This is a genomic window from Bradyrhizobium sp. 159, assembly GCF_023073795.1.
Classification (GTDB): domain Bacteria; phylum Pseudomonadota; class Alphaproteobacteria; order Rhizobiales; family Xanthobacteraceae; genus Bradyrhizobium.
Genome location: NZ_JADPKE010000114.1, coordinates 114,417 through 457,108 on the forward strand (window position 1 = coordinate 114,417; position 342,692 = coordinate 457,108).

The 342,692-nt window shown below is 63.5% G+C and carries 317 protein-coding genes and 9 pseudogenes (1 of these 326 only partly in view); 186 read left to right on the forward strand and 140 right to left on the reverse strand.

The genetic code is table 11. The annotated features are described in order from the left end of the window. The 5 genes from murJ to IVA96_RS33745 form a co-directional block, all read right to left on the reverse strand. On the reverse strand, positions 1-1,111 hold the 5' portion of the coding sequence (murJ, locus tag IVA96_RS33725) for a murein biosynthesis integral membrane protein MurJ (protein ID WP_247421997.1). It extends 416 nt beyond the left edge of the window; only the first 1,111 of its 1,527 coding nucleotides appear in the window; its start codon is at positions 1,109-1,111; its stop codon lies off the left edge, out of view. Between the two features lie 186 nt (positions 1,112-1,297). Beyond that, positions 1,298-2,449, reverse strand: coding sequence for a DegT/DnrJ/EryC1/StrS family aminotransferase (locus IVA96_RS33730; RefSeq protein ID WP_247421999.1), 1,152 nt, complete (start codon positions 2,447-2,449; stop codon positions 1,298-1,300). 50 nt (positions 2,450-2,499) lie between these two features. Continuing rightward, a complete protein-coding gene (locus IVA96_RS33735) occupies positions 2,500-3,504 on the reverse strand; it encodes a Gfo/Idh/MocA family oxidoreductase (protein WP_247422000.1) in 1,005 nt (334 codons plus the stop codon). Positions 3,505-3,687: 183 nt separating this feature from the next. Next, positions 3,688-5,100 (reverse strand): mannose-1-phosphate guanylyltransferase/mannose-6-phosphate isomerase, encoded by a 1,413-nt coding sequence (locus IVA96_RS33740; protein ID WP_247422001.1) that lies wholly within the window; start codon positions 5,098-5,100, stop codon positions 3,688-3,690. Between the two features lie 7 nt (positions 5,101-5,107). Further along, on the reverse strand, positions 5,108-6,097 hold the full coding sequence (locus IVA96_RS33745; RefSeq protein ID WP_247422002.1) for an NAD-dependent epimerase: 990 nt from the start codon (positions 6,095-6,097) through the stop codon (positions 5,108-5,110). A gap of 220 nt (positions 6,098-6,317) precedes the next feature. Between IVA96_RS33745 and IVA96_RS33750 the strand changes: the two genes are divergently transcribed. Further along, the gene (locus IVA96_RS33750; protein ID WP_247301761.1) at positions 6,318-7,277 is read left to right on the forward strand and encodes a lysylphosphatidylglycerol synthase transmembrane domain-containing protein; all 960 of its coding nucleotides are present in this window, start codon (positions 6,318-6,320) and stop codon (positions 7,275-7,277) included. After that, positions 7,274-8,293 carry a glycosyltransferase family 4 protein gene (locus tag IVA96_RS33755; protein WP_247422003.1) on the forward strand — a complete coding sequence of 340 codons (1,020 nt, stop codon included), beginning with the start codon at positions 7,274-7,276 and terminating at the stop codon, positions 8,291-8,293. Before IVA96_RS33750 ends, IVA96_RS33755 begins: the two co-directional genes overlap by 4 nt. On the opposite strand, the gene IVA96_RS33760 is transcribed toward IVA96_RS33755, so the two are convergent. The 5 genes from IVA96_RS33760 to rfaD all read right to left on the reverse strand — a co-directional run bounded on the left by IVA96_RS33760 (position 8,281) and on the right by rfaD (position 15,068). Then, positions 8,281-9,228 carry an NAD-dependent epimerase/dehydratase family protein gene (locus IVA96_RS33760; RefSeq protein WP_247422388.1) on the reverse strand — a complete coding sequence of 316 codons (948 nt, stop codon included), beginning with the start codon at positions 9,226-9,228 and terminating at the stop codon, positions 8,281-8,283. The two genes, IVA96_RS33755 and IVA96_RS33760, sit on opposite strands and share 13 nt — an antisense overlap. A gap of 49 nt (positions 9,229-9,277) precedes the next feature. Continuing rightward, a complete protein-coding gene (locus IVA96_RS33765; protein ID WP_247422004.1) occupies positions 9,278-11,191 on the reverse strand; it encodes an SDR family NAD(P)-dependent oxidoreductase in 1,914 nt (637 codons plus the stop codon). Between the two features lie 100 nt (positions 11,192-11,291). Then, positions 11,292-12,578 carry an O-antigen ligase family protein gene (locus IVA96_RS33770; protein ID WP_247422005.1) on the reverse strand — a complete coding sequence of 429 codons (1,287 nt, stop codon included), beginning with the start codon at positions 12,576-12,578 and terminating at the stop codon, positions 11,292-11,294. Continuing rightward, positions 12,575-14,059: a D-glycero-beta-D-manno-heptose-7-phosphate kinase gene (gene rfaE1 / locus IVA96_RS33775; RefSeq protein WP_247422006.1), complete on the reverse strand. Its 1,485-nt coding sequence runs from the start codon at positions 14,057-14,059 to the stop codon at positions 12,575-12,577. Before rfaE1 ends, IVA96_RS33770 begins: the two co-directional genes overlap by 4 nt. Before the next feature lie 28 nt (positions 14,060-14,087). After that, the gene (gene rfaD / locus IVA96_RS33780; protein ID WP_247422008.1) at positions 14,088-15,068 is read right to left on the reverse strand and encodes an ADP-glyceromanno-heptose 6-epimerase; all 981 of its coding nucleotides are present in this window, start codon (positions 15,066-15,068) and stop codon (positions 14,088-14,090) included. A gap of 158 nt (positions 15,069-15,226) precedes the next feature. Here rfaD and waaF point away from each other — a divergent pair, with 158 nt between their 5' ends. Continuing rightward, positions 15,227-16,297, forward strand: coding sequence for a lipopolysaccharide heptosyltransferase II (gene waaF / locus IVA96_RS33785; RefSeq protein ID WP_247422010.1), 1,071 nt, complete (start codon positions 15,227-15,229; stop codon positions 16,295-16,297). Between the two features lie 179 nt (positions 16,298-16,476). Here the strand turns inward: waaF and IVA96_RS33790 are convergent, their stop codons facing one another. Then, positions 16,477-17,514, reverse strand: a complete 1,038-nt coding sequence (locus tag IVA96_RS33790; protein WP_247422012.1) for a glycosyltransferase family 4 protein — start codon at positions 17,512-17,514, stop codon at positions 16,477-16,479. Positions 17,515-17,640: 126 nt separating this feature from the next. Between IVA96_RS33790 and galE the strand changes: the two genes are divergently transcribed. From galE to IVA96_RS33805, 3 genes are all read left to right on the forward strand, one after another. Then, a complete protein-coding gene (galE, locus tag IVA96_RS33795; protein WP_247422013.1) occupies positions 17,641-18,654 on the forward strand; it encodes a UDP-glucose 4-epimerase GalE in 1,014 nt (337 codons plus the stop codon). Between the two features lie 118 nt (positions 18,655-18,772). Further along, a complete protein-coding gene (locus tag IVA96_RS33800; RefSeq protein ID WP_247334353.1) occupies positions 18,773-20,575 on the forward strand; it encodes an ABC transporter ATP-binding protein in 1,803 nt (600 codons plus the stop codon). A 38-nt stretch (positions 20,576-20,613) separates the two neighbouring features. Next, positions 20,614-21,315 (forward strand): fumarylacetoacetate hydrolase family protein, encoded by a 702-nt coding sequence (locus IVA96_RS33805; protein WP_247334352.1) that lies wholly within the window; start codon positions 20,614-20,616, stop codon positions 21,313-21,315. A gap of 61 nt (positions 21,316-21,376) precedes the next feature. Here the strand turns inward: IVA96_RS33805 and IVA96_RS33810 are convergent, their stop codons facing one another. The 9 genes from IVA96_RS33810 to IVA96_RS33850 form a co-directional block, all read right to left on the reverse strand. Then, positions 21,377-22,717, reverse strand: a complete 1,341-nt coding sequence (locus tag IVA96_RS33810; RefSeq protein WP_247278749.1) for an MFS transporter — start codon at positions 22,715-22,717, stop codon at positions 21,377-21,379. 164 nt (positions 22,718-22,881) lie between these two features. Next, positions 22,882-23,340: a nuclear transport factor 2 family protein gene (locus IVA96_RS33815; RefSeq protein ID WP_247422014.1), complete on the reverse strand. Its 459-nt coding sequence runs from the start codon at positions 23,338-23,340 to the stop codon at positions 22,882-22,884. A 13-nt stretch (positions 23,341-23,353) separates the two neighbouring features. After that, positions 23,354-24,283, reverse strand: coding sequence for an aspartyl/asparaginyl beta-hydroxylase domain-containing protein (locus IVA96_RS33820; protein WP_247334349.1), 930 nt, complete (start codon positions 24,281-24,283; stop codon positions 23,354-23,356). A 127-nt stretch (positions 24,284-24,410) separates the two neighbouring features. Further along, entirely contained in the window at positions 24,411-24,566 is a 156-nt protein-coding gene (locus IVA96_RS33825; RefSeq protein WP_007612486.1) for a hypothetical protein, read from the reverse strand. Between the two features lie 159 nt (positions 24,567-24,725). After that, a complete protein-coding gene (locus tag IVA96_RS33830) occupies positions 24,726-26,192 on the reverse strand; it encodes an NAD(P)/FAD-dependent oxidoreductase (RefSeq protein WP_247422015.1) in 1,467 nt (488 codons plus the stop codon). A 51-nt stretch (positions 26,193-26,243) separates the two neighbouring features. Next, positions 26,244-26,660 carry a nuclear transport factor 2 family protein gene (locus IVA96_RS33835; protein ID WP_247334348.1) on the reverse strand — a complete coding sequence of 139 codons (417 nt, stop codon included), beginning with the start codon at positions 26,658-26,660 and terminating at the stop codon, positions 26,244-26,246. A gap of 165 nt (positions 26,661-26,825) precedes the next feature. Beyond that, on the reverse strand, positions 26,826-28,247 hold the full coding sequence (gene ahcY, locus IVA96_RS33840) for an adenosylhomocysteinase (RefSeq protein ID WP_247278753.1): 1,422 nt from the start codon (positions 28,245-28,247) through the stop codon (positions 26,826-26,828). Between the two features lie 128 nt (positions 28,248-28,375). After that, positions 28,376-29,572 carry a methionine adenosyltransferase gene (metK, locus tag IVA96_RS33845; protein WP_247278754.1) on the reverse strand — a complete coding sequence of 399 codons (1,197 nt, stop codon included), beginning with the start codon at positions 29,570-29,572 and terminating at the stop codon, positions 28,376-28,378. A gap of 60 nt (positions 29,573-29,632) precedes the next feature. Further along, positions 29,633-30,988, reverse strand: a complete 1,356-nt coding sequence (locus tag IVA96_RS33850; RefSeq protein ID WP_247278755.1) for a hypothetical protein — start codon at positions 30,986-30,988, stop codon at positions 29,633-29,635. Positions 30,989-31,163: 175 nt separating this feature from the next. Between IVA96_RS33850 and IVA96_RS33855 the strand changes: the two are divergent. After that, positions 31,164-31,629, forward strand: a pseudogene (locus IVA96_RS33855) (peptidase C14, caspase catalytic subunit p20); the annotation flags it as partial. Between the two features lie 230 nt (positions 31,630-31,859). Here the strand turns inward: IVA96_RS33855 and IVA96_RS33860 are convergent. The 6 genes from IVA96_RS33860 to IVA96_RS33885 form a co-directional block, all read right to left on the reverse strand. After that, on the reverse strand, positions 31,860-32,978 hold the full coding sequence (locus IVA96_RS33860) for a cobalamin-independent methionine synthase II family protein (RefSeq protein WP_247334347.1): 1,119 nt from the start codon (positions 32,976-32,978) through the stop codon (positions 31,860-31,862). Between the two features lie 80 nt (positions 32,979-33,058). Next, positions 33,059-33,775, reverse strand: a complete 717-nt coding sequence (locus IVA96_RS33865; RefSeq protein WP_247422016.1) for an ABC transporter ATP-binding protein — start codon at positions 33,773-33,775, stop codon at positions 33,059-33,061. Continuing rightward, complete coding sequence (locus IVA96_RS33870) at positions 33,768-34,523, reverse strand: ABC transporter ATP-binding protein (protein WP_247422017.1); 756 nt, start codon at positions 34,521-34,523, stop codon at positions 33,768-33,770. Before IVA96_RS33870 ends, IVA96_RS33865 begins: the two co-directional genes overlap by 8 nt. Then, the gene (locus tag IVA96_RS33875; RefSeq protein WP_247422018.1) at positions 34,520-35,548 is read right to left on the reverse strand and encodes a branched-chain amino acid ABC transporter permease; all 1,029 of its coding nucleotides are present in this window, start codon (positions 35,546-35,548) and stop codon (positions 34,520-34,522) included. Before IVA96_RS33875 ends, IVA96_RS33870 begins: the two co-directional genes overlap by 4 nt. Before the next feature lie 8 nt (positions 35,549-35,556). Next, complete coding sequence (locus tag IVA96_RS33880; RefSeq protein ID WP_247334343.1) at positions 35,557-36,426, reverse strand: branched-chain amino acid ABC transporter permease; 870 nt, start codon at positions 36,424-36,426, stop codon at positions 35,557-35,559. Positions 36,427-36,666: 240 nt separating this feature from the next. Then, the gene (locus IVA96_RS33885; protein ID WP_247422019.1) at positions 36,667-37,845 is read right to left on the reverse strand and encodes an ABC transporter substrate-binding protein; all 1,179 of its coding nucleotides are present in this window, start codon (positions 37,843-37,845) and stop codon (positions 36,667-36,669) included. Between the two features lie 523 nt (positions 37,846-38,368). Between IVA96_RS33885 and IVA96_RS33890 the strand changes: the two genes are divergently transcribed. Continuing rightward, complete coding sequence (locus tag IVA96_RS33890) at positions 38,369-38,653, forward strand: hypothetical protein (protein ID WP_247422020.1); 285 nt, start codon at positions 38,369-38,371, stop codon at positions 38,651-38,653. Positions 38,654-38,764: 111 nt separating this feature from the next. Here the strand turns inward: IVA96_RS33890 and purU are convergent, their stop codons facing one another. Next, entirely contained in the window at positions 38,765-39,628 is an 864-nt protein-coding gene (gene purU / locus IVA96_RS33895; RefSeq protein ID WP_247422021.1) for a formyltetrahydrofolate deformylase, read from the reverse strand. Between the two features lie 145 nt (positions 39,629-39,773). Here purU and IVA96_RS33900 point away from each other — a divergent pair, with 145 nt between their 5' ends. Then, positions 39,774-40,613 carry a uroporphyrinogen-III synthase gene (locus IVA96_RS33900; RefSeq protein ID WP_247422023.1) on the forward strand — a complete coding sequence of 280 codons (840 nt, stop codon included), beginning with the start codon at positions 39,774-39,776 and terminating at the stop codon, positions 40,611-40,613. Between the two features lie 176 nt (positions 40,614-40,789). Next, positions 40,790-42,052, forward strand: coding sequence for an MFS transporter (locus IVA96_RS33905; protein ID WP_247422025.1), 1,263 nt, complete (start codon positions 40,790-40,792; stop codon positions 42,050-42,052). Here IVA96_RS33905 and IVA96_RS33910 read toward each other — a convergent pair. Continuing rightward, the gene (locus IVA96_RS33910) at positions 42,049-42,723 is read right to left on the reverse strand and encodes a Crp/Fnr family transcriptional regulator (RefSeq protein WP_247334337.1); all 675 of its coding nucleotides are present in this window, start codon (positions 42,721-42,723) and stop codon (positions 42,049-42,051) included. The genes IVA96_RS33905 and IVA96_RS33910 overlap by 4 nt on opposite strands. A gap of 336 nt (positions 42,724-43,059) precedes the next feature. Between IVA96_RS33910 and IVA96_RS33915 the strand changes: the two genes are divergently transcribed. The 6 genes from IVA96_RS33915 (at position 43,060) to IVA96_RS33940 (ending at position 50,200) form a co-directional block, all read left to right on the forward strand. Continuing rightward, complete coding sequence (locus tag IVA96_RS33915; protein ID WP_247334335.1) at positions 43,060-43,881, forward strand: ABC transporter ATP-binding protein; 822 nt, start codon at positions 43,060-43,062, stop codon at positions 43,879-43,881. Further along, positions 43,878-45,809, forward strand: coding sequence for a long-chain fatty acid--CoA ligase (locus IVA96_RS33920; RefSeq protein WP_247422027.1), 1,932 nt, complete (start codon positions 43,878-43,880; stop codon positions 45,807-45,809). The genes IVA96_RS33915 and IVA96_RS33920 overlap by 4 nt, the downstream gene beginning before the upstream one ends. A 118-nt stretch (positions 45,810-45,927) precedes the next feature. Next, positions 45,928-46,821 carry a branched-chain amino acid ABC transporter permease gene (locus tag IVA96_RS33925; RefSeq protein ID WP_247422029.1) on the forward strand — a complete coding sequence of 298 codons (894 nt, stop codon included), beginning with the start codon at positions 45,928-45,930 and terminating at the stop codon, positions 46,819-46,821. A 3-nt stretch (positions 46,822-46,824) separates the two neighbouring features. Beyond that, entirely contained in the window at positions 46,825-47,898 is a 1,074-nt protein-coding gene (locus IVA96_RS33930; protein WP_247422032.1) for a branched-chain amino acid ABC transporter permease, read from the forward strand. Between the two features lie 42 nt (positions 47,899-47,940). Next, positions 47,941-49,224 (forward strand): ABC transporter substrate-binding protein, encoded by a 1,284-nt coding sequence (locus IVA96_RS33935; RefSeq protein WP_247422034.1) that lies wholly within the window; start codon positions 47,941-47,943, stop codon positions 49,222-49,224. A gap of 136 nt (positions 49,225-49,360) precedes the next feature. After that, a complete protein-coding gene (locus IVA96_RS33940) occupies positions 49,361-50,200 on the forward strand; it encodes an ABC transporter ATP-binding protein (protein WP_247422036.1) in 840 nt (279 codons plus the stop codon). Here the strand turns inward: IVA96_RS33940 and IVA96_RS33945 are convergent. Beyond that, positions 50,197-51,351, reverse strand: coding sequence for an AGE family epimerase/isomerase (locus tag IVA96_RS33945; RefSeq protein ID WP_247422038.1), 1,155 nt, complete (start codon positions 51,349-51,351; stop codon positions 50,197-50,199). The two genes, IVA96_RS33940 and IVA96_RS33945, sit on opposite strands and share 4 nt — an antisense overlap. 89 nt (positions 51,352-51,440) lie before the next feature. Here IVA96_RS33945 and IVA96_RS33950 point away from each other — a divergent pair, with 89 nt between their 5' ends. From IVA96_RS33950 to IVA96_RS33985, 8 genes are all read left to right on the forward strand, one after another. After that, complete coding sequence (locus IVA96_RS33950; protein ID WP_247422040.1) at positions 51,441-52,664, forward strand: AMP-binding protein; 1,224 nt, start codon at positions 51,441-51,443, stop codon at positions 52,662-52,664. Positions 52,665-53,064: 400 nt separating this feature from the next. Continuing rightward, positions 53,065-54,441, forward strand: a complete 1,377-nt coding sequence (locus IVA96_RS33955) for a CBS domain-containing protein (protein ID WP_247422042.1) — start codon at positions 53,065-53,067, stop codon at positions 54,439-54,441. A 22-nt stretch (positions 54,442-54,463) separates the two neighbouring features. After that, positions 54,464-56,383, forward strand: coding sequence for an N-acetylneuraminate synthase family protein (locus IVA96_RS33960; protein WP_247422044.1), 1,920 nt, complete (start codon positions 54,464-54,466; stop codon positions 56,381-56,383). Beyond that, positions 56,383-57,072, forward strand: a complete 690-nt coding sequence (locus tag IVA96_RS33965; protein WP_247334326.1) for an acylneuraminate cytidylyltransferase family protein — start codon at positions 56,383-56,385, stop codon at positions 57,070-57,072. Before IVA96_RS33960 ends, IVA96_RS33965 begins: the two co-directional genes overlap by 1 nt. Then, entirely contained in the window at positions 57,065-57,829 is a 765-nt protein-coding gene (locus tag IVA96_RS33970; RefSeq protein ID WP_247422046.1) for an SDR family oxidoreductase, read from the forward strand. Before IVA96_RS33965 ends, IVA96_RS33970 begins: the two co-directional genes overlap by 8 nt. Continuing rightward, the gene (locus IVA96_RS33975; RefSeq protein ID WP_247422049.1) at positions 57,826-58,674 is read left to right on the forward strand and encodes a sugar phosphate isomerase/epimerase family protein; all 849 of its coding nucleotides are present in this window, start codon (positions 57,826-57,828) and stop codon (positions 58,672-58,674) included. The genes IVA96_RS33970 and IVA96_RS33975 overlap by 4 nt, the downstream gene beginning before the upstream one ends. After that, on the forward strand, positions 58,671-59,432 hold the full coding sequence (locus tag IVA96_RS33980) for an SDR family NAD(P)-dependent oxidoreductase (RefSeq protein ID WP_247334323.1): 762 nt from the start codon (positions 58,671-58,673) through the stop codon (positions 59,430-59,432). The genes IVA96_RS33975 and IVA96_RS33980 overlap by 4 nt, the downstream gene beginning before the upstream one ends. 13 nt (positions 59,433-59,445) lie before the next feature. Beyond that, a complete protein-coding gene (locus IVA96_RS33985; protein WP_247334322.1) occupies positions 59,446-60,285 on the forward strand; it encodes an SDR family oxidoreductase in 840 nt (279 codons plus the stop codon). A 65-nt stretch (positions 60,286-60,350) separates the two neighbouring features. Here IVA96_RS33985 and IVA96_RS33990 read toward each other — a convergent pair whose 3' ends face one another. Next, positions 60,351-61,226: a hypothetical protein gene (locus tag IVA96_RS33990; protein WP_247422051.1), complete on the reverse strand. Its 876-nt coding sequence runs from the start codon at positions 61,224-61,226 to the stop codon at positions 60,351-60,353. Positions 61,227-61,282: 56 nt separating this feature from the next. Then, a complete protein-coding gene (locus tag IVA96_RS33995; protein WP_247422053.1) occupies positions 61,283-62,023 on the reverse strand; it encodes a hypothetical protein in 741 nt (246 codons plus the stop codon). Positions 62,024-62,253: 230 nt separating this feature from the next. Between IVA96_RS33995 and IVA96_RS34000 the strand changes: the two genes are divergently transcribed. Further along, positions 62,254-63,237 carry a class I SAM-dependent methyltransferase gene (locus IVA96_RS34000; RefSeq protein ID WP_247422055.1) on the forward strand — a complete coding sequence of 328 codons (984 nt, stop codon included), beginning with the start codon at positions 62,254-62,256 and terminating at the stop codon, positions 63,235-63,237. Between the two features lie 31 nt (positions 63,238-63,268). On the opposite strand, the gene IVA96_RS34005 is transcribed toward IVA96_RS34000, so the two are convergent. After that, entirely contained in the window at positions 63,269-64,675 is a 1,407-nt protein-coding gene (locus IVA96_RS34005) for a DUF6418 domain-containing protein (RefSeq protein WP_247422057.1), read from the reverse strand. A gap of 9 nt (positions 64,676-64,684) precedes the next feature. Beyond that, entirely contained in the window at positions 64,685-65,554 is an 870-nt protein-coding gene (locus IVA96_RS34010; protein ID WP_247422058.1) for a hypothetical protein, read from the reverse strand. A gap of 452 nt (positions 65,555-66,006) precedes the next feature. On the opposite strand from IVA96_RS34010, the gene IVA96_RS34015 reads away from it, so the two are divergent. From IVA96_RS34015 to neuB, 5 genes are all read left to right on the forward strand, one after another. Further along, entirely contained in the window at positions 66,007-67,209 is a 1,203-nt protein-coding gene (locus IVA96_RS34015; RefSeq protein WP_247422060.1) for an HAD-IIIA family hydrolase, read from the forward strand. Between the two features lie 122 nt (positions 67,210-67,331). Continuing rightward, positions 67,332-68,351: an NAD-dependent 4,6-dehydratase LegB gene (locus IVA96_RS34020; protein ID WP_247334315.1), complete on the forward strand. Its 1,020-nt coding sequence runs from the start codon at positions 67,332-67,334 to the stop codon at positions 68,349-68,351. A gap of 19 nt (positions 68,352-68,370) precedes the next feature. Next, positions 68,371-69,555 carry a LegC family aminotransferase gene (locus IVA96_RS34025; RefSeq protein ID WP_247334314.1) on the forward strand — a complete coding sequence of 395 codons (1,185 nt, stop codon included), beginning with the start codon at positions 68,371-68,373 and terminating at the stop codon, positions 69,553-69,555. Then, on the forward strand, positions 69,548-70,726 hold the full coding sequence (gene neuC / locus IVA96_RS34030) for a UDP-N-acetylglucosamine 2-epimerase (RefSeq protein ID WP_247334313.1): 1,179 nt from the start codon (positions 69,548-69,550) through the stop codon (positions 70,724-70,726). Before IVA96_RS34025 ends, neuC begins: the two co-directional genes overlap by 8 nt. Further along, a complete protein-coding gene (neuB, locus tag IVA96_RS34035; protein WP_247334311.1) occupies positions 70,723-71,793 on the forward strand; it encodes an N-acetylneuraminate synthase in 1,071 nt (356 codons plus the stop codon). The genes neuC and neuB overlap by 4 nt, the downstream gene beginning before the upstream one ends. Here the strand turns inward: neuB and IVA96_RS34040 are convergent. Then, positions 71,790-72,401, reverse strand: coding sequence for an acetyltransferase (locus IVA96_RS34040; RefSeq protein ID WP_247422063.1), 612 nt, complete (start codon positions 72,399-72,401; stop codon positions 71,790-71,792). The genes neuB and IVA96_RS34040 overlap by 4 nt on opposite strands. Before the next feature lie 199 nt (positions 72,402-72,600). Between IVA96_RS34040 and IVA96_RS34045 the strand changes: the two genes are divergently transcribed. The 10 genes from IVA96_RS34045 to IVA96_RS34090 all read left to right on the forward strand — a co-directional run bounded on the left by IVA96_RS34045 (position 72,601) and on the right by IVA96_RS34090 (position 84,770). Beyond that, a complete protein-coding gene (locus IVA96_RS34045) occupies positions 72,601-73,650 on the forward strand; it encodes a nucleotidyltransferase family protein (RefSeq protein WP_247334307.1) in 1,050 nt (349 codons plus the stop codon). Next, positions 73,647-74,555, forward strand: a complete 909-nt coding sequence (locus IVA96_RS34050; RefSeq protein WP_247334305.1) for a Gfo/Idh/MocA family oxidoreductase — start codon at positions 73,647-73,649, stop codon at positions 74,553-74,555. The genes IVA96_RS34045 and IVA96_RS34050 overlap by 4 nt, the downstream gene beginning before the upstream one ends. Continuing rightward, on the forward strand, positions 74,552-75,253 hold the full coding sequence (locus IVA96_RS34055) for an acylneuraminate cytidylyltransferase family protein (protein WP_247422065.1): 702 nt from the start codon (positions 74,552-74,554) through the stop codon (positions 75,251-75,253). The genes IVA96_RS34050 and IVA96_RS34055 overlap by 4 nt, the downstream gene beginning before the upstream one ends. A gap of 13 nt (positions 75,254-75,266) precedes the next feature. Continuing rightward, positions 75,267-76,088 (forward strand): SDR family oxidoreductase, encoded by an 822-nt coding sequence (locus tag IVA96_RS34060; protein WP_247422067.1) that lies wholly within the window; start codon positions 75,267-75,269, stop codon positions 76,086-76,088. Positions 76,089-76,098: 10 nt separating this feature from the next. Then, positions 76,099-77,613, forward strand: coding sequence for a hypothetical protein (locus IVA96_RS34065; RefSeq protein WP_247422069.1), 1,515 nt, complete (start codon positions 76,099-76,101; stop codon positions 77,611-77,613). 64 nt (positions 77,614-77,677) lie between these two features. Further along, positions 77,678-79,066, forward strand: a complete 1,389-nt coding sequence (locus IVA96_RS34070) for a surface carbohydrate biosynthesis protein (protein ID WP_247422071.1) — start codon at positions 77,678-77,680, stop codon at positions 79,064-79,066. A gap of 4 nt (positions 79,067-79,070) precedes the next feature. Beyond that, the gene (locus IVA96_RS34075; protein WP_247422073.1) at positions 79,071-80,471 is read left to right on the forward strand and encodes a capsule biosynthesis protein; all 1,401 of its coding nucleotides are present in this window, start codon (positions 79,071-79,073) and stop codon (positions 80,469-80,471) included. Positions 80,472-80,482: 11 nt separating this feature from the next. After that, positions 80,483-81,232, forward strand: coding sequence for a glycosyltransferase family 2 protein (locus IVA96_RS34080; RefSeq protein ID WP_247334297.1), 750 nt, complete (start codon positions 80,483-80,485; stop codon positions 81,230-81,232). 196 nt (positions 81,233-81,428) lie between these two features. Continuing rightward, on the forward strand, positions 81,429-82,391 hold the full coding sequence (locus tag IVA96_RS34085) for a UDP-glucuronic acid decarboxylase family protein (RefSeq protein ID WP_247422075.1): 963 nt from the start codon (positions 81,429-81,431) through the stop codon (positions 82,389-82,391). Between the two features lie 1,272 nt (positions 82,392-83,663). Then, complete coding sequence (locus IVA96_RS34090; RefSeq protein ID WP_247422077.1) at positions 83,664-84,770, forward strand: acyltransferase; 1,107 nt, start codon at positions 83,664-83,666, stop codon at positions 84,768-84,770. A gap of 84 nt (positions 84,771-84,854) precedes the next feature. On the opposite strand, the gene IVA96_RS34095 is transcribed toward IVA96_RS34090, so the two are convergent. Further along, on the reverse strand, positions 84,855-87,596 hold the full coding sequence (locus tag IVA96_RS34095; RefSeq protein WP_247422080.1) for a M10 family metallopeptidase C-terminal domain-containing protein: 2,742 nt from the start codon (positions 87,594-87,596) through the stop codon (positions 84,855-84,857). A 199-nt stretch (positions 87,597-87,795) separates the two neighbouring features. On the opposite strand from IVA96_RS34095, the gene IVA96_RS34100 reads away from it, so the two are divergent. Together IVA96_RS34100 and IVA96_RS34105 are read left to right on the forward strand one after the other, a co-directional pair. Next, positions 87,796-88,098, forward strand: coding sequence for a hypothetical protein (locus IVA96_RS34100; RefSeq protein WP_247422082.1), 303 nt, complete (start codon positions 87,796-87,798; stop codon positions 88,096-88,098). Positions 88,099-88,230: 132 nt separating this feature from the next. Then, complete coding sequence (locus tag IVA96_RS34105; RefSeq protein WP_247334290.1) at positions 88,231-89,424, forward strand: CoA transferase; 1,194 nt, start codon at positions 88,231-88,233, stop codon at positions 89,422-89,424. A gap of 85 nt (positions 89,425-89,509) precedes the next feature. On the opposite strand, the gene IVA96_RS34110 is transcribed toward IVA96_RS34105, so the two are convergent. The 6 genes from IVA96_RS34110 to IVA96_RS34135 all read right to left on the reverse strand — a co-directional run bounded on the left by IVA96_RS34110 (position 89,510) and on the right by IVA96_RS34135 (position 96,263). Next, entirely contained in the window at positions 89,510-91,033 is a 1,524-nt protein-coding gene (locus IVA96_RS34110; RefSeq protein WP_247422085.1) for a tripartite tricarboxylate transporter permease, read from the reverse strand. Between the two features lie 11 nt (positions 91,034-91,044). Next, entirely contained in the window at positions 91,045-91,587 is a 543-nt protein-coding gene (locus tag IVA96_RS34115; protein WP_247422087.1) for a tripartite tricarboxylate transporter TctB family protein, read from the reverse strand. Positions 91,588-91,765: 178 nt separating this feature from the next. After that, complete coding sequence (locus IVA96_RS34120; protein WP_247422089.1) at positions 91,766-92,752, reverse strand: tripartite tricarboxylate transporter substrate-binding protein; 987 nt, start codon at positions 92,750-92,752, stop codon at positions 91,766-91,768. Positions 92,753-92,894: 142 nt separating this feature from the next. Further along, positions 92,895-93,689 carry an enoyl-CoA hydratase/isomerase family protein gene (locus IVA96_RS34125; protein ID WP_247334282.1) on the reverse strand — a complete coding sequence of 265 codons (795 nt, stop codon included), beginning with the start codon at positions 93,687-93,689 and terminating at the stop codon, positions 92,895-92,897. Between the two features lie 30 nt (positions 93,690-93,719). Next, positions 93,720-94,919, reverse strand: a complete 1,200-nt coding sequence (locus IVA96_RS34130) for an aminotransferase class V-fold PLP-dependent enzyme (RefSeq protein ID WP_247422092.1) — start codon at positions 94,917-94,919, stop codon at positions 93,720-93,722. 141 nt (positions 94,920-95,060) lie between these two features. Continuing rightward, a complete protein-coding gene (locus IVA96_RS34135; RefSeq protein WP_247422093.1) occupies positions 95,061-96,263 on the reverse strand; it encodes an alanine--glyoxylate aminotransferase family protein in 1,203 nt (400 codons plus the stop codon). Positions 96,264-96,397: 134 nt separating this feature from the next. Between IVA96_RS34135 and IVA96_RS34140 the strand changes: the two genes are divergently transcribed. From IVA96_RS34140 to IVA96_RS34155, 4 genes and pseudogenes are all read left to right on the forward strand, one after another. After that, positions 96,398-97,135, forward strand: a complete 738-nt coding sequence (locus IVA96_RS34140; RefSeq protein ID WP_247422095.1) for a GntR family transcriptional regulator — start codon at positions 96,398-96,400, stop codon at positions 97,133-97,135. Between the two features lie 106 nt (positions 97,136-97,241). Then, the gene (locus IVA96_RS34145; protein WP_247422096.1) at positions 97,242-100,217 is read left to right on the forward strand and encodes an FAD-binding and (Fe-S)-binding domain-containing protein; all 2,976 of its coding nucleotides are present in this window, start codon (positions 97,242-97,244) and stop codon (positions 100,215-100,217) included. Beyond that, on the forward strand, positions 100,210-100,638 hold the full coding sequence (locus tag IVA96_RS34150; RefSeq protein WP_247422097.1) for a heme-binding protein: 429 nt from the start codon (positions 100,210-100,212) through the stop codon (positions 100,636-100,638). The genes IVA96_RS34145 and IVA96_RS34150 overlap by 8 nt, the downstream gene beginning before the upstream one ends. Before the next feature lie 50 nt (positions 100,639-100,688). Further along, a pseudogene (locus IVA96_RS34155) lies at positions 100,689-100,860 on the forward strand (caspase family protein); the annotation flags it as partial. Between the two features lie 314 nt (positions 100,861-101,174). Here IVA96_RS34155 and IVA96_RS34160 read toward each other — a convergent pair. Both IVA96_RS34160 and IVA96_RS34165 read right to left on the reverse strand, forming a co-directional pair. After that, positions 101,175-102,740, reverse strand: coding sequence for an aldehyde dehydrogenase family protein (locus tag IVA96_RS34160; protein WP_247422098.1), 1,566 nt, complete (start codon positions 102,738-102,740; stop codon positions 101,175-101,177). Positions 102,741-102,769: 29 nt separating this feature from the next. After that, a complete protein-coding gene (locus IVA96_RS34165; protein WP_247303493.1) occupies positions 102,770-103,915 on the reverse strand; it encodes an alpha-hydroxy acid oxidase in 1,146 nt (381 codons plus the stop codon). A gap of 371 nt (positions 103,916-104,286) precedes the next feature. Here IVA96_RS34165 and IVA96_RS34170 point away from each other — a divergent pair, with 371 nt between their 5' ends. After that, on the forward strand, positions 104,287-105,588 hold the full coding sequence (locus IVA96_RS34170; RefSeq protein ID WP_247422099.1) for a hypothetical protein: 1,302 nt from the start codon (positions 104,287-104,289) through the stop codon (positions 105,586-105,588). A gap of 43 nt (positions 105,589-105,631) precedes the next feature. Here IVA96_RS34170 and IVA96_RS34175 read toward each other — a convergent pair whose 3' ends face one another. Then, positions 105,632-106,414 carry an enoyl-CoA hydratase/isomerase family protein gene (locus IVA96_RS34175; RefSeq protein WP_247422100.1) on the reverse strand — a complete coding sequence of 261 codons (783 nt, stop codon included), beginning with the start codon at positions 106,412-106,414 and terminating at the stop codon, positions 105,632-105,634. 136 nt (positions 106,415-106,550) lie between these two features. Further along, positions 106,551-108,641 (reverse strand): molybdopterin-dependent oxidoreductase, encoded by a 2,091-nt coding sequence (locus IVA96_RS34180; protein WP_247422101.1) that lies wholly within the window; start codon positions 108,639-108,641, stop codon positions 106,551-106,553. Positions 108,642-108,875: 234 nt separating this feature from the next. Between IVA96_RS34180 and IVA96_RS34185 the strand changes: the two genes are divergently transcribed. From IVA96_RS34185 to IVA96_RS34200, 4 genes are read left to right on the forward strand one after another with little or no spacing between them, the layout of a single operon-like run. Beyond that, positions 108,876-109,850 carry a tripartite tricarboxylate transporter substrate binding protein gene (locus IVA96_RS34185; protein ID WP_247422102.1) on the forward strand — a complete coding sequence of 325 codons (975 nt, stop codon included), beginning with the start codon at positions 108,876-108,878 and terminating at the stop codon, positions 109,848-109,850. A gap of 8 nt (positions 109,851-109,858) precedes the next feature. Beyond that, positions 109,859-110,329, forward strand: a complete 471-nt coding sequence (locus IVA96_RS34190; RefSeq protein ID WP_247422103.1) for a (2Fe-2S)-binding protein — start codon at positions 109,859-109,861, stop codon at positions 110,327-110,329. Continuing rightward, positions 110,326-112,458: a molybdopterin cofactor-binding domain-containing protein gene (locus IVA96_RS34195; protein ID WP_247422105.1), complete on the forward strand. Its 2,133-nt coding sequence runs from the start codon at positions 110,326-110,328 to the stop codon at positions 112,456-112,458. Before IVA96_RS34190 ends, IVA96_RS34195 begins: the two co-directional genes overlap by 4 nt. Continuing rightward, positions 112,455-113,153: a substrate-binding domain-containing protein gene (locus tag IVA96_RS34200; RefSeq protein WP_247422107.1), complete on the forward strand. Its 699-nt coding sequence runs from the start codon at positions 112,455-112,457 to the stop codon at positions 113,151-113,153. The genes IVA96_RS34195 and IVA96_RS34200 overlap by 4 nt, the downstream gene beginning before the upstream one ends. A gap of 14 nt (positions 113,154-113,167) precedes the next feature. Here the strand turns inward: IVA96_RS34200 and IVA96_RS34205 are convergent, their stop codons facing one another. From IVA96_RS34205 to IVA96_RS34220, 4 genes are all read right to left on the reverse strand, one after another. After that, complete coding sequence (locus IVA96_RS34205; protein WP_247280618.1) at positions 113,168-113,974, reverse strand: SDR family oxidoreductase; 807 nt, start codon at positions 113,972-113,974, stop codon at positions 113,168-113,170. A 22-nt stretch (positions 113,975-113,996) separates the two neighbouring features. Further along, positions 113,997-115,289, reverse strand: a complete 1,293-nt coding sequence (locus IVA96_RS34210; protein ID WP_247422109.1) for a TRAP transporter large permease — start codon at positions 115,287-115,289, stop codon at positions 113,997-113,999. Then, positions 115,280-115,831, reverse strand: a complete 552-nt coding sequence (locus IVA96_RS34215) for a TRAP transporter small permease (RefSeq protein WP_247422111.1) — start codon at positions 115,829-115,831, stop codon at positions 115,280-115,282. Before IVA96_RS34215 ends, IVA96_RS34210 begins: the two co-directional genes overlap by 10 nt. Before the next feature lie 66 nt (positions 115,832-115,897). Next, the gene (locus tag IVA96_RS34220) at positions 115,898-116,869 is read right to left on the reverse strand and encodes a TRAP transporter substrate-binding protein (RefSeq protein WP_247422113.1); all 972 of its coding nucleotides are present in this window, start codon (positions 116,867-116,869) and stop codon (positions 115,898-115,900) included. Between the two features lie 304 nt (positions 116,870-117,173). Here IVA96_RS34220 and IVA96_RS34225 point away from each other — a divergent pair, with 304 nt between their 5' ends. Continuing rightward, positions 117,174-117,956 carry a cyclase family protein gene (locus tag IVA96_RS34225; protein ID WP_247422116.1) on the forward strand — a complete coding sequence of 261 codons (783 nt, stop codon included), beginning with the start codon at positions 117,174-117,176 and terminating at the stop codon, positions 117,954-117,956. A gap of 4 nt (positions 117,957-117,960) precedes the next feature. Here the strand turns inward: IVA96_RS34225 and IVA96_RS34230 are convergent, their stop codons facing one another. The 3 genes and pseudogenes from IVA96_RS34230 to IVA96_RS35945 form a co-directional block, all read right to left on the reverse strand. Beyond that, positions 117,961-118,689, reverse strand: a complete 729-nt coding sequence (locus tag IVA96_RS34230; RefSeq protein ID WP_247280613.1) for a Crp/Fnr family transcriptional regulator — start codon at positions 118,687-118,689, stop codon at positions 117,961-117,963. A gap of 297 nt (positions 118,690-118,986) precedes the next feature. Continuing rightward, on the reverse strand, positions 118,987-121,680 hold the full coding sequence (locus IVA96_RS34235; RefSeq protein ID WP_247422118.1) for a bifunctional acetate--CoA ligase family protein/GNAT family N-acetyltransferase: 2,694 nt from the start codon (positions 121,678-121,680) through the stop codon (positions 118,987-118,989). A gap of 65 nt (positions 121,681-121,745) precedes the next feature. Continuing rightward, positions 121,746-121,836: pseudogene (locus tag IVA96_RS35945) on the reverse strand (universal stress protein); the annotation flags it as partial. A gap of 184 nt (positions 121,837-122,020) precedes the next feature. Between IVA96_RS35945 and IVA96_RS34240 the strand changes: the two are divergent. From IVA96_RS34240 to IVA96_RS35950, 3 genes and pseudogenes are all read left to right on the forward strand, one after another. Further along, the gene (locus IVA96_RS34240) at positions 122,021-123,553 is read left to right on the forward strand and encodes a bifunctional aminoglycoside phosphotransferase/ATP-binding protein (RefSeq protein WP_247422120.1); all 1,533 of its coding nucleotides are present in this window, start codon (positions 122,021-122,023) and stop codon (positions 123,551-123,553) included. A gap of 25 nt (positions 123,554-123,578) precedes the next feature. After that, positions 123,579-124,550 carry a CHAD domain-containing protein gene (locus IVA96_RS34245; RefSeq protein ID WP_247422123.1) on the forward strand — a complete coding sequence of 324 codons (972 nt, stop codon included), beginning with the start codon at positions 123,579-123,581 and terminating at the stop codon, positions 124,548-124,550. Positions 124,551-124,552: 2 nt separating this feature from the next. Next, positions 124,553-124,733, forward strand: a pseudogene (locus IVA96_RS35950) (CBS domain-containing protein); the annotation flags it as partial. 19 nt (positions 124,734-124,752) lie between these two features. Here the strand turns inward: IVA96_RS35950 and IVA96_RS34255 are convergent. From IVA96_RS34255 to IVA96_RS34265, 3 genes are all read right to left on the reverse strand, one after another. After that, on the reverse strand, positions 124,753-125,217 hold the full coding sequence (locus IVA96_RS34255) for a RidA family protein (protein WP_247422127.1): 465 nt from the start codon (positions 125,215-125,217) through the stop codon (positions 124,753-124,755). Between the two features lie 15 nt (positions 125,218-125,232). Continuing rightward, positions 125,233-126,924 (reverse strand): benzoate-CoA ligase family protein, encoded by a 1,692-nt coding sequence (locus IVA96_RS34260; protein WP_247422129.1) that lies wholly within the window; start codon positions 126,922-126,924, stop codon positions 125,233-125,235. A gap of 147 nt (positions 126,925-127,071) precedes the next feature. Further along, positions 127,072-127,590: a MarR family transcriptional regulator gene (locus IVA96_RS34265; protein WP_247280608.1), complete on the reverse strand. Its 519-nt coding sequence runs from the start codon at positions 127,588-127,590 to the stop codon at positions 127,072-127,074. A 250-nt stretch (positions 127,591-127,840) separates the two neighbouring features. On the opposite strand from IVA96_RS34265, the gene IVA96_RS34270 reads away from it, so the two are divergent. After that, positions 127,841-129,016: an ABC transporter substrate-binding protein gene (locus tag IVA96_RS34270; protein WP_247422131.1), complete on the forward strand. Its 1,176-nt coding sequence runs from the start codon at positions 127,841-127,843 to the stop codon at positions 129,014-129,016. 89 nt (positions 129,017-129,105) lie between these two features. Beyond that, positions 129,106-129,561, forward strand: coding sequence for a cupin domain-containing protein (locus IVA96_RS34275; RefSeq protein ID WP_247422132.1), 456 nt, complete (start codon positions 129,106-129,108; stop codon positions 129,559-129,561). 9 nt (positions 129,562-129,570) lie between these two features. On the opposite strand, the gene IVA96_RS34280 is transcribed toward IVA96_RS34275, so the two are convergent. The 4 genes from IVA96_RS34280 to IVA96_RS34295 form a co-directional block, all read right to left on the reverse strand. Beyond that, the gene (locus IVA96_RS34280) at positions 129,571-130,821 is read right to left on the reverse strand and encodes a flavin-dependent oxidoreductase (protein WP_247280606.1); all 1,251 of its coding nucleotides are present in this window, start codon (positions 130,819-130,821) and stop codon (positions 129,571-129,573) included. A gap of 51 nt (positions 130,822-130,872) precedes the next feature. Then, complete coding sequence (locus tag IVA96_RS34285; protein ID WP_247422133.1) at positions 130,873-133,224, reverse strand: bifunctional salicylyl-CoA 5-hydroxylase/oxidoreductase; 2,352 nt, start codon at positions 133,222-133,224, stop codon at positions 130,873-130,875. Between the two features lie 95 nt (positions 133,225-133,319). Beyond that, on the reverse strand, positions 133,320-134,156 hold the full coding sequence (locus IVA96_RS34290; RefSeq protein ID WP_247280604.1) for an enoyl-CoA hydratase family protein: 837 nt from the start codon (positions 134,154-134,156) through the stop codon (positions 133,320-133,322). Between the two features lie 43 nt (positions 134,157-134,199). After that, complete coding sequence (locus tag IVA96_RS34295) at positions 134,200-134,961, reverse strand: SDR family oxidoreductase (protein ID WP_247303453.1); 762 nt, start codon at positions 134,959-134,961, stop codon at positions 134,200-134,202. Positions 134,962-135,171: 210 nt separating this feature from the next. Between IVA96_RS34295 and IVA96_RS34300 the strand changes: the two genes are divergently transcribed. Genes IVA96_RS34300 through IVA96_RS34320 form a run of 5 tightly spaced genes read left to right on the forward strand, consistent with a single transcriptional unit; the run spans position 135,172 to position 140,890 of the window. Then, positions 135,172-135,969: an alpha/beta fold hydrolase gene (locus IVA96_RS34300; RefSeq protein ID WP_247422134.1), complete on the forward strand. Its 798-nt coding sequence runs from the start codon at positions 135,172-135,174 to the stop codon at positions 135,967-135,969. A 12-nt stretch (positions 135,970-135,981) separates the two neighbouring features. Then, a complete protein-coding gene (locus IVA96_RS34305) occupies positions 135,982-137,271 on the forward strand; it encodes an acyl-CoA dehydrogenase family protein (RefSeq protein WP_247422135.1) in 1,290 nt (429 codons plus the stop codon). A 2-nt stretch (positions 137,272-137,273) separates the two neighbouring features. Next, a complete protein-coding gene (locus tag IVA96_RS34310; RefSeq protein ID WP_247422136.1) occupies positions 137,274-138,809 on the forward strand; it encodes a long-chain-fatty-acid--CoA ligase in 1,536 nt (511 codons plus the stop codon). Beyond that, entirely contained in the window at positions 138,806-139,894 is a 1,089-nt protein-coding gene (locus IVA96_RS34315; RefSeq protein ID WP_247422137.1) for an NAD/NADP-dependent octopine/nopaline dehydrogenase family protein, read from the forward strand. Before IVA96_RS34310 ends, IVA96_RS34315 begins: the two co-directional genes overlap by 4 nt. A gap of 3 nt (positions 139,895-139,897) precedes the next feature. Further along, the gene (locus IVA96_RS34320) at positions 139,898-140,890 is read left to right on the forward strand and encodes a 3-hydroxybutyryl-CoA dehydrogenase (protein ID WP_247422138.1); all 993 of its coding nucleotides are present in this window, start codon (positions 139,898-139,900) and stop codon (positions 140,888-140,890) included. Here the strand turns inward: IVA96_RS34320 and IVA96_RS34325 are convergent. The 6 genes from IVA96_RS34325 to IVA96_RS34350 all read right to left on the reverse strand — a co-directional run bounded on the left by IVA96_RS34325 (position 140,887) and on the right by IVA96_RS34350 (position 147,245). Beyond that, the gene (locus tag IVA96_RS34325) at positions 140,887-141,933 is read right to left on the reverse strand and encodes a peptidase M29 (RefSeq protein WP_247422140.1); all 1,047 of its coding nucleotides are present in this window, start codon (positions 141,931-141,933) and stop codon (positions 140,887-140,889) included. The two genes, IVA96_RS34320 and IVA96_RS34325, sit on opposite strands and share 4 nt — an antisense overlap. A gap of 37 nt (positions 141,934-141,970) precedes the next feature. After that, complete coding sequence (locus IVA96_RS34330) at positions 141,971-142,738, reverse strand: ABC transporter permease subunit (protein ID WP_247422142.1); 768 nt, start codon at positions 142,736-142,738, stop codon at positions 141,971-141,973. Next, the gene (locus IVA96_RS34335) at positions 142,735-143,520 is read right to left on the reverse strand and encodes an ABC transporter permease (RefSeq protein ID WP_247422144.1); all 786 of its coding nucleotides are present in this window, start codon (positions 143,518-143,520) and stop codon (positions 142,735-142,737) included. Before IVA96_RS34335 ends, IVA96_RS34330 begins: the two co-directional genes overlap by 4 nt. Then, complete coding sequence (locus tag IVA96_RS34340; protein WP_247422146.1) at positions 143,517-144,362, reverse strand: ABC transporter ATP-binding protein; 846 nt, start codon at positions 144,360-144,362, stop codon at positions 143,517-143,519. The genes IVA96_RS34335 and IVA96_RS34340 overlap by 4 nt, the downstream gene beginning before the upstream one ends. Positions 144,363-144,488: 126 nt before the next feature. Next, entirely contained in the window at positions 144,489-146,183 is a 1,695-nt protein-coding gene (gene ilvD, locus IVA96_RS34345; RefSeq protein ID WP_247422147.1) for a dihydroxy-acid dehydratase, read from the reverse strand. Positions 146,184-146,261: 78 nt separating this feature from the next. Continuing rightward, positions 146,262-147,245 (reverse strand): ABC transporter substrate-binding protein, encoded by a 984-nt coding sequence (locus tag IVA96_RS34350; RefSeq protein ID WP_247422389.1) that lies wholly within the window; start codon positions 147,243-147,245, stop codon positions 146,262-146,264. Between the two features lie 175 nt (positions 147,246-147,420). Here IVA96_RS34350 and IVA96_RS34355 point away from each other — a divergent pair, with 175 nt between their 5' ends. Next, complete coding sequence (locus IVA96_RS34355; protein ID WP_247422149.1) at positions 147,421-148,347, forward strand: NAD(P)-dependent oxidoreductase; 927 nt, start codon at positions 147,421-147,423, stop codon at positions 148,345-148,347. 5 nt (positions 148,348-148,352) lie between these two features. On the opposite strand, the gene IVA96_RS34360 is transcribed toward IVA96_RS34355, so the two are convergent. The 4 genes from IVA96_RS34360 to IVA96_RS34380 form a co-directional block, all read right to left on the reverse strand. After that, positions 148,353-148,916, reverse strand: coding sequence for a flavin reductase family protein (locus IVA96_RS34360; protein WP_247422150.1), 564 nt, complete (start codon positions 148,914-148,916; stop codon positions 148,353-148,355). Positions 148,917-148,925: 9 nt separating this feature from the next. Next, on the reverse strand, positions 148,926-150,155 hold the full coding sequence (locus IVA96_RS34365) for an acyl-CoA dehydrogenase family protein (protein ID WP_346347927.1): 1,230 nt from the start codon (positions 150,153-150,155) through the stop codon (positions 148,926-148,928). 181 nt (positions 150,156-150,336) lie between these two features. Beyond that, a complete protein-coding gene (locus IVA96_RS34370; protein WP_247422152.1) occupies positions 150,337-151,608 on the reverse strand; it encodes a CoA transferase in 1,272 nt (423 codons plus the stop codon). Between the two features lie 711 nt (positions 151,609-152,319). Then, positions 152,320-152,619 (reverse strand): hypothetical protein, encoded by a 300-nt coding sequence (locus IVA96_RS34380; RefSeq protein WP_247422153.1) that lies wholly within the window; start codon positions 152,617-152,619, stop codon positions 152,320-152,322. A gap of 183 nt (positions 152,620-152,802) precedes the next feature. Here IVA96_RS34380 and IVA96_RS34385 point away from each other — a divergent pair, with 183 nt between their 5' ends. The 3 genes from IVA96_RS34385 to IVA96_RS34395 all read left to right on the forward strand — a co-directional run bounded on the left by IVA96_RS34385 (position 152,803) and on the right by IVA96_RS34395 (position 155,198). Beyond that, a complete protein-coding gene (locus IVA96_RS34385) occupies positions 152,803-153,039 on the forward strand; it encodes a hypothetical protein (RefSeq protein ID WP_247422155.1) in 237 nt (78 codons plus the stop codon). Positions 153,040-153,094: 55 nt separating this feature from the next. After that, complete coding sequence (locus tag IVA96_RS34390; protein WP_256465509.1) at positions 153,095-153,439, forward strand: response regulator; 345 nt, start codon at positions 153,095-153,097, stop codon at positions 153,437-153,439. A gap of 226 nt (positions 153,440-153,665) precedes the next feature. After that, positions 153,666-155,198 (forward strand): FAD-dependent monooxygenase, encoded by a 1,533-nt coding sequence (locus IVA96_RS34395; RefSeq protein ID WP_247422157.1) that lies wholly within the window; start codon positions 153,666-153,668, stop codon positions 155,196-155,198. Positions 155,199-156,025: 827 nt separating this feature from the next. On the opposite strand, the gene IVA96_RS34400 is transcribed toward IVA96_RS34395, so the two are convergent. After that, positions 156,026-156,511: a DUF417 family protein gene (locus tag IVA96_RS34400; RefSeq protein ID WP_247422159.1), complete on the reverse strand. Its 486-nt coding sequence runs from the start codon at positions 156,509-156,511 to the stop codon at positions 156,026-156,028. A 348-nt stretch (positions 156,512-156,859) separates the two neighbouring features. Here IVA96_RS34400 and IVA96_RS34405 point away from each other — a divergent pair, with 348 nt between their 5' ends. After that, a complete protein-coding gene (locus tag IVA96_RS34405) occupies positions 156,860-157,060 on the forward strand; it encodes a hypothetical protein (RefSeq protein WP_247280584.1) in 201 nt (66 codons plus the stop codon). Continuing rightward, positions 157,057-157,263, forward strand: coding sequence for a hypothetical protein (locus IVA96_RS34410; protein ID WP_247422161.1), 207 nt, complete (start codon positions 157,057-157,059; stop codon positions 157,261-157,263). The genes IVA96_RS34405 and IVA96_RS34410 overlap by 4 nt, the downstream gene beginning before the upstream one ends. On the opposite strand, the gene IVA96_RS34415 is transcribed toward IVA96_RS34410, so the two are convergent. Beyond that, positions 157,257-157,526 carry a hypothetical protein gene (locus IVA96_RS34415; RefSeq protein ID WP_247280582.1) on the reverse strand — a complete coding sequence of 90 codons (270 nt, stop codon included), beginning with the start codon at positions 157,524-157,526 and terminating at the stop codon, positions 157,257-157,259. The genes IVA96_RS34410 and IVA96_RS34415 overlap by 7 nt on opposite strands. Positions 157,527-158,296: 770 nt before the next feature. On the opposite strand from IVA96_RS34415, the gene IVA96_RS34420 reads away from it, so the two are divergent. Beyond that, the gene (locus IVA96_RS34420; RefSeq protein WP_247301792.1) at positions 158,297-158,623 is read left to right on the forward strand and encodes a nuclear transport factor 2 family protein; all 327 of its coding nucleotides are present in this window, start codon (positions 158,297-158,299) and stop codon (positions 158,621-158,623) included. 264 nt (positions 158,624-158,887) lie between these two features. On the opposite strand, the pseudogene IVA96_RS34425 reads toward IVA96_RS34420, so the two are convergent. From IVA96_RS34425 to IVA96_RS34435, 3 genes and pseudogenes are all read right to left on the reverse strand, one after another. Further along, positions 158,888-159,922, reverse strand: a pseudogene (locus tag IVA96_RS34425) (IS110 family transposase). A gap of 240 nt (positions 159,923-160,162) precedes the next feature. Beyond that, a complete protein-coding gene (locus IVA96_RS34430) occupies positions 160,163-160,576 on the reverse strand; it encodes a hypothetical protein (protein ID WP_247280579.1) in 414 nt (137 codons plus the stop codon). Positions 160,577-160,845: 269 nt separating this feature from the next. After that, on the reverse strand, positions 160,846-161,064 hold the full coding sequence (locus IVA96_RS34435) for an SANT/Myb-like DNA-binding domain-containing protein (protein WP_247422164.1): 219 nt from the start codon (positions 161,062-161,064) through the stop codon (positions 160,846-160,848). A 449-nt stretch (positions 161,065-161,513) separates the two neighbouring features. Between IVA96_RS34435 and IVA96_RS34440 the strand changes: the two genes are divergently transcribed. From IVA96_RS34440 to IVA96_RS34455, 4 genes are all read left to right on the forward strand, one after another. Beyond that, positions 161,514-161,828, forward strand: coding sequence for a hypothetical protein (locus IVA96_RS34440; protein WP_247280577.1), 315 nt, complete (start codon positions 161,514-161,516; stop codon positions 161,826-161,828). Between the two features lie 12 nt (positions 161,829-161,840). Then, positions 161,841-162,467, forward strand: coding sequence for a hypothetical protein (locus tag IVA96_RS34445; RefSeq protein WP_247422167.1), 627 nt, complete (start codon positions 161,841-161,843; stop codon positions 162,465-162,467). Positions 162,468-162,699: 232 nt separating this feature from the next. Then, a complete protein-coding gene (locus tag IVA96_RS34450; protein WP_247301804.1) occupies positions 162,700-162,885 on the forward strand; it encodes a hypothetical protein in 186 nt (61 codons plus the stop codon). A 199-nt stretch (positions 162,886-163,084) separates the two neighbouring features. Further along, on the forward strand, positions 163,085-164,371 hold the full coding sequence (locus IVA96_RS34455; protein WP_247280574.1) for a divalent metal cation transporter: 1,287 nt from the start codon (positions 163,085-163,087) through the stop codon (positions 164,369-164,371). Between the two features lie 67 nt (positions 164,372-164,438). Here IVA96_RS34455 and IVA96_RS34460 read toward each other — a convergent pair whose 3' ends face one another. Together IVA96_RS34460 and rocF are read right to left on the reverse strand one after the other, a co-directional pair. Next, positions 164,439-164,723 carry a hypothetical protein gene (locus tag IVA96_RS34460; RefSeq protein ID WP_247422168.1) on the reverse strand — a complete coding sequence of 95 codons (285 nt, stop codon included), beginning with the start codon at positions 164,721-164,723 and terminating at the stop codon, positions 164,439-164,441. A gap of 115 nt (positions 164,724-164,838) precedes the next feature. Beyond that, on the reverse strand, positions 164,839-165,816 hold the full coding sequence (rocF, locus tag IVA96_RS34465; RefSeq protein WP_247422180.1) for an arginase: 978 nt from the start codon (positions 165,814-165,816) through the stop codon (positions 164,839-164,841). A gap of 258 nt (positions 165,817-166,074) precedes the next feature. Between rocF and IVA96_RS34470 the strand changes: the two genes are divergently transcribed. Then, a complete protein-coding gene (locus IVA96_RS34470) occupies positions 166,075-166,335 on the forward strand; it encodes a hypothetical protein (RefSeq protein ID WP_247422181.1) in 261 nt (86 codons plus the stop codon). A gap of 153 nt (positions 166,336-166,488) precedes the next feature. On the opposite strand, the pseudogene IVA96_RS34475 reads toward IVA96_RS34470, so the two are convergent. After that, a pseudogene (locus IVA96_RS34475) lies at positions 166,489-166,877 on the reverse strand (EAL domain-containing protein); the annotation flags it as partial. Between the two features lie 218 nt (positions 166,878-167,095). On the opposite strand from IVA96_RS34475, the gene IVA96_RS34480 reads away from it, so the two are divergent. Beyond that, a complete protein-coding gene (locus IVA96_RS34480) occupies positions 167,096-167,926 on the forward strand; it encodes an alpha/beta hydrolase (protein ID WP_247422184.1) in 831 nt (276 codons plus the stop codon). Between the two features lie 461 nt (positions 167,927-168,387). Here IVA96_RS34480 and IVA96_RS34485 read toward each other — a convergent pair whose 3' ends face one another. The 4 genes from IVA96_RS34485 to IVA96_RS34500 form a co-directional block, all read right to left on the reverse strand. Beyond that, positions 168,388-168,729, reverse strand: coding sequence for a phasin (locus tag IVA96_RS34485; protein WP_247301816.1), 342 nt, complete (start codon positions 168,727-168,729; stop codon positions 168,388-168,390). A 140-nt stretch (positions 168,730-168,869) separates the two neighbouring features. Beyond that, the gene (locus IVA96_RS34490) at positions 168,870-169,055 is read right to left on the reverse strand and encodes a hypothetical protein (protein WP_247280633.1); all 186 of its coding nucleotides are present in this window, start codon (positions 169,053-169,055) and stop codon (positions 168,870-168,872) included. 503 nt (positions 169,056-169,558) lie between these two features. Then, complete coding sequence (locus IVA96_RS34495) at positions 169,559-170,134, reverse strand: hypothetical protein (RefSeq protein ID WP_247301817.1); 576 nt, start codon at positions 170,132-170,134, stop codon at positions 169,559-169,561. 46 nt (positions 170,135-170,180) lie between these two features. Continuing rightward, positions 170,181-170,714, reverse strand: a complete 534-nt coding sequence (locus IVA96_RS34500; RefSeq protein WP_247422186.1) for a GcrA family cell cycle regulator — start codon at positions 170,712-170,714, stop codon at positions 170,181-170,183. A gap of 166 nt (positions 170,715-170,880) precedes the next feature. On the opposite strand from IVA96_RS34500, the gene IVA96_RS34505 reads away from it, so the two are divergent. Continuing rightward, complete coding sequence (locus tag IVA96_RS34505; protein ID WP_247280567.1) at positions 170,881-171,489, forward strand: S24 family peptidase; 609 nt, start codon at positions 170,881-170,883, stop codon at positions 171,487-171,489. A gap of 102 nt (positions 171,490-171,591) precedes the next feature. After that, the gene (locus tag IVA96_RS34510) at positions 171,592-171,855 is read left to right on the forward strand and encodes a hypothetical protein (RefSeq protein WP_247302294.1); all 264 of its coding nucleotides are present in this window, start codon (positions 171,592-171,594) and stop codon (positions 171,853-171,855) included. Between the two features lie 39 nt (positions 171,856-171,894). Here the strand turns inward: IVA96_RS34510 and IVA96_RS34515 are convergent, their stop codons facing one another. Further along, complete coding sequence (locus IVA96_RS34515) at positions 171,895-172,869, reverse strand: quinone oxidoreductase (RefSeq protein WP_247301822.1); 975 nt, start codon at positions 172,867-172,869, stop codon at positions 171,895-171,897. 224 nt (positions 172,870-173,093) lie between these two features. Here IVA96_RS34515 and IVA96_RS34520 point away from each other — a divergent pair, with 224 nt between their 5' ends. The 4 genes from IVA96_RS34520 (at position 173,094) to IVA96_RS34535 (ending at position 176,542) form a co-directional block, all read left to right on the forward strand. After that, positions 173,094-173,294, forward strand: coding sequence for a hypothetical protein (locus IVA96_RS34520; RefSeq protein ID WP_247301825.1), 201 nt, complete (start codon positions 173,094-173,096; stop codon positions 173,292-173,294). A 146-nt stretch (positions 173,295-173,440) separates the two neighbouring features. Beyond that, a complete protein-coding gene (locus IVA96_RS34525; protein WP_247301828.1) occupies positions 173,441-174,388 on the forward strand; it encodes a MoxR family ATPase in 948 nt (315 codons plus the stop codon). 5 nt (positions 174,389-174,393) lie between these two features. Further along, a complete protein-coding gene (locus IVA96_RS34530; RefSeq protein WP_247422188.1) occupies positions 174,394-175,770 on the forward strand; it encodes a VWA domain-containing protein in 1,377 nt (458 codons plus the stop codon). A gap of 550 nt (positions 175,771-176,320) precedes the next feature. After that, positions 176,321-176,542 (forward strand): hypothetical protein, encoded by a 222-nt coding sequence (locus IVA96_RS34535; protein ID WP_247301846.1) that lies wholly within the window; start codon positions 176,321-176,323, stop codon positions 176,540-176,542. 124 nt (positions 176,543-176,666) lie between these two features. On the opposite strand, the gene IVA96_RS34540 is transcribed toward IVA96_RS34535, so the two are convergent. Next, complete coding sequence (locus IVA96_RS34540; protein ID WP_247422190.1) at positions 176,667-178,037, reverse strand: hypothetical protein; 1,371 nt, start codon at positions 178,035-178,037, stop codon at positions 176,667-176,669. Between the two features lie 73 nt (positions 178,038-178,110). Beyond that, complete coding sequence (locus IVA96_RS34545; protein ID WP_247422191.1) at positions 178,111-179,394, reverse strand: allantoate amidohydrolase; 1,284 nt, start codon at positions 179,392-179,394, stop codon at positions 178,111-178,113. Positions 179,395-179,795: 401 nt separating this feature from the next. Between IVA96_RS34545 and IVA96_RS34550 the strand changes: the two genes are divergently transcribed. From IVA96_RS34550 to IVA96_RS34575, 6 genes are read left to right on the forward strand one after another with little or no spacing between them, the layout of a single operon-like run. Beyond that, on the forward strand, positions 179,796-180,908 hold the full coding sequence (locus tag IVA96_RS34550) for a BMP family ABC transporter substrate-binding protein (RefSeq protein WP_247422193.1): 1,113 nt from the start codon (positions 179,796-179,798) through the stop codon (positions 180,906-180,908). Beyond that, a complete protein-coding gene (locus IVA96_RS34555) occupies positions 180,905-182,017 on the forward strand; it encodes an ABC transporter permease (protein WP_247422195.1) in 1,113 nt (370 codons plus the stop codon). The genes IVA96_RS34550 and IVA96_RS34555 overlap by 4 nt, the downstream gene beginning before the upstream one ends. A gap of 1 nt (position 182,018) precedes the next feature. Then, positions 182,019-182,945, forward strand: a complete 927-nt coding sequence (locus IVA96_RS34560) for an ABC transporter permease (RefSeq protein WP_247422197.1) — start codon at positions 182,019-182,021, stop codon at positions 182,943-182,945. Between the two features lie 11 nt (positions 182,946-182,956). Then, a complete protein-coding gene (locus IVA96_RS34565; protein ID WP_247422199.1) occupies positions 182,957-183,640 on the forward strand; it encodes an isochorismatase family cysteine hydrolase in 684 nt (227 codons plus the stop codon). After that, positions 183,637-185,169, forward strand: a complete 1,533-nt coding sequence (locus IVA96_RS34570; protein ID WP_247337093.1) for an ATP-binding cassette domain-containing protein — start codon at positions 183,637-183,639, stop codon at positions 185,167-185,169. The genes IVA96_RS34565 and IVA96_RS34570 overlap by 4 nt, the downstream gene beginning before the upstream one ends. Before the next feature lie 13 nt (positions 185,170-185,182). Next, positions 185,183-185,668, forward strand: coding sequence for a nucleoside deaminase (locus IVA96_RS34575; RefSeq protein WP_247301878.1), 486 nt, complete (start codon positions 185,183-185,185; stop codon positions 185,666-185,668). Between the two features lie 77 nt (positions 185,669-185,745). Here IVA96_RS34575 and IVA96_RS34580 read toward each other — a convergent pair whose 3' ends face one another. Next, entirely contained in the window at positions 185,746-186,849 is a 1,104-nt protein-coding gene (locus IVA96_RS34580) for a hypothetical protein (RefSeq protein ID WP_247422201.1), read from the reverse strand. A gap of 509 nt (positions 186,850-187,358) precedes the next feature. On the opposite strand from IVA96_RS34580, the gene IVA96_RS34585 reads away from it, so the two are divergent. From IVA96_RS34585 to IVA96_RS34600, 4 genes are all read left to right on the forward strand, one after another. Continuing rightward, entirely contained in the window at positions 187,359-188,948 is a 1,590-nt protein-coding gene (locus tag IVA96_RS34585; RefSeq protein ID WP_247422203.1) for an ABC transporter ATP-binding protein, read from the forward strand. Beyond that, complete coding sequence (locus tag IVA96_RS34590) at positions 188,932-190,023, forward strand: ABC transporter permease (RefSeq protein ID WP_247422204.1); 1,092 nt, start codon at positions 188,932-188,934, stop codon at positions 190,021-190,023. Before IVA96_RS34585 ends, IVA96_RS34590 begins: the two co-directional genes overlap by 17 nt. Beyond that, entirely contained in the window at positions 190,010-190,927 is a 918-nt protein-coding gene (locus IVA96_RS34595; protein ID WP_247422205.1) for an ABC transporter permease, read from the forward strand. Before IVA96_RS34590 ends, IVA96_RS34595 begins: the two co-directional genes overlap by 14 nt. A gap of 78 nt (positions 190,928-191,005) precedes the next feature. Beyond that, positions 191,006-192,082, forward strand: coding sequence for a BMP family ABC transporter substrate-binding protein (locus IVA96_RS34600; RefSeq protein WP_247301892.1), 1,077 nt, complete (start codon positions 191,006-191,008; stop codon positions 192,080-192,082). A 94-nt stretch (positions 192,083-192,176) separates the two neighbouring features. On the opposite strand, the gene IVA96_RS34605 is transcribed toward IVA96_RS34600, so the two are convergent. Next, a complete protein-coding gene (locus IVA96_RS34605; protein ID WP_247422206.1) occupies positions 192,177-193,526 on the reverse strand; it encodes an 8-oxoguanine deaminase in 1,350 nt (449 codons plus the stop codon). Between the two features lie 152 nt (positions 193,527-193,678). Here IVA96_RS34605 and IVA96_RS34610 point away from each other — a divergent pair, with 152 nt between their 5' ends. Both IVA96_RS34610 and IVA96_RS34615 read left to right on the forward strand, forming a co-directional pair. After that, positions 193,679-194,506 (forward strand): FAD binding domain-containing protein, encoded by an 828-nt coding sequence (locus IVA96_RS34610; RefSeq protein WP_247422207.1) that lies wholly within the window; start codon positions 193,679-193,681, stop codon positions 194,504-194,506. Continuing rightward, positions 194,503-197,229: a molybdopterin cofactor-binding domain-containing protein gene (locus IVA96_RS34615; RefSeq protein ID WP_247422216.1), complete on the forward strand. Its 2,727-nt coding sequence runs from the start codon at positions 194,503-194,505 to the stop codon at positions 197,227-197,229. Before IVA96_RS34610 ends, IVA96_RS34615 begins: the two co-directional genes overlap by 4 nt. Here IVA96_RS34615 and uraD read toward each other — a convergent pair. The 5 genes from uraD to IVA96_RS34640 form a co-directional block, all read right to left on the reverse strand. Further along, positions 197,226-198,113 (reverse strand): 2-oxo-4-hydroxy-4-carboxy-5-ureidoimidazoline decarboxylase, encoded by an 888-nt coding sequence (gene uraD / locus IVA96_RS34620; RefSeq protein WP_247422217.1) that lies wholly within the window; start codon positions 198,111-198,113, stop codon positions 197,226-197,228. The genes IVA96_RS34615 and uraD overlap by 4 nt on opposite strands. Positions 198,114-198,120: 7 nt before the next feature. Continuing rightward, positions 198,121-199,056, reverse strand: coding sequence for an allantoinase PuuE (puuE, locus tag IVA96_RS34625; RefSeq protein WP_247422218.1), 936 nt, complete (start codon positions 199,054-199,056; stop codon positions 198,121-198,123). Further along, positions 199,057-199,470, reverse strand: coding sequence for a DUF3830 family protein (locus tag IVA96_RS34630; RefSeq protein ID WP_247422219.1), 414 nt, complete (start codon positions 199,468-199,470; stop codon positions 199,057-199,059). Positions 199,471-199,558: 88 nt separating this feature from the next. Next, entirely contained in the window at positions 199,559-199,828 is a 270-nt protein-coding gene (locus IVA96_RS34635; RefSeq protein ID WP_247422220.1) for a hypothetical protein, read from the reverse strand. Positions 199,829-200,968: 1,140 nt separating this feature from the next. After that, positions 200,969-201,364: a hypothetical protein gene (locus IVA96_RS34640; protein ID WP_247422222.1), complete on the reverse strand. Its 396-nt coding sequence runs from the start codon at positions 201,362-201,364 to the stop codon at positions 200,969-200,971. Positions 201,365-201,653: 289 nt separating this feature from the next. Between IVA96_RS34640 and IVA96_RS34645 the strand changes: the two genes are divergently transcribed. Next, complete coding sequence (locus IVA96_RS34645) at positions 201,654-201,911, forward strand: DUF2798 domain-containing protein (RefSeq protein ID WP_247280534.1); 258 nt, start codon at positions 201,654-201,656, stop codon at positions 201,909-201,911. A 1-nt stretch (position 201,912) separates the two neighbouring features. Here the strand turns inward: IVA96_RS34645 and IVA96_RS34650 are convergent, their stop codons facing one another. The 3 genes from IVA96_RS34650 to IVA96_RS34660 all read right to left on the reverse strand — a co-directional run bounded on the left by IVA96_RS34650 (position 201,913) and on the right by IVA96_RS34660 (position 204,726). After that, complete coding sequence (locus tag IVA96_RS34650; protein ID WP_247337156.1) at positions 201,913-203,700, reverse strand: chloride channel protein; 1,788 nt, start codon at positions 203,698-203,700, stop codon at positions 201,913-201,915. A gap of 12 nt (positions 203,701-203,712) precedes the next feature. After that, the gene (locus IVA96_RS34655) at positions 203,713-204,366 is read right to left on the reverse strand and encodes an L-fuculose-phosphate aldolase (protein ID WP_247422226.1); all 654 of its coding nucleotides are present in this window, start codon (positions 204,364-204,366) and stop codon (positions 203,713-203,715) included. A gap of 162 nt (positions 204,367-204,528) precedes the next feature. Then, entirely contained in the window at positions 204,529-204,726 is a 198-nt protein-coding gene (locus IVA96_RS34660) for a hypothetical protein (RefSeq protein ID WP_346015551.1), read from the reverse strand. 343 nt (positions 204,727-205,069) lie between these two features. On the opposite strand from IVA96_RS34660, the gene IVA96_RS34665 reads away from it, so the two are divergent. The 6 genes from IVA96_RS34665 (at position 205,070) to IVA96_RS34690 (ending at position 210,454) form a co-directional block, all read left to right on the forward strand. Continuing rightward, on the forward strand, positions 205,070-206,392 hold the full coding sequence (locus tag IVA96_RS34665) for a YbdK family carboxylate-amine ligase (protein ID WP_247422229.1): 1,323 nt from the start codon (positions 205,070-205,072) through the stop codon (positions 206,390-206,392). Between the two features lie 86 nt (positions 206,393-206,478). Next, a complete protein-coding gene (locus tag IVA96_RS34670; RefSeq protein WP_247280529.1) occupies positions 206,479-206,685 on the forward strand; it encodes a hypothetical protein in 207 nt (68 codons plus the stop codon). A gap of 114 nt (positions 206,686-206,799) precedes the next feature. Beyond that, the gene (locus IVA96_RS34675; RefSeq protein ID WP_247354566.1) at positions 206,800-207,366 is read left to right on the forward strand and encodes a ferritin-like domain-containing protein; all 567 of its coding nucleotides are present in this window, start codon (positions 206,800-206,802) and stop codon (positions 207,364-207,366) included. 153 nt (positions 207,367-207,519) lie between these two features. After that, positions 207,520-207,903 (forward strand): Hsp20/alpha crystallin family protein, encoded by a 384-nt coding sequence (locus IVA96_RS34680; protein WP_247422230.1) that lies wholly within the window; start codon positions 207,520-207,522, stop codon positions 207,901-207,903. Between the two features lie 8 nt (positions 207,904-207,911). Next, the gene (lon, locus tag IVA96_RS34685) at positions 207,912-210,293 is read left to right on the forward strand and encodes an endopeptidase La (RefSeq protein WP_247422231.1); all 2,382 of its coding nucleotides are present in this window, start codon (positions 207,912-207,914) and stop codon (positions 210,291-210,293) included. Between the two features lie 5 nt (positions 210,294-210,298). After that, entirely contained in the window at positions 210,299-210,454 is a 156-nt protein-coding gene (locus tag IVA96_RS34690) for a hypothetical protein (RefSeq protein WP_247422233.1), read from the forward strand. Positions 210,455-210,525: 71 nt separating this feature from the next. Here IVA96_RS34690 and IVA96_RS34695 read toward each other — a convergent pair whose 3' ends face one another. The 4 genes from IVA96_RS34695 to IVA96_RS34710 form a co-directional block, all read right to left on the reverse strand. Further along, a complete protein-coding gene (locus tag IVA96_RS34695; protein ID WP_084805933.1) occupies positions 210,526-210,828 on the reverse strand; it encodes an HU family DNA-binding protein in 303 nt (100 codons plus the stop codon). A 283-nt stretch (positions 210,829-211,111) separates the two neighbouring features. After that, positions 211,112-212,344, reverse strand: coding sequence for an acetyl-CoA C-acetyltransferase (locus IVA96_RS34700; RefSeq protein WP_247422235.1), 1,233 nt, complete (start codon positions 212,342-212,344; stop codon positions 211,112-211,114). A 190-nt stretch (positions 212,345-212,534) separates the two neighbouring features. After that, complete coding sequence (locus IVA96_RS34705) at positions 212,535-213,998, reverse strand: GH1 family beta-glucosidase (RefSeq protein WP_247422237.1); 1,464 nt, start codon at positions 213,996-213,998, stop codon at positions 212,535-212,537. Between the two features lie 171 nt (positions 213,999-214,169). After that, positions 214,170-215,123 carry a LysR family transcriptional regulator gene (locus tag IVA96_RS34710; protein WP_247422238.1) on the reverse strand — a complete coding sequence of 318 codons (954 nt, stop codon included), beginning with the start codon at positions 215,121-215,123 and terminating at the stop codon, positions 214,170-214,172. 83 nt (positions 215,124-215,206) lie between these two features. On the opposite strand from IVA96_RS34710, the gene IVA96_RS34715 reads away from it, so the two are divergent. Then, positions 215,207-215,782 (forward strand): nuclear transport factor 2 family protein, encoded by a 576-nt coding sequence (locus tag IVA96_RS34715; RefSeq protein ID WP_247422239.1) that lies wholly within the window; start codon positions 215,207-215,209, stop codon positions 215,780-215,782. 173 nt (positions 215,783-215,955) lie between these two features. On the opposite strand, the pseudogene IVA96_RS34720 reads toward IVA96_RS34715, so the two are convergent. Together IVA96_RS34720 and IVA96_RS34725 are read right to left on the reverse strand one after the other, a co-directional pair. After that, positions 215,956-216,362, reverse strand: a pseudogene (locus IVA96_RS34720) (hypothetical protein). Positions 216,363-216,872: 510 nt separating this feature from the next. Then, the gene (locus IVA96_RS34725) at positions 216,873-217,199 is read right to left on the reverse strand and encodes a hypothetical protein (protein ID WP_247422241.1); all 327 of its coding nucleotides are present in this window, start codon (positions 217,197-217,199) and stop codon (positions 216,873-216,875) included. Between the two features lie 370 nt (positions 217,200-217,569). On the opposite strand from IVA96_RS34725, the gene IVA96_RS34730 reads away from it, so the two are divergent. The 3 genes from IVA96_RS34730 to IVA96_RS34740 are packed head-to-tail and all read left to right on the forward strand — an operon-like array spanning position 217,570 to position 218,463. After that, entirely contained in the window at positions 217,570-217,836 is a 267-nt protein-coding gene (locus IVA96_RS34730; RefSeq protein ID WP_247280519.1) for a hypothetical protein, read from the forward strand. Next, the gene (locus tag IVA96_RS34735) at positions 217,829-218,125 is read left to right on the forward strand and encodes a hypothetical protein (protein ID WP_247302020.1); all 297 of its coding nucleotides are present in this window, start codon (positions 217,829-217,831) and stop codon (positions 218,123-218,125) included. Before IVA96_RS34730 ends, IVA96_RS34735 begins: the two co-directional genes overlap by 8 nt. A gap of 59 nt (positions 218,126-218,184) precedes the next feature. Next, on the forward strand, positions 218,185-218,463 hold the full coding sequence (locus IVA96_RS34740) for a DUF1488 domain-containing protein (protein ID WP_247280517.1): 279 nt from the start codon (positions 218,185-218,187) through the stop codon (positions 218,461-218,463). 101 nt (positions 218,464-218,564) lie between these two features. Here IVA96_RS34740 and rpsU read toward each other — a convergent pair whose 3' ends face one another. After that, on the reverse strand, positions 218,565-218,840 hold the full coding sequence (gene rpsU, locus IVA96_RS34745; protein WP_247280516.1) for a 30S ribosomal protein S21: 276 nt from the start codon (positions 218,838-218,840) through the stop codon (positions 218,565-218,567). Positions 218,841-219,277: 437 nt separating this feature from the next. Here rpsU and IVA96_RS34750 point away from each other — a divergent pair, with 437 nt between their 5' ends. The 3 genes from IVA96_RS34750 (at position 219,278) to IVA96_RS34760 (ending at position 220,074) form a co-directional block, all read left to right on the forward strand. Beyond that, positions 219,278-219,487: a cold-shock protein gene (locus tag IVA96_RS34750; protein ID WP_247280515.1), complete on the forward strand. Its 210-nt coding sequence runs from the start codon at positions 219,278-219,280 to the stop codon at positions 219,485-219,487. 97 nt (positions 219,488-219,584) lie between these two features. Then, entirely contained in the window at positions 219,585-219,821 is a 237-nt protein-coding gene (locus tag IVA96_RS34755; protein WP_247302033.1) for a transcriptional regulator, read from the forward strand. 49 nt (positions 219,822-219,870) lie between these two features. Then, positions 219,871-220,074 carry a hypothetical protein gene (locus tag IVA96_RS34760; RefSeq protein WP_247422242.1) on the forward strand — a complete coding sequence of 68 codons (204 nt, stop codon included), beginning with the start codon at positions 219,871-219,873 and terminating at the stop codon, positions 220,072-220,074. Between the two features lie 384 nt (positions 220,075-220,458). On the opposite strand, the gene IVA96_RS34765 is transcribed toward IVA96_RS34760, so the two are convergent. Beyond that, on the reverse strand, positions 220,459-222,927 hold the full coding sequence (locus IVA96_RS34765) for a TonB-dependent receptor (protein WP_247422243.1): 2,469 nt from the start codon (positions 222,925-222,927) through the stop codon (positions 220,459-220,461). Positions 222,928-223,091: 164 nt separating this feature from the next. Beyond that, positions 223,092-224,450, reverse strand: coding sequence for a histidine kinase (locus IVA96_RS34770; RefSeq protein ID WP_247422244.1), 1,359 nt, complete (start codon positions 224,448-224,450; stop codon positions 223,092-223,094). Between the two features lie 210 nt (positions 224,451-224,660). Between IVA96_RS34770 and IVA96_RS34775 the strand changes: the two genes are divergently transcribed. Together IVA96_RS34775 and fghA are read left to right on the forward strand one after the other, a co-directional pair. Continuing rightward, complete coding sequence (locus tag IVA96_RS34775; RefSeq protein ID WP_247280509.1) at positions 224,661-225,281, forward strand: response regulator transcription factor; 621 nt, start codon at positions 224,661-224,663, stop codon at positions 225,279-225,281. 66 nt (positions 225,282-225,347) lie between these two features. Beyond that, positions 225,348-226,193 carry an S-formylglutathione hydrolase gene (gene fghA / locus IVA96_RS34780; protein ID WP_247422245.1) on the forward strand — a complete coding sequence of 282 codons (846 nt, stop codon included), beginning with the start codon at positions 225,348-225,350 and terminating at the stop codon, positions 226,191-226,193. A 172-nt stretch (positions 226,194-226,365) separates the two neighbouring features. Here the strand turns inward: fghA and IVA96_RS34785 are convergent, their stop codons facing one another. After that, entirely contained in the window at positions 226,366-226,938 is a 573-nt protein-coding gene (locus IVA96_RS34785) for a DUF3280 domain-containing protein (RefSeq protein ID WP_247422247.1), read from the reverse strand. Between the two features lie 59 nt (positions 226,939-226,997). Between IVA96_RS34785 and IVA96_RS34790 the strand changes: the two genes are divergently transcribed. The 6 genes from IVA96_RS34790 (at position 226,998) to IVA96_RS34815 (ending at position 232,073) form a co-directional block, all read left to right on the forward strand. Continuing rightward, on the forward strand, positions 226,998-228,179 hold the full coding sequence (locus IVA96_RS34790) for an ABC transporter substrate-binding protein (protein ID WP_247422257.1): 1,182 nt from the start codon (positions 226,998-227,000) through the stop codon (positions 228,177-228,179). A gap of 232 nt (positions 228,180-228,411) precedes the next feature. Then, positions 228,412-229,371 (forward strand): YVTN family beta-propeller repeat protein, encoded by a 960-nt coding sequence (locus IVA96_RS34795; RefSeq protein ID WP_247422258.1) that lies wholly within the window; start codon positions 228,412-228,414, stop codon positions 229,369-229,371. After that, a complete protein-coding gene (locus tag IVA96_RS34800; protein ID WP_247422260.1) occupies positions 229,368-230,174 on the forward strand; it encodes an ABC transporter ATP-binding protein in 807 nt (268 codons plus the stop codon). The genes IVA96_RS34795 and IVA96_RS34800 overlap by 4 nt, the downstream gene beginning before the upstream one ends. After that, the gene (locus IVA96_RS34805; RefSeq protein WP_247422261.1) at positions 230,171-231,019 is read left to right on the forward strand and encodes an ABC transporter permease; all 849 of its coding nucleotides are present in this window, start codon (positions 230,171-230,173) and stop codon (positions 231,017-231,019) included. Before IVA96_RS34800 ends, IVA96_RS34805 begins: the two co-directional genes overlap by 4 nt. Continuing rightward, a complete protein-coding gene (locus tag IVA96_RS34810; RefSeq protein ID WP_247422263.1) occupies positions 231,016-231,624 on the forward strand; it encodes a hypothetical protein in 609 nt (202 codons plus the stop codon). The genes IVA96_RS34805 and IVA96_RS34810 overlap by 4 nt, the downstream gene beginning before the upstream one ends. 149 nt (positions 231,625-231,773) lie before the next feature. Continuing rightward, positions 231,774-232,073 (forward strand): copper-binding protein, encoded by a 300-nt coding sequence (locus IVA96_RS34815; RefSeq protein ID WP_247280501.1) that lies wholly within the window; start codon positions 231,774-231,776, stop codon positions 232,071-232,073. 175 nt (positions 232,074-232,248) lie between these two features. On the opposite strand, the gene IVA96_RS34820 is transcribed toward IVA96_RS34815, so the two are convergent. Both IVA96_RS34820 and IVA96_RS34825 read right to left on the reverse strand, forming a co-directional pair. Continuing rightward, a complete protein-coding gene (locus IVA96_RS34820) occupies positions 232,249-232,806 on the reverse strand; it encodes a PQQ-dependent catabolism-associated CXXCW motif protein (protein WP_247422265.1) in 558 nt (185 codons plus the stop codon). Then, positions 232,803-233,687 carry a substrate-binding domain-containing protein gene (locus tag IVA96_RS34825; RefSeq protein WP_247422267.1) on the reverse strand — a complete coding sequence of 295 codons (885 nt, stop codon included), beginning with the start codon at positions 233,685-233,687 and terminating at the stop codon, positions 232,803-232,805. Before IVA96_RS34825 ends, IVA96_RS34820 begins: the two co-directional genes overlap by 4 nt. A gap of 127 nt (positions 233,688-233,814) precedes the next feature. Between IVA96_RS34825 and IVA96_RS34830 the strand changes: the two genes are divergently transcribed. Both IVA96_RS34830 and IVA96_RS34835 read left to right on the forward strand, forming a co-directional pair. After that, positions 233,815-234,741 carry a quinoprotein relay system zinc metallohydrolase 2 gene (locus tag IVA96_RS34830; RefSeq protein ID WP_247422269.1) on the forward strand — a complete coding sequence of 309 codons (927 nt, stop codon included), beginning with the start codon at positions 233,815-233,817 and terminating at the stop codon, positions 234,739-234,741. Positions 234,742-234,783: 42 nt separating this feature from the next. Next, positions 234,784-235,602, forward strand: coding sequence for a quinoprotein dehydrogenase-associated SoxYZ-like carrier (locus IVA96_RS34835; protein ID WP_247422271.1), 819 nt, complete (start codon positions 234,784-234,786; stop codon positions 235,600-235,602). A gap of 381 nt (positions 235,603-235,983) precedes the next feature. Here IVA96_RS34835 and IVA96_RS34840 read toward each other — a convergent pair whose 3' ends face one another. Beyond that, the gene (locus IVA96_RS34840) at positions 235,984-236,343 is read right to left on the reverse strand and encodes a hypothetical protein (RefSeq protein ID WP_247422274.1); all 360 of its coding nucleotides are present in this window, start codon (positions 236,341-236,343) and stop codon (positions 235,984-235,986) included. Between the two features lie 87 nt (positions 236,344-236,430). Here IVA96_RS34840 and IVA96_RS34845 point away from each other — a divergent pair, with 87 nt between their 5' ends. From IVA96_RS34845 to IVA96_RS34860, 4 genes are read left to right on the forward strand one after another with little or no spacing between them, the layout of a single operon-like run. Then, entirely contained in the window at positions 236,431-237,429 is a 999-nt protein-coding gene (locus tag IVA96_RS34845; protein ID WP_247422390.1) for an ABC transporter substrate-binding protein, read from the forward strand. Position 237,430: 1 nt separating this feature from the next. Next, positions 237,431-238,168 (forward strand): ABC transporter permease subunit, encoded by a 738-nt coding sequence (locus IVA96_RS34850; RefSeq protein WP_247280494.1) that lies wholly within the window; start codon positions 237,431-237,433, stop codon positions 238,166-238,168. After that, positions 238,158-238,868 (forward strand): ABC transporter ATP-binding protein, encoded by a 711-nt coding sequence (locus IVA96_RS34855; protein ID WP_247422275.1) that lies wholly within the window; start codon positions 238,158-238,160, stop codon positions 238,866-238,868. Before IVA96_RS34850 ends, IVA96_RS34855 begins: the two co-directional genes overlap by 11 nt. 50 nt (positions 238,869-238,918) lie before the next feature. Then, the gene (locus tag IVA96_RS34860; protein WP_247422277.1) at positions 238,919-239,272 is read left to right on the forward strand and encodes a hypothetical protein; all 354 of its coding nucleotides are present in this window, start codon (positions 238,919-238,921) and stop codon (positions 239,270-239,272) included. 10 nt (positions 239,273-239,282) lie between these two features. On the opposite strand, the gene IVA96_RS34865 is transcribed toward IVA96_RS34860, so the two are convergent. The 5 genes from IVA96_RS34865 to IVA96_RS34885 form a co-directional block, all read right to left on the reverse strand. Next, entirely contained in the window at positions 239,283-239,492 is a 210-nt protein-coding gene (locus IVA96_RS34865; protein ID WP_130211758.1) for a hypothetical protein, read from the reverse strand. A 141-nt stretch (positions 239,493-239,633) separates the two neighbouring features. Continuing rightward, positions 239,634-240,539 carry a hypothetical protein gene (locus tag IVA96_RS34870; protein ID WP_247422279.1) on the reverse strand — a complete coding sequence of 302 codons (906 nt, stop codon included), beginning with the start codon at positions 240,537-240,539 and terminating at the stop codon, positions 239,634-239,636. Positions 240,540-240,563: 24 nt separating this feature from the next. Beyond that, positions 240,564-240,644 (reverse strand): pyrroloquinoline quinone precursor peptide PqqA, encoded by an 81-nt coding sequence (gene pqqA, locus IVA96_RS34875; RefSeq protein ID WP_008562446.1) that lies wholly within the window; start codon positions 240,642-240,644, stop codon positions 240,564-240,566. Between the two features lie 228 nt (positions 240,645-240,872). Then, on the reverse strand, positions 240,873-241,196 hold the full coding sequence (locus tag IVA96_RS34880) for a hypothetical protein (RefSeq protein WP_247422281.1): 324 nt from the start codon (positions 241,194-241,196) through the stop codon (positions 240,873-240,875). Positions 241,197-241,318: 122 nt separating this feature from the next. Then, entirely contained in the window at positions 241,319-241,711 is a 393-nt protein-coding gene (locus IVA96_RS34885) for a calcium-binding protein (RefSeq protein ID WP_247422283.1), read from the reverse strand. Between the two features lie 336 nt (positions 241,712-242,047). Between IVA96_RS34885 and IVA96_RS34890 the strand changes: the two genes are divergently transcribed. The 5 genes from IVA96_RS34890 to IVA96_RS34910 all read left to right on the forward strand — a co-directional run bounded on the left by IVA96_RS34890 (position 242,048) and on the right by IVA96_RS34910 (position 246,745). Further along, positions 242,048-243,712 carry a methanol/ethanol family PQQ-dependent dehydrogenase gene (locus IVA96_RS34890; protein WP_247422285.1) on the forward strand — a complete coding sequence of 555 codons (1,665 nt, stop codon included), beginning with the start codon at positions 242,048-242,050 and terminating at the stop codon, positions 243,710-243,712. A 10-nt stretch (positions 243,713-243,722) separates the two neighbouring features. Beyond that, entirely contained in the window at positions 243,723-244,079 is a 357-nt protein-coding gene (locus tag IVA96_RS34895) for a cytochrome c (protein ID WP_247337253.1), read from the forward strand. After that, complete coding sequence (locus IVA96_RS34900; protein ID WP_247422287.1) at positions 244,076-245,005, forward strand: transporter substrate-binding domain-containing protein; 930 nt, start codon at positions 244,076-244,078, stop codon at positions 245,003-245,005. The genes IVA96_RS34895 and IVA96_RS34900 overlap by 4 nt, the downstream gene beginning before the upstream one ends. Positions 245,006-245,203: 198 nt before the next feature. Then, positions 245,204-246,193 (forward strand): tripartite tricarboxylate transporter substrate binding protein, encoded by a 990-nt coding sequence (locus IVA96_RS34905; protein WP_247422288.1) that lies wholly within the window; start codon positions 245,204-245,206, stop codon positions 246,191-246,193. 126 nt (positions 246,194-246,319) lie between these two features. After that, complete coding sequence (locus IVA96_RS34910; RefSeq protein ID WP_247422289.1) at positions 246,320-246,745, forward strand: hypothetical protein; 426 nt, start codon at positions 246,320-246,322, stop codon at positions 246,743-246,745. Positions 246,746-246,799: 54 nt separating this feature from the next. Here IVA96_RS34910 and IVA96_RS34915 read toward each other — a convergent pair whose 3' ends face one another. Next, positions 246,800-247,768, reverse strand: a complete 969-nt coding sequence (locus IVA96_RS34915; protein WP_247280483.1) for a helix-turn-helix domain-containing protein — start codon at positions 247,766-247,768, stop codon at positions 246,800-246,802. A 509-nt stretch (positions 247,769-248,277) separates the two neighbouring features. Here IVA96_RS34915 and xoxF5 point away from each other — a divergent pair. From xoxF5 to IVA96_RS34950, 7 genes are all read left to right on the forward strand, one after another. Next, positions 248,278-250,083 (forward strand): lanthanide-dependent methanol dehydrogenase XoxF5, encoded by a 1,806-nt coding sequence (gene xoxF5, locus IVA96_RS34920; RefSeq protein WP_247280482.1) that lies wholly within the window; start codon positions 248,278-248,280, stop codon positions 250,081-250,083. 89 nt (positions 250,084-250,172) lie between these two features. Continuing rightward, a complete protein-coding gene (locus IVA96_RS34925; RefSeq protein WP_346015556.1) occupies positions 250,173-250,685 on the forward strand; it encodes a c-type cytochrome, methanol metabolism-related in 513 nt (170 codons plus the stop codon). Positions 250,686-250,745: 60 nt separating this feature from the next. Next, complete coding sequence (locus tag IVA96_RS34930) at positions 250,746-251,855, forward strand: S-(hydroxymethyl)glutathione dehydrogenase/class III alcohol dehydrogenase (RefSeq protein ID WP_247280481.1); 1,110 nt, start codon at positions 250,746-250,748, stop codon at positions 251,853-251,855. A 31-nt stretch (positions 251,856-251,886) separates the two neighbouring features. After that, positions 251,887-252,450, forward strand: a complete 564-nt coding sequence (gene gfa, locus IVA96_RS34935) for an S-(hydroxymethyl)glutathione synthase (protein ID WP_247280480.1) — start codon at positions 251,887-251,889, stop codon at positions 252,448-252,450. A gap of 631 nt (positions 252,451-253,081) precedes the next feature. Continuing rightward, entirely contained in the window at positions 253,082-253,534 is a 453-nt protein-coding gene (locus IVA96_RS34940; RefSeq protein WP_247280479.1) for a (2Fe-2S)-binding protein, read from the forward strand. A 1-nt stretch (position 253,535) separates the two neighbouring features. Then, the gene (locus IVA96_RS34945; protein ID WP_247280478.1) at positions 253,536-255,848 is read left to right on the forward strand and encodes a molybdopterin cofactor-binding domain-containing protein; all 2,313 of its coding nucleotides are present in this window, start codon (positions 253,536-253,538) and stop codon (positions 255,846-255,848) included. Between the two features lie 54 nt (positions 255,849-255,902). Continuing rightward, positions 255,903-256,160: a hypothetical protein gene (locus IVA96_RS34950; RefSeq protein WP_247280477.1), complete on the forward strand. Its 258-nt coding sequence runs from the start codon at positions 255,903-255,905 to the stop codon at positions 256,158-256,160. Positions 256,161-256,420: 260 nt separating this feature from the next. On the opposite strand, the gene IVA96_RS34955 is transcribed toward IVA96_RS34950, so the two are convergent. The 4 genes from IVA96_RS34955 to IVA96_RS34970 form a co-directional block, all read right to left on the reverse strand. After that, a complete protein-coding gene (locus IVA96_RS34955) occupies positions 256,421-258,148 on the reverse strand; it encodes a methanol/ethanol family PQQ-dependent dehydrogenase (protein WP_247280476.1) in 1,728 nt (575 codons plus the stop codon). Between the two features lie 116 nt (positions 258,149-258,264). Further along, complete coding sequence (locus IVA96_RS34960; protein ID WP_247422290.1) at positions 258,265-258,918, reverse strand: Rieske (2Fe-2S) protein; 654 nt, start codon at positions 258,916-258,918, stop codon at positions 258,265-258,267. Between the two features lie 235 nt (positions 258,919-259,153). After that, on the reverse strand, positions 259,154-259,618 hold the full coding sequence (locus IVA96_RS34965) for a group III truncated hemoglobin (protein ID WP_247280627.1): 465 nt from the start codon (positions 259,616-259,618) through the stop codon (positions 259,154-259,156). 137 nt (positions 259,619-259,755) lie between these two features. Further along, positions 259,756-260,607, reverse strand: coding sequence for a 3-hydroxybutyryl-CoA dehydrogenase (locus IVA96_RS34970; RefSeq protein ID WP_247280474.1), 852 nt, complete (start codon positions 260,605-260,607; stop codon positions 259,756-259,758). Positions 260,608-261,035: 428 nt separating this feature from the next. Here IVA96_RS34970 and IVA96_RS34975 point away from each other — a divergent pair, with 428 nt between their 5' ends. Further along, positions 261,036-261,734, forward strand: coding sequence for an ABC transporter permease (locus tag IVA96_RS34975; protein WP_247280473.1), 699 nt, complete (start codon positions 261,036-261,038; stop codon positions 261,732-261,734). On the opposite strand, the gene IVA96_RS34980 is transcribed toward IVA96_RS34975, so the two are convergent. Next, a complete protein-coding gene (locus IVA96_RS34980; RefSeq protein ID WP_247280472.1) occupies positions 261,708-262,517 on the reverse strand; it encodes a substrate-binding domain-containing protein in 810 nt (269 codons plus the stop codon). The genes IVA96_RS34975 and IVA96_RS34980 overlap by 27 nt on opposite strands. Positions 262,518-262,689: 172 nt before the next feature. Between IVA96_RS34980 and IVA96_RS34985 the strand changes: the two genes are divergently transcribed. The 4 genes from IVA96_RS34985 to blaBJP all read left to right on the forward strand — a co-directional run bounded on the left by IVA96_RS34985 (position 262,690) and on the right by blaBJP (position 265,835). After that, a complete protein-coding gene (locus IVA96_RS34985) occupies positions 262,690-262,986 on the forward strand; it encodes a hypothetical protein (RefSeq protein ID WP_247280471.1) in 297 nt (98 codons plus the stop codon). A 607-nt stretch (positions 262,987-263,593) separates the two neighbouring features. Beyond that, complete coding sequence (locus IVA96_RS34990; protein ID WP_346347928.1) at positions 263,594-264,442, forward strand: hypothetical protein; 849 nt, start codon at positions 263,594-263,596, stop codon at positions 264,440-264,442. A 61-nt stretch (positions 264,443-264,503) separates the two neighbouring features. Beyond that, positions 264,504-264,779, forward strand: a complete 276-nt coding sequence (locus IVA96_RS34995; RefSeq protein WP_247280469.1) for a Plug domain-containing protein — start codon at positions 264,504-264,506, stop codon at positions 264,777-264,779. A gap of 171 nt (positions 264,780-264,950) precedes the next feature. After that, the gene (gene blaBJP, locus IVA96_RS35000) at positions 264,951-265,835 is read left to right on the forward strand and encodes a BJP family subclass B3 metallo-beta-lactamase (RefSeq protein ID WP_247280468.1); all 885 of its coding nucleotides are present in this window, start codon (positions 264,951-264,953) and stop codon (positions 265,833-265,835) included. A gap of 100 nt (positions 265,836-265,935) precedes the next feature. Here the strand turns inward: blaBJP and hutU are convergent, their stop codons facing one another. Genes hutU through hutI form a run of 3 tightly spaced genes read right to left on the reverse strand, consistent with a single transcriptional unit; the run spans position 265,936 to position 270,383 of the window. Then, a complete protein-coding gene (gene hutU / locus IVA96_RS35005) occupies positions 265,936-267,603 on the reverse strand; it encodes a urocanate hydratase (protein WP_247280467.1) in 1,668 nt (555 codons plus the stop codon). A 9-nt stretch (positions 267,604-267,612) separates the two neighbouring features. Beyond that, positions 267,613-269,172: a histidine ammonia-lyase gene (gene hutH / locus IVA96_RS35010; RefSeq protein ID WP_247422292.1), complete on the reverse strand. Its 1,560-nt coding sequence runs from the start codon at positions 269,170-269,172 to the stop codon at positions 267,613-267,615. Continuing rightward, positions 269,169-270,383: an imidazolonepropionase gene (gene hutI, locus IVA96_RS35015; RefSeq protein WP_247280465.1), complete on the reverse strand. Its 1,215-nt coding sequence runs from the start codon at positions 270,381-270,383 to the stop codon at positions 269,169-269,171. Before hutI ends, hutH begins: the two co-directional genes overlap by 4 nt. Positions 270,384-270,465: 82 nt before the next feature. Between hutI and IVA96_RS35020 the strand changes: the two genes are divergently transcribed. The 7 genes from IVA96_RS35020 to IVA96_RS35050 all read left to right on the forward strand — a co-directional run bounded on the left by IVA96_RS35020 (position 270,466) and on the right by IVA96_RS35050 (position 278,640). Then, a complete protein-coding gene (locus tag IVA96_RS35020) occupies positions 270,466-271,824 on the forward strand; it encodes a formimidoylglutamate deiminase (protein ID WP_247280464.1) in 1,359 nt (452 codons plus the stop codon). Next, entirely contained in the window at positions 271,821-272,549 is a 729-nt protein-coding gene (hutC, locus tag IVA96_RS35025) for a histidine utilization repressor (RefSeq protein WP_247280463.1), read from the forward strand. The genes IVA96_RS35020 and hutC overlap by 4 nt, the downstream gene beginning before the upstream one ends. Before the next feature lie 106 nt (positions 272,550-272,655). Then, complete coding sequence (locus IVA96_RS35030) at positions 272,656-273,600, forward strand: ABC transporter substrate-binding protein (RefSeq protein WP_247280462.1); 945 nt, start codon at positions 272,656-272,658, stop codon at positions 273,598-273,600. 71 nt (positions 273,601-273,671) lie between these two features. Then, on the forward strand, positions 273,672-274,445 hold the full coding sequence (locus IVA96_RS35035; protein ID WP_247422395.1) for an ABC transporter permease: 774 nt from the start codon (positions 273,672-273,674) through the stop codon (positions 274,443-274,445). After that, positions 274,442-275,227 carry an ABC transporter ATP-binding protein gene (locus tag IVA96_RS35040; protein ID WP_247422293.1) on the forward strand — a complete coding sequence of 262 codons (786 nt, stop codon included), beginning with the start codon at positions 274,442-274,444 and terminating at the stop codon, positions 275,225-275,227. Before IVA96_RS35035 ends, IVA96_RS35040 begins: the two co-directional genes overlap by 4 nt. Further along, complete coding sequence (locus IVA96_RS35045) at positions 275,220-276,452, forward strand: Zn-dependent hydrolase (protein ID WP_247280460.1); 1,233 nt, start codon at positions 275,220-275,222, stop codon at positions 276,450-276,452. Before IVA96_RS35040 ends, IVA96_RS35045 begins: the two co-directional genes overlap by 8 nt. 1,027 nt (positions 276,453-277,479) lie before the next feature. Then, the gene (locus IVA96_RS35050; protein ID WP_247422295.1) at positions 277,480-278,640 is read left to right on the forward strand and encodes an MFS transporter; all 1,161 of its coding nucleotides are present in this window, start codon (positions 277,480-277,482) and stop codon (positions 278,638-278,640) included. Positions 278,641-278,705: 65 nt separating this feature from the next. On the opposite strand, the gene IVA96_RS35055 is transcribed toward IVA96_RS35050, so the two are convergent. Beyond that, complete coding sequence (locus tag IVA96_RS35055; protein ID WP_247280458.1) at positions 278,706-281,027, reverse strand: molybdopterin guanine dinucleotide-containing S/N-oxide reductase; 2,322 nt, start codon at positions 281,025-281,027, stop codon at positions 278,706-278,708. A gap of 200 nt (positions 281,028-281,227) precedes the next feature. On the opposite strand from IVA96_RS35055, the gene IVA96_RS35060 reads away from it, so the two are divergent. Further along, positions 281,228-281,578 carry a RidA family protein gene (locus IVA96_RS35060; RefSeq protein WP_247422297.1) on the forward strand — a complete coding sequence of 117 codons (351 nt, stop codon included), beginning with the start codon at positions 281,228-281,230 and terminating at the stop codon, positions 281,576-281,578. A gap of 306 nt (positions 281,579-281,884) precedes the next feature. Here IVA96_RS35060 and IVA96_RS35065 read toward each other — a convergent pair whose 3' ends face one another. Together IVA96_RS35065 and IVA96_RS35070 are read right to left on the reverse strand one after the other, a co-directional pair. Continuing rightward, positions 281,885-282,838: a cation diffusion facilitator family transporter gene (locus IVA96_RS35065; protein WP_247422299.1), complete on the reverse strand. Its 954-nt coding sequence runs from the start codon at positions 282,836-282,838 to the stop codon at positions 281,885-281,887. Positions 282,839-282,969: 131 nt separating this feature from the next. Continuing rightward, complete coding sequence (locus IVA96_RS35070; protein ID WP_247422301.1) at positions 282,970-283,752, reverse strand: SDR family NAD(P)-dependent oxidoreductase; 783 nt, start codon at positions 283,750-283,752, stop codon at positions 282,970-282,972. 166 nt (positions 283,753-283,918) lie between these two features. On the opposite strand from IVA96_RS35070, the gene IVA96_RS35075 reads away from it, so the two are divergent. The 5 genes from IVA96_RS35075 (at position 283,919) to IVA96_RS35095 (ending at position 288,754) form a co-directional block, all read left to right on the forward strand. Continuing rightward, positions 283,919-285,094, forward strand: coding sequence for a zinc-dependent alcohol dehydrogenase (locus IVA96_RS35075; protein WP_247422303.1), 1,176 nt, complete (start codon positions 283,919-283,921; stop codon positions 285,092-285,094). 11 nt (positions 285,095-285,105) lie between these two features. Continuing rightward, entirely contained in the window at positions 285,106-285,648 is a 543-nt protein-coding gene (locus IVA96_RS35080) for a hypothetical protein (protein ID WP_247280453.1), read from the forward strand. A gap of 41 nt (positions 285,649-285,689) precedes the next feature. Beyond that, entirely contained in the window at positions 285,690-287,288 is a 1,599-nt protein-coding gene (locus tag IVA96_RS35085) for an alpha-amylase family glycosyl hydrolase (protein ID WP_247280452.1), read from the forward strand. A gap of 150 nt (positions 287,289-287,438) precedes the next feature. After that, complete coding sequence (locus IVA96_RS35090; RefSeq protein WP_247280451.1) at positions 287,439-287,618, forward strand: CsbD family protein; 180 nt, start codon at positions 287,439-287,441, stop codon at positions 287,616-287,618. Beyond that, a complete protein-coding gene (locus IVA96_RS35095) occupies positions 287,615-288,754 on the forward strand; it encodes a DUF305 domain-containing protein (RefSeq protein ID WP_247422305.1) in 1,140 nt (379 codons plus the stop codon). Before IVA96_RS35090 ends, IVA96_RS35095 begins: the two co-directional genes overlap by 4 nt. Before the next feature lie 134 nt (positions 288,755-288,888). On the opposite strand, the gene IVA96_RS35100 is transcribed toward IVA96_RS35095, so the two are convergent. Genes IVA96_RS35100 through IVA96_RS35120 form a run of 5 tightly spaced genes read right to left on the reverse strand, consistent with a single transcriptional unit; the run spans position 288,889 to position 294,206 of the window. Continuing rightward, positions 288,889-289,893 (reverse strand): nitronate monooxygenase family protein, encoded by a 1,005-nt coding sequence (locus IVA96_RS35100; protein ID WP_247422307.1) that lies wholly within the window; start codon positions 289,891-289,893, stop codon positions 288,889-288,891. A 24-nt stretch (positions 289,894-289,917) separates the two neighbouring features. After that, complete coding sequence (locus tag IVA96_RS35105) at positions 289,918-291,105, reverse strand: acetyl-CoA C-acyltransferase (protein WP_247422309.1); 1,188 nt, start codon at positions 291,103-291,105, stop codon at positions 289,918-289,920. Positions 291,106-291,119: 14 nt separating this feature from the next. Further along, complete coding sequence (locus tag IVA96_RS35110; RefSeq protein WP_247422311.1) at positions 291,120-292,250, reverse strand: acyl-CoA dehydrogenase family protein; 1,131 nt, start codon at positions 292,248-292,250, stop codon at positions 291,120-291,122. A 22-nt stretch (positions 292,251-292,272) separates the two neighbouring features. Continuing rightward, on the reverse strand, positions 292,273-293,454 hold the full coding sequence (locus tag IVA96_RS35115; protein WP_247422313.1) for an acyl-CoA dehydrogenase family protein: 1,182 nt from the start codon (positions 293,452-293,454) through the stop codon (positions 292,273-292,275). Positions 293,455-293,468: 14 nt separating this feature from the next. Then, positions 293,469-294,206 (reverse strand): SDR family oxidoreductase, encoded by a 738-nt coding sequence (locus tag IVA96_RS35120; RefSeq protein WP_247422315.1) that lies wholly within the window; start codon positions 294,204-294,206, stop codon positions 293,469-293,471. A gap of 361 nt (positions 294,207-294,567) precedes the next feature. Between IVA96_RS35120 and IVA96_RS35125 the strand changes: the two genes are divergently transcribed. After that, positions 294,568-295,308, forward strand: a complete 741-nt coding sequence (locus IVA96_RS35125) for an SDR family NAD(P)-dependent oxidoreductase (protein ID WP_247280444.1) — start codon at positions 294,568-294,570, stop codon at positions 295,306-295,308. Beyond that, positions 295,308-295,985: a glutathione S-transferase family protein gene (locus IVA96_RS35130; protein WP_256465516.1), complete on the forward strand. Its 678-nt coding sequence runs from the start codon at positions 295,308-295,310 to the stop codon at positions 295,983-295,985. The genes IVA96_RS35125 and IVA96_RS35130 overlap by 1 nt, the downstream gene beginning before the upstream one ends. Before the next feature lie 26 nt (positions 295,986-296,011). Here the strand turns inward: IVA96_RS35130 and IVA96_RS35135 are convergent, their stop codons facing one another. Together IVA96_RS35135 and IVA96_RS35140 are read right to left on the reverse strand one after the other, a co-directional pair. Further along, positions 296,012-297,211 carry a CoA transferase gene (locus IVA96_RS35135; RefSeq protein WP_247422317.1) on the reverse strand — a complete coding sequence of 400 codons (1,200 nt, stop codon included), beginning with the start codon at positions 297,209-297,211 and terminating at the stop codon, positions 296,012-296,014. A 73-nt stretch (positions 297,212-297,284) separates the two neighbouring features. Further along, positions 297,285-297,917, reverse strand: a complete 633-nt coding sequence (locus tag IVA96_RS35140) for a 2-hydroxychromene-2-carboxylate isomerase (protein WP_247422319.1) — start codon at positions 297,915-297,917, stop codon at positions 297,285-297,287. A gap of 233 nt (positions 297,918-298,150) precedes the next feature. Between IVA96_RS35140 and IVA96_RS35145 the strand changes: the two genes are divergently transcribed. After that, a complete protein-coding gene (locus tag IVA96_RS35145) occupies positions 298,151-298,663 on the forward strand; it encodes a helix-turn-helix domain-containing protein (RefSeq protein ID WP_247280440.1) in 513 nt (170 codons plus the stop codon). A gap of 171 nt (positions 298,664-298,834) precedes the next feature. Here the strand turns inward: IVA96_RS35145 and IVA96_RS35150 are convergent, their stop codons facing one another. Together IVA96_RS35150 and IVA96_RS35155 are read right to left on the reverse strand one after the other, a co-directional pair. After that, a complete protein-coding gene (locus tag IVA96_RS35150) occupies positions 298,835-300,637 on the reverse strand; it encodes an AMP-binding protein (RefSeq protein WP_247422322.1) in 1,803 nt (600 codons plus the stop codon). Between the two features lie 125 nt (positions 300,638-300,762). After that, positions 300,763-301,962 carry an ABC transporter substrate-binding protein gene (locus IVA96_RS35155; RefSeq protein WP_247422324.1) on the reverse strand — a complete coding sequence of 400 codons (1,200 nt, stop codon included), beginning with the start codon at positions 301,960-301,962 and terminating at the stop codon, positions 300,763-300,765. A gap of 738 nt (positions 301,963-302,700) precedes the next feature. On the opposite strand from IVA96_RS35155, the gene IVA96_RS35680 reads away from it, so the two are divergent. The 12 genes from IVA96_RS35680 (at position 302,701) to IVA96_RS35210 (ending at position 314,722) form a co-directional block, all read left to right on the forward strand. Further along, the gene (locus IVA96_RS35680; RefSeq protein ID WP_256464853.1) at positions 302,701-302,823 is read left to right on the forward strand and encodes a hypothetical protein; all 123 of its coding nucleotides are present in this window, start codon (positions 302,701-302,703) and stop codon (positions 302,821-302,823) included. An 88-nt stretch (positions 302,824-302,911) separates the two neighbouring features. Further along, positions 302,912-303,922, forward strand: a complete 1,011-nt coding sequence (gene coxB / locus IVA96_RS35160; RefSeq protein ID WP_247280437.1) for a cytochrome c oxidase subunit II — start codon at positions 302,912-302,914, stop codon at positions 303,920-303,922. Next, positions 303,919-305,832: a cytochrome c oxidase subunit I gene (gene ctaD / locus IVA96_RS35165; protein ID WP_247422326.1), complete on the forward strand. Its 1,914-nt coding sequence runs from the start codon at positions 303,919-303,921 to the stop codon at positions 305,830-305,832. The genes coxB and ctaD overlap by 4 nt, the downstream gene beginning before the upstream one ends. After that, positions 305,829-306,428, forward strand: a complete 600-nt coding sequence (locus IVA96_RS35170; protein ID WP_247422328.1) for a cytochrome c oxidase subunit 3 — start codon at positions 305,829-305,831, stop codon at positions 306,426-306,428. Before ctaD ends, IVA96_RS35170 begins: the two co-directional genes overlap by 4 nt. Further along, the gene (locus tag IVA96_RS35175) at positions 306,425-306,778 is read left to right on the forward strand and encodes a hypothetical protein (protein WP_247422330.1); all 354 of its coding nucleotides are present in this window, start codon (positions 306,425-306,427) and stop codon (positions 306,776-306,778) included. The genes IVA96_RS35170 and IVA96_RS35175 overlap by 4 nt, the downstream gene beginning before the upstream one ends. Then, a complete protein-coding gene (locus tag IVA96_RS35180; protein WP_247422332.1) occupies positions 306,766-307,689 on the forward strand; it encodes a cytochrome c oxidase assembly protein in 924 nt (307 codons plus the stop codon). The genes IVA96_RS35175 and IVA96_RS35180 overlap by 13 nt, the downstream gene beginning before the upstream one ends. A gap of 58 nt (positions 307,690-307,747) precedes the next feature. Further along, positions 307,748-308,539 (forward strand): heme-binding protein, encoded by a 792-nt coding sequence (locus IVA96_RS35185; protein WP_247280432.1) that lies wholly within the window; start codon positions 307,748-307,750, stop codon positions 308,537-308,539. Positions 308,540-308,643: 104 nt separating this feature from the next. Next, positions 308,644-310,479 carry a methanol/ethanol family PQQ-dependent dehydrogenase gene (locus IVA96_RS35190; RefSeq protein WP_256465513.1) on the forward strand — a complete coding sequence of 612 codons (1,836 nt, stop codon included), beginning with the start codon at positions 308,644-308,646 and terminating at the stop codon, positions 310,477-310,479. After that, positions 310,463-311,302, forward strand: a complete 840-nt coding sequence (locus IVA96_RS35195) for a substrate-binding domain-containing protein (RefSeq protein WP_247422335.1) — start codon at positions 310,463-310,465, stop codon at positions 311,300-311,302. Before IVA96_RS35190 ends, IVA96_RS35195 begins: the two co-directional genes overlap by 17 nt. Next, a complete protein-coding gene (locus IVA96_RS35200; protein WP_247422337.1) occupies positions 311,302-311,931 on the forward strand; it encodes a cytochrome c in 630 nt (209 codons plus the stop codon). The genes IVA96_RS35195 and IVA96_RS35200 overlap by 1 nt, the downstream gene beginning before the upstream one ends. Positions 311,932-311,951: 20 nt before the next feature. Continuing rightward, positions 311,952-312,329, forward strand: coding sequence for a c-type cytochrome (locus IVA96_RS35205; protein WP_247422339.1), 378 nt, complete (start codon positions 311,952-311,954; stop codon positions 312,327-312,329). A gap of 5 nt (positions 312,330-312,334) precedes the next feature. Further along, the gene (locus tag IVA96_RS35210; RefSeq protein ID WP_247422341.1) at positions 312,335-314,722 is read left to right on the forward strand and encodes a membrane-bound PQQ-dependent dehydrogenase, glucose/quinate/shikimate family; all 2,388 of its coding nucleotides are present in this window, start codon (positions 312,335-312,337) and stop codon (positions 314,720-314,722) included. Between the two features lie 10 nt (positions 314,723-314,732). Here IVA96_RS35210 and IVA96_RS35215 read toward each other — a convergent pair whose 3' ends face one another. Continuing rightward, entirely contained in the window at positions 314,733-316,532 is a 1,800-nt protein-coding gene (locus tag IVA96_RS35215) for an SDR family oxidoreductase (protein WP_247422343.1), read from the reverse strand. Positions 316,533-317,049: 517 nt separating this feature from the next. On the opposite strand from IVA96_RS35215, the gene IVA96_RS35220 reads away from it, so the two are divergent. Continuing rightward, complete coding sequence (locus IVA96_RS35220) at positions 317,050-317,835, forward strand: Crp/Fnr family transcriptional regulator (RefSeq protein WP_247422344.1); 786 nt, start codon at positions 317,050-317,052, stop codon at positions 317,833-317,835. Here the strand turns inward: IVA96_RS35220 and IVA96_RS35225 are convergent. Together IVA96_RS35225 and IVA96_RS35230 are read right to left on the reverse strand one after the other, a co-directional pair. Then, on the reverse strand, positions 317,775-318,752 hold the full coding sequence (locus IVA96_RS35225) for a hypothetical protein (RefSeq protein ID WP_247422346.1): 978 nt from the start codon (positions 318,750-318,752) through the stop codon (positions 317,775-317,777). The two genes, IVA96_RS35220 and IVA96_RS35225, sit on opposite strands and share 61 nt — an antisense overlap. A 14-nt stretch (positions 318,753-318,766) precedes the next feature. Further along, the gene (locus IVA96_RS35230; RefSeq protein WP_247280424.1) at positions 318,767-319,054 is read right to left on the reverse strand and encodes a hypothetical protein; all 288 of its coding nucleotides are present in this window, start codon (positions 319,052-319,054) and stop codon (positions 318,767-318,769) included. Between the two features lie 328 nt (positions 319,055-319,382). Here IVA96_RS35230 and IVA96_RS35235 point away from each other — a divergent pair, with 328 nt between their 5' ends. The 16 genes from IVA96_RS35235 to IVA96_RS35310 all read left to right on the forward strand — a co-directional run bounded on the left by IVA96_RS35235 (position 319,383) and on the right by IVA96_RS35310 (position 336,539). Then, a complete protein-coding gene (locus IVA96_RS35235) occupies positions 319,383-320,483 on the forward strand; it encodes an inositol-3-phosphate synthase (RefSeq protein WP_247422348.1) in 1,101 nt (366 codons plus the stop codon). After that, entirely contained in the window at positions 320,483-321,079 is a 597-nt protein-coding gene (locus IVA96_RS35240; RefSeq protein ID WP_247422350.1) for a histidine phosphatase family protein, read from the forward strand. Before IVA96_RS35235 ends, IVA96_RS35240 begins: the two co-directional genes overlap by 1 nt. Beyond that, positions 321,076-322,179: a glycosyltransferase gene (locus IVA96_RS35245; RefSeq protein ID WP_247422352.1), complete on the forward strand. Its 1,104-nt coding sequence runs from the start codon at positions 321,076-321,078 to the stop codon at positions 322,177-322,179. Before IVA96_RS35240 ends, IVA96_RS35245 begins: the two co-directional genes overlap by 4 nt. Positions 322,180-322,181: 2 nt before the next feature. Beyond that, positions 322,182-322,991, forward strand: a complete 810-nt coding sequence (locus tag IVA96_RS35250; protein ID WP_247422354.1) for a sugar phosphate nucleotidyltransferase — start codon at positions 322,182-322,184, stop codon at positions 322,989-322,991. Further along, positions 322,988-323,755, forward strand: coding sequence for a TIGR04290 family methyltransferase (locus IVA96_RS35255; protein WP_247422356.1), 768 nt, complete (start codon positions 322,988-322,990; stop codon positions 323,753-323,755). Before IVA96_RS35250 ends, IVA96_RS35255 begins: the two co-directional genes overlap by 4 nt. Further along, entirely contained in the window at positions 323,752-324,705 is a 954-nt protein-coding gene (locus IVA96_RS35260) for a beta-xylosidase (RefSeq protein ID WP_247422358.1), read from the forward strand. The genes IVA96_RS35255 and IVA96_RS35260 overlap by 4 nt, the downstream gene beginning before the upstream one ends. After that, on the forward strand, positions 324,693-325,898 hold the full coding sequence (locus IVA96_RS35265) for a phosphopentomutase (protein WP_247422360.1): 1,206 nt from the start codon (positions 324,693-324,695) through the stop codon (positions 325,896-325,898). The genes IVA96_RS35260 and IVA96_RS35265 overlap by 13 nt, the downstream gene beginning before the upstream one ends. A gap of 213 nt (positions 325,899-326,111) precedes the next feature. Further along, positions 326,112-327,224 carry an NAD-dependent epimerase/dehydratase family protein gene (locus IVA96_RS35270; RefSeq protein ID WP_247422372.1) on the forward strand — a complete coding sequence of 371 codons (1,113 nt, stop codon included), beginning with the start codon at positions 326,112-326,114 and terminating at the stop codon, positions 327,222-327,224. Continuing rightward, entirely contained in the window at positions 327,224-328,288 is a 1,065-nt protein-coding gene (locus IVA96_RS35275) for an NAD-dependent epimerase/dehydratase family protein (protein ID WP_247422374.1), read from the forward strand. Before IVA96_RS35270 ends, IVA96_RS35275 begins: the two co-directional genes overlap by 1 nt. Next, positions 328,285-329,571, forward strand: coding sequence for a TIGR04295 family B12-binding domain-containing radical SAM protein (locus IVA96_RS35280; RefSeq protein ID WP_247422376.1), 1,287 nt, complete (start codon positions 328,285-328,287; stop codon positions 329,569-329,571). The genes IVA96_RS35275 and IVA96_RS35280 overlap by 4 nt, the downstream gene beginning before the upstream one ends. A gap of 26 nt (positions 329,572-329,597) precedes the next feature. Next, complete coding sequence (locus tag IVA96_RS35285) at positions 329,598-330,680, forward strand: glycosyltransferase family 4 protein (RefSeq protein WP_247422401.1); 1,083 nt, start codon at positions 329,598-329,600, stop codon at positions 330,678-330,680. Then, on the forward strand, positions 330,677-331,807 hold the full coding sequence (locus tag IVA96_RS35290; protein ID WP_247422378.1) for a glycosyltransferase: 1,131 nt from the start codon (positions 330,677-330,679) through the stop codon (positions 331,805-331,807). The genes IVA96_RS35285 and IVA96_RS35290 overlap by 4 nt, the downstream gene beginning before the upstream one ends. Beyond that, positions 331,804-332,892: a glycosyltransferase gene (locus tag IVA96_RS35295; protein ID WP_247422380.1), complete on the forward strand. Its 1,089-nt coding sequence runs from the start codon at positions 331,804-331,806 to the stop codon at positions 332,890-332,892. Before IVA96_RS35290 ends, IVA96_RS35295 begins: the two co-directional genes overlap by 4 nt. Then, positions 332,889-334,013, forward strand: coding sequence for a glycosyltransferase (locus IVA96_RS35300; RefSeq protein ID WP_247422383.1), 1,125 nt, complete (start codon positions 332,889-332,891; stop codon positions 334,011-334,013). The genes IVA96_RS35295 and IVA96_RS35300 overlap by 4 nt, the downstream gene beginning before the upstream one ends. 11 nt (positions 334,014-334,024) lie before the next feature. Further along, the gene (locus IVA96_RS35305) at positions 334,025-335,080 is read left to right on the forward strand and encodes a UDP-glucuronic acid decarboxylase family protein (protein WP_247280409.1); all 1,056 of its coding nucleotides are present in this window, start codon (positions 334,025-334,027) and stop codon (positions 335,078-335,080) included. A 667-nt stretch (positions 335,081-335,747) separates the two neighbouring features. Continuing rightward, positions 335,748-336,539: a Crp/Fnr family transcriptional regulator gene (locus IVA96_RS35310; RefSeq protein ID WP_247280408.1), complete on the forward strand. Its 792-nt coding sequence runs from the start codon at positions 335,748-335,750 to the stop codon at positions 336,537-336,539. Between the two features lie 488 nt (positions 336,540-337,027). On the opposite strand, the pseudogene IVA96_RS35315 reads toward IVA96_RS35310, so the two are convergent. After that, positions 337,028-337,294: pseudogene (locus IVA96_RS35315) on the reverse strand (hypothetical protein); the annotation flags it as partial. Between the two features lie 257 nt (positions 337,295-337,551). Here IVA96_RS35315 and IVA96_RS35320 point away from each other — a divergent pair. Next, positions 337,552-337,803, forward strand: coding sequence for a hypothetical protein (locus IVA96_RS35320; RefSeq protein ID WP_247280407.1), 252 nt, complete (start codon positions 337,552-337,554; stop codon positions 337,801-337,803). Between the two features lie 35 nt (positions 337,804-337,838). Here the strand turns inward: IVA96_RS35320 and IVA96_RS35325 are convergent, their stop codons facing one another. Then, entirely contained in the window at positions 337,839-338,531 is a 693-nt protein-coding gene (locus tag IVA96_RS35325; protein ID WP_247280406.1) for a response regulator transcription factor, read from the reverse strand. A 951-nt stretch (positions 338,532-339,482) separates the two neighbouring features. Here IVA96_RS35325 and IVA96_RS35330 point away from each other — a divergent pair. After that, entirely contained in the window at positions 339,483-339,827 is a 345-nt protein-coding gene (locus tag IVA96_RS35330; RefSeq protein ID WP_247280405.1) for an H-NS histone family protein, read from the forward strand. Between the two features lie 201 nt (positions 339,828-340,028). On the opposite strand, the gene IVA96_RS35335 is transcribed toward IVA96_RS35330, so the two are convergent. Next, positions 340,029-340,364: a hypothetical protein gene (locus tag IVA96_RS35335; RefSeq protein ID WP_247337316.1), complete on the reverse strand. Its 336-nt coding sequence runs from the start codon at positions 340,362-340,364 to the stop codon at positions 340,029-340,031. Between the two features lie 851 nt (positions 340,365-341,215). Next, on the reverse strand, positions 341,216-341,878 hold the full coding sequence (locus tag IVA96_RS35340; protein WP_346347929.1) for a transglutaminase-like cysteine peptidase: 663 nt from the start codon (positions 341,876-341,878) through the stop codon (positions 341,216-341,218). Between the two features lie 725 nt (positions 341,879-342,603). Between IVA96_RS35340 and IVA96_RS35345 the strand changes: the two are divergent. Continuing rightward, positions 342,604-342,692, forward strand: a pseudogene (locus IVA96_RS35345) (transposase); the annotation flags it as partial.

Sequence of the window (342,692 nt, forward strand, 5' to 3'; positions counted from 1 at the left end):
AGGTCGCGACCGCGCTGCGGATCAGCACGAAGGGGATCAGGCCGATCGCGTAGGCGGCGAGCGTTGCACCTGCGGTGGCCGCATCGGCCTTCGAGAACGCCCCGCGGGCGAACAGCGCGCGCATGATCGCGTCAGGCACAGTGATGAAGGCTGCGACGAACGGCACTGAGAACAGCAGCGTGAAGTCGAACGCACGGCGTTGCGCCTTCATCGCACCGTCGTGGTCGTTGGCCGTGATCCGCCGCGACATCTCTGGCAACAGCACCGTGCCGATGGCGATGCCGATCACACCGATCGGCAGCTGGTTGAGGCGGTCGGCGTAATAGAGCGCCGACAGCGCGCCTGCGGGCAGGAACGTCGCGATAATGGTATCGGCGAACAGCGCGACTTGTGTGCCCATCGAGCCCAGAGTCGCTGGTCCCAGCGCTTTGAAGAAGCCACGGACGTCCTCATCGAGCCTGAGCGGTGCGAAGCGCGGCAGGCCGCCGTGGCGAGCCAGATCGCCGGCGAGCAGGACATATTGCAGGAAGCCAGAGATCAGCACGCCCCACGCCGCCGCGTGCCCTGCGGTCGGAAACCAGGCGGCGACCGCCAACGTCATCATCATCGAGATGTTGAGAAAGATCGACGCCGCTGCGGCGCTGGCAAAGCGCTGCATCACGTTGAGCATGCCGCCATAGAGCGTCACCAGCGTGATCAGCAGGAGATAGGGAAACGTGACCCGGGTCAGCTCGATCGCGAGCTTGCGCTGCTCGGCATCGTCGGAAAAGCCCGGTGCAAGTATGCTCATGGCTTGCGGCATGAACAGCCAGGCGACGATCAGCAGCACGATTTGCGAAGCCAGCAGCAGCGTGAAAATGCGGTCGGCAAACAGTCGCGCTGCCCCCTCCCCGCATTCGCCGTGAACATGGGCATAAGCCGGCACCCAGGCCGCATTGAAGGCGCCCTCGGCGAAGATCGCGCGGAAATGATTGGGCAGCCGCAGCGCCACGAAGAAGGCGTCGGCCACGGGGCCGGCGCCCAGAATCGCCGCGAGCATGATGTCGCGGGCAAATCCCGTCACCCGCGAGAGCAGCGTGTAACCGCCAACCGTGAAGATGCGTCCGAGCATGCGGACTGTTTTAGAGCATGGCGAGATCAGGTCTAGGTGCAAACCGCAGCGAAGGTGTGCTCCCTCCCCCGCTTGCGGGGGAGGGTTGGGGAGAGGGTGGATCGACGACGAAGACTCCCCCAGAGGAGAGAACCCTCACCCGCGCCTTCGGCGCGACCTCTCCCGCAAGCGGGAGAGGTGAAAAGCTCAGCCCGCCAGCGCACCGCGCACGGCGGCGATGACCCGCTCCTGGTCCGCTTCAGTCAAATAAGCGTGCATCGGCAGGCTGATGACGTCCTGCGACAGGCTCTCGCAGCCGGGCAGGCCGCCTTCTGCAACCGGATAGTGCCTGTAGGCGGTCTGCTGATGCATCGACTTGCCGTAATAGATCGCGGTCGGCACGCCCTGGGCCTTCAGCGCGGCGGCAAAACCGTCGCGGTCGGTGCCTTCAGGCAGGCGGACGGTGTACTGCGCCCAGACCGATGTGCTGCCCGGCGCCAGGCGCGGCACGGTGACGACATTGGACAGGCCACGCGCGTAACGTTCCGCGACCCTGTTGCGGGCGGCGATCTCGTCGTCGAAAATCTTCAGCTTCTCGATCAGGATCGCGGCTTGCATGGTGTCGAGCCGGCCGGTCAGGCCGAGGCGGACGTTGTCGTATTTGTCGACGCCCTGCCCGTGCACGCGGATGCTGCGCAGCGTCGCGGCAAGCTCGTCGTCATCGGTGAAGATCGCGCCGCCGTCGCCGAAACAGCCGAGCGGTTTGGCCGGAAAGAAGCTGGTCGCGGTGGCGAGCGCGAGCGTGCCGAGCTTGCGGCCTTTGTAGCTCGCGCCGAACGCTTGCGCGGCGTCGTCAAGCACGAACAGCCCTTCGGCCCTGGCGATTTCGGCGATGGAATCGTGATCGGCAGGCTGGCCGAACAGATCGACCGGAATGACCGCGACGGGCTTCAGCCCCGCCTTGCGGGCGGTCACGATGCCGCGCTTCAGCGATTCCGGGCTCATGTTGAAGGTCGCCTCGTCCACGTCGACATAAACCGGCGTCGCGCCGGTCCGCGCCACCGGCGACGCTGTCGCGATGAAGGTGAAGGACGGACACAGCACGGCATCGCCGGGCCCGACATTCTTCGCCATCATCACCATCAGGATCGCGTCGGTCCCGCTGGCGCAGCCGATCACGTGCTTGGCGCCGCAATAAGCCGCAAGCTGCTTCTCGAGCTCGAAGACCTCAGGGCCGTTGACGAACTGGCAATGGTCGAGAACCCGCTTCACGGCGGCATCGAGCGAGGCGCCGAGCCGGCGGCGCTGCGCGCCGACATCGATGAAGGGAATGGGATCGGAACGCAGATGCTGGTTCATGGCGCTTTGCTGGTTTCTCGCGAAGTTGAGAGGTCGACATGGATAAAGAATTAGCCGGCGACGCGGCGCGGGGCCTTGCGGGCAGGCGCCGTGGCCGCGGGCCGCGATGGCGTCTCCAGGCACCGCGTCGCGATCTCGAGGCTGGCGACGCCTTCGTCGCCGGTCACCGCCGGCGTCTCGCCGTTAGCCACTGCCTTCAAGAACGCGATCAACTCGGCGCGGAGCGGCTCGTCATGGCCGACCGGCAGATGCCGCATCGAATAGCTGCCGTCAGGCTTGAAGCCGAAGCATTCGGTGACCTGGCGCGTCAACAGATCGCCCATCACGTATTTGCCGCGCGTCGCAACCGTGACGCTGCGCGCCTTGAACGGCGTCAGCCAGTTGGTGTTGATGTGCGCGAGCACGCCGCTCTCGGTGCGGAATTGCAACAGCGCAATGTCCTCGCGCTCAGCGACCGCGCTCGACAGCTGCGGCTGCACCTCAACGATGTCGGACTCGGTGAACCAGCGAATCAAATCGATATCGTGCACGGCAAGGTCGATGACGACGCCGACATTGGACATGCGCGGCGGGAACGGGCCGACGCGGGTAATCGCGATCGACAGGATGTCCTCACCCGCGATCGCCTGCTTGACCGCGGCAACCGCCGGATTGAAGCGCTCGACATGACCGATCATCAGCGTGACGCCGGCCTTTTGCGCGGCGGCGACGATCTCACGGCCCTCTTCGACCGTCGATGCGATCGGCTTCTCGACAAGCACGTGGATGTTCTTGGCGATGCAGGCGAGCGCGATCTCGTGATGCAGATGGGTCGGCGCCGCGATGGTGACGGCATCGGCGCCTTCGGCGAGGAGCTGGTCGAGCGTCTCGAAGCCCGGGCAGCTCGCAAGCTCGGTGGTGCGCGTCCGGTGCACTGGTGAAGGATCGACGATGCCGACCAGGCTGACGCCGGGGAGGCCGCTAAGCACGCGCGCGTGGTTGCTGCCCATCACGCCTGCGCCAATGACGCCGACACGCAGGCCGGCCTTTGCCGGTGCAGACCCTTTGGAACTCATCTGATAGAACCCCGATTCAACCCAAACCCCCGGCGCCGCTTCTAGCACGGGCGCCACATTTGTGGCGAACGCCGCGCTAGCCAGCCGGACACGATTTGATTCAAACAATTACACGTTCCCCGGGTCTTGAGCCGGAGCAGATGCCGCTCTTTCGACCTGGCCGCGTGATTCGGAGCTTGCTGGTTACGACCTTTGATAGTCGTCTTCAATCCGGATGATGTCGTCTTCCCCGAGATAGCTTCCAGTCTGGACCTCGATCAGTTCCAGCATGATTTTACCGGGGTTCTCCATCCGGTGAACGGCGCCCATCGGAATGTAGATCGACTCGTTCTCGTGCACCGCTTTCACGGTATCGTTGACCGTCACCTGTGCCGTGCCCCGCACCACGATCCAGTGCTCGGCACGATGGTGATGCTTCTGCAGCGACAGGCGGCCGCCCGGCTTCACCACGATGCGCTTGACCTGGTGGCGCGCGCCGTTGTCGACCGACTGGTAGCTGCCCCAGGGCCGGTGCACCTTGAGATGCTCCTCGGTGACCTTCGGCGCGACCGCCTTCAGCTTGGCCACCAGACGCTTCAAGCCGTTGGCGTCCTTCTGGCGCGAGACCAGCACCGCGTCCGCAGTCGCGACCACCACGAGATCGTCGACGCCTTCGAGCGCGACCAGCGCGGAATCCGTCGTGACGTTGCAGTTGCGGGAATCTTCGAACACCGCGGTGCCGTGCGCGGCGTTGCCTTGCGCGTCCTTCTCCGACAATTCCCACACCGCGAGCCAGGAGCCGACATCGGACCAGCCGCAGGACACCGGCACGACTGCTGCACGCGAGGTCTTTTCCATCACCGCATAGTCGATAGAGATCGCCTTCGCCGCGCCGAAGGCCTCGGGCTCCAGCGTCACGAAGCCGAGATCGCGGCCGGCATTGGTGACGGCGCTCGTAACCGCCTCGATGCTCGCCGCATCGACCATGCGATATTCGTCGAGCAGCACGCCGGCCGGGAACATGAAGTTGCCGCTGTTCCAGAGATAGCCGGAATTGACGTAGTCCGATGCCTTCACCGCATCCGGCTTCTCGACGAAGCGCGCGACCGCATGCACCTCGCCCGATATCACCTCGCCCGGGTTGATATAGCCGTATTCGGTCGCCGGCCGCTCCGGCTTGACGCCGAACGTGACGATGCGCCCGGCATTCGCTGCCGCAAGGCCTTCGCGGCAGGCGGCGACGAAGGCGGCATTGTCCCGCACCACGTGGTCGGCGGCGAGAGCGAGCACGATTGCCTCGTTAGCGCGTTTCTGCGCGAACACCGCACCCGCAGCGATCGCAGGCCCGGAATCGCGCCGCATCGGCTCGAGGATCACGTCGGCCTCGATCCCGATCTCGGTGAGCTGCTCCAGCACCATGAAGCGATAGGCCGCATTGGTCATGACGATCGGCCGGTCGAACAGCGAAGGATCCGAGACCCGCAGCAGCGTGTCCTGGAAGGTCGAGCGGGCGCCGAACAGCGGCAGGAATTGCTTGGGCCGCACCTCGCGCGAAGCCGGCCACAGCCGCGTGCCGGCACCGCCGCACATGATCAGGGGGATTATGCGTTTGTCCATCGTCATCTCAAACCTTGAAATAGTCCCGATACCAGGTGACAAAGTTACGGACCCCATGCTCGATCGGCGTTGACGGCGCAAAGCCGCTGTCGCGCATCAGATCCTCGACATCCGCGAACGTTTCCAGCACATCTCCCGGCTGCATCGGCAGCAATTCTTTGATCGCCGTCCGGCCCAGCTCCCGCTCCAGAAGACCGACGACGTGCATCAGTTCCTCCGGATGGTGATTGCCGACATTGTAGAGCTTTGACGGCGCATTTGCGGCAGCCGGATCGTCCGCAGGCACGAGATCGATCAGCCTGGATACTACACGCGTCACATCATCAATATAGGTGAAGTCGCGGCGCATCCTGCCATGGTTAAAAAGCCGGATCGGCCTGCCCGCCATAATGGCATCTACAAAGAGAAACATGGCCATGTCGGGCCGTCCCCACGGCCCGTAGATGGTAAAGAAGCGCAGGCCGGTGACCGGCAGCCGGTAGAGATGGCTGTAGGACTGCGCCATCACTTCGTTGGCCTTCTTGGTCGCGGCGTAGAAGCTCACGGGGTGGTCAGTGCGGTCCTGCACGGCGAATGGCATTTTTGTGTTGGCGCCATAAACGGAGGATGACGATGCGTAGACGAGGTGACGACAGCCATTGTTGCGGCAGCCTTCGAGCACGTTGAGAAAGCCCTGCAGATTGGAATCGGCGTAGGCATGCGGCTGCTCGATCGAGTAGCGCACGCCGGCCTGGGCCGCGAGATGCACCACCTTGGCAAATTGATGTCGCGCAAACAGCGCCGCGATCGTGTCACGATCGGCGAGGTCGGCCTCGACGAAGGAGAAACCGGGCTCCTTCTTGAGCAGTGCAAGGCGCGCTCGCTTCAGCGCCGGATCGTAATAGCTGTTGAGGTTGTCGAGCCCGACGACGGACCGGCCTTCGGCCAAGAGCTGGCGGGCAACGTGAAAGCCGATGAAGCCGGCAGCGCCCGTGACCAAAATCGCCTGATCCGTCATTCTGTTCCCCAGGGATCCCTTGCCCACAGAGCCTGTTTAGCCGCCACTTCGTGGAGGTCGCAATAGGCCTGCCGCTCCTCATGCAGGCCTTCAAACGCCGCTGCACAGCGTCTTACATCGGCTATTGCAAGATCGGCGCCAAAACCATACCAAAGCGGCCGAATTCGGCGCCTCGCGTCGGGTTGCCTCCAATCTTCGCAAACCTGTTCATGCGGGCGAGATGCGCCGAATCCTGTTTTCTGCGGCCAAGATCCTGATTTCCGCGGCGCTGCTCTATCTGGCGCTGCGCAAGGTGGACCTGTCCGAACTGTTCTCGCGCTTCACGGTGTCCAGCCTGTTCTGGATCGGCGTGGCGATCGCGGTCGCGTTCCTGCAAATCTTCGTCGGCGTGCTGCGCTGGCGCGAGATCAGCGCCGCGTGCGGCGCGCCGCTCGAGCTCGGCCGTGCCATGCGTTACAACGTGATCGGTGCCTTCTTCAACCAGACCCTGCCGTCGGCGATCGGCGGCGATGCGGTCCGGCTGTGGCTGGTTGCGCGCGCCGGCGCCGGCTGGCGCGCGGCGACCTACTCGATCTTCGTCGATCGCGCGATCGGCTTGATCGCGCTCGCGGTGCTCATCGTCGCGAGCCTGCCCTGGAGTTATACCCTCATCACCGATCCGCACGGGCGCTCGGCGCTGCTGCTCATCGATTTCGCGGCACTGGCGGGCGGCCTCGGCTTCCTGATCTTCGGCGCGTTGAAATGGCGCTGGCTGAAGACCTGGTGGGCGACGCATCACATCCACGCCTGTGCCGTGATCGCCAATCGCGTGATCTTCAGCCGCAGCCGCGGACCGATCATCGCGGTCCTGTCGGTCCTCGTTCACGTGCTCGCCGTCGTCGTCGCCTGGTGCGTCGTGCAGGCGATCGCCGCGCCAATCAGCTTCGGCCAGATATTCCTGCTGGTCCCGCCGGTGATGCTGATCACCATGATGCCGATCTCGATCGCGGGCTGGGGCGTGCGTGAAGCCACCATGAGCCTCGCGTTCGGCTTCGCCGGACTCGCCGCAAACGAAGGTGTCAACGTCTCGCTGCTGTTTGGCGCCGTGTTCTTCATCGTCGGCGCGATCGGCGGGTTGGTCTGGATCCTCAGCGCGGAGAAGGCCGCGCAAGGGTCGGTCCCGATCGGAGTGCCCGAGTGAGCTCGGCCGCAGACGCCCTCGCCGCCGTGCCGTCGCTGCTTGCCGTCGCAATCGCCGCGCTGGTGTCGGCGCTCATCACCTGGAGCAGCCGTCCCCTGCTCCAGCGCTACGCGCTGGCACGGCCGAACGCGCGCTCCTCGCATCGCATTCCGACCCCGCAGGGTGCGGGCATCGCCGTGATCGCGGCGACGCTCATCGTCGCCTCGCTCTTTGCGAGTGTCGCGAACGTCGCGATCCCGCCCGCACTGCTCGGTGCGACGGTCTTGATCGCGCTGGTCGGATTTGCCGACGACATCGTATCGCTGCCGGTGCTGGTGCGGCTGGTGCTGCAGGCCGCGGCCGTCGGCGCCGTGGTGTTCACCGCGCCCGAGACTGCGCGCATCGTTCCGGCGCTGCCGCTTGCGCTGGAGCGCGGCCTCATCCTGCTCGCAGGGGTCTGGTTCGTGAACCTCGTCAACTTCATGGACGGGCTCGATCTGATGACGGCCGCGGAAGTGGTGCCGGTCACCGCGGCGCTGCTGCTGCTGGGATGGCTGGGCGAGCTGCCATGGCCGGCCGCGCTGGTCGCGGCGACGCTGTGCGGCGGCATGCTCGGCTTTGCGCCGTTCAACCGTCCGGTGGCAAGAGTCTTCCTGGGCGATGTCGGCAGCCTGCCGATCGGCCTTTTGCTTGGCTGGTGCCTGCTCGAGCTCGCCTTTCGCGGGCAGACGGCCGCGGCACTGCTGCTGCCGGCCTATTATCTCGCCGATTCCACCATCACGCTGTTTCGACGGATCGCGCGGCGCGAGCCGTTCTGGTCGGCGCACCGTACGCATTTCTACCAGCGCGCCACTGACAACGGTTTCACGGTCCCGCGGGTGATCGGCGAGGTCTTCCTGCTCAACCTCGTGCTCGCCGGGCTCGCCATCCTCACCATCCGTGCCGCCGCGCCGGCGGTCACCACGAGCGCACTTGTGGCCGGCGCGCTCGCGGTCGGATGCGTGCTGCACCGCTTCTCGCGGTCTCAGGGCTCCTGATCCGACACCGCCAGACGCAAGCCCTCCTCGAGGGTGAGCTGCGGCTGCCAGCCGGTTGCGATCGCCTTCGAGATGTCGAGCTCGAGCGAGCCGATCAGGCCGTCATGCATATCCTGACGCCCGGTCACGCGCAGGGCCGCGCTGAGCAGGTTTGGCGGTATGCCGAACAGCCGCGGGCGCTTGCCGGAGGCTCTCGCGAGGCACGCGATGAATTCGGGCGTCGAGACCCTTTCCCTGTCGGCCAGCAGGAAGATCTCGAAATTGCTCGTGGGGTCGGGATGGCCGAGCCGGTGCAGGATGAACGACGACAGGTTTTGCACGCATAGAAAGTTGCGGCGATTGCGGATCGCCGCAAAGGGCAGCGGCAGCCCCAGCCTGACCGCGCGCGCCAGCAGCGGGAAATTGCCCTTGGCGTGTGCGCCGTAGATCAGCGGCGGCCTGATCACCGAGATTTTCATGTCGCTGTCCCGCGCCAGCGTCCTCAAGCCCGCCTCGGCCTCGGCCTTGGACGCGCCGTAGAGGCCACGCGGCGTCGGGACATCGCGCTCGCTGAACGGGGCACGGCCCTCGTTGCTGCGGCCGTGCACCAGAACAGTGCTGATGAAGATGAAATGGCGTACGCCGGCCGTCGCTGCGCAGCGCGCCAAGCGCAGTGTGCCCTCGACATTGACCTTGCGGTAGAGCTCGACCGCGCGCTCGTCGTTCTTGTAATGCACGCGCGCGGCGAGATGGATGACGGCGTCGACGCCTTCAAGCGCGGCCCGCCAGTCGGTTTCGGGGCCGATCGATGCGATCACGACCTCGTCGCCGGCCCCTTCCGGGCTGCGCACCGCGCACCGGACCGACCAGCCCTCACGCGTCAATGCGCGCACGACATGACGGCCGATGAAGCCACTCGCTCCCGTCACCAGCGCGACCGGCTTTATCTCGCTCATCATTGCTCCGACAGAACAGCGTTGCGCAACAATCCGTCGACCGGCACGATCAGGCCGCGGTCGACCCGAATTCGGGAACCGCATCCTTCAGGATGGTCCTGATGGTGGCGCGATCGTCGCGCGCGATCGCCTGCTCCAGCGCCGCAATCCATTTGCGCAGCGTCTGCATCGGCGGCTCGTTCGGCTGCGCCGCCATGATGCCGGCAACGCCGATTTCGCGGGTCGGCTCCTCGGAGGCGAATAGGATCTCGTACAGCCGCTCGCCCGGCCGCATGCCCGTGAACACGATGTCGATGTCGTAGCCGGGCTCAAGGCCCGAGAGGCGGATCATACGCTCAGCGAGATCGACGATCTTCACCGGCTGTCCCATGTTGAGGACGTAGACCGAGACATCGGGCCGCGTCTGTCCGAGTGCGTGCGTTGCCGCCGTGATGACGAGATCGCAGGCTTCCCGGATGGTCATGAAGTAGCGGACCATGTCGGGATGGGTGACGGTGACGGGGCCGCCGGCCTCGATCTGGGCTTTGAACTTCGGCACCACCGAGCCGTTCGAAGCCAGCACATTGCCGAACCGCACCGAGATCAGCCGCATCGGCGGCCTGGCGCCGCCGCTCGCTACTGCGAGATCATGGTCGAGCGCCTGGCAATACATCTCGGCGAAGCGCTTGGTCAGGCCGAGCATCGATACCGGCTCGATCGCCTTGTCCGTCGAGATCATCACCATGGCTTCGGCGCCTGCGGCAAGCGCCGCATCGGCGACGTTGATCGAGCCGAAGATGTTGGTCTTGACTCCCTCGCTCCAATCGCGCTCGAGGATCGGCACGTGCTTGAGGGCCGCGGCGTGAAACACGATGTCGGGCTTGAACTCCGCCATCAGGCGTATGATGCGCTCGCGGTCGCGGATGTCGGCAATCCGCCCTTCGATCGCAGCGCCGGAGCCGTGCGCGGCGAGCGTCTCCGTGACGGCGTAGAGTGCCGGCTCGGAATTCTCCAGAATCAGCACGCGTGCAGCACCGAAGGTGACCACGCGCTCGCATATCTCGGACCCGATCGAGCCGCCGCCGCCGGTGACGATCACCGCCTTGCCCTTGATCAGCGCTTCCAGGCGCGCATAGTCGATCTTCTCGCTCGGCCGCAACAAGAGGTCCTCGACCGCGACCGCCGTGAGCCGTGGCGCCTCGCCGCTCTCCAGCGAGGGCATGCGGCTCACGATCACGCCTAACTTGCGTGCCCGCATCAGGACCGATTCGGGATGGGCTTCCGGCTCGAACGCCGACGACGTCATCACGATGCGGGCGATCGGCTTGTCGCGCTTGGAAAAGTCCCCGATGACGTCCTCGAAATCGTCGATGCCGCCCAGCACCGGCACGTTGCGGATGAGCTGGCCCAGATCGGCGCGCGAGGGCGACAATATGCCGACCGGCCAGATCCGCTTGATCGCCCCGCTCTCGATGCCGCGCAACAGCACCTCGGCATCCGCAGTCCGGCCGATCAGCAGCGTCGGCGCGGCGTCCTCGGTGCGCGCATGACGCCGCACCCGCGTATAGCGGAAGTAGCGGTAGGTCATGCGCAGCGCGCTGAGGAAGCCGATCTCGAGAAACCAGTAGAGGACGATGGTCACCTTGCCGACGAAGAAGCTGCCGCGGACGTTGGGCGCGACGAAGATGTAGTCCAGCACCAGCAGCGCGAGCGTCAGCACGGTTGCAGCGCGGATGATGTTCAGCGCATCCGGCAGCGAGATGAAGCGCCACTTCGTCGTGGTCAGGTTGAAGAGGAAGAACACGACCACGGCCAAGCCGAGGAAGTAGGGTAGGATCTGGAACAGGAGCGGCAGGCGCGCGAAGAAGCCGTCACCGCCCTCGAATCGCAGATAGAAGGCGGCAAAAAGTGCCGCAGTGGTCGCAAGCACGTCGTGCAGCGCGATCAGGAAATTGCGCGAGGTGAGATGCGAAAGACGCGTCATCCGCCGGCCGATGAAACCCAGTTAGGTGCAACCTGACGGCGCTGATAGCCCATCTCGGCAAGACATGCCAGTCAGAGCGTAGCAACCGCGCGCCGGCCGTTCAGGAACCGCAGTCCCCCGCCTTCACCTCCACCTGTCGTGCCCGGATCACCATGCCGCCGGCAACGCCGACGCCGATGACGTACATCCAGCCCTCGTGGAAGTCGAACAGATGGGAGTTGAACAACGAAGTGAAGACGTTCTGCACCACCACCAGCAGCCCGATCCAGTCGGCAAGCCCCTCGCCACGAAACAACAGCAGATGCAGGATCCAGATCGCATAGAGAGCGGCGATGCCGATAGCGCCCCATTGCACGGCGACGTTCAGCGTCTGGTTATGGGGATTGCCGATCACTTCGGCGGATGCCTGGTACTGACCGCGGGGCGTTGCGACCCGCTCGAACAATCCCCGCGTCGAGCCTGTGCCGTGGCCGAAGATCGGCGCCTCCGCGAAGAAGCCGAGCGATTTCCGCCAGAACTCGAGCCGCATGCCCATCGAGGTCGGCTCGCCCCTTTCCACATAGCCGGTGTAATCCCTGGCGAACCTCTCGGCGGTCTGCCGCAAATGCGGCGAAGCCTGCCAAGCCAGAACGGCGCCGGCGAGCAGAACGGCGGCAACGATCGCTATGCTGCGGCCTTTGAGGTGAAGCAGCGCGAACACGCCGAACAGAATCGGAATGGTGACGAGCGCCGTGCGCGACACCACCACGAAGGCCATGTTGACGAAGAAGCTGAGTGCCAGCACAGTGAGCAGCCCGGCCAGCCAGTAACGCTTCTCACGCAGCAGCGTCACGACCGGATAGGCGAGCGCGACCGCGCAGAGCGCGAATTCCTGGCTCTGGTCGATATAGTTCTTGACGAAGATGCCGCGTTCGGGCGGGTCGGTCTTGAGCGCAAGGTTGGGATAGAAGGCGACCAGCCACGACATCACCGACAACAGCGCGCAGGACACCAGGAACGCGACGATCACCCAATGCCCGCGCCGCGAGCGCTCGAAATGGTAGAGCAGGACGGGCAGCACGAGCAGCTTGACGGTTGGGTTGACCGCATATAGGCGCGCGCCCCAGGACGCGTCCGACCACAGCGTCCCCGCCAGCGCGAGAACGACCAGCGCAATCGGCGCAACGCAGATCGGACGCTTCAGCGACTGCAGGAATGCGCGGACGTCGAGAAACGGCACCATGCACAGCAGCATGAGGGCATTGAATATCCCCGCGAGCGACGTCGACCAGGGCAGCGAAGCCGCGGTCAGCACCGCAAAAATGTCCACCGTCTCGCGCCAGGCCGCCGGGCTGCGCAGGCGCCGCAAGAGCATATGGCCCGTCGTCTCGCGGGCGAGCGCCGTCACTTGCTCCCTCCCCGCGCGCGATGCACCAGCGCGGTGGTGCTGAAGCCCTGGAGGATGTCGACCAGCACGACCGTCCCGCCCGTGGCCTCGACGACCTCGTGGCCGACCACCTGCTCGCGGGTATAGTCGCCGCCCTTCACCAGCACAGCCGGCTTGATCTTGGTGATCAGCTCGATCGGCGTGTCCTCCTCGAAGATGACGACGAGATCGACGGCCTCGAGCGCGGCCAGCACCTCGGCACGCGCGCGCTCGTCCTGGACCGGACGATCGGCGCCCTTCAGCCGCCGCACCGACGCGTCGCTGTTGAGACCCACGATCAGGCGGTCACAGGCGGCGCGCGCCGCGGTCAGCACCTTGACGTGGCCGGGGTGGAGGATGTCGAAACAGCCATTGGTGAAGCCGACGCGCTGGCCCTGCCTCGTCCATTCGGCGAGTTGCGCGTCCAGCGCGTCCGGCTCGAGCACGATCTTCACCTCGGCGGCGAGATAGGCGTGGGGCAGGATCTTTCGCCGCAGCTCGGCCGCGCTCACGGTGGCGGTGCCCTGCTTGCCGACGGCGACGGCGGCGGCGGCATTGGCCATGCGCAGCGCCGTGTCCCAGTCCGCGCCCGCTGCGAGCGAGACCGCAAGCGCGGCGGCAACCGTGTCGCCGGCGCCGGAGACGTCGCGCACCTTCACCGGGAACGCCGGAACATGGACCGCCTCGCCGCTGCGCGGCACCAGCGTCATGCCGTGCTCGCCCAACGTGACCAGGATCGCCTCGCAATCGGCGAGCCGCATCACGTCCTCGCCGGCATCAACGATGCTCTGCGTGCTGTCGGCGCGGCTCCGCGTCGCCTCCGAAAACTCCTTGCGGTTGGGCGTGAGCAGCGTGGCGCCACGATAGATCGCCCAGTTCAGGCTCTTGGGGTCGACGATGACGGGCTTGCCGAGCTTTCGCGCGGCGTCGATGGTGTGGCGGATCACGCGTGCGGTCAGCACGCCCTTGGCGTAGTCGGACAGCAGCACGATGTCGGCGCGCGCGATCTGCGGCAGGATCGCCTCGATCAGCTTCGTCTCGGTCGCATCGGAGGCAGGCCCCGCCTGCTCCCAATCCGCACGCAACATATGCGTGGAAAAATGCTCGGAAACGAAGCGGACTTTTCGCGTGGTCGGGCGCGAGACGTCGCTCACCAGAACGCTGTCGATGCCGGCGTACTCCGCCAGCGCCGAGGCAAGCCGCCTGCCCGCATCGTCCTCGCCGATGAGCCCGACGAAGATGCAGCGCGCGCCGAGGGAGGCGACGTTGCGCGCGACGTTGCCGGCGCCGCCGATATGGATCTCGCTGCGCTGTGCCGAGATCACCGGCGCGGGCGCTTCCGGCGAGATTCGCGACACCTCGCCATAGACAAACTCGTCCAGCATGATGTCGCCGATGCACAGCACCGTGCGGCCGCTGATGGCCTGTGCGAGGGCATCGAAATCGAGGATGGGTGTCGGCATGATCTTTGGGCCTCAGGTCCTTGGGGCCTCAGCGGAAGCGGTCGGGCCGGTCGAGGTAATCCCCGACATAGGCCTTGACCGCGTTCTCAAGCGTCGTGAAGCCACCGTTATAGCCGGCGCGGTGGAGACGATCGACCTTGCTCTGGGTGAAGTATTGATAGCTGCCCCGGATCGCCTCGGGCATGTCGATGTATTCGATGTTGGGGCTTTTGCCGAGGGCTGCATAGGCTGCCAGCATCAGGTCCTTGAAACTGCGCGCCTTGCCGGTCCCGACGTTGAAGAGGCCGGAGACCGACGGCGTCGCCAGCAGCCACATGAGGACGCGCACGACGTCGTCGACATAGATGAAATCGCGGCGCTGGTCGCCGTCAGCAATACCTTCGCGATGCGACTTGAACAATTGCACGACGCGGCCCGCTTTCACGTCATCGAAGCGGCGCGCCAGCACGCTGATCATCGAGCCCTTGTGGTATTCGTTGGGGCCGAACACGTTGAAGAATTTCAGGCCCGCCCATTGCGGCGGGAGCCGGTCGCCCCTCGCTACGCGCTCGGCAACAGCGAGGTCGAACAGGTGCTTGCTCCAGCCGTACAGATTCATCGGCCGCAGCTTTTTCAGCGCCGGCAGCGAGAAATCGTCGTCGAAGCCATCCGCGCCATCGCCATAGGTCGCGGCCGATGAGGCATAGATGAACGGCACCGCATTCGCCGTGCACCAGTCCAACAGGCGCATCGAGAGGCGGAAATTGGTCTCGATCACGAGATCGCCGTCGGTCGCGGTGGTCTCGGAAATCGCACCAAGATGGATCATTGCGTCGAGCTTGCGGCCCTTCAGCCAGCCCTCCAGTTCGGCCGGCGGGACGATATCCACAAGCTGCCGCTTGGCGAGGTTGCGCCATTTGCCGTCAGAGCCGAGGAGATCGCAGACCACGACGTCGCTGCGGCCGGCCTGATTCAGCGCGGCGACGACGTTCGATCCGATAAAACCGGCCCCGCCGGTCACCAGCAACATTCCACCTACCTGCCCGATTTTCTGAAGGCCCGGTCCTGCCGTAGCGCATGATCTGCCAAAGTGTAAGCGGTTTTGGCATCGTTCCTCAGCCGGCTTTACCTGCTGGCTGGGAGCGGCTAACCGAGCGCCCATTATCAGCTCGCCCGATCGTATTAACAATGAATCAAAATTCGAAACTTGGTGAACATGCAGACCGGGACGACACGCGCCCGATCCTGATCATTCCCTACATGTGGATCGGCGATTTCGTCCGGAATCACACCGTCGTGCGGGTGCTAAATCAGCGATGGCCAAACCGGCCGGTCGATCTCCTGACCACCTCGCTGTGCGCCCCGCTGGTCGATTACATGCCCGGCGTGCGCGCTGGCGTCGTTTGGGACCTGCCGCGCGGCCGGCTCGCAATTGGCCGCCAGCTCAGCCTGGCAAAACGCCTGCGCGAGCGGAACTACGGCACCGCCCTGGTGCTGCCCCGGACCTGGAAGGCGGCCATCGCGCCCGCGCTAGCGGGCATTCCCGAACGGGTCGGCTTCGTCGGCGAGTTCCGGTTCGGCCTGCTCAACCGCTGGCGCTGGGGCGAGAAGAAGCTGCCCCGCTTCATCGACAAGAACGCCGCCCTTGCCCAGCCCGACGGCGCGCCGCTGCCTGCGGAATGGCCGGTGCCGCAATTGCGGGTCCCGGCCGAGGAGATCGCCCGCTGGCGGCAGGCCAATGGCCTCAGCGCCGGCGCAGCCGTAGCGCTGGCGCCCGGCTCCGTCGGGGCGTCCAAACGCTGGACCTACTATCCCGAGGCTGCCCGGTTGCTGGTCGAGCGCGGCCTGGAGGTCTGGGTGGTCGGCGGCCCCGCCGAGAAAGGCCTCGCCCGGGAGATCGTCGCAGCCGGCGGCGCGGGGGTGCGAGACCTCACCGGCAACGACCTGCGCAATGGCGTGCTGGCCATGGCCGCGGCCGGCGTCGCGATTTCCAACGATTCCGGCCTGATGCACATCGCAGCCGCCCTGGGCACGCCCACCATGGGCATCTTCGGGCCAACCGACCCCTATCTCTGGGCCCCACTCAACGGCCTTGCCGCCACCGTGGTCCAGAACAAGAGCGTGCTGTCCTGCCAGCCGTGCCAGAGCACGATCTGCAAGATGAACGACCACCGCTGCATGCGCGACATCGCGGCGAGCGAGGTGGTCGCGATTGCGCAGCGGGTGTTGAGTGAAGCGGAAGCGCGGACGACGACGTGAGGCGATCCGGCCATTGCCGATGATGACATCCTGCCAGTGTTTTGCCCGACAAGTCAAACACGATTCGAAAAATCCGCAAAAGATCGTGCCAGCGGTCAACCCATTGATTTTGCTAGCACCGGCTACGGTGCATGGGGTTGTTTTCGCGCTTTTTGTTTGGCGTCGTGAAAAAAACCGGTTCAGAGCAGCGGCCGATAGATCTCGCCGATCCGCGCCGCCTCCGCATCCAGGCTGAACTTTGCGAGCACCCGCGCCCGCCCGCGCGCGCCCATCGCGGTCGCGGCGTCCACATCTCGCATCAACGGCTCCAGCGCGGCGACCAGCGCATCGACATCGCCCGGCGGCACCAGCACGCCGGTCACGCCATCCTCGACCACGAGTTCGGCCGCGCCGGCGCGTGCGGCGACGAGGGCGCTGCCGGTCGCCATCGCTTCGATCAACGTCAGGCCGAAACCTTCGTTGCGCGAGGTGAAGGCGTAGATCGTCAATCGCTGATACCAGCGCTGCACCGCTTCGATCGGCAATTCGCCGGTCATGACGATGCGCGATTGCAGGCCGGCCGTCTCGATGCGCTGCTTCAGGTCGTTGGCAAAGCGCGTCTGCTCGGGCGTGACCTGGCCGACGATCACAGCGGAGAAATCCGAATGTCGCGGCAGCAGCCGGCACATCGCATCGACGAATACGTCGGTGCCCTTCTGGGCGCGCACGCGGCCGAAGCAGCCGATTGCGTAGCGGCCGGGCAGCGCGGCTTCGGCGAAGGCCGCGGCGCGATCTGTCGGCGGTGCGTAGACGTCGGTGTCGACACCATGCGGGATCACGGTTGCCTTCACTTTCAGGAAGGATGCCGAGATGTCGCTCGTTGCGATGATCGCATCCATGCGCCGGATCAGCCAGCGCGTGATCCAGCTGTGATGCCGCTGCGCCGCCGAAGTGAACACGAGCTTCAGGGGCCAGCCGAGCGCGCGCAACGCGACGCCGGCGATCATCTCGTTGTTGCGCCGCGCATGCCAGATCAGCGGCGCCTTGCGCCGCCATAGCTTCAGAAAATCCGCAGCGCTCAGGCGGCCGATCCCCGCCGGCGCATCGGAGCCGAACCAGGCCGCGCGAAACAGCCTTGCGAGCCGCGGCGCCACCATCCGATTGGTCGCGGTGACCCCGGAATAGCGCCTGTGCAGATTTGGCACGATCACTTCGAGATCGCCGGGGAAATTCGCCACGTCATGCTCCGTTTCGAAAGATCCCTATACGCAACATTAAGCATAGTGACCAGTTCAGCCGCGCCGATACCCCCTCTTCACCACGCGGGCGGTAGTTTTAGGCGTTGATCGAAGACGGGTGAGATCATGACTGTGCTAGTCACCGGCGGCGCCGGCTATATCGGAAGTCACACGGTCCTGGCGCTGGCGGAAGCCGGCGAGGACGTCGTCGTGATCGACGATCTCTCCACGGGTTTCTCCACCTATCTGCCGGAAGGCGTGCCGCTGTTCATCGGCGATGCCGGCGACGAGAACCTGCTCGAAGGCGTGATCGCGCAGCACGACATCGAGAGCATCATCCATTTCGCGGGCTCGGTCGTCGTGCCGGATTCGATGCGCGATCCGCTCGGCTATTATCGCAACAACTTCATGACCGCGCGCAATCTGCTCAACGTCGCGGTCAAGCGCGGCATCAGCCGCTTCATCTTCTCCTCGACCGCCGCCGTCTACGGCGATCCTGACCAGGTGCCGGTGCCCGAGCATGCGCCGACGCGACCGCTGTCGCCTTACGGCTCGTCGAAGCTGATGACCGAAATCATGCTGCATGACGTCGCCGCCGCCTACGGCATGCAATATGTGACCTTGCGCTACTTCAACGTCGCCGGCGCCGATCCGCAGGCGCGCATCGGCCTTGCCACCGCCGGTGCCACGCATCTGCTCAAGATCGCAGTTGAAGCCGCCACCGGCCAGCGCGCCAAGATCGACGTGTTCGGCACGGACTATCCAACCCCGGACGGCAGCTGCATCCGCGATTTCATCCACGTCACCGACCTCTCGCAGGCGCATCGCTCGGCGCTGGCCTATTTGCGCAATGGCGGCGCCTCGACGACGCTCAATTGCGGCTATGGCCGTGGCTATTCGGTGCTGGAGACCATCGACGCGGTGCGGCGGGTTTCGGGCCGCAGCTTCGCCGTGCAATACGCCGCGCGCCGGCCTGGCGACATCATGACCATGGTCGCCGACACCAGCCGCATCCGCGGCCTGCTCGACTGGCACCCACAGTATGATGACCTCGAGACCATCGCCGCGCACGCCCTGGCCTGGGAGGACAAGCTGTTCCGCGAGCGCCATGGCGAGCTCCGCCACGCCGTCTCGGCCTAGAATCAACCCGAGCGCAAGCCCTTAATTGGGCTTGAAAAACTGTAGCCGAGCGGGCACAGAGGCCCATCGATCCCTGACGCACGGGCAGGCTTTGTCCCGCGCCGTCAATGGACACCGGATGGCCCAGTTCCCAAAGAAAATCACTGACGACCCCTATGCAGCAGCGGTGTTGATTCGCCGCCTGGTCTTGGAACAAGGGGTCGTTTACTGGAGGCGCTACCTCGTCGCCTTCGCGCTGATGGCGCTCGCCGCCGGCGCGACCGCAGGCGCGACCTACGTGCTCGGCCAGGTCATCAATCAGGCCTATGTCGACAAGAACATTCCAGGCATCGCGATGTTTTCGGCCATCACGGTGGTGCTGCTGTTCATCAAGGGCGTCGCGACCTACGGCCACATGGTGATCTTGACCAAGATCTCCAACGCCATCCTCGCTACCAACCAGCGTCAGCTCTTCGCCAAGCTGATGCGCGAAAGCGTCGGCTTCTTCTCCGAGCGGCATTCGTCCGAATTTCTGGCGCGGCTGACCGCCGGCGCCAAGTCCATCACCGACGTGCTCAACATGCTGGTCAACGCCGTCGGGCGTGACCTATTGATGCTGCTTGCTATGATCGGCGTGATGGTATGGCAGGACCCGATGATGTCGTTCATCGGCCTCGTCGCGGTGCCACCTGCGATGCTGGTGCTGCGCAAGCTGGTCAAGCGCATCAAGGGTCTCGCGCATAACCAGTTCACCGGCACCGCCGATATCATGGAAACCATGCAGGAATCGCTGCAGGGCATCCGCACCGTGAAGGCGTTCACGCTCGAAGACACCATGCAGAAGCGCATCGACGAGAACATCGCGATCGTCGAGCGCAATGCCAACAAGATGGCCCGCGTCGCCAACCGCTCCAATCCGCTGATGGAGATGCTAGGCGGATTCGCCGTTGCCGGCTGCCTGCTCTATGGCGGCTACAGCGTGGTCGCGCTCAATGCGACGCCCGGCGCGTTCTTCTCTTTCATGACGGCATTCCTGATGGCGACCGAGCCGGCCAAGCGGCTGGCGCGGCTCAACATCGACCTGAACAGCCAGTTGGTCGGCGCGCGCATGCTGCTCGAGGTCGTCGACAGTCCGGCGAGCGAGCAGTCCGATGACGACAAGCCGGCGCTGAAGCTGTCAGATGCCCGCATCGAGCTGCGCGACGTGAGCTTCTCCTATCGCTCAGGCGAGAGCGTGCTCAACCGCATGAGCTTCGTCGCCGAGCCGGGCAAGGTCACCGCGCTGGTCGGCCCGTCCGGCGGCGGCAAGTCGACCGTGCTGGCGCTGCTCTTGCGCTTCCACGAGGTGACGCAAGGCGAGATCGTGATCGACGGGCAGTCGATCTCGTCAGTGTCGCGAAAATCACTCCGAGCGCAGACCGCCTATGTCGGCCAGGACGTCTATCTGTTCCGCGACACCATCCGCAGCAATATCGCCTTCGGAAGGCCGGGCGCGAGCGAACAGGAAATCATCGAGGCCGCAAAAGCGGCCTGCGCACATGATTTCATCATGGGTTTCCCGCTCGGCTACGACACGCCCGTCGGCGAGCACGGCACGCAGCTGTCGGGCGGCCAGCGCCAGCGCATCGCGGTGGCGCGCGCGTTGATCAAGAACGCGCCGATCATCCTCTTGGACGAAGCCACCGCCGCGCTCGATTCGGAGTCCGAGCGGCAAGTGCAGGAGGCGATCGAGCATCTCTGCCAGAACCGCACCACCATCGTGATCGCGCACCGCCTGCACACCATCATGCACGCAGACCGCATCCTGGTGGTCGAGGGCGGCGAGATCGTCGAGCACGGCCGGCACGACGATCTGCTGCGCCGCGGCGGGCGCTATGCGTCGTTCTTCCGCCTGCAGCATCACCATTCCGGCGCTCTGGCGCCGATCAGCGCAACCGCATAGAGTTCCTTGTCAACCTCAAGAGCCGCGAGACCCGCTCCATGAACGCCGCCTCCTACGTGATTCCGCTTCCGCCCCAGGCTTCGCTTCCCGTCGTCGGTGAGAGCGGCCGCTATCCGGTGCGCCGCATCTGGTGTGTCGGTCGCAATTATCTCGAGCACATCCGCGAGATGGGCAATGACGAGCGCGCCCCGCCGTTCTTCTTCGCCAAGCACGCCGACATGCTGGTGCCTGATGGCGCCACCATTGCCTATCCGCCCCTGACCAAGGATCTGCATCACGAGGTCGAGCTGGTCGTCGCGATGAAGAGCGGTGGGCTGAACATCCCTGCCGACAAGGCGCTCGACCACGTCTACGGCTACGCAGTCGGCATCGACCTCACCCGCCGCGACCTCCAGATCGCCTCGCGCAAGAAGGAGCGGCCGTGGGAGATCGGCAAGTCGTTCGACGGCTCCGCCCCGTGCTCCGCGATTCAGCCGGCATCGAAGATCGGCCACCCCGCCAAGGGCAAGATCTGGCTCACGGTCAACGGCAAGGAAGCGCAGAAGGGCGACCTCACCGAGTTGATCTGGAACGTGCCCGAAATCATCTGGCAGCTCTCGCAGCAGGTGAAGCTCGCCGCCGGCGACATCATCATGACGGGCACGCCGGCCGGCGTGTCGCAGCTCCAGGTAGGCGACAAGCTCGAATGCGGCGTCGACGGCATCGGCACGTTGAAGGTCGCGATCGGCCAGCCAGAATAGGCTGAGCTCAAATCAAGGAAAACGCAAAGCCCCGGACGTCGCGTCCGGGGCTTTTACGCGCTCAAGTTCGCCGCTCATGCGCGCCGGCCACGTTGATGTCCTTCCCGGTGTAATCGGTCATCATCGCGGTCGCGGCCAGCGTCACGACAGCGCAAATCGCGATGTAGATTGCGATCGCGGTCGCCGAGTGGAACGTGCCGAACAGCCAGGTTGCGATCAGCGGCGCCGGACCGCCGGCGATCACGGAAGCGAGTTGATAGCCGAGCGAGGAGCCGCTGTAGCGCAGGCGTCCGGTAAAGCTCTCGGCGATCAAGGCGGCTTGCGGGCCGTACTGCATGTCATGCGGAATCAGCGACAGGATGATCGCGACGAAGATGATGGTTGGCGATCCGGTGTCGAGCATCGCGAAATAGACGAAGCCGAATATGCCCGTCACGGCAGCGCCGATCATGTACATGTTCTTGCGGCCGATCTGATCGGAGATATGTCCGCACAGCGGAATCGAGACGAACGACAGCACCGAGGCCGAGAGCACCGCGGTCAGCAGGAAGTCGCGCGAGACATGCAAGGTGCCGATGCCATAGGAAAAGACGAAGGCTGTGAAGATGTAGAACGGCGCCTGCTCCGACATGCGCGCAAAGGCGGACAGCAGAATCTCCTTCGGATACTCCCGGATCACGGTCAGCATCGGCGTGCGGTCCACCTGACGTTCGGCCACGAGCTTTGAGAACACCGGCGTTTCGAGGATGCCGAGCCGGATATAAAGGCCGACGCCGACCAGGATGATGCTGAGCGCGAATGGAATGCGCCAGCCCCACGCCAGGAACTGATCGCCCGCCATCTGGCTGAACGCCAGCACGGCGAGATTAGCGAGGAACAGACCGCAGGGCACGCCGAATTGCGGCCATGACGCGATCAATCCTCGGGATCGGTCGCTGCGGGCCCATTCCATCGACATCAGCACCGAGCCGCCCCACTCGCCGCCAACGCCGACGCCCTGAATGAATCGCAGCACGGTCAGGATCACGGCGCCCCAGATGCCGATGCTCGCATAGGTCGGCACCACGGCCACCGCGGCGGTCGCCAGTCCCATCAAGAGCAGCGTCGCGATCAGCGTCGACTTGCGGCCGATGCGGTCGCCATAGTGACCAAAGATTGCCGCGCCGATCGGGCGCGCGATGAAGCCGACTGCGTAGATCGCAAACGCCTCCAGCGTGCCAACCCAGGGGTCGGACTGCGGAAAGAACAGCTTTGCGAAAACCAGACCGGTGACGGTGCTGTAGAGAAAGAAATCATACCATTCGATCGCGGTCCCTACCGTGGACGCGATCACCGCGCGACGAAGCTGGCGCTGATGCTCGGATGGAGTAAGTCGGGTGGCGTCAAGGCCGAGTGTTGCCATGGGAGCGTTTCCTCCGGACAGCCCCCCGGTTGCGTATTTTTCGCCGGTTGTTCCTTGAGGAACAAACGAGATCAGGTTCCAAGGGTTCCGGCCGAGGTGGAACGAGAGTGTAAAACTTTAGTCGGCCAATAAAGCCGCGGCGCACGCTGCCGGATGGCTTGGCGCTACCAAGCCTTCACGGGCCGATTGGCGTGGCTTGCCTGCGGCACACCGCGATTGAGCGACATGTGGGAATGCACGCACAGCCACGTTTTGCCATTCCTGGCAAACACCATCGTGGCCCGGCCGGGGCGTGGAAACGGGCTGCCATCGGGATGATAGCCCGTGCTTGCCCATGGCGCGATCACAGTCGCCATCGTGCCATCGGCGGATGCCAGGATCGAGGTCTGATCGAGCACGAAATGAAAATCGGTCGTCTTGGGCCAGACGTTATTCCATTGCGTCGAGACCCACTGATCAAGACCAGGGATGACGTCGTTATGCGTGCCGAAGGCAAGCACGTCCGGATGGAAGAGCGGCCGCGCCGAAGCGTAATCAACCTCCCGGACATAGCCGGCAAAACTTTCCAGCCAGTGGCGGAAGAACTGCACGATGTCCGTATTCGCGACCGGCAAGGGGCTCATCGCGACGCCCTGATCACCGCAGAGCCGACAGCACGATGAGGCCGAGGATCAGCGCCGTCAGCGAATATTTCAGCGCGTAGTAGACGTTGCGGTTCCATTCCTTGACCTTGCGGCTGGCGAGATGGATCTCGTAGAGCTTGCCGAACACCTTGTTGAGCACGCCGACATTCTCGCCGTCGACGTTCTGGGTCGCCGACGCCTTGACGATGTGGTGGCTGACCCAGCGGTTGATGGCGGTCATGAAGCCGAACTTCATCGGCCGCTCGACGTCGCAGAACAGGATAATGCGGTTGACGTCGGTCGCATTCTCCGCGCTGTGGATGAAGGTCTCGTCGAACATGAAGGCTTCGCCGTCGCGCCAGACGCATTCGACACCGTCGACCAGGATGCGGCACTTGTTCGAGTTCGGCGTGACGAGGCCGAGGTGATAGCGCAGCGAGCCCGCGAACGGATCGCGATGGGCGCCGAGCTTGCCGCCCGGCGGCAGCATCGCGAACATCGCGCCGTGCACGCTCGGGATCGAGTTGAGCAGCTCCACCGTCTTCGGGCAGAGCGTGCGCGCCGACGGCAGGAAATCGTCGTACCATTTCAGGTAGAACCGCTTCCAGCCGCTCTTGAAGAAAGAGTAGAAGCCCCAGTCGTTGTTGTTGGCGGCCGCGCGAATAAAACCTTCGTCGAACAGGCGCACCGCCTCGTCGCGGATGATCTCCCAGTTCTCGCTCAGCAGCTTCAGCTCGGGAAACTGATCGACCGAGATCACCGGCTTGTTGGGTACGGCCGAGCCGACATACATCAACACATTGTAGGGCGCGAGATAGGTCGAGTGGTCGCCGAGCTGGCGCGCGAAGCGCAGCCGCTGCTTGCCGCGGAAGTGGACGTAAATCGTCGAGACGACCAGCACATAAAGGATAACAAGTTGCGGCGCAAAAAGCTGTTTCAGCATATCCCCGTTCCCAGTGACCCAGCCGGCGACGTCATCTATCCCGACCCGACCGGGGCGGCAAGATATTCACCGCTGGGTTGCACTCACACTGGCGCGAGCGGGAGCATGGAACCTGACGGAGACGCAGTCACGCCCGCGATAGCGCCTGGAGCCCTTTGAAGGTCAGGCGTTTGGGGTCGGTGACGCCGGCGAGATAGAGACGGCGGATGAAGGCGATGACGGCGTCGCGGTCGCAATCGGTCAGCGCGACGACGGCGTCGACCGCAATTCTCTGGGCTTCCATTGGGCTCACCTCGGCCTTGCGAGTAACCCCGGCCGAGACAGGCTAGGACTCAATCGGTTAAGCCGGCGTTAACCGTGCGGTCTGCGCCAGGCTCAACCCGGCGGCGATCGCGCCACCGCGCTCACCTCGAAAGGGACACCCGCCGCAGCAGCGGCAGGGTCAGGAATATCGCATCACGCCGTCGTCGATCCGCCCGAAGCGCAGCGAGACGATGTCGAGTGCGTAGTTCTGATACAGCCGCCACGGCCGCTTCGAGCCTTGCTTCGGCATCCTGGCGATCGAGCGCTGCACATAACCCGAACTGAAGTCGAGCGACGGCTGGGCGCTGATCGTGGCATCGTCATTGTGCGGCATGCACTGACGGAAATTGTGCCGGTCCATGTAGTTGATGAGCCGGCAGACATATTCGCAGGTGAGATCGCATTTCAGCGTCCACGACGCGTTAGTGTAACCGAACGCCGAGGCCATGTTCGGCACGTCGGCATACATCATGCCCCTGTAAGTCAGCGTGTTGGCGAAATCGACGGCGCGGCCGTCGACGCTGATCTCGAGCCCGCCGACGACCTGGAGCACCAAGCCAGTCGCCGTCACGATGATGTCGGCTGCAAGTTCGCGGCCGTCCTTCAGGCGGATGCCATCGCGCGTGAAGGTATCGATCTCATTGGTGACGACCGAGGCGCGCTGCTCGCGGATCGCCTTGAACAAGTCGCCGTCCGGCACGAGGCACAGCCGCTGGTCCCAGGGATTGTAGCGCGGCGTGAAATGGGTCGCGACATCGTAGTCGGGCCCCAGCGCGTTTCTGACGCCCTTGAGGATGAGGTCCTTCACTTTCGCCGGCCGGCGCCGGCTGAGCTGGAAGAAAAACGTCCCCCACATCACATTGCGCCAGCGGATCAGGTGATAAGCGAGCCGCGCCGGCAAATTACGACGCAGCTTGTTGGCGAAGGCATCGTGCGCGGGACGCGACACCACATAGGTCGGCGAGCGCTGCAGCATGGTGACCTGCGCCGCCCTCTTGGCGAGCTCCGGCACCAGCGTCACCGCCGTCGCGCCCGAGCCTATCACGACGACGCGCTTGCCCGAATAGTCGATGTCCTCAGTCCATTTCTGCGGATGCACGATGCGGCCCTGAAAATCCGCCGTGCCATTGAACTCCGGGGTGTAGCCCGCTTCGTATTTGTAATAGCCCGAGCACATGAACAGGAAATTGCAGGTGAAGCGCACGAACTTGGTTGCGCCCTCGCCTGTTGTGCGCTCGGCCTCGACGGTCCAGCGCGCCTCCGGCGTCGACCACGATGCGCGCTTGACGCGATGACGGAAGCGGATGTGCTTCTCGATGCCGTTCTCGGCGGCCGTCTCGCGCACATAGTTCAGGATTTGCGGCCCGTCGGCGATCGCCTTGGGATCGGTCCACGGCTTGAACGAATAGCCGAGCGTGAACATGTCGCTGTCGGATCGGATGCCGGGATAGCGGAACAGGTCCCAGGTGCCGCCGATGCAGTCGCGTCCCTCCAGGATGACGTAGCTCTTCGTCGGGCACTTGGTCTGCAAATGATAGCCCGCGCCAATGCCGGACAGGCCGGCACCGACGATCAGCACGTCGAAATGTTCTTTGGCTTCGGCCACGGCGGTTTCTCCCCGTTCAGAGGATGGCAGCGCCGCGGCAAATTGCAACCGTCAGGCCGCAGCAGCGGCCACGCAGGCGGTATCGAAGAACTCGTGGTACTCGACCGCCTTGCCGTCCTTGAAGCGCCAGAAATCGACCTTCGGCGTCTGCGCGACCTTTCCGGTCTTCTTGTTCGTCCATGCGCATTCGCCGCGCGCAACGACGGCATCGCCCTGCGCAACGTATTCGTTCATCGTGTAGTACTGCATGCTCCAGTCAGCAAGCAGGCCGTCGAAATAGCCGCGCAGCTCGGTCCGGTCGTCATAACGCCTGGCGAAAGGTACCGGCTCGGCTCCCCGGGGAATCGAATCGAACTTGATCTGCGGGCCGATGACGTTGTCGAACCAATAGTCGACGCTTTGGCCCTTGCTGTCGTTCCACTGGCGATAGGCTTCCTTCAAGAGCTGAACGTTGGCTTCGCTGGACATCGCATTTCCTCCATATGCATTTTGACAATGAACATCGGAAAAAAGGCCGCCCGCTGCAAAAAGTGGCGGACTTGTTGCGGCTCTACCTGCGAGCGTATCACAGAGGCGACCACAAAAAATAGGCCCCGGATCGCTCCGGGGCCCTGGTGTCGCAATCACGTCAGATCAGTACCGGTAGTGGTCCGACTTGTACGGTCCTTCCGGCTTCACGCCGATGTAGTCGGCCTGGTCCTTGCGCAGCTCGGTGAGCTTGACGCCGATCTTGGCGAGGTGCAGGCGCGCGACCTTCTCGTCGAGCGTCTTGGGCAGCACGTAGACCTTCTTCTCGTACTTGCCGTCCTTGTTGTTGGCGAACAGCTCGATCTGCGCCAGCGTCTGGTTGGTGAACGACGCCGACATCACGAAGGACGGATGGCCCATCGCATTGCCGAGGTTCACGAGGCGGCCCTCCGACAGCAGGATGATGCGGTGCTTGTCGGGGAATTCGATCTCGTCGACCTGCGGCTTGATGTTGGTCCATTTCAGGTTACGCAGCGACGCGATCTGGATCTCGTTGTCGAAGTGGCCGATGTTGCAGACGATGGCGCGATCCTTCATCGCGCGCATATGCTCGATGGTGATGATGTCCTTGTTGCCGGTGGCGGTGACGAAGATGTCGGCGCGGGGCGCGGCGTCTTCCATGGTCACGACCTCGTAGCCTTCCATCGCGGCCTGCAGCGCGCAGATCGGATCGACTTCGGAAACCATCACGCGGCAGCCGGCCTGGCGGAGCGAAGCGGCCGAGCCCTTGCCGACGTCGCCGAAGCCCGCAACCATGGCGACCTTGCCCGACAGCATCACGTCGGTGCCGCGACGGATGCCGTCGACCAGTGATTCACGGCAGCCATACAGGTTGTCGAACTTCGACTTGGTGACGCTGTCGTTGACGTTGATCGCCGGGAACAGCAGCGTGCCCTTGTTGGCCATCTCGTAGAGGCGATGCACGCCCGTCGTCGTCTCTTCCGAGACGCCCTTGATATTCTTGGCGATCTCGCCAAAGTAGCCCTTGGGCTTTTCCTTCAGCAGGCGCTTGACCAGCGCATAGAAGATCTCCTCTTCCTCCGAAGCAGGCTTGTCGAGGAAGGCGGTGTCGCCGTTCTCGGCGCGGACGCCAGCATGCACCAGCATGGTGGCGTCGCCGCCGTCATCGAGGATCATGTTGGGCGTGCCGCCGCCATGCCAGTCGAACAATTTTGCGGTGTAGTCCCAGTACTCGGTCAGCGTCTCGCCCTTGACGGCGAAGACGGGAATGCCGGCGGCCGCGATCGCGGCGGCGGCGTGGTCCTGGGTCGAATAGATGTTGCAGGAGACCCAGCGGATGTCGGCGCCGAGCGCGGCCAGCGTCTCGATCAGCACCGCGGTCTGGATCGTCATGTGCAAGGAGCCTGCGATGCGCGCGCCCTTGAGCGGCTGCTTCGGGCCGTACTCCTCGCGGGTGGCCATCAGGCCGGGCATCTCGGTCTCGGCGAGCGAGATTTCCTTGCGGCCGAAATCGGCCAGCGAAATGTCCTTGACGATGTAATCGGTGAAGCCGGGCTTCGCGTTCATTGCGGGTGTCCTGTTTGTTGAACTCGTCCTTCCGGGTCGCCCAAAGAGGCGGACCCGGCATCTCGATGTGATGGATAAGGTTCCCGGCTTCGCTCGCGTTGCGGGCGCGCCCAGGATGAGGCGTAAAACTAGAGCGCGCGCTTGAGCGGCTCGACGAGGTCGGTCTTCTCCCAGGAGAAGCCGCCCTCATTGTCGGGCGTGCGGCCGAAATGGCCGTAGGCCGAGGTGCGCGCGTAGATCGGGCGGTTGAGGTCGAGATGGCTGCGGATGCCGCGCGGCGTGAGATCCATCGCTTTAGCGACGGCCTTCTCGAGCTGGTCCTCCGACACCTTACCGGTGCCGTGGGTGTCGATGTAGATCGACAGCGGACGTGCCACGCCGATGGCATAGGCGAGCTGGAGCGTGCAGCGGTCGGCAAGACCGGCGGCAACGACGTTCTTGGCGACATAGCGCGCGGCATAGGCCGCGGAGCGGTCGACCTTGGTCGGATCCTTGCCGGAGAACGCGCCGCCGCCATGCGGGGCCGCGCCGCCATAGGTGTCGACGATGATCTTGCGGCCGGTCAGGCCGGAGTCGCCGTCGGGGCCGCCGATGTAGAACTTGCCGGTCGGGTTGATGTGCCAGATCGTCTTCGGCGTGATCCAGTCCTTCGGCAGCGCCTCGCGCACATAGGGCTCGACGATGTCGCGCACCTGCTTGGAGGTGAGATCCTCGACCAGATGCTGGTGCGACACCACGATCTCGCGCACGCCGACCGGCTTGCCGTTCTCGTATTGCACGGTGACCTGGCTCTTGGAATCCGGGCCCAGCACCTTCTCGCGGCCGGAGTGGCGCGCTTCGGAGATGAGGCGGAGGATCTTGTGGGCGTAGAAGATCGGCGCCGGCATCAGGTCGGGCGTCTCGTTGGTGGCGTAGCCGAACATGATGCCCTGGTCGCCCGCGCCTTCTTCCTTGACCTCGCCCGGCTGCAGCGCGTCGACGCCCTGCGCGATGTCGGCCGATTGCGGATGCAAGAGGATCTCGATGTCGCAGGTCTTCCAGTGGAAGCCGTCCTGCTCGTAGCCGATGTCCTTGATCGCGCCGCGGACGACGCTCTCGATCTGCTCGTTTGTCACCGACTTCGGACCGCGGGTCTCGCCGGCGATCACCACCTTGTTGGTGGTGGCCAGCGTCTCGCAGGCGGCGCGAATCTGCCAGGGGTCGATGCCCGCCTTCGGCCCTTCACGATAGAACAGGTCGACAATCTCATCGGAGATCCGGTCGCAGACCTTGTCCGGATGACCCTCGGACACGGACTCACTGGTGAAGAGATAGGACGCGCGCATCAGTAACCCCTTGTTCCGCCATTAGCCGGCGGGCGTTTGCGATGTTTACTTTTGATGATGTCAATCACGCCGACGCGAGATGACGTAGGATTCGTCGAGAAACCAGAGCCCATTGTACTTTCGCAGCACGTCCCTGGCGGCATCCAGAGTGCGGCCGTTTTGAGTCATTTCAGTCAACCGGTCGTCCTCAATCTGAGCGACATACACCGCCGCATTCCACGCTGCAAAGGCCGTCGAGGTGCCGATGGTGCCGGTGACCTCGTTGGGCAGCGCTTCCATATCATACCTGAAGATCGAACGGTTATCCGCGTAGGCATTAAAATTTAAGTCGCGGCCCACCGATCCAAGTTCATACTTAACTGCACGCAGTAGCTCATGACGGCTGACTGAGAAAGGATTTTCTCCAGGCCAGATCGCCTGGATCATTTCCATGCCCGGATCCTGGCCGTGGGAGTGAATTCCGATCAGCCGGCCGCCAGGCCGGAGCGCCCGCGCCAGCGGTGCAATGATCCGCTTGGCCCTGAAATTGACCGAGGACAGGGCCCGGTAGGGCTGAGATGCGATGACGAGGTCGAAATTGGCCTCGGCCTGTCCCGGCCGCGGAATGGTCGAATCCAACAGGAACCTATGGTCCTCGCGATAGAGCACGAGGACGACGGGTCGCTCATAGAGCGGCATAGCCGTGCGCGGGCTAATCGCAGCGCGCCAATTCTGCTCCAAAAACGGCCTCAGCTCCGCGATCTGCTGCTCGAACTCGCCCGATGAAGCGCCGCGGAGCGGCACTTCGTGCCAGACGGTGGCCGCCGCCGCCGCAGGCGATGCCGGCGTGAGCCAGGGCGCCTCGGCGTAGAACATGTTGGTGAAGACGAACACCGACGCCGGATGCTCGAAAATGCGGTCCGGCACCTTCTCCAGCGTCAGGCGCAGGTCCTCGAGGCTGAGCTCCTTGCCCGCGACATAGAACGGCATGTGCGGAAAGCGCTGGTGCGTTGCGCGCAGCACCCGCGCCAGCACCGTGCCGTCGCCGACGCCGGCGTCGAACAGGCGCAGCGCCGGCGGGCGCGGGTGGATGGAGCTTAGCTCCAGGGCAACCCTGTCTGCGATCACCCGCTTCTCGCTGCAGGTGTGGACGAACAGCAGGTATTTCTGGCGGTTCTCGAAGAAACGGAAATTGCCGCGCGGGTCGCGTTTTTCCGGCGGCACCTGAAGTCCCCGCGGCGGCGGCACGCCGCCGGCCATCGATGCGGCCATATAGGCCTGGATCCGCTCCAGCGTGTCGATGGTGATGCGCTTGCCCTCGCGCAGGCGGTGCACCAGCTTCCCATCGTTCACCGCGCGGCGGCCGAAGGTCGATTCCGCCATATCCGCCTTGCGGCAGAACTCGGTGATTTGGCTCAGGATTTCGTCGTTTTTCATCAGTGGGAAAGCGTTGGGCAGACGGGATGGGTCACACGTCCTAGCAAATTCTGCCCACTCATGGAATAGCGGATCGAGCCGCCGCGGTTTGCCGGGTGCACCAGGGCGGAAGCCGTGAACCCCTGCGCCACGCCGGAAAACAAACCAGCGCTTCTCCTCTTACGAGATCATCGCCATGCGCCGCCTGCTCGTCGCGCTCTGCCTGGTCACACGTGCGCCGTGGTCCGCGCCCGCCTTCGGGCAGGCGCGCAATCAGCTCGGTCCACTCTGCACGACCGTGACGACGCCGGCAGACCAGATGGTCGACGCCCGCACCAGGATCATCGCGCTGAAAGTCTTCAGGGGCAAAACTTCTGGCGTGCGGCCGCGTGAACAAGAAGGGCGACTACGCCAAGTTCGTCGCCGACGCCACGGAAGCGATCGGCTCCAGCCGGCCAGGCGATCTACAGCTTGCGGATGGGCCTATTACGACAAAGGCGAGTACGAGGTCGCGATCACGGATTTCGGCCACGCGCTGAAGCTCGGCCCGCCCAACGGCATCATCTTCCAAATCGCGGCAGGCAATGCCTGGCGCGGCAAGCGTGACTATGCCAAGGCCATTGCCGTCAATCAGGGCCGACCCGAAGTCGGCGTTCTCGTTCGGGCCGAGGTGGTCTCGATCACGAAGAACAAGCAGGTGCCGTCGTCGAATTCCTCGTCTGCTGGTCGAGGTCGACCTGGCGGCGAAGTGACGACGCGCTATCGCCCAACTCAGCTGTCATCGCCCGGCCTTGACCGGGCGATCCAGTATTGCAGAGACAGCGAGAGATACGGAGAAGCCGCGGCGTACTGAATTCCCCGCCTTCGGGGAATGACAGTGGAGCTAATGGGGTTACTGGCCCCACACTTCCTTGGCGATCTCGACCGCAAGGCTGAGCTTGGCCCATTGCTCTTCCTCGGAGAGGATGTTGCCCTCCTCGGTCGAGGCGAAGCCGCATTGCGGCGACAGCGCGAGCTGCTCCAGCGGGGCGAACTTGGCGGCTTCTTCCAGGCGGCGCTTGATGTCGTCCTTCTTCTCGAGCTCGCCGAACTTCGAGGTGATGACACCGACCACGACGACCTTGTTGCCCTTGGGCAGGAAGCGCAGCGGCTCGAAGCCGCCGGCGCGGTCACTGTCGTATTCGAGGAAATAGCCGTCGTAATTGGTACCAGCGAGCATGGTCTCGGCAACCGGCTCGTAGCCGCCCGAAGAGATCCAGGTCGAGCGGAAATTGCCGCGGCAGACATGCGTCGTCACCACCATGTCGGCGGGCTTCTCGGCCAGCGCGTAGTTGATGATGCGAGCATAGATCTGCTGGAGGCCGTCCGGATTGTCGCCGCGCTCGCGCGCCTTCTGCAACTCGTCCTGCGAGCAGAGATAGGCCCAGACGGTATCGTCGAACTGGAGATAGCGGCAGCCGGCGTCGTAGAACGCCTTCACCGCCTTGCGGTAGGTCTTGCCGAGGTCCTCGTAGAAGGCGTCGAGATCCGGATAGACCTCCTTGGAGATCGACTTGCGGCCGCCGCGGAAATGCAGCACCGCCGGCGACGGGATCGTCATCTTGGCGGTGACGTGGGCCTGGTCGGCATACTTCTTCAGGAAGCGGAAATGATCCAGCATCGGGTGGTTGTCGGGGAAGTCGAGCCTGCCGACCACACGAACCGCATCATGGCGCGTCTCCACGCCCGCAAACTGGATGCCGGTGTCGGGGTGGAACAGTTCGCAGCCGGTGAGCTTGGCCAGGAAGTCGAAATGCCACCAGGAGCGGCGGAATTCGCCGTCGGTCGCGAGCTTGAGCCCGATCGAAGCCTGCTTGTGCACGACCTTCTCGATCTCCATGTCCTCGATCTTGCGCAGATCGTCGGCCGAGATCTCGCCCTTCTCGAGACGGCTGCGCGCTTCCTTGATCTTGGCCGGACGCAGAAGGCTGCCGACCTCGTCGGCGCGGAAGGGGGCTTTGGTTCGCTGCATTTGTTACTCCCGGGATATTTTCTATCGCGTTTTCAAGCGAAGTGGCTACCGGTTCACGTTAAGAAAACGCGTCGGACAAGTTAGTGGGCCGCCGCCCCGGCGACGCCGAGGTGACGCTCCAGGACCGAGGGGTCGGCCTTCAGCGCGGCGCTCGGGGCGTCGTGGACGATCGTTCCGCGCTCCAATATCACAACGCGGTCGGCCAGCCCCAGAATCTTTTGCGCATTCTGCTCGACGATGATCGAGCAGATGCCGCCCGCCCGGGTAATGGTCCCGATTGCTTTCAGGAGCTCCTCAACGATGATGGGGGCAAGCCCCTCAGTCGGCTCGTCCAGCAGCAGGACCTTCGGGTTGAGGGTGAGCGCGCGGCCGATCGCGAGCATCTGCTGCTCGCCGCCGGAGAGCTGGTTGCCAAAATTGCTGCGCCGCTCCTTCAGCCGCGGGAACATCTCGTAGACCTTCTCGACCGTCCATGGGCCGGGCTGCGCCACCGCGGTCATGTTCTCCTCGACCGTGAGCGAGCGGAAGATGTTGCGCTCCTGCGGCACCCAGCCAATGCCGGCGCGCGCGCGCTGGTCCGGCCGCATGGCCGTGACGTCGACCCCGGCGAGCGCGATGGAGCCGGAGAAGCGGCGGGTGACGCCGACGATGGAATTGATCAGCGTGGTCTTGCCGGTGCCGTTGCGGCCGAGCAGCGCCAGCACCTGCCCCTCGGCGAGGCGCAAGGACATGTTGGGCAGCACCACGGCTTCGCCATAGCCGGCGCGAAGCGAGTCGATCGCGAGCAGGTCAGACATTGACCGCCTCCTCGCCGAGATAGACTGCCTTGACCTGCGGATCGCGCGCGACCTGTTCGGGCGGCCCCTCCGTGAGCAGCGCGCCCGAGACCAGCACCGAGATACGGTCGGCAAAGGAGAACACGAGGTCCATGTCGTGCTCGATCAGCAGCACGGTGACGTCGCGCGGCAGCGCGCCGACGACCGTCAGAATGTCGTGGCGCTCGCTCTCGGGCACGCCGGCGGCAGGCTCGTCCAGCAGCAGCACGCGCGGCTTGGCCGCGATTGCGACTGCAATCTCGAGCAGGCGCTGCTTGCCGTAAGGCAGTGTCACGGTCTGCTCGTTCATGACGTCGAGCAGATGGAAGCGCGTGAGCAGATCGGCAATCTCGCCATTGACGTCGCTGCGAGTGCCCATCCGCCGCCACCAGTCGCCGCCATGGCCAAGGCGCTCGGAGACGGCAAGGCCGATGGTTTCGAGCGGGGTCAGGTCGGGATAGAGCTGATTGATCTGGAAGGTGCGCGACAGGCCGCGCAGCACGCGCTTGTGCACGGGCAGATCCGTGATGTCCTGGCCTTCGAGCACGATGCGGCCCGAGTTCGGCTTGAGCACGCCGGTGAGCTGGTTGATGACGGTGGTCTTGCCCGCGCCATTGGGGCCGATCAGCGCGTGACGGGCGCCCTGCTCGACCTTGAGCGACAGGTCGCGGGTGACTCGCAGACCGCCGAACTGCTTTTCGAGATTCTTCGTTTCGAGCGCGATAGTCATGCGTCGCTCTCCGGCACAGCAACAACGGCCTTGCGCCCGGCCACCTGCTTGATGATCAGGTTCGGCACATAAAGTACCCAGCCGTGCAGGCGCTGGCGGCCGATCAGCACGATCACGACCAGCACGAGGCCGATCCAGAACTGCCAATATTGCGGGGTGATGGTCGAGAACAATTCCTGGAGCATGCGGAACACGACCGCGCCGATCAGCCCGCCATAGAGATAGCCGGTGCCGCCGATCACGAGCACCAGCATCAGATCGGCGGAGCGCTCGAACGCAAACACGTCGAGCGAGGCGATCGCGGTGGTCTGGGTGAACAGTGCGCCTGCGATGCCGGCATAGAACGCCGCCAGCGTGTAGATCGCGATCAGGCGGCGGTTGACCGGAATGCCGATCGCGGCGGCCCGCAGCGGATTGTTCTTGATCGCACGTAGCGACAGGCCGAACGGCGAATGCACGACGCGGCGCGCGAACAGGAACAGGAGGAACAACACAGCCAGTGAGTAGAAGAAGCCGGCTTTCCCGAACATGTCGAACGGGATCTCGCCGAAGATCGGCTGCATCTCGATGCCTTGCAGGCCGTCGGTGCCACCGGTGATATTGGAGAAGCGCTCGGCCAGTGCTTCCAGCAGCAGGGCGATGCCGAGCGTCACCATCAGTCGGGTCAGGTCGACGCCGCGGATCACCAGGAAACTGGTGGCAAAGCCGAGCACCATCGCGGCAAGGCCGGAGGCGACGAGCGCCAGCACGGGCTCTTTGATGATGCCGTGCAGCGCGAGGAGCCCCGCCGCATAGGCGCCGACGCCGAAGAATGCGGCATGGCCGAGCGAGACGATGCCGGCATAGCCGAGGATAAGATCGAGCGACATCGTGAACAGCGCCAGCCGCAGGATGTCGGTCATGATCAGATAGCGCGCGGGGAAGGCGAAGCCGCAGGCCAGCAAGATGAGCCAGAAGGCGATTTCGCCAAAGTGCCAGCGCGCCTGGCGCTGGGCGTGATAACCGACGTCGGAGGAGGCGCTCATCGGCAAACTCAGCGCGCGGCCGTGCGGCCGAACAAGCCGTTCGGGCGCCAGATCAGGATCACGATCATCATGGTGTAGATCACGAAGGGGCCCATCTTTGGCACGTAGTACTTGCCGGCGACGTCGCCGATGCCGAGCAGGAGCGAGGCCAAAAACGGCCCTGTGATCGAGGACGACCCGCCGACGGTGACCACGATCAGGAAGTAGATCATGAACTTCAGGGGAAAGTACGGATCGAGGCCGAGGATCTCGGCGCTCAGCGCGCCGCCGAGGCCGGCGAGCCCGCAACCAAAGGCAAAGGTGAACGCGAACACCTGCGGCACGTTGATGCCGAGCCCGCTGGCAGCGCGCGGATCGTCAACGGCGGCGCGCAGACGGCTGCCGAAGCGGGTCTTGGCCAGCACCATCTGCAAAGCGATGGTGAGCAAGCCGCAGATCACAATGATCATCAGCCGGTAGCGGCCGATGCCGACGCCGAACACGTCGAACTGGCCCTGGAGCGCGGCCGGCAAATTGATGAAGACGCGCGAGGATCCCTGGATGTAGTCGACGGCCGCGACGGACATGAAGGTCAGGCCGATGGTGAACAGAACCTGGTCGAGATGGCTGCGCGCATAGAGGTGGCGGTAGAGCGTGCGTTCGAGCGCAATGCCGATCGCGGCCGCGGAGACGAAGGCGAGCGGCAGGGCGGCGAAGAACGGCCAGCCCATCCGGTTGACCAGCACCATGCAGATATAGCCCCCGGCCATCGCGAAGGCGCCATGGGCAAGATTGACGAAGTTCATCAGGCCGAGCGTGACTGCAAGCCCGCAAGCGAGCACGAACAGCAGCATGCCGTAGGCAACGCCATCGAACAGGTTGGTGAGGATTGCGGTCATCGGGAGCAGATCGTTGTCGAAAAAGTATCAGGTCTAGCGGAGTAGGCTGCTCTGCTCCTCTCCCGCTTGCGGGAGAGGGCTGGGGTGAGGGTATCTCGGCAACGGGACAATCCCCAACTTGAAAAGAGCCCTCACCCTGCACTTCGCGATAGCCGAGGCTTCGCCTCGGCGACTCTTAAAGGACGGCCACCAAAGGTGGCCTACGCTCTCCCGCAAGCGGGAGAGGTTTAGAAGAGCGCATCACTTCTTGGTCTTGCCGAGATCCTTGACGGCCTCGAAGGTCGCGAACTCGACATTGTAGAGCTCGCCGTCGACCTTCTCGACTTTACGGATGTATATGTTCTGCACGATGTCGCGGGTCTCGGGATCGATCGAGATCGGGCCGCGCGGGCTCTCCCACTTCTGTCCCTTCATGGCTTCGATCAGCTTGTCGCCGTTGGTGTCTCCGCCCGTCTTCTTGAGCGCTTCGTAGATCAGGTGGATGCCGTCATAGCCGCTCACCGCCATGAAGCCCGGACGGTTGCCGAAGGCTTTCTTGTAAGCGGCAACAAAATCCTTGTTCATCTGCGAGGGATGCGCCGCGGAGTAGAGATGCGCGGTGACCGTGCCGAGCACGGCGTCGCCCATGTTGTTGAGCAGGTCGTCGTCAGTGACATCGCCCGGTCCGATTACTTTGATGCCGGCCTTGTCGAGACCACGCTCGGCATACTGCTTCATGAAGTTGCCGCCCTGGCCGGCCGGCACGAACACGAAGATCGCGTCAGGCTTGGCGTCTTTCATGCGCTGGAGGAACGGCGCGAAGTCGGGGTTTTGCAGCGGCACCTTGACCTCTTCGACCACCTCGCCGCCACCGGCGGTGAAATTCTGCTTGAAGAAGTTCAGCGCGTCATTACCCGGCGCGTAGTCCGAGGTCAGCGTTGCCACCTTCTTGATGCCGTTCTTGACCGCCCAATCGCCGATGATGGTCGAGGACTGCGCAAGCGTGAAGCTGGTTCGCACGATGTAGGGCGAACGCTCGGTGATGATGGAGGTGCCGGCCGCCATGACGACTTCCGGAAGCTTGGCCTGCGTTGCGAGCGGCGCCGCCGCGAGCGCGGCGGGCGTCACGCCGAAGCCGGCGATGAAATTGACCTTGTCGTTGACGATCAGTTCCTGCGCGGCGGTCTTCGTCTTGTCGGGAATCGCGGCGTCATCCTTGACGATGATCTCGATCTTCTTGCCGGCGACGGTGTCGCCCTTCTGCTGCATGTAGAGCTTGATCGCGTTCTCGATCTGCTTGCCGGTCGAGGCCTGGCCGCCGGTCATCGGCAGAATCAGACCGATCTTCACGGCGTCCTGCGCCTTCGCAGGCGCGATGGCGGCGAGGCCCGCGATGGCGGCCGCTGCTGCCGTCCGTGAAAACGTTTTGAGCTCGAACATCAGATGTCCCTCCCCTTCATTCCTGACCTCTTGTGCATCGAACCGAGTGCCCGGTCCTTGCCTTTACCGTAGCGCGCACGCGCCATGTCGCCGCGCCACATGGCGTCTTTCGCGCCCTTATTGTCAATCGGACGTTTGGCGACCATTCGGCGCAAGCCGCGCGCTCCGATTGTCGACGGCGGCAAGCGGCATCGGGATTACGCCGTCGAGCCGAGCGTCCAGATTGAGGCCGCCGCCATTTGTACGATTGTACAAATAAAATGGACCTGTCAACGAAAACTCGTTGCCCTCGGTCACGCCACTTTGTCGCGAGCCTCGGCCCGCAGTCCAGAAGCGCGACGGACTGCGTGGATGGAGGATTCGTCATTCTTTTGCAGAATGTGTACCTCAGCGAGGCCTTGATCGACGCGCCTCGGTAATAAAATACCCACCTCGAATAAGTCTATTTTGCCGTGTTGAAGGCTATTCTCCTCGCGCCGGCCCGGTCCGGCGTCCAACGACCGAACGCGCGCGCACCGATACAATGCCCAAGATTCTTCGTTCCGTCCTCGTCCTCGCTGCCCTCGCAGCGGGGCTGGCCGGCTGCGGCACCGTCAACGAAAGACTCTCTGCTGGCATGGGCGACTACGTCCCGCAATGGGCCGGCGGCCTGCCGGCGGATGCCCCGCCCCGGCCGGGCACTCCGCAATACGACGCCTACATGAAGGAGCGCGAACGCAAGCGGCTGATGCCTGCAGCCGATCGCGAAAAGGAAGAGCAGGCGCAGAAGGGCGCGACGGGATCTTCGTCAGGCAGCGCGCTGCGGTAGGCGGTCATTCCGGGGCGATGCGTCAGCATCGGACTATGGCGCGCAGTTGCGCACCTGAGAATCTCGAGATTCCGGGTTCGCCTCTTTGAGGCGCCCCGGAATGACAGCGCATCAATCCACAAACACCACCGTCTTGCGGCCATTGAGGATGACCCGGTCGTCGAGGTGATAGCGGATCGCGCGGGCCAGCACACGGCGCTCGATGTCGCGGCCCTTGCGGACCAGGTTTTCGGGCGTATCGCGATGGCTGATGCGCTCGACGTCCTGGTCGATGATCGGACCCTCGTCGAGATCACGCGTGACGTAATGCGCGGTCGCGCCGATCAGCTTGACGCCGCGCTCGTGGGCCTGGTGATAGGGCTTTGCGCCCTTGAAGCCCGGCAGGAATGAGTGGTGAATGTTGATACAGCGCCCCGACAGTTTTGCCGAGAGATCGTCCGACAGGATCTGCATGTAGCGGGCGAGCACGACGAGATCGGTGCCTGTGCGGGCGACGAGGTCGAGGATCTGCGCCTCCTGCTCGCGCTTGGTCTCCTTGGTCACCGGCAGATGGTGGAACGGAATGCCGCCGAAATCGAGCCCGGCATAGACCTCGCGCGGATGGTTGGAGACGATCGCGGTGGGAATCATTGGCAATTCGCCGGTGCGCCAGCGGTAGAGGATGTCGACCAGGCAGTGGTCCGACTTCGACACCAGCAGCATAACCTTGCGGTGCGCGGCGCGGTCGCGCATCTGCCATTCCATGCTGAAACGTTCGGCGATTGCCGCAAAGCCGGTCTGGAGCGCCGACAACTCCACGGCGAGATCGGCCGCGGTGAAGACCACGCGCATGAAAAACTTTTTGGTCTCGACATCGTCGAACTGCTGGGCGTCGAGAATGTTCTGTCCATTGTGGGCGAGGAACGTCGACACAGCCGACACGATGCCCGGGCGATCCGGACAGGACAGGGTCAGGACATATTGATGATCGGGCATGTCTCTTGATGAAGGTTTGGGCAAAGGCCCGCGGAACTAGCTGCGATTTGCGGCCTCCTCTAGCACCGACGCCGCCCTTGCGCCAATCCCAAGCGCGGAGTCAGGATGAACGTACCATTGCGATTTGACTGACCGGAGCACGCCTATGGCCGATCGCTTGAACGGCACCCGCATTCTCATCCTGGAGACGCGCGAGGAGGCGCAGTTTTCGAGGCTTCTCGCCGAGCAAGGCGCCGAGGTCGTGCAGTGCCCGATGTTCACCATTCACGATGCGCCGGACCCCGCACCCGTCGAGGCCTGGGTCCGCCGCGCCATCGACAGGCCGTTCGACGACCTCGTGTTGATGACCGGCGAAGGCCTGCGCCGGATCATGAAGCTCGCCGTCGCTCGTGGGCTCGATCGGGCTCTCGTGGCAGCGCTTGCCAAATCGCGAAAATTCACCCGCGGCCCAAAGCCCGGCAAGGCGCTGCGCGAGATCGGCCTCGAGGCGCAGCAGACCACGGAGAAGCCGACCACCGAGGGCGTCATCGAGATGCTGGGCAGGCTCGACTTGAAGGGCCGGCGGCTTGGCCTTCAGCTCTATCCGGACAAGGACCACAGCGCGCTGACCGGCGCGCTCGTCGCGCAAGGCGCCGAGGTCGATACCGTGCTGCCGTATGTTTACGATTCCAAGGCGGCGGATGCCAACATCGTCACGGCCATCGACGACATGGCCGAGGGGCGGATCGATTGCATCGCGCTGACCAATCTCGGCCAGGTCCGCCGCCTGATCGAGGCCGCGAAAGCGCATGGCATCGAGGCGAAGTTGCGCGCAGGCCTCGAACGGACGCTGATCGCCTCGGTAGGTCCGGCGGTCTCCGGCGAACTCGCCGCGCACGGCCTGCGTACAGACATCTCACCGCCAGAGGACGCCTTCTTCATGCGTCCGCTGATCTCGGCGATGGCCGCGGCGCTGGCAGAACGGAAGCCAGTGGCGACGCGTTGATCCGCGGGGCCAGGTCTCCGCAATCCGGTCGCGCGCTTGCGGTGGGCCGGCGCGCTGAAACGGCGGCGCATGGCGGCATGCGGCAGCTTCGATTGACACCGGCGTCACCAACGCTACCTTCTCGCGCAGAAGAAGAAACAAAGTAAAGGAATCGCCGTGACACGCGTCATCGCGTCGTGAGCGCAGCCGCGCGACGATCGGCGCTCGCGCCATTCCGCATCCGCAATTATCGCTTCCAGTGGCCGTCCGACCTGCTTACCTCCTGGGCATTCGAGGTCGAGACGCTGGTGCTCGGCTGGTACATCCTGGTCGAGACCGGCTCAGTGCTGCTGCTCACCGTGCTTGCATCGCTCCAGTTCGTCGGGACGCTGGTCGCGCCGGTATTCGGCATGATCGGCGACCGCATGGGTCATCGCGACCTGCTGGTCGCGATGCGCCTCGCCTATACGGTGCTCTCGTCGACCATCATGGCTCTGGCGTTGACCGGTCATTTGTCGCCGCTCAGTGTCATGGTCATCGTCGCGATCATGGGCCTGATTCGGCCCTCGGATCTCGGCGTCCGGGGCGCGCTGCTTGCCGAGATCATGCCGGCCGAGCAACTGGTCGGCGCCATCAGTGTTGCGCGTACCACCCAGGACAGCGCCCGCATCGCCGGAGCATTGACGGGCGCCGGATTGTTCGCCGTTCTTGGCATTGGCCTCGTCTATGTGGCGATCGCATGCCTCTATCTCGTGGCCGCGCTGCTCATGCTCTGCCTGTCCCGGCCGAAAAGGACCGTCACCACGAGCGATCTCCCGGCGAACAGTCACGCGATGTCCCGATTATTTGCCGACCTCAAGGAGGGGATCGTCTACGCCTGGAATGGCCCGGGAATGCGCGCGGCGCTGTGCGTCGCGTTCCTGGCCAATCTCACCGCATTTCCTTTCACTGGCGGACTGCTGCCCTACATCGCGCGGGAAATCTTTCAGACCGACCAGACCGGCCTCGGCTATCTCTCGGCGAGCTTCGCCGTCGGCTCGCTGATCGGCTCCATCACGCTGAGCTTGGTGAACGGACTGCGCATTGCCCGGCTCCTGATCGGCGCGACGCTGGCCTGGTACGCCATGCTGCTGGTATTCGTCGAGATCAGGACCCTGCCGGTGGCGATGGCCTGCCTCGTCCTCGCCGGTATTGCGCAGAGCATGTCGATGATCTCGGCAGCCGTGATCCTGATGCGGACGGCGAGCGCACATCTGCGCGGCCGCGTCATGGGCGTCCGCATGATGGTGATCTACGGCCTGCCGCTCGGACTACTCGCGGCCGGCAGCCTGATCGATATCATCGGCTATTCCGCCACGGGTTCGCTCTATGCCGCCTCAGGGATCATCGCGATGCTGGCAATCGCGATCCGCTGGCGCGCCGACCTCTGGCCGGTGCACGCCCCCGCCAATGCGCGTTAGTCCCCGTACCCGCGCAGCCGCTCGATATCGAGGATCGTGACGCCGCCATATTCGAGCCGGAGCAGCCCCTCTTTCTCCAGCCGGTTCAACGCGCGGTTGGCGATCTGGCGGGACATGCCGGAGAGCGCGCCGATCTCCTCCTGGGTGATCTCAAGATGCGCAGTCGATTCGGGATAGAGGATCGGGTTGAACAGCGAGGCAATGCTGCGCGCGAGGCGCGCGGTGGCATCAAGCGTGCGGTTGACCTCGAGCATGCCGATGAACTGGCCGAGCCGCTCGTTGAGCTGGCGGACCAGGAAGCGGTTGAAGCCGACACTGTTTTCAAACAGCCACATGAAGGCGCTGCGTTCCATCAGTGCGACCCGGCTGTCGCGCAGCGCGACCACGTCGTAGCGTCGCGGCTCGTTCTTGAGCACGCTGCCTTCGCCGAACCAGGCCCCTGCCGTCAGCCCGGCAAGACTCGTCTCCTTGCCGTCGCGCGACACCCCGCCCATCCGGGCAAGGCCAAAGACCATGCCGGCCCAGTAGCCAAAGGTGTCGCCGCGCATGAACACGGTCTCGCCGGTGCCGTAGGACCGCTCGGTGATTCCGGCGCGTGCGACCTCGATCTCGGCCTCCGTGAGCTCGCGCGACCAGGCGGCGATGCGCTTCAGTTGATCCTCTGAAATCATGATCTCGAAGCCAGCCGCACCGTTTCGTCACTCCGCCCTTCTGCTGCACTGCAACATGATCACCTCGGCCGCCATCCGACCAAAGATGGACGCCGCGCCCGCCCGAAAAACTTTGTCACCGAATTGTCAGGCCGAAGACATTTCAAAATAGCGCTTTCCCGTATTGAGAGCCACCTTGGGCGATGCGGCCTTTGAGCCCTGATGGGAACGAAGGTCGCGCGGCTCCGGTCGAGACCAATGGCTGCATGGCCTCACCAGGACGACCGTACTAGGATCGCCCGAAAACAACGGATGAAGAGCGCAACTGAATGCGCCATCACCGGGAGGGATTTGTTGGTGGGTACTAGTCTAGAAGTGCGCGGCGTGTCCTTGCGATTCGGTGGCGTGCGTGCGCTGACCGATGTGGGCTTCGCCATCAGGCAAGGCGAGCTGTTCTCGATCATCGGGCCCAACGGCGCCGGCAAGACCTCGATCGTGAACTGTATTTCCGGTCGCTACAGGCCGACCGAAGGCCAGCTCCTCTACCAGGGCCGCGACATCACCGGATTGACGCCGAACGCCCGCGCCTCGCTCGGCATCGGCCGTACCTTCCAGAATCTAGCGCTGTTCCACCACATGAGCGTGCTCGACAACATCATGGTCGGGCGCCATCACCTCCTGAAGAACAATTTCCTCACGGGCTCGCTGTACTGGCTCACCGGCGCGCGCAAAGAAGAGCTCGAGCACCGCCGCAAGGTCGAGGAGATCATTGACTTCCTCGATCTCCAATCGGTGCGAAAAGCCACCGCCGGCACCCTCTCCTACGGCTTGCGCAAGCGCGTCGAGCTCGCCCGCGCCATGGCGCTGGAGCCGCGCCTCATCCTCCTCGACGAGCCGATGGCCGGCATGAACTTCGAGGAGAAGGAGGACATGGCGCGCTACATCGTCGATCTCAACGAGGAGTTCGGGATGACGGTGGTGATGATCGAGCACGACATGGGCGTGGTGATGGACATCTCCCATCGCGTCATGGTGCTGGACTTCGGCAAGAAGATCGCCGAGGGCGATCCCGCGGCGGTCCTTGCCGACCCTCACGTCAAGCGTGCCTATCTTGGTGAGGAAGACGAGGTGCTGGTCGATCCGGACGATGCCCCGCCGGCGCAGGAGAGCGCGGCATGATGGATTACGCAGGACGCGTTGCGCAGGCCGACACCTATCCCAAGATGCTCCGGCTCAATGCGAGGGAGCATGGCAACGAGATCGCGCTGCGCGAGAAGAATCTCGGGCTCTGGCGCATCTTCACCTGGAACGACTACCAGACGCGGGTGCGCGACTTCGCGCTCGGGCTCGTCGAGCTCGGCCTCGGCCGCGGCGACGTCGTCGGCATCATCGGCGACAACCGGCCGGACTGGGTCGCGGCGGAAGTCGCGACCCATGCCGTTGGCGGGTTGAGCCTCGGGCTCTATCGCGACGTGCTGGACGAGGAAGCCGCCTATCTCCTGACGTATGGCGAAGCGCAGCTCGTCTTCGCGGAGGACGAGGAGCAGGTCGACAAGCTGCTCACCCTCGCCGAGCGCGTGCCGAAGCTGAAGCACATCATCTATTCCGATCCGCGCGGCATGCGGAAATATGACGATCCCAGGCTGATGTCGGCCGAGAAATTCGCCGAGCTCGGCCGCGCGCGGGCCGTTCGGGATCCGAAGCTTTACGATCGGCTCGTGGATGCGACCAAGGGTGAGGACGTCGCGATCCTCTGCACGACGTCTGGTACCACCTCGCATCCAAAATTGGCGATGCTCGCGGCCGGCCGCGTGCTCGGCCATTGCGCGACTTATCTCGCCTTCGATCCGAAGGGACCTGATGACGAATACGTCTCGGTGCTGCCGCTGCCCTGGATCATGGAGCAGGTCTACGTGCTCGGCAAAGGCCTCTTGTGCCGGATGAAGATCAACTTCGTCGAAGAGCCCGATACGATGATGAACGATCTGCGCGAGATCGCGCCGACCTTCGTATTGTTCGCGCCGCGCGTCTGGGAATCGATCGCAGCCGATGTCCGCGCCAAGGTGATGGACGCCACGCCGTTGAAGCAGCGCCTGTTCGATGTCGGCATGAAATCGGGTCTGGCCGCACTCGCGCAGCGTAAGCGCTCGGGTTTTGCCGACGCGATCTTGTTCCGCGCACTGCGCGACCGGCTCGGTTTCACCCGTCTGCGCTCGGCCGCGACCGGCGGCGCGGCGCTCGGTCCTGAAACGTTCAAGTTCTTCCAGGCGATGGGTGTGCCGCTGCGCACGCTCTATGGCCAGACCGAGCTGTTGGGCGCCTACACGCTGCATCCCGAGGGTAAGGTCGATCCCGACACGACAGGCGTACCAATGGCCGACAATGTCGAGATCCGGATCGACAACGCCGACGTCCACGGCGTCGGCGAGATCGTGGTGCGGCATCCCAACATGTTCCTCGGCTATTACAAGAACCCGGAGGCGAGCGTCGCTGACCTCAAGGACGGGTGGCTCTGCTCGGGCGATGCTGGCTATTTCAACGCTCAGGGGCAACTGGTCGTTATCGACCGTATCAAGGATCTGGCCGAGACATCGCGCGGCGAGCGCTTCTCGCCGCAATTCATCGAGAACAAGCTGAAGTTCTCGCCCTATATCGCCGAGGCGGTGGTGCTGGGCGCCGGCCGCGAGACGCTCGCTGCCATGATCTGCATCCGCTACTCCATCATCTCGAAATGGGCGGAGAAGAACCGGCTCTCGTTCACGACTTACAGCGACCTCGCCTCGCGCGCCGAGGTCTATACGTTGCTGCGCAAGGAGGTGGAGACCGTCAACGCGACGCTGCCGCCGGCCCAGCGCATCTCGCGCTTCCTGCTGCTCTACAAGGAGCTCGACGCCGACGACGGCGAACTCACCCGCACCCGCAAAGTGCGCCGCAGCGTCATCAACGAGAAGTACGCAGGGATCATCGATGCGATCTACCGCGGCGATTCAGACATTCCCGTCGACACCGTGATCCGCTTCCAGGACGGCACCACGCAACGCGTCCGCACGACCCTGCGCGTCGTGGATCTGGGTGGGCACCGGCACATGGCGGAGGCCGCGGAGTGACACGCATGATCGTCATGCGCAGGCTTGACCCGCGCATCCATCCTCTTCCGAGCAAGCTTCCGTCCACATCGATGGATTGCCGGGTCGGGCCCGGCAATGACGAACTGGGGCGACCGACATGAACACCGCCTTCCTCTTTCAGCTCCTTGTCAACGGCCTCGTGGTCGGCACGCTCTACGGCGTGGTCGCGATGTCGTTCGTGCTGATCTACAAGGCGACGCAGGTCGTCAATTTCGCGCAAGGCGAGCTGCTGCTGGTCGGCGCCTGGGTGTGCTGGGCCCTGCTGGCGAAATACCAGGTGCCGTTCTGGATCGGCATGCCGATGACGCTGGTGTTCATGTTCGTTTTCGGCATCGCGGTCCAGGTCCTGATCCTGCGGCCGATGATCGGCGAGCCCATCATCTCGGTGATCATGGTGACGATCGGCCTCTCCACCGTGCTCCAGGCGACGCTGAAATGGATGTTCGGCGTCAATCCGCAGCCGTTCCCGCGCGTGTTCGAGAGCCAGTCGGTCAGCCTGTTCGGCCTTCAGATCCAGACCGTCTATGTCATGAGCCTCGTGGTGTCGGTGGCGATGATGATCGGCATGGCCTGGTTCTTCCGCGCTTCCAAGTATGGTCTTGCGATGCGCGCCACCGCATTCAACCAGCAAGTTGCGCAGTCGCTCGGCATTTCCGTGAAAAGCGTGTTCGCGATGGCCTGGGCGATCTCGGCGACGGTGTCGGCCGTCGCCGGCGTCGTCGTTGCAATCGTGAACGGTGTGTCCTCTGGCCTTGCGGCCTACGGCATCAAAGTGTTTCCGGCGGCGATCCTCGGCGGACTCGATTCGGTCGGCGGCGCCGTGCTCGGCGGCATCATCATTGGGCTACTGGAGAACGTCGCGCAATATGTTGACAGCGAATATCTGCACTGGGGCAATCTCTACGAGATCGCGCCCTTCTACGTCCTCATCATCGTGCTGATGATCAAGCCTTACGGCCTGTTCGGCACCCACGACATCGAGCGGATCTGACCCATGGCCCGCCCTGCCCTCATCCCCGCTGGTGATTTCCGCACCACTTATGCCGCGGACACCACGATCTTCCCGACCACGACCAGCCGCAATTTTGCGATCGCCGGCGTGCTGCTGCTGTGTCTCGCGCCACAATTCTTCAGCGGCTACTGGCTCAGCATCTTAATCCACATCGGCATCTTCTCGATTGCGGCCCTCGGGCTGAACATTCTCGTCGGCTTCACCGGCCAGATCTCGATCGGCCACGCCGCGTTCTTCCTGCTCGGCGCCTTCACCTCGGCCTACATCTCCAACAACGCGCCGATCCCGGTGTTCTTCGCAATTCCGCTCGCCGGGATCGTCACTGCGCTGGTCGGGCTGATCTTCGGCATCCCTGCGGCGCGGCTGAAGGGCCTCTATCTCGTCATCGCGACGCTGGCCGCGCAATACATCCTGCTCGACTTCTTCTCCCGCGCCGAATGGTTCTCGGGCGGATCGGTGCCTGCGAGCGCCGAGCCGTTCTCGATTCTGGGCTACACGCTGCGCGGCGATAGGCAGTATTTCTACGTCGTGCTGGCCTATGTGCTGGCGAGCTACATCCTCGTCACCAATCTGATGCGCACGCGCGACGGTCGCGCGCTGGTGGCGATCCGCGACCATTATCTCTCAGCGGAGATCATGGGCATCAATCTCACCAAGTACCGCACGCTGTCGTTCGGCCTCGCCGCCTTCTTCGCCGGGATTGCCGGTGCGCTCTATGCGCATTACCAGCTCGTGGTCTCCCAGGAAGGTTTCGGCATAGAGCGCTCGATCCTGTTCCTGGCCATGATCATCATCGGCGGCACCGGCTCGATCATGGGCACGCTGATGGGCACCGCCTTTGTGGTGCTGCTGCCTGAATCGATGGAATTCCTCAGCCTGCACTTGAAGGGAGGCGCAATCGACAAGGCGCTCTCGCTCAACAACAACATCACCTTCCTGCGCGAGATCGCGATCGGGGTGATCATCATCGCGTTCCTGATGTTCGAGCCTGATGGCCTCGCGCATCGCTGGCGGCAGATCAAGGCTTACTGGAAACTCTACCCGTTCTCGCATTGAGCGCGGAAGCTTCACTTAAACAATAACAGGAGGAACCGACCCATGACGATGAAGTCCCTTTTGAGCACCGCATCGCTCGCGCTTGCGATCGCCGCATTCTCGGCAAGCGCGCAGGCACAGATCGCGATCGGACATCTCGCCGATTATTCCGGCGGCACCTCCGACGTGGGCACGCCCTATGGACAGGCCGTCGCCGACACCTTCGCCTGGGTCAACAAAAACGGCGGCGTCGGCGGCAAGCAGCTCAACGTCGACACCAACGATTATGGCTACCAGGTGCCGCGTGCGATCGCGCTCTACAAGAAGTGGTCGGCGCCGGACTCGAAGGTCGCTGCGATCATGGGCTGGGGCACCGCGGACACCGAGGCGCTGACCGGCTTCCTCGCACAGGACAAGATTCCAGACATGTCCGGCTCCTATGCCGCCGCGCTGACCGATCCCGAAGGCGTCAGCGGCAAGGCCAAGCCTGCTCCCTACAATTTCTTCTACGGCCCGAGCTATTCCGACGCGCTACGCGCGATGCTGATGTGGGCGGCCGAGGACTGGAAGACCAAGGGCAAGTCCGGCAAGCCGAAATTCGTCCACATGGGCGCCAACCATCCCTATCCGAACGCGCCGAAGGCCGCCGGCGAAGCCATGGCACAGGAGCTCGGCTTCGAGGTGCTGCCGCCGCTGGTGTTCGCGCTCGCACCCGGTGACTACAGCGCGCAGTGCCTCAGCCTGAAATCTTCGGGCGCCAACTACGCTTATCTCGGCAACACCGCGGCCTCCAACATCTCAGTGATGAAGGCCTGCAAGACCGCGGGCGTCGAGATCCAGTTCCTCGGCAACGTCTGGGGCATGGACGAGAACGCCGCCAAGACTGCAGGCGATGCCGCCAATGGCGTGATCTTCCCCTTGCGCACCGCGGTGAGCTGGGGCGGCGATGCGCCCGGCATGAAGACCCTGATGGAGATCTCCAAGATGTCCGATCCGACCGGCAAGGTCTATCGCCCCGTACACTACGTCGCCGCCGTCTGCTCAGCGCTGTACATGAAGGAAGCGCTCGACTGGGCTGCCAAGAACGGCGGCGCCACGGGCGAGAACGTTGCCAAAGGCTTCTACCAGAAGAAGGACTGGGTTCCGGCCGGGATGGAAGGCGTCTGTAATCCCTCGACCTGGACCGACAAAGACCACCGCGGCACGTTGAAGGTCGATCTGTATCGCACCAAGGTCTCAGGTCCGACCGATGGCGACCTCAACGACCTCATGGCCAAGGGCACGATCAAGCTCGAGAAGGTCAAGACCGTCGAACTGCCGCGTAAGCCGGAATTGCTGGGGTGGTGAGCCCCCCGCTCTCGCCCCCCACACAACTGTCATCCCCCGCGAAGGCGGGGGATCCAGTGCGCCGCGACCTCTCGGGAACGTTGGGCGTCTCTGGAATACTGAGTCACCCGCCTTCGCGGGTGACGGAGAAGACTGCATGACCCAGACTGCCGAAGCAACGCGCCCCAACCCCAGCATCGTGCCTGCGTCCGCCCTCCTCAGCGTGCGCAACATCGAGGTCGTCTATGACGACGTCATCCTGGTGCTGCGTGGCCTCAGCCTCGATGTGCCCAAGGGCGCGATCGTGGCGCTGCTAGGGGCCAACGGCGCCGGCAAGTCGACGACGCTGAAGGCGATCTCGGGACTACTCAAGACCGAGGACGGCGAGGTCACGCGTGGCGATATCCTGTTCGAGGGCGACCGCATTAACGGCATCGATCCCGACAAGATCGTGCGCCGCGGCATCTTCCAGGTGATGGAGGGCCGGCGCATCGTCGCCGACATGACCTCGCTGGAGAACCTCAGGCTCGGCGCCTTCACCCGCAGGGATCGCGAGGTCGATGCCGACCTCGACATGGTCTTCAACTACTTCCCGCGCCTGAAGGAACGCACCGGACTTGCCGGTTATCTCTCAGGCGGCGAGCAGCAGATGCTTGCGATCGGCCGCGCGCTGATGGCGCGCCCGAAAATGATCTTGATGGACGAGCCGTCCATGGGATTGTCGCCGCTGCTGGTGAAGGAGGTGTTCTCGATCATCCAGAAGATCAACCGCGACCTCGGCGTCACCATTCTGCTGGTCGAGCAGAACGCGCGCGCCGCACTCTCGGTGGCGAGCCACGGCTACATCATGGAGCAAGGCAAGGTCGTGCTCGACGGCACCGCGGACGAACTGCGCGACAACGAGGACGTCAAGGAATTCTACCTCGGCGGCGCCGGCGACCAGCGCAAGAGCTTCAAGAACCTCAAGAGCTTCAAGCGGCGCAAGCGCTGGCTTTAACTTTCCAGCACCTGTTCCGCTTCCGTGACTGCGCAGAGAACATGATAGAACGAAGACGCAGGAATGGTGTCGATCAGCGATTTGCCGTCGCGGTCGAACTGATCGTACCAGCCGCCCTTCACAGGATGGCTGAGATAATGCCGTTCGAGCCGCAACAGCGCTGCGCGCGCTTCATCCGCCGCGCCCGCCTCGCCGGACTCGGCCTGCGCGATCCAGGCCTTCGCGATCTCGGTCTGGGGCCACAGCCGACGCGTGCTGCGGCGGATGTTGCCAGCGTCGTCGCCCTCGTCGATCAGGCAGCCCGTGGCCTCGTCGCGGTAGCGCAGCGAGGTCGCCAACAGTTCGGCGCGCCGCTGCCCGGTCGGGCATCCCGTGATGCGTTCGAAACCCTTCAGGAGCCAGACCCATTCCGCCTGGTGACCCGGCTCGACGCTGATCGGCTCGATCTTCGACCAGTCCTCCTCGAAATACTCGCCGAGCACGCACTTCCGCTTGTCATAGAGGTTGGCGAGGAACAGCGCAAAGAACTCACCGGCGCGGTTCTGGAACGACAGATCGTGGGTCGCCTCGAAGCAGGCGATCATCGCCTCGAACAGATGCATGTGCGGGTTCTGCCGGCGCGGCAGCGAGACCGGAAGGCCTTCGTGGACGCCACCATGCGGCGAGCGCAGATGGCCGTCGAGGAAGCCGAGCAGCGCATCCATCTCGGCGCGCACCTGTGCATCCCGGTCGAAGGCGTAGACCGTCGCGAGCGCAAACAGGATGAAGGCGTGGTCATAGGCATCGCGCCGGGCATCCAGCACCGCCCCTTCCGGCGTCAGCCGGTGCACATAGCCGGGCCGGCCGTCTGGCGCCTTCGCTCTGTCCAACAGATGCTCCAGCCCCTTCAGCGCGATCGCTCGCCCCTCGGGATACCAGCCCATCTGCGCGGCCTTGGCGTAGCAATAGATCTGGCGCGCCTGCACGAACACGCGGCGCGGCGCGGCCGCGTCCGCCGTACCGTTCGGGTGCAGCCGGTCGATGAAACCGCCCGTGGCGTGATCCCAGCCGACGGTCGACCACAGCGGCAGCGCCTCGTCGATCATGCGGCGCTTCAGGCGCGCGACGACGTCCACCGCCTCGTCCGCCGCAATACTTCCTTCGTCCGCCATCGGGTCCTCTTCAAGCCTCGCCGATGGCCGTCTGATACCGATGCCGGCGGCGGCGTGCAACGGACCATGCCAACCCGGAAAGATCAGCCATGACCGCTCATTACGACGCCCTCGAAACGCGCGACCAGGGCGCGCGCGAGGCCGAGCTGTTTTCCCGGCTCCCGGAGGTCCTGCGCGGCGCGATGGCCGCTCCAGCCTATGCCGAGCGGCTGAGGGGCCTCGACCCCGCCTCAGTGAGGTCTAGAGAGGCGCTGGCGGGCCTGCCGGTGCTGCGCAAGTCGGAACTACCGGCCCTGCACAAGGCTTCTAGGCCGTTCGGCGGCCTTGTGGCGGCCGCGCCGGGGTCGTTCGCCCGTCTTTTCACCTCCCCTGGGCCCATTTTCGAGCCGGAGGGGCGCCAAGCCGACCCCTGGCGCGGCGCACGGGCGCTGTTCGCAGCCGGGTTCCGCCCGGACGACATCGTGCTCAACACCTTCAGCTATCACCTCACCCCGGGCGGCTTTATCTTCGACGCATCGGCACGCGCGCTTGGTTGCGCGGTGATTCCGGCGGGTCCCGGCAATGCCGAACAGCAGTTCGAACTGATCGAGGCTTACCGGCCGGTCGGCTACAGCGGCACGCCGGATTTCCTGAAAATCCTGCTCGATACCGCAGCAAGCGGCGGCCGCGACGTCTCCTCGATCAAGCGCGCTCTGGTCTCGGGCGCGGCGTTTCCGCCCTCGCTCCAGGCCGAGTTCAAGGCGCGCGGCATCGACGCCTATCAGGCCTTCGGCACCGCCGATCTCGGCCTCATTGCCTTCGAGACCGAGGCCCGCGAAGGCATGATCGTGAACGAGGACCTGATCCTGGAAATCGTCAAACCCGGCACGGGGGATCCGGTTGCGCCGGGCGACGTCGGCGAGATCGTCGTCACCTCGCTCGACCCGCACCATCCCTGGATCCGGCTCGCGCTCGGCGACCTCACCGCGACTCTGCCGGGCGTCAGCCCGTGCGGGCGCACCAACATGCGCATCAAGGGATGGATGGGCCGCGCCGACCAGACCACCAAGGTGAAGGGCATGTTCGTCCGCCCCGAGCAGATCGCCGAAATCGGCAACCGCCATTCCGCGCTCGGACGACTACGCCTCGTCGTCTCGCGCCAGGGCGAGACCGACGCAATGACGCTGAAAGCGGAAACGACAGCCGCGAGCGACGCGTTGCGCGAGCAGATCGCCAGCACCTTGCGTGCCGTGACGAAGCTCGGTGGCAACGTCGAGCTGGTCAGCCCCGGCGTGCTGCCGAACGACGGCAAGGTGATCGCGGACGAACGCTGACTTCAGCGACTTCGACAGCGAGGTCGCGTTCGCGAACTCACCGATCAGCCGACTGTAGAGAGGGTTGCCGTCCGCATGGACACCTTGGATGCGCGAAGCGCGTTCCCTCGCGGCAGCGATTAACTCGCCATCGCGCAGCAGCACCGCGCACCATCGTGATACCGCACTTGATCCCCGAGCTGATTCCAATCGGCGTCCATTTCGTGTGGACCCGTTACGGATGCTTCTATGAAAGCCGCGCCCAATGTAAATCGGCCACTACGCGGCCGAAGCGCTTGATGCGTGCCCTTTTTGGCGTAATGCGCCCGGGCGCAGGAACCTTGCATCGTCCCAGCCGCTCCCGTATTACCACCCCTGTAACGATATGGCCTGGAATTTGGCCTTTCCTGGATCCCAAAACGTGCTTGAACGAACCCTCGTCACGATCGCCGAAACAGAGACCATTGAGGAAGCTTTCCGGCGCCTGAATGCGAACATGCTCGGTATCCTGTTCGCGCAGGACGCGAGCGGGCGAATCGTCGGTGCGGTGACGGACGGTGACATCCGCAGGCGCATGCTGACGGGCACCACAATCCAGGACCGGGTTGCAACCTGCATCAATCGCAACTTCGTCTGGGCGCGCACCGGCGGACCGCGAGAGCAGATCCTCAAGCTGCTCGACCAACGCGTGCACGTGGTGCCGATCCTCGATGGCGAGGGACGGCTGGTCGACGTGTTCAGCCGCGAGCTGTTCAACCTGTCGGAAGAGAGCGAGGTGTTCGCGCGCGCCCGCTCGCCGGTGCGGATCAGCTTCTCGGGCGGCGGCACCGATCTGACGCACTATTTCGTCGCAAATGACGGTGGCGCGGTCATCAACGCCACGATCAAGATGTACGCTCATGCGACGCTGCGGCGCCGGAACGATCCCAGCATCCGGATCTACTCGCACGACTTCCGTCGCACCGTGGAGGCTAACAATCTCGCCGAACTCGGCACTGACGGAGATCTCGCGCTGATCAAGTCGGTCGTGCGCCTGATCAAGCCGACCTACGGATTCGAGCTCGAAGTCTCGGCCGACTTCCCGGTCGGCTCCGGTCTCGGCGGCTCGGCGGTGGTCTCGTCCGCGATCATCGGCTGCTTCAACGAATTCCGCGGGGATCAGTGGGACCGCCACGAGATCGCGGAGATGGCGTTCCAGGCCGAGCGGCTCATGCTCAACATCCCCGGCGGCTGGCAGGATCAGTACGCAACCGTGTTCGGCGGCTTCAATCACATGGAGTTCTTCTCCGATCAGAACACCATCGTGCCGCTTCGGCTCGACCCCAACATTATCGCCGAGCTCGAAGAGAGCCTGGTGCTCTGCTACACCGGCTCGGGTCGCGATTCCGGGGCCATTCATCGCGACCAGAAGGCGCAGCACGAGACCAGCGACGCAGTCGCTGCGGCCGCCAAGCAGAAGGAAGTGACGCGCGACATCCGGCGGCATCTGCTGCGCGGCCAGCTCCTGGAATGCGGCCGGCTAATCGACGAGGCCTGGCACGCCAAGCGCAAGCTGAGCTCGAAGATCTCGTCGGGCGCGATCGACGCGATCTACGATTTCGCCAAACAGCACGGCGCGGTCGGCGGCAAGCTGCTGGGTGCCGGCGGCGGCGGTTACTTCATGTTCTTCGTACGTCCGTTCGAGCGCTACCAGCTCATCGCCGCGCTGGAACAGGGGGGACACCGCTGTTCGCGCATCATGTTCGAGGAGAACGGGCTGCGGACGTGGAAGTCGCGCTTTCCCGCGCGGCTCGCCTGACGCATATGAGACGAGAATGTTGATGACATCGCCCAAACCACCTGCTCCGGTCCGCATCGGCAACCGTCTTCTGAGCGATGGCCAACCCTGCTACGTCATCGCCGAGATCGGCAACAACCACAATGGCGACTTCGACCGCGCCATCGCGCTGGTCGATGCCGCGGTCGCGGCCGGCGCCGATTGCGCCAAATTCCAGATGCGCAAGCTCGAGGAGGTCTATCGCGCCTCGAGTCTGTCCGGAAAGGACGACGACCTCGCGGTCGAATATACGCTCGATCTCCTCCGCCGCTTCGAACTGCCGACCGCGCAGCAGAAGAAGATCGCCGAGTACTGCGCAGCGAAGGGGATCCAATATCTCTGCACGCCCTGGGACGCAAAGAGCGTCGCCGTGCTCGAAAGTTTCGGCGTGCAGGCCTACAAGGTCGCCTCGGCCGATCTCACCAACCTGCCGCTGCTCGCGTGCCTCGCCGCCACCGGCAAGACACTGATCGTCTCGACCGGCATGAGCACGACGGACGAGATCAAGACCGCGGCGAAATTCCTGGACGACCGCAATGCGAGCTATGTGCTGCTGCATTGCCAGAGCACTTATCCTGCGGCGCTCCACAACATCCATCTGCGTTTCATGGAGACGCTGCGCGAGATCCACCCGGTCGTCGGCTATTCCGGCCACGAGCGGGGCATCGCCGTCTCGACCGCCGCGGTGGCGCTCGGCGCCGTCGTCATCGAACGCCACATCACGCTCGACCGCGAGATGGAAGGCCCCGATCACGCCGCGAGCCTCGAGCCCGAGGAATTCAAGGCACTCGTCTCCGGCATCCGCGAGGTGGAGGCGGCGCGCGGCGAGAAGCTCGCAGAACGCGCGCTAAGTCAGGGCGAGCTGATCAACCGGGAAAATCTCGCGAAGAGTCTGGTGGCCGCGCGCGACCTTCCGGCCGGTACGATCATCTCCGAGAGCGACATTGCGGTGAAGAGCCCGGGACAGGGCCTGTCGCCGCTGAAGATGCCGGCGCTGCTCGGCCGCAAGCTGACGCGAACGATATCGTCCGACGGCTATTTCTTCCAGAGCGACCTCGATGAAGGCGCCGCAAGAGCTCGCCGCTACCGCTTCGACCGCCCGTGGGGCGTGCCGGTGCGCTATCACGACACCGAGCGCTTCCTGGAAATCTGTCAGCCCGACATCATCGAGTTCCATCTGAGCTATAGCGACATGGAGCGCGATCCGGCGGCCTATCTCTCCGGCACCTATGATCTCGGTTTCGTCGTGCACGCCCCGGAGCTGTTTGCCGGCTCCAAGCTGATGGACCTCGCGACGCCCGATGAGGCGTTGCGGCGCTATTCGCTGGAGCAAACGCAGGCGGTGATCGACATCACCCGCGGCCTGAAGAAGTTCTTCCCGAAGACCAAGCGCCCCCCGATCGTCGCCAATATCGGCGGGTTCACCATGGACGAGCCGCTGCCGCCGGAGCAGAAGGCCGAGCGTTACCGCATCTTTGCCCAGAGCCTGACGGAGCTCGACATGGCCGGTGTCGAGCTGACGCCGCAAACCATGGCGCCATTCCCCTGGCATTTCGGCGGCCAGCGCCACCAGAACATCTTCATCTTCCCGGAGGAGTCGGCTGCGTTCTGCGCCAAGCATGGCCTGCGGATGTGCGTCGACATTTCCCATACCAAGCTCGCTGCGAATCATTTCGGCTTCGACTTCGCGCAAGGCCTCGCCCAGCTCGGACCGCACACCGCGCATCTGCATTTCGGCGACGCCAAGGGCCTCGACGGCGAAGGCCTCCAGATCGGCGAAGGCGAGATCGACTTCGACGAAATCGGCCAGGTGCTGCGCAAGCATGCACCGACCGCGTCGTTCATTCCCGAGATATGGCAGGGCCACAAGAACATGGGCGAAGGTTTCTGGACCGCGCTCGAGCGTCTCGAGGGGCACATCTGATGGCGCGCAAGACGCTGGCCGTGATCGCCGCACGCGGCGGCTCGAAGGGCATTCCGCACAAGAACCTGCTCGATCTCTGCGGCAAGCCGCTGATCGCCTGGACCGTCGAGCAGGCGCGCGCAGCGCGCGGCGTCGACGTGGTCGCGGTCTCCTCGGACAGCGAGCAGATTCTCGCCGCGGCCGAAGCGGCCGGCGCCGTCGGCGTGCGCCGGCCCGACGACATCTCCGGCGATCTCGCCTCCTCCGAATCCGCCTGGCTGCACGCGCTTGAGGCCATCGACGCGCGCCACGGGCGCTTCGAGCGCGTCGTCGCGCTCCAGGCGACCTCGCCGATCCGCGAATCCGCCGACATCGAACGGGCCCTGGAGACCTTCGACCGCGAGCACCTTGATAGCTTGCTCTCAGTTTGCGAGGTCGAGGATTACTTCAACTGGCGGATCGGTGCCAACGGCCCGGAACCGATCAACTACGATTTCCGCAACCGCCGCATGCGGCAGCAGATCGAAAAGCGCTACCTGGAGAACGGCTCGTTCTACGTTCTCATCCCCTCACTCCTGCGCGAGCAGAGCAATCGTCTCGGCGGCAAGATCGGATTTCACGTGATGGAGCGTCACAAGATGTTCCAGATCGACCGTCCCGAAGACGTCAAGCTGTGCGCCGCCATCATGCGCAGTTACGGCTATGCCTGATCTCAGCGCCTTCTCCCTCGCAGGCAAGGTCGCGGTCGTCACCGGCGCTTCGCGCGGCATCGGTGCGGCGATTGCGAGCGGCCTGCAAGATGCGGGGGCCACAGTGTTCGGGCTCAGCCGGTCCGGGACCGCGCCACACGGCGTCGGGGCCATTGCCTGCGATCTCTCCGATGATGCGGCGATCGAAGGTGCGTTCCGCATCATTGCGGCAAGAGGCGAACGCATCGACGCACTCGTGAATGCCGCGGGCATCAGCCTTCCCGCCCAAAGTGCGGAAAGCGAGCTCACACGGTTCCGTGCGACGGTCGCAACGGACCTGACCGGCGTGTATGCCACCATCCTTGCCGCCCATCCGCTGCTGAAGAACGCGGGCTCGGCTGCGATCGTCAACGTCACCAGCATCAATTCAGTCCGCGGCTTTCCCGGCAATCCCGGCTATGTAGCCGCGAAGGCCGGTCTTGCTGGGCTGACGCGCGCGCTTGCCGCCGATTATGCGCCCGACGGCATCCGCGTCAACGCGCTCGCGCCGGGTTATGTCGTGACCGAGATGACCGCGAAGAGTTTCGCCGATCCTGTCATGCACGAGGATCGGCGCCGCCACACCATGCTCGGCCGCTGGGGGCAGCCCGCCGATATGGTGGGAGCTGCCGTTTTCCTCGCATCGGAAGCCTCCGCCTATATGACCGGCCAGGAGATCTTCATCGACGGCGGCTGGATCGCCAAAGGCCTCGCCATCAGTTCGGACAGCAAATCGTGACCGCAACGCTGCAACGCATCGGCTTCATGCAGGGACGTCTGTCGGCGCTCGTCGACGGCAAGATCCAGGCGTTTCCATGGAACGAATGGCGTGACGAATTCCCGCGCGCGAGGGCGCTCGGCCTGACGCGGATGGAGTGGACCATCGACCAGGAGCGGCTGCGCGACAATCCCCTGACGACCGAGCCAGGACAGCAGGAGATTCTGACGCTGTCGCGCGAGAACGGCGTCCGCATCCCGAGCCTGACCGGCGACTGCTTCATGCAGGTGCCGTTCTGGAAGGTTGATGCCGTCGTGCGCGATGCGCTCGTCGCCGACCTCGACCTCTTGATCGCCGCCTGTAGCCGCATCGGAATCGAATTCGTGGTGATCCCGCTGGTCGACAACGGCAAGATCGAGCGCGAGAGCGAGAGCGACACGTTGAAGCGCGTGCTGCTCGCGCGCTCGGAGACGCTTGCAAGACGGAACGTCAAGATCGTCTTCGAGTCCGATCTGCCCCCGCGCGAGCTCGCCCGGTTCATGGAGGCGTTTCCGGCCGACATGTTCGGCATCAACTACGACAGCGGCAACAGCGCCTCGCTCGGCTATGACAGCGACGAGGAGATCGGGGCCTATGCGCCGCGCATCTTCAATGTTCACGTCAAGGACCGCGTCCGTGGCGGCACCACCGTGCCGCTCGGCACCGGCAATGCGGATCTCGCCAAAACGATCCGGCTGATCGAGCGATCGGGCTACAAGGGGCAGTACATCCTGCAGACCGCGCGCGCTGTCGACGGCGACCATGCCGGCGCGCTGGCCAGATATCGCGACATGACGGTTGGCTGGATCGAGGACGCCGCGCGATGAAACTCGAGCTGAACGATCGCGTCGCGCTCGTCACCGGCGCCAGCCGCGGGATCGGGCTCGCAATCGCCGCGACGCTTGCCGCGGAGGGTGCAAAGGTCGCGCTCGCTGCGCGCGGCGCCGATGCGCTTGATGCCGCGCGGGCAGCGGTCGGCGGCAACGCCTCGATGCATGTCGCCGACGTCACGGATCCGGTCGCCGCGAAGGTGCTGGTCGAGAGCATCGGGAAACAATGGGGCCGGCTCGATATCCTGATCTGCAATGTCGGCACCGGCGCCTCCGTGCCGCCGGGCAAGGAAACCGCGGCGGAATGGTCGCGGATGATCGATCTCAATCTGTTCGCCGCGACCAACATGATCGAGGCGGCCCGGCCGCTGATGGCGCGCGGTAGCGGCGACCGGGCTATCGTCTGCATCTCGTCAATTGCGGGCATGGCGGCGCTTGGCGCGCCCGTTACCTACTACGGTGCGAAGGCGGCCCTGAACGCGACCGTGCGCGGACTGGCGCGCCCGCTGGCGCTGGAGGGTATCCGCATCAACGCGGTCGCGCCCGGGAACATCTTGAGCCCGGACGGCACCTGGGCGCGCAAGATCGCCGAAAACAAGCCGGCGGTCGACGACATGCTCCAGCGCGAGGTGGCGCTGCGCCGGCTTGGCACTCCCGAGGAGATCGCCGACGTCGTTGCCTTCCTTGCTTCGCCACGAGCCGCCTTTATCACCGGCAGCGTCGTGGTGGCCGACGGCGGCCAGCTCAGAAGCTGAACAGGAGCCTTCGATGGCAAATCCCTTCTCCCGCTACGACCTGACCGGACGCACCGCGCTCGTCACGGGCGCCGGCGGACTGCTGGGCAAACAGCATGTCGCGGCGCTCACGGAAGCCGGCGCGCGCGTAGTCGTCACCGATGTCCGCCTGACGCAGGCTGAAGCCGCCGCGGCGGCGCTGAAGCAGGTCGCACCTTCGGCCGATCTGATCCCGCTCGAGATCAACGTCGCTTCGCTCGACTCGGTGCGCGCTGCAAACGAGCAGCTTGCAGGCCGCGGCGTCACCGTCGACATCCTCGTCAACAACGCAGCGATCGACCCCAAGGTAACCTCCGCGCCCGGCGTCACGCACTCCTCGCGCTTCGAGGCGTTCCCGGTACCGCAGTGGCAGACCGAAATTTCGGTCGGCCTGACCGGCGCGATGCTGTGCGCGCAAGTGTTCGGCGGCGAGATGGCCAAACGTGGCCGCGGGGTGATCCTGAACATCGCCTCCGATCTCGGGGTGATCGCGCCGGACCAGCGACTCTATCGCCAGCCGCATGTGACAAGTGAAGAGGAGCAGCCGGTGAAGCCGGTGACCTACTCGGTAATCAAGCACGGTCTCATCGGATTGACGAAATATCTTGCAACCTACTGGGCCGATCACGGCGTGCGCGTCAACGCGATCTCGCCGGGCGGCGTCTTCAACAACCAGGATCCCGCCTTCGTCGAACGGCTGACACGCTTGATCCCGATGGGCCGCATGGCCGACGTCGACGAATATCGCGCCGCGGTCCAGTTCCTCTGCTCGGATGCATCGAGCTACATGACCGGACAGAATCTCGTCATGGACGGCGGCAGGAGCGTATGGTAACCGCGGCACCGCCGCTCATGAGGAGGGCGAGACACCACTGCCCTGCGCTCAGATGAGCGATCTCCCTAATGCTGCAAGATGCCGGCTAGGTTCATGTGCGCAGGGCGCGAGTGCTCGATGCCCAGCAGCGTCCGCCGGTTGTCGTTCGTACGCTGTAAGTGCAGACTCGCGAGCGTAACTCCGGTGCAGGTGGTGACCGTTGTCCCTCGGCCGCCGAACGGCTTGAGGAAATCGAACACGCGGCTGCCGAACATGTCCACGACCGACATCTCGCGCGCCCCGAGCGGCGGAATCTCACCGAAATCGCCGTCGATCTGCTCGCCATCCTCGCGGATCAGCTTCGACGTCGGCCGCGCCGCATGAGCGTATTCGGGATCGGAGGAGTGATTGATCAGCATCAGGCTGCTGACGATGTCGCTGGTTGCGATGATCTTCGGATTGATTCCGGTGAACCCAACGTGCGCCTTGAGCCTACCCTCGTTCAAGGGCCGGGCAAACGCGCCGGTGCGATAGATCGCGACATTGTCCTGATCGACATAGGTCATCGAATAGCTGGCAGGCGAAGACCGAAAGCCGTCCATGCGTCCGCGTGACATCACAGCGATGACGAGATAGTCGTCCCGCGGCAGCTTGAGCGAGGCGAACAGGCGCGACAGTTCGACCTCGACGGAAGCACCCGGCGAATAGTTTTCCGGAAATTCATAGGTCGCTCGGTAATCGCCGTCGCGCGACAGGATGTGCAGCTTGAACCTGAGCTTCTTGCTGAAGCCCGAAGCGACCAGGCTAGCGAGCTCGGGAACGAGATCCTTGACCGTCTCGCGAAAGTTCTTGCGCAGGCTGCCGGCAATGAGACTGCGGAGATACCTGATGTCGACTGGACGATACCAGGCAGGAATCGAGAAACCCATGCGCGATTCGATACCCGCAAAGGTCGGGAACATGAATCGAGGCTCGTGAGGCTTCCAAGGACTGGACGGGAAACGTGTCACGGTAGCCCCTAAAAATGATGAAGGCTGAATTTGCCGTTGGCAAACTCATAATAGCTGAACGGACTGGCGATGTTGGTGCCCTTGAACTCAAGGGCGAATCCCTCGCTCGCGCCGATCAATCTTTCAGCCTCGGGGAAAAGATCCAGCGTGCTGATGCGGACGGCGCCCATCGGCGCAATTTCCGGAAGCGCACGCTCGCCCAATGCGGTGCCATTCAGGGCCATGAGGCGGGCCGTTCCCACCGACGGCCCTTCTGACGCCATGCACGAGTTCACCAACACCACACCGGACTCTTTCAGGAAGCGCGTGAGATAGGATTGCATCCAGGCGGAGGTCGGGAACGGCGCCGCCGCGACGGGTTCGCGTTCGTGCGACAATGTCACCGCGCCATGCTGCGAGAAATATTGTGTGTAATAGCCGGTGGTCACCTTCCGTCCGGGACGAAGCTTGGTCTCGTGTTTCGGTATCAGCGCCATCGCCACCGTTCCCGAAACGTGCGGACACAGCCTAGAAGTCTGCAACTGCAACTGTCCGTTGACGCCGAGCTCCGTGTGGAAATACCCGGCCGGCTTGCCCGCTCCGTCGAAGAGCCAGACATGAGCATCCACGTCCGGATGATCCTTCAGGAAGACCGAGAAGTAGTTGAATGCGCAGACTTCCGTCGTGACGACCTCGTCGTTGCGCAGATAGAGAACGGCGGGAGGATAGCCCCTAGCGACGGCCTCTCCAATCTGCAGTTCACCGGACATTCGACAAGACTCGGCGGGAGAGTAATGGACCGGCACAGACCAAACCAACCGGCGGCATTCTAAAGGTCATACGCGATGTTCCGGCCCGCATGCAAAACGTCGACGTAATTTGAGGGTCTGTTTACGCTCCGCCGACAGTGGAATCAACCGGGAATGGCGGCGCACCGAGCGGGTCGGAACACAACTCGCCACGAGCACGCTCAGCAGTCTGGAGGACGGAATCGGTCGAGGTGTGCGATGCCGCCCGCTCCCACAACCTTGCATTGTTCATATGGCTCCCGTACGACCGAAGCTGGCTAGTCACTCCATTCAGCCGAGGAACCACTGACATGCGCTGGCAGACAAAGGCGCGAGCGTTCTCGGTGCTGTCGAATATCCCCTTTGGCGAAGACATTCACTACGCCCTGCAGCGCTACGTCACACGACGGCTGCCGCGGCCCGAGAAACAGGTCAAATCCGTCTACACGCTTGCGCAGCGACTGCTGGGCGTTCACGAAGCGTACAGCCTGCGGCCGCTCCGGGATTCGATCTTCTTCGAGTTCGGCGCCGGGCGCGATCTGATCATTCCGCTCGCCTTCAGCGCGCATGGCGCGCGGCGCTTCATCACCGTCGACATCGAGCGCTTGGCCAAGCTGGAGCTGATCCGCTCCAATGCCGCCATCATTTCCCGCCTCAGCGGCACCAGCCACCCCGACATCGATTCCTTGGACGACCTCGAACGGTCGTGGAGGATCGACTATCGTGCGCCAGCGGATGCCCGGACGACGGGCCTGCCGGCCGGTTCGATCGACTGCGCGGTCTCCGTCGAAACGCTCGAGCACATTCCCAAGACCGACGTCGCGGCAATCTTGAAGGAGCTGCGGCGCATTATGCGTCCAGACGGACTGGTCCTCATGCAAATCGACTATAGCGACCACTTCAAAGGCTTCGATCCGTCCATCAGCTCGTTGAACTTCCTGACTTATTCCGAGGAGGATTGGGCGCCCTTCCAGTCGCGCTTCCAATACGTCAATCGTCTGCGCCACAGCGAATATCTGGAGCTATTCAGAGAGGCCGGGTTCGAGCTGCTGAGCGACCAGCCCGACCGCCGGCCACCGGAGCGACATATCCTCGAACGATTGGCACCATGCTTCAGAGGGTTCTCCGAGGAGGATCTGTTCACGCTCGGCTCCCTGATCGTGGGTCGTCCGGCCGATCCTTCGAAAGGAAATTGAAGATTGCCAGTCCCGGCTGGGCGCACGGACATCACATGGCAGAGCGGCGAAACAAACGAGTCCTGTCGGCCAGCACCCACGGGAGAATGGGCCGGCCGAACCTCTGCACCCGCTCCTCCACAACGATTGCGGCGAACAGCGCAGCAATTTTGACCCAATATGTCGGCGTCGCGACGAAGTTCAGCATGCCACCGATGTACATGACGTAGAAGCCGTACAACACATAAAAGGATAAAGCCGAGGTGAGATATCGCTCGGCGACGATTGAGCGGATCATGACCGCGGAGATGAGCGCAGTGAGCCAACCGGCCCCCAGCAGAAAGATCCAGCCCAAATAAGGACCAAACAGCTCGAAGAAGATTTCAGGAAATCCGCCTGCGAATTGAAATCCGCCCGTGATGTGCTCCGTTGTCCGTGGCTCACCGATCGTCTCGGACATCAGAAACTGCGGTGTCGTGTTTCGTCCCGCAACGATGGGGCGCTCGAACAGGGCATCGAACGCGTGCCGCGCATCCCAATCTCCGTTGACCAGAACACGTTGATAGGATGCCCATCCAATCTCTGACGGCTGCACGAGAACGCGCTCTACAAGAGCGCCCCGCGCGGCCTCACCTTCGAATCCTCTGACCCTGGTCAGATTCCAGTAGAGCGCGAATGCGATCATCGCGGCCGTCGCCACAATGACGCCGGCGCCGGCCAGCACGATGCGGCGATCGGCAATCCGAGGCATCAAGCTGAATAAAGTTCCGCTTCCGAGTCCCCGCGCCTGAACGAGCAACACCGCCGAGAACGGTATGACAAAGAATGCACAATATCGGTAGAAGGGCGAGAAGCGGCCGCCTGCGAGAAACGTGTAGAACATGAGTGCGGCCAGCAAACTCAGAAAACGATAATCGTATCGCTGGCGCCGCAACCACTCCGCGACGAACATGGCTCCCCACCAGAAGCAGAGCATGTCGCCTCGCTCGATCACAAATCGATGGAGGAAATTGGCCTGCTCGTTAAAGGTCCAACGCTCGATCTTGGCAAATAGCGGAATGACGCCCCCTTGAATCAGGGCGCCGAAAAGCAAGACCAAGAAGAGGACGGACGCGTAGCACGTGGCGTCCGAAAGGGTCAGTTGAGAATGGCTCGCACGCGGTTCGGGAATTGGCGCCGACCGCGCCCACTCATCGAGCGTCGCCGGATTGAAGACCCAGAGGAAGGGAATTAGCGTCAGAAAGTACGCCATGGACTGGAACACCGTCATGACGCCGGGGCCAATATACATCTGAAGCTGGGACGAAAAAACCGGCCCCGAGAGATCGATATAGAGCGACGAGATCGTGCGCCACGCGAAGGTAAACAACAGAAAGGCGACGCACACGAAGATCGTCGACCTGAAGAGCGCCAGCCAGACGATGAAGAGGAGTATGGAGACTCCAGCCAGAAGGGTCATTGCCAGGCCCTACACGGCACGCGCAGACAGTCTCAGGAAGAAGGTCAACAGACCGATAAAAAGAACCATGCCCAAGCCCGCCAGAATCGCCTTTCGCACGAGATTGACTTGCCGGGGCCCTTCCGTCGCAGGTGACGCTTCATCTTGTGAAGCCGTCATCCGCCCGGTGCGCTCGAGATAGGCCAGTACAGCGATGCGCGTGTCGATGTTGAGCATCCTGTCGACCGACGCACCTGGACTAGCCACGAACACAGGTCCGGCAAAAGTTCCATCCGATCGAGCCGGCGCAAACTCCATGTCGCCTTTCTTGAGCGTATCGTTGAGCCGCGCTCTCGCATCTTGCAGGCTAGCGCGCACCGAGCGCAATAACTCCATTCTCGGCTCGAATAATTTCTGGTGCGCTGCCTGGATCGCGAGGATTGCTTGTTGAAGCAGGGTCAGCGCCTCCTCCTTCGAGGCGGAACTCGCCTCCAGACGGATCGAGGAATCGTCGACAACGATCCCGCGCAACGAGGCTCCCGCGAATGACCCCCGGGTGTCGCGAAGTGCCTTCCGAGCATCGGCCAGAACATTGTCCTGAAATTGGATCGCTCCGATCCGCGCCACCAGATCACGGGCATTCTCTACACGTTCGACCGGCACCCCGGAGAGCCCGAGAATGCCGTCAAAGCTGGGCATTGTGCCAATTGCGATCGACGTGGTCGCGGTCCAGGATTCCACCTTCCGGCCGACCGCAAGGGAACCAAGAGCAGCCAACAGGATCGCTCCGATCACGAGCGAAAGAATCCAATGTCTCCGTACCGCTTGGGCAGCGACATCTGACCACCTCGCAAGCGGCAAAAAAGCTGAAGCTTGCGGCGTACGCTCGACCATCGGCATGTAATTCTTGTTCCGGACACGATATGAATGGGAAGCTCCACAATGTGAATGTGGATCGGCGCCCAGTCGATATCATACTGAGCCATCTATGGTTGATCAATCGGCGCATACCAGAGGGCTCGATGAACGATTGTGAGCCTGGCTGCCGCTTGGATCCGCCTGGACGCTGGTCTAGCGAAGGGGATCCACGACTTTTCCCTTGCTCGTTGCTTCCGGCCGCTGCTAAGTAAACACTGCATATACAACAGTTCCTGTCACGGCGAGCAGCGCGCGATTTTGCGCGCTGGTGCGGGACGCTGGTCACTCCTGTTGCTTCCTCCAAGCCTTGTTCGAAGGTCGACCGCAGCTGGGAGAAGACCCGGCCACAGCTCCATCCAACGAGAAGCCAGAGCATTGAGTCAGGAATATTGCGCTGCTCACCTTCGACTGAGGTGCCCACGGATAGATCTGTCATGCTGAGACAGGCCGTCATCCTCGTCGGTGGGCTCGGCACCCGCCTCGGCGAACGCACCAAAACCGTGCCGAAACCGATGCTCGAAATCGGCGGGCGGCCGTTTCTCGACACGCTGATCGACGAACTGGCTCGATACCACGTCTTCGATGAGATCCTGTTGCTTGCTGGCCACAGGGCCGAGATCGTCGAGACCCATTATGCTGGCGCGACCAAGGGCCGGGCAAAGATCCTGGTATCGCGCGAGAGCGAGCCGCTCGGCACCGGTGGCGCGCTCGTGCATGCGCGCAACCTGCTGCATGACCGCTTCCTGCTGCTCAACGGCGACTCGCTGTTCGACTTAAACCTGCTCGATCTGATCGCGCGCGCGCAGGGCGGGCGCGTTCACATGGCATTGCGCGACGGCGTCGTCGGAGACCGCTACGGGCGCGTCGTGCTCGATGGTGACGTGGTGCGTGACTTCATCGCTCCCGGCTCGGGCGCCACAGGGCCTGTCAATGCGGGCATCTACGTCGTCGACAAATCCATTCTCGCCGACATCGCGAAGCTTCCGGCTTCGCTCGAGCAGGATGTATTCCCCGGCCTTACCGCATCCGGCGCACTGCGGGGCACGGCCTATCGCGGTTACTTCATCGACATCGGCATTCCCGACGATTTCGCACGCGCCGATCGCGAGTTGCCGGAGAAGCTGCGGCGGCCGGCCGTGTTCTTCGATCGCGACGGCGTGCTCAACCACGATTCAGGCTACACGTTCGAGACGCACAAGCTCGGATGGATCGAGGGCGCGCGTGAGGCCGTGAAAGCCGTCAACGACGCCGGCTACTTCGCCTTCGTCATCACCAATCAGTCCGGCGTCGCCCGCGGCTACTACGAAGAGCACCACGTCCTCGCTTTGCACCGCTGGATGGCCGACCAGATGGCGCTGATCGGTGCGCATATCGATGCATTTGAATATTGTCCTGATCACCCGGACGGAACCGTCGCACGCTATTGCCGCACGAGCGACCGGCGCAAGCCGGCCCCCGGCATGATCACCGATCTCATCAAGCGCTTCCCCGTCGACATGACGCGCAGCATGGTGATCGGGGACAAGCAAAGCGACATCGAAGCAGCGCAGGCGGCGGGGGTCGCCGGGCATCTGTTCGAGGGCGGAAATCTGGAAGTATTCGTCAAGCAACGCCTGGCCTCGACCAGGAACGGCTAGAGGCGCCCAAAAAGCTGCATCCCCGGCATTTGGCGGATGTTGCTCTGTTGCACGCGACGGCCAGTATGCTATAGCCCCATCTTGTTGCGAATACTGGCTTAATCGCCTTTTTGGGGTCCGGCATGGAAGATCTGAAGGACGCCCGCGTCCTTGTCACCGGCAGCGACGGCTTCATCGGCTCGCATCTCGTCGAGGAGCTGGTCAAGGCCGGCGCCCGCGTCAAGGCGATCGTCTATTACAATTCCTTCAACTCCTGGGGCTGGCTCGACACGGTGCCGGCCGACATCATGACGTCGGTGGAGGTGGTGGCTGGCGACATACGCGATCCGCACTTTATGATCGCGGCCGCGAGCGGCTGCACCGACGTGCTGCATCTTGCGGCGCTGATCGCGATCCCGTTCTCCTATGTCGCTCCCGACTCTTATGTCGAAACTAATGTGCGCGGCACCGTGAACGTGCTCCAGGCCGCGCGCATGGCCGGCGTGCGCCGCTTCGTGCAGACCTCGACCAGTGAAGTTTACGGCACGGCTCAGACCGTTCCGATCAAGGAGAGCCATCCGCTGGTCGGACAGTCCCCCTACTCCGCCTCGAAGATCGCCTCCGATCAGATGGCGCTGTCGTTCCAGGCTTCGTTCGACATGCCGGTCGTGGTGATCCGCCCCTTCAACACCTTCGGCCCGCGGCAGTCGGCGCGTGCGGTGATCCCGACGATCATCAGCCAGATCGCGACCGGCAAGCGGAAGATCCGCCTCGGCGCCGTCAGCCCGACGCGAGATTTCTCGTTCGTCACCGACACTGCGCGCGGCTTGATCGCGGGCCTCACGGCGCCTGCAGAGCAAGTCGTCGGCCAAACCATCAATCTCGGCAGCGGTTTTGAGATCTCGGTCGGCGCGACCGCGCGGATGATCGCCGAAGTCATGGGAACGTCGATCGAAATCGAGACCGACGAGGCGCGCCTGCGTCCCGCCAACAGCGAGGTCGAGCGGCTCTGGGCCGACAATTCCAAGGCACGCCAGCAGCTCGGCTGGAGCCCTGAATTCGGCGGTGTCGACGGTATGCGCCGCGGCATGGTCAAGACGGTCAACTGGTTTACCAATCCCGCAAATCTCAGCCGCTACAAGGCTGACGTCTACAACGTCTGAGACGATCGTGGATAGTCGCGTGACCAGCACAACCTTCGAGCCAAAGACGATCGTCGATGCCGTGCGGCGCGCGGTGGGGACACCTAATGGAGTTCTCGGGCTGCACGAACCGGTGTTTGCCGGCAACGAGATCGCCTATCTCGAAGAGTGCATTAAGAGCACCTTCGTCTCCTCGGTCGGCCCGTTCGTCGATCGGTTCGAGCGCATGCTCGAGGAGGTCACCGGCGCCAAACGCGCGGTCGCCGTCGTCAATGGCACAGCCGCGCTGCATGCTTGTTTCCGGCTTGCCGGCGTGGAGCCCGGCGCCGAAGTCATCTCCCCTGCGCTGACCTTCATCGCGACGACGAATGCGATCGCCTATTGCGGGGCGACACCGCACTTCATCGACAGCTCGTTCGAAACGCTCGGCATGGACGCGAATGCGCTCGCTGTGCGACTAGACGCGGTCGCGCAGAAGACTGCAATCGGCACCATCAATCGCGAGACCGGCCGCCGCATCGCAGCGATCGCCCCCATGCACACATTCGGGCACCCCGTCGATTTGGACGCGATCGCCGCCCTTGCGGACGCTTGGAACATCGCGCTGGTTGAGGATGCCGCGGAATCGCTGGGGTCCACCTACAAGGGCCGGGCGGTCGGGTCGCGGGCGCGCCTGGCAGCGCTTAGCTTCAACGGCAACAAGATCGTGACCACAGGCGGCGGCGGCGCCATCTTGAGCAATGATGAAGAGCTGGGGCGCCGCGCCAAGCACCTGACGACGACTGCGAAGCTGCCGCACAAATGGGCCTTCATCCACGACGAGATCGGCTTCAACTATCGCCTGCCCAATCTGAATGCGGCGCTCGGCTGCGCCCAACTCGAGCAGCTCGACGGCTTCCTGGCCAGCAAGCGCAAGTTGGCTGCGGCCTATCAGCGTGCCTTTGCGGATGTTCCCGGCGTCCGCTTCTCACGCGAGCCGAAGGGTACCACGAGCAATTACTGGCTGAATGCGATTTTGCTCGACGAAGCCCAGGCCGGCCAGCGCGACGATCTTCTCGCCGCGCTCAACGAGGCCGGTTTCGGCGCGCGTCCGGCCTGGACCTTGATGCACAAGCTGCCGATGTTCGCGCAAAGCCCGCGCGGCGACCTTTCGACCGCCGAAGCCATCGAGCGCCGGCTGATTAACCTGCCCAGCAGCGCCAGCATCAGAGCCCGCGATGAATAATGTCGCGCGAAAGATCTGCTTCGTCACCGGCAGCCGCGCTGATTTCGGGCTGCTGGTCTGGCCGATGCGCGCGATCCGGGAAACGCCCGGCCTGACGCTTCAGCTCGTGGCCACCGGCATGCATTTTGCGCCGGAGTTCGGCTACACCTTCAACGCCATCCGCGAGGAGGGCTTCGAAGTCGACGAGCGTGTCGAGTCGCTGCTCAGCAGCGACTCGGGCGCTGGTGTTGCCAAATCAGTCGGACTCGGCGTGATCGGCTTTGCCGACGCCTTCACGCGCCTGCAACCGGATCTCGTCGTTGTGCTCGGCGATCGCTTCGAGATGTTCGCGGCCGCGCAGGCTGCGATGTTCATGCGACTCCCGATGGCGCATCTGTTCGGCGGCGACGTGACCGAGGGCGCGATCGATGAATCCACCCGCCACGCCATCAGCAAGATGGCGCACCTGCATTTCACCAGCAATCGGGCTTCGACGCAGCGGCTGATCCAGCTTGGCGAGCATCCGTCCCGCATTCACACCATCGGATCGGTCGGCATCGACGCCATCAAGCATCTCGATCTGATGGACCGCGACGGCATCGGCCGCGCCCTCGGAATGCCGCTAGGCGAACGCAATGCGCTCATCACGTTCCACCCGGTCACGGTTGAATCCGGGCGGTCAGTGTCCGAACTGGACGAATTGTTCGCGGCACTATCAACGCTCGATCCCGCCTTTCGTTTCGTATTCACGCTCGCCAACGCGGATGCCGAGGGCCGTGCGTTGAACGCCAGGATCGAGGCTTTCGCGGCTCACCGCCAGAACACGATCGCGGTCGCCTCGCTCGGGCAGCTTCGCTATCTCAGCCTGATGAGCCAGGTGGATGTGGTGATCGGAAATTCCTCGAGCGGCGTGCTCGAAGCGCCCTCCTTCGGCGTTCCCACGGTCGACGTCGGCGACCGTCAGAAGGGGCGCGAGCGTGCGGCCTCGGTGTTTCATGCGGCGCCCGAGCGCAACGCGATTGCCGGCGCGATCGCTGAAGCCTTGCAACGGGGCCGGCAGGCGACCGACAGCCCTTACGGCGACGGCGCATCCAGCCGGCGCTTCGCCGAAATCGTCGCCGGCATTTCGGATTTCAGGGAGCTTCTGGCAAAAGGTTTTTACGAGATTCCGGCCAAAGGGGCGCAGCCATGACGACGCACACGCTGATCATCGCGGAAGCCGGCGTCAATCATGACGGCAGCTTGGAGAAAGCACTGGCGCTGGTCGATGCGGCCGCCGATTCCGGCGCCGACATCGTCAAGTTCCAGACGTTCAACGCCAAGGCGCTCGCCGGCGGCGCGGCGAAAAAGGCCGACTATCAGCAACGAACGACGGATGCCGCCGAGAGCCAGCTCGCCATGCTGGAACGGCTCGAATTGCCACAAGCCGCGCATCACACGCTGATCGCGCGCGCCAAGGAGCGAGGCATCGAATTCCTGTCGACGCCATTCGACGACGCCTCGCTCGCCTTCCTGTTGTCGCTGAAACTGCCGCGCATCAAGATCGGATCGGGTGATCTCACCAATGCGCCGCTGCTGCATGCTGCTGCGAAGGCCGGCGCAATGCTCATCCTCTCGACCGGCATGGCAACGCTCGGCGAGATCGAGGAGGCTCTGGGCGTGCTCGCCCATGGCTACGGCCAGCGCAACGATCGGCCCGGCATCGCCGCCTTCCGTGGGGCGTGGCGCGATCCGGCGGCACGCAGCGCGCTCGCACGGCACGTCAGCCTGCTGCATTGCACGACCGAATATCCCTGCCCGATCGGAGACGTGAATCTCGCCGCGATGGCGACGATGCGGTCGTCGTTCCAACTTCCAGTGGGCTATTCCGATCACACCGACGGTTTTGAAGTTTCGATCGCCGCCGTTTCGCTCGGCGCCACGACGATCGAAAAACACCTGACGCTCGACCGCAGGGCGCAAGGCCCCGATCACGTGGCCTCGCTGGAGCCTGACGATTTCAAGCGCATGGTCGCGGCCATCCGCAACGTCGAACGCGCGATCGGCGACGGCGTGAAGACGGCGAAGGAATCCGAGATCAGGAACGTGCCGGTGGCGCGCAAGAGCCTCGTCGCAGCGCGCGCGCTGAAGGCCGGTGAAACCATCGGCCCGGCCGACATCACTGCCAAGCGGCCCGGCGCGGGCCGGCCGCCGATCGACTATTGGTCACTGATCGGAACGGCAGCGCCGCGTGCGCTCGAGCCGGACGATCCGCTCTAGCCTTGCGGCTTTGCCGGAACGCCGCGAAGGACGGATCCTGGCGGCCATGGGGCCGTAACCACCGATCCCATCGCAACCAGCGTGTCTTTGCCGATCGCGATGTGATCCCTGACCCGGCTGCCGAGACCGACGAAGCAGTTCTCGCCGATCTCCGCACCGCCGCCGACCACCGTCCCCGGCGACAGATGTGTGTAGTCGCCGACCCGCACGTCGTGCTCGACGATGGCGCCAGAGTTGATGATGCAGTGATCACCGATCCGGCTCCGCGCATTGACGATCGCGCCCGGCATGATGACGGCGCCTGCGCCGATCCGGGCTGACGGGGAGACGATCGCGCGCGGGTGAATCACGGACGCCCAGCGCTTGACCTGCATGCGGCCCACCATCTGCCGGCGGGCAGGCCCCGCCTGCATCAATCCGATTCCCGCCACGAAGGCGGCATCCGGATAGTTCAGCGCGGCCTCGTCGGTTCCGAGATAGCTGAGGTCGCCGAGCGTTCCGGGCTGGCGATCGAGAAAGCCGACGACCTTGAACCTGCCGGACAACAGCGCCGCCTCGTAGACCATGAAGGCATGCTCGCCGCCCCCTATGATGATGAGATCATCCATCGCGATTCCCCTGCGCGGATTGATCTTAACGGCCGGATCGCCGGTCTTCAAACTGCCGCTTCGGGCCGCGAAATGGTGAGGTTAACGGGGCGGCCCGAGGCACGTCCGCCGGGGTTGACGCCGCCTCTCGCAGCCGCGATATAGCAGGCTCAGCCCTGGGCCGCTCCCCCTATATCTGGCGTATACGAGGCAGATTGCCATGAAATCCTGGCGTAAGGCCGTCGTCGGAACGCAGGCGACCGTGGGCGAGGCCATTGCCGCCATCGAGAGCGGAAGCATCCAGATTGCACTGGTGCTAGACGACCAGAATCGGCTGCTCGGCGTTGTCACCGACGGTGACGTGAGGCGCGGGCTGCTGCGCGGCATCCCGCTGACCGGCCTTGCAACCGATATCATGAACCGAGCGCCGGTGTCGGTTCCTGCGACCCTGCCGCGCGAGGATCGCCTGCAATTGATGCGGCAGAGGTCGATCAAGCAGCTCCCGCTCGTCGACGAGGGCGGCCATTTGGTCGTGGTCGAGACGCTCGATGAGCTGCTCGAACCGCGCCATTATCCGAATCCTGTCCTGATCATGGCGGGCGGTCTCGGCGAGCGCTTGGGCGCGCTGACGCGCGAGGTACCGAAGCCGATGCTCAATGTCGGCGGCCGGCCGCTGCTCGAGACGATCGTCCGCAATGTCGTGCAGCAGGGCTTTGGCAACATCTTCATCTCGGTCAACTACAAGGCCGAGGCGATCAAGGACCATTTTGCTGATGGTAGCGCCTTCGGCGCCAATATCCAGTACGTGCACGAGACCGAGCGCCTGGGGACCGCAGGCGCGCTCGGACTGTTCCCGACGCCGCCGGCTTTGCCGACGATCGTCACCAACGGCGACATCCTCACCACGATCAACTACGGCGCTCTTCTCGACTTCCACAACGGAACACCGGCGGAAGCGACGATGGCCGTGCGCGAGCACAAGGTGCACGTGCCCTACGGCGTGGTCTCCACGTCAGACGGTTTTCTCGACGCCATCCGCGAGAAGCCGACCGAGAGCTGGTTCGTGAGTGCCGGCATCTATGTGGTCGGCAGTTCCGTCTTCAGCCATGTCGCGCCCGGCGTCAGGATCGATATGCCGACCGTGCTGGAGCGCGTTATCGCCAGCAAGGGGCGCGTCGCGGTCTATCCGATCCGTGAATATTGGCTCGACATTGGCCGCCTGGAGGATTTCGAGCAGGCGCATGCGGAGTTTCATGAGGTCTTCTCGTGACCTCGACAACCGCCGTCGTAGTTGGCCTCGGCTCGATCGGCACTAGGCATGCGCGCGTCCTGGGCGGGCTTGGGCTTCAGGTCGCGACCGTCAGCCGCCGCGAGGGCGGCGACTACGGATCAATCACGCAGGCGCTCGCGGCTGCGCATCCGGATTACGTGGTGATCGCCACCGAGACTGCGCGCCATGCAGACGACCTGCAAGAGCTCGCGCAAGCCGGCTTCCATGGCAAGGTGCTTGTCGAAAAGCCGCTATTTGCGACACCGGCATCGCCACCGAAATATCCGTTTGCCCATGTCAGCGTCGGATACAATCTGCGGTTCCATCCCGTGATGACGGCGCTCGCTGAGAGATTGCATGGGCGCGACGTGATCACGGTGGCCGCCTATGTCGGTCAAGACATCAGGGACTGGCGACCCGGCCGCGACCATCGTGCGACCGCATCCGCCACGGCTGAGGCCGGAGGCGGGGTGCTGCGGGATCTCAGCCACGAATTGGATTATCTCTTGTGGCTGTTCGGGCCGTGGCATCGCGTCGCCGCGCTGGGCGGCGCGTCTGGGGCGCGCGACCTTGACGTCGATGACCATCTCGACCTGCTGCTTGACATGCAGCGGGCGCCAGCGGTCCACGTCCATATGGACTATCTCGACCGCCAAGGCATCCGCCGCATTCGCGTCAACGTCGACGACGACACCATCGAGGCCGATTTGGTCGGCAGCCGCCTCTCGGTCAACGGCAAGACAACGGAGATCGCCTGCGAGCGCGACCAGAGCTACCGCAACATGCATATCGCCGGGATGCATGGCGCGAGCCCGGCCTGCTCGCTTGCCGAAGGGCTCGGCGTGGTGCATCTGATCGATGCTAGCGAGCGCGCGCTGCGCACCAAGACCTGGATATCGCCATGAGTCTGCTTTGCACCATGTGCGCGCGGGGCGGCTCGAAAGGGGTCGTCGGCAAGAACGCGCGCGATCTGCTGGGCAAACCCGTGCTCGCATGGAGCATCGAGCAGGCGCGCGAGACCGGCCTGTTCGACGCGATCGCCTTCAGCAGCGATTCGGACGCTCTGCTCGACGCAGCGCTTAAGGCCGGTGCAGACATCGCGGTCAGGCGCCCGGCTGAGATGGCGACGGATGCGGCGCCGAAGCTGCCGGCGATCCGCCATTGTCTCGAGCAGGCCATCGTACAAACGGGCAAGACACCGGAGATGTTCGTCGATCTCGACGTCACCTCCCCGCTCAGGCTTGCGTCGGACATTAGCGGTGCGGTGGCGCTGCTGCGCGAGAGCGGTGCCCGCAATGTCATTACCGGAGCGCCGGCGCGCCGGTCGCCCTATTTCAATTTGGTCGAGCAGCGCAGCGACGGCAGCGTCGGTCTTTCGAAATCTGCCAACCCTCCGATTACGCGTCGGCAGGATGCGCCGCGCTGCTTCGACATGAACGCGTCGATCTATGTCTGGCACGTCGCGCCATTCCTGGAGCAGCCCGCGGTGTTCTATCCGGATACGCGTCTGTTCGAAATGCCGGAAGAGCGCTCGATCGACATCGATTCCGATCTCGATTTTGCGCTGGTGGAACTGCTGCTGCGCCAACGATTGCCGGTCTGAGGAGCCTCAAACGATGACCACGAGCTTCAAGGCCCTGTTCGATCTGACCGGCCGCACGGCCGTCGTCACCGGCGGGTGCGGCATCCTCGGCCGCCGCTTCGTCGAAGGCCTCGCCGAGTTCGGCGCCAATGTCGCGATCGTCGATCTCGATCAGGTCGCGACCGATGCGGCAGCGGCCGACGTCGCCTCACGCCATGCCGTCCGCGCCAGAGGCTACGGCTGCGACATCACCAGCCCCGATGCAGTGCGCAACACGGCCGATGCGATCGAGGCCGGCCTTGGACCGGTTTCGATTCTTCTCAACAACGCCGCCAACAAGACTCGCGACATCGATGCCTTCTTCGCCCCGGTCGAGAGGTTCTCCCAGGAAACGTGGCGGGAGATCATGGCGGTCAACCTCGATGGCATGTTCAACGTCGCGCAGGTGTTCGGCGGGCGAATGGCCGAGCGCGGTTACGGTGCCATCGTGCAGACCGCCTCGATCTACGGCCTGATGGCGCCCGACCAGCGCATCTACGAAGGCTCCGAATATCTCGGCCGCGCCATCAACACGCCCGCGGTCTACACGGCGTCCAAAGCCGGTGTCATCGGCCTGACGAAGCACCTGGCGACCTACTGGGCGGCTAAAGGCGTTCGCGTCAATACGCTCACCCCGGGCGGCGTCGAGAGCGGGCAGAACGAGACCTTCAAGCAACGCTACAGCGCCCGCATTCCACTTGGCCGGATGGCCAAGCCCGACGAGATGGTCGGCGCGGTGCTGTTCCTGGTTTCCGATGCGGCTTCCTACGTCACCGGCCAGAACATCGCGGTCGACGGCGGCCTAAGCGCGTGGTGAACGGCGGAGCATGCTCAGACAATTGATCCGCAACACGCTGATATCCAGCGCAGCCTTCGGGATTGCGGCGGTGCTCGGCTTGGTCGTCATCCCCGTCATCATCCGCACTTGGGGCGTGACCGAGTTCGGCCTCATCGTGCTGGCCCGCATCCTGCTGCCGAGCGGCATGATGGGACTGCTCGATCTCGGCCTTTCCGAAGTCACGACGCAAGCGGTCGCGCGGGCGCGCGAGCATCGCAATTGGCGCGTCGCTGGCCAACAACTCGCGCTTCTCACCGCGATGGCCGCCGTCCTCGCAGGACTGCTCGCGGTCACGATCTGGATCAGCGCGCCATACCTGACCATCGCACTCCGCGTCGATACCGCTCACGCGGACAGGTTTGCGCAAATCTTGCGTTACACTGCGCTCGCCAACCTGGTGCTGATCCCCGCGCTGGTCTGGGAAGGCATCGTCAAGGGCTTTGAGCGCTACAATGTCCTGCGGCTGGCTGAGGTGAGCTCCACGATCGTCTACGTCGCCTGTACGATCTGGGCGGCCAACGCCGCAGCCTCATTCGAACTGGTGGCCTATATCTATCTCGCCAGCACCTTGATGCGCGCAGGTCTGGTGTTCACCGCGGCCTTCGTCGCCGTCGTGCGCAAGGTCAGGCTCGCGATGTGGGACGCGCCGATCCGGCACGAGCTGTTCCACCGCTGCGCGCTGTTCGCGCAGGGCAAGCTGACGGGCGGCTTGGCGCTGCCGATTCAGCCTTTCCTGGTCGGCCTCTTATTCGGGCCCAAGGGCGTCGGCGTGTACGACACCCTTGTCCGGCTGCCGCGGGTGTCCAAGATCGTCGTCGGCCTCCTGACGTCCGCCTTGTTGCCGGTGGCAAGCCGCTTGGACGAGCGCGGCAACGCTGCGGCGTTCCAACGGCTCGGTGAATTCGGCCTCATCATCCTGCCCATGTTCACGGTGCCGCCGCTGATGGCGGCCGCCATGCTGTCGCGCGAGATCATGCAGGTCTGGATCGGACCACAGATGGCTCCCTACGCCTTCTGGATGGGCCTGAGCTTCGTGGTGCCGATCTGCGCTCAGTACCTCGCCTTCGGCAACGTCATGTTCCTAACCCGCGCAGACGTGCAGTCCCGCCTGAACCGGCTCATGATCTATCAATTGGCGGTGTGGGCCGCGGTGGCGGTGGCGACGCTGCACTTGTTCGATGAACGAGCGCTGATCCTTGGCCAAGTGGTCGGGAACGCCGTCATTCTACCGTTGCAGATCGGGGTCGTGAGCCGCGGGTTGCAACTTGACTCCTACCGCCTCCTTAGAGCACTTCTCGCCCAGGCCGTCATTCTCATAGTCTTGGGCCTGCTGCTACTCGAGCTTGCAGACCATTTTGCAATCGACGGCTTCTGGAGGCTCGGGCTTGCGATCGCCGCGTTCTGCGCAGTGACCTGGGCCATACAGTATTTTCTCGTTCTGGAAGACCGCCAGCGGGCGATCTTCGTGGAACTTGGCCACCGCTTCGGCTGGGCGTCGACCTAGCTCGTCAATTTGCACCATGCGGGAGATCGATGAAAGCCTTGCTCGACACGAGGAGACGCAAACGGTGCGCATAGGCCTAGTGGTCGATCACCCCAAGCGCGACCTGCCGGGAGCAGTCATGCTTGGTTATCAGCTCGCACGGCGTGGCGCCGCAGTCACGCTGGTGCCGATGTACGAGCAGGCCGTTGATGTCCCGAGGCTGGGGCTGGACGCCCTGGTCGTCAATTACGCACGTCCCGTCAATCTCGACCTGATGCGGAGCTTTGCCAAGGCCGGACTCGCGCTGTACGTCCTCGATACCGAAGGCGGCGTGCTCGCGGAAAAGGGCGGCAACTCGCCACCGGCGATGGCCGCACATATCAAGGATAGCGGTTACGCCGACATCCTGGCGGGCTATTTCTTCTGGGGCAACCGGCTGCATGACGCCTTCCTGGCGGCCGGAACCATGCCTCCGGAGCATCTTCACCTCACCGGCTGCCCGCGCTTCGATTTTGCAGCCCCGCGCTGGCGCGCGCTGCTCGACGGCGAACCGCGCGGCTACGTGCTCGTCAACGCCAACTTCCCTCTGGTCAATTCACGCTTCACCGGCAAGCCGGGCGGCGAACGCGAGGCGATGGTGCGGGCCGGCTGGGACGGCCCCTATGTCGATCGCTTCATCGCGGACCTGAAGCAGGTCTTCGCCAACTATCTCACCGAGATCGACCGCCTCGCCACAGCGCGGCCTGACCGCAGCATTGTGGTGCGTCCGCATCCCTTCGAGAGCGAGGAGGTCTATCGCAACGCGCTCGCGCGCCACGCCAACGTCCTAATCGACGGCACCGGCAGCGTGCTCGACCGCATTCGCAATGCGGCGGCAGTCGTTCATCTCAACTGCGGCACCGCCGTCGAATCGGCATTGCTCGGAAAGCTGCCGCTCCAGCTCGAGTATTTGAACACGCCGATCACCGCCGGCCATGCTGCGCTACCCGCGCGGGTGAGCCGGAAAGTCGCCTCGTTCGATGAGCTGCTCGGCGTGATCGATCACATCGAGCGTGAGACCGAGACCTTCGATTTCGCTCGCGTTCACGCCGCCGATATCGAGGCGTTCTTCCATCTCAACGACGGGCAAGCCGCCGAACGCGTCGCCGACGTCCTGACCCGCGCAACGACTTCGCGCCGGCCATACCTCTCGCTGCTCGCAACCGTGAAGGGCACGCGCGCCAAGCCGAGCCTCGGCCAGGTCGTCAAGGGTGCCGCCAGCGCCGCGCTCGGCTCGGCCGTCACCGAGCGGCTGCGCAGCCAGTTCAATCCCGCCCGGCGCGACAAGCGGATCGAGCCGATCTTCGTCAGGACCCTGCTTCAACGCATCGCAACCCATGATCGTGCGAACCCGTCGCAATTTGCGGCAAGACGCGCGCATTGCGCGACGACGGGCCTGCCGCTCGCGAGCATTGCGATCGAACACACCAAATAGACTCATGACCACTGCAAAGACCATTCTCCTCACCACGCTTGCCGAATACCAGACCCGGTTCTGGATTCCGGTCGCGCAGCGGTTGCGCGCAGCCGGACATGACGTCGAACTGCTCGCCTTCGACGATCGCAGCGCCGAGATGTCGGTCGCCGAAGGCGTTCCGGTCACCAACATGTATCGCGAGGGTCTCAAGGCCGGCCCCTCGCCTGACGATCGCAAGGCGTTCGACGCGCGCGTGGCCTCTTACGGACTCGACGGGACCAATCTCCTGTTCAGCCATGAACGTTTCACCTTCGGCATCAACGATACCGCGGCGCTGCGCCGGCGTTTCATGATCTATGCCAATGCCATGGAGGCGCTGCTCGACCGGCTGGAGGCGCAGGAGCGACGCGCCGAACTGGTCCAAGAGCTCGGCGGCTTCCTTTCCGTCATCGCAAGCTTCTACGCCGCCAGGCGCCGGGGCATCCGCAACTGGTTCATCGAGCCGTCGTTCTTTCGCGGCCGGATGTATTTTACGCCGGACAGCTTTGCTGCGCCCGACGTGATGGCAAAGCCCGCCGATGCGGTGTCCGCCGAGGTCCGCGGCTATCTGGACGAGACGCTGACGCAGCGCGCGATCGTCATTCCCAAGAAGGATCAGCACCACTATTCGGCGGCGTTCAAGAAGGTCGTCAATTTACGCAATGCCCATCGTCTCGCCGAGAAGCTCTGGGACCAATTCGCGCTCGGCAAGCACCAGGAATTCGGACACAATCTGCGTCATGCCCGCGTGCACGCCGCGATGGCGCTCAACGCGACGCGGCTGCGCAAGCTTTACCGGCCGCTACCCGAAACACCCTTCGTCTACTATCCTTTCCATGTTCCGGCTGACATGGCGCTGACGCTGCGCTCGCCGGACTATCTCGACCAAGTTGCGACCGTCGACTTCCTGCTGCGCACCATCCCGGATTCGCACGTGCTCGTGGTGAAGGAACATCCAGCCCAGATCGGCGCCATCTCGGCCGCCCGCCTGCTCGAGCTCGCGCGCCGGTTCGACAATTTCGTGCTGCTGCCGCCGCAGACCAACAATTACACCGTGCTTAATCGCGCCGACGCCGTCGTCTCCGTCAACAGCAAGTCGGGTGCCGAGGCACTGCTGCTTGGCAAGCCGGTCGTGGTGATGGGCGATGCATTCTACCGCTCCTGTCCTCTGGTGCATGCGGTCGATCGACTGGCCGACGTGCCCGCGCGGCTGCGCCAAGCGCTCTCTACCGGGCCATTCGATCCCACCAAGGGTGCGCCCTATTTCGAGTCCGCCTGGCGCCGGTCTCATCCGGGCGAGCTCTATATCAGCGATCCCGAACTGCTCGACACGTTCGCGGCCTCCTTGCGCGCTGCAATGGCCGAACCGGCCCGTGTGAATTGAACGGACCCATCATGCCGCTCGTCTCGATCATCACACCGTCCTGGAACGTCGAAGGCCTGATCGAGGAGACGATCCGCTCGGTGCAGAGCCAGACATTCGCCGATTGGGAGCTCTTGATCGCCGACGACTGCTCGACCGACAACACGCCGGACATCATCGCGGCGATCGGCGCGCGCGATCCCCGCGTCAAGCTGATCCGGCAGGCCAAAAATGGCGGCCCGGCGCTCGCGCGCCAGGCATCGATCGATGCCGCGCAGGGCCGCTATCTCGCCTTCCTCGACAGCGACGATCTATGGCTCCCCGAAAAGCTCGAGCGGCAGCTCGCCTTCGCTAAGGCGAAGCAGGCCGCCCTCAGCTATACCGCTTTCCGCCGCATCAACGAGACCAACACGGTCACCGGACGGCTGATCGAGGTGCCGGCCTCGCTCAGCTATGGCCAGCTCCTGAAGAACACCGCGATCGCGACCCTGACCGCGATGGTCGACCGTGAGATCTCAGGTCCCATCACGATGAAGAACGAGGGCTACGATGATTTCTGCCTGTGGCTCTCGATCCTCAGGCGCGGCCGCACCGCATACGGTCTCAACGAGGACCTTGCCCGCTACCGCGTCAGGGGATTCTCGGTCTCCAGCCGCCCGGTGCGCTCGGCCAAATGGGTCTGGCAGATCTACCGCAACGTCGAACATCTCTCGCTGATCAGGTCGGTCTGGTGTTTTGCCCATTGGGGCGCGCGGGCCTGGCTGAAGCGGCGGGAATTCTAGCAAAGCCCGGCGCACAAGCGCCGCGTAGCCATCAGCCAGCCGGAAATGATCATTTCGGCCCGGACGGCGGCCCACTGGACTTTTGACGTATCATCACGCCAGAATGCAAGCCTATTGGCCTTTCCGCCCGTAGCCGATACCACTCTGCCGGCCTCACCGGACGAGTCCGCCCCCAAGATCCTCCTGGAACCCGATCATGCCGTTTGAAAGCTACAAGAACAGCCGCATCCTCGTGACCGGGGGCGCCGGCTTCATCGGATCGCATTTGTGCGAGCGACTGCTCGAAGCGGGGGCCGAGGTGGTGTCCGCGGACAATTATTTCACCGGCAGCCGGCGCAACATCGCCCATCTGATCGCCAATCCGCTGTTCGAGCCGGTCAGGCACGACGTCACCTTCCCGCTCTACATCGAGGTCGACGCGATTTTCAACCTGGCCTGCCCGGCCTCGCCGATCCACTACCAGCGTGACCCCGTACAGACCACCAAGACCTCGGTGCACGGCGCCATCAACATGCTCGGCCTCGCCAAGCGGCTGAAGGCGCGCATCTTCCAGGCCTCCACCAGCGAGGTCTATGGCGATCCGCTGATCCATCCGCAGACCGAGGACTATTGGGGTAATGTCAACCCGATCGGCATCCGCTCCTGCTACGACGAGGGCAAGCGCTGCGCCGAGACGCTGTTCTTCGACTACTGGCGTCAGCACGGCCTCCCGATCAAGGTCGCGCGCATCTTCAACACCTACGGCCCGCGCATGCAGCCCAACGACGGACGCGTGGTGTCGTCCTTCATCGTCCAGGCTCTCAAGGGCGAGCCGATCACCGTGTTCGGCGACGGCGGGCAGACCCGCTCCTTCTGCTATGTCGACGACCTCGTCGAGGCCATTACGCGGCTGATGGTGACACCGGAAGACGTCACCGGCCCAATTAACCTCGGCAACAACTCTGAGTTCACGATCCGTGAACTCGCCGAAAAGGTCATCAAACTCACGGGCTCGCGTTCCAAGCTGGTGTTCAACCCGCTGCCCCAAGACGACCCGCGGCAGCGCCAGCCCGACCTCGCCAAGGCGAAGGCGGCGCTGAACTGGGAGCCGAAGGTTGCGCTTGAAGATGGGCTGAAGGAGACGATCGCCTACTTCAAGCACTCGCTTCAACTGACCTGATTCCGCGCGCAGCTTTCATCTCCGCAGCGCGCTTTCGCAATAAGCGCGCTGCGATCGCAAAAATCATCATTCGATGCTCGCTACGAAAAGCGCGAAATCAACCCAATGCACAGTAGCCGGACCCGCCCATCAATGGCTTAACCACTGGCCCGAACGCGTTGCGGATTTTACGACGCAATTCGAGTCGTCGGGCAAAACAGGCGCACTATGTCAGCATGTCAATGGTGCGTCAGGCAGGAAGCTGCTGCCGTGGAGGCCGTTGAGAAGGCAGCCGGGCTGACGGGCACGTGGGCATCGTGATTCACGACCGCACACCGACGGAGGACGTGACCTCCGCACCAACCCAACCGGGCATAGGATGGTGCCTCTGTCGGGCTGGACTGACATTGAACATGAGACTATCCGCAGCCACCGGCGCTGCGCCGACGACGCCATCGCCATTGAGATCCTGCTGGAGTCGGCTCCAGTGCTTTGATGGGATCGGTCCCCACCACTTCGGGAGCCGCGGCCAGCGTCGTCACGAAATTGCCGTCGCTGTGCGCGCTCCAGACTGCCCTCGACGAATCCTTCCAGACCACGTCGCAGCCACCACCTGACACCTGCTCGGCGGCAATGACCGACCCTGTAGTGTAGTTGGCCGTGGTCACCACAATGCCTGCACTATTCAGCATAGGCCCGGCCGGTCGAGATGTTGTCCTGTTCACACCAAGGTCCGCAACAGATCGGGCGATCTCTTTCTGAACGTTATCCCGGCCAGCCCGCCTTCACTTCGCTACTGCACTTGCTAGTTTTCCTCCCTCAGCGTCGTAATCTTCCGCTAGCAGCCAGCAAGCGTCGACAGCGTGACACACACCGGCTCCCGCAAGCCCGTCGGCCTTCTGAGTGCGTCAATGTGCCTGCCGGTCAGGCCGCATCCTTCCAGTCAACGATCCGCCCGACACGTCTGATCGCCGCTTAGAGCTCCTCACAGACGGCAGGGATGATGATTACTAGACTGGCCGCCGCCTTGCCTTCTTGCGATCACTCTATGGACGGCTCGACGCGGATGGAACAAGTGCTCAGCTTCCAAGCTGCCGCAAACACCTGAGCCATGTGCCGGGCGCGAACCAATTCACGGTCATCATGCAGCACGTAACTTGGCGCATCATCGCTGTCGCCACGACGACGATCTCGCCGCGCCGACCGCAATCAGTCTTCATAGACTGCGAGATAGGCCTATGCTAACCACCTCAAAAATGTCCTCCCGATCTTCACTATGCTCCTGAGCTTCGCATGTTTGATCTTGATCGTTCGAAGAACGATACTGCGATAACGATTGACTTCCTTCGAGCTCTCGCTGCGCAACTGGTGTGCGTGGGCCATGCCCTGTCGTTTTTTTTGAACTGGCATCCGTCAAACCTGCCGTATATGCAGAACGTCGGTGTTCTCCTGTTCTTCCTAATTTCTGGCTTTCTGATCACACACACCTTGGTGCGCAAATCGAATAATCCGACTTATGGATTTACCCAATTTTTTATTGAGCGATTTTCGCGGATCTATTCTGGGCTTATTCCCGCCCTCTTACTTGTTGTACTTGTCGACGGAATAACGATCTATTGGGCCGGCGCTCCGGATATCGCACGCTACTATGATTTGCAGACCCTGCTCGCAAATCTCGGTATGCTGACCGGCTATCGTGGAGCTTTCGCGTCTTCGCTCGCGCACTCCGAATTTGGATCGGCCAGTCCTCTTTGGACTTTGGCGATCGAATGGCACATTTACATGTTCGTGGGCGCGACGTTTTTTGCGGCGACACGTCCGAAGTCCATTCCCTTTATGCTGCCACTGGCACTCATCTTCAGTTCAAATCCGATCCACTACGTTTTCGGATCCTATCAAGAGGATGGGGTGGGCTTTGGCTTGTTCATCCTCTGGCTCTTAGGCGCGCTGGTCTATTTCATCGGCCTAACATCTATACGCGAGCGCGCTCCCGCGGCGATCGTTGGAATCCTGGGATGCGTGGTCTTTGTCGCGATCACCCGTGGTGGCCACGAATACAATTTGATCTCATATTTTGCCCTGTTCGCAGCCTTCTTTGGGGTAACAGCTGCAACACAGTCCCTTCATCAGGTCACATCGACATCTTTGGTCAGATGCATCGGCTTTTTGGCAGATTATTCATATTCGCTGTACCTGATCCACTACACGCTGATGTATGCGCTTTGGGTCATTTTCCCGACCAGAGGCTTTGCGATGTTTGTCCTTGCAGTCACGGCGTCCAATGCAATCGCGGTTGGGCTCGCCGAAATTGGGGAAAAGCAGCACAGACGTCTGGCGAAGAGATTGATCGCGGCGACCAATTCCTCGTGGAGCAAGGTCGGCTCGCAACATGCTCGCTGACATTCGTCTAAGGGCTCTGAGGACGTCCTGACAAGCGGCTCTTCTGCGCATCGTCGGAAGTTCTCTTGCGGACCGTTCAAGCGTTCAAGCGAGCAAATGCCACTCTGCACTCGAAGAAGTCGCTCCTACTACGCCGTCGCCATTGAGATCCTGATGGAAGCTCGGTTCCAGCGATTTGAGGGTCGCGTTTGAGCCCGAGACGATGCCGCCTACTGCGTTGGAGACTACGTTGCCGTTCGCGTCGGTATTCCAGACCGTATACTGATCACTGCCTTGCAGATGCAGCGCGACTTCGTAGCCGCTGGCCGTCTGCTCCACTCCAGTAAAGTTCCAGCTGCCGAACTGACCCGCAGTTACCACCGCACCGGAGTATTTGAGCGCCGGGCCTGCCCCGCCGGGAACAGGGTTGAAGTAGAAATTATCTCCAGCCTGAACGAGACTCGTCGATCCCAACGTCTCTATCACCGCGGTGCCCGCTGAAGCCGAGCTCACTATGACGCCATCGCCATTGAGGTCCTGATGGAAACTCGGCTCGAGCGATTGGAGTGCAGAACTCGAACCCGAGACGATGCCTCCCACTGCGTTGGAGACCACGTTGCCGTTCGCGTCGGTGTTCCAGACCGTATACTGATCGCTTCCCGGCAGATGCAGCGCGACCTCGTAGCCGCTGGCCGTCTGCTCTACACCGGTAAAGGTCCAGCTGCCGAACTGGCCCGCCATTACCACAGAGCCGGAGTATTTGAGCGTCGGGCCCGTCCCGCCCGAAACAGGGTTGAAGTAGAAATTAACTCCAGCCTGAACGAGACTCGTCGATCCGAAGGATTCGATCACATTGGTGGGGACCCCAATGGTGCCATCTCCATTGAGATCCTGGTGGAAACTCGGCTCGAGCGATTGGAGTGCAGAACTCGAGCCCGATACGATGCCGCCCACCGCATTGGAGACCACGTTTCCGTTCGCGTCGGTGTTCCAGACCGTATACTGATCACCGCCCGGCAGATGTAGCGCGACTTCATAGCCGCTGCCGGTCTGTTCTGCGCCAATGAACGTCCAATTGCCGAACTGGCCGACCGTCACTACAGCACTAGAATATTTCAGCACGGGACCGGCTCCACCGGAGCTGGGGTTCAGATAGTAATTATTGCTCGTCAACACCAAGCTAGTCGCGCCGAGGGCTTCGATCACAGCGTCCGGAAGCCCAATCGTGGCATCGCCATTGAGATCCTGATGGAAGCTCGTCTCGAGCGCCTCGAAAACCTGACTGGTTCCTGACACGATGCCACCCACGGCATTGCCAACGACGTTGCCATTCGCATCCGTGTTCCAGACCGTATATTGATCGGCCCCGGGCAGGTGAAGCGCGACTTCGAAACCGCTACCGGTCTGTTCTGCCCCAACGAAAGTCCAACTGCCGAACTGACCGACCGTCACTGCAGCACCGGAATATTTCAGCACGGGGCCAATCCCGCCGGACGCGGGATCCAGATAGTAGTTGTTGTTGGCAACGACCAAGCTGGTGGCTCCGAAGGATTCAATCACAAGGGGTGTGAGCAAGCTCAAGAGAGCGGCACTCGATATCGTCGTGTCGGCAAACTGGAAATACTCCACGCCGTTGACGGTATCGGCACCGTCGGGAGAGCCGGAACGCTGGTCGCTAATCGTAAAGATTTGCGAACTGCTGTTGTAGGCGAAGCTATAGGTGGAGTGGTTGCCCGAATACACGGCCGTATCGCTGCCCGAGCCGCCACTGATGGTGTCGTTGCCCGTACCGCCGGTGATCGTGTCGTTGCCGCCCCCGCCGTTCAGCGCGTTGGCGATGGCGTTGCCCAAGATCGTGTCATTGCCAGAGCCGCCGATGGCGTTATCGATGTAGGAGCGCGCGTCGCCGTTATAGAGATAGGCGTTGTAGACATTGCCCGATGCGTAATGGCCGTCGCCGAGATAGGCCAGTTGGACGGAGGAGAATACCGACGACGCGCCGGGGTTAAGATTGATGCTCAGGTTCGTCGTGTAGTTCGACAGGTCGTAAGTATCGACGCCGCCCCCGTCCCAGACTGTCTCATAAATGCGATTGGCCGAACCGCCGACGCCGTCGCCCGGCGCGAGCTGCCCGACGCCATTGATGAACTCCTGCCCCGTGGTCGGGCTCCAGGTGTAGACCGTGTTGCTGCTCCGGGTCGTGAAGTTCGCGCCGTACATCGTCTGCAGCGCGAGGATGTCGTTGGCCATGTAGGTCTGCGGATATCCGTAGGCCTCATTGGTGTATCCGCTCGTGGTGGAAGCGCCGACATAGCTGCGATAGCTCATGACGGTATATTCGCTGTCGTCGTGCGCGGTCGGCACTGCGACGTTGGCCGGACCACCGGTCTCCTGGCTGTGCTTGAGGCCGACGGCATGGCCAAGCTCGTGGAGCGCGGTCGTGAAATAGTAGTTGCCAAGCTTGGCGAGCGAGTAGTTGTATTGAGTCCCGAACCAGATGTCGCCGCCGGAGGCATAATTGCCGGGATAGTAGGCGTAGGAGGTCGGATTGGCCGACGGCGACTGGGCGATCATGATGTCGGCGCCGTTCGTGCCTGCGTATTGGATATTGGCGTTGGTGTAGCCGTTGATCAATCCGATGGCGTAGTTGATCGCCGCCTGCATCTGGGTCGGCGCCGAGGCGAAGCCCGACGTGGTCGGCTCGCTGCTGCCGCCGGTGTACGGATTGGCGTAGTCGCTGGACGAATCCGGGAAACTATAGGTGATCGCGCCGGACCATTTGTAGCCCGACAGCAGACCATCGATATCGGTGTTGTTGGTCTTGGTGACCGTGACTGCGGTTGCCAAAGCGAATCTCCGAAGCAGCAAGCCCCGTCCGATTCGAGGCGTTAACGCATGATTAGCGAGACAGTTGAACGTTTGGTTTAATTGGGCAAGGGCACCCGGACTTCTTTTATAATGCGCCGTTAGCCATTAAATCCCGTACTCATACGGGCACAAGCAGGAACCTCAGTTCCATGCGGCACCCATGATTTGCAGGGGTTTCATGACACGACGCTCATTTGCGGCCGGACTGTTTGGCGCCCTGGCAGCGCTCGCCACATTCGATCATGCGCCCTTCGGAGGACTGCTCGTGATGGTAGAAAAGGCCAACGCGGAAGACGGCAGCAAGGCCGACCGCTCGCCCTCCATGCCAATGGCTCGCGATCCTGCCGTTGCGGTGGCCGAGGAATACGAAATCGCCCGCCGGGAAGGAACGCGGGAGGCGTTCGAACTCTTCATTGCGCGCCACGGCGATGACCCGTTGGCCGAGAAGGCGCGCGCCGAACTGAAGCGCCTGTCGCGCTGATCCCGTCACGCAGCGCAGCAAACCGCGCCAGCCATGGCATTTCGGCAGGCGGCATCCGCGCCGACCCAGACTTGTCGCAAGGTCTTACGACACTATGGTAGCCACCGCAATCTGTCCCGGAGCCCTTTCACGATGCCCTTTCCGCATGCCTCGGAAGCCCTGTCGCGCTTCACCGTGCTCGATCTGACCCGGGTCCGCTCCGGGCCGACTTGCGTGCGGCAGCTCGCGGATTGGGGCGCCAATGTCATCAAGATCGACGCGCTGACTGAGGATGCCGGTGGCGAGCAGCCGGGCGGACCCCGGCGGGGTTCCGACTTCCAGAATTTGCACCGTAACAAACGGGCGATGACGCTGAACCTGAAAGACGAGCGCGGGCTCGCCGTGTTCAAGCGCCTTGCCGCGAAGGCCGACGTCGTGGTCGAGAATTTCCGCCCCGACGTGAAGAAGAAGCTCGGCATCGACTATGAGAGCCTCGCCGCGATCAACCCGCGCATCGTCTATGGCAGCATTTCCGGGTTCGGCCAGGACGGCCCCTATCACAAGCGGCCGGGCTTCGATCAGATCGCGCAGGGCATGGGCGGCCTGATGTCGATCACCGGCGCGCCGGGCGGAGGACCGATGCGGGTCGGCATTCCCGTCGCCGACCTCACGGCGGGCCTGTTCTGTGCCATGGGCATTCTCACCGCGCTGCTCGAGCGCGAGGTCTCCGGCAAGGGCCAGTGGGTGCAGACCTCGCTGCTCCAGGCTCAGATCTTCATGCTCGACTTCCAAGCCGCGCGCTGGCTGATGGAGAAGGACGTGGCCAAGCAGGCCGGCAACAATCACCCGACCAGCATCCCGACCGGCGTGTTCAGGACCTCGGACGGCTACATCAACATCGCGACCACGGGCGGGCGAATCTGGGAGCGCTGCGCCCAGGCGATCGGCGCGCCGGAGCTCGTCAGCAATCCCGACTACGCGACGGCCCCTGCGCGCTCCAGGAACCGCGACGCGCTCAACGCCGAGATCGAGAAGCGGACCGTGACAAAGTCGACCGAGACCTGGGTCCGTGAGCTCAACGATGCCGGCGTGCCCTGCGGGCCGATCTATGCCATCGACCAGATGTTCGAGGACGCGCAGGTCAAGCATCTTGGCATCGCGCAGGACGTGCCGAACGACGAGGACCGCCACATCCGCCTGGTCGGCCAGCCTGTGACGCTGTCGCGCACGCCGAGCAAGATGGTGGCGCGGCCGCCGGAATTCGGCGAGCAGACTGACGAGGTGCTGAGGGAGTTCGGCTTCGGTGGCGACGAGATTGCCAAGCTCAGGGACGCCAAGGTGGTGTGAACGTCACGCGCCGTGCCCAACGACAAAGCCCGGCACAAGGCCGCATTCTGCTTTACGACACAACAAAACTAATCCCCAACCTAATTCACTTTTCGTCGGGCAGCCGTTTGCCTTGCTGCCGCCAACCGACGCGGCCGAACAGACCGTCGATAACAGGCCAGAACAGCAGCACGACCGCCAGCGTCGTGATGGAGCCCACCAGGCCGTTGGACCAAAACACCTTCAAGGTCCCGCCGGAGCCGATCATGGACAGGCGGAAGGCATCCTCGGCGCGGTTGCCGAGCACGAGCGCCAGCGTGAACGGCGCCAGGGGAATGCCGATCTTCTTGAAGACGTAGCCGACGATTCCGAAGCCGAGCATCAGCCAGATGTCGAACATCGCATTCTGGATCGCATAGGCGCCGATCGCGCACGACACCACGATCATCGGCGCCACCGCGGCGAACGGCACGCGCAGGATCGAGGCGAAGATCGGCACCGTCGTCAGCACCAGCACGAGGCCGACGACGTTGCCGAGATACATCGAGGCGATCAGGCCCCAGACGAAATCCTTGTGCTCGACGAACAGCAGCGGGCCGGGATTGAGCCCCCACACCATCAACCCGCCGAGCAGGATGGCCGCGGTGCCGGATCCGGGAATGCCGAGCGCCAGCATCGGCAGCAGCGCCGAGGTGCCGGACGCATGCGCCGCTGTTTCAGGCGCGAACACGCCCTCGATGCGACCCTTGCCGAAACCCTCGGGATTCTTGGCGAAGCGCTTGGCGAGGTTGTAGCCCATGAAGGACGCCGCAATCGCGCCGCCGGGGGTAATGCCGAGCCAGCAGCCGATGAAGGACGAGCGCAGCAGCGTCACCCAATATTTGGGCAAGTCCTTCCAGACGCTGAGCACGACGCGGAGCGAGATGCTCGCCGCATGCCCGCGCAGCGCCAGCCGTTCCTCCATCGTCAGCAGGATCTCGCTGATGCCGAACAGGCCGATGACCGCGACCAGGAAGTTGATGCCGCGCAAAAGCTCGGCCGAGCCGAAGGTCATGCGCAGATTGCCCGAGACCGTATCCATGCCGACGCCGGCGAGCAGGAGACCCAGCGACATCGAGATGACGGTCTTGTGCTTGGCTTCGCGCCCGAGGCCGACGAAGGAGCAGAAGGTCAATAGATACACCGCAAAGAACTCGGGCGGGCCGAACTTCAGCGCAAAGGACGAGATCATCGGCGCGAGGAAGGTGATCAAGAGCACCGCGACCAGTGAGCCGATGAAGGAGGACGTGAACGCCGCGGTCAGCGCCTCCGCCGCCCTGCCCTGCTGCGCCATCGGATAGCCGTCGAAGGTGGTCGCGACCGACCAGGCCTCGCCGGGGATGTTGAACAGGATCGAGGTGATCGCGCCGCCGAACAGCGCGCCCCAATAGATGCAGGACAGCATCACGATCGCCGAGGTCGGATCCATCGTGAAGGTGAGCGGCAACAGGATCGCAACGCCGTTGGGGCCGCCGAGCCCCGGCAGCACGCCGACGAAGATGCCGAGCACCAGCCCGACCAGCATCAGCATGAGTGTCTTCCACGTCAGCAGGACCGCGAAGCCGTGAATCAGGAGACCAAACGCTTCCATCGCGATCCGCCCTAGCGCCCGAGGGCCGCTTCGAGCGGCCCTTTCGGCATGATGACGTCGAAGGCGATGTCGAAGGTGACGAACATGACCGCCGTGAACACGAAGGCGGTGAGCAGCGACTTCCACAGCGCGATCTTGCCGACGAAGCGCATGAAGCCGGAGATCAGGAGGAAGCTCGCGACATAGAGGCCGAGGAATTGGGTCACCAGGCAGAACAGCAGCGTCGGCACGAACACTGCCATCACGCGGCGGGCTTGCGCCCGCGTGACAAAGGTCTCGCGCGCCGCGCGGTGCGCGACGAGCGCGACGATCAGGCCGTAGAGGTTGCCGCCGCCGAGGATCACGCAGAGATAGAACGGGAAATAGCCGGGCTCGGGCCCTGTCGCATCCCAGGCCGCACCAGTGCGCCAATTGTCGTAGCCGAGCGTGACGGCAAGGGCCAGCAGCATGAGGCAGACGACGATCTCGATCGTGCCGGAGGAAACGACGGAGGGGGAGTCGTCCTCAGGCGCGGTCGGATCCTCGACGACGATTTCAAGATCGGTTTGGGACATTACTGTCACGGACGGAGTGCGTTCAATTTCCCCTCTCCCCGCTTGCGGGCAGAGGGTCGGTGAGGGGAGTCTCCGCGGAGGCAGTGAGAGTTACTCTCGCGGAGAGTCCCCCTCACCCGGATCGCGCCTTCGATGCAAATCCGACCTCTCCCCGCAAGCGGGGCGAGGTGACAAGCAGCTACTTCGCGACGAATCCGGCTTCCGTCATCAGCGCCTTGTTGATGGCATCGTCCTCCTCGAGGAACTGCACCATGTCCTTGCCGGTGAGGAAGATCGGCTTCAGGGCCTGCTTCTCCATATAATCCTTGTACTCGGCAGTCTGTGTCACCTTGTGGAAGAGATCGACATAGAACGCCTGCTGCTCCGGGGTGACCTTGCCGGGCAGGAACATCGCGCGCAGCATCAGGTACTGGACGTCGACGCCCTCCTCCTTGCAGGTCGGGATGTCGGCCCAGGACTGCGTCTCGGTCACCTTGGTGGTGTAGGCGATGCGCTCCTTGTCGAACACGCAGAGCGGACGCACCTGGCCCGCGCGCCAGACTTCGAGATTTTCGGAGGGGTTGTTGACATTGGCTTCGGTGTGGTTGCCGACCAACTGGGTCGCCGCCTCGCCGCCGGACTTGTAAGGCAAATAGGAGAATTTCGCGCCGGTCTTCTGCTCGAGAAAAACGGTCAGCACGTGATCCTCACGCTTGGAGCCGGTGCCGCCCATCTTGAACGGCGAGCTAGCCGCCTTCGCGGCTGCGACGAACTCCTTCAAAGTCTTGGGACCTGCGCTGTTGTCCCACAGCACGAATTGGTCGAGCGCGATGACTGAGACCGGGGTCAGCTCGCGCCAGTTGAAGGGGATCTTCGCCGACAGCGGCAGCATGTAGATCAGCGAATAGGCGATCAGCACCTTGTTCGGATCGCCCTCGCTGGACTTCATGTACATCAGCGCTTCCGCGCCCGATGCGCCGCCCTTGAGCGAGACGACCATCGGCTGCTTCATCAGATTGTTCTTCTGGATCGCAGCCTGCATCATCCGCGCCATTTGGTCGGAGGCGCCACCCGCGCCCGCCGCGACCACGATCTCGACTGGCTTAGCCGGTTCCCAGCCGGCGAAGGCCGGCGTGCTCAACAACAGCGCCGTCGCAGCGCCAACGGCCTTTACTGGAATTCGCACGAGTTTCATCCCCTGATGTTTTTTGTTGTAGTGCGGAAAAGTTCTATCCTTGCATTGTGCGGAGTAATACCGACGAGTTCAAGCAGGCGGGCAATTCAGCGCATATGACTTTCGACTGACGAAGCCGAAAGCTCATGAGACTTTACCTGCCCTTCCAGTTCGGCGTACGCTTGTTGAGGAAGGCGTCCATGCCCTCGCGGAAATCCTCGCTCATATAGGCCTTCAGGATAAGGTCCTCGCCCTCTTCGCGCGACAGCGTGCGGCGGATACGGCGCACCGCTTCCTTGGTCGCTTCCAGCGTCAGCGGCGCGTGGCTGGCGACGAGCTTCGCCGTCTCGTCGGCGCGGCGCTGCAACGTCTCGACGTCGGGCACGACCTCGTTGAGCAGGCCGAGCGCGAGGGCTTCCGGCGCCTCGACGAGGCGCGCCTTGAAGATCAAATCCTTGGTGCGGGCGGGACCAACCAGCGCGACGACGCGGCTGATGTTCGACATCGACAGGCAATTGCCGAGCGTGCGCGCGATCGGAAAGCCGATCCGCGTCGTCTCGGTGCCGATGCGGAGATCGCAGCAGGCCGCGATCCCGGCGCCGCCGCCGGTGCAAGCTCCCGCGATCGCAGCGATCACGGGCACGCGGCACTGCTCGAGCGTGCCGAGCACGCGGTCGATGCGGGCCTCGTAGTCGAGCGCGTCCTGCGCGGACTTGAAGGCGCGGAACTGCGAGATATCGGTACCGGAGGCAAACGCCTTGTCGCCCGCGCCGGTCAGGATCAAGGCCTTGATCGAACGATCGGCGTTGATCTTCTGGCAGATCTCCGCCATGCGGTCATACATGGCGAAGGTCATGGCGTTGCGTGCCTGCGGGCGGTTGAAGGTGATCCGCGCGATGCCGTCCTGGACGGAGTAGAGCAGGTCTTCGTTGGCAGTTGGTGCGTTCATCGCGCTCACTTCTTCTTCAGGTTGGATGGATCAAGCCACCTGGGCCTTTGCCATCGGCACCATTTCGCGCCCCTTCAGGACGTCCATGGCCGCCAGGACGCCGCCGCTCCGGTGCGGGATCTTTGCAAGATCGAGGCCCATCTCGACGCCGGCGAGCGTGCCCATCAGCATCAGATCGTTGAAATGGCCGATATGGCCGATGCGGAACACCTTGCCCTTGATCTTGTTCAGTCCGGTGCCGAGCGACATGTCGAAGTTCTCCAGCACCACCTTGCGGAAGGCGTCGGCGTCGTGTCCTTCCGGCACGCGAACGCCGGTCAGCGCCGGCGAATGCGCGACAGGGTCGGCGCACTGCGTCTCAAGGCCCCAAACCTTGACCGCGGCCCGCGTCGCCGCGCTGTGACGCTTGTGGCGGCTCCAGACGTTCTCCAGCCCCTCCTCTTCCAGCATCTTGACTGCTTCGCGCAGGCCGTAGAGCAGGTTGGTTGCCGGCGTATAGGGGAAGGTGCCGAGCTTGTTGAAGCTGATGACCTCCTGCCAGTCCCAGTAGGAGCGCATGCCGGCGTTGGCCTTCGCCACCGCGAGCGCTTTCTCCGAGACGGCGTTGAAGCCGAGCCCCGGCGGCAGCATCAGACCCTTCTGCGAGCCGGCGACGGAGACGTCGATGCCCCAGGCATCGTGCTCGTATTCCATCGAGCCGAGGCCGGAGATGGTGTCGACCATCAGCAGCGCCGGATGTTTTGTGCGGTCGAGAATCTTGCGCACGTCGAGCGGCGGCGTCGCGCAGCCGGTCGACGTCTCGTTGTGCACGACACAGACCGCCTTGATCGCGTGCTGCTTGTCAGCGGCAAGACGCTTCTCGATCTCGGCGAGATCGGCGCCATGACGCCAGTCGCTCGGAATGAAGTCGACGTCGAGCTTGAACTTGTCGGCGATGCCGCGCCACAGCACGGCGAACTGGCCGGTCTCGCACATCAAAACCTTGTCGCCGGGCGCGAACACGTTGACCATCGCCGCTTCCCAGGCGCCGGTGCCGGACGAGGGGAAGATGATCACGGGTTGCTGGGTGCGAAACACCCGCTGCATCGAGGCGAGGACCGCAAAACCGAGCTCGGCGAACTCCGGACCGCGATGGTCCAGGGTCGGCATGTCCATCGCGCGCAGCACCCGGTCGGGCACATTGGTCGGTCCTGGAATCTGTAAGAAATGCCTTCCAGTATGCACGGTCATCGGCGTCCTTCCCGGTCTAGCCTTGGTTGGTGGGCGCCGAATAGCACCATTTGACCGGCTTGTCCCCTCCTCCAAGAGGGTCCGTCCGTGCATAACGGGCCGACCTGCCCTCGGATACCATCCTCTTTCACCGCGACCACTTTACGTGCCGACGACCTTCAGATGCGGCGATGCATTGCCCTGCGGGCGCTGCTCCAAGAGCTTCATCGCGACTTCGACGCCGCCGGCGCGATGCGGCACGCCCGCAACCGACAAGCCCATCTCGACGCCGGTGAGCGCGCCGAGCAGCGTCAGGGCGTTGCATTCGCCGAGATGGCCGATGCGGAAGACCTTTCCGGCGACCTTCGACAGGCCGGAGCCGAGCGACATGTTGTAATTGTCGAGCACCACTTTCCGGAACTGGTCGGCATCATGTCCCGGCGGCATCAGCACGGCCGTGAGCACCGGCGAGTACTCGGCCGGCTCCTGGCAGAGGATCTCAAGGCCCCAGTGCTTGACGGCAGCGCGCGTCGCAGCAGCCATCCGCTGGTGGCGAGCGAACACGTTGTCGAGGCCCTCTTCGAGCAGCATCGCGATCGCCTCGCGCAGGCCGTAGAGCAGATTGGTCGCCGGCGTGTAGGGGAAGAAGCCTTTCGCGTTGGGCTTGAGCATCTCCTCCCAGTCGAAATAGGAGCGCGGCATCCTGTTGGTCTTTGACGCAGCACGGGCCTTTTCCGAGATCGCGTTGAAGCCGAGACCGGGCGGCAGCATAAATCCCTTCTGCGAGCAGCTGACGCTGACATCGACCTTCCACTCGTCGTGGCGGTAGTCGACCGAGCCGAGCGAGGAGATGGTGTCGACCATCAAGAGCGCCGGATGCGAGGCGCGATCGATCGCGGCGCGGATCTCGGCGATGCGGCTGGTCGCACCGGTCGATGTCTCGTTGTGCACGACCATGACGGCCTTGATCGCATGCGCGGTGTCATCGGTGAGCCTGGCCTCGATCACGGCGGGATCGGCGCCGCGGCGCCAGTCGCCCGGAACGAAATCGACGTCGATGCCGAAGCGCCCGGCCATCTGCCGCCACAGCGTGGCGAAATGGCCGGTCTCGACCATCAGCACCTTGTCGCCCGGCGACAGCGTGTTGACGATCGCGGCCTCCCAGGCGCCGGTCCCCGACGAGGGGAAGATCACGACGGGAGCTTTGGTCTGGAAAATCTTCTGACTGCCTTCAAGCACGCCCTGGCCGAGCTCGGCGAATTCAGCGCTGCGGTGGTCGATGACGGGCATGTCCATCGCGCGCAGCACGCGCTCGGGGACCGGGCTCGGGCCTGGAATCTGGAGGAAATGGCGTCCCTGATGCATGGAAACCTCCCGGTCGGCGGGCTCTCGACGGCCCCCGTCGGCTACTTTGCATTCATTCTTTGTCCTTTCAATCGAATTTTGGTATTCGATTGTGACCGTCGACGCGACGGAACAGGCAAACTACTGTGCTGCAAATGAAATCCACGATTCCCGACACCGGGGTTCCGATTACCCCGCCCAGCCTAAATGGCGGCGATCGCCAGGAGGCCTCGCTTCATGGCGAGATCCTGCTGCGGCTGCGCGATTACGTGGTCGAGGGCAACATTCCGGAAGGCGGTCGCGTTCCCGAGCGGCAGCTTTGCGAGATCCTCGGAATCTCCCGCACGCCCCTGCGCGAAGCCTTGAAAGTGCTCGCTGCCGAGGGGCTGATCGAACTTTTGCCCAACCGCGGCGCGCGGGTGCGCCAGCTCAGCCAGCGCGACCTCGAGGAGCTGTTCGACGTGATGGCAGGACTGGAGAGCCTCGCCGGGCGTCTCGCCTGCGAAGCCATTACCGACGCGGAGATCACCGCGATCGAGCAGCTGCATTACGAGATGTACGGCCGCTATCTGCATCGCGACATGCACGGCTATTTCCAGGCCAACCAGCGCATCCATGAGAGCATCGTCGCGGCCGCGCGCAACGAGACGCTGAAGGCGGCTTACGCCAACTTCGCCGGCCGGATCCGGCGCATCCGCTACTCCGCCAATTTCGCCCGCAAGCGGCAGCGCTGGGCGGAGGCCATGCGCGAGCACGAGGCCATTCTCGATGCGCTGCGCCGCCGCGCCGCGAGCGAGCTCAGCGACATCCTGTTCCAGCACCTGCGCAACAAGCGGGCGGCCGCGATCGAGCACTTGACCGAACCCCGAGAGGACGCGCCGGTCTCGTCCTGAAGACGGCCGGGTTGCTCATTTTGAATTCACAATATAATCGAACACGAAACATAGTGAATAACTCAGCAAGGCTGGGCCACCTCGCTGGATCGGTCCGGGATCAGGGATGACAAACGCTTCCTCGCTGGAACGGCGCCTGCGCGCGGAAATGACCGGGGACGTCCTGTTCGACGGTTTCAGCCGCGGCCGCTACGCGACCGACGCCTCGTTCTACCAGATCATGCCCGCCGGCGTGGTCGTGCCCAAGACCATGGATGAGGCCTTCCTATCGCTTGCCATTGCCCGGGACGAGGGACACAAGGTCACCCCGCGCGGCGGCGGCACCTCGCAATGCGGCCAAACCGTCAATGATGGGCTCGTGGTCGACCTCTCCAAGCATCTGAACCGGATCCTGTCGCTCGACGTCGAGAGTCGCACCTGCGTGGTCGAACCCGGCATCGTGCTGGACGATCTCAACCGCGCGCTTAGAAAGCATGGCCTGTGGTTTCCCGTGGACGTCTCCACAGCCTCCCGCGCCACCATCGGCGGCATGGCCGGCAACAATTCGTGCGGCGGCCGTAGCTTGCGCTATGGCACCATGCGCGACAACACGCTGTCGATGGAGGCCGCCCTTGCCGACGGCACGCTGAGCCACTTCGGCGAGGTCTCACGCGATCTCTCCGATGTCGAGGCCGGCGACAGCACACGGGCCCTGTTCCGCGACATGCTCGATCTCGGCGCGCGCGAAGCCGAGGAGATCGCGGCGCGGTTTCCCAAAGTGCAGCGCCGCGTCGGCGGCTATAATCTCGATGCGCTAGTGCCGCGCAACGCGCCGAACAACATGGCGCATCTGTTGGTGGGCTCGGAGGGCACCCTCGCCTTCACCACCAAGGTTGAGCTGAAGCTGTGGCCTGTGATCCGCAACAAGGCGCTCGGCGTCTGCCATTTCGGCAGTTTCTACGAAGCGATGGACGCGACCCAGCATCTGGTCAAGCTCAAGCCGATCGCGGTCGAACTGGTCGACCGCACCATGATCGCGCTCGGCCGCGACATCGCGATGTTCGCACCCGTCATCTCCGCAGCCATCAAGGGCGATCCGGATGCCGTGCTGGTAGTCGAGTTCGCCGAGGAAGACCAGGCGGATAACCTCATCCGCCTCAAGCAGCTCGGTGAGCTCATGGCTGATCTCGGCTTCGGCTGGAACAACGACAAGCGCAAATGGGGCGGAGTGGTCGAGATCACGGAGCCGGCACTCCAGAGCGGCATCGCCGATTTCCGCGCCGCCGGCCTCAACGTCATGATGTCGATGAAGCAGGAGGGCAAGCCGGTCTCCTTCGTCGAGGACTGCGCCGTGCCGCTGCCACACCTCGCCGACTACACCGCACGGCTGAACGAGGTGTTTGCCAAGCATGGCACCAGCGGCACTATGTATGCGCATGCATCCGAAGGCTGCCTGCATGTGCGGCCCGTGCTGAATCTCAAGTTGGAGAAGGACGTCAAGGCGATGCGCGCCATCGCCGAAGAGGCGTTTGCGCTGGTGCGCGAATACAAGGGCTCGCATTCCGGCGAGCATGGCGACGGCCTGGTGCGCTCCGAATTCCACGAGACCATGTTCGGTGAACGCCTCGTCGCCGACTTCAAGGACGTGAAGCAGCGCTTCGATCCCGACGGCGTTCTCAATCCCGGCAAGATCGTCGATGCGCCCAGGATGGACGACCGCTCGCTGTTCCGCTACCGGCCCGACTATCGGGTCGGCGAGCTGAAGACGAGGCTCGACTGGTCCGCCTATCCCGGCGCCGGCGGTGGTTTCCAGGGCGCGGTCGAGATGTGCAACAACAACGGCGCCTGCCGCAAGCTCGAGGGCGGCGTGATGTGCCCGTCCTACCGCGCGACGCGCAACGAGAAGGACGTCACGCGGGGCCGCGCCAATACGTTGCGGCTCGCGATCTCCGGCCAGCTCGGCCCCAATGCGCTCTCCTCCGACGAGATGATGGAAACGCTAAAACTCTGCGTCTCCTGCAAGGCCTGCCGCCACGAATGCCCGACCGGCATCGACATGGCCAAGATGAAGATCGAAGTGCTGGCCGCGCGCGCAGAGTCCCATGGCCTCACGTTGCGCGACCGCTTGGTCGGCTACCTCCCGCGCTATGCCGACCTTGCATCGCGTTTCGCGCCGCTGGCGAATTTGCGCAACAGCAGCCCGCTCTTGCGAAAGCTGTTCGAGCGCTTTGCCGGCATCAGCGCCCGCCGTGCCCTGCCCGCCTTCCGCAAGGATGTGTTCGTGCCGCCGGCTGACAGCGTGGGACCGGAGAGCGGCCGCGAAGTGGTTCTGTTCGCCGATACGTTCAACCGCATCTATGAGCGCGAAAATCTCGACGCAGCGCTGCGCGTACTCGTGGCCGGCGGCTATCGCGTGCATCTGCCGAAGCCGTCGAGCGGCAGTCGCGCGCCGTGCTGCGGCCGCACGTTCCTGTCAGCCGGCCTCGTCGACGAGGCCAAGGCCGAGCTCGATCGTCTCGTGGCCACCTTCGCGCCCTTCGCCGCCCGCGGCGTGCCGATCATAGGTCTAGAGCCGAGCTGCCTCTTGACGCTCCGCGATGAGCTAGCCTCGCTACGCAAGGACAACGACGCCAAGGCGGTCGGTGCCCACGCGCTGACCTTCGAGGAATTTCTGGTGCGCGAGGCCGAGGCCGGGCGGCTGCAACTGCCGCTCGGTAACCTGGCCGACAAAGCCATTGTGCACGGCCATTGCCACCAAAAATCCTTCGGCGCCTTCAAGCCGGTCGAGCAGGTGCTGCGCCTCGTCCCCGGCCTTGAGGTCGAGACCATCGAATCGAGCTGCTGCGGCATGGCCGGCGCGTTCGGCTACGGTGCCGACACTTACGATGCCTCGATCGGGATGGCCGAGCTGTCACTGCTGCCGGCCGTGCGGCGCGCGGACCAGACTACGCTGGTCGTCGCCGACGGCACCTCCTGCCGGCACCAGATCCACGACGGTGCCGGGCGCGAGGCCCTTCACGTCGCGCGGGTGCTGGCCATGAGCCTCGATCGCGCCGGACCCAATTCCAGTTCTCCAGCTACAAAGGAAACCAGCCATGGCTGACCTCACCCTCGACACCGCCCGCAAAATTCTCGACGCCGCCTTCGCGAAGGCCGGCGAGCTCAAGCTGAAGCCGCTGGTCGTCACCATCCTGGACGCGCGCGGCGTGCTCAAGCTCGCCGCCGCGCAAGACGGCACCAGCCTGATGCGCGGCGAGATCGCGCACGGCAAGGCCTATGGTGCGCTCGCGATGGGGATGGGTTCGCGCGCCTTATTCCAACGCGCGCAGGAGCAGGCCTTTTTTATCGACGCGGTGAACACGATCGCCAAGGGCGCGTTGGTGCCGGTCCCCGGCGGCGTGCTGATCATGGATGGCACGACGCTTTTCGGCGCCGTCGGTGTCTCCGGCGACACCTCCGACAATGACGAGGCCTGCGCGGTCGCGGGCATCCAGGCGGCGGGGTTGAAGGCGAATGCAGGCTAGGACTCACCAGCCGAATGACAAAAGAAGACAGCTAATCCGGATGCTGGTCGCTGATCCCTACCGATGCGATCCGAGAGACCGGCTGTGACGTTCTCGACGAGACGGTGGGGCTTGAGCATGGCTGTTCGCCGTCGCGCCTACAAGGCAGCTTCGACTGATCATGCTCAATGCCTGCCGCGACGACCTTTCGCCAAGACCATGAAACGGGCTATCGCCTCGCGCGATCGGACTGGAACGCATCCTCGCAGCTGGCTCTATCAACTTTCAACAAGCCGCTGGCACGAAGTTCGACGCTAAAGTTTAAGCTCGCGACCGTCGATGCGTTGGACGCGAAGGCCTGATCAGGCCGCGCTTGCCCGCTTGCCTCGTGGTCATGGTTTCAGGGCAGACGCAGTTGCCAAGGTGAAGATCGCATGTCGCTGGACATTGAAAAAAATGGGCGGAGCGAGCGGATTTAAACCTCCGCCCCCTGCGTCCCGAACGCAGTGGATATCTTCTAAGTTATTATCGAGCAAAATTTCCCGGACCGAAGCTCGTCACATCACGTGGAACTCGACGCCTTGAGCCAGCGGGAGCGTGCGACCGTAATTGATGGTGTTGGTCGCGCGCCGCATATAGGCTTTCCAAGCATCGGATCCGGATTCACGCCCCCCGCCGGTCTCCTTCTCGCCGCCGAATGCGCCGCCGATCTCCGCGCCGGACGGGCCGACATTGACGTTTGCGATCCCGCAATCGGAGCCGCGCGCCGACAGGAACGTTTCAGCTTCGCGCAGGTCGTTGGTGAAGATCGACGACGACAGCCCCTGCGGGACGGCGTTGTGCAACGCGAGCACGGAATCGAAATCGCGATACTTCATCACGTAGAGGATCGGCGCGAAGGTCTCCTGCTCGACGTGCCCCGTCTGCGCTGCCATCTCAACCAAAGCAGGGCGGACATAGTGAGCGTCGGGCGCGCCCTCGACAACGACCCGTTCGCCTCCATAGACCTTTTCATCAGCTGCCCTTGCAGCTTCGAGTGCGCTCTGCATCGCGCGATAGGCCCCTGCATCGATCAAGGGCCCCACCAGCGTGCCGCTCTCCAGCGGCGAGCCAATCGTCACGGATGCATAGGCCTGCTTCAGACGCGGCACGAAGCTCTCATACACGCTCTCGTGCACAAACAGGCGGCGCAGCGTCGTGCAGCGCTGCCCGGCGGTCCCCATTGCGGCAAAGGCAACGCCTCGCAGCGTCAAATCGAGGTCGGCGGTCGGCGCGACGATCGCCGCGTTATTTCCGCCGAGCTCTAGCAGCGCGCGGGCGAACCGTTTGGCGAGCCGCGGACCGACCGCGCGACCCATTGCCGTCGAGCCGGTCGCCGACACCAGGGGGACCTTCGAATGGTCAACGAGCGCCTCCCCAATCTCGCGGCCGCCGAAGAGCACCGCTGCAATCCCCTGCGGCGCGCCGCCGCCGGCTTCGTTGAAGCGCTTGAGCGCGCGCTCGAACAGAGCGTGCGTTGCAAGCGCGGTTAGCGGCGTCTTCTCCGACGGCTTCCAGACCAGGCTATTGCCGCACACCAAGGCCAGCGCAGCGTTCCAGGCCCAGACGGCGACGGGAAAGTTGAAAGCCGAGATGATGCCGGTGACGCCGAGCGGATGCCAGCTCTCCATCATGCGATGCTCGCCACGCTCGGTCGCGATCGTCAGGCCGTAGAGCTGGCGTGACAGCCCGACCGCGAAATCGCAGATGTCGATCATTTCCTGGACCTCGCCGAGGCCCTCGGAAGCGATCTTGCCGACCTCGATCGAGACCAGCCGGCCGAGAGCCTCCTTGTTGGCGCGCAGTTCCTCGCCGAACAGCCGCACCAGCTCTCCGCGCCTGGGGGGCGGCACGAGGCGCCACACCAGGAAAGCCGCGTGGGTCCTCTCGATCACGGAAGCGGCCTCGGCGGCGCCGATCTCGGTGACCCGCCCGATCATTCCGCCGGTGATCGGCGTGCGAACGACCAGCGTGCCTTCCGTATAGTCGGGACGGCGAACCCCGAGGCTTGTGAGGAGTCCGTCGACTTCGCCGGCAAGACCGGCGCTGCTGAAGGACTTAGGCGATGCTGATCTGGTGGACATGGCGGTTTTCCAAGTACTGGCGTCTAAATTCAATTGTTCGTTTGCGCGCATGGACGCAAGTCCGGAGCGCGATCCGCTCCGAGAAAGGCCATCGCGGTATCCATCTCGCGCAAGATCATGCGCAGGGCGGCTTCGGCGCCCGTCTCTCCTCCCGCGGCAAGACCCCATAGCGGCAAGCGGCCGAGAAGAACTGCCTCTGCACCCAAGGCCAGATATTTCAGGACATCCGTGCCGCGGCGGACGCCACTGTCCGCCAGAATGGTTAGACGCCCCTTGACCGCTCCCGCAATCGCTGGAATGCAGTCCGCGGGCGCCGGCAGGCAATCGAGATTCCGTCCGCCATGGGCGGAGACCACGATCGCATCCGCGCCGATCTCGGCTGCCTGTTCGGCATCCTTAGCCGTGAGCACACCCTTGATGGTGAGCCTGCCTGGCCAGATCTCGCGCAGCCAGCGCATGTCGTCCCAGCTCAGCCGCGGCTCGAGCCGGACCGCCTCGCAGATATCGGCGCGGGTCACGGCGGTGCGAAATGTGTGCGGATAGTGAGCGTAGTTCGGTATACCCTCGGTGACGAGATAGCGCGCAAGGACCCCGAACAGCCACGTCGGATGCAGTGCCATGTCGATCATGCTGCGCAGCCGCGGAGTGAATGGGATACCGAAACCGCTGCGCTGATTATATTCCCGGTTCGGCGAGACCGGCGTGTCGACAGTCACGAGCAGGTTCTCGCAGCCACAGGCAGTCGCCCGTTCCAGAAGACGCTCGGTCAGCGCGCGATCGCGCCAGACATAGAGCTGGAACCAGAGCAGCGCGTCCGGCGCGCCGCGCCGGATCGTCTCCACCGTGGTTACCGACTGCGTCGAGATACAGACGGGAATCCCTACCCGCGAGGCTGCGCGTGCGAGTTTGGTCTCGCCATCATGGGCGACGAGACCGGCAAGCGCCGTTGGCGCCACAGCGAGGGGCGCTGCCAGCTTTCGACCGAATAGCATCGTCTCGAAATCGCGCCTGTCATGCCCTGTCAGCACTGCGGGCATCAAGGTGATAGCGTCGAGCGAGCTGCGCAGGCGCCGCAGCGCCGTCTCGTCCTCCGTGCCCCGATCGATATATTCGAACAGCCCGCGCGGAAGGACTTGCCGAGCGCGTTGACGATAATCGCTTGCATTGAGGAGCATCGGCATCTTCAAGCCGCGTGGCGTTTGAACTTGGATTTCGAGATCGAAGTCGCGGCGACGTGCACGTGCTGCACCAGCTCGGCCTCGACACGCTCGGTGGACCGCCCATCTTCACCACGCACAGCGCTGACTGCTCGCTACCCACCCGCTGGAACCTGGCCTGCGATGATGAGAGCAGATATGGCGGCCGCCTACCTGGATTTTAAAGACACAGGAGAACTTGCGCGCGCGATCCGCCGTGGAGACGCACCGCCACCGGTCAGCTGTCGTGGAACAGGACGGCTGCGGCAGCCAGTCTGGTCGAAGGCGACCATGGACCACTTCGCCGCACCCATTGGAAGAAGTGCCGCCAGGGAGCCGGAGGATCTCTTATGTCTGGTATGATCTCGGTTGATACGGCACCAAAGCTTCCTCGATATTGTCAACGAAAGCTGTTGGCGAACAATACGATGGCTTATTATTTTTCACCGCCAACCTGGGCTCGTCGGCAGGGCTGCGATTTGGGCCCTGAAGCTTTAGGGAGCGATTATGCCAGTGCCGTCGAACGGGTAGAGAAAGTCCTCTTGCCCGCATTCGAGAGTTGGCGCTCACGGGGTCTAAGTGACATGATGCCGGTCTCTCCCGCACCCGGCACGTTCGATTGGCTAATCGGCATCTTCCAAGCTCACCAGAAGTGGGGCGAAATCGAAACCACCACTCAGCGGCAGTACGAAAAGAGTCTCGCGCTCTTTGCCAATCACGAGCTTAAAGATGGAAGTCGCGTTGGGTCGAAGCAATTGTCCGATTTCACCAAGGCCTTCGTCGACGCAGTTTATGGAAAGCTGCTAGTCGTAACAAAAGTAGGCAAGAATGGAGAGGTCGTCGTCCGCGAGCGTCGTCGCTATGCAAATGTGGCAATGGCGAGCTGCCGGCGGGCCTGGTTCGTCGGGCAGCGCGCTCAAGAAAAAATAGTACCAGCGAGCAATCCGTTTTCACGGATGGGATTAAGATCACGTGCGCCCGGCCAGCCGATACGGCCCACACCAACCGCAACTTGGGATGAACTGGTCGCGTTCAGGGCTGCCGCGAAAAGGCTCGACTATCGCTCCATCGCAACTGCTGCTTTGTTGTCATGGGAGTGGCTGCAGCGGGAGCAGCACGTGTTTGGCTCCTTCGACATGTCGCACTACCGTCCTAGCGAACGGCCAAACAGCGTCAGGATCGTGCACCCAAAGAATGGAGAGGAAGCCTGGTGGCCATTATTAGATGAAACGGGCGCCCCTCTCTTTCCTGAACTTATGGACGAGCTCGACGAGATTAAAACGACCTCGCTCCCGGGCCTGGTATTCCGGCGTGACCATGCCCATCGTCGGTCGGCAACCCCGCTTCCATGGATTACGCCACGCAAGGACCTGCGTTATTTGCGCAGCGTGGTAAAAAAGATCATTGCGGAGGCCGGCCTTCGTCAGGAACTTTCCTTTACTTCCTTCCGGCACGGAGGCTTTACCGAAGGTGCCGACAGCGATCTCACGGACGCAGAGTTGCGCGCCGCAGGCCGTCATAGATCAAGTCGCCAACTGCCAACCTACGCCAAGCGCACCGGAAAGCAGTTGATCACGGCCACAAAGAAGCGTCGCGAGGAGCGGACAAGATCACTTCTTGTTCGACTAAACGCCGATTATTCCGCGGAATAGCGGTGCATTGAACGACCATCCAATCTTGCCTTGAAATGATCGCCTACTTCCCCGTCCACGATGGCGAGCGCTTCTCGCTGAACGCCTTCAAGCCCTCCTTGGCATCCTCGGTCATCGCGAGCAGCGCGATCTGGCTTTCGGTGTAGGCGATGCTCTCGTCGAACGACATCGAGGCGATCGCGCGCATGGCGTATTTGCCGCGGCGGATTGCCGTCGGCGATTTGTCGACGATGCGGCCGATCAGCCAGTCCACCTTGGCATCTAACTCGGCCGTGGGCACGACGTAATTCAGAAGGCCCGCGGCTTGTGCCGCCTTGGCGTCGAACGGCTCGCCTGTGAGCGCCCATTCATTGACAAGCCGCGGCGGCGCGATCCTTTGCAGCAGGCTCAGGACCTGCATCGGGAACACGCCGACTTTCACCTCCGGCAGGCCGAAGATGACGTGATCGGCAGCAACCGCCATGTCGGTCATGCACAAAAGGCCCATGCCGCCGGCCATGCAGACGCCGCCAACCCGCGCAATCGCAGGCTTGGTGGCGTTCTGTGACAAACGTAGCAGATCGGCATAGTCGACATTTGGTTTGGAATGATCCATCGCGAAAGCCGCGCCGGAATTCTGCAGGTCGGCGCCCGCGCAGAACGCCTTGTCGCCCGCGCCCGTCAGCACGATAACACGGACGTCCCTATCGTCATGTGCGTCGCGATAGCCTTTGCTGATGCCGGCAATGACATCGCCGTTTAGCGCGTTGCGCTTCTCCGGCCGGTTGATGGTGATCCAGAACGCCTGCCCGCGCTTCTCGGTAAAGACGGCTGTGGTGTCGCTCATGGCACGCTCGCTTCCCTGGCTCCGTTTTGCTGTCATTTGCGGCAGCTCGGGCGCCAGGTGCAAGCGCAATCTGCGGCGAGGCGGAGCTTTAGCGCCTCGACACAAATTTAGAGAGCAATCGAAGCGACAGCGTGCTTCAGCCCGCGGCCGCCTTCCTGATCCAGACCTTGTTGTCGTGGAATGCAGCCCCGCCGATCGGCGCGATGGTGTCCGCGCCCGTCAGCATGTTGATGCCGCGGCCTCCGATATGGCCCTTGTTCGGATGAACGGATTCGGCGATGAGAACGCCGCGCTGCACGCCCTCGAACAGCGTTGCGACCAGCGTGGTCTCGCCGCGACTGTTGCCGAGTGTCACCGCATCGCCGCCCGCGATGTCGAGCGCGGCCGCATCCAGGGGATGGATCATCACGCTCGCCCTGCCCTCGCGCGCCTGCGAGGACGGCGTCTCGTTGAAGGTGGTGTTGAGGAAGCTGCGCGACGGGCTGGTGGCGAGCCGGAATGGATGGGCCTGATCACTGTGCTCGATCACCGCCCAATGATCCGGCAGCGCCGGCATCTTGTCGAAATCGCCCATGGTCTGACCGAACGGCGGATGCGCCCAGTCGGCTTTGAAATGGAATTTCCTGTCGGCATGGGCAAAGCCGTCGAGATAATGCGAGGTGCGGAAATCCGGTTGCAGGTCGCGCCAGATATCGGCTTCGAGGCCGGCGATGTCGCCGTGATTGCTGAGCTTCAGCGTCGCGTCGATCAATTCGCGGGGCGTCATGTCGAAACCCGGATGCTTCGCACCAAGCCGCGGCGCCAGCCCTTGCAAGACCTCGTGATTGGAGCGGCATTCGCCGGGCGGATCGATCAGCTTCGGACCGACCGAGATGTGCTGGTGGCCACCGCCATAATAGAGGTCGTCATGCTCCATGAACATGGTCGCCGGCAGCACGATATCGGCCATCTCGGCAGTCTCGGTCATGAACTGCTCGTGCACCACGACGAAAAGATCCTCGCGCGCAAACCCCTGCCGTACCAGCGCCTGCTCCGGCGCCACCGTCATCGGGTTGGTGTTCTGGATCAGCATCGCCTTGACCGGGCCCCTGCCCTGCAGGGCTTCGGCATCGCCGGTGAGGATGCGGCCGATCTGCGACTGGTCGAGCGCGCGCGTGGTCTTGTCGATCGCATCGTGGCCTTCGATGATGGATTCGTTGAAATGCCAGAGCGCGTAATTGTTGAAGAAGGCGCCGCCGCCTTCATATTGCCAGGCGCCGGTCACGGCGGGAATGCAGAGCGCCGCATGCATCTGCGTCGCGCCGTTGCGCGAGCGGGTGAAGCCGTAACCGAGACGCAGGAAGGTCCGCTTGGTCTCGCCGACCGCTTTGGCAAAGGCCTCGATCTCGGCCACCGGCACGCCTGAGATGGCCGAGGCCCATTCGGGTGTGCGCGTCTTCAGATGCGCCTCGAGCTCACGAGGGCAATCGGTATATTTGTCCATGTAGGCGCGGTCGGCATAGCCGTCGCGGAACAGGACATGCATCACGCCGCAGGCAAACGCGCCGTCGGTGCCGGGCCGCAGGAGGATCTTGATGTCGGCCTGCTTCATGGTCTCGTTGTCGTAGATGTCGACCGCAGCGATTCTGGCGCCGCGCTCCTTGCGCGCGCGCGAGGCGTGCGTCATCACGTTGACCTGGGTGTTGACGGGATTTGTGCCCCAGATCACGACGAGGTCTGACAGCGCCATCTCGCGCGGATCAACGCCGGCGATCTTGCCGGTGCCGATCGCGAACCCGATGCGCGCGACATTGGCGCAGATTGTCTGATAGAAGCGCGAATATTTCTTCACATGGGTGAGGCGATTGAGACCGTCGCGCATCACGAGGCCCATGGTGCCGGCGTAGTAATAGGGCCAGATCGATTCCGCGCCGAACTCGCGCTCGGCTTGATTGAAGCGATCGGCAATCTCATCCAGCGCCTCGTCCCAGGAGATCCGCGCAAACTGCCCAGAACCCTTCGGCCCAATGCGGCGCATCGGAAACGTCACCCGCTCGGGGTGATGAATGCGCTCGGCGTAGCGGGCGACCTTGGCGCAGACCACGCCGGCCGTATAGGTTTGCTGCTTCGAACCGCGGACGCGGCCGATGCTGCGGCCCTCGACCACCTCGACATCGAGGGCACAGGCCGAGGGACAATCATGCGGGCAGGTCGAATGGCGGATTTCGATCTTGGCGTGCTGGTTCATGTCCCAGTTCGTAACACCAAAATACCCGTCAGCCGAGGGCATTTATCCGGCAATGCCCATGCGATTTGCTCAGATCACGTGCGCTTCCGGTTCCTGCCGCGACTGCGAAGAGCGGCGCGGCCACACCGACACGGTCGCGATATTCCCGGCACGATCGGCTTTGTGAGCCGTCGACAGTCCACGTCCCCTGCCGCTACAGTGTCGGCCAACAAGAACGACATCAGGGAGGTGGGCATGAAAGCCCGAAGATTCATGCTGGCTCTGGCGGCCGGCGTGCTTGCCGCTTTCTCCGCGGCCTCCTCCTTGGCACAGGATTATCCCACCCGCTCGGTCCGCATCATCGTGCCCTTTGGCGCCGGCGGGCCTGCGGACGTCGCGGCCCGGCTGATCGGCAACGTGCTCCAGGAAAGCCTTGGCCAACCCTTCGTGATCGAGAACCGCACCGGCGCGGGCGGCGTCATCGGCACGGTCGAAGCGGCAAAGGCGGCCGCCGACGGCTACACGCTGTTGATGATGTCCAATACCCAGACCGCGAACGAATCCCTGCTGACGCCGGACAAGCGCAAATACGAGCTGATGCGCGACCTCGCGCCGATCGCGCCGGTGAACTCTTCCGATCTCGTCATCGTGGTGAATCCTCAAGTCGCAGCAAAGACGTTGCAGGAATTCATCGCGCTCGCCAGGGCGCAGCCAGGCAAACTGAACTACGCCTCCTCCGGCCAGGGCACGCCCTATCACATGGCCGGCGAGCTGTTCAAAGTCATGGCCGGCGTCGATATCGTCCATGTGCCTTATCGCAACAGTGGAGAGGCGCGCAGCGGCGTGATCGGCGGACAGGTGCAGATGATGATCGACGCCGTGCCGGCAATGGCGCCGAACATCGGTGAGAACCAAGTCCGCGCGCTCGCCACCACCGGCAAACAGCGCTCGGCCGTGCTGCCGAACGTGCCGACCGCGATCGAGGCCGGGGTGCCTGGCTACGAGGCGACGATCTGGCTCGGCCTGATGGCGCCGGCGGGGACGCCGAAGCCTGTCATCGACAAGCTCAATGCGGCCGTCAACGTAATGGTCAAGCGGCCCGACATCGTCAAGCTCTGGCGCGATCAGGGCGCCACGCCCATGTCCATGACGCCGGGGGAATTTGACAAATTCCTGCGCAGCGACATCGAGAAATGGGCCGACATCGTCAAGAAGTTCGACAAGTCGTGAGGCCTAGAATGCCTGCCATACAATTCCAGCTCAACGGCGCAGCGATGGCCGTGGATGTCGATCCTGATCAGATCCTGCTCGACGTGCTGCGCAGCCGGCTCGGTGTCAACGGTGCGCATTTCGGCTGCGGCGCCGGTGAGTGCGGCGCCTGTTACGTCATGGTCGACGGCCGCGCGATGGCTTCATGCGACATGCCGATCTGGTCGGTCGCGGGCAAGGACGTCGTCACGGTGGAAGGCCTTGGCACCGCGGAGAAGGCCCACCCGCTGCAACGCGCCTTCATCTCCGAACAGGCGATGCAATGCGGCTATTGCGTATCGGGGATCCTGATCAGCGCTGCGGCGCTGCTGAAGCGCAATCCGTCACCGACGGACGCCGAGGTTAAAGCCGCGCTGGACTGCAATCTGTGCCGCTGCGGATCGCACAACCGCATGGTCCGCGCCGTGCTGCGGGCAGCATCGGAGATGGCGACGTCATGAATGTGTCGTCTCCTGCCCCGAAGCTGTCGGCCAGCCTCGCAGCCAATCCAAGACTATCGTCCTGGGTGCGGTTCACCGCCGACGGCCGGGTAGCGATCTCGCCCGGCAAAGTGGAAATCGGCCAGGGCATTGTCACGGCGCTGGCGCAAATTGCGGCGGACGAGCTCGATCTCGATATCATCAGGATCGAGATGATCCGCGCCTCGACGGCAATGAGCCCGAACGAAGGCGTCACCTCGGGCAGCCTGTCGATCCAGCAATCCGGCCGCGCACTGCGCCACGCCTGCGCCGAGGTGCGCCAGCGCTTCCTCACTGCTGCATCGGACCGCTTCGGCGTCGATGCGGCGCTGCTGCGTATCGATGACGGCACGATCTCGGGACCGGGCAATGTCAGCACTAGCTATTGGGAGCTGGCTGGCGAGGTCTCGCTGGACCACGACGTCACCGCGGGCGCGACAGCGAAAAGCGCCACCGAGCGTCTCGTCGCCGGACATTCCGTCCAGCGCCTCGACATTCCCGACAAGGTGTTCGCGCGGCCGCGCTTCATCCACGACTGGGCACTGCCGGGCCTTTTGCACGGACGCGTGCTGCGGCCGGAGGTTTCAGGGGCCAGATTGACTGCGCTCAATGAGGAGGCTGCGCGCGCTGTTCCCGGCCTCATCGCGATCGTTCACGACGGCGGATTTGCCGGCGTGGTTGCTGACAGCGAGGCAGCGGCGGAAGCCGCTCTGAAAGCCTTACGCAAGGGAGCGACTTGGTCGGCCGGCGAACCGCTGTCTGATGAAGACGATCCCGCGGGCTTCCTAAGAAGCCAGCCGGTCGAGACCACCATCATCGAGATCAGGACCGCGGCGGCGACGACCAAGCCGGCCCAAACCCTGCGCCGCCAATACACCCGCCCCTACATCGCACACGGCTCGATCGCGCCGTCCTGCGCCATGGCGCAATGGGATGGCGATCGCGTCCATGTCTGGACCCACAGCCAGGGCGTCTATCTGCTGCGCGCCGATCTCGCGATCGTGCTGAGGCTGCCGGCCGAGAACATCGTCGTCGAGCACATGGAAGGCGCCGGCTGCTATGGACACAACGCGGCCGACGACGTCGCGCTCGATGCCGTGCTGCTGGCAAAGGCTGCCGGCGGCCATCCGGTGCGGGTGCAATGGTCGCGCCATGACGAGATGTCCCATGCGCCGTTCGGTGCGGCCATGGCTATCGAGATCGAGGCCGATGTCGACGCCGAAAACGAGATCGTCGGCTGGCGTCATACCATCTGGAGCAACGGTCACGCGGCGCGGCCGGGGCGCGCGGCGCAGCCGGCGCTGCTTGCCGCGACTGAGATCGCAAACCCCTACCCGCGCATGATCTCGTCCAACCCGCCGGCCGCCAATGGCGGCGGCGCCGATCGCAACTCCGTTCCACTCTATGACCTCCCGGCCTGGACGATCACGAGCCACCGGTTGCTGACGATGCCGGTACGCACCTCGGCGCTGCGGACCCTCGGCGCACAAGGCAATGTGTTCGCCATCGAATCCCTGCTCGACGAGATCGCCGCCCTGCGCGGCGAGGACCCGATCGCATTCCGTTTGCGCCATCTGCGCGACGAGCGCGCCAAGGACGTCATCCGCGCCGCTGCGCAACGCGCGGCGTGGAAACCGCAGAAGCGAACCGGCATCGGTCACGGCGTCGGCTTTGCGCGCTATAAGAACATGGGAGCCTACTGCGCCGCGATTGCCGAAATCGAAGGCACCGATGACATCCGCGTGAAGCGGCTGACGCTTGCCGTCGACGTTGGCGAAGCCATCAATCCGGACGGCGTCATCAACCAGATCGAGGGCGGCGCGATCCAGGCAACGAGTTGGGTGCTGAAGGAGCGTGTCCGCTTCGACCGGGCGCGAATTACATCGACGTCCTGGACCGACTATCCGATCCTGAGATTCAGCGAAGTGCCGGCAGTGGATGTCGAGCTCATCCAGCGGCCGGAGATCGAACCAGTTGGCGCCGGTGAGGCCGCGCATGGCCCGGTGACGGCCGCGATCGCCAATGCGGTCTACGACTGCCTCGGCGTGCGTGTGCGCGACCTGCCAATCACGCGCGACAGGATCATTGCAGCTGCGGAGCTTGCATCGTGACGACAGTGAACATTTTGAGCGGCGGAGCAGCGCAAGGGTTAGTGCGCGGCCTCACCGCCCCCTTCAAGGCGCAGACCGGCCTCAGTATCGACGGCGAATTTGGCGCGGTCGGTATCATGGCCGACAGGTTGCGCGCGGGAAAACCGGCGGACCTCGTGATCCTGACGCAAGCCCTTCTTGCAAAGCTCACCGGGGAAAAGCTTGTCACGGCCTCCTCGATCGCTGATATCGGCCAGGTCGAGACTGCACTGGCGGTCCGCAACCGAGATCCCGAGGTGACGGTGAGGACCGAAGCCGATCTGCGTGAGGTCTTACGCAGCGCCGATGCGATCTACGTCCCCGATACCAAGGCGTCGACGGCGGGACAGCATGTCGCCAAGGTGCTGGATCAGCTCGGTATTGGCTATGAGGTCGCGTCTCGCCTCATGATCTTTCCGAACGGAGCGACTGCGATGCGGGAGCTCGCGGCGTCCACCGCGCAAACGCCGATCGGCTGCACGCAGGCGACCGAGATCATCGCAACCGACGGCATCGCGCTATCGGGATCGCTGCCACCGGGCTACGAGCTCGTGACGATGTACACGGCCGGCGCGACAGCGCGGGCCGCGCATCCAAAGGAGGCCGCCGCGCTGATCGCCCTGCTGACTGGCGCAGAGCAGAAGGAGCTGCGCCGGCGCGTGGGCTTTACCGGTTAGATGCGGATGGCCACCTATTTGTGCAGCTGGGTAAGGCCTGTCGGTGGGCCGTCCACGGCCGTCCAGCCGCCGTCGATGAACATCGTGCTGCCGCTGACATAACTCGCGGCGTCCGAGGCGAGATAGGCCACCGCGGTGGCGACCTCGTCGGCGCTGCTCCAGCGGTTGAACACGGTGTGGCCGGCGTAGAGATTGTAGATGTCAGGCCGCTGCTTGAACGGGCCGGTCAACGCGGTCTCGGCGATGCTCGGCGCGATCGCATTGACGCGCACGCCGGCATGCCCGACCTCGGAGGCAAAGCCCTTCACCAGAAGGCCGATTGCCGCCTTGGTCGAGCCATAGACGCCGAGGCCCGGCTCGATCGTGACTGCGCGCACCGAGGAGCAGGCGATGATGCTGCCGCCCTTCTGCTCGACCATGATGCGGCCAAAGGCCTGGAAGAACCAGACTGTGCCTTTGACGTTGAGGTTCAGGACGCGATCGAGATCCTCCTCGGTATAGTCGAGGATGGTCTTGCGGATATTGAGCCCGGGCGTCGTCACGGCGATGTCGAGCCGCGGAAACTTCTGCATCACGGTTTTGGCCAGCGCCTTGACGTCCGCGGCGCTTGCGGCGTCGCAGCTAGCTGCTTCCGCCCAGCCGCCCTTGTCGCGAATGCCGGCGGCGGTCGCCTCCGCCGCATCAAACGCGCGATCGGCGCAAACGACGCGGGCACCGAGCCCGGCCAGCGCCTCGGCCGACGACTTGCCGATGCCGGATGCGGCGCCGAGAACGACTGCGGTCTTGCCGGTGAGATCGAAAAGCTTGCGATAGTCCGTCACTGATAGCTTCTCCCTGGTGCTGCTATCCCTTGTAGCCCATCAGCAGGCGGGGCAGCCACAGCGAGAACGCAGGGACGTAGGTCACGAACATCAGTGCTGCGATCAGGGCGGCATAGAACGGCAGGATGGTGCGCATCACCGCGCCGACCGAGATGCCGCCGATGGCGCAGCCCACGAACTGCGTCGTTCCGACCGGTGGCGTATTCAGCCCCAGCGCGCAATTGATCAGCATCAGCATGCCGAACTGCACCGGATCCATGCCGGCTTTCATCGCGATCGGCAGGAAGATCGGGGTGCAGATCAGGATCGTCGCGGCCATGTCCATGAACGTGCCGAGCACGAACAGGATGACGTTGATGAGCAGGAAGATGACCCAGGGTTCGGTCGAGACCTTGCTCATCATCGCGCCGGCGAGATCGGCGACTTCATACAGTCCCATCAGATACTGGAACATGGTGGAGACGCCGATCAGCAATAGCACCACGCCCGTCGTCTTCACCGCCTTGGCGGCGGCGCGCAGGAAGTTGCCCCAGGTCATGGTGCGGTAGATGAAGAACGTCAGCAGGATCGTGTAGGTGACCGCAACGGCTGCCGATTCAGTGGCCGTGAAGACGCCGGACAGGATGCCCGCCAGGATGATGCCGACGATCAGAAGGCCGGGCAGCGCGGCCGCGAGCGAGCGGAAGACCTCGGCCCAGCCCGGAAACTTGCCGGCCGGATAGCCGCGCTTCACCGCGACTGCGTAAGCGGCAACCAGCATGCACACCATCAGCACGAGCGCCGGCAGCAGGCCGGCGGCGATCAGCGCGCCGATCGAGACCTTGCCGCCGGCGGCCAGGGCATAGATGATCATGTTGTGGCTGGTCGGCATCAAGGCTCCGACCAGCGAGGCATGGGTGGTGACGTTGACGGCGTAGTCGGTGTCGAACCCCTCCTTCTTCATCATCGGGATCATCACCGCGCCCATCGCCGACACGTCGGCCACTGGCGAGCCGGAGACGCCGCCGAACAGCGTGCAGGCGACGACGTTGGACATGCCGAGCCCGCCGCGGATGTGCCCGACGAGATTCTTGGCGAGCTGCACGATCTTGTCGGCGACGCCGCCATGCAGCATCAGCTCACCGCTGAAGACGAAGAACGGAATGGCGAGGAACGAGAAGATGTTCATCCCCGACATCATCTGCTGGAAGATGACGGCAACCGGCAGACCTTCGTAGAGGATGGTGCAGATCGCCGAGAGGCCAATCGCGAAGGCGACGGGGACGCCGAGGATCAGGAAGCCGAAGAACGTGGCGCCGAGGATGATCAGTTCCATGAGGGGACGACCTCTTCGCCGCGCAGGAGAGCAACGATGTGCTCGATTGAAAAGGAGACGATCAGGACACCGGAGGCGATCAGCGGCACGTAACGGATCACCTCGGGCAGGCCGAGATTGGGGATCTTCACCGTTCCAACCGACGCCCCCAGGATCCAGCCGTTATAGGCCATCGCAATGCCGAACACGGCCACCAGGACGTGGATCACGAGCTCGATCTTTTCCCGCATGTAATCCGGAAGCATCACAAGCAGACTGTCCATGCCGATGTGTCCGGCATCGCGCACACCGACGGCGGCGCCGATCAACGTGACATACAGGATCAGAACCAGCGCGAGGTTCTCCGTCCAGGTCGGGCTCGAATTGAGCACGTAACGCCCGAACACCTGGTAGAACACGATGATGACGATGCCGAGCAGGCCGGTCACGGACAGATACATGCCCGCGCGCGCGACGGGAGCATTGATCCGCGACAGCAAGCCGGTGGACGGGCGACCAGTGACCGCCACGTGCTCGTGGCTTGCGACGTGTGGATCTGTCATCCCGTGCCTCCCCCGCGAGGGTCCGGTGTCGCACGCTGGGCGGCTCCGGACCCGACACCGCTGTGCTTACTTCGAGTCCTGGATGCGCTTGACGAGGCTCTGGAGCTTCTCGTCACCGGCGAACTTCGTGTACACCGGCTTCATCGCGTCGACGAATTCCGCCTTGTTGGCGATGGTCACGACCTGAACGCCGGCCGCCTCGACCGTCTTGCGGGAGGCCTGCTCGCGCTCGTCCCAGAGCTTGCGCATGACAGGCACCGATTCCTTGGCCGCCTTGCGGACCATCGCCTGATCTTCCTTGCTCAGCGTGTCCCAGACCTTCTTCGACATCACGAGAACTTCCGGCGCCAGCGAGTGCTCGGTGACGTTGTAGAACTTGGCGGCCTCGAAATGGCGCGAGGACTCGTAGGACGGCCAGTTGTTCTCGGCAGCGTCCACGAGGCCGGTCTTGAGCGCGGTATAGACCTCGCCATAGGGCATCGGCGTCGGGTTGGCCCCGAGGCTCTGGATCATGCCGACCCATAGATCGGATTGCTGGACGCGGATCTTCAGGCCCTTGAGGTCGGCGAGCGACTTGACCGGTGCCTTAACGGTGTAGATGGACCGGGCGCCGCTATCGTAATAGGCAAGTCCGACCAGTCCCGCCGGCTCCATCGCCGCCAGGATCTCATCGCCGATGGGACCGTCAAGGACGGTGCGCATGTGCTGCGTGTCACGGAAGACGAAAGGCAGGCACAACGCGATGGTTTCCGGCACGAAATTGTTCAGCGGCGATGCGTTGATCCGCATCATGTCGAGAGCGCCGATCTTGAGCTGCTCGATGGTATCCTTCTCGGAGCCGAGGGCTCCGTTGGGAAACACCTTCACGCCGAGCTTGCCGCCGCTCGCCGCCGCGAGCTGCTTGCCCATGAACTTGACGGCCTCGACGGTCGGATAATCGGCGGGGTGGATGTCGGCGGAGCGGAAATCGCGTGCGGTCGCCAGGGGCGCTGAGACCGCCAAGGCAACGGCTGTGAGGATACCGGTGAGCGTCTTCATCTGGGCTTTCCTCCTGGTCGAGTGAGTTGATTATGTCGTTGTCGGCCGGCTGCGGGCCGCCTTGGGTCGCTCCACTTCAGGTGTGAAGTCAAGCGCCAATGTCGTCCGTAGGGCGGGCGGCATTCTGAGTCCAAGCCAAATCCAGCATTGATCAATGCAAGACTTGCATCGATCAATTTCTGGCGCAATTCGCATTATGGTGGGCACGGCGGGCTGGCTCGACGTCGCCGGCACGTGACTTGACGCCGCCTACCGAGCCCCCTCAACATGTTCGAAACAGCGGACCATATCGAGGAAAATGCCCATGCCGCGGAAGCTGATCGATATCTCAGTGCCGCTCCGAAACGACGTGACTGCCGATCCGCCAGGCAACCATCCGACGATCCAGTACATCGATCACCAACAGGGCCTGCCGCGCATGCTGCAGTTCTTCGACGGCCTCAAGGCGGAAGACCTTCCGGATGGCCAGGGCTGGGCCGTCGAGCAGGTCGCGCTGTCGACCCACAACGGGACGCATCTCGATGCGCCCTGGCACTTCCATCCGACCATGAACCGCGGCGAACGGTCGTGGACGATCGACGAAGTGCCGCTGGAATGGTGCTTTCAACCCGGCGTGAAGCTCGACTTCCGGCATCTGCCCGATGGCTACGTGGTGAGCGCCGGCGACGTCGAGAAGGAGCTGAAACGGATCGGACACACGCTGGCGCCGCTGGAGATCGTCGTCGTCAACACCAGCGCCGGCGCGAAATTCGGCCAAGCCGATTACGTCAATTCCGGCTGCGGCATGGGCTATGAGGCCACCATGTACCTGCTCGAACGCGGCGTCCGCCTGACCGGCACCGATGGCTGGAGCTGGGACGCGCCGTTCGTCTACACCGCGAAGAAATATGCCGAAACAAAGGATGCCGGCCTGATTTGGGAAGGCCACAAGGCAGGGCGGCACATCGGCTATTGCCATCTCGAGAAGCTGCACAACCTCGATCAATTGCCCTCGACCGGCTTCATGGTCTCATGCTTCCCGGTCAAGATCGAACGCGCCTCCGCCGGTTGGACCCGCGCGGTCGCCATCCTCGACGATCAGGTCTGAGATATCACTCGCCGGAGAGGCCGCTCTCCGCAAGTTCGCGCAGCGCATCGATATCCAGCACAACGATGGCGCCGTGCTCGAGACGAACCCAATTGCGGCCGGCCCAGGCGCGCAATTGCTTGTTGATGCTCTCGCGCGTCATGCCCACCATCTCGCTGATCTCCTGCTGGGTGATCGCGAGTGTGCCGCTGCCGGAGTCGAACTTGCGCTCCTCGGTGAGACCGATCAGCGCGCTGGCGAGCCGGCCCGGCAGGTTCTGCAGGATCACCTGCTCGACCTGCTGGCTGGTCCAGCGCAGGCGCGCGCAGAGCAGCTCGATGAATTTCATCGCCAGCGCCGGCTGGCTCTTCACGAATGGCAGGAAATCCCGGCGATCGATGATGTAGAGCTCGCAATTGGTGTTCGCGGTCGCATCGGCCGACCTCGGCGCGCCGTCGAGCACCGCGATCTCGCCAAAGATCTCTCCGGGACCGATCAGATTGAGAATGGCATTCCGCCCATCCGGCGACGAAGAGGAGATCTTCACCGTTCCCGAAATCACCGCGAACAGATTGTTGCCGGGATCGCCCTTGGCGGCGATCGTCGCACCGCGCTTCACGGTTGTGTGCTTGGCATAGCGGCAGAGCTGATCGAGCGCCTCCGGCTCCAGATCTGCGAAGATCGGGTGCTTGCGCAGAACCGATAGTTTGTTGCCCGCTGACTGTCGGGGGTCGCCGGTCTTGTCCTGAGGCACGCCACGGGGCTCCTAAGACTGCGAGGCACGAGGTTCCTGCGTAGTCAACGTTATCAGGCTTTTCAACCGGAAAGCATGGGCGCGGTTTTAGGCAAATGCCGCGAAAATGCCGCGGTTAGGCGAAAGGGCGGCATCCGAAGGAGCGTCATGCATTTAAGTCGCTGCAGAATTGCAGGCAATGCAAGTCGCGATTGCGCTGAGGCGCTGCCGAACGGCCGAAACTGGTCGGGCGCGGGCATCGGGTCGGCCAAGGATGCTGTCACATCACCGGCTGAAGCCCGCTCCTAGCGGGCGAGCTCAGAGCTTCAGCTTGACACCGCAGATATCAGGCTCAGTCCGATCCGGCTTGATCTCGAAGCCGAGCTGGCGGCACATCTCGAGCATCACGATGTTCTCCTGGAGCACGTCGCCCGATATGGTCTTGAGCCCTTCCGACTTCGCGTAGTCGATGATCAGCTGCATCAGGGCCCATCCTAATCCCCTGCCCTTGAGGTCGGACCGCAGCAGGATGGCATATTCGCCGCTTTCGTAGATCGAGTCCGAGTGGAGCCGGACGACGCCGACCATCTCACCGGTCTCCTCGGCGAATGCGATGAAGGCCATCGCACGCGCATAGTCGAGCTGGGTCAGGCGCGCGATGAACTCGTGGGTGAACTCCTTCATCGGCGCGAAGAAGCGCAGGCGGAGGTCGTGCGGCGTGACGTGACGCAGGAATTCGTGGATGGTCGGCTCGTCCTCCGGGCGCAAGGGCCGCACGAAGATACGCCAGCCGTCCTTCAGTACCAGGCGGCGCTCCCATTGCGATGGATAGGCCCGAACGGCGAAATTGGCCGGGCCGGAGCCGGCGAACTTCCGCTGCGGCGGCGCCACGGCGACGCGGGCATCGACCGCGGTCACACCGGTTTCGTCCGCGAGTAGCGGGTTGATGTCGAACTCGCGGATTTCGGGAATGTCAGCGGCCATCTGCGCCAGCTTGACCAGCACCATGGCGACGGCATCCGGCTTCACTGCCGGTACGTCTCGGTAGGCGCGAAGCAGCCGTGACACGCGCGTGCGATCGATCAGATCGCGGGCGAGTTGCAGGTCGAGCGGCGGAAGCGCAAGCGCCTTGTCGTTGATGATCTCCACAGCCGTCCCGCCCCGGCCGAAGACGACGACGGTGCCGAAGGTGGGGTCATCGGCAAGACCGAGGATCAGCTCGCGCGCCTTCGCCTTGACCACCATCGCTTGCACGATGACGCCGCCGATGCGGGCTTCGGGACGCAGTTTTCTGGCCCGGTCGAGAATATCGGTGGCAGCCGCGCGCACCGCATCCGGCGTGGTCAGATTGAAAACGACGCCGCCGACATCCGATTTGTGGACGATGTCACGTGACATGATTTTCAGCACGACAGTCAGGCCTTGCGCGAACATGTCGCTCGCATAGGCCACCGCCTGCTCGACATTGGTCGCAGCATAGGTCGGCACCATCGCGATTTCGTAGGTTTCGAGCAGGTGCTTGATCTCGACCGGCTCGAGCCATTTGCGGCCGTCGGCGATCGCAGCAGTGACGATCCGCTTCGCGGCCGGCGCGTCCGGCACGAACGTATCGGGCATCGCCGGCGGAACCTGGCTCAGCTCCTCCACCACCTCGCGGTGCCGGACCAGATGCATGAAGCCGCGCACGGCATCGTCCTCGGTCGGGTAGTTCGGAATGCCCGCGCCGGAGAGCGTCCGAATGATGTCTTGATCGGCTCCGACCCAGGCGGCAAGGACGGGCTTTGCCCACTGGCGGTGCTGCTCGCGGTATTTTCTGACGAACTCCGTCACGGTCGTGGCGATGTCAGCCGCTGAGGCGATCGCCGTCTGCACGTTGAGGACGAGCACGGCATCATTGTCGGGATCGGCGAGCAGCACCTCCAGCGCCGCCGCGTAGCGCGAGGCGTCGGCGTCGCCCACGATGTCGACGGGATTTGCACCGGACCAGGTCGGCGGCAGCACGTCATCGAGCTTCTTGCGAGCGTCCGCCGAGATCGACGCCGGGATTCCGCCAAGCTCGACCAATCGATCGATGGCAAGCACGCCGATGCCACCGCCATTGGTCAGGATAGCAAGGCGCTTGCCCGTCGGGGATTCAACGCGGCCGAGCGTCTCGGCGCAATCGAACAGCTCGCGCAGATCGGAGACGCGCAGCACGCCCGCGCGGCGGAACGCCGCGTCATAGACGGCGTCGGCGCCGGCGAGCGCGCCGGTATGCGTGGCCGCGGCCTTCGCCCCCTGCGCCATCCGGCCGGACTTCACCAGGACGACCGGTTTCACGCGCGCGGCGGCGCGCGCCGCCGACATGAACTTGCGAGCGTCCTTGATAGCTTCGATATAGAGCAGGATCGCGCGGGTCTTGTGATCCATCGCGAAATAGTCCAGCAAATCGGCAAGGTCGACATCGATCTGATCGCCGATCGAGACAATGCCGGAGAAACCGACGCCACGCTGCGCCGCCCAATCGACCATGCCGGCCGCGATCGCGCCCGATTGCGAGATCAGCGCGAGACTTCCCGCGCCTGGCATGTGTGCTGCGAAGCTGGCATTGAGGCTTACTCCAGGCATCATGATGCCGAGGCAGTTTGGACCAATCAGCCGCATGCCGTATTTGCGGGCAGCAGTGATAGCAGCCTCGTGCAGGGATCCCGGTCCGTGGCCGAGCCCGGCCGAGACGATCAGCGCGCCCGCCGACCCGCGACGTCCGGCCTGGTCGATGATGCCGGGAACTTCCCGCGCCGGCGCAGTAATGATCACGAGTTCGGGGACGAAGTCCAACCTGTCCAGATTCTTCACCGCGGCTATGCCGCCGATCTCGGCGTGACGCGGATTGACCAGGCCGAATTCCCCTTTGAATTCTGCGCTGCGGATGTTCTCCAGGACGGCGCGTCCCACGGAGACCGGGCGGGCACTCGCGCCGATCAGCGCGAGGGAACGCGGTGACAGCAGATTCTTGAGGCGGTAGGTCGACATGAAAGCAAATGCGTCCGATCGCTGGCGGTTCCGATGGTAGAAGATCGGGCCGCAAACTGTTCAGCTTAGTGCGAGATCATAACCCAGCAGGGTGGCTGGCCAATGACGGTCTTTATCAACACCGCCCCTAACGATCGCGTTCAGGCGCGAATGATGGCGGATCGCTTTTCCTTCCGCCAGATAGTCCGGCTTTTGTCACGACGCTTGATCCTCGTCGAGCCCGGGACCGGCAGTTTGGAGGGACGTTGACCAAAATCAAGGACTGGCCGCCACCTCGTTCTAGGAGGTAACCTGATTGCGGCCGGACTGCCGTCCGACGCATCTGGATGTGCCAGCAGGAATGACAGACGAGACCGCGACCCAGGACCGGATCTTTGCGGCTCTCACCGATTCCGCCACGCATCCGGGTGTGAGGCGGATCGATACGCACGCAGCTTCGGTGTTTCTCGACGGCGACCGCGCGCTGAAGATCAAGCGGGCCGTGCAGTTTCCGTTCCTCGACTATTCGACTCTCGACAAGCGCAAGGCGGCCTGCGAGGAGGAGATCAGGATCAACCGGCCGCTGGCGCCGCAGATCTATCATCGCGTCGTGGCGATCACGGAGGAGCCGGATGGGTCGGTGCAGATCGGCGGCCCCGGCCGGCCGATCGAGTATGCGGTCGACATGTCGCGCTTCGACGAAAGCCAAACGCTGGATCATCTGACCAAGGCCGGCCCGCTCGATGACGATCGAGCCTCGGCCGCCGCCGACGCGATCGTGGCTTCGCATGCGGCGGCAGGCCACTCCGACGGCAGGGCGTGGATTTCCTCCATCCCTGGTCTGATCGATGGCAACAGCAATGGCCTGGGAAAAGATAATCGTTTTGACGCCGAAGAAATCGCGCAGCTCGGCAGAGCCTCGCACGCGATGTTCCTGCGCCTCCGCACCTTGCTCGAAGCGCGCAGCCACAGCGGCTTCGTGCGGCGTTGCCACGGCGACCTGCATCTTGCGAACATCGTCTTGATCGGCGAACAGCCGGTCCTGTTCGACGCCATCGAGTTCGATGCCAAGATGGCAACAGTCGACGTGCTCTACGATCTCGCATTCACGCTGATGGACCTGTTGCACCACGATCAAGCACGCGCGGCCAACGTTGTCTTGAACCGATATCTCGCTGCGACGCCAAACGACAATCTCGACGCGCTCTCCGTCCTGGCGCTGTTCATGTCGATCCGGGCGGCGATCCGCGCTCAGGTGGCGCTGGCACGGCTGAAGCCGCCGCGTTCTGACGACCCCGGCATCCTTGACGACGCACGGCGCTATTTCGGCCTCGCCCGAATGTTGATCCATCCTCCCGCTCCGCGCCTGATGGCGGTCGGGGGATTGTCCGGCACCGGAAAGACGGTTTTGGCGCGCGCGCTCGCACCAATCGTCACGCCACAGCCGGGGGCGATCGTGCTGCGCAGCGACATCGTCCGCAAGCAGATGTTCGGGCTCAAGGACACGCAGCGGCTGCCACCATCCGCATACACGCCAGAGGTCACGGCCCGCGTCTACGACACCTTGGCTCAGTACGCCCGGCGGGTGCTGGCGCAAGGCCATTCGGCGATCATCGACGGTGTCTTCGCCGCCGAGGAGGAACGAGACGCGATCGCCGCACTGGCGCGCGGGCGCAACGTGCCGCTGAACGGCCTGTTCCTCGTCGCCGACCTCGCGACGAGGCAAGCGCGTATCGGAAGCCGCCGGGGAGATGCATCCGACGCCACGCAAGAGGTTGCCGCGCAGCAGGAGCGCTATAATATCGGTCATGTCGGTTGGGCGACCATCGATGCATCCGGGACACAAGAGCAGACGCTCCAGAGCTGTCGGGACGCAATCACTGAGGGCAAATAAGGCAATCTGATTGACGCGGGCAAGGATGGCGCGACCCAGCACGACCTCGACGGCCGCCCGCGCACTGCCGGCAATGCGGCGCAATGCACTGCCCGGCCGCCTCAGTCCCGGCATGGCCTGCGACACGGCGTTCCGGATCATTGCCCGCCGTCACCTCGATGCCGTTCTCGCCCAGCATGACGGGACTTGCCGCGGCGATCCCGATGCCCTGCACCAGATCCGGATCGCACTGACACATCTGCGCACCGCCATCCGCTTCTTCTCGCCGATGGTCGACGATGCGCTGCGGCCGAATGTCTGGGCCGAACTGAAATGGCTCAACAGCCAGCTCGGCATGGTGCGTGACCTCGACGTGGCGATCGAGCGGCTCGTCGCCGAGACTGGCGACGAGCTCGCCGTGATCGCCGAGCTCCGGCACTGGGACGAGAAGCGCGCCGAGAGCCACCGCCTGCTGGCGCGCGCGCTGCAATCCGCGCGCTATCGCCGCCTGGTCGAGCAGACCTCGGCCTGGATCGAGAGCGGCCCCTGGTCGACTCATCGCAGCAAGGAAGCCATCAGATTGCGTCGCTGTTCGCTCGCCGAGCATGCGACGGCGCAGCTGGCGGCGTGGGAAAAGACACTGCTCAGGAAGGCGCGGAAGCTGAGCAAGCTTGACGTCGAGAAACGGCACAAGCTGCGGCTGCTCAACAAGCGGATGACCTATTCGATCGAATCGCTCGCGGATCTATTCACCGACGGGGCGGCGACGAAGCAGAAGTCCATGCTCAAGCAATTGCGCAAGGCGCAAAAGTCTCTCGGGCAATTGAACGACGATGCGCGAGGGCAAGCGCTGGCGGCCGCGCTGAACGGTGCCGGTCTCGAGGCCGCCGCTCGCTTTCTCAACCGCAAACGGGAAAAGAAGCTGCTGCAAACCGCCGCGGCGGCCTACCGCAAACTGGACAGGGCCAAGCCCTTCCGCTCCTCCGACCTCGCGCCGAACGCAGAGCCTGAGAATTAGGTGTGACGCAGTCGGTCATCTCGGTTACCCCCGAGATCAGCATCGTCGAGACCGCGAACATCATGCTGAAGCGGCATGTCAGCGGCCTTATGGTCGTCGTCGATACCGGCAAGCTGGTCGGCGTCGTCTCGGAAGGAGATTTTCATCCGTCGTAGCGAAATCAGCACCGGACGCAGGCGCGGGCGCCGCCGGACGGCCGAGCTCAGCGAGGAACGACGGCGGTGGCCTCAATTTCGACGCGCGCCGCCTTCTCGACGAGACGGACCACCTGAACCAGGGCCATCGCAGGATAGTGCGCTCCGAAGACGTCGCGGTAGGCCCTGCCCAACTCCTTCAGATTGGCCAGGTATTCGTCCATGTCGACGACATACCAGGTCAGGCGCACGAGGTGCTCGGGCCGTGCTCCGGCTTCGGCCAGGATCGCAGCGATGTTGCTCAGGGTCTGGCGCACCTGCGCGACGAAGCCGTCCGCGAGACGCTCTTCGGCATCCCAGCCGATCACCCCGCCGGTGACGACGATGCGTCCCTCGGCAGCCATGCCGTTGGCATAGCCCTTCGGCATTGGCCAGCCAGATGGCTGGAGGATCTGCGCCTTGGGGCGGATTTCCTGCTCGGCTGCTGTCGGCAGCACCGCGAGCTGCGGGCCTTTTGGCGTCGTCACGGACAATTCTCTATCCTTCTCTCATTCCGCAGCGACGCCGGAGGACGTCGCTGCAGCCTGCGCCAGCTGACGCAGGGCAAAGCGCTTCAACTTGCCGGTCTCGGTCTTCGGCAATTGCGTCACGAACTCGATCGCACGTGGATATTTGTACGGCGCGATCTCGCGTTTGACATGCTCCTGCAACTCGGCCACGAGCTGGGCGTCCGGCGTGACACCAGGCGCGGCGACGACATACGCCTTCACGATCATGCCGCGTGCCTCGTCCGGCGCACCGACGACCCCGCACTCCACGACAGACGGATGCGTGAGCAGCGCTGCCTCCACATCTGTTCCTGCGATGTTGTAACCGGCCGACACGATCATGTCGTCGGAGCGCGACTGGTACCAGAAATAACCGTCGCCATCCATCACATAGGTATCGCCGGTGATGTTCCAGCCATTCTGGACGTATTTCCGTTGTCGCTCATCGGCAAGATAGCGACAGCCGGTCGGGCCACGCACGGCGAGACGACCCATCGTCCCCGGTGGCACGTCACGGCCTTCATCGTCGACGATCTTGGCCTCATAGCCTGGCACCGGCTTGCCGGTCGCGCCTGGGCGAATCTCGTCCTCGGTCGCGCTGATGAAGATGTGCAGCAATTCGGTCGAGCCGATACCGTCCATCAGCTTGATGCCGGTGGCCTTCAGCCAGGCCTCGAATGTCGGCTTGGGCAGCGTCTCGCCCGCGGAGACGCATTTGCGAAGCGAGGAGATGTCACGGCCGGCGAGCTTGCCGAGCATGGCCCGATATGCGGTCGGCGCAGTGAAGCAGACCGTGATCTTGTACTGCTCGATCGCATTCAGAATGTCGTCCGGCGTCGTCTTCTCCAGCACCACGAAGGAGGCGCCAATATGCATCGGAAACAACACGCCGCCGAAGCCGAAGGTGAAGGCGAGCGGTGCCGAGCCGACGAAGCGATCCTTCTGCTCGGCGCGCAAGATGTTGCGCGCATAGCCGTCGCAGACCGCGAGCATGTCCCGGTGGAAATGCATGGTGCCCTTGGGATCGCCTGTCGTGCCCGAGGTGAAGGCGATCAGGCAGACGTCGTCGGACGAGGTATCGACAGCCCTGAACTCGGGGCTCGCATCCGCGATCAGCGCTTCGAGCGAATCGGCCGCGCCATTGCCCCAATAGACCACGTGCTTGAGGCCGGGCGCCGCGGCCTTCGCCTTCTCCATCTCCTCGGAGAGCTTTCCGTCACACAGCGCGAGCCCGATCTCCGCCTTCTGGATCGGATACGACAACTCCTTGGCCCGCAGGAGCGGCATGGTCGCCACGACGATGCCGCCGGCCTTGATGACCGCGAGATAGGTCGCGACCATCATCGGATTGTTGGCCGAGCGCAGCAGCACGCGTCCGCCGGTCACGAGACCCAGCTTGCCGACCAGCACATTGGCGATGCGGTTCACGAGCGCTTGCAGCTCGCGATAGGTGTAGCTGACCGCAGGACTGATGACGCAAGGCGCATCGCCGTGGCCTTGCTCGACCCAGCGATCGAGGAAATAGCTGACGCAGTTCAATCGCGCGGGATAGCGCAGCTCCGGTCGCGTGAAGATGAATTCGGGCCAGAGCTCGCGCGGCGGCAGATGTTGCCGCGCGAACGTATCGACATGGGCCGTCGCAGCATTGCCGTCACATGAGCCCGACACTTGAACCTTGGCAGCGTTGGCCATCGCACGCTCCTTTCAGCATGGATTGCACCCGGCAGCACGATCTGGAAAACATTTTAGGCTTAAAGCAATTTGGTGCAATAGTGGATTTTGCGCATTCCTTGCTTTTTCCTGCGGCAAATAGGGTCTGCGGCCCGTCCCGCCGCCTACTTACGGCCGGCTGCGCGCGGCCGATTTCTGCGCCGACGCCTTGGTCTTGGCCAGGAGCCGCATCAATTCCCGCACATCCTTCGGCGTCAGATCGGCGAAGAGGTCGGCAATCCAGGCTTCGTGTTCCGCAGCCATCCTGCGAAACTCGGCGCGCCCGAGTTTTGTGAGGCGGATCACTTGGACGCGGCGGTCCGTCTCCGAGGTACGCCGATCGAGGTGACCGGACTCAACCAGACGCTCGACAAGGCCGGTGACGTTGCCGTTCGACACCATCATGCGCTTGGAGACGTCGGACAGCGTCATGCCGTCCGGCGCCTTGTCGAGCTGCGCCATAAGGTCAAACCGAGGCAGCGTGACGTCGAACCGCTGCCGCAACCGGCCGCGGACTTCCCCTTCGATCAGGGTCGTGCAGGTCAAGAGCCGCAGCCACAGCCGAAGCTCTTCGGCATGGTCCTCCGGCGTTTCCACGGCCTTGGTTTCGGAATCGAGCATGTTGATGCAGTCACTCACGGCCGGCATTGGGGCCGGCACAGATTCCCCAACGTTTTGAGCTTCAAATAAATCGGAGCCGGCCGCAAGTCCAAAGCTGCAACAATCGACCGCAGGTCAATTTCTTTAGGCTTCAAATAATTGGCGCGCCGCTTGCATGCGCTGCTGCCCGCAGGATGCGACGTCTTGAGCTCGGCTTGCGGCGGCGGCCATCATCGGCATAAGCTTGGATTGGAGTACGCGGCTTGCAGCGCAAGCCGATGGTCATGAAGGACAGATCATGAAGACGCAAATGACCTTGGCCGCAGCCGCCATGCTGCTCGGCACCGCGATGAGCCCTGCCCTCGCCCAGGAGAAAATCAAGCTCGGCGTGGTCGTAACCCTGTCGGGACCTGCCGCTGCGCTGGGCCAGCAAGTCCGTGACGGCTTTGCGCTCGCGGTGAAGGATCTCGGCGGCAAGATGGGCGGCCGCGATGTCGAGGTGATCGTCGCAGACGACGAATTGAAGCCGGATGCGGCGGTGACCAAGGTGAAAGGCCTGCTCGAGCGCGACAAGGTCGACTTTGTGGTCGGCCCGATCTTCTCCAACATCCTCCAGGCGATCCACCGGCCCATTACAGAATCGAAAACCTTCCTGATCAGCCCCAATGCCGGTCCGTCGACGTTTGCCGGCAAGGACTGCAATCCGTTCTTCTATGTGACGTCCTATCAGAACGATCAGGTCCATGAGATCCTTGGCAAGGTCGCGCAGGATCGCGGCTATAAGCGCATGTACCTGATGGTCCCGAACTATCAGGCCGGCAAGGATTCGGTGGCGGGCTTCAAGCTCGATTACAAGGGCGAGATCGTCGAGGAATCCTACATGCCGCTGAACACGCTGGACTTCCAGCCGGAGCTTTCGAAGATCTCCTCGAAGAAGCCCGACGCGCTGTTCACGTTCATGCCGGGCGGCCTCGGCGTCAACCTCGTCAAGCAATACCGGCAGGCAGGGCTGGCCGATACCATCCCGGTGCTCTCGGCCTTTACGGTGGATGAATCGACCTTGCCGGCGCAGCAGGACGCGGCCGTCGGCATGTTCGGCGGCGCGAACTGGGCGCCCAATCTCGACAATCCGCAGAACAGGAAGTTCGTTGCCGCCTATGAGGCCGCCTACAACAGCGTGCCCGGCACCTACGCCTTCCAGGCCTATGACGCCGCCATGCTGATCAACAGCGCGATCAAGGCCGTGAAGGGCGACCTCTCCAACAAGGAGGCAGTCGCCGCCGCCTTGAAGAAAGCCGATTTTACCTCGCTCCGCGGCGCCTTCAAATTCAACACCAACGGCTATCCGATCCAGGATTTCTACCTGACCAAGGTCGCCAAGCGTCCGGACGGCAAGTTCCAGACCGAAATCGTGCAGAAGGTCTTCGAGAATTACGGCGACCGCTACGCCAAGGACTGCAAGGCGGCGAACTAAGGCATGATCCGGAAAAGTGCGCAGCGGTTTTCCGAAAAGATCATGCTCAACCATAACCTAAAACCGTATCGCGTTACGGGAGGACTGCAATGAAGAGCGAAATCACCGGCATCACCCGGGCCAATGAGGGCATCCAGGGCATTTCCTGGAACATCCTCGGCCAGACCTATGTGCCGAAGAGCTACACCGAAAACAGCTTCTCCTGGCATGCGACACTGCCGCCGGGCACGTTCGTGCCGCCGCACATTCACCCCGATCAGGATGAGTATCTGTACATGCTGGAGGGCAAGCTCGATTTCATGCTCGGCAATTCGGAGGCGCAGGCGACCGCGGGCGACCTGATCCGCCTCGGCATGGGCGTGCCGCACGGCATCTTCAACAAGTCGGAGCAGACCGCAAAGGTGCTGTTCTGGGTGTCGCCGAGCCGCAAGCTGTTCGATCTGTTCTGGGGGCTTCACAACATGAAGGAGCAGAAGCCCGAGGACGTGGTGGCGATGGCCGCCGAGTTCAACATCCACTTCCTGCCGCCGCCGCCTGGCGGCTAGCCGCGTCTTTTAAGCGCGCACCGCCGCAAGTCCCGGCACTGCGGCGAAGCCTGCCTTGGTGGCGTAGCCACGCACGATCGCTTCGCGCTGGGAATAGCTCAGGACGTTCTCGACATTGTCGAAACCATCAGGCGCAAGCTGCTCGACGGCGTCGATGACGCCTTCGGGACCGCCGCGCCGGTTGGAGCGGACGATCTCCGCCGTCATCGGCAGACGCTTCTTCTCGTACTCGACCAGCGCCTGGCGCGGATGCTCGGCGCGCACCAGTGCATCGGCAAGGCAACGCGCATCGAGGATCGCCTGCGAGGCGCCGTTCGAGCCAACCGGATACATCGGATGTGCGGCGTCGCCGAGCAGCGTGACGCGCCCGGACGACCAATAGGGCAAGGGATCGCGGTCGCAGGTCGGATATTCGTAGAATTCGGGCGTCGCCGAGATCAGGCTCTTTACGTCGATATAGGGCACCGAGAAGCGCGCGACGTGCGGCATCAGCTCCTCGCGGCGGCCCGGCCGCGACCAGTCTTCTTTCCGCGGTGGGGGTGCATTGCCTTCGCCCACCTTGACCAGCACCGCCCAGTTGGTGAGCCGGCTCGCCGGGCTTGATCCTTCCGCGATCGGATAGATCACCACCTTGGCGTTGAGACCACCGGCCACGATCATGGATTTGCCGGTGAGGAACAGCGGCCAGTCGCGGGCGCCGCGCCACAGCATCAGGCCGTTCCAGCACGGCGGCCCCTCATTCGGGAACAGCGTGTCGCGGACGCGCGAATGGATGCCGTCGGCACCGATCAAGATATCGCCGCGCGCGGTGTGGACATGGGCGCCGACCCGATCGAAGAAATAAGCGGTGACGCCGCCCTCGTCCTGCGTGAAAGCGCCGAGCCGGCGGCCGGTGTGAATCGCTTGCTGCCCGAGCCGCTCCTCGACGGCGCGATGAATGACGCCCTGAAGGCGGCCGCGATGGATCGAGAATTGCGGCACGTCGTGGCCGGCGTCGATGCCGCGGGCTTCGCGCCAGACCTCCTGGCCGTGGCGATTGAGATAATAGAGCTGATCGGTGCGGATCGCGACCTCGTCGAGCTTCTGCAACAGGCCGAGCCCCGCCAACTCGCGCATGGCATGCGGCAGCGTGTTGATCCCGACGCCGAGCTCGCGAATGGTGTCGGCCTGCTCGAAGATCTCACAATCCAGGCCTCGCGAGCGCAGCATCAATGCCGTGGTGAGACCACCGATACCGCCACCGACGATAATCGCCTTCATCGCCCTCACTCCACTCGAAACACAGGCAATGGGTTAAGGTCGCACGGGCGGTCACTCCGCCGCAAGCGGCTTTGTCGCCTCCGCCTTGAGCTCGGCCCGGGTCTTGGGTTTAGCCTTAATTCTCAGCTCCTCGAGGTCCTCCCGGTCGCGAACGCTGTTGCGGAAAATCTGATCTTTTCCGGGCAGATATTGCGGCGGGCAGAACACGTCGTTTGCCCCGTACCAGGCTGCCGCCTTCATGGTGAAGAACGGGTCGACAAGATGCGGACGGCCGAGCGCGACGAGATCCGCCCGGCCGGCGGCCAAAATGGTGTTGGCCTGATCCGCCGTCGTAATGTTGCCGACGCACATGGTGGCCACGCGCGCCTCGTTGCGGACCTGGTCCGAAAAGGGCGTCTGGAACATGCGCCCGTAGACCGGCTGTGCGTCGCGCACGGTCTGGCCGGTCGAGACGTCGACGAGATCGACACCAGCCTCGGCAAAGGCGCGCGCGATGGCGACGGCATCATCGCCAGTGATGCCGCCATCAGCCCAGTCGGTTGCGGAGATGCGCACCGACATCGGCTTGTGCGACGGCCATGTCGCGCGTAGCGCCTCGAAGATCTCGAGCGGGAAACGCAGACGGTTGGCGAGCGAGCCGCCATAGTCGTCCGAGCGGGTGTTCGTGAGCGGCGAGATGAAGCTCGCGAGCAGATAGCCGTGGGCACAGTGCAATTCGAGCATGTCGAAGCCGCAGCGCTCGCCGCGCTCGGCCGCCGCGACGAAAGCGTCCCTCACCGCATTCATGCCGGCACGATCGAGCTCGCGCGGCACCTGACTGTCGGGGAAATAGGGCAGCGGCGATGCCGAACAGACCTCCCAACCGCCCTGCTCCAGCGGTCGGTCCATGCCGTCCCACATCAATTTGGTCGCGCCCTTGCGGCCGGCGTGGCCCACTTGCAGGCAAATTTTCGCGGCCGAATTGCCGTGGACGAAATCCACGATGCGCCGCCACGCGGCTTCCTGCTCGTCATTCCAGAGACCGGCGCAGCCGGGTGTAATCCGGGCATCGCGGCCCACACAGGTCATCTCGGTGAAGATCAGCCCGGCGCCGCCGATCGCACGCGAGCCGTAATGCACCAGGTGGAAGTCGGTCGGCACGCCTTCCTTGGCCGAATACATGCACATCGGCGATACCACGGCGCGATTGGCAACCTCCATCTCGCGCAAGCGGAAGGGTTGGAACAGCGGCACGCTCGGGTTGTCGATGTCGACATCGAAGCCGCTGCTGCGCACCTGCCTGGCGAACGTTTTTTCGACCTCGGCCACGAAATCCGGCGCGCGGAGCTTGAGGTTGTCGTAGGTGATTGCCTTCGAGCGAGTCATGACACCGAAGGCGAATTGCACGGGATCAAAATCCCAGAAGCGGTCGACGTGCTCGAACCAAACCAGCGAGACGTCCGCGGCATGCTGCGTCTTTTCGACCTCCTCGCGGCGGCCGTTCTCATAGACCGCCAGCGCCGCCTCGATGCTGGGCGCCTTCTCCATCGCTTCGGCCAGCGCGATGGCGTCTTCCATCGCGAGCTTGGTGCCCGAGCCGATGGAGAAATGGGCGCTCGCCTTGGCGTCGCCGAGCAGGACCATGTTGTCCTTCACCCAGCGCTTGCTGCGGATCATCGGGAAGTTGCGCCACATCGAGCGGTTGGTCAGCAGCTTGTGCCCATCGAGGAACCAGCCGAAGATCTCCGCCATCCGCGCGGCGGACTGAGCCTCGTCCAGCGCCATCAGCCCGGCGCGCGCAAACGTCTGCGGATCAGTCTCAAAAATCCAGGTCGAATGCCCGGCCTCATACTGATAGGCATGGGCGATGAATGGCCCCCACTCGGTTTCCTGGAAGATAAAGGTGAAGGCATCGAGCGGCCTTGTCGAGCCCATCCAGGCGAACTTGTTGGAGCGGACGTCGACCTCGGGCTGGAAGTGATCGACGTATCTCTCGCGGAAGCGGCTGTTGATGCCGTCCGCGAGCAGGATGAGATCGACATCGGCGAAACGGGATTCGTCGTCGATATCCACTTCGAAATGCAGGGAGACGCCGAGCTCGCGTGCCCGCTCCTGAAGAATCAGCAGCAGCTTCTGCCGTGAGCAGCCGCAAAAGCCGTTGCCGCCGACCCGGTGCACCGTGCCGCGGAAATGCACGGCAATGTCGTCCCAATAGGCGAATTCCTGAGTGATGCGGCGGTAGCTCGGAAGATCGTGCTTCTCGAAATTGTCCAGCGTGGCGTCGGAGAACACGACGCCAAAGCCGAAAGTGTCATCGGCTCGATTGCGCTCATACACCGTGACTTCGGCGCCTGGGCGCTGCTTCTTGAGCAGGATCGCAGCGTAGAGACCCGCAGGTCCGCCACCGATGATCGCGATTTTCATGGGAGCCTCGCCAATTCACCTGCAAACTATTTTAAGCCTAAAATAATTTCGCGCAAGCCCCCGTTGCTGGTCTGGCCACCGTACAGACGGTTATCCTAGTCGCCCCTGAAGACCGGCTTCACCTTGTTGGCGAAAGCCTCGAAGGCGCGCTCGAAATCCGCCGTCGTCATGCACAACGCCTGGGCGACGGCTTCCGCCTCGATCGCCTCTTCCACCGACATCGCCCATTCCATCGCCAGCATCCGCTTGGTCATGGTGTTGGCGAAGGTCGGCCCTTCCGCGACCTGCTTGGCCAGCAATTGCGCCTGGGGCAGCACCTGCTCGGGCGTAACGAGGCGGCTGAAAAAGCCCCAGCGCTCGCCCTCCTCCGCGGTCATGAACCGGCCGGTGTAGAGCAGTTCGGAGGCGCGTGACTGCCCGATGATCCGCGGCAGGATCGCGCAGGCGCCCATGTCGCAGCCGGCAAGGCCAACCTTATTAAACAGGAACGCGACCTTTGTGCCACTCGCCGCGAGGCGCATGTCCGACGCCATGGCGATGATCGCCCCAGCGCCGGCGCAGATGCCCTCGACGGCAGCCACGATCGGCTGCGGGCAGGCGCGCATCGCCTTGACGAGGTCGCCGGTCATGCGCGTGAAGGCCGTCAGCCCCTTGGTGTCCATCTTCACGAGCGGGCCGATGATCTCGAACACGTCGCCACCAGACGAGAAATTACCGCCAGCGCCGGTGACGACGATGGCCTTGACCGCGTCGTCGAACGCACAGGCGCGAAAGAAATCGGTCAGTTCCCGATAGCTTTCGAAGGTGAGCGGATTCTTTCGTTCGGGGCGATTGAGCGTAACCGTCGCAACACCGTCGACCACCGCCAGCAGGAAATGCTGCGGCGAGTAATCTGCAAGCGGTATGGTGACGGGATTGGCTGGTCTGCTCATGCGATCTCCTTAGCTTCCTTGTTCCGCGCCTGCGCCACACACGCTAGATTTCACCCCCGGCAACCGCGATCGCCTGCCCGGTGATCGCGCCGGCGCCCTCGCCACACAGCCACAGCACGGCATCGGCCACCTCTTGAGGCGTGATCAGCCTTTCTTGCGGATTATGTTTGGCGAGCTCGGCGATCGCCTGCTCGCGGGTTCTGCCGGTCTTCGCCATGATGTTTTCGATACTGCCGGCGACCAGATCGGTGTCGGTGAAGCCGGGACACACTGCATTCACCGTCACATTACTTCCGGCCATCTCGAGAGCGAGCGAACGCACGAGACCGACCACGGCGTGCTTGGCCGCGGCGTAGGCGCTGACATAGGCATAGCCCTTGAGCCCGGCCGTGGACGCAACTGCGACAATGCGGCCATAGGGACGGTCCTTCATGCCCGGCAATACACCGCGGATGGCATGGACCACGCCCATGAAATTGACATCCATCATGCGGCTGAACAGAGCGCTGTCCGACTTCGCGAATGGCGCCGATTCAGCACTGCCTGCGTTGGCAATCAGGATGTCGATCGGCTTGCGCGTACTCGCCTCAAGGATGGCCGTCTTCAATGAGGCTTCATCAGAGACGTCGGCAACAGCCGCGAAATGCGCCGCGCCTGCGTTGACGGCCTCTGCAAGAGTCGCGGCATTCCGACCGAGCACGGTCACAGTCGCGCCGGCACTGACGAGCGAGGCCGCGATGGCACGGCCGATGCCGCGACCGCCGCCGGTCACCAGCGCGTGCGGCGAATGCGGCAATCCGGACATGCGCTGGCTCCCTGAGATGCTGATCGTTCCCTGGATATATTTTAACCTTCAAATTTTTGCAACGAAAGCGCCGACTGACGATCGGGAACGGCCGCACGGCGATCGGCCCGAAAATTGCTTTAAGTATAAAATTATCCCTTCCCATCGCCCGCGAGCCTGTTAGCATCATAGAGCCAAGCAAAAGGATGTCGCGTGTCGCGGCCAGTGCCAATGATAACAAAGGACGGACGCTTCGCCTACGAAGCCGCGGGCGATCCGGTCGCGACACCTTTGATTTTCCTGCATGGCATTGGCGGCGCGGCGAGAGCCTGGCGGCACCAGCTCGCCACATTCGGCAACCGCTTCCACGCGATCGCATGGGACATGCCGGGCTATGGCGGATCGGCGCCGCTCGCCAGCGTCAGCATCGCTGCCCTGGCGGATGCACTCAAGAGATTCATCGAGCAGCTCGGCGCAAGCAGGCCCATTCTGGTCGGCCATTCGATCGGCGGCATGATCGTCCAGACGTGGCTGGTGCAGTCGCCGAAACTGGCGCGCGCGGTCGTCCTGGCGCAGACCAGCCCGGCCTTCGGCAAGGCTGAGGGCGATTGGCAGAGATCCTTCATCGCAGCGCGGCTCGGGCCGCTCGATCGTGGGGAGACCATGATGTCGCTGGCGCCTTCGTTGGTGAAGGAGCTGGTCGGCGACGATCCCGATCCAAAGGGAATGGAGCTCGCCCGCGAATGCATGGCAAACGTGCCTGAAGCCAGTTATCGCGCCATGATGCTGGCTCTCATCGGTTTCGATCAGCGCAGCACGCTCAGGGATATTTCAGTCCCAACGCTGCTGCTCTCCGGCTCAAAGGACAACAACGCGCCGGCGCTGATGATGGCGAAGATGGCGACCTTTATTCCTGGAGCTGAATATGTCGAGCTCGCTGGCGTGGGCCATCTCGCCAATCTCGAACGCCCCGATATCTTCAACGAAGCGCTCGGCCGATTCCTGAACTCTCTCGCGACCAAAGCCTAAGGTGATTGCGCCATGACCATGCAAGTCGGCAAGAATATCGGCGCAAGCGACAAGGCCGTGCTCGATGCTCCGATCTTCGATCCTGTCGCATACCGCCTCAGTGACGAGCAGGCCGGCATTATCGCGCGCGCCCGCGAGATCGGCCAGAGCGTGTTCGCCGGCCGCGCTGCGACCTACGATCGCGAGGCGACCTTCCCGACCGAGAATTATCGCGATCTGCATCGCATTGGCCTGCTCGGTATTGCCATCCCCAAGAAGCACGGCGGCCTCGGCGCGAACTACCAGACTTATGCCTTGGCGGCGGCCGAGATCGGCCGGTACTGCGGCGCGACCGCGCTGACCTGGAACATGCATGTGTGCTCGACGCTGTGGTCGGGCCCGCTGGCCGACGATCTCGACATGGACGCGGACACCCGCGCCGCGCACGAGCGGCGGTGCGCGGTCCATTACAAGCGCATCGTCGAGGACGGCGCGATCTACTCGCAGCCGTTCTCGGAAGGTGGTGCGGCGGCGGCGGGCGGTGTCGCTTTCGGCACGGAAGCAAGGCCGGTCGAGGGCGGCTGGATCGTCAATGGCAAGAAGATCTTTGCATCGCTCTCCGGTCATGCCGATTATTACGGCGTGCTCTGCACCGAGATCGAGGTAGGCGGGAAGGCATCGCGCCGCAATACGCTTTATCTGGCTATTCCTGCCAAATCGGAAGGCGTCTCGGTCGTTGGTGACTGGGATCCGCTTGGCATGCGTGGCACCGTCTCGCGGACGCTTCTGTTCACGGACGTGTTCGTGCCGGAGGATTCTGCGCTGATGCCGCGCGGCGTCTATTTTCAGGCCGCAATGCGCTGGCCGCACATGTTCCTGACGCTGTCGCCGACCTACATGGGCCTGGCGCAAGCCGCTTATGATTTCACCGTACGTTATCTACGCGGCGCGGTGCCGGGCATGCCGCCGGTCAAACGCCGGATGTACCCGACCAAGCAGATCGCGGTCGCTCAGATGCAGATCAAGCTAGAGCAGATCAAGGCAATCTGGTTCCAGGCCGTGACCGAAGCCCGCGCCAATCCAAGCAAGGAACAGGTGCTGCGCGCCTACGCCGCACAATATTCGGTGATGGAGGGCGCTAATGAGCTCGCCGCGCTCGCAATCCGCACCTGCGGCGGTCAGGCCATGCTGCGGTCGCTGCCGCTGGAGCGGATCTACCGCGACAGCCGCTGCGGTTCGCTGATGCTGCCCTGGACCGCCGAGCTCTGCCTCGACCGGATCGGACGCGAGGCGCTGTACGAGGCCGGCGAGACGGACGACTGACGGTGGACCTCTGTAGCCTGATCGACCGCAACGCGGCGTTCGCGCCAGACAAGACGGCCATTGCCTTCGAACGGGAACGGCTGAGCTATGCCGCATTCGCCGCGCGCATCGAACGGACCGCAACTGCTTTGAAGCGGGAACTCGGCGTCGGCCGCGGGGACCGCGTCGCGATCCTGAGCCTGAACCGGCCTGACTACCTGGTTCTGCTCTACGCTTGTGCGCGGCTCGGGGCGATGCTGGTGCCGCTGAACTGGCGGCTGGCGGTCGCCGAGCAGCTGTTCATTCTGAGCGATGCCGGCGCCAAAGTCCTGGTGCTCGAGCAGGCATTTGAGGGAGTGCTTGGCGAACTTGGGCGGACTGCGCCAGGGACATCGGTCGTCGGCCTCGACTTCACGCCGCCTCGCGGCACGACATTCGAAGATCTGCTGGCTCGCAGCCCGGGCAGCGGCCGCAATCCGCACACCGATCTCTCCTGCCCGCTCCTCATCGTCTACACCTCAGGAACGACCGGACGCCCGAAGGGTGCGGTGCTGCGACAAGAGGCGCTGTTCTGGAACGGGGTCATGAGCCAGCACATGCACAACATGACGTCGGACGACCACGTGCTGACCGTGCTGCCGTTCTTCCACGTCGGCGGCCTCAATATCCAGACAACGCCGGCGCTGCAGTTGGGCGCAACCGTCACGATCCACGCCCGCTTCACGCCGGATACAGCGCTCGCAGCGATCGAACGCGAGCGGCCGACGCTGACCGTGATGGTGCCGGCGATCATCCAGGCCGTGAGCGAGCATCCCGCCTGGACGACGGCCGATCTCTCGTCACTCAAGGCCGTCGCCACGGGCTCGACGATCGTGCCGCCGCACTTGATCGACCGTTTCGTCGCGCGGGGCGTTCCCGTGCTTCAGGTCTACGGCTCGACGGAAACCTGCCCCATCGCCATCTACACCCGCCTCGGCGGTGACCTCTCGAGAGTGGGATCGACCGGACTGGCCGGCCTGTGCTGCGAGGCAAAGGTGGTCGATCAGGCCGGAGCCGAGGTGCCGGCCGGCACACCGGGTGAAATCGCGGTGCGCGGCGCCAACGTGTTCTTCGAATATTGGGGCAATGCGGACGCCACACGTGATGCGCTGCACGACGGCTGGTATCGCACCGGAGATATTGGCCTGTGCGATGCGGACGGCTATTTCTGGGTGCGCGACCGCAAGAAGAACCTGATCATTTCCGGCGGCGAGAATGTCTATCCAGCTGAGGTCGAGCGCGTCCTGCTCGAACATCCCGATGTCAGCGAATGCGCCGTGATCGGCCGGCCGGACCCGCGCTGGGACGAAGTCCCCATCGCTTATGTCATCCGGCGATCCGGCTCGCATCTCGAAGCGGATGAGCTCAGAGCGTACATCCAGGCACAGCTCGCGCGATTCAAAGTTCCACGCGATATCGTCTTCGTCACCGACCTGCCGCGCACTGCGCTCGGCAAGGTGCAGCATTTCTTGCTGAAGCAGCTCGATTCGCAATCGCGCGCGCAAGGAGAAAGATCTTGAAGATTGCGGTTCTGGGTGGGGGAAACGGCTCTTTTGCGGCCGCGGGCGATTTTGCGCTGGCGGGGCACGAAGTCCGGCTCTGGCGCCGCGATGCCGATCAGGTCGCAGCGCATCGCGCCGCCGGCTCGCGCATTCTGGTCAAGGATCATAACGGCCGCCACGAAGTGGAGCTCGCGCTGGTCACAGCCGACATCGCCGAAGCCGTCAATGGCGTCGAGCTGATCCTCTGCCCCGCGCCCGCCTTCGCGCAGCCGGATATTGCCCGTCAGCTCGCCCCGCATCTGCAGGACGGCCAGGTTATTTTTCTGCCGCCGGCGACATTCGGCTCGATGATATTCGCCCAAGCCGCCCGAGATGCCGGTAACCACGCCGAGGTGAGCTTTGCCGAGACCGGGACGTTGCCCTGGCTGACCCGCAAGCATGGACCATTCGAGGTCGCGATCACGATCCGTGCCAAGCGACTGCCCGTCGGCGTGTTCCCGCTCGATCGTGCCGCACATGCGCTCGAAGTCATTGGACGCGCTTTCCCGGGCGTGATCGAACCGTGCGGAGATGCGCTGTCCGGCGCCCTGATGAATGCAGGGCCTATCATCCATCCACCGTTGATCGTGATGAACGCCGGCCCCATCGAACATTTCGAGCGCTGGGACATTCACAAGGAAGGCACCCAAGCCGCGATCCGCCGGGTCACCGACGCGCTCGACGCGGAACGCATCGCGGTGCGCGAGGCGCTCGGTTACGGCGCGCCGCATTTCCCGCTGGCTCATCACTATGCGAAGGAAGGCGAGATTTGGATGTATGGCCGCGGCTCGCACGACCGGCTGACCGATTCCGGCGACTGGCGCGAACGGATCGTGCTGACCGTGCACCGCTACATGCGAGAGGATCTGCGGCTCGGGCTGTCGTTGCTGGTCTCCGTCGCCGCCTTGGCTAGCGTGGCCACACCGCTGGCCAAAGCGTTCCTCGCGATCGGCGGTGCGATCTGCGGCGAGGATTTTGCGCGAGAGGGCCGAACGCTCGAGACGCTGAGGCTCGGCAATCTCAGCAAGGCTGAATTGCAGACGCTGCTTCGCACTGGATTCTGATCGATGACCAATCACGTCAATATCGCCTGTCTCGGGGCTGGCCGCATGGGACGCGGCATCGCCGTCGCGTTCGCCTATGCGGGGCACGAGGTCACGATGATCGACATCAAGGCGCGCGCCGCGGACGATTTCGTCAAGCTGGAGGCGGACGCGCTCGGCGAAATCAGGAAGACCTTTGCCAGCCTGTCGAAGCTGGGGCTACTGAGGGAGATGGACGTCGATCCGCTGATCGCGCGGGTCTCGGTGGTGGCGGCCGGCGACAGCGGCGCAACGCTGTCCGAGGCCGGTATGGTCTTCGAGGGCGTCCCTGAGGTCGTTGAGCTCAAGCGGGAGGTACTGGCGGCCGCCTCGAGGCAAGTCGGCCCGGACACGATCATTGCATCGACGACGTCGACGATCCTCGTCGACGATCTGTCCGGCGCGATCGTGAACCCTCGCCGCTTCCTCAACGTGCATTGGCTCAACCCGGCCTATCTGATCCCGCTGGTCGAAGTTTCGCCTGGCAAGGCCACCGATCCCGCCATCATCGACGAGGTCAAGGCGCAGCTCGAAAGCATCGGCAAGGTACCCGTGGTCTGTGCGGCGACGCCGGGCTTCATCGTCCCGCGCATCCAGGCGCTGGCGATGAACGAGGCCGCTCGGATGGTTGAGGAGGGTGTCGCCAGCGCGGAAGAAATTGACAAGGCGATCCGCTACGGCTTCGGCTTCCGTTACGCCGTGCTCGGCCTGCTCGAATTCATCGACTGGGGTGGCGGCGACATCCTGTACTACGCGAGCCGCTATCTCGAAGGTGCACTGGGAAGCGATCGCTATCGGGCGCCAGAGGTGATTTCGCGCAACATGAGCGAGGGCCGGATCGGCCTGCGGACGGGCGCGGGCTTCCTCGACTACTCCGGCCTCGATGTCGATGCCTATCGTGTCGAGCGACTCAGGGCCATGGTCGACCTGCTCCGCCACTTTGGCCTGGCGCGACCGCCCGTGCTGGATCGCGGCTAGCCGAAGACGTCCTGGAGCACACCTTCGCGGACGACGGCAACACCGTCGAGCTCGATCGTCGTTCCCATCATTGGCAGGTCGAAATGACCCGCCGTGTAGCGGCCCGCGAATTCATTCGCACCAGTCGAGAACAGGAAATTGCCCGCCACAGCGCGAAGCTCGGTACCGTTGGTATCGCGCTGGTCGTACATCGAGAGCGCCTCGTACCGCGCGCCGGGGTTCATGCCAAAACCGACATGCGAGACCGCATAGGCTTCGCGATCACCCCAGGCGGCGAGATAGCTGCGCATCATCGCGGCATCCGTACCTTCGCCTTCCAGCTCGACGACGTAATCGTCCTTCAGCGTCATCTTCACGGGTGACGTCAGATAACGTTTGAAGGTCAGGTTGATGTCGCCGGGCGCCATCACCAGCGTGCCGTTGATGGTCCCACTCTTGGGGAAGCTGACGACGATGCCACCCGGCCAATGCGCGAGTGTGCCGGGTTTGTCGGTCCAGCCCCACACGCCGACCGTGGAGGCTCCGACCATGTCGACGTCAAGCGCCGTTCCGGCCTTTGAAGTGACCCGCATCCGCTTCGTTCCGCGCAGCATCTTCGCCGCGGCACGAACGCGCTTCTCGAGCGCGGGATCCGGCACCATCCGTTCCAGGGCCTCGGGATGCTCGTTCGAAATCACCAGAATGCGCGCGCCAGCCTTGAGAATTTCGGGTGTCTCCACCGCGTGCATCAGGCCCTCGATGGTGCAATCCACCACAAAGCCGGCCAGCTGAAGCGCGCTGATCACCGGCCCCAGCTGCTGGATCGCCTCGCTCGCCCCGGTCGAGCGAACCGGAACGACATGACGGTTACGCGGTGTCGGCATTACCACGTGAAACGGCCGTGCCCCCATCCGCAGCAGCGCGAGCTCCGCCAGATGCACGTTCAACGCGCGCGACTGGGTTTCCGAGAGGATCGCCGCGGTATCGCCCGCCCTGACGGCGCATCGGTCAAAGATTTCGCAAAATGCGTCGATCCATTTTGCCTCGATGCGATCAGCCAGCATGGTCCACTCCCGGTCGTCAGGATTCTCTATTTGTCTGTTACGCTTCGGGGAAGCCCCGGAGCAGATACGATCGCACGGCGCCCAGCAGACCGTTCAGGATCAAACCCAGCAGCGAGATCGTGATCAACGGAACGAACATGTCCACGGCCTGGAAAGTTCGAGCCGCCGTCACGAGCGCATGGCCTAATCCATCCGTCGAGGTGATCATCTCGGCCAGAAACACCACGATGCAGGAAATGACAAGGCCGATCCGGCAGCCGGTCAGGATCGACGGCATCGCCGCCGGCAGCACGACCTTGAAGAGGATTTCATAGCGCGGCGTTCCTGCCGCCATTGCCGACCAGATCAGCTTCTGCTCCACGGTCGACGCGCCGTAATAGCTCGAGAGCAGAATGGGAAAGAGTGCGTCCGCGGCTACCAATGTGATCTTGGATCCGTGGCCGAAGCCGAGCAGCAACAGCAATGCCGGATAGAGCGCGACCTTGGGCAAAGGCGCCAATACGCGCACGATTGGTCGAACCACGGCATTGATCGCGGGACTGGCGGCGGCGGCGATGCCGATACTGACACCCAGCACGACGGCAATCGCGAATCCTGCAAACAGCCGGATCAGGGTCGCCGCGATCTCCTGCTGAAACGTCCACGTTACGAGTTGCTGGAGCAGCCGACCGAAGACATATCCCGGCGGCGGCAGCAGAGCCACAGGCGCAAGGCCTGTTGACACGAGGCCTTGCCATACTGCGATCACCAGTACGATTGGCGCGAGCCCGAGAGCAAGATTTGGGGAGAGAAGGCGCGACATCACGAGAAGCTCAGCGGCAGGTCGAATTGAGGCTCGGACCAGCGGACAAGGTGGGCACGAACCCTTTCGAAAATCGCGTCGAGGCAGATTCCCATTGCCCCCACGATGATGATCATCGCAAAGACGGTGTCGTATTGGCCCATGTCGAGTGCGTTGAACAGGATGTTCCCGGCGCCGGACTGACGGGCGATCATTTCGCTGGTGATCATCGTGATCAGCGCCAGCACCAATCCCGTGCGGCAGCCGGTCAGAATTTCCGGCAGGGCCGCGGGCAACACGATCCGCACCAGGCGCTGCGCCGGAGAAAGCCCCATCGCGGCGCCCGACCACAGCATCTTTTCCTCAACCGCTTTGGCACCCTCAAAACTGTGATAGATCACGGGCAGGCTGACGCCCAGGAAGATCACCAACGTCTTCGTAACGTCGCCAACCCCCAGCCACAGCATGATGATCGGCATCAAGGCCGCCTTCGGCACCGGATAGATCACCATCAGGAGCGGATTGAAGAAGGCCGCGACAGCAGCGCTACGTCCCATTAACAGCCCAAGTGGAATCGAAACAAGCACGGCCACGCCAAACCCGATTGCCATGCGGCGGAGCGAGGCCAGGATATTGATCAGCGCTTCCCTGTCGCCAAGGATGTCCGGAATCGCGCGGATTGCTTCGATCGCCGTGGGAAAGCTGTCATTCTTCAGCGCGAGTGACGCGACCTGCCACACCGCCAGCAGTCCGATGCAGGCGAGCACCGGGGCAGCGCGTTTCACTATGGCGGCCGACGACATCATGCGAGCGAGCCGGCTTCGTCGCTTTCATCGAACATGCGCTCGATGTCGACGACGTACTTCTGGTAGCGCGGATCAAGCAACAGCTCGCTGCGGCGGCGCGGCCGCGGCAGATCGATGTCGATGACCTGCCGGATGCGGCCTGGCGATTTCGACATCATCACGACCTTGTCGGACAGGAAGACGGCTTCGTCGACCGAATGGGTGACGAATAGCACCGTCTTGCGATCACGCTCCCAGATGTTCAAGAGGTCGTTCTGCAAGCGGGTCCGGGTATAGGCGTCGAGCGCGCCGAATGGTTCGTCCATCAACAGGACTTCGGGATGGTAGGCGAGCGTTCGCGCCAGCGCGACACGCTGCTTCATTCCGCCTGACAGCTCCTTGGGGTAGAAGTTCTCGTAGCCCTTGAGGCCGACCATCTCGATCAAGGTGCGGCTCTGCGCTTCGGCGTCAGTGGCGCCCACGCCTTGCTGGCGGGGGCCGTACATCACATTGCCGAGCACGGTCTTCCAGGGAAACAGCGCAAATTCCTGGAACACGGGTCCGCGATCCGGACCCGGCCCTGTGATCGCGTTCCCCTTCATCTTCGCCGCGCCGCTGGTCGGACTGACGAAGCCTCCGACTATGTAGAGCAGGGTCGACTTGCCACAACCGGATGGGCCGAGGATGGAAACAAAAGCGCGTTCCTCGATCGTCAGCGAGATGTCCGACAGCGCCACATGAGCTCTGCGCGCCGAGGTCTGAAAGACCTGCGACACGTGGTCGATCTCGATGATCGCAGGAGCCGGCTCTTGTCGCGTCACCGGTTTCACCCATTCGCTTGATCTTGAAGGCACTACCTTCATCGCGTCTCTCGCTTCGCTCGCGCGCGAACATCGCGCGACACGCCCCGCTGAATGTCCTCCATCAGCGGCAAGACCTTAGCAAGAAACTTGCCAGACTGACGCTCGTGTTCGCACGGGTGCAGTTCATCATTCGAACCAAGGCCATTCCGCCGGGCCCTCGTGCGTAACGGCTCCGCCCGGCGCCTGCCCGACGAGTCGCGCATACTTTGCGAGCGCGCCGGCGCGATGGCGAGGTGACCGCGGCTTCCAATGGCACCGACGTGCCGCAAGTTCCTGCTCATCGACCAGCAAATCCATCCGCCGGTTTGCGGCATCAATCCGGATCCTGTCGCCGTCACGAACTAGCGCCAGGGGACCGCCAACAAAGGCTTCGGGAGACACGTAGCCGATACACATGCCGCGGGTCGCGCCAGAAAACCGTCCATCGGTGATCAGGGCCACCTTCTCGCCCATGCCCTGCCCGTAGATCAGCGCGGTGACGCCGAGCATCTCGCGCATGCCGGGGCCGCCGACCGGCCCTTCATTGCGGATCACCAGCACATCGCCTGCCTTGTAGCTGCGGTCGCGAACCGCCGCGACGCAAGCCTCCTCGTCTTCAAAAACGCGTGCGACGCCCTCGAAGAACTGGCTCTTCAATCCCGCAACCTTGATCACCGCGCCGTCGGGGCAAAGATTGCCTTTCAGCACCGCCACGCCGCCATCGGGCATGATCGGCGCGCGGGCCGCGTAAACGACCTCACCATCGGGCGCATTAGCCGCACGATGTTCTTCGGCAAGCGTGCGGCCTGTGATGGTGATGCAGCTGCCATCGATATGCCCGCTCTGGATCAGTTCGCGGACCACCACGGCGGCGCCGCCGATGTCGTAGACGTCCTTCGCAGTGTATTTGCCTCCGGGCCGCAGATTCCCGATCAATGGTGTCCTGGCAAAGACCTCGCCGACGTCATCGATCGTGAACGCGATGCCCGCCTCGTTCGCGATCGCCGGAAGATGCAGAGCGGCATTGGTCGAACCGCCCGTCGCTGCGACGATCGCCGCACCATTCTCCAGGGACTTCCGCGTCACGATGTCGCGCGGCAGCGGACCGCCGCGGTCCAGCATCTCCATGATTAGGCGCCCGGCCCGGCGCGAGATTTGCGCTCGCTCAGCGTAGACACCGGGGATCATCGAGACGTTGGGGATGGTGAGGCCCAGCGCCTCCGACACCATACCCATGGTATTCGCAGTGAACTGGCCCGCGCACGCACCGATAGTCGGCAGGCAGGCGCGCTCGATCCGCTCGAGCGTCGCGTCGTTGATCTCGCCGGTCATAAAGCTGCCGACGGCCTCATAGGAGTCGAGCACCGTCAGGGTCCGCCCGTCCGCGCGGCCCGGCAGCGAGCTGCCGCCGTAGATGAAAATGGACGGCACGTTGCAGCGAACCATGCCCATCATCACGCCGGGAAGCGTCTTGTCGCATCCACCGTATCCGATCAGGGCGTCGTAAGCCAGACCATGGACGACCGCTTCGATCGAGTCCGCGATCAACTCGCGCGAAAACAGGGAGAACTTCATCCCCTCATGATTCATGCTGATGCCGTCGGAAACCGACACGGTGGAGAACTCCCGCGGTGTGCCACCGGCCTCCTCGATTCCGGCCTTGGCCGCGGCGACCTGAAACTCATGGGTCATATTGCAGGGCGTCTGCTCGCCCTTCATGCTGACGACGCCGACCATCGGCTTGGCGATCGCGGCGTCGTCGAGACCCATTGCGCGCATGAATGCACGGTGTGGGGCTCGGTCGAGACCGTCTGTGGTGACCCGTGATCGCAGCTTCTTCATACGTGGATCTTCTTCATGCTGCGTTCCGGATGATCCGGGACGCCACGATCCCCTGGCCTGGATAATTCGCCTGCTCGCTTATTGCAGCGGAGCGACGATCGTCGGATGCTTGAACTGTGCGACATCCAGCTTCGGCAGCATTCCCATCTCTGCATAGATGTCCAGCATCTTCTGGATCGCGGGGAAATTCGGTGCCGCACCCGGATCGCGACCGAAATCGTTGTCCTTGAGCAGGTAAGTCTCAAGCACCGGAATAGGCGCCTTCAGAACTTCATTGACCACCTTGAGGGTCTCTTCGCGGTTTGCCAACGCTTTCTTCATGCCCGACGTGATGTCGCGGACATAGGTCTTGACCAGTTCGGGGTTCTTGTCGACGAAATCGGCACGGCAGGCTTCCAGGATATGCACGATGTTCGGCATGGCCTGCGACAACGAGAACAATTTCCTTGTGCCGCCCTTCGCCTCCGCACGCGCGGCAAAGGGCTGGTTCATGTTGACCGCATCGACACGGCCCTGCCGGAGCGCGTCTTCAGAGACGGCAAAGCCAACCTCGACCAGCTTGATGTCCTTGGCAGGATCGACACCATTCTGCTTCAGGAGCAGGTTGAACGGCCCCTGCGTGCCGCCGCCGATCACAGAAATTCCGACCGTCTTGCCCTTGAGATCGGCAATGGTCTTGATCGGCGAGTCATCCATGACAGCCCAATAGACCGAAAAGCCGCCGGGCTTCTCGAAAACGTGCTGTGCCACGATGTAGGCTTTGAGGTTGCCTCCGACCACGCCATTGGAGAGCGAGAGTGGCGCCTGCGTCGCGCAATCCAGCGCCCCGGCTGCGAGTGCCTGCGTCATCGGGGCGGTGCCCTGAAATTGAGTCCATTCGATGTTGTAGGTCTTGCCGATGTTGGGAAACTCGGCCGGGCGCCGCATCATCCAATACTTGGATTCTTCGGCAGGGATGGTCCAGCCGACGCGGATTGTCTGCTGCGCCTGCGACGGGGCTGCGTCCGCGATCAGGGCCGCAACCGCGCTCATTGCCAGGATCCACCTCGAAACGGTTCGCATCATCCCACTCCGCTGCTCCGGCGCCGACGGGCGCCACCGAACCCGACCTGTCCAAATGTTTCATGGTTCAAACAATCAGGCAAGCCATGCATGCCCACCGGTGTCACCGAACGATACGCCATGTAAGGTAAGGCGGCGGTCGCACGGCGTTGCGCTGCGGCAGAGGAGGCAACCTATGGCTGATGCGAGCAGAACAAACCCGCAAGATGTCGAGAGGCTCGGCTATATCGGCCTTGGGCTCATGGGGGCACCCATGACCAGGCGCTTGCTCAAGGCTGGCCATCAGGTCACCATCTGGAACCGTTCGCAGGACAAGACGACTCCGCTGGTCGAGGCCGGCGCAGTTCGGGCAGCCACGCCCCGCGACGTGATGGCGAATTCGGACATCGTTTTCATGTGCGTGACAGACGCCGCCGCCGTTCAAGAGGTGATCTTCGGGCGCGAAGGTCTTTCATCGGCGCCCGGCGCCGGCAAGCTCGTGGTCGACTTCTCGTCGATCCATCCTGACGCCGCACGCGATCTTGCAGCGCGTCTGAAAGACGCGAACGATACCGGTTGGATCGATGCGCCTGTGTCCGGGGGTACGAAGGGCGCTGAGGAGGGCACCCTTGCGATCATGGCTGGCGGAGAAGCGCGCGACATCGAGAGGGTGCGGCCCTATGTGCTCGCCATGGCGCGCAGGTTCACCCACATGGGCTCGATCGGCGCCGGCCAGACCACGAAGCTGTGCAATCAGGTGATCGTCGGATGCGCGATGGCCGTCCTCGCGGAGGCAACGCGCCTTGCCGTGAACGCCGGAATTGACGCCAACCGATTGCCCGAAGCGCTCGCCGGCGGCTTTGCGGATTCCATCCCACTCCAGCTCTTCGTGCCGCGAATGGTTCAGGGCATTCACACCCCACCGCTCGGTCACATCGCAACGATGCTCAAGGACCTCGATACGGTCGCGGACGTCGCACAGGCGACGTCGACGCCGGTGCCGATGGCCTCGCTTGCAGGGCAACTTTTCAGGTTGGCGAAGGCGGCGCGCGGCGCGCAAGCGGATGCGCTTGAGATCTACAAGCTTTCAGGGCAGAGCCTTGCATCGTTGAACGCGACCTAAGTACGCTACGGCGCTTTCTTGCGCTCAACGTCGGACCGGAACCGACCAAATGTCCCACGCGCGAAGAGCAGCGGCTCTTTCGCGTTGTAAGTATAGGCCTCGACCGCGCCGAGAAAGATCACATGGTCGCCGCCATAGTAACGATTCACCGAGCGGCATTGAAAATTGGCGACGCTCTCAGCGAGCACGGGCGCATTGCCGAGGCCCGGCGACCAAACCACGCCAGTGAACTTGTCGTCCGACGACTTGGCGAATTTGTTCGCGAGCGCCTGTTGCGAAGCGCCAAGCACGTTGACCGTAAAATGACTGGCGTTTTGGAATACGGTCAGACTCGAGGAATAAACGACAAGGCTCCACAGAACCAGCGGCGGATTCAGCGAGACCGAGGCGAACGAATTGCAGGTCAGGCCATAGGGCTTCCCATCAGCGGCCGCGGCCGTGATGATCGTCACACCCGTCGCGTAGGTGCCGAGCGCGTTGCGAAAATCGCGGGGGTCGATTGGCGAGTTGTCGCTCGCGAATTCGTTGGCTGGATCGGAAGCGGCCGGCTTCTTCGGCAGATCATTCATCGGCCGGCCTCACAGCGTGAGATTCTCGGACGGCAGGCCCAGCGCCACGCGTCCGTAATTGGTCCCGGCCGCGTCGAAGTTGAACGCGAGATGCGAGTTGATCGCGTGCGCATCGCGGAACTGCCGCTGCAGCACGCCCGTCGTGAACAGGCCGCGCGCTCCGCTCGCGGCAAACAGCATGGAGACCGCCTCGGTGCACAGATTCACCGAAAAGGCTCCATCGCGCCGATATCTGGTCTTGGTCGCCATATCAGGAATACGACCGCACCGAGCGTCCTCCATCGCATTAAGGCAGGCCGAGCGCATGATCAGGCGTCCAGCGTCGATCTTGGCCGAGGCCTCAGCGATCTTGATTTGCGTGCTTTGAAAGTCGCTCAGCTTGGCGCGGTTGTAAGTCGAAATGCGATGACGCGCGACCTCGGCGTAATCGTCGAGGCAGGCCTGCGCGTTTCCAAGCGCAACACCGGATAGGACGTAAGGAAAAAGCGAGAAGACAGGGAGCGCATACAGCGGATTCGGATTGACCTTGCTGCCCGGCGTTGGGCCTCCGGCGAGTTCGCCGACGGCGACCGTCATATGGTCAGCAACGAAGGCGTCCTTGACCTCCACGTCGCATGATCCCGTCCCGCGTAATCCCGCGACATTCCAGGTATCGAGGACTTTGTAGTCGCCTTTGGGCAGCAAGAAGATTCGATACGCGATGCCGTCGGCCTCGTCATCGGAGTAAACGACGCTTGCAAGCATATTCCATTCGCAGGAAGCAACGCCGGAGGAGAACGGCCAGCTACCATGCAGCCGATATCCACCCGCGACCCTGGTGGCGCGGCCGGCCGGAAAAATGAAGGAGGACGCAATCAACACGTCCGGATCGCGGTCCCAGACCAGATCCTGAGCCTTCTGCTCGAACATGCCGAGCATCCAATGATGACTCGCCAGGTTGGCGAGGTTCCAAGCCACGGAGGCATCCGCCGATCCGAGCAGTTCGGCGCAGTCGACCAGGGCGACGTAATCAAGCTCGGCGCCGCCAATCCGCCTCGGCTGCAGCATCCGGAACAGACCGGCATCGTGGAGATCCCTTTCAGTCTCCGGCGGAAGATGCCGCAGCTCCTCCGTCCGCGCCGCCCGTTCTCGCAACCGAGGTAGGAGCGCCCGAGCCTCCGCGATCATTGCCGGATAGGCGCGCTCACCGGCTTCCAGCCCGGCGGGCTCGCTCATGCTCGGCTCTCGACCAAGCGCCATGCCGTATCCCTCACTTTCACATATTTATGCGGCGGGCCCTTCACCAAATCAAGTCAAGGGAGGGCTAGCAGGTGCGGTCGCGGGGCACCTCGGCCGGACAATGAAGCAGGATCGCTTGCGCGAGCATTGCAAGGCGGTGATCTGCGGGCATCGCCATACTTGCCCCGCGGCGATCAACTGCCTAGCTCAAACCGGTCGAAGGCTTGACTGATCCAAAGGCGCCCTTTTCGGCGAACTCCGCGATGCGACGTTCGTCGTAGCCGAGCGTATCGTGCAAGACTTGTCTCGTATGCTCGCCCAGCAGCGGAGCAGCCACGGGATCAATGGCCGCAGTCAGGCTCATCGTGATCGGCGGCTCGATGTTGGGGACCCATTCTGCTGTACGATGCGGAATCCGGCTCAAGCGGTGGCGCTCGCGCGCCTCCGGCGCATTGAACCCCTCCTCAACCGTTCGAAGATAGCCGACCGGGATATTTGCCAGCTTCATCTTTGCCATCCAGTTCTCGAGGGTATCGCTTGCAAAGACCCCCGCAATAGCTGCCCGCAGGAGCTCCTTGTTCTCGGAGCGGGCCTTCCGCGTTGCAAATCGCGGATCGGTGATCAGATCGGGCCGGTTGAGCACCTCGACCACGAGCCGGCGATAGAGCCGGTCGTTGGCACAAGCCATGTAGAGCGGCCCATCGGAGGCCTCGTAGACGCCGACGGTGGGAGAGCCGCTCGGCGAATTGCCAAACCGGCCAGGATTCTCGCCGTTGATCAGATAGGCCATGCCGTAGAAACCCGTCATCCCCATCGCGACATCGAACAGCGCCACCTCGACATGCTGCCCGCGGCCGAGCCGGTCCCGCGCCAGTAATGCCAGCAGGATTGCGTTGCAGGCAGACATTCCCGTTGCCATATCCACGATCGGCGGGCCGGTACGAACCGCCGGGCCATCGGCAAACCCGTTGAGCGACATGAAGCCGCTCTCCGCCTGCGTGATGGGATCGAAGCCCGGGCGCGAAGCGAACGGTCCGGTGCGTCCGTAGGCGGAGATCGAGCAATAGACCAGCCGCGGATTGAGCGAAGCGACAGCTTCGTAATCGAGGCCGAACCTCTTCATGACCCCGCTGGAAAAATTCTCGACGAGGACGTCCGCTTTGCGGATCAGGTCGAGCGCGATTTCGCGGGCCTCTGGCACGGCAAGATCGAGCACGATGCCACGCTTGTTGCGGTTCAGGCTAAGATAGGCGGCACTCTCTCCGCCGATTTCGGCGTGTTCGTAGGCACGTGTGTCGTCGCCGCCGTCGGGATTCTCGATCTTGATGACTTGCGCGCCGAAATCAGCAAGCGTCTGTGTGCAGGCCGGGCCGGCAACGACACGCGTAAAATCGACAATCAGCAGACCATTGAGCGCAGTTGGCCCTTCCGTCGTCCGCGACGAACGTTCCGGCAATTGAGGCTTGGTAGGCATTGATGGCGCTCCTTTACATCGGCTTATGGCCGCCGAATTTCCTGCAAGACCGAACTTAAAGCCCGACGCCACCGACTTCGCAAGTGTTTCACCCGGCTCGCCTGAAACGCAAAAGGGCCCGGCAGCCATCCGGCTGCCGGACCTCTTGACACTCTGCGCATTTGGGCTGCGCCACATCTCGCCAGCGAGGCTGGTAGTCGCGTTTCGCATCACGGGGAGCTCAGCGCCACCACTTTCGCCAGCAAAGCGTATGAGACCAGACCCAGCGCACCTCGGGCTGATAGAGGCCGACAGCCCGTCTGGATGAAGTATTGGCGGACACGGGATCGTCCATCGTATCCCAAACGACGCTGTCCCAGCCGATACGGCGCCCCCTTGCCTCGATGGCTCCCATCAACCTGATTTGGAGCCCGCGCCTCAATGCCGCCGCAAGACCCCGAACGTTGAGAAATCGCCGCAATGTCGCACGTGTGTGGACGATACAACATCGGCAAAAGGCGACTGCGGCATCGCCAGATAGACCAGGCACCAGGTTCCAAGTCGAACCGGGGGATCGCCGCGGCGTCGAAAAACGTCTGCTGATGCAGATCGGCGAAGCTGCCGGCAACGTCATCATCAGACGCTTCGGCCACACAAATTCTGTACATGGCATACCCATCGGGGAGAAGTGACCTTGATCCGTCGTGCGGCGATGTCGCCGCAGTGGAAGCCTCACTTGCTCAGCACGACCTTGACGCCGACCCAGATGGCCCCCATCAGACCGGTGGCGATCACCGTGATTACGACCTTGAATGCATAGCTCTGCGCCTGCTCCACGCTCTTCCGCCATCGCCGCAGATGCTGGAAGTCCGCCCTGAGCTCTTTCCGATCGTCATCCTCAATTCCAAAAGAGGCCAGCACCGACGCCATTGCTTTCAATACGATCGCATCGATGCTCTCCTGCCGCAGTCTGTGTTGCGCGGCCAGCGTCTCGGCAACGATGGCCTTGATTTCGTCGTCCGGCATCTTCACCGCCTGATGATCCTTGCAACGTTCTCGAAGCCGCGCTTGGCGAAGTAGAATGTGGCGACGAGATTGGCTGTGACAGCCGCAAATCCTGCGAGAGCGTCCGTAGAGTCAAGACCAAGCACTTTTACCCAACGTTCAAACGAACTTGCGGGTCTGGCAAAAGTTAGCCGATCAGGAGAATCGGCCATGACACCCAAGGCGACGTCCGAAGAGAGATCGCGAAACCTGCCGGCAGCCAAGCCGCGCAGCGACAACAAGCCGCGGAGCGCTGATAGGCTGCGCATCGACAAGGCGCGAGAGACGCAACAAGTGATCATTGAAGACGCCAGCGAGACCGAGGACAGGGACCCCGACCTCGTGCGCGGCGATGGCGGCACCATCGACCTTCCCACTAAACCCGGCGATTTGTCGAAGGACGATTAGGCGGAACCTACCTGACGCGAGGCGCGTTTACTCTCGTTGGAAGGAACGTTCGTCGATGAGTCACACTGTCCTGGTTGTTGACGACGACCCCGCCGTCCTCGAGGTGATCGTCGGCATGCTGGAAGATCTCGGCTGCCAGGTGGTCAGCGCCCAAAACGGTCGGGATGCGCTCGATCAGATCAAGGAGAACCAGGACATCTCCGTCCTGATCACGGACATCAATATGCCGGGCATGGATGGTCATGAACTGGCCGAGCTGGCCAAGCGAATCCGCCCCGAGTTGAAGATGCTTCAACTATCTGGTCGCGAACCCCGGCGCGGCGGCCTGCCGATGATCAGGAAACCGTTCTCGTTCGAGGAACTCGCTGACGTCATCCAGCGAACCACCGGCATTTGCTGACGTCACGCCCAAAAGAAAGGCCCGCAGCGGAATGCTCCGTGCGGGCTGAACCAAACTCTTTGGACGATGCCATTCTGCCAGTGTTTTGCCCGACGTGTCAAACACCGTCGCACGCAAGAGGAAGCCCTTCCTCCCAGCTAGATATGTGGTGGGCAAGGGGCTTGCTTCAAGTCCCTGCTCCTGCCGTAGAACCCGTGGCCCGGCCAACACATCGAGGGGTCACGACATGCCTGTATTGCTTCCGACGTCCCGTTCGCGCCACGAGGCTCGTCGCGCCGGCGCGGGCAGCGCAGCGACGACCGATCATGCCGTGGTGATCGCCGGCTGTGGCCCGACCGGCCTGATGCTGGCTGCGGAGCTCGCTCTCGCCAATGTCGACGTCGCAGTGGTCGAGCGGCGTGCGAACCAGGAGCTGGCCGAGACGCGCGCCGGCGGATTGCACGCCCGCACCATCGAGATCCTCGATCAGCGCGGCGTCGCCGACCGCTTTCTGCGCGAGGGCCAGATCACCCAGCTCGCCGGCTTCGCCTGGACGCGGCTCGACATCAGCGACCTCCCGACCCGGCACGCTTACGGCCTCGCGCTGCGGCAGAGCCACATCGAACGCATCCTGGCCGGCTGGGTCGAAGAGCTCGCAGTGCCGGTCTATCGCCACGCCGAGGTGACGGGATTTGCGCAGGATGAGACCGGCATCGACGTCGCACTGTCGGGCGGAAAGAAGCTGCGCGCAAATTATCTCGTCGGCTGCGATGGCGGCCGCAGCATCGTGCGCAAGACTGCAGGCATCGACTTCGCCGGCTTCGATCCGACGCTCAGCAATCTCATGGCCGAGGTCGAAATGCGCGAGGCGCCAGCCCTTGGCCTGCGTCACGACGCGCTCGGCTTTCACGGCCTCAGCGAGACCGAGAGCGGCCGCGTGCTGGTCGTCGTGACGGAAGCAACGCTCGAGCGCACCGGCGAGCCCACCTTGCGCGACCTCAGCAAGGCCCTCGTCGCGGTCTACGGCACCGATTTCGGCCTCCACAGCCCCGCCTGGATCTCCCGTTTCACCGATGCGGCACGGCAGGCGGTATCCTATCGCAGCGGACGCGTGCTGCTCGCCGGCGATGCCGCGCATATCCATCACTCCGTCGGCGGGCAAGGCCTCAACCTAGGTGTGCAGGACGCCGTCAATCTCAGCTGGAAGCTGGCGCAGGTGGTCAGGGGCATCTCGCCCGACAGGCTGCTCGACACCTACCATTCCGAACGTCACCCCGTTGCCGCACGCGTCTTGCGCAACACCATGGCGCAGATCGCGCTGCTCCGCCGCGGCGATGACGGCCTCAAGGCCGCGCGCGACGTCGTCTCCGAGGTGCTCGCCATGGACCAGCCGCGCCAGCGCGTTGGCGCAATGATGAGCGGGCTCGACATCCGCTACGATCTCGGCGATGGCCACGCGCTGCTCGGGCACCGCATGCCGGATCTCGGTCTGTCGGTCGAAGGCCAGAAGCTCAAACTGTTCACGCTGCTGCACAGCGCGCGCGGCGTGCTGCTCAATTTTGGCAAGCCCGACGGCATCGACGTTACGGCCTGGGCGGATCGCGTCAGTTACATTGTCGCCGATTACGATGGCCCATGGGAGCTTCCGGCTATCGGATGGGTCGCCCCGCCGAGCGCAGTGCTGGTGCGACCCGACGGCCATGTGGCCTGGGTGGGAGACGAGAGTCAACGCGGACTGGCGGATGCGCTGACAACCTGGTTCGGACCGGCTGCTGCGTAGCGCACGAACGTCACAGCCGCGACACCCCGCGGGCTGATCCGAACTCTTTCGATGATGCCATTCTGCCAGTGTTTACCAGTCCAGAACTCGATCTCGCGCCCGACGAAAGCGGACAATCTCACCGTGATTGTGCCAATCTTCCCATCCGACTGGAAGGGAAGAATGTCGACCCACAGGGTGAAGGGCTGGTCACGAACGGCCGAACGATCGGCTGGACATGTCCAGCCAGAGACTAGAAGGCCGCGCGACTTTGCTAGCCGACACCACGCGGCAGCATTCCGGCTTGCGGCGATCAACGCGCCCATGACCGCGGTGGTTATGCGCGGCAACGAGCAGTCGCTCGTTCTTTCCCAGCATGGAGACGATCAGGTGACCTCGATGCCGCATCGCTACCACCTTACTCCCCGGCCAAGTCGTGGTAGCGTGCGCCCACCGGCCCGAGCCGCCATCGAATGACCGCGATAAGCTCTTTGCCGCAGCGAATGAGCGGCGAATTTGCCAGAGACTGTTGCGGATCGTCACCCGGCTATGTTGCCAAATTCGGATGTCGCGAGCGCAGGATCTTGGCAACGGCGAACATTTCGGGCGTTGCCGGACGTCCAACAAGACCAAAGCGAGAAGCGAATTACTCATCGACCAACCCCGCAGAAAATTTAGGACGAGATTCGCTCCTTCCCCAAAGGTTGAAACTTCAGTCTAGAACAAACAACAATGTCCACAGACCTTCCTTGGCGCGTGTCGCTGAGCAAGAAGATCGGTGTGCGAATTAATTCGAGCATGAGAAAGTCGTTGAGCTAAGTCGCGCCCCTCTCCCACCCCTCAGTTCCTCACTCCCGCACCCGACCGATCGCCTCCGGCAGTGACGCCAGCAGCAACACGACGCAGACGCACAGCAGCACGATGTCCTTGAACAGAAACTCGCCTGTCAGATTCCATGCCATGGGATCGGTCGAGAGGCTCCATGTCACCACGCCCGTCGTGGTGAAAAAGAACGAGAAGGTGACGGCGAAGGTGGCGACGCCCATAAGGGCGCCGAGCGCCGACATCAGCGGATTGAACGCGCCGGCGATCAGCAGCGCGGCGATCGCGAATTCGGTGACACCCAGCACATAGGCTTCGCCGCGCAGGCCAAACAGCGAAAGCCAGGAGATGAACGGGCTGTTGCTGATGAACTGCGCGATGCCTTGCGCCGATTGCGGCGTGAATTTCTGCATGCCGAACGAGACGAAGATGATCACCATGACCCAGCGCAGGATCGCGAGAGGGCGATAGGATCCGTTGCCGGCTTCGGCGACGTTGAATTCTGCTTTCATTGGACGTGGCCTTCCCCTGGCTGCTCCCCGCTTGTTGCGGGCTGCCGGTGATACGCAGGCGGCGCCCGGTCCGTTACGCCGTCCCGGTCACGACGGGTTCACGAGCTCGTGGGCGCCGGGTCGGCCGCGGCCGGCTCTGTTCAAAATTGGACACAGCCTCGCTGCACTCAGTTGAGTAAGTGGCTCAACTTGCTCTCGAAAATAGTTCTTCGCTACATATCAAAAGATACTGACTCTGCGCCGCCGTGGGCGTACGGTTCATACATCACCGCAAGGCCCGTGGCATGAGATCGGTGATGAGAACGCCGGATTGCGCTCCCGTCCTATCTCGAACAAGGGAGATGCGCCATGCAGACGCGTCGTCGCTTCAAGCAGACTAAGACACTCACCGAACGGCTCGCAGACGATGCCGCACGCCTGCGCGAGGAAGCGCGCACGCTGACCCCGGGGCGCCGTCGCGAGATGCTGCTGCGCCGGGCGCGGCAGGACGAGACCGCCATGCAAATCGATGCCTGGCTGCATTCGCCCGGCCTGAGGGCGCCCACATGACAAATCAATATCGCGCCTATCTGGTCGGCGAGAACGGCGTGTTCCGCTCCGCCGAGGCGTTCGAGGCGGCCTCCGACGCATCCGCCCTCACCTTCGCGCGGCAGTTCACGCGCCACGGCAAGGTCGAGGTCTGGCAGCTCGGCCGCAAGATCGCCGTGCTGGAGCCCGCGCAATCGCCGGCGCACCAGCTCACGCGTCAATGATCGCGCCCGCGCGGCCGCGTCTCGTAACTCTCGATGGCGAAGGAGAACGTCACCTGCATCACGGGACCGTTGCCATCGCGAACCTCGATCGCCATCGTCTGCCTGCTGCCGCTTAGCGACGCGGAGAGGATGGCGTCGCGTGCCATGTCGCCCAGCGACTTGGCCGCCTCCGCCTGAACGGCGCGAGGACTGGACAGTTCCAGCCCCTCCTCGTCAAGCGCGGTGCCGTTCTCGTCGCGCAGGTCGAAATAATATCGGGGCATTTCGGCATCCTTTGCCCTAATAGGCGCGAAGGCGGCAAAGGTTTCTATGGGGGGCGAAAAAGTTGCCTTGGCATCACCGGATTGTTCCGGCGGCGAGGCCCGTCACCCCCCGACGTCCGCACGCTCCTCCGTCAGCTTACGCGCGATATAGGCGTCCACTGTCTCCGCGAACGAGCGCTGCACCCCGATCGCGGCCCCGTGCGCCGCGCTGGAGCTCGCACAGGCCGCGTCCGCGGGGCGCCGGCCGGCGTGATGGCCAGATACTGATCGATCGCATTTTCGGCCAGTGGGATCGCCTGGGATCTCCCCTCGCAATCAAGAGACGCAGGAAGCTCGGCCAAACCGGGCATGGGACGCGCCTCATCCGCGGGAGGATTTCGGCCTCGGCGTCCTGATGGGCTGGGTGTGGGTGCCGAACAGCGCCAGCAGCAACGCGACTTCTTCCTTCGAACCGACCTGGATCATGATTGTCTCCTTTTCGCAGGGTTGGTCGGAGGCGACGGCTGTGGAGTTCAGGACAATCGGGTTTCAGCATTGTTTCAGGCGCGTTTCGTCGGGGGCGCCGCCTGGCCACGCGACTTGTGTGCACAATTGAACACCGCAATGCGCGAAGCCGCCGGGCGCCGTCTGCACCCGGCATCGACTAATGCGGCAAGCTCCTGTTCACCCTTCCGACAGATAGGTGAACGGCCACCCGCCACGACTTTCACGTCGCATTCATTGTCCCTGTCCTAAACCGCCGGCCGACGAAACGGCACGTAGGTAGGACGATGTCCTTTGACCCGATGGCCGCTGCGGTCGACTGGCTTGATGCCTACCGCGCCGGCGATATCGAGACCATCCTGGGAATGTATGCCGATGACGCGGTGATTCACTGCGGCTGCGGCGGCATGAAGACGTGCTCCGGCAAGGATGGCCGACGCGCCTATTGGCGCGATCGTCTCCGGGACTATCCCGCCACAAGCCTGAACGACCTCAAGCCGTCGGGAGATACGACGGTCATTTCATATATCGCGAGCGGCGGCGTCGTCAGCGCAAGCCTGAGCTTCAACGCGCAGGGGCAGATCGCCTCGCACGTTTGCGGTCCTTCGAATTAAGGCCGTACTCATCTGTGGACGCCCCGCGAGATGCAAGCGATTTTTGAAGAAGATCGGCACGTAGTCGGATGCTGCCATCTGTCCGGCCTCTGATGGTGCAGCGATGAAGCTGCGGGCCCGTATGGGAGTTCGCAGACCGGGACCAAATCATGCGTGCTCTGCGCACGATGAGTACGCCTGGTTCTTCCGGCCTCGTCTCGCCGACTGTTGCGCCATACTCTCCTTCGACCGACTACACCTCCGACGACCTCAGGTCCGCCAGGATCACGCCTTGGCTGCGACCGGAGCCCTGTAATTCTCCTGCTTGATAAGTAGCGCCCAGACGATCCGCGCCATCTTGTTGGCGAGCGCGACCGTTACCAGCATGCGTGGTTTGCGAGCCAGCATCTGTTCAAGCCACGAACCCCTTGGCGCACCGCGTTTGCTCGCCTGTTGCACAACCGCGCTGCTGCCGATGATGAGGAGGCGCCTAAGCGTGCGTTCGCCCATCTTGGATGTCGCACCGAGCTTCTGCTTGCCGCCTGTCGATCTTTGAAGAGGCGTGAGTCCGAGCCATGCCGCGAAGTCACGGCCTTTGGAAAAGGTCTCGGCCGCCGGTGCTAGAGCGGCGATCGCGGTGGCGGAGATTGGGCCAATGCCAGGAATGGTCATTAGCCTGCGCGATACCTCGTCTTCGCGAGCGCGCCGAGCGATCTCCCGGTCGAAATATGCGATCTTGCCATTCAACTCGGCGAGCAGGTCTAGCATCACTCATAACATGGGGCGGGCCGCTTCGGGAAGTGAACTGGCCATAGCTTCTTCTTCGATGTGGTCGGTAAGTTTCGCCACATGTGATGGCCCCTTGGGCGCGACCCAACCATACTCCGGGAGGTGTCCTCGAATCGCGTTGATGAGCTGGGTTCGTTGCCGCACTAACAGGTCACGGGTTCGAAATACCAAGCCCGCAGCCTGTTGCTCCTCGCTCTTTACGGCAACGAACCGCATGCTCGGCCGCTGCGCGGCTTCGCAGATCGCCTCAGCATCAATCGCGTCGTTCTTTTGTCGCTTCACAAATGGCTTTACATACGCGGGAGGGATCAGCCGAACGCTATGGCCAAGCTGCGCGAGCTGCCGAGCCCAGTGATGAGCTCCTCCACATGCCTCTAAGGCTACTGTGCAAATCGGCTGAGCCGCGAAGAAATCCAGCAACTTTCCCCGGCTGATCCGTTTGCTGAATAAAGTCCGTCCTTTCCCGTCCGCGCCATGAACGTGGAAAACATGCTTGGCGATATCCAGACCGATTATGCTAACCTCTGCCACGGACGCCTCCCTTAAGTGGTGCTAAACACCTCCACTTTGGCACATCGATGCCGTCGGCGGGGCGTCCACCCCATCATGAAAGTACCGTCGGCTCCTGAGTAAGTGAGCGCCGTCGCCATGCGATCCTTCGCCTCCGTCAGCCCTCGCGCCATTCCGATGATCTCGCCGATGCGCTCTGCAAGCGCTAAATAGAGGGGCCGCGCCGATGTAGCGCGGCCCCACGTCAACGCTGCGGAGTTTCTAAATCCCGTTTGGCGTACAGGCCATTAGCAACTTGGCCGTCTCAAGAAGATTTGTTCCGTTCACGCGTGAAGCTTTTGGGAGCACGAAGACCACATCTTCGTCAGTTTCCATCGTGTATCCACTATCGTGCTCGTCTTCCGTGATTATTACGGCCCGCATTAAACCGTATCCCGGTGCCGCTGCATTGATTGCCGCTGTGGCTTGTGCGACGGCATCTGCCGTGGCCATTCCTTTGTTCGGTCCGGCAGTGGTACGGTCCAGTATCTTGTCGAGGCTTGGATCGCCTTGCCATGCATTGACGATCACTTGCGCAATGCCGGGAACAGCACTTGCCGGCATCGCAAATTCCGGGACCGTCATCTCTCCGCCACCCTTCTTCTTTTTGATGCCGCCTGGTGCCGTTGGTGCCATTGTTAGGCCCTCCCTGATGAAAGCTGCCACGGCACCTGACCGCCTGGCCAGGTGCCTGGCATCATCTCACACCTGAGCCCGGAGAACCGCAAGGCCCAGCGAGGCGCGCCCCATTCACCAACTCCGCTTCGGGTAAAGCCTTTGTCCGGTGTGGCCCATCGGTGGCGTTCAACGATGTCGGCCGTTTGTGCCGCTGTCGAGGGATGAGCGGACATCATCTGGAGCGCTCAAGCTCAACGCATGATTTGTGAGTAGATGTCTAGCTGCGCTCACTTGCCGCGCTTGAGGCGCAGCGCAATGCCGTGCTGCCAGGCGCGTATCCTGACGGCCGCTTCACTGCGATTGAGCTCTTTCGCAATCTCGTCCGGTTGCCGGCCCGCTTCAGCCATGCCCTTTAATTGCTCATGCTCTTCCACTGTCCATTCTTCAACAACGGATAGCGGGATTGCATAGGTCGCCTGGAGAGTCGAAGCGTTCGAGAAGGGCAACAAGGCTTCCCTACCCAAGTTCCTACATCACTCCGTTCGAGCGCACGCAGGCCGTCCAGCAGCTCGGCCTCCAGCTCACGGATATGCTCGGCCGGGGGCCCGCTCGAAATCACGCGGGAGCTTCCGGCAGCGCTCCAGCCGTTCCTGAAGAATCCGCTTGTCTCTGTCTCGGTCCATGCTGGCCTTGATTCAACAGAGCACAGACGGCTTCAAGGGAATGTCCAAAAGTGCACGCCGCCATGGGGCGCAATTGAACAGCGGTCGCGTGTTGAAGTGGCGGTTGGATCGAAGGTCGCCAACGGGACAAAGCGGCAGAAGTTCCTACTTCAGCGCCTTCCCAAGCTCGGTCGCAGCAAGATCGTGCTGCGGCACTCCGTGCCTTCGATCGCAGGCAACCAATTTGAATCTCACTTGTTGTCGCCGGCACAATCCATTGCAGGAGACAAAACATGTCACGTCTGACTTTGCTGGCCGCAACCTTGTTGCTGCTCGCATCTGCGCCCGCGGGCGCCCAGCCCGCGCAAAGCGGACCGGGCAACAATGCCGTCAACAGCTCCGACCAGAACAACTCGAACGCGCCGGTCGCCGGCCGCAACAGCTTCACCGAGGGACAGGCGAAGTCGCGGATCGAGAACGCGGGATATTCCAACGTCTCCGGCCTGCAGAAGGACAACGAAGGCGTCTGGCGAGGCAAGGCCGACAAGGCCGGCACCAAGACCGATGTCAGCGTTGACTTCCAAGGCAACGTCAATCCCGCGAAGTAAGGAGGAAACAGCATGACGATCACCATTTCTCGTCTCTACGACAATTATTCCGATGCCGAGCAGGCCGTCACCCGGCTCCAGAGCGCCGGCGTGCCGCACTCCGACATCAGCATCGTCGCCAACAATTCCGACAATTGGTACGGCTCATCGCGCGGCAAGATCGATCGTGACCGCGACGGCGTCGACGATCGCGCCGAAGGCGCCGGCACGGGTGCCGGCATCGGCGCCGGCCTCGGCGGCGCAGCAGGCCTTCTCGCCGGTCTCGGCCTGCTCGCCATTCCCGGTCTCGGACCGGTCGTGGCTGCGGGATGGCTCGCCTCCACGGCTGCCGGCGCCGCCGCGGGCGCGGCCACGGGCGGCATCGTCGGCGCACTGACCCAAGCAGGCATCTCCAAGGAAGACGCCTCGCGCTACGCTGAAGGCGTCCGCCGCGGCGGCACGCTCGTCTCGGCGAGGGTCCCTGACCAGGATCGCGCACGGCTCGATGCGCTTCTCCATGACAGATCCGTCAACCTTCAGGAGCGCAGCTCTGCCTGGCAGAAAGCCGGCTGGACCGACTTCGATGCCGCAAGCCCGCCTCTCGCTCCCGACGACATCCGCCGCGAGCGGGAGCTTTACGGCATGGGCGCGCGGCGATAGGTCCCGGCCGACCCGACAAGACAAAGGCCCCGCGCTGGTGGGGCCTTTTTTGATGGTGGAGCGGGTCTGCCTTACCGAAGCCGCGTCGGGAAAAACAGGAACCACGTGTCAAACTTTATCTAAAAGGCGCCGAATCGGTTTCGGCGAAATGAAAGCTTTTCGCGCCATGCTGGGCATGTCGATTTGCTCTCGTTGCGAAAGAACGCACGGGACCGCTTTGGAGAGACCACCGATGTACTTCGTCGCCGCTGCATTGCTGGGGCTGTCGGGACTGTTCTACTCCGCCAGCCGTCATGAGCTCGGCCAGTTCGGAGCAGACGTGTGCCGCTATGGCGGGGCGTTCTGCGACAATCCGGTGGTCCTCTTCACGGGCGCAGCGCTCGCCGCCGCCTGGGGCATGTTCGTTAGCGTCAAGTAGCATCGCGCTGGCCCAAAGACGATCTTGCGAAGCCGGCGAGGATCTGACGGCTCTTGCGATGGTCCGTTTCTAACACTGTTTTGCCCGACGATCAATCAAAATTCGCCTCATCCGAAGTGGCGGCCGGGAGCTCCACTGGGGAACTTCTGTTCCCCCATTAGCATTTGCTATGAAGTTCTCATAGCAAGGGCCTTCCTTCATGCGCGACAGCGCTCACGCTTCCAAGACGTCCGCGCCGTCGCTTTTGAAAAGGCTGGGGCCCGGTCTGATCACCGGCGCGGCCGACGACGATCCGTCGGGCATCGCCACCTACTCGCAAGCCGGCGCGCAATTCGGTTTCGCGCTGCTCTGGACGGTGTTTCTGACCACCCCGTTCATGATCGCCATTCAACTCGTCAGCGCCCGGATCGGCCGGGTCACCGGCAAGGGGCTCGCCGCCAACGTCATGCGGCTCGCGCCTCGCTGGGCGGTGCTCGCGCTCGTGTCCATGCTCGTCGTCGCGAACACGTTCAACATCGCGGCCGACATTGCCGCGATGGCGGAGGCGCTTGGGCTCGTGATCGGCGGGCTCCAGCACGAACATGCGCTGATCTTCGCCGCCGGCTCGACCCTGCTCCAGATCTTCCTGCCCTATCGCCGCTATTCGCCGGTGCTGAAATTCCTCACTCTTGCGCTGTTCGCCTATGTCGCCACCGCCTTCACCGTGCAGATTCCGTGGAGCACGGCGCTGCTCGCCGCAGTGTGGCCCAAGGCGAATGTCAGCGCCGACTATTTCCTGATGGTCGTCGCCGTGCTCGGCACCACCATCAGCCCTTACCTGTTCTTCTGGCAGGCCTCGCAGGAGGTCGAGGAGATGAACCAGGGCAAGCGCGACAAGCCGCTGCGCGATGTTCCGAGCGGCGGCAATCCGGAGCTCGCGCGCATCAGGGCCGACACTATCTCCGGCATGTTGCTGTCCAACGGCATCGCCTTCTTCATCATCCTGACCACTGCATCGGTGCTGAATGCCAACGGCGTGACCAAGATCAATTCGGCGACGGAGGCCGCCGAAGCGCTGCGGCCGCTCGCCGGCGACTTCACCTTCGCGCTGTTCGCGCTCGGCATCATCGGCACGGGTCTCTTGGCCATCCCGGTGCTGGCGGGCTCGGCGGCTTACGGCGTCGCCGAGATCTTCGGCTGGCACGCCACGCTGGAGGCGAAACCTGAGAAAGCAGTCGGCTTCTATACGATCATTGCGGCAGCAACCATCATCGGCTTCGGCCTGGGCTTCACGGGAATCGACTCGATACACATGCTGGTGTGGAGCGCGGTGCTCAACGGTATCGTCGCCGTCCCCATCATGACGATGATGATGCTGATCGTCTCGAGTCGCGCCATCATGGGCCACTTCAGGGCCCGCTCATGGCTGATCGCGCTGGGCTGGCTCGGCACTGCACTGATGGCGCTCGCCGTCCTCGCTCTGCTCGGCTCGTCCGTGATCGGCTGATGAGAAACGAAACGAGCCGGAAGGGCCTCCCGGCCGCGCACCCATGCCGGAGATCAACGTCGATAGGCTACGGTATGACGGGATTAACGGTTGGCGACGTCTTCGGCCCCGGCCGGGCCGGCTCTATCGGCGATTTCGGTTCGGTCGGAAGCACGGCGGCCCCTGCGGCGCGCGCAGCTTCCCCGGTCGTCGCATACATCGCGACGTGGGCCGGCTGGGTTTTAGCGCGGTTCCAAGGTCCGTGGTCGACGATCAGCATCGCTGCAATCGTCACGCCAGCCACGATCAGCGCGATCACGCCGGGATGACGAAGTGCCGCAGAGATGGAACTCGCGAAACGATCAGCTGTCATCAGAAGCGTCCGCAATTATCCTATCGCAGGTTAATTCAATTGCGTGCGCCCGGTTCCGCTCCGGCTTCGGTAAGGTCCCGGCGAAGGCGGGAACACCCCGTCATGCTTTACCGATTCACTCGCCCGGCGCGATGGCATTGCTCGGGGTCGGCCGGTCCGTGATCTGCTGACCGAACAGACTGCCGATCAGCTCGACCGCTGTGCGTGCCGTCCGGCCACGTTCGTCCAAGAAGGGATTGAGTTCGACGATGTCGACCGATCCCACCACGCCGGAATCGTGCAGCAGCTCCATGATAAGATGGGCCTCGCGATAGGTGGCGCCACCGGGCACGGTGGTGCCGACGCCTGGCGCCACGCAAGGGTCGAGAAAATCGACATCGAAGCTGACATGCAATACGCCATTGCTTGCCTTGACCCGCTCGATGACGCGCCGGATCAAGACAGCGACGCCGAATTCGTCGATCTGCCGCATGTCGACAACCCTGATCCGGCGCGCGCGCATCAAGTCCTTCTCGAGCTTGTCGATCGAACGCGCGCCGAACAGATCTAGCCTCTCAGGGGTGATCGAAGCGCGGGGATCGTCACCCAGCAGTCCGTCGAGGCCGGGCTCCCCGCACAGGAACGCGGCCGACATCCCGTGCATATTGGCCGTGATCGTCGTTTCCGGCGTGTTGTAGTCGGCATGGGCATCGAGCCAGAGCACAAACAGGTCGCGGCCGCGCTCCTTCCAATGACGCGCCATCGCATTCACCGAGCCCATCGACAGCGTGTGATCGCCGCCGAGGAAGATCGGCACTGCGCCGCTTTTCGCGATCTCATAGCCTCTGCGACTCAGCACGCGCGTCCAGCGCTGGATTTCCCGGTAATGATTGGCTTTCTCGGGCGGCCTGTCGGCGAGGTCACGGACCTCGGCCACGGAAAGATCGCCGTAGTCGACGACCTCAAAATCGAGGCTATCGAGCAGTGTCGCAAGGCCTGCGGTGCGCAGCGCAGCAGGGCCCATCAAGGTGCCGCGCTGCGAAGCTCCCATATCGATGGGAGCGCCGAGCAAGGCGATGCGCCGGGTTCGATCCGTCGCGGTCCGATCGGTCACGGCAATCTCCTGATATCAGCAGGGCTACCGCCAGCCTAACAGAGATTCGCATCCGTCGTTTCCCGGGGGGCCGCCGTGGGCCTATTGTCCCGGAACAAAATCCCGCGCGCTGAATTGCCCATTCCAGGGCCGGCACCCGCCGTAAAGCCACGGCGCCTGTCGCGGATAGCCAAAGGTCGTCAGACCCGCTGTTCAAAACGAGCGCTCGCGCGGATAGCCAAAGGTGCCGGCCTCCATCATCGGGCCTGGAGGTCGCGCTTGAGCACGGAGACACCGCAGTCCAATCCCCAGCCCGGCATGGCCGAACGCGCCATCGATGCAGCGACGGATGTATCCCGTACGATCGGTGAAGTCGCGGGGGGCCTGCATGCAGCGGTCGATCGTCTTACCTCTGCGATCGAGGAAGCGCGAAAGCCGGGCCGGCCGCTCTCGACGATTGCGGCGATCACGCGCGAAGCGCCGCTCGCCAGCCTGTTCGTTGCTTTCCTGTTCGGCGTCGCGGTTGCGCGTCGACGCTAGAACATGATCCGAAAAGCTATCGAGCGGTACTCCGAAGAGGCCATGCTCAAACAATAACCCTAAATCGAAGCGGGCCCGTCAGGCCGCAGTGACGGCGGCGGCGCACTCAGCGCCAGGAACTGCCGATCGACGCTTCCACCGGCATTGGACGACAAAGAAGTACCCCTGCCCTTCCTCGCATCCCATGCTCACCAGAAAGTCCGCCGTGGCGCGGTTCTCGATACCTTCAGCCACGACTGTGAGACCGACCTGCTTGCTAAGCCCGATAGTCGAGCTGACGATCGCAGCATCGTCAGAAAGGCAAGCAGATCGACCACGAACGAACGATCGATCTTGAGCCCGTCGAGCGGAAACTTCTTCAGGTAGCTCAGGCTTGCATAACCGGTACCGAAATCGTCGAACAGAACGCGGACGCCCAGCTCTTGGATCCGTTTGAACCTGTCGAGCACGCGGCTTTCGTCATGGAGCAGGATGTCTTCGGTGACCTCCAGCTCGAGCAGCGACGGCGTGAGTCCCGTCGCTTCGAGCAACGCCGCAACCGTCGGAAGACCGCCGCTCCGCCGCCGTGATCAGACCGATGAGGCTCGCATGCAGCATGCTGCGGTTCGCAAGACCTGTCAGCGTATCATGTTCCGCGCACGGCGCTTATGTGGCCTTTGCTCACAGACTTGCCTAAATTTAATCCCGTAACCTGCTCATGATCGCTCGATCCAGCGGTTGCCATTGACCATGTTCAGCCAAAGGTGATTGAGACGGAGTCATGAAGAGGGTGTTTGCAATCCTGGCGTTTCTCTGCGTCCTCGGGTTCGGCCAGTATTTCGTCGTCAGCCGGTTCGCGATCCGCCATGAGGCTTTGGCCCTGTTCGACGCTTCTCGCCAGCGGCCGATCTCGGTTGAGATCGCGGTGAGACGCGACTACGAGACCAAGGCCAATCTCGGCCTCTGGAAGCTTCCGCTCGCCGTCATCAGCAACGGCAACACTGTCAAGGCAACCGAATATTCCTTCCTGGCCAACGTACTCGCCGCACGCGGCTATCTGGTTGCCAGCATCCAGCAGGATCTACCGAGCGATCCGCCGCTGATGACCCATGCCGGCCAGCAATATGTCGGCCGGCGTGAAGTCTATATCCGCTGCGAGGCCAACATACTGTTCGTCTTAGGCGAGTTGAAGAGGCGGCAGGTGAACGTCGACTACGACCACATCACTCTAGTCGGCCATTCCAACGGCGGCGATGTCTCGATGTATGTCGCCCATCAGCACCCGGAGCTGGTATCGAAGGTGATCACGCTCGACAATCTGCGGGTGCCTTTGGTGCTCAGCGACAACATGAAGATCCTGTCGTTCCGCTCGAAGGATCCGCATTTCGTGGCCGATCCCGGCGTGCTGCCGACGCCGGAAGAGGCAAAAGCGCGCGGTATCGACATCGTCCATACCGGCGCACAGCACACCGAGATGAGCGATCGCGGTCCCGATTCGGTTAAGGCGAAGATCCAGGAGACGCTCGACCGCTTCCTGCGTGACAGCGCCAGCAGCGCGCTCGCGCCGGCCGATACGAAGAGCCCGATGATCATGAACCCCGGCGACTATTAGCCAGAAACCCCTTTGCGGCAGGTCAAGGCAGCTCCGAGCCGCCACGATAGGAGGGTCCCGCGATCTCGGAGGGACACCGCGGCACGGGCGCCCGCATTCGTAGATCTATCGTTCGAGGCGCAGGCTGCTGCAGTCGATCATCGCGCACATCGATCTCTCGCAATTCCAGAATACTCGATTTGATCCTGCTCGACGGCGCGAAGATGCCGAGCTTCCCTTGAGCCGCACGGAAGCCGGCGACATCATGGCCTATGCCGGATCGCTGCGCCGGTAGAACGCCGGGCCAACGTGACAGGTGGAACTGCAAATCCCTGCCGGAAGACCGACAGGATCAGCAGAAAAGGATGATGGACGGCGAATGAACCCATTAAGTGCGCATCATGGACCTGCCCGGCATCAGAATGCGCACTCGCCGGCGCGCAAAGTCAAATTTGTGGGCATGCAGCGCCGCACCAACAGAATCAGGACTTGTCCTTGCCCGGTTGCATGAAGCTGCCAGTCATCTGGCGCATGTGGTCCCCTGCGTTGGTGAACTGACTGCGCAGGAAGTCGGACTGAATTCGCATCGCTTCCTGAAGGTCTGTGGCGTGAACGAGCTTGCGCGCATGCTCGAACGCCGACTTCATGTTCTGTTCGGTGAAAGCGAGCGCCTGCTTCGACACCTCGGTCCCCGCGCCGGGAACGGTCGTCATCGATTTGGTGGCGGCTTCGAAAAACATGCCGAATGCCTTTTCCGCCTGGTCAATCGTCTTCTCGGCCAGGTCGCGCAGTTCGGCCGGAACTTCAAGCTTCGGGTCGATCATGGTCGCACTCCTCCCTTTTCCCGACTGAATACCACACTTACCGGATCGCCTTCCAGCGGGCCGGCCCCTGACGAGGGCTGCCTGGTGGGCCGAATCTGGCAGGAAACCAAGGAGAAGGCGTAGGGCCGGTGCGGCCTTACTCAGGACAGGGGATGTTCGGGAAGAGCTTCTTCGGTGGCGAGGTCTTCGACGAGCTTGATGACCTCGAAACGCTGCCGAGGCTCGAGCTTCAGGAACGCACGGAGCAGGCGCAGGCTTTCGACGGTGCCGCCCGCGGGCGCGCCGAGCTTGAGGTGCAGTTCAGCTGCGAAATTAAGGTTCTTCATCTCGCACCTATGACAAGCATCGGCCTTCATATTCTTGCGTCGAAGTCGCACGCGAGGGACCGAACGCCACAACCCGATTCTATGGGGATCAGCTCTCGGCCGCAGGCCCGGCGGTCTAGCCTGGCCCAACCGAACAGGTTGCAATTATGCCAAGGAACAACTCATCCGGCAAGCCCAACAGCCGCTGTAGCAATGCTTCGCCCGGATCGCGCCACGGCAATTCCGGATAACAGGAATATCGACCGCCGTCACCTACCTGCGTCAAGAAGCGGCATCGATCACGCACACAGCCGAGATCGCTGTCAATCGGCCCTGCATTTCGACTTGTTTCCGATATGAACAGAGATGGGCTGACACGAACTGGCGCTTCGGCAGCATATACACGCAGTTGTTGAGTCGCGTCTCACCGGTTGCATCGTCAGCGATAGGAAAGCCAGTGGCCCGTACCGCATCCGTGAGCAGCCGATCGCATGCCCGCGGGCGAAGCCGCGGGCATGCGATCGTTATTTGCGCTGCCCTGCCCGTGGCGTCCCCGTCGTCGTGGCGAAGCCGTAGATCAGCGCCAGCCGGTCCAGGCATTCACGGAAACGCCGCGCAAAATAGTCGTTCCAGCGCTGCGTACGAACGGCGCGGCGCTGCCCGATCTGATCTATGGTCAAGCCCAGCACGAGCACGTCGTGCACCAGCGCTGCGCCGTCGATACCGAGCTCGCGCTCGACCCGATTCAGCCGCAGCACCGCCTGGCGCTGGCTCTCGGTAATCGGCTCGCGCGTGCGAGCGCCATCGACATATTCACGGGTCGGGTCCATGGCCTGGGGCCCCCGCTCCGCCCTCTCCCAATCGCTCTGGAAGGCGCGCCCGCCGCGGTATTGTGCCTCGTCGATCTGATGGTGCGCGTGCAGCCGGCCGAGCGGATCGCTCCGGACCGACCGGATGGCCACGATCTTCTCGCCGGGATCGACCGCCAGCGGATTGTCGACCTCCACTTCCGCCACCTCGGCGTTGAACGGCACGTCGCGGGACCGCCGGTCGTAGATTCCAGCCAATTTGTAAGATTTGTTGCGTCGGGCACGTGCCACTCGGAAAGTCCTTTGCGAAATCAACGATAAACGGCTGGCCGCCGGTTCAGGCAGCGCAGATCAGCCTGAGCACGACGGGACGGCTGGCACGGGCGGACTCAGCTCCAGAACGGCGCGTCAGACCCGCATGCGGCGTGCAATAGCTGGAACCCGGCTGGCGCGGATGGCCACAGAAAGTGATTTCCTCCCCGTCCCTGTCGCCGCCATAGGGGTAGCGGCAGTCGTCGTCCGCAAGGTCCACCAGTGGGACCAACCGCGGCTGGATGCCGACGCAGCGCAATTTGGCGCGCGCAGCAGGCTTCATGGCGGATTTCGGCGGCACATTCAGGTTCGGCAACGCCGACCGGCGCGGCGACGGCGGGCAAGCCTCGCCGGGCAGCGACGGCACGACCGAGGGACTCGTCATCCAAGCCGGTGTGACGAGACCGAGCCGCTTGGCGCGGCCGGCCACCGCGCTACGTGTGTAAACCGTACCAAACCTTGCATTAATCTCTCGGCCGATGGCTGCATAAGACATCCCCTTCAGAAAATAGTCGCGAAGCGCGTCGGAGTGCTCCGACGGCCAATGGCCCGGTTCCATGCTGCTGTCCTGTGATGCGCCCCCGCCGACCGCATGATCGCGAGGCGGAAGATACATTCCGGTATTCCGAATCGAAAGTCAAGCGACAATTCTGATATTCATAATTGCATCAATTCCGAATTTCGGATTATAAGAGGCAAGACCATGCGCAATCGAGGGAATCACCATGTTGGACGTTGCAATGATCGAGCGGGGCCTGGAAAAAACCGGCAAGAGTAAGGGTGGCCTGGCGGCGGCCATGGGCGTGCGACCCGGTGCGGTCTCGGAGATTCTCGGCGGCGAGCGCCTAGTGAAGGCTTCGGAGATCATTCCGATCATGGAATATCTCGAACTCAACCTCGCGCCGATCATGGGTCGCGTCGGCGCCGGCGCAGTGATCGAGCCCGATTATGAACAAGTTCCGCCGGAGGGACTCGGTGACATCACGCTGCCCTTCCCGATCATGGAAGAGACCGTCGCCTTCGAGATCGTGGGCGATTCGATGCTGCCCAAGTACGAGAGCGGCGACGTGATCGTGGTCTACAAGGACCAGCGTCATCCGCTGTCGAGCTTCTATGGCGAGGAGGCCGTTGTCCGGCTCAAGACCGGCGAGCGCTATTTGAAGACCATCGAGCGCGGCAAAAGCCCCTCCGTGGTCAATCTCACCAGCTTCAACGCCAAGCCGATCGTCGGCGTGAAGCTCGAATGGGTCGGAGAGATCTGCCTGTCCATGCCCAAGGGACAGCTCGAGCGGCTGCGCGCCAAGTCGGCCCGCCCCCGCAAGAAGGGCAGGTAGCGCCGATCTCCGTTTTTGGAAGTCGCTCTTGACTTTTTTTCTGATTTTCGGAAATAGTCTGCCGCACTCTCGACTCCGGGTGCGGCAGGTTCGTTCTATGCAATATTTCGTCGTGACTATGGGCGGCGCGGCCGCGAGGCGGTCGTCGACCCCGAAATCACGAGGCGTGAGATCGTCTCCCGCATCGTTTCGGGCGAATACCGGAACGTCTCGTTCATCCACGAAATCGCCGACAATTCGGTCGAGGATGTGACCGAGGCCATCCTGTCCGAGGCCGCCCTGCCCCAGATCCCGCCCGAAGATATCGACCTCCAGGCATGCCGCCTCGATCACGCCCGCGATCTGCGCAAGCACGAGCGGACGTGACGAAGCTGGCAGCCTGCATCGCGCCGTCTCGAATGAACGTTACACCGTAAGCACGGTCGACCCCGTGGTCTTGCGCGCGGCGAGATCGGCATGCGCCCTGGCGGCGTCCTTAAGCGGATAGGTTTGGTGCACCTCGATCTTGACTGCACCGGACTTGACGACCTCGAACAGCTCGCCTGCCATCGCGACCAAACTTTCGCGCTTGGCGGCATAAGTGAACAGCGTCGGCCGCGTGACGTAGAGCGAGCCCTTCTGGGCCAGCAGGCCGAGATTGAGCGGATCGACGGCGCCGGAGGACTGACCGAACAGCGCGGCAACGCCGAGCGGCGCGAGGCAGTCCAGCGATTTCAGGAACGTGTCCTTGCCGACGGAATCATAGACGACAGGCACCTTCTTGCCGCCGGTGATTTCGTCGACGCGCTTCACGAAATCCTCGCGCGTGTAGATGATGACATGGTCGCAGCCATGCGCCTTGGCGAGCTTCGCCTTCTCGTCGTTGCTGACGGTGCCAATCACGGTGGCGCCGAGGTGCTTGGCCCACTGGCTCAGGATCAGACCGACGCCGCCGGCCGCGGCGTGGAGCAAGATGGTGTCGCCGGACTTCACCCGATAGGTCTGCCGGATCAGATACTGCGTCGTCAGTCCCTTGAGCATCATCGCCGCCGCAGTCTTGTCATCGACACCGTCAGGCAGCTTCAACAAGCGGTCGGCGGGGATCAGCCGGGCCTCGGAATAGGCGCCGAGCGGCGAGGCGCCATAGGCGACCCGGTCGCCCGGCTTCAGATCGGTGACGCCTGGGCCGACTTCCTCGATGACGCCGGCCGCCTCGCTGCCGAGCCCGCTCGGCAGCTGCGCCGGATACAGGCCCGAGCGGTTGTAGATGTCGACGAAATTGAGACCAACGGCGGTGTGCCGGATGCGTGCCTCGCCCGGTCCGGGCTTGCCGACGCTGACCTCCTCCCAGACCAGGACCTCCGGGCCGCCGGTCTTGTGAAAGCGAATGGCATGCGTCATGGGCGTTACTCCCTTATCGTTGCAGTGAAGTTCAGAGAACCTGATCGCACTGGGAAGTAGGCATTTGGTCCGGCGGTTACAGTACCGACGCGTAACAAGAATGTCACAGCGGCCGATAAATGTCCGCCGTTCCGCCTCTGTTCGGAAGATTTGATGACCGGCGTGGGGCGAGTGGCGGTAGCCTTCAGCGGGGGTCTGGTGGTCGCCTGCGAAGGAGAGCCGAGATGCCAGCTTATGTTCAGCATCATCAGGATGTCGAAATCGCGCCAGTGACTTGCCCCACCTGCATGGGGTTCCTGCCGATGTATGTCCGCGAGGTCGAACCGCATTGGAGCCTTGCCAAGATCGACCTTGTCTATGAATGCGCCGATTGCGGCGCCGAGGTCAGACAGACCATCCGCAAGCCGAAGCTGCTGCGGCACTGATCGCGCGCCGGCGCACCGTTCAACTATTTGCGTTAAGCGGAAAAAACGCCGCTCCCGCGGGTCTGGTGGCTCCCAAACGAGGCTTGTTCTTTGCCCGGAACGCAGGCAGAACAAGCCTCAAGCAGGACCTTTGGGAGCGCCGTTTCGTGGCTGATCAGAAGGCCTCGACCTCGATCGAGGCAGTGGAGAGCGGCCTCGCCGCGCAAGGCTATATCGCGAGCCGGCAGATCGCGACCGCCGTCTATCTGTCGCAACAGATCGAGAAGCCGATCCTGGTCGAGGGCCCCGCGGGCGTCGGCAAGACCGAGCTTGCCAAGGCGATTGCCGCTTGGCGCGGCATGAAGATGATCCGCCTGCAATGCTATGAAGGCCTGGACGAGGCCAAGGCGCTCTACGAATGGAAATACGCCAAGCAGCTTCTCTATACCCAGATCCTGAAGGACAAGCTCGGCGAAGTCCTGGGTGGCGCGCAGACGCTGCATGCAGCGCTCGACCAGCTCCACGATTTCGGTGACGTGTTCTTCTCGAAGGAATTCGTCGAGCCGCGGCCCCTGCTCCAGGCGCTGGAGCAGCCGGGCGGCTGCGTGCTCCTGATTGACGAGATCGACAAGTCGGATGCGGAATTCGAATCGCTGCTGCTGGAGATCCTGTCCGACTTCCAGGTCACCATCCCCGAGCTCGGCACCGTCTCGGCGATCACGCCGCCGACCGTGATCCTCACCTCCAACAGCGAGCGCGACCTCGGCGACGCCTTGAAGCGACGCTGCCTGCATCTGCACATCGGCTTTCCCGAGCACAGGCTGGAAGAACGCATCGTCGAGAGCCGCGTGCCTGGCATCTCGCAGGCGCTGCGCCGGCAGATGGTCGGTTTCATCCACGAGATCCGCTCACTCGATCTGAAGAAGCTACCCTCGGTCAGCGAGACCATCGATTGGGCGCGCGTGCTGGTGCTGCTTCAGGCCACCGAACTCGATACCGAGATCGTCAAGGACACGCTCAACGTGCTCCTGAAATACGAAGCCGATATTGAAGCCGCGTCGCCGCAAGTTACGACCTTCATTGCCAAAGCGGCGCGGTCCAACGTCTTCGGTTGAGACCGATGCGCGAGAACCTCCATCGTTTTTTTCGGGCGGCCCGCGGCGCCGGCGTTCATGTCTCGCCCGCCGAAAGCATTGATGCGATGCGTGCGGTCAAGCAGGTCGGTTTCTCCGACCGCGCGATCTTGCGCGACGCCCTGCTGCTGACGCTCGCCAAGTCGCAGGACGAGAAGCTCGCACTCGGCGATTGTTTTGATCTCTTCTTCAGTCAGCCGGAACAGCGGCAGGATCAGCCTGAGGCCAGCAGCGATGACGCTTCGCAGGACCTGGATCAGTCGCCCTCATCGGACGCGGGCAGCGAAGCCGGTGAAGGTCAGCCTCCCCAGGAACTGGGCGCTCTTGCGCAGATGCTGCTGTCGCAGGATCGCAATGCGATCGCGGCGGCGATCGCCAGTGCCTCCGGTGTCGCCGCGCTGTCCGATATCCGCTATTCCACCCAGCGCGGCATCTTCTCCAGCCGCATCCTCGACGCCATGGGCCTCCAGCGCCTGCGGGACGATCTGGACCAACTGACCGCGACCAACCCGTCACTGGCCGAGCGTCTGCGCGCTGCGCTCGATGCCTTGCGCGAAGCGGTGCGCGACACGGTCTCCCAGGGGCTTGCGCTCTACGCCCGCGAGGAGGCCGAAAGCCTCCGCAACGAGATCCTGCGCAACGCGCCGCTCGCGCGCATCGAGCGGCGCCAGGTCGCCGAGATGCGTGCCCTCATCCGCCAGATCGCGCGCCGGCTGCGCGAGCGCTACTCGAAGCCGCGCAAGCGCCAGCGCCGCGGCCATCTCGACGTTCGCCGTACGCTCCGCCGCAACGCGGCCTGGGGCGGGGTGCCGTTCCTCACCGCCTGGAAACGCAAACATCGCGACCGGCCCAAGATCGTGGCCCTTTGCGACGTCTCCGGCTCGGTCGCCCAGGTCTCCGACTTCTTCCTGCTGTTGATCCACTCGCTGCAAGAGGTGGTCGACGACGTCCGCTCCTTTGCCTTTTCCTCGCATCTGATCGAGGTCAGCGAGATCCTGGAGAACAACTCGCCGGAAGAGGCGATGGCCGAGATCATGTCCAAGGTCGGTTTCGGCTCGTCCGACTACGGCTCCTCGCTGGCCGATTTCGAGAAGGAGTTCATGAGCGCGCTGACGCCGCAGACCACGGTCATCGTGCTCGGCGACGCCCGCAGCAATAACCTCGACCCGCGCGCCGACATCCTGCGCCGTATCTCCGAGCGCTCAAAGCGGCTGGTCTGGCTCAATCCCGAAGGATGGCTCGCCTGGGGCTTTGGCGATTCCGAGATGCCGCGCTATGCGACCTTTTGCAGTGTCGCGCGCCAATGCGCCACCGCGCAGCAGCTCGAGCGCGCGGTGTCCGATATCGTGGCCACTTATCAGTGAAGGCCTAACACGCCCCTCTCTAAGGTTAGGCGGCGGTCAACTCGGCCCGGGCGATATTGCACTCCCGAAAGTGATACCCAATTTCGTCGAGCGCGCGCTGTTCCCATTCCTGGGCTTGCGCGAGCCAGAAAACCCGCCGCTCAAAAGCGCGGCACGCTCGCGGCACAGAGATTCCTGACTGCGAATTTCCGCCAGCCTGTTCATGCAGTCCACTCCTGCCTGTGAAGCCATTCCCCGCGAACCTAACAGGGCCCCGAGCGCTCCGTCTCATCATTTCTGTGCATATTGCGACGCAGAATGGGACAGTAGCTGTTCCCGTGCAGCGCAGCAGTTCGCGCCGCAACACAAGCCTAAATCATCAATATATGATCGAGGTCTGGGACAATATTTGCGCTCAAACGATCTTAACTCCTATGACGCAATGAACTGCGGCAATTCGGTGAAGAGACGTTCTAAACAACTCACCGAATTCCCGACTCATTGTCGTCGCATGGTGTTCATGCAGCGCCGCTAACAGAGGCGCGCAAACGTTACTATCGCTTGAGGCAGCATGAGCAACGATGTCGAATTCGATCTTTCGCCGGATCAATGGGAAGCGCTACGCACGCTTCGCAATCCGGCATCGAACGGTCGCCTCTCGAAAGCCTATCTGGTCGAAAGCCTCATCAAGCTCGGCCTTGTTGTCGTCAATGGCGGCGTGCCTGAGATGACGCCCACCGGACGCAAGGTGCTGGTCCGCGGATCGTGCCGGCTGCTGGATCTCGCAGCGTAGTGCGAACGGCGATTGGCCGCCCTCACCCGAACATCAATTCTCGCCGAAATCGGATCAGATGACCTTGGCAGCAAGAGTGCTCGAGGGTGGCCCCGTCGACTGCTTAACCGAAGTTGCGGATCAGTCATTCCCATTGGAGGAGCGGCGATCCATACGCCCTCCTCCAGACCGACAGGAAACGCGGGAACCAGGAGTGCGCCACAGCACCCTTGTAGGCCCAGGTGCGATATTTGAGGCCCCGCTCGGACAGCAATTCCTGATAGCCGCCATGGACCTCGGTTGCGGTCCGAATGTCCTTCAATATTCCCTGGGCGCAGGCCCGGTAGGTGTCGCTCCCCGAGAATTCGTCGTAATCCAGCATGCGATCCGCAAACTCGACGTTGAATGTCGGCCAGGATGAGCGTCCCTGGTAGGCGGGAGCCGCGATCTTGTGAATCATCTTGGTCTGCGGATTATCTGCCGACACCAGGAAGTGGAACGTGTTAGGGACACGGAAGCGCGGCTCCGCAATGATTAAATCCGCCGTGGCCGCGAACAGCGCCCGCTCGCACTCCTCGTTCAGGTCCCAGAAGCCGCGATGCACGCTGACGAAATCCAGCGCAACCGAGGACGCCGGCGGAGCCGCCGGGCCGTCCAGCGAATGTCTGATATAGCCGTCCTTGCCGAACAGCCGGAGCAGGTCCTTCTTGTACTGCCCGAGGTGACGTCCCAGCAGCCGCTTTAGCTCATTCTCGTCCACGACTCCGAGCTGAATGCCCCACACGAACGTCGTGTACACACAGGCATTTGTGACGAACCGCCGTCGCTCGGCGCGGGTGTCGGTGGCTGCAGAGCGCGGGACGCGGGCATCGCATAACAAATATCTGGTGCCGCCATTGTCGAATGACTCCAGCTCGCTTGCGAGCTGCAGGATCGCCCGCTTCAGGTCGGCTCCGTATTCGGCCAACAGCAGACGGCCGGCATGCGCGCATTGCGACATCGCCAGATAGGACGATGCCCTGTCCTCCGCGGAAATCATCTGCTGTAGACCGGCAAGGATGCCGAGCAGCGTATCCGAAGGACGCGAGAAATAATTCACGCCGAGATACCGCCCGCGTCCCGCCGGCACGATGGTCGTGGTGACGACGCCAGCGCGAACCGCCTCCAGCAACAGATGCACGCTCTTTTCGAGCAGACGCGCCCGTCGCACCGCGTCCTGCGCATCCATGATGGTTTGGCGATCGAGAATGTCGGGATAGAACCAGGCGAAGTCGCGCGGATAGTACGCGCAGGCGTGCGGCGCCCCCGTGACCAGGAAAGCCTCGGTCGCCGAGAAGGCGCTGTCCATCGAGTGCCGGTAAAGATCCGCGATGGCCGAGAGTGAATGAGGTGACTGCCTCAGGAATCGATCGCCGAGAAAATTCACCGCCTGAAGCGCGTTGGCAACGAAGGTCGCCGTCAGGCCCTGATAAAACCGGTTCTCACGACGTGATCGAAAAGAGGTGCCCCTGTTCATAGGTGTCTTCGAATTGTGTCTCGTGATCCCGGCAATAACGCCGCCACTTTCTAGAGCTGTCTGATTCGTGTCTCTATCGGGCGACTTGCGGGCTCGACTTACCTTCCCAGGGCCTGAAATTCTCGATCACCCGCAGCAGCACGCGGGCGCCAGCTTCGGCATCGGCGAGCTCGACATGCTCGTCCGGGTGATGACTGATGCCGCCGCGGCAGCGCACGAAGATCATGCCGACATCGGCAATGTCGATCATCGCCATGCCGTCGTGGCCTGCTCCGCTCGGCAGCTCGAATACGGAAAAGCCTTCCGCTCCGATCGCCTGAGCGATCTGCTCCTTGAGCCAGGGCGCACAGGGTGCCGTGCCGTTCTCGTGCGTGACGTCGAGCTGAAGCACCAATTGCCGTCGCTTCGCGACCGCCTCGATCTGGCGGACGATTTCGGCGACTGCACGCTTGCGATGCATGTCGATTGGCGCGCGCATGTCGATGGTGAAAGACACCTCGCCCGGGATGACGTTGGTCGCGCCGGGCCTTGCCTGGATGTATCCGACGGTCCCGACCAGCCCGCCGTCGTCGGTCCGGCAAAACTGCTCGATCGCGCCAATGCATTCGGCCGCGCCGGCGAGCGCATCACGCCGAAGCGCCATCGGCACCGTGCCGGCGTGCCCGGCCATGCCGGTCAGCCGCGCGGCAAGACGCGTCGCGCCCGCAATCGCGGTGACGACGCCGACAGGCAGGTTCTGTGCTTCCAGCACCGGACCCTGCTCGATATGTAATTCAAGGTAGGCAATTAGCTCGCGCCGCGTCCGTGCAGCCGCGCCGATATGATCGGGGTCAAGGCCGAACGTGATGAGCGCATCGCGCATCGACACGCCGTCACGGTCGCGCGTGTTCAGGACGCTCTTGTCGAATGTGCCGGCCACCGCACGGCTGCCCAGCAGGGTCGAGGCGAAACGTACCCCCTCTTCATCGGCAAAGCCGACGACCTCGATCGCGAACGGGAAGCGCCTGCCGCGGCGGTTGAGATCTGCGACACAGGCGATCGCGGTGATCACGCCGAGAGGCCCGTCCCATTTGCCGGCATCGCGCACAGTGTCGTAGTGCGAGCCGAGCATCAGGCAGGGCGCACCCGGCCGCTCGCCTTCGTAGCGGCCACAGACGTTGCCGATCGCATCGAGATGCGCGCTCATGCCGGCCTCGCGCATCCAGCCCAGGATGAGGTCCGCGGCTTCGCGCAACTCCTTGCTCAGATAGATGCGGGTGAGCTTGCCGGCCTCTTCCGAGATCGCACCGAGCTCGTTGATGCGACGCACGATTTCTTCGCCGAGCGATGTCCTCTGAACGGCGTTCCCAGCAACCATCTCGGCTTTCCATCTTTCGGGGACCGCAGCAGCGGCGGTCCTGATGACAATCGATACAAGTTGGATGCGAGCGAAAATCGCGCACTGGCGCTGTCCCAATCCGGGCGTGATTAGCATGAACGCGAGTAGCCCGCCGGCAGTCTCCCGGCATGCACACGCACGGACAGGTTAAAGCTGCTTAACTCCATTGCATACAATTGGGAGTTACTGCCCATAAATTAATCTGTCGATATCCTGATCAGAATTCAGGCAACATAGAGACTCCCATATTTTCAAGACCTTATCCGCAATTGAACGCTTCGTAGCCTATGGCACGAAGCTTGCGACACGTGTCCCCGAGCTCCGCCAGATCGGCGGCAGCCGCGAGATCGAGGCGGGCCATCCGCCCAGGGGAGCAAGCAATGGATTTTGGCAGGATTTCACGACGGCATTTGTTGCAAGGCGGTACGGCCCTGACCCTCGGCGCCGCGGCTGGCCTCCGCCCGGCCTTCGCAGCGGAGACGACCATCGGCTTCATCTATGTCGGCTCGCGTGACGACTACGGCTACAACCAGGCGCACGCGCAGGGGGCAGCGGCGCTGAAGAAGATTCCCAGCCTCAAGGTCATCGAGGAAGAGAAGGTGCCGGAGACCGACGCGGTCGAGAAGACGATCGAGTCCATGATCAATCTCGACGGCGCCAGCCTGCTCTTCCCGACCTCGTTCGGCTACTACAATCCGCACATGATCAAGATGGCCAACAAGTACCCGAAGCTCCGCTTCGAGCATTGCGGCGGCCTGTGGAGCGACAAGGATCCGAAGAACGCCGGCAGCTATTTCGGCTATATCGACGAAGCTCAATACATCTGCGGGATCGTCGCCGGCTACACCTCGAAGAGCGGCAAGCTCGGCTTCGTTGCGGCCAAGCCCATCCCGCAGGTGCTGCGCAACATCAACGCTTTCACGCTCGGGGCCAGGCTCGCCAATCCCAAGGCGACCACGCAGGTCATCTTCACCGGTGACTGGTCGATGCCGGTCAAGGAAGCCGAAGCCACCAACAGCCTGATCGACCAGGGCGTTGACGTGCTCACCTGCCATGTCGACGGTCCCAAGACCATGGTCGAGAATGCGGCACGACGCGGCGCCTTCGTCTGCGGCTATCACACCAACCAGTCGCCGCTCGCGCCGAAGGCGTATCTCACCGGCGCGGAGTGGAATTGGGAAGCGCTCTATCCGAAGTTCGTGAAGATGATTGCCGCCGGCGAGAGCATCCCGAACTTCTACCGCGGCGGCCTCAAGGAAGAGATCGTCAAGACATCGCCCTATGGCGAAGCGGTTTCCGCAGAGGCCCGCAAGCACGCCGACGACGTAAAAGCCAAATTCCTGTCGGCTGAAGGCTACGCCATCTTCAAGGGAGGGCTGGTCGACAACAGGGGCAGGACCGTGATCGCGGCCGGCACCGATCGCGGTCAGAAGGATCCCGAGCTCGAGAAGATGGACTATCTCGTCGAGGGTGTGATCGGAGCCACTTCGTGACAACGGAAGCTGCGGATCCCCTTGACGCGGCCGGGACGATCGCCCCGGCCGCCGATCCCGGCTTTCTCCAGCGCCACGGCGCAACAATTGAATACATCCTCATCCCGGGCGCGGCGCTCGTCGGCGCGCTCGCGGTCTTCGGCATCTTCGTCGCGATGTTCGACAAGAATCCGCTCGACCTCTATTTCTACATGTACTACGGCGCGTTCGGCACCTGGTTCTCCTGGCAGAACACGCTCACGCGCGCTGCTCCCTTAATCCTAACAGCACTCTGCACGGCGCTGCCCGCGCAGCTCGGCATGGTCATCATCGGCGGCGAAGGCGCGCTCCTGATCGGCGCATTGTCGGCAACCAGCGCCGCATTGGCGCTCCAGGGCCTGCCGCCGCTTGTCGTCCAGATCGCCATGGTCATCGCCGGCGTGCTCGGCGGAGGCTCGTGGATCATGCTGTCGGGCGGCTTGCGACAGTATCGCGGCGTCAACGAGACCATATCGAGCCTCTTGCTCGTCTACATCGCGCTCGCAATCCTCAACCATCTCGTCGAAGGCGCGATGCGCGATCCCGCGAGCCTCAACAAGCCCTCGACGCGCGAGATCGGCGCCGCCAACATGATCGGCACCATTCCCGGCACCGATGTGCATTGGGGCCTGGTGTTCGGCCTGATCGCCGCGATCGCCGCCTACGTCCTGGTCTATCACACCGTGTTCGGCTTCGCCGCGCGGATTGCCGGCGGCAACATCCGCGCCGCGAAGATCGTCGGCCTCGGCGTCGACAAGCTGATACTGACCGTTTGCTTCCTTGCCGGCGGCGCCGCTGGCCTTGCCGGCATGGTCGAGGTCGCCGCCGTGCAAGGACGCACCAATGCCAACCTTGCGGCCGGCTACGGCTTCACCGGCATTCTCGTCGCCTTCCTTGCGCGGCAAAATCCGCTCGCCATCATCCCCGTCGCCATCCTGCTCGGCGGTATCAGCGCCAGCGGCGGCCTGCTGCAACGGCGCCTGGGACTGCCGGATGCGTCCGTGCTGGTGCTCCAGGGCATCATCTTCGTCTTCGTGCTGGCCAGCGATGCGCTCTACGGCCGCACCGGGTTCCTGAAGGGAAAATCCTGAGATGGCAGACGGATCGATCGGACTCTGGACCGTCCCGCTCGCCGTGCTCGGCGGCGCCATTCGCGTCTCCACGCCGTTCCTGTTCGTGAGCCTAGGGGAATGCATCACCGAGCGCTCCGGCCGCATCAATCTCGGCCTCGAAGGCACGTTGGTGATGGGCGCGATGAGCGCCTATGGCATCTCCTATCTCACGGGCTCACCGTGGCTTGGCGTGCTCGCCGCCGGCATCACCGGCGCCCTTTTGGGCGCGCTGCACGCCGGCATCTGCTCGCTGCCGCGCGTCAACGACGTTGCAGTCGGCATTGCGCTGATGCTGTTCGGCACCGGGCTTGCCTTCTACCTTGGAAAGCCGCTCATCGAGCCCACCGCGCCGCGGCTGCCCGCCATCGATTTCGGCTGGTGGAGCGACGTCCCGCAGGTCCGCGCTGCGCTGCGTGTCAACGTCCTTTTCCTGATCGGCCTCGCGCTTGCGCCGATCCTGTACTGGGCCTTCCGCACCACGCGCTGGGGCTTGCTCATCCGTACCGCCGGCGAGAGCTCGGACGCCGCGCGCGCGATGGGCCACTCCGTGCTGCTGATCCGCCTGCGCGCCACCATGGTCGGCGGCTTCCTCGCCGGCATCGGCGGCTCGTTCCTCTCGCTGTTCTATCCCGGCAGCTGGAACGAGGGACTCTCCTCGGGCCAGGGCATCACGGCGGTCGCGCTCGTGATCTTCGCACGCTGGGATCCTCTGCTGTGCCTATGGGCCTCGCTCGCCTTCGGCGGCGCCGCGGCGCTGGGGCCGGCGCTGCAATCTGTCGGCGTCACCTCCGGCTATCACCTCTTCAATGCCGCGCCCTACATCCTGACGCTGGCGATCATGATCGTCACCTGCTCGCCCAAACGCACACTGACCGGCGCCCCGGCCGAATTGTCGATCACCCGCTAGAGAGCAGGATTATGCCCGAGCGCCACATCAAATCCGAACCCTATGCCTGGCCCTACAACGGCGATCTTCGTCCCGAGAATACGGCGCTCATCATCATCGACATGCAGACCGATTTCTGCGGCGTCGGCGGTTATGTCGACAAGATGGGCTACGACCTCTCGCTAACGCGGGCACCGATCGAGCCGATCAGGAAGCTGCTCGCTGTGATGCGCAGCCAAGGCTTCCATATCATCCACACCCGTGAAGGCCACCGCCCCGATCTCTCCGATCTTCCCGCTAACAAGCGCTGGCGCTCGCGCCAGATCGGCGCCGGCATCGGCGATCCCGGGCCCTGCGGCCGCATCCTGGTGCGTGGCGAGCCCGGCTGGGACATTATCCCGGAGTTGGCACCGCTGCCGGGCGAGCCGATCATCGACAAGCCGGGCAAGGGCTCGTTCTGCGCCACCGACTTGGAGCTGATCCTGCGCGTGCGCGGCATCGATAATATCGTGCTGACCGGGATCACGACCGACGTCTGCGTTCACACTACGATGCGCGAGGCCAACGATCGCGGCTTCGAATGCGTGCTGCTGCACGATTGTTGCGGTGCGACCGACAAGAGCAACCATGACCACGCGCTGAAGATGATCAAGATGCAGGGCGGCGTGTTCGGCGCGGTCTCAACCTCCCACGCCGTCATCGGAGCGATTTCGTGATCATCGGCGAAACCCCACCGCCGTCAGGCGCCTTCGGCGTCGACGCCGTCGCCATGACGATGCGCTTCGGCGATTTCCTGGCGCTGGACAATGTCGAGCTGAAAGTGCGGCCGGGCTCCTTCCACGCGCTGCTCGGCGAAAACGGCGCCGGCAAGTCGACCCTCGTCAAATGCATCATGGGCTATTACCACGCGACCGAAGGCGGCATCCTCGTCGGCGGGCGCGAGCAGGCGATCGGCAATCCGAAGGAGGCCCACGCGCTCGGGCTCGGCATGGTCTATCAGCATTTTACGCTGGTGCCCGCGATGACCGTCGCGGAAAACCTCGTGCTGGCCCGCGACGACGTGCCGGCCGTGGTGAACTGGCCGAAGGAGATGAAGGAGCTCGAAGCGTTCTTGAGCCGCATGCCCTTCAAGGTGCCGCTCGGCGCGAAAGTCGCGGACATCTCTGCCGGCGAACGGCAGAAGTGCGAGATCCTCAAGCAGCTCTGCCTCAAGCGTCGCTTCTTGATCCTGGACGAGCCGACCTCGGTGCTAACGCCGGCAGAAGCCGACGAGGTGCTCGGCATGCTCCGCGATATGGTCGTCAGGGGCGAGCTGACCATCCTGATGATCACGCACAAGTTCCGCGAGGTCATGGCCTTCGCCGATGACGTCACGATCCTGCGTCGCGGAAAGCTCGCCGGAGCCGGCAAGGTCGCCGAGCTCACGCCGGACGCGATGGCACGCACCATGATCGGCGCCGAGCAATTGACGGTGCAGCCGCCGCGCACCGGCGCGGCTGGCCAAGCCAGGCTCGAGCTGCAAAAGCTTCGCGCACTCGACGATGCCGGCGCAGTCGCCGTGCATGACGTCTCGCTCACCGTCCGCGCCGGCGAGATCGTCGGCATTGCAGGTGTTTCCGGCAACGGCCAACGCCAGCTGGTCGAGGTGCTGGCGGGCCAGCGCGAGGCCGAAAGCGGCGAGATCCGTGTTGCCGGCGATCCCTACCGCGCCAGCCGTGAGGAAATGCGGCGGCACAAGATGTCGCTTCTGCCCGAGGAGCCGCTGAAGAACGCCTGCGTCGGCGGCATGAGCGTCGCCGACAACATCGCCTTCCGTGAATTCGACCGTGCACCCTTCGCCCGTGGCGGCTGGTGGCTCAATCGCGGCGCCTTTCGCGACGACGCCAGGACGAAGATCGCGCAGTACAAGATCAAGACCCGCACGCCGGACACGCCGATCTCGGCCCTGTCGGGCGGCAACGTGCAACGCGCCGTGCTCGCCCGTGAGCTAGGCGGCGATGTCGAGGTTCTGATCGCGGCCAATCCCTGTTTCGGCCTCGACTTCGCCGCGGTGGCGCAGATCCACGCCGAGATCATGGCCGCGCGCAACCGCGGCGCCGCCGTGCTGCTCGCCAGCGAGGACCTTGATGAGCTGCTCGAACTGTCCGACCGGCTGGTGGTGATGTTCCACGGCGAATTCGTGTATGAAGCACCGACCAGCGAGGCCGATCTCACCGTGATCGGCCGGCACATGGCGGGACACTGACCAGGGACTAGCGATGAGCGGCGCATCCGAGTGGGACGAGCACTTTCTGCGTCTAGCCTTCGCGGTCGCCCGCCGTTCCCTCACCCATGGCAATCATCCCTTCGGCTGCATCGTCGTCGATGCCGACGGCAACGTGCTGATCGAGACCGAGAACGGCTATCTGCCGGATCATGACGGCACCGCGCATGCCGAGCGCTTGGCGGCGACGCAGGCCTGCCGCACGCTCAGTCGCGAGGTGTTGGCGATGGCGACGCTCTATTCCTCCGCAGAACCCTGCGCGATGTGTTCTGGCGCGATCTACTGGGCCGGCATCGGCCGCGTGGTCTACGGTCTCAGCGAGCACCGCCTGCGCGGCCTTACCGGCAACCATCCGGAGAATCCGACGCTCGACCTACCCTGCCGCGAGGTCTTTGCCAGCGGACAGCGCCCGACCGAGGTGGTCGGGCCTTTGCTGGAGGACGAGGCCGAGGCGCTGCACGAGGGCGTGTGGACGAAGTAGCAGCATATCCAAAAGGGGATGACGCCGCGGAGGTTCGACGCGGCGCCATCGTCTTTCACCTGGAGAGCGTCAGATGACTAGAACTTTACGGTGATACCGGAGTAGAGCGAGGACTCGGTGCAGGAGCCGGTGCTCACCGTCCGGCCACCGACGGCCGTGGTACAGCCGACGGCAAGATTGTGATCGAGGCCGAATTTGTTCTGCCAATAGCGATAGGCCACCCAGACATCCACGAAGTGGGAGTACTTGTCACCCCAGGCTGCCTTCGAGGCATCGAAGGTCAGACGGATCGGTTCTGAGTTTAGCTCAACCGCGGTGTTGTAGACGCCATCCGCCGGGCTGTAGGGCAGCGGCTCGGTGTCGGTGCCCTTCTTGCCGTACCATCCGGCACGGCCGCTGATCGAGAAGTACTGCATGTTCGGCGGCAGGAAGCCGAGGTCCATGTAGTAATTGACTTCGACAGCCCAGGTTGGCTTGAACGACGTGTTGCCGTCCGCCAGACACGTGATTCCGGGAACGCCCGGGCCGAACAGGCCACACTGGCTGAAGGAATTGTGGTTGGCGAACTCCCAATAGACCAGCGGCGCGACGTTGATGTAGCCCTTGTAGGGCAGGTCGAACGCGAACTGCAGACCGCCGACGACGTCGCGCTTGGCGGCGCCGAAATACCTGTTCTCGGTATTGGCGTCCATGCCGACTTCGAACGAGATGTTGTGCAGCGGCCCCGCGCTGAAAGCCTTGGTGTCGAAGAGCTCGTTCCAGCCGAAGGTCGAACGGAACAGGCCATAGATTTCGGTCGCACCGGCGCAGGATGCCGGCGTGCCGAAGATCGTGCCCGCATTGGTGCAGGGCCCCGCCGGGTCATTGTGATCCGACTTGTACATCGAGATGGTGAAGAAGTTCGTGCCGTACGCCCAGGCGTCGAAATGGGTGAACGAGTAGACCTGCTTTGTGGTCTTGCTGTTGATCGACCCATCCGGCCGGAACGACCACGCGCCCGGCTGCGAAGCGTTGAAGATGTACGAGAAGGTGACGCGGTTATCGATGACCAGGAAGAATGGAAGGTCCGGCGCCTTCTTGGCCGCCTTCACTGGCAGATCCGCCGCCTGAGCTAGACCACCGGTGGCCAGCGTAGCAAGTGACAGCGCCGCTGCTGCCATTGCCGTGTAACGAAACGACATCCTGAATACCCCCAAGTTTGGACGTTCAAAAATGAACGTCCCTGGGTGCGACACTTGCGCCGATCTCCCGGAGTGCGAAGCCTCAACTTTTCACATGGCGTGCCGCTTGTTGCGGCAGCACGCGACGTATCAAGGAGGAGATTGCAAAGTGGCCGGACGCGGTGAGCACGAGCGGCGAGGATCGCTATTGCCGAACATTCCCGATTGTTTTTATTCGGATTTTCTGATCGCGCCCCGATGCGAAGCCGAGTTGAAGCAGACGTCGCGAGCGCTGTGCTCTGAGCGATGGATGGACGGACCTACGATTGCTCAACATGGCGTCAAGCCAGCCCACAGGGTTCCGATTTGGCTTGAACCGTCACAAATTTGCAACAGGCACCCAGCGATCGTCACACCCATGGACCGGCACACCGGCACTGCCACGCCTGCCGCGGCGTTGAGCAAGGCATGACGCTTTTTCGCATCTTACGCGGCGGGCCAAACTAGCTCAGTATTGAAGCACTTCATCCATGCCGATGCATCAGCGAATGTTCGATCCGACGCCTCAACGCCTGCACTCCAGCGAGCCCCCGCTGCTTCAAACGGTTGAGCTCACCAAACGCTATGGGGACTTCATCGCCAACGATTCCATCGACATCGAGATCCGGCCGAGGGAAATCCACGCGTTGCTCGGCGAGAACGGCGCCGGCAAGTCGACGCTGGTCAAGGCAATCTACGGATTGATCCAGCCCAGCGGGGGCGAGATCCGCTGGCACGGCGAACCAATCGTGCTGTCCGGTCCCTCCGACGCGCGCAGCCGCGGCATCGGCATGGTGTTCCAGCATTTCTCGCTGTTCGACAATCTCACCGTCGCCGAGAACGTCGCGCTCGGCCTCGATGGCAAGGAACCCTTCAAGGACATGTCGGCGCGGCTGGAGCAGGTGTCGAAGACCTACGGACTGCCGCTCGATCCCCGGCGAGAGGTCTGGCAATTGTCGGTCGGCGAGCGCCAACGTATCGAGATCGTCCGCGCGCTGATGCAGGATCCGAAATTTCTGATCCTGGACGAGCCCACCGCGGTGCTGACGCCGCAGGAGGCCGACCAGCTCTTCATCGTGCTGGAGCGGCTCAAGGCCGAAGGCCGCGCCATCCTCTATATCAGCCACAAGTTAGACGAAGTGAAGCGGCTGTGCGACACCGCAACGATCCTGCGCGGCGGCAGGAAGATCGAGACCTGCAATCCCCAGCGCGAGACCGCCGCCTCGCTCGCGCGCATGATGGTCGGCGGCGAGATCAAGCAAGTGAGGGCCGCATCCGGTCGCAAGACCACTGTGCCGCGGCTCGTCGTCAACGATCTCTCGCTGGCCCCTGCCGAGGCGCATGGCGTGCGGCTCGAGCACATTTCCTTCGAGTTGAAGGGCGGCGAGATCCTGGGCATCGCCGGCGTCGCCGGCAACGGCCAGGATGAGCTGTTCGCCGCACTCTCCGGCGAGCGCCTGTCGAAGCACTCCGGCACCGTCGTGATCGAGGGTATCGCCGCCGGCCACCTCTCGATCACGCAGCGGCGCAAGCTTGGCGCCGCCTTCGTTCCCGAGGAGCGGCTCGGTCACGGCACTGCACCGCGCATGAAGCTGTCCGAGAATGCGCTGCTCACCGGGCATGCCGCCAGCGGCATGGTTCGTCACGGCTTCATCGATACGGCGGCCACGCTCAAGACCGTCGACCGCGCGACCGAAACGTTTGACGTGCGCAAGGCCAGGCGCGATCCGGAAGCAGCATCGCTTTCCGGCGGCAATCTGCAGAAATTCATCGTCGGACGCGAGATCCTGCGCAACCCCGCGGTGCTGGTGGTGAGCCAGCCGACCTGGGGCGTCGACGCCGGCGCCGCCGCGATCATCCGCCAGGCGCTGCTTGATCTCGCAACCGCAGGCGCCGCGGTGCTCGTAACCAGCCAGGACCTCGACGAGCTCGCGGAGATCGCCGACCGCATCGCCGTGATGTTTCACGGCCGGCTGTCGGCCCCACTCGCCGCCAGCGAGGCGAGCCGCGAAAAGCTCGGCCTTTTGATGGGCGGCAGCAGCCTGGAGCCGAAGGAAGCCACGCATGCAGTTGGTGCTTGAGAAGCGCGCCGAGCGCTCCAACACGATCGCGCTGATCTCGCCGCTGATCGCGATCGGCCTGACGATCGTGACGATGGTCATCCTGTTCGCGATCCTCGGCAAGAATCCGCTGCTCGCCTTGCATGCCTATTTTATCGCGCCCCTGACCGACGGCTATTCGCTCCAGGAGATCGCCGTGAAGGCGACACCGTTGGTGATGATCGCGATCGGGCTCTCGCTCTGCTATCTCGCCAATGCCTGGAATATCGGCGCCGAGGGACAATTCCTGATCGGCGCCGTCGCCGGAAGCTGGATCGCGGTGAAGACGCAAGGTACTGACATCGGCCCTTGGGTTTTGCCGGCCATGCTCGTGCTCGCCGCCGCCGCGGGCGCGCTCTATGCGCTGATTCCGGCGATCTGCAAGGTGAAGTTCGGCGCCAGCGAAATCCTGACCAGCCTGATGTTGGTCTATGTCGCCGACCTCTTCCTCGACTATCTCGTGCGCGGGCCCTGGCGCGATCCGCACGGCTTCAACTTCCCGACCACGGCCGAGTTCGATCCGATAGCGACGGTGCCGCTGCTGATCGAAGGCGGCAGGCTGCATCTCGGCGCGATGATTGCCCTGCTCGTCGTCGCAGCCGTGGCGATCCTGCTGGGGCGCACCATCAAGGGCTTTGAGATCCGCGTGGTTGGCGCAGCGCCGCGTGCCGCGCGGTTCGGCGGCTTCAATGCCGACCAGCTCGTCATCCTCACCTTCGCCATCTCCGGTGCGCTGGCGGGCCTCGCCGGCATCATCGAGGTCGCGGGCCCCGTCGGGCATCTCCAGCCCGGCATTTCGCCTGGTTACGGCTTTACTGCGATCATCGTGGCCTTCCTTGGCCGGCTGAACCCGCTTGGAATATTAATTGCAGGCCTGTTCCTCGCATTGACCTTTATCGGCGGCGAGCAGGCGCAGATCGCGATGAAGATTCCGTTGGATGTCACCAAGGTTTTCCAGGGCATTCTGCTGTTCTACGTGCTCGCCTGCGATTCCCTCATTCTCTACCGTTTCAAGCTGCTCTTCCCGAACCGACAGGTGACCCGTGGAGCTGGTTGAGGCCATCATCCTCGCGGTGCTCGCGGCGTCGACGCCGCTGCTGATTGCTGCGACCGGTGAGCTCGTGACCGAGCGCTCCGGCGTGCTCAATCTCGGTGTTGAGGGCATGATGATCGTCGGTGCGGCCTGCGGCTTTGCCGGCGCGTGGCTCACCGAATCCACCTTCATTGGTGCGCTGTTCGGCATCGTCGCGGGCACGTTGATGTCACTGATCTTCGCGCTGATGACGCTCGGGCTCGCCGTCAACCAAGTTGCGACGGGTCTCGCGCTGACCATCCTCGGCATCGGGCTCTCCGGCCTGATCGGCGCCGGCTTCGTCGGAGAGCGCATCACGCCGGCAGTGCACCTCACCATTCCCGGCCTCACCGAGATCCCGCTGATCGGGCGCGTGCTGTTCGGCGAGGACGGTTTCGTCTACTTCTCGGTCGCACTGATCGTCGGCGTCTGGTGGTTCCTGCGCCGCACGCGTGCGGGATTGATCCTGCGCGCCTGTGGCGACAATCATGCCTCCGCGCATGCGCTCGGCTATCCCGTGCTGCGCATCCGCACCTTTGCCGTCATGTTCGGTGGCGCCTGCGCAGGGCTTGCGGGCGCTTATCTGCCGCTGGCCTATACCCCGTTCTTCATTCCCGGCATGACGGCAGGCCGCGGCTGGATCGCACTGGCGCTGGTCGTGTTCTCGTCCTGGCGGCCGGGCCGGCTCGTCGTTGGTGCTTATCTCTTCGGCGCCGTGACGATCCTGCAATTGCACGCCCAAGGCTGGGGCGTCGGCATTCCCTCGCAGTTCATGTCCGCGCTGCCCTATCTCGCAACCGTTATCGTCCTGGTCCTGCTCTCCCGCGCGCGCACCGGCGGCTCGACCGCGCCGGCCGCGCTCGGCACCGTGTTCGTGCCTGACCGCTGAGTTTTCATTTCCGCAGCGTGCGCGATGGGGCGCGCGCGTTGCGGATCATGGCTTTCCCCTGATGTTTGGAGACTGATGATGAGGAAATCACTTCTTGCGCTGGCTGCCGGGCTTTTGCTTGGCGGGAGCTTCGGTGCAGCGTCCGCCGCCGACAAGCTGAAGGTCGGCTTCATCTATCTGGGTCCGATCGGAGACCTCGGCTGGACCTATCAGCATGATCTCGCCCGCCAGGCGCTGGTGAAGGAATTGGGCGATAAGATCGAGACCACCTATCTCGAGAACGTGCCCGAAGGCCCGGACGCCGAGCGCTCGATCGAGCAGCTCGTCCGCGCCGGCAACAAGCTGATCTTCACGACGTCATTCGGCTACATGGACCCGACGCTGAAGGTCGCCAAGAAGTACCCGAACGTGCATTTCGAGCACGCCACCGGCTACAAGCGCAACCCGAACATGTCGACCTATTCGGCGAAATGGTATCAGGGCCGCTACATTCAAGGCCTGATCGCGGCCAAGATGTCGAAGTCCGGCGTGCTGGGCTATATCGGCTCGTTCCCGATTCCGGAAGTCGTCTCCGGCATCAACGCGACGATGCTGGCGGCGCAGACCATCAACCCGAACATCAAGGTCAAGATCATCTGGGCCAACACCTGGTTCGATCCGGGCAAAGAGGCCGACGCCGCCAAGGCGTTGATCGATCAGGGCGCCGACGTCATCATGCAGCACACGGATTCTCCGGCCGCGATGCAGATCGCGAGCGAGCGCGGCAAGCTCGCCTTCGGCCAGGATTCCGAGATGATCAAGTTCGGACCCAAGACCCAGCTGACCTCGATCCTCGACACCTGGGGCCCCTACTACATCGAGCGCGTCAAGGCCGAGCTCGCCGGCACCTGGAAATCCGAGGACACCTGGGGCGGCCTCGACAGCCACATGTTCGCGATGGCGCCCTATACCAACATGCCTGATGACGTGAAGAAAATGGCCGAGGATGCCCAGGCCGCGATCACAGCCGGCAAGCTGCACCCGTTCAAATGCCCGATCATTGGGCAGGACGGCAAGCCGGTCGAGTGCAAGGGCGGCGATCACCTCGATGACGGCCAGATTCTCGGCATGAATTTCTACGTGAAGGGCATCGACGACAAGCTTCCGGGCAAGTAGCACGCTTCTTGCTTTGACCAGATCACCTGCTCCTCCCGGAGGAGGTTCGGAGGGGGTGGCCAGAAGCACCCGGCACTTGTGGTCGCCCCCTCTTTTATCCCAGCTGCATGCTCCGCGCCGCCGAGCTGTGGCGGCGGATGAGGTCCGCCACATCGAGGCCCGGGATGGCGCCATCAACCACGGCCCATCGTCCCGCAACCATCACCCGATCGGCCCGATGCGCCCCGCACAGCACCAATGCCGCCAGCGGATCGCCATGGCCGGAGAAGCGCAGCTCGTCGAGCTTGAACAGCGCGAGATCGGCGGCCTTGTCGACCGCGATCTCGCCGAGTTCCGGACGGCCCACGCACGCCGCCGAGCCCCTGGTGGCCCAGCGCAGCGCGTCCTTGTGGCTGACCTTTGTCACGCCGTAACGGGCCCGTTGCAGCAGGAATGCGGCGCGCACCTCCTGCATCAGGTTCGACCCGTCGTTGGAGGCTGAGCCGTCGACGCCGATGCCGACGCCGACGCCGGCCTCCTCCATCTCGCAGACGGGACAGCAGCCGGACGCCAGCAGCTGGTTGCTGCACGCGCAATGGCTGATCGTCGTCCTGGCCTTACCGAGCCGCTTGATCTCGTCGGCTTTGAAGAAAATTCCGTGAGCGAGCCAGGTTCGCGCATGCAGCCAGCCGCATTGTTCGAGATAGTCGAGCGGGCGGCAGCCATACATCTGCTCGCAGAACTTGTTCTCGTCCTCGGTCTCGGCGAGATGGGTGTGCAGGCGCACATCGAGCTTGTCGGCGAGCTCGGCAGTGGCGCGCATCAAGGATGTCGTCACGGAGAATGGCGAGCACGGCGCGAGCGCGATCTGCACCATCGCATCCGCACCGCGCTGATGATGCTTGGCGACCACGCGCGCGCTGTCGGCGAGAATGGTGTCCTCGTCCTGCACGACGCTGTCGGGCGGCAGGCCGCCGTCGCGCTGCGACAGGTTCATCGAGCCGCGCGTGAGCAACACGCGCACACCGAGCCGCTCCGCCACCGCCACCTCGATATCGACAGCGTCTTCGAGACCTGCCGGGAATACGTAATGGTGATCGGTCGTCGTCGTGCAGCCCGACAACAGCAGTTCCGACATCGCGACGGTGACGCCGAGCTCCAGCGCCTCCGGCGTCAGCTTCGCCCACACGGGATAAAGCGCCTGGAGCCAGGGAAACAGCTCGCGATCCATCGCCGCCGGCAGCGCCCGCGTCAGCGTCTGGTAGAAATGGTGATGTGTATTGATGAGGCCGGGCAGTACGACGTGTTCACCGGCATCGAACACCGCGACATCCGCGGTCGCAGGCGTCCCGCCAGCCGGCACCAGTTCGACAATCCGGCCATCCTTCACCACGACCCCGCGCTCGGCCCCGTCGGCGAGGACGGCCAGGGGGTCCCTGATCCAGATCGCACTTGCGTCGGTCATGATTGCCGCTTCTCCTCACATCCCTGATGGCGGGCCTGCAAGGCCGAGGCCAGGCCCATTGCGTTCCGGCTGCGACTTGTTGTTGCGACTTGGCTCCGGTCTTGCAAGACTTTCTCTTGCCCGATTCACCCGGCAGAAGCGTTGGCGCAGCCATGGATTTGAATACCATCACAGCAGTCGCCCATCCGCAAACACGCGCACAGCTGCCTGCCTGGACGGCAGGCGACGCTTGGCTCGCGGGCGGCACCTGGCTGTTCTCGGAGCCGCAAATACACCTGAGGCGGCTGATCGATCTCACCGACCTGAAATGGCCGGCGCTGACGATCACCGAGAGCCATCTCAGCATCGCCGCCACCTGCACCATCGCAGAGCTCGATAGTCTCGCCTGCCCGTCCGACTGGCTCGCGGCGCCGCTGATCGGCCAGTGCTGTCGGGCCTTCCTTGCTTCGTTCAAGATCTGGAAGACGGCAACGGTCGGCGGCAATCTCTGCATGTCGCTGCCCGCGGGACCGATGATCTCGCTCACATCAGCGCTCGAGGGCATCTGCACCATCTGGAAGGCCGACGGCGGTGAACAGAGGATCTCCGTCCCCGACTTCGTCACCGGCAACCAGCGCAACCGCTTGACGTCAGGCGACCTGGTCCGGCAGATCGATATCCCGATTGCCGCGTTGAGGCGCCGTACCGCGTTTCGCCAGATCTCGCTGGCGCCTGTCGGCCGCTCAGCGGCGCTTCTGATCGGCAGCCTCGATCCGGACGGCACGCTGACTTTGACGGTGACCGCATCGACGGTGCGGCCGATCCAGCTCACCTTTCGCAACAGCCCGGACCCGAATGCGCTTCGCGATGTGATCGCGCAGCAGATCACGGACGACCTGTACCATACCGACATCCATGGTGAGCCGCTCTGGCGCAAGCACATGACGCTGCGGCTCGCAGAGGAGATCCGCGGCGAGCTCCTGGGGGGATCGCCATCATGAGCTTCGAAGTCAACGGCAAGGCGTTTGCGCAGGAGCCGCGCGCCGGCCAGTGCTTGCGCACGTTCCTGCGCGAGCTCGGCCATTTCGGCGTGAAAAAGGGCTGCGATGCCGGTGATTGCGGAGCCTGCACGGTGCTGCTGGATGGCGAGCCGGTACATAGCTGCGTGATCCCGGCGTTCCGCGTCCAGGGGCGCACCGTCACCACGATCGAAGGTCTTGGCGGGGACCACGGCGTCCATCCGATGCAGCAGGCGTTCCTCGATGCGCAAGGCTTTCAATGCGGCTTCTGCACCGCCGGCATGATCCTGACCTGCGCCTCGCTGAACCAGGCGCAGCGCACCGATCTCGGCATAGCGTTGAAGGGCAATATCTGCCGCTGCACCGGTTATCGTTCGATCGAGGATGCGATCCTCGGCAAGACCAATGTCGAGGCGAGCGTCGAGGCCGGCGCCGCATTCGGCCGCAGCCTGCCGGCCCCTGCAGGTCCCGACATCGTGCGCGGCAAGGCGCGCTACACCTTCGACACCGCCATCGACGGACTGCTGCACATCAAGCTGCTGCGTTCGCCTCATGCCCACGCCAGGATCGTTGCGATCGACAAGTCGGGCGCCCTTGGCGTCCCCGGGGTCCAGGCCGTGCTGACGCATGAGGATGCGCCGCCTGTCCTGATTTCGACCGCGCGGCATGAGAAGGAGTGGATGGATCCCGAGGACACCCGCATCCTCGACGACGTCGTCCGCTTCGTCGGCCAGAAGGTTGCCGCCGTCGTTGCCGAGAGCGAAGCGGCCGCCGAGGAGGCGTGCCGTCGGCTGAAGGTCGATTACGAGATCCTGCCCGCGCTGATTGATCCGGAGCAGGCGATGGCGCCGGGCGCGCCCGTCGTTCATCCTGCCCGCACCATCGCGAACCGCGTCGCTGACGCCCAGCGCAATCTCGTCGCGGAGACGCATGGCGAATTCGGCGACGTCGCCGCTGCGCTCGCGACCTCCGCCGTCACCTTCGAGGGCACCTTTCACAGTCATCGTGTGCAGCACGCCGCATTGGAGACCCATGGCGGCCTGGCCTGGCTCGACGACGCGGGCGTGCTCAACGTCCGCACCTCGACGCAGGTCCCGTTCCTGACCCGGCGTGCGTTGGCCGATATCTTCAGGCTTCCCATGGACAAGGTCCGCGTGTTCTGCGAGCGCGTCGGCGGCGGCTTTGGCGGCAAGCAGGAGATGTTCGTCGAGGACGTCCTGGCGCTCGCTACGCTCAAGACCGGGCGGCCGGTGAAACTCGAGCTGACCCGCGAGGAGCTGTTCATCGCGACCTCGACGCGCCACCCGATGCGGGTCCACATCAAGGCCGGCGCGGATGCCGCAGGCAAGCTCACCGCGCTCCAGCTCGACGTGCTCTCCAACACGGGCGCCTATGGCAATCACGCCGGCCCCGTGATGTTCCACGCGCTGGCGGAATCCATCAGCGTCTATAATTGTCCGAACAAGCGCGTCGACGGCGCCGCCGTCTACACCAACACGGTGCCGGCGGGTGCGTTTCGTGGCTACGGCCTGCCGCAGGCATTGATCGCGGTGGAGGCCGCGATCGACGAGCTGGCGAAGCAGCTCGGCATCAGTCCCTACGAAATGCGCCGGCGCAACATCGTCAGGCCCGGCGATCCCATGCTGTCGCCGCCGCCGTCCGAATATCACGACGTCGTCTATGGCTCCTACGGGCTCGACCAGTGCCTCGACCTCGTCGAGCGCGCGATGCAGGCCGATGGCCCGCAACCGGACCTGTCGCCGGAATGGCTGATCGGCGACGGCATCGCGCTGACCATGATCGACACGGTGCCCCCGGCGGGCCATATCGCCGACGCTATGATTGCGCTCAACGACGACGGCAGTTTCGACCTGACCGTCGGCACTGCCGAGTTCGGCAACGGCACCAGCACCGTGCACCGGCAGATCGCGGCAACGACGCTTGCGACCACCGTCGACAGGATCCGCCTGCGCCAATCCGACACAGCCCATGGCGGGCACGACACCGGCGCCTATGGCAGCGCGGGCATGTTTGTTGCCGGCAAGGCGACGCATGCGGCGGCCATCCAGCTTGCGACCGAGCTGAAAGCGACGGCCGCAGACGCCTGGCTGTGCGATGCTGGGAGCTGCGCGCTTGAAGCTGACGCCGTCGTTAGCGGCGTCCGGCGCATGCCTTTTACGGAGCTGGCGAAGCTCGCGCGCGAACGGGGACAGCCGTTGACAGGCATCGGCAATTCGGACGGCACGCCCCGCTCGGTCGGCTTCAACGTGCAGGGTTTTCGCGTTGCCGTGAACAAGGGCACCGGCGAGCTCAAGATTGTCAGGAGCGTGCATGCGGCCGACGCCGGCGTCGTCGCCAATCCCATGCAATGCCGCGGGCAGGTCGAAGGCGGTGTCGCGCAGGCGCTCGGCGCCGCGCTCTACGAGGAGATGGTGATCGACGCAGACGGCCGCGTCAGCAACCCGAAGTTCCGCGACTACCACCTGCCCTCCTATGCCGACGTGCCCCGCACCGAGGTGTTCTTCGCCGAGACGTCCGACACGATCGGACCGCTGGGCGCGAAGTCGATGAGCGAGAGTCCGTACAATCCGGTCGCGGCCGCGCTCGGCAACGCGATTGCCGATGCCACCGGCATCCGCTTCACCGCGCCGCCCTTCAAGCCGGACCGGCTGTTTCCGGCGCTGCTCAAGAAGTTTGGCGGCTAGCTGCCGCGATAGGTCGAATAGCTCCACGGCGTGACCAGGAGCGGCACGTGATAGTGCCCCTCCGGCTCGCTGACCGCAAAGCGCAGCGGAATCTCGTCGAGGAACGGCGGGTCGGACAACGGCACGTTACGCCCGGCGTAATATCTGGCAACGCTGAACCTGAGCTCGTAGCGGCCGATCGGCACGGGGCGACCGCCGATCAGCGGCTGATCCGTGCGGCCGTCCGAGTTGGTCACAGTGCGCGCAATGACACGATTCTCGCCGAGGTTCGCAAGCTCGACCAGCCCGACCGGGATGCCGGGCGCGGGCTTGCCCGTGTGATTGTCGAGCACATGCGTCGACAGCCGGCCGTGCACCTTCAGCTTGTCGTCGGCGACGATGAGCTGATCCAGCCGCAGCGCGGAGATGCGGCCGATCTCCTCGATCGCACGCCTTGTCTCGGTCTTGACGATGTTGAGCAGCCGCGTCTCGAAGTCACGCAGGACGGAATCCCTGGTGTGACGGCGCACGCAGACGATATAGGGGAAGCCGAACTTGTCCCGATAGGCATTGTTGACGCGCTCGAACGCCGCGAACTCGGCGTCTGACAGCCGGTCGAGGCCGGCGCTGTTTTGCTCGTCGGTCGATTCCGCCGTGAGACCGGCGGCGCGCTGCGTCTTGTTGGCAAGATCGGGATGCGCACGGATCAATGCCAATTGCACGTCCGGTTCAGCGCTCTGGATCGCCGCCATCAGCGCGGCGTGCAACTGGTTGATGCCCGCGAACGGCCGCTTGCCGGCGAGCTGCTCGGCGATCCATGGCGAATATTCGACGACGTTGGCGAGTGCCGCGACGAAATCGGCTTTGCTTGCGGCGTTGAGGTCGGCGAGCGAGATCTGCGACATCACCCTCTCACTCGATCTCGAATGCGTCGGCCGCAAGGTGCGCGTGCTTGTCGTGCCAGTGCTGCGCGATCTGCAATCGCGTCGGCACCCAGACGCGCTCGTGCCTGCCGATGTAATCCAGGAAGCGCATCAGCCCCGCAGCGCGGCCAGGCCGGCCGGCAAGGCGGCAGTGCAGACCGACCGACATCATCTTCGGCGCGGTCTGCCCTTCCGCATAGAGCACGTCGAAGGCATCTTTCAGATAGGTGAAGAACTGCTCGCCGTCGGCAAACCCTTGCGGGTTGATGAAGCGCATGTCGTTGGCATCTAACGTGTAGGGAATGATGAGCTGCTTGCCGCCTGCGCCCCTGACCCAATACGGCAGATCGTCGGCATAGGAGTCGCAGAGATAGAGGAAGCCGCCCTCCTCCATCAGGAGACGGTTGGTGTTGATGGAGGAGCGCCCGGTGTACCAGCCGAGCGGCCGCGATCCGGTCGCCTCGATGTGGACGCGGATGGCTTCGGCGATCTCGGCGCGCTCCTGCGCCTCGGTCATGTCCTTGTGCTCGATCCACTTCAGGCTGTGGCTGGCGATGTCCCAGCCCGCCTCCTTCATGGCAGCTACGATTTCCGGATTGCGTTTCAGCGCGGTCGCGACTCCGAACACGGTGGCCGGCCAGTTGCGTTCGCCGAACATCCGCCACAGCCGCCAGAAGCCTGCGCGCGAGCCATATTCGAACATCGATTCGATGTTGGCGTGGCGCTGGCCCGGCCAGGGCTGCGCCCCGAGCACGTCGGACAGAAAGGCTTCCGAGGCGCGGTCGCCGTGCAGAATATTGTTCTCGCCGCCTTCCTCGAAATTGACGACGAACTGCACCGCGACCCGCGCGTTGCCGGGCCACTCGGGATGCGGCGGATTGCGGCCGTAACCGCGAAGATCGCGCGGGTAGCTTGCGTCGGTCACTCAGACTTCCTCGAAGCGGATCGGTAGAGCGCCCTTCCACAGCACGCTCTTGCCGAGCGTCGCCAGATTCTCCAGGCCCGAAGTCATCGTCATGAAATGGTTGCCGGCGAGCTGGCCCATCTTGCTCGCGAAAAGCACGCCACCATAGGCGAGCAGGATCTCGGTCTCGCTGATGCCGCCGGGATAAAGGATGATCTGGCCAGGCGCGGGATAGCTCGTGTGGTTCTCGTAGCCGACGCCGAAATCGAAATCGCCGAGCGGCATCCACACCCCTTCGCCACTCCAGCGCACATGGATGATGTGACTTTCGAACGGCAGCGCCTTGCGGAAGGCGGCGACAGTCTTGGGTGCCAGCTGCTCCTCGAAGCGGGCATCGAAGGTGAAATCGCCGGCGCGGATAACGAGTTTGCTCATCTCATCTCTCTGGGTCGGGGGCGTAGCCCATCGTGGACTCCTCGGCAAAGAGCATTCCGTCGGGCTTCGCGCAAGGGGCGTAGCCGCATCACCGGCGGTCGTAGGACCAGCCGAAAATGCCGCTCCGCCGGATCTCCGGCTCCGCGGCAGGCAGCGGCGCCTCCTTCAGTTCCGTGTGCGGCGACGGGGGCGGCGCCGGCAGGGTCTCGCATGTCATGGAGTAGACCAACTTGCCATCCGCCGTACGCCCGATCGGGGCACAGGGGTCCGGATGCGCCGCCGTGGTCTGCGGCTTCATCTTGACTTGCGCAGCCGCCGGCGAGGCGATCAGCAGCAGAACCAGCAGATATCTCGACATCGTTGTCGCCTGAAAACTCAACGCGACCATTGAACCGGATTGCGGCGGGCAAGTCCACCGGCGCCGCGGGTGCGATTGCGGAATATTTAGCCGGGCGCCCGGTCGTCACGGCGAGCGCAGCCATGCAGCCCTCTCGTGTCCCGGACAAGCTGCAACGCGCAAGCGTTGCGGCGCAGAGCCGGGACCCAGAAAGCGACACGGCAAAATGCGGAGAGATGGCCCCGGCTCTGCAGCGCACCGCTGAAGGGCGCTGCGCTGCGTCCGGGGCACGAGGCGAATGAGGCAGTGCTCGCAATGACCAAGCAAGGTGAAAGGACGTTGTTTTCAAACCCGCAGCTTACGCGCAGACACACCTTCGCATTCTCGCGGCGCGTCTCGCCCGAGCTTTGCTTGATCTCTCCACCCTCAAAGCCGGAGGGCGCAGGGAAGGCCGGGTGCCGGCTGGCACCCACGGTCCGCTGTGCGAAAGGCACACGCAGAAAACTGCACAGCGGCATACAGGTGAAGCCCAACACACGGCCTTCCCTGCGCAGTGGTTTGACGGCTTATGCCGCGCTCTCCTGGGAGCCGAGTTCGTTCTGGCCTCCCTCGCCCTCGTAGAAGTCACGGACACCGCGCCGGTTGACGCCAATGCCGCATCCGCAAGAGCTTGACCGTAGCAACGACGGCCAGGACCACACGGTTTTGCCGTACGCGCGGCTCGCCTGCGCCACAGGGTTCGACGGCCTTGTGCACCTTGCCATCGACATGCTGGCGCGACGAACCTGACAGCGCCGTCCGTCCTGCGCGAAGCTCAAGGGTTCACGGAGAGCAATCCGCCCTGCCCCTGGCCTTTCGCGCCCGACGCTGCCGCGTCCACCGCAAGCCCGGCTCCGCGATCATCACGACACATGATCGCCCCTCTCGGATGAGCCGGGATGGGCGATACATACGTCATTTCCGAATTTCGGTAAAGCGGAATATTTTTGCGCGAGGGGATTGACAGGCAGGCGACACATGAGACGGCCGGGAGAGCCGAAACTGGAAACAACAAAGGGGCGGTGCAAAGCACCGCCCCTTCTTCGCGCGTTCCAGAAGCTTGCCGCAGATTTGACCGATGACGTGCCGATCGCACCCGCGGCCTATGGCGAAAACGATCGCTTAATATGGCTGGGAATAGTAGCGCGGACCGTAATAAGGACCGCCGCCGTAATAGCCCGGGCCGCCGTAGTAAGGACCCGGGCCATAATAATAGCGGTTCTCATAGTATTCGCGGCGCTGGCTCTCGGCGATTGCTCCTCCGATCAGGCCTGCCGCCGCGCCCATGAAGGCGAGGCCCGCTGCGTTCGGGCCGCGCCGGTAATAGCGATGACGGCGAGCGGCGCTGAAATCGGTGGCGCCCGACACGGCCTGGCCAGCGACGTCTGTCCTGGCGGGCGGTGCCCCGGCCGAAGCGGCCACGGATGGCGAGGCGGAGACTGCGATCAGGGCGAGACTTGCGAAGGCGGCGACGAGCGTGCTGCGGCCGGCTGCGGGAATCATGGGTCTAATGCTCATTTTGACCTTCCTCTGTTCTCGCCCAAAGAGCCATATGCAACGACACGTAACGCGCAAACCACTGAGATGGTTTCCTGATCGCGGCGATCTGCCACGCTTTGAACGATTGTAAACCGAACGACTACGTCCAGCTTGAACCATCCAACCTGAGCGGATAATGAACAGCCGCGCCGTTTTTCGGTCGCCGTAAGCGTTTGACGTGAACCAACGCATCAACCGACGCCGTCGGAATCGATGCCATTTAAGGGTTCAACGTGATCGACGCGTCCTTTTCCTCGAAAGAAATCAGATGATTGCGGTTCGCAAACTGCCGGCGCGCTATGCGCCGATCGTAATGCCCTTTGTGCTGTCCGTCCTCATGACCGCGGTGGTGTCGGTCATTTCGACGCTGCGGAGCCTCGGCGCAACGCCGGCGTTCCTGGCAACCTGGCCCGGCGCCTGGGCGCTGTCATGGCTCGTCGCGTTTCCGACGCTGCTCGTGGTGCTGCCACTGGTCCGCCGGATCGTAGCCTGCCTCGTCGCCTCGCCACCTCGACAAGGCCAATAGACTACGACAGCGCCCCCAAAACCCCGCGCGTCGCCTTGTCGATTTCCTCGACATAGCGGCGGCGGGCAAAGGTCTCGGTGAGGAAGCCGACCACCTTGCGGCTGTCGGTTGAATCAACCACCGCCAGCATCTCGGCTTCCGCCTCGTCGAACACCGCCATCGCCGACTTCACGTTCATTTCCGGGATCAGCACGATATCAGTCAGGCGCGCCAGCTCGACCACCTGGATGTCGTCGGCGATGGTGTCGAGGTCGTTGGAGAACAGGTCGGGCAGCATGACGAGGCCGACATATTCGTCGGCATTGTTGACGACGACGATTCCGGGCCGTGACCCCAGCGCGAATTCGCGGCGCACGGCCGCGATCGTCGTGGTCGACGGAACCTTGCCGACGTCTGAACGCATCAAGCGCTCGACGGTGAGGTTGCGCAGCCAGCCGACGTCGTTGGCGCTGCGGATGGTCTCGCCACGCAGATGCAGGCGCCAGGTCGAGAAGGAATGGCCGAACATGAAGCGGACGCAGATTGAGGTGACGATGCAGCCGGCCAGCACCACGGCGGTGACGTCGACGTTGCGGGTCATCTCCAGCACCAGGAACGACATCGTCAAGGGACCGCCGACGATGGCGACGCCGAGCGTCGCCATGCCGGTCAGCATCGCGACCAGCGGATCGATCACGAAGTTCGGGCTGATCAAGAGGAGCACCGCGGCAAAGAACTTGCCGATCAGGCTGCCGACGAACAGCGAGGCGAAGAACAGGCCGCCCCGGAAGCCCGAGGCGAGCGAGATCAGGCAGGCTGTCACCTTCAGGGCGATGATCAGTGCGATCAGGCCGATCGTCATGTCATGAAAGAGATCGAGCACCATGGCGCCGTGGCCGGCTGCGAGCACCTGCGGCGTGACAATCGCGAAGCCGCCGACGATGAGGCCGCCGATCACCGGACGCAGCCAGACCGGCATCCAGGCGAACAGGCGCTCGAACGTCGGCGAGGAGCGCATCACGGCGATGCCGACGCCGCTGGTGACGAGCGCAAGTCCGATCAGGGCGAGGTACTGCTCGACGCCGACGGCGCTGACCTTCGGTATTTCCAGCGAGTACGGCGCGCCGCCGAGCCATTGCGCGGTCAGCGCGCCGGCGAGCGAGGCCGCCAGGATCGGAGCAGCGCTACCGACCGAATAGACGCCGACGATGAGCTCGCAGGCGTAGAAGGCGCCGGTGATCGGCGCGCCGAACGCCGCCGCGATTGCAGCGGCAGCGCCGCAACCGACCATCAGGCGCAGATCGTTGCGGCGGAGATTGAAGAACTTGCCGAGCAGCGAGGCGATGCCGGAGCCGATCTGGGTATAGCCGGCTTCGAGGCCGACCGAGGCGCCGCAGCCGTTGGAGATCAGGGTCTGGCTCGACACCACCAAGCTGTCCCGCATCGACAGATTACCGCCGCGCAGTGCGTTTGCCTCGATCGGGTCGACCGCATTCGAGATCTTCATGCGCCGCCGCGACCATTCCATGATGCCGAGCGCGAGCCCGCCGAGTGCAGGCGCGATCAGCGCCGCCCAGGGACTGACGCTCGCATTGGACGAGAGGCGGACATCGACAGGGATGCCGTAGATCACGACGTGCGCGATCTGGGCGATCTCGGCCATCAGCGTCACGATCGCGCCCGCGAGCGTGCCGATCACCAGCGCGAGCGGGATCAGGTAGAACTCGTTGCTGCGCAGCAGGGCACGCAGCCGAACCATGGTACGGTTCGTCCCCTTGCGATCGACGAGATGTCTGATCCGCACGAACACTTTCTGCCCGCCCTACCCTTCCGACAGGCCGTAGCCTGCCATGCGCTGGCGGACCCGTTCGATCTCGGCGCTCGGCAGCAGCGGCGGTTGTCCGATCTGGAGACAGCCGTGATATTGCCGCGCCAGTGTCTCGACCTCGACGGCGAGCCACATCGCCTTGTCCAGCGTCTTGCCGATCGCGATCATTCCGTGATGGTCGAGCAGGCAGGCAAGCCGGCTCTCCAGCGCCCGCACCGCATGTTCGGACAGCTCCACGGTGCCGAAAGTGGCATAGGGCGCGCAGCGGATGCTGTCGCCACCGGCGGCCGCGATCATGTAGTGCACCGGCGGGATCTCCATGCCCATGATCGCCAGGATGGTGCAATAGGTCGGATGGGCGTGCACGACGGCGTTGACGTCGGGCCGGGACTTCAGGATGTCGCGATGGAAGCGCCACTCGCTGGACGGCTTTTGACCGGGGGCATGCGAGCCGTCCATCGCCATGAACACAATCTGGTCCGGCGTCATAGCGTCATAGGGCACGCTGGTCGGGGTGACCAGAAGCCCATCCACATGCCGGATGCTGATATTACCCGAGGTGCCCTGGTTGATACCGAGCGCATTCATGCGGCGGCAGGCGTCGATGATGGCCTGTCTCTTGGCGAGCTCGTCCGCTGTCATCGACATCTCGATTTCTTCTCGGCTTCTTGGCGGTTTGTCGGCGCTGGGCGTTTGCTAGACCGGAAGTACGTCAAAGCAATAAGGCAGCGCAAGAGAAAGCGACCCGGACCGGCCCATGTCTTGCCGGCACGGCCGCAACGTCTGGAAATACATCGCAAAATCAAAGAATTACCAGATTGTCGCAGCCTCGCCGAACGCCCGGCTGGGCTGCCGCAATCCCGTTGTCGCGAATGGAGCCGAGCGGCCTGCGAGCAGCATGCCGAGCATGCGCGAGCGCACGGCATCTCCGGTGCGCTCGAGGATGCTGGGTATCAGATGAGCGGAGGCGAAGCACAGCAGCAGAAGCAGGCCCGAGAGCACGACCACGATGATGATCGCGAGCTTCGCAGCATCACGAAGGCGGACAGGGAGATGTCAATCGCTGCCGTCTCTTCCGGCCTGGCTTCTTCAAGTGCAGCGCCATAACAAAAGTTAACCCGCGTGCTTTGTAAAACGATCGGGCAGCTCGATCGGACAGCAACCATTCTGCACGATTGCCGTTTCACTCAGCATCGACACACGAATAGAAGCAGCCGCGACAATTGCACGAGCACCGTTCCACAATTGACCCGCACGATCCCGTTGCCTGCAATCACTGGGCGCTTCGATTAGGGACAAACGTCAGAGAGCTAAGGCTGCCATTCATCAATTCGGTAGCGCTGCGGATGCAGTGGCCTATGGTCTTCAGCAATGGAGGCACAGCGCATCGCGTGGCCAGTGGCAGGCCCGCAGCGGCGCGCCGCAGGTCGGTATTCTCTCCGATTCCATGGTCGCACGCGGCGAACAACTCGCCTCGGTCGCCTTGATCTGCGTCAACGCCGTCGGGCTCGTCGCGGGCGCGGTGCCACGGATCCTTCCGGCAGCGCCCGAAGCAGACATCGATGCTTACCTCGACGGCCTCGACGGCATTTTCATCGGCGGCGGACAAACCAACGTCCATCCCTCCCGGTATGGGCAAATGGCCGACGAGGCGCGCGACGGTCCGTTCGATGAATTCCGCGACGAGATTGCGCTTCGCCTGATCCCGCGTGCATTGGCGCGGGGCATCCCCGCTCTTTTCATCTGCCGCGGAATGCAGGAGCTGAACGTTGCTCTCGGCGGCACGCTGGCGAAGGAGCCGGACGATATGCCCGAGGACCAGCGTCATGGCACGCTGGTCGGCCTCGGCAATCCTATCAGCGGGCTGCACGTTCACGTCGAGGTGCCTGAGCCGGACCAACGCGTCGAGATCATGCACCGCCTGGTGCCGTTCCTGCCGCTGCTGCTGGCGCTCTCGACCTCGTCGCCGTTCTGGTGCGGCTATCCAACGGGACTGCTCGGCTACCGCAATGCCGCAAACGACGCCCTGCCCCGGACCGGTTTCCCCGAGATGTTTCGCAACCTCGCCGAATACGAGACCTATGTGAAGACATTGGTCGACGCCGGCATCGTCCCCAATGCCACCTATGTCTGGTGGGCGCTACGGCCGTCGCTTCAGCATCCAACCCTGGAGCTGCGCATCACCGACTGTTGCACGGCAATTGCAGATTCGGTAGCAATGGCAGCCCTGTTTCGCGCGCTGGTCCGGCATGTCGTGCACCATCCCGATCTCAATGCCACCTATTCGCCCGTGCACCGCGCGCTGATCGAGGAAAACCGCTGGCGAGCCCAGCGCTATGGAACCGACGGCACGTATATCGATCTGGCGTCCTTTGAGCCGATCTCGTTCAGGAGCTGGCTCGACGCGGTGATTGCCATGCTGGCGCCTGACATCGCGCATCTCGGCGTCGAAGGGGATATCCAGCATTTGAAGACGATCCCGAAGCGCGGCACTTCGGCGCATCTTCAGCTCGAATATTTCCGTAGTTTGCGGAAATTCGGTCGCTCGCCGCGGGAGGCCATTGCCGACGTGACGCAATGGCTGCGGACTTCGACCGAGGCCGGCGACTTCACGGCGCGCGGCAGTGAGCCGAAGGGCACGCCGGTACGGCAGCCTCTGGCGCATCTCGTCTGACACCCCCGAGCGCGGCCGCATGGAACGACGCTTCGGCAGCCGACTTAGCTCAGCATGCCCGTAATGGACATCGGTGGAGACCAACTATGAGCGACAGCGGAGTTAGCATGCTGCTGGGTCACGCCTCGGCCCAGATGCTTTGGCTCTGGTTCATCGGCGCGTTCGTGCTCGGCGGCGTCCTCGTCTACGGAGTGATGAAGGCCGGCCGCCTGCGCCGCAGCGAGCGTGCGCGGCTCGATCGCGCGACGGAAGAGCGACAGCGCCAGGAAGACCCCTATAAGCGCCCGACCTGAGCGATCGCCACGAACCCCGGTTGCCAGTTTGGAACTTTCGTTCTCGAAAGGGTTTTGATCGCCTGAGGATTGAGGAAGGCGACGCCTTCCCGTGTCACCTCAAGAGGAGGACGTATGGCTAAACGAGCGAAGAAACGCACAACCAAGAAGACCGCGGCGCGGCGACCGCGTCAGGCGCCGAAGATGCTCAGCGACCTGTTCCTGGAGACGCTGAAGGACATCTATTTCGCCGAGAACAAGATCATCAAGACGCTGCCCAAAATGGCAAAGGCCGCAAACTCGAAGGAGCTTGCGGCGGCGTTCAACAAGCATCTGCGCGAGACCCAGGGCCAGGTCAAACGTCTCGACCAAGTCTTCAAAATGCTGGGAAAGCCGGCGCGCGGCAAGCCCTGCGAGGCCATCAACGGCATCGCGGACGAGGGCGCCGAAATCATGAAAGAGTTCAAGAACGCCCCCGCCCTCGATGCGGGCCTGCTCGCCTCGGCACAGGCGGTCGAACATTACGAAATCTCCCGCTACGGCACGCTGCGGACCTGGGCCGAGGAGCTCGGCATGCAGGATGCGGCAAGGCTGCTTCAGGAGACCTTGGACGAGGAAGAGGCGACCGACCACGCGCTGACCGAGCTCGCCACCTCCGTGATCAACCTCGAAGCGGAAGAGGAGTACCGCGCAGCGGCCTGACGCCGCGCGTGGCCGATAACGGAACGCCGCGGTGCGAGCCGCGGCGTTTGCCTTTTTTGGATCGCAGGATCCGCATGGCACGTCCGCGCCGGCGGGCTGGAATTCTGGGGAACCAGTCCCATATGCAGCCTTTCCCATCGCCGAGTCCGCATCATGCAACCCAAAAATCCCCTCGACTGGATGCTGTCCGAAGCCCTGGACTCGCTCACCCGCGCCGAACGGCTGCGCCAGCAGTTCGGCCGCCAGGAAGCCTGCTGGGAGCCACCGATCGACGTGCTCGAAACCGAGCATGAGCTCCTGATCCTGATCGCGCTTCCCGGCGTCAATCCGAGCAATGTCGAGACGGCGATCCATGACGGCGTGCTCGTGATCTCCGGCCAGCGCACCCTTCCCCCGGAGCTTCGCAACGCCCGCATCCACCGGCTCGAACTGCCGCAGGGCCGCTTCGAGCGGCGCATCGCGCTTCCCCTTGGCCGCTACGCCATCAGCCGCTTCGTGATGGACGGCTGCGTCGCGCTGCGCCTCGCCAAATCCTGAGATCGATCATGGCTCCCGAACAGATGAATACCCAGCAAAACGGTTCCGACGTGAAGATCCCCGAGGACGCACTGATCGTCATCCCCGTGCGCGAGATGGTGCTGTTTCCCGGTGCCATCGCGCCGATTTCGATCGGCCGCGCAAGGTCCATCGCCGCCGCGCAGCAGGCGCTGCGCGAGCAGCGGCCGGTCGGCATCGTCCTGCAACGCAGCCCCGAGATCGACGAGCCCGGCCCGGACGACCTCTACCGGGTCGCGACCATCGCCAATATCGTGCGCTACATCACCGCGCCCGACGGCAGCCACCACATCGTCTGCCAGGGCGTGCAGCGCGCCCGCATCCTCGACTTCCTGCCGGGCACACCTTTCCTGGCAGCTCGCATCCAGCAGATCCCCGAGCCGACCACGACCTCGCCTGAGATCGAGGCGCGCGCGCTCAACCTGCAGCGCCAGGCCATCGAGGCGATCGAGCTGCTGCCGCAGGCACCGCCCGAGCTGGCCGCGATGTTCCAGGGCACCAGCGCGCCCGGCGCGCTGGCGGACCTCGCGACCTCGTTCATGGACATCAAGCCGCAGGACAAGCAGGAGGTGCTGGAGACCATTGACCTCGCCTTGCGGGTCGAGAAGGTGTCGAAGCACCTCGCCGAGCGGCTGGAGGTGCTGCGCATCAGCAACGAGATCGGCCAGAAGACCCGGGCCAGCTTCGACGAGCGGCAGCGCGAGGCGATCCTGCGCGAGCAGATGGCGACCATCCAGCGCCAGCTCGGCGAAGGCGACGGCAAGCAGGCTGAGGTCGCCGAGCTGACGGCTGCCATCGCCAAGGCCAACATGCCGCCCGAGGCGGACGCGCACGCCAAGAAGGAGCTGCGTCGCTACGAGCGCATGCCGGAGGCCGCCGGCGAAGCCGGCATGGTCCGCACCTATCTCGACTGGCTGATCGAGCTGCCCTGGGCCCTGCCCGCGGAGAAGCCGATCGACATCAAGGAGGCGCGCCGCATCCTCGATGCCGATCATTTCGGCCTGGAGAAGATCAAGAGCCGGATCATCGAATATCTGGCGGTGCGCAAGCTCGCCCCGCAGGGCAAGGCTCCGATCCTGTGCTTCGTCGGCCCGCCCGGCGTCGGCAAGACCTCGCTCGGCCAATCCATCGCACGCGCGATGGATCGCCCCTTCGTGCGCGTCAGCTTAGGCGGCGTGCATGACGAGGCGGAGATCCGCGGCCACCGGCGCACCTATATCGGCGCGCTGCCCGGCAACATCATCCAGGGCATCAAGAAGGCGGGCGCCCGCAACTGCGTGATGATGCTCGACGAGATCGACAAGATGGGCCGCGGTGTGCAGGGCGACCCTTCCGCCGCCATGCTGGAGGTGCTCGACCCCGAGCAGAACGGGACGTTCCGGGACAATTACCTGGGCGTGCCCTTCGACCTGTCGCGCGTGGTGTTCATCGCGACCGCCAACATGCTGGATCAGATCCCGGGTCCGCTCCTGGACCGCATGGAGTTGATCAGCCTCGCCGGCTACACCGAGGACGAGAAGCTGGAGATCGCGCGGCGCTACCTGGTGCGGCGACAGCTGGAGGCCAACGGCCTCTCGGCCGAACAGGCCGAGATCGAGCCGGAGGCGCTGAAGCTGATCGTCAAGGGCTACACCCGCGAGGCCGGCGTGCGTAACCTCGAGCGCGAGATCGGCAAGGTGTTCCGGCATGCCGCGGTGCAGGTCGCCGAGGGCACGGCCGCAAAGGTCGTGGTGGGCCCGAAGGACATCGCCATCGTACTCGGCCAGCCGCGCTTCGAAGGCGAGATCGCGCTGCGCACCAGCGTTCCGGGCGTTGCCACCGGCCTTGCGTGGACGCCGGTCGGCGGCGACATCCTGTTCATCGAGGCGACGCGCGTGCCCGGCAAGGGCGGGCTGATCCTGACCGGTCAGCTCGGCGACGTCATGCGCGAGAGCGTGCAGGCTGCGCTGACGCTGGTGAAGAGCAAAGCCACCCAGCTCGGCATCGATCCGCAGCTGTTCGAGAAGAGCGACATCCATGTTCACGTTCCCGCGGGCGCGACCCCGAAGGACGGACCGAGCGCGGGCGTTGCGATGTTCACGGCGCTAACGTCCCTGCTCACCAATCGCACGGTGCGCAGCGACACCGCGATGACCGGCGAGATCTCGCTGCGCGGCCTGGTGCTGCCTGTCGGCGGCATCAAGGAGAAGGTGGTGGCGGCCGCCGCTGCCGGATTGAAGCGGGTGATGCTACCGGCGCGCAACAAACGGGACTACGACGAGATCCCAAAGAGCGCGCGGGACAACCTCGAATTCATCTGGCTGGAGCGCGTGGACGAAGCCATCGCCGCGGCGCTCGAGCCGGCTGACGCCAAGGTCGAAGCTGCGGAGTAACGGTGATGAGCGGATTGCTGGAAAGAGCGAAGCGATCGCGGAAAACGCAGCGGCTGCGCCGGCTGCTCGATCGCGCCATCGACCGGGTGCGCGATGCGCTGGTGGCGCCAGGACCGCGGCTTGAGCCAGTCCCGGTCCGGGTGAAGCGCCGCAAGGGTTGAGCCCTCCGTCTCAAGCCCTCGCGGCAGCCCCAAATAAAAGGCCCCCTCCGATCGAGGGGGCCTTTGCGTTGTCAGGCCACGGCGTCCTTGGCAGCCTTGACCGGGCGGGCGCGGACGATCTTCCGGGCCGGCTTGGCCTTGAACATCATCTCTTCACCCGTGAACGGGTTGGTACCCTTGCGCGCCTTGGTCGCGGGCTTCTTGATGACCACGAACTTGGCGAAGCCCGGCACCAGGAACAGGCCGTTCTTCTTGAGCTCCTTGTGACCGACGTCGGTCAGCGTCTCCATGACGCTCTTGACGTCCCGCTTGGAAAGCTCGGTGGCGGTCGCAATCTTTTCGATCAGCTGCGATTTCGACATTTGGGTTGGCATCGTGTCTCCTCTGATTCGTTGCCGGTTGCATATTAGACCAACCGGCGAAGGCCTATAGCCTTCTGCACAGTTTTGTCGCGGTTTTTACGGGCTTTTTTGGCCCTCTGTGACAAAAAACCCTGCATTTTAGCTGCTTGCGGAGCGAAAGGAGCCTCAGGCAGCGGTTTTTGCCTTGTTTCAAAGGCCCGCAAGCCACCTTGCTAAAGCTGATTCGATGCTTTCGACAAGCGACGACCGGCCTCTTTGCCGGAGGCCGGTCGCGATTCACCCTGAAATACAAGGGCTAGACGCGCTCGATGATGACGGCGGGCGCCATGCCGCCGGCGGCGCACATGGTGACGAGACCGCGCTTGAGGTCGCGCCGTTCGAGCTCGTCGAGTACGGTGCCGATCAGGATCGAGCCCGTCGCGCCGATGGGATGGCCGAGCGCGATCGAGCCGCCATTGACGTTGACCTTGGCGCGATCGAGCCTGAGATCGCGGATGTATTTTTCCGTAACCACCGCAAAGGCCTCGTTGATCTCGAACAGGTCAATGTCATCGACGGTCAGCCCCGCCTTCGCCAGCACCTTGCGCGTCGCCGGGACCGGCGCGTTCAGCATCAGGGTCGGCGAGTCCCCCATGTTGGCCATCGCCACGACGCGGGCGCGCGGTTTGAGGCCATGTGCCTTGGCGTAGGCCGGCGAAGCCAGCAGGATTGCGGCGGCGCCGTCGACGACGCCAGACGAGTTGCCGGCGTGGTGCACGAAGTCGATCTCGAGGTCGGGATACTTTTGCAGGATCAAGCCGCGATAGGTCGTGCCCTTATCGTCGAGCGCATAGTCGGCGACGGCGGAGAACGCCGGCTTCAGGCTGCTCAGCCCCTCCATCGTGGTCTGCGGGCGCGGATATTCTTCATGGTCGAGCGCAAGGCAGCCGTCCTCGCGGTGGACGGGCACGAGGCTCTTCTTGAAGTGGCCGTTCGCGATCGCATGCGCTGCCCGTTTCTGGCTCTCGAGCCCGAGCGCGTCGACGTCCTGCCGCGTGATACCCTCCAGCGTCGCGATGGCATCAGCGCAGACGCCCTGATGCGACTGCGGGTGCCGCGCGCGCAGGCGAAGATTGCCGCTGTCCATCATCATCGGACCAAAGCCGCGCCGCCCCTCCATCGACATCATCTCGCAGCCGCCGGCGATGACGAGGTCTTCGGCGCCCGCCATGATCGAGCTGGCGGCCATGTTGACGCTGGTGATGCCGGAGCCGCAGAAGCGGTCGAGCGTCACCGCGCTCGCGCGCACGTCATAGCCGGCATCCAGCGCCGACATCCGCCCGAGATCGCCGCCTTGCGTCGCGACCTGCGCGCTGCAGCCCCAGACGATGTCGTCGACATCGGCGGTATCGATGCCGGTGCGGTCGGCAAGCGCGCGCAGCACGGTTGCACCCAGTTGCTGCGGATGAATGCCCGAGAGTGCTCCCTTGCCGGCCTTGCCGACGCCCCGCGGGGTGCGGCAGGCATCGATGATGAGCGCGTCAACCATTGGCGTTGTCCTCTTGTTTATGGGTGTTGAGAGGCGTTGTGAATTAGGGGGACAGGTGAGTCAATGCGTGGCGTGTGCACCCCTCACCCGGATTTTCCGCTACGCGTAAAATCGGGCTAGGGGCATGCGATCTGAGCGATCGGGCGCGAAAGCCTCAGCGACGTCATGGATCTAGGGGGGAAGAAGGCGCTCACACACCCGCCGCGTTGTTCGCGATCACGTTGCGGTAGAAGCTGGCGCTGAGCTTTGGGGTGCGGACCTGGGTGTCGAAATTAACGTGGTAGAGGCCGAAGCGCTTGTTCAGCCCGTACACCCATTCGAAATTATCCATCAGGCTCCAGAGGAAGTAGCCGCGCACCGGCACACCCTCAGTGGTGGCGCGCTGGAGCTGGGCGAGATAGTTGCGCAGATACATGATGCGATCGGTGTCGTAGATCTTGCCGTCGGCCGTGACGACGTCATCGCTGGAGGTGCCGTTCTCGCTGATATAGATCGCGTCGGTCTTCCAGATCTTCGCAGCCAGCTTCGGGACCCAGTAGATCGTCTCGGGACCGACGCGCAGCCAGTCCGAGTTCATGTGCGGGAACGATTTCGGGATCGGCAGCGGCATGAAGCCGGCACCCTGGTCGGAAGCCACCACATAATTCTGCGGCGCGTAGATGTTGAGGCCGAGGAAATCGACCGGCGAGGAGATGATCTTCAGCTCCGCATCGGTGTATTTCGGCGCGTTGGGCCCGGCGAATTTCAGGAAGGCGTCGGTATACTTGCCCGTCATGATGACGTTGAGATAGCCGGCATTCATCTCGCGTAGCGCGATTCCCGCGGCGCGGACGTTCTCCGGCGTGTCGATCGCGGGCGCACAGGCATCGATGTTCTCGGCCGGCCCTACGCGGGTGCCGCGGCGGCCATCGGCGCGCACCGCCTGCACGGCGAGCCCGTGCGCGAGCGCACTGTTGTGCCTGATCTGGTTGACCTCGGCCTGCGGCAGCGTCAAGCCCGGCGCGTCGATGCCGATGCCGTAGCCAAAATAGACGAAGCGGCCGCTCTCGTTCAGCGTGAACACGTTCTTGACCCGGTCGGTGAGATGCTTGGCGACATAGGCCGCATAGTCGCCGAAAATCTTGCAGGTCTCGGTCGAGCGCCAGCCGCCGAAACGGTCCTGGAGCGATTGCGGCAGGTCCCAATGATACAGTGTCAGCCACGGCTCGATGCCGTTCTTGAGGAGCTCGTCGATCAGGCGGTTGTAGAAGTCGAGCCCCTTCAGATTGGGCTTGCCGTCGCCGTCCGGAAACACCCGCGGCCAGGCCACTGAGAAGCGATAGGCCTTGCAGCCGAGCTCTTTGATGAGCGCGACATCCTCCTTGTAGCGTTGATAATGCTCGTTGGCGCGGTCGCCATTGGTGCCGTCCTCAATCTTGCCGGGGATGCGGACAAACTTGTCCCAGATCGAGGCCCCTCGCCCATCCTCGTTGACCGCACCCTCGACCTGATAGGACGAGGTCGCCGTGCCCCAGAGGAAGCCTGCGGGGAAGCCGTTTCCGCTGCGCGGCGGCGATACCGGCTTGACCTCGAGGGCTTCAAGCGGACTCGCAACTCCGGCTGCGGACAATCCCGCCAGCTTGGCAAACTGGCGACGCGAGACGGGGTCCGACATTGATGCTGCTCCGCTTTCTTCATTTGGGCCCGGCACAATGAACAGTTCCGGGCCGTTTGAGAAGCGCATGCGGGAGGACCCAGATCCGGCAAGCCTAGATGACGCAGCAGGCACGATGTCGTCCATTTTCCTGCGTCGGCTGAACACCTCTCGTGTTCAGGGCCGGCGATTTTAGGGCCGGGTTGTTCCGACTGAACCAACCACAACCTGCATCAGCCAGGCGATGCCGGCGTCTCTCATCGCTGCCTTGGTTGCGATGGCCCGGATCGTATCCGGTTTGCGCGCGAAAGGCAGTTCGACAAACACCAAGCCGAAGCGGCCGGCATGGTGCTCCACCAGTCGGCGCGGCAACGCTGCGATCAGATCAGACCCAGAAAGCTGGACAAGCGCCATCATGAAATTCGGGACCGTCAGGGCGATGCGGCGTTCGAGGCCACGCTTTGCCAACATCTCGTCGACGAAACCACGCGGTTCACCGCTGAGAGACACCAGCAGGTGCTGTGATCGCGAGAATGCAGCACGGGGTGGCGCTGTTGCCAAGGGATGTCCCCTGCGCATGGCCAGCACGAACTCCTCCTCATAGAGCCTGCGTGCCTCGAAACGCGATGATACCGCCGGCAGCGGCAGCATTGCGATATCGAGCTCGCGTGTTTCGAGCATGTCGAGACTTTGGTGCCAGGGCTCTCCGATCGCGCCGCCGCGCGGCGCAGGCATCAGATGGATCAGCCCGATGTCAATGTGAGGTGCCGCAGTCGCGATCGAACGCAAGAGCGGAACGGTTGTGGAGACCAGGACGGCGTCGGGGGCGCCAATCGTGAACCGACGGCTGCTTTTCACAGGGTCGAACGGCGCAGCCGACCCGATCAGCTGTTCGACACGCGCGATGATCTCGGCCACCGGCTCCCCAAGCTCCAACGCCCGCGCCGTTGGAACGACGCCCTTCGGTGTCCGCAGGAACAGCGGATCGTTCAGCAGAAGCCGGAGCCGGCCAAGCGCATGGCTGACAGCCGACGGCGTCAGGCTCAGCCGAGCGGCTGCGCGCGCGACATGACGTTCTTCCAGAACGACGCGGAAGAGCACGAGGAGATTCAGATCAATCCTGGATAGATCAATTTTCTTCAGCATATTGCTGAAATCATATCGCTGGATTCATCAAGATCAAGGTCGCATGGATTGGGCTCGCTCGTCGTTCGATCAGGAGTCCTGAAATGACCAAGAGACCGCCCGGGCTGAACAAATCGCCAGGCTCGCCGGAGGCGATGTCCCGGCGCTCGATGATGGCCGCTACGGCTGCGCTTCCTCTGTCCGCTCAGCTTTCGGCCGATGCGGCCGCCGGGAACGACGTGATAGCCAGCCTCATCGAACGCGCCCGCGAGAAGAATGCCGCCTTCATGCGTGGCGACATGGATCGCTGGTTCCAGCTTGTCCGCATTGCGCCGGATTTCACGCTGATGCAGCCCTTCGGCGGTCCTGCAAGTCGCGGATTCGACGCCAGCCCGAAGCGCTTGGCTGACCTATCGCGATACTTCAGGGAAGGCGAAACCGAACTCGAGGTTTTGCAAACCTATGCATCGAACGAGCTCGTCGTTCTCGTCATGGTCGAACACCAGCGGGCCGAGGTGGGCGGGTTGGCGGCTCAAGACTGGTCGCTGCGCGTTACTGAAGTCTACCGCAAGGATGGCACGGATTGGCAACTCGTGCACCGTCATGCGGATCCGCTGGTCCGAAGCATCACCTTGCAACAAGCGGCGATACTCGCCCGGGGTTGGAGGGAGGAAAAATGATCTCCCTCGCCTCGCTGGAGCAGCCAACTGACTCAGAACGTCGCCGCATTCCGCGTGAAACGTCCCCCTGCTGGTTGGCGCGCGCGGGGGGATTCTGCGTCGCCATTCTGAAGTTTGCAGGGCGTTAGGTGGCAAGGCTTCGACGAGCGGTTTCGTCGCGATGGCGCACGCGCTCAGCGCGAGCGCTTCGGCAACTTCGGCAGCTTGTCGGGATTGAACTCCGGCATCTGCCCGGCTCGTTCAGGTGCCGGTGGCTGCTGTTCAGTCAGGATGAGCGTGCCCTGGAGGATCATTCCCGGGACTTGTATCGCTGTCGCCGTGTAACTCGCGATCTTGCCGGGGCAGCTTCCTTCGATTGCAGCGTGAGCTCATCGTCGTTGCCGAACACCGTTGCGCGGCCGTCGGTATGGCGCTTGGTCGATACCGTGGCGGTGAAGCGATCGCCATCGACGTGACAGGAGCCATGATACGTCATCAGGCTGTCGCGGCCCCAGATTTGTCCGTCTGCGACATGGACGATCCCGGTGCCCTGGTCGAGCGGCGTCTTGTACCAAGCCGCGTAGGTGCCGTCCTTCAGCATGGGAGCCATCTCCGCCTGGTACTCCTGAGCGGATAGTCCGCAGCATTAGTGCTAAGAAAGCGTTACTCGCGCGGCCCGTGCCAATCCGGTTGGTCCCTCCGCAACTCGGCCTCGAGCTCCTCGATGATGCTGTGAAGCAGACATGCGGCGAGCGGATCTGTCACTTCCCGCTCCAGGCGCCGATAGCGTGCGATCTTGAATTCCTGCTCTCGCAACTGGTGCTCTGTCATCAGCCGGGCCCTCCGACGAACCGACGCAGAACCGGCCGGGGAGTTTCGTTAAAATTTTCGGATCATTCGCGATGGTTTCTGTTTGGTTAAAGACAATACGCGGCGAGGAATTCAGGGGCCGATCTTGTTCAAGCCAGGTCGCTTGGGAAAAGCGGACATGGGAACCCCGACGCGCCGCCCGCTACGGGGAACAGGCGACATCAGAAGTTGCGAGTTAATTAGGAGAGTCAATTCGAGCGGCGCCTCGAGCGCTCGCCCGTCCCTTCGGCCTCGTTCCTCGCTACTTCTTTTTCACGGTCCCGAAATCCGGCTGCCAAGCGGCTTCCTTGCGGTTCGGCGCCGCAGCGATCACCTTGGCCTTTTCCTTCTTCGGCTTCTTGGCTTCGCGATTGCCGCGTTGCTGGCCTTTCGCCATGTCGCTCTCCTTTGGTGGTTTGAGTTCGTCGAGTTCGTTCGACTGCAGCACCCGCCCGCGCGGAGTGCAGACCCTAACGTCCATGTAGCCTTCGCGCAGCAGTCTTCGCGCAAGCCGCAGCGCGACCGTTGCACTGCCGCGGCCGAGATTGGAGCTGCCGTATTCGTTGGTTCCGCTGACCAGATATGGCACGCGGGTTGTCCTAGCCATTGAGGACGGCGGCTCCGCATACGAGAAGCAGCAAAAACAACGGAACGATCACCGGCGGCACGATCCATTCCGAGATGCGAACACGCGACATCGAATGCTCCTGCGAGGCCTTCGGCGGGAGCACACGTGACCCTCAGTCACCGGTCGAAGCCGTTGAGATGTGCGGTGATGGTGGCGAGGCTACGCCCGCGCCGAGCCAATAGCGAGCGTTAAATGCCGCGCGCGCGACGGCTCCGCCGCGACATCTTCATTTGCCGGCTGGTCACGATAGTGCTGGCTATTGCCATGCGAAGGGCGCATGGTTGCGACAGCCGGCATCGGTTGGGGCTTCACTTGCGAAAGGCAGGCGTGCATGACCATCCGTTCGCGGCGAGAAACCGTCAAGTTCAAGCATCCGTTCCGCATCCGCGGCATCGAGCGCACCTTGCCGGCCGGCGCCTATGAGGTCGTCACAGACGAGGAGACGATCGAGGGCCTGACCTTCTCGGCCTATCGCCGCATTGCCACAATGATCACGGTGCCCGCCGAAGGCGCTTGCGGCGCCACGGAGATGCTGTCGATCGGCTCGATCGATCTTGCGAACGCACAAGCCGCGGACGCGAGCATCACCAATGACTGACCGGCCGGTCGATCTCGACAAGCATCGCGGCATGGCCGCGCAGAAGGCAACCGACCTGCGCCGTGCGTTGGCTGACGTGGAGGCGCATCTCCGCGAGCTCCGCGAGCGTGAAGCCGATCTCGAAAACCGCATGATGACGGTGCCAGCCGCGTCCTGGCCGGAGGCGGCAGTGAAGGCGCGCCATCTGCTCAACCTCTATGCTGCGAGTCTGCCTTCCGAGGATACGCGCCATCGCGCGCTAGTGGCAGCACTGTTCGACGATTTCGCCCGGCTGTCGGGCGAGGTCTGAGGCGAACGACGGCCGCCCTGCATTCTCGACATGCCGCAATCAGGTTAACGGAGCAAGCCATGACACTGACCAGCGGCCGCTTTATCGGCCACGAATACGACCGAATGATCGTCCGGTTCTCGATGCATGACGGTGCCCGGGAGATTCCTTGCGCGATCTCGACCTCTGCGATGGACGACCTCGAGCGCGGCCCGCAAGTCAAACCCGAGCAGCGGGAGGCCCAATTCAGCCGATTGCGGGATCGCATCGAAGCATGCGCGGCGAGCAAATATCGTGCGACGGAGTTCGAGGGCACGCCGCCAGGCATTGTGCTGCGAGGCATCGATTTCAGGTCATAAGCAACGACAGCACCGCGACCGGCGGCGTCACAGGTGACGCCACCATCATGTTATGAGACCGGACATGCCGTTGCTGCGGAATCTCCGGAACGAGGATCTTTCTACTCCGCGCGCGCCTTGATCTCCGGCAGTGGCGCCTTGCGCTCGAAGGGCTTCTTCTTGGGCGGCGCGGGCAGCAAGCCCTCCCTGATCGCCTGCTTGCGAGCGAGCTTGCGGGCCCGGCGGATGGCCTCGGATTTCTCGCGAGTCTTTCGCTCCGACGGCTTTTCGTAGGAACGTCGCTGTTTCATTTCCCGGAAGACGCCCTCGCGTTGCATCTTCTTCTTGAGAACGCGGAGCGCCTGGTCAACGTTGTTGTCTCTGACAAGTACGTGCAATTGATCATCCTTGCTGGGGGCTGCGAATGCGACACGTCCTGCAGGGCAGCCAATTGCGCAGGCGCTTCATGGCGATTTTTGAGGATAGCGGCGACATTCGTCGCGACTTCGGACGAGCCGATCTGCTTGTCACAGCGATGCAGCTTGGTGACACCAACGTGACCACTGTCGTGCTGTGCTGTCAATCGCTAACGTCTTGCTTGCAGGCCGGCAGACACACGCGAAGTGCTGCGATCGGAACACCCGAGGAGCCTCGCAGAAACAAATTGGCTTGCGTCCTTGCGAAATCGGGAATGTGATGTATATTGACCTTGTTCGATTAGCCGCTGTGCCTTGTTGAATGCGCCCCGCGGGCTCCTTTTCCAAAGACATCGACGAAGTTGAAGATAACCGCGTGATTGTCGCGCGGAACGCGTTCGCGCGCTTTGGAGAAGAACATGACGACAGGTACTGTGAAGTGGTTCAACGGCCAAAAGGGCTTCGGTTTCATTCAGCCGAACGATGGTAGCAACGATGTGTTCGTTCACATCAGCGCCGTCGAACGCGCCGGTCTGGCGGGCCTCGGAGAAGGCCAAAAGGTCAATTTCGAGGTCAAGACCGACAAGATGCGAGGAAAAGTCAGCGCTGAGAACCTCTCGCTGGCTTGATATCGTGGCGCCGTTTCACGGATGTACTGAAACGGCCCCCCTGCCCGCTCGATCTTCGGATTGAGCGGGTTTTGTCGTTTGCCAGGCCGGGTGAGCAATGAGCGCCAAGAAATCGGCAGACCTGTCACCCGAAGGCATCGCGCGTCTAAATCGTAAGCAGCTGGCCGCCGAAGAGGGAGCGCGCGCATTGGCGGACGCCGAAAGACAGGCTATCGAGATTCGCAAGAACATGGCGCGGCTCCGCGAGGTGCGCGAGGCCAAGGAAGCGGCCGATGAAGCTGTTCGAATAGCTTTGCCGGCACCCAAGAAGCGTTCGAGGAAGCCGGCGCGATAGTCGCCTTCAACGCCACCGAAACTTAAAGGGGCCGATCACATGCCGGAAAGTGCAGGTCGTGCCTAGAATCCCGCCAGATCACGGAACCATCACTTTCTTTCTCGCTTCCGGCGCAAATCGGCAGATGTGCCCGCTCGCGACGACATTCAACACGCGGAAGCAGGCCATCAGGTATCTCCAGAAGCATCGAACGGAGTTCGAGCGCATGGCGCCGGGCGCGACATCGTTCTGTCAGGGCTTCGAGGGCTTTTGATCCCACGGGCGCTTGCCGTCCGCGTCTCGATCCCAGGGCCGCGCTGTGGGTGCGCTCTTTTCGGCCTCGGCCGCTTTCGCGCGGTCATGCTTAACCTGTTCGCGATCGGTAAAGGGCGGGTTTTGAGTGGAGCTGACTTGAGCAAGGACCGGAACTGTGGTGACCAGCGCAATCATAAGGAATTTTATCATCCCCGTGTCTAGCACCGATCTCGGAACGCGTCCCATTTAGTTTGTCCGCTCGCCGTTTTCAGGCTGCAGAGCTTGGCCTCTCTTCTCTTGGCTGTCGGCACAGCGCCGGTATTCCTCCGCCAATTCCCGGAGAGCCGCAGTGGCGGTGCGAGTCCTCCTCAGGCCGTAGCGGAAGGCAGTGCATCGAGCACGCCTAGAACGTCACCCGCATGCCCGCATAGAACGCCCGCGGCCTTGCCGGGCTGAGCGAGCGCGGGTCGGTGAATTCTGCGCCGCCATTGGTGAAATTGGGCACGGCCTCGCGGTCGAAGAACTGTCCGTAGGTCGCGTAACGCTTGTCGAAGACGTTGTCGATGCGGCCGTAGAGCTGGACGTTCTTTGCGACCTGATAGGAGGTGTGGAGGTTAAAGACCGTATAGGACGGCAGCTTCGCGTATTGGTTGGACTCATCGCCGACCAGATACTGGTTGGAGACGAACAGCGCGTTGCCGCCGACCTTCCAGACGTCGGTCACAGAGTAATCGACGCCGACCTTGACGCGATGGCGCGGGACCGCGGGGATCTGGTTGCCGGGCAAGACCCGGATGGTCTCGGTGGCCGGATCGGCAAACGGGCTTTCCGAGCCGAGTTCGAGCGGGTCAAGGAAGCGCGCGTCGACGAAGGCGTAGCTCGCCTGGAACTGGAGCGCCGGAGACTTGATGTTGACTTCGGCTTCGAGTCCCTGCCGCCGCGTCCGGCCGACATTGGAAAAATAACCGAAGCCTGTGCGCCCGACGGCGGGTACCGCAAGGATGTCCTCATGATTGGTGGCTCGGAAGCCGCCGATCTTCCATCCGAGCGTGCCGATGTTCAGCTCCTTGGTGCCGCGCAGGCCCGCTTCCACGGTCTTCGACACGACCTGCTTCAGCGGCGGATCGGAGACGAGAAACGCTGCGATCAGGCAGGGACGGGCTGGATCGGAGCAGCCGAGTTCGAGCGGCGTCGGCACGCGGTTGGCCTCGGAATAGCCGGCATAGGCGGTCAGCTCGGGGGTGATCTTGTAGGTGCCGCCGATCACCGGGTTGAAGCGGGTGAAGGTGTGATCGCCGTTGAGCGCAGTGCCGAGCTGATCTTCCAGCGTGATGCGCGCCACGTTGAAGCGACCGCCGCCGGTGATGGCGAAGGCATCCGTGACGTTGAACGTGTCCATCGCGTAGAGGCCGTTATATTGGTTGATGGTCCGCAGCGAGACAGGACCGGCAACGGGATCTGGTAAGCCGGTCGGCCCCAGGAAGACACCGCTGCCGCTGACGACGTAATTTTCTGCAATCGAGCCGATCTCGGCGGTGGCGTTGTAGCGCGTGACACCGGCGTCATAGGTTGCACCCATCACGAAGCGATTGTCGTGCCCGAACAGCTGATCGGTGTTGGTGGCCTGTCCCGAAACGCCGAAGCTGGTCGAACGGATCGTGCCCCGGTCGATCTCGCCAAGGATCGTTCCCGGCGCAAACGGATTGGCAAGCTGCACGCCGTTCACGCCGTTTGCGGGCGTGGTGTCATCGCCGAAGCACAGCAGCGTCGGATCTACACCGCACTCCTGCGCATCGGTCGGGTTTCCGTCGACGATCTTCTGCTCGTAGCGGCGCACATGCGCGGTACCTTCGAGCGTCCAGGTCGGCGTCGCATCGACCTTTCCGATCAGGTTGAGATAACCAACGCGATTCGAGGTGATCTGCGGTGTAGTGTAGGTCGCGCCCCAATATTTTTCGAGCAACTCGGCGGGAACGGTGGCGCTGGCGCCGAAATCGTTTTTGGCCACTCCCATGTTGGCGTGGAATTCGCTGTCGCCCGCCTTGTAGCCGACATCGCCGTAGAAGCGCCGCACGTCCGATCGGGAGAAGTTGCGAAAGCCGTTGTCGTGCAGGCCTTCGAGCGCGCCGTAGACGGCGTAATTCTTGTCGACCTGCTTGCCCCATTGCGCCGAGCCCTGGATGCGACCGAACGAGCCCCCCATGACATCGAGCTCCGCACCCTGATAGGTGAAGCCGTCCTTCATTTGCAGGTTGATGGCACCGCCCAGCGCATTGAGACCGAAGGCGGGATTGTTGGTCACCAGCGTCACCGACCTGATCGCGGCGGTGGGAATAAGGTCCCAATTGACGGCGTCGGAGAAGGCTTCGTTGATGCGGACGCCGTTCTGGTACACCGCAAGGCCTTGCGGCGTGCCGGTCACGGGCGAAGCGACGAAGCCGCGGAATTCGACGTCGGGCTGAAACGGATTGCCGGTGACTTCGCTGATGTTGACGCCGGCGATGTTGTCGCGCAGCGCGTCGGTGACGTTCAGGGAGCCGGTGCGCTTGATCTGGCTGGCATCAACGGCATTGATCGCCGACGGGACCTTGTCAACATCAAGACCTCTGCCGGTGCCCGGCGCGGTCGGATAGACGTAAATGCGCGTCCTGGGGCTGGCGGACCCGGGCGTTCCGACGCGTGCGACCGGTCGCGACGGCGTCGTGCGCCTCGTCGCCGACGCTGGCGCGGTCACCTCGACCGGTGGCAGGTTCTGAACGTTGGTCTCTTCGTCCTGCGCGGCCGCGGCAGGGTGCGCGAACAACCCGGACACCAGCCCCGTCGAGATCGAAGCCATCAATAAACGACGCTTGAACCAGAGACCCTTGCCCATCCCCGCCTTCCCATCCGTGACGACCGGCTGTCGTGATTTTCCGCCGTTCGGTCGAGATGAGTGTATTCGGCCGCAATGAGCGCGCCAGCCACAAAAGATCGGACGATATCCGCGCTCGTTTTCCCGATGAAATCGGGAATTTTTCCCGATCGTTTCGGGCGCGATCAGGCAGCCGCCGTGGGAACCAGCGCCTCCACCGTCAAACCGTTCTCGCCAGAGACGACATTGAGGGTGCCGCCCAGCGCCAGGATCCGCTCGCGCATGCCGACGAGACCGAAGCCGAGCTTCTGACCCGGCTCCATGCCGCGGCCATTATCGCTGACCCGTACCCGGGCGCAGACGCGGCCGTCGCGCCCGTGCTGCCCGGCCGGCTCGATGACAACGTTGACCGCGGTCGCGCCGGCATGGCGGAACACGTTGGTGAGCGCCTCTTGCACGATGCGGTAGATGGTGAGGTCGGCAGTCTCGCCGGTCGCGCCCAGCGCCGGCGAGATCGAGGTCTCGATGGTGACCTCGGGATGCGACTCCCGCCATAGCCGCGATAGCGATTCGAGCGCCTGGCGCAGGCCAAGCTCGGCGAGGCCGACGGGCCGGAGGCGCTCCAGCACGCGGCGGGTGAACTGCTGGAGCGCGTTGATCTGCTCCAGCAAGGCGCTGCCGTGCTTTCGCACCGCCTCCGCACTCGGCGCCCGTCCGTCCGCCAGCTTCGCCAGCGCGCTGGCATGAGCGCGGAGCGAGAACAGATACGGTCCGAACTCGTCATGCAGCTCGCGCGCGATCTCCTTGCGCTCGACGTCCTGGAGCGACACCGCACGCTCGGCAAGGCGCCGCTTGTCCTCGACTGCCTCGCCGAGCGCTGCTGCGAGATGATTGAGCTTGCCGCAGATCGCGCCGAGCTCGGGCGCACCGCCTGGCGTGACCCGCGCGTCATAATGCCCGCCCTCGATCTCGGACATCGTCTCGGCCAACGACTGGAGCGGCGCCAGAGCCCGGCCGACCACATTCATCATCACCAGGAACAGCACCACCGCGATGACCGAGCCGACCTCGAGCTGGGTCACGATGCTGTCCCAGATCTCGGCAATCTCGTCGTTCGGATGCGAGGTGATCACGAGCGAGCCGGGCTTGCCATGGATCGAGCCGGGCACACTGACGGCGGTCTGCTCGGGATGAACCAGGCTGACGAACCAAGCCGGCGGCCCGCGCGTGTCGGCGTCGGCATCGGCCCGGGGCGGCGTAAGCGGATTTCCGCCGGCGTCATGGAGCGCGATGCTGACATGGCGCAGGCGACTGAGATCACGCGCAATCTGGTTCAGCCGGGCGTCCGGATCGGGCGCCTCGTTCAGGTCCGCCACGATCATCTCGATGAACTCGCGTGCGAGCCGGATCACGCTCTGGTCCTCGGCCTGCACGCGCGGCCCCGCCTCCGCGATCTGGCGGCCGATATTGACGGCCAGCCCCAGCGCCAATAGCAACGCCAGCAACAGGTTGATGCGCCCGCGCAAGGAAAGATTTTGCCACATTGGTATCGCTCGTGCCCCGCGAAGGTTCTGCCCCGCCTCTCCGATGACGTTGACAGAGGCGAAGCGGCGGATATCTAATCGGAAGCGTACAGCAATCCCGGCCGGGTTGCATGAGGCGACATGAGACGCGCGCGTCTTGCCTGGTCGGCCTCATGCGGCGCAGAACAGGCAGTTTCTATCAGGGAGAACGCGCTGTCGCGGGGAACGCCTATGCGCATTCTGATCGTCGACGATCATCCCATCGTCGCCTCCGGCTGCCGTGCCGTGCTGGCCGACGCGGGCGAGATCGAGATTTTGGAGGCTGCCGACGCCGAAGACGGCGAGTGCGTGTTCATCGTCGAACGCCCCGACCTCTGCATCATCGACATCAACCTGCCGACCGTGTCCGGCTTCGAGCTCGCGCGCCGCATCCTCGAGCGCGCGCCCGAGGCCCGCATCATCATGTTCAGCATGAACGACGATCCCGCCTTCGCCGCGCGCGCGATCGAATGCGGCGCCAAGGGCTACGTCTCCAAAACCGGCGACCCCGACGACCTCGTCGAGGCGATCCGCGCCGTCGGCAGCGGCGGCACGTACCTCCCGAGCGCGATCGCGCGCAGCATTGCCTTTGCGGGACCGGCGCTGGCGCAAAGCCCGCTGTCGAAGCTGAACGCACGCGAGATGGAGATCCTGCGGCTGCTCAGCGCCGGAAAAAGTCTGTCCGAGATCGCCTGGCTGGTGCAATCGTCCTACAAGACGGTGGCCAATACGTCCTCGATCATGCGCCAGAAGCTGGGCGTGAAGACCTCGGTCGAGCTGGTGCGGCTGGCGATCGACAGCGGCGTTGCCTGACATCGCCACAATTTCGGTCACACAAGCGTTGCAATCTTGATGTGGCGAGATGCCATGGAGCTTTGCATGACGATACAGACTGTCTCGACGAACAAATCCTATGGCGGCGTCCAGGGCGTCTATCGCCACGCAAGCCAGACGACCGGATCGGACATGACGTTCTCGGTCTATATTCCACCGCACGCGGACGGCGCCAAGCTGCCCGTGGTCTGGTATCTCTCCGGGCTCACCTGCACGCATGCCAACGTCACCGAAAAGGGCGAATTCCGCAAAGCCTGCGCCGAGCTCGGCCTGATCTTCGTCGCGCCCGATACCAGTCCGCGCGGGACCGACGTGCCGGGTGATGCCAACAACGCCTACGATTTCGGCCTGGGCGCCGGCTTCTACGTCGACGCGACGCAAGAGCCGTTCTCCCGCAACTATCGCATGTGGAGCTACGTGACCGACGAGCTGCCGAAGCTGGTGGCGGCGAATTTTCCGGTCGACGCCAAGCGGCAATCAGTGATGGGCCATTCGATGGGCGGCCACGGTGCGCTGACGGTGGCTCTGCGCAATCCGCACCGTTTTCGCGCGTCAAGCGCTTTCGCCCCGATCGTGGCGCCCTCGCTCGTGCCCTGGGGCATCAAGGCGCTGACCGGCTATCTCGGGCCGAACAAGGACGCCTGGCGCAGCCACGACACGGTGGCGCTAATCGAGGACGGCGCGAAGTTTTCGGGCTTCCTGGTCGATATCGGCGAGGCCGACAATTTCCTGAAAGAGCAGCTCAAGCCGGAACTGCTCGAAGCCGCCTGCACCAAGGCGAGTATCCCGCTGACGCTGCGGCGTCAGGCAGGCTATGACCACAGCTATTATTTCATCTCGACCTTCATGAGCGATCATCTGCACTGGCACGCGGAAAGATTGACGGCGTGATCCTTCTTGCCTCCCCTGGAGGGGAGGGTCGCCTCGCGTCGAGCGAAGCGAGAGGTGAAGCGGGGTGGGGTGATCTCTCCACTCGGGCACCGCCTCAAGGGAGAGACTGTCACCCCACCCCGCTCGCGCTCCGCGCGATCAACCCTCCCCTCCCAGGGGAGGGTAAGAGCCCCTACCCCGGCTTGCCGTAATTCGGTGCCAGCAACCGGTTGCGGATCAGATAGCTCATCGTGCGCGTCCAGGCTTCGTCGCTGTTGCCGCGCATGTCGGCGCTGGCGACCGTGATCACGTTGCCGGTCTTCACGTCGCGCAGATAGATGTTCAGATTGATGATCAGGTTCGAGACCTTCTGCACCATGCCGGTGATTTCTAAGTCGGCGCCGAGCTGCCCGGCGAGCTTAAGGTCGCAGCCGCCGCAGGCCTGCAGGTTGGCGTGACGGGCGGCATCCCTGATTGGCGCGATGTCGAGCAGCTGGAACTTGCCTGAGTCAGCCAGTTCCTTGCGCAGCTGCTCGCCGATGCGCTCCAGCCGCGCCTCTTCAAGCTTCGAGCCGTAGAACTCGCCGGGCAGGCTGGTGTCGATCAGCTCGAAATCGAACACCGCGAGTTTCGGCGGATCGGCGAACGCGGCCGATCCCGTCAACAGTAGTGCGGCGAGACATAGCAGCGCTCGCACGATCGTGATTCCAGTCCCCGCGCCTGCGAGGACGAAATGCGGGGTTGCATGCCCTGACAAATTGGTCATGCTTTAGCAGAGACAATTCTCCACCAGCGGTCAAGCCGGGGGGAACGCCTGGAGGAAACATGATCCGATGGTTGGTCGGCCTGATCGGCTTGGGTGTTGCCGCGGCGAGTGCGCTCGCGGCCGACCCTGTCATGATCGGCGTCGGCTATCTCGGCGTCGCCGGCACCAGATCGACGCTGTCGCTGGTCGAGCAGCCCGCGGAGAATGACGGCATCGCCGGCGCCCGCCTCGCCATCGAGGACAACAACACCACGGGGAAATTCCTCAACCAGCGTTTCACGCTGGAGGAGCGCCGCATCGGGGAAGGCGAGGACGTGGTGCAGGCTGCGACCGCGCTCGCCGAGAAGAACGGCTTCATCATCGCGGACCTGCCGGCCGATGCGCTGCTGAAAGTCTCGGACGCCCTGCGCGATCGCGGCACGCTGCTGTTCAATGCAGGCGCAATCGACGAGCGGCTGCGCGAGGCCGATTGCCGCGCCAACGTCATCCACACCGCACCGACGCGCGCGATGCTGGCGGATGCGCTCGGCCAATATCTGGTGTGGAAGCAGTGGAAGCGCTGGCTGCTCGTGGTCGGCTCGCATGAGGAGGACAAGCTGTTCGCCGATGCGCTCAGGCGCACCGCGACGCGGTTCGGCGCCAAGATCGTGCAGGAGCGCACGTTTGAAGACAAAGGCGGCGCGCGGCGCACCGACTCGGGCGTGACGCTGATCCAGCGCCAGATGCCGGTGTTCACGCAACAGGCGCCGGCCTATGACGTGCTCGTTGTCGCCGACGAGAGCGAGGTGTTCGGCGCGTACCTTCCCTATCGCACCTGGGATCCGCGGCCCGTCGCGGGCTCGGCCGGTCTCGTGCCGCGCAGCTGGGACGCGGCGCAGGATCAATGGGGCGCGATCCAGATGCAGAACCGCTTCGTCAAGCTGAACTCGCGGCGCATGACCGCGCTCGACATGCAGGCCTGGACCGCGGTGCGCATGATCGGCGAAGCCACCTCGCGCACCAATTCCGGCGAGGTCAAGAAAGTCGCCGATTTCATCAAGGGCCCGGATTTCTCGGTCGCCGCCTTCAAGGGGACGCGGCTCACCCTGCGCGACTGGAATCTCCAGCTTCGCCAGCCGATCCTGCTGGTCGACGGCCGCATGGTGGTGTCGGTCTCGCCGCAGGAGGGATTCCTGCACCAGGTCTCCGAGCTCGACACGCTCGGCTACGACCGTCCGGAGAGCAAATGCAAGCTGAAGTGAGCAATTTGAGATGAGTTCGATCCTCCACTGCGACGACGCTGCGCCCCCTCCCCCGCCTGCGGGGGAAGGTTGGGGAGAGGGTGTCTCAGTAAGGAAGACTCCCCAAAAGGAGCGAGCCCTCTCCCGCATCGCATCTGTCGATGCGATACGGCCTCCCCCGCAAGCGGGGGAGGTGAAGGCAGCCCGCGCACAACCTCAGCGCATCGAAGAGCAACGTCCCTTGCATACGCTGATGTTGTCCCTCTCGCTGTTTGCCGGACTAGCGCTTGCCACCGCGCCCGCGCATGCGTTCATCGCCTATGTCTCGAACGAGAAAAGCAACACGGTGTCTGTGATCGACACCGACAGCTGGACCGTGACCAAGACCATCAAGGTCGGCCAGCGTCCACGCGGCATCGATTTCACCCGTGACGGCAAGTTCGTGATGGTCGCGGTCGGCGACGACGACACCATCCAGGTGATCGACGCCAAGACGCAAAGCGTGGTGGACAGCTTGCCCTCCGGGCCCGACCCGGAATTGTTCGCCCAGGATGCCGCGGGGAAAATCCTCTACGTCGCCAACGAGAACGACAACACGGTGACCGTGATCGACCTCGAGAAGCGCGCCCGGCTCGGCGACATCCAGGTCGGCGTCGAGCCCGAGGGCATGACCATCAGCCCCGATGGCAAGACGCTGATCAACACGTCCGAGACGACCAACATGGCGCATTTCATCGACACATCGTCGCGCCAGATCGTCGCCAACGTGCTGGTCGATGCGCGGCCGCGCTTTGCCGAATTCAAGCATGACAGCTCGGAAGTGTGGGTCTCCTCCGAGATCGGCGGCACCGTCTCGATCATCGATCCCAACAAGCATGAGGTGATCGGCAAGGTCACCTTCGAGATCCCGGGCTTGCGGAAAGAGGCGATCCAGCCGGTCGGCATCGGCATGACCAAGGACGACAAGACCGCCTTCATCGCGCTCGGCCCCGCCAACCGCATCGCCGTGGTCGACGTCGCGACCCGCAAGGTGCTGAAATATTTGCTGGTGGGGCAGCGGGTCTGGCACATGGCGTTCACGCCGGATGAAAAATACCTGCTCACCACCAACGGCGTGTCGAATGACGTCTCCGTCATCGACGTCGCCGCGCAAAAGGTGATCAAGACCATTCAGGTGGGCGAACTGCCCTGGGGCATCACGATCGCGCCATGACCAGCCCTGCCCCCATCGCCGAACCGCGTGAGACGCCGAGGCTGGAATTGGCCGCAGTGCCGGCGCTATCGATCGACAGCGTCAGCCATTCTTACGGGCCGCGGCGGGCGCTGACCGACGTCTCATTCAACGTGCAGCCCGCGAGCTTCACCGCGCTGCTCGGCCTCAACGGTGCCGGCAAGAGCACGCTGTTCTCGCTGATCACGCGCCTGTTCGGCATCCAGGCTGGCCGTGTCGCCATCTTCGGTTACGACATCAGCAAAACTCCAGGCGAGGCGCTGCGGCTGCTCGGTGTCGTGTTCCAGCCGCGTACGCTCGATCTCGACCTCTCGCTGACGCAGAACCTGCTCTATCACGCCGCGCTTCACGGCATCAGCCGGCGTGAGGCGGCTTCACGTAGCGCCGAGCTGCTCGGGCGCATCGGACTCTCCGAGCGCGCCGGCAGCAAGGTGCGCGATCTCTCGGGCGGGCAGATGCGGCGACTGGAGATCGCACGGGCACTGCTGCACCGGCCGCGGCTGCTGTTGCTGGACGAGCCGACCGTCGGCCTCGATGTCAAGGCGCGCGCCGATATCATCGGCCATGTCCGCCAGCTCGTGACCGAGCAAGGCATCGGCGTGCTCTGGGCGACGCATCTGTTCGACGAGGTCATGCCCAATGACGATCTCGTGGTGCTGCACCAGGGCAAGGTGCTGGCGCAGGGGCCGATGAGCCGCGTCGTCACGGAAGTCGGTGCGCAGGACGTCAACACCGCCTTCATGCGCCTGACCGGCGCGCAAGCGATGCCGGGAGGCATCGCATGAGCAGCATCACAACCCGCGAGGCGCCGCGCGGCTTCTCGTTCGCGGAGTACATGACCTGCCTCACCGGCATCGTCTGGCGCGAAGGCCTGCGCTTCCTGCATCAGCGCGAGCGCTTCGTCTCGGCGCTGGTGCGGCCATTGGTGTGGCTGTTCATCTTCGCCGCCGGCTTCCGTCAGGTGCTCGGCATCTCCATCGTCCCGCCCTACGAGACTTACATCCTCTACGAGGTCTATATCGCGCCCGGCTTGATGGCGATGATCCAGCTCTTCAACGGCATGCAGTCCTCGCTGTCGATGGTCTATGACCGCGAGATGGGCAACATGCGTACGCTGCTGGTCAGTCCGCTGCCGCGCGGCTTCCTCTTGTTCTGCAAGCTGCTGGCGGGCACCGCGGTGTCGCTGCTCCAGGTCTATGCGTTCCTCTTGATCGCCTGGTTTTGGGACATCACGCCGCCACCCTCGGGCTATCTCACCGTCCTGCCGGCGCTGATCCTGTCCGGCCTGATGCTGGGCTCACTCGGCATGCTGATCTCCTCCGGCATCAAGCAGCTGGAAAACTTCGCCGGAGTGATGAATTTTGTCATTTTCCCGATGTTCTTCGCCTCCTCCGCGCTCTACCCGCTCTGGCGGGTCCAGGAGGGCAGCCCTTATCTGTATTACCTCTGCGAGGCCAATCCGTTCACTCATGCGGTCGAGCTGATACGATTTGCGCTGTACGGACAGATCAACTGGGTCTCGCTGGCGGTGGTCGCAATCTGCACAATCGTGTTCATGATTGGTGCGATTTTCGCCTATGATCCGTCACGCGGGCTGGCGCGACGGGGGCCTGCAGGAGGCGAAGGATGAGGGTTCTGGTCCTGGCGGTCATGGCGATTGTGCTGTCGGGCACGGCCGTGCGCGCGGCCGATCCGCGCTATCCCGACTGGCCCTGCACCCAAGCCAAGGTGCCGGAGATTTCGCTCGCGGCCGTCTGGGCCGGCCCGCCGCTCGACGACGTGCAGAACAAATGGAAGGACGATGCCAAGGTCAGCGCGCTGGTCGCAAAGCTGTCGGCGCGCAAGACGCCGCTCGACGAGGCCGAGAAGTTGGTTAAGGAGTTTCTGGCCGCCTCCGCGTCGGACAAGACGGCGAACGCCAAGCTGCTGTTCGCCGGCCTGTTCGACACGCTTAACGCCCAGCGCTCCCAGGTGATGAATGGGCTCGAACGCGTCAGCCGCAAGCAGCGCGAAGCCGCCGACAAGATCCGCGAGGAAACGCTGGCGCTCCAGGCGCTCCAGGGCGTAACGCCCCGCGACGATGCCAAGATCGAGGCGCTCAGCAACGAACTGATCTGGAAGACCCGTATCTTCGAGGATCGTCACAAAGTGGTGCGATTCGTCTGCGAGGTTCCGACCACGATCGACCAGCGCCTGTTCGCGCTCGGGCGCGTGATCCAGCAGGAAATGGAATAGCGTCAGGCTCGCTGACAGCTCACCAAAGTTCCCGCGACATCGCCGCGATCATTAACCTTCCGCCGCGCTATCTGGCGGAACCAAATCGCTCTAGGATGTCTTGTCGAAGTCAATCCAGGACATCCAATCCAAGACATCGGGAGGCCTCGATGGGAACAACGAAATTCATCTTCGCGAGCGTTGCGGTCATCACCATGTTCGCATCCAGCGCCTTTGCCGACGATCTGACCGGAATGATCACGCGGATCGATCGGCTCAACGGCACTATCTCGATCCAGCAGACGCAGAAGGGCACGGTCGGCGCCAGCTCAGGCAGCGCCGGCGCGCTCCAGGAGTACAAGGCAAAGGACGCCGCGATGCTCGATGCCGTTCATGCCGGCGATAGGGTGACCTATACCGCCACCGAGACCAACGGCACGGGCACGCTGACGAAGTTGCAGAAGCAGTAGGTGCGGTCTTCGCCTTCACTTCTCCAAGGTGCGACACAGCGTCATGGGCGGGCTTGTCCCGGCCATCCACGTCTAAGCCACGCGGAACGAAGAACGTGGATGTCCCGGCGCCACGCCGAAGCCCGCTTCGCTTCGGCCGCGCAGGCGGGACAAGTCCCGGCATAATTGTCTGTCGTTACTGCTCCGGGCGCGGCTCCGGCTGCGCGTCCTCGGTCGGGAGTTTTGCGCCCTCCCAGCCGTCGGTGCCGTCAGGGTACCAGGCGATGTTGGAGTAGCCATACGCCAGCGCGCGTTTGGCGGCGTTCCAGGACATCCAGCAATCGGCCAGGCAATAGATCACGAGTAGCGCGGCCTTGTCGCCGCGCGAGGCACGCGCGAGGCCGCGCTGCAGGTAATCGTCCACGGCCGGCGGCAACGCGCCGTAGCCGGTGTCCGGCAGCCACAGGCTGCCGGGAATGTTCCTGCGCGGTGCATCTCGCCACACGGTGCCTGCGGGAAGATTCTTCGGCTTCGGCGGCCGCGGCATCACGTCGACGAAGGCTCCGCTCTTCGCCCGCCAGATCGCCTCGGCTTCCGCCGTCGTCAGCACGCGGGCGCCGGCGAGCGTCGCGGGCACCGGCGCGCGGTAATTGTCGGTGCGGTAGCCTTCAGGCTCGAACGGCTCCTGCTGCTGCGGCAATGCCGGCCCTGTCAGAATAGTGGCGAGCAGCGCAACGGCAAGATGCCGTTTCATGGCGTCTTCTTGGCCGTCTCCGCGCCGAGCGGCCGATCGTTCTCATCCAAAAGAGGTACGCCGAAGTCGAGCAGGATCTTGTTGATCTCGCCCTGGTTCTCCTGGATCAGCTTGTTGAGCTGCCGCTTCCAGTTCTGATCGGCCGGGCGCACGCCCATGCCGATGCGATAGACCAGCTTCGGCCCGGTGGTTTCTTTGACCAATGGCGTAACGTGAAGCGAAGCGCCGGCCTTTTTCGCATAATAGCCGGCCATCGGGCCCCATAGCACGCCAGCGTCGATCTTGCCGGCGGCGAGGTCGTCGATCATGGCCTGCGCCGAATTGTCGAAGCGGGTGTCGATCATCAGCGGATAGGGCTTTGCATCGCCCATCAGACCGGCTATCGCCATGTTGGTCGCCGGCGGCGTGCCAGCGACGATGCCGACATGCTTGCCCTTCAGCCGCGCGTCCTCCAGCGTATCGACGTCCTCGAGTCCGCTGCCGGCCTTGGCGACCAGCGCATAGGTCGTGCGGTAATAGGGATTGGTGCCCTGAACGAGGTCGTCGCCCTGCGGGAAGCCCATGATAACGTCGCAGCGATGCGCACCCAGCGTCATGCGCACGAAGCCGGTGGCCTGCGGGAAGAAGACGTAGTCGAGCTTCTTCTGGAGCTTGTCCGCCAAGAACTCGGCGAGCTTGTTCTCGAACCCCTCGCCCTTCTCGTTCGAGAACGGCAAATTGCGCGGGTCGGCGCAGACGCGCAGCACCTTCGGATCGACCAATTCGAAGGAGAGATCGCCGGTCTCGTTGGTCTGCGCGATCGCAGCATCGCCGAACGCGCAGGACGCCAGCAGGATCCACAGTGAAAACAACCAGCGACGATGTCGTCCGGCCTCCGTCATCGCGCTTCCTCCTCGTTTTGTTTGAATGTTATCCATGCAACGCATGACGCGCCATGTTTGCCAGCTTTGTGTTGGTTTTGCTTTGTTGCAGCGCAACGCAGCAAACACTCTGAACTGAGGCGGAAAAGTGTCTCACATCGCTTCAACGATCGCAGTCCTGTTCCTGCTGGGGTCCGTCACGCTAGCACGCGCCGGAGCATCCGAATTGCCTGTGAGCGAAGTCGCGCCGGGAATCTTCGTACACTCCGGGACCATCGCCCTGATGACCCGCGAAAACGAGGGCGACATCGCCAACGTCGGCTTCATCGTGGGCGGGGATGCGGTGGCTGTGATCGATACCGGCGGGAGCTACCGCGAAGGCAAGGCGCTGCTGGCGGCCGTGCGGGCGAAGACGCCCAAGCCGATCCGCTACGTCATCAACACCCACGGCCATCCCGATCATGTTTTCGGCAATGCGGCCTTCGCCGATGGAAACACCATCTTCGTCGGCCATCACAAGCTTCCCCAGGCGCTCGCGACGCGCGGGCCTTTCTATCTCGACAATTTCCGCCGCATCATGGGCAATGAGCTGATGGATCCCGTGAAGATCATTGCCCCTACCCTGCTCGTTTCGGACACGACGACGCTCGATCTCGGGTCGCGCCGGCTGACCCTGCGGGCCTGGCCGGCCGCGCACAGCGACAATGATCTGACTGTGTTCGATGAGACGACCAAAACCTTGTTCGCAGGCGATCTCGTGTTTCTCCGCCACATTCCGGTCATGGACGGCAGCATCCGCGGCTGGCTAGACACGTTGAAGGGATTGGAGGCCGTTCCGGCGCTACGCGTCGTTCCTGGTCACGGCCCCGTGAGCGACTGGCCTGCCGCACTGACCGATGAGCGGCGCTACCTGTCAACGCTGCTGTCCGACGTCCGCGCCCTGAACAAGAAGGGCGAGCCGATCCGAACCGCCGCCGACAAGGCCGCCGGGTCGGAACGGCCGCGCTGGGCGTTATTCGAGGACTACAACGCCCGCAACGCAACCGCAGCATTTTCAGAAATTGAATGGGAGTAGCGGGCGCGCTACGATGGGCGAAACGCCCGCAGGACCATGACCATGTTGGGATGCACACGCCGCCTGGCCTTGACCGCCGTACTGCTTGGCATCGCATTCGCGATGCCGGTACAGGCGGAAGAGGCCGACGACCCCTGGCCGGGCCTGGTGCAGGACATCTTCAGTAACCGTCCGATGAACGACGGCAGCACCGTCATCGGCATCGAAATGCCCTATCGTGCCGAGGATGCGGCCATCGTGCCGGTCACGCTGCGCAGCAAGCTGTCGCCCGGCGATGGGCGCCGCATCCGTTCGATCACGCTGGTGATCGACCGCAATCCCGCTCCGATGGCGGCGAAGTTCGAACTCGGACCGGATGCCAATGTCACGGAGATCTCGACGCGCGTGCGCGTCAACAATTACACCGACGTGCATGCGGTCGCCGAGCTCAGCGACGGCCAGCTCTATGTCTCCAAGGTCTATGTCAAGGCCTCTGGCGGTTGCTCTGCGCCGGCGGCAAAGAACGTCGAGGAGGCCAAGAACCGTCTCGGCCAGATGCACTACCGGCAATTCGCGCGCGAGGACGCGCGGGCGAGCCGCGTCCGCGAGGCGCAGATCATGATCGGCCACCCCAACAATTCGGGCCTGCAGATGGACCAGGTCACGCAGCTCTATATCCCGGCCTTCTTCATCAACCAGCTCAAGCTGACGCAGGACGACAGCCCGGTGCTGTCGATGGAAGGCGGTATCTCGATCTCGGAAGATCCCAATCTGCGCTTCACCTACGTCTCCAACGGCGCCAAGCGCTTTCGCGCGGAGGCGAAGGACACGGACGGGCACGTGTTCCGCAATGAGTGGGACGTGGAGAAGCCGGGGACGTAAGGCGAGGAGCACCCTCCCCTGGAGGGGTCCGAGACGAGCGTAGCTCGCCCGTGGGTCGGCTCACATGGAGCGCAGCGGAATGTGAGACGGGGTGGGGTGACGGTCTCTCCACACCCAACAGTGCCCGAGTGGAGAGATCACCGCACCCGGCTCGCGCTGCGCGCGATCGACCCTCCCCCTCCAAGGGCTACCAGATTCACACATCTCGAAAATGGAATCATCTTCAATGAGTTAGCAAAAGCCAGGTTTGGACGCTCACGCGCTGCAGAATCGAGACAAGTGACTCGGATGACTCACTTTTTGGGCTTAATCGGCGAATGGCTCCGACAGAGATGTGTGAATACGGTAGCCCTCCAGGGGAGGGTGACATCGCCGCACAACTCAAAAACACCTCACCTCGGCTTCAGCCTGCGCGCGCCGGAGATCATTCACGGCCGAGTTCGCCTGCTCCGAGGTGCGGAACTGAACGCCGAGATTGCCACGCACCTGCGACATGCTGAGCGCGGTCTCTGCTGTCACGTAGCGCTCATAGGGCACGATCGAGGCGACTACGTCGATCGAACACGAACATTGCTCGATCGCTGACCGCGTCTCGCCATTGGCCTTCATGCAGCCATAGACGTACTCCGCGCGCGCCGATGTCGGGTAATCATTGGCGTCCTCGGCCTGCGCCGCGCACGCGGTCACCGTCAATACCGTCAATGAGGCGACAATCGGTCGTAGCTGTCCCGCCAGTTTCATACGCATCCTCCCGCTGGTTGCGACCAAAGCTATGCTATGCGTATTGTCCTGAAAAGCACTCCGTCAGAGGAAGCGGCTCACAAGGTGATGAGAGCACGTGGTGTGATAAGAGTACTCGGTCGAACATTGGTGCTCGCAGTGACACTGGCGTCGACGCTGGCCGTACCCGGCCGCGCCGCCGAGATCATCCGCCTTGCGGTGCAGAAAACCGGAACATTCTCCTGGGAGCTGGCCGCGATCCGCGCGAACGGTCTGGACAAGGAGGCCGACCTCTCGCTGGAGGTCACCGAGCTCGCGAGCACGGAAGCGGGCAAGATCGCGATGCGCGCAGGCGGCGCCGATATCATCCTGTCGGACTGGCTGTGGGTGTCGCGCGAGCGCGCGCTCGGCGCCAAGCTCACTTTCTATCCCTATTCCAGCGCGCTCGGCGCGGTGATGGTGCCGGCGGCTTCTCCGATCAAGACGCTCGCCGACCTCAGGGGACGCAAGCTCGCGATCGCCGGCGGAGCGATCGACAAGAGCTGGCTGCTGCTCCAGGCCCGCATGAGGCAGGATGGCATCGACCTGAAGTCTGCGGCGATCATCGTCTATGGCGCACCACCCCTGATCGCCGCCAAGGCGCTCGACGGCGAGATGGATGCGAGCCTCAATTTCTGGAATTTCTGCGCGCAGCTCGAGGCCAAGGGCTTTCGCCGCCTCGCCGGCATCGAGGACATCCTGCCAAAACTCGGCGCCAAGGGCCCGGTCGCCGCGGTCGGCTATGTCTTCGACGAGAGCTGGGCGGCAAGCCATCGTGACGCCATCGCGCGCTTCATCGCAATGACCCGAAAGGCCAAAGAGCTGCTGGTGACCTCGGACGCGGCCTGGGACAAGATCGCGCCGCTCACCGGTACCGCCGATCCGGTCCTGCTCAAGACCTACCGCGACCGCTATCGCGACGGCATCCCGCGCCGGAGCGTTGCCGACGAGGAGGCGGATGCGCGCGTGCTCTACCGCGTGCTCGCCGAGATCGGTGGCCGCGATCTCGTCGGGCCCGCGGCCGAGCTCGATCCCGGCACCTTCTATCACGCAGTCCCCGGAGACTGAGGTGCTGCGTCTTGTCTCGTCTGTCCTGTTCCTCGCAATCTGGTGGATCGCCGCGCTGTTCGTCGGCGGCGCAAAGCTGCCCTCCCCGCCTGCCGTGCTCGAGGTGATGATCGCGGAAGCCGCGAGCGGCGCATTGTTCCTGCATCTCGGCGTCACGCTGGCCCGCGTCACACTCGCCTTCGTGCTGGCAATGTCGCTCGGCAGCGCCATCGGCTATCTGATGGGACGGGTGAAGCTTGCCGACCGGCTCGGCGATCCCTGGCTGATCTTGCTGCTCAATTTGCCGGCCTTGGTCGTGATTGTGCTGGCCTATATCTGGGCTGGCCTGACTGAAGCCGCCGCGATCGCAGCGATCGCCATCAACAAGCTGCCGACCGCCATCGTCACCTTGCGCGAGGGCACCCGCGCGCTCGACCGCTCGCTCGACGAGATGGCGAGCGTGTTCGCGATGCCGCGCTGGCGCGCCTTCCGCCACGTCGTGCTGCCGCAACTTGCGCCCTATATCGCAGCCTCCGCGCGCTCCGGATTGTCTCTGGTATGGAAGATCGTGCTGGTCGCCGAGCTTTTGGGCCGCCCGAATGGCGTCGGCTTCGAGATCGGCGTCGCTTTCCAGCTATTCGACACGCCGCGGCTGCTCGCCTATTCGCTGACCTTCGCCGCCGTTGTGCTCGTCATCGAAACCTTGCTGGTGCAGCCGTTCGAAGCCCGCGCAACACGGTGGCGGCCCCGTGCGGCTTGAGGTCGAGATCACAGGCAAGACGTTCAGGAGTGCCGCGGGCGGAACGCACGAGGTGCTGGCGCCGGTCAAATTCGCGCTTCAATCCGGCGAGGTCGGCGTGCTGATCGGCCCCTCCGGCTGCGGCAAGAGCACGATGCTGCGCATCATCCTCGGGCTCGATCATGAATTTCAGGGTCGCATCGCGCGGCCGCCGAAGGCGCGGATCGGCATGGTGTTCCAGGAGCCGCGGCTGCTGCCGTGGCGCTCGGTCGAGCAGAACGTGCGCTTGGCTGCGCCCGGTGTGACCGAGGCCAAATTATCCGAGCTTTTCAGGATCCTGGAGCTTCAGGCGCATCGCGACCATTTCCCCGGCGAGTTGTCGCTGGGCCTTGCCCGGCGCGTGGCGCTGGCCCGCGCCTTCGCGGTCGAGCCCGATCTGCTGGTGCTCGACGAGCCCCTCGCCTCGCTCGACGACGCGCTCGCCGGCCGCCTGCGCGACGAGATCGCAACGCTGGTGGCGAGCCGTCCGGTGATGACGCTGCTCGTCACCCATAGCATCGACGATGCGATCCGGCTCGGCGACCGACTGCTCTTCCTGTCGCCCAGGCCGGCGCGCATCGTGCAGGAGGTGCCGATCGCGATCCCGCGAGCGGAGCGCAGCGAAACCGATCTCGGCAGGATCAAGGCCGAGCTTACGGCGCTGCAGCTTGAATCGAAATGAACACTCGTGGTCAACTGAGCCGAACAAGGACCGCCCAGGGAGGGTTCACGATGCGACGTCACCTGATTGCGATCGGCATCCTGTTGGTCGCGATGCCGGGCGCGGCGCTCGCGCAGACCAAAGGCAAGGGCATCCGGCTCTGGAATCTCACAACGGAGACGATCTCCGGCTTCCAGCTCGCTCCCGCCGGCAGGACCGACTGGGGTCCGAACCAATGCTTGAACGACAAGGACAAGGAGGTCGACCACGACGAGCGGCTGCGCATCACTGGCGTCGAGCCGGGCCGCTATGATGCCAAGGTCAGCTATGCCAATTCACGGCAGTGCATCGTCCGCGACATCGAGATCAGGGCGGATGCGGTGTTCTCGATCGCCGACAAGGATCTGAAGGACTGCTCCAAATAGCGAGGCCGGCTTACGCCTTGTCGTTCGGGTGCGGATATTCGCAGCGCCATCGCACCGCATGCCACTTCGGATGCTCGCCGACCCATTGCGCGATATAGGGCGGCGCAGCCATCGCGCATTGCCGTGGCGACCCGGAATAGTTGAACACCAGATGCTGCTCCTCGCAGGTCGCGGGCGAGAGCACCGCACACACAGTCACCACCAGGTCAATCGGGTTCATGCCGGGATCCTCTCGCAAAGGGGCGATGGAGACTAGCACGAAAGGTTACGTGCCAAGGAGCGGGAAGTTTCAATCCGGCGTGAGAGAAAATGGGGCTGCTTTCCCTCTCCGCCCGGGCGGACAGAGGGGAACATGGGCGCGTTAAAAGTTAACGCCGAACACAACCCTCGCCTGGTGACGCTCGAAATTGACGAGGTCGAGATTGGCGGATGATCCGGCTGGACGTCCCCAGGCCTGCATGCTCCAGCTCAACGTCAGCCGCGAGCGCTCGGAGAGCTGAAAATAGGCGGTGGGGCCGACGAACAGGGCGTGGCCCGAAAACTCGCCGAGGCCGATGCCGTCGTATTGCCGGAAATAGCGCATCTCCCCGCCGAGCAGCACGTTGGGCCGCACGCGCACCATGCCGGCAAACGCCGCCCCGATCGTCGAGCTCTTCTCGGACAGTCCGGCCATCTCGAAGCGCGCCCATTCCGGCTGATAGATCAGATTGAGCGCGGCGATGGCGAAGTTCGGAACGAGCTCGCGGTCGAACGCAAGCGTGAAATCGGTGCCGTACATCCGTCCCTTCGCGCCGCTGGTCTCGTCGATGCGGTCGCCATGGAGCTCGGCGGCGACAGTCAGGCCGAACGGCGCATGCGCGCGGTCGAGCAGACGATAACGCAAATCGAGCGAGGCGCCCTGGAAGTTGAACTGGCGGCGATCGTCGATGTCGGGGACGCCGGTGATGTCGTGCAAGCTGGCGGTACCGCCGACCTCAATACGCAAGTTCGGCAGCGGCACCACCTCGATCTCGACCTCCTGCGTGAGCGCGCGATAGGTCCCACCGCCCTTGCCAAATCGTCCCGTCGTCTCGCTCTGGAATTCGCGCTCGCCGACGCTGCCGACATCGGAGCCGATCATGAAGCCGAAGATGTGCTCGGTATCAAAGCCTTCTTCGGCGCTGACGCATACAGGTAGAAGCGCGACTGTGCAGGCAGCTATGGTCCAGAAGGGATTGGCTCTCGCGCGCATTCCTGACACTACCACGGCTTCGACGGCGTTTGCCATCGAAGCCGCGGCAGGTCGTCAGTCTTACTTGCGCGAAGCGCAGGCGTACATGTTGATTTCCATGCCGACCGGCACTTCCACGATCTTCGGAGCTTTCCAAGCCATTCGGGGTCTCCCAAGGTATTGAGCGCGACATCGCGCGGGGCAAAACCTAGGGCTGGGTCCCCTGTAGTTCAAGCGCCGAATCGGTGTTCGGATGCGTCTCTGTCGATTCTTCGCGGCGGCATTTCTCTCTCGGGCAAAGCCAGTTCTCTCTTGGTCAATTACAGATCTTGGGGACATCGCCCTGCGCGACACACCGCGCCTCGAATCGACACCAACAGTGCCGCGTCGTCAGCAGTCCTTACCTGCCGTTTGCGTGTTGGGCTTAGCACCTTCCGCCCGCTCCGCCGCAGTTGGCTGGCTCTGCATCTGCCGCTGCGCATCTTCGGACGAGGCAGCTGCGCCGCCGCTGGCACGATTCATCGTGCTGGTCGGCGGATGCTGACCCGTTTCGCTGGACGAACTCTGCGACTGCGCCGAGCCCACGGTGACTGGACCGGAACCGGCATCCTTGTCAGTGCTGGCGCTGCCTGTGTTGCACGGGCCGGCCATGGCGACACCCGCGCTCAACGTCAGGATCGCGCAGGCAGCAAAAACGGAACGTTTCGTGTTCATCTGCTTCTCCTCTTCTCCCGCCGCGCTGCCCCGGCGCGGAGCAGGACATCGCGAAGAGAACAGGCCGAATAGCCCGATGTTCCGGGCTTCCGATCGGAATTAAGCTCCTGCCGGGGCGGACCTCAGCGCAGCAGCCGCAGCAGCGCGCGGCCGGCCCGCGCGTTCAGCTCTTTCGCATCGAGCGTCCCGTCCTTGTCCGGATTGGCCGCATTGAAGCGCTGCTCCACCACGGACAGGTATTCGTCGAGCGTAAGCGTCCCATCGCGATCAGGATCGGCAGCGGCGAGTTCTTTCGCCGACAACCGTCCCCGCAACTCGCGGGCGTCGAGCGTGCCGTCGTGATCGGGGTCGAGCTTGGCGAACAATGCGCTGGCCGCCTTCTTCACCTCGGCGAGATCGAGCGTTCCGTCATTGTCGGTATCGAACATCTTGACCGCGTTGCCGGATGCCGCGAGGGCCGGACCGGACAGCAATGCAATCGTGAGCGCAAGCGCGACTGAGTGATGTGACATCATCGAAACCTCCTGAGAACCTCAATTCGAGCGGGATCGAAATGAGATAAGTCCACAAATGGGACCCTGTTCAAGCCGGAAATTGCAACCTGCGCGCGCCACGACTCGTGGAAGCGGGCCGCGCCGACCCGGCCCGCTTGCGGCCCAACGCTTCGCGTCGCGGAATTTTTCCAGCGCCTGCGCACAAGTGGGTGCTGGGCTGTCAGGTCTCCGTCAGGTCACCGGCATCCGGCGCCAGCATATCGGCGCCGGACTTGCGACTTTCGTATTGACGCGTTTTGTATTCGGGCGGAGTGTTGCACCTGCAGCGTCAAAAGGCGCGCACATTGGGAGGAACGGATGAAACGCTTTGCGATGGCCGCGAGCCTCGTCATGCTTGCATCGACTTGTGCAAGCGCACAGACCACCGAGCAACTGGTCAAGGGCGCGACCGATACATCGAATGTTCTCAATTACGGAATGGGCTACAATCTGCAGCGTTTCTCGACGCTGAACCAGATCAATAAGGACACCGTCAAGAACCTCGTCCCGGTCTGGAACTACTCTTTCAACGATGATCGCAGCGAGGAATCGCAGCCGCTGGTGTACCAGGGCGTGATCTACGTGACCTCGCACAATGCGACCATGGCGGTGGACGCCAAGACCGGCAAGCAGATCTGGAAAACCAAGGTCGAGTATCCCGCCGAGACGCCGCGCATCGTCTGCTGCGGCATCATCAATCGCGGCGCCGCGCTCTACGACAGCAAGGTATACCGCACCACCCTCGACGCCAACGTGATCGCGCTGGACGCCAAGACCGGCAAGGAGTTGTGGCGGCAGAAGGCTGCCGACATCAAGGAAGGCTATTCGATGACGGTGGCTCCGCTGGTCGCCGACGGCGTCGTCATCACCGGCATCTCAGGCGCCGAATTCGGCACGCGCGGCTTCATCGACGGCTGGGATCCGGCGACGGGCAAGCATCTCTGGCGCACCCATTCGATCCCTTCCCCTGACGAGCCCGGCGGCGACACTTGGAAGGGCGACACCTGGAAGCTCGGCGGCGGCTCGACCTGGATCACCGGGTCCTACGATCCCGAGCTGAACACCGTTTATTGGGGCATCGGCAATCCCGGCCCGTTCAATTCGGCGGTCCGCCCCGGCGACAATCTCTACACCTGCTCCGTGCTGGCGATGGATGCGAAGACCGGCAAGATCAAGTGGCACTACCAGTTCTCGCCGAATAATCCGTTCGACTATGACAGCGTGGCCGAGATGGTGCTCGCCGACATGAACGTCGAGGGCAAGCCGACCAAGGTGCTGATGGACGCCAACCGCAACGGCTTCTTCTACGTGCTCGACCGCACCAACGGCAAGCTGCTCGCGGCCAACCCCTACGTGAAGGTCAACTGGGCCACCGGAATCGATATGAAGACCGGACGTCCGATCGAGACCGACATTTCGAAGGACGCGCGCGACGGCAAGAAGGTCACCGTCTATCCGTCGATCCTCGGCGGCAAGAACTGGGAGCCGATGTCGTTCAATCCGCAGACCGGCCTGGCCTATGCCAACACGCTCGCCTTCGGCGGCAGGTACAAGACCGAGCCCGTCACCTTCAAGCAGGGCGAATGGTATCTCGGCATGGATCTGACCGATCTCTGGGAGTACGGAGACGGCCCGCGCGGTCATCTCAAGGCGATCGATCCCCTGACCGGCAAGGCGAAGTGGGAGGCACCTGTCGACATCCCGCGCTTCTCCGGCGTGCTGTCGACCGCAGGCGGCGTCGTGTTCACGGGCGCGCTGACCGGCGAGTTCGAGGCCTTCGATGCCGACACCGGCAAGAAGCTCTGGCAGTTCCAGACCGGCTCCGGCATCGAGGGGCAGCCGGTGACCTGGCAGCAGGACGGCGTGCAGTACGTCGCAGTGACAAGCGGCTATGGCGGCGTCTACTCGCTGTTTTCCGGCGACGAACGACTGGCGCAGATTCCGCCCGGCGGCTCGCTGTGGGTTTTTGCGGTCAAGCAATAACCACGACACGATGCTGAAGCAGATATCTCACAAGACGGCGGCGATGTTCGCCGCCGTCGCGGTGTTGACGGTCGCGCTTGCGGCGACCGTTCGCGCCGCGGACGATGCAACCGGCAATCCGCTGCAGGCGCAGATCGACCACGGCAAGTCGACCTATGCCGAAAAATGCTCGCACTGCCACGGCCCGAACCTGATGAACTCCGGCACTATTACGCCGGACCTGCGGGCCATTCCCGACGACAAGACGCGCTTCGTCACCACGGTGAAGAATGGCAAGAACAACAAGATGCCGCCCTGGGGCGACATCCTTAGCGACGACCAGATCGGAGACCTCTGGGCCTTCATCTCGAGCCGGAGGAAGCCATGAGGGGTCGGCTCGCCGCGTGGAGCGTTGCCGCGATCCTCGCGGCGGTGCCTACGGTCGCGCACGCGGCGGAGGATCCGCTGAAGGTCTGTCTCGACGAGGACCGGCCGCCGCTCTCGGTGCATCAAAAGGGCAAGCCCGATGCGGGCTTCGACGTGCTGCTGGCGCAGGCGATCGCGGAACGGCTGGGACGACCGCTGACGATCCAATGGTTCGAGAGCAAGCTCGATGAGGATTCCAGCCCACAGCTCGAGGCCAATGCGCTGCTCTCGGACGGGCGCTGCGCACTGGTCGGCGGCTACGCACTGACGCAGGACTCGCTCGTCAAGCCCGGCATGAAGACGGCGCGCCTGCCGGATTTCGCCGGCGCCACGCGTGACGACCGGCGCCGCCGCGTCGCGCTCGGCGTGCTCGCGCCGAGCCGGCCTTACCTCTATTCGCCGATGACGGTGGTGCTCGGGCCGAAGGCGAAGGGCCGCAAGATCGGCGACATCGGCGATCTCGTCGGGCTTCGCCTGGTCATCGAAAGCGGCTCGCTCGGCGATGCCATCCTGATGACCTTCGACAAGGGGCGCTTGATCGACAACATCACCCATCTCGTACCCGGCCGCGACGACCTGCTCGGCGCGCTCCAGCGCGGCGATCATGACGCGACGCTGATCGACCTTGCACGCTTCGACGCCCATCGCGCCGCGCACCCCGATACGGGGCTCACCGCATCCGGCTACTATTATCCTATTGGCGTCAATCGCGGCTATGTCGGGCTTGCCAACAATCCCGCGCTGATCGAGGCCGTCGACACCGCGCTTGGCCAGCTTGCTGCCGAAGGCAAGATCGCCGAATTCGGCAAGCAGGCCGGCCTCACCTATCTGCCGCCGCGCGAGCCTGCGATCCTCGGCGATGTCTGGATGAAGATCATTCAGCGGTGATTGCCCGTTATTCCGGCGTCCGAACGGCGGGCCCGCAATCCATCTCTCGGCAGTGCAGCCCGATGGATTCCAGGCCGGCGAGCCGCGCTCGCATCAGGAACGACTGGTGATGCGACCAATGCGCCAATCTGTCTCGGCTGTCGCGGATGGCAGAGACGATCCGATGCAGTACCCTCAATGAAATTGCTGGAGGGAATCATGTCCGCAAAGCTCGATCGCCGCCACTTCGTCGCCGCCGGCGCCAGCGCACTCGCGATGCCTCTCATCTCGCGCGGCGCCTCGGCCCAAGCTGCATGGCCGTCGCGGCAGATACGCATGATTTGCAGCTATCCCGCCGGTGGACAGACCGATCTGCTGGCGCGCGCCTATGGCGAATTCATCGCCAGGCAGATCGGCAAGACCGTCGTCATCGAGAACAAGCCCGGCGCCTCCGGCGCAATCGGCACGGCGGAGGTCGCCCGCGCCGAGCCCGACGGCCACACCGTGCTATGCTCGATCTCGACAACCTACATCATGAACCGGGTGGTGATGAAGAATCCCGGCTACGACATGGACAGGGATCTGACCCTCATCAGCGTGATTCCCGGCGCCGGCCTGTTGCTGGTCGCGAACCCCAAAACCGGCATCAAGACGCTGGAGGATTTCGTCGCCTTCGCGCGCAAGAGCGGCAAGGTGAATTTCGGCACCTACAGCGCGGGATCGGCCCCGCACATGACGATCAACGAGCTCAACAAGCAATACGGTCTCTCCATCGAGCCGGTGCACTACCGCGGCGAAGCCCCGATGTGGACCGGCATGCTGGAAGGCACGCTCGAGGCCGCGATGGGCAGCTATACGGCGGCGCAATCGGTCCTGCAAAGCGACCGCGGCACCGTGTTCGCGGTGCATTCGAAGAAGGTCGACGCGATCCCGACCGTGAAGACGCTCCCCGATCAGGGCGCGACGTCGAAATTCTTCACCGTGAGCGGCTTCACCGGCTGGTCGGTGCCGAAGGCGACGCCGCAGCCGGTCGTCGACCGGCTGGCCGAGCTCTGCGTCGCGGCCAACAACGATCCGAAGGTGAAGGAGGTTCTCGCGACCTTCGTGCTCGAACCGGCCCTCGGATTCAAGGAAACCAATGCGCTGTATCAGCGCGAATTGCCGGTCTGGATCGAGAGCGCAAAGTCGCTCGGCCTCGAGCCGGCCTGAATGGGAGGCAAGGCGCGGTCGCGCTCATGGCGCTGGCGTCCGACCAAAGCCTAGTGTCGGAAATACACTTTCGCGCTATGATTGTGCGGCGCCAGCTCGCCGGCGCGAACGAGAAGGGCCGATCCCATGACACCGGATGGCGTCGCCGTAGCCGTCATGATCATCCTGCTCTTTCCGACGGGCTATTTCACGTTGGCTTCGCCCGCCTTCCTGCTGGTGAAGCTGGATATTGCGCCCGTCGCGCAGCTGCTGCGCGGAATGTTCAATGCCCACTTTCTGGTGATGCGTGTTGCCGGAATCATCGGAACGATAGCCTTCCTGCTCGACGGTCGCCTGGTCGCCGCGGCGGGCGTTGGTCTGCTTGCAGCCTTGGCGATCTGGGGACGCCGCAGGTTCCTGCAACGCATGGACGACCAGCTCAGCGCGACGGAAGCCGGCGATACCGAGGCCCCGCGTCGGCTGCGCCGGCTGCATTGGAGCGGAATGCTGGCGAACGCGGTGCTGCTTGCCGTTCTCTTGGCCAGCATTCCCTATATCGCCGTGTCGGCTTGACAGACGTCGCCTCACGGCCGGCACAACATTGCCGGCGACGGGGCCGCAGCGCGCCTAATGCTCGCCCGAACTCGCGGTGCCCTGCTGCGCCTTGTGGATCGAGGACGGCACCACGCCAAAGTATTTCCGGAACACGCGGCTGAAATGCGATGAGCTGGAGAAGCCCCAGGAGAACGCAACGTCCGTGATGGTCTTGCCGGCGTGGGCCTCGAGCTCCTGACGGCAGTTCTGCAGGCGGGCCTGCCAGATGTAGTCGCTCACCGTGGTGCCGCGCTCGGAGAACAGCATGTGCAGATAGCGCTTGGAGCAGCCGAGCTCGGCCGAGATCTGGTCGATGCACAGATCCGGATCGCGCAGATGCTCGCGAATGAAGAACTGAGCCCGCACATACATCGCCTCGGGCCCGACACGGTCCAACATCGTGTCGGCCTCGCGCAGCGGCAGCAGCAGGAGGTCGATCAGTGAATCTGCAACGCCGACCGCGCTGTTCGCCGACAGCTTTGCCGCCTCGTCGAAAGTCGCGTGAACGAAATCATGGGCGATCCGCCCCGTCCCGGTCTTCGCCGATAATTTGCACGCCGGCATCCGCTGCGAGGGAAAGCCGCGGTCGCGCAGCAGTGCCTTGGGCACGATCACCACGTCGTGACGCGTGAAGGCCGGGCTGATGATCGAATGCGGGCAGGAGACGTCGTAGGCGATGATGTCGCCAGGGTTGATTTCGATGTGGCGGCCTTCTTGCTCGAAATACGACACGCCGTAGGTCTGGAAATGGATCTTGATGTAGGGGTGTTCATTGGCCTTGGCACGCGCCAGCGTGTGCGCGATGCGATGCTGGCTCACCTCGATCTGGCAGAGCTTCAGGCGCGAGACGGTGGTGTAGTCGATCCGACCTTCAAGCGAGGACGCCTCCAGCGGATCGACGTCGAAATGGCCGCACAGGCTCGTCAGACCATCGATCCAGCTCTGGATCTGCCGCTTCGGCGTCAGCCCGGTCGTCGAGAGCGTGTGAATTGTGTCGGACATTAATCCAGCCACTGGTTTGATCCGGAGATTCGACGCGAATCGCGACCAGCGCTGCGGAGCCCTCAGCCGTGATTGCGTGACGTTTACCTCAAACTTGGGCGGTCTTTTGGAACTGCGCCTCCGTTCCATTGCCACCTTTGAAACTTAATCCTCCGCCTTAGTTGCAGCGCCGTCAAGGGGAACCTAGGCGCAGACGGCGGCGCGGGCCCGCGCGGAAACCGCTGAATTCGCTACTGCAAAATCAAAATCTTCGCGCCCGTGCGCTGTCGAGCAAACCGGCTTCTCTCTTGGGCAAGTTTCCCGTTGACGAAGTCGTTAGGGATTGCGGCAGGAACAACAAGAACGGGCCGCTCCTGCACGCGGACCCGTGGCTCTCATCAGGAGGAGGAAACAGTACAGCATCGTTTCTGGTCTCGATCGTGACCGCCCTGCACGAGCAGACGCCGGACGAAAAGCCCGGTGATTGAGCAATGCTTCGGAAACAATAAACGACCAACGGAGGATTAACTATGCGCAAGGTGCTACTGGCGACCTATCTTGGCTCCGCGGCGGCTCTCGCCGTCGGCAGCGCCTCAGCCAATGACGAGCTGATCAAGATGTCGCAGAACCCGAAAGACTGGGTGATGCCCGCGGGCGATTATGCCAATACCCGCTATTCCAAGCTGAACCAGATCAACGCACAGAACGTCGGCAAGCTCCAGGTGGCCTGGACCTTCTCGACGGGCGTGCTGCGTGGCCATGAAGGCGGGCCGCTGATCATCGGCAACATGATGTACGTCCACACCCCGTTCCCGAACAAGGTCTACGCTATTGACCTTTCGAACGAGAACAAGATCGTGTGGAAGTACGAGCCGAAGCAGGATCCGAACGTCATCCCCGTGATGTGCTGCGACACCGTCAATCGCGGCCTATCTTACGGCGACGGCAAGATCATCCTGCATCAGGCCGACACCAATCTCGTCGCGCTCGACGCCAAGACCGGCCAGGTGGCTTGGTCGGCGACCAACGGCAATCCTGCGAAGGGCGAGACCGGCACATCGGCTGCGCTGGTGGTCAAGGACAAGGTCCTGGTCGGCATCTCCGGCGGCGAGTTCGGCGTGCAGTGCCACGTCACCGCTTACGATCTCAAGAGCGGCAAGCAGGTCTGGCGCGCTTATAGCGAAGGTCCGGATGACCAGATCAAGTTCGATCCGGCCAAGACGACGTCGCTGGGCAAACCGGTCGGAGCTGACTCCAGCTTGAAGACCTGGCAAGGCGATCAGTGGAAGATCGGCGGCGGCTGCACCTGGGGCTGGATCTCCTACGATCCCGCTCTGAACATGGTCTATTACGGGTCGGGCAACCCCTCGACCTGGAATCCGAAGCAGCGTCCGGGCGACAACAAATGGTCCATGACCATTTTCGCGCGCGACGCGGACACCGGTATGGCCAAGTGGGTCTATCAGATGACGCCCCACGACGAGTGGGACTATGACGGCGTCAACGAGATGATCCTCACGGATCAGCAGATCAATGGGCAGCCTCGCAAGCTCCTGACCCATTTCGACCGCAACGGTCTCGCCTACACCATGGACCGAGAGAACGGCGAACTGCTGGTCGCCGAAAAGTACGATCCGAAGGTGAACTGGACCTCCGGCGTCGACATGAACAAGAGCTCGCCGACCTATGGCCGCCCGAAGGTGCTCGACGCAGCTTCGACCGACAAGGCGGGCGAGGACGTCAACGTGAAGGGCATCTGCCCGGCCGCGCTCGGCACCAAGGACGAGCAGCCGGCAGCTTACTCGCCCGACACGCAGCTGTTCTACGTTCCGACGAACCACGTCTGCATGGACTACGAACCGTTCAAGGTGAGCTACACCGCGGGCCAGCCCTATGTGGGTGCGACGCTCTCGATGTATCCGCCGCAGGGTGAAAGCCACATGGGCAACTTCATCGCCTGGGACGGCAAGACCGGCAAGATCGTCTGGTCGAACAAGGAGCAGTTCTCGGTCTGGTCGGGCGCACTCGCAACCGCCGGCGGCGTGGTGTTCTACGGCACGCTCGAAGGCTACCTGAAGGCGGTCGATGCCAAGACCGGCAAGGAGCTCTACAAGTTCAAAACTCCCTCCGGCATCATCGGCAACGTCACCACCTATGAGAACAATGGCAAGCAGTACGTTGCCGTGCTCTCCGGCGTGGGTGGCTGGGCCGGCATCGGCCTGGCGGCAGGTCTGACCGATCCGACCGCCGGTCTCGGCGCCGTGGGTGGCTACGCGGCTCTCAGCAACTACACGGCGCTCGGCGGCACGCTGACCGTGTTCTCGCTGCCGAACTAGGCCCACTCAGCATCGCTCCGGCGCGTGGATCAACTCCACGCGCCGGCTCGTCTCCACCGAACGCCTTCGAGGACAATCTCTTGCGTAAAATCTGCTCTGTCATTGCTGTGACGATCTTCGTTGCGTCCGGAGGAGCTGCGGTCGCGGAAGGTCCGGGCGACCCGACCGCGGTGAAGAAGGAAGACGACGGGAAGTGGCTCGATAAAGAAGGAAACCCGACTTACAAGATTTCAGCCGACGGCACCGTGGACTGGTTCACCTATTCTGGATACCGCCGCTATCATTCAGACTGCCACGTGTGCCACGGACCGGACGGGATGGGATCCACCTACGCACCGGCGCTGAAGGATTCCGTCAAGTCGATGAGCTATGGCGACTTTCTCGGCGTGATCGCCTCCGGCCGCAAGAACATCTCGACGGCGCAGGAGAACGTCATGCCGGCCTTCGGCGACAACCCGAACGTCGCTTGCTACATGGACGATCTCTACGTCTATCTGCGCGCCCGCTCCACCGAAGCATGGGGCCGCCAGCGTCCCGCCAAGAAGGAAGAGAAAACGGACGCCTACACCAAGGCGGAAGATGCCTGCATGGGCAAGAAATGAACGTTGCCAGGATTGCCAAGACGACTTCCTGGCGTCCTACGAGGATTTGAGGAGTTTACGATGAAGACACGTGCCGCCGTCGCTTTCGAAGCCAAGAAGCCGCTCGAGATCGTCGAAGTCGACCTGGAGGGACCAAAGGCCGGCGAAGTCCTGGTCGAGATCAAGGCTACCGGCATCTGCCATACAGACGCCTACACGCTCGACGGCTTCGACAGCGAAGGAATCTTCCCGTCGATCCTGGGCCATGAGGGCGCCGGCATCATACGCGAGATCGGTCCCGGCGTGACCTCGGTGAAGCCGGGCGACCACGTCATCCCGCTCTACACGCCGGAATGCCGGCAGTGCAAAAGCTGCCTCAGCCAGAAGACCAATCTCTGCACCGCGATCCGCGCGACCCAGGGCAAGGGCGTGATGCCCGATGGCACCAGCCGCTTCTCCTACAAGGGCAAGCCGATCTACCATTACATGGGCTGCTCGACCTTCTCGAACTTCACCGTGCTGCCCGAGATCGCCGTCGCCAAGATTCGCGAGGACGCGCCGTTCGACAAGAGCTGCTACATCGGCTGCGGTGTGACCACCGGCGTCGGTGCCGTCGTCAACACTGCGAAAGTCGAGCCGGGCGCCAACGTGGTCGTGTTCGGCCTCGGTGGTATCGGCCTCAACGTGATTCAGGGTGCCAAGATGGCCGGCGCCGACAAGATCATCGGTGTCGACATCAACGACTCCAAGGAAGATTGGGGCCGCCGCTTCGGCATGACCCACTTCGTCAACCCGAAGAAGGTCACCGGCGACATCGTCCAGCACCTCGTCGGTCTCACCGACGGCGGCGCCGACTACACCTTCGACTGCACCGGCAACACCACGGTGATGCGCCAGGCACTGGAAGCCTGCCATCGCGGCTGGGGTACCTCGATCATCATCGGCGTCGCCGAAGCGGGCAAGGAGATTGCCACCCGCCCGTTCCAGCTCGTCACCGGGCGCAACTGGCGCGGCACCGCTTTCGGCGGCGCGCGCGGCCGCACCGACGTGCCGAAGATCGTCGACTGGTACATGAACGGAAAAATCCAGATCGACCCGATGATCACCCACACGCTCAAGCTCGAAGAGATCAACAAAGGTTTTGACCTCATGCATGAGGGCAAATCCATCCGTTCCGTCGTCGTGTTCTAGCTCACAGCCATCACCCCAGGAGGATCGACCCATGACTGTTGCACTCCATCCATTGATTGACAACGGCATCAAGCAAGGCAGCGGCAACTTCGCCGGCGGCACGCTGGTCTGCAAATGCAAGGACCAGCCGGTGAAGGTCGGCATCAAGGGCGACGTCGCGCACAACCACGCCTGTGGCTGCACCAAATGCTGGAAGCCGCAGGGCGCGACCTTCTCGGTCGTCGCCGTGGTGCCGCGCCAGAACGTCACCGTGCTCGAGAACGGCGACAAGCTCCAGATCGTCGATCCCTCCGCGGTGATCCAGCGCTATGCCTGCAAGGCCTGCGGCACCCACATGTACGGCCGGATCGAGAACAAGGGCCATCCGTTCTACGGCCTGGACTTCATCCATCCCGAGCTGTTCCAGGAGGAGGGCTCACAGGCGCCGCAATTCGCCGCCTTCGTCTCCTCGGTGATCGAATCGGGCGTGAAGCCGGAGCAGATGGCGGGCATCCGTTCGCGGCTGAAGGAGATCGGACTGGAGCCCTATGACTGCCTGTCGCCGGCACTGATGGACGCGATCGCGACCCACGTGGCGAAAGCCAAAGCCGCCTAAGCAAGGCGCCTGAGCAGGCCGCCGCGCCTTCGCCCAGACTTCTGTCGGTTCGCTGGCGTCCACCAACGCCAGCGGGCCGGCCGGTCCCGTTCCGGCACCATCACGGCGATCCCGCCGCTTCTGCACCACGCGTATGTGAGGGCCATCAGCTCCTCAGTCCTGGTCTCTGAATGACTGCGCAGGGCCGCCGGCTTCCTGTTTGAAGTTCGCGGTACTTGCGTTTCTCCCTCCCTCGACTGAGGCACCCTGCTTCGTCCGTACAGTCTTCTGGCGGACGAAGCTTTTTTTGGTTGCGCCGCGTTCGAGCGCGCGGCATCAAGCCGCGCCCTGCTTTTGACAAACCATCGATGCAATCTTTTCCCGGTGAGAACACTCGGCTGTGAACGCCGGGCCGGCGCGACCTCTGCTACGATCGCGTCGTCACGATGCCGCGCGAAATGCAATCAATTAAGAACAAAACGGGAGGTATCGAGCACATCCGGACATTGCGATTCGTATTCCTGCCGCCCGCTGGGATCTGCCCGTGCGGGATGACGGGCCGGGATGCGGCGGCACGACGCAACCGGCATTGCGCTCCGGCGGCGTCAATGGGTTTTGAATTGAACATGCTTATGAAGAGCGAGGGACGATCATGATCAAGGTGAAGATCAACGGCCAGGAACAGAGCTGGGACGGCGACCCGGATCTCCCGCTACTCTGGTTCCTGCGTGACGAAGCCGGACTGACCGGCACCAAATACGGCTGCGGCCAGGCCCTATGCGGCGCGTGCACCGTCATCGTCGACAAGGAGGCCGTCCGCGCCTGCATCACGTCGGTCAACGACGTCGCCGGACGCGAGGTCACGACGATCGAGGGACTGCACACCAACGGCGATCACCCGGTGCAGAAGGCCTGGCGCCAGCTCAACGTGCCCCAATGCGGCTTCTGCCAGGCCGGCCAGATTATGCAGGCCGCGGCACTGTTGATGGACAACCCAAAGCCCTCGCACGACCAGATCCGCGAGGCGATGTCCGGCAACATCTGCCGCTGCGGCTGCTACCAGCGCATCGAGAACGCCGTCCATCTCGCATCGACGGGAGTGTGACATGAATTTCATCGACAATTCCCGCAAGCTTCGCGGCTTCGAAAAGCACGTCAGGGTCGAGAAGGTCTCGCGCCGCAGCATTCTGAAGGGCCTCGGCGTCACCGGCGGCTTCGTGCTTGCCGCCCCCGTGATGTCGCGCCAGGCCTTCGCCTATGAAACCGGTGCCGGAAAGATGCCGCATGGCGTCGTGGTCGATCCGCGCGTGTTCGTTTCGGTCGCGCCGGACGGCATCGTCACCATCGTCGGGCACCGTGCGGAAATGGGCACTGGCGTGCGCACCAGCCTCCCGTTGATCGTGGCCGAGGAGATGGAAGCCGATTGGACCAGGGTCAAGGTGCAGCAGGCTCATGGCGACGAGGTCAAGTACGGCAACCAGGACACCGACGGCTCGCGCAGCACGCGGCATTATTTGGTCCCGATGCGTCAGATCGGCGCCTCCGCTCGCACCATGCTGGAGCAGGCCGCGGCGAAGCGCTGGGGCGTACCGGCAACCGAGGTGAAGGCCGTCAATCACGAGATCGTCCACAGCGCCAGCGGCCGCAAGCTCGGCTTCGGGGAGCTCGCCGCCGATGCCGCCAAGGAGTCGGTGCCGAGCATCGAAGGTCTCAAGCTGAAGGACCCCAAGGATTTCCGCTATCTCGGCAAGGGTCAGATCGGCATCGTCGATCTCCACGACATCACCACCGGCAAGGCAGTTTATGGTGCCGACGTGCGGCTGCCCGGCATGAAATATGCTGTGATCGCCCGCCCGCCGGTGACCGGCGGCAAGCTGGTCTCGTTCGATCCCGACGCGGCGCTGAAGGTCCCCGGCGTCGAAAAGGTGATGCAGGTGCGCGGCTGGCCGTGGCCGTCGAAGTTCCAGCCGCTCGGCGGCGTCGCCGTGATCGCGCGCAACACCGGCGCCGCGATCAAGGGCCGCGACGCGCTCAAGCTCGTGTGGGACGACGGTCCCAACGGCAAATACGACTCCGTCGCCTACCGCAAGGAGCTCGAGGAGGCGTCGCGCAAGCCCGGCCTCGTCCTGCGCAAGGAGGGCGATGCGGACGCCGCCTTGAAGAGCGCTGACAAGGTCATTGTCGGCGAGTACTACATCCCCCATCTCGCTCATGTCGCCATGGAGCCGCCGGTGGCGGTCGCCGACGTCAAGGGCGACAAGGCGGAGATCTGGGCGCCGGTGCAGAGCCCCGGCGGCACCCGCGAGGACGTCGCCAAGACGCTCGACATTCCCGAGCAGAACGTGACGGTCAATGTCACGCTGCTCGGCGGCGGGTTCGGACGCAAATCGAAATGCGACTTTGCGCTCGAGGCCGCGCTGCTCTCCAAGGAGCTCGGTGCACCGGTCAAGGTGCAGTGGACGCGCGAGGATGACATCCATAACGGCTTCCTGCACACCGTCTCGGTCGAGCGGATCGAGGCCGGCCTCGACAAGAGCGGCAAGGTGATCGCCTGGCGCCACCGCAGCGTGGCACCCAGCATCGCCTCGACCTTTGCCGCCGGCACCGTGCACCAGGCGCCGTTCGAAATCGGCATGGGCCTAGTCGACATGCCATTCGAGATCGCCAACATCTCCTGCGAAAACCCGGAGGCGGCCGCGCATACCCGCATCGGCTGGTTCCGCTCGGTCTCGAACATCCCGCGTGCCTTCGCGGTGCAATCGATGGTCGGCGAGATCGCGCAGGCGACCGGCCGCGACCAGAAGGAGACCCTGCTCGCGCTGATTGGCAGCCCGCGCATCGTCAAGCCCGAGGTGAAAGACCTTTGGAACTACGGCGAGCCTCAGGACAGCTACCCGATCGACACCGCGCGCCTGCGCAAGGTGGTCGAGCTGGTCGCCGAGAAGGGCGAATGGGGCCGTCAGGTCCCGAAGGGCCACGGCCTGGGCATCGCCGCGCACCGCAGCTTCGTCAGCTACATCGCGACGATCGTCGAGGTCGCGGTCGACGACAAGGGCAAACTGACGGTGCCAAGGGTGGACACGGCGATTGATTGTGGCACCTATGTCAACCCCGAGCGCATCGCCTCGCAGATCGAGGGCGCAGCGATCATGGGGCTGAGCCTTGCCAAATATGGCGAGATCACCTTCAAGGACGGCAAGGTCCAGCAGAAGAACTTTGACGACTTCCAACTCGTCAGGATCGACGAAGCTCCCGCAGTGACAAACGTCCACATCGTGCCGCCCGGACCCGACACGCCGCCCAGCGGCGTCGGCGAACCCGGCGTTCCGCCGTTCGCGCCGGCGCTGATCAATGCGATTTTCGCCGCGACGGGAAAACGTATCCGCTCGCTTCCGATCGGCAAGCAATTGGAGGCCTAGCGGGGAACGCAATACGGCTCACACCGTTGCCATCGATCTGACAGGAGCAGATCGATGACCAATATCTCAAAGGCGCTCGCAGTCTCGCTGTCGGGCGCCTTTCTTTTGACGAGCGCCGGCGCATTCGCCCAGAGCAGCACCAGCCCGCCGACAACAGCGACGCGCCCCACCACGCCGGACCAGAACTCGCTTCCCAACGCCAACGCCCCGCCCGCCTCGACCACCCAGACCACCGGGCAACACAATCCTGATCCGAAGGTTCGGGAGATGAACCAGAAGGAGAAGGACAAGGTCGAGCGCGAGGGGAAGTAGTCTTATCTGACGGCTGCGCATGGACCCCTTGCGGAGGGCAGCGACGCTGGCCATCACGATCTCGCTTGGGTGAGGGGTTTGTCTCCACGCCAATCTCGCGATGAGTGCGCGTGAATAGAACCCCTCATGCCGGCGCGCGCAATGCGCGCGCCACCTTCTCCCACAAGGGGAGAAGGAAGATACAAAAATGCGGCGGACGTTGCCGTCCGCCGCATTCGCCACCCCCCTGCTGCCTCCGCTTTTTCGATCCGCCCGCGGAGCTATTTCTTGAGCGCGAACACCCAGATCACGCCGCCCTGCGGCACGTTGGCTTCGATTCCGATGTTATTGGTCGCAAGCGCATCCTGGATGCGCTGAGCGTCCACACCCCATCCGGACTGGATCGCGATGTACTGTGTGCCGTCGATCTCATAGGAGACCGGCATGCCCATGATGCCGGAGTTGGTCTTCTGCTCCCACAACAATTCGCCGGTCTTGGCGTGGAAGGCGCGGAAGTTACGGTCGTTGGTGCCGCCGACGAAGACGAGATCGCCTGCGGTCGCCGTCACCGAGCCGAACAGCTGCGACTTCGGGAAGTTGTGCTGCCACACCTTCTTGCCCGTCGCAGGATCCCAGGCCTGGAGCTCGCCGAAATGATCCGCGCCGGGCTTCGTCTTGAGGCCGATATCCTCCGGCTTGGTGCCGAGCCAGAGCTCGCCAGGCTTCAGCGCGACCTTCTCGCCGGTGAAGCCGCCGCAGAAATTCTCGTTGGCAGGCACGTAGACGAGGCCAGTCTTCTGGCTATAGGCCGCCGACGGCCAATCCTTGCCGCCCCACAGTGAGGGGCAGAACTCCACGCGCTTGCCGATCACCGGCTTGTGCGCGGGATCTACGATCGGCTTGCCGCTCTCCGGTTCGATGCCCTTCCAGACATCGGTGGAGACGAACGGCCAGCCGGCGACGTAGTTGATCTTGGTCGGCGTGCGCTCGAGCACCCAGAAGATCGCGTCGCGTCCCGGATGGACCAGGCTCTTGATGTTGCGGCCATCACGCTGCAGGTCGATCAGCATTGGCGCCTCGACCTCGTCCCAATCCCAGGAATCATTCTGGTGGTACTGGTGATAGGTCTTGATCTTGCCGGTGTTGGGATCGAGCGCGAGCACCGAGGAGGTGTAGAGATTGTCGCCGGGATGGGTTTCGCCAGGCCATGGCGCGGCATTGCCCACACCCCAGTAGATCGTCTTGGTCTCCTTGTCGTAATTGCCGGTCATCCAGGCCGAGCCGCCGCCGTTTTTCCAGTCGTCCCCCTGCCAAGTGTCGTGACCAGGCTCGCCTTCCCCGGGAATGGTGTAGGTCCGCCACAGCTCCTTGCCGTCCTTGGCATCGTAGGCGGCGACATAGCCGCGCACACCGAACTCGCCGCCGGAGCCGCCGACGATGACCTTGCCTTCGACGATCAGCGGCATCAGGGTCATGTACTGGCCCTTCTTGTAATCCTGCACCTTGGTGTCCCACACCACCTTGCCGGTCTTGGCGTCGAGCGCGACGACGTGGTCGTCGGTGGTAGCGAGATAGAGCTTGTCCTCCCATAGGCCGACGCCGCGGCTGGTCGGATGCAGCTGGAACAAATCGTCGGGGAGTTGCCGCTTGTAGCGCCAGTATTCGTCGCCGGTCTTCGCGTTCAGCGCGATCACCTGGCCCATCGGGGTCGCCACGAACATCACGCCGTTGTTGACGATCGGCGGCGCCTCGTGGCCTTCGACCACGCCCGTAGCGAAGGTCCAGACCGGCGTGAGGTTTTTCACATTCGAGGCGTTGATCTGGTCGAGCGGACTGTAGCCGTGCCCGTCATAGGTGCGCCGGTAGAGCATCCAGTTGCCGGGTTCAGGATTTTCCAGCCGTTGCGCGGTGACCGGAGAATAATTCTCGATCGGGCCTGATACAGCGGCGGTCGAGGCAAGACACGTGAAGGCGACGAATCCGGACAGTAACCATTGCTTCCTGGTCATGGACGTTCCCCTTTTCAGCCATTTGAATTCTTGTTGTGAATTCTTGTCGTTCGTCCCGTCGTCCGCCCATCGGCGGATGCGGCCTCTCCTGACGCGGGCACGGCCCGCACTGTCCGTCATCCCGGCTGCGCGCCTCCTACCTTTCCGATGAAATTGCCGGCGACGCTGAGCGAACCGTCAACGAGCGCCAGCGGCAGCGCCGCAAGCCGTCGCGGCGCCGGTCCGAACACGACCTGCGCGCCCTCGCGGGGATCGAATTCGGAGTTGTGACACATGCACTTGAACACCTCCTTGTCGCCGGCATCGCTCTTCACCCAGGCGGTGACGGGACAGCCCGCATGCGAGCAGATCGCCGAATAGGCGATGATGCCGTCGACGGCACGCGCACGAGTCTTCTCGTCGAGCTCGGCGGGATCGAGTTTGATGATCAGGATTTCGTTGAGGCGCGAGGCGCTCCGCACCACCGACGTGTTGGGATCCTTCGGCCAGGCATGGACCGGAGGCCCGCCGGCCGGCACATCGGCCGCAGTAATGAGTTTTCCCTCCTTGTCGCCTTCGGAGAAAACGAGCACATCGCCCTTCTGGGGCCGCTCGTCCGAACCAGGTGGATCTTCACCTGCGCGCGCCGCTCGGGAACAGCCGAGACACGCGGTGGTCGCGAGCGCGCCAAGCAGCAGCGTTCGCCGCGTTTGCTCGATGCCCGCGTCGGCTTTAGGTTCCGCAATGGGTTCGGAGGGTGAGGAACAGGCGGTGGACGGTGCGCGCGACATGTTTACTAGCAGGCGCTGGAACTCAGCCAAAAACAAGGCGAAGAATTGGCACCGCAGTGCATCAATATGGCTTTGCTCGCTTTGATTGCGCGATCATCAGCCCATTCAAAGGGATTTTCGCGATTTCAACGTCACACCGCGCGATCTGTATGATGATTTTGCAGATCAGACCGATGATGCTGGCATTGGTGCGCTGCGCTCTTCGTTGCGGAGCGCAAACGCGGAGCAGATCGCTCTAGGACCGGAGCACGTGGCGGGGCGATGCGATACGCCCTGCGACCGTCGCCGACGCCATTTCGAAACTGTCGGCGATGCGCCGTGCCTTGTCTATGAAGAGCGCGGCCGCCGCCGGCGGGCAGATCTCGCGCGCAGTCTGTTCGAACAGGTCGAGCCAACGGTCGAAGTGGTCGCCACTCAGGCTCAGCGGCAGATGCGCCCGCATCGGCGAACCACGATAGCGGCCGCTCATCAGAACGACCGATGACCAGAAATCGGTGAGCTTGGCGAGATGCTCGTCCCAGTTCTGGACGATCGCAAAAACCGGACCGAGCAGTGCGTCCTCGCGCACCCGTCCATAGAAACGGGTGACGAGTTCCCCGATCATCTCCTCGGTGATCCCGGTGCGCTCGATCGCATCCTCGGTCAGCAGGTTCCGCCGCGCAGCCGCCGCGTCGCGCTCGGCCTTCAGTCGATCCGACATGTCCTTCGTTATCCGTGCCGTTGTGCCCGCGAGCCGCCCGTTCGACATTGTCGGGCCAATTGCGCGCGGCGTCTTTGTCGCAGCGCAAATTGCGGGATCCGGCGGCGGACGCTGAAGGTCCGCCGCTGATGCCTTCATCAGGCGCTATAGGTGTAGAATCCCTGCCCGGTCTTGCGGCCGAGATGACCGGCATCGACCATCTCTTTCAGCAGCGGGGCTGGCCGATATTTAGGGTCGTTGAAGCCTTTGTAAAAGACCTCCATCACCGAAAGCATGGTGTCGAGGCCGACGAGATCGGCCAGCGCGAGCGGCCCGATCGGATGGTTGCAGCCAAGCTTCATGCCAGCGTCGATCTCTTCCGCCGTCGCGATCCCTTCCTGAAGCGCGAAGATCGCCTCGTTGATCATCGGACAGAGGATGCGGTTGACGGCGAAGCCCGGGCTGTTCTTCGCCGTGATCGCCACCTTGCCGACGCGCTTGGCGAAATCGAGCGCCTTGGCGTGGGTGTCGTCGGAGGTCTGCAAGCCCCGGATCAGCTCCAGCAGGGCCATCACCGGCACCGGGTTGAAGAAGTGCATGCCGATGAATCGGTCGGGGCGGTCGGTCGCCGCGGCGAGCTTGGTGATCGAGATCGAGGAGGTGTTGGTCGCGACCAGCGTGCGCGACGACAGCGTCGCGCAGAGATCCTTCAGGATCTTGACCTTGAGCTCCTCGTTCTCGGTCGCCGCCTCGATGACGAGGTCGCAATCCGACAGCTTCGACCGGTCCGTGGTGCCGGTGATGCGCTTGAGCGTCGCCTCGCGATCGGCCGCCGACATCTTCTCCTTCTTGACCAGCCGCTCAAGGCTGCCGCCGACGGTCGAAAGTCCGCGGTTCACCGCAGCATCAGAAATATCGACCATCACGACCGAGAGCCCGGCCGCCGCGCAGACCTGCGCGATGCCGTTCCCCATGGTCCCTGCCCCGATGATGCCAACGGTTTGGATCATTGCGTTGTGTCCTTCATGCTTGGGGCCTACCAGCATCGCTCCGGCCCGATCTGTTCCTGCACGAGGGTCTAGCACTGCCGAGCGGCGTGTGCGACCCGACTCTACCCCTCCTTACAGCATCCACGGGCGGAATAAAGCCGTCCACGGCCGCCGGGGGTTTGGGCTTTTCCTGCCCGAAGTGCCGGATTCCGCGCCCTGCGGCCCTGACGGGTTTAGTGAAGGCATATTTATCCAGAGCTTACCCCCACCCCTGGATTGCGACCTCTTGATTGTGGCAAGTGCAGCGTGCGATTGCCATCCGAGCATGTGCGTGGAGGACCCGGCCCGCCGCCGACGCGGGCCGAAGGCAGGCTGCTGAGGACGAAGGGGTTCGCGATGGACGTGATCGGGATCAGCGGCACCAGGCCGGCGCAACAGCGTCCGGCCGGATGAACGATTTCGCGCAATCCATCGCTGCCGCCTTCACGCTGATCGGCGAAATCGACGCCGAACTGCTCGGCATCGTCGCCTTGTCGGTTCGTGTCAGCCTGACCGCCAGCATCGTCGCGTTGCTGATCGGTGCCCCATTCGGGGCCCTGCTTGCGATCACACGCTTCCGCGGACGTCAGGTCATCATCATTCTGACCAATGCCCTGCTCGGTCTTCCGCCGGTCGTGGTCGGGCTCGCGCTCTACCTCCTGCTGTCGCGGTCCGGCCCGCTTGGGGCCGCCGGCTTGCTGTTCACGCCAACTGCCATGGTGATTGCGCAGACGCTGCTCGCGACGCCGATCGTGGTGGCACTGGTGCACCGGCCGGCCAGCCTGCTGTGGGCGGAGTATGGCGATCTGGCGCGGATCGACGGACTGTCGGCCCTGCGCAGCATGGCACTCCTGTTCGCGCTGGGACGGACCTCGCTACTCACCGCCTTTCTCGCGGCCTTCGGCCGCGCCATCGCGGAAGTCGGCGCCATCATCATCGTCGGCGGCAATATCCGGGGCTTCACCCGCACGATGACAACGGCGATCGCGCTGGAGACCAGCAAGGGCGACCTGCCGCTGGCACTGGGGCTCGGACTGATCCTGCTTGCGCTCAGCGTCGCCGTGTCGACCATTGCGTTCCTGCTAGTGGGACGCGTTGGGGAAAAATAGCTGCTCGCCGCCCACCTTGTAGCCTGCGATCGCGTCCTGCCCCTTCGATGAGATGAGCCAGTCGATGAAGGCCTGCCCATCCTTCACCTTGACGTTTGGATGCAAGGCCGGATTCACCAGCATGACGCCATACTGGTTGAATAGCCGCTTGTCGCCCTCGGTCAGGATGGCGAGCTCACCCCGGTTCTTGAACGAGAGCCAGGTGCCGCGGTCCGACACAAGGTAGGCATTCGACGACGACGCCATGTTCAGCGCCGGTCCCATGCCTTGGCCGATCTCCCGATACCAGCCGTCCTTGGCCGCACTGAGATCGACGCCTGCCTCCTTCCATAGCCTCAGCTCGGCCGCGTGCGTGCCGGACTTGTCACCGCGCGAGATGAACGGCGCCTTCGCCGCCGCGATCTTGCGCAGTGCATCAGTGACGTCCTTGCTGCCGGCGATCTGCGCCGGATCGCTCTTGGGACCGACGATGACGAAGTCGTTGTACATGACGTCGAAGCGCTTCACGCCCTGCCCCTCGGACATGAACTTGTCTTCGGCAACCCTGTCATGAACGAACACCACATCGGCGTCGCCGCGCCGCCCGATGTCCAGCGCCTGGCCGGTGCCGACGGCAACGACCTTCACGTCGATCCCGGAAGCCTTCGAGAACAGTGGCAGCAAATAGCCGAACAGCCCCGACTGTTCCGTCGACGTCGTCGAGGCCACGGTGATGGTGCGATCCTGCGCGGATGCGATGGTGGACCAGAGCAGAAGCGCTCCGATGGCGGCGATCTTCCTCATACGTATCCTCAACAAGCAACGGGGTTCCTGAATAGCCACGAACTGACGAGACGGGAACCGTAAAATTTGGGTGCAACGCGAATTGATCCGAGGCGGACGCCAACAAGCCATCGTCCAGGAACGTCGTCAGCACCGGCATGTTGTCTTCGAGGTGAAAGGCAAGGAGACTGCGATGAAGAAGATCATTTTGACATCCGCGTGCGTCATGGCGCTGGCGACCGGGGGCGCATTCGCGCAGACACAACCCGCTCCAGGCGCATCCGGCCAGGGCGACGTCGGTCCCTCGTCGCGGGGGCCTGCGACCAAGGGCATGACGACGGGCCGTTCGTCGAACATGCAGAACGAGGCCACCGACAGCAAGGGCACACAACAGCCATCCGCAGGTGGCACCAATACGAATAACATGGGCAGCCAGGCCGGTGGCGGCGCTGGCTCCGGCGGCGGTGCAGGCTCCGGCTCCGGGCGATAGCCAAGAGAGGACGTTGCAACTTCGCCTAGCCTGAAGATTCCCCGGGAGTTCACTGCTACGCCGCGCCCCGGCTGGTGCCGATTGCTACAGCTATGCCAATGACTGCTCGCGCTGTTCAGTGAAATCAGCAATAGCGCGAGCTTTGAGATCACAATTACAAAGAAAGGCACTGGCGGTTTCCGCCTCCTGTGCTGGTGCGCCGATGTTCTGCAATTGGTCCCGCCTCGATTGACATCGGTGCGAGGGCCGGGGCAGTTTTTTACATTGCTGGCGAATCAGCGATAGCCTCACGCCGGGTACCTCTTGGACAACTCCAGTGCTTTCGAGACTGATATCGTTGCTGCGCCGCATCCCTGCGGTGAATTGGGCGTTCACCCGGCTTCGGCCCCCGCCGCACAGCGGCAGCGTTGACGTTGCACCGGGGACCGCAGATAGCCCAGCCGCCATCATCGACATTGCGGAAGGCGCTCCGGCTCGCGTCACCGACGTCAGCGCGGTCAGCGCGGAGCCTTTGCATGACAATTCTGACCTCGCGGTCACGGCTCCGGTAGCCCAGAATGAGACGGCTGTCTCTGTCGATGCGGAGAGCCCGTCGACCGGAATCGGTGTGGAAGACGCTTCATCTCCGGAGACGCTGACAGGAGCCGAGGCGGTCTCGACATTCCCGGCCGTCGAGGACGCTTCTGCTTCATCGGCCGACGTGGAGCACGATCCGGTTTTGGTTCCTGATCTCGTCATCGTCAGCGAGTCGTGCTCTGAAGTCCCGGCCGCGGTTGAACCCGTCGTCGCAGCGAAGGTTTCGCTTTCGTCTGCCGAGGTCGAGACCCCTCTCACCAGCGACAAATCCTCGCCCAGCGCTTCCGCGGCCGTCGCCGATCAAATTGCCGCCGTTGTCGTCGATACCATCAGCGTTGCTGCGGACGTGCCTGAAACCAGCTCCGACAGCGCCCCACATGGCAGCGTCGAGATCGCGCCGGCCGCCGCAAACGATCCGCCGCTCGCCACAGCCGTCGCTACGGAGGTTCCCTCTGCCTATTCGCTCGGCGCCATCACGAATATCGAGCCGGCTCCCGCTGTCGTGTCTGCTTCTCCGGAGATTCGCAGCGCACGGAAAGTTCGCGCTAGACCCGCAGAGCCCACCGATCGTGCCGCGCTGATCCGGCAGCGCTGGGCCGAGACCGGGATCAGGATGTGGAATCCGCGCCTGCACGGCACCGGCGATGCCACGCTCAACATCCAGGGCAGTGTCGGACTGCTGCCACCCGCGACCGGCGAGACGATGCCGCGCTACGACAAGCTGGAATTCAAGGTGCTCGGCGGACAAATCGTCTGCGAGGGCGTCATCGTCGAGGCGCCTGCGCATGCGAGCCAGCGCAGCTTCACCCGGCTCGCAGAGCCTGGGAAACACGATCGGGCCCGCGAGCCGGTGCGGGAGCGCCAGGCCGCTCTCGCCTGATCCTTTCTTCTGCGGCCGCCGGCGATGTGCTAGGTTGATGTCCCGACATGGGAGATCGCATATGCGCGCAAGGTCATTGTCTGTGGTCCTGCTCGCCGCCTTCTGCATCTCGCAGCCCGCTCTCGCGGCCGGGAAATGGCCGCGTCATACCGCTGCTCCCGCCGCCGGTCCAGCCACACCCTACAAGGCCGATCGGCTCTCGTCCTCGCGCAGCGAGACGATCCTCAACACGCCCGGCCAGACCACCGTGCTGACGCGGCAGGTCCTCGACGACATGAACGCGACGAGCCTCCGGGGCGCCATGCGCGCGACCGCCGGCGTGACGATCGGGCGCTAGGCTCTTGTGTAGCTTTCGGCCGGCCTGGCGCTGTTGCCGCGCGGCACATCAAACTTTCCAGACACGAAGCAGTTGCCCGCGACACCGGTCACGACGTAACTTGCGCACCGGTCGAGCCACACGATTTCCGCGCTCGATCAAGACGACAAGAACACTAATGGGAGGCAGACTATGAAGAGGCTCGCGGCCGCGCTGTGCGCGCTGGCATTGTTCGCAACTGACGCGCAGGCGCAGACCATCAAGGATTTCCTGGCCGCGGTCATGCAGAAGTGGACAGCGCCATTCGAGCCGTTTCAGCTCATCGGCAACATCTACTATGTCGGGACCGAAGGCATCGCCGTCTACGTCATCAAGACCCCGCAGGGCCTGATCCTGATGGACACGGCGATGCCCCAGTCAACCGGCATGATCAAGGACAACATCGCCAAACTCGGCTTCAAGGTTTCAGACATCAAATACATCCTCAACACGCATGCGCATCTCGACCACACCGGGGGTTTTGCCGAGATCAAGAAGGAAACCGGCGCGCAGCTCGTGGCCGGTGAGCGCGACAAGCCGCTGCTCGAAGGCGGCTACTATCCCGGCGACGAGAAGAACCAGGACCTCGCCTTCCCCGCGGTGAAGGTTGACCGCACGGTGAAGGAAGGCGACAAGGTCACACTGGGCGACGTCACGCTGACGGCGCATGCAACGTCCGGCCATTCGCCGGGCTGCACGAGCTGGGAGATGAGTGTCAAGGACGGCAAGGAGGACCGCGAGGTGCTGTTCTTCTGTAGCGGGACGGTCGCGCTGAACAGGCTGGTCGGTCAACCGACTTATCCCGGGATCGTCGATGATTATCGCGCGACATTCGCCAAGGCCAAGGCGATGAAGATCGACGTGCTGCTCGGGCCGCATCCGGAGGTCTACGGCATGCAGGCCAAGCGCGCGCAGATGAAGGACGGTGCGCCGAACCCGTTCGTCAGGCCGGGGGAGCTGGCGACCTACATCACCGGCCTTTCCGAGGATTTCGACAAGCAGCTGGCCAAACAGACCGCGGCACTGGAGAAGAAATAGCGGCCGTCTAGCATTGCCGTTGCCTCATCCTGCACAGCGATCGGCGAAGCAGAGACTGCGCCGCGACGGAGCCGCAGCCAAGGTCGCGATCTGACCGCAGCTAGGCCAGGCTCGGCAGATCGAGGCCGTTGGCGTGGGCGCACTCGATCGCGGTCTCATAGCCTGCATCGGCATGGCGCATCACGCCGCTGGCGGGATCGTTCCAGAGCACGCGCTCGATCCGCTTCGCGGCTTCCGGCGTGCCGTCGGCCACGATCACCATGCCGGCATGTTGCGAATAGCCGATGCCGACGCCGCCGCCGTGATGCAACGAGACCCAGGTCGCACCGCTGGCGCAATTGAGCAGCGCGTTGAGCAAGGGCCAATCCGACACCGCGTCCGACCCGTCCTTCATCGCCTCGGTTTCGCGGTTCGGGCTTGCCACCGAGCCGCTGTCGAGGTGATCGCGGCCGATCACGATCGGCGCTTTCAATTCCCCGCGCGCCACCATCTCGTTGAAGGCAAGGCCCAGACGATGGCGATCGCCAAGGCCGACCCAGCAGATCCGCGCCGGCAGGCCCTGGAACTTGATGCGCGCCTTGGCCATGTCAAGCCAATTGTGCAGATGCTTGTCGTCAGGCATCAGCGCCTTGACCTTGGCATCCGTCTTGAAGATGTCCTCGGGATCGCCCGAGAGTGCGGCCCAGCGGAACGGCCCGACGCCGCGGCAGAACAGGGGACGGATATAGGCGGGAACGAAGCCCGGGAAATCGAAGGCATTCTTCAGGCCCATGTCCTGCGCCATCTGGCGGATGTTGTTGCCGTAGTCGAGCGTCGGAATGCCCTGTGCGTGGAAATCCAGCATGGCCTTGACGTGCTCGACCATCGACGTCTTCGAGGCACGCTCGACCGACTTGGGATCGGACGCGCGCTTCGCCTCCCACTCTGCCAGCGTCCAGCCTTTCGGCAAGTATCCATTGACGGGGTCGTGCGCGCTGGTCTGGTCGGTGACGATGTCGGGCTTGACACCGCGGCGCACCAGCTCCGGGAAGATCTCGGCGGCATTACCGAGCAGGCCGACCGAGACCGCCTTCTTGGTCTTTCCCGCCTCTTCGATGATCGCAAGCGCTTCGTCGAGCGTTGCGGCCTGCCGATCGAGATAGCCGGTGCGCAGCCGCATGTCGATGCGGCTCGGCTGACATTCGACCGCGAGCATCGAGGCGCCGGCCATGGTTGCGGCCAGCGGCTGCGCGCCGCCCATGCCGCCAAGGCCGGCGGTGAGAATCCATTTGCCGGCGAGGCTGCCGCCATAGTGGCGACGGCCGACCTCGACAAAGGTTTCGTAGGTGCCCTGCACGATGCCCTGGCTGCCGATATAAATCCAGGAGCCCGCGGTCATCTGGCCGTACATCATCAAGCCCTTCCGATCGAGCTCGTTAAAATGATCGAGCGTCGCCCAGTGCGGCACGATATTGGAGTTCGCGATCAGCACGCGCGGTGCGTCGGCATGGGTACGGAAGACACCGACCGGTTTTCCGGACTGGATTAGCAAGGTCTGGTCGTTTTCAAGCTTGCGCAAGGCTGCCGTGATCCGATCAAAACTCTCCCAGTCGCGCGCGGCCCTGCCAATGCCGCCATAGACGACGAGCTCGCTCGGCCGCTCCGCCACATCGGGATCGAGATTGTTCATCAGCATGCGCAAGGGCGCTTCCGTCAGCCAGCTCTTGGCGCTGATGTCGCTGCCGCGGGGCGCGCGGATGGTGCGGTCATTGTCCAGTCGGCGGTTCATGCGGACCTCTTAATCAAGTCTCGGAAACGGATCGGATGGAAGTGCGGTAATCGCGATGGCCGGCAATGCGTCGGCCTCGATCAGTGCAGCTGCCTTGGCGAGATCGCCGGCCATGTAGCGGTCGGCACCGAGTGCGGGCACTTGCTCACGAAGCGCGGCAATGACGGCAGTGAGCGGCGCGCTGGTCGCATGCGGCGCACGAAGCGTGATGCCTTGGGCGGCGACCAGAAGCTCGATGCCGAGAATGGCGGCCAGATTGTCGGCCATGTCGGACAGGCGCCGCGCGGCATGCGCGGCCATCGAGACATGGTCCTCCTGGTTGGCACTGGTCGGGGTCGAGTCGATCGAGCAGGCGAGCGCCCGCTGCTTGTTTTCGGCATAGAGCGCGGCCGCCGTGACCTCGGCGATCATGAAGCCGGAATTGATGCCGGGGTCGGGCGTCAGGAACGGCGGCAGGCCGAAATTGAGTGCAGGATCGACCAGCGTCGCGATGCGCCGCTCGCTGATCGCGCCGATCTCCGACAGCGCGAGCGCAATCGCATCGGCGGCAAAGGCCACCGGCTCGGCGTGAAAATTTCCGCCGGAGACGATCTCGCGCGTCTCGACCAGTACCAGCGGATTATCGGTGACGGCGTTGGCCTCGATGACCAGCGTGCGCGCCGCCTGCGTGATCAGGTCGAGCACTGCGCCCGCGACCTGCGGCTGACACCGCAGGCAATAGGGATCCTGCACGCGCTCGTCACCTTCGAGATGCGACAGGCGGATGTCGCTGCCGTCGAGCAGCGCCGTCAGCGTCGCCGCCGCGGCGATCTGCCCGGCGTGGCCGCGCAGCGCCTGGATTTCCGGGCGGAACGGCGCGGTCGAGGCCATCGCCGCATCGACGGACAGCGCCCCCGTGACGAGCGCGGCGCGAGCGAGGCGGAATGCGCGCAGCACGCCCGAGATGGCGTAGGCGGTCGAGAACTGCGTCCCGTTGATCAGCGCGAGCCCTTCCTTAGGCCCCAGCGTCAGCGGCGCGAGTCCGGCGGACTTTAGCGCTTCGGCGCCAGATACAATTTTCCCGTCAACGATCGCCTGCCCTTCGCCGATCATCACGGCCGTCATATGCGCAAGTGGTGCAAGATCGCCGGATGCGCCCACGGAGCCCTGCTGCGGCACCAGCGGATAGACACCCAGCGCCAACATGTCCTGCAGCTGCTCGATCAGCTCGCGGCGGACGCCCGAGGCGCCGCGGCCGAGCGAGACGATCTTCAGCGCCATCATCAGCCGCACGATCGATTCGGGTGTCGCCGGGCCGACGCCGCAGCAATGCGAGACGATCAGGTTGCGCTGGAGCAGCGCGGTCTGATCCGGCGGAATGCGCTTCGACGCAAGCTTCCCGAAGCCGGTGTTGATGCCGTAGACGGGGACATCCGCGCGCGCGGCTCTTGCGACGATCTCCGCCGCTGCTTCGACGCGCGCCCAAAACGAGGGATCGAGCACGACGGGCGCACCATCGAGCACACGCCCGAGATCGTCGAGACTGACCGTCCCCGGTCTGACGGCGATCGCTGTGTCTCGCTCCGTCACTGCCCCCTCCATACCCGCCCGTGCAGCGGATTGAAGCCGATCCGGTAGACAAGCTCGGCCGGCCGCTCGCTGTCCCAGATCGCGAGGTCGCACCATTTGCCGGCCTCTAACGTACCGCTCTCATCCAGCACGCCCAGCGCCCGCGCCCCCTCGCGCGTCACGCCGGCAAGGCATTCGGCCACTGTCATCCCGAACAGAGTCGCCCCCATGTTCATCGCGAGCAGCAGCGAGGTCAGCGGTGAGCTGCCGGGATTGCAGTCGGTCGCCAGCGCCATGTGGACGCCAAGCTTGCGAAACGTCTCGACCGGCGGCTTTTGCGTCTCGCGGATGAAGTAGAAGGCGCCGGGCAGCAGCACCGCTACCGTTCCGGCCTTGGCCATCGCGACGGCGCCGGCTTCATCGGTGTGCTCGAGATGATCGGCCGAGAGCGCGGAGAATTTCGCGGCAAGCGCAGCACCTCCGAGATTCGAGAGCTGGTCGGCATGGAGCTTGACCGGCAGTCCAAGTCCCCTCGCTGTCTCGAACACCCGCGCGGTCTGCCCGGCGGAGAACGCGATGCCTTCCATGAAGGCATCGACGGCATCGGCAAGGCCCGCCTTTGCGATCACGGGCAGCATCTCATGGCACACGAGATCGATGTAACGATCCTTGTTGCCCTCCGCCTCCGGCGGCAGTGCATGCGCGCCGAGGAAGGAGGTGCGGATCGCAATCGGCCGCCGACCAGAGAGGCTGCGCGCGGCGGCAAGCTGACGCATCTCGGTCTCGGTATCGAGACCATAGCCGGACTTGATCTCGACCGTGGTTGCGCCCTCGGCGATCAAGGCGTCGAGCCGCGGCAGCGCGCCTGCGACGAGCTCGACCTCGCTCGCCTGCCGCGTCGCAGCCACCGTCGAGACGATGCCGCCGCCGGCGCGGGCGATCTCCTCGTAGCTCGCACCCTTCAGGCGCAGCTCGAACTCGTGCGCGCGGTTGCCCCCATAGACCAGATGGGTGTGGCAATCGATGAGACCGGGCGTGATCCAGCGTCCCGCGCAATCGATCTTTTCCACCGCATCGGCATCCGCCGGAAAATCGGTCTGCGCGCCCGCATAGACGATACGGCCGCCGCGCGTGGCGATGACGCCCCGCTCGATCTCGCCAAGATCAGGACGGTCAGCCCGCATCGTGGCGAGCCGGGCATTGTGCCAGATCCGGTCGAAGCGCTCTGCCATGCAACGGCCCCTTCGTGCGATGCTTGACTTATATGTCTAGACATATAATCGTGGGGCGGTTCTGTCCAGCCGGCGTGTAATCATGACCCGACTGCATTTCGCCTCCGCGCTCCTGCCCTCGGGCTGGGCCAATGACGTGCAGGTGGTCGTCACCGCCGGCGCGATCGCGGCGGTGACGCCGGGCGTGGCCCCGGTAGCCGGCGACGAGCGCCACGCAATCGCGCTTCCGGGATTGGCGAGCCTGCACAGCCACGCGTTCCAGCGCGGCATGGCGGGTCTCGCCGAGCTGCGCGGCGATAGCACCGACACCTTCTGGACCTGGCGCGAGACGATGTATCGCTTCGCGCTGGCGATGACGCCGGACGACGTCGTGGCGGTTGCAACGCTGCTCTATATCGAGATGCTGGAGCAGGGTTTCACCCGCGTCGGCGAATTCCACTATCTGCATCATGATCGCGATGGCTCGCCCTACGCCGACGTCGGCGAGGTGGCCACGCGCATCGTACAGGCTGCCGAAACGTCGGGCATTGCGCTGACGCTGCTGCCGAGCTTTTATGCGCACGGCTCATTTGGAGGCGCACCGCCGCATGCAGGCCAACGCCGCTTCATTTGCTCGGTCGATCAGTTCGCCGCCCTTATGGCCGCCTCGCGCAAGGCGATCAGCGGGTTGCCGGGCGCCAATATCGGCATCGCGCCGCATAGTCTGCGCGCGGTGACGCCTGACGAGCTCAAGTCGATCATTCCGCTTGCCGATGGCGGGCCGGTGCACATTCACGCCGCCGAGCAGGTGAAGGAAGTCGAGGATTGCCTGGCATGGTCGGGACGGCGACCTGTGCAATGGTTGCTGGAGCACGCGCCGGTCGATCAAAGCTGGTGCCTCATCCACGCCACCCACACGACGAATGAGGAAGTCATCGCATTCGCCAAGACCGGCGCGGTCGCGGGTCTCTGTCCGATCACCGAAGCAAGCCTCGGCGACGGCATCTTTCCGGCACGCGAATTCCTCGATGCCGGCGGCGCGTTCGGTGTGGGCACCGATTCCAACGTGCTGATCGGCGTCGCCGACGAGTTACGCCAGCTCGAATATGGCCAGCGCCTCAAGCATCGCCAGCGTAACGTGCTCTCCAGCGGCGCCGGGCGCTCGACCGGACGCACGCTGTTCGACCATGCGCTTGCGGGCGGTGCACAAGCGCTGGCGCAGACGACCGTCGGCCTTGCGCCGGGAGCGCGCGCTGACATCGTCACGCTCGACACGGCACATCCATCTCTGGCGGGACGCGCACGCGACGCCATCATCGACGCCTGGATCTTTGCGGCCGGCAGCGGCGCAATCGATTGCGTTTGGGCCGGCGGCGACAAAGTGGTTGAGGGCGGCCGGCACAAGCTGCGCCAAGCCGCCCGCGAGCGCTTCAACGCCTCCGTCCGGAGGCTCGTCGCATGAGCCTCGCAACCGATGCGGCCGACAAGCCGACGCTCTACAAGCGAATCCGCGCCGATATCGAAAAGTGCATCTTGACCGGCGAATGGCCCCCCGGGCATCGCATCCCCTTCGAGCACGAGCTGGTCGCGCGCTACGGCTGCTCGCGCATGACGGTGAACAAGGCGCTGTCGGAGCTGGCGCAAGCCGACCTGATCGAACGGCGGCGGCGCGCCGGCTCCTTCGTGCGCCGGCCGCAGCATCAGTCTGCCGTGCTCAAGATCGCCGACATCCGTGCCGAGATCATCTCGCTCGGCCGCAGCTACGGCTACGAGCTGATCGGCCGCAAGCTGCGCACAGCGACCGCCGCTGACCGCGCCCGCCTCGGCGTCAAGAAGTCCGGCAAGGTGGTCGCGATCGCCTGCCGGCATAGCGCCGACAACGTGCCGTTCGCCGTCGAGGACAGGCTGATCGACCTTGCGTCCGTGCCGAACGCTGCGACCGCGGATTTCTCGCGCGAGCCGCCAGGCTCGTGGCTACTCCACCATGTCCCGTGGACCGAGGCCGAGCATACCATCAGCGCCATTGTTGCGGATCATCGCGCGGCGAAGGCACTTGACATCGCGGTCGGCGCGCCCTGCCTCGTGATCGACCGCTATACCTGGCGCAGCGCGCGCACGATCACCGCGGTGCGCCTGCTCTATCCCGGTGACTCTCACCGCCTTGTCGCACGATTCAAGGGAGGCTGAGAGAATAATGGCGGCACAATTCGTGCAATGCTTCGGGCAACGGTCCAAATGGACCGACAAGGATCAACACGACGTCAATCCATCGATCGGCAAGAGGACGACAATCATGCGTAGTTCGAAAGTATTTGTGACAATCATTGCCCTCGCGGCCTCCACTCCGGTGCTCGCCGACGACATCAAGGTCGGCATCGGCATCTCCGGATGGACGGGCTTTGCGCCGCTGACGCTGGCGAAGGAAGCCGGCATCTTCAAGAAGAACGGCCTCGACGTCACCATCAAGAAAATCCCGCAGAAGGACCGTCACCTCGCGATCGCCTCCGGAGACGTCCAGTGCGCGGCAACGACCGTCGAGACCTGGATTTCCTGGAACGCCAACGGGGTCGCCACCAAGCAGATCTTCCAGCTCGACAAGAGCTACGGCGCCGACGGCATGGCCGTCCGCAACGACCTGGCCTCGATCAAGGACCTGAAGGGCAAGACCGTCGCGGCCTCCGCGCCCGGCACCTCGCCTTATTTCGCGCTGGCCTGGATGCTCAAGAAAAATGGCCTGTCGGTGAAAGACGTCACCGTCGTCAACCTCGAGCCGGCTGCGGCTGCGCAGGCCTTCGTCTCCGGCCAGAACGATGCCGCGATGACCTATGAACCCTATCTTTCGACCGTGCGCGCCGCGCCGGACAAGGGCAAGATCATCGCGACCACGCTCGACTACCCGATGGTCATGGACACTTTTGGCTGCACGCCGAAGTTCCTAACGGAGAACCCCAAGGCCGCCAAGGCGCTCGCCGACAGCTATTTCGAGGCGCTCGACATGATCGCCAAGGATCAGGCCAAGGCCTACGAGATCATGGGCGCCGATGTGAAGCAGACCGGCGAGCAGTTCGGCAATTCGGCGAAATATCTGCGCTGGCAGGACAAGGCCGCGAACCAGAAGTTCTTCGCCGGCGATTTCCTGACTTTTAACAAGGAGGCCGCCGACCTCCTGCTCGAAATCGGCATCATCAAGGCCGCGCCGAAGGTCGAGGACCTCTTCGACGCGAGCTTCATCAAGTAAACCTCTGCAAGTTGCCGGTTCCGCTGAAGCGCGGGACCGGCGCATGATCGGCTATTCGGATAGACAGTTTGATGCGTCCCCTGGATCCCGTGACATCGAAGCAACGCATGGCGTACGGCCTTGCATTCTTCGTGCTGTTCGTTGCCCTCTGGTCGTGGGCAACGCTCGGCGGCCATGTGTCGAAGACCTTCCTCGCCAACCCGCTGACCATGGTGCAGGAAGGGTATGACCTGCTGGCCAAGCAGGGCTTCGTCTACGATATCGGCATGACGATCTGGCGCGTCGTCGGCGGCTTCGCTCTCGCCGCGATCATCGCGGTGCCGCTTGGCGTGCTCATGGGCGCCTACAAGCCGGTCGAAGCGTTCCTCGAACCGTTCGTCTCCTTTGCGCGCTACTTGCCTGCCTCCGCATTCATTCCGCTCCTGATCCTGTGGGCCGGCATCGGCGAGTTGCAGAAGCTGCTCGTCATCTTCATCGGCTCGGTGTTCCAGGTCATCCTGATGGTCGCCGTGACCGTCGGCGCGACGCGCCGTGACCTGGTCGAGGCGGCCTATACACTCGGGGCCAGCGACCGCGGCATCATCCGCCGCGTGCTGCTGCCTTCCTCCGCGCCCGAGATCGCGGAAATCCTGCGGCTGGTGCTGGGCTGGGCCTGGACCTACGTCATCGTCGCCGAACTGATCGGCTCGTCCTCCGGCATCGGCCACATGATCACCGACAGTCAGGCGCTGCTCAACACCGGCCAGATCATCTTCGGCATCATCGCGATCGGATTGATTGGCTTGATCTCGGACTTCCTGTTCAAGGCGTTCAATGCCTGGCTGTTTCCATGGAAGCTCGCATGACGACGCTCAAGATCGAACAGGTTTCGCGCACCTTCCCGGCACGCCACGGCAACGCGCCGACCAAGGCGCTGGAGCCGACCAATCTCATCATCGGCAACAACGATTTCGTTACGATCCTCGGCCCATCGGGCTGCGGCAAGTCCACGCTGCTCCGCATCGTCGCGGGCCTGGATCGCCCGACCAGCGGGCGAGTCACGCTTGACGGGCGCGAGGTGGCCGGCCCTGGCGCAGATCGCGGCATGGTGTTCCAGTCCTACACGTTGTTCCCCTGGCTGACCGTGCGCGAGAACATCGCCTTCGGCCTGCGCGAGCGCGGCGTGCCGCAAGACGAGCGCAAACGGATCGCCGATGCCTTCATCCGCCAGGTCGGACTGTCCGGCTTCGAGAACCACTGGCCGAAGCAACTCTCCGGCGGCATGCAGCAGCGCACCGCGATCGCTCGCGCGCTCGCCAACGATCCGAAGATCCTGCTGCTCGACGAGCCGTTCGGCGCGCTGGACAACCAGACCCGCGCCTTGATGCAGGAGATGCTGCTGGGGATCTGGGAGCGCGACCAGAAGACGGTGCTGTTCGTGACCCACGACATCGAGGAGGCGATCTTCCTCGGTAGCCGCGTCGCCGTCATGAGCGCGCGCCCGGGCCGGATCAAGGCCGAGATCCATGTGGAGCTGCCGCATCCGCGCTCCTACAAGATCAAGACCACGCCGGAATTCGTCAAGCTCAAGGAGCGGCTGGTCGAGGAGATTCGCACCGAGGCGCTGAAGGTTGCCGAACATGCCTGACACTCCGCCCTGCGCCGACGGGAAACGCGTCCTCGCCGACCTCAACGCGCTGCGCGCCATCGGCGCCTACAAGACCGGCGTGCACAAGCCGACCTTCTCCGAGCCGCACAAGCTTTCGCTGGACTGGCTGATCCGGAAGCTGCCTGACGCCGGCCTCTCCGCTGCCATCGACGGCATCGGCAACGTCTTCGGTACCAGCGCGAAGCCGGGACCGAAGCTGCTGGCGGGATCGCATCTTGAGAGCCAGAACTACGCCGGCTGGCTCGACGGTCCGCTCGGCGTCGTCTATGCGCTCGAGGCGGCACGCGTGCTCAACGCCGATCCCTCGTTCGAAGGCGCGGTCGAGGTCGCCGCCTGGTGCGACGAGGAAGGACATTTTGGGCATTTCCTCGGCTCACGCTCCTATGTCGGTCAGGTGACCGAGGCCGACATCGATGCTGCCCGCGACCGCACCAGCGGCCGCACCATGCGCGACGCACTCGCCGACATGGGGCTCGCAGGACGTCCGCGCATCACCGCCCCGCCCGGCCGGCACGTCGGATATCTGGAGGCCCATATCGAGCAGGGCGACACGCTCGAAAGTGGCCGCCTCGCGATCGGCGTCGTGACCTCCATCGTCGGCATCTGGCAATACCGGATCAAGTTCGTCGGCGAGCAGAACCACGCCGGCACCACGCGCATGGCCGTGCGAAAGGATGCGGGCCTGGCGCTGGCCAAATTCTGCGTCGCGATCGACGAGCGTTTCCCTGATGCCTGCGGACCGCGCACGGTGTGGACCACCGGTCGCATCACGCTCGATCCCGGCGCACCCAGCATCATTCCTGGCGGCGCGGAAATGCTGTTCCAGATGCGCGACGACGACCCGGCGGTCATCGCGCGGTTGGAGCAGTTGCTGCGGACTATGGCGGACGAGGTCAATGCGAAGGGCCCCTGCACCGTCGCGGTGGAGAAACTGCGCACCGGCGCGCCGGCCATGATGAACGCCGGCTTTCAGGATGCGATCGAAGCCGCAAGCAAGGCCCTGGCCGGCGGGCGATCGGTCCGCATGCCCAGCGGCGCCGGGCACGATGCGCAGATGCTGGCAACGATCATGCCCGCGGGGATGCTGTTCGTACCATCGATCGGCGGCATCAGCCACCACTGGACCGAGAATACCGCCGATGCCGACATCGTCACCGGCGCGCAGGTGTTCGTCGATGCCTGTCGGCGCATCCTCGGCGGTTAGAACGAGCTTCTCCCCGCGAAAGCGGGGAATTTAGTACGCCACGGCCTGTCGATTGATCCACAACGGTCTCGGAGTACTGGATCGCCCGGCCAAGGCCGAGCGAAGACAGCGCGTGTAGTCGCAGACACGCCTTCGCATTCTCGCGGCGGATTTCGCCCGAGCTTTGCTTCGGCGCTCCACCCTCAAAGCCGGGAGGGCGCAGGGAAGGCCGGATGCCGGCTGGCACCCACGGTCCGCTGTGCGAAAGGCACACGCAGAAAACTGCACAGCGGCATACAGGTGAAGCCCAACACACGGCCTTCCCTGCGCAGTGGTTTGACGGCTTATGCCGCGCTCTCCTGGGAGCCGAATTCGTTCTGGCCTCCCTCGCCCTCGTAGAAGTCACGGACACCGCGCCGGTTGACGCCAATGCCGCATCCGCAAGAGCTTGACCGTAGCAACGACGGCCAGGACCACACGGTTTTGCCGTACGCGCGGCTCGCCTGCGCCGCAGGGTTCGACGGCGTTGTGCACCTTGCCATCGACATGCTGGCGCGACGAACCTGACAGCGCCGTCCGTCTGCGCGAAGTTTAAGGGCTCACGGAGAGCAATCCGCCCTGCCCCTGGCCTCTCGCGCCCGACGCTGCCGCGTCCACCGCAAGCCCGGCTCCGCGATCATCACGACACATGATCGCCCCTCTCGGATGAGCCGGGATGGGCGACACATACGCCATTTCCGAATTTCGGTAAAGCGAAATATTTTTTCCCTTAGGGCTTGACGCCGACACATATGGAAACGATCGGGTGTTTTGCCTCACGGACCCGCGCCGGCCTGGCTAGTCTGTTTACATCCATCCACATTTCACCAGCTGGGGCGCCTAGTCCCACCTCGCCCAGCCGATGCGCGGGGCCATGGGGCCTCTCCCCCGCCGGCGCCCGCTTGCATTTTTCACGAGCTGCCTGCGACAATTCGTGCACCGCTCGGACATAATGGCGCGGCAATCCTGGGGCTTGTCGGCCGCCCGCCCATGCTCCCCCGGAGTTCCCATGCTTTCTGCCGATCGGCCGGCAACACGCCTTGCGACCCGGCTCGCCTTCCTCGTCGCGGGCTTCGGCATTGCGTGCTGGGCACCGCTGGTGCCGTTCGCGAAGACGCGCCTCGGCGTCGACGACGGCATGCTCGGATTGCTGCTGCTCAGCCTCGGCATCGGCTCGGTCCTCGCCATGCTTCTGACCGGCGTGCTGAGTGCGCGCTACGGCAGCAGACCGATCATCATCGCGGGCGGGCTCGGTCTCGCCCTGGTGTTGCCGCTGCTTGCGATCGCAAGCTCGCCCTCAGCGCTGGCGCTGGCGCTCTTTGCGTTCGGGGCCGCGCTCGGCTCGATCGACGTCGCCATGAACATCCATGCGGTGGAGGTGGAGCGCGCCGCAGCCAGTCCGCTGATGTCCGGCTTCCACGCGCTGTTCAGCATCGGCGGTTTCGCCGGCTCTGCGCTGATGACGGCACTGCTCTCGCTGCAATTCGGCGCGCTCACCTGCGCGCTGGTCTGCTCTATCCTGATGTTGATCGCGATGTTGGTGACCTGGCCGCGCCTGCTCCGCTCAGCGCAGGTGCAGGACGGCCCTCTGTTCGTGCTGCCGCACGGATCGGTGCTCCTGCTCGCGCTGCTTGGCGCCATCACCTTCCTCGTCGAAGGCGCGATGCTCGATTGGGGAGCTCTGCTCGTCATCGGCGCGGGTCTCGTCTCGGAGGCGCAAGGCGGCGCCGGCTATATGGTGTTCTCGATCGCGATGACCGTGGGGCGGCTCGGCGGCGACGCCGTCGTCGCACGCATCGGAGACCGCGCCACGCTGTTGTGGGGAAGCCTCATCGCCATCGCGGGCTTCGTGGTCCTGCTCACGGCTCCCGTTGCGGCGGTTGCCATAGCCGGCTTCCTGCTCATCGGCCTCGGCGCATCGAATCTGGTGCCGGTGCTGTTCCGCGGGGCGGCCAAGCAGAAAGCCATGCCAACGGGCCTCGCCGTCGCGGCGATCACGACTGCCGGCTATGCCGGCGTCCTCCTCGGTCCCGCCGGCGTCGGCTTCGTTGCTCGCGCCAGTGGGCTGCCAACGGCGTTCTGGCTGCTCGCCGCGCTGATGGGTCTGGTCACGCTGTCGGCAGGCATCGTCACGAAGGAGCAGCACCGGACATCGCGCGCCCGGGCGTGAGCGGCCGATGCTGGACGAGCGGTCCCGGAATACGCTCGCGCTCCATCCGGGCTTCGACGAATACCCTACACCGGATCGAACGCCCGGATCGGTGGCAGATTGCCCGTGAACTTTTCCACCTCGACCGCTGTCAACTGCCCCGTGCAACCTTGCGCCAGGGACGAGGTGCCGATGTCGCGGGTGAGCACGTTCGGATTGCCGTGCACGCAGAGCGGCGCGTCGTCCTCGGGATCCATCGGGTCATACCACGCGCCGGTCGGCAGTTGCACCACGCCGGGCGCGATGCCGTCGGTGACGTGAACTGCGGCAAGGCAGGCGCCGCGGTCGTTGAACAGGCGGATGATATCGCCATCCCTGATGCCGCGCGCATCAGCGTCACGCGGATTCATGCGCGCGACCTCGCGGCCGCGGTGTTTGGCGGCCAGCGAATGGCCGCCGAAATCGAGCTGGCTATGCAGGCGCGTCACCGGCTGGTTGGCGACGAGGAAGCACGGCGCACCGGGCTTCGGTGTGTCGGTCTTCTCCAGCCAGACCGGATGACCGGGACAATCCGCATCACCATGGCCTGCGATCTTCGCCGAGAAGATCTCGATGCGGCCGCTCGGCGTCGGCAAGGCGTGACCTGTGGGATCCTCACGGAAGCGGCGCAGCCTGCCGCCGTCATCGGGCTGCTGCGGCACGATCAGGCTGCCGCGTTGCCAAAATTCATCGAAGCTCGGCGCCTCCAGGCCACGCTTGGCCAGCGAGGCGCGGGTCGGCTCATACAGATGCTCGAGCCACTGCCGCGAGCTGCGGCCTTCAGTGAAAGGTTCGCGCGCACCGAGACGCTCGGCGAGATCGGCGAAGATCTCATAGTCGTCGCGCGAAAGACCAAACGGCTCGGCGATCCGGTGCATGGCGACCATGAGGGGATCGTTGGTGGAATAGCCGATGTCCTCGCGCTCCAGCGTCATGGTCGCGGGCAGCACGATGTCGGCATGCCGGGCCGTCGCGGTCCAGCCGAGCTCGTGCACGACCAGCGTGTCGACTTTCGCAAACGCCTTGCGCAGACGGTTGATGTCCTGGTGGTGATGGAAGGGATTGCCGCCGGCCCAGTAGACGAGGCGGATGTCCGGATAGGTGCGCGTCTCGCCATTGTAACGGTAGGTAGCGCCCGGGTGGAGCAGCATGTCCGCGATGCGCGCGACCGGAATGAAATCGGCAACGCCGTTGCGGCCCTGCCCCAGCGTCGGTCCTGGCACGTCGTTGACGCGGCGGCCGTAATAGCCGATCGCACCTAACGAATAGGCATAGCCACCGCCGGACAGACCGATCTGGCCGAGCGCTGCCGCCAGCACCAGCCCCATCCACACTGGCTGCTCGCCATGTTCGGCGCGCTGCAGCGAATGCGATACGGTGATGAGTGCGCGCTTTCCGGCGAGCCGGCGCGCCAGCGCGCGGATATTGTCGGCGTCGACGCCGCAGATCGGGGCGGCCCATTCGGCGTGCTTCGCTTGCCCATCGCTCTCGCCGGTGAGATAGCGCAGGAAGACGGGCCACCCCTCCGTATAGCGATCGAGGAAGGCCTGATCGTGCAAGCCTTCGCTCACCAGCGTGTGGACGATGCCGAGCATCAGCGCGGTATCGGTGCCGGGCACGCAGCTCAGCCATTCGGCGCCGGCTTCGACCGGAAGATCGTCGCGCAGCGGGCTGACCAGGACGAACTCGCAGCCGCGCCGGCGTGCCGCTGCCATGGCGCCGCGCTCGACATGCTTGCTGATCGAGCCGCCGGCGACCATGGAATTCTTCAGCGCCATGCCGCCGAAGGCCAGCACGATCTCGGTGTCAGAGGCGATCTGCTCCCAGGTGACGTTGCGCTTGGTGATATCCTCGTATCCGGCCAGGATCTGCGGCAGCAGCACCGAGGACGCGCCGGAAGAATAGGTGTTGACCGAGCGCACATAGCCGCCCATCGCGATGTTGAGGAAGCGATGCACCTGGCTCTGGGCGTGATGAAAGCGGCCCGCGCTCGACCAGCCATAGGAGCCGCCGAACACGGCGCCGGGGCCGTGCGTGTCGCGGACACGCGCCAGCTCGTCACCGAGCAGATCGAGCGCCTTCTCCCAGCTCACGGAGACAAATTCGTCGCGGCCGCGGCGATCGTCCGGGCCGGGACCGCGCTCGAGCCAGCCGCGGCGGATCGCCGGCTGGGCGATGCGGACCTGATGCCGCAGAGCGCCCGGAAAATTGTCGATGATGCCGTTCGGATCGGGATCCCCCGCATAGGCCCTCACCTCGAGCCCGGCCTTGCCTTGACGCGCGGAAAACACGCCCCAATGCGAAGTATGCGGCTTGAAGCCGTCGGACAGGTCGAGGCCGGGGTCGGGGAAGCCAATCGTGTCGTCCATTAGATCGTCCTTGTTCCGGTATGTGGTGGCAGTATAGCGATCCGCATCCCGATGTCATCGAGATCCGGGCTGATGCAAACGCCGGGCTCCCGTGTGTGAAGGGCAAGGCATCGAGCGGAGCACGAGCGCGGCACGGGGCTCGTATTGGTCCTCAACCTGTGCGATATGCGTCCCTCCCCTCAAGCCACAACGGTCTCATCATGATCAAGCGCGTCTCGCCTTACGAAGGTCTGCTCCACGAAGTGGTCGAGCGCAATGGCGTGCTTTACATCGGTGGAATCGTTCCCGAGGACACGAGCCTCGATATGTCGGGCCAGGCAAACGACGTCCTCCGGCAACTGGCGCAGCTGCTGAAGACCGTCGGATCCGATCTGACCAACATCTTGCAGGTGACCATTTACATGACCGACCTGAAGGAGAAGGCCGAGTTCAATGCGGCCTGGAAGGCGCACTTTGCAGAAGCTCATCTGCCGGCGCGGGCCGCAATTGGCGTCGCCGATCTCGGCTCGGGCGTCAAGCTCGAGATGACCGCCATCGCTGCGCGACAATAGTGGTGCAGGCCGATCCGCTGTGCGGATTCGCGTGGCGGTCGCAAAGCGCGTCCGCTTCCCTCAGGGATTCTGCGCTCGAAGCACACTGATGTAGATCCCTTGCGTTAGAATGGCTGCGGCCGTTGGGGACCTGTGTTGTTTGACTGGGATGATCTCAAGTCCCTGACGGCGATGGCCTGTCGCGGCCAGCACGCTCGCGCCCGCAGAATTTCATAACGGCTGCAATACGCTCGCTGCATCACATCTGCCAAGGCTCGGAGCTTTCTTTGGCTTGGTGGTGCCGGGCGCCGCAAACGCCGCCGGTGGCTAGGACCTGCGGCTCCAGCGTTTCGCCCGAACGGCGTGAAAGCGCGCGTTCGTCTGGGGCTTGATGAACAGGGCCGCGACGCTCGGATGATGCTTGCGGATTTCACTCTCGAGCGAGATCACGCATTGCTCGATATCGTCGGCGCGCTTCTCGTCGGCGAACTCGACGCTGAGGGCGGCGACGATCTCGTCAGGGGATAGTTGTACCGTCAGGAGCCCGTTGGCTTGTAGCACACCCGGCGAGCGCCGCGCGATCTCGAGGATCGATCGCGCAAGCTCAGGGTGCGCCGGCTCGCCGATCAATAGACTCTTGCTCTCGCGGGCGAGCCCGACGGACGTGATTCCCAGGAGAATCCCGATCAGGATCGAGCCGACGCCGTCCCACACCGGTTGCGCCAGCCATACCGCCGCCGCCGTTGCCGCGGCCGCAATGACGATGCCGACCAGCGCCGCACTGTCCTCGAGCAGCACCATGAAGGCGGGCGGGTCCTTGCTGCGGACAAAGGCCTGATAGTAGCCAAACTGCGTCGCGTCCGAGCGGAAACGCCGCAGTGCGACCAGCCACGAGGCGCCCTCGAACAGGAACGACAGCCCGAGCACGATGAAGCTGACGATGGGATCCTCGATCGGATCAGGCGCGACGACATGCACGACGCCCTGATAGAGCGAGACGCCCGAACCGAGCGCAAAGATCAGCAGGGCGACGATGAAGCTCCAGAAATACAATTCGCGCCCATATCCGAGCGGATGGGATTCGTCTGCTGGACGGCTGGCACGACGGTAGCCATAGAGCAGCAGCACCTCATTGGAGGTATCGACCACCGAGTGCACGGCCTCGCTGGTCATCGCCGAGCTTCCCGTCCATATGGCGGCGCCGATCTTGGTGACCGCGACGAGAAAATTGCCGGCAAGCGCGGCATAGACGGCGGTCTTCGATGATGATGCAGCGGCCATGTTCACCAAGGCCAGTCCTCCTCTGCAGTCGGCGGCCCCGCCGGTTACTCAAAGGTCAGCGCTTTCGCCGGCACAACGGAAGGAACCAGACGCCGTCTACGGCGAGCCGCGAGAGTTGGTGCACTCACGCGCTACGATTTTGCCGTGCCCGGCTCGGCCATCTTCCGATGCTGCTTGGCCAGCATCTCGTTCGGCGTGATGTTGGCGACCGTCGTCTGGATCTTGTTCTTCAACCCGGTGACGATATCGGCCTCACCCCGCAGCATTGCATCTAAGCCGGCCTTGGCCACCTCGTAGGCGCCATCCTTCTGCTCGGTGCCGACCTTGGTGTCCATCATTTCGGCGCGGCGGAAGAATTCGGTGTCGGTGGCGCCGGGCATCAGGCAAGTGACGGTGACGCCGCTATCGCGCAGCTCTTCGCGCAGAGCGAAGGAGAACGAGTCGAGAAAAGCCTTGGAGGCGTTGTACACCGCCTGGAAGCTGCCGGGCGTGAAGCCGGCGACCGAGCCCGTGATGAGAATGCGCCCGGAGTTGCGGCGCAGCATCGCGTTGCCGACGCGATGGATCAGGTCAAGCGTGCCGGTGATGTTGGTATCGACGACGCGCCTGATGCGTTGGAAATCCTGATCGAGGAAGGCCCGGCCGAGGCCGATGCCGGCATTCGCCAGCAGCGCGTCGATCGGCCGGTCGGCAATCGCGGCGCAGAGCTTATCGACACCTTCAGTGGTGGCGAGATCGGTCTCGACCGGCTCCACGCTACCGCCGAGCCTACGCAGATCGACGGCCACCCGCTCGATCGCAGGCTCGTCCGCGGCGATGACGAGATTGAAACCTGCCTGGGCGCAGCACCTGGCGAGTTCCAGGCCAATACCGGTTGAGGCGCCGGTGACGACGGCGAGTTGATTGGCGGACATAGGGCATATCCTCGCGGATTGGGATGATGACGCCCAATCGCCCAACCGACCACCCTGTTCCAATTTCCGCCCCAGGCTCGTGCAGTGCGAGGAATTTGCGCGTCGCATAGCAACCATCGTTCATTCCTGGACTTAGATGCCACGTGATTGATGGCGGAGGACGGAAATGAAGGCGCTGGTATGGCATGGCAAGGAGGACATCCGGTGCGACAGCGTCACCGACCCGGAGATCCAGGACCCGCGGGACGCCATCATCAAGGTCACGAGTTGCGCCATCTGTGGTTCGGACCTGCACCTCTTCCACAATTTCATTCCAGGCATGCTGCCCGGTGACATCATGGGCCACGAGACCATGGGTGAAGTGGTCGAGGTCGGCTCCGGCGTCGACGGCAAGCTAAAGAAAGGCGACCGCATCGTCGTGCCGTTCACCATCATTTGCGGCGAATGCGACCAGTGCAAGCGCGGCAATTTCTCCGTCTGCGAGACCACCAACCGCAAGCGTCATCTGGCCGAAAAGGTGTTCGGTCATTCCTGCGCCGGCCTGTTCGGCTACACGCATCTGACCGGCGGCTATCCCGGCGGGCAGGCCGAGTATCTGCGTGTGCCCTACGCCGATGCCACGCACATCAAGGTTCCCCCCGGCATCCCCGACGAGCAGCTGTTGTTCCTCAGCGACATCTTCCCGACCGGCTGGCAGGCCGCGGTGCAGTGCGACATCGAGCCGACCGACACTGTCGCGATCTGGGGCTGCGGCCCGGTCGGACAGATGGCGATCCGCAGCGCCATCCTGCTCGGCGCCAACCAGGTGATTGCGATCGATTGCCTGCCCGAGCGGCTCAGCATGGCGGAAGCCGGCGGCGCCACCACGATCAATTTCGAGACCGAGAGCGTGGTTGAACGGCTGAACGAACTCACCGACGGCAAGGGACCGGAGAAGTGCATCGATTGCGCCGGCATGGAAGCGCATGTGATGGCCTCGCAACCGGACACGCTGCTCGACCGCGCCAAGCAGATGGTGATGCTGGAGAGCGACCGGCCCCACGTGCTGCGCGAGATGATCTATGTCTGCCGTCCCGGCGGCATCATCTCGGTCGCGGGCGTCTATAGCGGCTTCTCTGACAAGATGCCGATGGGCGCGTTCATGAACAAGGGGCTGACGATGCGGACCGGCCAGACCCACGTCAATCGCTGGACCGACGACCTGCTCCGCCGCATCGAGGAAGGCGAGATCGATCCGTCCTTCGTCATCACCCATACCGTGCCGCTCAGCCAAGGCCCCGAGATGTACCAGGTGTTTCGCGACAAGCGGGACTCCTGCGTCAAGGTCGTGCTGAAGCCCTGAGGAAGTCCGCCATGTTTCACTTCTCCAACATCGTCCGCACCAAGGGTGATCCGAAAATCCTCGAGGGCGGGCCGAGCCTGAAGCGACCGGAAGACCAGCTCGCCCGCGCGCTCGGCTGGTTCAGTATCGGTCTCGGCGCCGTGGAATTCCTTGCGCCACGGCGCATCACCGCGACGCTGGGCATGGAAGGCCATGAGACGCTGGTCCGCGCCTTCGGCGTGCGGGAGATCCTTGCCGGGATCATGTCGCTGTCCGTGGACAAGAACGCCGGCCTCTGGGCCCGCGTCGGCGGCGACGGCCTCGATGCCGCCGCGCTGCTCTCCGGACTGACATCCGACAATCCCAAGAAAAGCAATATCGCGCTGGCCCTCCTGATGGTCGGGGGCATCGCCATGCTCGACTATCGCGCCGCGCAGGACACCAGGCCGCGGCGGCCGCCGCGCGAAGCAAGGCGCAAGCTCTATCCGAACCGCAGCGGCTTCCCCAAGGGGCTGGAAAACGCCAGAAGCGGCGCGAAGCAGATCGCCGCGCACCCCATGCCCGAGCGATCCTGAGCTCGCGCGAGAGACCAACCGTAACGAGGTGAATCGAGGCAATGAACGAATCCCGTGACGAACGCGCGTGGTGGCAATCCGCAGTCGTTTATGAAATCGCGCCGATCTCGTTCCAGGATTCCAATGGCGACGGCAAAGGCGACCTCGCCGGCTTGATGTCGCGGCTCGACTACCTGAAATGGCTCGGCGTCGATGCGGTGTGGCTCACGCCGATCTACCGCACCCCCTTTCGCGATTTCGGCTATGATATCTCCGATTATTGTTCAATCGACCCGAGTTTCGGCACGCTCGACGCGTTCGATCGCCTCCTCAGTGCCCTGCACGCGGAAGACATCCGGGTCATTCTCGACCTTGTCCCCAATCATACCGCCGACGACCATGCCTGGTTCGTCGAGAGCAGCAGTTCGCGCCACAGCGCGAAATCCGATTGGTACGTCTGGGCCGATCCGGCCGAGAATGGCGGGCCGCCGAACAATTGGCTCAGTCGTTTCGGCGGCAGCGCCTGGGAATGGTGTGAGGCGCGGCGGCAATATTATTACCACTCCTTCCTGGTCGAGCAGCCCGACCTGAACTGGCGCAATCCGGACGTGAGAGCAGCGATCGCCGACGTCATACGCTTCTGGCTCGACCGCGGCGTCGACGGCTTTCGCGTCGATGCCAGCGCCGTGCTGATCAAGGACGATCTCTTGCGCGACAATCCACCGAACCCGAAAGCCAAGGACAGGCCGCCGCCACAACGCCATACGCTCGTATTTACCGACGACCGGCCGGAGACGATGTCGTGCATCGAATTCATCCGGGAGGTGATCGATGGCTATCCGGACCGGGTGTTGTGCGGCGAAGTTCAGGGCAAGATCGACCGGATCGGCCACTTCTACGGCAACGATCGACCTCGCCTGCACCTGCCGCTGAATTTTGCGCTGCTGGACTCGCAATGGGACGCGCTGTCGCTCCAGGCGACCATCGACGCCTATCTCAACGCCATTCCCAAGGGCGCTTGGCCGGTGTGGGTGATCGGCGGGCATGACAAGCAGCGGATCGCGAGCAAGATCGGTGCGGCGCAGATGCGCGTGCTCGCGATGCTGTTGATGACGCTGCGTGGAACGCCGTTCTTCTTCATGGGCGACGAGATCGGCCGCAAGCGCGTTCCCATTCCGGCCGATCGCGTTCACGATTCCTTCGAGAAGCTCGTGCCGGGCTATGGACTTTGCCGCGACCCCGAGCGCGCGCCGATGCGCTGGGATGACGGCGAGAGCGGCGGATTCACCACGGGCAGCCCGTGGCTGCCCCTCGGGCCCGGCGATGCGCCAAACGTGGCGCAGCAGAGACGGGACGAGCGTTCCCTCCTGGCGCTGTTTCGCGCGCTGATCGCGTTACGGCGCGAGCATGCCTGTCTGCGCGACGGCAGCCACGCGCCGCTACGCTCGCAAAACGACGTGCTCGCCTTCAAGCGCCTGGCGGGCCCAAGCGAAGTGCTGGTCGCGCTCAACATGGCCGCCGAGCCGCGAAGATGGCACTGGCAGGGCCGCGGGCGCCTGCTGATGTCGACGCACCTGGACCGGCCGTGCGAAGCATTGCCGGATGCATCGATCCTGCTTCGGGGCAATGAAGGCGTGATCATCGAGCTCGCGCGGCGATGATCGGAGGAACCATCGGCGCGCCGAGGAGTCTGATCAACGCCTCCGGCATCTCCCCCCGTGCTGCCGGACGCATTTTGGACGAAACCGCTAGCTCCGGCGCTCATTCCCCCCTTTGGGGGCCGGGGCGGCGGCGTGAGCTTGGAGGCTGCAATGGGCAAGGTGAAGGGTCTTAAGCAGCGGATCGCCGGCAAGGCGAAACAGGCCGTCGGCGAGATCGTCGGGGATCAGGAACTCCACGACGACGGCAAGGCCGAGGCGGAGCGCGGCCGCGACGAACAGGACAAACCGAGCGAGCTCAATCCGCTGAAGAAGCTCCAGCAGCTGACGTGAACGCGCCGTCCGAGCCGGCGCTTTACGTCACCAGGAGGCGACGCCGCTCGCGCTGGACCGCGGCCATCGCGCTCGGCCTGATCAGCAGCACCTTCTCGACCATCGTCAGCCAGCTCTTCGCCGCCCGGATCGGCCGCGATGCAGCGGTCGACTGGATGATTGTCGCCACCATTCCGGCGCGCGACTGGGCGATCAGCGCCGAGCCCTCATGGAGCGCGGTCGTCACCGGCATCGCGTTCCATCAATGGGCGGACTTTTCCTGGGCGGTTGTCTTCTTCGGCGTGCTGGGACGCTGGACGGCGGACTTGCGGCCGCTGACGATCCTGCTGCTCGCGCTGCCCTGGGCGGTGTTTTCCTCAGGCATGGAATGGTTCGTGCTGGTACCGCTTTTTCCGTTCTGGCAGCCCCTGTTCACGCTGCAGCAGCCCTACTGGATCGGGCTTCTGGTGCACGGCTCGTCGGCCGTGATGTATCCCCTGTTCGCGCGGCTGCGCTGGGCCCACGGCGATACGCCCGCCCGCGATCTGCGATTCACCAATGCCTGGATCACCGGCGCCCTGGTCGTGATCGCACTGCTCGGGACGATCGCTTTTTTCGGCCGCCATGGCTACGAGCTGCCGTGGATGGGACGCGACAGGGATGTCGACCAAGCCTATATCCGGCACATGACCACCCACCACGCGCAAGGCATCGAGCTTGCGCGGATCGCAACCGAGCGTGCGCAAGACCCGCATTTGCAGAAGCTCGCGATGCTGATGATCGCAAGCCAGACCGGCGAGAAAACAATCTTCGAGAACTGGTGGCTGAGCTGGTTCGACACGGAGATGCCGGACTGCACCGCGCAGGAGCGCTCCGCCATGCCGGGCTTTCTGACGCCGGCCGAGATGCGTCAAGTCAGGATCGCCGCGCCCGAGGCGTTCGCCCGCCTCTTTGTCGAGATGATGACGTTGCATCATCGGGGTGCGGTGAAGATGGCGGACCAGATGTGGCATAGCCGTGGCGATCCGCGCCTGCGCATCATGGCTCATGCCCTCCGCCATGAGCAGCAAGGTGAGATCGCGCTGATGCAAGGCGTGAGCGGCGTCGCCGCGGTGGCGACGGCCTTTCGCAACATGTTCGGCGACAACGTCAATTGAGCGCGAGGAACCTTGGCTCGCATCGATGCGGCAGGCCAAGTCTCTTTGCGACATGACCGACTTCAAGACTCATCAGACGCACTCGTGGGAGTGCGCTGCTCGATCCACAAAAAGCCGAGCCGCTCGCCGCGGCTTCACGCCACCTTCAGCGCGGACCCACTGTCGGCGTCGAGAAATCCCGTAAGCCTGCCCCTGATCAGTCGCTCGGCATCCGCCATGATGCGGTCGACCAGCTCCTTCACGGTTGGAATGTCGCGGATGAGCCCGACGACCATGCCGCAGCTCCAGGCGCCCGCGTCCATATCGCCCTCGATCATCACCTTGGGATAGACGCCCGCCACATGATCATGGATGTCGTCGATCTTGAGGCTCTTGCCTTTCTCCCGCTCGACTCCGAGCAGCTGCTCGACGCCCTTGTTGTTCAAGACCCGCTCGGTGTTGCGGAGCGCCCGCATGACCAGCCTTGTATCGAGCTCCGACGCCCGCACCAAAGCATTCTTGACGTTCTCGTGCACCGGCGCCTCCTTGGTGGCGATGAAGCGCGTGCCCATGTTCATGCCGGCGGCGCCCATTGCCAGCGCCGCAACCAGGCTGCGCGCGTCCGCCATGCCACCGGAGGCAACAAACGGTATCGTCAGTTCCTCGGCCGCACGCGGCAACAGGATCATGTTGGGCATGTCGTCTTCGCCCGGATGGCCGCCGCATTCGAAGCCATCGACGCTGACGGCATCGCAGCCGATCTGCTCGGCCTTCAGCGAATGTCGGACCGAGGTGCATTTGTGGATCACCTTGATGCCGCCCGCCTTCAAGGCCGGCATGTACTGTTCGGGGCTGCGCCCGGCGGTTTCGACGATCTTGACGCCGCCCTCTCTGATCGCAGCGATGTATTCCGGATAGGGCGGTGCGCTGAAGGTGGGCAGGAAAGTCAGGTTCACCCCGAATGGCTTATCCGTCATGTCGCGGCAGCGCGCGATCTCCTTGGCCAGCAGTTCCGGCGTCCGCTGCGTCAGGCCGGTGATGATTCCGAGCCCGCCGGCATTCGACACCGCGGCTGCGAGTTCGGCAAAGCCGACATAGTGCATCCCACCCTGGATGATCGGATGTTCGATGCCGAACAGTTCAGTGATCGCTGTCTTCACGAATGACCTCCCCGCGTTTTCCGCTCAGTGAATGATTTCGAACAGTCCCGCCGCGCCCATGCCGCCGCCGATGCACATGGTCACCACGCCGTACTTTGCCTTGCGCCGCCGGCCCTCGAGAAGGAGGTGGCCGGTAAGCCGCGCTCCGGTCATGCCGTAGGGGTGACCGATCGCGATCGATCCGCCGTTGACGTTGAGCTTGTCCGGGTCGATGCCGAGCTTGTCGCGGCAATAAATCACCTGCACCGCGTAAGCCTCGTTCAGCTCCCAAAGATCGATGTCGTCGATCTTGAGGTCATGGCGCTTGAGCAAGCGCGGGATCGCGACGATCGGGCCGACGCCCATCTCGTCGGGTTCGACGCCAGCGGCGACGAAGCCGCGGAAGATGCCGAGCGGCTTGAGGCCCTTCCTGGCCGCGATCCTGTCGCTCATGATGACGCAGGCCGAAGCACCGTCCGAAAGCTGGCTGGCATTGCCCGCGCTGATCGTCTTGCCTTCGAACACCGGCTTGATCCTCGACAGGCCCTCGGCCGTGGTCTCGGGGCGTGGGCCTTCGTCCTTTGTCAGCGTCACCTCCTCGTAGGTGACCTCCTTGGTGTCCTTGTTGACAAGCGCCATCCTGGTCGTGAATGGCACGATTTCGTCGTTGAAGCGGCCGGCCTGCAAAGCAGCGCCGACGCGCCGTTGACATTCGAGACTATATTCATCCTGCTTGTCGCGACCGATCTTGTAGCGCTCGGCGACGATCTCGGCGGTCTCGAGCATCGACATGTACATTTCGGGCTTCATCGCCATCAGCTCATCGTCGACGGCGTGGAACTTGTTCATGTGCTCGTTCTGCACGAGACTGATCGACTCGATGCCGCCGCCGATCGCGACTTCGACGCCATCGAGCATGACCGATCGTGCTGCAACTGCGATGGCCTGCAGCCCCGACGCACATTGGCGGTCGATGGTGGTGCCGGCGACGGTGACCGGCAGGCCAGCGCGGATCGCGCCCTTGCGGGCGACGTTCATCACCATGGTGCCTTGCTGCATCGCGCAGCCCATCACCACGTCCTCGACTTCGCCGGGCGCGATGCCGGCCCGCTTCACCGCTTCGGCCATCACATGCCCGGCCATGGTGGGGCCGTCCGTGTTGTTGAGCGCGCCGCGATAGGCTTTGCCGACGGCGGTCCGAGCCGTGGAAACGATGACTGCTTCAGTCGTCATGCTGGCCTCTCTGTTTACGCGGCTGCATCCAGCTGCGCGTAGCGCAGCACGTGGAACGCGGGATCGCCGAACTGGATGTTGATGGAGGAGATTCGCTTGAAATAATGTCCGACGTTGAGCTCGTCGGTCATTCCCATGCCGCCATGAAGCTGTACCGCCTGCTCGGCGACGAACTTGCCGGCATAGCCGATCTTCGACTTGGCGCCCGAGGCGAGCCGCGGGAGTCCCACATCGCCCGCAGCGAGGCTGAGGTTGAGATGTTGCAGCAGGGAGAGCGCCTCCTGATGCGCGATGAACATGTCGACCATCCGATGCTGCAGCACCTGGAAGGAGCCGATGGTGGTGCCGAACTGCTTGCGGGTCTTCGAATATTCCAGTGTGGCGGAATTCAGCTCGCCAATCGCACCGACGCCTTCCGCGCAGAGCGCGCCGATCGCGCGATCGCGGCAGGCCTCCAGCGCGGCAACGCCCTCGCCTTCCGGTCCGAGCAATTGCCCGCGAGCCTCGCGCAGGCTGATCTCGGCGGCGCGGCGGCCGTCGATGGTCTTGAAGCTCTGAAGATCGACGCCGGCGGCCCGGCGATCGACCACGAACAGGCTGACGCCGCCACGGTCACGGTCATCGCCGGAGGTCCGGGCCGAGACGATCAGATCGTCGGCCCACGGCGCGGCGATCACCATGGTCTTCGCGCCGCTCAGGATGTAGTCATTGCCCTCGCGCCGCGCCGTCCTCGTGACATTGCCAAGATCGAAGCGCGATTCCTTCTCCGTCCAGGCCAGAGCCCAGGTCTTTGTGCCGTCGATGATGCCGGGGATGAAGGCTTGTTTCTGCTCCGGCGTGCCAATCTGCTCGATCAGGCCGCCGGCCAGCACCACCGTTTCGACGAAAGGCTCGATGACGAGGTGCCGGCCGAACTCATGCATGATGATCATGGTCGACAAAGGACCACCGCCGAGACCGCCGACCTCCTCGGAGAACGGCGCCGCGAGCAGCCCGAGCTCCGCGAAGGCCTCCCAATGCTTCCGGCTGAAGCCTTGCTCGCTCGCCACGATCTTGCGGCGCGTGTCGAAATCGTATTGGTCGCGCAGCAAACGCTGGACGCTGGATCGCAGCATGTCCTGCTCTTCCGTGAACTGGATGTCCATCCGATCCTCCCGATGCCCGCGCCTAAAGACCGAGCACTGCTTTGGCGATGATGTTTCGCTGGATCTCGTTCGATCCGCCGTAGATGCTGAGCTTGCGCGCGTTCAGATATTTCTCCGACGCGGTATGAGCGTACTCAGGGCCCGGCATGAAGTGGTTGGCGCTGACCGGATGCTCGCGGATCGCAAGGCCGTAATTGCCAATCGCGCGATGAGTGAGTTCGGTGATGTTCTGGAATATCTCGGTGCCGCGGATCTTGAACAGCGACGCCGCCGGCCCCGGGTCGATGCCGCGCGCCATCTGGCCGACGACGCGCAGTTCGGTCGCCTCCAGAGCCAGGACATCGAGCTCGATGCGGGCGATGTCCCGCAGAAACTCGAGATGTGCCGGATCGTCCGCTGGTATCTCGGCCTTCACGATCTGCTTCAGCTTCCCGATGTAACGGGTCGACCGTCCGATGCCCGCCATACTGGTCCGCTCGTTGCCGAGCAGGAACTTGGCGTAAGTCCAGCCTTTGTTCTCCTCGCCGACGAGGTTCTCCACCGGCACGCGGACGTTCTCTAGGAAGACGTCGTTGACCTCGTGGCTGCCGTCGATCGTGATGATCGGCCGCACGGTGACGCCGGGCGACTTCATGTCGATCAGCAGGAAGGAGATGCCGGATTGCGGCTTCGCGTTCGGGTCGGTCCGCACCAGGCAGAAAATCCAGTCGGCGTGCTGCGCCAGCGTGGTCCAGGTCTTGTGGCCGTTGACGATGTAGTGGTCGCCGTCGCGCACCGCCTTGGTTCTGACGGTCGCAAGGTCCGAGCCGGAGCCCGGCTCCGAATAGCCCTGGCACCACCAATCGTCGCCGGAGAGAATCCGCGGCAGGAAGCGCCTCTTCTGCGCCTCGTTGCCGAACGTGTAGATCACCGGCCCGACCATGGTCACGCTGAACGCGAGCGGCGGCAGCGTTCCGGCCCGGGAGGTCTCCTGCTCGAAGATGAAGCGTTGCGTGATCGACCAGCCCGGACCGCCATACTTCTTGGGCCATAACGGCGCGATCCAGCCCTTATTGTAGAGAATGCGATGCCAGAGCAGCGATTGCTCCTTGGTCAAATCGGTCTCGGGATTCGGAACGCGCATTTCCGCCGGATAATTCTCTGCGATGAAGGCGCGCACCTCATCGCGAAAGGCAGCGTCCTCACTGGAAAGATTGAGCTCCATCGCAGCGGTCTCCGCTACCACTTCTCACCGAAGGGGCGGATCTCCAGCTCGAAGGTCCAGGCGCTGCGCGGCTGCTGATACAGCAGCCAATAGGATTCCGCGACCGACGACGGCGGCATCAAGAGATCGGGATTGTCGAGGGCGTCCGGACCGAGCGCCTCGACCCGCCGCTGGCGCACCCATTCGGTGTCGACCCCGGAGTCGATGATGAGATGCGCAACGTGAATGTTCTTCGGCCCCAGTTCGCGCGCCGCGGCTTGGGCAACAGCCCGCAGACCGAACTTGGCACTGGCGAAGGCGGCATAGCCGATGCCGCCGCGCAGGCTCGCCGTGGCGCCGGTAAAGAAGATGTTGCCCTTGCCGCGAGGCAGCATCAGCCGCGCGGCTTCGCGGCCGGCGAGAAAGCCGGAATAGCAGGCCATCTCCCAGACCTTGCGGAAGACGCGCTCGGTCGTTTCCAGGATAGGGAAGTTGACGTTGGCCCCGATGTTGAAAATGCAGACCTCGAGCGGCGCATGTTTGTCGGCGTCTCCTAGGAAGGAAATGATCTCCTCCTCCTTGCGCGCGTCGAGCGAACGCGCGTGGATTTCGCCGCCGGCCGCCTCTATCTCCTTGACGAGCGGATCGAGCTTGGCGCCGTTGCGGCGCCCCGCAAACACTGTGAAGCCCTCGGAGGCAAACTTCTTTGCGATCTCGCTGCCGATATAGTCGCCGGCACCAATCACGGCCACGGTTGCGTTTCTCTTCTGCAAGGGTCGTCTCCCGGATTAGGTTAGATCTGTTGAAGCTGCTCTGCCGGTGCCGGAGCATCCCGCATAATGCGCTGTCCGCGCACCGTGATCACCCGGTCGCCGGCGATATCGACCGCGCCTGAAAGAGCCCGCCACTGCCAACCTCCCGAACGATCGGCCCGGTTCTTTGTCAAGGCCTATTCGGATTGGAGTTAACGTTCTTTTTTAGAACTCGTCAATTGCTAAATTGCCATCCGGCGATTTCGCGCCGGAACGGCAGAGTAGCTGTCGCTTTTCTTTGGACTTACAGAACGTCGTTTACAACATTGCTGCGAACGGCTAGCTATAGGTATCAAATAAGAACTTATAGGGAGAAGCGATCATGGAAGGTCCCGGCGTGGCGATCCTGGTGGGCGCGGGCGATGCGATCGGGGCCGCCGTCGCCCGGCGCTTTGCCAAAGGCGGCTACACAGTTTGCATCTGTCGGCGTGACGCAACCAAATCCCAGGCGCTGGTGGACGAGCTGACGGCTGACGGCCATCGCATCCATGCCTTCAGCGTCGATGCGCGGCAGGAAGCCGAGGTCCAGAAGCTCTTTTCCGATATCGAAAAGAAGATCGGACCGATCGAGGTCTGCCTTTTCAATGCCGGATCGAACGTCAACAAGCCTCTCGTGGAGACCTCCGAAAAACTGTTTTTCAAGGCCTGGGAGCTGGCCTGCTACGCCGGATTTCTCGTCGGGCGCGAGGCCGCGCGCGTCATGCTGCCGCGCGGGCACGGCACCCTTTTCTTTACCGGTGCGACGGCCAGCATTCGCGGCGGCCAGGGGTTTGCGGCGTTTTCGTCGGCGAAGTTCGGGCTTCGCGCGGTGGCTCAGGCCATGGCGCGCGAGCTTGGGCCGAAGAACATCCACGTCGTCCATCTCATCATCGACGCCGGTGTCGACAGCGAAGCCATCCACCAGCGCATGAAAGCGGCGAAGGGGATCGAGGCAAGCGAGATCCCGCCGGACAGCCTGACGAAGACCTCTTCTATCGCAGAAGCCTATTGGTTCACGCATCAGCAGAGCCGCGACGGCTGGACCCATGAACTCGATCTTCGCCCGTCGGTGGAGAAGTGGTGATGAGTACGACACCCGACCTCACCCTGTGGGGTGCCGGAACAAGCCGCACCATTCGTGCACATTGGGCGATGCACGAACTCGGCTTGTCCTACAAGGTCAAGCCGATCGGACCACGGACAGGCGAAACCAAGACCGCTGAATACACCCGGCTCAATCCCCGCCAGAAGATTCCGCTGTTGCAGGATGGCGACTTCTGCATCGGTGAAAGCGCCGCGATCGTCGCGTACCTGTCGCGCATGTATTCCACGCCGGAGCGCTCGCTGATTCCGGAAGCCACCCGCGACTATGCCGCGTGGCTCGAATGGTGCTTCTTTGTCGTGGCCGAGCTCGATTCGACGAGCCTCTATGTCATGCGCCGTCACCGGGCGGATGCGCTCGGACACATCTATGGCGTCGCCCCCGAGGTCGTCGCCCAAGCCGGCCAATATTTCCGGCAACAATTGCGGCATGTGGAGGTCGCGCTGATGGACGGGCGCCAGTTCCTGATGGGCGACCAGTTCACCAGCGCCGACCTCCTGCTCACGACGTGCCTCGATTGGGCCATCACTTATGGGGTCGACATTTGCGACAATGCGCACCCATACCTTGAGCGCATTCACGGGCGGGACGCGTATTGCAGAGCCCAGGCGGCGAATGTGCCCGTGGCGCCAATTACGCCGGTATCGGCAACCGTCTGAGAGCAATCGCCGGTGCGCGCTCCCGTCTATACGGCCGCGCGCACGCTGCGCTCGGCGATCATCTTGTCGATGGCGCGGTCGTCGTAGCCCAGATCGCGCAGTACCTCGCGCGAATGCTCGCCGACCCGGGGGGCCGGCCCGCCGATCGCGGCCTGGTTGACCTCGAAGCGGGCTGCCGGCCTCGGCTGCCGCACCCGGCCGACCTTCGGCTGATCGAATTCGGCGATGATGCCGCGGGCGAGGACCTGTTTGTTGTGGATGATCTCGGCCCGACGCAGGATCGGCGCGCAAGGTACATCCGCTGCGTCGAGGCGTTCCAGCCATTCGGCTGTCGTATGCTGGCTGATGTATTCCGCCATCTTGTTGATCCGCGCGGTGGCATTGACCGAGCGCGCCGCTGGCGTCGCAAAGCGGGGATCCTTGGCGAGCTCGGGGTCGCCGGAGGCACGGCAAAAGCCCTGCCATTCGGAATCGGAGATGGTACCGGCGGTGATGTAGCCGTCGCTGGTCTTGAACACCAAGTCCGGCCGATCATTCGGATCGGCGGCGGCTGCCTCGGCGCCGACCACCGTGTACTGCATCATTCCTTCCGGCCAGAGGTAGGAGATCATCGTATCCAGCATCGCCACTTGGATGTGGTCACCCTGCCCCGTCTTCTCACGGGCATAGAGCGCAGCCGCCACGGCCTGCGCGGTGAACACCGCGGTGGTCTTGTCGCATACGATGGTGCGGATCATCTGCGGGCGGTTCGTGACCGGCTGCGACTGGATGTCGGCGAAGCCGGACAAGCCCTGAATGATCGGATCATAGACCCGTTTCTTCACGTAGGGGCCGCTATCACCGACGCCGCTGATCGAGACGTAGATCAGGCGCGAATGGCGCTGGCGCAATTCCTCGACCCCGACACCGAGGCGTTCCATGGTACCTGGCCGGAAATTCTGCACCAGGACATCGGACTGCGCGATCAGCTTGGCGAGCACCTCGCGCCCGGCAGCGCTCTTGATGTCGATCGACAGCGAGCGCTTGCCACGGTTTGACGAGATGAACAGTGCGGAGAACTCGCCCTCCTTGTCGATGGTGGCACGGCTGCGGCGGGTGATGTCGCCACCGATTGGCTCGATCTTCAGCACGTCGGCGCCCTGGTCCGCCAGAAACATGGTCGCGAACGGACCCGACACCACGCCGGTCAGATCGAGCACTCGAACGCCGTGAAGTGGGCCGGGCATGGGCATTCTCCCTGAATTTGCGTTTGCTTTGGGTCCGAGTGGCTTTCGCCACTCAACCTGGACAGTCGGGCCGTCAGGCCGTCTTGGAAACAGGTTGTCTGGTCTGCTCGAGGATCGACTCCTCGACGTCGCGGATCTGGTCCTTGCCGAAGAACATCTCCTTGCCGACGAAGAATGTCGGTGAACCAAATGCACCGCGGCTGACGGCGTCATTGGTCAGATCGATCAGCCTCTTCTTGACGTCATCCTGCTGCGCACGCGCAATCAGCCGGTCGATGTCGATCCCCGAGGACACGAACGCGCTCCGGAAGATTTCCGGATCATCCATCTTCTTGGGCTCTTCCCACATATGATGATAGGCGGCGCGGAAGTAGGGCTCGAACATACCCTCGAACTGGGCGGCGACGGCGCCACGCATCAGCATCAGCGTGTTGACCGGGAAGAATGGATTCTGGCGAAACTTCGTGATGTTATGGCGGCGGATGAACCGCTGGGTCTCCAACGCCTGGTATTCCGGCTTGTTTTTGATCCCGCGAAGCGAATCGAACGGCGACATGTTGCCGGTCGCCTTGTAGATGCCGCCGAGCAGAACCGGGACATACGCGAACTTCACGCCGGTGCGCTGCTCGATGCCGGGAATGGCAACTTCCGCCAGGTAGGCGTTCGGGCTGCCGAAATCGAACTGGAATTCAACCTTCAGGGTCATCAGGGCCTTCTCCCGGAGAGCGAATGGCGGTCACCGGCGATCCGATCGCCAGCCCGAGGTTCGGTCAAGCATATAGTTCTGAAATAGAACTGTCAAACGTACTTGCACTCTGCTGATTTGGCCTACCGGGAGGGGTATTGTTTGGAATTCAGTACCTATCTAGAATGCGAAGCCCGGGGCCGGCCTCCGTGGCGATTCGAGACGGCCCATGCCGGGACGATTGGAGTGGGTGAATGAAGTGGAAAGAGCTCGAGGAAGAGCCATGTTCGATGGCCCGAACCATCGGCGTGATCGGCGATCGCTGGACTCTTCTGATCCTGCGCGAATGCTTCCTGCGCACGCGCCGCTTCGAGGGATTTCAGTCGGCGCTGGGGATCACGCGGCACTTGCTCGCCGAACGGCTGAAGAAGCTGGTTCGCCAGGGCATCCTGCGCCGCATTCCTTACCAGGACTCCCCCAAGCGCCACGAATATATCCTGACCCAGAAGGGCCTCGACCTCTATCCGATCATGATGGCGATCGTGCATTGGGGCGATACCCACATGGTCGACGAGCGCGGCCGGCCCTTGCTGCACCAGCATCGCAAGTGCGGAAAGGACTTCGATCCGGTCATGGTGTGCTCTGAATGCGGCGAGCCGCTGTCGGCCAAGGAGGTTCATACTCACCCTGGGCCGGGTGCGCGCAGCACCCCGGCGACGGCGGCGCCGGAGGTCCGAAAGACAAAGGCACGCTCGCGCGCCGCTTGAGGCCTGCACATCGAGGGCCTCGTGCCAGAGATGGCAATACGAGGAGGAAAGCGGCGTCGGCGCCCATTGAACCTGCTGCCACACACTCCGTCCTGATCTGGCGGCCCGCCGAAGACGGGCGTCTCGTTGAATGTCGCAGCGAAGCGATCTTTCAAATGCGATTGCCCTGCCCTACACCCGCGCCACGTCCCGGCATGGTTCGTTCGCATAGAGACGTTCAACCTGCTCGGCGCGAACTTTGAGCACCGCGCGCTGGTTGACATAGGCCTTGTCGGTGATTTCTCCTGCTGCCATCGACGGCGGATCCTTCAGCAGGGAGAAGGCGCAGACTCGTTCGCTGCTTCCGACTGCCTCGTTGTATTCCCGAAAGCGATCCTTCAGAAACTGAACCACGACAGGATCGCAGCTCAAATCAACGGCTGCAGTCTTGGATATCCGGCCTGCCTCGGTCGGGTTCAGCCAGCACAGCAGCGCGCACGTCTCGCGATTTTCGCCCGCAACAACGATGTCCAGCAAGACGCCACGTGTGGCGGCCAGGATTGCCGCACGCATGTTTCCGATTGAGACCCAGGTGCCATTCGCAAGCTTGAAGTTCTCGGAAATTCTCCCGGTAAAGCGAAGGCCCCGCTCCGGTCTCTGCGGATCCAGAAACGAGACGGTATCGCCAATGCGATAGAATCCTTCTTCGTCGAAGGCCTTTTCCGTCAGATCGGGCCGTCCGAGATAGCCGGGCGTAACGTTGGGGCCCTTGACCCGGGCCTCGTAGGTATCGGAGACCGGAATGAGCTTGAGCTGCAGCCCCGGCGCGGGAAGACCGATCTCTCCGGGCTGATCCGTTGCCCAATGCGTCGTGCTGATCGTCGGCGCGGTTTCGGTCGTGCCGTAACCCGACATGACCGGAATTCGCCGGCCGGTGGCGGCAAATGTCAATCGATAGAGTTTCTCGAGAGTGTCCTGAGAAATTGCGGCGCCAGCATAGCTCAATCGGTCCATCCGCTTGAACACGCTGGCACCAAGGTCGAGGTCGTTCTCGATTGCATCACATAAGAGGTTATACCCGGCAGGCACGTTGAACATGGCGGTTGGCGAGATCTCCCTGAGATTCTCGACCGTCTTGTGAAAGAGATGCGGCAGCGGCCGGCCATCATCGATATAGAGCGTCCCGCTATTCCTGAGGATGCCGTGAAGGATGACATTGCTACCCATCGTATGGTGCCAGGGCAGCCACTCCACCTGGACCGGCGCATCGGGCGGAGACACCAGCAGACTTCCCATTTGCAGAGAGCTTGCCATCATGCGGTGGGTGTTGAGCACGCCCTTGGGCAAGCCGGTCGAACCGGACGTGAAGAGAATTTTCGCGACGGCGTCACAAGACACCTCCCGCGATGCGCGCTCGAATCCTTCGCGCCCGGTTCGCGCGGCCAGAACCTGAAAAGGCACTGTGTCCGGCGCACCATCGACGCTGATCCAGGTCGCGGCTGCCAAGTCGGGAATGGCGCGGCCGGCGGAAAAGTCGCGTCCGCTTTGAACGAACACAAAGCTCGGACGCAGCACTTCCGCGATGTCCTTGAGACGTGCGAGGCCCCCCGGCATCACGGTGTAGTTCGGCGAGATCGGCGCCAGGACGACCCCGATCGACATCGCCGCAAACGAGATCACGGCGTTCTCGATGGAGTTTCCGGAAAGGACCGCCAGCTTGTCGGCTGGCCTTGCGCCCATATCGATCAGGCCTTGGCCGACCGCCTGAACCTGCGACCATGCCTCACCATAGGTGATCTCGTCCCATCCTCCCTTCGCATTGCGTTGCGCAAGGAAAATCCGATCCGGAACGGCATTGGCCCAGCGCGGCAGAAAATCGGTGATGCGCCAGTCGCACGGCGTCCATTCAAGAGGCGAGCTCAAGATGAGCGTACCGTCGGGGCGACGCTCGATCGAAACCTCGCGGGGGGCAAACGTCAGTGCCGTCGTCGACATCGAAAATGATCTCCCGAATTGCTGAAAGGCGACCACATGCCGTGCATTCCGTAATGCCCAGCGGCGGCCTACCGACGCATTGCAAGCTTGGGACGCAGCTCATGCGGCATCTGGCTGGGGCGAGTTCATTCGGACCTGGCGTCGAGCACCTCGCCGAAGGCTTCCCAGGTCGATCCGATCCATCGTTGCAAGCGCATCTGCGTCCAGATCATGTTCTCGGATTCGCTGGTGTTCACCTTGATCCCGGGCAGCGCGGTTGGGACGATGAAATCCTTGAGGTTCTTGGCCTGCGCCAGAATGTTCTTGCGGGATAGATCATCGCCGCATTGCTTCAGGATCTGCTCGAGCAGGATGCCTTGCTGATAGCCGGTCAGATAGCTGCCGTTGGTGATATCGACGCCGGCCAGGTACTTGTCGAGAAACGCCTGATAGGTCTGCATGGCGGGATCGTCTTTCCATGTGGGATCCACGACGTCCTTGTTGATCGTCCCGACGATCACGCCGACTGATTTGTCGAGGCCAGCCGGCGCGAGCGTGCCCCCGACCGAACCGGATGGAAAGTTGATGATCACCGTCGCCTTCCAGCCGATCACAGAAGCCTGCCGGATCGCCTGCGCGGCGAATTTCGGCGTTCCCGCGATCACCAGGGCGTCGGCACCGGAGCTTTTCAGGTTTGTGATCTGCGAGTCGACGGTCGGCTCGGTGACCTCATAGGACGCGCTGACGACCTTTCGATCGTAGTCCTTGCCGAGAAAGGCCTTGAAGGCATTGACGTAATCCTTGCCGAGATCGTCGTTCTGATAGAGGATCGCATATTTGGCGTTCGGCAGCGTCCTGGTCAGATATTTCGCGTAGATTTTTCCTTCGGTGTCGTAGCTGACAAGACCTGTCGTGGTCAGCGGGTAGCTGGCGACGTCGGTGAACTTGGACGAGCCGCTGATGATCGCGATGCTCGGTACGCCTTTCGCTCTCAGGTATTTTGCCGTGGCCGAAAGGCCGGGCGTGCCGAGCTGACCGAACATGAACGCCACCTCATCGCTCTCGACGAGCTTGCGGACGTGCTCTACCGCTTTCGGAGGGCTGTAGGCGTCGTCATAGGCGATGTAGTTGATCTTGCGGCCGTTGATGCCGCCGCGGTCATTCACCGATTGAATGTAGGCGATAAGGCCCTTGCCGACGAGACCGATCGATGACGCCGGTCCGCTGAACGGAAACACCCCCCCAATCTTGATCTCGGTCGCAGTAACGCCGACCTCGTCGGCCGCGAACGCCGGGCCGTTCAAAAGCAAAGTCAGGGCCGCAACGGCCTTCCATTTCGTCAACATTGTTCGTCCTCCCGAACCCGCACCTTCCTGGTACGTGGTCCTGTTTACTCGCGCGGCTGCACGCCCCGCCTCACCCGCAGGCCTGAGATGGTCCGGCGCGGCAATCCGTAGATGGGCGGCCGTTACGATCGGCCATCTTGTCGGTCCATCCTACAGTTCTATTTCAGAACTGGTCAAGCGATTAGATGATGGCTCGCGGAAAGTCCCGTGACGCGCCCCGGGAGGTGCCGAACTCGACTGTGAATACCCATTCAAATGCCATCATTGCACAGTGGCGACAGCTCTGATCACCGGGCAGCAAGCCTCAGCGTAGAGCCGGCGAAGAAACATAAATTCTAATACTGAACTTACTTCCTCGACCTTTGTGCTCGGCGACGATGTCAGCGATCGAAGTCCGATAGGTAACCGCCGCATTCGACGCAGTCGCCCGCCGGCCGGGATACAAGCCCGCCGCTCGCAACGAAATCATGCCAATTCTGATCACAGCGCCTCTCCTGGCGTCCTGGCGATACACCTGGCGTCCTGGCGATACACAAGGCTTAGGAACCACGACTGCACGCTCGCATTTCCCGCATGTCTGACGGGAGCACTCAAACGGGCAATAGCGGCGTCGGCGTGCTTTTGGCATTTGCTCCGCAACGAGCGCGCAATGGGAGCGAAGCACCGAAGCCGCACAGCGCCGCACGATCCACAAAAGCCGATGGCAAGGTGATCGAACCGCAAAGTCGAGGATGATCAATGCTTGAAGACCTTCGCGCGATTACCCAGCCAGGGGCCATGATAGCCGTCCTGATCGTCCTGCTGCTGATGGCCGTGGCCGATGCGGCAATCTTCATCGCGACCAGAGGATGGCCGTTCTGAGACGCTGTGAACCAGCCATTTCGCGGAGATAGGAACCTTCATACGATTGACCGGTTCGCCCTCGAACAGGGGAGCACGGCGAACATCGATGCCTGTCCGGATGCGAACGGCTCTGGTGCCATTTGCGACGTTGCCGCTGGCCGCTTGCGCCGGCCGGCAGTCCGTGCTGGACCCGCAGGGACTTCAGTCCAGCCAGATCCTTCATACCATCTTCATCTTCCTGACCGTTGCGGCCGCCGTCTGGATCGCCGTCGTGGTCGTGCTTGGAGTCAGTTTGCTGCGCCGAAAGCGCCCGGCCGACCAACCACTCGCGCTGCACCAGCCGTTTGAGCGGACGAGCGGTCGCGTCATCTTTGTCCTGGGGCTCGCAACCCTCGTCGTCGTGCTCGGACTCTCCATTGTCAGTTATGCCGGTCAGCGCACGATCTTTGCCAAGGACGAGAACGCCCTCACGCTCAAGATCATTGGCCACCAATGGTGGTGGGAAGTCCGCTATGAAGCTGACAGTCCGCATCGGAGCTTCGTGACCGCGAACGAGATCCGCGTCCCGACCGGCCAACCGGTGAAGGTCGAGCTGGAATCCGCCGATGTGATCCACAGCTTCTGGGTGCCGAGCCTGACCGGGAAGATGGACCTCATCACCGGGCAAAAGAACGAGCTGCAATTCACGGCGAAGAATGCCGGCGTCTATCGCGGGCAATGCGCCGAATTCTGCGGCCTCCAGCATGCGAATATGGCCTTCGCCGTGCTCGCGCTGCCGCCGGATGAATTCGGCCGCTGGCGCGACCACGAGAACCAGAGCGCGAACAGCCCTACGGATCAGCTTGGCAAGCAGGGCGAGGCTCTTTTCCGGGCCCGCGGATGTGCCTTGTGTCACAACATCAGCGGCACGCTGGCCGGCGGGCAGCTCGGCCCGGATCTCACGCATATCGGCAGCAGAACGACGATCGCGGCGGGAACGCTGCCGAATACGCCGGCGACGCTCGCGGCCTGGATCGCCGATCCCCAGCACATCAAGCCCGGCAATCTCATGCCAAAGATGCCGCTGCAGTCGGGCGAGCTCATCGCGATCCTACACTATCTGGAGCAGCTCAAGTGAGCATCGCCGCTGAACCACGTGAGATACGGGACGACGTCCTGAATGGCCTTCAGCTGTCCACGCAGCTGGAGCGGGTGTGGCGCACGCCGTCCGGATGGACGGGTGCGCTCACGTCGGTGGACCACAAGGTCGTCGGCCGCCGGTATATCGTCACCGCTTTCGCTTTCCTGCTTCTCGGCGGCATTCTCGCGATCCTGATGCGCGTTCAGCTTGCCGGACCGGAGAAGACGTTCCTGTCGGCCGACAAGTACAACCAGATCTTCACCATGCACGGCTCGACGATGATGTTCCTGTTCGCCGTGCCGGTCATGGAGGCGTTCGCCGTCTATCTCGTGCCGCTGATGGTCGGCACGCGGAACATCGCCTTTCCGCGCCTCAATGCCTTCAGCTATTGGATGTTTCTGTTCGGCGGGTGCTTCCTCTGGATTTCCTTTGCGCTCAATGTCGGCCCGGACGTCGGCTGGTTTGCCTATGTCCCGCTCTCCTCGCTGCAATACACGCCGACGAAGCGCCCGGACGTGTGGGCGCAGATGATCACCTTCACCGAAGTCGCTGCGCTTGCAGTCGCCGTCGAGATCATTGTCACCGTTTTCAAGCTCCGTGCGCCCGGGATGACCCTTGACCGCATTCCGTTATTCGTGTGGGCCATGCTGGTAACGGCCTTCCTGGTGATGTTCGCGATGCCCTCGGTCATGGTCGCATCGACGTCGCTGATCCTCGACCGGCTCGTCAACACCCGCTTCTATGATTCATCCTCGGGTGGGCATCCGCTGCTCTGGCAGCATCTGTTCTGGTTCTTCGGCCATCCGGAGGTCTACATCATCTTCATTCCAGGCACCGGCATGGTTTCAGCAATCCTGGCGACCTTCGCGCGCAGGCCGGTGGTCGGCTATCCCGTCGTCATTCTCTCTCTGATCGCGACTGGCTTCCTGTCGTTTGGTCTGTGGGTCCACCACATGTTCGTCACGGGCCTGCCCCAGCTCGGCGCCGGCCTATTCACGGCGTCCAGTATGCTGATCGCGGTGCCGAGCGGGCTGCAGATCTTCTGCTGGCTGGCAACGCTCTGGGACGGACGGCCGGTCTACCGCACGCCGCTCCTGTTCGTGATCGGTTTCATCGTGATCTTCGTGCTCGGCGGCCTGTCCGGCGTGATGGTCGCCTCGGTCCCGATCGACACCCAGGTGCACGACACTTACTTCGTCGTTGCGCACTTTCACTACGTCCTGATCGGCGGCGCGGTGTTCCCGCTCATCGGTGCCGTCTATTACTGGTTTCCGAAGATCACAGGCAGGATGCTCAGCGAGAGCCTCGGTCGCTGGAATTTCTGGCTGGCCTTCATCGGCTTCAACGTCGCGTTCTTCCCGATGCACATTCTCGGGCTGATCGGAATGCCGCGTCGGGTCTACACCTACACGGCCGACATGGACTGGGCGCACTTGAACCTGGTGTCCAGCGGCGGCGCGCTCGTTTTCGCGCTCAGCTTCGCGCTGCTTCTGGTCAATGTGATCTACAGCCTGCGCAAGGGTGAGCTCGCGGGCGACAATCCTTGGAGCGCTTCAACATTGGAATGGGCAACGTCCTCGCCACCGCCACCGCAGAATTTCGATCGCATTCCGGTCGTCAAACACCGCGATCCGCTGTGGGCCGATAGCATGAGCCTGCCTGTCGTCGCGGGTCTGAGCGCGGAGCGGCGCGAAGTCCTGCTGACCTCACTGGCAGAGGCCGAGCCGCAAATCCGCGAAGCATCGCCCGAACCCAGCATCTGGCCACTGCTCACAGCTATCGCAACCACGGTGTTCTTCATCGGTTCGATCTTCACGCCATGGGCGGTGCTCTGGGGCACGCCGCCGATGGCCGTCACCTTGATCGGCTGGTTCTGGCCGACCGGCAGCAGGGAGGACGAGGAGTGAGACAGACCATCGTCCGCAATGTCGCCGAACTGCCGACTTACGGGTACGGCCCACGCAGTGGACCATGGTGGGGCGCCATGGGCTTCATGGCGCTCGAAGGCATGGGCTTTGCCATCGCGATCGGCGCCTATCTTTATCTCTACGCCGTCAATCCGAACTGGCCGATCGGCGCCGCGCCGCCCGATCTTTGGCCAGGCAAGGCCGAGGTCGCGGTCTATCTGCTCAGCATCATCCCGAACGAGATCACCAATCGGGCCGCGCACCGGCAGGATCTTGCGAAAGTGCGGATCGGTCTCATCGTGATGGCCGTGATCGGCACCGCCCTTCTTGTTCTGCGCGGCTTCGAGTTCGCCCATCTCAATACGCGCTGGGACAATTCCGCCTACGGATCGATCGTGTGGCTCATTCTCGGATTGCACACGACCCATCTCGCCACCGATGTTGGCGACACGATCGTTCTGGCCGTCCTGATGTTCACGAGGCACGCAAAGCCGCGCCGCTTCAGCGATGTAACCGACAACGTCTTCTACTGGAACTTTGTCGTGCTTGCCTGGCTGCCTCTGTACGTGCTGCTGGATTGGGTGCCGCGCCTATGACCGAAGCTGACGGACATTCCAGATTACTGTATTGGGCCGGCGTTGCGCTCGGGCCGATTGCATGGGGTATTAATTTGCAAGGTGTCTACGTGTTCGCGCACTTCTCGTGCGAGAAGACGAGGATGAGCGGAGCAATCCTGAGCGCTGTTCTGGCCATCCTCGCCCTTGCAGGCACCGTCATATCGGCACTCGCGGTTCGGCGCGGTGCCAGCGCCGAATGGTCCGATGCGCAAGGTGGCGGTCCCAGGACGTTCATGGCGTGGCTCGGCGTCGGCTCCGGCGTGCTGTTCGCGCTGGTCATCGCGAACCAGCTCGCCGCGTCGCTCATGATCAGCCCATGTCTGCGCTGAGCTTTGCGGCGTTGTTGCTTGCGCTGCTCGCGCAGCCGGCCGCCGCGCACGGACTATCCGATGTCGATTCGGGATCACTCTGGAGCTACGACCCCTGGCTCATGGCCCCGCTCTATGCCGCGGGCATTGGCTTCTATGTTGGAACGCAGCGCCTCTGGCGGCACGCGGGAGGCGGCCGCGGCGTCAGCTTCCGGCAGGTCGCCGCGTTCTGGACCGGCTGGCTCGTCGTCGCGCTTGCGGTGACTTCGCCGCTGCACTGGCTGGGCGAGCGGCTGTTCACCGCGCACATGGTCGAGCACGGCTTGCTCATGCTCGTGGCGGCGCCACTGATGGCGTTTGCCCGGATCAACGGCCCGCTGCTGTGGAGCCTACCGGCCTCGTTCCGGCCATCGGTGGGCCGAATTCTCAATCTGCCGATACTGGTTTGGCCGTGGACTTTTGTGAGCCACCCCATCAGCGCGACCATCTTTCAAGGCGCGGCGCTCTGGATCTGGCATGCACCACCCTTCTACGCGCGGGCGCTTGAGAACGCCGGGATCCATCGCCTCCAACACGTCAGCTTCTTTGTGACCGCGCTGTTGTTCTGGTGGGTGCTGCTGCATGGCCGCGGACGGGGCCGCAGCACCCGAACTCGCGACGGCATCGCCGTCGCCTGCCTGTTCATCACCATCCTGCATTCCGGTGTGCTCGGGGCCCTGCTGACCGTATCGCCGCGGCTCTGGATCCCGGCGCAGGGCGCCCTCGCCGGGGAATTCGGCCTCTCGCCCCTTGAAGACCAGCAGCTTGCAGGCATCCTGATGTGGGTGCCCATGGGCATACTCTACACAGCCGCCGCATTGTTCTTTGCTCACCGGTGGCTGACCACGAACGGTGGCCACTCGCACCTGCCGCTCATGAGCGGTCCTGCATAGGAACCGCAACTTCTCTTCGGACGTTCGCCTGCTGAGTGCGACACTCCAGGGAGGCCACATGGGCAAACGATCTGTCATGGCAGCAACGGCTGTCTTGTCCACGGCGTTCTTGGTGCCTGCAATCTTGAACGCGCAGGACCAACCCCGGCCGGCTATGTCGTGTCCGGTCGACCATGAGCAGCTCGCCGATATCCTCAAAAAGAGTGTGAAGCCCGGCGGTGGGCCGGGCAATGGAGGCTTCGACAACAACGAATGGGCTGCTGTCGTCAATCGACAGGGTCTTGTCTGCGCGGTCGCCTACAGTGGCAGCAAGGTCGATGATCAGTGGCTGGGCAGCCGAGCAATCGCAGCCGAAAAGGCGAATACGGCGAATGCGTTCAGCCTGAAGGACAAGGCGATCGCCACGGCCAACCTCTACGCGGGCGCGCAACCTGGCGGAATTCTGTTCGGCGCAGGTCTCAGCAACCCACCATCGCCAGAGGTTCTGTACTCGGGCTCGCCCGACGAATTCGGCACGGCGCACGATCCAATGGTCGGAAAGCCCGTGGGCGGCGTGATCGTCTTTGGCGGTGGGCTGGCGCTCTATGACGGCAACGGGATCGCCGGTGCGCTTGGTATCAGCGGCGACAGTTCCTGCGCCGATCACAATGTTGCCTGGCGCGTCCGCCACCTGCTTGGACTTGACCGCGTGCCGGCCGGAGTCAGTCCCAATATGAAGGACGCGATCATCTATGACATCGGCCCGGACGGCAGAAGCCCGTCAGGATTCGGCCACCCCAAGTGCAACGGCAAGGAGGATCAGATCGCGGTCGATCTCGGCGCAGGCGTATCGGGCAACGTCGTGAGATAGCTGCGAATCCCTCCTTTTGGAACCAAGGGGAAGCGCAACGTTTGTACGTTCGCACCGGCCTGCAACGCGGCATGGCCTCGTCACCGCCATGGAGTGCCTTACACATGTTAGTGCGTGGTTTCGCGCGGTTGCTGAGCGTCCTTTGCGCATTCGGCGCGCTGCTGTCGTCGGGGTCGGCACAAACCGATCTTGCCAGCCGCATGAAGGATCCGGGCCAATGGCCCATGGCCGCGCGCGATTACGCCAACACGCGCTACAGCGAGCTCGACCAGATCAACGCGACCAACGCTTCGCGCCTCCAGCTTGCGTGGACCTTCTCGGTTGGCGCCGATCGCGGCCAGGAAGCGGCGCCGCTCGTCGTGGACGGCACTATGTACGTGGTCGGCCCTTATGCAGGCCCCTACCCCAACCGTGTGTTCGCACTCGATGCCACCACAGGTGAGTTGAAATGGTCTTACGCGCCGAAGCCGGAGCCGGCGGCCGCGGGCGTTGCCTGTTGCGATGTCGTCAATCGCGGGCTCGCTTTCGACAACGGCAAGGTCTTCCTCAATACACTCGATAACCACACCGTCGCCATCGATGCGAAGACCGGCAAGGAACTCTGGCACACGAAGCTCGGCGAGATCAACAAGGGCGAGACCATCACGATGGCACCCATCGTGGTGAAGGGAAAGATTCTCGTCGGCAACAGCGGCGGCGAAATGGGCGTTCGAGGCTGGGTCACGGCGCTAGATGAGAACACCGGCGCCATCGCCTGGCGCGCCTATTCGACGGGCCCCGACAAGGAGGTGCTGATCGGGGACGATTTCAAGCCGTTCTATGAAAATCTCAAGGGCACGGATCTCGGCGTGAAGAGCTGGCCGGCCGATCGCTGGCAGGTCGGCGGCGGTACGGTCTGGGGCTGGATCTCCTACGATCCTGATCTGAACCTGATCTACTACGGTACTGCCAATCCAAGTCCCTGGAATGCCAACCAGCGCAGCGGCGACAATCTCTGGAGTACCACGATCTTTGCGCGCGATCCGGACACCGGTCGCGCCAAATGGGCCTACCAGATCAACCCGCACGATCTGTTCGACCACGATGAAGTCAACGAGAACGTGCTTGTCGACCTGGAGCTTAGCGGCCGGACCCGCAAAGTTCTGATCCATCCCGGCCGCAACGGCTACATGTACGTCATGGATCGCGCGACAGGCGAAGTGATCTCGGCCGACGCTTATGAGTTCGTCAACAGCTACAAGGGCGTCGATCTGAACACCGGCAAGATCATCCCAAACGAGGAGAAGACGCCGCTGGTCGGCAAGACCGTCGAGAACATCTGCCCGAGCGCGCCCGGCGCCAAGGATTGGCAACCGTCGGCCTGGTCACCGCAGACCAGGCTGCTGTACGTCCCGCATCAGCACCTTTGCATGGACTTTAAGGCCTCGCAGGTCGGCTATATCGCCGGCACGCCCTATGTCGGCGCGGACGTTGATATGTATGCCGGCCCTGGCGGCTATCGCGGCGAGTTCATGGCGTGGGACCCGGTCGCGCGCAAGAAGATCTGGGAGATCCACGAGAAGCTTCCGGTCTGGAGTGGCGCGCTGGTGACGGCCGGCGACGTGGCGTTCTACGGCACCATGGATCGCCTTTTCAAGGCGGTAAATGCCAGGGATGGGCGTGTGCTCTGGCAATTCCGTGCCGGATCCGGGTTCATCGGCCAGCCGGTTTCCTATCGCGGCTCCGACGGACAGCAATACATCGCGATCCTCTCGGGCGTCGGCGGTTGGCCGGGGGTGGTGGCCAATGCTGAAGTCGATCCGCGCGTGCGCAATGCCGCACTGGGCTTTGCGGGCGCGACGCAGGATTTGCCGTTTTACACCGCCGGCGGGAGCGAGTTGCTGGTGTTCAAGCTTGGAGACGCAAAGGGTGAGGACACCAGCCATGCGCCCTCGAAGTAATTGTCCGGGCATCGCCCTCGGCATCCTGATCGGGCTCGCGAGCACCGGAGCGGCGGCATCGGATGGCGAACTCCGTGTCTGTGCCGATCCGAACAATCTGCCGTTCTCGAACAGGGCGGAAGCGGGATTCGAGAACAGGCTCGCAGCCATGGTCGGCGAGCATTTCGGCCAACAGGTCGCCTACACTTGGTGGGCGCAGCGGCGCGGCTTCGTCCGCAACACGCTTAATGCCGGCAAATGCGACGTCGTGATGGGCGTACCAGCCGGCTACGATCTCGTGGAGACGACAAAGCCGTATTATCGCTCAAGCTACGTGTTCGTGGCTCGGCAGGATAAGCAGTTCGATCTTTCGTCGCTGCTCGACCCGCGCTTACATCACCTCGTGATCGGCGTGCATCTGATCGGCGACGACGGCAACAATCCACCGCCTGCGCAGGCGCTCGGCGAACAAGGCATCGTCGACAATGTCCGCGGCTATTCTATCTACGGCGATTTTCGCCACGCTGATCCGCCCGCGCGCCTGATCGAGGCAGTCGAGAACGGCGAGATCGATGTTGCTGCCGCCTGGGGGCCGCTGGGCGGCTATTTCGCGCAGCGCTCTCCCGTCCCGCTGACGGTCACGCCAATTCGGGATTACGAGCGCTTTGGCCCCCAGCAGTTCCAGTTCTCCATTGCCATGGGCGTACGCAAGGACGACCACGCGCTGCGCGACCGGCTGAATGCATTCATCGACGAGCATCGATCCGAGATCATGTCGCTGCTGCGCAGTTTCGGCGTGCCGCTGGTCGAAAAGCCGGTCACGGCGTCCGGAGGGCATGAGTGATGTCTGCTCCAGCATTAGGCATGAGCTTCCTATCGTTGCTCCTCGCGATCGTGTCGAACGGCGCCGGAATTGCCCAGCAGACTCTACCGCAGTCACAGGAGGCGCAGATGCCGGCACCGCGCCCCAATTTCGGCGGCAGCGTCGGCAACGGTAGGCCCGGCGTCTTCATGCAGGTCCCGGTCAGCCACCTCTTCCCCGGCGCGCAGCCGGACCGACCCCAGATCAATAATCCCGTGCAAGGCGATCCCAATGCGGAGCAGCGCGGGATGACTTATTACGTCAACTTCAATTGCGTCGGTTGCCACGCGCCGAACGGCGGCGGCGGCATGGGGCCGGCGTTGAGCAACAACATCTTCACCTATGGCTCGCAGCCAGAGAGCATCTATCTGTCGATCTACCAGGGGCGGCCCAATGGAATGCCGGCCTGGGGCGGTGTGCTGCCCGACAGCGTGATCTGGGACCTCGTCACTTATATCGGCAAGATCAGCAACGAGCCGAACCGGCAATGGGGCCGGACCTTCTCGGCAAATCCGCTATCCCCTGAAGTGGAGCAAGTCCCGAGCGAGCAGGTCTCGACGACCGATCCGTGGTCCGCCACCAAGTCCTTCAATTTCGGCCGAAAACCCTGATCGGGAAAGCGGAGCAGCCGATGGGGACTCCAACGACACGATCGCTCATCGCCTCCCTGCTGGCCCTGACGGCGGTGGCCTGCGACAAAGGCACGCCTGCCGGCCCGGACAATTTCATGGGCGATGCGCGCCGTGGCACCGATCTCGTCAAGCAATACCAGTGCGGCGGCTGTCACGACATTCCCGGCATCGCCGGTGCCGACGGCAATGTCGGCCCACCTCTGCACCGGATCGGCACGCGGACCTACATCGCCGGCTACATCCAGAATTCGCCGGACAATATGGCCGACTGGATCGAAGATCCGCAGCGGGCGTTGCCGGGCAACGCCATGCCGAGAATGGGCATCCCGCAGAAGGACGCGCGTGATATCGCGGCGTTTCTCTATACGCTGAAGTAGGAAATATGACCCCCATCCACTTGTTCCGTGACGCGCCACTGCTCGCGATCACCATTGTGAACGTCGCTATCATGGGATTGGCCCTCGCCGGCGGCGGCGCCTGGCTCGCTGTGCTTGGCGGCTCCTTTTACTATCTCGTCGCCGGGGCCATGCTTCTGCTCACCGCGTGGCTGCTTACGCGCCGGCGTGCCGAGGCGCTCTGGGTGTATGCCGCGCTGATGCTTGGCACGATGGCGTGGGCAATCTGGGAGGCCGGCCTCGATTTCTGGTCCCTGGCGCCGCGCGGCGATGTGCTTGCGCCGCTGGGCGTCTGGCTGTTGTTGCCCTTCATTACGCGTCGTTTGGCACCTCGCTTGCGTGCCGCGCGATGGGCGCTCGGCCTCGTACTGATGGCGGCGGCGGCCGTGCTCGCTCTCTCCCTCACGCGCGATCGCCACGATCTTGCCGGCACGGTGCCGGAGAGCGAAACGACGGGCGCCATTGCCTCCTCCGAAGCAGCCCCGCCCGCCGCCGGCGAAAACTGGACGGCCTATGGCGGCACTGGCTGGGGGACGCGCTATTCCTCGCTCAGTCAGATCACCAAAGCCAACGTGAAGGACCTCAAGCTCGCCTGGGAATTCCGCACCGGCGACCACAAGGGTCCTGATGATCCCGATGAGATCACCAACCAGGCGACGCCGCTCAAGATTGGCGATCTCCTCTATACCTGCTCGCCACACCAAATCGTGTTCGCGCTCGACGCTGCGACCGGCAAGTTGCGCTGGAAGTTTGACCCTCAGATCCAACACAACAAGGCCTTCCAGCACATGACCTGCCGCGGCGTGTCTTATCACGCGACAAAGCCTGGCGCGGTCACGGCCGACGGCGCGCCGGCCCCAAGCGATTGTCCGCAGCGCATTTTCGTGCCGACGAATGACGGCCGGATGTTTTCGCTGGATGCCCAGAGCGGCACGCCCTGCGCCAGCTTTGGCAACCAAGGTCAGATCGACCTCAAGGAGGGAAGCGAGGTCCAGACGCTCGGCTTCTACGAGGGTACCTCGCCGCCCGTGGTGACCGACAAGGTTCTGATCGTCGGTGGCGCCGTCATCGACAACTACTCCGACCGCGTGCCTTCAGGCGTGATCCGCGGCTTCGACATCTATTCCGGGCGACTGATATGGGCGTTCGACGCCGGCAATCCCGATCCGAACGAGATGCCCTCCGCCTCGCATCATTTCACGGCCGGTTCACCCAATTCGTGGAGCATCTCGGCGGTCGACGAAAATCTCGGGCTCGTCTACGTCCCGCTCGGCTCAAGCTCTCCGGATATCTGGGGCGGCGGCCGTTCGTCGGACAAGGAGCGTTACGATTCGGCGCTGATCGCGCTCGATATCGCCAGCGGAAAACTACGCTGGTCGTTCCAGAACGTGCACCATGATCTCTGGGACATGGACATGCCTTCGCAGCCGAGCCTGGTCGATCTGCGTTCGAATGGCGGCACCACGCCGGCGATCTACATTCCGGCAAAGACGGGCGACATTTTCGTGCTCGACCGCCGCGACGGGCATCAGCTGGTGCCCGCGCCGGAGAAGCCCGTGCCGCAGGGCGCCGCACCCGGCGACCGGCTGTCCCCCACCCAACCCTTCTCGGAATTGAGCTTCCGGCCACCCGGCATGCTGACGGACGCGCAGATGTGGGGCAGCACGATGTTCGACCAGCTCGCCTGCCGTATCAAGTTCAAGCGTCTCCGTTACGAAGGGCCGTTCACGCCGCCTTCGGAGCAAGGCACGCTGGTGTTCCCGGGTGATTTCGGCATGTTCGAGTGGGGCGGAATTGCCGTCGATCCACAGCGACAGATCGCGATCGCAAACCCTCAATCGATTCCGTTCATTTCCCGCCTGGTGCCGCGTGGAAGAGATAATCCGGCCGCGCCGAACGCTGCGCATCCACCCGGCACCGAACTCGGCGTTCAACCGATGTACGGCGCTACCTATGGCGTCGAACTCGGCATCTTCCTGTCGCCGCTCGGCATCCCCTGCCTCGCCCCGCCCTGGGGGAATATCGCGGCCATTGCCCTCAAGACGCACAAGGTGGTGTGGCAACACCGCATCGGCACGATCCGCGATCAGGCCCCTGTCCCGCTTCCGTTCAAGCTGGGCGTTCCCATGCTGGGCGGGCCGATCGTGACCGCGGGAGGCGTCATCTTCATCACGGGGACAATGGATGATTATATCAGGGCATTCGACGTCGGTGATGGCCAGCAGCTCTGGCAGGACCGCCTTCCCGCTGGCGGCCAATCAACGCCGATGACTTACGAGACCGGCGGCAAGCAATACGTAGTGACGGTCGATGGCGGCCACGGCTCGTTCGGCACCAGGCTCGGGGACTACGTGCGGGCCTACGCGCTGCCATGATGTCCGTCGGTCAAGACGGCCTTGCTGCGGTACGTCCCGTCGGCGTCCGGCGGCGCCTGGTCCTGATCTGCGGCCGACGCGGCCGGACGGCTAGCGAGGCCACCAAAGCCACACACGCAGCCATTCCCACAACTGCAAGCCCCTTGCTGATGACCCCAGCCGGTGGAAGCTGCTTCCGCCCCAGCCATCCCCCGTCTACCGACGTGCCGAGCGGCGAGGCTTCGATGATACTTCCCTCGCTGATCGGTGCGCGTCCGGCGCGCGACAGGAGGAATCGGAATGCGCCACCCAACAGATTTTCTGTCAATTTCGGCGCGATGGCATAGGCGATCTGGCCACCGCGCGCGAGCCAGCCGACGGCCACTTCATCGCGCGGCGCGCGAACGAGGCTCAAAAAGGCCTGAGCGACATCTTCTGACTGGTACAGCAGCGGCCCCGGATCGAGCCTCTTCCCGGACATGTTGGCGCCGTGGACGAAGCCCGGCGTATCCACCATCGCCGGGAACACGCCGCAGACATGGATGTTCGGATGCGCGCCGAGTTCCTGGCGCAGGCTCGCCGTGAAACCGCGCAGGCCGAACTTGCTTGCGGAATAGGCCGCCGCAAACGGCGTCGGCACCCAACCCCCCAGCGAGATGTTGTTGATCAGGATGCCTCGGTTCTGGCGGAGAAAAATCGGAAGCACCGCGAAGGCGCCGTGCATCATTCCCAGGAGATTGACTTCAATGGTTCGGCGGTGAAGCGCGAAATCGGCGTCCTGATAGGCGCCGAATACACCGGTGCCGGCGTTATTGATCCAGACGTCGATTCCGCCGAATACATCGTCAACCTGCGCTGCCAATCGCTGCACCGCTTCCGCATCGCTGACATCGGTCTGGACCGCCAAGGCACGGCCTCCCAGCGCCTCGCACTCTGCCGCGAGGCTTGCCAGGATCTCGCCGCGACGTGCGGCAAGCGCCACGCTCGCCCCTTCCTGCGCAAACGCCAGCGCCGCCGCTCGGCCAATTCCGCTGGATGCTCCCGTAATGACGACCCGTGTGCCCGCCATTGGCCGCGGCGAAGATCCTGAGGCATCCATTGGGACAAGCCAGCGCAACGACCGCCGGAGGCGCACGGCCGCATCCGCTTTGAACCAGTCGCCATGCGCGAAGATGACCCGCTCGGGCGCCAGGCGCACGAGCCGTTCGGCCGCGGCCTGTACCGAACGGCCGCCGAGGCGCAACAAGAGCCGAAGATAAATCGGCGCCTTGCCGTCAGGCTTGGCGATGCCGAGCAGGTTTGCGGCGGCCTGATTTGACGCGGAAAGATCATGGGAATCAAGGTTCTGCACGAGGTCCGTCAGGATCAGTGTGCGGCTCCGCTTGTCGAATATCTCCACCTCGGAGAACATCGGGGCATGCACCGAGACTGTCTCAAGTTCGGCGGCCCACTCTCCGGGGGTGGTGTCGCCGACCTCGCGGTCAACGCGAAGTCCGGCCTCTCGCACCTGTTTCCGCGCAGACAGTCCTCGCGCTGTAAAGGTCAACGTTTGCGACAGATGCCTTTGCCAGGCAGGCAGAAACATCCAGTGCGCAACGTTCGGCGCGACCAGATATTTGATTGATCCCAACCGCTCCAGCTCATTGCGCAGAGCAGGCGAATATCGCACCGGCGAGTGCAGCATGAGGTCACCATTCGACAGCCGAATGACCGTCATGCGAACAGGCAGACGCAGACCGGCCGCGCTGATTGGCGCATCGTCCGCGATCCAGATGTCATCTGTCACCCTCGTGAGGGCGGCGGTCGATGAAGCGGCGTCAAATCTGTCCATGAGCGTCTTCCGGTCGGGACCTTGCTCAAATCCCTGACATGACGCTCGTTCCTAGCCAGGGCGGCCCGGCGCAAAAGCTTCGATGACTCAAAGATGTACAGGAGCGAATCCGTTCAGGGGAGCCGCGCAGGTGCCGGCGTCGCAAGTTCGCCACGGCCCCGTTCCCGCCCGTTACCGCCGCATGGCTGAGGCTTCGGACAAAGCCCTGGAACCGGCCTTCGGAGGATCGCCAGGAGAGGTCTGTCCCTTGTCGCCATCGTGTCGGTGTCAAACAGGGGACCGCCTCGCGCGGAAAGACCTCACACTAGGGCAATGGCGCCCGCGAAAGATTGCGGGCGCTCGAAGTGCGGACGATTGCCGCTTTCCCTGACTTCATTTCACAGGAACATTGAAGACTGGCGAACGTCGACTCGCACCAATCGATCATACCCTGGTCGAGGGAGCGTATCACAGGTTAATGCCTGCCCTTTGCCATTTGGGTCAGAGTTGCGGTAGGCGGCGGGCGATCGGATGACCGATGCAGACGGGATTTGCCTTTTCCAAGCTTGCCGATCACCTGGCGAGTATCGGTGACGTGACCGCCGACGACCTCGATCTGCTGGCAGAAATGCCGAGCACGATCGCGCACTTCAGTTCACATCAGGCTATCCTGCGCCACGGCGATGACAGCCATCAATGCTGTCTGCTGCTCCAGGGCTACCTGTCCTGGCAGGACGCCCAGGCCGCAGACGGGCAGATCACATCGATCTCGGTCCCCGGCGACATCGCTGACCTCCAGACCCTCTATCAGCCCCGCATCAATGGCAACCTCATTGCGCTCGGACCTGCCGTGGTCGCGCTGGTGCCGCATCGCTTCTTTCGCGAACTATCGGCGCGCTCGCCCGCGATGTCGCGTACCCTCCTGCTGATGCTGCTTGGCGACCACGCCAGACAGCGCAACTGGGCCGTAAACCTCGGCAGCCGGGACGCCTTGACGCGTGTAGCGCACCTGCTCTGCGAGATCACGACACGCCTGCAGAATGTCGGGCTCGCAAAGGACTTCAGATTGGCTTCGCCGTTCACCCAATCCGACCTCGCGGCGGCCTGCAGCATCTCCCCAGTCCATGTCAATCGCACCATCCGGGAGTTGCGCCGCTGCAACCTGCTGCACTGGCACGGCAAGACCTTGATGATCTCCGACTGGCCCGGACTGGTCCGGCTGGCAGGCTTCGATCCCGCGTATCTAGGCATCCGGCCACCTGATCAAGGCCGCCGACCAGTGCAACTGGAATTGACCAAAGGTGCCGTCGCGTCGGCCAGATGATATTGTGTAACCTTCTGCTCACACCTCACGCGCTCCTGTAAGGCTCTGCGCACTTCCAGAATGACAGCACCCCAATCGCCGGCTGTCTTTTGACGAAACAGGCGCAGGCTCGGATACCAAAACGTACGGCACCCGGATGAAGGCCAGCGCCAGTCGCAATCGGCGTGCAGCAGCACCCAGGCTTCGCATCCGAGTGCTCCCGCGAGGTGTGCGACCATGGTGTCAACGCAAATGACGAGATCGAGCTGACAGAGAAGACGACCGAGAGCCGCGATATCGGGCGTGCTGATGTCGCGAGCGCCGATCTGCGCGAGCTCTTCGGTCGCCGCCTCTCTTTGGAGCGAATAAAGCGCTACGCCAGGAACGGCGAGACGACGCAACAATGCGGGGAGAACAGCGCGCCGCTTATCCCATTGGCCGACCTCCCAGACCAAGCCGACGGCCAGACCTTCGCAGTCGAGCGACACAGGCATGCTTCTCGGCGGCAGCGTCAAATATGGCGCGCTCATCTCGATCTCCTCTCTCCCCACCCTGAGCGCGTGCGGCACCTCCATGATCTCGATGTCCACGTCGAAGTCAGCTTCAGGCGTGCCCGAATGGAGCGCAAGCGCGCAATCGGCGCCTGCCGTGCGCTCGACCAGCGGCAACAGTTCGGGCTGACACCAGACCGTGACACTGCGCGCTATGCCGCGAAGAGGTTGCATGAAACGCAGGAACTGGATCGTGTCGCCGAGCCCGTGATAGCACCGCACGAGCACGTGCTTGTTCGCAAGCGACTCCCCCCGCCAGATTCGCTGAAGGTGACGCGGACCGGTATGCTTGGGCGGGTACCCAGACGTCGCGAGATCTTCGTCATTGATGGCCCAGGCACGCGCAAAATCGCCTGCTCGCATGGCCTCCACCCAGCCGTTCGTCACGTCCCGAGATCCGGCTAGCGACGGACGAATTTGTGGAAGCGGCTCAGCTTTCCGTCCTTGGTCCGGTCCTGGTGCAGGAAGGCAATGCCGGCCTCGTCGAACTTCTCGAAGAACTCATCCCAGCCGATGCGGTCCAGCCCCTCATCCGGCGGATCGAAATCGATGCGCAGGATGCCGGCGTGTCCATCTTCTTCGGTCGCCTTGACCGTCGCCGGCTGCCCACCGCGCTCTTCGATCCATTTGCGGATCGCGGCGTGATCGGTGGTCTGCTGGGCTTCGTTGTTCTGCGTCTTGGACGTCATGTGGCACCTCGCTTGTGCAGGCCCGGCAATGACACGGCCATCGCCGAAGCCATTTGCGATGAAACGCGGGCCGGCAGGATTTGTTCTTCACGCGCGGCGGGGCCGACGCCGGACAACCAGCATCATCTTCTTCATCTTCATCCAGGATGATCTTCGTTCCGTTGATCCGGCTGCGGATCTTATCCCAAGTTAAGCGCGCTGCATTTTTGTTGCCCTGAATCGATGCGCACGCCGGCTCGGCGGCTCCAGCACAGGAACGAACATACCTTCCGACACGTTCGCCGATCTACTTACGCTGATGCCATCGTCTTCCCGGAGGTCTTAGTCCATGCATTCCCGTCTTCAGGACAGGCGCCGCGTGCGCGTCGGCATCGTCGGCGTCGGCAATTGCGCAAGCTCCTTCGTCCAGGGGCTCACCTATTACCGAAACGCCAAATCGAACGAGCCTGTGCCCGGCCTGATGAACGTCGATCTCGGCGGGTATCACATCAGCGACCTCCAGATCGCGTCAGCTTTCGACGTCAACGCCGGCAAGGTCGGACGCGATGTCGCCGACGCCATCTTTGCCAAGCCGAACAACACGCATCGGTTCTCCGATGTCGAACAGACCGGCGTGATCGTTCGGCGCGGCCCGGTCATGGACGGCATCGGGCACTATCTCGAAGATGATGTTCCGGTCGCCGACGTCCCGGAGGCCGATGTTTCGGAGGTCCTGGCGATGTCACGCACCGACGTGCTGGTGTCCTACCTGCCCGTCGGCTCGCAACGCGCAAGTGAATGGTACGCAGCGCGCGCCATCGAAGCCGGCTGTGGCTACGTCAATTGCATCCCCGTTTTCATCGCCTCCAATCCGGACTGGCGGCAGCGGTTCGAGAATGCAGGCCTTCCGATCATCGGCGACGACATCAAGAGCCAGGTCGGCGCAACCATCCTGCACCGCGTGCTCGCCAATTTGTTTCGTGATCGCGGCGTGCGGCTGGACCGCACCTACCAGCTCAACGTCGGCGGCAATACCGATTTCAAGAACATGCTCGAACGAGAGCGGCTGACCTCGAAGAAGATCTCCAAGACTCAGGCGGTCACCAGCCAGTTCGACGTTCCGATCGATCCCGACAACATCCATGTCGGGCCGAGCGATCACGTGCCCTGGCTGACCGATCGCAAGCTCGCTTTCATCCGGCTCGAAGGCACGACATTCGGCGGCGTGCCGCTGAGCGCCGAAGTCAAGCTCGAAGTGTGGGACTCCCCGAACTCCGCGGGCGTCGTGATCGACGCGGTTCGCTGCGCAAAACTTGCCATGGATCGCGGTCAGGGCGGCGCCCTAACCGGTCCCTCCAGCTATTTCATGAAATCGCCGCCGCAGCAGTTCACCGACGAAGAGGCCAGACGGCGAACGCGCGCCTTCATCGACGACAAGGTGTATACCTGATGGCGAGGATCATTCATCTCGTGCGTCACGGTCACCATGCTTTGCTCGGCCGCACGCTATGCGGCCGGATGAATGGCGTCACGCTCGACGACATCGGCTGCGAGGAAATGGCGCGCTGTGCAATCACGATCAGCCCGTGGCCAGCCTTGATCCAGTCGAGCCCGCAGCGGCGCTGCATGCAATCAGCCTCCATTCTGGCGGCGCACTTCGGACTGCCGATCGAGATCGTTCCCGCTCTCGACGAGCTCGACTATGGCGAATGGAGCGGCCGGTCCTTCGAGGAGCTCCGTCAGGACCCGCAATGGTCGCGCTGGAACAGGCGACGCGGGGTTAGCCGCCCACCCGGGGGCGAGAGCATGCGGTCGCTCCAGAATCGCGTCGTCGGCCATCTGGAGCAGCTGCGCAACGATCATTCTGCTGGCACCGTCATTGCCGTCAGTCATGCCGAGCCGATCCGTGCGGCGCTCTTGCATTACGCGCGCATGCGGCTTGACGACTTTCTCTCGATCGAAATCGACCCATCCAGCATCTCCACTCTCAGCGTGGACAGCCGCGGGTTCAGGATCACCGGGATCAATCAGCGGGTGCCGGCGTGAAGATCGTCATTTTCGGGCTGACCATCTCCTCCTCCTGGGGCAACGGCCACGCGACCCTGTGGCGCGGCCTCTGCAAGCATCTGACACACCTCGGCCACAGGGTCGTCTTCTACGAGCGCGATGTGCCCTATTACGCAGGCGCCCGCGACTTCAATGAATTGCCGGGCGGCCAGCTGCGGCTGTATTCGAGTTGGGACGAGACCCGCTCCCTCGCCCGCGGCGACGTCGGGGATGCCGATGTCGCGATCGTCACGTCTTATTGTCCCGACGCGATCGCGGCGACCGACCTGATCATGTCGGAAAGACGCGCCGTTCCCGTCTTCTATGATCTGGATACCCCGATCACGCTGGCGCGGCTCATGGAGGGTGGATCCGTTCCTTATATCAGCCCACGGGGCCTACGGGATTTCGCGCTCGTCCTCAGCTTCACCGGCGGGCCCCGCGTTGCCCACGAATTCCGCGACCGGCTCGGCGCCCGCGACATTCGCCCCCTATACGGCCACGTCGATGTCGATATTCATCGCCCGGTGCCGCCCCGACCGCACTACCGCGCAGATCTCTCTTATCTCGGCACCTATTCCGAAGACCGCCAGCGCGGACTTGAAGCGCTGTTCGTCGAACCGGCACGCGCGCGGCAGGACCTGCGCTTCCTGATCGGCGGGGCGCAATATCCTGACGACTTCCCATGGTCGCCCAACATCTACTTCGTGCGGCATCTGCCGCCATCGGAGCATGCGCCTTTCTTTGCGTCCTCCCGCTTGACCCTCAACGTCACACGCAGAGCCATGGCGGAGATGGGCTGGTGCCCCTCCGGCCGTCTGTTCGAGGCGGCTGCCTGTGGCGTCCCGCTCCTGAGCGACGACTGGCCGGGTATCGAAGAGTTCTTCGCGCCTAGCAGGGAGATCCTGATCGCCCGCGACGCGCAGGACACATTGGCGGCATTGGCGATGCCGAGCGCCGAGCTCCAATCCATCGCTAGATGCGCCTATGAACGGACATTGGATCAGCACACATCCGACAAACGCGCGCGCGAGCTGGTGTCGCTGCTCGAGCAGGCGGCGTCCAGCGGCACGCATCGCCAGCAATCCGAGGAGGCCTGACCATGTGGGGCATCGTTCCGGCCGCAGGCCGCGGCAGCCGCATCCAACCGCTGGCGTTCTCCAAGGAGCTGCTGCCCGTCGGCAGCCGGCGCGACGACGGCACGGAGCGCCCCTGCGCGGTCTCCGAGTATCTCCTGGAGCGCCTCATCCTCGGCGGAGCGGACAAGATCTGCTTCGTCATTTCGCCGGGCAAATCCGACATTCTGGAATATTTCGGCGATCACTACGGCAGCGCTCAGCTCGCCTATGTGGTCCAGCCCGACGCATCCGGCTTATGCGACGCCGTCTTCCGGGCCGGCACCGTGGTCGGACATGACGAGCACGTCGTCGTCGGCCTGCCCGATACCGTGTGGTTTCCAAAGGCCGCCTTGCAGGCTCTGCCCGATGCCGACCTCTCCTTCCTCCTCTTCCCAGTCGAGCGCCCGGAATTCTTCGACGCCGTCGTGGTCGAGGGAGACAGCGTGCGGGAGATCCAGGTCAAGCAGCCGACCCCAACTTCGCGGTGGATCTGGGGCGCTTTCAGGATGTCGGCCACCGGCTTCCGCGAATTGCATGCGCTCTGGAACGCGCGAGACCGGCGAGACGAATATTTTGGGACTTTGGTCAATGCCTACCTCCAGGCAGGCGGCGTCGGCATCGGGATCAAGGCGGGGGAGTCCTATGTCGATGTCGGAACCGTCGACGGCTATCGCAAGGCTATGGCTCTTCTCGCGGACAGCGCCGGCGTTGACGGCCGGTCGAGGTTGCGGGTCGGCACCTCGTCGGATGGAGCTCGACCGATCCCCGCGATGGACAACGGAGCGACTGCATGACGAGAGCGCTACTTACGCGCGAGGAAATTCGCAAGCGCGTCGATGCGCTCGGGCCGTGGTTTCACAATCTCGACCTGAACGGCGTGCCGACCGCCCCCGCCCACTTCCTTGGCGACTATCCCAGCGTGAAATGGCGGCGATTTTCCGGAATCATTCCGGACCGCCTCGAAGGCAAGACCGTGCTCGATATCGGCTGCAACGCCGGCTTTTACGCCATGGAGATGAAGCAGCGGGGCGCCGAGCGCGTGCTTGGACTAGACACCGACGAGGAGTACCTGGCGCAGGCGCGCTTTGCCGCCGAAGTGAAAGGCCTCAGGATCGAATTCCGCAAGATGTCGGCCTATGATGTCGGGCAGCTCCGCGAGAAGTTCGATCTGGTGATCTTCATGGGCGTGCTCTACCACCTGCGCCATCCGCTTCTGGCGCTGGATCTCATCCACGAGTACGTCGCCAAGGACCTCCTCCTGTTCCAGTCGATGCAGCGCGGCGACAGTCACGTCGACGCGATCGAGAAGAACTACGATTTCTGGACCACCGACCAGTTCGATTCCGCCGGCTATCCCAAACTGCACTTCATCGAGCACAAATACGCCGACGACCCCACCAATTGGTGGGTCCCGAACCGGGCCTGCGTCGAGGCCATGCTGCGCAGCGCCGGCTTTGCCATCACTGCGCATCCCGAAGAGGAGGTCTATCTCTGCGAGCGAACGGAGCGCCCCCAGGCCGATGGACCCGTCTATCCTTGCCGGAGCACAAGCCGATGATCGAGGCTGCCAAGATCTGGAACGAGCCGAACAACAAGTCGCATTGGAATCTCCTGATCGATCCGGATTGGGCGATGTTCGCGAACTTGGCCATTGCTGCCGGCAAATCGATCCGCAGTGCACGGCCGGCATTGCCAATCGTGCTCGGCGGCATCTCGCCGATTGATCCGTCCTTCATGCGCAACATGCAGAGCCGCGGCGTGCTCGACAATTTCGATGCAGTCGCCGTGCATGGCTTTCCGCTCGACTGGAATCTGTGGCAGATCGGCGACTGGCCGGCCAAGATCGAGGAGATCAAGGCGGTCACCACCCTGCCTGTCTGGGTGACGGAGGTCGGCGTCTCCTCGTTCGGCGCCGAAGAGGTGCAAGCCTGGGGCCTGTCGCGCACAGCCGAACTCCTGATCGGCCGTGCCCCGCGCATCCATTGGTACAGCCTCTACGACCTTCCCTCCGCCTGGGAAGCAACGACACGGCACAAGGAAGCCGAAGGCTCCTCGTATTACAGGCATTTCCACATGGGCCTGCTGCGCGAGGACGGCACGCCAAAGGCGGCGGCCGATCAGTTTGGCATCTATGCGCCTGCAATGGGTCTGTGCCAGTGGTTCCACTTCGAGGATCATCGCCTCGACGACGCCGTGCACTGGATGCGCCGTCTCGGCGTGACCCATCTCAGGACAGGTCTTTCATGGGCCGACAGCTTCCGTTCTAATGCGCTCGCATGGTTCGACCGCCAGATGGAGGCGCTGGCGGAATTTCAGGTCACGGTGACGTTCTGCTTCACGCCCGAGCATCGGGGCATCGAGCCGCATCACACCAGCCCGCCACTCGACGTCAATGAATTTGCCGATTTCTGCGCATCGATGGTCGATCGCTACTGCACGAAGACGGGTGCTGCATCCTCCGCAACGTCCGCCAATCCCCCTATAAGGGAACCGACATGCGTGCCCTGATCCTGGTGATGGACTCCGTCGGCATCGGCGGCGCGCCCGATGCCGCTCGCTATGGCGACGATGGCGCCGACACTGTCGGCCACATCGCTGAAGCCTGCATGGCCGGTAGCGCCGACAGCGCCGCCCGCGAGGGTCCGCTCCGGCTTCCCAACCTCGTCGCGCTCGGCCTCGGCCAAGCCTGCCGCCTCGCCACGGGGCGCGTGCCGCCGGGGCTGGACGATCGGGTCGAGCACCGGCAATTTGGGTGCGCAAGCGAGATCTCGAAAGGCAAGGACACCCCGTCAGGTCATTGGGAGATCTCCGGAGTGCCCGTACCGTTCGAATGGGGCTATTTCCCTCGAACGATGCCCTGCTTCCCCGCGGATCTGACTAAGGCCTTCTGCGAGCAAGCCGGATTGCCCGGCATCCTCGGGGATTGTCACGCCTCCGGCACGGAGATCATCGCCGAGTTCGGCGAGCGCCACATGCGAACGGGAATGCCGATCTGCTACACCTCAGCCGACAGCGTGTTCCAGATCGCAGCGCATGAGGAGACCTTCGGGCTCGAACGTCTGTATGAGATTTGCGCGATCGCAAGGCGACTGATCGATCCCTTCAACATCGGCCGCGTCATTGCCCGGCCATTCGTCGGCACCAGTGCGAGCGACTTCAGGCGCACCGTACACCGGCGCGACTATTCGGTGCCGCCGCCCGGGCGAACCATCTTAGATCTCGCTGAAAGCGCCGGCCGTGACATCGTGACGATCGGCAAGATCGACGATATCTTCGCTCATCGGGCAACCGGGCGAAACATGCGCGGCGACGGCAATGACGGGTTGTTCGACGCCTCGCTCAAGGGGCTGGCCAGCCTTACGGATGGAGGACTGCTGTTCGCCAACTTCATCGACTTCGACACCCTCTACGGCCATCGCCGCGACGTCGCGGGCTATGCCGCGGCACTCGAAGTCTTCGATGACCGTCTTCCCGAGCTACTGTCACGTCTGCGGAGCGACGATCTTCTGATCATCACTGCCGACCATGGCTGCGATCCGACCTGGAGGGGCACCGACCACACCCGCGAACAGGTGCCGATCCTGGTCCGGACGACGCAATCATCTGCTCCGATCGGCCGGCGTGCCGGCTTTGCCGATATCGGCGCCACCGCGGCAAGGCATCTGGACCTGCCGGAACCGCTGCACGGCGCGCACTTCTAGCGGGCAGCAGGGCTGGGGATTCACCTAGGTTATTGATCCAGGTTAGAGAAATATTCGTTTGTACAATTTCGAGGAACGAACATTCCTTGCATCGCTTCTGACTCCAAACGTGACTGGCGTGCAGGTCGTCCGACCAGACAGTAAGGCGCGCTTCAGCTCCCATCATCGGTCGATTTCCCAAGGGATCGATCTTACGGCGGCACGGAGTGGTGCATGACGCGGGTATTAATCACTGGAGGCGCGGGATTCATCGGCTCGCATGCAACCGACATGCTGCTCGCTGCCGGTTATGAGGTCCGGCTGCTCGACAATCTTTCGCCGCAGGTCCACGGCGGCAACCGCCAGCGCCCGTCCTATCTCGCCGATGAGGCCGAGCTCGTCGTTGGCGACATCACTGACAGCGTTGCGGTCGAACATGCCTTGCGCAGGGCCGACATGGTCCTGCATCTCGCTTCCGCCGTCGGCGTCGGCCAGAGCATGTACGACATCGAGCCTTTTGTGCGGACCAACGAGCTCGGCACAGCGGTGCTGCTCCAGGCGCTGTCGAGGCGCCCAGTCGAACGGCTGGTGGTCGCCTCCTCCATGAGCATCTACGGCGAGGGCCTCTATCGCAGGCCCGATCAAAGCGTCGTCGCCTGCGACGAACGGCCGATCGAGCAGCTGCGCAGAGGGGAATGGGAGTTGCGCGACAGTGCGGGTCACCCACTCGTCCCCGTGGCGACCCCGGAGAGCAAGCTGCCATCACTGAGCTCGGTCTACGCATTGAACAAGTTTGCGCAGGAGCGCATGTGCCTGATCACAGGCAAGGCTTACGGCATCCCGACCCTGGCGCTGCGCTTCTTCAACGTGTTCGGTCCCCGTCAGGCCCTGTCAAATCCCTATACCGGCGTACTCGCTATCTTCGCCGCGCGGCTCCTCAACGGTCGGCCGCCGCTTGTTTTCGAGGACGGCGAGCAACGGCGCGATTTTGTTCACGTGCACGACGTCGCCCGCGCCTGCCGCATCGCGCTGCAAGTGGAGCAGGCGCAGGACGTCTTCAACGTGGGCTCGGGCCAAAGCCGGACCATTCTGTCGGTCGCCGAGGACCTCGCCGAGGTCATGGGCCGGAGCGACATCGCGCCCGAGATCACGCGGAAATACCGCGCCGGCGACATCAGGCACTGCTTCGCAGATATCGGCAAATCGCGCGACCTTCTCGGCTTCGAGCCGCATGTGGCTTTCAGAGACGGCCTGGAGGAGCTCGCGGAATATCTCGCAGACCAGATCGCCGACGACCAGGCCGAGCGGGCGACCCAGGAGCTGCTGCAACGAGGATTGGTTGCGTGATGAATGAGCGAGACAATAGGCCGGTTCTGATCACAGGCGGCTGCGGCTTCATCGGTTGCAATCTTGCCGACCGGCTGGCGGAGCGCGGCGAGCGCGTATTGGTGCTGGACAACTTGGCCCGCGCCGGCGTGCGCGAGAACGCGCAATGGCTGAAATCCAGGCATCGCGACCTCATCACCATAGCGGTGGCCGACATTCGTGAGCCGATCCCGGTGATCGATGCCGTGCGTGAGGCCCGCGCGGTGCTGCATTTGGCGGCTCAGGTCGCGGTCACGGGCAGCGTGAGCGATCCCGCCGCCGATTTCGAGATCAACGCGCGCGGCACCCTGAACGTGCTTGAAGCGGTTCGGCTGCACAACAGCACCGCCCCGGTCGTGTTCGCCTCCACCAACAAGGTCTATGGCCGCCTGATCGAGGACAGCGAGATCGCACTCACCGGCCGCCGTTATACGCCCACCAGCGACTTGCTGGCAGAAGGCGTCTCCGAGAACGCTGCGCTCGATTTCTACAGCCCCTATGGCTGTTCGAAAGGGACGGCGGATCAGTATGTCCACGACTATGCGCGGGTTTACGGGCTCCAGACCGTGGTGATGCGCATGAGCTGCATCTATGGGCCGCGCCAGTTCGGCACCGAGGACCAGGGCTGGATCGCACATTTCCTGCTGAGCGCCATCCGCGGCAAACCACTGACGATCTACGGCGATGGTTATCAGGTCCGCGACGCGCTGCATGTGTCGGATGCAGCCTCTGCCTGGCTCGCAGTACTCGACCGGATCTCGCTAGCGCGTGGACGCGTGTTCAATCTCGGCGGCGGACCAGCCAATGCGGTCAGCCTCTTGGAATTGATCGACCACATTGCCGAACTGACCGGCCATCAGGTCACATTCCGCTTTGCCGATTGGCGTCCGGGCGATCAGCCTTGGTACGTCACCGACACCCGCGCGCTGTCTACCGCCCTCGGATGGGCACCGCAGGTGTCGGTCGCCGAGGGCCTTCGCTCGCTTCACGCTTGGCTGGACAGCCGCTTCGGAACAACTCGGGGCAACCGCGAGGCTCTCGCATGACGCGCGTCGCCCTGATCAATCCGAATTGGGATTTTGGCGGCAGCATCTATTTCGGCTGCCGGTCCCCCCACCTTCCGCTCGAGCTCGGCATCGCCGAGCATTATTTGAAAGCGGCCGGGCACCGCACGCTGCTGCTCGATGCGCACATGTTCGATCTGTCATTCCGGGACGTCGAGGCTGAGCTGCGCGCCTTCGAGCCTGACCTGATCGTCATCACGACGGCACCGACGTACCTGTTCTGGCGCTGCGCACCGCCGGAGCTGCGCGTTCCGCAGGAGCTTGCACTGGCGGTACGGGATCTTGCACCGGTCTTGGTCGCCGTTGGGCCGCACGGCTCGACCACGCCGCGAGCGGCCCTGAAGAAGCTCGCGGTCGATATTATCGTCATGGGTGAGTGCGAAGCATCTTTGCTGCGGCTGGCCAACGGGGAGCGGGACTTCCCCGGCCTGTGCTTGGCGGACGGCGCCACGGTCCGGGTCAATGGCGGCCCGCAGGCGGTCGACTTTAAGGATCAGCCAGCGCTCGACTGGCCGGACGAGATGATCCGGCGGCATCATCACCACCATCATCGCTTCGAGGCCGAACCGGTGGGTCCCGGCGCGGAGGTCGAGGCGTCGCGGGGATGCCCTTACAATTGTACGTTCTGCGCCAAGGAGAATTTCCGCAACGCCTACCGCAAACGGCCACCCTCGATCATTCTCGACGAGATTGATCGGCTGCGCGGCCAAGGCGTCGAATATGTCTACTTCATCGACGAAATCTTCCTTCCGAACCCAGAACTTCTGGAAGGGCTGAGTACGCGCGGCCTCAAATTCGGTGTCCAGACCCGCATCGATCTCTGGAAGCCGGACATGCTCGCCTTGCTGGGTCGCGCAGGCTGCGTCTCGATCGAGGCTGGCATCGAAAGTCTCACCGTCGAGGGCCGCGCGGCACTCGCCAAGAACTGCAAGATGACCACCGACCAGCTCGCCGACCGCCTGGTCGAAGCCCGACGCTACGTCCCCTTCGTGCAGGCCAATCTGATCGAGCTCCCCGAGGACGACGATCCCGTAGTGCAGCGCTGGCGCCGCAAGATGCAGGATGCCGGCATCTGGGCGAACGACCCGGTCCCGCTCTATCCCTACCCCGGCTCGCCGGACTACCGAAAGCTGTGGGGCGAGGCCGACGACTTCGCCTGGGAGCGCGCGCATCAGCACTATCTTGGAATGTTCGACCAGTTCAGCGACGTGCAGAACGATCGGCCGGTCCCGCTCGACGCCCTCGAACATCCGGTGGCGCCATGAGCCGCGGTTCCGACATCAGGATCCTGATGACGACCGACACTGTGGGCGGCGTGTGGACCTATTCCTGCTCACTCGCCTCGAGCCTTGCCGCCGCGGGCGCCCACTTGACGCTGGCGACGATGGGTCCATCCGCGCGCGCGGACCAGCGCGAGATGCTGCACGGCTCGGGGGTCCGCCTCATCGAAACCGACCTCGCTTTGGAATGGCAGGACCCGGAAGGGCGTGACCTCCTCAACGCCACGCGTGTCCTTCTAGGGCTCGAAGCACGGTTCAGGCCGGACATTGTCCACCTCAACAATTTCCGGGAGGCAACCCTGTCGTGGCGTGCGCCAACCGTTCTCGTGGCGCACTCCTGCGTCAACTCATGGGCGCTGGCCTGTCGGGATACGACCTGGCTCGGCGAGCCCCGTTGGGCGCGTTATACGGAACGGGTGGCCGCGGCGCTCAACAGCACGCAAGCTTGGGTCTGCCCGAGCCGGTCGTTCCACGATGACATCATGGAGATCTATCGGCCACGGTCTCCCGGCGCCGTGATCTGGAACGGGATTACTGCTGGGGACCTCTCAACTCGAAAGCAGGAGCTGATCTTCGCGGCCGGCCGGCTGTGGGATCATGCCAAGAACATCGGAGTATTGGCTGCGGCTGCACCGGATCTGGATTGGCCGGTTCAGGTCGCAGGACCCGCTGAAGCAGATCCGTCCGTGGGCGTCACTTGGCTTGGGCAATTGCCGCACAGCGCCTTGCGCGGACATCTCCAGCGCGCGGCGATCTTTGCAAGCCCAGCACTTTATGAGCCGTTCGGCCTCTCCGTTTTGGAGGCAGCCGCCGCCGGCTGCGCGCTCGTGCTGTCGGACATCCCGACGTTCCGGGAATTGTGGAGCGGAGCCGCGCTGTTTTTCCATCCCTGCGATAGTCAGGCGTTGCACCGAGCTCTCGCAGAACTTTGTGCGGACGATCTCGAAAGAGCACGGCTGCAACGCGCCGCCTACGAGCGTTCCCTGACCTATTCGCTGTCGCGGACGACCGGCGCTTATCTGAAGCTCTACGAAGGGCTGCTCGCTGCCAACCGCACGACACCTCAAGCCGGCCAGATCGAGGTGCGCGCATGAAATGCGTCCTGTTCTACCACGCATTCACCTCCTGCTGGAACAATGGCAACGCTCATTTCCTGCGCGGCTACGCCCGCGAGCTGCATGCGCTTGGTCACGAGGTCGTCGTTTTCGAGCCGATCGACGGCTGGAGTCGGTTGAATGCCATCCGCGAGAGCGGCAGCGAGGTCCTGCAAGAGATCGGACAGCTCTTCCCAGGCATTTCCATTCGTCGCTATGATGCCTCGCTCGATCTCGACGAAGCGCTCGATGGCGCCCATCTCGTCGTCGCGCACGAATGGAACTCGCCCGATGTGATCGAGCAGATCGGGCATAGGCGCGCGCACGGCGCTCCCTTCACATTATTGTTCCACGATACCCATCATCGTGCGATTACAGCGCCGGACGAACTTGCACAATTTGACCTCGATGCATTCGACGGCGTGCTCGCCTTCGGCGAGGTGCTTCGCCAGATCTACGTGAAGCTCGGCTGGGCCGACCGGGCCTATACCTGGCACGAAGCCGCCGACGTCGCCTTGTACCACCCGCTGCCGAATGTCGAACGTACCGACGATCTGGTCTGGATCGGCAATTGGGGCGACGGCGAACGCAGCACTGAGCTCAACGAATTCCTGGTCGAGCCTGTTGCCGAGCTGAATTTGCGCGCGAGCGTCTATGGCGTGCGTTACTCGGATGCCGCCCTCCAGACCATCCGGGCCACAGGTATCCGCCACGGCGGCTGGCTGCCTGCGCATTGGGCTCCGGTTGCATTCGCCGGCGCGCGCGCGACCGTCCATGTCCCGCGCGGGCCCTATGTACGGTCGCTTCCGGGCATCCCTACCATCCGTGTGTTCGAGGCCCTCGCCTGCGGCATTCCTCTGCTTTCAGCGCCGTGGTCCGATGTGGAAAGCCTGTTTCCGGACGGCGCTTATCTCCAGGCGGCCAATGGCGCGGAGATGAAGCGCGCGCTCCGCGCCGTTCTCGATGATCGGGAGCTGTCTTCCGCGATGGTGGAGACCGGCCTTCGGACCATCCAGGAGCGCCATACCTGCCGTCACCGCGCACAACAGCTTGTGGGCATCGTCGAGGCCATTCGCGCCTCCGATGGCTCGTCACAGCCGCTACGTTACATCGGAGCCTCCGCATGAAGATCTGCTTCTTCGGATCCAGCCTTGTCTCCTCCTACTGGAACGGCGCCGCCACCTATTATCGCGGCATGCTCAAGCAGATTGCGGCGCTCGGACACGACGTCACCTTCTTCGAGCCTGACGCCTTCGAGCGTCAGGCCCATCGCGACATCGACGACCCCGACTGGGCCAGGGTCGTCGTCTACCCCGCGACCGCCGACGGCTGGCGCGGCTCGCTCGATGCGGCCGCGCGATCGGCCGACATGCTGATCAAGGCCAGCGGCGTCGGCGTCTTCGATCAGGAGCTGGAGACCGCCGTTGCTGCCTTACCCTCCCGAACCATGCGCATCTACTGGGATGTCGATGCTCCCGCCACGCTCGAAGCGATGGCAAACGATCCGGAGCATCATCTGCGCCGTGCGATTCCATCCTACGACATGGTCTTGACCTACGGCGGCGGCGATGGCGTCGTATCGGCCTACCGCGCTATTGGCGCGCGAGACTGCGTTCCGATCTACAACGCCCTCGACCCCGAAACGCATTTTCCATCGCCGCCCAAGCCGGACTTCACCTGCGATCTCAGCCTGCTGGCAAATCGCCTGCCTGATCGCGAGCAGCGCGTCGAGCACTTCTTCCTCGACATCGCGCGCCAGTTGCCGGACAAGACGTTCGTTCTCGGCGGCTCCGGCTGGGAGACCAAGGATACGTCCCGCAACCTCCGAAAGGTCGGGCATGTCGGCACCGGCGAGCACAACGCATTCTTCGGCTCCGGCCTTGCCACGCTCAACGTCAATCGCGACAGCATGGCGCGCTACGGATTCTCGCCGCCGACGCGGGTATTCGAGGCGATCGGCGCAGGCGCCTGCTTGATCACCGATCATTGGGTCGGCATCGACCATTTCCTCGAGCCGGATCGCGAAGTGCTGGTGGCCGCGAATGGAGCCGAGATTGCCGGCCATCTCGGCGCCCTCAGCCCTGATCGGGCCGCCGCGATCGCCAGCCGCGCCCGCGCGCACATTCTCAGCCAACACACCTACCGGCATCGCGCCCGCCAATTCAACGATCTCTTCGTCGGAAGCAGCTCGCACATCGAGGCAGCAGAATGAACCTTAGCATCGTCGTCGTCGGTCTTTCGGTCACGTCATCATGGGGCAATGGTCACGCCACGACCTATCGCGCCCTGATCGAGGCCCTCGCGCGACGAGGCCACCATGTCACCTTCCTGGAGCGCGACGTCGCCTGGTATCGCGAGCATCGCGATCTCACCAAGCCGTCGTCATGGACTGTCGAGCTCTACCAATCACTGAAGGATGTCCCTCGTCGCTTCGGAAAGCTGATCCGGGACGCCGACCTCGTCATCATCGGCTCCTATGTGCCCGACGGTATCGCCATCTCCGAATGGATCACGAGCCAGGCGCGAGGGATCACCGCCTTCTACGACATCGACACGCCGGTGACGCTGGCGAGACTCGACCGGGGCCTCGACTATCTCTCCGCTGCGATGATCCCGCGTTTCGACCTCTATCTATCGTTCACCGGTGGCCCGGTGCCCGACATGATCGAGGCGCGTTACGGCAGCCCGATGGCACGGGTTCTCTATTGCAGCGCCGACGCGGACGCCTACGTCCCGCAACAGGCCCAGACGAAATGGGCGCTGGGCTACCTCGGGACTTATAGCGAGGACCGGCAGCCCGTCCTTGAACAATTGCTGTTGTCCCCGGCGCGGATGCTGCCGTCCGAGCAATTCGCCGTCGCGGGCGCGCAATATCCTGAACATATCGCCTGGCCCGACAATGTCATGCGGATCGAGCACCTCGCGCCAAAGCAGCACCCGATGTTTTACGCGGAGCAGCGGTTCGCCCTGAATGCGACCCGCGCCGACATGCGCGCGCTGGGCTTCTCGCCGAGCGTTCGGCTGTTCGAAGCTGCCGCCTGCGGCACGCCCGTGATTTCCGACCGATGGCCGGGGATCGAGACCATCTTCGAGCCGTCGCGGGAAATCTTGCTGGCCTCAACGGCGCGCGACGTCATCGAGATCCTGCGCGACATGCCCGAGGAACGTCGACGCACTATCGCCGAGAGCGCGCGCCGCCGCGTTCTGACCGATCACACCTCCGACCATCGAGCCCGCCAGTTGGAGGTCTACTGCGCCGAAGCAACCGCGCGCCGCCGCCGTAAATCGGCGCGGCTACCGGCTGGCCGACCGGTTCAAGTCGCCGAACTCTGAGGGAGCTTGCCATGACACTCCAGACCCGAATTCCCACGCTCCGTCGCTCGCCGACAGTGCTCATCGCCGGCGGCGCCGGCTTCATCGGCTCTCATCTCTGCGATTCGCTTCTGCAACGCGGCAACAGGGTGATCTGCCTCGACAACCTGTTCACGGGCACAATCGACAATATCAGGCCGCTGCTGAACCATCCGAACTTTCGCTTCATCGAGCATGATGTGCGCGAGGAGATCGAGATCGACGACGAGATCGACCGGGTCTACAGTCTCGCCTGCCCCGCCTCACCCCGGCATTACCAGAAGGATCCGGTCGGCACGATGAAGACATGCGTGCTCGGCACCATCAATTTGCTCGAGCTCGCCCGCCGCAAGGGCGCCCGCGTCCTGCAGGCCTCGACGAGCGAAGTATACGGCGATCCGGAGGTGCATCCACAGCCGGAATCCTATCTTGGCAACGTCAACCCGATCGGGCCGCGGGCCTGCTACGACGAGGGCAAACGCGCCGCCGAGACGCTGATGTTCGACTACCACCGCACGCACGGAACCGAGATTAAGGTCGCGCGCATCTTCAACACCTATGGCCCGCGCATGCTGGAGAACGATGGCCGTGTCGTCTCCAATTTCATCGTGCAGGCGCTGCGCGGCGAGCCGATCACGATCTATGGCGGCGGCACGCAGACAAGGAGTTTCTGCTTCGTCGACGATCTGGTGCGGGGCCTTCAGCTGCTGATGGAAAGCCCGGCCTCGGTAACCGGCCCCTGCAACCTCGGCAATCCGCACGAGGTCACGATCGAGGCCATAGCCCGGGAGGTCCTGACGTACACGGAGTCGGCCTCCCCACTCCGCTTCGTGGCGCTGCCGAAGGACGATCCGAAGCGTCGCAAGCCGGTCATCGACACCGCCGCGCAACTTCTGGGATGGCGTCCGCGCGTAGCGCTGAAGGACGGTCTTCAGGCGACGATCGCCTATTTCGCGTTGCGCGTCGCGGATGAGTCACCGACGCTGGTGCCGGCTCTTGCACGGCGAAAGAGAGGTCCGACGCGCGGCATGCTCAAGATTGCGGATTAAGATCAACGCGCTTCTCGTTGGATCGGATCCCAGTTGAGAAGCGGACATCCGCTCAGCCGATCAAAGTCAATTATCCACGCGGCTCAGCCGAGCTGGGAGGCGAAGCCATGGAATGGTGGGCGCACCAGGGCTCGAATCTGGGACCCGCTGATTAAGAGATAGCAACCGGTTGAAGACCATCAATGACTTGCCGATCGCGTCCCGGGGATCGTCTGGCAGAATATGGGCATCGCCGCGCATTCATGGCCGTCTTTCCACCAGTGTTGGTCCGATCGGTCAGAAAACTTTCCTGAAGCAGTTCGATACTGTCACTGAGTGATTCAGAGCGCGTTTGCAGGCGTCTTGCGCTTCTCTAATCGTGGTCGAAGAGCTCGTTCGGAGAGCGTTCCCTGGCGAGGACACTCTTCTGCCCTCGCGCAGCCTGCTCGCGACAAAGTTTGATGCGATCGGTTGTGATGTCCGCGGCGGCCTTGCCGAGCGCCAGCTGAAGCCAGAGGCATAGGATCTCCGCTACAGCGTGCGGCTGTGGGTCCTGCGCATGCTCACCATCCATCATAGGAACCATATCTGTGGCGGCCGGTTGGCTTGCCATTGAGCTGTCACTCTGCAGAGCAGCTCGACAAACCGGCATGAGTCCTAGGCCGAGCATCCGTCGGGGACCAATCCCATGATGGACCACGCGACCAGAGTTGGTAATCGGTTGTTAGCAGCGTTGCCGCCAGCAGATTTTGCTTTGCTTGCGCCTCATTTGCGGAAAGTCGAGATCGAGCGCGATTCCGTGCTGGCCCGATCGGGCGACCGGGTCGAACATCTCCTCTTCCCCCTGAGCGGCGCGATCGCCGCTATCATGGCGCTGCCGAACGGCCAGACAGTTGCCACAGCGATCATCGGCCACGAGGGGGCTGTGGGCCTGACGTCAGCGCTCGGCGCATCCAATTCGCCCGCGACGGCAGTCGTTCGCATACCAGGGTTCGCGCTGCAGATCTCGGCGGTGCAATTTCTGGCAGCGCAACATCGCAGCCCTCCAATCACATCCATGGTGCAGGTCTTCACGAGATCGTTGTTGACGCAGCTTCAGCACGAGGCCGCCTGCAATGCACTGCATTCCGTCGAAGCCCGCCTGGCGCGCTGGCTGCTTCACATTCACGACCGGGCGAATGGAGGCGATCTCCTCCCGCTGACCCAGGAAACATTATCGGAATTGCTGGGCGTCCGCCGCACCACCGTCACACATGTCGTAAGCACAATGCGCGCCTCAAGAGCTCTGAAATCCAATCGGCGCGGCCAGCTCGAGATTGATCGGCCGCGGCTCGAAGCCGTGGCATGCGAGTGCTACAAGGTCATGAGCCGCAAAATCGATCGGATAGTTTCGCAGGGCGCGGTCGGACTCGTTCATGGGGCGCCAGCGCGGCGGGCCTCCCATTCGCCCGGTAGCCGAGTAGCCGGGACAGGCTCGTAGAGCCGGTTCACTTTCGCGAACCAGTCGCGTGTAGCTTCGCAATTCGGCAAAAGTGCGCGGGTCTGTCGTTACAAACGCCCACTCCTGCGCGGAAGCGAGCTCAGAAAATTGGCAGCTTAGGGGCCGCGCCCTCGACCGAAGCCGACCATAGATTGCTCAGGTGCGCTTTCGGCCACACTTTCCAGCATGCCGGAGCAAAGGCCCGGGCATTGCTGGCCGTACGGCGACCCATAGCGCTCATGCATGGGCTAAGAAGACTCCTACCGGTTGGATTCGATTGCGCTCGAGATCCGAGCATCAGCCCTGGGGCAATCGGCCTTGCGCTTTTCCTTGTTCTCTTCGTCGGCGCAATCGACCCCGCCATCCGCGCTTGGAGTTCCAGAGCTACCGCCGGTCGCGAACGGCCCTTTGCCATCGGCTCCGCCACCACCGGACCCGCCGCTACCGCCGCCACCGCCGGATGTCCCTCCGGCACGAGATGATCGAGCGGGGCCACCGCCAGCTGCTCCACCGCCCCCAGATGACCCTCCGCTCGAGTTCCCCGGCCCCGCCGCGGACGACCGATCGTTGTCGAAGAACGACTGGCCCCTGTCGTTCTGCCTCTCCGCGTGCAGGCCGCCTGACCTTGCAATGGCTTTTGAGGTCAGGGAAGTGGACAGAAGCAGGGTCATGACGGGGGGCGTCACGGCTGCAAATCTTCCGCAGGTTTTCAAAAACGCCCGCCGGTCGTCATCTTCATTACCATCCCGGGTCACGAAGCGCTCTCCTCGATTTAAAATTTTAAATACCTTATTATATATTAAATACGCTTTCAACCAGGGAATGTTCCTTGCCCGGCGGGAGTTACTGAACGTGCGTCGCTCCGACAGAACGGCTCCAAATTCCGTGTTTTCCTCTCGGCGCGCCCGCGCATTGCGGCTTGCTGCGCGAATTGAGTTGCGCCTCAGCATTTAATATAGTTAATTTGTGTTTAACTGGCCGAGCGCGAGTTCGGCTGCAATGGATCATTGCGATGCCACTGCAATTCCACCGGTCCGTCCGGGACATGGAGATCTGGAGCGCGAGCAGCCACGGCTTCTCGTTCGTGATCAGTTTTGAAAGCCCTGGAGGTTCGGGCTTTCACGGACGCTCCGGCTACTTGGCGAGTTGGCGTCCGCTCCACAAGAACCAAGCCGCAATCAAGATTGGCGGCTCGCCCTTTGGAACATTAGCCGAGGCCGAAGGGGCTTGCCGCAATATGATTGAGCATCTGGCGCCACCATAGCGCGCCCCCGCGCACGAGCACGGCAGACGTCCTCGTCACTTCACGCTGGCCGGATCCTGACGCAACAGATCCGGGGGATCCGGCTCACGTGGCGCTGTATGCAGCTCGTTTCGCGAAATCGCCAATGCCGCGAGAACTGTACGATTGCTGACATCCAGCTTCTGGAAGATGTGATGAAGGTGGACTTTGATCGTACCGTCGGCAATATTCAAGCGACGCCCAATCTCCTTATTCGATAGCCCCTCCGACACGAGCCGCATGATCTGGCGCTCCCGGCCCGTCAGTTGTGTCAGCGGCCTCTTCTCACCAGCACGGGGCTCCTGGTTGCCGTTCCCGGTGCTCGACAAGCCTGCTGCTACGCCTTGGGCAGCCTTCCGCAGGGTTGCGACCAGCATCTCCGGATTCGCGTCCTTCGGGAGGATGATGCAGGCGCCGTCCAAGGCCAGCCTCTGTAGCTCACTGTCGCCCGCGATACCCGCGAAGAAGATTATCGGGACACCTGGGCCTACCGTGTTTGCAAGAGCGAGGATCTGCTGTCGGCTGACATCGGGCAGTGCAGCATCGACAAGCGTGATGTCCGGCACAAGAAATCGGATTGCCTCAAGACAGCTTGCACCATCGCTGCACGACGCAACGATCGTAAAATCACGCTGCGTCGCAAGAACGCTCCTGATTCCCTGTAAGACGATCGGGTGTCGATCCGCGATGACAACTCTGATGCGGCGCATGCTTCCCTTGCCTGTTGCTAACAACCCCCGTGCAGCCGTTTAATCCGGCATCTCCTTTGAGATGCGCGAGGCATGACCCATCAGCTCGGCCATAAAGTCGCACGGCTTAGGTTTGAGACAGCACGAAGCAGCAACGCTCGATGGCCGCGCTAGCGTAACTCGCTCAGAGAATGCGTGCAGCACCGTAAGAATGCGGTGCTCCACGGAAAGTTAAAAACCGCGAATTCCTCGACGAAAGCGCCATTCTTTCCACAACGATTGGTAGATTCGATCTACAAATTCTCTCGAAGAGTGTCATCGGCGCACCCGATCGGTTGCGTTGTCATTATGGTCAACATCCATCTAACTTCGCTAGGGCCGGTTATTACGAGCGATATATAGGGTCATTCACGATTCAAATCTAACATTCGACGAAGTTTCACTGAAGCGAGGCCATTCGAAAAGCCTCGCTTTCCGGAGGGAGGGCAAAAAAGTATTACTATTCATCAAAGCGAGGATTGGCAATCAAAGACAAAATATGGCTGCGTTTGATCGCAGCCCGTGTAGCACCGATGAAAACCCGGTCCCCAAATTGGAGCTGATTTCGTCAATTCAGCAACTTCAATGAGCGGTCGCGCGGTCATCGTTGGCATGAGTAGGTGGTCACATGTATTCTTCCGCTATTTTGCGTCAAACACATCAGGCCCTAATCGTTCAATTCACCGAATTGCAGAACCTACGTAGTCGCGTGTTGAAGGCCGAGCAGCGATTGCTTGCGCCCAGGCGACGAGCCCACGGGCGGAGGGCGCCAGGGAAGCGACCGCTCGGTCGGAGGCACGGTCCCAATCGGTAGCACCAGGTACCGCGTTCCACACAGGCGCCGCCGCGCGCCCGGATCGCGCTTGCCCGACCCCGGCTTGACCTGATAATCCCCCTCCTGTTTCGGTTCGGAAGTAGTTGGGGACAGCTTCCATGGAGAAGGACGACTGGGCAAACATGACCACAGCCGAGCTGTGGCGGCTTTACGATGAGGTCACGACCGTCCTCAGTCGCAGGATGACTGCGGAAAAAGCCAAGCTCGAACAGCGGCTTCGTAAGATTGAGGGGACCGCCGGTCCGACTCAGACCCAGGAACGTTCGCGCCGCCCCTACCCGCCGGTGCTGCCGAAATACCGGAACCCGAAGAATCCGTCCGAAACTTGGTCTGGTCGCGGTAAGCAGCCCCGATGGCTGAAAGCGCAGCTTCGAGCCGGCAAGAAGCTAAACGATCTCCTGATCGATCGCTCGTCCGCGCAAAGGCGCCGCCGGACCGGCTGAGGCGCGCCGCCGCGCTATCGTCGCGCGCCGACGACCCCGCGCGGTTTCACGGCGGTTTGTGTGGCGACGCTCGCGTTGAAGCCGATCTAGCCCGCGCTGAGGGTCGGAGAACAAGTAGCGATGGTGTTTTGCGGATCCTCCGTACAACGTCTCGATCAAATAGACAGTCGGTCGCGGCAACATCAAACACCGCGAATTCCTTCAAGCGCCCGGCGAGATGACAATCGCCGAATTGCATCCTTCCTGGACCAAACGATGCGGCCAGCGCCCAGGCGGCGATATTTTCATTATCGATGATCCGCAAAAGCCGGACGCCATCAACCTGTGGTTCTCCAACACGCTCAGGTCGCGGTTAGACGACAGGGCGTCATCACCGTCGTCATGCAACGCGTTCACCTCAACGATCTCAGCGGCTACCTGCTCGAGACCGGCAAGGCTGGGACGTTGTTGGATCTGGCGGCGATCGCCGAGGAAGACGAGGAAATTGAGATCGGCCGCGGCAAGGTTCACCGTCGGCGGGCCGGAGAGACCCTTCATCCCACCACCTTAAACTTCTCGGCCATGCGCGGCGGTTTGAAGAAGCCCGGAACGTAGGGCCCCTACGCAGCTTAGGACGCGCAGCTCGGCGGTACCGGCGCGGGTCTCCTGGTTTCGGCCGCCTGCGACTGAAGAACTCGCTTCAGGAGGCGGCGCCCCGCAGCCGCCAATCAGATCAAAGTCAAAAAAGCTGCCGCTCAGACTCATGGCCAACCGAGAATAGTCCTCCTCTTGAACCTTGGCAGGCCGGTGCGAAAAGCGTCCACCCGGTTTGAGCGCTGAGGCTGGACTCGCCTTCGCCCAGAATCGCGCAAGCACAGCAAGGCCGATCGCTCTTCCTTCGCGCTCAGGCCTTCCTGGTCTGCAAACAGCTTCCGTCCGACGCTAGCCGCGTCAAGTTCGCCCGCAAGGTCAGCGACGAATTCACCGTACGCATCGTCAAGATGAAGACCTGCACCGCAATGGTAACAAGACGCCTTGGTGGGCGGACCTCCAGATCTCACCGCGACCGGTCGCGAACGAGCTATGGGCTGGAAGCCGGAACGACGCCAGCGGGCAGGTCGACAGACGCGATCAAGCTCGCTGTTCGGAGCTTGGAACAAGAGCAACGTTGAGATGAATTTCCCCTTCAATATGACCCAAGTCCTCCCGGCAAACGCCATACCGGGAGACTTCGAGGTGCTTGCCGCCCCCGCTCCTCCTGCCCGAAGCCTCGACCGAGCTCACACTCAAACCGGCGCTCGATGGGACTGGCCGATCGAACGGCGGTTCGTAGTGGTCACTCGGCCGTGTGCCTGATCGGGCTCCTGGTCGGTCCCGACGAAAGGCTCCGCGCCTTTCGCGACAGGTTACTAGTCGTGGAAAGGAAATGGTGATTGCGTTGTGCTGGCTCGGCCAAATCTATACCTTTTGCGGTCGATCGTCGACCACAGCTGATTGCTGCTCGGCATTTGTACGCGAACCCAACGATAGGGGACCCGCGACCACAGCTTGATCTCTGAAGCAAGATTGTCGAGCACGAGATCGCCGCTCCGGGTGCGCACGAGCAGCACCAAATGATGCTCTCCAGAACTGACGATGACCTCGCTCAGGAGCAAGGCCCGCGCCGGCCAGCCACGCTGAAGGAGTTCGTGACGTTTGCTTACAGCGTAATCATTGCAGTCCCCGCGATCGGGATTGATGCTCCACGCCTCGCCGTCTAAGCCGAGATTGTTGCGCGCAGGCACAATGGACAAGTTGACCAGACCATTGACCTCTAAGAGATCCGCCCACCGTTCCTCCGTCAGCCGGACTGGACCGCCGCGGAAGCCCCGCCGCGAGCGGCACTCGCCCTCGTAGCGCAGGCAGAACATCGTGTACGTCAGAGGCGGAAGTGTGGGCCGTCCAAGTTCGATGCGCCCTAGTGCCGCTTGAGGAGGCGTAGGTATCGCCAGGCGTCCTGCCCCCGCCCATGGAGTACCTCCGGCCATCATGGCGATCGCTATAACCAAGACGGAGCCGGAGACTCGATACATCTGCCGATCCCTACTGAGGTTCGGATCCAGTCGCAGCCAGGCTATGGGCAGAACTGCGCGATTAATTCGCCCATTTAAATATATTTAATTTATATATAATTAGCAACGAAAATAACAACCCCGATTGTCGCGCCTCGGACAAAAACGCTCGGCCTGCCAGTGGACAAGCAGGTTCAAATGCGCGTCGGTTGCTTCTCTCCAGGAGCGCTGCTGCTCTTACGCGGTTATGCCATCTGTCACCGACGCTTGTGTTCGCGTCGCGAGCGTCGCGCTGTTATCGGGCGGACGGCGCCGAAGGAGCGCTGGCCCGAACTTCGTCGCCCCTAATAGCTCAGACGACAATCGTAGCGTTGACTTCGCCCGCCAAGCGAATGGCTGCAATGAGCAGACATATTTTTTACAACAGGGAAGCGCCGCGTACTCGGTCCGCGGTGGTGCGCCGAATTTTGTGCGCAAGGCGGGGACGCGAGTCGAAATCGCCAGCACCATCGCTTCTCGCACGACACCGCCTGACAGAAGCCTGCGATGGAGCCTTGGAATTGGGGTTCGATCCGGACGCTCGGATTGGACGTTCAGGACCGGCGATGTCGAGTGTTGGTCGCGTTGTTTGTCAAGGCAGCCGATTTGACCCCACTGACCGATCATGACGGCTGCGCCTTTGCGATCGCCTCCGGCAATCTACCGGCGGTCCCTTGATCAGTGGGTAATGCGCTCGCATGGCGGATCGGCTGTTCATGGATGAGACCAAGGCGCCGGTACTCGATCCGGGGCGCGGCCAAACGAAGAAGGGCTACTTCTGGGCGATCGCCTCAGA

Coding starts and splice junctions, on each gene's coding strand:
- IVA96_RS34045 (WP_247334307.1), top strand. CDS start 72,601: ATGAAATCCTGGCGTAAGGCCGTCGTCGGAACGCAGGCGACCGTGGGC.
- IVA96_RS35205 (WP_247422339.1), top strand. CDS start 311,952: ATGGGGACTCCAACGACACGATCGCTCATCGCCTCCCTGCTGGCCCTG.
- IVA96_RS35295 (WP_247422380.1), top strand. CDS start 331,804: ATGAAGATCTGCTTCTTCGGATCCAGCCTTGTCTCCTCCTACTGGAAC.
- IVA96_RS34545 (WP_247422191.1), bottom strand. CDS start 179,394: ATGGTTGCTGGGAACGCCGTTCAGAGGACATCGCTCGGCGAAGAAATC.
- IVA96_RS34080 (WP_247334297.1), top strand. CDS start 80,483: ATGCCGCTCGTCTCGATCATCACACCGTCCTGGAACGTCGAAGGCCTG.
- IVA96_RS35340 (WP_346347929.1), bottom strand. CDS start 341,878: ATGTATCGAGTCTCCGGCTCCGTCTTGGTTATAGCGATCGCCATGATG.
- IVA96_RS34295 (WP_247303453.1), bottom strand. CDS start 134,961: ATGTCCGGATTGCCGCATTCGCCGCACGCGCTGGTGACCGGCGGCGGT.
- IVA96_RS34560 (WP_247422197.1), top strand. CDS start 182,019: ATGGCAGACGGATCGATCGGACTCTGGACCGTCCCGCTCGCCGTGCTC.
- IVA96_RS34600 (WP_247301892.1), top strand. CDS start 191,006: ATGAGGAAATCACTTCTTGCGCTGGCTGCCGGGCTTTTGCTTGGCGGG.
- coxB (WP_247280437.1), top strand. CDS start 302,912: ATGCCTGTCCGGATGCGAACGGCTCTGGTGCCATTTGCGACGTTGCCG.
- IVA96_RS34550 (WP_247422193.1), top strand. CDS start 179,796: ATGGATTTTGGCAGGATTTCACGACGGCATTTGTTGCAAGGCGGTACG.
- IVA96_RS34980 (WP_247280472.1), bottom strand. CDS start 262,517: ATGAGGAAGATCGCCGCCATCGGAGCGCTTCTGCTCTGGTCCACCATC.
- IVA96_RS34225 (WP_247422116.1), top strand. CDS start 117,174: ATGCCGCGGAAGCTGATCGATATCTCAGTGCCGCTCCGAAACGACGTG.
- neuC (WP_247334313.1), top strand. CDS start 69,548: ATGAATAATGTCGCGCGAAAGATCTGCTTCGTCACCGGCAGCCGCGCT.
- IVA96_RS33910 (WP_247334337.1), bottom strand. CDS start 42,723: ATGATTTCAGAGGATCAACTGAAGCGCATCGCCGCCTGGTCGCGCGAG.
- IVA96_RS33880 (WP_247334343.1), bottom strand. CDS start 36,426: ATGACCGCAATCCTCACCAACCTGTTCGATGGCGTTGCCTACGGCATG.
- IVA96_RS34185 (WP_247422102.1), top strand. CDS start 108,876: ATGAAAGCCCGAAGATTCATGCTGGCTCTGGCGGCCGGCGTGCTTGCC.
- IVA96_RS33860 (WP_247334347.1), bottom strand. CDS start 32,978: ATGCAGCGAACCAAAGCCCCCTTCCGCGCCGACGAGGTCGGCAGCCTT.
- IVA96_RS34615 (WP_247422216.1), top strand. CDS start 194,503: ATGAGCTTCGAAGTCAACGGCAAGGCGTTTGCGCAGGAGCCGCGCGCC.
- IVA96_RS33960 (WP_247422044.1), top strand. CDS start 54,464: ATGACATCGCCCAAACCACCTGCTCCGGTCCGCATCGGCAACCGTCTT.
- IVA96_RS35155 (WP_247422324.1), bottom strand. CDS start 301,962: ATGTTGACGAAATGGAAGGCCGTTGCGGCCCTGACTTTGCTTTTGAAC.
- IVA96_RS35300 (WP_247422383.1), top strand. CDS start 332,889: ATGAACCTTAGCATCGTCGTCGTCGGTCTTTCGGTCACGTCATCATGG.
- IVA96_RS34245 (WP_247422123.1), top strand. CDS start 123,579: ATGGCGCGACCCAGCACGACCTCGACGGCCGCCCGCGCACTGCCGGCA.
- IVA96_RS34065 (WP_247422069.1), top strand. CDS start 76,099: ATGCTCAGACAATTGATCCGCAACACGCTGATATCCAGCGCAGCCTTC.
- IVA96_RS35240 (WP_247422350.1), top strand. CDS start 320,483: ATGGCGAGGATCATTCATCTCGTGCGTCACGGTCACCATGCTTTGCTC.
- ahcY (WP_247278753.1), bottom strand. CDS start 28,247: ATGAACGCGAAGCCCGGCTTCACCGATTACATCGTCAAGGACATTTCG.
- IVA96_RS34175 (WP_247422100.1), bottom strand. CDS start 106,414: ATGAGCGACACCACAGCCGTCTTTACCGAGAAGCGCGGGCAGGCGTTC.
- fghA (WP_247422245.1), top strand. CDS start 225,348: ATGACGATACAGACTGTCTCGACGAACAAATCCTATGGCGGCGTCCAG.
- IVA96_RS34520 (WP_247301825.1), top strand. CDS start 173,094: ATGCCAGCTTATGTTCAGCATCATCAGGATGTCGAAATCGCGCCAGTG.
- IVA96_RS34410 (WP_247422161.1), top strand. CDS start 157,057: ATGACAAATCAATATCGCGCCTATCTGGTCGGCGAGAACGGCGTGTTC.
- IVA96_RS33990 (WP_247422051.1), bottom strand. CDS start 61,226: ATGTTCCCGACCTTTGCGGGTATCGAATCGCGCATGGGTTTCTCGATT.
- blaBJP (WP_247280468.1), top strand. CDS start 264,951: ATGAAGAGGCTCGCGGCCGCGCTGTGCGCGCTGGCATTGTTCGCAACT.
- IVA96_RS34750 (WP_247280515.1), top strand. CDS start 219,278: ATGACGACAGGTACTGTGAAGTGGTTCAACGGCCAAAAGGGCTTCGGT.
- IVA96_RS34715 (WP_247422239.1), top strand. CDS start 215,207: ATGACCAAGAGACCGCCCGGGCTGAACAAATCGCCAGGCTCGCCGGAG.
- IVA96_RS34485 (WP_247301816.1), bottom strand. CDS start 168,729: ATGATCGACCCGAAGCTTGAAGTTCCGGCCGAACTGCGCGACCTGGCC.
- IVA96_RS35325 (WP_247280406.1), bottom strand. CDS start 338,531: ATGCGCCGCATCAGAGTTGTCATCGCGGATCGACACCCGATCGTCTTA.
- IVA96_RS34800 (WP_247422260.1), top strand. CDS start 229,368: ATGACCAGCCCTGCCCCCATCGCCGAACCGCGTGAGACGCCGAGGCTG.
- IVA96_RS34305 (WP_247422135.1), top strand. CDS start 135,982: ATGACCATGCAAGTCGGCAAGAATATCGGCGCAAGCGACAAGGCCGTG.
- IVA96_RS34270 (WP_247422131.1), top strand. CDS start 127,841: ATGAAGACGCAAATGACCTTGGCCGCAGCCGCCATGCTGCTCGGCACC.
- xoxF5 (WP_247280482.1), top strand. CDS start 248,278: ATGCGCAAGGTGCTACTGGCGACCTATCTTGGCTCCGCGGCGGCTCTC.
- IVA96_RS34280 (WP_247280606.1), bottom strand. CDS start 130,821: ATGAAGGCGATTATCGTCGGTGGCGGTATCGGTGGTCTCACCACGGCA.
- IVA96_RS33760 (WP_247422388.1), bottom strand. CDS start 9,228: ATGAGCGAGATAAAGCCGGTCGCGCTGGTGACGGGAGCGAGTGGCTTC.
- IVA96_RS35185 (WP_247280432.1), top strand. CDS start 307,748: ATGGGCAAACGATCTGTCATGGCAGCAACGGCTGTCTTGTCCACGGCG.
- IVA96_RS35200 (WP_247422337.1), top strand. CDS start 311,302: ATGTCTGCTCCAGCATTAGGCATGAGCTTCCTATCGTTGCTCCTCGCG.
- IVA96_RS34985 (WP_247280471.1), top strand. CDS start 262,690: ATGAAGAAGATCATTTTGACATCCGCGTGCGTCATGGCGCTGGCGACC.
- IVA96_RS34900 (WP_247422287.1), top strand. CDS start 244,076: ATGAGGGGTCGGCTCGCCGCGTGGAGCGTTGCCGCGATCCTCGCGGCG.
- IVA96_RS34060 (WP_247422067.1), top strand. CDS start 75,267: ATGACCACGAGCTTCAAGGCCCTGTTCGATCTGACCGGCCGCACGGCC.
- IVA96_RS34130 (WP_247422092.1), bottom strand. CDS start 94,919: ATGACCGTGCATACTGGAAGGCATTTCTTACAGATTCCAGGACCGACC.
- IVA96_RS34930 (WP_247280481.1), top strand. CDS start 250,746: ATGAAGACACGTGCCGCCGTCGCTTTCGAAGCCAAGAAGCCGCTCGAG.
- IVA96_RS34160 (WP_247422098.1), bottom strand. CDS start 102,740: ATGTCCACCAGATCAGCATCGCCTAAGTCCTTCAGCAGCGCCGGTCTT.
- IVA96_RS34215 (WP_247422111.1), bottom strand. CDS start 115,831: ATGACAGATCCACACGTCGCAAGCCACGAGCACGTGGCGGTCACTGGT.
- IVA96_RS34835 (WP_247422271.1), top strand. CDS start 234,784: ATGTTGGGATGCACACGCCGCCTGGCCTTGACCGCCGTACTGCTTGGC.
- IVA96_RS35110 (WP_247422311.1), bottom strand. CDS start 292,250: ATGGACATCCAGTTCACGGAAGAGCAGGACATGCTGCGATCCAGCGTC.
- IVA96_RS35335 (WP_247337316.1), bottom strand. CDS start 340,364: ATGAAGGGTCTCTCCGGCCCGCCGACGGTGAACCTTGCCGCGGCCGAT.
- IVA96_RS33925 (WP_247422029.1), top strand. CDS start 45,928: ATGAACACCGCCTTCCTCTTTCAGCTCCTTGTCAACGGCCTCGTGGTC.
- IVA96_RS34165 (WP_247303493.1), bottom strand. CDS start 103,915: ATGCTCCTCAATGCAAGCGATTATCGTCAACGCGCTCGGCAAGTCCTT.
- IVA96_RS34125 (WP_247334282.1), bottom strand. CDS start 93,689: ATGAACGCACCAACTGCCAACGAAGACCTGCTCTACTCCGTCCAGGAC.
- IVA96_RS34785 (WP_247422247.1), bottom strand. CDS start 226,938: ATGACCAATTTGTCAGGGCATGCAACCCCGCATTTCGTCCTCGCAGGC.
- IVA96_RS34865 (WP_130211758.1), bottom strand. CDS start 239,492: ATGAACCCGATTGACCTGGTGGTGACTGTGTGTGCGGTGCTCTCGCCC.
- IVA96_RS35135 (WP_247422317.1), bottom strand. CDS start 297,211: ATGCCCGGCCCACTTCACGGCGTTCGAGTGCTCGATCTGACCGGCGTG.
- IVA96_RS33805 (WP_247334352.1), top strand. CDS start 20,614: ATGAACGCCGCCTCCTACGTGATTCCGCTTCCGCCCCAGGCTTCGCTT.
- IVA96_RS34135 (WP_247422093.1), bottom strand. CDS start 96,263: ATGCATCAGGGACGCCATTTCCTCCAGATTCCAGGCCCGAGCCCGGTC.
- IVA96_RS34585 (WP_247422203.1), top strand. CDS start 187,359: ATGCCGATGCATCAGCGAATGTTCGATCCGACGCCTCAACGCCTGCAC.
- IVA96_RS33835 (WP_247334348.1), bottom strand. CDS start 26,660: ATGTCCAGCGAAGCCAACGTTCAGCTCTTGAAGGAAGCCTATCGCCAG.
- IVA96_RS34610 (WP_247422207.1), top strand. CDS start 193,679: ATGGATTTGAATACCATCACAGCAGTCGCCCATCCGCAAACACGCGCA.
- IVA96_RS35255 (WP_247422356.1), top strand. CDS start 322,988: ATGACGAGAGCGCTACTTACGCGCGAGGAAATTCGCAAGCGCGTCGAT.
- IVA96_RS33765 (WP_247422004.1), bottom strand. CDS start 11,191: ATGACGCGTCTTTCGCATCTCACCTCGCGCAATTTCCTGATCGCGCTG.
- IVA96_RS34445 (WP_247422167.1), top strand. CDS start 161,841: ATGACGATCACCATTTCTCGTCTCTACGACAATTATTCCGATGCCGAG.
- IVA96_RS34440 (WP_247280577.1), top strand. CDS start 161,514: ATGTCACGTCTGACTTTGCTGGCCGCAACCTTGTTGCTGCTCGCATCT.
- IVA96_RS35040 (WP_247422293.1), top strand. CDS start 274,442: ATGACGACGCTCAAGATCGAACAGGTTTCGCGCACCTTCCCGGCACGC.
- IVA96_RS34180 (WP_247422101.1), bottom strand. CDS start 108,641: ATGAACCAGCACGCCAAGATCGAAATCCGCCATTCGACCTGCCCGCAT.
- IVA96_RS34965 (WP_247280627.1), bottom strand. CDS start 259,618: ATGTCGGATCGACTGAAGGCCGAGCGCGACGCGGCGGCTGCGCGGCGG.
- IVA96_RS35215 (WP_247422343.1), bottom strand. CDS start 316,532: ATGGACAGATTTGACGCCGCTTCATCGACCGCCGCCCTCACGAGGGTG.
- IVA96_RS35130 (WP_256465516.1), top strand. CDS start 295,308: ATGAGTACGACACCCGACCTCACCCTGTGGGGTGCCGGAACAAGCCGC.
- IVA96_RS34110 (WP_247422085.1), bottom strand. CDS start 91,033: ATGGAAGCGTTTGGTCTCCTGATTCACGGCTTCGCGGTCCTGCTGACG.
- IVA96_RS33740 (WP_247422001.1), bottom strand. CDS start 5,100: ATGGACAAACGCATAATCCCCCTGATCATGTGCGGCGGTGCCGGCACG.
- IVA96_RS34895 (WP_247337253.1), top strand. CDS start 243,723: ATGCTGAAGCAGATATCTCACAAGACGGCGGCGATGTTCGCCGCCGTC.
- IVA96_RS35030 (WP_247280462.1), top strand. CDS start 272,656: ATGCGTAGTTCGAAAGTATTTGTGACAATCATTGCCCTCGCGGCCTCC.
- IVA96_RS34195 (WP_247422105.1), top strand. CDS start 110,326: ATGAATGTGTCGTCTCCTGCCCCGAAGCTGTCGGCCAGCCTCGCAGCC.
- IVA96_RS34325 (WP_247422140.1), bottom strand. CDS start 141,933: ATGCTGGCTGATCGCATCGAGGCAAAATGGATCGACGCATTTTGCGAA.
- IVA96_RS34190 (WP_247422103.1), top strand. CDS start 109,859: ATGCCTGCCATACAATTCCAGCTCAACGGCGCAGCGATGGCCGTGGAT.
- IVA96_RS34115 (WP_247422087.1), bottom strand. CDS start 91,587: ATGTCCCAAACCGATCTTGAAATCGTCGTCGAGGATCCGACCGCGCCT.
- hutU (WP_247280467.1), bottom strand. CDS start 267,603: ATGAACCGCCGACTGGACAATGACCGCACCATCCGCGCGCCCCGCGGC.
- IVA96_RS34105 (WP_247334290.1), top strand. CDS start 88,231: ATGCCCTTTCCGCATGCCTCGGAAGCCCTGTCGCGCTTCACCGTGCTC.
- IVA96_RS34290 (WP_247280604.1), bottom strand. CDS start 134,156: ATGAGCAGACCAGCCAATCCCGTCACCATACCGCTTGCAGATTACTCG.
- IVA96_RS34670 (WP_247280529.1), top strand. CDS start 206,479: ATGAGCGACAGCGGAGTTAGCATGCTGCTGGGTCACGCCTCGGCCCAG.
- uraD (WP_247422217.1), bottom strand. CDS start 198,113: ATGTCGCAGATCTCGCTCGCCGACCTCAACGCCGCAAGCAAAGCCGAT.
- IVA96_RS33810 (WP_247278749.1), bottom strand. CDS start 22,717: ATGGCAACACTCGGCCTTGACGCCACCCGACTTACTCCATCCGAGCAT.
- IVA96_RS34975 (WP_247280473.1), top strand. CDS start 261,036: ATGAACGATTTCGCGCAATCCATCGCTGCCGCCTTCACGCTGATCGGC.
- IVA96_RS34275 (WP_247422132.1), top strand. CDS start 129,106: ATGAAGAGCGAAATCACCGGCATCACCCGGGCCAATGAGGGCATCCAG.
- IVA96_RS33885 (WP_247422019.1), bottom strand. CDS start 37,845: ATGTTCGAGCTCAAAACGTTTTCACGGACGGCAGCAGCGGCCGCCATC.
- IVA96_RS34260 (WP_247422129.1), bottom strand. CDS start 126,924: ATGGCCAACGCTGCCAAGGTTCAAGTGTCGGGCTCATGTGACGGCAAT.
- IVA96_RS34020 (WP_247334315.1), top strand. CDS start 67,332: ATGGAAGATCTGAAGGACGCCCGCGTCCTTGTCACCGGCAGCGACGGC.
- IVA96_RS34085 (WP_247422075.1), top strand. CDS start 81,429: ATGCCGTTTGAAAGCTACAAGAACAGCCGCATCCTCGTGACCGGGGGC.
- IVA96_RS35280 (WP_247422376.1), top strand. CDS start 328,285: ATGACGCGCGTCGCCCTGATCAATCCGAATTGGGATTTTGGCGGCAGC.
- IVA96_RS34945 (WP_247280478.1), top strand. CDS start 253,536: ATGAATTTCATCGACAATTCCCGCAAGCTTCGCGGCTTCGAAAAGCAC.
- IVA96_RS34365 (WP_346347927.1), bottom strand. CDS start 150,155: ATGGCGCTTGGTCGAGAGCCGAGCATGAGCGAGCCCGCCGGGCTGGAA.
- IVA96_RS34905 (WP_247422288.1), top strand. CDS start 245,204: ATGTCCGCAAAGCTCGATCGCCGCCACTTCGTCGCCGCCGGCGCCAGC.
- IVA96_RS33820 (WP_247334349.1), bottom strand. CDS start 24,283: ATGCTGAAACAGCTTTTTGCGCCGCAACTTGTTATCCTTTATGTGCTG.
- IVA96_RS35230 (WP_247280424.1), bottom strand. CDS start 319,054: ATGACGTCCAAGACGCAGAACAACGAAGCCCAGCAGACCACCGATCAC.
- IVA96_RS34885 (WP_247422283.1), bottom strand. CDS start 241,711: ATGATGTCACATCACTCAGTCGCGCTTGCGCTCACGATTGCATTGCTG.
- IVA96_RS34645 (WP_247280534.1), top strand. CDS start 201,654: ATGATTGCGGTTCGCAAACTGCCGGCGCGCTATGCGCCGATCGTAATG.
- IVA96_RS34815 (WP_247280501.1), top strand. CDS start 231,774: ATGGGAACAACGAAATTCATCTTCGCGAGCGTTGCGGTCATCACCATG.
- IVA96_RS34420 (WP_247301792.1), top strand. CDS start 158,297: ATGTCCTTTGACCCGATGGCCGCTGCGGTCGACTGGCTTGATGCCTAC.
- IVA96_RS34960 (WP_247422290.1), bottom strand. CDS start 258,918: ATGTCGCGCGCACCGTCCACCGCCTGTTCCTCACCCTCCGAACCCATT.
- hutC (WP_247280463.1), top strand. CDS start 271,821: ATGAGCCTCGCAACCGATGCGGCCGACAAGCCGACGCTCTACAAGCGA.
- IVA96_RS34805 (WP_247422261.1), top strand. CDS start 230,171: ATGAGCAGCATCACAACCCGCGAGGCGCCGCGCGGCTTCTCGTTCGCG.
- IVA96_RS35055 (WP_247280458.1), bottom strand. CDS start 281,027: ATGGACGACACGATTGGCTTCCCCGACCCCGGCCTCGACCTGTCCGAC.
- IVA96_RS34605 (WP_247422206.1), bottom strand. CDS start 193,526: ATGACCGACGCAAGTGCGATCTGGATCAGGGACCCCCTGGCCGTCCTC.
- IVA96_RS34630 (WP_247422219.1), bottom strand. CDS start 199,470: ATGAGCAAACTCGTTATCCGCGCCGGCGATTTCACCTTCGATGCCCGC.
- IVA96_RS34150 (WP_247422097.1), top strand. CDS start 100,210: ATGGCTGACCTCACCCTCGACACCGCCCGCAAAATTCTCGACGCCGCC.
- IVA96_RS34640 (WP_247422222.1), bottom strand. CDS start 201,364: ATGAGCATTAGACCCATGATTCCCGCAGCCGGCCGCAGCACGCTCGTC.
- IVA96_RS33920 (WP_247422027.1), top strand. CDS start 43,878: ATGATGGATTACGCAGGACGCGTTGCGCAGGCCGACACCTATCCCAAG.
- rfaD (WP_247422008.1), bottom strand. CDS start 15,068: ATGTTGCTGGTGACCGGCGGGGCCGGTTTTATCGGATCGAACGTCGTC.
- IVA96_RS34340 (WP_247422146.1), bottom strand. CDS start 144,362: ATGAAGGTAGTGCCTTCAAGATCAAGCGAATGGGTGAAACCGGTGACG.
- waaF (WP_247422010.1), top strand. CDS start 15,227: ATGAATCAAAATTCGAAACTTGGTGAACATGCAGACCGGGACGACACG.
- IVA96_RS35270 (WP_247422372.1), top strand. CDS start 326,112: ATGACGCGGGTATTAATCACTGGAGGCGCGGGATTCATCGGCTCGCAT.
- IVA96_RS34590 (WP_247422204.1), top strand. CDS start 188,932: ATGCAGTTGGTGCTTGAGAAGCGCGCCGAGCGCTCCAACACGATCGCG.
- IVA96_RS35310 (WP_247280408.1), top strand. CDS start 335,748: ATGATGGACCACGCGACCAGAGTTGGTAATCGGTTGTTAGCAGCGTTG.
- IVA96_RS34335 (WP_247422144.1), bottom strand. CDS start 143,520: ATGATGTCGTCGGCCGCCATAGTGAAACGCGCTGCCCCGGTGCTCGCC.
- IVA96_RS35075 (WP_247422303.1), top strand. CDS start 283,919: ATGAAGGCGCTGGTATGGCATGGCAAGGAGGACATCCGGTGCGACAGC.
- IVA96_RS34235 (WP_247422118.1), bottom strand. CDS start 121,680: ATGTCGACCTACCGCCTCAAGAATCTGCTGTCACCGCGTTCCCTCGCG.
- IVA96_RS35330 (WP_247280405.1), top strand. CDS start 339,483: ATGGAGAAGGACGACTGGGCAAACATGACCACAGCCGAGCTGTGGCGG.
- IVA96_RS35020 (WP_247280464.1), top strand. CDS start 270,466: ATGACCCGACTGCATTTCGCCTCCGCGCTCCTGCCCTCGGGCTGGGCC.
- IVA96_RS34530 (WP_247422188.1), top strand. CDS start 174,394: ATGCGCGAGAACCTCCATCGTTTTTTTCGGGCGGCCCGCGGCGCCGGC.
- IVA96_RS35250 (WP_247422354.1), top strand. CDS start 322,182: ATGTGGGGCATCGTTCCGGCCGCAGGCCGCGGCAGCCGCATCCAACCG.
- IVA96_RS34700 (WP_247422235.1), bottom strand. CDS start 212,344: ATGGTTGACGCGCTCATCATCGATGCCTGCCGCACCCCGCGGGGCGTC.
- IVA96_RS35150 (WP_247422322.1), bottom strand. CDS start 300,637: ATGTCGACGACGGCACTGACGTTTGCCCCCCGCGAGGTTTCGATCGAG.
- IVA96_RS34450 (WP_247301804.1), top strand. CDS start 162,700: ATGTACTTCGTCGCCGCTGCATTGCTGGGGCTGTCGGGACTGTTCTAC.
- IVA96_RS34265 (WP_247280608.1), bottom strand. CDS start 127,590: ATGCCGGCCGTGAGTGACTGCATCAACATGCTCGATTCCGAAACCAAG.
- IVA96_RS35125 (WP_247280444.1), top strand. CDS start 294,568: ATGGAAGGTCCCGGCGTGGCGATCCTGGTGGGCGCGGGCGATGCGATC.
- IVA96_RS34810 (WP_247422263.1), top strand. CDS start 231,016: ATGAGGGTTCTGGTCCTGGCGGTCATGGCGATTGTGCTGTCGGGCACG.
- IVA96_RS33945 (WP_247422038.1), bottom strand. CDS start 51,351: ATGGCGGACGAAGGAAGTATTGCGGCGGACGAGGCGGTGGACGTCGTC.
- IVA96_RS34100 (WP_247422082.1), top strand. CDS start 87,796: ATGACACGACGCTCATTTGCGGCCGGACTGTTTGGCGCCCTGGCAGCG.
- IVA96_RS35085 (WP_247280452.1), top strand. CDS start 285,690: ATGAACGAATCCCGTGACGAACGCGCGTGGTGGCAATCCGCAGTCGTT.
- IVA96_RS33965 (WP_247334326.1), top strand. CDS start 56,383: ATGGCGCGCAAGACGCTGGCCGTGATCGCCGCACGCGGCGGCTCGAAG.
- IVA96_RS34580 (WP_247422201.1), bottom strand. CDS start 186,849: ATGTCGTTTCGTTACACGGCAATGGCAGCAGCGGCGCTGTCACTTGCT.
- IVA96_RS34140 (WP_247422095.1), top strand. CDS start 96,398: ATGAAATCCACGATTCCCGACACCGGGGTTCCGATTACCCCGCCCAGC.
- IVA96_RS33970 (WP_247422046.1), top strand. CDS start 57,065: ATGCCTGATCTCAGCGCCTTCTCCCTCGCAGGCAAGGTCGCGGTCGTC.
- IVA96_RS34795 (WP_247422258.1), top strand. CDS start 228,412: ATGTTGTCCCTCTCGCTGTTTGCCGGACTAGCGCTTGCCACCGCGCCC.
- IVA96_RS34970 (WP_247280474.1), bottom strand. CDS start 260,607: ATGATCCAAACCGTTGGCATCATCGGGGCAGGGACCATGGGGAACGGC.
- IVA96_RS34390 (WP_256465509.1), top strand. CDS start 153,095: ATGAGTCACACTGTCCTGGTTGTTGACGACGACCCCGCCGTCCTCGAG.
- IVA96_RS34490 (WP_247280633.1), bottom strand. CDS start 169,055: ATGAAGAACCTTAATTTCGCAGCTGAACTGCACCTCAAGCTCGGCGCG.
- IVA96_RS34015 (WP_247422060.1), top strand. CDS start 66,007: ATGCTGAGACAGGCCGTCATCCTCGTCGGTGGGCTCGGCACCCGCCTC.
- IVA96_RS34005 (WP_247422057.1), bottom strand. CDS start 64,675: ATGACCCTTCTGGCTGGAGTCTCCATACTCCTCTTCATCGTCTGGCTG.
- IVA96_RS35220 (WP_247422344.1), top strand. CDS start 317,050: ATGCAGACGGGATTTGCCTTTTCCAAGCTTGCCGATCACCTGGCGAGT.
- IVA96_RS33815 (WP_247422014.1), bottom strand. CDS start 23,340: ATGAGCCCCTTGCCGGTCGCGAATACGGACATCGTGCAGTTCTTCCGC.
- IVA96_RS34300 (WP_247422134.1), top strand. CDS start 135,172: ATGATAACAAAGGACGGACGCTTCGCCTACGAAGCCGCGGGCGATCCG.
- IVA96_RS34565 (WP_247422199.1), top strand. CDS start 182,957: ATGCCCGAGCGCCACATCAAATCCGAACCCTATGCCTGGCCCTACAAC.
- rfaE1 (WP_247422006.1), bottom strand. CDS start 14,059: ATGCCGACACCCATCCTCGATTTCGATGCCCTCGCACAGGCCATCAGC.
- IVA96_RS34765 (WP_247422243.1), bottom strand. CDS start 222,927: ATGGGCAAGGGTCTCTGGTTCAAGCGTCGTTTATTGATGGCTTCGATC.
- IVA96_RS34675 (WP_247354566.1), top strand. CDS start 206,800: ATGGCTAAACGAGCGAAGAAACGCACAACCAAGAAGACCGCGGCGCGG.
- IVA96_RS33900 (WP_247422023.1), top strand. CDS start 39,774: ATGGCCGATCGCTTGAACGGCACCCGCATTCTCATCCTGGAGACGCGC.
- purU (WP_247422021.1), bottom strand. CDS start 39,628: ATGCCCGATCATCAATATGTCCTGACCCTGTCCTGTCCGGATCGCCCG.
- IVA96_RS33875 (WP_247422018.1), bottom strand. CDS start 35,548: ATGAGCGCCTCCTCCGACGTCGGTTATCACGCCCAGCGCCAGGCGCGC.
- IVA96_RS34355 (WP_247422149.1), top strand. CDS start 147,421: ATGGCTGATGCGAGCAGAACAAACCCGCAAGATGTCGAGAGGCTCGGC.
- IVA96_RS34690 (WP_247422233.1), top strand. CDS start 210,299: ATGAGCGGATTGCTGGAAAGAGCGAAGCGATCGCGGAAAACGCAGCGG.
- IVA96_RS33935 (WP_247422034.1), top strand. CDS start 47,941: ATGACGATGAAGTCCCTTTTGAGCACCGCATCGCTCGCGCTTGCGATC.
- IVA96_RS34540 (WP_247422190.1), bottom strand. CDS start 178,037: ATGAACAGGGGCACCTCTTTTCGATCACGTCGTGAGAACCGGTTTTAT.
- IVA96_RS34170 (WP_247422099.1), top strand. CDS start 104,287: ATGTCTGGTATGATCTCGGTTGATACGGCACCAAAGCTTCCTCGATAT.
- IVA96_RS34775 (WP_247280509.1), top strand. CDS start 224,661: ATGCGCATTCTGATCGTCGACGATCATCCCATCGTCGCCTCCGGCTGC.
- IVA96_RS35265 (WP_247422360.1), top strand. CDS start 324,693: ATGCGTGCCCTGATCCTGGTGATGGACTCCGTCGGCATCGGCGGCGCG.
- IVA96_RS34320 (WP_247422138.1), top strand. CDS start 139,898: ATGACCAATCACGTCAATATCGCCTGTCTCGGGGCTGGCCGCATGGGA.
- IVA96_RS33890 (WP_247422020.1), top strand. CDS start 38,369: ATGCCCAAGATTCTTCGTTCCGTCCTCGTCCTCGCTGCCCTCGCAGCG.
- IVA96_RS34890 (WP_247422285.1), top strand. CDS start 242,048: ATGAAACGCTTTGCGATGGCCGCGAGCCTCGTCATGCTTGCATCGACT.
- IVA96_RS34350 (WP_247422389.1), bottom strand. CDS start 147,245: ATGCGAACCGTTTCGAGGTGGATCCTGGCAATGAGCGCGGTTGCGGCC.
- IVA96_RS35145 (WP_247280440.1), top strand. CDS start 298,151: ATGAAGTGGAAAGAGCTCGAGGAAGAGCCATGTTCGATGGCCCGAACC.
- IVA96_RS33730 (WP_247421999.1), bottom strand. CDS start 2,449: ATGAACCAGCATCTGCGTTCCGATCCCATTCCCTTCATCGATGTCGGC.
- IVA96_RS35235 (WP_247422348.1), top strand. CDS start 319,383: ATGCATTCCCGTCTTCAGGACAGGCGCCGCGTGCGCGTCGGCATCGTC.
- IVA96_RS33930 (WP_247422032.1), top strand. CDS start 46,825: ATGGCCCGCCCTGCCCTCATCCCCGCTGGTGATTTCCGCACCACTTAT.
- IVA96_RS34505 (WP_247280567.1), top strand. CDS start 170,881: ATGTTGGACGTTGCAATGATCGAGCGGGGCCTGGAAAAAACCGGCAAG.
- IVA96_RS34460 (WP_247422168.1), bottom strand. CDS start 164,723: ATGACAGCTGATCGTTTCGCGAGTTCCATCTCTGCGGCACTTCGTCAT.
- IVA96_RS33995 (WP_247422053.1), bottom strand. CDS start 62,023: ATGTCCGGTGAACTGCAGATTGGAGAGGCCGTCGCTAGGGGCTATCCT.
- IVA96_RS34880 (WP_247422281.1), bottom strand. CDS start 241,196: ATGAACACGAAACGTTCCGTTTTTGCTGCCTGCGCGATCCTGACGTTG.
- IVA96_RS34915 (WP_247280483.1), bottom strand. CDS start 247,768: ATGTCCGACACAATTCACACGCTCTCGACGACCGGGCTGACGCCGAAG.
- IVA96_RS34860 (WP_247422277.1), top strand. CDS start 238,919: ATGCGACGTCACCTGATTGCGATCGGCATCCTGTTGGTCGCGATGCCG.
- IVA96_RS35115 (WP_247422313.1), bottom strand. CDS start 293,454: ATGGAGCTCAATCTTTCCAGTGAGGACGCTGCCTTTCGCGATGAGGTG.
- IVA96_RS33800 (WP_247334353.1), top strand. CDS start 18,773: ATGGCCCAGTTCCCAAAGAAAATCACTGACGACCCCTATGCAGCAGCG.
- IVA96_RS35175 (WP_247422330.1), top strand. CDS start 306,425: ATGACCGAAGCTGACGGACATTCCAGATTACTGTATTGGGCCGGCGTT.
- IVA96_RS34955 (WP_247280476.1), bottom strand. CDS start 258,148: ATGACCAGGAAGCAATGGTTACTGTCCGGATTCGTCGCCTTCACGTGT.
- IVA96_RS35050 (WP_247422295.1), top strand. CDS start 277,480: ATGCTTTCTGCCGATCGGCCGGCAACACGCCTTGCGACCCGGCTCGCC.
- IVA96_RS34400 (WP_247422159.1), bottom strand. CDS start 156,511: ATGAAAGCAGAATTCAACGTCGCCGAAGCCGGCAACGGATCCTATCGC.
- IVA96_RS33980 (WP_247334323.1), top strand. CDS start 58,671: ATGAAACTCGAGCTGAACGATCGCGTCGCGCTCGTCACCGGCGCCAGC.
- ilvD (WP_247422147.1), bottom strand. CDS start 146,183: ATGAAGAAGCTGCGATCACGGGTCACCACAGACGGTCTCGACCGAGCC.
- IVA96_RS34755 (WP_247302033.1), top strand. CDS start 219,585: ATGAGCGCCAAGAAATCGGCAGACCTGTCACCCGAAGGCATCGCGCGT.
- gfa (WP_247280480.1), top strand. CDS start 251,887: ATGACTGTTGCACTCCATCCATTGATTGACAACGGCATCAAGCAAGGC.
- IVA96_RS33750 (WP_247301761.1), top strand. CDS start 6,318: ATGCGCCGAATCCTGTTTTCTGCGGCCAAGATCCTGATTTCCGCGGCG.
- IVA96_RS34430 (WP_247280579.1), bottom strand. CDS start 160,576: ATGGCACCAACGGCACCAGGCGGCATCAAAAAGAAGAAGGGTGGCGGA.
- IVA96_RS34395 (WP_247422157.1), top strand. CDS start 153,666: ATGCCTGTATTGCTTCCGACGTCCCGTTCGCGCCACGAGGCTCGTCGC.
- IVA96_RS34285 (WP_247422133.1), bottom strand. CDS start 133,224: ATGAAAATCGCGATCATCGGTGGCGGACCTGCGGGTCTCTACGCTGCG.
- IVA96_RS34820 (WP_247422265.1), bottom strand. CDS start 232,806: ATGAAACGGCATCTTGCCGTTGCGCTGCTCGCCACTATTCTGACAGGG.
- IVA96_RS34995 (WP_247280469.1), top strand. CDS start 264,504: ATGCGCGCAAGGTCATTGTCTGTGGTCCTGCTCGCCGCCTTCTGCATC.
- IVA96_RS33870 (WP_247422017.1), bottom strand. CDS start 34,523: ATGACTATCGCGCTCGAAACGAAGAATCTCGAAAAGCAGTTCGGCGGT.
- IVA96_RS33985 (WP_247334322.1), top strand. CDS start 59,446: ATGGCAAATCCCTTCTCCCGCTACGACCTGACCGGACGCACCGCGCTC.
- IVA96_RS33950 (WP_247422040.1), top strand. CDS start 51,441: ATGACCGCTCATTACGACGCCCTCGAAACGCGCGACCAGGGCGCGCGC.
- IVA96_RS34730 (WP_247280519.1), top strand. CDS start 217,570: ATGACCATCCGTTCGCGGCGAGAAACCGTCAAGTTCAAGCATCCGTTC.
- IVA96_RS34910 (WP_247422289.1), top strand. CDS start 246,320: ATGACACCGGATGGCGTCGCCGTAGCCGTCATGATCATCCTGCTCTTT.
- IVA96_RS34740 (WP_247280517.1), top strand. CDS start 218,185: ATGACACTGACCAGCGGCCGCTTTATCGGCCACGAATACGACCGAATG.
- IVA96_RS34870 (WP_247422279.1), bottom strand. CDS start 240,539: ATGGCAAACGCCGTCGAAGCCGTGGTAGTGTCAGGAATGCGCGCGAGA.
- IVA96_RS34825 (WP_247422267.1), bottom strand. CDS start 233,687: ATGACGGAGGCCGGACGACATCGTCGCTGGTTGTTTTCACTGTGGATC.
- pqqA (WP_008562446.1), bottom strand. CDS start 240,644: ATGGCTTGGAAAGCTCCGAAGATCGTGGAAGTGCCGGTCGGCATGGAA.
- IVA96_RS34940 (WP_247280479.1), top strand. CDS start 253,082: ATGATCAAGGTGAAGATCAACGGCCAGGAACAGAGCTGGGACGGCGAC.
- IVA96_RS34515 (WP_247301822.1), bottom strand. CDS start 172,869: ATGACGCATGCCATTCGCTTTCACAAGACCGGCGGCCCGGAGGTCCTG.
- IVA96_RS34790 (WP_247422257.1), top strand. CDS start 226,998: ATGATCCGATGGTTGGTCGGCCTGATCGGCTTGGGTGTTGCCGCGGCG.
- IVA96_RS35105 (WP_247422309.1), bottom strand. CDS start 291,105: ATGACGACTGAAGCAGTCATCGTTTCCACGGCTCGGACCGCCGTCGGC.
- IVA96_RS34455 (WP_247280574.1), top strand. CDS start 163,085: ATGCGCGACAGCGCTCACGCTTCCAAGACGTCCGCGCCGTCGCTTTTG.
- IVA96_RS34090 (WP_247422077.1), top strand. CDS start 83,664: ATGTTTGATCTTGATCGTTCGAAGAACGATACTGCGATAACGATTGAC.
- lon (WP_247422231.1), top strand. CDS start 207,912: ATGGCTCCCGAACAGATGAATACCCAGCAAAACGGTTCCGACGTGAAG.
- IVA96_RS35080 (WP_247280453.1), top strand. CDS start 285,106: ATGTTTCACTTCTCCAACATCGTCCGCACCAAGGGTGATCCGAAAATC.
- IVA96_RS34405 (WP_247280584.1), top strand. CDS start 156,860: ATGCAGACGCGTCGTCGCTTCAAGCAGACTAAGACACTCACCGAACGG.
- IVA96_RS35045 (WP_247280460.1), top strand. CDS start 275,220: ATGCCTGACACTCCGCCCTGCGCCGACGGGAAACGCGTCCTCGCCGAC.
- IVA96_RS34075 (WP_247422073.1), top strand. CDS start 79,071: ATGACCACTGCAAAGACCATTCTCCTCACCACGCTTGCCGAATACCAG.
- IVA96_RS33940 (WP_247422036.1), top strand. CDS start 49,361: ATGACCCAGACTGCCGAAGCAACGCGCCCCAACCCCAGCATCGTGCCT.
- IVA96_RS35195 (WP_247422335.1), top strand. CDS start 310,463: ATGCGCCCTCGAAGTAATTGTCCGGGCATCGCCCTCGGCATCCTGATC.
- IVA96_RS34220 (WP_247422113.1), bottom strand. CDS start 116,869: ATGAAGACGCTCACCGGTATCCTCACAGCCGTTGCCTTGGCGGTCTCA.
- IVA96_RS34710 (WP_247422238.1), bottom strand. CDS start 215,123: ATGCTGAAGAAAATTGATCTATCCAGGATTGATCTGAATCTCCTCGTG.
- IVA96_RS34385 (WP_247422155.1), top strand. CDS start 152,803: ATGACACCCAAGGCGACGTCCGAAGAGAGATCGCGAAACCTGCCGGCA.
- IVA96_RS34845 (WP_247422390.1), top strand. CDS start 236,431: ATGAGAGCACGTGGTGTGATAAGAGTACTCGGTCGAACATTGGTGCTC.
- IVA96_RS35275 (WP_247422374.1), top strand. CDS start 327,224: ATGAATGAGCGAGACAATAGGCCGGTTCTGATCACAGGCGGCTGCGGC.
- IVA96_RS33825 (WP_007612486.1), bottom strand. CDS start 24,566: ATGGAAGCCCAGAGAATTGCGGTCGACGCCGTCGTCGCGCTGACCGAT.
- IVA96_RS34145 (WP_247422096.1), top strand. CDS start 97,242: ATGACAAACGCTTCCTCGCTGGAACGGCGCCTGCGCGCGGAAATGACC.
- IVA96_RS35140 (WP_247422319.1), bottom strand. CDS start 297,917: ATGACCCTGAAGGTTGAATTCCAGTTCGATTTCGGCAGCCCGAACGCC.
- IVA96_RS35065 (WP_247422299.1), bottom strand. CDS start 282,838: ATGGCCGCTGCATCATCATCGAAGACCGCCGTCTATGCCGCGCTTGCC.
- IVA96_RS34535 (WP_247301846.1), top strand. CDS start 176,321: ATGAGCAACGATGTCGAATTCGATCTTTCGCCGGATCAATGGGAAGCG.
- IVA96_RS34415 (WP_247280582.1), bottom strand. CDS start 157,526: ATGCCCCGATATTATTTCGACCTGCGCGACGAGAACGGCACCGCGCTT.
- IVA96_RS34360 (WP_247422150.1), bottom strand. CDS start 148,916: ATGAATGATCTGCCGAAGAAGCCGGCCGCTTCCGATCCAGCCAACGAA.
- galE (WP_247422013.1), top strand. CDS start 17,641: ATGACTGTGCTAGTCACCGGCGGCGCCGGCTATATCGGAAGTCACACG.
- IVA96_RS34240 (WP_247422120.1), top strand. CDS start 122,021: ATGACAGACGAGACCGCGACCCAGGACCGGATCTTTGCGGCTCTCACC.
- IVA96_RS33735 (WP_247422000.1), bottom strand. CDS start 3,504: ATGAGTTCCAAAGGGTCTGCACCGGCAAAGGCCGGCCTGCGTGTCGGC.
- IVA96_RS34040 (WP_247422063.1), bottom strand. CDS start 72,401: ATGGATGATCTCATCATCATAGGGGGCGGCGAGCATGCCTTCATGGTC.
- IVA96_RS33865 (WP_247422016.1), bottom strand. CDS start 33,775: ATGTCTGACCTGCTCGCGATCGACTCGCTTCGCGCCGGCTATGGCGAA.
- IVA96_RS35210 (WP_247422341.1), top strand. CDS start 312,335: ATGACCCCCATCCACTTGTTCCGTGACGCGCCACTGCTCGCGATCACC.
- metK (WP_247278754.1), bottom strand. CDS start 29,572: ATGCGCGCGTCCTATCTCTTCACCAGTGAGTCCGTGTCCGAGGGTCAT.
- IVA96_RS35090 (WP_247280451.1), top strand. CDS start 287,439: ATGGGCAAGGTGAAGGGTCTTAAGCAGCGGATCGCCGGCAAGGCGAAA.
- IVA96_RS34370 (WP_247422152.1), bottom strand. CDS start 151,608: ATGCCTACCAAGCCTCAATTGCCGGAACGTTCGTCGCGGACGACGGAA.
- IVA96_RS33850 (WP_247278755.1), bottom strand. CDS start 30,988: ATGAAAAACGACGAAATCCTGAGCCAAATCACCGAGTTCTGCCGCAAG.
- IVA96_RS34840 (WP_247422274.1), bottom strand. CDS start 236,343: ATGAAACTGGCGGGACAGCTACGACCGATTGTCGCCTCATTGACGGTA.
- hutI (WP_247280465.1), bottom strand. CDS start 270,383: ATGGCAGAGCGCTTCGACCGGATCTGGCACAATGCCCGGCTCGCCACG.
- IVA96_RS35060 (WP_247422297.1), top strand. CDS start 281,228: ATGATCAAGCGCGTCTCGCCTTACGAAGGTCTGCTCCACGAAGTGGTC.
- IVA96_RS33745 (WP_247422002.1), bottom strand. CDS start 6,097: ATGACGGATCAGGCGATTTTGGTCACGGGCGCTGCCGGCTTCATCGGC.
- IVA96_RS34010 (WP_247422058.1), bottom strand. CDS start 65,554: ATGCCGATGGTCGAGCGTACGCCGCAAGCTTCAGCTTTTTTGCCGCTT.
- IVA96_RS34705 (WP_247422237.1), bottom strand. CDS start 213,998: ATGTCGGACCCCGTCTCGCGTCGCCAGTTTGCCAAGCTGGCGGGATTG.
- IVA96_RS35305 (WP_247280409.1), top strand. CDS start 334,025: ATGACACTCCAGACCCGAATTCCCACGCTCCGTCGCTCGCCGACAGTG.
- IVA96_RS34680 (WP_247422230.1), top strand. CDS start 207,520: ATGCAACCCAAAAATCCCCTCGACTGGATGCTGTCCGAAGCCCTGGAC.
- IVA96_RS34480 (WP_247422184.1), top strand. CDS start 167,096: ATGAAGAGGGTGTTTGCAATCCTGGCGTTTCTCTGCGTCCTCGGGTTC.
- IVA96_RS34575 (WP_247301878.1), top strand. CDS start 185,183: ATGAGCGGCGCATCCGAGTGGGACGAGCACTTTCTGCGTCTAGCCTTC.
- IVA96_RS34210 (WP_247422109.1), bottom strand. CDS start 115,289: ATGGAACTGATCATCCTCGGCGCCACGTTCTTCGGCTTCCTGATCCTC.
- IVA96_RS35180 (WP_247422332.1), top strand. CDS start 306,766: ATGTCTGCGCTGAGCTTTGCGGCGTTGTTGCTTGCGCTGCTCGCGCAG.
- IVA96_RS34500 (WP_247422186.1), bottom strand. CDS start 170,714: ATGGAACCGGGCCATTGGCCGTCGGAGCACTCCGACGCGCTTCGCGAC.
- IVA96_RS34635 (WP_247422220.1), bottom strand. CDS start 199,828: ATGTCGAGATATCTGCTGGTTCTGCTGCTGATCGCCTCGCCGGCGGCT.
- IVA96_RS35320 (WP_247280407.1), top strand. CDS start 337,552: ATGCCACTGCAATTCCACCGGTCCGTCCGGGACATGGAGATCTGGAGC.
- neuB (WP_247334311.1), top strand. CDS start 70,723: ATGACGACGCACACGCTGATCATCGCGGAAGCCGGCGTCAATCATGAC.
- IVA96_RS35260 (WP_247422358.1), top strand. CDS start 323,752: ATGATCGAGGCTGCCAAGATCTGGAACGAGCCGAACAACAAGTCGCAT.
- IVA96_RS35285 (WP_247422401.1), top strand. CDS start 329,598: ATGACGACCGACACTGTGGGCGGCGTGTGGACCTATTCCTGCTCACTC.
- IVA96_RS34655 (WP_247422226.1), bottom strand. CDS start 204,366: ATGTCGATGACAGCGGACGAGCTCGCCAAGAGACAGGCCATCATCGAC.
- IVA96_RS35070 (WP_247422301.1), bottom strand. CDS start 283,752: ATGTCCGCCAATCAACTCGCCGTCGTCACCGGCGCCTCAACCGGTATT.
- IVA96_RS34695 (WP_084805933.1), bottom strand. CDS start 210,828: ATGCCAACCCAAATGTCGAAATCGCAGCTGATCGAAAAGATTGCGACC.
- IVA96_RS34055 (WP_247422065.1), top strand. CDS start 74,552: ATGAGTCTGCTTTGCACCATGTGCGCGCGGGGCGGCTCGAAAGGGGTC.
- IVA96_RS34950 (WP_247280477.1), top strand. CDS start 255,903: ATGACCAATATCTCAAAGGCGCTCGCAGTCTCGCTGTCGGGCGCCTTT.
- IVA96_RS35035 (WP_247422395.1), top strand. CDS start 273,672: ATGCGTCCCCTGGATCCCGTGACATCGAAGCAACGCATGGCGTACGGC.
- IVA96_RS35680 (WP_256464853.1), top strand. CDS start 302,701: ATGCTTGAAGACCTTCGCGCGATTACCCAGCCAGGGGCCATGATAGCC.
- IVA96_RS35190 (WP_256465513.1), top strand. CDS start 308,644: ATGTTAGTGCGTGGTTTCGCGCGGTTGCTGAGCGTCCTTTGCGCATTC.
- IVA96_RS34735 (WP_247302020.1), top strand. CDS start 217,829: ATGACTGACCGGCCGGTCGATCTCGACAAGCATCGCGGCATGGCCGCG.
- IVA96_RS34770 (WP_247422244.1), bottom strand. CDS start 224,450: ATGTGGCAAAATCTTTCCTTGCGCGGGCGCATCAACCTGTTGCTGGCG.
- IVA96_RS35290 (WP_247422378.1), top strand. CDS start 330,677: ATGAAATGCGTCCTGTTCTACCACGCATTCACCTCCTGCTGGAACAAT.